404 protein-coding genes, 2 tRNA genes, 7 pseudogenes, 1 CRISPR repeat array and 2 riboswitches (2 of these 416 running past the window's edge) are annotated in these 461373 nt (G+C 72.7%); of the genes and pseudogenes, 233 read left to right on the top strand and 180 right to left on the bottom strand.

Features of this window, described 5'->3' with window-relative positions:
• The 3 genes and pseudogenes from ACIG87_RS02635 to ACIG87_RS02625 all read left to right on the top strand — a co-directional run.
• On the top strand, positions 1-96 hold the end of the coding sequence (locus tag ACIG87_RS02635) for an SAM-dependent methyltransferase (RefSeq protein ID WP_396847453.1). 399 nt of this gene lie to the left of the window's left edge; the window shows 96 of its 495 coding nt (coding positions 400-495); the start codon falls outside the window, past its left edge; it ends in the stop codon at positions 94-96.
• An 88-nt stretch (positions 97-184) separates the two neighbouring features.
• Positions 185-1108 (top strand): annotated as a pseudogene (locus ACIG87_RS02630) (helix-turn-helix domain-containing protein); the annotation flags it as partial.
• 257 nt (positions 1109-1365) lie between these two features.
• Positions 1366-1626, top strand: a complete 261-nt coding sequence (locus tag ACIG87_RS02625) for a hypothetical protein (RefSeq protein WP_396847451.1) — start codon at positions 1366-1368, stop codon at positions 1624-1626.
• A 14-nt stretch (positions 1627-1640) separates the two neighbouring features.
• Here ACIG87_RS02625 and ACIG87_RS02620 read toward each other — a convergent pair whose 3' ends face one another.
• Complete coding sequence (locus tag ACIG87_RS02620; protein ID WP_396847449.1) at positions 1641-1877, bottom strand: hypothetical protein; 237 nt, start codon at positions 1875-1877, stop codon at positions 1641-1643.
• Between the two features lie 243 nt (positions 1878-2120).
• On the opposite strand from ACIG87_RS02620, the gene ACIG87_RS02615 reads away from it, so the two are divergent.
• The 3 genes from ACIG87_RS02615 (at position 2121) to ACIG87_RS02605 (ending at position 4946) form a co-directional block, all read left to right on the top strand.
• Positions 2121-2915, top strand: coding sequence for a DedA family protein (locus tag ACIG87_RS02615; protein WP_396847447.1), 795 nt, complete (start codon positions 2121-2123; stop codon positions 2913-2915).
• A 99-nt stretch (positions 2916-3014) separates the two neighbouring features.
• Positions 3015-3941: a hypothetical protein gene (locus tag ACIG87_RS02610; protein ID WP_396847445.1), complete on the top strand. Its 927-nt coding sequence runs from the start codon at positions 3015-3017 to the stop codon at positions 3939-3941.
• Between the two features lie 33 nt (positions 3942-3974).
• Positions 3975-4946, top strand: a complete 972-nt coding sequence (locus ACIG87_RS02605) for a pirin family protein (protein ID WP_396847443.1) — start codon at positions 3975-3977, stop codon at positions 4944-4946.
• 255 nt (positions 4947-5201) lie between these two features.
• Here the strand turns inward: ACIG87_RS02605 and ACIG87_RS02600 are convergent, their stop codons facing one another.
• A complete protein-coding gene (locus tag ACIG87_RS02600) occupies positions 5202-5474 on the bottom strand; it encodes a DUF2795 domain-containing protein (RefSeq protein WP_396847441.1) in 273 nt (90 codons plus the stop codon).
• 152 nt (positions 5475-5626) lie between these two features.
• Between ACIG87_RS02600 and ACIG87_RS02595 the strand changes: the two genes are divergently transcribed.
• From ACIG87_RS02595 to ACIG87_RS02570, 6 genes are all read left to right on the top strand, one after another.
• Positions 5627-6040: a DUF2267 domain-containing protein gene (locus ACIG87_RS02595; protein ID WP_396847439.1), complete on the top strand. Its 414-nt coding sequence runs from the start codon at positions 5627-5629 to the stop codon at positions 6038-6040.
• Between the two features lie 239 nt (positions 6041-6279).
• On the top strand, positions 6280-7299 hold the full coding sequence (locus tag ACIG87_RS02590) for a TerC/Alx family metal homeostasis membrane protein (RefSeq protein WP_396847437.1): 1020 nt from the start codon (positions 6280-6282) through the stop codon (positions 7297-7299).
• A gap of 97 nt (positions 7300-7396) precedes the next feature.
• Entirely contained in the window at positions 7397-7996 is a 600-nt protein-coding gene (locus ACIG87_RS02585) for a sulfite oxidase-like oxidoreductase (RefSeq protein ID WP_396847435.1), read from the top strand.
• 1 nt (position 7997) lies between these two features.
• The gene (locus ACIG87_RS02580) at positions 7998-8759 is read left to right on the top strand and encodes a ferredoxin reductase (protein ID WP_396847433.1); all 762 of its coding nucleotides are present in this window, start codon (positions 7998-8000) and stop codon (positions 8757-8759) included.
• Between the two features lie 16 nt (positions 8760-8775).
• On the top strand, positions 8776-9069 hold the full coding sequence (locus ACIG87_RS02575) for a DUF6510 family protein (RefSeq protein ID WP_396847431.1): 294 nt from the start codon (positions 8776-8778) through the stop codon (positions 9067-9069).
• Between the two features lie 209 nt (positions 9070-9278).
• A complete protein-coding gene (locus tag ACIG87_RS02570; protein WP_396847430.1) occupies positions 9279-10580 on the top strand; it encodes an NAD(P)/FAD-dependent oxidoreductase in 1302 nt (433 codons plus the stop codon).
• A gap of 28 nt (positions 10581-10608) precedes the next feature.
• On the opposite strand, the gene ACIG87_RS02565 is transcribed toward ACIG87_RS02570, so the two are convergent.
• Both ACIG87_RS02565 and ACIG87_RS02560 read right to left on the bottom strand, forming a co-directional pair.
• On the bottom strand, positions 10609-11715 hold the full coding sequence (locus tag ACIG87_RS02565) for an AI-2E family transporter (protein ID WP_396847429.1): 1107 nt from the start codon (positions 11713-11715) through the stop codon (positions 10609-10611).
• Between the two features lie 157 nt (positions 11716-11872).
• Positions 11873-12712 (bottom strand): spermidine synthase, encoded by an 840-nt coding sequence (locus tag ACIG87_RS02560; RefSeq protein ID WP_396847427.1) that lies wholly within the window; start codon positions 12710-12712, stop codon positions 11873-11875.
• A gap of 235 nt (positions 12713-12947) precedes the next feature.
• On the opposite strand from ACIG87_RS02560, the gene ACIG87_RS02555 reads away from it, so the two are divergent.
• Positions 12948-13283 (top strand): hypothetical protein, encoded by a 336-nt coding sequence (locus ACIG87_RS02555; protein WP_396847425.1) that lies wholly within the window; start codon positions 12948-12950, stop codon positions 13281-13283.
• A gap of 85 nt (positions 13284-13368) precedes the next feature.
• Here ACIG87_RS02555 and ACIG87_RS02550 read toward each other — a convergent pair whose 3' ends face one another.
• Both ACIG87_RS02550 and ACIG87_RS02545 read right to left on the bottom strand, forming a co-directional pair.
• Positions 13369-13722, bottom strand: coding sequence for an STAS domain-containing protein (locus tag ACIG87_RS02550; RefSeq protein ID WP_396847423.1), 354 nt, complete (start codon positions 13720-13722; stop codon positions 13369-13371).
• A gap of 91 nt (positions 13723-13813) precedes the next feature.
• The gene (locus ACIG87_RS02545; protein WP_396847421.1) at positions 13814-14164 is read right to left on the bottom strand and encodes an STAS domain-containing protein; all 351 of its coding nucleotides are present in this window, start codon (positions 14162-14164) and stop codon (positions 13814-13816) included.
• A gap of 264 nt (positions 14165-14428) precedes the next feature.
• Between ACIG87_RS02545 and ACIG87_RS02540 the strand changes: the two genes are divergently transcribed.
• The 5 genes from ACIG87_RS02540 (at position 14429) to ACIG87_RS02520 (ending at position 18922) form a co-directional block, all read left to right on the top strand.
• A complete protein-coding gene (locus tag ACIG87_RS02540; RefSeq protein ID WP_396847420.1) occupies positions 14429-16180 on the top strand; it encodes a SpoIIE family protein phosphatase in 1752 nt (583 codons plus the stop codon).
• Positions 16181-16182: 2 nt separating this feature from the next.
• On the top strand, positions 16183-17229 hold the full coding sequence (locus tag ACIG87_RS02535; protein WP_396847419.1) for a B12-binding domain-containing protein: 1047 nt from the start codon (positions 16183-16185) through the stop codon (positions 17227-17229).
• A gap of 62 nt (positions 17230-17291) precedes the next feature.
• Positions 17292-17663, top strand: a complete 372-nt coding sequence (locus tag ACIG87_RS02530; RefSeq protein ID WP_396847418.1) for an STAS domain-containing protein — start codon at positions 17292-17294, stop codon at positions 17661-17663.
• A 131-nt stretch (positions 17664-17794) separates the two neighbouring features.
• Positions 17795-18241, top strand: a complete 447-nt coding sequence (locus ACIG87_RS02525; RefSeq protein WP_328346147.1) for a response regulator — start codon at positions 17795-17797, stop codon at positions 18239-18241.
• A 156-nt stretch (positions 18242-18397) separates the two neighbouring features.
• Positions 18398-18922, top strand: a complete 525-nt coding sequence (locus tag ACIG87_RS02520) for an ATPase (RefSeq protein ID WP_396847417.1) — start codon at positions 18398-18400, stop codon at positions 18920-18922.
• 16 nt (positions 18923-18938) lie between these two features.
• Here ACIG87_RS02520 and ACIG87_RS02515 read toward each other — a convergent pair whose 3' ends face one another.
• From ACIG87_RS02515 to ACIG87_RS02505, 3 genes are all read right to left on the bottom strand, one after another.
• Positions 18939-19613 (bottom strand): hypothetical protein, encoded by a 675-nt coding sequence (locus ACIG87_RS02515; RefSeq protein WP_396847415.1) that lies wholly within the window; start codon positions 19611-19613, stop codon positions 18939-18941.
• A gap of 271 nt (positions 19614-19884) precedes the next feature.
• Positions 19885-20310 (bottom strand): OsmC family protein, encoded by a 426-nt coding sequence (locus ACIG87_RS02510; RefSeq protein WP_396847413.1) that lies wholly within the window; start codon positions 20308-20310, stop codon positions 19885-19887.
• 91 nt (positions 20311-20401) lie between these two features.
• A complete protein-coding gene (locus ACIG87_RS02505) occupies positions 20402-21352 on the bottom strand; it encodes a serine/threonine-protein kinase (RefSeq protein ID WP_396847411.1) in 951 nt (316 codons plus the stop codon).
• Positions 21353-21570: 218 nt separating this feature from the next.
• On the opposite strand from ACIG87_RS02505, the gene ACIG87_RS02500 reads away from it, so the two are divergent.
• From ACIG87_RS02500 to ACIG87_RS02475, 6 genes are all read left to right on the top strand, one after another.
• Positions 21571-21804 carry a hypothetical protein gene (locus ACIG87_RS02500; protein ID WP_396847409.1) on the top strand — a complete coding sequence of 78 codons (234 nt, stop codon included), beginning with the start codon at positions 21571-21573 and terminating at the stop codon, positions 21802-21804.
• Positions 21805-21978: 174 nt separating this feature from the next.
• Positions 21979-22725, top strand: coding sequence for a response regulator transcription factor (locus ACIG87_RS02495; protein ID WP_396847407.1), 747 nt, complete (start codon positions 21979-21981; stop codon positions 22723-22725).
• Positions 22703-24220 (top strand): ATP-binding protein, encoded by a 1518-nt coding sequence (locus ACIG87_RS02490; protein ID WP_396847405.1) that lies wholly within the window; start codon positions 22703-22705, stop codon positions 24218-24220. Before ACIG87_RS02495 ends, ACIG87_RS02490 begins: the two co-directional genes overlap by 23 nt.
• Positions 24221-24264: 44 nt before the next feature.
• Complete coding sequence (locus tag ACIG87_RS02485) at positions 24265-26580, top strand: ArnT family glycosyltransferase (protein WP_396847403.1); 2316 nt, start codon at positions 24265-24267, stop codon at positions 26578-26580.
• 3 nt (positions 26581-26583) lie between these two features.
• Positions 26584-27810, top strand: a complete 1227-nt coding sequence (locus ACIG87_RS02480) for a glycosyltransferase (protein ID WP_396847402.1) — start codon at positions 26584-26586, stop codon at positions 27808-27810.
• Positions 27811-28074: 264 nt separating this feature from the next.
• Complete coding sequence (locus ACIG87_RS02475) at positions 28075-28764, top strand: helix-turn-helix domain-containing protein (protein WP_396847401.1); 690 nt, start codon at positions 28075-28077, stop codon at positions 28762-28764.
• 875 nt (positions 28765-29639) lie between these two features.
• On the opposite strand, the gene ACIG87_RS02470 is transcribed toward ACIG87_RS02475, so the two are convergent.
• The gene (locus ACIG87_RS02470) at positions 29640-30035 is read right to left on the bottom strand and encodes a VOC family protein (protein ID WP_396847399.1); all 396 of its coding nucleotides are present in this window, start codon (positions 30033-30035) and stop codon (positions 29640-29642) included.
• A 190-nt stretch (positions 30036-30225) separates the two neighbouring features.
• On the opposite strand from ACIG87_RS02470, the gene ACIG87_RS02465 reads away from it, so the two are divergent.
• The 4 genes from ACIG87_RS02465 (at position 30226) to ACIG87_RS02450 (ending at position 35522) form a co-directional block, all read left to right on the top strand.
• A complete protein-coding gene (locus ACIG87_RS02465) occupies positions 30226-30531 on the top strand; it encodes a hypothetical protein (RefSeq protein ID WP_396847613.1) in 306 nt (101 codons plus the stop codon).
• A 14-nt stretch (positions 30532-30545) separates the two neighbouring features.
• On the top strand, positions 30546-31967 hold the full coding sequence (locus ACIG87_RS02460; RefSeq protein ID WP_396847397.1) for a class I SAM-dependent methyltransferase: 1422 nt from the start codon (positions 30546-30548) through the stop codon (positions 31965-31967).
• Positions 31960-34023: a sulfatase-like hydrolase/transferase gene (locus tag ACIG87_RS02455; protein ID WP_396847395.1), complete on the top strand. Its 2064-nt coding sequence runs from the start codon at positions 31960-31962 to the stop codon at positions 34021-34023. The genes ACIG87_RS02460 and ACIG87_RS02455 overlap by 8 nt, the downstream gene beginning before the upstream one ends.
• A gap of 215 nt (positions 34024-34238) precedes the next feature.
• Positions 34239-35522: a citrate synthase gene (locus tag ACIG87_RS02450; protein ID WP_396847393.1), complete on the top strand. Its 1284-nt coding sequence runs from the start codon at positions 34239-34241 to the stop codon at positions 35520-35522.
• Between the two features lie 180 nt (positions 35523-35702).
• Here the strand turns inward: ACIG87_RS02450 and ACIG87_RS02445 are convergent, their stop codons facing one another.
• Complete coding sequence (locus ACIG87_RS02445; protein ID WP_396847392.1) at positions 35703-37109, bottom strand: glycosyltransferase family 4 protein; 1407 nt, start codon at positions 37107-37109, stop codon at positions 35703-35705.
• 324 nt (positions 37110-37433) lie between these two features.
• Here ACIG87_RS02445 and glgX point away from each other — a divergent pair, with 324 nt between their 5' ends.
• Genes glgX through treZ form a run of 3 tightly spaced genes read left to right on the top strand, consistent with a single transcriptional unit; the run spans position 37434 to position 43610 of the window.
• Positions 37434-39554 carry a glycogen debranching protein GlgX gene (gene glgX / locus ACIG87_RS02440; RefSeq protein ID WP_396847390.1) on the top strand — a complete coding sequence of 707 codons (2121 nt, stop codon included), beginning with the start codon at positions 37434-37436 and terminating at the stop codon, positions 39552-39554.
• A gap of 1 nt (position 39555) precedes the next feature.
• Positions 39556-41880, top strand: coding sequence for a malto-oligosyltrehalose synthase (treY, locus tag ACIG87_RS02435; RefSeq protein WP_396847388.1), 2325 nt, complete (start codon positions 39556-39558; stop codon positions 41878-41880).
• Positions 41877-43610 carry a malto-oligosyltrehalose trehalohydrolase gene (gene treZ, locus ACIG87_RS02430; RefSeq protein WP_396847386.1) on the top strand — a complete coding sequence of 578 codons (1734 nt, stop codon included), beginning with the start codon at positions 41877-41879 and terminating at the stop codon, positions 43608-43610. The genes treY and treZ overlap by 4 nt, the downstream gene beginning before the upstream one ends.
• A gap of 225 nt (positions 43611-43835) precedes the next feature.
• On the opposite strand, the gene ACIG87_RS02425 is transcribed toward treZ, so the two are convergent.
• From ACIG87_RS02425 to ACIG87_RS02410, 4 genes and pseudogenes are all read right to left on the bottom strand, one after another.
• The gene (locus ACIG87_RS02425) at positions 43836-44072 is read right to left on the bottom strand and encodes a GntR family transcriptional regulator (protein WP_396847384.1); all 237 of its coding nucleotides are present in this window, start codon (positions 44070-44072) and stop codon (positions 43836-43838) included.
• Positions 44069-44290, bottom strand: coding sequence for a GntR family transcriptional regulator (locus ACIG87_RS02420; protein ID WP_396847600.1), 222 nt, complete (start codon positions 44288-44290; stop codon positions 44069-44071). The genes ACIG87_RS02425 and ACIG87_RS02420 overlap by 4 nt, the downstream gene beginning before the upstream one ends.
• Positions 44291-44482: 192 nt before the next feature.
• Positions 44483-44725: pseudogene (locus tag ACIG87_RS02415) on the bottom strand (NUDIX domain-containing protein); the annotation flags it as partial.
• Between the two features lie 15 nt (positions 44726-44740).
• Positions 44741-44866, bottom strand: coding sequence for a hypothetical protein (locus ACIG87_RS02410; RefSeq protein WP_396847382.1), 126 nt, complete (start codon positions 44864-44866; stop codon positions 44741-44743).
• 392 nt (positions 44867-45258) lie between these two features.
• Between ACIG87_RS02410 and ACIG87_RS02405 the strand changes: the two genes are divergently transcribed.
• From ACIG87_RS02405 to ACIG87_RS02395, 3 genes and pseudogenes are all read left to right on the top strand, one after another.
• The gene (locus ACIG87_RS02405; RefSeq protein WP_396847380.1) at positions 45259-45741 is read left to right on the top strand and encodes a hypothetical protein; all 483 of its coding nucleotides are present in this window, start codon (positions 45259-45261) and stop codon (positions 45739-45741) included.
• Positions 45735-46123, top strand: a pseudogene (locus tag ACIG87_RS02400) (LuxR C-terminal-related transcriptional regulator); the annotation flags it as partial. The gene ACIG87_RS02405 and the pseudogene ACIG87_RS02400, both read left to right, overlap by 7 nt.
• Positions 46124-46302: 179 nt before the next feature.
• The gene (locus tag ACIG87_RS02395; protein WP_396847379.1) at positions 46303-47883 is read left to right on the top strand and encodes a pentapeptide repeat-containing protein; all 1581 of its coding nucleotides are present in this window, start codon (positions 46303-46305) and stop codon (positions 47881-47883) included.
• A 102-nt stretch (positions 47884-47985) separates the two neighbouring features.
• On the opposite strand, the gene ACIG87_RS02390 is transcribed toward ACIG87_RS02395, so the two are convergent.
• A complete protein-coding gene (locus ACIG87_RS02390) occupies positions 47986-48477 on the bottom strand; it encodes an FBP domain-containing protein (RefSeq protein ID WP_396847377.1) in 492 nt (163 codons plus the stop codon).
• Positions 48478-48542: 65 nt separating this feature from the next.
• Between ACIG87_RS02390 and ACIG87_RS02385 the strand changes: the two genes are divergently transcribed.
• The gene (locus ACIG87_RS02385) at positions 48543-49097 is read left to right on the top strand and encodes a TetR/AcrR family transcriptional regulator (RefSeq protein WP_396847375.1); all 555 of its coding nucleotides are present in this window, start codon (positions 48543-48545) and stop codon (positions 49095-49097) included.
• A gap of 201 nt (positions 49098-49298) precedes the next feature.
• Here the strand turns inward: ACIG87_RS02385 and ACIG87_RS02380 are convergent, their stop codons facing one another.
• Positions 49299-50777, bottom strand: coding sequence for a glutamate--cysteine ligase (locus tag ACIG87_RS02380; RefSeq protein WP_396847374.1), 1479 nt, complete (start codon positions 50775-50777; stop codon positions 49299-49301).
• A gap of 163 nt (positions 50778-50940) precedes the next feature.
• Here ACIG87_RS02380 and ACIG87_RS02375 point away from each other — a divergent pair, with 163 nt between their 5' ends.
• Entirely contained in the window at positions 50941-51279 is a 339-nt protein-coding gene (locus tag ACIG87_RS02375; RefSeq protein WP_396847373.1) for a DUF3817 domain-containing protein, read from the top strand.
• Positions 51280-51312: 33 nt separating this feature from the next.
• On the opposite strand, the gene ACIG87_RS02370 is transcribed toward ACIG87_RS02375, so the two are convergent.
• The gene (locus ACIG87_RS02370) at positions 51313-51858 is read right to left on the bottom strand and encodes a hypothetical protein (RefSeq protein ID WP_396847598.1); all 546 of its coding nucleotides are present in this window, start codon (positions 51856-51858) and stop codon (positions 51313-51315) included.
• Positions 51859-52004: 146 nt separating this feature from the next.
• On the opposite strand from ACIG87_RS02370, the gene ACIG87_RS02365 reads away from it, so the two are divergent.
• The 4 genes from ACIG87_RS02365 (at position 52005) to ACIG87_RS02350 (ending at position 57956) form a co-directional block, all read left to right on the top strand.
• Positions 52005-53123: a Vms1/Ankzf1 family peptidyl-tRNA hydrolase gene (locus ACIG87_RS02365; RefSeq protein ID WP_396847371.1), complete on the top strand. Its 1119-nt coding sequence runs from the start codon at positions 52005-52007 to the stop codon at positions 53121-53123.
• Positions 53116-54879 (top strand): thiamine pyrophosphate-binding protein, encoded by a 1764-nt coding sequence (locus tag ACIG87_RS02360; RefSeq protein WP_396847369.1) that lies wholly within the window; start codon positions 53116-53118, stop codon positions 54877-54879. Before ACIG87_RS02365 ends, ACIG87_RS02360 begins: the two co-directional genes overlap by 8 nt.
• A 199-nt stretch (positions 54880-55078) precedes the next feature.
• A complete protein-coding gene (locus ACIG87_RS02355) occupies positions 55079-56482 on the top strand; it encodes a hypothetical protein (protein WP_396847368.1) in 1404 nt (467 codons plus the stop codon).
• Between the two features lie 334 nt (positions 56483-56816).
• Entirely contained in the window at positions 56817-57956 is a 1140-nt protein-coding gene (locus ACIG87_RS02350; protein ID WP_396847366.1) for a SigB/SigF/SigG family RNA polymerase sigma factor, read from the top strand.
• Between the two features lie 90 nt (positions 57957-58046).
• Here the strand turns inward: ACIG87_RS02350 and ctaD are convergent, their stop codons facing one another.
• From ctaD to ACIG87_RS02315, 7 genes are all read right to left on the bottom strand, one after another.
• Positions 58047-60053 carry a cytochrome c oxidase subunit I gene (ctaD, locus tag ACIG87_RS02345; protein WP_396847365.1) on the bottom strand — a complete coding sequence of 669 codons (2007 nt, stop codon included), beginning with the start codon at positions 60051-60053 and terminating at the stop codon, positions 58047-58049.
• Between the two features lie 89 nt (positions 60054-60142).
• Complete coding sequence (locus tag ACIG87_RS02340; RefSeq protein ID WP_396847364.1) at positions 60143-60871, bottom strand: ATP-binding protein; 729 nt, start codon at positions 60869-60871, stop codon at positions 60143-60145.
• Positions 60872-61048: 177 nt separating this feature from the next.
• Positions 61049-62206, bottom strand: a complete 1158-nt coding sequence (locus ACIG87_RS02335) for a glycosyltransferase (RefSeq protein ID WP_396847362.1) — start codon at positions 62204-62206, stop codon at positions 61049-61051.
• A gap of 114 nt (positions 62207-62320) precedes the next feature.
• Entirely contained in the window at positions 62321-63244 is a 924-nt protein-coding gene (locus ACIG87_RS02330; RefSeq protein WP_396847597.1) for a glucosyl-3-phosphoglycerate synthase, read from the bottom strand.
• Positions 63245-63728: 484 nt separating this feature from the next.
• Positions 63729-63995 carry a flavin reductase gene (locus ACIG87_RS02325; RefSeq protein WP_396847360.1) on the bottom strand — a complete coding sequence of 89 codons (267 nt, stop codon included), beginning with the start codon at positions 63993-63995 and terminating at the stop codon, positions 63729-63731.
• Complete coding sequence (locus ACIG87_RS02320) at positions 63992-64285, bottom strand: hypothetical protein (protein WP_396847358.1); 294 nt, start codon at positions 64283-64285, stop codon at positions 63992-63994. Before ACIG87_RS02320 ends, ACIG87_RS02325 begins: the two co-directional genes overlap by 4 nt.
• On the bottom strand, positions 64282-64485 hold the full coding sequence (locus ACIG87_RS02315; protein WP_396847357.1) for a hypothetical protein: 204 nt from the start codon (positions 64483-64485) through the stop codon (positions 64282-64284). The genes ACIG87_RS02320 and ACIG87_RS02315 overlap by 4 nt, the downstream gene beginning before the upstream one ends.
• A gap of 201 nt (positions 64486-64686) precedes the next feature.
• On the opposite strand from ACIG87_RS02315, the gene ACIG87_RS02310 reads away from it, so the two are divergent.
• The 6 genes from ACIG87_RS02310 (at position 64687) to ACIG87_RS02285 (ending at position 71973) form a co-directional block, all read left to right on the top strand.
• Complete coding sequence (locus ACIG87_RS02310) at positions 64687-65454, top strand: DUF5753 domain-containing protein (protein ID WP_396847595.1); 768 nt, start codon at positions 64687-64689, stop codon at positions 65452-65454.
• A complete protein-coding gene (locus ACIG87_RS02305; RefSeq protein WP_396847356.1) occupies positions 65445-65654 on the top strand; it encodes a DUF397 domain-containing protein in 210 nt (69 codons plus the stop codon). Before ACIG87_RS02310 ends, ACIG87_RS02305 begins: the two co-directional genes overlap by 10 nt.
• A 44-nt stretch (positions 65655-65698) precedes the next feature.
• A CRISPR array of direct repeats spans positions 65699-66942; the repeat unit is 28 nt; unit sequence CTGCTCCCCGCGCACGCGGGGGTGATCC.
• A gap of 319 nt (positions 66943-67261) precedes the next feature.
• Positions 67262-69553, top strand: a complete 2292-nt coding sequence (secA2, locus tag ACIG87_RS02300) for an accessory Sec system translocase SecA2 (RefSeq protein ID WP_396847354.1) — start codon at positions 67262-67264, stop codon at positions 69551-69553.
• Between the two features lie 190 nt (positions 69554-69743).
• Positions 69744-70472, top strand: coding sequence for an ANTAR domain-containing protein (locus ACIG87_RS02295; protein WP_396847594.1), 729 nt, complete (start codon positions 69744-69746; stop codon positions 70470-70472).
• Positions 70473-70572: 100 nt separating this feature from the next.
• On the top strand, positions 70573-71106 hold the full coding sequence (locus ACIG87_RS02290; protein ID WP_396847352.1) for a DUF2231 domain-containing protein: 534 nt from the start codon (positions 70573-70575) through the stop codon (positions 71104-71106).
• 105 nt (positions 71107-71211) lie between these two features.
• A complete protein-coding gene (locus ACIG87_RS02285) occupies positions 71212-71973 on the top strand; it encodes a class I SAM-dependent methyltransferase (protein WP_396847350.1) in 762 nt (253 codons plus the stop codon).
• Here ACIG87_RS02285 and ACIG87_RS02280 read toward each other — a convergent pair.
• Entirely contained in the window at positions 71957-72307 is a 351-nt protein-coding gene (locus ACIG87_RS02280) for an ankyrin repeat domain-containing protein (protein ID WP_396847592.1), read from the bottom strand. The two genes, ACIG87_RS02285 and ACIG87_RS02280, sit on opposite strands and share 17 nt — an antisense overlap.
• Positions 72308-72523: 216 nt before the next feature.
• On the opposite strand from ACIG87_RS02280, the gene ACIG87_RS02275 reads away from it, so the two are divergent.
• The 11 genes from ACIG87_RS02275 (at position 72524) to ACIG87_RS02225 (ending at position 79961) form a co-directional block, all read left to right on the top strand.
• Positions 72524-72976 (top strand): cysteine dioxygenase, encoded by a 453-nt coding sequence (locus ACIG87_RS02275; protein ID WP_396847349.1) that lies wholly within the window; start codon positions 72524-72526, stop codon positions 72974-72976.
• Between the two features lie 55 nt (positions 72977-73031).
• Positions 73032-73523 (top strand): rhodanese-like domain-containing protein, encoded by a 492-nt coding sequence (locus ACIG87_RS02270; protein ID WP_396847347.1) that lies wholly within the window; start codon positions 73032-73034, stop codon positions 73521-73523.
• 51 nt (positions 73524-73574) lie between these two features.
• Complete coding sequence (locus ACIG87_RS02265) at positions 73575-74165, top strand: winged helix-turn-helix domain-containing protein (RefSeq protein ID WP_396847346.1); 591 nt, start codon at positions 73575-73577, stop codon at positions 74163-74165.
• A 284-nt stretch (positions 74166-74449) separates the two neighbouring features.
• Positions 74450-75058, top strand: a complete 609-nt coding sequence (locus tag ACIG87_RS02260; RefSeq protein WP_396847345.1) for a winged helix-turn-helix domain-containing protein — start codon at positions 74450-74452, stop codon at positions 75056-75058.
• Between the two features lie 133 nt (positions 75059-75191).
• On the top strand, positions 75192-75860 hold the full coding sequence (locus ACIG87_RS02255) for a uridine kinase (protein WP_396847343.1): 669 nt from the start codon (positions 75192-75194) through the stop codon (positions 75858-75860).
• Between the two features lie 180 nt (positions 75861-76040).
• Positions 76041-76439: a TraR/DksA family transcriptional regulator gene (locus ACIG87_RS02250; RefSeq protein WP_396847341.1), complete on the top strand. Its 399-nt coding sequence runs from the start codon at positions 76041-76043 to the stop codon at positions 76437-76439.
• A gap of 73 nt (positions 76440-76512) precedes the next feature.
• The gene (locus ACIG87_RS02245) at positions 76513-77388 is read left to right on the top strand and encodes a DUF72 domain-containing protein (protein WP_396847339.1); all 876 of its coding nucleotides are present in this window, start codon (positions 76513-76515) and stop codon (positions 77386-77388) included.
• A gap of 215 nt (positions 77389-77603) precedes the next feature.
• Complete coding sequence (locus tag ACIG87_RS02240; RefSeq protein ID WP_396847338.1) at positions 77604-77795, top strand: hypothetical protein; 192 nt, start codon at positions 77604-77606, stop codon at positions 77793-77795.
• Between the two features lie 4 nt (positions 77796-77799).
• Entirely contained in the window at positions 77800-78228 is a 429-nt protein-coding gene (locus ACIG87_RS02235) for a DUF2267 domain-containing protein (RefSeq protein WP_396847337.1), read from the top strand.
• 148 nt (positions 78229-78376) lie between these two features.
• Positions 78377-78682 (top strand): hypothetical protein, encoded by a 306-nt coding sequence (locus ACIG87_RS02230; protein WP_396847335.1) that lies wholly within the window; start codon positions 78377-78379, stop codon positions 78680-78682.
• 10 nt (positions 78683-78692) lie between these two features.
• Positions 78693-79961: a cupin domain-containing protein gene (locus ACIG87_RS02225; protein WP_396847333.1), complete on the top strand. Its 1269-nt coding sequence runs from the start codon at positions 78693-78695 to the stop codon at positions 79959-79961.
• 22 nt (positions 79962-79983) lie between these two features.
• Here ACIG87_RS02225 and ACIG87_RS02220 read toward each other — a convergent pair whose 3' ends face one another.
• The 5 genes from ACIG87_RS02220 to ACIG87_RS02200 form a co-directional block, all read right to left on the bottom strand.
• On the bottom strand, positions 79984-80643 hold the full coding sequence (locus ACIG87_RS02220; RefSeq protein WP_396847332.1) for a hypothetical protein: 660 nt from the start codon (positions 80641-80643) through the stop codon (positions 79984-79986).
• Positions 80643-83324: an FtsK/SpoIIIE domain-containing protein gene (locus tag ACIG87_RS02215; RefSeq protein ID WP_396847330.1), complete on the bottom strand. Its 2682-nt coding sequence runs from the start codon at positions 83322-83324 to the stop codon at positions 80643-80645. Before ACIG87_RS02215 ends, ACIG87_RS02220 begins: the two co-directional genes overlap by 1 nt.
• The gene (locus tag ACIG87_RS02210) at positions 83317-84402 is read right to left on the bottom strand and encodes a hypothetical protein (protein WP_396847329.1); all 1086 of its coding nucleotides are present in this window, start codon (positions 84400-84402) and stop codon (positions 83317-83319) included. The genes ACIG87_RS02215 and ACIG87_RS02210 overlap by 8 nt, the downstream gene beginning before the upstream one ends.
• A 9-nt stretch (positions 84403-84411) precedes the next feature.
• Positions 84412-84672, bottom strand: coding sequence for a hypothetical protein (locus ACIG87_RS02205; RefSeq protein WP_067305468.1), 261 nt, complete (start codon positions 84670-84672; stop codon positions 84412-84414).
• A gap of 272 nt (positions 84673-84944) precedes the next feature.
• The gene (locus ACIG87_RS02200; protein ID WP_396847327.1) at positions 84945-85322 is read right to left on the bottom strand and encodes a hypothetical protein; all 378 of its coding nucleotides are present in this window, start codon (positions 85320-85322) and stop codon (positions 84945-84947) included.
• A gap of 121 nt (positions 85323-85443) precedes the next feature.
• On the opposite strand from ACIG87_RS02200, the gene ACIG87_RS02195 reads away from it, so the two are divergent.
• Genes ACIG87_RS02195 through ACIG87_RS02185 form a run of 3 tightly spaced genes read left to right on the top strand, consistent with a single transcriptional unit; the run spans position 85444 to position 88524 of the window.
• Entirely contained in the window at positions 85444-87996 is a 2553-nt protein-coding gene (locus ACIG87_RS02195; protein WP_396847325.1) for an ATP-dependent Clp protease ATP-binding subunit, read from the top strand.
• A gap of 13 nt (positions 87997-88009) precedes the next feature.
• Positions 88010-88174 carry a hypothetical protein gene (locus ACIG87_RS02190; protein ID WP_396847324.1) on the top strand — a complete coding sequence of 55 codons (165 nt, stop codon included), beginning with the start codon at positions 88010-88012 and terminating at the stop codon, positions 88172-88174.
• On the top strand, positions 88174-88524 hold the full coding sequence (locus tag ACIG87_RS02185) for a DUF3140 domain-containing protein (protein WP_396847323.1): 351 nt from the start codon (positions 88174-88176) through the stop codon (positions 88522-88524). Before ACIG87_RS02190 ends, ACIG87_RS02185 begins: the two co-directional genes overlap by 1 nt.
• A gap of 116 nt (positions 88525-88640) precedes the next feature.
• Here ACIG87_RS02185 and ACIG87_RS02180 read toward each other — a convergent pair whose 3' ends face one another.
• The 3 genes from ACIG87_RS02180 to ACIG87_RS02170 all read right to left on the bottom strand — a co-directional run bounded on the left by ACIG87_RS02180 (position 88641) and on the right by ACIG87_RS02170 (position 90601).
• Positions 88641-88877, bottom strand: a complete 237-nt coding sequence (locus tag ACIG87_RS02180) for a hypothetical protein (protein ID WP_396847322.1) — start codon at positions 88875-88877, stop codon at positions 88641-88643.
• 19 nt (positions 88878-88896) lie between these two features.
• A complete protein-coding gene (locus ACIG87_RS02175) occupies positions 88897-89895 on the bottom strand; it encodes a LysR family transcriptional regulator (protein ID WP_396847320.1) in 999 nt (332 codons plus the stop codon).
• An 85-nt stretch (positions 89896-89980) separates the two neighbouring features.
• Positions 89981-90601 carry a hemerythrin domain-containing protein gene (locus ACIG87_RS02170; RefSeq protein WP_396847318.1) on the bottom strand — a complete coding sequence of 207 codons (621 nt, stop codon included), beginning with the start codon at positions 90599-90601 and terminating at the stop codon, positions 89981-89983.
• Between the two features lie 267 nt (positions 90602-90868).
• On the opposite strand from ACIG87_RS02170, the gene ACIG87_RS02165 reads away from it, so the two are divergent.
• Both ACIG87_RS02165 and ACIG87_RS02160 read left to right on the top strand, forming a co-directional pair.
• A complete protein-coding gene (locus ACIG87_RS02165; protein ID WP_396847316.1) occupies positions 90869-92197 on the top strand; it encodes a M20/M25/M40 family metallo-hydrolase in 1329 nt (442 codons plus the stop codon).
• Between the two features lie 48 nt (positions 92198-92245).
• Positions 92246-92932, top strand: coding sequence for a hypothetical protein (locus ACIG87_RS02160; protein ID WP_396847315.1), 687 nt, complete (start codon positions 92246-92248; stop codon positions 92930-92932).
• Positions 92933-93101: 169 nt separating this feature from the next.
• Here ACIG87_RS02160 and ACIG87_RS02155 read toward each other — a convergent pair whose 3' ends face one another.
• The 6 genes from ACIG87_RS02155 to ACIG87_RS02130 form a co-directional block, all read right to left on the bottom strand.
• Positions 93102-93293: a DUF5703 family protein gene (locus ACIG87_RS02155; protein WP_282341856.1), complete on the bottom strand. Its 192-nt coding sequence runs from the start codon at positions 93291-93293 to the stop codon at positions 93102-93104.
• 118 nt (positions 93294-93411) lie between these two features.
• Positions 93412-93981, bottom strand: coding sequence for a DUF3105 domain-containing protein (locus tag ACIG87_RS02150; RefSeq protein WP_396847313.1), 570 nt, complete (start codon positions 93979-93981; stop codon positions 93412-93414).
• Complete coding sequence (locus ACIG87_RS02145) at positions 93978-95192, bottom strand: PqqD family protein (protein ID WP_396847311.1); 1215 nt, start codon at positions 95190-95192, stop codon at positions 93978-93980. The genes ACIG87_RS02150 and ACIG87_RS02145 overlap by 4 nt, the downstream gene beginning before the upstream one ends.
• Positions 95189-96292, bottom strand: coding sequence for a HesA/MoeB/ThiF family protein (locus ACIG87_RS02140; RefSeq protein ID WP_396847309.1), 1104 nt, complete (start codon positions 96290-96292; stop codon positions 95189-95191). The genes ACIG87_RS02145 and ACIG87_RS02140 overlap by 4 nt, the downstream gene beginning before the upstream one ends.
• 71 nt (positions 96293-96363) lie before the next feature.
• On the bottom strand, positions 96364-96486 hold the full coding sequence (locus tag ACIG87_RS02135; RefSeq protein ID WP_396847307.1) for a hypothetical protein: 123 nt from the start codon (positions 96484-96486) through the stop codon (positions 96364-96366).
• Positions 96487-96828: 342 nt separating this feature from the next.
• Positions 96829-97800, bottom strand: coding sequence for an aldo/keto reductase (locus ACIG87_RS02130; protein WP_396847306.1), 972 nt, complete (start codon positions 97798-97800; stop codon positions 96829-96831).
• A gap of 272 nt (positions 97801-98072) precedes the next feature.
• Here ACIG87_RS02130 and ACIG87_RS02125 point away from each other — a divergent pair, with 272 nt between their 5' ends.
• The 6 genes from ACIG87_RS02125 (at position 98073) to mshC (ending at position 103542) form a co-directional block, all read left to right on the top strand.
• Positions 98073-99125: an LLM class F420-dependent oxidoreductase gene (locus ACIG87_RS02125; RefSeq protein WP_396847304.1), complete on the top strand. Its 1053-nt coding sequence runs from the start codon at positions 98073-98075 to the stop codon at positions 99123-99125.
• Entirely contained in the window at positions 99122-99958 is an 837-nt protein-coding gene (locus ACIG87_RS02120; protein ID WP_396847302.1) for an undecaprenyl-diphosphate phosphatase, read from the top strand. Before ACIG87_RS02125 ends, ACIG87_RS02120 begins: the two co-directional genes overlap by 4 nt.
• Before the next feature lie 81 nt (positions 99959-100039).
• Positions 100040-100744, top strand: a complete 705-nt coding sequence (locus ACIG87_RS02115) for a histidine phosphatase family protein (protein ID WP_396847300.1) — start codon at positions 100040-100042, stop codon at positions 100742-100744.
• A gap of 101 nt (positions 100745-100845) precedes the next feature.
• Positions 100846-101424, top strand: coding sequence for a DUF3090 domain-containing protein (locus ACIG87_RS02110; protein WP_396847299.1), 579 nt, complete (start codon positions 100846-100848; stop codon positions 101422-101424).
• Positions 101421-102236: an SCO1664 family protein gene (locus ACIG87_RS02105; protein WP_396847297.1), complete on the top strand. Its 816-nt coding sequence runs from the start codon at positions 101421-101423 to the stop codon at positions 102234-102236. The genes ACIG87_RS02110 and ACIG87_RS02105 overlap by 4 nt, the downstream gene beginning before the upstream one ends.
• Before the next feature lie 67 nt (positions 102237-102303).
• The gene (mshC, locus tag ACIG87_RS02100) at positions 102304-103542 is read left to right on the top strand and encodes a cysteine--1-D-myo-inosityl 2-amino-2-deoxy-alpha-D-glucopyranoside ligase (protein ID WP_396847295.1); all 1239 of its coding nucleotides are present in this window, start codon (positions 102304-102306) and stop codon (positions 103540-103542) included.
• A 149-nt stretch (positions 103543-103691) separates the two neighbouring features.
• Here the strand turns inward: mshC and ACIG87_RS02095 are convergent, their stop codons facing one another.
• Positions 103692-104138, bottom strand: a complete 447-nt coding sequence (locus tag ACIG87_RS02095; protein WP_396847293.1) for an Lrp/AsnC family transcriptional regulator — start codon at positions 104136-104138, stop codon at positions 103692-103694.
• A 68-nt stretch (positions 104139-104206) separates the two neighbouring features.
• On the opposite strand from ACIG87_RS02095, the gene ACIG87_RS02090 reads away from it, so the two are divergent.
• Positions 104207-104839, top strand: a complete 633-nt coding sequence (locus tag ACIG87_RS02090; protein ID WP_396847291.1) for a LysE family transporter — start codon at positions 104207-104209, stop codon at positions 104837-104839.
• Between the two features lie 20 nt (positions 104840-104859).
• On the opposite strand, the gene ACIG87_RS02085 is transcribed toward ACIG87_RS02090, so the two are convergent.
• Both ACIG87_RS02085 and ACIG87_RS02080 read right to left on the bottom strand, forming a co-directional pair.
• The gene (locus ACIG87_RS02085) at positions 104860-105651 is read right to left on the bottom strand and encodes a GntR family transcriptional regulator (protein ID WP_396847289.1); all 792 of its coding nucleotides are present in this window, start codon (positions 105649-105651) and stop codon (positions 104860-104862) included.
• Positions 105652-105763: 112 nt separating this feature from the next.
• On the bottom strand, positions 105764-106633 hold the full coding sequence (locus ACIG87_RS02080) for a PAC2 family protein (protein WP_067305527.1): 870 nt from the start codon (positions 106631-106633) through the stop codon (positions 105764-105766).
• Positions 106634-106905: 272 nt separating this feature from the next.
• On the opposite strand from ACIG87_RS02080, the gene metH reads away from it, so the two are divergent.
• Complete coding sequence (metH, locus tag ACIG87_RS02075) at positions 106906-110409, top strand: methionine synthase (RefSeq protein WP_396847591.1); 3504 nt, start codon at positions 106906-106908, stop codon at positions 110407-110409.
• Positions 110410-110973: 564 nt separating this feature from the next.
• Here the strand turns inward: metH and ACIG87_RS02070 are convergent.
• From ACIG87_RS02070 to ACIG87_RS02060, 3 genes are all read right to left on the bottom strand, one after another.
• Entirely contained in the window at positions 110974-111351 is a 378-nt protein-coding gene (locus ACIG87_RS02070; RefSeq protein WP_396847287.1) for a hypothetical protein, read from the bottom strand.
• A gap of 67 nt (positions 111352-111418) precedes the next feature.
• The gene (locus ACIG87_RS02065; RefSeq protein WP_396847285.1) at positions 111419-111958 is read right to left on the bottom strand and encodes a hypothetical protein; all 540 of its coding nucleotides are present in this window, start codon (positions 111956-111958) and stop codon (positions 111419-111421) included.
• Positions 111959-112391: 433 nt separating this feature from the next.
• Positions 112392-112778 (bottom strand): winged helix-turn-helix transcriptional regulator, encoded by a 387-nt coding sequence (locus ACIG87_RS02060; RefSeq protein ID WP_396847283.1) that lies wholly within the window; start codon positions 112776-112778, stop codon positions 112392-112394.
• 28 nt (positions 112779-112806) lie between these two features.
• Here ACIG87_RS02060 and ACIG87_RS02055 point away from each other — a divergent pair, with 28 nt between their 5' ends.
• The gene (locus ACIG87_RS02055) at positions 112807-113271 is read left to right on the top strand and encodes a RidA family protein (protein WP_396847281.1); all 465 of its coding nucleotides are present in this window, start codon (positions 112807-112809) and stop codon (positions 113269-113271) included.
• 283 nt (positions 113272-113554) lie between these two features.
• Here ACIG87_RS02055 and ACIG87_RS02050 read toward each other — a convergent pair whose 3' ends face one another.
• Positions 113555-114736 (bottom strand): ROK family protein, encoded by a 1182-nt coding sequence (locus ACIG87_RS02050; RefSeq protein ID WP_396847279.1) that lies wholly within the window; start codon positions 114734-114736, stop codon positions 113555-113557.
• 80 nt (positions 114737-114816) lie between these two features.
• Between ACIG87_RS02050 and ACIG87_RS02045 the strand changes: the two genes are divergently transcribed.
• The 4 genes from ACIG87_RS02045 (at position 114817) to ACIG87_RS02030 (ending at position 117991) form a co-directional block, all read left to right on the top strand.
• Positions 114817-116154: a glycoside hydrolase family 43 protein gene (locus ACIG87_RS02045; protein WP_396847277.1), complete on the top strand. Its 1338-nt coding sequence runs from the start codon at positions 114817-114819 to the stop codon at positions 116152-116154.
• Between the two features lie 415 nt (positions 116155-116569).
• Positions 116570-117133 carry a thioredoxin family protein gene (locus ACIG87_RS02040; protein ID WP_396847276.1) on the top strand — a complete coding sequence of 188 codons (564 nt, stop codon included), beginning with the start codon at positions 116570-116572 and terminating at the stop codon, positions 117131-117133.
• A 202-nt stretch (positions 117134-117335) separates the two neighbouring features.
• Positions 117336-117776 (top strand): DUF4395 domain-containing protein, encoded by a 441-nt coding sequence (locus tag ACIG87_RS02035; RefSeq protein WP_396847274.1) that lies wholly within the window; start codon positions 117336-117338, stop codon positions 117774-117776.
• A gap of 65 nt (positions 117777-117841) precedes the next feature.
• Positions 117842-117991: a hypothetical protein gene (locus ACIG87_RS02030; RefSeq protein ID WP_396847272.1), complete on the top strand. Its 150-nt coding sequence runs from the start codon at positions 117842-117844 to the stop codon at positions 117989-117991.
• A 51-nt stretch (positions 117992-118042) separates the two neighbouring features.
• Here the strand turns inward: ACIG87_RS02030 and ACIG87_RS02025 are convergent, their stop codons facing one another.
• Positions 118043-118243, bottom strand: coding sequence for a hypothetical protein (locus tag ACIG87_RS02025; protein WP_396847271.1), 201 nt, complete (start codon positions 118241-118243; stop codon positions 118043-118045).
• A 602-nt stretch (positions 118244-118845) separates the two neighbouring features.
• Between ACIG87_RS02025 and ACIG87_RS02020 the strand changes: the two genes are divergently transcribed.
• The 10 genes from ACIG87_RS02020 (at position 118846) to ACIG87_RS01975 (ending at position 130199) form a co-directional block, all read left to right on the top strand.
• Positions 118846-119385: a flavin reductase family protein gene (locus ACIG87_RS02020; RefSeq protein WP_396847269.1), complete on the top strand. Its 540-nt coding sequence runs from the start codon at positions 118846-118848 to the stop codon at positions 119383-119385.
• Positions 119386-119773: 388 nt separating this feature from the next.
• Complete coding sequence (locus tag ACIG87_RS02015) at positions 119774-121408, top strand: ABC transporter substrate-binding protein (protein ID WP_396847267.1); 1635 nt, start codon at positions 119774-119776, stop codon at positions 121406-121408.
• Positions 121405-122334, top strand: a complete 930-nt coding sequence (locus tag ACIG87_RS02010) for an ABC transporter permease (protein ID WP_396847265.1) — start codon at positions 121405-121407, stop codon at positions 122332-122334. The genes ACIG87_RS02015 and ACIG87_RS02010 overlap by 4 nt, the downstream gene beginning before the upstream one ends.
• A gap of 2 nt (positions 122335-122336) precedes the next feature.
• Positions 122337-123230: an ABC transporter permease gene (locus ACIG87_RS02005; RefSeq protein ID WP_396847264.1), complete on the top strand. Its 894-nt coding sequence runs from the start codon at positions 122337-122339 to the stop codon at positions 123228-123230.
• On the top strand, positions 123230-124864 hold the full coding sequence (locus ACIG87_RS02000) for a dipeptide ABC transporter ATP-binding protein (protein WP_396847262.1): 1635 nt from the start codon (positions 123230-123232) through the stop codon (positions 124862-124864). Before ACIG87_RS02005 ends, ACIG87_RS02000 begins: the two co-directional genes overlap by 1 nt.
• 16 nt (positions 124865-124880) lie before the next feature.
• On the top strand, positions 124881-126089 hold the full coding sequence (locus tag ACIG87_RS01995) for an LLM class flavin-dependent oxidoreductase (protein ID WP_396847261.1): 1209 nt from the start codon (positions 124881-124883) through the stop codon (positions 126087-126089).
• 15 nt (positions 126090-126104) lie between these two features.
• Positions 126105-127460 carry an NtaA/DmoA family FMN-dependent monooxygenase gene (locus tag ACIG87_RS01990; RefSeq protein ID WP_396847259.1) on the top strand — a complete coding sequence of 452 codons (1356 nt, stop codon included), beginning with the start codon at positions 126105-126107 and terminating at the stop codon, positions 127458-127460.
• Positions 127457-127972 carry a GNAT family N-acetyltransferase gene (locus ACIG87_RS01985; RefSeq protein WP_396847257.1) on the top strand — a complete coding sequence of 172 codons (516 nt, stop codon included), beginning with the start codon at positions 127457-127459 and terminating at the stop codon, positions 127970-127972. Before ACIG87_RS01990 ends, ACIG87_RS01985 begins: the two co-directional genes overlap by 4 nt.
• On the top strand, positions 127969-129036 hold the full coding sequence (locus ACIG87_RS01980; RefSeq protein WP_396847256.1) for an LLM class flavin-dependent oxidoreductase: 1068 nt from the start codon (positions 127969-127971) through the stop codon (positions 129034-129036). The genes ACIG87_RS01985 and ACIG87_RS01980 overlap by 4 nt, the downstream gene beginning before the upstream one ends.
• A 17-nt stretch (positions 129037-129053) precedes the next feature.
• Positions 129054-130199, top strand: a complete 1146-nt coding sequence (locus tag ACIG87_RS01975) for an MsnO8 family LLM class oxidoreductase (protein WP_396847254.1) — start codon at positions 129054-129056, stop codon at positions 130197-130199.
• Between the two features lie 69 nt (positions 130200-130268).
• Here the strand turns inward: ACIG87_RS01975 and ACIG87_RS01970 are convergent, their stop codons facing one another.
• Positions 130269-130835 carry a hypothetical protein gene (locus ACIG87_RS01970; RefSeq protein ID WP_396847253.1) on the bottom strand — a complete coding sequence of 189 codons (567 nt, stop codon included), beginning with the start codon at positions 130833-130835 and terminating at the stop codon, positions 130269-130271.
• Between the two features lie 312 nt (positions 130836-131147).
• Between ACIG87_RS01970 and ACIG87_RS01965 the strand changes: the two genes are divergently transcribed.
• Positions 131148-132746, top strand: coding sequence for an esterase/lipase family protein (locus ACIG87_RS01965; RefSeq protein ID WP_396847251.1), 1599 nt, complete (start codon positions 131148-131150; stop codon positions 132744-132746).
• A 69-nt stretch (positions 132747-132815) separates the two neighbouring features.
• Here the strand turns inward: ACIG87_RS01965 and ACIG87_RS01960 are convergent, their stop codons facing one another.
• From ACIG87_RS01960 to ACIG87_RS01950, 3 genes are read right to left on the bottom strand one after another with little or no spacing between them, the layout of a single operon-like run.
• Positions 132816-133739 (bottom strand): carbohydrate ABC transporter permease, encoded by a 924-nt coding sequence (locus tag ACIG87_RS01960; RefSeq protein WP_396847249.1) that lies wholly within the window; start codon positions 133737-133739, stop codon positions 132816-132818.
• Positions 133736-134761, bottom strand: a complete 1026-nt coding sequence (locus ACIG87_RS01955; protein ID WP_396847247.1) for an ABC transporter permease — start codon at positions 134759-134761, stop codon at positions 133736-133738. The genes ACIG87_RS01960 and ACIG87_RS01955 overlap by 4 nt, the downstream gene beginning before the upstream one ends.
• Positions 134758-136437, bottom strand: a complete 1680-nt coding sequence (locus ACIG87_RS01950) for an extracellular solute-binding protein (RefSeq protein ID WP_396847245.1) — start codon at positions 136435-136437, stop codon at positions 134758-134760. The genes ACIG87_RS01955 and ACIG87_RS01950 overlap by 4 nt, the downstream gene beginning before the upstream one ends.
• A gap of 239 nt (positions 136438-136676) precedes the next feature.
• Between ACIG87_RS01950 and ACIG87_RS01945 the strand changes: the two genes are divergently transcribed.
• Positions 136677-137207, top strand: a complete 531-nt coding sequence (locus ACIG87_RS01945) for an adenylate kinase (RefSeq protein ID WP_396847244.1) — start codon at positions 136677-136679, stop codon at positions 137205-137207.
• Between the two features lie 34 nt (positions 137208-137241).
• Here the strand turns inward: ACIG87_RS01945 and ACIG87_RS01940 are convergent, their stop codons facing one another.
• The 4 genes from ACIG87_RS01940 to ACIG87_RS01925 form a co-directional block, all read right to left on the bottom strand.
• On the bottom strand, positions 137242-138021 hold the full coding sequence (locus tag ACIG87_RS01940) for a hypothetical protein (protein ID WP_396847242.1): 780 nt from the start codon (positions 138019-138021) through the stop codon (positions 137242-137244).
• On the bottom strand, positions 138011-138523 hold the full coding sequence (locus tag ACIG87_RS01935) for a SigE family RNA polymerase sigma factor (RefSeq protein ID WP_396847240.1): 513 nt from the start codon (positions 138521-138523) through the stop codon (positions 138011-138013). The genes ACIG87_RS01940 and ACIG87_RS01935 overlap by 11 nt, the downstream gene beginning before the upstream one ends.
• Before the next feature lie 120 nt (positions 138524-138643).
• Positions 138644-139285: a hypothetical protein gene (locus tag ACIG87_RS01930; protein WP_396847238.1), complete on the bottom strand. Its 642-nt coding sequence runs from the start codon at positions 139283-139285 to the stop codon at positions 138644-138646.
• A gap of 209 nt (positions 139286-139494) precedes the next feature.
• Positions 139495-140043, bottom strand: coding sequence for a TetR/AcrR family transcriptional regulator (locus ACIG87_RS01925; RefSeq protein WP_396847236.1), 549 nt, complete (start codon positions 140041-140043; stop codon positions 139495-139497).
• 83 nt (positions 140044-140126) lie between these two features.
• Here ACIG87_RS01925 and ACIG87_RS01920 point away from each other — a divergent pair, with 83 nt between their 5' ends.
• Entirely contained in the window at positions 140127-141044 is a 918-nt protein-coding gene (locus ACIG87_RS01920) for an SDR family NAD(P)-dependent oxidoreductase (RefSeq protein ID WP_396847235.1), read from the top strand.
• 219 nt (positions 141045-141263) lie between these two features.
• Positions 141264-141878, top strand: coding sequence for a dihydrofolate reductase family protein (locus tag ACIG87_RS01915; protein ID WP_396847234.1), 615 nt, complete (start codon positions 141264-141266; stop codon positions 141876-141878).
• Positions 141879-142004: 126 nt separating this feature from the next.
• On the opposite strand, the gene ACIG87_RS01910 is transcribed toward ACIG87_RS01915, so the two are convergent.
• The 4 genes from ACIG87_RS01910 to ACIG87_RS01895 all read right to left on the bottom strand — a co-directional run bounded on the left by ACIG87_RS01910 (position 142005) and on the right by ACIG87_RS01895 (position 144518).
• The gene (locus tag ACIG87_RS01910) at positions 142005-142766 is read right to left on the bottom strand and encodes an ankyrin repeat domain-containing protein (RefSeq protein ID WP_396847232.1); all 762 of its coding nucleotides are present in this window, start codon (positions 142764-142766) and stop codon (positions 142005-142007) included.
• Between the two features lie 116 nt (positions 142767-142882).
• Positions 142883-143518: a histidine phosphatase family protein gene (locus ACIG87_RS01905; protein ID WP_396847230.1), complete on the bottom strand. Its 636-nt coding sequence runs from the start codon at positions 143516-143518 to the stop codon at positions 142883-142885.
• Positions 143515-144324: a CbtA family protein gene (locus tag ACIG87_RS01900; protein ID WP_396847228.1), complete on the bottom strand. Its 810-nt coding sequence runs from the start codon at positions 144322-144324 to the stop codon at positions 143515-143517. Before ACIG87_RS01900 ends, ACIG87_RS01905 begins: the two co-directional genes overlap by 4 nt.
• Entirely contained in the window at positions 144315-144518 is a 204-nt protein-coding gene (locus ACIG87_RS01895; RefSeq protein WP_396847227.1) for a CbtB-domain containing protein, read from the bottom strand. The genes ACIG87_RS01900 and ACIG87_RS01895 overlap by 10 nt, the downstream gene beginning before the upstream one ends.
• Before the next feature lie 60 nt (positions 144519-144578).
• Positions 144579-144647, bottom strand: a riboswitch (cobalamin riboswitch).
• A 220-nt stretch (positions 144648-144867) separates the two neighbouring features.
• On the opposite strand from ACIG87_RS01895, the gene ACIG87_RS01890 reads away from it, so the two are divergent.
• Both ACIG87_RS01890 and ACIG87_RS01885 read left to right on the top strand, forming a co-directional pair.
• Entirely contained in the window at positions 144868-145482 is a 615-nt protein-coding gene (locus ACIG87_RS01890) for a superoxide dismutase (protein ID WP_396847225.1), read from the top strand.
• A gap of 3 nt (positions 145483-145485) precedes the next feature.
• Entirely contained in the window at positions 145486-145746 is a 261-nt protein-coding gene (locus tag ACIG87_RS01885) for a superoxide dismutase (protein ID WP_396847223.1), read from the top strand.
• Between the two features lie 46 nt (positions 145747-145792).
• On the opposite strand, the gene ACIG87_RS01880 is transcribed toward ACIG87_RS01885, so the two are convergent.
• The 6 genes from ACIG87_RS01880 to ACIG87_RS01855 all read right to left on the bottom strand — a co-directional run bounded on the left by ACIG87_RS01880 (position 145793) and on the right by ACIG87_RS01855 (position 151495).
• Positions 145793-147265: a PepSY-associated TM helix domain-containing protein gene (locus ACIG87_RS01880; RefSeq protein WP_396847221.1), complete on the bottom strand. Its 1473-nt coding sequence runs from the start codon at positions 147263-147265 to the stop codon at positions 145793-145795.
• 258 nt (positions 147266-147523) lie between these two features.
• Entirely contained in the window at positions 147524-148117 is a 594-nt protein-coding gene (locus ACIG87_RS01875) for a copper resistance protein CopC (RefSeq protein ID WP_396847219.1), read from the bottom strand.
• Positions 148114-149325, bottom strand: a complete 1212-nt coding sequence (locus tag ACIG87_RS01870; protein WP_396847218.1) for a Dyp-type peroxidase — start codon at positions 149323-149325, stop codon at positions 148114-148116. The genes ACIG87_RS01875 and ACIG87_RS01870 overlap by 4 nt, the downstream gene beginning before the upstream one ends.
• A 23-nt stretch (positions 149326-149348) precedes the next feature.
• Positions 149349-149954 (bottom strand): copper chaperone PCu(A)C, encoded by a 606-nt coding sequence (locus ACIG87_RS01865; protein ID WP_396847216.1) that lies wholly within the window; start codon positions 149952-149954, stop codon positions 149349-149351.
• 108 nt (positions 149955-150062) lie between these two features.
• Positions 150063-150848 (bottom strand): zf-HC2 domain-containing protein, encoded by a 786-nt coding sequence (locus ACIG87_RS01860; RefSeq protein WP_396847214.1) that lies wholly within the window; start codon positions 150846-150848, stop codon positions 150063-150065.
• A gap of 77 nt (positions 150849-150925) precedes the next feature.
• Entirely contained in the window at positions 150926-151495 is a 570-nt protein-coding gene (locus ACIG87_RS01855; RefSeq protein WP_396847212.1) for a sigma-70 family RNA polymerase sigma factor, read from the bottom strand.
• 322 nt (positions 151496-151817) lie between these two features.
• Here ACIG87_RS01855 and ACIG87_RS01850 point away from each other — a divergent pair, with 322 nt between their 5' ends.
• Both ACIG87_RS01850 and pdxY read left to right on the top strand, forming a co-directional pair.
• The gene (locus ACIG87_RS01850) at positions 151818-153713 is read left to right on the top strand and encodes a copper resistance protein CopC (RefSeq protein WP_396847210.1); all 1896 of its coding nucleotides are present in this window, start codon (positions 151818-151820) and stop codon (positions 153711-153713) included.
• A 60-nt stretch (positions 153714-153773) separates the two neighbouring features.
• Complete coding sequence (pdxY, locus tag ACIG87_RS01845; protein WP_396847208.1) at positions 153774-154625, top strand: pyridoxal kinase PdxY; 852 nt, start codon at positions 153774-153776, stop codon at positions 154623-154625.
• Positions 154626-154723: 98 nt separating this feature from the next.
• Here pdxY and ACIG87_RS01840 read toward each other — a convergent pair whose 3' ends face one another.
• Positions 154724-156118, bottom strand: coding sequence for a PLP-dependent aminotransferase family protein (locus ACIG87_RS01840; protein ID WP_396847206.1), 1395 nt, complete (start codon positions 156116-156118; stop codon positions 154724-154726).
• On the opposite strand from ACIG87_RS01840, the gene ACIG87_RS01835 reads away from it, so the two are divergent.
• Complete coding sequence (locus ACIG87_RS01835) at positions 156117-157073, top strand: DMT family transporter (RefSeq protein WP_396847204.1); 957 nt, start codon at positions 156117-156119, stop codon at positions 157071-157073. The genes ACIG87_RS01840 and ACIG87_RS01835 overlap by 2 nt on opposite strands.
• 143 nt (positions 157074-157216) lie before the next feature.
• On the opposite strand, the gene ACIG87_RS01830 is transcribed toward ACIG87_RS01835, so the two are convergent.
• From ACIG87_RS01830 to ACIG87_RS01815, 4 genes are all read right to left on the bottom strand, one after another.
• The gene (locus ACIG87_RS01830; RefSeq protein WP_396847203.1) at positions 157217-157648 is read right to left on the bottom strand and encodes a hypothetical protein; all 432 of its coding nucleotides are present in this window, start codon (positions 157646-157648) and stop codon (positions 157217-157219) included.
• Between the two features lie 268 nt (positions 157649-157916).
• Positions 157917-158519 (bottom strand): polysaccharide deacetylase family protein, encoded by a 603-nt coding sequence (locus ACIG87_RS01825; protein WP_396847201.1) that lies wholly within the window; start codon positions 158517-158519, stop codon positions 157917-157919.
• A gap of 7 nt (positions 158520-158526) precedes the next feature.
• Complete coding sequence (locus ACIG87_RS01820; RefSeq protein WP_396847199.1) at positions 158527-159720, bottom strand: endo-1,4-beta-xylanase; 1194 nt, start codon at positions 159718-159720, stop codon at positions 158527-158529.
• 352 nt (positions 159721-160072) lie between these two features.
• Positions 160073-161698 carry a glycoside hydrolase family 43 protein gene (locus ACIG87_RS01815; protein WP_396847197.1) on the bottom strand — a complete coding sequence of 542 codons (1626 nt, stop codon included), beginning with the start codon at positions 161696-161698 and terminating at the stop codon, positions 160073-160075.
• Positions 161699-161944: 246 nt separating this feature from the next.
• Here ACIG87_RS01815 and ACIG87_RS01810 point away from each other — a divergent pair, with 246 nt between their 5' ends.
• From ACIG87_RS01810 to ACIG87_RS01790, 5 genes are all read left to right on the top strand, one after another.
• Complete coding sequence (locus ACIG87_RS01810; protein WP_396847196.1) at positions 161945-163237, top strand: extracellular solute-binding protein; 1293 nt, start codon at positions 161945-161947, stop codon at positions 163235-163237.
• A gap of 54 nt (positions 163238-163291) precedes the next feature.
• The gene (locus ACIG87_RS01805; protein ID WP_396847194.1) at positions 163292-164296 is read left to right on the top strand and encodes a carbohydrate ABC transporter permease; all 1005 of its coding nucleotides are present in this window, start codon (positions 163292-163294) and stop codon (positions 164294-164296) included.
• Positions 164293-165132 carry a carbohydrate ABC transporter permease gene (locus ACIG87_RS01800; protein WP_396847192.1) on the top strand — a complete coding sequence of 280 codons (840 nt, stop codon included), beginning with the start codon at positions 164293-164295 and terminating at the stop codon, positions 165130-165132. Before ACIG87_RS01805 ends, ACIG87_RS01800 begins: the two co-directional genes overlap by 4 nt.
• Positions 165133-165226: 94 nt before the next feature.
• Positions 165227-166210 carry a LacI family DNA-binding transcriptional regulator gene (locus tag ACIG87_RS01795; RefSeq protein WP_396847590.1) on the top strand — a complete coding sequence of 328 codons (984 nt, stop codon included), beginning with the start codon at positions 165227-165229 and terminating at the stop codon, positions 166208-166210.
• Between the two features lie 177 nt (positions 166211-166387).
• Positions 166388-167131 (top strand): cellulose binding domain-containing protein, encoded by a 744-nt coding sequence (locus ACIG87_RS01790; RefSeq protein ID WP_396847190.1) that lies wholly within the window; start codon positions 166388-166390, stop codon positions 167129-167131.
• A 108-nt stretch (positions 167132-167239) separates the two neighbouring features.
• Here the strand turns inward: ACIG87_RS01790 and ACIG87_RS01785 are convergent.
• Positions 167240-167962: pseudogene (locus ACIG87_RS01785) on the bottom strand (EamA family transporter); the annotation flags it as partial.
• A gap of 84 nt (positions 167963-168046) precedes the next feature.
• On the opposite strand from ACIG87_RS01785, the gene ACIG87_RS01780 reads away from it, so the two are divergent.
• Entirely contained in the window at positions 168047-168562 is a 516-nt protein-coding gene (locus ACIG87_RS01780) for a MarR family winged helix-turn-helix transcriptional regulator (RefSeq protein ID WP_396847188.1), read from the top strand.
• Between the two features lie 17 nt (positions 168563-168579).
• On the opposite strand, the gene ACIG87_RS01775 is transcribed toward ACIG87_RS01780, so the two are convergent.
• The 4 genes from ACIG87_RS01775 to ACIG87_RS01760 all read right to left on the bottom strand — a co-directional run bounded on the left by ACIG87_RS01775 (position 168580) and on the right by ACIG87_RS01760 (position 173731).
• Positions 168580-169044 (bottom strand): hypothetical protein, encoded by a 465-nt coding sequence (locus ACIG87_RS01775; RefSeq protein ID WP_396847186.1) that lies wholly within the window; start codon positions 169042-169044, stop codon positions 168580-168582.
• 100 nt (positions 169045-169144) lie between these two features.
• Positions 169145-170272: an arabinogalactan endo-beta-1,4-galactanase gene (locus ACIG87_RS01770; RefSeq protein ID WP_396847184.1), complete on the bottom strand. Its 1128-nt coding sequence runs from the start codon at positions 170270-170272 to the stop codon at positions 169145-169147.
• 162 nt (positions 170273-170434) lie between these two features.
• Entirely contained in the window at positions 170435-172675 is a 2241-nt protein-coding gene (locus ACIG87_RS01765; protein ID WP_396847182.1) for a M4 family metallopeptidase, read from the bottom strand.
• Between the two features lie 225 nt (positions 172676-172900).
• Positions 172901-173731, bottom strand: a complete 831-nt coding sequence (locus ACIG87_RS01760; RefSeq protein ID WP_396847180.1) for a PIG-L family deacetylase — start codon at positions 173729-173731, stop codon at positions 172901-172903.
• A gap of 152 nt (positions 173732-173883) precedes the next feature.
• On the opposite strand from ACIG87_RS01760, the gene ACIG87_RS01755 reads away from it, so the two are divergent.
• Positions 173884-174510, top strand: a complete 627-nt coding sequence (locus ACIG87_RS01755; RefSeq protein ID WP_396847178.1) for a DUF1349 domain-containing protein — start codon at positions 173884-173886, stop codon at positions 174508-174510.
• 93 nt (positions 174511-174603) lie between these two features.
• Here the strand turns inward: ACIG87_RS01755 and ACIG87_RS01750 are convergent, their stop codons facing one another.
• Together ACIG87_RS01750 and sthA are read right to left on the bottom strand one after the other, a co-directional pair.
• Positions 174604-175815: an ROK family protein gene (locus ACIG87_RS01750; RefSeq protein WP_396847588.1), complete on the bottom strand. Its 1212-nt coding sequence runs from the start codon at positions 175813-175815 to the stop codon at positions 174604-174606.
• Positions 175816-175966: 151 nt separating this feature from the next.
• Positions 175967-177370, bottom strand: a complete 1404-nt coding sequence (gene sthA, locus ACIG87_RS01745) for a Si-specific NAD(P)(+) transhydrogenase (protein ID WP_396847176.1) — start codon at positions 177368-177370, stop codon at positions 175967-175969.
• 110 nt (positions 177371-177480) lie between these two features.
• Between sthA and ACIG87_RS01740 the strand changes: the two genes are divergently transcribed.
• The 3 genes from ACIG87_RS01740 to ACIG87_RS01730 all read left to right on the top strand — a co-directional run bounded on the left by ACIG87_RS01740 (position 177481) and on the right by ACIG87_RS01730 (position 180646).
• Positions 177481-179115, top strand: a complete 1635-nt coding sequence (locus ACIG87_RS01740) for an LLM class flavin-dependent oxidoreductase (RefSeq protein ID WP_396847174.1) — start codon at positions 177481-177483, stop codon at positions 179113-179115.
• A gap of 428 nt (positions 179116-179543) precedes the next feature.
• Positions 179544-180452, top strand: coding sequence for a DUF5753 domain-containing protein (locus ACIG87_RS01735; protein ID WP_396847172.1), 909 nt, complete (start codon positions 179544-179546; stop codon positions 180450-180452).
• A complete protein-coding gene (locus ACIG87_RS01730; protein WP_396847170.1) occupies positions 180449-180646 on the top strand; it encodes a DUF397 domain-containing protein in 198 nt (65 codons plus the stop codon). Before ACIG87_RS01735 ends, ACIG87_RS01730 begins: the two co-directional genes overlap by 4 nt.
• Positions 180647-181307: 661 nt before the next feature.
• On the opposite strand, the gene ACIG87_RS01725 is transcribed toward ACIG87_RS01730, so the two are convergent.
• A complete protein-coding gene (locus ACIG87_RS01725) occupies positions 181308-181553 on the bottom strand; it encodes an HIRAN domain-containing protein (RefSeq protein ID WP_396847169.1) in 246 nt (81 codons plus the stop codon).
• A gap of 264 nt (positions 181554-181817) precedes the next feature.
• Here ACIG87_RS01725 and ACIG87_RS01720 point away from each other — a divergent pair, with 264 nt between their 5' ends.
• A complete protein-coding gene (locus ACIG87_RS01720) occupies positions 181818-181964 on the top strand; it encodes a hypothetical protein (RefSeq protein WP_396847167.1) in 147 nt (48 codons plus the stop codon).
• 28 nt (positions 181965-181992) lie between these two features.
• On the opposite strand, the gene ACIG87_RS01715 is transcribed toward ACIG87_RS01720, so the two are convergent.
• The 10 genes from ACIG87_RS01715 to ACIG87_RS01670 all read right to left on the bottom strand — a co-directional run bounded on the left by ACIG87_RS01715 (position 181993) and on the right by ACIG87_RS01670 (position 191804).
• A complete protein-coding gene (locus ACIG87_RS01715) occupies positions 181993-183165 on the bottom strand; it encodes a serine hydrolase domain-containing protein (RefSeq protein ID WP_396847166.1) in 1173 nt (390 codons plus the stop codon).
• Positions 183166-183316: 151 nt separating this feature from the next.
• Positions 183317-184084, bottom strand: coding sequence for a GntR family transcriptional regulator (locus tag ACIG87_RS01710; RefSeq protein WP_396847164.1), 768 nt, complete (start codon positions 184082-184084; stop codon positions 183317-183319).
• Positions 184085-184176: 92 nt separating this feature from the next.
• A complete protein-coding gene (gene deoC, locus ACIG87_RS01705) occupies positions 184177-184884 on the bottom strand; it encodes a deoxyribose-phosphate aldolase (RefSeq protein ID WP_396847162.1) in 708 nt (235 codons plus the stop codon).
• 41 nt (positions 184885-184925) lie between these two features.
• Positions 184926-185381 (bottom strand): D-ribose pyranase, encoded by a 456-nt coding sequence (gene rbsD / locus ACIG87_RS01700; protein WP_396847160.1) that lies wholly within the window; start codon positions 185379-185381, stop codon positions 184926-184928.
• Positions 185378-186922: a sugar ABC transporter ATP-binding protein gene (locus ACIG87_RS01695; protein ID WP_396847158.1), complete on the bottom strand. Its 1545-nt coding sequence runs from the start codon at positions 186920-186922 to the stop codon at positions 185378-185380. Before ACIG87_RS01695 ends, rbsD begins: the two co-directional genes overlap by 4 nt.
• Before the next feature lie 4 nt (positions 186923-186926).
• Positions 186927-187946: a substrate-binding domain-containing protein gene (locus tag ACIG87_RS01690; protein ID WP_396847156.1), complete on the bottom strand. Its 1020-nt coding sequence runs from the start codon at positions 187944-187946 to the stop codon at positions 186927-186929.
• Positions 187947-188010: 64 nt separating this feature from the next.
• The gene (locus tag ACIG87_RS01685; protein ID WP_396847154.1) at positions 188011-189039 is read right to left on the bottom strand and encodes an ABC transporter permease; all 1029 of its coding nucleotides are present in this window, start codon (positions 189037-189039) and stop codon (positions 188011-188013) included.
• Positions 189040-189044: 5 nt separating this feature from the next.
• Entirely contained in the window at positions 189045-189956 is a 912-nt protein-coding gene (locus ACIG87_RS01680; RefSeq protein ID WP_396847152.1) for a ribokinase, read from the bottom strand.
• 195 nt (positions 189957-190151) lie between these two features.
• Positions 190152-191393, bottom strand: coding sequence for an RNA polymerase sigma factor (locus ACIG87_RS01675; RefSeq protein WP_396847151.1), 1242 nt, complete (start codon positions 191391-191393; stop codon positions 190152-190154).
• A 9-nt stretch (positions 191394-191402) separates the two neighbouring features.
• Positions 191403-191804 carry a YciI family protein gene (locus ACIG87_RS01670; RefSeq protein ID WP_396847149.1) on the bottom strand — a complete coding sequence of 134 codons (402 nt, stop codon included), beginning with the start codon at positions 191802-191804 and terminating at the stop codon, positions 191403-191405.
• 140 nt (positions 191805-191944) lie between these two features.
• On the opposite strand from ACIG87_RS01670, the gene ACIG87_RS01665 reads away from it, so the two are divergent.
• The 3 genes from ACIG87_RS01665 to ACIG87_RS01655 all read left to right on the top strand — a co-directional run bounded on the left by ACIG87_RS01665 (position 191945) and on the right by ACIG87_RS01655 (position 193804).
• Positions 191945-192151: a hypothetical protein gene (locus tag ACIG87_RS01665; RefSeq protein ID WP_396847148.1), complete on the top strand. Its 207-nt coding sequence runs from the start codon at positions 191945-191947 to the stop codon at positions 192149-192151.
• 125 nt (positions 192152-192276) lie between these two features.
• Positions 192277-193038, top strand: coding sequence for a neutral zinc metallopeptidase (locus tag ACIG87_RS01660; protein ID WP_396847146.1), 762 nt, complete (start codon positions 192277-192279; stop codon positions 193036-193038).
• 118 nt (positions 193039-193156) lie between these two features.
• A complete protein-coding gene (locus ACIG87_RS01655; protein ID WP_396847144.1) occupies positions 193157-193804 on the top strand; it encodes an HAD family hydrolase in 648 nt (215 codons plus the stop codon).
• A gap of 113 nt (positions 193805-193917) precedes the next feature.
• Here ACIG87_RS01655 and ACIG87_RS01650 read toward each other — a convergent pair whose 3' ends face one another.
• From ACIG87_RS01650 to ACIG87_RS01630, 5 genes are all read right to left on the bottom strand, one after another.
• Entirely contained in the window at positions 193918-196467 is a 2550-nt protein-coding gene (locus ACIG87_RS01650; RefSeq protein WP_396847142.1) for an ABC transporter permease, read from the bottom strand.
• On the bottom strand, positions 196467-197234 hold the full coding sequence (locus tag ACIG87_RS01645) for an ABC transporter ATP-binding protein (protein WP_396847140.1): 768 nt from the start codon (positions 197232-197234) through the stop codon (positions 196467-196469). Before ACIG87_RS01645 ends, ACIG87_RS01650 begins: the two co-directional genes overlap by 1 nt.
• Before the next feature lie 357 nt (positions 197235-197591).
• The gene (locus tag ACIG87_RS01640) at positions 197592-198242 is read right to left on the bottom strand and encodes a response regulator (protein WP_396847587.1); all 651 of its coding nucleotides are present in this window, start codon (positions 198240-198242) and stop codon (positions 197592-197594) included.
• A 104-nt stretch (positions 198243-198346) separates the two neighbouring features.
• Positions 198347-199540 carry a sensor histidine kinase gene (locus ACIG87_RS01635; protein ID WP_396847138.1) on the bottom strand — a complete coding sequence of 398 codons (1194 nt, stop codon included), beginning with the start codon at positions 199538-199540 and terminating at the stop codon, positions 198347-198349.
• Positions 199541-199658: 118 nt separating this feature from the next.
• Positions 199659-200570: a RecB family exonuclease gene (locus tag ACIG87_RS01630; protein ID WP_396847136.1), complete on the bottom strand. Its 912-nt coding sequence runs from the start codon at positions 200568-200570 to the stop codon at positions 199659-199661.
• A gap of 82 nt (positions 200571-200652) precedes the next feature.
• On the opposite strand from ACIG87_RS01630, the gene ACIG87_RS01625 reads away from it, so the two are divergent.
• The 3 genes from ACIG87_RS01625 to ACIG87_RS01615 all read left to right on the top strand — a co-directional run bounded on the left by ACIG87_RS01625 (position 200653) and on the right by ACIG87_RS01615 (position 203555).
• Positions 200653-201807 carry a site-2 protease family protein gene (locus tag ACIG87_RS01625; RefSeq protein ID WP_396847134.1) on the top strand — a complete coding sequence of 385 codons (1155 nt, stop codon included), beginning with the start codon at positions 200653-200655 and terminating at the stop codon, positions 201805-201807.
• Between the two features lie 65 nt (positions 201808-201872).
• Positions 201873-202901 carry a tRNA (adenine-N1)-methyltransferase gene (locus tag ACIG87_RS01620; protein WP_396847585.1) on the top strand — a complete coding sequence of 343 codons (1029 nt, stop codon included), beginning with the start codon at positions 201873-201875 and terminating at the stop codon, positions 202899-202901.
• Positions 202902-202982: 81 nt separating this feature from the next.
• Positions 202983-203555, top strand: coding sequence for a hypothetical protein (locus tag ACIG87_RS01615; RefSeq protein WP_396847133.1), 573 nt, complete (start codon positions 202983-202985; stop codon positions 203553-203555).
• An 85-nt stretch (positions 203556-203640) separates the two neighbouring features.
• On the opposite strand, the gene ACIG87_RS01610 is transcribed toward ACIG87_RS01615, so the two are convergent.
• Positions 203641-203937 (bottom strand): ferredoxin, encoded by a 297-nt coding sequence (locus tag ACIG87_RS01610; RefSeq protein ID WP_396847131.1) that lies wholly within the window; start codon positions 203935-203937, stop codon positions 203641-203643.
• Between the two features lie 177 nt (positions 203938-204114).
• Between ACIG87_RS01610 and arc the strand changes: the two genes are divergently transcribed.
• The 7 genes from arc to prcA all read left to right on the top strand — a co-directional run bounded on the left by arc (position 204115) and on the right by prcA (position 212381).
• The gene (gene arc, locus ACIG87_RS01605) at positions 204115-205896 is read left to right on the top strand and encodes a proteasome ATPase (RefSeq protein ID WP_396847129.1); all 1782 of its coding nucleotides are present in this window, start codon (positions 204115-204117) and stop codon (positions 205894-205896) included.
• Positions 205897-206051: 155 nt separating this feature from the next.
• Complete coding sequence (locus ACIG87_RS01600) at positions 206052-208121, top strand: hypothetical protein (protein ID WP_396847127.1); 2070 nt, start codon at positions 206052-206054, stop codon at positions 208119-208121.
• A gap of 58 nt (positions 208122-208179) precedes the next feature.
• Positions 208180-209697 carry a depupylase/deamidase Dop gene (dop, locus tag ACIG87_RS01595; RefSeq protein WP_396847125.1) on the top strand — a complete coding sequence of 506 codons (1518 nt, stop codon included), beginning with the start codon at positions 208180-208182 and terminating at the stop codon, positions 209695-209697.
• 109 nt (positions 209698-209806) lie between these two features.
• Positions 209807-210019 (top strand): ubiquitin-like protein Pup, encoded by a 213-nt coding sequence (locus ACIG87_RS01590; RefSeq protein ID WP_396847123.1) that lies wholly within the window; start codon positions 209807-209809, stop codon positions 210017-210019.
• 226 nt (positions 210020-210245) lie between these two features.
• A complete protein-coding gene (locus tag ACIG87_RS01585) occupies positions 210246-210728 on the top strand; it encodes an endonuclease VII domain-containing protein (RefSeq protein WP_396847583.1) in 483 nt (160 codons plus the stop codon).
• Complete coding sequence (gene prcB, locus ACIG87_RS01580) at positions 210647-211486, top strand: proteasome subunit beta (RefSeq protein ID WP_396847121.1); 840 nt, start codon at positions 210647-210649, stop codon at positions 211484-211486. Before ACIG87_RS01585 ends, prcB begins: the two co-directional genes overlap by 82 nt.
• Positions 211487-211547: 61 nt before the next feature.
• A complete protein-coding gene (gene prcA / locus ACIG87_RS01575; RefSeq protein WP_396847119.1) occupies positions 211548-212381 on the top strand; it encodes a proteasome subunit alpha in 834 nt (277 codons plus the stop codon).
• Positions 212382-212465: 84 nt separating this feature from the next.
• On the opposite strand, the gene ACIG87_RS01570 is transcribed toward prcA, so the two are convergent.
• Genes ACIG87_RS01570 through rfbB form a run of 6 tightly spaced genes read right to left on the bottom strand, consistent with a single transcriptional unit; the run spans position 212466 to position 217766 of the window.
• Positions 212466-213494, bottom strand: coding sequence for a glycosyltransferase family 2 protein (locus ACIG87_RS01570; RefSeq protein WP_396847118.1), 1029 nt, complete (start codon positions 213492-213494; stop codon positions 212466-212468).
• Positions 213491-214801, bottom strand: coding sequence for a lipopolysaccharide biosynthesis protein (locus ACIG87_RS01565; protein ID WP_396847116.1), 1311 nt, complete (start codon positions 214799-214801; stop codon positions 213491-213493). Before ACIG87_RS01565 ends, ACIG87_RS01570 begins: the two co-directional genes overlap by 4 nt.
• Positions 214801-215502, bottom strand: a complete 702-nt coding sequence (locus tag ACIG87_RS01560; protein WP_145920205.1) for a glycosyltransferase family 2 protein — start codon at positions 215500-215502, stop codon at positions 214801-214803. Before ACIG87_RS01560 ends, ACIG87_RS01565 begins: the two co-directional genes overlap by 1 nt.
• Positions 215495-215884 carry a DUF2304 domain-containing protein gene (locus ACIG87_RS01555; RefSeq protein ID WP_396847114.1) on the bottom strand — a complete coding sequence of 130 codons (390 nt, stop codon included), beginning with the start codon at positions 215882-215884 and terminating at the stop codon, positions 215495-215497. Before ACIG87_RS01555 ends, ACIG87_RS01560 begins: the two co-directional genes overlap by 8 nt.
• Complete coding sequence (rfbD, locus tag ACIG87_RS01550; protein WP_396847112.1) at positions 215881-216768, bottom strand: dTDP-4-dehydrorhamnose reductase; 888 nt, start codon at positions 216766-216768, stop codon at positions 215881-215883. Before rfbD ends, ACIG87_RS01555 begins: the two co-directional genes overlap by 4 nt.
• A complete protein-coding gene (rfbB, locus tag ACIG87_RS01545; RefSeq protein ID WP_396847111.1) occupies positions 216765-217766 on the bottom strand; it encodes a dTDP-glucose 4,6-dehydratase in 1002 nt (333 codons plus the stop codon). Before rfbB ends, rfbD begins: the two co-directional genes overlap by 4 nt.
• 88 nt (positions 217767-217854) lie before the next feature.
• Between rfbB and rfbA the strand changes: the two genes are divergently transcribed.
• The 4 genes from rfbA to ACIG87_RS01525 all read left to right on the top strand — a co-directional run bounded on the left by rfbA (position 217855) and on the right by ACIG87_RS01525 (position 221075).
• Positions 217855-218772 (top strand): glucose-1-phosphate thymidylyltransferase RfbA, encoded by a 918-nt coding sequence (gene rfbA, locus ACIG87_RS01540; protein ID WP_396847109.1) that lies wholly within the window; start codon positions 217855-217857, stop codon positions 218770-218772.
• Positions 218769-219392 carry a dTDP-4-dehydrorhamnose 3,5-epimerase gene (gene rfbC / locus ACIG87_RS01535; protein WP_396847108.1) on the top strand — a complete coding sequence of 208 codons (624 nt, stop codon included), beginning with the start codon at positions 218769-218771 and terminating at the stop codon, positions 219390-219392. Before rfbA ends, rfbC begins: the two co-directional genes overlap by 4 nt.
• A 68-nt stretch (positions 219393-219460) precedes the next feature.
• Positions 219461-220819, top strand: a complete 1359-nt coding sequence (gene pafA, locus ACIG87_RS01530) for a Pup--protein ligase (protein ID WP_396847107.1) — start codon at positions 219461-219463, stop codon at positions 220817-220819.
• Between the two features lie 58 nt (positions 220820-220877).
• Positions 220878-221075, top strand: coding sequence for a hypothetical protein (locus ACIG87_RS01525; protein ID WP_396847105.1), 198 nt, complete (start codon positions 220878-220880; stop codon positions 221073-221075).
• Positions 221076-221140: 65 nt separating this feature from the next.
• Here ACIG87_RS01525 and ACIG87_RS01520 read toward each other — a convergent pair whose 3' ends face one another.
• A complete protein-coding gene (locus tag ACIG87_RS01520; protein ID WP_396847103.1) occupies positions 221141-222226 on the bottom strand; it encodes a DUF3866 family protein in 1086 nt (361 codons plus the stop codon).
• A gap of 54 nt (positions 222227-222280) precedes the next feature.
• Positions 222281-223354 carry a cation diffusion facilitator family transporter gene (locus ACIG87_RS01515; RefSeq protein ID WP_396847101.1) on the bottom strand — a complete coding sequence of 358 codons (1074 nt, stop codon included), beginning with the start codon at positions 223352-223354 and terminating at the stop codon, positions 222281-222283.
• Between the two features lie 115 nt (positions 223355-223469).
• Between ACIG87_RS01515 and ACIG87_RS01510 the strand changes: the two genes are divergently transcribed.
• From ACIG87_RS01510 to tatC, 5 genes are all read left to right on the top strand, one after another.
• The gene (locus tag ACIG87_RS01510; protein WP_396847100.1) at positions 223470-224468 is read left to right on the top strand and encodes a helix-turn-helix transcriptional regulator; all 999 of its coding nucleotides are present in this window, start codon (positions 223470-223472) and stop codon (positions 224466-224468) included.
• On the top strand, positions 224465-225475 hold the full coding sequence (locus ACIG87_RS01505) for a helix-turn-helix transcriptional regulator (protein ID WP_396847098.1): 1011 nt from the start codon (positions 224465-224467) through the stop codon (positions 225473-225475). The genes ACIG87_RS01510 and ACIG87_RS01505 overlap by 4 nt, the downstream gene beginning before the upstream one ends.
• 10 nt (positions 225476-225485) lie before the next feature.
• Entirely contained in the window at positions 225486-225734 is a 249-nt protein-coding gene (locus ACIG87_RS01500; protein WP_396847096.1) for a hypothetical protein, read from the top strand.
• A 213-nt stretch (positions 225735-225947) separates the two neighbouring features.
• Positions 225948-226265, top strand: a complete 318-nt coding sequence (tatA, locus tag ACIG87_RS01495; RefSeq protein ID WP_396847094.1) for a Sec-independent protein translocase subunit TatA — start codon at positions 225948-225950, stop codon at positions 226263-226265.
• An 18-nt stretch (positions 226266-226283) separates the two neighbouring features.
• Entirely contained in the window at positions 226284-227237 is a 954-nt protein-coding gene (tatC, locus tag ACIG87_RS01490; RefSeq protein WP_396847093.1) for a twin-arginine translocase subunit TatC, read from the top strand.
• A gap of 79 nt (positions 227238-227316) precedes the next feature.
• On the opposite strand, the gene ACIG87_RS01485 is transcribed toward tatC, so the two are convergent.
• The 5 genes from ACIG87_RS01485 to ACIG87_RS01465 form a co-directional block, all read right to left on the bottom strand.
• Positions 227317-228066 carry an amino acid ABC transporter ATP-binding protein gene (locus tag ACIG87_RS01485; RefSeq protein ID WP_396847091.1) on the bottom strand — a complete coding sequence of 250 codons (750 nt, stop codon included), beginning with the start codon at positions 228064-228066 and terminating at the stop codon, positions 227317-227319.
• Positions 228063-228860 carry an amino acid ABC transporter permease gene (locus tag ACIG87_RS01480; protein WP_396847089.1) on the bottom strand — a complete coding sequence of 266 codons (798 nt, stop codon included), beginning with the start codon at positions 228858-228860 and terminating at the stop codon, positions 228063-228065. The genes ACIG87_RS01485 and ACIG87_RS01480 overlap by 4 nt, the downstream gene beginning before the upstream one ends.
• 41 nt (positions 228861-228901) lie before the next feature.
• Positions 228902-229786 carry an ABC transporter substrate-binding protein gene (locus ACIG87_RS01475; protein WP_396847088.1) on the bottom strand — a complete coding sequence of 295 codons (885 nt, stop codon included), beginning with the start codon at positions 229784-229786 and terminating at the stop codon, positions 228902-228904.
• A gap of 96 nt (positions 229787-229882) precedes the next feature.
• A complete protein-coding gene (locus ACIG87_RS01470) occupies positions 229883-230026 on the bottom strand; it encodes a hypothetical protein (RefSeq protein WP_396847086.1) in 144 nt (47 codons plus the stop codon).
• 36 nt (positions 230027-230062) lie between these two features.
• Positions 230063-230174: riboswitch (SAM riboswitch) on the bottom strand.
• 67 nt (positions 230175-230241) lie between these two features.
• A complete protein-coding gene (locus ACIG87_RS01465) occupies positions 230242-230649 on the bottom strand; it encodes a winged helix-turn-helix transcriptional regulator (RefSeq protein ID WP_396847084.1) in 408 nt (135 codons plus the stop codon).
• A 119-nt stretch (positions 230650-230768) separates the two neighbouring features.
• Here ACIG87_RS01465 and ACIG87_RS01460 point away from each other — a divergent pair, with 119 nt between their 5' ends.
• The 9 genes from ACIG87_RS01460 (at position 230769) to ACIG87_RS01420 (ending at position 237953) form a co-directional block, all read left to right on the top strand.
• Positions 230769-231617 carry an SDR family oxidoreductase gene (locus ACIG87_RS01460; protein ID WP_396847082.1) on the top strand — a complete coding sequence of 283 codons (849 nt, stop codon included), beginning with the start codon at positions 230769-230771 and terminating at the stop codon, positions 231615-231617.
• Between the two features lie 83 nt (positions 231618-231700).
• Positions 231701-232321, top strand: coding sequence for an RNA 2'-phosphotransferase (locus ACIG87_RS01455; protein ID WP_396847081.1), 621 nt, complete (start codon positions 231701-231703; stop codon positions 232319-232321).
• A gap of 31 nt (positions 232322-232352) precedes the next feature.
• The gene (locus tag ACIG87_RS01450) at positions 232353-232985 is read left to right on the top strand and encodes an SGNH/GDSL hydrolase family protein (protein WP_396847079.1); all 633 of its coding nucleotides are present in this window, start codon (positions 232353-232355) and stop codon (positions 232983-232985) included.
• Positions 232986-233246: 261 nt separating this feature from the next.
• The gene (locus ACIG87_RS01445; protein WP_396847077.1) at positions 233247-233549 is read left to right on the top strand and encodes an urease subunit gamma; all 303 of its coding nucleotides are present in this window, start codon (positions 233247-233249) and stop codon (positions 233547-233549) included.
• Positions 233546-233911, top strand: coding sequence for an urease subunit beta (locus tag ACIG87_RS01440; protein ID WP_396847075.1), 366 nt, complete (start codon positions 233546-233548; stop codon positions 233909-233911). Before ACIG87_RS01445 ends, ACIG87_RS01440 begins: the two co-directional genes overlap by 4 nt.
• On the top strand, positions 233908-235611 hold the full coding sequence (locus ACIG87_RS01435; RefSeq protein ID WP_396847073.1) for an urease subunit alpha: 1704 nt from the start codon (positions 233908-233910) through the stop codon (positions 235609-235611). Before ACIG87_RS01440 ends, ACIG87_RS01435 begins: the two co-directional genes overlap by 4 nt.
• On the top strand, positions 235611-236294 hold the full coding sequence (locus ACIG87_RS01430) for an urease accessory protein UreF (RefSeq protein ID WP_396847071.1): 684 nt from the start codon (positions 235611-235613) through the stop codon (positions 236292-236294). Before ACIG87_RS01435 ends, ACIG87_RS01430 begins: the two co-directional genes overlap by 1 nt.
• On the top strand, positions 236284-237021 hold the full coding sequence (ureG, locus tag ACIG87_RS01425; RefSeq protein ID WP_396847070.1) for an urease accessory protein UreG: 738 nt from the start codon (positions 236284-236286) through the stop codon (positions 237019-237021). The genes ACIG87_RS01430 and ureG overlap by 11 nt, the downstream gene beginning before the upstream one ends.
• Positions 237021-237953 carry an urease accessory protein UreD gene (locus ACIG87_RS01420; protein ID WP_396847068.1) on the top strand — a complete coding sequence of 311 codons (933 nt, stop codon included), beginning with the start codon at positions 237021-237023 and terminating at the stop codon, positions 237951-237953. The genes ureG and ACIG87_RS01420 overlap by 1 nt, the downstream gene beginning before the upstream one ends.
• A gap of 21 nt (positions 237954-237974) precedes the next feature.
• On the opposite strand, the gene ACIG87_RS01415 is transcribed toward ACIG87_RS01420, so the two are convergent.
• Positions 237975-238415, bottom strand: coding sequence for a MarR family winged helix-turn-helix transcriptional regulator (locus ACIG87_RS01415; RefSeq protein ID WP_396847067.1), 441 nt, complete (start codon positions 238413-238415; stop codon positions 237975-237977).
• A 95-nt stretch (positions 238416-238510) separates the two neighbouring features.
• Here ACIG87_RS01415 and ACIG87_RS01410 point away from each other — a divergent pair, with 95 nt between their 5' ends.
• The 7 genes from ACIG87_RS01410 (at position 238511) to ACIG87_RS01380 (ending at position 246937) form a co-directional block, all read left to right on the top strand.
• The gene (locus ACIG87_RS01410) at positions 238511-239650 is read left to right on the top strand and encodes a substrate-binding domain-containing protein (RefSeq protein ID WP_396847065.1); all 1140 of its coding nucleotides are present in this window, start codon (positions 238511-238513) and stop codon (positions 239648-239650) included.
• A 554-nt stretch (positions 239651-240204) separates the two neighbouring features.
• Complete coding sequence (gene urtA / locus ACIG87_RS01405; RefSeq protein WP_396847063.1) at positions 240205-241449, top strand: urea ABC transporter substrate-binding protein; 1245 nt, start codon at positions 240205-240207, stop codon at positions 241447-241449.
• A gap of 63 nt (positions 241450-241512) precedes the next feature.
• Positions 241513-242400, top strand: a complete 888-nt coding sequence (urtB, locus tag ACIG87_RS01400) for an urea ABC transporter permease subunit UrtB (protein ID WP_396847061.1) — start codon at positions 241513-241515, stop codon at positions 242398-242400.
• A complete protein-coding gene (urtC, locus tag ACIG87_RS01395) occupies positions 242397-243599 on the top strand; it encodes an urea ABC transporter permease subunit UrtC (protein ID WP_396847059.1) in 1203 nt (400 codons plus the stop codon). Before urtB ends, urtC begins: the two co-directional genes overlap by 4 nt.
• The gene (gene urtD / locus ACIG87_RS01390; RefSeq protein ID WP_396847057.1) at positions 243596-244351 is read left to right on the top strand and encodes an urea ABC transporter ATP-binding protein UrtD; all 756 of its coding nucleotides are present in this window, start codon (positions 243596-243598) and stop codon (positions 244349-244351) included. The genes urtC and urtD overlap by 4 nt, the downstream gene beginning before the upstream one ends.
• The gene (gene urtE, locus ACIG87_RS01385; RefSeq protein ID WP_396847055.1) at positions 244351-245043 is read left to right on the top strand and encodes an urea ABC transporter ATP-binding subunit UrtE; all 693 of its coding nucleotides are present in this window, start codon (positions 244351-244353) and stop codon (positions 245041-245043) included. The genes urtD and urtE overlap by 1 nt, the downstream gene beginning before the upstream one ends.
• 148 nt (positions 245044-245191) lie before the next feature.
• Positions 245192-246937 carry a CotH kinase family protein gene (locus tag ACIG87_RS01380; protein WP_396847054.1) on the top strand — a complete coding sequence of 582 codons (1746 nt, stop codon included), beginning with the start codon at positions 245192-245194 and terminating at the stop codon, positions 246935-246937.
• Between the two features lie 93 nt (positions 246938-247030).
• On the opposite strand, the gene ACIG87_RS01375 is transcribed toward ACIG87_RS01380, so the two are convergent.
• The 3 genes from ACIG87_RS01375 to ACIG87_RS01365 all read right to left on the bottom strand — a co-directional run bounded on the left by ACIG87_RS01375 (position 247031) and on the right by ACIG87_RS01365 (position 248999).
• Positions 247031-247546 carry a Rieske (2Fe-2S) protein gene (locus ACIG87_RS01375; RefSeq protein WP_396847052.1) on the bottom strand — a complete coding sequence of 172 codons (516 nt, stop codon included), beginning with the start codon at positions 247544-247546 and terminating at the stop codon, positions 247031-247033.
• 86 nt (positions 247547-247632) lie between these two features.
• The gene (locus ACIG87_RS01370; protein WP_396847051.1) at positions 247633-248274 is read right to left on the bottom strand and encodes a DUF6529 family protein; all 642 of its coding nucleotides are present in this window, start codon (positions 248272-248274) and stop codon (positions 247633-247635) included.
• Positions 248274-248999 carry a hypothetical protein gene (locus ACIG87_RS01365; protein ID WP_396847049.1) on the bottom strand — a complete coding sequence of 242 codons (726 nt, stop codon included), beginning with the start codon at positions 248997-248999 and terminating at the stop codon, positions 248274-248276. Before ACIG87_RS01365 ends, ACIG87_RS01370 begins: the two co-directional genes overlap by 1 nt.
• A gap of 190 nt (positions 249000-249189) precedes the next feature.
• Here ACIG87_RS01365 and ACIG87_RS01360 point away from each other — a divergent pair, with 190 nt between their 5' ends.
• The 8 genes from ACIG87_RS01360 (at position 249190) to mnhG (ending at position 257095) form a co-directional block, all read left to right on the top strand.
• On the top strand, positions 249190-250131 hold the full coding sequence (locus ACIG87_RS01360; RefSeq protein WP_396847047.1) for an ion transporter: 942 nt from the start codon (positions 249190-249192) through the stop codon (positions 250129-250131).
• A gap of 176 nt (positions 250132-250307) precedes the next feature.
• Complete coding sequence (locus tag ACIG87_RS01355) at positions 250308-250787, top strand: potassium transporter TrkA (RefSeq protein ID WP_396847045.1); 480 nt, start codon at positions 250308-250310, stop codon at positions 250785-250787.
• A 145-nt stretch (positions 250788-250932) separates the two neighbouring features.
• Positions 250933-253752 carry a Na+/H+ antiporter subunit A gene (locus ACIG87_RS01350; protein ID WP_396847043.1) on the top strand — a complete coding sequence of 940 codons (2820 nt, stop codon included), beginning with the start codon at positions 250933-250935 and terminating at the stop codon, positions 253750-253752.
• Positions 253749-254237 (top strand): Na(+)/H(+) antiporter subunit C, encoded by a 489-nt coding sequence (locus ACIG87_RS01345; RefSeq protein ID WP_396847042.1) that lies wholly within the window; start codon positions 253749-253751, stop codon positions 254235-254237. Before ACIG87_RS01350 ends, ACIG87_RS01345 begins: the two co-directional genes overlap by 4 nt.
• A complete protein-coding gene (locus ACIG87_RS01340) occupies positions 254234-255814 on the top strand; it encodes a Na+/H+ antiporter subunit D (RefSeq protein ID WP_396847040.1) in 1581 nt (526 codons plus the stop codon). Before ACIG87_RS01345 ends, ACIG87_RS01340 begins: the two co-directional genes overlap by 4 nt.
• Positions 255811-256473 (top strand): Na+/H+ antiporter subunit E, encoded by a 663-nt coding sequence (locus ACIG87_RS01335; protein WP_396847038.1) that lies wholly within the window; start codon positions 255811-255813, stop codon positions 256471-256473. The genes ACIG87_RS01340 and ACIG87_RS01335 overlap by 4 nt, the downstream gene beginning before the upstream one ends.
• Positions 256470-256733: a monovalent cation/H+ antiporter complex subunit F gene (locus ACIG87_RS01330; RefSeq protein ID WP_396847036.1), complete on the top strand. Its 264-nt coding sequence runs from the start codon at positions 256470-256472 to the stop codon at positions 256731-256733. The genes ACIG87_RS01335 and ACIG87_RS01330 overlap by 4 nt, the downstream gene beginning before the upstream one ends.
• A complete protein-coding gene (mnhG, locus tag ACIG87_RS01325) occupies positions 256730-257095 on the top strand; it encodes a monovalent cation/H(+) antiporter subunit G (RefSeq protein ID WP_396847034.1) in 366 nt (121 codons plus the stop codon). Before ACIG87_RS01330 ends, mnhG begins: the two co-directional genes overlap by 4 nt.
• A gap of 10 nt (positions 257096-257105) precedes the next feature.
• Here the strand turns inward: mnhG and ACIG87_RS01320 are convergent, their stop codons facing one another.
• The 4 genes from ACIG87_RS01320 to ACIG87_RS01305 all read right to left on the bottom strand — a co-directional run bounded on the left by ACIG87_RS01320 (position 257106) and on the right by ACIG87_RS01305 (position 259116).
• Positions 257106-257486: a YccF domain-containing protein gene (locus tag ACIG87_RS01320; protein ID WP_396847032.1), complete on the bottom strand. Its 381-nt coding sequence runs from the start codon at positions 257484-257486 to the stop codon at positions 257106-257108.
• 50 nt (positions 257487-257536) lie between these two features.
• A tRNA-Pro gene (locus ACIG87_RS01315) sits at positions 257537-257608 on the bottom strand.
• Between the two features lie 9 nt (positions 257609-257617).
• A tRNA-Lys gene (locus tag ACIG87_RS01310) sits at positions 257618-257689 on the bottom strand.
• 20 nt (positions 257690-257709) lie between these two features.
• Positions 257710-259116, bottom strand: a complete 1407-nt coding sequence (locus tag ACIG87_RS01305; RefSeq protein ID WP_396847030.1) for a hypothetical protein — start codon at positions 259114-259116, stop codon at positions 257710-257712.
• 146 nt (positions 259117-259262) lie between these two features.
• Between ACIG87_RS01305 and ACIG87_RS01300 the strand changes: the two genes are divergently transcribed.
• Positions 259263-260267, top strand: a complete 1005-nt coding sequence (locus tag ACIG87_RS01300; RefSeq protein WP_396847028.1) for a LacI family DNA-binding transcriptional regulator — start codon at positions 259263-259265, stop codon at positions 260265-260267.
• A 128-nt stretch (positions 260268-260395) separates the two neighbouring features.
• On the opposite strand, the gene ACIG87_RS01295 is transcribed toward ACIG87_RS01300, so the two are convergent.
• The 6 genes from ACIG87_RS01295 to ACIG87_RS01270 form a co-directional block, all read right to left on the bottom strand.
• A complete protein-coding gene (locus ACIG87_RS01295; protein WP_396847027.1) occupies positions 260396-264424 on the bottom strand; it encodes a discoidin domain-containing protein in 4029 nt (1342 codons plus the stop codon).
• Between the two features lie 234 nt (positions 264425-264658).
• Complete coding sequence (locus ACIG87_RS01290; protein WP_396847025.1) at positions 264659-267550, bottom strand: discoidin domain-containing protein; 2892 nt, start codon at positions 267548-267550, stop codon at positions 264659-264661.
• A gap of 193 nt (positions 267551-267743) precedes the next feature.
• The gene (locus ACIG87_RS01285) at positions 267744-269333 is read right to left on the bottom strand and encodes a glycoside hydrolase family 13 protein (protein WP_396847023.1); all 1590 of its coding nucleotides are present in this window, start codon (positions 269331-269333) and stop codon (positions 267744-267746) included.
• Between the two features lie 134 nt (positions 269334-269467).
• Complete coding sequence (locus tag ACIG87_RS01280; protein WP_396847021.1) at positions 269468-270355, bottom strand: carbohydrate ABC transporter permease; 888 nt, start codon at positions 270353-270355, stop codon at positions 269468-269470.
• Positions 270356-270400: 45 nt separating this feature from the next.
• Positions 270401-271357: a carbohydrate ABC transporter permease gene (locus ACIG87_RS01275; RefSeq protein WP_396847019.1), complete on the bottom strand. Its 957-nt coding sequence runs from the start codon at positions 271355-271357 to the stop codon at positions 270401-270403.
• A 134-nt stretch (positions 271358-271491) separates the two neighbouring features.
• Positions 271492-272871, bottom strand: a complete 1380-nt coding sequence (locus ACIG87_RS01270; protein WP_396847017.1) for an ABC transporter substrate-binding protein — start codon at positions 272869-272871, stop codon at positions 271492-271494.
• 489 nt (positions 272872-273360) lie between these two features.
• Here ACIG87_RS01270 and ACIG87_RS01265 point away from each other — a divergent pair, with 489 nt between their 5' ends.
• The gene (locus tag ACIG87_RS01265; protein WP_396847015.1) at positions 273361-274377 is read left to right on the top strand and encodes a methyltransferase; all 1017 of its coding nucleotides are present in this window, start codon (positions 273361-273363) and stop codon (positions 274375-274377) included.
• A gap of 98 nt (positions 274378-274475) precedes the next feature.
• Here the strand turns inward: ACIG87_RS01265 and ACIG87_RS01260 are convergent, their stop codons facing one another.
• Genes ACIG87_RS01260 through ACIG87_RS01245 form a run of 4 tightly spaced genes read right to left on the bottom strand, consistent with a single transcriptional unit; the run spans position 274476 to position 278695 of the window.
• Entirely contained in the window at positions 274476-275498 is a 1023-nt protein-coding gene (locus ACIG87_RS01260) for a methyltransferase (RefSeq protein WP_396847013.1), read from the bottom strand.
• Positions 275495-276661, bottom strand: a complete 1167-nt coding sequence (locus tag ACIG87_RS01255) for an aminotransferase class V-fold PLP-dependent enzyme (RefSeq protein ID WP_396847011.1) — start codon at positions 276659-276661, stop codon at positions 275495-275497. The genes ACIG87_RS01260 and ACIG87_RS01255 overlap by 4 nt, the downstream gene beginning before the upstream one ends.
• Positions 276658-277935, bottom strand: coding sequence for a tryptophan 2,3-dioxygenase family protein (locus tag ACIG87_RS01250; RefSeq protein WP_396847009.1), 1278 nt, complete (start codon positions 277933-277935; stop codon positions 276658-276660). Before ACIG87_RS01250 ends, ACIG87_RS01255 begins: the two co-directional genes overlap by 4 nt.
• Before the next feature lie 55 nt (positions 277936-277990).
• Positions 277991-278695, bottom strand: a complete 705-nt coding sequence (locus tag ACIG87_RS01245) for a tryptophan 2,3-dioxygenase family protein (protein ID WP_396847007.1) — start codon at positions 278693-278695, stop codon at positions 277991-277993.
• A 463-nt stretch (positions 278696-279158) separates the two neighbouring features.
• On the opposite strand from ACIG87_RS01245, the gene ACIG87_RS01240 reads away from it, so the two are divergent.
• From ACIG87_RS01240 to ACIG87_RS01210, 7 genes are all read left to right on the top strand, one after another.
• A complete protein-coding gene (locus tag ACIG87_RS01240; protein WP_396847005.1) occupies positions 279159-279719 on the top strand; it encodes a GNAT family N-acetyltransferase in 561 nt (186 codons plus the stop codon).
• Positions 279720-279862: 143 nt separating this feature from the next.
• Positions 279863-280822, top strand: a complete 960-nt coding sequence (locus tag ACIG87_RS01235) for a siderophore-interacting protein (protein WP_396847003.1) — start codon at positions 279863-279865, stop codon at positions 280820-280822.
• 178 nt (positions 280823-281000) lie between these two features.
• Complete coding sequence (locus ACIG87_RS01230; RefSeq protein WP_396847581.1) at positions 281001-282239, top strand: multidrug effflux MFS transporter; 1239 nt, start codon at positions 281001-281003, stop codon at positions 282237-282239.
• Positions 282240-282344: 105 nt separating this feature from the next.
• Positions 282345-283088: a YqjF family protein gene (locus ACIG87_RS01225; protein ID WP_396847001.1), complete on the top strand. Its 744-nt coding sequence runs from the start codon at positions 282345-282347 to the stop codon at positions 283086-283088.
• A gap of 125 nt (positions 283089-283213) precedes the next feature.
• A complete protein-coding gene (locus ACIG87_RS01220) occupies positions 283214-283882 on the top strand; it encodes a HEAT repeat domain-containing protein (RefSeq protein ID WP_396846999.1) in 669 nt (222 codons plus the stop codon).
• 41 nt (positions 283883-283923) lie between these two features.
• Entirely contained in the window at positions 283924-284940 is a 1017-nt protein-coding gene (locus ACIG87_RS01215; RefSeq protein ID WP_396846997.1) for a MerR family transcriptional regulator, read from the top strand.
• A gap of 505 nt (positions 284941-285445) precedes the next feature.
• Complete coding sequence (locus ACIG87_RS01210; protein ID WP_396846995.1) at positions 285446-286915, top strand: arabinofuranosidase catalytic domain-containing protein; 1470 nt, start codon at positions 285446-285448, stop codon at positions 286913-286915.
• A 64-nt stretch (positions 286916-286979) separates the two neighbouring features.
• On the opposite strand, the gene ACIG87_RS01205 is transcribed toward ACIG87_RS01210, so the two are convergent.
• On the bottom strand, positions 286980-287198 hold the full coding sequence (locus ACIG87_RS01205) for a hypothetical protein (protein WP_396846993.1): 219 nt from the start codon (positions 287196-287198) through the stop codon (positions 286980-286982).
• A 170-nt stretch (positions 287199-287368) separates the two neighbouring features.
• Here ACIG87_RS01205 and ACIG87_RS01200 point away from each other — a divergent pair, with 170 nt between their 5' ends.
• The 4 genes from ACIG87_RS01200 to ACIG87_RS01185 all read left to right on the top strand — a co-directional run bounded on the left by ACIG87_RS01200 (position 287369) and on the right by ACIG87_RS01185 (position 292627).
• Positions 287369-288595 (top strand): sensor histidine kinase, encoded by a 1227-nt coding sequence (locus ACIG87_RS01200; protein ID WP_396846991.1) that lies wholly within the window; start codon positions 287369-287371, stop codon positions 288593-288595.
• Positions 288583-289239, top strand: coding sequence for a response regulator (locus ACIG87_RS01195; RefSeq protein WP_396846989.1), 657 nt, complete (start codon positions 288583-288585; stop codon positions 289237-289239). The genes ACIG87_RS01200 and ACIG87_RS01195 overlap by 13 nt, the downstream gene beginning before the upstream one ends.
• Positions 289240-289349: 110 nt before the next feature.
• Positions 289350-290147: an ABC transporter ATP-binding protein gene (locus ACIG87_RS01190; RefSeq protein WP_396846987.1), complete on the top strand. Its 798-nt coding sequence runs from the start codon at positions 289350-289352 to the stop codon at positions 290145-290147.
• Positions 290144-292627, top strand: a complete 2484-nt coding sequence (locus tag ACIG87_RS01185) for an FtsX-like permease family protein (RefSeq protein WP_396846985.1) — start codon at positions 290144-290146, stop codon at positions 292625-292627. Before ACIG87_RS01190 ends, ACIG87_RS01185 begins: the two co-directional genes overlap by 4 nt.
• Positions 292628-292926: 299 nt before the next feature.
• On the opposite strand, the gene ACIG87_RS01180 is transcribed toward ACIG87_RS01185, so the two are convergent.
• Positions 292927-293286, bottom strand: a complete 360-nt coding sequence (locus ACIG87_RS01180; protein ID WP_396846983.1) for a hypothetical protein — start codon at positions 293284-293286, stop codon at positions 292927-292929.
• Positions 293287-293515: 229 nt separating this feature from the next.
• On the opposite strand from ACIG87_RS01180, the gene ACIG87_RS01175 reads away from it, so the two are divergent.
• Together ACIG87_RS01175 and ACIG87_RS01170 are read left to right on the top strand one after the other, a co-directional pair.
• The gene (locus ACIG87_RS01175) at positions 293516-296881 is read left to right on the top strand and encodes a M12 family metallo-peptidase (protein WP_396846981.1); all 3366 of its coding nucleotides are present in this window, start codon (positions 293516-293518) and stop codon (positions 296879-296881) included.
• 230 nt (positions 296882-297111) lie between these two features.
• A pseudogene (locus tag ACIG87_RS01170) lies at positions 297112-299258 on the top strand (AAA family ATPase).
• 146 nt (positions 299259-299404) lie between these two features.
• On the opposite strand, the gene ACIG87_RS01165 reads toward ACIG87_RS01170, so the two are convergent.
• The 3 genes from ACIG87_RS01165 to ACIG87_RS01155 form a co-directional block, all read right to left on the bottom strand.
• Positions 299405-301087: an alpha-galactosidase gene (locus ACIG87_RS01165; protein ID WP_396846979.1), complete on the bottom strand. Its 1683-nt coding sequence runs from the start codon at positions 301085-301087 to the stop codon at positions 299405-299407.
• 186 nt (positions 301088-301273) lie between these two features.
• The gene (locus ACIG87_RS01160; RefSeq protein WP_396846977.1) at positions 301274-302833 is read right to left on the bottom strand and encodes an arabinofuranosidase catalytic domain-containing protein; all 1560 of its coding nucleotides are present in this window, start codon (positions 302831-302833) and stop codon (positions 301274-301276) included.
• A 204-nt stretch (positions 302834-303037) separates the two neighbouring features.
• Positions 303038-304870: an RICIN domain-containing protein gene (locus ACIG87_RS01155; RefSeq protein WP_396846976.1), complete on the bottom strand. Its 1833-nt coding sequence runs from the start codon at positions 304868-304870 to the stop codon at positions 303038-303040.
• Positions 304871-305167: 297 nt separating this feature from the next.
• On the opposite strand from ACIG87_RS01155, the gene ACIG87_RS01150 reads away from it, so the two are divergent.
• Complete coding sequence (locus ACIG87_RS01150; protein ID WP_396846975.1) at positions 305168-306910, top strand: amylo-alpha-1,6-glucosidase; 1743 nt, start codon at positions 305168-305170, stop codon at positions 306908-306910.
• A gap of 77 nt (positions 306911-306987) precedes the next feature.
• Here the strand turns inward: ACIG87_RS01150 and ACIG87_RS01145 are convergent, their stop codons facing one another.
• Positions 306988-308001: a LacI family DNA-binding transcriptional regulator gene (locus tag ACIG87_RS01145; RefSeq protein ID WP_396846973.1), complete on the bottom strand. Its 1014-nt coding sequence runs from the start codon at positions 307999-308001 to the stop codon at positions 306988-306990.
• 356 nt (positions 308002-308357) lie between these two features.
• Between ACIG87_RS01145 and ACIG87_RS01140 the strand changes: the two genes are divergently transcribed.
• Positions 308358-309830 (top strand): arabinofuranosidase catalytic domain-containing protein, encoded by a 1473-nt coding sequence (locus ACIG87_RS01140; protein WP_396846971.1) that lies wholly within the window; start codon positions 308358-308360, stop codon positions 309828-309830.
• A 240-nt stretch (positions 309831-310070) separates the two neighbouring features.
• Positions 310071-312311 carry an ATP-binding protein gene (locus tag ACIG87_RS01135; protein ID WP_396846969.1) on the top strand — a complete coding sequence of 747 codons (2241 nt, stop codon included), beginning with the start codon at positions 310071-310073 and terminating at the stop codon, positions 312309-312311.
• Positions 312312-312314: 3 nt separating this feature from the next.
• Here the strand turns inward: ACIG87_RS01135 and ACIG87_RS01130 are convergent, their stop codons facing one another.
• Both ACIG87_RS01130 and ACIG87_RS01125 read right to left on the bottom strand, forming a co-directional pair.
• Complete coding sequence (locus ACIG87_RS01130; RefSeq protein ID WP_396846968.1) at positions 312315-313442, bottom strand: helix-turn-helix domain-containing protein; 1128 nt, start codon at positions 313440-313442, stop codon at positions 312315-312317.
• 172 nt (positions 313443-313614) lie between these two features.
• The gene (locus ACIG87_RS01125) at positions 313615-315084 is read right to left on the bottom strand and encodes an RICIN domain-containing protein (protein WP_396846966.1); all 1470 of its coding nucleotides are present in this window, start codon (positions 315082-315084) and stop codon (positions 313615-313617) included.
• Between the two features lie 406 nt (positions 315085-315490).
• Between ACIG87_RS01125 and ACIG87_RS01120 the strand changes: the two genes are divergently transcribed.
• From ACIG87_RS01120 to ACIG87_RS01035, 18 genes are all read left to right on the top strand, one after another.
• Positions 315491-317506, top strand: a complete 2016-nt coding sequence (locus tag ACIG87_RS01120) for an FAD-dependent oxidoreductase (RefSeq protein WP_396846964.1) — start codon at positions 315491-315493, stop codon at positions 317504-317506.
• Between the two features lie 92 nt (positions 317507-317598).
• Positions 317599-318675 carry a class I SAM-dependent methyltransferase gene (locus tag ACIG87_RS01115; protein ID WP_396846962.1) on the top strand — a complete coding sequence of 359 codons (1077 nt, stop codon included), beginning with the start codon at positions 317599-317601 and terminating at the stop codon, positions 318673-318675.
• Positions 318675-318986 carry a hypothetical protein gene (locus ACIG87_RS01110; RefSeq protein WP_396846960.1) on the top strand — a complete coding sequence of 104 codons (312 nt, stop codon included), beginning with the start codon at positions 318675-318677 and terminating at the stop codon, positions 318984-318986. Before ACIG87_RS01115 ends, ACIG87_RS01110 begins: the two co-directional genes overlap by 1 nt.
• Positions 318986-319375, top strand: a complete 390-nt coding sequence (locus ACIG87_RS01105; protein WP_396846958.1) for a nuclear transport factor 2 family protein — start codon at positions 318986-318988, stop codon at positions 319373-319375. The genes ACIG87_RS01110 and ACIG87_RS01105 overlap by 1 nt, the downstream gene beginning before the upstream one ends.
• A gap of 148 nt (positions 319376-319523) precedes the next feature.
• Entirely contained in the window at positions 319524-320636 is a 1113-nt protein-coding gene (locus ACIG87_RS01100) for an ABC transporter substrate-binding protein (protein ID WP_396846956.1), read from the top strand.
• Between the two features lie 25 nt (positions 320637-320661).
• Positions 320662-321486 carry an ABC transporter ATP-binding protein gene (locus tag ACIG87_RS01095; RefSeq protein ID WP_396846954.1) on the top strand — a complete coding sequence of 275 codons (825 nt, stop codon included), beginning with the start codon at positions 320662-320664 and terminating at the stop codon, positions 321484-321486.
• A 12-nt stretch (positions 321487-321498) separates the two neighbouring features.
• Positions 321499-322353, top strand: a complete 855-nt coding sequence (locus tag ACIG87_RS01090; RefSeq protein WP_396846952.1) for an ABC transporter permease — start codon at positions 321499-321501, stop codon at positions 322351-322353.
• On the top strand, positions 322350-323102 hold the full coding sequence (locus tag ACIG87_RS01085; protein WP_396846950.1) for an SDR family NAD(P)-dependent oxidoreductase: 753 nt from the start codon (positions 322350-322352) through the stop codon (positions 323100-323102). The genes ACIG87_RS01090 and ACIG87_RS01085 overlap by 4 nt, the downstream gene beginning before the upstream one ends.
• 22 nt (positions 323103-323124) lie before the next feature.
• Positions 323125-324486 (top strand): M20/M25/M40 family metallo-hydrolase, encoded by a 1362-nt coding sequence (locus ACIG87_RS01080; protein ID WP_396846948.1) that lies wholly within the window; start codon positions 323125-323127, stop codon positions 324484-324486.
• Positions 324483-325301: an alpha/beta fold hydrolase gene (locus tag ACIG87_RS01075; RefSeq protein ID WP_396846947.1), complete on the top strand. Its 819-nt coding sequence runs from the start codon at positions 324483-324485 to the stop codon at positions 325299-325301. The genes ACIG87_RS01080 and ACIG87_RS01075 overlap by 4 nt, the downstream gene beginning before the upstream one ends.
• Before the next feature lie 48 nt (positions 325302-325349).
• Positions 325350-326339 (top strand): EamA family transporter, encoded by a 990-nt coding sequence (locus ACIG87_RS01070; RefSeq protein ID WP_396846945.1) that lies wholly within the window; start codon positions 325350-325352, stop codon positions 326337-326339.
• 45 nt (positions 326340-326384) lie between these two features.
• A complete protein-coding gene (locus ACIG87_RS01065; protein WP_396846943.1) occupies positions 326385-327221 on the top strand; it encodes an IclR family transcriptional regulator in 837 nt (278 codons plus the stop codon).
• Between the two features lie 68 nt (positions 327222-327289).
• A complete protein-coding gene (locus tag ACIG87_RS01060) occupies positions 327290-328474 on the top strand; it encodes a CaiB/BaiF CoA transferase family protein (protein ID WP_396847580.1) in 1185 nt (394 codons plus the stop codon).
• Between the two features lie 34 nt (positions 328475-328508).
• Entirely contained in the window at positions 328509-329348 is an 840-nt protein-coding gene (locus ACIG87_RS01055) for a cyclase family protein (protein ID WP_396846941.1), read from the top strand.
• Positions 329341-330807: an MmgE/PrpD family protein gene (locus ACIG87_RS01050; RefSeq protein WP_396846939.1), complete on the top strand. Its 1467-nt coding sequence runs from the start codon at positions 329341-329343 to the stop codon at positions 330805-330807. The genes ACIG87_RS01055 and ACIG87_RS01050 overlap by 8 nt, the downstream gene beginning before the upstream one ends.
• Positions 330804-332267 carry a dihydroorotase family protein gene (locus ACIG87_RS01045; protein WP_396846938.1) on the top strand — a complete coding sequence of 488 codons (1464 nt, stop codon included), beginning with the start codon at positions 330804-330806 and terminating at the stop codon, positions 332265-332267. The genes ACIG87_RS01050 and ACIG87_RS01045 overlap by 4 nt, the downstream gene beginning before the upstream one ends.
• Positions 332268-332275: 8 nt before the next feature.
• Complete coding sequence (locus tag ACIG87_RS01040; protein ID WP_396846937.1) at positions 332276-333160, top strand: HpcH/HpaI aldolase/citrate lyase family protein; 885 nt, start codon at positions 332276-332278, stop codon at positions 333158-333160.
• A gap of 465 nt (positions 333161-333625) precedes the next feature.
• Positions 333626-334351, top strand: coding sequence for a hypothetical protein (locus tag ACIG87_RS01035; protein WP_396846935.1), 726 nt, complete (start codon positions 333626-333628; stop codon positions 334349-334351).
• Positions 334352-334420: 69 nt separating this feature from the next.
• Here ACIG87_RS01035 and ACIG87_RS01030 read toward each other — a convergent pair whose 3' ends face one another.
• The 4 genes from ACIG87_RS01030 to ACIG87_RS01015 form a co-directional block, all read right to left on the bottom strand.
• Positions 334421-336028: a class I SAM-dependent methyltransferase gene (locus tag ACIG87_RS01030; RefSeq protein WP_396846933.1), complete on the bottom strand. Its 1608-nt coding sequence runs from the start codon at positions 336026-336028 to the stop codon at positions 334421-334423.
• Between the two features lie 98 nt (positions 336029-336126).
• On the bottom strand, positions 336127-338871 hold the full coding sequence (locus tag ACIG87_RS01025) for a M14 family zinc carboxypeptidase (protein WP_396846932.1): 2745 nt from the start codon (positions 338869-338871) through the stop codon (positions 336127-336129).
• 374 nt (positions 338872-339245) lie between these two features.
• Positions 339246-340694: a phosphoesterase gene (locus ACIG87_RS01020; RefSeq protein WP_396846930.1), complete on the bottom strand. Its 1449-nt coding sequence runs from the start codon at positions 340692-340694 to the stop codon at positions 339246-339248.
• 272 nt (positions 340695-340966) lie between these two features.
• Positions 340967-341242 carry a hypothetical protein gene (locus ACIG87_RS01015; RefSeq protein WP_396846928.1) on the bottom strand — a complete coding sequence of 92 codons (276 nt, stop codon included), beginning with the start codon at positions 341240-341242 and terminating at the stop codon, positions 340967-340969.
• 104 nt (positions 341243-341346) lie between these two features.
• On the opposite strand from ACIG87_RS01015, the gene ACIG87_RS01010 reads away from it, so the two are divergent.
• Together ACIG87_RS01010 and ACIG87_RS01005 are read left to right on the top strand one after the other, a co-directional pair.
• The gene (locus tag ACIG87_RS01010; RefSeq protein ID WP_396846926.1) at positions 341347-341688 is read left to right on the top strand and encodes a helix-turn-helix transcriptional regulator; all 342 of its coding nucleotides are present in this window, start codon (positions 341347-341349) and stop codon (positions 341686-341688) included.
• Between the two features lie 71 nt (positions 341689-341759).
• Entirely contained in the window at positions 341760-341948 is a 189-nt protein-coding gene (locus ACIG87_RS01005) for a DUF397 domain-containing protein (RefSeq protein ID WP_396846924.1), read from the top strand.
• Positions 341949-342017: 69 nt separating this feature from the next.
• Here the strand turns inward: ACIG87_RS01005 and ACIG87_RS01000 are convergent, their stop codons facing one another.
• From ACIG87_RS01000 to ACIG87_RS00980, 5 genes are all read right to left on the bottom strand, one after another.
• Positions 342018-344813, bottom strand: a complete 2796-nt coding sequence (locus ACIG87_RS01000) for a hypothetical protein (protein ID WP_396847578.1) — start codon at positions 344811-344813, stop codon at positions 342018-342020.
• A 119-nt stretch (positions 344814-344932) separates the two neighbouring features.
• Entirely contained in the window at positions 344933-346045 is a 1113-nt protein-coding gene (locus tag ACIG87_RS00995) for an AAA family ATPase (RefSeq protein ID WP_396846922.1), read from the bottom strand.
• A 14-nt stretch (positions 346046-346059) separates the two neighbouring features.
• The gene (locus ACIG87_RS00990) at positions 346060-347544 is read right to left on the bottom strand and encodes a VWA domain-containing protein (protein ID WP_396846921.1); all 1485 of its coding nucleotides are present in this window, start codon (positions 347542-347544) and stop codon (positions 346060-346062) included.
• Positions 347541-348938, bottom strand: a complete 1398-nt coding sequence (locus ACIG87_RS00985) for a hypothetical protein (protein WP_396846919.1) — start codon at positions 348936-348938, stop codon at positions 347541-347543. Before ACIG87_RS00985 ends, ACIG87_RS00990 begins: the two co-directional genes overlap by 4 nt.
• The gene (locus ACIG87_RS00980) at positions 348938-349405 is read right to left on the bottom strand and encodes a hypothetical protein (protein ID WP_396847576.1); all 468 of its coding nucleotides are present in this window, start codon (positions 349403-349405) and stop codon (positions 348938-348940) included. The genes ACIG87_RS00985 and ACIG87_RS00980 overlap by 1 nt, the downstream gene beginning before the upstream one ends.
• A gap of 311 nt (positions 349406-349716) precedes the next feature.
• Between ACIG87_RS00980 and ACIG87_RS00975 the strand changes: the two genes are divergently transcribed.
• The gene (locus ACIG87_RS00975; protein ID WP_396846917.1) at positions 349717-350214 is read left to right on the top strand and encodes a DinB family protein; all 498 of its coding nucleotides are present in this window, start codon (positions 349717-349719) and stop codon (positions 350212-350214) included.
• Here the strand turns inward: ACIG87_RS00975 and ACIG87_RS00970 are convergent.
• The 3 genes and pseudogenes from ACIG87_RS00970 to ACIG87_RS00960 all read right to left on the bottom strand — a co-directional run.
• The gene (locus tag ACIG87_RS00970; protein WP_396846915.1) at positions 350204-350389 is read right to left on the bottom strand and encodes a hypothetical protein; all 186 of its coding nucleotides are present in this window, start codon (positions 350387-350389) and stop codon (positions 350204-350206) included. The two genes, ACIG87_RS00975 and ACIG87_RS00970, sit on opposite strands and share 11 nt — an antisense overlap.
• 45 nt (positions 350390-350434) lie before the next feature.
• Entirely contained in the window at positions 350435-350995 is a 561-nt protein-coding gene (locus ACIG87_RS00965) for a GNAT family N-acetyltransferase (RefSeq protein WP_396847575.1), read from the bottom strand.
• A gap of 24 nt (positions 350996-351019) precedes the next feature.
• Positions 351020-353050: pseudogene (locus ACIG87_RS00960) on the bottom strand (penicillin acylase family protein); the annotation flags it as partial.
• Between the two features lie 106 nt (positions 353051-353156).
• Between ACIG87_RS00960 and ACIG87_RS00955 the strand changes: the two are divergent.
• The 7 genes from ACIG87_RS00955 to ACIG87_RS00925 all read left to right on the top strand — a co-directional run bounded on the left by ACIG87_RS00955 (position 353157) and on the right by ACIG87_RS00925 (position 361986).
• The gene (locus ACIG87_RS00955) at positions 353157-353867 is read left to right on the top strand and encodes a siderophore-interacting protein (RefSeq protein ID WP_396846913.1); all 711 of its coding nucleotides are present in this window, start codon (positions 353157-353159) and stop codon (positions 353865-353867) included.
• On the top strand, positions 353864-355108 hold the full coding sequence (locus ACIG87_RS00950) for an MFS transporter (RefSeq protein ID WP_396846911.1): 1245 nt from the start codon (positions 353864-353866) through the stop codon (positions 355106-355108). The genes ACIG87_RS00955 and ACIG87_RS00950 overlap by 4 nt, the downstream gene beginning before the upstream one ends.
• Positions 355109-355243: 135 nt before the next feature.
• Positions 355244-356794: a pyridoxal phosphate-dependent decarboxylase family protein gene (locus ACIG87_RS00945; protein ID WP_396846909.1), complete on the top strand. Its 1551-nt coding sequence runs from the start codon at positions 355244-355246 to the stop codon at positions 356792-356794.
• Between the two features lie 23 nt (positions 356795-356817).
• On the top strand, positions 356818-358110 hold the full coding sequence (locus tag ACIG87_RS00940) for a lysine N(6)-hydroxylase/L-ornithine N(5)-oxygenase family protein (protein ID WP_396846907.1): 1293 nt from the start codon (positions 356818-356820) through the stop codon (positions 358108-358110).
• A 5-nt stretch (positions 358111-358115) separates the two neighbouring features.
• Positions 358116-358682: a GNAT family N-acetyltransferase gene (locus tag ACIG87_RS00935; RefSeq protein ID WP_396847573.1), complete on the top strand. Its 567-nt coding sequence runs from the start codon at positions 358116-358118 to the stop codon at positions 358680-358682.
• On the top strand, positions 358679-360463 hold the full coding sequence (locus tag ACIG87_RS00930; RefSeq protein WP_396846906.1) for an IucA/IucC family protein: 1785 nt from the start codon (positions 358679-358681) through the stop codon (positions 360461-360463). The genes ACIG87_RS00935 and ACIG87_RS00930 overlap by 4 nt, the downstream gene beginning before the upstream one ends.
• Entirely contained in the window at positions 360460-361986 is a 1527-nt protein-coding gene (locus ACIG87_RS00925; RefSeq protein ID WP_396846904.1) for an MFS transporter, read from the top strand. Before ACIG87_RS00930 ends, ACIG87_RS00925 begins: the two co-directional genes overlap by 4 nt.
• Positions 361987-362082: 96 nt before the next feature.
• Here ACIG87_RS00925 and ACIG87_RS00920 read toward each other — a convergent pair whose 3' ends face one another.
• From ACIG87_RS00920 to ACIG87_RS00895, 6 genes are read right to left on the bottom strand one after another with little or no spacing between them, the layout of a single operon-like run.
• The gene (locus ACIG87_RS00920) at positions 362083-363087 is read right to left on the bottom strand and encodes an STM4011 family radical SAM protein (protein WP_396846902.1); all 1005 of its coding nucleotides are present in this window, start codon (positions 363085-363087) and stop codon (positions 362083-362085) included.
• A complete protein-coding gene (locus ACIG87_RS00915) occupies positions 363084-364409 on the bottom strand; it encodes an STM4012 family radical SAM protein (protein WP_396846901.1) in 1326 nt (441 codons plus the stop codon). The genes ACIG87_RS00920 and ACIG87_RS00915 overlap by 4 nt, the downstream gene beginning before the upstream one ends.
• Entirely contained in the window at positions 364406-365209 is an 804-nt protein-coding gene (locus ACIG87_RS00910; protein ID WP_396846899.1) for an STM4013/SEN3800 family hydrolase, read from the bottom strand. The genes ACIG87_RS00915 and ACIG87_RS00910 overlap by 4 nt, the downstream gene beginning before the upstream one ends.
• Positions 365197-366375 (bottom strand): STM4014 family protein, encoded by a 1179-nt coding sequence (locus ACIG87_RS00905; protein WP_396846897.1) that lies wholly within the window; start codon positions 366373-366375, stop codon positions 365197-365199. The genes ACIG87_RS00910 and ACIG87_RS00905 overlap by 13 nt, the downstream gene beginning before the upstream one ends.
• A 1-nt stretch (position 366376) precedes the next feature.
• On the bottom strand, positions 366377-367327 hold the full coding sequence (locus ACIG87_RS00900; RefSeq protein ID WP_396846896.1) for an STM4015 family protein: 951 nt from the start codon (positions 367325-367327) through the stop codon (positions 366377-366379).
• Positions 367328-367333: 6 nt separating this feature from the next.
• Positions 367334-368266: an STM4015 family protein gene (locus tag ACIG87_RS00895; protein ID WP_396846894.1), complete on the bottom strand. Its 933-nt coding sequence runs from the start codon at positions 368264-368266 to the stop codon at positions 367334-367336.
• A 313-nt stretch (positions 368267-368579) separates the two neighbouring features.
• Between ACIG87_RS00895 and ACIG87_RS00890 the strand changes: the two genes are divergently transcribed.
• Together ACIG87_RS00890 and ACIG87_RS00885 are read left to right on the top strand one after the other, a co-directional pair.
• Positions 368580-370097, top strand: a complete 1518-nt coding sequence (locus ACIG87_RS00890; protein WP_396846892.1) for a pectinesterase family protein — start codon at positions 368580-368582, stop codon at positions 370095-370097.
• 376 nt (positions 370098-370473) lie between these two features.
• On the top strand, positions 370474-372660 hold the full coding sequence (locus ACIG87_RS00885; RefSeq protein WP_396846890.1) for a carbohydrate-binding module family 20 domain-containing protein: 2187 nt from the start codon (positions 370474-370476) through the stop codon (positions 372658-372660).
• A 98-nt stretch (positions 372661-372758) separates the two neighbouring features.
• On the opposite strand, the gene ACIG87_RS00880 is transcribed toward ACIG87_RS00885, so the two are convergent.
• The 8 genes from ACIG87_RS00880 to ACIG87_RS00845 form a co-directional block, all read right to left on the bottom strand.
• Positions 372759-374123, bottom strand: coding sequence for a glycosyl hydrolase family 18 protein (locus ACIG87_RS00880; RefSeq protein ID WP_396846888.1), 1365 nt, complete (start codon positions 374121-374123; stop codon positions 372759-372761).
• 114 nt (positions 374124-374237) lie between these two features.
• Positions 374238-375965 carry a pectinesterase family protein gene (locus ACIG87_RS00875; RefSeq protein WP_396846886.1) on the bottom strand — a complete coding sequence of 576 codons (1728 nt, stop codon included), beginning with the start codon at positions 375963-375965 and terminating at the stop codon, positions 374238-374240.
• 235 nt (positions 375966-376200) lie between these two features.
• Positions 376201-376371 carry a hypothetical protein gene (locus tag ACIG87_RS00870; protein WP_396846885.1) on the bottom strand — a complete coding sequence of 57 codons (171 nt, stop codon included), beginning with the start codon at positions 376369-376371 and terminating at the stop codon, positions 376201-376203.
• Positions 376372-376535: 164 nt separating this feature from the next.
• Positions 376536-377651: a helix-turn-helix domain-containing protein gene (locus ACIG87_RS00865; protein ID WP_396846883.1), complete on the bottom strand. Its 1116-nt coding sequence runs from the start codon at positions 377649-377651 to the stop codon at positions 376536-376538.
• A gap of 169 nt (positions 377652-377820) precedes the next feature.
• Complete coding sequence (locus tag ACIG87_RS00860; protein WP_396846881.1) at positions 377821-379386, bottom strand: Na+/H+ antiporter; 1566 nt, start codon at positions 379384-379386, stop codon at positions 377821-377823.
• A gap of 90 nt (positions 379387-379476) precedes the next feature.
• Entirely contained in the window at positions 379477-380730 is a 1254-nt protein-coding gene (gene kynU, locus ACIG87_RS00855; protein ID WP_396846879.1) for a kynureninase, read from the bottom strand.
• Positions 380731-380843: 113 nt separating this feature from the next.
• The gene (locus ACIG87_RS00850; RefSeq protein ID WP_396846877.1) at positions 380844-382481 is read right to left on the bottom strand and encodes a copper resistance protein CopC; all 1638 of its coding nucleotides are present in this window, start codon (positions 382479-382481) and stop codon (positions 380844-380846) included.
• A gap of 32 nt (positions 382482-382513) precedes the next feature.
• Positions 382514-383893, bottom strand: coding sequence for a PucR family transcriptional regulator (locus ACIG87_RS00845; RefSeq protein ID WP_396846875.1), 1380 nt, complete (start codon positions 383891-383893; stop codon positions 382514-382516).
• 96 nt (positions 383894-383989) lie between these two features.
• Here ACIG87_RS00845 and ACIG87_RS00840 point away from each other — a divergent pair, with 96 nt between their 5' ends.
• Both ACIG87_RS00840 and ACIG87_RS00835 read left to right on the top strand, forming a co-directional pair.
• Positions 383990-385648 carry an FAD-binding dehydrogenase gene (locus tag ACIG87_RS00840; protein WP_396846873.1) on the top strand — a complete coding sequence of 553 codons (1659 nt, stop codon included), beginning with the start codon at positions 383990-383992 and terminating at the stop codon, positions 385646-385648.
• Between the two features lie 80 nt (positions 385649-385728).
• A complete protein-coding gene (locus ACIG87_RS00835; RefSeq protein WP_396847571.1) occupies positions 385729-386379 on the top strand; it encodes a formylglycine-generating enzyme family protein in 651 nt (216 codons plus the stop codon).
• Between the two features lie 318 nt (positions 386380-386697).
• Here ACIG87_RS00835 and ACIG87_RS00830 read toward each other — a convergent pair whose 3' ends face one another.
• A complete protein-coding gene (locus ACIG87_RS00830) occupies positions 386698-388167 on the bottom strand; it encodes a cellulase family glycosylhydrolase (RefSeq protein WP_396846872.1) in 1470 nt (489 codons plus the stop codon).
• A gap of 375 nt (positions 388168-388542) precedes the next feature.
• Entirely contained in the window at positions 388543-389559 is a 1017-nt protein-coding gene (locus ACIG87_RS00825) for a LacI family DNA-binding transcriptional regulator (RefSeq protein WP_396846870.1), read from the bottom strand.
• A 327-nt stretch (positions 389560-389886) separates the two neighbouring features.
• Between ACIG87_RS00825 and ACIG87_RS00820 the strand changes: the two genes are divergently transcribed.
• The 3 genes from ACIG87_RS00820 to ACIG87_RS00810 all read left to right on the top strand — a co-directional run bounded on the left by ACIG87_RS00820 (position 389887) and on the right by ACIG87_RS00810 (position 396677).
• A complete protein-coding gene (locus ACIG87_RS00820) occupies positions 389887-394056 on the top strand; it encodes a SpoIIE family protein phosphatase (RefSeq protein ID WP_396846869.1) in 4170 nt (1389 codons plus the stop codon).
• Positions 394053-394352, top strand: a complete 300-nt coding sequence (locus tag ACIG87_RS00815) for an STAS domain-containing protein (protein WP_396846868.1) — start codon at positions 394053-394055, stop codon at positions 394350-394352. The genes ACIG87_RS00820 and ACIG87_RS00815 overlap by 4 nt, the downstream gene beginning before the upstream one ends.
• 240 nt (positions 394353-394592) lie before the next feature.
• The gene (locus ACIG87_RS00810; protein ID WP_396846867.1) at positions 394593-396677 is read left to right on the top strand and encodes a cellulase family glycosylhydrolase; all 2085 of its coding nucleotides are present in this window, start codon (positions 394593-394595) and stop codon (positions 396675-396677) included.
• Positions 396678-396798: 121 nt separating this feature from the next.
• Here the strand turns inward: ACIG87_RS00810 and ACIG87_RS00805 are convergent, their stop codons facing one another.
• Entirely contained in the window at positions 396799-397503 is a 705-nt protein-coding gene (locus ACIG87_RS00805; RefSeq protein ID WP_396846866.1) for a VOC family protein, read from the bottom strand.
• A gap of 300 nt (positions 397504-397803) precedes the next feature.
• Positions 397804-399471: a cellulose binding domain-containing protein gene (locus ACIG87_RS00800; protein ID WP_396846864.1), complete on the bottom strand. Its 1668-nt coding sequence runs from the start codon at positions 399469-399471 to the stop codon at positions 397804-397806.
• 697 nt (positions 399472-400168) lie between these two features.
• On the opposite strand from ACIG87_RS00800, the pseudogene ACIG87_RS00795 reads away from it, so the two are divergent.
• A pseudogene (locus ACIG87_RS00795) lies at positions 400169-401805 on the top strand (ABC-F family ATP-binding cassette domain-containing protein).
• 20 nt (positions 401806-401825) lie between these two features.
• Here ACIG87_RS00795 and ACIG87_RS00790 read toward each other — a convergent pair.
• Both ACIG87_RS00790 and ACIG87_RS00785 read right to left on the bottom strand, forming a co-directional pair.
• Positions 401826-403559, bottom strand: coding sequence for an ABC transporter ATP-binding protein (locus ACIG87_RS00790; RefSeq protein WP_396846862.1), 1734 nt, complete (start codon positions 403557-403559; stop codon positions 401826-401828).
• On the bottom strand, positions 403556-405226 hold the full coding sequence (locus ACIG87_RS00785; protein ID WP_396847569.1) for an ABC transporter ATP-binding protein: 1671 nt from the start codon (positions 405224-405226) through the stop codon (positions 403556-403558). Before ACIG87_RS00785 ends, ACIG87_RS00790 begins: the two co-directional genes overlap by 4 nt.
• Before the next feature lie 272 nt (positions 405227-405498).
• On the opposite strand from ACIG87_RS00785, the gene ACIG87_RS00780 reads away from it, so the two are divergent.
• Entirely contained in the window at positions 405499-406623 is a 1125-nt protein-coding gene (locus tag ACIG87_RS00780) for a hypothetical protein (protein WP_396846860.1), read from the top strand.
• 48 nt (positions 406624-406671) lie between these two features.
• Positions 406672-409887, top strand: coding sequence for a BTAD domain-containing putative transcriptional regulator (locus ACIG87_RS00775; RefSeq protein WP_396846858.1), 3216 nt, complete (start codon positions 406672-406674; stop codon positions 409885-409887).
• On the opposite strand, the gene ACIG87_RS00770 is transcribed toward ACIG87_RS00775, so the two are convergent.
• Positions 409847-410674, bottom strand: a complete 828-nt coding sequence (locus tag ACIG87_RS00770) for an ABC transporter permease (protein WP_396846856.1) — start codon at positions 410672-410674, stop codon at positions 409847-409849. The two genes, ACIG87_RS00775 and ACIG87_RS00770, sit on opposite strands and share 41 nt — an antisense overlap.
• Positions 410671-411651 (bottom strand): ATP-binding cassette domain-containing protein, encoded by a 981-nt coding sequence (locus tag ACIG87_RS00765; protein WP_396846855.1) that lies wholly within the window; start codon positions 411649-411651, stop codon positions 410671-410673. The genes ACIG87_RS00770 and ACIG87_RS00765 overlap by 4 nt, the downstream gene beginning before the upstream one ends.
• A gap of 191 nt (positions 411652-411842) precedes the next feature.
• Between ACIG87_RS00765 and ACIG87_RS00760 the strand changes: the two genes are divergently transcribed.
• On the top strand, positions 411843-412490 hold the full coding sequence (locus ACIG87_RS00760) for a DUF2238 domain-containing protein (RefSeq protein ID WP_396846853.1): 648 nt from the start codon (positions 411843-411845) through the stop codon (positions 412488-412490).
• A gap of 106 nt (positions 412491-412596) precedes the next feature.
• Here ACIG87_RS00760 and ACIG87_RS00755 read toward each other — a convergent pair whose 3' ends face one another.
• Both ACIG87_RS00755 and ACIG87_RS00750 read right to left on the bottom strand, forming a co-directional pair.
• Complete coding sequence (locus ACIG87_RS00755; RefSeq protein WP_396846851.1) at positions 412597-413748, bottom strand: CaiB/BaiF CoA transferase family protein; 1152 nt, start codon at positions 413746-413748, stop codon at positions 412597-412599.
• Positions 413738-414904: an acyl-CoA dehydrogenase family protein gene (locus ACIG87_RS00750; protein ID WP_396846849.1), complete on the bottom strand. Its 1167-nt coding sequence runs from the start codon at positions 414902-414904 to the stop codon at positions 413738-413740. The genes ACIG87_RS00755 and ACIG87_RS00750 overlap by 11 nt, the downstream gene beginning before the upstream one ends.
• Before the next feature lie 146 nt (positions 414905-415050).
• Between ACIG87_RS00750 and ACIG87_RS00745 the strand changes: the two genes are divergently transcribed.
• From ACIG87_RS00745 to ACIG87_RS00735, 3 genes are all read left to right on the top strand, one after another.
• Positions 415051-415719 (top strand): TetR/AcrR family transcriptional regulator, encoded by a 669-nt coding sequence (locus tag ACIG87_RS00745; protein ID WP_396846847.1) that lies wholly within the window; start codon positions 415051-415053, stop codon positions 415717-415719.
• Positions 415720-415829: 110 nt separating this feature from the next.
• A complete protein-coding gene (locus ACIG87_RS00740; RefSeq protein ID WP_396846845.1) occupies positions 415830-416399 on the top strand; it encodes a hypothetical protein in 570 nt (189 codons plus the stop codon).
• Positions 416396-419323: a M48 family metalloprotease gene (locus ACIG87_RS00735; RefSeq protein WP_396846843.1), complete on the top strand. Its 2928-nt coding sequence runs from the start codon at positions 416396-416398 to the stop codon at positions 419321-419323. The genes ACIG87_RS00740 and ACIG87_RS00735 overlap by 4 nt, the downstream gene beginning before the upstream one ends.
• Before the next feature lie 135 nt (positions 419324-419458).
• Here ACIG87_RS00735 and ACIG87_RS00730 read toward each other — a convergent pair whose 3' ends face one another.
• The 3 genes from ACIG87_RS00730 to ACIG87_RS00720 are packed head-to-tail and all read right to left on the bottom strand — an operon-like array spanning position 419459 to position 422201.
• Complete coding sequence (locus ACIG87_RS00730) at positions 419459-420322, bottom strand: DMT family transporter (protein WP_396846841.1); 864 nt, start codon at positions 420320-420322, stop codon at positions 419459-419461.
• Positions 420319-421047 (bottom strand): polysaccharide deacetylase family protein, encoded by a 729-nt coding sequence (locus tag ACIG87_RS00725; RefSeq protein WP_396846839.1) that lies wholly within the window; start codon positions 421045-421047, stop codon positions 420319-420321. Before ACIG87_RS00725 ends, ACIG87_RS00730 begins: the two co-directional genes overlap by 4 nt.
• Positions 421044-422201, bottom strand: a complete 1158-nt coding sequence (locus ACIG87_RS00720; protein WP_396846837.1) for a glycosyltransferase — start codon at positions 422199-422201, stop codon at positions 421044-421046. Before ACIG87_RS00720 ends, ACIG87_RS00725 begins: the two co-directional genes overlap by 4 nt.
• Before the next feature lie 266 nt (positions 422202-422467).
• Between ACIG87_RS00720 and ACIG87_RS00715 the strand changes: the two genes are divergently transcribed.
• The 9 genes from ACIG87_RS00715 to ACIG87_RS00675 all read left to right on the top strand — a co-directional run bounded on the left by ACIG87_RS00715 (position 422468) and on the right by ACIG87_RS00675 (position 438510).
• Complete coding sequence (locus ACIG87_RS00715) at positions 422468-423220, top strand: lytic polysaccharide monooxygenase (protein ID WP_396846835.1); 753 nt, start codon at positions 422468-422470, stop codon at positions 423218-423220.
• A 196-nt stretch (positions 423221-423416) separates the two neighbouring features.
• The gene (locus tag ACIG87_RS00710; RefSeq protein ID WP_396846833.1) at positions 423417-423977 is read left to right on the top strand and encodes a DUF305 domain-containing protein; all 561 of its coding nucleotides are present in this window, start codon (positions 423417-423419) and stop codon (positions 423975-423977) included.
• A 356-nt stretch (positions 423978-424333) separates the two neighbouring features.
• Complete coding sequence (locus ACIG87_RS00705) at positions 424334-427207, top strand: ATP-binding protein (protein ID WP_396846832.1); 2874 nt, start codon at positions 424334-424336, stop codon at positions 427205-427207.
• A 150-nt stretch (positions 427208-427357) separates the two neighbouring features.
• A complete protein-coding gene (locus ACIG87_RS00700) occupies positions 427358-428380 on the top strand; it encodes a hypothetical protein (protein WP_396846830.1) in 1023 nt (340 codons plus the stop codon).
• Between the two features lie 186 nt (positions 428381-428566).
• Positions 428567-430849, top strand: coding sequence for a TOMM precursor leader peptide-binding protein (locus tag ACIG87_RS00695; RefSeq protein WP_396846828.1), 2283 nt, complete (start codon positions 428567-428569; stop codon positions 430847-430849).
• Positions 430850-430924: 75 nt separating this feature from the next.
• Positions 430925-432382 carry a SagB family peptide dehydrogenase gene (locus ACIG87_RS00690; protein ID WP_396846826.1) on the top strand — a complete coding sequence of 486 codons (1458 nt, stop codon included), beginning with the start codon at positions 430925-430927 and terminating at the stop codon, positions 432380-432382.
• The gene (locus ACIG87_RS00685) at positions 432379-433188 is read left to right on the top strand and encodes a hypothetical protein (protein ID WP_396846825.1); all 810 of its coding nucleotides are present in this window, start codon (positions 432379-432381) and stop codon (positions 433186-433188) included. The genes ACIG87_RS00690 and ACIG87_RS00685 overlap by 4 nt, the downstream gene beginning before the upstream one ends.
• Positions 433185-435365, top strand: a complete 2181-nt coding sequence (locus tag ACIG87_RS00680) for an NHLP family bacteriocin export ABC transporter peptidase/permease/ATPase subunit (protein ID WP_396846823.1) — start codon at positions 433185-433187, stop codon at positions 435363-435365. Before ACIG87_RS00685 ends, ACIG87_RS00680 begins: the two co-directional genes overlap by 4 nt.
• Before the next feature lie 22 nt (positions 435366-435387).
• Entirely contained in the window at positions 435388-438510 is a 3123-nt protein-coding gene (locus tag ACIG87_RS00675) for an ATP-binding cassette domain-containing protein (RefSeq protein WP_396846821.1), read from the top strand.
• Here the strand turns inward: ACIG87_RS00675 and ACIG87_RS00670 are convergent.
• Entirely contained in the window at positions 438456-439211 is a 756-nt protein-coding gene (locus ACIG87_RS00670; protein ID WP_396846819.1) for a MerR family transcriptional regulator, read from the bottom strand. The two genes, ACIG87_RS00675 and ACIG87_RS00670, sit on opposite strands and share 55 nt — an antisense overlap.
• A 368-nt stretch (positions 439212-439579) precedes the next feature.
• On the opposite strand from ACIG87_RS00670, the gene ACIG87_RS00665 reads away from it, so the two are divergent.
• The 5 genes from ACIG87_RS00665 to ACIG87_RS00645 all read left to right on the top strand — a co-directional run bounded on the left by ACIG87_RS00665 (position 439580) and on the right by ACIG87_RS00645 (position 445252).
• The gene (locus tag ACIG87_RS00665) at positions 439580-439942 is read left to right on the top strand and encodes a hypothetical protein (protein ID WP_396846818.1); all 363 of its coding nucleotides are present in this window, start codon (positions 439580-439582) and stop codon (positions 439940-439942) included.
• A 181-nt stretch (positions 439943-440123) separates the two neighbouring features.
• Complete coding sequence (locus ACIG87_RS00660; protein WP_396846816.1) at positions 440124-440498, top strand: hypothetical protein; 375 nt, start codon at positions 440124-440126, stop codon at positions 440496-440498.
• 29 nt (positions 440499-440527) lie between these two features.
• Complete coding sequence (locus ACIG87_RS00655) at positions 440528-441691, top strand: YcaO-like family protein (protein WP_396846814.1); 1164 nt, start codon at positions 440528-440530, stop codon at positions 441689-441691.
• Positions 441688-443106: a TfuA-like protein gene (locus tag ACIG87_RS00650; protein ID WP_396846812.1), complete on the top strand. Its 1419-nt coding sequence runs from the start codon at positions 441688-441690 to the stop codon at positions 443104-443106. The genes ACIG87_RS00655 and ACIG87_RS00650 overlap by 4 nt, the downstream gene beginning before the upstream one ends.
• A 10-nt stretch (positions 443107-443116) precedes the next feature.
• The gene (locus ACIG87_RS00645; RefSeq protein ID WP_396846810.1) at positions 443117-445252 is read left to right on the top strand and encodes a B12-binding domain-containing radical SAM protein; all 2136 of its coding nucleotides are present in this window, start codon (positions 443117-443119) and stop codon (positions 445250-445252) included.
• 99 nt (positions 445253-445351) lie between these two features.
• Here ACIG87_RS00645 and ACIG87_RS00640 read toward each other — a convergent pair whose 3' ends face one another.
• Together ACIG87_RS00640 and ACIG87_RS00635 are read right to left on the bottom strand one after the other, a co-directional pair.
• The gene (locus tag ACIG87_RS00640; RefSeq protein ID WP_396846809.1) at positions 445352-446788 is read right to left on the bottom strand and encodes an ATP-binding protein; all 1437 of its coding nucleotides are present in this window, start codon (positions 446786-446788) and stop codon (positions 445352-445354) included.
• A complete protein-coding gene (locus tag ACIG87_RS00635) occupies positions 446785-448443 on the bottom strand; it encodes an FAD-dependent oxidoreductase (RefSeq protein ID WP_396846807.1) in 1659 nt (552 codons plus the stop codon). The genes ACIG87_RS00640 and ACIG87_RS00635 overlap by 4 nt, the downstream gene beginning before the upstream one ends.
• A 330-nt stretch (positions 448444-448773) precedes the next feature.
• On the opposite strand from ACIG87_RS00635, the gene ACIG87_RS00630 reads away from it, so the two are divergent.
• Positions 448774-449097: a TraR/DksA family transcriptional regulator gene (locus ACIG87_RS00630; RefSeq protein ID WP_396846805.1), complete on the top strand. Its 324-nt coding sequence runs from the start codon at positions 448774-448776 to the stop codon at positions 449095-449097.
• 507 nt (positions 449098-449604) lie between these two features.
• A complete protein-coding gene (locus tag ACIG87_RS00625; RefSeq protein WP_396846803.1) occupies positions 449605-450531 on the top strand; it encodes a diacylglycerol kinase family protein in 927 nt (308 codons plus the stop codon).
• Here the strand turns inward: ACIG87_RS00625 and ACIG87_RS00620 are convergent.
• Together ACIG87_RS00620 and ACIG87_RS00615 are read right to left on the bottom strand one after the other, a co-directional pair.
• Complete coding sequence (locus ACIG87_RS00620) at positions 450494-451450, bottom strand: EamA family transporter (RefSeq protein WP_396846802.1); 957 nt, start codon at positions 451448-451450, stop codon at positions 450494-450496. The genes ACIG87_RS00625 and ACIG87_RS00620 overlap by 38 nt on opposite strands.
• Positions 451447-452214 carry an HAD family hydrolase gene (locus ACIG87_RS00615; protein WP_396846800.1) on the bottom strand — a complete coding sequence of 256 codons (768 nt, stop codon included), beginning with the start codon at positions 452212-452214 and terminating at the stop codon, positions 451447-451449. Before ACIG87_RS00615 ends, ACIG87_RS00620 begins: the two co-directional genes overlap by 4 nt.
• A gap of 86 nt (positions 452215-452300) precedes the next feature.
• On the opposite strand from ACIG87_RS00615, the gene ACIG87_RS00610 reads away from it, so the two are divergent.
• Both ACIG87_RS00610 and ACIG87_RS00605 read left to right on the top strand, forming a co-directional pair.
• Positions 452301-455099: a DEAD/DEAH box helicase gene (locus ACIG87_RS00610; RefSeq protein WP_396846798.1), complete on the top strand. Its 2799-nt coding sequence runs from the start codon at positions 452301-452303 to the stop codon at positions 455097-455099.
• Positions 455100-455268: 169 nt separating this feature from the next.
• Positions 455269-456156, top strand: coding sequence for an MHYT domain-containing protein (locus ACIG87_RS00605; RefSeq protein ID WP_396846796.1), 888 nt, complete (start codon positions 455269-455271; stop codon positions 456154-456156).
• A 105-nt stretch (positions 456157-456261) separates the two neighbouring features.
• On the opposite strand, the gene ACIG87_RS00600 is transcribed toward ACIG87_RS00605, so the two are convergent.
• Entirely contained in the window at positions 456262-457215 is a 954-nt protein-coding gene (locus tag ACIG87_RS00600) for a 5'-3' exonuclease H3TH domain-containing protein (protein ID WP_396847568.1), read from the bottom strand.
• A gap of 122 nt (positions 457216-457337) precedes the next feature.
• Here ACIG87_RS00600 and ACIG87_RS00595 point away from each other — a divergent pair, with 122 nt between their 5' ends.
• Entirely contained in the window at positions 457338-458405 is a 1068-nt protein-coding gene (locus ACIG87_RS00595; RefSeq protein WP_396846795.1) for a DUF4037 domain-containing protein, read from the top strand.
• Between the two features lie 130 nt (positions 458406-458535).
• On the opposite strand, the gene ACIG87_RS00590 is transcribed toward ACIG87_RS00595, so the two are convergent.
• On the bottom strand, positions 458536-459657 hold the full coding sequence (locus tag ACIG87_RS00590; RefSeq protein WP_396846793.1) for a glycoside hydrolase family 5 protein: 1122 nt from the start codon (positions 459655-459657) through the stop codon (positions 458536-458538).
• 217 nt (positions 459658-459874) lie between these two features.
• On the opposite strand from ACIG87_RS00590, the gene ACIG87_RS00585 reads away from it, so the two are divergent.
• The 3 genes in view from ACIG87_RS00585 to ACIG87_RS00575 are tightly spaced (at most 59 nt apart) and all read left to right on the top strand, a layout consistent with a single transcriptional unit that may run on beyond the window.
• Positions 459875-461017 (top strand): acyl-CoA dehydrogenase family protein, encoded by a 1143-nt coding sequence (locus ACIG87_RS00585; protein WP_396846791.1) that lies wholly within the window; start codon positions 459875-459877, stop codon positions 461015-461017.
• 9 nt (positions 461018-461026) lie between these two features.
• Complete coding sequence (locus ACIG87_RS00580) at positions 461027-461242, top strand: DUF433 domain-containing protein (protein WP_363671834.1); 216 nt, start codon at positions 461027-461029, stop codon at positions 461240-461242.
• 59 nt (positions 461243-461301) lie between these two features.
• Positions 461302-461373, top strand: partial view of an Lrp/AsnC family transcriptional regulator gene (locus tag ACIG87_RS00575; protein WP_396846789.1) — the 5' portion only. 420 nt of this gene lie beyond the right edge of the window; only the first 72 of its 492 coding nucleotides appear in the window; it begins with the start codon at positions 461302-461304; the stop codon falls past the right edge of the window.

Genomic DNA, 461373 nt, shown 5'->3' with positions numbered 1-461373 from the left:
ATTTCGGTGGCCGGGTGGCGGGCCGAAGCCGAACCGCAGCCACGGCCCACGGTGGACGAGGTGAGCTTGTACGGCGGCGTCGCCCGCAAGCCGTGAGACTCGATGTCGGCGTTCGACATCGGCCATTCCGGATGGTACGGGCGTACCGTGGGGTACACGACGTACCCGATACGGAGGTGGCCCGATGGTCGACGAGTCTCCCACCCCAGGGCAGCGCGTAGAGCGACTACGTCGGGCTGCTGGCCTTTCCCGTGAGCGCCTCGCCGGGCTCTGTGGACTCAGCCCCACGACGGTCAAGTTCATCGAGTGTGGCCGAAGGTCACTGACCCTGCAGGCGGCCCAGCGCCTCGCGCCCCACCTCGGTGTGCGTGACCTGGCCGATCTGTTCGGCTCGGCCGTCACGCTCAGCCTCGACGGCCGGCCCAGCCACCCCGCCGTCGACGACGTCCGACGTGCGCTCACCGGTGCCTGGCACATCACCGTCGACGGCGACCCCGACAGCCCCGACTACCTACGCGGTGCGATCGACTCTGCCTGGCAGACCTGGCACACCAGCCGCCACCAACGGACCGAAGTCGGCCTGATTCTGCCCGGCCTGCTCGACGCCACCCAGCGGGCCGCGCGGCTGCACGCCGGCGACGACCGACGGGTGGCCCTCACCCACCTCGCTCAGGCTTACCACCTCGCCCAGGCGTATCTGGCCTGGCATGGCGACCGGGAGTTGTGCTGGCTGACCGTGGACCGGGGCATGTCTGCCGCCCTCGATTCCGACGACCCGCTCGCCATCGCCCAGTCCATCTGGTACGCCGCGCACGTGCTCCGGGCGGTCGGCCGTGGCGACGAGGCTCTGGCCCGCCTCGGTGAGGCGCGGGCGTTGATCGAGCCCCGGGTCGCCGACGGGGGCACTGAGTATCCGGAAATGCTGGCCGATCTGCACCTGTGTATGGCGTTGACCCGGGCGCGGACCGGCGACCAGGGGGCATGGTCGGACTGGGACACGGCGCGACAGGTCGTCGAGCGTGCGTTGCCCGCCGGCTACGTGGGGTTGCGGACGAGGGTGTCCCGGCCACTGGTCGACGTGTACGCGGTGATGTGCGCGGTCGACCTGGCGCAACGGATCAACGCCGCGCAGGAGTAGGTACATCTCGTTACCGGGTACACCGCGTACCTTAACCACCCTCCGTGCCTGCTTAGCGTGAGCGCATGGTGGCGGCGGGTCACCTGGCGTTGAGGACGCCGTCTGGTGGCCGTCGCCACCTCCGCTACCGCGAGAGAGGCAGGGTGAACATGATCCGAGGGCTGTGGAGCTGGCTCGCCAGCGTCCAATCCACCCCATCCCCCGGCATCGGTCGGCGTATTCAGGCGATGAGCGAAGCCAGGCTGGCCGCCGCCGAGGGGAAGCGTGTCCGCCTGGAGCCGCACCAGTGGCAGTCCAGTCCCGGGGTCCTCGGTCAGCACGCCCTCACCATCGACCTGGTCCGCGTCCACGAATCGTGGGAACTGGGCATGGTGTGGGTGTACGCGCACCTCGCCGGATGCGGCTGGGAATCGTCCGACTGCCGCGCCCCCTGGTGTCAGGAACTGCTGGTCGACGCCGATGTGCTACTCGACGCCGCAAGCCGATGAGCGTCGTCCCCGCATCAGTACCACGCGGATGGTGGCGCACTCTCGCCGAGCATCAGCAGGTCGAGGGCCACTGCCCGCGCTGTGGCACGCGTCGCCGCTGCTGGCCATGGGCGGAAGCGTTCGGTGAACTCGTCGCGTACGACCTGCTCCACCTTGGACCACCGGTCGAGGAGACCATCGGGGCGGTGCCGGACCGGCGGGGGCGTCGTGGGCAGCGGTGAACTGCCGATTGGCCGACGGCAGTCGCTCACCCAGCATCTACTTGACCGGATACCGCCACAGCTGCCCCACCCGCCCGATCACCGGCTCACAGTATCCGGCCGGCCCAGCCGTCCGTGGCCCCGTCAGGCCGACCCGGCACGTGGCCCTGTCAGTCCGACCCGGCACGTGGCCCGCTGTCGACCGCCCGTGGCCCCGTCGCCCGCCGCCGGGCGGCGGACGGCGGGGGAGCGGTCCGCGTGGTCGATTCGTCGACCGGCTCGTAACTTTGTCGGATGATCCCACGCTCCCTGGCGCTCAGCCCTCGCACGGTCGTGTCCGCTGCCGAGCCCTCGGACGAGGGCCCGGTGGGTTACGTCACCGGTCTGGTGGAGCGGCTCGGCGGCCCCGGTGCGGGGCTGGCGGTGGCGCTGGAGAACCTGTTCCCGCCGATCCCCAGCGAGGTGATCCTGCCGCTGGCCGGGTTCGCCGCCGCCCAGGGGCGGATCAGCCTGGTCGGGGCGATCCTCTGGACGACACTGGGTTCCGTCGTCGGCGCGTGGGTGCTCTACGGCATCGGCGCGGCGCTGGGCCGCGACCGGATGCGGGCCATCGCGGCCCGGCTGCCACTGGTGAAGCTGAGCGACGTGGACCGCACCGAGGCGTGGTTCCTCAAGCACGGGGTCAAGGCGGTGTTCTTCGGGCGGATGATCCCGATCTTCCGCAGCCTCATCTCCATCCCGGCGGGGGTGGAGCGGATGCCGATCCTGACGTTCCTGCTCTACACCACGCTGGGCAGCCTGATCTGGAACACCACCTTCGTGATGGCGGGTTTCCTGCTCGGCGAGAACTGGCACGTCGTCGAGGAGTACGTCGGGTCCTTCCAGAAGGTCGTCATCGTCGTCTGCGTCGCCGTCGCCGGCTGGTTCGTGGTCAACCGGGTCCGCCGGGCCCGTGCCGCCCGTGCCGACGCCCCGACCGCCGACGTCGCGTCCGGCGACGACACCGCCTGGCCCTCGGAATCCGGCGAGGGTACGACGTACCGGGGGACCGTCTACCGGGGTGGCTCCTGGGGACGCGACACCGACTGACCCGGACCGGTCGCGAGCACCGCAGCGGTACGCCGCCGGAATGATCCGTTCCGGCGGCGTGTACGTACTGCTGTGCGGGGACCGTGAAGGGGAGGCGCGATGGCGGAGCCGGACCAGGGACACCGTCCTACGACGGGGGAGCAGCGACCGGTCTTCGAGCCGGTGATCGAGGTGACCGGCGAGCCGGTCGGGTTCGCGGAGAGCGGTGACACGTCGTACCGGTCCGGCTGGCCCCGGGGGGCGCGGCTGCTGGCCGCCGCCGCGGTGCTGGTGGTCGGGCTCGGCGCGATCGCGGTGGTGGTGACCATGGCGAACCCGGACCGGCTGGGGATGGTCTTCTCCGGTGGACGCGACGGGCCGCCGCCGGTGACGGCCGCCGCCAGGCCCGGTGGCGCGGGCGCTGCCGAGGCCGCCGCCGAGCGGATCGCGACCGCGCCGGTCGGTGGGTTGCGCCGTGCCACCTTCGAACTGATGGACGGGGTGACCTCGTTCCGGCTGCGCACCGAGGACCTCGGGGCGGACCTGTACCGGATCAGCAGCCCGACCGACGCCGGCCTGACGCCCCGGCCCGAGGTGTCCGGTGATCGGGTGCAGCTGCGGGTGACGCGCAGGGACAAGCCGGGCCGGGGTGTCGTCGACGTGGTGCTCAACTCGCGGTTGACCTGGCGGCTGCGGCTGATCGGCGGGGTCAGCGACCACGTCCTCGACCTCGCCGACACCCGCCTGGCCGGGGTGGAGCTGATCGGCGGCGCGGCCCGGGTCGACCTGCGGTTGCCGCCGACGACCGGCACCCTCACCGTGCGGATGACCGGGGGCGTCAACCAGTTCGTGGTCCGGGCGCCGGACGGCCCCCCGACCCGGGTCCGGGCCGGCTCCGGAGCGGGCAGCGTCGTGTTGTACGGCGACCGGCGCGAGGGGCTCGCCCGCGGGGCCACGGTCAGTTCGCCGGACTGGGACCGGGTGTCCGACCGGCTCTACCTCGACCTGGTCGCCGGTGCCAACACGGTCACCGTCGTCGAGGACTGAACCACGGTGAGCGGGTCGACATAGAGTCGAGCGGTGGACCGTACCGAATCGTTGCCGGCGCAGACCCGACCGCCCGGCGTCGCTGCCGAGGACCCGGGCAGTGTGCTGCTGCCCGGCCACGACGTGCCGCTGGGCCGCTACACCACGGTGCGCCGGCTGCTGCCGCAGCGGGCGCGACGGATGGTCGGGGCGTGGTGCTTCGTGGACCACTTCGGGCCGGACGACGTCGTCGAGCGGCCGGGCATGGAGGTGCCGCCACACCCGCACACCGGCCTCCAGACGGTGACCTGGCTGCTCGACGGCGAGATCGTGCACCGGGACAGCCTGGGCAACGTCCAGCCGATCCGGCCCGGCCAGCTCAACGTGATGACCTCCGGGCACGGCATCGCCCACTCCGAGCGGTCACCCGCCAGCCATCCGCCGCTGATGCACGGCGTGCAGCTGTGGGTGGCGCTGCCCGACCCGGCGCGGGCCGGCGCGGCCGGCTTCGCCCACCACCCCGACCTGCCCCGGTGGCGCGACGGCGACTGGGAGCACACCCTGCTCGTCGGTGAGCTGGGCGGCGAGGCGTCCCCGGCGGTGGTGCACACCCCGCTGCTCGGCGCGCAGTTGGTGGCGCGCGGTCCGGCACCGACGACGCCGCGGTTGCGGCCCCACTTCGAGTACGCCCTGCTGGCGATGTCCGGCCGGGCCCGGGTGGACGGCCTGTCGCTGGAACCCGGCGCGCTGCTCTACCTCGGTGCGGGGCGGGACCGGCTGGAGGTGACCGCGGACCCGGGCAGTCGGCTGATGCTGCTCGGCGGCGAGCCGTTCGACGAGCCCCTGGTCATGTGGTGGAACTTCGTCGGTCGCTCGCACGAGGAGGTGGCCACCGCCCGGGAGGACTGGATGGCCGGCCGCCGGTTCGGGCTGGTCGCCGACGACGGGGCCCCGCCGCTGCCCGCCCCGGAGCTGCCGAGCATCCGGTTGAAGGCCCGGGACCGGCGGGGCGGCCTGCACGGCTGAGCTGCTCATACGGGCCGTGTGCTCGCCCACAGTATTGCCGAAATCAGCCGTCCGGGTGATGGCCTGCCATATGATGATCGTGGCAGTGATGCCCGCCCGGTTCGGGTGGCCACCCGGCGGTTCGCCGGTGAACAGGCACGCGTGCGCCCCAGGTCGCGGTTCGTGACCCGGGGCGCCCGCCTTTCCGGACCCGGTGCACACCTCCGGGCCGGCCGGCCGGCGTACTCCGCCTACCGCCGACCCGTCGCGGGCGGTTCAGATGCCGCGCAGATGCTGCGAGACCCGCTGGTGCCGCTTGTCCCTCGCCTGCCGCGCACGCTGGGCCGGGCCGACCTCCGGGGCGGCGTCGATGCCGGCGGAGCGGGCCACCTCGGCGTCGTTGGCGTAGTCCACCGGCGGCAGCGCCCGCAACGCCCGCAGCACGTCCGGCGGGGCGCCCTCCTGCTCGGCCTGACGCACCACGGCGTCCTTCTCCGCCGGGTAGTCCAGGCTGGACAGGTAACGCAGGACTTCGGTCCGACTGGCCATCGGGTGAGCCTCCTCGCCGCCTCGATCCGGTCACGATCGGCGGCGCTTACCCGTCCGGCGGCCGGTCACTCGCCGGCCGAGCGGGAGATCGGCGTCGTTTCCGGGTCGCCGTGGCGGGTACCCGACCGGCCCCATGCCGAAGGGAGCCCCAGATGAACTACGACACCTTCGTCGACCAGGTGGCCCGGCGTATCCGCACCGATCCGGAGCGGGCCGTGGCGCTGGTCCACGCGACCCTGGCGACCCTGGCCGAGCGGTTGACCGGCGGGGAGGTGCTCGACCTCGCGACCCAGTTGCCGGTGCCGCTGCGGCTGGCCCTGCGGCCCAGCCCGAGCACCGAGGCGGCCGACCGGTTCGGTGCCGCCGAGTTCGTCGCCCGGGTGGCGCAACGGGCCGACCTGGACGAATCGGCTGCCCGGGAGGTGGTGCGCGCCGTCTTCGTCACGGTACGTGAGGCCGTCAGCGGCGGTGAGTTCGACGATCTGGTGATCCAGTTGCCCCGCGACTACCGGGATCTGGTGGAGCCGGCGCTCACCCCGGGCGTCACCGCGTTGCGCCGCGCCTGACCCGCTGGCCGCCCGTCCTACCCGGCACACAGCCGTTGATCAGGGCAACCATGCCCGGCCGGTGGTGCCCCCGACTTGGCGAGTGGTCCGGGCTGCCCTAACCTGGACCGCACGAGGGGAGTACTTCCCACGAACCATACCGGTCAGTACGGCGTGCCCCGGGCACGCCTCGGGTGGTTGCCCACGGTGAATGTGGGTGAAGGAGACCTCGAACATGGCACGGTGTTCGAGGAGGCTTCATGACTGATGTGTCGTACCTTTCTGCCGGTGAGTTGTCGTCGGTCGGCACACCGACCCTCTGGGCGGTCACCATCGTCGGCGTACTCGCCCTGCTGGTCCTCGACTTCCTGGTCACCCGTCGTCCGCACGAGGTGTCGATGAAGGAGGCGCTGGGCTGGTCGGCGTTCTACATCGCGCTGCCGCTGGCCTTCGGCGGGTGGGTCTGGTCCCGGTTCGGCTCCCAGCAGGGCGTCGAGTACCTGACCGGCTACCTGGTCGAGAAGTCGCTCTCCGTGGACAACCTCTTCGTCTTCATGCTGCTGCTGGCCGCCTTCGCGGTGCCCGCAGTGCTCGCCCAACGGGTGCTGCTCTACGGCATCGCCGGCGCGCTGGTGCTGCGCGCGATCTTCATCGCCCTCGGCGCGGCGGCGTTGCAGACCCTCGACTTCGCCTTCCTGCTCTTCGCCGTCATCCTGATCGCCACCGCGGTCAAGCTGCTGCGCGACGCCCTGTCCGGGCACGAGCAGGAGGTCGACATCAACAAGATGCGGTCGGTGAAGCTGCTGCGCCGGTTCATGCCGGTGGTCGACGACTACCACGGCACCCGGATGACGATCCGGCAGCACGGCCGGCGGGCGCTCACCCCGTTCGCCCTGGTGGTGGTCGCGGTGCTCGCCACCGACATCGTCTTCGCGGTCGACTCGGTGCCCGCCGTCTACGGCATCACCGAGGACCCGTACCTGGTCTTCGCCACCAACGCGTTCGCGCTGCTCGGGCTGCGGGCGCTCTACTTCGTGCTGCACGCCGCGCTGAGCCGTCTCGTCCACCTCAGCTACGGCCTGGCGATCATCCTGGCCTTCATCGGCGTCAAGCTCGGCCTGCACTGGGCGCACGGGATCTGGTCGGGCGTGCCGGAGATCCCGACGCTGGCCTCGCTCGGCGTCATCATCGGCGTCCTGGTCGTGGTCACCCTCACCAGCCTGCGGGCCACCCGTGACCGGGAGCCCGGCGAGGCCGAGGTGGTCACCGAACGCCACTGACGGTGCGTGACCGGCGGCCCGCAACGGAAAGCCGCCGGTTGCGCCGCAGTCCGGGCGAACCCTCCCACCCACGCCCGCCGGGTGGTACGACTGACGGGTGGGAATCGTGTCACCGGGCTTCCAGGGCCGACGTCGGACGACCGACCCGGCCCTGCCGCCGGGGCAGTACCTGACCGAGGACTTCCCGGTCCTGTCCGCCGGGCCGACCCCCAGGGTTCCCCTGGACCGCTGGGAGTTCGTCCTGAGCACCGAGGCCGGCACCGAGCTCCGCTGGTCCTGGGCGGAGCTGATGGACCTGCCGCAGGAGACCCCCACGGTGGACATCCACTGCGTCACCCGGTGGTCCAAGTTCGGCACCAGCTGGCAGGGGGTCTCGCTGGACGTGCTGCTGGACGGCGTCGACACCGCCGCCGACTACGCGCAGGCCCACTCGTACGGCGGCTACACCACCAACCTGCCACTGGACGACCTGCGCGACGGGCGGGCCTGGCTGGTGCACGGCTACGAGGGCGAACCGCTGCCCGCCGAGCACGGCGGGCCGGCCCGGCTGCTGGTGCCGCACCTCTACTTCTGGAAGTCGGCCAAGTGGGTGCGCGGCCTGCGGTTGACCGTCGAGGACGAACCCGGATTCTGGGAGACCGCCGGCTACCACGACTACGGCGACCCGTGGCGCGAGCAGCGCTACCAGGGCGACTGAGGTGACGACAGTCAGCACGGGCGGTCGGGTGGCCGCGCCGCTGGGCTGGCGGGTGGCCCGGCTGGTGCGGCGCCGGGTCGAGACGCCCACCGCGCAGACCCTGATCCTGGCGGTGCCCGGCTGGCCGGGGCACCTGCCGGGGCAGCACGTCGACCTCCGGCTCACCGCCCCCGACGGCTACCAGGCGGCCCGCTCGTACTCGCTGGCCGGCCCGGCCGACGGCGACCAGGTCGCGTTGACCGTGCAGCGGGTGCCCGACGGTGAGGTGTCGCCGTACCTGACCGACGCCTGGGCCGAGGGCGACCCGGTGGAGGTGCGTGGGCCGGTGGGCGGCTGGTTCGTCTGGCGGCCCGCGCAGACCGATCCGGTGCTGCTGGTCGCGGGGGGCTCCGGGGTGGTGCCGTTGATGGCGATGGTGCGGGCCCGCCGGGCCGCCGGCAACCGCGCGCCGTTCCGGCTGATCTACTCGGTGCGCACCCCGGCGGACGTCATCTACGCCGACGAGCTGCGTACCCGCGCCCGCGACGACCTCGGTCTGGACGTGACCTACGTCTACACCCGGGAGGCGCCCGACGGGTGGCGGGGCGAACCGCACCGGGTGGGTCTGGCCGACGTGAACACCCACGGTTGGCCGGCGGAGCTGGAACCGCTCTGCTACGTCTGCGGCCCCACCGGTTTCGTGGAGACCGTCGCGGACCTGTTGGTGGGGCTGGGCCACCAGACCCGGCGGGTACGGACCGAACGGTTCGGGCCCACCGGCTGACCGGCGAGGAGCGCCGATGACCGAGATGTCCTACCTGGACGGCAACATGCTCGACGGGCCGCTGCGTGAGTTGCTCGCCGTGGACCTGAGCGCGGCGACGGGGCGGTGCGCCTCGTGCGGCATGGTCGGCCCGATGGCCGGCCTGCGCGTCTACGCCCACGCCCCCGGGCTGGTGGGTCGCTGCCCCGCCTGCGCCGAGGTGATGCTGCGGCTGGTCCGTGCCCCCGACCGGGCCTGGCTGGACCTGCGCGGCGCCACCTACCTGCAGGTGCCGATGCCGACCGGACAGCCGTTCCCCCGCCCCCTCTGAGCCGCGCGGCGCGTGGCCGCCCGCCGGTCGCGCGTGCGCGCTGCCGGCCGGCAGCACCCCCGGAGCGGGGACGTCTACCCGGTGTGAGGCAGCCGGGCTCCCGTCACCGCCCCACTGCGCCCACGCCGCCGGGTCGGCGGCACCCCGGGTCGGGCCGTCGGGGGTGGTCCGACACGTTTGTCGTGCGGGCCGCCGGGAAGGGAGCGGTCATGACGAAACCTCGTGTGGTGATCGTGGGGGCCGGTTTCGCCGGTTACCACGCGGCGAAGACGTTGCGCCGGCTGGCCGGTGGGCGGGCCGAGATCGTGCTGCTGAACTCGACCGACTACTTCCTCTACCTGCCGTTGCTGCCCGAGGTGGCCGCCGGGGTGATCGAGCCGACCCGGATCTCCGTCCCGCTGACCGGCACGCTGCCCGGCGTGCGGGTGGTCGTCGGCGAGGCCGACCGGGTCGACCTGCAGAACCGCTGGGTCGGCTTCACGAACCCGGAGGGGGACCGGGGTCAGTTGGCCTACGACCGGCTGTTGCTCTCCGTGGGCAGCGTCAACAAGCTGCTCCCCATCCCCGGTGTGACCGAGTACGCCCACGGCTTCCGGGGCCTGCCCGAGGCGGTCTACCTGCACGACCACGTGGTCCGCCAGATCGAGCTGGCCGAGCAGGCCGAGGACCCGGCCGAGCAGCAGGCCCGCGCCACCTTCGTGGTGGTGGGCGCGGGGTACACCGGCACCGAGGTCGCCGCCCACGGGCAACTCTTCACCGACGCGCTGCGGGCCCAACGGCCCCGGCTGACCGTCCGCCCCCGCTGGATGCTGCTCGACCTGGCCCCCCGGGTGCTGCCGGAGCTGGACGAGCGGATGTCGCAGACCGCCGACCGGGTGCTGCGCCGCCGGGGTGTCGACGTGCGGCTGGGCACCTCGGTCGCCGAGGCCACCCCCGACGGGGTACGGCTCACCGACGGCGAGTACGTCCCGACCTGCACGCTGGCCTGGTGCGTCGGGGTACGCCCCGACCCGTTCGTCGCCCAGCTGGGTCTGCGGACCGAGAAGGGTCGGTTGGTGGTCGACGAGTACCTCAACGTCCCCGGCTTCCCCGAGGTGTACGCCTGCGGTGATGCCGCCGCCGTGCCGGACCTGGCCCGCCCCGGCCAGATCTGCGCGATGACCGCGCAGCACGCGCAGCGGCAGGGCAAGCTCGCCGGGCAGAACATCGCCGCCTCCTACGGTCACGGCAGGCGTCGGCCGTACAAGCATCACGACCTGGGCTGGGTCGTCGACCTGGGTGGGAAGGACGCGGCGGCGAACCCGCTGAAGCTGTCGCTGTCCGGGTTGCCGGCCAAGGCGGTCACCCGCGGCTACCACCTGTTGGCGATGCCCGGCAACCGGGCACGGGTGGGTGCGGACTGGTTGCTCGATGCCACCCTGCCCCGGCCGGCGACGCAGCTCGGTCTGGTCCCGGCCAACGCCGTACCGCTGGAGAGCTCCTCACCCGAGGTGGCGGTGCACACCCGCTGACCGGAATTGACCGGTCCGGTCGCCGGGGTCATCCGGCGGCCGGACCGCCGTTGCCGGTGCTGGTCTCGCCGTCGCCGTCAGCGCAGGGGTCGGGGGCCCGCCACCGGCCGGCGGGTGCGAACTCGCGCAGCAGGAGCTGGACGATCCCGGCGGCCGGAATGGCCAGCAACGCCCCGACCAGCCCGGCCAGCTCGGCCGCGAGGAGCACGCTGACCAGCACGGTGAGCGGGTTGAGCCGGACCGCTCGGGACATGATCAGCGGTTGCAGCAGGTGGTTCTCCACCTGCTGGTAGACGACGAAGAAGACCAGCACCACGATCCCGGCGGTGGGGGAGTGCAGGAAACCGGCCCCGGCCGCGACGATCGCCCCGAGCGTCGCGCCGACCAGCGGGATCAGGTCGGTGACCGCCACCAGCAGCGCGATCACCGCCGCGAACGGCACCCCCATCAGGACCAGCACGACGTACGTCCCCGCGCCGCAGATCACGCTGATCAGCAGGTTCCCGCTGAAGTAGCCGGTGATGGTCCGCGACGTACCCCGCCCGATCCGACGCAACCGGGTCGCCGCGCCATCGCCGACCGTCCCGAGGATGGCCCGGATGATCCGGGGCGCCTCCAGCACCATCAGGTAGGCCAGCACGACGACGGTGACCAGCCCGGCGAGGGTCTGCAACACGCCCCGGAGCAGGTCCACCGCCGGCTGGCGCAGGTCTCCGCCGTACCGCTGGACCTGGTCGGAGTGGCGGCGGGCGTACTCCAGCAGGCCGAGCCGGTCGAGCAGGCCCCCCACCGGCCCGTGGCCGGCGCGGGTCTGCCGCAGCAGCTCAGGGGCCCTATCGGCGAACCGGCCCAGCTCGTCCAGCAGCGGCACCAGGATCACCGCGCCCACCGCCACCAGCAGCCCGAACACCGCCAGGAAGACCAGCAGGGTGGCCGTGGCCCGGTGCCGCACCAGGCGGCCTTCCGTCCAGTCCACCAGGGGTTTGAGGGCCACCGCGAGGAACGCGGCGATCAGGATCCAGATCAGCACCCGACGGGTGGACCAGACCAGGCCGAGCCCGACGACAACTGCCAGCACCAGACCGATCACGATCAGAGCCCGGCGGGCGGTGCACCGGTCGTCGGCGGTACTCATCCGGCGCGGCTACCCGGCGTCAGAGCACGGAAACCCACCCGACCGCGCGGCTACCCGGCGTTTCACGGACCGGAACCCACCCGGCCGTGCGGCTACCCGGCGTCAGGGGCCGGAACCCAGCCGGCCGTCACGCGGGGAGCGCCCGGTGGCGGGGCGGTCAGCCGATGAGGGTGGCGTCGCGGGCCGGTCGGGCGCCACCGACGAAAGCGTCCAGCGCGGTCCCGTGCAGCACCCCGCCGGGCACCTGGTCGGCGGTGGCCCGAGCGGTCAGCCGCCGTACCGGTAACCGGCCCGGCGCGCGGGTGCCGGCCAGGACCACGTTGCCGTACCGCCGGCCGCGCAACATCCGCCGGTCGGCGACCAGGCAGACGTCGGCCAGGGCCGCGCGCAGGGTGGCCACCTGGACCCGGGTGAAGACCAGCGGCGGCAGGTCGGTGACGTTGACCAGGTAGACGCCGCCCGGCCGCAGGGTGCGGGCCACCTCGGTGACGAACTCGACGCCGGCCACGTGCGCCGGCATCCGGGCCGCCCGGTAGATGTCCGCCAGGACGAGGTCGTACGCCTCGTCGGGCGTGCGGCCGACCGCCTCCCGCGCGTCGGCGATCTCGACCCGTACCGGTGGTGGCACCGGGGGCAGTTCCCGGTCGACCAGCTCCACCACCGCCGGATCCCGCTCGACGACCCGTTGCGTCGAGCCGGGGCGGGTCGCCGCGACGTACCGGGGCAGGGTCAGCGCGCCACCGCCCAGGTGCAGCACGTCCAGCGGTCGGCCGGCCGGGGCGGCCAGGTCGACGAGGGCGGCCATCCGGCGGACGTACTCGAAGTGCAGGTGGCCCGGATCGACCACGTCAACGTACGACTGGGCGACGCCCCCGGCGAGCAGGGTGCGCCCGGTGCGGCGGGCCGGGTCGACGACCAACTCCAGCCGGTCGTCGTCGGCCCGGGTGTTGTCGACCCGCTGGGTGGCGTCGATCCGCTGGGCGGCGGCAGGGTCCATGCCGGCACGTTAGCCCAGATCCGGCCCTGGGTGCCGGCCCCGGCAGCTCTGGGCGATCTGATCCGCCCACGCCGTCAGCTCGTCAGCTCGTAGGAGAAGAGCCGTGCCCTCGGTGTGCCGGCGAGCGGGTTGCGTCCGCCGCTTCATTCGCCGGGGGTGAGGGGTGCTCACCCGTCCGAGGCAGATCATCGAGGCGACCGGAGGTCTTCCGAGGCACGCGGAAGGGAAGGTCGTCATGAAGAGGATCGTCGAGATCGTCCCGGCTCGTCCCGGCTGGTACTCGCGGTGGCAGATCGGATCCGGGGCGACGCGGTGCTACCCGGTGAGTCTGTGGGCCCTGGTGGAGGAGGCCGACGGCTCGGCCCGCGAGGTGGTGGGCATGGACTGCGCCGGTCAGTGGCCCGGATCGGAGGACAACGAGTCGGGTGGGGGCTTCGTCCGGTACCTGTTCCAGCTGCCCGATTCCGGTTCGCCGGAGGACGTCGAACCTCCGTCTTCTGCCGAGCCGCGGTCGACGGGGCCGCGCCGGCAACCCGTCGTCATGGCGCAACAAACCGTCGTCGCCGCCTGACAGCCGGCCGACACCGCCCAGGCCCTCCTCCCGGCCCCCGGCCCCTGGTCCCAGGGTCGGGGGCCACCCCGGCGGCGGGGGTGGCTCAGCCCACCTCACGGACGTCGTCGACGGCGTCCACCGCCGGCTGCTCCACGGCCAGCAGTTCGGCGAGGCCGGTGCGGTCGAGCAGTTGTTGGAGCCGAGCGCCGACCCCGGTCAACCGGACCGGACCGGCACCGCCCTGACTGAGCACCACGAAGGCGCTCAGGCCCGAGGAGTCGCACAGGCCGACCCCGCCGAGATCGATCGTCAGTTCGTGGCAGCCGTCCGCGCGGGCCCGGACCGCCGCGTCGACCAGCTCCGGCGCGGTGTCGAAGTCGAGGTCACCGGTGAGCCGCAGCCGGGCGCGTCCGGCGTCGAGCCGGGTCACCTCGATGGACAACAGCTGCGGGCGCATGCCCCCATGTTCCCAGCAACCGGTGATCGGGAAACGCCTGGGGTTTGCGCGGACCCGGGAGCCGTCCGGGGTTCGGACGGGCAGCGGGGGTTCAGGCGGACGCGGCGGGCCGTTCCGGTGCGGCGACGACGTACTGCTCCGGCAACGGACGCGCCAGTAGGCCGGTGACCCCGGTCATGTCGAGAATGGTCGTCAGGAACCGGGGCGTGGCACGCAGGCGGATCAGCGTCCCGGCCCGTTGTCCCTCGCGCCAGGCGTGGACGATGACCGACAACCCGGTGCTGTCGATGAAGAGCAGGTCGGAGAAGTCGAAGACGATCACCGGCGGCCGTGTCGTCAACACCCGGTCGACCTCCGTACGCAACGGCCCGGAGGTGGTGAAGGCCAGCTCACCGCCGACCGAGATGACCGGCGACCGGGGGTCGGCGAGGTCCACCGACATGGTCAGCGGGGTAGCCTCGGGATTCCTTCCATCGGGGACCACAGCACGCCTTTCCGCAGGGCCGACGGTCGGGGCGGACGGTCGGGCCGGGCTTTGCCGGATCGTAACAATCCCCCGGCGAGCCCGCAGGACAGCGCGTTCGCGGTGCGCAGCCGCCGTGCGGTGGCGGTACCGGCGTTCCGGCGTAGGCTGAGCGGAACATTGGAACATACGGGCCACTTCCGCAGCATGGCGGATGGCGACAAGGGGAGTGGGGCTCAGCTGGTGACTGCTGCCGACGTCAGGGGCTTCGACCCGGGCGACGGACGGCTCTCCACGCCGAGTGCCGGACGGGCTGCGGCACGGTCCGTCGGCGTCCCCGCCGTGCTGCCGCCGTCGTCCCCGGACCGGGGTAACCCCGAGCCCGCCTGGTCCGAGGTCGTCGAGCACTTCCGGGAGGGCCTGATCGTCTGCGACGCCGACGGCGTCGTTCGGCACGTCAGCCCGGTCGCCGAGCGGCTGCTGCCCGAGGTGGCACCCGGCCGGCACCTGGCCGCCCCCGGGATCGCCGTGCTGACCGAGGTCGCCGCCGAGCCGGACGGGTTCGGGCATCACGGTCGGCGGCTGCGGATCCGCCGGGTGCCCCTGTCCGGATCCCGCAGCTGTCTGTATGTCGAGGACGTCACCGACAGCGTCTCCCGCGCGGACGCGCTGCTCGCCGAGCGGGCCCGGTCGGCCTTCCTCGCCGTGGTCGGCGAGAAGCTGGGCAACCCGCTGCACCCGGATCGGGCCGCCGCCGCCGTCGTGCGGCTCACCGTACCCACCCTGGCCGAGGTGGCGGTGCTGGTGCTGGCCCCCCGGGCGGGGCGGGCCCGGTGGTGGCGGGCGACCCGGGCCGACGACGAGTCGCCCACGGTGGACAGCGGCGTGCTGCCCGCCGCCGCGCTGCCATCGGCGATCGCCGAGGGGCTGTCCGGTGTGGAACCGCACGCGGTGGACTGGCTGGTCGAGCAGGCCGCCGAGGCCGGCTGGTTGCCGGGGCTGGCGGCCCGGGAGGTGACCGCCCGGGTGGTTCCGCTGCCCGGTCGGGACACCCCGGCCGGTGTGCTGCTGGTGGCCCGCCGCACCCGCTGGTACGACGACGCCGACGTGGAACTCGTCCGTGCCTTCGCCGCTCGGGCCGGCGCCGCGTTGACCACCGCGATCCTCTACCGGAACCAGGCCGAGGTGGCCGACACCCTCCAGGCCAGTCTGGTGCCGGTGGAGCCGGCCGGCGCGGCCGGCGTGCAGTGGGGGACGGCGTACCGGCCGGCCCAGGCGAGCCTGCGGATCGGCGGCGACTTCTACGGCGCGCACCGGTTGGCCGACGGCGGTTCGGTGTTCTTCCTCGGTGACGTCTCCGGCAAGGGGGTGGAGGCCGCGGTCTTCACCGGGCAGCTGCGCCAGTGTCTCCAGGCGCTGTACCGCGTCGAGTCGCATCCCGGCCGGTTGTTGAAGCTGCTCAACGACGCCCTGCTGGAAACCACCCAGGCGCACGGCCAGGGCCGTTTCGCGACCATGGTGCTCGGGGTGGTACGCCCGCAGCGCAACGGTGGTCTGTCCCTGACCATGGCCGGTGGTGGGCACCTGCCGCCGCTGGTGCTGCGCAACTCCGGCGACGTCGAGACGGTGCCGTTGCGCGGCATGTTGATCGGCGTGGTCCCCGACCCCCGGATCGGCGAGGTCACCGTACGGCTGGCGGCGGGGGAGACCTGCCTGCTCTACAGCGACGGGGTGACCGAGGCCCGGGGCGGTCGGCGCGGTGACGAGCAGTTCGGCCAGGACCGTCTGGTCCACGCGGTCACCGCCTGCCAGCGGATGCCCGCCCCGGCGCTCGCCGAGCGGATCGAGCAGATCACCTGCGACTGGCTGGCGCACGGCGACCACGACGACATCGCGGTGCTCGCCTTGCGGGCCACCGGTCCGGGTGGCCGTCCCCGGCGGCACCTGCACTCCGTGCCGGCCATGGCGGGCACGGCCGAGGAGAGGACCTCCTGATCGTGACCGCCCCGACCGCCTCGGCCGACCCGTCCCACGCTCTCGGTGACTTTCTGGCCCACCTCGACGAGGCGGACGAGTACGGCGCGATCGAGGTGGCGATCGGGTTGCTCGACGCCGGTGCTCCGGCGGAGCGGGTGCTGCTCGACCTGGTGGCCCCGGCCCAGACCGAGGTGGGGGAGCGGTGGGCCCGCAACGAGTGGAGCGTGGCGCAGGAACACGCCGCGACCCACATCAGCGAGCGGGTGGTGGCGGCGATCGCCGCGTACGCCGATCCGCGCCCCACCCGGGGGCGGATCGTGGTGGCCTGCATGGACGGTGAGTGGCACGCCCTGCCGCCCCGGCTGGTCGCCGAGGTGCTGCGCCTGCGCGGCTGGCAGGTAACCTTCCTGGGCGCCAGTGTCCCGGCCGCCCACCTGGTGTCGTACCTGCACCGGCACGACGCGCACGCGGTCGCCTTGGCCTGTGCCCTGCCGATGCGGCTGCCGCACGCGCACCGGATGATCGAGGCGTGCCGGCGCTCGGACGTGCCGGTGGTCGTCGGTGGGCGCGGGTTCGGTGTCGACGGCCGGTGGGCCCGGCGGCTCGGTGTCGCCTGGGCGCCGAACGCCCCGGGCGCGGCCGACCTGGTCGCCGACGAGCGGGCGTTGCGCCGGGTCCTCCCCGCCGACCTGTCCCACCTCGTCGACGACGAGTACGCCAGCCTGGTGAAGCGGCGCGGTGAGCTGATCGACTCGGCACTGGCGGACCTGCGTGCCCGGGTGCCGTCGGTCGGGGACTACACCCCGGCCCAGTGGGATGCCACGATCAGCGACCTGGGGCACACCCTGGACTTCCTGGCCGCTGCCGTCTACGTCGACGACCCGGTGCTGTTCACCGATTTCGTCGCGTGGTGGGTGGCGATCCTGACCAACCGGGGGGTTCCGGCCGGGTCGGTCGCGTCGACCCTGGGCCACTACGGCCGTGCCCTGCGTGACTTCCCCCGGGCGGGGCGGTTCGTGGCGCTGGGCACGGCGGCGACCGTCGCGTCCGGGGGCGTGCGGCGCTGACGCGGCGTTGCGGCCCGACCGGGGAGCGCCGCGTATACTTGCTGCACTGCAAGGGTGTACCTGTGGTGGGAGCGAGAGGGACGACGTTGACCTTCACCGTCACGCACACCGAGCGGGACGGTGGCGGCGTGTGCCTGCGGCTCGGCGGCGAGCTGGACCTCAGCGCTGCCGGAGCGCTCAACGCCGAGATCGACCGGCTCGCCGCCGACGGTGAGCGGCACGTGCTGCTCGACCTCACCGAGCTGACCTTCTGCGACTCCACCGGCATCGCGGCCTTCGTGCGTGGTGACAACCTGGTTGCCGCCCACGGCGGGTGGTTGCGGCTGTTCGGGGCGACCGGCCGGGTGGACCGGATCCTTCAGATCACCGGCCTGGCCGACGTGCTGCGCTACCAGCCGGATACCGCCGACCCGCAGTCACCGTCCGCCCGGTGATGGGCTAAATTTCCCCGCCAGCGGGTGACCGAGCCGGGTTTCCCGCCTCGCGGACGATCGCGTTCAGTTTCCCCGCCGACGGGGTACCGAAAGCGTCGCCCCCCGATCGCCGACACAGACAGGTTGGACCCATGGACCGAGGCGCCACGAACCCCGTCCGCATCCTGGTGGTCGACGACGACCCGGGTGACGTGCTGATGATCGAGGAAGCCCTGGCGGACTCCGAGATCGCCAAGGTCATCGACGTGGTCGGCGACGGCCAGGAGGCGATGGAGTTCCTGCGGCGGGAGGGCCGGCACGTCGACGCCCGTCGCCCCGACGTGATCCTGCTCGACCTGAACATGCCGCGGATGGACGGGCGTCAGGTGCTCGGCGAGGTCAAGCGGGACGACGACCTGCGTACCATCCCGATCGTGGTGTTGACCACGTCGAACGCGGACACCGACATCGTGGGCAGCTACAGCCTCCAGGCCAACGCCTACGTCACCAAACCGATCGACCTGGACGACTTCAACGACGTGGTGCGCCGGATCGACGAGTTCTTCGGCCGGGTCGTGGTGCTGCCGAAGCGGTCCTGATCGGGTGGATCGTCCCGGCGTGTCCCCTGAGCCGGCCGTCCGGTCCGGGGTGGCCCCTCAGTTGCCGAATATTTTTCCCGAACCGCCTCCGTGGTCGTCCGCTGCCGCGAGGATCGAGCTGGGACAGACGTACCAGCTTCCTGGGGGGCGACACGTATGAGGTTCTCCGTCGTTGAGTCCGGCTACGACCGGCGGCAGGTCGATTCCTGCCTGGACGAGCTCGCTGTCCGGTTGACCCGACTCGCCGCGCGGGCGGAGGTGGTCGCCGGCGCGGGGCGCGACGCGGACCAGATCCGGCAGGAGTCCACCCTGGTCCTGGCGTTGGTCGATCGCCGGCAGGCCGACGGTGACCGGGCGGCGGCCCGGTCGGCCGAACGTGCGGCGGCCGAGATCCTGGCCCGCGCGCGGGGCGAGCTGAACGCCGCCCGGGAGGAGGCCCGGCAGTTGCGTGAGCGGGTGTACGCCGAGGCGGTGCAGGCCCGCCGCGAGTTCGAGGCGTCGCTGCATGAACGGCGTCACCGGGCGGCCCGGGCGGATGAGCTCCTGACCGGGCTGACCGTCGAGACGGTGCCGGCCGACACCCCTACCGCTGCCGCCGGTGGTGTTCCGGCGACCCGGGTGGCCACCGGCGCCGACGAGGTGCCGGTCGACCAACCGGAGCCGGGTACCCGGGTGGCCTGAGCGGGCCGCTCGTGGCTCAGGTCAGCGCCTCGGCCACGGTGCCCCAGCCGCTGCTCGGGCGCTGCTGGAACAGCCCGACCGAGTCGTGGTCCGAACCGCTGCCCTGGTGCGGATGGTCGTACGACTCGGGCACCACGTCGCTGGCGAGGTTGTGCAGGTTGCTCTCCTGCATGGCGGTGGCGACGGCGATCACCAGGCCGCGCCGGGGCACGCCCAGGTCGACCCCGACGTCGACGATCACCCTGGCGTTGTCCATCTGGAGCTGGGTGAGGCCGGCGACCGGGCGGGGACGGGTCGGGCGGGCCGGCTTCTTCGGCGGCGGTGCGGTGCTGCGGCTGGTCGTCGGGCCGGCAGTGGGGTCCGGGACGGCGCGCGGCGAGGCGGCCCGTTCCCGCGAGCGGGTGGCCCGCTGCTCGTCGGCGGCCCGGTCGGCCAGCACCTCCTGGACGGGCCGGGGTTGCCGGTCGACGCGGTGTGCACCGGCGAACGCGACCAGCCCCAGGCAGCAGGCCACGCCACCGGCGAGGGCGATCCGCGCGGGGGCCGAGGCGGGCGCGGCGCGGGCTCCGCGGCGGGGTGGCTCGGGTGCGCGGTGCCGGCCGATCCTCCGTTCGTCCGAGGTCACCCCGGTCGAAGGGCTAGCCGGGCGCTTCTCGGTCAGCTGCTGCTCAGCGGTGTCGTCCGGGTGCACCCGCCGAGGCTAGAGAGGTTTCGGACCCGTGCCACCGACAGCATTGGTGGCATGCGCCACAGTTCATCGCTATCTGCCGGGATTTTCTCCCCAAATACCAGTCAAGGCCGCAATAAACACTAGTCGCTCTTACCGCTTATTCCTCTTTGTTCATTGTTTGATGGGCGGGAAGCAAACCGCGCCGATCGATGTCTGATCATCGGTCGTTCGGTGGAGGCGTCCGTGGTCGTTCCGGCGGGCACCTCGGTCGGACGGCGACCGCCTGGCGCGCTCAGCGCCGGCCGTTCTCGGCCGCGCTCACCGTCAGCCGGTGCCGACTGTTGTCATCGCTGGAGAAGGGCCAGAGCCGGTCGGCGTACGCGACCAGTTCGGCCAGTTGGTCCCGGCTCAGCCCCACCGACGAGATGCTGGCGTGCACGTCGGCCCGGTACCGGCCGTCGCCGTCGCGCCCCAGCTTCGCCTCCGCGGTCACCTGCACCGTGTGGGCCTCGTCGGTGATCTCCCCGGCCGCCTCGACCGCCGCGTGGTGCAGGCAGGAGGCGAAGGCGGCGGCGAGCAGTTGCTCCGGGGTCAACCCGGTGCAGTGCGGCGCGAGCGGCGACGCCAGCGCGGTGGACAGCCCTCCGTCGTCGGTGCGCACATGTCCGCCCGTGGCGGTCGCGCTGGCCTCGTGCAGCCAGGAACTCGGATCCGGCATCGCGTTCCTCCCTCACTCGTCCGGCCGGGTTCCCGGCCACGAACGGGTGAAACGCCGGGCCCGGCCCGGTGCGCGCGGCCGGCGGACCGGGTCAGACCGGCCCGGTACGGGACCGGTCGTGCAACGCCACCGCCTCGGTCGCCTCGGCGGCGGCCCGCTCGGTCCACGGCGATACCGTGGCCGTCCGGGGCCGGGGCACCGAGGCCAGCATCGGCACGTAGACCCGGGCGTCGACCACCTCCGCCAACTCCAGCGCCGCCACCAGACTGCTGGGCCGCTGCTGCGGGTCGTCGCCCAGGCAGCGCCGGCACAGGTCGACCACCTCCGGCGGCAACCCCACGATCGGCGGCAACGGCTCCGGCGTGATCCGCCGGCGGGCCCCGACCAGTTGGGTGGCGGTGATCCCCGCCGCGTACGGCAACCGTCCGGTGAGGCAGTAGTAGAGCAGCACGCCCACGGCGTACATGTCGGCGGCGGGGGTGGCCGGCTGCCGGTCGAACTGTTCCGGGGCCAGGTAGGCCGGGGTTCCCACCACCATGCCGTCCGGGCGGTGATCGGGTGCCCCGGCCGGGGTGGCGATGCCGAAGTCGAGCACCTTCGCCCCGGACGGCGTGAGCATGACGTTTGCCGGTTTGATGTCGCGATGGACGATGCCGTGCGCGTGCGCCGCGGCGAGCGCGGCGGCCACCTCGGCGCAGACCCGGACGGCGATGCGCCAGTCCAGCGGCCCGGCCCGCAGGTGCGCGGCCAGGGTCTCCCCCTCCACCAGCTCCATCACGATGTACGGCAGTTCCCGGCCCGGCAGCGTCGTGGCGGTGCCGAAGTCGTGGACGCTGGCGACGTTGGGGTGCACCAGGCGGGCGGCGGACCGGGCCTCGGTCCTGATCCGCTCGACCGAGGTCTCCTCGCCCCCGTGCGTGGGGGACATCAGCTTCACCGCGACCGGCCGGTCCAGGACGACGTCGTGGGCCCGCCAGACCTCGGACATCCCACCCATGCCGATGCGCTGTTCGAGCTGGTACCGCCCGGCCAGCGTCCTCATCGACCCGCTCCCGTCCATGCCGACCGCGTCGCCCGGGATGGCGATGGCGTTCCCGAGCCGGTACCCGGCGACTGCGCAGGGCAAACCGCGACGCGTGCCGCGCCCGGCCCTGCGGGGTCGTCCCGTGGCGCGCCCGGTCGAGCGGCCCCGGCGCGGCGGGGTGTGCGGTAGCTTGCCAGGGCGGCCGGCGTCGAGTCGGCCCACCGGAGGGAGGGGCGATGAGCGAGGTGACCGTACGCTTCGTCGGCGGACCGGCCCACGACCTGGTCCGCGCGCTGCCGGCCGACCCGGTGGGTGAGCCGCCCGTCCGCTGGGTGCTGCGCCACCCGGACACCCCGTCGGCCCCCGGTGGGGGCGTCCCGGACCACCTCTACCAGCGGGACCGGCCGTCCGGGGACGGGGGCTGGACGATGTCTTTCGTGCACACCTACCCGGCCGGGGTGGGCCAGTAGCGGCACGCGGTGACTGACGGCCCCGTGCGGTGCGATGCGTCCGGCCCGGACGCCCGGATCGCTGCACCCGGTGCCGTCCGGCCCGGTACGGTCGAACGGGGCCGCCGCCACGCGCACAGCGGGCGCACAGGATGCGCATAGGTCAGGGCCAGTAACCGGTCCCACGATGGGGGCATGGTGACCGACGGGCAGACCGCACCGAACCGGATCGAGCTCCGCCGCCCCGACGGTGAGCCCGTCCGGGTGCTGGTGGTCGACGACGAACCCACCCTGACCGACCTGCTCTCGATGGCGCTGCGCTACGAGGGCTGGCAGGTGCGCAGCGCGGGCAACGGCATGGCGGCGCTGAACGCCGCCCGGCAGTTCCAGCCCGACGCGGTGGTGCTCGACGTGATGCTCCCCGACCTGGACGGATTCCAGGTGCTGCGCCGGCTGCGCGAGCAGACCCCGACCGTGCCGGTGCTCTTCCTGACCGCCCGCGACGCGGTCGAGGAGCGGATCGCCGGGCTCACCGTGGGCGGCGACGACTACGTCACCAAGCCGTTCAGCCTGGAGGAGGTCATCGCCCGGCTGCGCGCGCTGCTGCGTCGTACCGGCTTCGCGGTGACCGCGCGGGAGGAGGCCGTGCTCACCGTCGGCGACCTCACCCTCGACGAGGACAGCCACGAGGTACGCCGGGGCGACGACCTGATCACCCTGACCGCCACCGAGTTCGAACTGCTGCGTTACCTGATGCGCAACCCGCGCCGGGTGCTCAGCAAGGCGCAGATCCTCGACCGGGTGTGGAACTACGACTTCGGCGGGCAGGCCAACGTGGTCGAGCTGTACATCTCGTACCTGCGCAAGAAGATCGACGTGGGACGCCCGCCGATGATCCACACACTGCGCGGCGCCGGCTATGTCCTCAAGCCCGCGCCGTGACCCGGCCGGCCGGCTACGGCGCTGGCTGGCCGGCTGGTCACTGCGCCGCCGGCTGGTGCTCACCGTGGTCGCGCTGCTGGCGCTGGTCAGCGTCGGCATCGGCGGGCTGACCACGATCGCGCTGCGGCATTTCCTGATCAGCCAGGTCGACGACCAGCTCGCCATGGGCGACCGCCGGCACGACAGCGGGCTGCCCTGGGAACGGTCCCCGGACCAGCAGTGGCCCCTCGACCAGACGACGGGCCGGCAGGCGCAGCCCGAGCCGCCGCCCACCTTCCAGATCGGCTCGATCGGGGTGCGGATCACCCCGCAGGGGGAGACCGCGGCGCGGATCCGGACCAGCTTCTCCGGCCCGACCGAATCGCTCACCGCCGCCGAGGTCGCCCCGCTGACCAGCCTGCCCACCGACCGCACGCCGCGCACGGTCGACCTCGGCGACCGGGGCGACTACCGGGCGGCGGCCCGCCAGCTCTCCGACGGCGACATCCTGGTCTTCGCCATCCCGTTGAACGTGGTGCAGGAGACGGTGTGGTGGATGGTCGTCGCCCAGGCGGGCGTCGCCGCCGCCGGCCTGCTCGTCGCCGGCAGCCTGGGCGCGTTGATCGTCCGGGCCACGCTGCGTCCGCTGAACCGGGTGGCGGCCACCGCCGGGCGGGTCGCCGAACTGCCGCTGGACCGGGGTGAGGTGGCGCTGTCGGTACGGGTGCCCGCCGCCGACACCGATCCGCGTACCGAGGTCGGGCAGGTGGGCGCGGCGCTCAACCGGATGCTGGGCCACGTCGCCGCCGCGCTCGCCGCCCGGCAGGCCAGCGAGACCCGGGTACGCCAGTTCGTCGCCGACGCCTCACACGAGCTGCGGACCCCGCTGGCCGCGATCCGGGGCTACGCCGAGGTGGCCCGCCGGGGCCGGGACCGGGTGCCGTCGGACGTGGCCCACGCGTTGCGTCGGGTCGAGTCGGCCAGCACCCGGATGACCAGCCTCGTCGACGACCTGCTGCTGCTGGCCCGGCTGGACTCCGGTCGGCCGCTCGCCACCGGGCCGGTCGACCTGACCGCGTTGGTGGTGGACGCCGTCAGCGACGCCCACGTCGCCGGCCCCGAACACCGGTGGCAGCTCGACCTGCCCGACGAGGCGTTGGAGGTGCCGGGCGACAGCGTTCGGCTGCACCAGGTGGTGGCGAACCTGCTGGCCAACGCGCGGGTGCACACCCCGCCCGGCACCACCGTGACCACCCGGATCACCCGGATACCCGGCGCGGTGGAGATCAGCGTCGCCGACGACGGCCCGGGAGTGCCGCCGGAGCTGCGCGACGAGGTCTTCGAACGGTTCGCCCGGGGCGACAGCTCACGGTCCCGGCAACACGGCAGCACCGGCCTCGGACTGGCCATCGTCGCCGCCGTGGTGGAGGCCCACCACGGCACGGTGGAGCTGGAGAGCGAACCCGGACGAACCATCTTCACGGTCCGCCTGCCGGATTCCACAGCTGACGCATAGCCAGGACATGGGCCCGGTTTAACCGAATCGTCCAGGCTGGTCACATGGACAGAACCGAGAGCCTGCTGACCGCGCCGGGGCACCCACCGGACGCCGCGACCGTACCGCCGGCCCCGTCGGCCGCCGCCCAGGCCGGGGCGGCATCCACCCCGCTCCGTGCTGATCCGCGCTGGGTCAGACCCGCGCTGGCGGTGCTGCTGCTCGGCACCGCCCTGCTCTACCTGTGGGGCCTGGGCGCCTCCGGCTGGGCGAACTCGTTCTACTCGGCGGCGGTGCAGGCCGGCTCGGAGAGCTGGAAGGCGTTCTTCTACGGCTCCTCCGACGCGGCCAACTCGATCACCGTCGACAAGACGCCGGCCTCGCTGTGGCTGATGGCCCTGTCGGTACGGATCTTCGGGTTGAGCAGCTGGGCCATCCTGGTGCCGCAGGCGCTGCTCGGTGTCGCCTCGGTCGGCGTCCTGTTCGCGACCGTCCGCCGGTGGTACGGCCCGGCCGCCGGCCTGATCGCCGGGACGGTCCTGGCGCTCACCCCGGTCGCCACCCTGATGTTCCGGTTCAACAACCCGGACGCGCTGCTGGTCCTGCTGCTGGTGCTCGGCGCGTACGCGACGGTGCGGGCGGTGGAGACGGCCAGCACCCGGTGGATCGTGCTGGTCGGCGTGCTGGTCGGATTCGGCTTCCTCACCAAGATGCTCCAGGCGTTCCTGGTGATCCCGGTCTTCGCCGGGGTGTACCTGCTGGCCGCCCCGACCGGTTTCTGGCGGCGGATCCGTCAGCTGCTGCTGTCCGGTCTGGGGCTGATCGTCGCCGCCGGCTGGTGGGTGGCGACGGTGGAGCTGGTTCCCGCCAGTGCCCGCCCCTACATCGGCGGCTCGCAGAACAACAGCATCCTGGAGCTGACCCTCGGCTACAACGGCCTCGGCCGGATCACCGGTGACGAGGAGGGCAGCGTCGGCGGCGGCCGGATGGGCGGCGGCGGTGGCCCGTTCTCCGGGCAGACCGGCTGGCTGCGGATGTTCGACACCGAGGTCGGCGGCCAGATCTCCTGGCTGCTGCCGGCCGCGCTGATCCTGTTCGTCGCCGGCCTGGTGCTGGCCGGGCGGGCAGCCCGCACCGACCGCCGTCGCGCCGGGCTGCTGCTGTGGGGCGGGTGGCTGCTGGTCACCGGGCTGATCTTCAGCTTCATGTCCGGCATCTTCCACGCGTACTACACGGTGGCCCTGGCCCCGGCGGTCGGCGCGTTGGTCGGCATCGGCACGGTCCTGCTCTGGCAGGCACGACGCGCCCCGGTCCCGGCCCCGGCCGTCCCGACTCCCACCGCTGTCGACGCTTCCGTCGCCGGCACGACGCCCCCGACGCCGACGTCGGATGTGCCCACCTCCACCGACGGAGCGTCGGGTGCGCCCGGCGGCGAGTCGGGTGCGGCGGTTCCCGGCGCTCAGGGGACCGTGCGGCGGTGGAGGTCGGTTGCCCGGTGGCGCGGGCTGGCCGCCACGGTCACCCTGGCGGTCACCCTCGCGGTCACCGCGTGGTGGTCCTGGCAGCTGCTCGGCCGTAGCGCCGACTGGTACCCGTGGCTGCGTACGGCGGTGCTCGTCGTCGGGCTCGTCGCGGCGGTGCTGATCATCCTGATCGACCAGCTGCCCCGGCTGTCCCGACGGCTGGCGCCGGTGGTGCTGGCGCTCGGCGCGTCGGCCGCGCTGGCCGGCCCGACGGCGTACGCGGTGCAGACCGCCGCCACCCCGCACACCGGTTCCATCCCGAGCGCCGGCCCGAACGTGATGGGCGGCTTCGGCCCGGGGCGCGGTGCCCGGCTGCCCCGCGGCATGGAGCTTCCCGGCGGCGGCCAGTTCCCCGGCCTCCCCGGCGGCAGTGCCAACGGCGGCACGGGCCAGTTCCCCGGCTTCCCTGGTGGCACCGGTCAGAACGGTGGCACCGGCCAGGACGGCGGGCGCACCGGGGATGGCCGGGGGCAGGACCGCGGCGGTATGGGCGGCCTGCTCGACTCCCGGGAGCCGAGCGCCGAGATGCAGGCGCTGCTGACGGCCGACGCCGACGACTACACCTGGGTCGCGGCGACCGTCGGCTCGAACAACGCCTCCGGCCACCAGCTCGCCACGGGCCGTTCGGTGATGCCGATCGGTGGCTTCAACGGCAGCGACCCGTCGCCCACGCTGGCCCAGTTCCAGGCGTACGTGGCCGAGGGAAAGATCCACTACTTCATCGGTGGGGGCGGCTTCCGGGCCAACGGGGGCAGCTCCGCCTCCCAGGAGATCGCCTCCTGGGTCGCCGAGACCTTCCAGGCAAAGACCGTGGACGGGGTCACCGTCTACGACCTGAGCAGTGGGGAGCAGGGCTGAGCCATGACCTACACCAGTAGCCCCCGACCGGCCGTCGAGACCCGGGTCGGCACACCGACCGCCGTACTGGACGTGGTGGTGCCGGTCTACAACGAGGAGGCCGACCTCGGCCCCTGCGTACGCCGGTTGCACGACCACCTCAGCGCGCACTTCCCGTACCCGTTCCGGATCACCGTGGCGGACAACGCCAGCGTCGACGGCACCCTGGCGGTGGCCGAGGCGCTCGCCGTCGAACTGCCGCACGTCGAGGTACGGCACCTGGACGCCAAGGGCCGGGGGCGGGCGCTACGGGCTGCCTGGTCGGCCTCGGACGCTCCGGTGCTGGCGTACATGGACGTGGACCTGTCCACCGACCTGGCCGCGTTGCTGCCGCTGGTGGCGCCGCTCATCTCCGGCCACTCGGACCTGGCCATCGGCACCCGGTTGGCCCGTACCTCCCGGGTGGTGCGGGGCACCAAGCGGGAGGTGATCTCCCGGGCCTACAACCTGTTGCTGCGAGGCACCCTCGCGGCCCGGTTCTCCGACGCGCAGTGCGGCTTCAAGGCGATCCGTGCCGACGTGGCCCGGGAACTGCTGCCGTTGGTGCAGGACACCGGCTGGTTCTTCGACACCGAACTGCTGGTGCTCGCCCAGCGCGCCGGACTGCGTATCCACGAGGTGCCGGTGGACTGGGTCGACGACCCGGACAGCCGGGTGGACATCGTGGCCACCGCGGTGGCCGACCTACGGGGCATCGGCCGGTTGGGCCGGGCGTTGGTCACCGGGGCGTTGCCGCTGGCCACGGTGCGTGAACAGTGGGGTCGGGCACCGCTGGCCGCCCCACCGGCGCGGGTGCCGGTCGGGCTGCCCGGCCAACTGGCCCGGTTCGCCCTGGTCGGGGTGGCCAGTACGGTGGCGTACCTGGTGCTGTTCGTGGCGACCAGGGGAGTGCTCGGCGCGCAACCGGCGAACCTGCTGGCGCTGCTGGTGACCGCGGTGGGCAACACCGCGGCGAACCGGCGGCTCACCTTCGGCATCACCGGTCGCCGGGCCGTCGGCCGGCACCACCTCCAGGGGCTGCTCGCCTTCGCCCTCGGCCTGGCGTTGACCAGCGGGTCGCTCGCCGCCCTGCACGCGGCCGGCACGCCGTCCCGGCCGGTCGAACTGGCGGTGCTGGTGGCGGCCAACCTGGCCGCGACGGCGCTGCGCTTCCTGCTGCTCCGGTTCGCGATGCACCACCGCCGGAGCTGACCCGGCGCGTGAGGCAGCACCGTAGGCAGCCCTCTGGGGCCGGGCTGGCTCAGGTCGGATAGCCCCTGGGTCCGGGCCGGGTGCTGCGCGTCGGAGCTGGGGCACCCTGCCCCGCCGACCGGTCGCTGGTCGCCGGCTGCTGGTCGGCGGTCGGTCGCCCGGCAGCGGTCGGTCGGCGGTGGGCAGGCAGGGTGCAGGTTCGGGTTCCGGTCGCCTGCGGTGTCTCGTCGCGGTCACCGGCCGGGGGCGTGGCAGGCTGGGGTCGTGTACCGGGAACGACCCGCCGAGGTGATCGTCGGCGCGGTGCTCTGGGCCAGCGAGAGTCGGCCGGGCGCCCCGCCGACGCGGGTGCTGCCCGACGGCTGCCTGGACCTGATCTGGTCCAGCCGTTCGGGCCTGCTGGTGGCCGGGCCGGACCGCACGGCGCAGCTGAGCAGGTCGACGCCGGGGGAACGCTGGCGCGGGGTTCGGCTGCCACCCGGTATGGGCCCGGCCGTCTTCGGCGTCCCCGCCGACGAGCTACGCGACCGCCGAGTCCCGCTCGACGCGCTCTGGGGACGGTCGGCCAACAGGCTCGCCGAACGACTCGGCGCGTCGCCCACCGCCACCGACCTGGCCGCCGTGGCCGCCGACCGGCTCGCCGGCGTGGGCGGCGCCGACCCGCTCGGCCGCCGGGTGGCCGGTCTGCTCGCCGCCGGGGCTACGGTCTCCGCGACCGCCGCCGAGGTCGGCCTCGGCCCGCGCGCCCTGCACCGGCGCAGCCAGGCCCTTTTCGGGTACGGTCCGAAGACCCTGGCCCGCATCCTGCGGCTGCGCCGCGCCCTCGCCCTGGCCCGTTCCGGCGTCGGACTGGCCGAGGTGGCCGCCCGCGCCGGCTACGCCGACCAGGCCCACCTCACCCGGGACGTACGTGAGCTGGCCGGTGTTCCGCCGACCGCCCTGCTCACCCACTGAACCGTGCCGGCCCTCGCCCGGAGGCGCATCGGTTCGTTCTTCCGCCTTGGCGCAATGCGACCGGTGCGAGTGCGGCGACCGGTGCTACCAGTGTGACGCTGGGAAGGCGTCGGGCGGGACAAGGGCGTGGGTGGGACGGTCCCGCACCAGGGCTGTCAAACGGCGGCGCGGTGGGGTGGCGCGGATCGCTGTCGGGATGTGGCTGTCTGGGGCGCGGTTGGGCGGCGGATCGCTGTCCGGGCGCGGTCGACTGGCCGGGAAACGCTGGTCGGATTGTTCGCCTGCTGCCACTGCCAGGCGGCGGCCGTGCCGAGGAGCCGGACACCGGTCCGCCCGTCCGCATCCTTTGGAGCTGATGACGTCAACGATTCACCATCCGATCTCGGCCGGGGGAGACCAGGTCTCCCCCGGGGAAGGCAGGGGAGCCGGAGCAAGGGGACCGGGGTGCGGACGGGGAGGTCGGAGGGCGGAAATCGGAGGGTGGGGGCCGGGCTCGGGAGGGCGGACATTGGGTCGGTCGGGCTCGGGAGGGCGGACATTGGGGTCGGGGTCGAGGGTCCGGCCCGGGAGGGCGGAGGCCGAGGGTCGGGGGCACGGAGGGCGGAGATCGGGGGCGGACATCGGGGGCGGGGGCCGGGGGCGGGGGTCGGGAGGGCGAGATGGGGAGTCGGGGAGTCGGGGAGTCGGAGGGCGAGACGGGGAGTCGGGAGAGGGGAGGCGGAGGGCAGAGAGGTCGAGAGGTTGAGAGGTCGTCGGAAAGCCTGCGGCGGCAGGTGGCTGGTGTCGTGCGGAAGGGCCCGAGGGTTGAATCGTTAACGTCATCAGATCTAAAGGATCCGTCTTCACCACAGGGCCCGTCCGCGGGCGGTCACTGGTCAGGCGTGGTCGAGCGGGGCGAACAGGTCGACGCCGTTGCCGTCCGGATCGTGCAGGACGGCGTACCGCTGGCCCCAGAAGGCGTCCCAGGGGGGTAGCTCGCCGTGGTGGCCCGCGTCGGTCAGCGCGGTCCAGTACCGGTCCACCTCGGCGGGGTCGGCGCACCGGAACGCCAGGCTGGCGCGGGGGCTGCCGCTGGGCGGCGTCCAACCGGGGTGGAAGCTGCGCACCGTCGTCACGGTGTCCCAGGCCAGCCGCAGGCCGCCCGGCAGAGTGACCTCCACGTGGTTCTCGTGGTCGGCGTCGGCCGGGATGTCCAACCCGAGGCGGCGATAGAAGTCCAGGCTGCGGCCCATGTCGTTGACGACGGTGCCGATGAGATCGAAGCGAGGCATCAGCCCAGGCTAGGCGGTGCCCCACGTCGAGGTCTTGAACGGAACGGACAGGCCCGGAGGGTTCCATGTGCCCTCGCGGTCGCGCCGGACGACGTACGGTGTCAAGGGAGCAAAGCGGCTTTCAGGTGTAAAAGCCCCATCGTGGGCGTGCCTGGTGGCGGTCCATGACGGCGAGGGAAGGGAGCGGCCGGTGATGCACCTGGCCTACCTGGACGCGGGATCCGGCAGCCTGATCGTGCAGGCGGTGGTCGGCGGCACAGCGGGCGCGGCGGTCGCTGCCAAGCTGTACTGGCGGCGGCTGGCCTCGCGGTTCCGCCGGCAGGCCACCGATCCCACCGGCACCGCCCCGCCGGACCCACCGACCGCCGAGTCGACCGGGACCGTGCCGTCGGTGGGGGCCGGGCCGTCGATCGAGACCGGGCTGTCGGCGGGGACCGTGCCGTCGGCGGGGGCCACGTCGGCCGGGCAGCCACCGCCGCAGTCCGCCGACGCCTGACGGTCGGTGCACCGATGACCACCTCCGAGCTCGGTGTCCGGGCGGAGCCCGGCTCGTTCCGTGACCCCACCAACCGGGTCTTCCACCTCGGCGAACAGGTGCTGCGCGGGCTGGGCCCCCAGGCCACCGCCGACTGGCGGGCCCTCGCGGCCAGCGAGTTCTTCGCCGCGCTGCTCGCCGAGGGCAAGGTCTGCGGCACCACGCCGGTCGACCCGGCGACGCTGCCGGACACCGGGTGGACGACGGTGCTGCGGCACGAGCGCATCCCGTTCGTCTCGCACCCGTACGAGTGGTCGTTCGGCATGCTGCGGGACGCCGCCCTGCTGCACCTGGAGATCCTGCGCCGGGCCCTGAAGGCGGGGTTCACCACCAAGGACGGGTCGGCGTACAACCTCCAGTGGCGGGGTGCGACGCCGGTCTTCATCGACGTCGGATCGTTCGCGCCGCTGGCCGAGGGGGAGCCGTGGGCCGGCTACCGGCAGTTCTGCCAGACGTTGCTCTATCCGCTGCTGCTCCAGGCCCACCTCGGCGTGGACTTCCAGCCCTGGCTGCGGGCCCGGGTCGACGGCATCGAACCGGACCAGATGCGCCCGCTGTTCCGGGGCGTCCGACGGTTGCTGCCCGGCGTACCGACGCACGTGCACCTGCACGGCGCGATGCAGGCCAGGCATGCCGAGGCCAGCAGCAGCGCCGTCACCGCCCAGCTGCGCGACGCGGGCTACTCCCGCCGGTTGGCGCTGGCCACCGTCGCACGGTTGGAGAGGCTGGTCCGCCGGCTGGACCGTCGGGTCGACGGCGGCCACTGGGTCGACTACCAGCGCACCTGTGGCTACACCGCGCCGGACCGGGCCGCCAAGGAGGACTTCGTCGAGGCGGCGGTGGCGGCGGGCGGCACCGCCCAGCTCGCGCTCGACCTCGGCGCCAACGACGGCCGGTACGCCCGCATCGCCGCCCGGCACGCCGCCCAGGTGGTCGCCGTCGAGCAGGACCCGGCCGTGGTCGACGCCCTCTACCGGGCGCTGCGGGCCGAGGGCGACCGGCGCATCCTGCCGTTGGTGATGGACCTCGCCGACCCGTCGCCCGGTGGTGGCTGGCGGGGCGTCGAACGGGCCGGGTTCGCCGCCCGGACCCACGCCGACGCGGTGCTCGCCCTCGCCGTGGTGCACCACCTGGCGATCGGCCGTAACGTGCCGCTGTCCGAGGTGGTCGACCAGTTGGTCGGGTACGCCCGGCCCGGCGGTCGGCTGGTGGTGGAGTTCGTCGACCCGCAGGACCCGATGGCGCTCCGGCTGCTGGCGAACAAGCCGGCCGGGCTCTTCCCCGACTACCGGCGCGACGAGTTCGAACGGCTCCTGACCGCCCGCTGCCGGGTCGAGCGCCAGCAGGACCTGCCGTCGGGGACCCGCACGCTCTACCAGGCGGTGGTGGGTGGCTGAACCGACCCTCACCAGAGCGCCGAGCGGCCAACCCGCACCCGTCCCGCCGCCCGCCGAGGGTGGGGGGCGCGTCCCGTCCACCCGGCGGGTCGAGCTGCGCCGGGCCCTGGAGGTGGTCGCCCTGGTCGGCCTGGTGGTCACCCAGCCACTGCTCGACGTGCTCGGGCGCAGCCCCGACTTCTTCCTGTTCCACCGGGCCACCAGCCGGGACGTCCTGGCCCTGGTGGCGTTGATAGCGCTGGTGCCCAGTACCGCCGTGGTGCTGCTCGGGGTGCTGACCCGGCTGGCCGGCGGGCGGGTCCGGGCCGGTGTCCACACCGCCGTCGTCGGGCTGCTGCTGGCCGCGCTGGCCGTGCAGGTGGGTCGGCAGGTGACGCCGCTGCGGGGCGTACCGCTGGTGGTGGTGGCGGTGGTGGTCGGCGCGGCCGGGGCGGCGGCGCACCGGCGGTGGCGGGCGTTCGGCCGGGTGCTGCGGGTGGCCGCCCTCGGACCCGTCGTCTTCGTCGGGTTGTTCCTGTTCGCCTCGCCGGCCTCGGCGGTGGTGCTGCCCCGGGCGCACGAGGGGGCCGCCGGGGTGGCCGGTCCGGGGTCGCACCCGCCGGTCGTCATGATCGTCCTGGACGAGCTGCCGTTGGTCTCGCTGCTCGGCCCGGACGGGCGGATCGACGCGACCCGCTACCCGAACTTCGCCGAGCTGGCCGGCGGCTCGACCTGGTACCGCAACGCCACCGGGGTGAGCGGTTGGACGCCGTACGCGCTGCCGGCCATGCTGACCGGTCGCTACCCGGCCGAGGCGTCCGCGCCGCACTACTCCCAGTACCCCGACAACCTCTTCACCGCCCTCGGCGGCCTGTACGACATCCGCGCGCAGGAGAGCATCACCCGGCTCTGCCCGCCCAGCCGCTGTGATCAACCGGTCGCCCCCGAACAGGGGCTCGACGTGCTGGTGCGGGAGAGCGGCACGTTGCTGGGCCGGATCGCCGCCCCGGTGGACAGCCGGGTCGACCCGGAGGAGTCGTACCGGGAACAGACCGCCGCCGAGGTGGGCCTGGACGCCGCCGAACCGGTCCCGGCCGACCCGACGTTCCGCTGGGACAGCCTGGACGACAACCAGCCCGCCCGGTTCACCAGCTTCCTGGCCGACCTGCGCCCGGCCGACCGGCCCACCCTGCACTTCCTGCACCTGCTGATGCCACACGCCCCCTGGGCCTACCTGCCGTCCGGGGCGCGCTACGACGCGCCGGCGGACCTGCCCAACGACGGCGCCGGCTGGGTCGACCTGGCTCGGGCCCGGCACCTGGCCCAGCTCCAGTACACCGACCGGCTGGTCGGCGAGACGTTGCGGACGCTGCGCGCCAGCGGCCTGTACGACAGGTCGCTGATCCTGCTCACCGCCGACCACGGGGTGAGTTTCACCCGGGACTGGCAGGGCCGGGGACTGGGCGCGATCGACCACGCGGCCGGCGAGGTCGCCTGGGTGCCGATGTTCGTCAAGGAGCCCGGTCAGCGCACCGGCCGGGTCGACGACCGCAACTGGGAGCACGTCGACCTGTTGCCCACCATCGCCGAGGAGGTGCACGTCCGGATCCCATGGCAACTCGACGGCCGGTCGGCGAAGCAGTCGCCGCGGGAGCGTACCGAGAAGTACTTCTACGACCGGCCCGGTGAACGGGTCACCTTCCCCGGCGGGGTGCCGGCCCGGCCCGCGCCGGCGGCCCCGCACCCGCTGGTCGGCACGACGGTGGGGGAGAAGCCGTCCGGCGGCACCGCCACCGTGGCGGACCTGGCCGCGTTCGACCACGTCGATCCGGCGGCCGGGGAGCTACCGGCGCTGGTCTGGGGGACCGTGCCCCGGCAGGTGCCCGACGGTACGCTGCTCGCGGTCGCCGTCAACGGCCGGATCGGCGCGGTCGTCCCGGTGGTGCCGAAGGACCAGGGGGGCCGCCGTTTTGCCGCCTTCCTCCCCGACGACCACCTGTTCCGGGCCGGCTCGAACCGGTTGGACGTCTACCGGGTGGGTACCGACGGCGCGCTGCGCCGGTTGACCCTCTCCTGAGCTTTCGTCGGCTTTCACCGCTTTCTGCCCACCCGTCCCTGGCGTCCGGCCGGGTCGGGCGTGCCCCCGGCGGACCGGGTTTCCGCGCCGTCGGGTCGGGAATCGGGTGACGCATACCTCACCGCAGAACCACGGCGGGCGGTATCCCCGCGACCGCGATTACGGTAAAAGCGAAGGCAATTCAACGAAGATTCGCCGGCGAAGCGAGGAACCACATGACGGAAGTCAAGCTCGACCACCCCGGTGGGCAGCTTTCGATGCCGGTGCAGGGCGCGGTCGAGGGCCCCGCAGGCATCGGGGTCAGCAAGCTGCTCAAAGAAACCGGGATGACAACGTACGATCCCGGTTTCGTCAACACAGCGTCCTGCTCTTCCGCGATCACCTACATCGATGGTGACGCGGGCATCCTGCGGTACCGCGGCTACCCGATCGAGCAACTGGCCGAGAAGTCCTCCTTCGTGGAGGTCTCCTACCTGCTCATCTACGGTGAGCTGCCGACACAGCAGCAACTGACCGAGTTCGGTGAGCGGGTCCGGCGGCACTCCCTGCTGCACGAGGAGATGCGCCGCTTCTTCGACGGGTTCCCCCGGGACGCCCATCCGATGGCGGTGCTGTCCTCGGCGGTCAGCGCCATCTCCACCTTCTACCAGGACAGCCTGGACCCGTTCGACTCCGAGCACGTGGAGATGTCCACGGTCCGGCTGATGGCGAAGGTCCCGACCATCGCCTCGTACGCCTACAAGAAGTCCATCGGTCAGCCGCTGCTGTACCCGGACAACTCGCTGGGCTACGTGGACAACTTCCTGCGGATGACCTTCGGCGTGCCCGCCGAGCCGTACGAGGTCGACCCGGTGGTGGCCCGGGTGCTGGACATGCTCTTCGTCCTGCACGCCGACCACGAGCAGAACTGTTCGACCTCCACCGTCCGGCTGGTCGGCTCCAGCAACGCCAACCTCTTCGCCTCGGTCTCGGCCGGGGTCAACGCCCTGTTCGGGCCGCTGCACGGCGGCGCGAACCAGGCCGTGCTGGAGATGCTGGAGAAGATCGAGGCCGACGGCGGCGACGTCGCGTCCTTCGTCCGCAAGGTGAAGGACAAGCAGGACGGTGTGAAGCTGATGGGCTTCGGGCACCGGGTCTACAAGAACTACGACCCCCGGGCCGCCATCGTGAAGAAGGCCGCCCAGGACGTGCTCGGCCGGATGGCCAAGCCGGACCCGCTGCTGGACATCGCGATGCAGTTGGAGGAGATCGCGCTCGCCGACGACTTCTTCGTGTCCCGTCGGCTCTACCCGAACGTGGACTTCTACACCGGCCTGATCTACAAGGCCATGGGCTTCCCGACCAAGATGTTCACGGTGCTGTTCGCGCTGGGCCGGCTGCCCGGCTGGATCGCCCAGTGGCGCGAGATGATCAGCGACCCGGAGACGAAGATCGGCCGGCCCCGGCAGATCTACACCGGTGCCCCCGAGCGGGACTTCACCGCGATCACGGAGCGCTGAGCCCCGCTGTGACGGCGAAGGCCGCCGACCCGCACGGGGTCGGCGGCCTTTCGCGTACGTCGGCACGGGCTGCTCCTCGGCCTGCCGCCGGGCGCACCGGCGTCGGCGGGCTCCCACCGGCGTCGGCGGGGGCACCGGCGTCGGCGGGGGCCAGGCGGGGAGGAGGCCCGGCCCCACCCGTCAGCGCAGGCCGGCGGCGGCCAGCAGGTTGCCCGCCGGGATGGGGGCGGTGACCCGGCCGGTGGCCATCCGCTGTTCGGTGCGCTGGGCGGTGAAGGTGGCGTCCCCGGCGATCGCCGAGGCGTACGCCGTGGCGGTGCGTTGGGCGATCGCCGCCCAGCCGTACTGCTCGTGCACCATGGCGCGGGCCCGGCGGGCGAGCACCCGGGCGCGTTCCCGGTCCGACAGCAGCGCGTCGACGGCCTCGGTGAGGTCGGCGGGGTCCTGCGGGGCGAAGGTCATCCCGGTCACGCCCGGCTCGACGATCTCGGCGAGCCCGCCGGTCTCGGCGACCGCCAGCGGCGCACCGGCCGCCGCCCCCTCCAGGGCGACCATCCCGAACGGCTCGTAGATGCTGGGCACCGCGAAGCAGTCCGAGGCGGCCATCACGGCCGGCAGGTCGGTGCCGCCGAGGAAGCCCGGCATGGTGACCATGCCGCCCAGCCCGAGCCGGTGCACATCGGCCTCGAGGGTCGCCTTGTACGGCCCGTCACCGACGATCACCGCGCGCAGGCCGGGGTGCCGCTCCCGCAGCCGGGGCAGGCCGGCGAGCAGGTGCTGGACGCCCTTCTCGTAGACCAGCCGGCCGGCGAAGGTGACCAGCGGGCCGTCGCCGGCGAACCGGGAGCGGGCCGAGGCGACCGCCGAGGCGGGCACCTTCCAGCGGTGCGGCTCGACCCCGTTGGGGACCACGTCGACCCGGCTGCCGGGCACGTCGAACAGCGCGCCGATCTCGTCGCGCATGTACCTCGAACAGACGATGACCCGGCCGGACTCGGCGGCCAGCCACTGCTCGACGCCGTGGATGGTGCGGTTCATCTCCTCGGGCAGCCAACCCTGGTGCCGGCCGGCCTCGGTGGCGTGGATGGTGCTGACCAGCGGCACGTCGAGGTGCGCCCGCAGGGTCATCGCGGTGTGTGCGACCAGCCAGTCGTGGGCGTGGATGATGTCGTAGCTGCCGGACTCGGTGGCCCGCAGGGCGGCCCGGGTCAGGGTGTGGTTGAACGCCATCGTCCAGGCCAGCAGGGAGTCGGTGGCCAGCGGGAAGGTCACCGGGTCCTCGGCGGCCCGGACGATCCGCACGCCGTCGGCGTACTCCTCCAGCGGCGCTCCCTCGGTGTGCCGGGTGACCACGGTGACCTCGTGCCCGGCGGCGGCCAGTGCCACCGACAGGGCGTGCACGTGCCGGCCGAGCCCGCCCACCAGCACCGGCGGGTACTCCCAGGAGAGCATCAGGATGCGCCGGGTGCGCGGGGGCACGCCGGAGCCGCCGCCCTGCTGGGGGATCTGGGGCCGGAAGGTGGGGGTGGGCCGGCAGGTCCGGTCCACAGCGGTCGCGAGTTGGTCGCTGACCCGCAGGGTGGTCACATCAATCTCCGTCCATGCACACGGGGTCGCGCCGGCAACGGTGGCGGCGGAAACGGTGGCGGTGGGGGTGGCCGAGGGCCGAGGGCGGGCCCGCCCGCGTGGGCGTGCCCGCCCCAAGCAAAGGGCATCACGCCGCCCGGCGCATCTCGAAAGGGCCTATCGTGACGGACGACACCTGGAGGTGCGTGACTCCTCGGACGGGTGGATGTCGGGCGCGGTCCGATCGGGTGGATTGGCCGACCCGGTAGCGGGGCATTAGCGGCGTGCGCTCCGGTGGTCCCCGACCCGGCCGGTGCGCTCATGACCATGGGCCTAAGGAGCGACATGCAGGTCTGGCCGGGTGAGCGTTACCCCCTGGGCGCCACCTATGACGGGATGGGCACCAACTTCGCGATCTTCTCGGAGGTCGCCGAGAAGATCGAGTTGTGCCTGTTCGACGAGTGGGACACCGGCGCCGAGCGCCGGGTCGAGTTGCGCGAGGTCGACGCGTACGTCTGGCACGCGTACATCCCCGGGATCGAGCCGGGCCAGCGGTACGGCTACCGGGTGCACGGCCCGTACGACCCGGCCAACGGGCTGCGCTGCAACCCGTACAAGCTGCTGCTCGACCCGTACGCCAAGGCGGTCGACGGGGAGGTCACCTGGGATCCGGCGGTCTACGACTACGAGCTGGGCGGCGACCCGGACCGGATGTCGGAGACCGACTCGGCCCCGTTCATGCCCAAGTCGGTCGTGGTCAACCCGTACTTCGACTGGGGCAACGACAAGCCGCCGCGTACCCCGTACCACCACTCGGTGATCTACGAGGCGCACGTGCGAGGGCTGACCATGCGCCACCCCGGCATCCCGGAGGAGCTGCGCGGCACCTACGCGGCGATCGCCTCCCCGGTGATGATCGACTATTTCAAGCAGCTCGGGGTGACCGCGATCGAGCTGATGCCGGTGCACGAGTTCGTGCACGACCACCGGCTGGCCGACCTGGGCATGCGCAACTACTGGGGCTACAACAGCATCGGCTTCTTCGCCCCGCACCACGGCTACTCGGCGCTGGGTCGCCTCGGTCAGCAGGTGCAGGAGTTCCGGGGCATGGTCAAGGCGCTGCACGCCGCCGGCATCGAGGTCATCCTCGACGTGGTCTACAACCACACCGCCGAGGGCAACCACCTCGGCCCGACGCTGAGCTTCAAGGGTGTCGACGCCCCCAGCTACTACCGACTGTCGGAGGAGGACCGGCGTTACTTCGTCGACTACACCGGCACCGGCAACAGCCTCAACGTGCGCAGCCCGCACTCGCTCCAGCTGATCATGGACTCGCTGCGCTACTGGGTGACCGAGATGCACGTCGACGGCTTCCGCTTCGACCTCGCCGCCACCCTGGCCCGCGAGTTTTACGAGGTGGACCGGCTGTCCACCTTCTTCGAGGTGGTGCAACAGGACCCGGTGGTCAGCCAGGTGAAGCTGATCGCCGAACCGTGGGACGTCGGCCCCGGCGGCTACCAGGTCGGCAACTTCCCACCACTGTGGACGGAGTGGAACGGCAAGTACCGCGACACGGTCCGCGACTTCTGGCGCGGCGAACCGGCCACCCTGGCCGAGTTCGCGTCCCGCATCTCCGGCTCCGCCGACCTCTACCAGGACGACGGCCGCCGGCCCTTCCACAGCATCAACTTCGTCACCTGCCACGACGGGTTCACCCTCAACGACCTGGTGTCGTACAACGACAAGCACAACGAGGCCAACGGCGAGGAGAACCGGGACGGCGAGAGCCACAACCGGTCCTGGAACTGCGGGGTGGAGGGGGAGACCGACGACGTCGGGGTACGTGCCCTGCGGGCCCGGCAGCGGCGCAACTTCCTGGCCACCCTGATGCTCTCCCAGGGGGTGCCGATGCTCGGCCACGGCGACGAGCTGGGCCGCACCCAGCACGGCAACAACAACGCCTACTGCCAGGACAGCGAGCTGGCCTGGGTGGACTGGGAGCAGGCCGACGACGAGCTGCTGGCCTTCGTCCGGCGGCTCACCGACTTCCGCAACCGGCACCAGGTGTTCCGCCGCCGCCGGTTCTTCACCGGCCTGCCCGTCGGCGGGCGCAGCGCCGAGGCGGGGCTGCCGGACCTGGCCTGGTACACCCCGGACGGCCGGGAGATGACCGGCGAGGACTGGGGCAACGACTTCGGGCGTTCGGTGGCCCTGTTCGTCAACGGCGACGGCATCCCCGAACGCGGCCAGTACGGCCAGCGGCACCGGGACACCTCGTTCCTGCTCTGCTTCAACGCCCACGACGCGCCGCTGGACTTCACCCTGCCCGGTGAGGAGTTCGGCCAGCGCTGGGAGCTGGTGATCAGCACGGCGGAGCCGGACCCGGAGAAGCCGACCGTGGTCGAGGCGGGTGGCACGGTCTGCGTGCCGGACCGCTCCCTGGTGGTCCTGGAGAGGACGGTCTGAGATGCCCGAACACCCCCGGCCCGACACGACGGCGACGGTCGGCGCGACCTACCGCGTCCAGATCCGTCCCGGGTTCGACCTGGACACCACCGCCGAGCTGGCCGACTGGCTCGCCGACCTCGGCGTCACCCACCTCTACAGCGCGCCGCTGCTCACCGCGACCCCCGGCTCCGCGCACGGCTACGACGTGGTCGACCACCGCGTGGTCAACCCGGAGCTGGGCGGGGAGGCCGGCCGGCAGCGGCTGGTCCGGGCGTTGCGCGCGGCCGGGCTGGGCCTGGTCGTCGACATCGTGCCCAACCACGCCGGGGTCGCCCAGCCGGCCGCCAACCCGGCCTGGTGGGACGTGCTGCGCCGGGGGCGGGCCTCGACGTACGCCGACTGGTTCGACATCGACTGGGACCGGGGCCGGCTGCTGCTGCCGGTGCTCGCCGACGGCCCCGACGCGGTCGACGACCTCAAGCTGGTCGACGGTGAGCTGCGCTACCACGAGCACCGGTTCCCGGTCGCCGACGGCACCGGCGCCGGCAGCCCCCGCGAGGTGCACGACCGGCAGCACTACGAGCTGGTCTCCTGGCGGCGCGGCGACGCCGAGCTGACGTACCGCCGGTTCTTCGCCGTTTCCGACCTGGCGGGGCTGCGGGTGGAGGACCCGGCGGTCTTCGAGGCCACCCACGCCGAGGTGCTGCGCTGGGTGGCCGCCGGTGAGGTCGACGGCATCCGGGTCGACCACCCCGACGGCCTGCGCGACCCGGCCGGCTACCTGGACCGGTTGCGCGCCGCCGCCCCGCACGCCTGGCTGGTGGTGGAGAAGATCCTGGAGTACGGCGAGGAGCTGCCGGACTGGCCGGTGCAGGGCACCACCGGCTACGACGCCCTGGCCGCGGTCTGCGGGCTGTTCGTCGACGGGCGGGCGGAGGGCGACTTCACCGCCCTCGACGCCCGGCTCACCGGCCACCACACCTCCTGGCAGGACCTCACCCACGCCACCAAGCACGAGGCCGCCACCCGGCTGCTCGCCGCCGAGCTGAGCCGGCTCGCCGCCCTCGCCCCCGACCTCGACCGGGAGGCCACCCGGGCGGCCCTGGCCGAGCTGGCCGCCTGCTTCCCGGTCTACCGGGGCTACCCGCCGCACGGGGCCCGGCACCTGGCCGCCGCCCGCGCCGAGGCGGGCCGCCGCCGGCCCGACCTCACCGCCGCCCTGGACGCGGTGACCGCGCTGCTGCGCCGCCCCGAGCACGAGCTGGCCATCCGCTTCCCGCAGCTCACCGGCGCGGTGATGGCCAAGGGGGTGGAGGACACCGCCTACTACCGGTGGAGCCGGTTCGTCGCCCTGAACGAGGTCGGTGGCTCGCCGGCGCACTTCGGGGTGCCACCGGCGGAGTTCCACCGCTTCGCCACCGCCCGGCAGGTGCGTTGGCCGGCCAGCATGACCGCGCTGTCCACCCACGACACCAAACGCGGCGAGGACGTCCGGGCCCGGCTGGCGGTGCTGGCCGAGCTGCCGGCCCGTTGGGCGGAGCAGGTCGGCGACTGGATGGCCCGCGCGCCGCTCGCCGATCCGGCCTTCGCCCATCTGCTGTGGCAGACCGCCGTGGGGGCCTGGCCGATCGCCCGGGAGCGACTGCACGGGTACGTCGAGAAGGCCGCCCGGGAGGCGTCGGTCTCGACGAGCTGGGCCGACCCCGACCCGGCCTTCGAGCACGACCTGCACGCCCTGGTCGACCGGATGTACGACGACCCGGAGCTGCCCGCCGAGATCACCGCGTTCGCCGCCGAGATCACCCCGGCCGGCTGGTCCAACTCGCTCGGGCAGAAGCTCGTCCAGCTCGCCATGCCCGGGGCGCCGGACACCTACCAGGGCACCGAGCTGTGGGAGAACTCCCTGGTCGACCCGGACAACCGCCGCCCGGTCGACTTCGCCGTACGCCGGGAGCTGCTGGCCCGGCTCGATGCCGGCTGGCGGCCGGCGGTGGCCGCCGACGGCGCGGCCAAGCTGCTGGTGGTCTCCCGCACGCTGCGGCTGCGCCGCGACCACCCGGAGCTGTTCGGCGGCTACCGGCCGGTGGCCGCGCACGGGCCGGCCGCCGGGCACGCGGTAGCCTTCGACCGGGGCGGCGCGATCGCGGTGGCCACCCGGCTGCCGGTGGGGTTGGCCCGTGCCGGGGGCTGGCGCGGCACCACCCTGTCGACGTCCGGCAACAGTGTTACCGACGTGTTCACCGGCCGGGTCTACAGTGGGTCTGAGCTGCTCCTTCATGATCTGCTGAGCACCTATCCCGTCGCCCTGCTGGCTCCCACCGACTCCGTGGAGGCTGCCGCATGACCGAGTTCACCGTATGGGCGCCGGATGTCGCCCGGGTCCGGCTGCGCCTGCCCGACGTCGCCGACCACGAGATGCGCGCCACCCCGGACGGCTGGTGGCGGGTCGAGGTGCCCGACGCCGGCCCCGGCACCGACTACGCGTTCCTGCTGGACGACGACGACACCCCGCTGCCCGACCCGCGTTCGGCCTGGCAGCCGGCCGGGGTGCACGGGCCGAGCCGACGTTACGACCAGGCCGCCTTCGACTGGACCGACCAGGGTTGGACCGGCCGGCAACTGCCCGGCAGCGTCCTGTACGAGCTGCACGTCGGCACGTTCACCCCGGAGGGCACCTTCGACGCGGCGATCGACCGCCTCGACCACCTGGTCGACCTCGGTGTCGACCTGATCGAACTGCTCCCGGTGAACGCCTTCAACGGCGAGCACAACTGGGGCTACGACGGGGTCTGCTGGTACGCCCCGCACCAGCCGTACGGCGGGCCGGACGGGCTCAAGCGCCTGGTCGACGCCGCCCATGCCAAGGGTCTGGGGGTGATCCTCGACGTCGTCTACAACCATTTCGGGCCCTCCGGGGCCTACGCGCCGAGGTTCGCTCCCTACCTGACCGAGCAGAGCAACACCTGGGGCCGCACGATCAACCTGGACGGCCCGCACTCCGACGGGGTCCGCCGCTACATCATCGACTCGGTGCTGATGTGGCTGCGCGACTATCACGTCGACGGCCTGCGGTTGGACGCCGTACACGCGATGCCCGACTCCCGGGCCACCCACTTCCTGGAGGAGGTGGCGGTCGAGGTGGACTCGCTCGCCACCCTCCTGGGCCGGCCGCTGTCGCTGATCGCCGAGTCCGACCTCAACGACCCCCGGCTGGTCACCCCGCGCGAGGCGGGCGGCTACGGCCTGCACGCCCAGTGGAACGACGACGCGCACCACGCCCTGCACACCCTGCTCACCGGGGAACGGCAGGGCTACTACGGCGACTTCGGGTCACTGGAATGCCTGAGCGACGTGCTGACCGGCGCGTTCTTCCACGCCGGTGGCTGGTCCAGCTTCCGCAACCGCAGTCACGGCCGCCCGGTGGACCGGCAGCGCACCCCCGGGCACCGGTTCGTGGCGTACCTGCAGAACCACGACCAGATCGGCAACCGGGCCACCGGGGACCGGATCTCCGCCGCGCTGTCGCCCGCGCTGCTGCGGGTCGGGGCGATGCTGCTGCTGACCGCGCCGTTCACCCCGATGCTGTTCATGGGGGAGGAGTGGGCGGCCAGCACACCATGGCAGTTCTTCACCAGCCACCCCGAGCCGGAGCTGGCGGTGGCGGTGGCCACCGGCCGGCGGCGGGAGTTCGCCGCCCACGGCTGGCCGCCCGGCGAGGTGCCCGACCCGCAGGACCCGCAGACCTTCCTGCGCTCCCGGCTCGACTGGGCCGAGCTGGACAAACCCGAACACCGCGAGATGTACGAGTTCTACCGGCGGCTGATCGCGCTGCGCAAGAGCCGGCCCGACCTCTCCGACCCGCGCCTGCACCAGGTGGAGGTGCGCCACGGCGACGAGTTCCTGGTGATGCGCCGGGGCGAGTGCCTGGTGGTGGCGAACCTCGCCGGCCGACGGCAGCGGGTCACTCTGCCCGGGGTGGCACGCCGGGTGCTGCTCACCACCGGGGAGGGCGTCACGGTGATGCGCGACCGGGTCGAACTGCCGGCCGAGACAGCGGCGATCGTGGCCCTCTGAGCGACCGGCGTCGTCGCGCCGCCCGGCTCCGGCCCGGCTGCTCCGGCGGCCCTACGTGACGCTGAGTCATGTTCGCGACGAAGGCAGATACGGGTGAGAGCAGTATGCCGGTGGGTCATATTCATGCCCCTGTGTCATAAGCCTGTTCGGGCGAGGACACGGCGAGACGCTGACCCGCGCTCTGTCGGTGGCGAGCGACGACTGCGGTGGCGAGGGTGGGGATGCTCACGAACCCTCGGATGACTTTCCGGTCACGTAGGTTCCCTTGCCCTGCCGTCCCTGAAGCTCCCCGGTGATCTGTAGATGTTCGATCGCACGCCGCACGGTGCCGATGGAACAGTCGTACTTCTCGGCAAGCTCCGGCAGTGAAGGGAGCTTGTCTCCCGCTGTGAGTTGTCCCGAGGCGATCGGTTTCCGGATGTCGTTGATGACGACCCGAAATGTCGGAACGTAGCCGTTCACGAGCGATCGACGACATAGGTGCCACGGCCGGTGAAGGTCACCACCAGCCCACGGTCGCGCAACAGCCTGATGGCGGCCCGGACGGTCCCACGGCTGACGCCGTACTCCTGTTGAAGATGACTTTCGCTGGGCAGTGGTTGGCGGGGTTGGAGTCTTCCTGTCTCGATCTCTGTGGCGACAAGGTCTGCGAGCTGGACGTAGAACGCCACCGGGGACATCTCGTCAACCACGTGCCGGACCCGCCAACCAGCCTGCCCGGGAGGTGATTCCGTTGCCGACGAGGCAGGTGAATCAGTATTCGTCAGCGTCTCCACTGAAACGGCCTCGCCGTCGGCGAGGTAGGCCGGGGTATGACGAGTTCGGGCGCGAATCGCGGCTCCTACTCGCGGGGCGACGTTGTCGGGAAGGCGATGTCCGGCTTCCTGTGGTGAGAAGAAGCCGAATTCTTCGATCTCCTGCTCAGGAAGGGTGAGGCTGCCGTGGTGGGTGACGGTTCCGCAGTCGAAGGTGAAGTGGATGAGGGCACGCGGCCGTTGTCCGGCGGGTGGTGCCCAGTCCACGACAAGCAGCTCTCCCACCGCCACGGTGACGCCGAGTTCCTCTCGCGCCTCGCGAGCGCATGCCTGGTGCGGGTACTCGTCCTGTTCGACGTACCCACCCGGGAAGGCCTAGTGATCGCGGTAGCTGGGTTTGACGAGCAGCACATCGCCAACCGGGTCGGTGATGAAGGCGGCCGTGGCGGCATGGAAGGCGGGCAGGTTCGCGTACCAGGTGCTGGGCTCCGTCCACGTCACTGGAGTGACGTTAGCCGATAGGTCTCGAAGAGTGTGGGCGCTACGTCAACGGTGCCGTGGGCGCGAGTGCGCCGAGGAGTTCGTTGACGTCATCCACCGCTCGGTGAGGGCTCAGCGGGGTAGTGAGTTCGCCGCGTACCTCATCGATGCCGCGCGGGCGTACCTCCAGGTCGGCGACCTGTTCGGGGCCGGTCGGGCGCGGCCGGCGTCGCGCGACTGGCCACGCTGGTCGGCCTCACCCGGTGACCGGGCTGAGCCGTCGTGCCCACCACCTGCGGACCGGACGGCAGCTCGGCCTCCACCCTGGGGAGGAGGCGGCCTCCGACCGGTGGCCGTGACCGGGGCTTCAGGTCGGGCGCGGTGGAGCTGCGGACCGGCGAACGTCTACAGACATGACTGATGTGATGTCCCGGGCGGACCGCTGGCACCGCCCCCTGGTTCTGCTCAGCGCGGCGGCGGTGGTGCTCGCCGTCGTCACCGCCGTCGGGGTGTTCGCCGACCCACGACTGTTGACCGGCGTGCCGATCTGGCTCAAGCCGTTCAAGTTCTCGGTGTCCTTCGTGCTCGACGGCCTCACCCTCGCCTGGATGCTGGCCCAACTGCCGAGACGCAGCCGGGTCGCCGGGTGGGCGGTGGGGGTGGTGGTGACGGTGGCCGTGGTCGAGATGGTGGTGATCGTCGGGCGGGTGCTGCGCGGCACCGCCAGCCACTTCAACGAGACGACCCCGCTCAACGCCGCGCTGTGGCAGGTGATGGGCGCGGCCATCACGGTGTTGTTCGTCGCGCACGTCGTCGTCGCGATCGTGCTGCTGGTGCGGCGGGCCAAGGACCGGGCCACCACCTGGGCGGTGGGGCTGGGGCTCGGCCTGTGTTGACCACGTTCGGCGACGACGACCACCTCTATCCCGCGTTGACCGCCGGTGCCTGCGGGTTCCTGCTCAAGGACGCCCCGCCGGCCGACCTGATCGACGGTGTCCGTCGGGCCGCCGCCGGGGCCAGCCCGTTCAGCGAGGAGGTGTTGCAACGACTGGTCAGTCGGGCGGTGCACGCCCGCACCGCGCCGCCGAGACCGGTGTCGGGCCTGACCGCCCGCGAGCGGAGGTGCTCGACCTGGTGGCCGAGGGGTTGTCGAACACCGAGATCGCCGAGCGGCTGCACATCGGGGTGACCACGGTCGAGACCCACATCACCAGCCTGACGGCCAAGACGGACAGCCCGAACCGGGTACGCCTGGCGCTGTTCGCCCGGGGCGGCTGAGCACGTCGCCGTCCACCTGGTGCCGTCTCCCGCCGGCGGGTGGTCGTCGCCGGTGCGTCGACCTGTCGGCCGCAGCCCACGGATGGCGTTGCGGGCGTCCGGGCCGGTGTCGGCCCGCCCGGCTATCCTGCGCCGACGCCGGGGACGGCCCCTGGCGGTGGATCGGGTGGGAGGCCAGGTTGACGGTCGGGGACTCGGGTTCGGCGGCGTATCAGGTCGCCGTTCACGCGGTGGCGCAGGAGGCGGGCACGGGCCGGATCGCCGCCCTGCGACGGCTCGGTGAGCTGGCGGCGGGGCACCCGGAGCTGCGGTCCCGGGCCGTCGAGGCGGTCGGCGACTACCTACGGACGCCGCCCGACGCCGACGAGCGGGATGCCGACGCCCGGCGGGAGGCGGGCCGGGTGCTCGCCGCGCTCCTGCGCGCCGAGGCGACGGTGCACTCCCCGGACGTGCCGGTGGGCGGGGCCGTCGACCGGAAGCCGCCGTCGCCCGCCGTCGTCCTCGACCTGCGGGAAGCGACCCTGGTGGACCTCGACCTCGCTGGCTGTGTGTTGGGTGACGGCCGGTTCGCCGACGCCCGGTTCCTCGGGTCCACCTCGTTCGCCGACGCCCGGTTCACCGGCGACGCCGACTTCGCCCGCGCCGTCTTCCACGGCGCGGCCCGGTTCACCCGGGTCCGGTTCCTCGGCGACGCCGGGTTCGGCCGGGCCCGGTTCCGTGCCGACGCCGACTTCACCGGGGCCGGGTTCGCCGCGCTGGCCTGGTTCGGCCGGGGCGAGGACGAGATCTGGGAGGACGACCCGGCCTGGGAAACCATCGAGGAGACCCGCCCGGCCCCCTGGGACGAGCCGAACGAGGACGACCCGCACTGGCCCGTCGCCGTCCTGATGGGCGACTACCAGGAATGGAGTGAGGGCGGCGACGGCACCCGGTTCGTCGGGCCGGTGTCGTTCCGGCAGGCCCGCTTCGACGGTCCGGCCTGGTTCTTCAAGGCGCGGTTCGGTGCCGACGCGACCTTCCGGCAGGCGCGGTTCGGTGGACCGGTCCACCTCGACCAGCCCGTCGTCGACCTCGCCGGAGCGCGGTGGGCCGGTGCGGCCGACGACGGGCCGGTGTGCTGGCCGCTCGGCTGGACGCCCGAGCCGGCCCCCTCGGGTGTGGCGGAGCTGGTGCCGGACGGCTCCGTCTTCCCGTACGCACGCCAACTCGCCGACGCCGACCCCGACGTTCGCCGGGTGGGGCTGAGTGTCCTCGCCGATCTCGGTGACGCCCGGCCGGAGCTGCGGCAGCGGGTGGTGGACGCGGTCTGCGGCTACCTGCGTACGCCCCTGGCGTTCGACCTGACCCGCGTCCTCACCGGCGAGCAGGCCGCAGAGGTGGAGTTGCGGCGCACCGCGCAGCGGATACTCGCCGGACGGTTGCGTCCGGCGGCCGGCACCCCGGACGCGCCTGTGCACTGGGCGGGGATGGACCTGGCGCTCTGCGGCGCCACCCTGGTCGACCTCGACCTCGGCGGTTGCCACGTCGGCTACGCCGACTTCACCGGCGCCCAGTTCCACGGCGTCACCCGGTTCGCCGACAGCGTCTTCACGGGGGCCGCCTTCCGGCTCGGCGGCACCGACGGGCGGGCGTCGTTCCACGGTGCCGTCAGCTTCGCCGGGGCGCGGCTCGATCGTCGGCGGGGCGTTCGCGAGATCGTCGGCCAGGTCGGATGCCACGCCGGGGTGGTGATCGACGAGGCGGATCCATCCCCGGCGTGAGCGGCCCCGCGGCCCGGGGCACACCCGTCCTGCGTCCCAGCGGGTGCCGGGCCGGTACGCGATGGGTCGGTGGGTCGGTACGTGATGGGGCCGGTCGGGCTGTCAGGCGGTCACTTTGGCGATGAAGGCGGCGACGTTCGCCACCGTCCGCTGGGCCTTCTCCGCCGTGGTGAGCGACTCCTGCATCTTGGCGCCGGGGCCGGCGTCCTTGCGGCCCCGCACGTACAGCGAGCAGGCGAGGTCGGTGCAGATGTAGGTGCCCACCGAGTTGCCCTGCTGCCCGGCCCTGCCCGCCTTCGCCGCGACCATCAGGGAGACGCCGCCGGCCGGGGTGGTCAGGCAGATCGAGCACATGCCGCGCGGTGGTTGCCGGGTGGCGGGGGTAGGGCAGCGTAGGGCCAGCGCCGTCCGGCGGCCGTCCAACTCGACGACGAGGTAGGCGCGGTCCGGTGCCCGGGGGTCGCGCCAGCCGAGGTAGTCCAGGTCGGCCCAGGGGCGCTCGGCCAGGTCACGCGGGACGTACAACCGCTTGGTCTCGCCCTTGGTGCAGTTCACGAAGGCGGAACGGATCTCCTGCTCGGTCAGTGGCTCCATAAATGCCACGGTAATTTGCCTAAAACCTTTAGGCAAACCCATAATAAGCTATGGCACGTGCGGGGTTGACCACGGAACGCCTCACCCGGGCGGGGGCGGAGCTGGCCGACGAGGTCGGCTTCGACCAGGTGACCGTCTCGGCGCTCGCCCGGCGCTTCGACGTCCAGGTCGCGAGCCTCTATTCGCACCTGAAGAACTCCCAGGACCTCCGGACCCGGATCGCCCTGCTGGCCCTGGACGAACTCGCCGTCCGGGCCGCCGACGCCCTGGCCGGGCGGGCCGGCCGGGACGCCCTGGCCGCCCTTGGCAACGTCTACCGCGACTATGCCCGGGTGCACCCCGGCCGGTGGGCCGCCGCCCAGCTCAGGCTTGACCCGGAGACGGCCGCCGCCAGCGCCGGTCGCCGGCACGCGGAACTCACCCGGGCGATCCTGCGCGGCTACCAGCTGACCGAGCCCGACCAGACCCACGCGGTCCGGCTGCTCGGCAGCGTCTTCCACGGCTACGTCAGCCTGGAGGCGGGGGGCGGGTTCAGCCACAGCGCCCCGGACACCGAGGAGACCTGGCCCCGGGTCCTGGACGCCCTGGACGCCCTGCTGCGCAACTGGCCTGCGCCCTGACCGAAACGGACTACCGGCGACAGGTCGTCAGGGCGCGGTGAGCGGGTCGGAGCGCCAGCCTTGCCGGACGCACAGGGGATGCCCGGGTGGAAGGCGGTCAGTTGCGCCGCGTCACGCTGTGGCTCGGCCACCTCCAGGACGACACACTCGCCGAACTCGACGTAGGAGCTGTGCTGGCCCCCGGCCCCCGGCATCCGGATCTCAGGGGATCGGCCACTCGTGGACCGGGCGGTTGCTGTGCATCAGGTCGACGTAGTGGCGGACCACCTCGCGCAGCGCCTCCGGCCGGTCGAGATGGTCGGCGGACTCCAGCCGGTGCAACGTCGCCACCTGCCAGCTCGCGCCGTTGCGCCCGGTCAGGCAGCGCTGCTCGATGATGCCGAGCAGCCGGTCCCGTTCGGCCGGGTCCACCCCCCACCCGTCCAACCCCTGGTGCGCCAACGGCAGCAACCGCCGCAGCACCAGTTCGGTCGCCGGCAGATAGCCCAACCCCGGCCAGTAGACCTGGGCGTCGATGCCGTGCCGGGCACCGCTGGTGAAGTTCTCCTCCGCCGCGCTGAACGACATCTGCGACCACAGTGGCCGGTCCGACTCGGCCAGCGCCCGGACCAGCCCGAAGTAGAACGCGCCGTTGGCGATGGTGTCCACCACCGTCGGCCCGGCCGGCAGCACCCGGTTCTCGACCCGCAGGTGCGGCCGCCCCTTCCACACGTCGTACACCGGCCGGTTCCAGCGGTAGACGGTGCCGTTGTGCAGCCGCAGTTCGGCCAGCCTCGGCACCCCACCGGCGGCCAGCGTCTCGGCCGGGTCCTCCGGGTCGCCGACCGGCAGCAGCGCCGGGAAGTAGCGGACGTTCTCCTCGAACAGGTCGAAGACGCTGGTGATCCAGCGCTCCCCGAACCAGACCCTCGGGCGTACCCCCTGGGCCTTGATCTCTTCGGAGCGGGTGTCGGTGGCCTGCTGGAACAGCGGCACCCGGGTCTCCCGCCACAGCTCCCGACCGAAGAACAGCGGCGAGTTCGCGCCCAGCGCCAGCTGTATCCCGGCGATCGCCTGCGCGGCGTTCCAGTAGGCGGCGAACTCGACCGGGCTGACCTGCAGATGGAACTGGGTGCTGGTGCAGGCCGCCTCCGGGGTGATGGTGTCGGCCGTGGTGGCCAGCCGCTCCACCCCGCTGATCGCGATCCGCAGATCCTCACCCCGGGCCGCGAAGATCTGCTCGTTGAGCAGCGCGTAGCGCGGATTCGCCGACAGCGCCCCGGCGGTCAGGTGCCCCGGCTCCAGGGTGGGCAGGATGCCGATCATGACCATGTGGGCGTCGACCGTGCGGGCCTTCTCCTCGGCGGCGTTCAGGCTGGCCCGCACGTGCTGCTCGAACTCGGCCGTGCCGGTGCCGGCGAGCCGCCGGGGCGCGACGTTGATCTCCACGTTGAACTGGCCCAGCTCGGTCTGGAAACTGGGATCGGCGACGGCGGCGAGCACGTCGGCGTTGCGCATCGTCGGCCGCGAGTCGTCGTCGACCAGGTTCAGCTCGATCTCCAGGCCGGTCATCGGACGCTCGACGTCGAACCGGGACTCCCGGAGCATCTCGGCGAAGACGTCCAGGCACCGGCGTACCTTCTCCCGGTAGCGGGCCCGGTCCTCCCGGCTGAAGGTGCGTGCTCCGACTTCCTCACCCATGGCCACCGCCCTGTCACCGTTGGTCCCATCAACCTCGCACGTCCCGGCCCCGACCGGGAAGACCCGAAGGACCCTCTACGTACCCACCGGCGACCCGGGTGATCCCCGTCGCCCGGTGGCCGTCCCGGGGCGGGCGGCGACGGCGGCTGGATAGCATGGCCCGATGCGCGAGAAGACGACCCGGCTGTTCGTGGCGGCGGCGATCGCCGAGGCGTGCTCCTGGCTGGCCCTGCTGGTCGGCATGGCCGTCAAGTACGGCCCGCCGGGCAACGAGATCGGCGTGCAGATCTTCGGGCCGATCCACGGCGCGCTCTTCGTCGCGTACGGGCTGCTGGTGCTCGCCGTCGCCCGGCTGCACCGGTGGTCCCTCGGGGTCACCTTCGTCGCCCTGGTCTGCGCGGTGCCACCCTTCGCCACCCTGGTCTTCGAGCGCTGGGCCGCCCGCCGGGGGATGCTGCGCACCGCCGGGGAGCCGCAGCGCCCACTGACCCCCGTCGGCTGACCGCCCCCGGGGTCGATCCGGCCGCCCCCGCCGTCAGGTGAGGACGACGGCGGCGGCGACCAGCAGCACCACCACCGCCCCCAGCGCCGCCTGGATCAGCAGCGGCGGGCCGAGGTGGCTCCACACCGTGGCGGTACGCGGGGTGAGCAGCTGACCGGTGGTCAGGTTGACGATCCGTTCGATGCGCGGTGGCAGGTCGACGTCCTGCGGGCGGAGGGTGAGCTGCACCCAGTCGGACGGGTGCACCGCGCTCTGCGGCAGGTGCCCGTGCAACTCCACCTCGTAGAGCTGGCCGTTGTCGTCGCGGACCCGGACCGGGGTGACCAGGAACTCCGGCCCCTTCTTCAGGTCCTTCCACTTGCGGCGCGCGCCACCGCCGGCGGCGCTGGAGAGCACCGTGCGCACCAGCATCACCAGCAGGCCCGCCACGCTCGCCGCGGTCAGCACCGCCACCAGCACGGGCTGGCCGACCCTGACCTCGCGGGAGTAGCCGTCCATGAACCGGACCACCCGCCCGGTGAGAATCCGCTGCGTCGGGCGTACCACCCGATTTCGGAGATCGCTGTCCATGTTCACCACCGAGAGTCCGGTTCCGTTCACTGATGGTATCCGCCCTTCGGGTCGAACGACGTGAATGAAACCCGGTTTCACGGCCGGGTTCCCGGCCGAGGTGACATCCCGGGTGGCGCGGGTAAGCGGGCGGCCGAGCCGGAAAGGGGTCGAGCATGCAGCTGTCCTTCCTGCGCCCGCTCTACGACCGTCCCGGGCCGTGGTGCTCGGTCTACCTGGACGCCTCCCGGGACACCCAGGACGCGCGTCCGGCGTTGGACCTGCGCTGGCGGGCCCTGGCCGAGCAACTCGCCGCCGACGGCGCGGACGAGCCGACCATCGCCGCGCTGGACCGGGTGGTCCGGGGCCACGAACCGATGCCGGGCGACTACGGGCTGGCCGCGTTCGCCAGCCGGGGCCGGGCGGTGCTCTCCGAGTACCTGTCCGCGCCACCGCTGCGCGACCTGGCCGCGTACACCCCGCTGCCACACGTCATGCCGCTGCTCGCGCAGCGCGGGGAACAGGTGGCCTGGGTCCGGGTGCTCGCCGACCGGACCGGCGCGGACGCGGTCGCGGTCAGCGCCGGTGGGGTGCCCCGCCGGGCCCACGTCACCGGCCGGCAGACCTTCCCGCTGCGCCGGGTGCAGCCCGGCGGCTGGTCCCAGTCCCGCTACCAACGGGCCGCGATGGAGGCCTGGCACCACAACGCCGGTGACGCCGCCGCAGCCACCGCCGAGCTGGCCGACCGGGTCGGCGCGGACGTGGTGGTGGTCGCCGGGGACATCCGGGCGACCGGGATGATCGCCGCCCAGCTGCCGGAACGCTGGCAGGACGTGGTGGTCCGCACCGACGCCGGCTCCCGGGCCGGCGGGGCCGACCCGGCCGCGATGGACGACGTCACCGTGCAGACCATCGCCCAGGTCGCCGACCAGCACGTCACCGCCGCCCTGGACCGGTTCGGCACCCAGGAGGACGTCGGCGCGGGGCTGGACGCGGTGGTGGCCGCCCTGCAACGCAACCAGGTCGACACCATGCTGCTCGTCGACGACCCGTCGGCCATCGGCGAGCTGTGGATCGGCCCACGCCCCACCGACATCGCCACCGAACCCGGTCAGCTCGCCGCCGTGCCCGACCCGCAACGGGTCCGCGCCGACGCGGCCCTGGTCCGGGCGCTGGTCGGCACGGACGCCGACCTGACCGTCCTCGGGCCGGACGAGGCCCCCGAGCTGGCCGACGGGGTCGGCGCGGTGCTGCGGTACGTCGACCCGGCCACCCCGGGGCGTGACCATGGCTGACCGCACGGTCGCGCACCTGGTGGTGGACCGGCTGCGGGCCTGGCGGGTGCCCCGCGCCTTCGGCTGCCCGGGTGACGCGATCGCCCCGGTGGTCGAGGCGCTGGACGCCTCCGGTGGTGACCCGGAGTTCGTCCCCGCCCGGCACGAGGAGACCGCCGCCTTCATGGCGACCGGGCACGCCAAGTTCACCGGCGGCATCGGGGTCTGCCTGGCCACCCAGGGCCCGAGCGCGGTGCACCTGCTCAACGGCCTGTACGACGCGAAGCTGGACAGCAAGCCGGTGGTGGCGATCGTCGGGGAGGACGTCACCGGCCCGTTGGGCGAGGTGCACGAGGAGATCGGGTTGAGTCGGCTCTTCGGCGACGTGTGCCACCAGTTCGTCCGCTACGGCCGTACCCCGGCCCAGGTGCCGGCCCTGCTCGACCAGGCGTTCCGTACCGCCGCGGCGACCCGCAGCCCGACCTGTGTGGTGCTGCCCCGCGCGTTGCAGGTCGCCGCCGTGCCGGATCTGCCACCGCACGCGGCCGGGGTGCTGAACGCGACGCCGGGTGAACCGTTGGCCCGGGTGCTGCCGCACCAGGCGGACCTGGACGCCGCCGCGGCGCTGCTCACCGTCGGGCGACGGGTGGCGATCCTGGTCGGGCAGGGCGGGCGGGGCGCCGCGGAGCAGATCACGGCGCTGGCCGACCGGCTGGGTGCCGGAGTGGCCAGCTCGCTGCTCGGCAAGCCGGTGCTCGACGAGCGGCTGCCGTTCCACACCGGGGTGCTCGGCGAGGTCGGCACCACGGCCGCCGCGCAGCTGATGGGCGGTGCGGACACCCTGCTACTGGTGGGCACCAACGACCCGTGGACCGACTACCTCCCGATGCCCGGCCAGACCCGCACCATCCAGATCGACATCGACGGGCGACGGATCGGCACCCGGTACCCGGTGGACGTGCCGCTGGTCGGCGACGCCACGGAGACCCTGTGTGCGCTGCTGGGCCAGGTCGCCGACCGACCGAACCGGCAGTGGCGGGCCACCGTCGAGGGCTCGGTCGACCGGTGGCGCATGGAGGCCGCCGCCCGCGCCGCCGAGCCGGCCGAGCCGGTCAACCCGCAGCTGGTGCTGCACGAACTCTCCGCCCGACTGCCCCGCGCCGGGGCGGTCGCCGTGGACGTCGGATCGGTGCTCTACTGGTACGCCCGCCACCTGGAGCTGCCACCGGGCGTCGACGCGCAGCTCTGCGGCGCTCTCGGCTCGCTGGGCTGTGCCCTGCCGTACGCGCTCGCCGCGAAGCTGGCCCGCCCGGACGAACCGGTGGTCGCGCTGCTCGGAGACGGTGCGATGCAGCTCAACGGGCTCGCCGAGTTGATCACCGTGGCGCACCACTGGCAGGAGTGGGCCGATCCCCGGCTGGTGGTGCTGGTGCTCAACAACCGCGACCACTCCGGCTTGGGAAACGACAGGTGGGTGCCCGGGGTGGCCGGCCGGCGGGCCGATGTGCCGTACGCCGGTTGGGCCCGGCTGCTCGGCCTGCACGGCGTCCGGGTGGACCGGCCGGAGCTGGTGGGTGCCGCCTGGGACGAGGCGCTCGCCGCCGACCGGCCGTGCGTGCTGGAGGCGGTGGTGGACCCGACGGTGTCGCTGCGGGTGCCGGAGCCCGCCCTGGCCGACCTGCGGGGCCTCTTTGCCGACGGCGACGCCGCCCGGCGGGTCCGGGACCGGGTGATGTCGGCCGAGCGGTCGATCGTCGAGGCGGAGGATCTCGTTTAGCGGGCTCGGTGCTCATCGTCCGGATGTGCCCTGGACAGCCACCCCGACGCCCCGGGGCCCACCCGGGCGGTGCTGGGCGGTGACCGCCCGGGGTGCCCCGGTAGGCCCGCTGGGGCGGGATGCCCCGTTTAGACCCCAGAGGGAGGGGAAGCCGGGCCGCGTGGTAAGCGATCGAGGCAGGGCGGAGCCGGTACCCGTGGTGCCCGCGGGACTGACGGCGGAGGGTGCCGGACTGGCCGGCGACCGGGTCGTCGCGGCGGGCAGCACCGCGCGGGTGCTGGTGGCCGCCACCGCTCGGGCGTTGCGCGGGGTGGACTGCGCCGACCTGGGGCACCCGACCCCGCCGTCCCGGTTCACCGCCGCGCCGGAGCCGGTCCGGCGGGCCGCTGCCGCGCGGGCCGCCGGCCGGGTGGCGCTCACCGCCGCGCAAGCCGGTGAGGTCGACGGGGAGCGGGTGGCCCGGTGGGTCGTCGACCAGTACCCCCGGGAGCGGTACCCGGCGGTGGTGCTGGGTTCGCCGCACGCCGCCGCCGTGCACCTGGCCGTGGCGCTCGGGGTGCCCTGGCTGCCCGCCGGGTTCGAGATGACCGCGCACTGGACGCACGGCGCGGTGGACCGGCCCGCAGCCGCCCTGGACCAGGGTGCCGCGTTCGCCGCCCGGCTGCTCGCCGGCAACCCCGACCTGCACGTACGCCAGGTGCACTGCCCGGCCAGCCGGGGCGCGCTGGCCGGGGCCGCCATCAGCCTGGTGGGCCGGTGGCGGGCGCTGCCGGTGGCGTACGCCCGGTTCCTGGCCGACCGGCTGACGCACCGGGCGGTGCTGCTGCTGGTCGGCGACGCGCGTAGCTGGCCGGTGTCGGACGCCGGGCAGGGGCACAGCTTCCAGCTCGGCTCCCCGGCCAGCGGGCTGGAACCGGTGGACTTCCACCCGGACTCGCCCGCCCTGCGGCAGGTGCTCCGGGCGGCCGGCGGCGCCGGAGCCCGCTGGGAGCCGCCCACGGTCACCGCCGCCCGGGAACCCGCCGAGCACGGGGTGGAGCCGGGTTTCACCCGCGCGCTGGGTCACTGGGCCGGGACGCGGGGGCACGAGCTGCGTCAGGTGCAGGTGCCCCACCCGGGGGTGCTCAGCGCGGCCACCGCCGACCTGTACCGCCGGTGGCTGCGCCGGGCCGGCAAGACCGGTGACCGGTTGGTGGTCGAGTGCGGCCGGTTGTTCGACCCGTGGCAGGTGGTGCGGGCGGGGCTGGTGCCGTACTGGTGCGAGAACGCGACCCGGCGCAGCGTCGAGGAGGTGGAGTGGTGGCTCGCCGGCAGTGAGCCGTTCAGCTCGGTGGACGTGCTGCCCGAGTCGCCGGGGATGCGTTCACCGGCGTTGGCCGGGCTGCCGCAGTGGCTGGCGGTGGCGTCGTTCGGCCGTCGTCGCCGGGCCCTGGACCGGACCGCCGCCCGGGGTTATCCGGTCGGGTCGGTGGCCACCCGGCGGGCCACCGAGGTGCTGCGCGGTCAGCCGTACGACCTGCCGACGCCGCCGCCGCTGAGCGTCGGCGACGCGCTCGCCGGGCTCCGCGAGGCGGGTGCCCCGCTGGGGCTGGCCGTGTCCTGACCGGCCCGGATCGTCGGGTGGGATCGTCGCCGACACCGGTGGGAACCGACCGCCGGTAGCCCGGAAAGGGGACGCCGGGGGTGTCCGCGCCGTCCGGCCGGACCGGGCACGCCGAAACATCCTCGCGAACCCGGGGCCGCGTGGTTGAGTACCTGGGGAGCGGGAAGACCGCTCGCCGCGACGGCTCGATCACGCCGTGTGGCGACCGGTGATCCTCCCCGCGCGTCCGGTGATCCCGGCGCGGCACGTGACCCAACTTCCGACCCGGTGCGTGGTCCCATCCACGCGCACGACCGGCTCGATCCGGGCGGGGACCTTCCTGAGGGAGGCGCGGATGTTCGGACAGACCACCACGACCACACCACCTCCGACCGAACGGGGTCTGGAGGACCTGGACGCCGCCGCGCTGGCGTACGCCGCGCGGATCGCGGGCCTGCCACCGGAACGTCGGGGGGAGGCCCGGGAGGACCTCGTCCGGTTCGCCCTGCCGTTCGCCGGCCGGCTGGCCCGCCGCTACCGGGGGCGGGGTGAGCCGCTGGAGGACCTGGAGCAGGTGGCCCGGCTCGGCCTGGTCAACGCCGTCGACCGGTACGACCCCGAGCGGGGCTCGTTCACCGCGTACGCGGCGATCACCATCGTCGGGGAGATCAAGCGGCACTTCCGGGACCGCACCTGGGGGGTGCACGTGCCCCGCCGGCTGCGCGACCTGATCCTGGAGGTGGGGCAGGCCACCTCGGCGTTGACCAGCGAGCTGTCCCGGGCGCCGAGCGTGGCCGAGCTGGCGGCCCGGCTGGAGACGCCGGAGGAGGAGATCCTCGCCGCCCTGGAGTCGGCGGCCGGTTACAGCCCCGCCTCGCTCAACGCGCCGGTCGGCGGGGAGAGCTCCGCCGAGTTCGGTGACCTGGTCGGTGAGTCGGACAACGCGTTGGAGTCGGTGGACGACCGGGTGACGGTCAGCGGGCTGCTGCACCGGCTGCCCTGGCGGGAGCGGCGCATCCTGGCGATGCGCTTCTACGGCAACCAGACCCAGGCGGAGATCGCCGCCCGGTTCGGCATCTCCCAGATGCACGTGTCCCGGTTGCTGTCCCGGGCGTTGACCTGGCTGCGTCAGGCGATGCTCGCCGACACCCCGCCGCCCTGGCAGAACGGCACCGCCGAGGCGGAGACCGGCCGGAACCGGATCGCGCTCAAACGCACCTCGGAGCGGACCGTGGTGGAGGTGGGGGGCGAGATCGACCGGGACGGCGCGGACCAGCTGCGCCGGATGATGCTGGAGGCGGTCGCCGGGCAGCCCCGCGAGCTGGTGGTGGACCTGGACGCCGCGCGGGGGGTCGACGCCGGTGGCATCGCTGCCCTGGTGGCCGGCCGGGACGCCGCCGTCCGCACCGGGGTGCCGTTGCGGCTGACCCGGGTCCAGCCGGCGGTACGGCGTTCGCTGGCCGCCGCCGGCCTGCCCGTCACCGTGGACGCCTGAGCCCCGCCAGGGACGCCTGAGCCCCGCCACGTCACGTACCGTCGCCGGGCCGGCACCGTCTCGCGGTGCCGCCCGGTGGTCGGCCGTCGGTCAGGGTTGCTCGGGGTTGTCGTCCCTGCCGTGCGGGTGCCGCCACCGCTCGGAGCTCCGGGGGTTCCCCTCGGGTTCGGGGTGGTCGGTCTCCGGCGCGTCGGAGTGCGCGAAGCTGGGGCGGCGGACGTCCTCCGGCTCGGGCACGTCCACCGGGCGGGCGCCGGACTGCGGGGCGGGTTGGTACGCCACCGCGTCCCCGGCCCCGTGCGCGCCCTCGGCCGCTGGTGACTCGGGGACGTGTCGTTCGTGGTGCATCTCCTCGTGCAGTTCCTGCGGCGGTCGGGTGGTGCGTTGCGGCAGGTCCCGGCCGAGGTCGGCGACGTAGGGGCCGTACTTGGCGTCGAAGGCGGGGCGCTCGGAGCGGATTCGGGGCATCCGGTCGAAGTTGCGCAGCGGCGGCGGGCAGGTGGTGGCCCATTCGAGGGAGTTGCCGAAGCCCCACGGGTCGTCCACCGTCACCAGCGCCCCGTACCGCCAGGACTTCCAGACGTTGTAGATGAAGAACAGGGTGGACGCGCCGAGCACGAACGAGCCGACTGTGGAGATCATGTTGAGCGTGGTGAAACCGTCCTGCGGCTGGTAGTCGGCGTACCGCCGGGGCATGCCCTCGTCGCCGAGCCAGTGCTGGACCAGGAAGGTCGCGTGGAAGCCGACGAACATGGTCCAGAAGTGCAGCTTGCCGAGCCGCTCGTCGAGCAGCCGGCCGGTCATCTTCGGGAACCAGAAGTAGATCCCGCCGAAGGCGGCGAAGACGATCGTGCCGAACAGCACGTAGTGGAAGTGCGCCACCACGAAGTAGGAGTCGGTGACGTGGAAGTCCACCGGTGGGCTGGCCAGCAGCACCCCGGTCAGGCCGCCGAGCAGGAAGGTGACCAGGAAGCCGACGGCGAAGAGCATCGGCGTCTCGAAGGTGATCTGTCCCTTCCACATGGTGCCGATCCAGTTGAAGAACTTCACCCCGGTGGGCACCGCGATCAGGTAGCTGAGGATGCTGAAGAACGGCAGCAGCACCTGGCCGGTGGCGAACATGTGGTGCGCCCAGACGGTCATCGACAGCACGGTGATCGAGATGGTGGCGAGCACCAGGCCCGTGTAGCCGAAGATCGGCTTGCGGCTGAAGACCGGGATGATCTCGGTGATGATGCCGAAGAACGGCAGCGCGACGATGTAGACCTCGGGATGGCCGAAGAACCAGAACAGGTGCTGCCACAGCATCGGCCCGCCGGTCGCCGCGTCGTACACGTGGGCGTTGAGCAGCCGGTCCGCGCCGAGCGCGAGCAGCGCGGCGGCCAGCAGCGGAAAGACCAGGATCACCAGGACGGCGGTGAGCAGCATGTTCCAGGTGAAGATCGGCATCCGGAACATGGTCATGCCGGGGGCCCGCAGGGTCAGCGTGGTGGTGATCAGGTTGACCGCGCCGAGGATGGTGCCCAGGCCGGAGACGACCAGACCGACCACCCACAGGTTCGCGCCGACGCCGGGGGAGTGCTCCACGTCGCTGAGCGGGTTGTACGCCGTCCAACCGAAGTCGGCCGCGCCGCCGGGGGTGAGGTAGCCGCCGAGGACCATGGTGCCGCCGAACAGGTACAGCCAGTACGCGAACGCGTTGAGCCGGGGGAACGCCACGTCGGGTGCGCCGATCTGCAACGGGACGATGTAGTTGCCGAAGGCGAACACCAGCGGGGTGGCGAAGAGCAGCAGCATGATCGTGCCGTGCATGGTGAAGGCCTGGTTGTACTGCTCGGGGGAGAGGAACTGCATCCGGGGTCGGGCCAGCTCGGCCCGGATGAGCAGGGCCAGCACCCCGCCGATCAGGAAGAACACGAACGACGTGATCAGGTAGAGCAGGCCGATCTGCTTGGCGTCGGTGGTGCCGAGCAGCCGGATCAGCTTGTCGCCCGGCAGCGCCGGGCGGACCGGGCCGGGGAAGCCGCCGAACCTGGCTGGGGCGAGGATCGCCGGCCCCCGGTCTCGTGCGGGCTCGGTGGTTACCCGTCTGGGCATGGCTCTCTCACCCCGTCGTGACGACAGAAAGGACGGGCGCGGCTACCCGTCCCTCCGACCATGTAACCAGGCGAGAGAGGGAATTTCGGTCAATTCGCGGGCAGGAGGGCCCACACCACCTTGCCGTCGGCCAGCGGGGAGCTGCCCCAGCGCTGGGCCATCTCCCGGATCAGCAGCAGCCCCCGGCCGCCCTCGGCGACCAGGCTCGGGCTGGCCGCGCGGGCCACCGTACGGCTGCCGTCGGCGACCGCGACCGTCAGGTACGGCTGGCGCAGGGTCAACGTGATCTGCATCGGGGTGTGGGCGTGTCGCACCACGTTGCCGACCAGCTCGCTGAGCACCAGCGACGCCGGTTCCACCAGGTGCGGCACGTTCCACCGGGAGCAGGCGTCGCCGACCAGCTCACGGGCCCGCCGGCAGGCCCCCGCCACCGGCTCCAACCGGGCCCGCAGCCGGGGTGCGGCCCTCGCCCCGGCCAACCGGGTCGCCTCCGCGCAGTCCTGCCGCACCGGCACCACCCGGCAGGCGGTGGAGGTGGCCAGCCAGGCCGCGGCGTCCGGCGGGGGAGAGCAGAGCACCACCGGCACGGCCGGCCAGTCGGCGGCGTGTCGGGCGGTGGCGGCGAAGACCGACAGCGCCAGCCGGTCGGCGACGGTCACCCCGCCCAGGTCGACCACCAGCGCGTCCGGCAGGGTGGTCAGGCAGCGGTCCAGCACGGTGTGCACGGCGCGCATGGTGCCGAGGTCGAGCGCGCCGGCGAGTCGTACGACGGTCACGGGTGACTCGTCGAGAACCTCGCAGGTGATCCGGCTGACCATCGGCCCCTCGATTCCGCTCGTGGTGCTGGGCAGAACCGCCAGGTACCCGCGGCCCGGCGGGACGAAACCGGGCCCGGACCGTGACGGTCCGGACCCGGACGGGTACGCGCAGCACTCCACCGGCCCGGCGTCGCGGCACCCGCGCGGCACTCAGCGCCGCGGCCCGGCCGGCTTCACTCAGACGGCCTGGAGCTGCGAGACCCGGGTCGCTTCGCGGACCGTCTCGTAGAGCGTCACGTACCTCTGCGCCATCACCGCCGGAGTGAACCGCGCGGCGGCCTCCCGCCGGCACTCGTCCGGGTCGAGCCGGCTCGCCGCCAGCAGCAGCTCACCCAGCTCCTCCTCGTCGTCGGTGAGCAGACCGGTGCGCCCGTGCGCGATCAGCTCGGGCAGGCAGCCCCGGCCGGTCGCGACCACCGGCGTGCCCAGCGCCAGCGACTCCACCACGGCGGTCCCCCCGGGCTCCTCCCAGCGCAGCGGGAACAACGATGCCCGCGCCCCGGCCAGCAGGTCGTCGCGCTCCCGGCCGGCCACCGTGCCGACCCAGCGGACCAGGTCACCGTCGACGTGTGGGGCGACGTGTTCGTAGAAGAACCGGACGTCCGGGTTCTGTCGGGCCGCGTCGCCCGCCGCGGCCAGCTCCGCCGGCCGGTGGTACGGCCCGACCGGGCCGGCGAGCACCAGCGGCACCCCGGTCTCCCGGGCCAGCCGGGCACCGACGTCCTGACCCTTGCCCGGGTTGATCCGGCCCAGAATGATCGTGTAGTCGCCCTTCTCCGGCCGGGGCGCCCGGTCGGCGTGCACGGCGAGCGGGGTCGACAGGTGCACGTGCCCGACCGAGTGGTCCCGCAGCGCCCGGGGCGCGCGGGCCAGCTGGGAGGCGGAGACCCCGTTGACCCGGACCCGCGCCCCGGCGTCCAGGTTGCCGTACAGCTCGGGGTGCTTGGCGAGGTCCCAGTGCAGGGTGTGCAGCACCGCGGGGGCGTCCGGTCCCATCGCCGCGAGGGTGGCCAGCCCGACCGCCTCCACGTGGTCGTGCACCAGATCGATGTCGGCCCGTTCGTGCAGCTGCCGGACCACCCCGGCGAGGTGCGCCTGGGACACCCCGCACACCTGGTTGTACGGGCGTTGCAGGGCTGCGAACTGCCCGTCGTCGAAGACCGAGAACCGCTCGTCCACCGGCAGGGTGCTCGACCCCACGGAGGCCAGCACCACCCTCACCCCGAGCCGGCGCAGCTCCGGCACCAGGGTGGCGATGACGTTCTCGATGCCGCCGTACCCGGGAGGTGGCACGGACAGCCACGGGCCGGCGTTCATCAACACGGTGAGGCTCATGATCGGGGTTTCCTCTCGGAGCGGCCGGAATGCCGGGCAGGCGTCCGCCCGCTCATCGGCCGGTATTCCTTCGGTCGCGGCTGCGGGCTCGCAGAATCGGCGCGCTCCGCGCGTTCACGCCGCCACCCGCCGACGCGGCAGCAGGTGCCGCAGCTCGGCCAGGGGTGGGCGTTCCTGCACCGAGACGTCGTTGACGACGATCTCCCGGTCGAGGTTGGGCAGCGCCTCCGAGCCGCCCCGGCGGAACTGGGTCAGCACGGGTGCCGGGCTGGTGCCCGGGGCGGCCCAGCCCCGACGCTGCAACCGGGCCCAGGCGGTGTGCATGATCTGCGCGGACATCCGGCCCAGCGCCGCGGTGTCCTGGTGCCGGTGCTTGCGCTCGCCCAGGTCGACCTGGGCGAGGGCGTCCAGGCCGACCAGCTCCAGCAGGTCGATCAGCATGGCCGTCTCGACTCCGTAACCGGTGACGAACGGCACCCGCTCCAGCACCTCGCGCCGGCCGGCGTACTCGCCCGCGAGGGGCTGCACGAAGCCGGCCAGCTCCGGCCAGAACAGGTTCAGCAGCGGCCGGGCCATCAGCTCCGTCACCCGCCCGCCACCGTCGGCCTCCACGCTGTTCGCCCCGACCAGCGGCCGGTGGTAGAAGCCCTTGACGAACTCGACCGACGGGTCGATCAGCAACGGGCCGATCAGACCGGTCACGAAGTGCGGCCGGAACTCGCGCAGATCGGCGTCGACGAAGGCGACGATGTCACCCTCGGCGGCGGCCAGGCCGGCCCAGAGCGCATCGCCCTTGCCGGTCAGCCGGGGCAGGCCCCGGGTCATCTCGTCCTGACCGACCACCTCCGCGCCGGCGGCCCGAGCCACCTGGGCGGTCCGGTCGGTCGACCGGGAATCCACCACGATCAGCTCGTCGACCAGGGGAACCCGGTCCATCAGGTGTTCCCGGATCGTCGAGACGATCGCCCCGACGGTGGCCTCCTCGTTGCGGGCGGGCAGCACCACGCTGACCCGGTTCTCCCCCTTCGCCCTCATCAGCCGTCGGGTGGGCCAATCCTGCGCCGACGTCGTCCGATATGTGGCCCATGCCTCAACGACCGGTGAGACGTTAGGTTCTGTATCCCGCACTGGCACACCCCCCAGATCCTGGCGGAAAACCCGGATTTGGTTTTCCCACCCACGCACAGCCGCTAACTGGATAATCCCTAACAGCCTGATCACAAAGGCTCCACCTGCCGGTTCCCGGCAGGTGAACGCTGTATTGCGGGTCCGCCCGGGGTTCGCCCTCACCCGCCGAGGGCAGTGCGGAGGGCGAGTAGCCGTAACAGAGCCGAGCGGCCCACGGAATGCGCGCGTGCCGGCCGGCACTGGTCGAAGCCGGCCTGGCGGCCCAACGCCCCACCCCGCCCCCACCCCGCCCCGCCCCCGCCCCCGCCCCGCCTCGGCGTCCCGTCCCGCCCCGCCTCGGTGATCAAGAGGTTTGTGTCAACGTGGATGGTTCCCCCTGACGTAAACCTCTTGATCACTGCTGTGGAGGGGAGGCTGGTGGGTGGGGCCAGGCCAGGAATCGGCGGGTCAGGTCGGTGCGCCAGCCGCCGTCGAGTTGGGTGAGATGCTGTTCCGCCTCGTCCTTCAAGGTCACCAGGAGGTCGAGTAGTTCGGTGTGGTTGTCGGCGTACTCGCTGAGCAGGGCGAGTTTGGCCGGGCCGCAGGGCCAGGGGTGGGCGTCGATTCGGCAGAGCCAGGTGGGCCGTAGTGGAGTGTGTCGGCCCGGCAGGGGGCCGGTCATGAGGTTGTCGCCGGGGTCGTGCGGTGTCGGGTCCGGGACGGCGCGTCGCGGCGGGTCGTCGGCATCGTGGTCAGCCAGCGCAGGCCGTCGCGTCGGAGGAACAGTTCGCGGTGTCGGACCGCGTCTCCGGCGGCGTTCAGCTGGTACGCGGTGATCCATACCCATCCGTCGTAGGTGTGTTGGTCGACCAGTTCGCGGATGGCTCTCACGATGATGGGTCTGGTGAACTGGGGTGAGGCGGAGCGGGTCAGGTGCAGCAGATCGCCCGGCCTGATCGGACGATGTCTCATCGCGCCGGTCCCCGGTTCCGGCCGGCGATCCACTGTGCCGGCGGGGTGGCGTTGATCATTCGGCCCGGTCCCCGGTAGGGCGGGATGAACGGGCCGATCGGGCCGGGCACGATCGGCGGCGCGGGCGGTGGTGGGGTCGCGGGCGGTGGGGGAGGCGTCGGCGCTGGGCTGCTGGGCTTCGGCTGGTCGTCCTTCGGCATGGTGGCTTCCTGTCCCTCGGCGTTGTGGAGGGTGGGGCCGCCCGCCCTTCTCGAGCGGCCCCACCCGACGGGCGCGACCGCTGGTGCTGGACCGGAGCGGCGGCGTCGTCCTGCCACTCACCTTGCCGAGGGTTGCCAGACAATCACACAGCGTTGTGTAATCTCTTTCGGACGGTTGCTTTGTTCGGGGAGGGAATGGGTATGAATCACGCATTTGTCAAGGCGATCACCGAGGCGGGCTACACGGCGGAGAGCCTCGCGGGCAAGCTCGGTCTGCACCCGAAGACCGTTGCCCGGTGGGCAAATCCTGGGCACATTCCGCAGAGCCGCCACCGGGCCACCGTCGCAGAATTGCTGGAGCGAGATGTCGATGCCCTCTGGCCGGACATCGTCAAGCGGCGCGAGCCGGTCTGGTTCCGACCCTGGGTCGACATCGAGCGAGAGGCCACGACTTTACGGGCTTTTCAACTGGCCTGGGTGCCCGGCCTGCTCCAGACCGAGGCGTACGCGCGGGCGACGCTGACCGGCGGAACGCTGACGGCCGATGTGATGGACGAGCTGACCGACGCGCGGATCAGTCGACAGGCGATCCTGCACCGTGAGCGCAGCCCCCTGCTGGTCGCCGTCCTGGACGAGGGCGTCCTGCGCCGACGGGTCGGTGGCAGCCGGGCGCTCATGGCAGCCCAGCTCGCGCAGCTCCTCGCCTGCGCCGAGTTGCCGAACGTGCAGTTGCACGTCGTTCCGGCGGACGCGCCGAGCTACCCGGGGCTCGACGGGCCGTTCACCATCGCCGACCTGCCGGAGGGGGCGAGAGTGGCGCACGTCGATGGTCCGGCGCAGGCGCAGATCCTGGACAAGCCTTCTGACCTTGTTAACCTTGAGCGGCGGTGGGAGCGTATCCGTGGGGAGGCGCTCCCTCGTGGACGGACTCTGGATCTTCTGAGAGAAGTGGCTGCATCATGGACCTGACCGGCGCGCGGTGGCACAAGAGCACGAAGAGCGGCGGCAACGGCGGCGACTGTGTCGAGGTCGCGGGCAACCTTCCCGGCGTCGTCCTGGTGCGTGACACCAAGGATCGTGAGGGTGGGGTGCTCGCGTTCGCTCCGGCGGCGTGGTGTGGCTTCGTTGACTTCGCGAGTCGAGGAGGGTCGGCTCGTGCGGCAAAGTGAAGTAAATCCGGGAAGTTGATCTATAGCGCCCCAGCTCAATTAGCCTGCTCCCCGCGCACGCGGGGGTGATCCCGCGGTGGGGTGTCGGGCACCCGACACCCCACCCTGCTCCCCGCGCACGCGGGGGTGATCCGACGACCATGAGGAGCCGGTCGAGGCGGAGGTTCTGCTCCCCGCGCACGCGGGGGTGATCCCGGCCGGCTCGCGGCGATCACCTGGTCGTCCACCTGCTCCCCGCGCACGCGGGGGTGATCCGTGGGCGGAGCAGTTCCGTCGGGAGCTGAACGCCTGCTCCCCGCGCACGCGGGGGTGATCCCAGCAGAGCAGCCCCGACCCGGACGACGACCAGCTGCTCCCCGCGCACGCGGGGGTGATCCCCCGCCGCGCACGCATCGCCGACAGGCTCGCCGCTGCTCCCCGCGCACGCGGGGGTGATCCGAGTCTCGGCAAGCGCGTCCCGCAGCGTCTCTCCCTGCTCCCCGCGCACGCGGGGGTGATCCCCGGCGACGGACCGCTGAAAATGCAGGTGGTGCACTGCTCCCCGCGCACGCGGGGGTGATCCCCAGGCCGTCCCGCTCGGCGTGGCCCCGCGTCCCTGCTCCCCGCGCACGCGGGGGTGATCCCGTCCGGGCCGGCAGCCGGGACCACGCGAACTGCTGCTCCCCGCGCACGCGGGGGTGATCCCTGCTACCGTCCGATGTGCTCACGGTTGAATGGCTGCTCCCCGCGCACGCGGGGGTGATCCCGAGCTTGGTCAGCGCGGCGTACAGGTCTGCGCCTGCTCCCCGCGCACGCGGGGGTGATCCCACCAACACCCTGCCGGTGACGGCCAGTTGGGGCTGCTCCCCGCGCACGCGGGGGTGATCCGCGGACCCGAGACAACCGCCGTCCGACCCAGTACTGCTCCCCGCGCACGCGGGGGTGATCCTCCGCCCCTCAGCCCTTTAGGGACACCCCCCTCTGCTCCCCGCGCACGCGGGGGTGATCCGCGCAGCGCTTCCTCCATCAGCCCGTGCACGGCCTGCTCCCCGCGCACGCGGGGGTGATCCCCCGACGCGCCACTTCCACCCGAGATCGTCAAGCTGCTCCCCGCGCACGCGGGGGTGATCCGTTGAGCCGCGCACCGCGCGTACTGACCATGGCCTGCTCCCCGCGCACGCGGGGGTGATCCCTGCCGCGCGGGCCTCAGGCCGTCGCCCTCGACCTGCTCCCCGCGCATGCGGGGGTGATCCCCGGGGTGGAGGCGCAGTCACCGGTGGCGCTGCTCCCCGCGTACGCGGGGTGATCCCGACGACCGCTCAGCCGGCGTGCGCCCCCGTCACTGTCCGACGGTGGCGGGGACAGCCGTCGTGGGATCCGCCCCACCGCCTCCGTGCCGCTGTCCAGAGATGACGCTCTTCCCCTGCGCCGGCCCCGGCCGGGGCCGGCCTCGCTGATCATCGACGATCGTCAGCCTGCGTCCTCGTTGAGCGCCTGCCCGCCGTCTTCCGGTGGGCCGCCCGGCACCCCTCGTTGACCTGCCCGGATGGGCCGGGAACCGGACACCGGGGCCGCAACGTCCGGACCGGGCAGCCTTTTCCGGCCGGGTTCGCGTACCGTTGCCGCTCATGGGTGTGTCGCAACGGTTGAAGAGCAGGTTCCGCCGGTTCCTCCAGCGCCCGGGGACGACGGTCGACCTGGCTCCGCTGGAGAAGCTGCTGCCGCGGATCGCCGCGCGCGAGGATGAGCTGTCGGCGCTCGACGACGCCGCGCTGACCGAGGCCGCCGGCGCGGCCACGGAGTATGTGGAGATCTGCGCGGTGGGCCGCGAGGCCGCCCGCCGTGGCCTCGACCAGCGGCCGTACGACGTGCAGCTGCTCGGCGCGATGGCGCTGCTCTCCGGGAAGGTCGCCGAGATGGCCACCGGTGAGGGCAAGACGCTGACCGCCACCGTGGCCGCCTACGGGCACGTCCGGCTGGGCAACGGGCCGGTGCACGTGCTCACCGTCAACGACTACCTGGCCCGCCGGGACGCCGAGTGGATGGCACCGGTCTACCAGCTGCTCGGGCTGACCGTGGGCTGGGTCAACGAGGCGTCCACCCCGGCCGAGCGCCGGGAGGCGTACGGCTGTGACGTCACCTACGTCTCGGTTAGCGAGGCCGGTTTCGACTTCCTCCGCGACCAGCTCGTCACCGACCTCGAGGACCGGGTCCAGCCGCCGCTGGCCACCGCCATCGTCGACGAGGCCGACTCGATCCTGATCGACGAGGCCCGGGTGCCGATGGTGCTGGCCGGTTCCGTCACCGGCGAGCAGGACCCGGTGCACGCCGCCGCCGCGCTGGTCCGTGGCCTGCGCAAGGGCCGGCACTACACCGTCGCCGACGACGGCCGCAGCGTCGCCTTCACCACCGAGGGCCTGGCCGCCGTCGAGGCCAAGCTGGGTGACATCGACCTGTACGACACCGAGCACGTCGGGCAGCTCTCCGCGGTGAACGTGGCGCTGCACGCGCACGCCCTGCTGCACCGCGACGTCGACTACATCGTCCGGGACGGCTCGGTGGAGCTGATCGACGAGATGCGCGGCCGGGTCGCCCAGCGCCGCCGCTGGCCGGACGGCCTCCAGGCCGCGGTCGAGGCGAAGGAGGGCCTGGACGCCACCGCCGAGGGCGAGGTGCTGGGCACCATCGCCGTGCAGGCGTACATCGGCCTGTATCCCAAGCTGTGCGGCATGACGGCGACCGCGGTGCTGGTCGGCGACCAGCTCCGCGAGTTCTTCGGCCTGGAGGTGGCGGTCATCCCGCCGAACACCCCCTGCGTCCGCGAGGACGAGCCGGACCGGATCTACGCGACCCGGGCCGAGAAGGATGAGGCGCTGATCGACGAGATCCGGCGCTGCCACGAGGCGGGCCGCCCGGTGCTGGTCGGCACGCTCGACGTGAAGGAGTCCGAGGGGCTCGCCGCCGGCCTGCACTCCGCCGGGGTGCCGTGCGTGGTGCTCAACGCCAAGAACGACGACGAGGAAGCGGCGATCATCGCCGAGGCCGGCGCGTACGGCGCGGTGACCGTCTCCACCCAGATGGCCGGCCGGGGTGTGGACATCCGGCTCGGCGGCAGCGAGCAGGTCGACCAGGAGCGGGTGGCCGAGCTGGGCGGCCTGTACGTGATCGGCAGCGGCCGGCACGACAGCCGCCGGGTCGACGACCAGCTGCGCGGCCGGGCCGGCCGGCAGGGTGACCCGGGTGGCTCGGTCTTCTTCGTCAGCCTGGAGGACGACCTGGTCGTCCGGCACGCCGGCGACACCATTCCGGCCTCGCCCCGGATGAACGCCGACGGCCTGGTCACCGACGAGCAGGTCGACTACGCGGTGGAGCACGCCCAGCGGGTCGCCGAGGGCGTCAACCACGAGATCCACCGCAACACCTGGCGCTACAGCGTGGTCATCGAGCAGCAGCGGATCGCCCTGGCCGAGCGCCGGGAGCGGCTGCTGACCTCCGACGTGGCCGCGCTGATGCTGCTCGACCGGATGCCGGAGAAGGCCGGCGAGATGGACGAGGACCTGCTGGCCCGGGTGGCCCGGTCGATCGCGCTCTACCACACCGACCGGCTCTGGGCGGAGCACCTGGCCGAGCTGTCCGAGGTACGCGAGGGCGTGCACCTGCGGGCGCTGGGCCGGCTCGACCCGCTGGACGAGTTCCACCGGGCGGCGGTGCCGGCGTTCACCAACCTCATCCCGGAGATCGAGACGCGGACCCTGGCCACCTTCGAGGAGACCGAGTTCGACGAGGACTGGGAACCGGACGCCGCCAAGCTGGTCCGGCCCAGCGCCACCTGGACGTACCTGGTGCACGACAACCCGTTCGGCTCGGAGCTGGACCGGCTGATCGCCTCGGTCGGCCGCCGGCTCGCGGCAGCCCGCTGAGCGTTGCAGGAACCCCTCCGGGCCCGTCCCGCAACCGGAGGGGTTCCCTTACGCGGTTTCGATCCGCTTTTGCCAGGGTAGTAGCCCGGGGCTCACGACTCGGGGGAGAGATCACGACGATGACACAGGCAACGACGCCGGTAGCGCGCGGCAGGTGCGGTACGGAGCCCGCGGCGCGGTGAACCTGGACATGCGGGAGCTGACGATCGACACGCTCGGGGTACTGGAAACGGCCGCCCTGCTGCGGGAGTTGACCGCTGGGCTGATCGCGGTCGACGACTTCGACGAGGCGTTGACCGAGCTGGTCCGGATCGCCGGGGACGCCGTACCGGGGGTGGCCTGGTGCGGGTTCACCGCGCTACGGGCGGGGGAGCCCGCCGGGGTGGCGGCCTCCGACCCCCGGCTGGCGGAGCTGGACGACCTGCGGCAGGGGCCGGAGTCGCCGGCGATGAGCGCGATCCAGTGCCGCGAGATGATCATCTCGGCGGACCTGACCGCCGAGGACCGGTGGTCGGCCTGGACCGACCGCGCCCGCCGTCTCGGTGTGTGCGGGGTGATCTCCGCCCCGGTGGACGTCGACGAGCGGGCGATCGGCGCGATCAACCTGTACGCCGACCGGGCCGGCTCGCTGAGCACCCGGCACCAGCTCACCGCGATGCTCCTCGCCGAGCACGCCGGGCTGCTGCTGGCCGCCGTCCGGGACCGGGCCAGGCGGGCCGAGCGGGCCGGCGAGCGGGACGGTGCGCTGCTCGGGGAGAACGTGGTCGGTCAGGCGGTCGGGGTGATCATGACGCAGCGGGGCTGCCCGGCGCCGGAGGCCCTCGACGTGCTGCGTAGCGCCGCGTCCTCGCTGGACATCCCGTTGCGGGAGGTGGCGGAGCGGCTGGTCACCACCGTCTCCCGGCCCCGCGAATCCTGATCGGGTCGCGGCGGCCGACCCGGGTGTCGTTTCTCCCTGGCCCCGCGAATCCTGACGGTCCCGTTTCGTGGAACGGGACCTCGGGTAGCACCCTGGACCGGTGAGCTGGTGCGAACCCGGGGAGGAACCGTTGGAGAGCCGCCTGAGTGTGCAGGGGCATCCCATCCAACCGATGCTTGTGACATTCCCGTTCGGGCTCTTCGTCAGTGCTGTCGTCTTCGACCTCGCCGACGTGGCGGGCGGCCCGGCCTTCCTCGGTGAGGTCGGCTACTGGACGGCGATCGCCGCGCTGGTGGCCGCCGGGCTCGCCGGAGTGGCCGGCATGATCGACCTGTGGGACGTACGGCCGGGGCCGAACCGCCGTACCATGGTCACCTTCAACATGGTCAACGCGGGCATGGCCGCGCTCTTCCTGCTGGCCTGCCTGATCCGGGCGGACGCCCCGCAGCGCGGCGCGACCGGCGTGCTGCTGGTGACCGAGCTGGTCGCCCTGCTGGTCGGTGCGGTCGGCGTCGGGCTGGGTGCCCGGCTGATGCGCCAGTTCGACGCCGGTCGCCGTGAGCCCGCCGGCTTCGACACCCTCGACGGCGTCCCCGCCGGCTCCACCGTGGATATCCTCCGCCCCGCCCCCTGACCTCCCCGGCCGTACTTCGCGCCCCCGCACCAGCCGCACGCACGGCGAGACTGTGGCGACATATTCAGGTTGCCCGTCACCGCATCGGTGCCGCAGGGTGGCCGGATGGTCGAGCGGAGCTGTGCCGAGTGGATCGCCGAGGCGACGGCGGCCCCCGTCGACGGCTGGGGTTTCGGCTGGTTGGACGGGCGGGCCACCGAGGAGCGTCCGCCGTGGGGTTACGCCCGCCAGGTGGCCGCCCGGATGGCGGTGGTCGCGGCGGCCCTGGACATCGACACCGGCGGGGGTGAGGTACTCGCCGAGGTGCCCCAGCCGCCCCCGCTGCTGGTCGCCACCGAGGCGTGGCCACCGAACGTCGCGGTCGCCCGGCGGACGCTGCGTCGGGTCGACGGCCGGGTGGTCCAGCTCGGCCCCGGGTCTCGCCTGCCGTTCCGGGACGCCTCCTTCGACCTGGTGACCAGCCGGCACCCGGTGGACACCGGGTGGGCGGAGATCGCCCGGGTGCTGCGGCCCGGCGGCCACTACCTGTCCCAGCAGATCGGCGCCGGCACCATGCGCGAGCTGAGCGAGGCGGTGCTGGGGCCGCTGCCGCCGCCGGCCACCCGGCACACCGCCCAGGCGGTGGCCGCGGCCCGAGCTGCCGGCCTCGACGTGGTACGCCTGGAGCGGGCCACCCTGCGAGCGGTGTTCCACGACATCGGCGCGGTGGTCTGGTTCCTGCGCAAGGTGGTCTGGACGGTGCCGGACTTCGACGTGGACCGCTACCGGCCGCAGCTCGAACGGCTGCATGCGCGGATCCGGGCCGACGGCGCGTTCGTGGCCCACTCCCGCCGGTTCCTGATCGAGGCGGTCAGGCCGGGCGCGTGAGCAGGGTGAGCATCTCCGGCAGGTCGAAGAAGCGGGCGGTCTCCACCGCCGACGGGGTGCCGTGGTCCGGGTCGGCTCCGGCGTCGCGCAGCGCCCGTACCGTCTCGGCGTTGCGCCGGAACACCGCCGCGGCGAGCGCGGTCTGCCCCCGGTCGTTGACCCGGGTGTGGTCCGCGCCCCGGGCCAGCAGCGCCGCGACGGTCTCCGGGTGGGCGTGGTACGCGGCCAGGATGAGCAGCGTGTCGCCCTTGTCGTTGGTCATGTTCACCGGCAGCCCGGCGTCGACGTAGCCACCGAGTTCCTCGGCCGCACCTGTGCGGGCCAGGTCGAACATCCGGTGGGCGAAGGCCAGCGCCTCGGCGTCGAACTCCTCGGTCACCGCTCCATCCTAGGGGTCGGGACGCGGCCGGGGGCGGGAGTGGGATGGCGCGGGGTGGAACCGCAGGCCCTCAGGCCCCGCCGCCGCTCGCGTCCCAGCATCCGATATTACCTACTAAGTCTATAGGTTTTGCGGTTTAGAGTGTGGGGAACGCATCACACGGGAGTAGCCATGACCAGCACCCACGCCACCGACCTGCTCGCCGTCGCCGGCCGGTACGCCGACCCGACCACCTGGGCCGTGCCGCTGCGATTCGACCGCGCCGAGCGTTGGTACGCCCGGCTCGCCTCGGCCGACGACCACGAGGTCTGGGCGTTGAGCTGGCTGCCCGGCCAGGGCACCGATCTGCACGATCACGGCGGTTCCTCGGGCGCCTTCCTGGTCGTCGCCGGCGAGTTGACCGAGCAGACGGTCTCCGGTGGGCGGCTGCGCCCGCACCGCCTCGCCGCCGGGGCCGGTCGCCGGTTCGGCCCCCGGCACGTGCACGTGGTGACCAACCGGGGCGACCAGCCGGCGGTCAGCGTGCACGTCTACCTGCCCGCACTGCGGCACATGACCCAGTACCGCCTCGTCGACGGCCGGCTCCGGGTCGCCGAGGTCGCTCGGGCCGGCGTCTCCTGGTGACGCCGCCTGCCCCCGTTCCCCCGCCCGCCGGCTCGCCCATGGAAGGACCGCGACGATGCCGCAGCACACCACCCGTACCGAGAGCTGTCCGACGCCACCACCGGGCTCGCGCGGCATCGACGAGATCCTCGCCGAGGCCCGCGCCCGGCTGTGTCGGCTCGACCCCGAGCAGGCGCACCTGGCCTACCGGGGCGGGGCGCTGATGGTCGACATCCGCCCGGCTGCCCAGCGTGCCGCTCACGGCACCGTACCGGGCGCTCGGGTGATCGAACGCAACGTGCTGGAGTGGCGGCTCGACCCGCGCTGCCCGGCCCGGCTGCCCGAGGCGGTCGGCTACGACCTGCCGGTGCTGGTGATCTGCCAGGAGGGCTACACCTCGTCGCTGGCCGCCGCCGCGTTGCAGGACCTCGGTCTGCACCGGGCCACCGACGTGGTCGGCGGCTTCGTCGCCTGGCGGATCGCCGGCCTGCCGACCCTGGGTCCGACGCTGTCGCACCGCTCCCCGTCCCTCGCGCCGCCGGTGACCGCCGGCCGGACGCCGCACTGACCGTCGCGCCCCACCGGGCGTGGCGGACGCACCGCCACACAGGAGGCTCCCATGTCCCTCGTCGCCTTCACCGCGCGTCCGCACCCGCCGGGCCGCCCCGACCGGGTGACGCCGGGTCGGCCCCGGTCCGCGCCGTCGCTGACCATCACCCTCGACCTGACCGCCGGGCCGCTGACGCCCCGGCTGGCCCGCCTGGTCGACCTGCTCGGCGAGTTGGCCGAGACGGGGGAGGGGGTGGTCCGGCTGAGCGAGCCGACCACGCCGCGCCTGCTGTCGTCGTTGCCGGCCCCGCGCCCGACGCCGGCCGCCGGGGAGCCGCCGCCGGCCGGCGACCACCCGGAGACCCTGCGGATTCTCGCCGGCACCCGGGTGGTGCGCCAGGGTGACCGGGAGATCCCGCTCACCCGCATCGAGTTCGACCTGCTGCTCTTCCTCGCCGAACACCCGCACCGGGTCTTCACCCGGCTCCAACTGCTCGCCTGTGTCTGGGGATACGAACACGCCGTCGTCCGTACCGTGGACGTGCACGTACGCCGGCTGCGCGCCAAGTTCGGCGCGGACACCCCCCTGGTCACCACCGTGTACGGGGTGGGCTACCGGCTCGCCGACGAGGCGAGGGTGCGGGTCGACCGATTCCGCTGACCATCGGACCAATCCGCGACGCATCCGACTCGTCCGAGCCGGGTGCGTCGCGGTCGTGCCGGCCGTGGCGCGACGGGCGGGCACCCCCCGTACCGGGGCACGTCGACGCTTCTGCTGTAATCATCTGGCTCGTACGCAGAGCGAGGGCTCGGCTGCGAACTGTTCGTCAATTGTCACATTCATGCAACGCGGTCGCCCCTTGACCCTCGTCCAGGGGCCGGGAAGCATCGATGCAGCGGCGTCCCGGGCCGTGGGGAGTTACCCGGACCAGCCCAAGGAGGACCATGTCGGTCAGCCCCGCATCGTCGCGCGCCGGATGGCATACGTCCCAACCCTCGGTCCCCGGTCGACCCCCCGGCGGCCAGCGACGCCCGGCCAATGCCGTCGCCCCCGTGCTCACCGTGACCCTGTCCATCCCGCTGGCCAGCGAGGAGTCGCTCACCCCGCCGGCCCGCCGGCTGCTGGAGGCGGCCCGGGAGATGCTGGAACGCGGGGAGGGCACCATCGCCACCACCGGCGTCCCCGCCGAGCGGCGACCCGACCAGGGTCCGGCCGGCCGGTCCTCGGGCCGCTCCCTCGCCGCCACCATCCCGATGCTGCACATCCTGGCCTCCTCCCGTTCGGTGCTGCGCGACGGCGAGCCGCTGCCGCTGACCCGGCTGGAGTTCGACCTGCTGCTGCACCTGGTGGCCCACCCCCGGCGGGTGTTCACTCGGCTGCAACTACTCAACGCCGTGTGGGGCTACGAGCACGCCGGGGTGCGCACGGTGGACGTGCACGTACGTCGGCTGCGCGGCAAGGTCGGCGTCGACGTCCCCCTGGTCACCACGGTCTACGGGGTGGGCTACCGGCTCGCCGACGACGCCCGGGTCACCGTCGACCGCACCGGCTGAACGGGCCACCGCCGAGCGCCGGCTGCACGGGTCACCGCCGGGCACGCCGGTGGAGGGCGCACGGGGCCACCGCCGAGCGCCGGCTGAACGGGCCGCCGGGCCGGCCGTCGCCCGACGGGGGCACCATGGTCGGATGCGCGTCCGCCCGATCTCGCCCGACCGGCTCGTCGCCGAGCTGACCGAACGGCTCCTCACGGTCGCGTCCGTGCCCGCCTCCGGCGGGTCGCCACCACCCGCCCATTTGCGGGTCGCCGTCGACGGCCCACCCGCCGCCGCCCCCGACCGGCTCGCCGAGGCCCTGATCGACCCGCTGCGCGCCCGTGGTCGCCCGGCGCTGCACCTGCGAGCCGTGGACTTCCTGCGGCCCGCCTCCGTCCGCTACGAACACGGCCGGACCAACCCCGACGCCTACTACGAGGGCTGGACGGACGAGGCCGGCCTGCGCCGGGAGGTGCTCGACCCCGCCGGCCCCGGCGGCACCGGGCGGGTGCTCCCCTCGCTCTGGGACGCGGAGACCGACCGGGCCAGCCGGGCCGCCTATCAGGAGCTGCTGCCGGGCACGGTGCTGCTGGTCAGCGGGGCGCTGCTGCTCGGTGGGGGACTGCCGTTCGACGTCACCGTGCACCTGGCCCTCTCCCCGTGCGCGCTGGCCCGCCGTACCGATCCGGCGCAGCGGTGGACCCTCCCGGCCTTCGCCCGGTACGCCGACGAGGTCGACCCGGCGTCCTTCGCCGACGTGGTGGTCCGGGTCGACGACCCCCGCCACCCGGCGCTGGTGCAGCGCAACGGCCCCGGCGACTGAGCCCGCCACCCGGGGCCGGTGCGGCGGGACGGCCCCGGCGGCTGAGCCGGAAAATCCGGCGGTTTGCCGGGGCGGGACGGTGGGTAATCGCCCGGCTCACAGGGCACGGATGATCTCGCCGTGCCGCCCGCGTCCGGGGCCGCCCGTCCCGACGCCCGGCCTCAGGAAAGGCAGGCAGCGATGCTCGTCCACGACACCGTCGGCACCGCCCGCACCGCGGCGGAGGCCGACCAGATCCGGACCTCTCTGCGGGCCCGCTACAACGAGCTGTCCGCCGAGTACGAGCACGCGGTCGCGCAGAGCCAGGTGCTGCGGCTGGTGGAGGTCGGCGACACCGCCGGCGACGACCAGGCCGACAGTGGCACCAAGACCGCCGAACGGGACACCGCGCAGTCCCTGCTGCGGACCATCCTCGACCGCCGGGCCCAGTTCGAGCACGCCCTGGCCCGGCTGGACGAGGGCACCTACGGCTTCTGCGAGGGCTGCACGGCGCCGATCCCGGTGGAGCGGCTGGAGATCTTCCCGTCGGCCACCTCGTGCGTGACCTGTAAGCAGAACCGGGAGCGGCGGGCCGCCTGACCGGTGGCCGACCGTCGCCACCGGGCCGTCAGGAACCTAATGGGCCACCCCGGCGGTGCGACGGGCCTGTCCCGTGGGTGAGATCGAGGTCGGCACCGCGTCCTGGACCGATCCGACCCTGCTCGACTCGGGCTGGTATCCGCAGACCGCCGACAACCCGGAGAAGCGCCTGGCGTACTACGCCCGGCAGTTCCCGCTCGTCGAGGTGGACGCGACCTACTACTCGCCGCCGGCCGAGCGGACCGCCCGGCTCTGGGCCGAGCGCACCCCGCCCGGGTTCACCTTCAACGTCAAGGCGTTCAGCCTGCTCACCGGGCATCCCACCCGGGTCTCCGCGCTCTACAAGGAGCTGCGCCCGGAGACGACGAAGCGCCACGTCTACCCGGCCGACCTGTCCGCCCAGGCGTACGAGGAGGTCTGGACGAGGTTCCTGTCCGCGCTGGACCCGCTGGTCGAGGCGGGCAAGCTCGGCGCGGTGCTGTTCCAGTTCCCACCCTGGTTCACCATCAAGCGGGACAACAAGGAGTACCTGCTGGAGGTCGAGCGGCGCTGCCGTCCGCTGCGGCCGGTCTTCGAGTTCCGGCACGCGTCCTGGTTCGAGGGGGCCAATGCCGAGGAGACCCTGGCGTTCCTGCGCGGGCACCGGCTGGCGTACGTCGCCGTGGACATGCCACAGGGGCACCGCAGCTCGGTGCCGCCGGTGCTGGCCGCCACGGCCGACCTGGCGGTGGTGCGGTTCCACGGGCACAGCGACAAGTGGACCAGTAAGGACATCCACGAGAAGTTCGGCTACCGCTACTCCGACCGGGAACTGCGCGACTGGGCGCCGAAGCTGCGGGAACTTGCCGACTCCGCAGACCGGACGCACGTGTTGATGAACAACTGCTACCTGGACCATGCCCAGCGCAACGGCCAGCGGCTCCAGGCCCTGCTGGCAGCGAACGCCTGAGGTACCCCTCCGTCGGGGGCCGAGATGGCGGCGTCGCACCGGGCTGACACCGCTGATTCGGCCCGGACACGGCCACCCAGGTGCGGGTCGGGCAGACCGCCGGGCGGTTCTCACCCCGTCCGGGTGAGGGCGACTCACCCGGAGATGCGCAGCATGGGTGGTGCCGGCCGGGTCAGCGGCCGGGACACATACGGACGGGCACGGAGGTGACCGAGATGGCGGTGCGGGTGGTGGCAGATCCACGGCGGGGCGCGGTGCTGCACGTCGTCGGCACGGGTGGGGACACCCGTCGACCGGAGCGGCCCGGCCGCAGCGGCAGTCCGGCCCGGCAGGGCCGAGGCCCGTCGGGGCCGCCCCGACGCGTCGAGGACCGGCGGTGGGACGGCGATCCGAAGGCCGGGGGGTGACGGAATGGCAGAGCAACTGATCTCCGCGTTCGAGTCATCCGTGGACAAGACCAACCTGATCCTCAAGGACATCGAGCAGGCGTACGGCTGGCCCAAGGCACAGCGCAACCAGTCGTACGCGGCCCTGCGGACGGTGCTGCACCTGCTGCGGGACCGGATGACAGTGCAGGAGTGCGCGGAGTTCGCCGCCCAGTTGCCGGTGCTGGTCCGGGGCATCTACTTCGACGGCTGGCAGCCGGAGAACGTGCCGATCAAGCTGAATCGGGACGACTTCCTCTACGAGGTCCGGCAGGGATTCCCGTACGACGTCGAGGGTGGCCCGGAGCGGGTGGCCCAGGTGGTGCTGGACGCCCTGCGCCGGCACGTCACCCAGGGCGAGTGGCAGGACGTGAAGTCGGGCATGCCCAGGGATCTGCAACGGCTGATTCCCTGACCCGCCGTCGGTGGTGACGTGCAGCGGCGATCCGTCCCGCGCGTCGGACGGGCCGTCTACGGTGTGGGTTAGAGAAGATCGTGTCGGGGGTACCACCCGCACGACAGACCCCGCCCTGCGGCGGGGCGGCACACCCGAGGGAGCACCCATGGCACTGAACGACGACGACATCCAGACCACCAGCGGCGGCGGCATCGAGGGGCCGGCCGACGGCGGCGCGACCCCGGGTCAGCACGACGGTGGCGCGGACGGTGGCGCGGAGGGTCCGGCCGACGGTGGGGCGACCCCCGGTCAGCACGACGGTGGCGCCGACGGCGGGGCCGAGGGTCCGGCCGATGGTGGGGCGACCCCGGGTCAGCACGACGGTGGCGCGGACGGTGGCGCGGAAGGTCCGGCCGACGGTGGGGCCACGCCGGGTCAGCACGACGGTGGCGCGGACGGCAGCGCCCGCTGACCGGGACATCATGACGACCATCGACCCGCCGGGCGGCCACAACCGCCCGGCGGTCCCGTCCGCCGCGACGCGGGCGCTGGCCCGTTGCGTCAGCGTCGAACCGGCCAAGTTCGCCGCCGCCCACTGGGGCCGTGCGCCGCTGCTGTCGCGCGCCGCCGAACTACCCAACGCCGACGGGTTCACCGACCTGCTCAGCCCGGACGACGCCGACGAACTGCTCAGCCGGCGCGGTCTGCGTACCCCGTTCCTGCGGGTGGCCAGGGACGGCCAGTTGGTGTCGGCGGCCCGTTTCACCGGCGGTGGCGGGGCGGGCGCGGAGATCGGCGATCAGGTCCTCGACGAGCGCATCCTCGAGCTGTACGCCGCCGGCGCGACGCTGGTGCTGCAGGGGCTGCACCGACTCTGGCCCGCCCTGATCGACTTCACCCGGGACCTGGGCACCGCCCTGACGCAACCCTTGCAGGTCAACGCCTACCTCACCCCGCCGGGCAGCCAGGGCTTCGCCACCCACTACGACACCCACGACGTCTTCGTGCTCCAGGTCGACGGCCGCAAGCACTGGCGGATCCATCCGCCCGTGCTCACCGACCCGCTGGAGAGGCAGCCCTGGGGCGGCCGGGCCGACGAGGTGTCCGCCACCGCCGAAGGGCCGGCCGCGCTCGACGTGGTCCTCGAACCCGGCGACGCGCTCTACCTGCCGCGCGGCTGGCTGCACAGCGCCCAGGCGCAGGAGTCCCGCTCGCTGCACCTGACCGTCGGCATCCGCGCGTTGACCCGGTACGCCCTGGTCGAGGAGCTGCTGGCGCTGGCCGCCGAGGACCCCCGGCTGCGCGCCGGGTTGCCCTTCGGCACCGACGTCGCCGATCCCGACGCCATCGAGCCGGAGCTGACCGAGACCGTGGAGGCGCTGCGCGACTGGCTGCTGCGGGCCGACCCGGCCACGGTGGCCGCCCGGTTGCGCGACCGGGCCTGGCCCGCCGCCCGACCGGCCCCGATCCGGCCGCTCGCGCAGGCCGCCGCGCTCACCACGCTCGTCGCCGACAGCCGGATCGCCCCCCGGGGCGGGCTGCGCTGGCAGCTCACCCCCACCGCCGGGGGCCGGGTGTCGCTGCGGTTGACCCACCGCACCATCACCCTGCCGGAGCAGTGCGCGCCGGCGCTGCGCGCCCTGCTCGGCTCCGCCGGCCTCCGGGTGGGCGACCTGCCCGGTCTCGACGACGCCGACCGGCTGGTGCTGGCCCGCCGGCTGCTCCGCGAGGCGGTCGCCGTCCCGGCCTGAGCTGTGCCGGCACCCAGCGCGGTCAGCGGGTCGAGATCAGCAGCAGCACGGTGGTCACCGCCCCGGTGGCCAGGACGATCGCCAGCGGGCGGGGGCCGAGCAGCGCGTGCCGGCGGTCCGCCAGCCGCTTCGCCGGTGCCAGCCCGGTCACCGGGCCGAGCAGCGTCACCACCAGGGCCAGCACCGGCATGCCCACCGCCAGGTCACCGCCGTACCGCTGGCCGACCGCGCGGGCGGCGGCCCCGAGGGCGTACGCGACGACCGCCCCGGCCACCCCGCAGAGGGCGAGCAGCGGGTTCACCGACCCCGGCAGCTCACCGCGTTGACCGGTGCGGTCCAGCAGCTCGCGTACCCCGTGCAGCAGCGGCACCGGGTCGCCGGTGACGTCCCGGGCCGGTCCCGGCGGGTCGCCGAGCCGGCGGGTGCCCAGCCGGGAGCGCAGCTCGGCCCAGAGGTGACCCGCCTCGGCGTCGACCCGTTCCAGCAGCGACCGGGCGTCCACCACCTCCTGCTCGGCGTCCTGGAGTTGGGTGACCGCCTGCTCCACGGCCCGTTCGGCGGCGGCGCACTGCTGGTGGTGCCAGGCCTGCGCCTCGGCCCGCTGGGCGGCCACCCGACCGGTCAGCTCGGCGAGCCGGCGGACGTGGGCGGCGTAGGTGTCACTGGCGACCGGTTCGTTCATCAGGACGGACCATAAGGGATGATCACCTGTCCGGTGCGGTGCACCGCCCGGTCGAAGAAGAGCCCCCGCCACGGGCGCGGGTACCAGTCCGGCCCGCCGGAACCCGGGTAGAGCGCCGAGCCCAGCTCGCCGCCCTGCACGTCGAGGGCCACCCAGGCGCCGATCTGGTCGGTCCGGGCGGCCGGTCCGCCCAGGTCCGCCCGCATCCGGGCCACCCCGCGCCACCAGGCCAGCACGTGGGTACGCCGCTCCGGCCCGTCGTGCAGGACCCGGCGCAGCCGGTCCAGGCCGGTCGATCCGGGCGAGCCGGTCGCCAACGCTCCCGCCGCCGCGTCGACGGCGAACAGCAGCAGGTAGTGCGGGGTGCTCGGGGTGCCCGGCCGGGTCAGCGCGGTCGCCGTCTCGGCCATCAGCTCCGCGACGGTCTCTTCGTCGTACCAGGCGGCGTCGTCGGCGAGGTCCTCGTAGAGGGCGCGGGCCGCCGGGTCGGCGTCCGGGTCGAGGCAGGCGATGGAGAACCGGGCGCTGCCGGGTCGGTGCTGCCGGGCCAGCGAGCGGGCGGCGGCGTCGAGCACCGCACACGCCTCGTCGACCCGGGTGCCCAGGACCGCGAGGTTGCGGCCGGGTGCCCGGGGCAACCGCAGCGCCGCCGACCGGGACTGCACGTCGATGATCTCCCCGAGCAGGGCGACCGGGCCGCGTGGCGGGAGATCACCCTGCGGCGGGGTGAGGGCCCGGAAGTCGGGAGCCTCGGCGAGCCGGGGTATGGCGTCGCCGTCGAAGAGCCGCGCCGGTGCGGCGTCGGCGGGGCGCATCCGCCACAGCCGGTGCTGCAACTCGCTCCAGGTCTCCCAGTCGCTGGCCGAGGGGATGCGGGCCACCTGGTTGCCCTCGGTCATGCCCGACTCGGCGTTGACCACCGCGTGGTGCCGGGGCAGCGCCTGCGCGGCGTCGTTGCGTTCGGCGAGGATGCGCAGTGCCTTCGGCAGGGCGATCCGCAGGGTGAACTGGGCGACCAGGGCGGGCCGCCCCCACAGCGCCTCGATGCCCCGGACGTCCTGCGAGGCGAGCACCAGGTGGATGCCCTGCGAGCGGCCCCGTCGGGCCAGGTCCTCCAGCAGGTCGGCGGCCTCCCGGGCCACCACGTCCCGGCCGGCGAGCAGCGCCTGGAACTCGTCGACCACCGCGACGATCCGGGGCCAGTGCCCGGTCGGGTCCACCGCCCGCAACTCGGCGAGCTTGGTGACCTCGTGCTTCTTGGCCGCGTCCGCCCGACGGCGCAGTTCCTCGGCGAGGAAGCGCAGCAGGGCCAGGCCGAACTCCCGGTCGGTGTTCACGTTGATCCCGACCAGCCGCATGTGTGGCAGCCAGCTCGGGTCGCGGCGGCCCTGCGCGAACCGGGCGAAGGACACCCCCTCCTTGAAGTCGAGCAGATAGAACTCCAGCTCGGCGGGGGAGTAGCGGGCGGCCAGCGCGCCGATCCAGGCGAAGATGAGGTTGGTCTTGCCGGTGCCGGACGGGCCGCCGATCAGCGCGTGCGGGGGGTAGTCGCCGAGAGTCAGCAGCACCGGCCGGCCGTGCGGCCCCTCGCCGATCGGGGCGGTCAGCCCGTGCGCCGAATCCTCCTTCCACATCTGCTCCGGCGGGGGGAGCAGGTCGGTGAAGGGCGTCGGCGGCGGGCCGGCGTTGACCCGGGTGGCGATCTCCCGGCAGGTCTCGGTGACCAGGGTGGCCGGTGGGGGCGGGTCGAGGCGTACCGGTGGGCCGGGTGGGGTGCCGATCCGGGTCTCCCCCGGCCCGGTGCGGATCCGGGTGAGGCTGGGGTCGTCGGGCAGGTCGATGCCGCGTACCACCAGGTGCACCCCGCAGGCCGCGCCGGTGCGTACCACCCGGTCGAGCTGGCCGCGTTCGTGTCGGGACAGCTCGTCCCCGCCGAGCAGCACCGCCACCCGCCACGGTTCGGGTCGCCGGCCGGTCGCCACGGCCAGGGCGCGCAGTGAGCCGTACTCGCCGGCCAGCACCGTCTCGTTGATCCGGCGGATCTGTTCCACCAGGTCGTCGAGGAGCCGGGCCAGGCCACCCGGCCCGACGAAGGTGAGCAGCCCGGCGGTGCCGAGCGGGGCGAAGCCGGCCAGCCCGCCGCCGAGGTGTTCGGGGTCGTAGCCGTAGAGCCGGACCGCGCCCGGGTCGGCCCGGCCGACGCCGCGCAGCAGCAGCGCCGACACCACCGCGTCGGCGCCCTCCCGGTCGTCGCCGTGCAGCTCCACGTGACCGGCGTCGAGCAGCGGCACCAGCGCCGGGACCGGTTCCGCGCCGGTGACCCGCAGGGTGCCGACGCGCAACGGGCCGGGGCTCTCGCCGCGACCGGCCGGGGTGACCCGCCACCCCGCCCACGGCGCGGAGGCCGCACCGGGGGCCTCCCGGCGGGCGGCCTCGGCCGCCCGGTGGGCCAGCTCGGCGAGCCGGGCGGCGTGTCGCTGGTCGATCTCGGTCAGCCGTCGGTCGCGTTCCGCGCCGACCCGCTCCGGCACGGTGGCGGCGGCCCGCCGGACCCGGGTCAGCCGGTCCCGGGCGGCGGTCAGCTCCGACTCGGCCGAGGCGAGCCGGGTACGGGTGACGCCGAGCGCCTCGGAGAGCATCCCCCGCACCCGCGCCGCCAACTGGGCACGCAGGTCAGCCACGGTGTCCACCGTCCGCCCAGGGACTCGTCCGACCCGCTTCGGGCCGGCGCGGGGGAGCCGGCTCGGCGCGGGGCGGTGGGCTCGGCTCGGGCCGGCGTTGCGGGGCTGGCTCGGGACGTCGCGGAGGGCGCGACTCGGGGCGACGCTCGGCGGGCGGGCGCGGACGGGACCGGTCGGGTTCCGGCGCCTGCGGTGCCGTCGGCTGCCGCTGCGGGTCGCGTTCCTCGGGGGGCAGCTCCCGGCCGAGCCGGGCCAGCAGCACGCCGGTCACCACGCCCGCGGTGACGGCGGGATCGGCGGCATGGGGCTGTTCGCCCTCACCCTCGCCCCGGCGCGGCGGGGGCATCCGGCAGACCCGGGTGAGCAGGGTGTCCAGCACCGGCGGTGGCAGGCCGGGCAGCAGGTCGCGGACCCGACCGTCCAGTTCTCGGCGCAACCGGGGCAGGTCGTCGGCGCGGGGTGGATGCCCGAGCAGTTCCCCGGCGAGGTCCCGCAGCAGCGGCGGGGTGATCGCGGCCAGGCCGAGGCCGACGTCGGCGTGGGCGGCGCGCAGCTCCCGGTGCAGCCGGTCGCGGTCGCCGGAGCGGATGCCGGTGGCCACCCGACGTAGCAGTTCCCGGGAGTCGGCGACCCGCTCGTCCGGCTGCTCCGGTGGGCCTTCCCGGCCACCGGTCAACTCGGCCACCCGGACCGCCCACCAGCGCTTGACGGTGGGGTCCTCCTCGGTGGCCGGTGGCGGAGCGGCCGGCGGCGCGGTGGTGTCGCCGCGCGGGCCGTCGTGCCTGGGGGCGGGGCCGGTGGCCCGGGGCGGTGGCGGGCCGTCGGGGGCCAGCCCGATGGCGGCCAGGTAGCCGGAGAGCTGTTCCTGGGCGACCCGCAGCGCATGCCCGGCGGACTCGGCGTGTTCGGTGGCGGCGGCGAGCTCCGGCACCCCCATCGGGTTGGCCGATTCCTGGCGTACCCAGCGGAGCCGCTCGGTGGCCTGGCCGAACTTCTCCAGCGCCAGGGCGAGCTGGGCGAGGGGGAACTCCTCGGCGGCGGCCCGGACCTGCGCTCCGACGTCCTCGATGATGGACACGGCGGCCCGCTACAGCGACGACACGTAGAGCTGTGCCTGTTCCACCGCGACGAGCGTCGCGGCGAGACATTCCTCCAGCTCCTGGCCGGCCTGGGTGAGCGAGGCCTGGGCCGCCTCGACGGTCTCGTGTCCGCTGCCCTCCAACGCCCCGGCGAGGGTCTGCTGTGCCTCGGAGAGCTTCTCCCCGGCGGCCTGCACGGCTGTCTGCCCGTCACCGATCTGTTGGAGGGCGATATCGATCGCGGCCTTCAGCTCGGCGACGCTCGCCACGGTGACCTCCTGGGGGCGGGGAGATCTCCATTACAACGTATACCCGACGGGGAGAGAACATCCGCCCTGGGGGTGTTGCTGCCCGGGTGCCCGGTTACCGCCCTGACGTGCGCGAAGTCGCCCGGTTGGTCTCACTGAAAAGACGCCAGGTCCCGTTGACGGGACTGCGCCGAACCCTGCGCGCCCGGCCACCCGGGACGCCGGCGGGCCGGGCCGTCAGCGGTCCGGACCGCGCCGGGCGGGCGGACGAACCCGGACTGACGGGCCGGGGCTCAGGAGGGCAGCCAGCGGGGGCCGTACACCTCGGCGCCCAGCTCGCCCACCCGCCCGCGCAGCTCCCGGTCGGCAGTCACCACCAGCCGACGCCGATCCGGCGCGTCGCGTACCAGGTCGACGATGGTGTCGTCGCCCGAACCCGGCGCCGCGACGGTGCGCACCCCGGGCACCCCCGGCACGTCCCGCGCCGGACCCTCCACCACCAGCAGCACCTCGACGGGTGCGAGCAGCTCCGGGGGTACGCCCGCGTCGGCCACCGGGACCAGCCGGTCCCGTAGTCGGGCCGCCGCGCCGGCGCGGTCGTGCCACCAGCCGTCGGGGCGGGAGCCGACCACGTTCGCACCGTCAACGATCAACAGCGGATGGGAGTCCATACCCCCACCCTGCCACCTGACGGCGTTTGTCGGGGCGACCGTCGGGTAGCCACCGGCGATCGTGTCGCGCCTACGTGTCGCCCTCGGCGACCCTGCCGCGCCCGAGGAGCGGAGGACAGACATGATGGGACCCGGTGACTTCGGCTCCGACCCGTGGGACGAGTTCCTGGCCCGGTACTTCGGTCGAGGTGAGGGCGGACGCCGGCCGGCCCATCGGGTCGACATCACCCGGCTGATGACCGCCGACGCCCGGGAGATGCTGGCCGACGCCGCCCGGCGGGCCGCCCAGAAGCACAGCACCGACCTGGACACCGACCATCTGCTCTGGGCGGCGTTGCAGCGTGAGCCGCTGCGGGACCTGGTCCGCCGCGCCGGTGCCGACCCGGAGGCCCTGGTCAACGCGCTCGGTGGACGCGGCGACGGTGCCCCGCGCGGCGAGGTGCCGCCGAACCTCTCGCTCACCCCGGCGGCCAAGCGGGCGCTGCTCGACGCCCACCAGCTCTCCCGGGCGATGGGGGCGAACTACATCGGACCCGAGCACATCCTGATGGCGCTGCCGCTCAATCCCGAGTCGCCGGCCGGTCGGATGCTCGCCGCCGGTCGGATCCAGCCCGAGTCGCTCCAGGCGGCCGGCGCCGAACGCGGCCCGATGACCGGCCCGCGACCCGACCGGGGCACCCCCACTCTCGACCAGTACGGCCAGGACCTCACCGACCTGGCGGCCAACGACCAGATCGACCCGGTGATCGGCCGCGCCGACGAGATCGAACAGGCGGTCGAGATCCTGTCCCGGCGGACCAAGAACAACCCGGTGCTCATCGGCGAGGCCGGCGTCGGCAAGACCGCCATCGTGGAGGGCCTGGCCGAGCGGATCTGCGACGGCGACGTGCCGCAGACCCTGCTCGGCAAGCGGGTCGTCCAGCTCGACCTGGCCGGCCTGGTCGCCGGCACCCGCTACCGGGGCGACTTCGAGGAACGGCTCAAGAAGGTGATCGACGAGATCCGGGCGCACCGGGACGAGCTGATCATCTTCATGGACGAGATCCACACCCTGGTCGGGGCGGGCGGTGCCGGCAGCGAGGGCGGCATGGACGCCTCCAACATGCTCAAGCCGGCCCTGGCCCGCGGCGAGCTGCGGGTGATCGGGGCCACCACGCTGGACGAGTACCGGCGCAGCATCGAGAAGGACGCCGCGCTGGCCCGCCGGTTCCAGCCGGTGCTGGTGCCCGAGCCCGACGTCGAGGACACCGTGGCCATCCTGCGCGGCCTGCGGGACCGGTACGAGGCACACCACCAGGTCCGGTTCACCGACGAGGCGCTGGTCGCCGCCGCCGAACTCTCCGACCGGTACGTCACCGACCGGTTCCTGCCGGACAAGGCGATCGACCTGATCGACCAGGCCGGGGCGCGGGTCCGGCTGCGCACCCGGACCCCCGCCTCGGACGTCCGGGAGCTGGAGCAGCAGTTGGAGGACGTCCGCCGGGACAAGGAACAGGCCGTCGCCGACGAACAGTACGAGAAGGCGTCCGCGCTGCGCGACCGGCTCGCCGAGCTGGAGGAGCAGATCGGGCGGGCCCGGGACGACGGTGGGGACCACCAGGTCCCCTCGGTCGGCACGAAGGAGATCGCCGAGGTGGTCTCCCGGTCCACCGGCATCCCGATCAGCCAGCTCACCGAGGAGGAACGGGACCGGCTGCTGCGCCTGGAGGGACACCTGCACCAGAAGGTGATCGGCCAGGACGACGCGGTCACCGCCATCGCCGAGGCGGTACGCCGGTCCCGGACCGGGCTGGCCGACCCGAACCGGCCGATGGGCAGCTTCCTCTTCCTCGGACCGACCGGCGTCGGCAAGACCGAACTGGCCCGAGCCCTGGCCGAGGCGCTCTTCGGCGAGGCGGACCGGATGGTCCGGGTCGACATGAGCGAGTTCCAGGAGAGACACACCGTGGCCCGGCTGGTCGGAGCGCCCCCCGGCTACGTCGGCTACGAGGAGGCCGGCCAGCTCACCGAGGCGGTCCGTCGCCGCCCGTACGCGGTGGTGCTGCTCGACGAGATCGAGAAGGCCCACCCGGACGTGTTCAACATCCTGCTCCAGGTGCTCGACGACGGCCGGCTCACCGACAGCCAGGGTCGTACGGTCAACTTCAAGAACACCGTGCTGATCATGACGAGCAACCTGGGTTCGGAGCTGATCACCGGCAGTCAGCGTACGGTCGGCTTCGGCATCGGTGCCGAGGGTCACCAGCAGGAGGCCGACGAGCTGCGGGAACGGCTGATGCGCCGGCTCCAGGAGAACTTCCGTCCGGAGTTCCTCAACCGGGTCGACGAGACGATCATCTTCCAGCGGTTGGAGGCCGAGCAGCTGCGCCAGATCACCGGGCTGCTGCTCGAGGAGACCCGCCGCCGGCTGCACGCCCAGGACATCCAGGTCGAGTTCGCCCCGGCCGGCACCGACTGGCTGGCCGAGCACGGCTACCAGCCGGAGTTCGGGGCCCGCCCGCTACGCCGGGTGATCCAGCGGGAGGTCGACAACCGGCTGTCCCGGATGCTGCTGGAGAACCAGCTCTCACCGGGGCAGAAGGTCACCGTCGACGCGCGGGACGGCCAGCTCACCTTCGAGGTGTCCGCCGGGGACCGCGACCACACCGCCGCCAGCACCTCGCATCCCCGATGACCGGAGGGTGGAGATGACCGAACCCGAGGAGACCGAGGAGAACGCCGAGCAGACCGCACCCATCCTGGCGCCCCCGACCGCGAACCCGGGGCGGGTCCAGGTGCCGCCGGAGGGCCTGAAGCAGTGGACCGACGACGGGGACCCGGCACCGTCCGGGCCACCGGAAGAGGAGGCGTGATGGCACGGGAACAGCGACTCGACCCCGAGGTCGAGGTGATCTGGGAGGACTTCCACGCCGAGGTGAACGTCCCCTCCGAGCAGCTGCGGCAGTGGCTGCTGACCCGGGGGTCGGGGGAGGAGGCGTTCGGTCCCGGCCCGGACCTCGACCTGCCCGAGCCCGGTCGGCAGATCCTGGCCGTGCTGCGCAAGCGCAAGGTCGACCTCACCCCGGCCGACATCGAGGTGATGCGGGCGGCGATCGACCGGATCCGGTCACTCGTGGAGGAGAAACCCGGTGGCGGCAACGCCGACGACGAGTGGCGTCACGCCCTGCTCGACCTGGGCCACGACGTCCTCGTCGAACGCTGATCCCGTCCGTCCGTCCGTCCGTCCGGGCCGGTCGGGGCTGGGTTCGGTCGGTCGGGGCTGAGCCGGGATGCGTGGGCACCCGGGACACCGTCCCGGGTGCCGATCCGTCGGACGGGCTACTCGGATCCCAGGCTGGGTAGTTGCAGGCCGGCGGCGTCGGCGGCGTCCTGCCGCTCGGCGCGGGTCTGCTCCTCCCGGGTGAGCAGCGTCGCGTACTCGGTGATGTCGGCCGGGGCGGGCACCTCGGGCAGTCGACGCAGGAACGTCTCGACGTCCCGGGCGGCAGCGGTGTGTGCGGTGGCCGCCCGACGCAGCAGTTCCCGCTGGTCGGCGGCCGGATAGAGATCGGTCATGCAGGGCTGATACCCGTCGTCACGCCGTTCGCACCCGACCGGCCGGGCGGGCCGCACCAATCTCCCGGGCCCCGAACTCGGGATGCCGCAGCAACCAGGCCAGGTAGTCGGGGTGCGCGGCCAACGAATCGGTGTACGCGGCCACCGCGTCCTCCAGGACCGCCTCGGCGACCCGGGCCGCCGGGGATTCCGGGTGCCAGCCGAGCAGCAGTCGCCACCGCAGCGGGCTGCCGGCCAACCGGCGGGTCACCAGGCCGGCGACCGGGCGGAAGGTGGCCTGGCACAGCGCCACCGCCTCACCGGCGTCGACGAGGTCCATGCAGCCGCGCACGTCGGTCTCGTACACCTTGCGGGGGGTGAAACCGGCGCGGGCGCACGCGGCGGCGAAGCAGTCGCCGAAGCAGCCGTCGCCCGGCGCGGCCACCCAGTGCTCGTGACGCAGGTCGGCCAGGCCGACCTCGTCCCCGTCGGCCAGCGGGTGACCGGCCGGCAGCAGCACCAGCACCGGGTCGACCGCCACCTCCCGCCAGGACAGGCCGAACTCCGCCGGTGGGGTGGCGTCGCCGCAGATACCGCTCAGCGCGAAGTCGAGCCGGCCACCGGCGACCAGGGCGCCCAGTTCGTCGGCCGACCACGACGCGTAGGTGGTGATCTGCGCGTGTGGCTGCTCGGCGGCGAGCCGGTGCACCAACCGGCCCAGGATCGGGCTGTTCACTCCGCCGAAGCGGTACCGGCCGAGGGCGTCGTCCGCCCCGGCCAGCCGGGCCGCCTCGTCCTGTAGGCCCTTCATCGCCGGCAGCAGCACCCGGGCCCGGGACAGCACCAACTCACCCAGGGCGGTGGGACGGGCGCCCCGGCGGTCCCGTTCGAACAGCGGACCGCCCAGCGTCCGCTCGATGCGCTGAAGCTGGGCGGTCAGGGCCGGCTGGGCCAGGCCGAGGGCGGACGCGGCCTTCGTCACGCTGCCCGTCTCGGCGATCGCGCAGACCACCCGCAGGTGGCGCAGCTCCAGATTCATATGGTGACGGTATGGCCACTCGTCGATAGACGGAAGGCCCTGGACGGAACCGGCTGGCAGACCTGGACGGATCGGAGTCGACCGATCACCGCTCCGACCGGCGGGTGAGGTCGGTCAGCTGGGTACGGCGGCCGGTCACCGCGTCGCGCAGCTTGTCCACCACGCCCACTGCCGGCTCGACGATCCGGTTCCACGGCGGGGTGGCCGGGGTGCCCGGGTGCGGCCGGGTCGGGGCCGCCTCCTCGGCGATCTCCCACCGGTTGCCCAGCCGGATCAGCTCCGCGTCGGTGGCCACCTCGCGCAGCGGGGTGATCAGGTAGGCGACCGCGGTGACGTGCCGGCGGATTCGGGCCGCGACGTCGGCCAGCGTCGGGTCGTCCGGCCCGCCGAGGGCCTTCAGCGCGGTGAGCAGCGCGGCGTCCGCCTCGATCTCCCGGTCCACCCGGCCGGCGGCGTCGGGCAACGCGGCGCGGGCGGTGGGCAGCAGGTACTGCTCCTCGGCCGACAGGTGCCGCGACACCATGGCGGTGAGCACCTGGAGCACCTCCCGCCGACGCTCGACCGTCAGGGCGGGGTCGACGACCTGGTCGACCAGACCGAGCAGTTGCCCATGTTCGGCGTCGGCGAGGTCGGCCAGGCTCCGCCCGCCGGGGCGGTAGGTGTCGTCGGCGGTCGGCGGCAGCGGTGGCAGGGGAACGGCGGACATGACGCCCTCCTCGACGGGGGCCGGCACGGGTTCGCCGGCCGGAACGACGGGCGGTACGGGGACGCCAGCGCCGGTACCCGTACCCGGTGACCGGCAAACCCGGGCGGCCGTTGCGGGCGGTCTCCGGTCGTCGGCGGCCGGGGCGCGCGACAGCGCCGGCCGGGCGGTCTCCCACCGAGGCCGGCCGGTTCGCAACAGGGCCGGGCGGTCCGCGGTAGGGCCGGCCGGGCCGTTCGTGGCGGGGCCGGCGACTGGTAGAAAGAGGCGATGACGAGCGACGCCGCTTCCGCCCCGCCCGACCCCACCGCCGAGGTCGTCGACCTCTGCCGTGACCTGTTGCGCATCGACACCACCAACACCGGTGACAACGCCACCAGCGCGGGTGAGCGCCGGGCCGCGGAGTACGTCGCGGAGAAGCTCGCCGAGGTCGGCGTCGACGCCGAGATCCACGAGTCCGCGCCGGGCCGGGCCAACCTGGTCGCCCGCATCCCCGGCGTCGACCCGGGCCGGGACGCCCTGCTGGTGCACGGCCACCTGGACGTGGTGCCCGCCGACGCCGACGAGTGGTCGGTGCACCCGTTCTCCGGGGAGATCCGCGACGGCTACCTGTGGGGCCGGGGCGCGATCGACATGAAGGACTTCGACGCGATGGTGCTGGCGGTGGTGCGGCACTGGCAGCGCACCGGCGTCCGTCCGCCGCGCGACATCGTGCTGGCCTACACCGCCGACGAGGAGGCGGGCAGCGACTACGGCGCGCACTTCCTCGCCCAGCGGCACCGGGGCGTCTTCGACGGCTGCACCGAGGCGATCGGCGAGGTCGGTGGCTTCTCCTACTCGATCAGCGACGCCCAGCGGCTCTACCTGATCGAGACGGCCGAGAAGGGGCTGGACTGGCTGCGGCTGCACGCCAAGGGCCGCCCCGGGCACGGCTCGTTCATCCACGACGACAACGCGGTGACCGCGCTGGCCGAGGCGGTCGCCCGGATCGGGCGGCACCGCTTCCCGATCACCGTCACCCCGACCGTACGGGCCTTCCTGCAGGAGGTCTCCGAGGTGCTCGGGGTCGAGCTGGACCCGGACGACCCGGAGACCGCGATCGCCAAGCTCGGCCCGATCGCCAACATCATCGGCGCGACCATCCGCAGCACCGCCAACCCGACCCGGTTGGCCGCCGGCTACAAGGACAACGTCATCCCGGGCCGGGCCACCGCCACCATCGACTGCCGCAGCCTGCCCGGTCAGTCGGAGATGCTGGAGCGGCAACTACGGGAGCTGGTCGGCCCGGACATCGAGATCGAGTACGTGCAACGCCAACCGGCCCTGGAGACCACCTTCGACGGCGACCTGGTCGAGGCGATGTCGGCGGCGCTGCGCGCCGAGGACCCGGGGGCCCGCCCGGTGCCGTACATGCTCTCCGGTGGCACCGACGCCAAGGCGTTCGCCCAGCTCGGCATCCGCTGCTTCGGCTTCGCCCCCCTGCGACTGCCGGCCGACCTCAACTTCTCGGCGCTGTTCCACGGCATCGACGAGCGGGTGCCGGTGGACGGACTACAGTTCGGCGTGCGGGTTCTCGACCGGTTCCTCCGCAACTGCTGACCAGCTCCGGTGCCGCACCTCACCCCCCATTTCCGAAGGGACTGCCCCATGACCGACCAGCACGGTGAGCTGGACGCCGCCCTGGAGCTCGTGATCGACGCGGCCCGCGCCCACCTTGCGGCCGTGCGTGCCGCCAAGGGGCGCATCGACGACGACGACGTGTGGCAGGCGTACGTGGAGTTGAACAACGCCTCGTGCTACTACGACGAGCAGTTGCTCGTCGAGTTCGGCGAGGTCACCCCCTGGGACGTGGAGTCGATCGACCCGGAGGAGGCGGACGAGCGGTTCGGCGGCGGCGCCGAGGGCACCGAGGCCGCCGACCCGTACCCCCAGGTCATCTCGGTGCGGCAGCGCCGCGACTACCAGGTGCCGAGCGTCTCGGCGTTGATCCGGGTCGCCGAGGTGGCCCGCCGGAAGGCCACTCCCGACGAGGAGAAGCCGGCTCCGGTCGAGGGGGTCGGCGAGGCGGTGCTGGAGCTGCTGCAGAGCGGTGACGGTTCACTCGACGCCCTGGACGTGCCGGAGCTGGAGCCGCTGGACGGCGTGGTGCTGGTCAGTGAGGTCGGCACCCCGGTCGACCTGGACTCGTTCGACGACGACGATCCGGTGGGCCCGTTCACCCCGGCCGCCGACGACCGGCTCGTGGGCCGGCTCGACGAGCACCCGTCCCTCGACGACCACGACCACGACCACGATCACGATCACGATCACGATCACGCCGGGCATCAGCACTAAGGCGTCGTCGAGGCTCACCGGGGCAGCCCGGGGCGGACCGCCCCCGGCTGCCCCGGCGCTCTCCGGCGGCGGGCCGCCCCCGTCGAGGCCGCTGGCCCGGCAGGGCGGTCCGACGACCCGCCGCCGGCACCGGCAGGCCGGCGCACGACCGCTGCCGGACGTGCCCGGGTCAGTAGGACAGGCCCGGTTGTGGTTGGTTGACCCGACGGCGGCGCAGCATCACCTTGCGGGTGCCGTCCCGGAACAGCTGCACCCGGGCCAACTCCCAGCCGGAGAACTCCGCCTGGATCGCCAGCTGCGCCGCGGCGGTCAACCGGTCGACGTTCGGCGGCAACCGCAGCGGCGCGTATTCGTAGTCCATGTGACCCATGCTGCCCAGCCCGGCGGCCCCGCGCCACCCCTTGGGCGGTGCGCCGCGCCACCGCCGGCCTGCGCGGGTGCGCGGTGGCCCCGAACGCGGCGGGTCGTCCGGTTTCCGGTCAGCCCGACGTGCAGTCGGTCGCCCCGTGCTGCCAGGAGTGGTCGTAGCGGCCGGCGAGCCGGTCGATGAACTCCTCGACCGCCCGCTCGTCGAGGGTGTCCAGGCGGTCCAGCCGCTGCCAGGCGGTCAGCCCGATGCCGTGGCCCAGCGGCGGGTAGGGCGCCACCACCACGTCACGGGGATGGCGACGGCCCAGCCGCTCCAGCTTCTCGACGTCGGCGGCCGGGACGTCCGGGGCGTACTGCAGCAGCACGTGGCCGTGTTCCAGGGCGTGCACCTGGAGCTCCTCCGGCACCGCGTCCCGGTAGATGCCCGGCACGACCACCCGGGGCGAGTGCGGCCCCGAGGTCGGCGGCAGCGTCCGGTACGGCTCGTGCGGCGCCCCCTCGTACGCGATGTGCCGGTTGCCCTCGAACGGTTGCGCCGTACCGGGCAGCCGGTCGCAGGGCAGCGCGGTGTCGCCGCCGGAGAGGCCGAGCAGCACCCCCACCCCGAGGCTGGACATGGTCGCCACACTGAGCACGGTCACCACCACGCTGACCACCGGGCCGAGCCATCTGCGGTTCATGTGGCCAACTTTCCGGCGCGATAACGGTTACGGGCGATCACCCCGAGCGGAAGCAGCACGTTGAGCGACGCGAAAGCGGCCAACGCAATTCCCTCCCACCAGTACGCGCTGCCGAACGGAGCGCCGATCAGTACGCCGCCGGCCCACCCCAGTGTCACTTTTGCGCTCGGTAGCAGAAAATGGATGGCGAACCAGGCCATCCAGATGACACCGGCCAAATACAACAATCGGTACCAGCGTGACACCCGCAGATCCCGGGCGTGCGCGTCACGCAGCACGTTCCGTTCGGCGGGGGTCAGCCGGCGGACCCATTTCTTCAGGCTGAGCCGGGTCACCTCGTGCAGGTTGCGGCAGCCGGTCGCCGTCGCCATCACCAGGTACATGTCGGTACGCAGGTAGGCCAGGGTCTGGAAGGCCAGCTTGACGGCCTGGCTGAACACCACCATGGCGAGGAACCGGACCATCCCCGGGGGCAGCTCCAGCCAACCCCGTGACCAGGCGAAGCGGGGGGCGACCGCGGCGAACAGCAGCATCCCGTCGACGGCCATCCCGGCGAGGAAGGGGCCGTAACGGCGTTCCGGCGGCAACGCCCAGAGCCCGGTCAGGTCGGTCTCCAGGACGGGGAAGACACCCCGGCGCTCCAGCCGCAACTGCGACCGTACGCCGACGGCCGCGCCGGCGAAGGCGTGCCACACCTCGTGCACCACCGTCAGCAGGGCCACCGTGACGTTGGTGATCAGGAGGCTGAGCACCACGTCGGGGAAGATGAAGGTGTCCTCGTAGGTGGGCAGCAGCGACGGCTCGGCGGCGAACATCGCCAACGTGGCCAGCAGCGCGCCGACGTAGATCGTCCAGGCCACCCGGCCGAACAGCGGCCGGACCAGCCGGGCCGGGATGCGGGACACCGACCAGTGCCGCACCGGGGCCGGTGGTGGCCCGTCGTCGACCTGGGCCCGGATGATCCCCGCGTCGACCAGCACCTCGACGAAGTCCAGCGCGTCCACCGGCTCACCGGTCTCCCGCTCCACCTCGTCGGCGGCCTCGGCGACCGTACGGCCGGCGGCGAAGAGCGCGACCAGCCGTGCCCCCACCTCGGGCACCACCACGAAGTTGCCGCTGGCCGGGTCGCCGACGACGTACTCGTCCGGCTCCTCCTGGCGGACCACCAGGTTCGCCACCGGTGGCCGGCTGTCCAGCCCGAGGAGGGTCACCGTTCCTCCTGGAGCCAGCCGCAGGTGTCGCACTTCGCGCCGGGCCGGGGGTTGACCACGTAGTGGTAGGTCAGGTCGGTCAGGCTCAGATGGAACATCCGGCCCCGGGTGCTCGTCGGGATGCCGGCGAGGTGGTAGACCGCGTCGAGGGCGGCCAGGTGCCCGGTGAGGTTGGCGGTGGGGGCGATCACCGCGTGCCCGGTGAACGGGAAGAGCTCCTCCGGCTCGGCGCCGTGCTCCTCGCGCAGCCGGTCGTTGACACTCGGCAGGCACGCCTCACAGCAGGTCTGACCGGGTACGAAGAGGCCGATCACCGCCATCGGGCCGGCGTACTGGGCGAGCATCCAGGGCGTGCCGGTGGCCAGGGCGGCCCGGTTGGTCCACTCCCGGATGGCGTGTCGGGGCTGGTCGGCGCAGAGCACCAGCAGGTCCCGGTCGCGCATCAACGCCGCCACGTCCCCTGTCGAGTCGACCCGGGTCTCCTCGCCGGTCACCGTGACGTGGGAGTTCATCCGGCGCAGCCGGGCCACCGCGGCGGCCACCTTCGGGGCGCCGATGTCGTCCTCGGTGTAGAGCAGTTGCCGGGTCAGGTTGCCGGGTTCGACCACGTCGAAGTCGACACAGTGCACCGTGCCGACCCCGGCGGCCACCAGGGAGGCGGCCACCGCCGAGCCGGAACCGCCGAGCCCCAGCACCACCACCCGGCCCGCCTTGAGCCGGGCCTGCACCTCGTAGCGGGAGGCGCGCGGGGTGAGGTCCACCCAGGCGTGGTACGTGAACGCCCGGTCGTACCGGTCGACCTCCTCGGGGCTCAGCTCGGGCGGGGGCGGCGCGGCGGCGTCCTCGACGTACCCGGCGTCGATGATGGTCGTCAGGGCGTCGGTAGCCTCCTCGGCGTCCATCCCGGGTCGCTCGGCGAGCAGCGCCGCGACGATCTCGGCCCGGGTACGGGTGCCGTCCATCAGGCCGAGCAGCGCCCAGAGGCTGCCGTCCTCGTCGTCGATCTCCGCGCCGACACCCAGCTGTCGACCACCTATGTTGATCAGGGTCGGGTGCAGTCGTACCGGCTTGTGGATGCCCTTGATCCGGGGCCGCAGCATCGGGCGATGACCTCCTGGACGATGGCCGGCCGGGGCGCGGCACGCCGCGCCCCGGCCGAAACGGGGTTGGGTCAGCCGCAGATGTCGTTGCGGCAGCCCGGGTCGGTGATGATGGCGACGGTGGTCTCGAGCCGCTCGAGCTTGCGCACGACGACCTTGGCGGGCTTGCGCTTGACGTCGGTCTTACGGTCCACGGGTGTCCTCCAGCGAAATGGGAGAAACGACGCGGCGGGGGTCGCTCACGCCGCAATCATTAGAGCATCGTCATTGGTTCGCCACAATATCTTCCGGAGTCGGATCGGATCGTCTCCGGCGGGTCGAATCCCTTTCCGGGCGGGGCCGCCGGAAAGTGGACAGAAAGCCCTGGGCCAAAAGCGCTCCAGGCCGTCGAAGCCGCCTATTCGGACGGAACATCCAGAGCGGATGGATCGAATTATGGGGGTGTGACAGTTGGTAAAGGATGATCAGTGAAAATTGGCGCACTCCGGTGCGCTTTTGGGCGGTCCGCCGCCTTTGCGCGGGCGGGGAATCGGGGGTCAGCCGTCGCGTTCCGGGTAACCGACCGGCACGGTGGACACGTCGTCCAGCGCCGTGGTGATCTCCTGCGGCAGGGTCATCCGCTCCACCTGCAACGCGCCGAGCAGTTGACCGACCGTCCGGGCGCCCAGGATCGGCGCGGTCACCCCCGGCCGGTCCCGGATCCAGGCCAGCGCCACCTCCAGCGGCGACACGCCCAACCCACCGGCGGCGATGCTCACCGCCTCCACGATGCTGGAGCAGCGCGGCTCCAGATAGGTGGCGACGAACGGCTCGAAGTGCGCCGAGGCGGCCCGCGAGTCCGCCGGGCGGCCGTTGCGGTACTTGCCGGTCAGCACCCCCCGCCCGAGCGGCGACCAGGGCAGCACCCCCAGGCCCAGCGCGGCGCAGGCCGGCAGCACCTCCCGCTCCACCCCCCGCTCCAGCAGCGAGTACTCCACCTGGGCGGCGACCACCGGGGCCCGTCCCGGCCAGGCGGCCTGCCAGGCCGCGGCGCGGGCGGTCTGCCAGCCGGAGAAGTTCGACACCCCGACGTACCGGACCCGGCCCGACGCGACCGCGTGGTCCAGCGCGGCGAGGGTCTCCTCCAGCGGGGTGTCCGGGTCGTAGCCGTGCACCTGCCACAGGTCGACGTGGTCGGTGCCGAGCCGGCGCAGCGAGCCGTCCAGGGTACGCAGCAGGTGCCCGCGCGAGCCGTCGCGCCGCCGCCCGCTGCCCGGCCGCAGGCCCGCCTTGGTGGCGATCAACACGTCCTCGCGGGGGACCAGGGTGCCCAGCAACGACCCGAGCACCGACTCGGCGTCCCCGTCGGCGAACACGTCGGCCGTGTCGACCAGGTTGCCGCCCGCGTCGAGGAAACTCTTCAGCTGGGCCGCCGCGTCGTCGGCGTCGGTGTCCCGGCCCCAGGTCATGGTGCCGAGCGCGAGCCGGGAAACCGCCAGCCCGCTTCGGCCGAGCGGTCGCTGTTGCATGGGTGAACCTTATTTGCAACCCGCCGCAACCGATATCCTCGCTCCCGGCATCTCTGCCTCTCGCGTCGCCGATCCGACCGTCACCGCCGCCCCGGTCGCCCGTTCCACGCCCGACCGCGCCGCCCCGGTCACTCGTTGTCGACGGCAGGCTGCCCCGCCGGTCCGCCCGGCCCGGCGTCCGCGCACCCGGGGCCCGTGGCGAGGCGGTGGGCGGCGGGGCCCACGCCATTGCGTAACCTGATGCGACCTGTGGTGCGGGATGGGGAGGATCAGTGCGACTCGGGCTCAGCCTCGGATATCAGACGGCGTGGAGTACGCCGGCAGACCACCTGGCGTTTGCCCAGGAAGCGGACCGCCTCGGCTACTCGGTGGTGTGGGCGGCGGAGGCGTACGGCTCCGACTCCCCGAGCATGCTCGCCTGGATGGCCGGCCAGACCGAGCGGATCGACCTGGGCAGCGCGGTGATGCAGATCCCCGCCCGTACCCCGGCGATGACCGCGATGACCGCGGCGACGATCGACGCGCTCTCCGGTGGCCGGTTCCGGCTCGGCCTGGGCGTCTCCGGTCCGCAGGTCTCCGAGGGCTGGCACGGCGTCCGGTTCGCCAAGCCGCTCGCCCGCACCCGCGAGTACGTCGACATCGTGAAGCTGGCGGTGGCCCGCAAGGAGGTCGCCTACGACGGCGAGCACTACACACTGCCGCTGCCCGACGGCCCCGGCAAGGCGTTGCGGCTGGGCTTCCATCCGCCCCGCGAACACATCCCGATCTACCTGGCCGCCGTCGGCCCGAAGAACCTGGAGCTGGCCGGCGAGATCGCCGACGGCTGGCTGGCGGTCTTCTACGCCCCCGAGTTCGCCGAGGAGCAACTCGCCTCGGTGCGGGCCGGCCGGGCGAAGGCCGGTCGGGAACTGGCCGGCTTCGACGTGGTGCCGTCGGTGCCGGTGGTGGTCGGCGACGACGTGGCCTCCTGCGCCGAACTGGTCCGCTGGTACGCGGCCCTGTACGTCGGCGGCATGGGCAGCCGGCAGCAGAACTTCTACAACCAGCTCGCCACCCGGATGGGCTACGGCGACGCCGCCCGTCAGGTGCAGGATCTCTACCTGGCCAGGCAGCAGCGCGACGCGGCAGCGGCGGTGCCGATGGAGTTCATCGACCGCACCTCGCTGCTCGGCCCGAAGGAACGCATCGCCGAGCGGATGCGGGAGTACGCGGCAGCCGGGGTGACCACCCTGTCGGTCACCCTGTTCGTTGCCGACCGGGACAGCGGCGTGCAGACCCTGCGTACCGTCGCCGAGGCCCTCGACCTCTCGGGAGTCGGCGAGTGACCTGGGTCGAGGCCATCGTCCTGGGCATCGTCCAGGGGCTCACCGAGTTCCTCCCGGTGAGTTCGTCGGGGCATCTGCGGATCACCTCGGCGATCTTCTTCGACCGGGATGCGGGCGCGTCCTTCACCGCGGTCACCCAGCTGGGCACCGAGGCGGCCGTGCTCATCTACTTCGCCAAGGACATCTGGCGGATCACCCGTACCTGGTTGGTGGGGTTGTGGGACCGCTCGGTGCGGTCCAGCCTCGACTACCGGATGGGCTGGTACGTGATCGTCGGCTCGATCCCGATCGGGCTGTTCGGTGTCCTGTTCAAGGACCAGATCCGTACCGCCGGGCGCAACCTGTGGGTGGTCTCCACCACGTTGATCGTCTTCGCCTTCGTGCTGGCCTTCGCCGAGTACTGGGGTCGGCAGACCCGTACCCTGGCGAACTTCCGGATGCGCGACGGCGTGGTGATGGGCTTCGCCCAGGCGATGGCGCTGGTCCCCGGGGTGTCCCGCTCCGGCGGCACGCTCACCGCCGGACTGCTGCTCAACCTCACCCGGGAGGCCGCCGCCCGGTACTCGTTCCTGCTGGCCATCCCGGCGGTGGTGATGTCCGGCATCTTCAGCGTCGGGGACGTCTTCGAGCCGGCCGCGCCGGGCACCTCGGTGCCCTCGGTGGCGCAGATGGTGGTGGCCACGATCATCGCCTTCGGGATCGGCTACGCGGCCATCGCCTGGTTGCTGCGGTACGTGGCGCACCACACCCTGTACGTCTTCGTGCTCTACCGGGTGGCGCTCGGCACCCTGGTGCTGGCGCTGCTGCTCACCGGCACGATCAGCGCCACCTGACCTGACGCCGGCCCGACGGCCCCCGACACCACCGCCGGTGTCGGGGGCCGTCGGCGGTCGGGCTGCGCCTAGGGTGGGGACGTGGCGACCCTTCTGCTTCTGCGACACGGCCGGACGACGGCGAACGCCGACGGTGGGCTGGCCGGCCGGCAGCCGGTCGAGTTGGACGACACCGGCCGGGCCCAGGCGGGCGCGGTCGGCGAGCGGCTGCGCGGCCTGCCCCTGGCAGCGGTGGTGACCAGCCCGTTGATCCGGTGCCGGCAGACCCTTGAGCTGGCGTTGCCGCAGGCCGATCCGGTGGTCGAGGAGGGGCTGATCGAGTGCGGCTACGGCGCCTGGGAGGGGCAGCCGCTCAAGAAGCTGGCCAAGGAGCCGCTCTGGCCGGTGGTGCAGCAGCACCCCAGCGCCGCCGTCTTCCCCGACGGGGAGTCGATGGCGCAGATGTCGGCCCGAGCGGTCGAAGCGGTGCGTGCCTGGGACGCCCGGGTCACCGCCGCGCACGGGCCGGAGGCGGTCTGGCTGGCGTGCAGCCACGGCGATGTGATCAAGGCCATCGTGGCCGATGCCCTCGGGGTGCACCTCGATCTGTTCCAACGCATCGTCGCCGATCCGGCCTCGGTCACCGCGATCCGCTACACCCCGCTGCGGCCGTTCCTGGTCCGGCTCAACGACACCGGCGGTGACCTGGCCGGCCTGGTGCCCCCGCCCGCCAAGCGGCGGCGTCGGGCGACCCGGCCGGTCGACTCCGACGCGGCCGTCGGCGGGGGTGCGGGAACCGGCGGGTGAGCCGGACGCCCGCCGCCGCGCGGGCCGCGCCGTTTCGCCCTCGGCTGATTCGGCGTCGGTGCCTTGCGCGACCGTTCCACGCTCCGGATAGGGTCGTGGGTATGACCCACCAGGTGCACGCCTTCGAGCCGCCGGAGCGGTTCGTCGCCGGGACCGTCGGGCCGCCCGGGGAGCGCACGTTCTTCCTCCAGGCCCGCGGCGGCGGTCGGCTGGTCAGCGTCGCGCTGGAGAAGGTGCAGGTGTCCCTGCTCGCCGAGAAGCTGGAGGAGCTGCTCTCCGAGGCGCAGCGCCGGTTCGGCGTCGAGCTGCCGGAGGTGGCCGTGGCCGTCGGCGACAACGACCCGCTGGACATCCCGGTCGACGAGGAGTTCCGCGTCGGCACCCTCGGGTTGGCCTTCGACGTGGACTCCGCCACCGTGGTGATCGAGGCGATCGCCGCCGGTGAGGCGGAGGCCGAGGTCGAGCTGGGCGGCGACGAGGTCGACGAGGTCGACGACGACGAGGAGCCGGACGAGGATCTCGACCGGCTGCGGGTGCGGTTGACGCCCGAGGCGACCCGCGAGTTCATCGAACGGGCCCGCCGGGTGGTCAACGCCGGTCGCCCGCCCTGCCCGCTCTGCGGCCAGCCGCTCGATCCCGCCGGGCACCTCTGCCCCCGGCACAACGGCTACCACCGGTGACCTCGTCGGAGTTGCAGCGCCAGGACGCCCGCGCCGCGCTCCGGCTGCTGTGCGACGGTGAGCTGGACCTGGAGGGTCGGCTGGTCGACGCCTCCAACACCACCCTGCGGGCGATCCTGACCCTGGACGGCCGGACGGCCCGCTGCGTCTACAAGCCGGTACGCGGTGAGCGCCCGCTGTGGGACTTCCCCGACGGCACCCTCGCCGGCCGGGAGGTCGCCGCCTACCTGGTCTCCCGGGCCACCGGTTGGGACCTGGTCCCGCCGACGGTGCTGCGGGACGGCCCGCTCGGCCCGGGTTCGTGTCAGCTGTGGATCGACGAGCCGGACGACGCCGAGCCGCTGGTGGGGTTCGTGCCGGCCGAGGCGGTGCCGCCGCGCTGGTTCCCGGTCGCCGCCGCCCGGGACGACGACGGGGCCGCGTACGCCCTGGCGCACGCGGACGACCCCCGGTTGGCCCGGCTGGCCGTGCTGGACGCGGTGCTCAACAACGCCGACCGCAAGGGCAGCCACGTGCTGGTCGGCGCGGACGACCGGATCTACGGGGTGGACCACGGGGTCTGCTTCCACGTCGAGGAGAAGCTACGGACCGTGCTGTGGGGCTGGGCCGGCCGGCAGCTCCCGCCGGACGCGGTGCAGGTGCTCGACGCCCTCGCCGGGCAGCTCGCCGGTGAGCTGGGGGAGGAGCTGGCCGAGCACCTGACCCTCGGCGAGGTCGCCGAGCTGGCCGTCCGGGTGCGCCGGCTGCGGGACGCCGGGCGTTACCCGTTGCCGCCCCAGGAGTGGCCGGCGATGCCGTGGCCACCCATGTGAGCCGTTGTCGCGTTGATCACCCGGGCGGTCTCTCCGGGCGGGCGGGCGGCTCGTTAGGCTGACGGTCATGGAGTCTTGGGCGGGACACGAGGTGCCACGGCTGCCGGGTGACGGCGGGCCACTGAGCTTGTACGACTCGGCGCGGCGCGGTGTCCACCCGAGCCGGCCCGACGGCCCCGCCACCATGTACGTCTGCGGCATCACCCCGTACGACGCCACCCACCTGGGGCACGCCGCCACCATGATCACCTTCGATCTGGTGCAGCGGATGTGGCGCGACGCCGGCCTGACCGTCCGGTACGTGCAGAACGTCACCGACATCGACGACCCGCTGCTGGAGCGGGCCGAGCGCGACGGCGAGGACTGGAAGGTCCTGGCGATGCGGGAGACGGCGCTGTTCCGGGAGGACATGGAGGCGCTGCGGATCATCCCGCCGGCGCACTACGTCGGCGCGGTGGAGTCGATCCCGGACATCGCCGACCGGGTCCAGGAACTACTCAAGGACGGTGCCGCGTACCGACTCGACGACGGCACCGGCGACGTCTACTTCGACATCGCCGCCGCCCCGGCGTTCGGCTACGAGTCGAACCTGACCCGGGAGCAGATGCTGGTGCTCTTCCCGGAGCGCGGCGGCGACCCGGACCGGGCCGGCAAACGCGACCCGCTCGACCCGCTGCTGTGGCGTGGCGCCCGCGACGGCGAGCCGTCCTGGCCGGGCGGTGAGCTGGGCGCCGGGCGCCCCGGCTGGCACATCGAGTGCACGGTGATCGCGCTGAACCTGCTCGGCGACCGGCTCGACGTGCAGGGTGGCGGCAACGACCTGATCTTCCCGCACCACGAGTGTTCCGCCGCGCACGCCGAGCGGCTCACCGGCGAGGCGCCCTTCGCCGACCACTACGTGCACGCCGGCATGATCGGCCTGGACGGCGAGAAGATGTCGAAGTCCAAGGGCAACCTGGTCTTCGTCTCCCGGTTGCGCGCCGACCGGGTCGACCCGATGGCCGTGCGGCTCGGCCTGATGTCCGGCCACTACCGCGCCGACCGGGCCTGGACCGACGACGTGCTGCACGCGGCGCACCGGCGGCTGGACCGTTGGCGGCGGGCCGCCGCCGCGCCGTCCGGGCCGTCCGGCGCGGCCTTCCTGGCCGGGGTACGCGAGCGCCTCGGTGACGACCTGGACACCCCGGGCGCGCTGGCCCTGGCGGACCACTGGGCCGAGACGGCGCTCGCCGGCACCGGCGGCGACCCGCAGGCCCCCGCCCTCTTCGCCGGCACCGTCGACGCCCTGCTCGGCATCCGCCTCTGACCGTGAGGATGTGGGAGCGGACCACCCGGCTGGCCTGACTCAGCCGCTGACGGTGCGGAGGCAGGGCGGGTCACCCGGTTGGTGCGACTCGGCCGCTGACCGTGAGGGGTGTCCCGGCAGCGCCTCGGGTGTGGGTGCCGTGCGGGTGCTCAGCGACCGCCACGTCGTGCGGTGGGCTGGCGCAGCGCGACACGGGTCTGGGTCTGCACCACGCCGCAGTTCTTCTTGAGCCGACGCAGGAGCGAGTCCAGGGCCGCGGTGTCGGGGAGCCGGGCCCGCAGCAGGTAGTCGTACGGGCCGGTCATGTGCACCGCGTCGATGATCTGCTCGATCGGGGCGATGGCGGCGACGAACGTCTCGTAGTCGGTGCCGGCGTCGAGGCGTACGTCGATGAACACCTCCAGCCCACCCCGGGGTATCGGCGCGTCGTGGCCGGTGACGACGGTGTAGCCGAGGATGACCCCGTCGTGCTCCAGCCTGCGTACCCGGGCGGCGGCGGCATTCGTGCTCAGGCCGACCTGCCGGCCGATCTCACTGAACGAACACCTCGCATTGTCCTGCAGGATGCCGAGAATATGCTCGTCCACCGCGTCCACACGGAGAATCTTACCGGCCCACCGCGCATCGCTCCGGGCTGCCCGCCGGTGTCACCCAGACTCGGCGGATGCCTGATGAAATCGTGGTGCTGGTCATCGCGGGGGTCGCTGCCGGGCTGGGGGTGGCGATGCCGCTGGGGGCGATCGGGGTGTTGATCGTCCGTGAGGGGATGCTGCGCGGTTACCGCAGCGGTCTGGCCGCGGCGGCCGGCGTGGCCACCGTCGACACCCTCTACTGCCTGGTCGCGCTGCTCACCGGGGCCGCCCTCGCGCCGGTGATCGCCTCGTGGGGAGACGCTCCCCGCTACCTCTCCGGCGCGGTGATCATCGCGCTGGGCGGCTATCAACTGATCGCCCTGCGTCGTTCTCCCGCCGTGCACCGTCCCGAAGCAGCCGGCCCCCGGTCCCGGTCGGTCTACGCCCGGTTCGTGGCCCTCACCGCGATCAACCCGTTGACCCTGGTGTACTTCTTCGCCCTGGCCGGGGTGGTGACCACCACGACCGGCACGTGGTTCGGTCCCGCCGTGTTCGTCGTCGCCGCCGGCTTCGCCTCGCTGCTGTGGCAGATGGCGCTCGCGGCGATCGGCGCGGTCCTCGGGGCCGCCATCCCGGGACGGGTCGCCGACGCGCTCGGGGTGGCCGCCTCGGTGGTCGTCGTCGCGCTGGGCGTGACCGTCATCGTCGTGACCGCGAGCACCTGAACCGCCACCCGCCCGCCCGCTCAGCCGAGGACCAGGCCGGGGTCGGGGTCCGGGTCCGGCGCGGGGGCGGGGACCTGGTACTCCTCGGTGAGCGTGGTCATCGGGCCGGGCCAGGTGGCCTGGGCGACCTCGATCGGCTTGCGGTGGGCGTCGTAGGCGACGTGCAGCAGGTGCAGCACCGGCGTGTCGGGGCGGATCTGGAGGGTCTCCGCCTCGTCCCGGCTGGGCTGCCGGGCGCTGATGGTGTCGGCGGCGGTGGCGTACCGCCGGCCGGTGGCCTCCTCGGCCTCCTGGTAGAGCGGGCGACCGAACGCCTCGGCCCGTTCCAGGGAGGTGCCGGCGGTGTCCTTCGGCAGGAACCAGGAGGCGCCCACCTCCACCGGGGACTCGTCGGTGCGCACCAGGTGCCGGCGGCAGAGCAGCTCGGTGCCGTCGGCGACGCCGAACGCGTCGGCCACCTCGGGCGGGGCGGGGGCCCGGCCGACCGAGACGAGTTGTTGGCGGTACCGGGCGGCGAGGTCGGTGTGGTAGCCCCGGAAGCCGCCGTACCGGCCCCGGGAGAGCCGGTTGAGCCGTCGCCGGGTGCCCCGGACGTACGTGCCGGAGCCGGGTTTGGTGATCAGGATGCCCTCGACCCGCAGCTGGTCGACGGCGCGCTGCACGGTCTGCTTCGCCACCCCGAACATCTCGGCGATGGCCGGGATGGACGGCAGCCGTTCACCCGGCCCCCAGTCGCCCCGGCGCACCTGGGCCTTGAGCTGCGCGGCGATCTGCCGGTGCGGGAACTCGGCGGCTCCCGGGTTGATCTGCACGCCTACCTCCTCATAACAGCTAGGTTCCTAGGATGCCCTAGAGGGGGTGACGGCGCTACCCCGGACACGCGAAAGACCCCGGACGACAGCCGTCCGGGGTCCGGGAACGCGACTACCAGGAGCCGGCGGTGGGCCCGGCCGAGCCGCCCCGACGGCGCAGGTACTTCTCGAACTCCTGGGCGATCTCGTCACCGGTCAGCGGGGTGATGCCCGCGTCGCCGACCCGTTCCTCCAGCTCCCGCACGTACTCGCCCAGTTCGGCGTCCTGCTCGGCGGCGCTGCGGACCCGCTGCTCCCACTCGGCGGCCTCCTCGGCCAGGTCGGCCATCGGCACCGGCAGGTCGAGCACGTCCTCGACCCGGTGCAGCAGGGCGAGGGTGGCCTTCGGGCAGGGCGGGTTGTTGGCGTAGTGCGGCACGTGCACCCAGAACGACACCGCGTCGACCTCGGCCCGGGTGCAGGCGTCCTGGAGCACCCCGACGATGCCGGTGGGCCCGTCGTAACGGGTGGGGGTGAGCTGGTAACGCTGGGCGGCCTGGGCGTCGGAGGCGCTGCCGCTGATCGGCAACGGCCGGGTGTACGGCACATCGGCCAGCAACGCGCCGAGTAGCACCACCCGCTCCACCTCGAGGCTGTGGCAGATCTCCAGCACCTGCTGGCAGAAGGTGCGCCAGCGCATGCTCGGCTCGATGCCCCGGATGAGCACCACGTCGCGCTCGGTGCCCTCGGGGCTGGCCACCATGAACTTGGTGGTGGGCCACTCCACCCGGCGGGTCTCGCCGTCGGACATGGTGATGGTCGGGCGGCTGACCTGGAAGTCGTAGAACTCCTCCGGGTCGATCTCGGTGATCTCCCGGGCCTGCCAGACCTGTTCCAGGTGTTCCACGGCGGCGGTGGAGGCGTCCGCGGCGTCGTTCCAGCCCTCGAAGGCGGCGATCGCCACCGGGGACCGCAGCACCGGCAGTCCGTCGAACTCGGTCACGCCGTCACCTCGCACTGCTCGTCGCCGACGGTGCCGGGGGTCGACCCGGTCACCCGCCCGCCGTGCACGGTGGCGTCCCTGATGTCCTTCACGTCCGCCAGCCTACGTGTCGGGGCCGCGCGGGGCCCGTCGGCCGCGCCGGTCCGCCCGGCCGGCCGAGCGGACGAAACGGTATGAACCGGGATGGTTACCCGCTGTGCACATAGTGGGACGGGGGCGGGTGTCGACAGCCGCCGGTATCGCCGCACTAACCTGATGTCGTGCGGACTTCGTTGCGGGATGTGCTGGCCGACCGGATCCTCATCGCCGACGGCGCGATGGGGACAATGCTGCAGGCTGCCGACCTGAGTCTCGACGACTTCGAGGGGCTGGAAGGTTGCAACGAGATCCTCAACGTGACCAGGCCCGACGTGGTCCGCGGCGTGCACGAGGAGTACCTGGCCGCCGGCGCGGACTGCGTCGAGACGAACACGTTCGGCGCCAACCTCGCCAACCTCGCCGAGTACGACATCCCGCACCGGATCCGGGAGCTGTCCGAGGCCGGCGCGCGGATCGCCCGGGAGGCCGCCGACGCCTTCGCCACCGCGGAGCGGCCCCGCTTCGTGCTCGGCTCGATCGGCCCCGGCACCAAGCTGCCGACCCTGGGCCACGCCCCGTACGCGACGCTGCGCGACGCGTACCAGGAGAACGCCGCCGGCCTGATCGCCGGCGGGTCGGACGCCCTGATCATCGAGACCTGCCAGGACCTGCTCCAGGTCAAGGCCGCGGTGGTCGGGTCGAAGCGGGCGATGGCCGAGCTGGGCCAGCAGGTGCCGATCATCTGCCACGTGGCGGTGGAGACCACCGGCACCATGCTGGTGGGCAGCGAGATCGGGGCGGCGCTGGCCGCCATCGAGCCGCTGGGCGTCGACCTGATCGGGCTGAACTGCTCGACCGGCCCGGCCGAGATGGGCGAGCACCTGCGCTACCTGTCGCAGCACTCCCGGATCCCACTGTCGGTGATGCCGAACGCGGGCCTGCCGGTGCTGACCGCCGACGGGGCGTACTTCCCGCTGACCCCGGTGGAGCTGGCCGACGCCCTGGAGCGGTTCGTCACCGAGTACGGCGTCGGGCTGATCGGTGGCTGCTGCGGCACCACCCCGGAGCACATCCGGGCGCTGGCCGAGCGGCTGCACGACGCCACCCCGGCACGCCGTGAGCCCCGGCACGAGGCCGGCGTCTCGTCCATCTACCACCCGGTGCCGTTCGCCCAGGACGCCTCGGTGCTGATGGTGGGGGAGCGGACCAACGCCAACGGCTCCAAGGCGTTCCGCGAGTCGATGCTGGCCGCCGACTGGCAGGCCTGTGTGGAGGTCGCCCGCAGCCAGGCCCGCGACGGCTCGCACCTGCTCGACCTGTGCGTCGACTACGTCGGCCGGGACGGCACCCAGGACATGCGCGAGCTGGCCGGCCGGTTCGCCACCGCCTCCACCCTGCCGATCATGCTGGACTCCACCGAGCCGCAGGTCATCGAGGCCGGGCTGGAGATGCTCGGTGGGCGGTGCGTGGTCAACTCGGTCAACTTCGAGGACGGCGACGGCCCCGACTCCCGCTACGCGCGGGTGATGCCGGTGATCGCCGAGCACGGCGCGGCCGTGGTGGCGCTGCTCATCGACGAGGAGGGGCAGGCCCGTACCCGGGAGTGGAAGGTGCGGGTCGCGGCCCGGCTGATCGACGACCTGACCGGCCGGTGGGGGATGGACCGGTCGGACATCCTCATCGACGCGCTGACCTTCCCGATCGCCACCGGCCAGGAGGAGACCCGCCGGGACGGCATCGAGACCATCGAGGCGATCCGGGAGATCGCCGCCCGCTACCCGGGGGTCAACTTCACGCTGGGCATCTCCAACGTCTCCTTCGGCCTCAACCCGGCCGCCCGGCAGGTGCTCAACTCGGTCTTCCTGCACGAGTGCGTGCAGGCCGGGCTGACCTCGGCGATCGTGCACGCCAGCAAGATCCTGCCGATGTCGAAGATCCCCGAGGCGCAGCGGGAGGTCGCCCTCGATCTGATCTACGACCGGCGGCGCGAGGGCTACGACCCGGTGCAGCGGTTCATCGAGGCGTTCGAGGGCGTCGACGCCGCGTCGGCGCGCGCCACCCGGGCCGAGGAGCTGGCCGGGCTGCCGCTCGACGAGCGGCTCAAGCGGCGGATCATCGACGGCGAGCGCAACGGCCTGGAGGCCGACCTGGACACCGCGATGGCGCAGGGCCGGTCCCCGCTGTCGATCATCAACGACATCCTGCTGGACGGGATGAAGGTCGTCGGTGAGCTGTTCGGCTCCGGGCAGATGCAGCTGCCGTTCGTGCTCCAGTCCGCCGAGGTGATGAAGACGGCGGTGGCCTACCTGGAGCCGCACATGGAGACGGTCGACGACGGCGGCAAGGGCCGCATCGTGCTGGCCACCGTCCGGGGCGACGTGCACGACATCGGCAAGAACCTGGTTGACATCATCCTGTCCAACAACGGCTACGAGGTCGTCAACATCGGCATCAAGCAGCCGATCAACGCGATCCTCGACGCCGCCGAGCAGCACCGCGCCGACGCGATCGGGATGTCCGGCCTGCTGGTCAAGAGCACCGTCATCATGAAGGAGAACCTCGCCGAGATGGCGTCACGCGGGGTTGCCGAGCGGTGGCCGGTGCTGCTGGGCGGGGCGGCGCTGACCCGCGCGTACGTCGAGGACGACCTGCGGGCGATGTTCCCCGGCCAGGTGCACTACGCGCGGGACGCCTTCGAGGGGCTGGCCCTGATGGACCGGGTGATGACCGCCAAGCGTGGTGGGGCACCGGTGATCGACCCGGAGCGGGAGGCCGCGTTGGCCGCCCGGCGGGCCCGCCGGGAGAAGCAGCGCACCATGGTCACCGAGGCGCTGCCGGAGCTGCACGACGCCTCGGTCCGCTCCGACGTGGCGACCGACGTGGCGGTGCCCACCCCGCCGTTCTTCGGCACCCGGGTGGTCAAGGGGGTGCCGCTGGCCGACTACTCGGCGCTGCTCGACGAGCGGGCCACCTTCCTCGGCCAGTGGGGGCTGCGCGGCTCCCGGGGTGGCCAGGGTCCGTCGTACGAGGAGTTGGTGGAGACCGAGGGCCGGCCCCGGCTGCGCTACTGGCTCGACCGGCTCATCGCCGACCAGGTGCTGGAGGCGGCCGTGGTGTACGGCTACTTTCCGGCGTACGCCGAGGGCAACGACCTGGTGGTGCTGGACGAGAACGGCAACAGCGAGCGGGCCCGGTTCTCGTTCCCCCGGCAGCGGCAGGAGCGGCGGCTCTGCCTGGCCGACTTCTTCCGCCCCAAGGGCGAAGGGCTGGACGTGGTGGCGTTGCAGCTGGTCACCGTCGGGCAGCCGGTCAGCGAGTACACCGCGAAGATGTTCGCCGCCAACGAGTACCGCGACTACCTGGAGGTGCACGGGCTGTCCGTGCAGCTCACCGAGGCGCTGGCCGAGTACTGGCACCGCCGGATCCGCTCCGAGCTGACCCTGCCCGGTGGCGACACCGTCGCCACCGGCGATCCGACCGACCTGGCCGGGCTGCTGCGCAACGACTACCGGGGCTGCCGGTACGCGTTCGGCTACCCGGCCTGCCCGGATCTGGAGGACCGGGCGAAGGTGGTGGAGCTGCTCGGGGCGGAGCGGATCGGGGTGCAGTTGTCGGAGGAGTTCCAGCTGGTGCCGGAGCAGGCCACCGACGCGATCGTCGTCCACCACCCGGAGGCGAACTACTTCAACGCCAAGTGACGCCGTCACCCGGCCGGAGTTGCGCGAAGACGGTTTCGTCATCCGGCCGGGCCGTCGCCAGGCCGTGCGGGGCCGTGCCCGCAGGCAGTGTCGATCGCCCGCCGGGTGGGCGTGCCGCTCGCGCAACCGGTCCCGGATCGGTCCGTGGGTGGCTTGCGGCGGAGCCGGTGGCGCGCGATCGAACTCCGTCTTGCCCACCGGCTAGTGGTCGTCGACTTCGTCGTCTCGCATCAGGCAGTCGAGTTCCTCAGGGCGCAGCCGCTTGATCTGGGTTTCCAGTTCGTGGCTGTAGTTGCGGTCGTTGGGATCCATGCCGTTACGAGATCGAGAGCTACGGCCGTATTGCTTGAGGAAGCCGCCCAACTCTCGACGTATGCGTTCCCTCCGTCTCGACATGCATCGCACTCTAGGCCCGAAGGGCGAGTCTCGTATTCCTATTACTGCTGGTCGATAGCAACAGCGACCGCAACCGATCGGGGCGAGGACAGCCGGGAGGAGTCGGATGCGGACGCCAGCCCGAGGTCACGGACGCCGACGAACGTCCCGGGACGAAGTGCGCAGCGCTTACGATCGAGGGGTTACCGGCCCTCGGGACGCGAGGTACCGGCCGATCGCGACCCCGAGCGCGGTACCGATGGACGTCGGAACGGCAGCGACGACCAGGACGACGGTGTCCCCGGCAGGGCTGTGGAATGGCGAACTCAGCCAGGTGCCGGTGTAGAAGGCGGCGAGCAGTACCGGCGGTGCCCACCAGGTCGACTGCTTGCCAGCACCTGCCAGCGCGCCGACTACCAGTCCTGAGCTGCCCAGGCCGGCAGCCATGCTGAGGACAGCGGCAGGGGCATCTTGCAGCGATCCGCCGGCACTACCGGTAGCCCAGCCGGACAGCACCCCCAGGACAACTGTCACACCGCCCGCCAACCATTGGCTGTTCCGTCGCATGGTGGGACGGTAGCAACAGGCGGAAGGGCCTGGGGTGGCCCGGTCCGGACCGGGCCACCCCAGGGGATCACTCGGGGATGACGAACTGGGCGGTGCTGGTGGCGTCGTAGTTGACGCCGTTCTTCTCGGCGTGGTGGGTGCAGTTGACCGTGACCGTGCGGGACTGGGCGGGGACGCCACCGACCGGGACGATCGGCGACCAGAAGGTCACGTCGACGAGCGCGCCGTTGTTCTCGGAGTCGTAGTCGTTGGTGGCGTAGCTGAGCACGGTGGCGGAGCACCGGACGTTGATGTAGTTGGCGTCCACCCGGTCGTTGCTCCAGGTGGCGAGCCGGGAGTACCCACGGACCTTGATGCCGCCGACGCGCAACGGCCAGGTTCCCTCGTGGCCCACGCTCTCCAGTTGAATGACGCCCTGCAGGTTGTACGCCGGCGAAGTCGGCGGCGGCGTGCCGGGGTTGCCGGGGCCCGGGTCGCCACCGCTACCGCCACCGTCGCAATTGAGGGAACAATCGGGCTCCGAGGCGTGCGCCGGCATTGCCACCGCGCCGGTGCCCGCAAGGCAGGCCAGCAGGGCGATTCCGACGGTTGCAAAGCGTCTGAGCACGTCATCTCCTGTCAGTGGACGCCCTGAGAATAAACCCATGGCGTGTGATCGGAGACGTAGGCTATCGCTGCCATTTTCGAAAGCGCAATGGATACTGGTCGGTACAGTCGCGACGGAAATTCCGCCCTGCCCGGCTCAACGATGATCGTCGAGTGTCTTTGCTGGTCAGGGGATATCCGAAAGTCCTGGCGGTTGCGTCAGTCGACGACAACAGGCCATTCCGGGAGTGTTTTTTGGTCTCATAGTGTTGCTTGGATCGGCGTGCGGCGGAGTGATGGTAATTGTCGGGGCTGGTGGGATAATTCGGCTTAACTGACCTGCTTGTTCCGCGCGACCTGAACGGTGCTTGGCGAGGGCCTGTGGTGCCGCTGGCGTAGCGGCGTCGGGGCGAGTCTGAGGCTCACGCCGGGCCCGCCGACGGTGGCGCCGACGTTCACGACGTGGTGGGGGTGGTTTGGTCGTACGCCCGGCGTGCCGCCTCGATGGCGTCGAGGTGCCGGTCGGCCCAGTCGAGGAGCACGTCGACCGGCTGCCGGAGCGTCTTGCCGAGCGGGCTGATGCGGTACTCGACGGCGACCGGCCGCGACGAGATGACGTGCCGCGAGACGATGCCGTTGCGTTCGAGCCGGCGCAGGGTCGCGCTCAGCGACTTCTGGCTGACGGCGGGGATGGCCTGGCGTAGCTCGTTGAACCGTGACGGTCGTTCGCAGAGCTGGTTGAGCACCTCCAGCGACCACTTGTCGAGGACCTGGTCCAGGAGTTCACGATGCGGCGGGGTGATCTGGAGACGTTCTGCCGTGAAGGGGTCGGTATCTGCCATGACACCTAGTCTCGTTGAAGTTTCCTCGGTGCACCAGGTATCCATGAGCTACTGCAGGTTGATACGAGGAAGGATGTTCGACATGGGTGTCCAGTTTTATTCGCCCCAGGGCATGACGCAGCCCGTCCCCTATCACCACGTCGCGGTCGCGTCGGGGTCACGCCACGTCCACGTCGCCGGTCAGATCAGCCGCGACGCGGCGGGGCAGCCGGTCGCGGGGGGTGACCTCAGGGGTCAGGTCGCCCAGGCGCTCCGCAACACGGCGCGCGGTCTGGGTGGGGCCGGCGCGAGTTTCGCGGACGTCGTCCGCCTGACGTTCTACGTCACGCACTGGTCGCCGGAGCGGATCGGTGACTTCATGGCCGGCGTCGAGGACGTCGCGGGTGAACTCGGCCTTCCGCAACCCCTGCCCCCGTCGTCGCTCATCGGTGTCGACTACCTCTTCGAGCCCGACGTCCTCGTCGAGGTCGAGGCAACGGCGATCCTGGACTGATCTGGGTTCGCAGGGTCGCAGCGCGGGGCGGATACCGCCGCATCGGCGACGACGAGTCGATCACGCGAGGACGCTGAGCTGATCACGGGCGCGAGGTCGACCATGGAGAACGTCGACACGTACCGGCTGGGCGGGTGGCGGTGACGGTGACGGCCGGGACCGCCGCCACCGACACCGCGTCTCAGGGGCGGCGCCAGCTCGCGCCGCCGTTGCAGGAGTAGCTCGTCACCTTCGTACCGTCGGCGGTGCCCTGCAGCAGCGCGGCGGTGAACGTGCGGCGCATCTACCCTCCTTTCTTGAGGAAGCCTTCGAGGGCGAGGGTGGCCGCGCCGAGGCTGACGGGGTTGCCGGGGACGGGGGAGCGGACGATCTCGGTGGCGGCGAGCGGGCGGCGCAGCGCGTGCTGGGCGGCCACGGTGCGGACCTCGTCGAGCAGCCGGTTGCCGAGCCGGTCGGCGACCCAGCTGCTGAGCACGACGACCTCGGGGTTCACCAGGTTGATCAGGTCGGCGACGGCGACCCCGAGGTAGCGGGCGGTCTCGACGACGACCTTGGCGGCGGTGGGGTCGTCGGCGGTGAGCCCGGCGGCGAGGGCGTCGAGGGTGGCGGTCTGGTCCTCCGGGTGCAGCAGCGGGCTGGTCGGGGCCAGGTCGCGCAGCGTCTGCATGATGCCGGGCGCGCCGACGTACGCCTCGACGCAGCCTCGGCTGCCGCACCGGCAGAGCCGTCCGTCCAGGACCAGGGTGGTGTGCCCCCACTCCCCGGCACTGTTGCTGCTGCCCCGGTAGAGGGCCCCGGCGAAGGCGAGGCCCGCGCCGACACCGGTGCCCAGGTTGATCACGGCGACGTCGTCGCGACCCCGGGCGGCCCCGGCCCACAGCTCGGCGAGCACGGCCGCGCGCAGCGGGTTGTCCAGGTGCAGCGGCAGCGCGAGGCCGTCGGCGAGCAGGTCCCGCAGCGGTACGTCGTGCCAGTCCCAGTTGGGCGCGAACACCGACACGCCGCCCTCCCGGTCGACCTGCCCGGGGATGCTGACGCCGGCCCCGAGCACGGGGGTGTCGGTGCCGGCCAGGACGGCGTCGATACCACTGACGATGTGCGACACGACCTGGTGGGGGCGGCGTTCGAGGGGGCGCAGCGCCTCCTCGGCCCCGGCCAGCCGGGTCAGCGTGGTGTCGAAGAGGTCGACGTGCACGTACGTCTCGGCGACGTCGACGCCGATCAGCAGGCCACCGTGCGGGTTGGCGGTGACCAGTCCGCGCGGGCGTCCGCCGCCGGAGTCCTCCCGGCCGGCCTCGGTGAGCAGCCCGAGGTCGGTGAGCTCGCCGACCAGGGTGGCGACGGTGGCGAGGCTGAGGCCGGTGTCGGCGGCGAGGCGTTGCCGACTGGTGGTGCCGGCGGCGACGACCTGTTGCACGACGGTGAGCCGGTTGGCGGAACGGATGTCGCGGGAGGTCCGGGCCATGCCGCTTATCGCAACACTTACGAAAAGCCATGGCAATAGTGCAGGATGACAGCTGTCGATTTATTGAAAGGGGTGTGTCGATGGGACGTCTCCGGTACGCCGCTCTGGCGGCGGTGCTCTGCGTGCTCGGTGGCCTGCTGGTCGCCGCACCCGCGCGGGCCAACGCCGCCGGGCCGGTCCCGCACTACCTGATGACCGCGTTCACCAACAGCAGCGAATCCAACATGTACGTGTACGACTCGGCCGACGCCACCCGGTTCACCCTCCAGCGGGCCAACGCCTACACCCCGCCGTCCGGGCTGGTCCGCGACCCCAGCGTCATCCGGCACACCGACGGCTACTACTACCTCGTCTACACCACCGGGTGGACCGGCAACACCATCGGCATCGCCCGCAGCGCCGACTACCTGAGCTGGACGTTCCAGCGCAACGTGACCATCTCCGTCGCCCCGGCCAACGGCAGCACCTGGGCCCCCGAGTGGTTCGTCGACAGCGACGGCAGCGTCCACATCGTCGTCTCGGTCTCCCAGACCGGCACGGCCGGGCAGTTCCAGCCCTACCGGATCACCGCGACGAACACCGCGCTGTCGGCGTGGAGCGCGCCGGCCCCGCTCAGCGGCATCGGCACCAACCACATCGACAGCTTCATCGTCAAGGTCGGCAACACCTATCACAACTTCATGAAGAACGAGACCACCAAGTACATCGAGCACGCCACCGCCACCTCGCTGACCGGCCCGTGGAGCTGGGTCGGCACCGGCAACTGGGCCGGCTGGGGCGCCGGCCTCGAAGGCCCCGCCGTGGTCCGGCTGCCCGACAACCGGTGGCGCATCTACTTCGACCAGTACGGCGCCGGCCGCTACTACTCCGCCGACAGCAGCGACCTGTTCGGCTTCAGCGCCAAGACCGAACTGTCCGGCCTGTCCGGCACGGTGCGGCACTTCACCGTGCTGCGGGAGAGCGTCGGCGACACCTCCGCCCCGCCCACCGGCAACCGTTCCCTGCGTTCGGCCAACTTCCCCGACCGGTACGTCCGCCACCGCGACAACCTCGCCCGCATCGACGTGCTGACCAGCGGCAGCCCGCTGGCCGACCGGCAGGACGCCACCTTCCAGGTCGTCGCCGGACTCGCCAACGCCTCCTGCTACTCGTTCCGCGCGGTCAACGGCTCCTACCTGCGGCACTGGGACTTCACGATCCGGCTCGCCAGCAACGACGGCAGCGCCGTCTTCGCCGGGGACGCCACCTTCTGCAGCCGTACCGGGCTGGCCGGGGGCGGCAGCTACTCCTTCGAGTCGTGGAACCATCCCGGCCGCTACCTGCGCCACTACGACTACGCGCTGCGCGTCGACCCGTACGTCGCCGGCAGCACCTTCGCCGGGGACGCCTCGTACACGATCACCACGCCGTTGTCCTGACCGAACGGCGGCGGCTGGCGGTCGAAGGTCCGATCGGACGCGTTCGTCGCCGGGCAGCAGGAGGCCGCCGAGATCCTCGCCGAGGCGGCTACACCGGCGCGCTGCGCCGCTACGGCCTGCACCTGGACCACGACGAGCGCTACCAGCTCAGCGCCGAGTACTGGCAGATCGTGCGCCGGCTCACCCGCGGGGGAGGTGTTCGACCACCCAGGCCGCTTCTACGAGTTGAAGGACGCCGGGGCCGACTTTGGTGACCTGTCGCCGGTGCCGTACCGTCGCCCGTCGCCCGTCGCCCGTCGCCCGTCGCCCGTCGCCCGTCGCCCGTCGCCCGTCGCCCGTCGCCCGGCGGCGGCTCGCCCGGTGCGGCAGTTCCGGCCGGCCCGGGAGCGCAATGCGTAAACTCTACCCAGTTGATATGACATGCCGGGCTGCCGTCGGCGGGTATCCGCAGGTGGAGGTGGCGCGGATCATCCGGACGGCGGGCGTCGCCCGCCGCCGGTTGTGGCAGGCTTGGACCGTGCGGCACTCCACTCCGACCAGCCTCCTGGTGCTCGTCGGCGTGCTCGCCCTCGCCTCCGTCCTCGGCTGGTGGTGGAAGCGGAGCGACGGCCGGATCCGCCCGGCTACCCCCGCGACCGGGACCGCCGGGTCGCAGGGCGAACCGTCGCCTACCCTCACCGCGCTCGGGGTGCCCGCCGGAGCCGTCACCCTGGTGCAGTTCTCGTCGGCGGTCTGCGCCCCCTGCCGGGCCACCCGCCGGGTCCTGGAAGACGTGCAGCGACAGGTCGACGGGCTCCACCTGCGGGAAGTCGACGCCGAACAGCACCTCGACGCGGCCCGGGAACTGGACATCTGGCGTACCCCGACCGTGCTGGTGGTGGACACCGGCGGACAGGTCGTCCAGCGGGTGAGCGGGGTACCGGACCGGCAGGAGCTGATCGCCGCGCTCGGGCCGCTGCTCGCCGGAGCCGGCCGATGAGTGCCGGCGGGACGATGAGTCGGAGCCGGCTGATGAGTCGGAGCCGGCTGATGGCCGGCACCGCGTTGACCCGCCGGCGGGCCGTTGACCACGGCCGGATGTCGGCGAGCCGCTGTCCGCAGGCCGCCTCCGACTGACCCCGCCCACCCGCGCCGGCCCCGACCTTCGGGTGCCGGAGTAGCCCGGCTGAACGGACCCCCTCATGCTGCTCGACCCCCGTGCGCCGCGGTTCGCCGCCGCCGTCACCACCGTCGTCCTCGCCGCCGCCCTCGTCACCGGGTCACCCGTGCTGCTGATCGCGCAGGCGGTGGTCTTCGCGGTGGCCGCGATCAATCCCCGCCTCGGCCCGTACGGCCTGCTCTACCGGGCCGTCGTCGCGCCCCGGCTCGCCCCGCCCACCGAGCTGGAACCCGCCGCGCCGGTCCGCTTCGCACAGCTCGTCGGCCTGATCTTCGTGGTCGTCGCGGCGATCGGCCAGCTCGCCGGCGTACCGGTGCTCGGGCTCGCCGCGACCGGCGCGGCGCTGGCCGCGGCCTTCCTCAACGCGGCCTTCGACCTCTGCCTCGGCTGCGTCGGGTACCTCGCCCTGCGCCGGCTGGCGGGCCGACCGATCGCCGCCCGGGTGCCCGCCGGCCTGTCCTGACGCCGTCCGCCGTCCGCCCCGGGGCCGGTGTACCGTCCCCGTGGTCCCTACCGCGGGAGTGACGTGTGACCTGGCTGGCCGGGGCAGCGGTCATGAACTCCTGGACGCCAGGCGTGCCGGTGCACCGGGTCGGTGTCACCACGCTGCCCGCCGCACCGTCCTTCCTCGCTCTGTTGCACCGGTCCTACCAGGCCCAACCGCTCACCCTGCCCTGAGCCGGACCGCCGAACGGTCGGGGGATCCGTGCGGAGCCGGTGGCCGTCCGGTCAGGCGTCGAGGAACTCGTCGATCATCGGGGCCAGCCACCGTGCCCGGTGCGGCACGGTGGTGTGGGTCGTACCGGGCAGGACGGCCAGCCGGCACGCCGGAAGCCCGGTCAGGTCGCCGGGCACCCCGCCACCGAGCAGCCGGAACATCTCCACCGCGTGTTCCGGCCGGACGATGTCGGAATCGGCGAGCACGATCATGGTCGGAGCGGTCAGGCCCGGTACGGCCGACGCCGGCCAGCGCGCCGTGGAGCAGCACCAGCGGACGACCGGTGGCGGTGCCGTGCGACTCGTAGTGGAGGGACAGGCCGTTGACGGATGCGTGGCTCATGGCACCACCGCGGTGCTCCTGGCTTCGCGGGTTGCTGTCCTCTGCTGCCGGGAACACTGCCAGCGGCGGCTTACGGTCCACTTCCGGTGCGCTTGCGGCGAGCGGTCGCCGTGTGGTGCGGGGAGCGGCCTGGCGTCCGGGGAAGGATGCGTTCGCACCGGGGGCTTGAAATCCTATTGCTTCGGTAGGAAAATCGATCCATGCTGCTTGTTCGGCTGTTCACCTCCCGCCGGGTCGTCGACCTGATGCGGGTCGCCGCGCAGCGCTGTCCCGGACCGTCCTTCGTCGCCTGACCGGCCGTGCCGTCCCCCGTGAGGTGGCCCGTCGCGGTGGACGGCCCCGACGTCCCGACCACCCCGGGTGGAGAACCGGCTGCCGGTGGCCGTCGGGGCCGGCGAGAAGATCCCGTACGAGCGGCACGCGCCCGTCGCGCAGCCGTGACCCTCCGATCCGCTCGCAGGAGGCCCACCAGATGACCGAGCCCGCCCACCTCCCACCACCGGTCGAGGCCGACGCCGACGCGTTGCGTACGCTGCTGCGCCATCAGGCCAGCACCGTCACCGTGGTCACCGCGCCCGGCACTCCGGCGGTCGGCTTCACCGCCACGTCGTTCACCTCGGTGTCGCTGGCCCCGCCGATCGTCTCGTTCTGCCTGAACCTCGGCTCGTCGAGCTGGTCCACAGTGGCCCACGCCCGGCACGTGGTGGTGCATCTGCTCGCCCACCACCAGCAGGAACTGGCCCGCACCTTCGCCACCAGCGGCATCGACCGGTTTGCCGCACCGACCCGGTGGCGGGTCGGGCCGGAGGGGGTGCCGATTCTCGACGAGACCCTGGCCTGGCTGCTCTGCCGGGTGGTCGAGCGGGTGACCGTCGGCGACCACGCGATCGTGCTCGCCGAACCGGAGCTGGTCCGGCACGCCGACGTCGGCTCACCGCTGCTGTACCACCGGGGTCGTTACGCCGGTCTGGCCGGCGGCCCGGACGGCGCGGCCCGCCGCCCCGCCGCCTGACCGGCCTGCCCACCGGACAGAATTCCTTTAAATCCTATGGCTTTAGTAGGCATTGCGTCAACGGATCAGCGCTCCCGCGTGCGATAGCCGACATCCGCCGCGCGTTTCGTTGACACCACCGGCACCCCGGAGATGGACTCGGCTCATGTCCAGCGAGCTGCGGCTGACGATCCGCGGCCACATCGACTTCGGTCGGGTGTGGTCGAGTTCCTGTCTGGCCTGACCCGGCACCCGCACCCGTACCTGACGCGCCACACCGGCCCGTCGAGGTGGGGCTCACCGCCGAGCTGACCGCCGCATCCTCCGACACCCTTCACCGGCCCGCGCCCCGCGCACCGGCCGGGTGTCGGCGTACCCGCCTCCGCCTGCCTGGACAGGAGATACCGCCATGCCCGTCCGCCCCCTGCGGACCCTCGCCGCCGTCGCCGTGCTGGCCCTCGCCGCCGGCTGCGCCACCGCCACCACCCCGGCCGTCGAGGCCGCCGGACAGCCCCGCTCCGGCGGCGCCCTCACCTGGGCCGTCGAGACCGAGCCGATCACCCTCAACCCGCACCAGTACGCCCAGGCCAAGGCCCGCCTGCTGGTCTGGAACAGCTTCGAGTCGCTGCTCACCTACGACAATCAGGGCAAGCTGGTGCCCTGGCTGGCGACCGGCTGGCAGGCCGCGCCGGACGGACTGAGCTACACCCTCCCGCTGCGCGCCGGGGTGACCTTCACCGACGGCACCCCGTTCGACGCCGCCGCCGTCAAGGCCAACTTCGACAAGCTCCGCGAGCCCGGGTACGCGCCCGCCGTCGCCGCCGTGCAACTGCGCAACCTCAAGGCCGTCGAGGTCGTCGACCCGCACACCGTACGGCTCACCCTGATCGCCCCGGACGTGCTCGTCCTCGACTTCCTGGCCTCCCCGCAGGGCGCCCAGGTGTCCCCGAAGTCGTTGCGTGAGGCGAAGAACCTCAAGGCCGGCGGCGTCGACGTCGTCGGCACCGGGCCGTTCGTGCTGGACCGCTACGTTCCCGGCCAGGAGCTGCACTACACGCGCAACCCCGGCTACGACTGGGCCCCGCCGACCGCCACCCATACGGGGCCGGCCCACCTCGACGAGATCACCTACCGGTTCCTCAAGGAGTCCGCGGTCCGGGTCGGCGCCCTCACCTCGAACCAGGTGCAGCTCATCGAGGGCGTCCCCGCCACCGACCAGCCGCTGATCACCGGCAACCCCCGGCTGCGGTTGACCCGCGAGCTGAACTCCGGCTCCGCCTACGCGTACTACTTCAACGTCTCCCGTGCGCCCTTCGACGACCTGCGGGTCCGGCAGGCGTTCCGGGAGGCCCTCGACGTCGACACCGTGTTGTCGTCGGTATACCAGGACACCGCCATCCGGGCGTGGAGCGTGGTCAGCCCGTCCAGCCCGCTCTACGACAAGCGCCTGGAAGGCAGCTACGGCGGCGACGCCGCCAGGGCCAACAGCCTGCTCGACCAGGCCGGTTGGACGGGCCGCGACGCCGACGGCTACCGCACCAGGGACGGCCGGCGGCTCACCGTACGACTCGTGCAGGCCGCCCCGTACGTCCGGGACCGCCGCGACGTGCTCGCCCAGGCCGTGCAGGCGGCGGTCAAACAGAGCGCCGGCATCGACCTCAAGATCTCCCTGGTCGACCAGGGCACGTCCCAGCAGGCGTTCGAGAAGAACGAGTACGAGGTCTTCGACAACTCCCGGGCCGACACCGACGCCGGGGCGGCGCTGAACCTGCTGCTGCACTCCGACGGCGGCATCAACCGCACCAGGATCAACGACCCGCAGGTCGACAAGCTCCTGGAGGCCGGCCAGAGCAGCACCGACCAGTCCCGCCGGGTCGCGATCTACGCCGATCTGCAACAGCGGGTCGTCGCCGACCAGGCGCTGGCCCTGCCGCTCTACGCCCCGGCCGACCAGATCGCCGCCAGCACCGCCGTCGGCGGGGTGTGCTTCGAACCCACCGCCGGGGTGCCCGCCAGCGCCTACGACCTGTGGATCGCGAAATGAGACTGCTGCGCGCGGCGACCCGCCGGGTCGCCAGCGGACTCGTGGTCCTCTGGGTCGCCGCCACCGCCGCCTACCTGGCGCTGCTGGCCGCGCCGGGGGACACCGTGGACAGCATCGTCGGCGACGGCGCGGACACCCCGCAGATCCGCGCCCAGATCATCGCCGAGTGGGGCCTGGACCGGCCGGCGGTCGTGCAGTACCTCGACTACCTGTGGCGGCTGGCCAGCGGTGACCTGGGCCGCTCCTACCTGTTGCAACGTCCGGTCGCCGAGGTCATCGGCGAGCAGCTCGCCCCCACCGCGACCCTGGCCGTCGCCGCCGCCGGACTCGGGGTGCTGCTGGCCGTCGTGGTGGCGGTCGCCACCGCCGGCCGTCACCGGCAGTGGCCGCGCCGGGCCAGCTCCGGCGTCGAACTGCTACTCGTCTCCACCCCGCCGTTCCTGATCGGCATCGTGCTGCTCAGCGTGCTGTCGTTCCGGTACGGGCTGTTCCCCGTCGCCGGTGACCAGGACCCCGCCGCCCTGGTGTTGCCGGCGGTGACCCTCGCCCTGCCCATCGCCGGCCTGCTCGCCCAGGTGCTGCGCGACGGTCTGGACCGGGCCCTGGACGAGCCGTTCGTGCTGACCGCGCGGGCGCGAGGAGTGCGGGAGCGGGTGGTGCTGCTGCGCCACGCCCTGCGGCACGCCCTGCTGCCGGCGGTGACCCTCGCCGGTTGGCTCTTCGGCATCCTGCTCGGCGGCGCCGTCATCGTCGAGCAGGTGTTCGGCCGGCCCGGCCTCGGACAGGTCACCCTGACGGCGGTGACCAGCAGGGACATGCCGGTGGTGCTGGCCGTGGTGACGCTCTCCGCCGTCGGCTACGTGGTGGTCAACACCGCCGCCGACCTGACCTTCCTGCTCGTCGACCCGCGCCTGCGAAGGAGCTGACGATGACCGTCACCCTGGGCCCCACGCCCACCGCCGTCGCGGCGGTCCCGCTCGTCGCGGACCCGCCCGCCGCGGCCCGTCGGCGGCGGGTCCGGCCGCGACCGGCACTGCTCGCCGCCGGGACGTACCTGATCCTGCTGGTCGTCGCGGCGGCCTTTCCGGCCCTGCTGGCCCCCGGTGACCCGCTCGCCGCCGACCCGCGGGCCGTGCTCGCCCCACCCGACGCGGTGCACTGGCTCGGCACCGACCAGCTGGGCCGCGACGTCTGGACCCGGGTGGTACACGGTGCCGGGCACTCGTTGACCATCGGCCTCGCCGCGACCGCGATCGCGGTCGTCGGCGGGGTGCTGCTCGGACTGCTCGCCGGGCTGGCCCACCGGTTCGCCGACGAGGCGCTCAGCAGGTCCTTCGACGCCTTGTCGGCGTTCCCGTTGCTGCTGCTGGCGCTGCTGTTCATCACGATCACCGGGCCCGGCACGGTCAGCCTGATCGTCGCCATCGGCATCGCCACCCTCCCACACCACGCCCGGGTGGTACGGGGACAGACCCTGCTGGTCCGCCGGGCCGGGTACGTCGAACAGGCGGTCAGCTTCGGCCTGTCCCGGCCGCGTCTGGTGCTGCGGCACGTGCTGCCCAACGTGATCGGCCCGATCCCGGTGCTCGCCGTGATCGGGCTCGGCGAGGCGATCCTGGCCGCCGCCGGGCTCAGCTTCCTCGGCCTCGGTCCACAGCCACCGTCACCCGAGTGGGGCGCGATGCTCTCCGAGGGACGCAACTACCTCCAGGTGGCCTGGTGGATCACCGTCTTACCTGGTGCGGCGGTCACCGCGACGGTGGTGGCGTTGACCGTCGCCGGACGGCACTGGCAGGCCCGATTCGACGGGCGGCAACGCTGATGGCCGCGCTGCTCGCCGTCGAGGACCTGCACGTCACCTTCGACACCCCGACCGGTGCGGTGGACGCGGTACGCGGCATCAGCTTCACCGTGGAGGCCGGCGAGTGTGTCGCCGTCGTGGGGGAGTCCGGCTCGGGCAAGAGCGTCACCGCCCGTACCCTGGTCGGCCTCGCCGGCCCCGACGCCCGGGTCCGGGCCGGCCGGCTCGACCTCGCCGGTCGGGACGTCCGCCGCCATCGGCCGCAGGACTGGCGGCGGGTGCGGGGCCGGCTCGCCGGGCTGGTCGTGCAGGACGCGCTGGTCTCCCTCGACCCACTGCGCACCGTCGGTGCCGAGATCGGCGAGGTGCTCGCCGCCCACGACATCGTCGGCCGGCGGGAACGCGTCGGCCGGGTCGTCCACCTGCTCGACCAGGTGCACGTGCCCGAGCCCGAACGTCGGGCCCGGCAGTACCCGCACCAGCTCTCCGGCGGGCTGCGGCAGCGGGCGCTGATCGCCTCGGCGATCGCCGGGGAGCCCGCCCTGCTCATCGCCGACGAGCCGACCACCGCGCTGGACGTCACCGTGCAGGCGCAGATCCTGCGGCTGCTCGCCGAGCGGCGGGCAACCGGGCTCGGTCTGCTGCTGATCAGCCACGACCTGGCGGTGGTCGCCCAGGTCGCCGACCGGGTCCTGGTGATGCGGGACGGCCGGATCGTCGAGCACGGCCCGACCGGCCGGCTGCTGCGGGCCCCGCGCCACCCGTACACCCGGCAGCTGCTCGCCGCGGTGCCGTCGGCCTCGTCGCGGGGACGTCGGCTCAGCGATCCGGCCCAGGTCAGGGAGGGCTGCGGGGTGCCCGTGCTGGCACGCACCCCGCTGCCGGTGCGGCCCGCCGTGCGAACCGACGACACCGTGCTCGACGCGGTCGGGCTGACCAGACGGTACGGCCGGCACACCGTCGTGCGGGACGTCTCGTTCACCGTGGCCCGGGGCGAGACGCTGGGGCTGGTGGGTGAATCCGGCTCCGGCAAGAGCACGCTCGCCCGGCTCGTCGCCGGCCTGCTCGTCGCCGACGCCGGCACGGTCACCTTCGAGTCCACCCCGTGGTCCGGCGTGCCGGAGCGGGCCCGCCGACCGCTGCGTCGCCGGTTGCAACTGATCTCCCAGGATCCGCTGGGCTCCTTCGACCCCCGGTACACCGTCGGCCGGCTCGTCGCCGAGAACCTCGACCCCGGTCCGGACCGGACAGACCGGGTGGTCGCCCTGCTGCGCCGGGTCGGCCTCGGCCCGGACCTGCTCGAGCGGCACCCCCGGGCACTCTCCGGCGGGCAACGACAGCGCGTCGCCATCGCCCGCGCCATCGCCCCCCGGCCCAGCCTGATCATCTGCGACGAGCCGGTCTCCGCCCTCGACGTGTCCGTCCAGGCCCAGGTTCTCGACCTGCTGGCCGAGCTGCGCGCCGCCGACGGCACCGCCCTGCTGTTCATCTCCCATGACCTGGGCGTGGTGCACCACCTCGCCGACCGGGTGCTGGTCCTGCACGACGGGGAGGTGGTCGAGCAGGGCCCGGTCGGCGACGTCTTCAGATACCCCCGGCACGACCACACCCGGGCCCTGCTCGACGCGCTGCCCACGCTCGTCACCGCCGGCTGACCGTAGGAGGAAGCCCATGCCCGATCCCACCCTGCACCTCGCCGCAGCCTTCGACGGTCTCGGCTGGCACCCCGCCGCCTGGCGGCTGTCCCACGCCGATCCGGCCGCGCCGCTGTTCCCCCGGTGGTGGGCCGCCCTGGTCGGGCAGGCCGAGCGCGGTGCGCTGGACCTGGTCACCATCGAGGACTCCCTGGACCTCCAGTCGTCCCTGCCGGACGGGCCGGACGGCCGGGTCGACCAGGTCCGGGGCCGGCTCGACGCGCTGCTGGTCGCCGCCCGGATCGCCCCGCTGACCCGGCACATCGGGCTGGTCCCGACCACCAGCGTCACCCACACCGAACCGTTTCACGTCTCCACCGCGGTGGCCACCCTCGACCACGTCACCGGCGGCCGGGCCGGATGGCAGCCCCGGGTCTCCGCCCGCCGCGCCGAGTCCGGTCACTTCGGCCGCCGGAACCTCCCGCCGCCGGACCCGACCCGGCGGGACGAACCGCAGGCCGTACGGCTCATCGGCGACCTGTTCGCCGAGGCCGCCGATGCCGTCGAGGTGGTCCGTCGGCTCTGGGACAGCTGGCAGGACGACGCGGAGATCCGGGACGCCCGGACCGGCCGGTTCGTCGACCGGGACCGGCTGCACTACACCGACTTCACCGGCCGGTGGTTCTCCGTCAAGGGACCGTCGATCGTGCCCCGGCCGCCGCAGGGGCAGCCGGTGGTCGCCGCGCTGGCCCACTCGACGGTGCCGTACGCGTTCGCCGCCCGGCACGCCGACGTCGTCTTCGTCACCCCCACCGACGTCGGGCACGCCGAGGCCGTCGTCGCCGAGGTGCGGGCGGCGGAGGAGACCGTCGGTCGGCCCGGCCCGCCGCTGCGGATTCTCGCCGACCTGGTGGTGCTGCTCGACGACGATCCGTCGCTGGCCCGACGGCGGTGGGCCCGGCTGGACGAGCTGCACGGCGCGGAGTTCCACTCGGATGCCGCCAGCTTCACCGGCAGCCCGGGGCAACTCGCCGACCTGCTCGCCGAGTGGCACCGAACCGGGGTGGACGGCTTCCGGCTGCGCCCCGCCGTGCTGCCCGACGACCTCACCACCATCACCCGGGCGGTGGTGCCCGCACTGCGGGACCGGGGGCTGTTCCGCGCCGGCTACCCCGGCGGGACGCTGCGCGACCTGCTCGGCCTGCCCCGACCGGCCAACCGGTACGCCGTCGCGGGCACCGACTGACCCCAGGAGGCACCAATGCCCAAGCAGATCATCCTCGCCGCGCACTTCCCCGGCGTGAACAACACCACGGTCTGGAGCGACCCGGCCTCCGGCAGCCACATCGACTTCGCCTCCTTCGTCCACCTGGCCCGCACCGCCGAGCGCGGCAGGTTCGACTTCTTCTTCCTCGCCGAGGGGCTGCGCCTGCGGGAACAGCTCGGCCGGATCCACGACCTGGACGTGGTCGGCCGGCCGGACACCCTCACCGTGCTGGCCGCGCTCGCCGCCGTCACCACCCACCTGGGGCTGGCGGGCACCCTGAACACCACCTTCCGGGAGCCGTACGAGCTGGCTCGGCAGTTGGCCAGCCTGGACCACCTCTCCGGCGGGCGGGCCGCCTGGAACGTGGTGACCACCTCCGACGCGTTCACCGGGGAGAACTTCCGCCGGGGCGGCTACCTCGACCGCTCGCTGCGCTACGAGCGGGCCGCCGAGTTCGTCCGTACCGCCCGGCGGTTGTGGGAGTCGTGGCCGGCGGACGCGATCGTGGGTGACCGCGACGGCGGCCGGTACGTCAGCGAGGCCGACCCCGGGGTCTTCGCCCACCACGGCGACCAGTTCGACATCGCCGGGCACTTCACCGTGCCGCGCAGTCCGCAGCTGCACCCGGTGATCCTGCAGGCCGGCGACTCGTCCGACGGCCGGGAGTTCGCCGCGTCCAACGCCGACGCGGTCTTCTCCCGGCACGGCACCCTGGAGGACGGCCGGGAGTTCTACCGGGACGTGAAGGCCCGGCTGGCCCGGTACGGCCGCACCCCCGACGACCTGAAGATCATCCCCGGGGCGACCTTCGTGCTCGGCGACACCGACGCCGAGGCCCAGGAACGCGCCCACCACATCCGCCGCCAACAGGTCAGCCCGCAGACCGCGATCCTGCTGCTGGAACAGTTGTGGAACCGGGACCTGTCCGGGTACGACCCGGAGGGTCCGCTACCCGCCGACGACCCCGACGTCTCCGCCGACGCGATCAGCCGGGGGCGGGCCGGGATGTACCCGGACCCGGTCGGCACCGCCCGGCAGTGGCGGGCGCTGGCGCAGGAGAAGGGCCTCGGCATCCGCGACCTGATCATCGAGGTCACCGGCCGGCAGTCCTTCGTCGGCACCCCGCAGCGGGTCGCCGAGCGGATGAACGACTTCGTGCAGTCCGACGCCGCCGACGGGTTCATCCTGGTGCCCCACCTGACACCGGGCGGCCTCGACGAGTTCGTCGACCGGGTCGTCCCGTTGCTGCAGGAACGCGGCGTGTTCCGCGCCGAGTACACCGGCACCACCCTGCGCGAGCACCTCGGCCTGCGGCCCGCCCGCCCGGTCACCCGGGTCGGCGCGGCATGACCGGCCCGGCCCCGGTCACCGTCTGCCGGCTGCGCTGGGAGGACCCGGACGCCGTCGCCCTGCGTACGGCGATGACCGGGGAGCTGCGCCAGCGTTACGCCGACCGCCCGCACGACCCGATCCACCTGCCCCCGGCCCGGGTGCTCGCCCCGGGCTCGGTGGCCTGGACCGGGGTGGCCTACACCGCCGACGCCACCCCCGTCGGCCACGCCGCGCTGCGCTGGCACGGCCCCGACCTGGAGCTCAAGCGGATGTACGTGGTGCCCGCCCACCGGGGGCGCGGCATCGCCGACCAACTCCTGGACGCCGCCCGGGAGGCGGCCGGTCGACTCGGCGCGGACCGGATCGTGCTCCAGACCGGCGACCGGCAACCCGACGCGGTCCGCTGCTACGAACGGGCCGGCTACCGGCCGGTCCCGGTCTTCCCGCCCTACGACGCGTTGCCCTACTCCCGCTGCTACGCCCTGGTGGTGCGCTCCACCCCGCGACGAAAGGCCCCGGTGCCGGCATGAAGTTCCTGCTGATCACCCTGATCACCCACCTGCCCGACCCGGTCACCGGACGACGCCGGAGCACCACCGAACGGTTCCGGGAGGTGGTCGACACCGCCGTGCTCGCCGAGGAACTCGGCTTCGACGGCTACGGCGTCGGCGAACGCCACGAACGACCCTTCATTTCCTCCGCGCCGCCGGTGGTGCTCAGCCACATCGCGGCGAAGACCCGCACCATCCGGCTGTTCACCGCCGTCACCACGCTGAGCCTGCTCGACCCGGTCCGGGCCTACGAGGACTACGCCACCCTCGACCACCTGTCCGACGGCCGGCTGGAACTGATCATCGGCAAGGGCAACGGCACCGCCCAGGCTGAGCTGTTCCACGTCACCGCCGAGGACCAGTGGGACCGCAACCGGGAAGGCTACGAGCTGTTCCGCCGGCTCTGGCGGGAGGACAAGGTCACCTGGTCGGGCCGGTACCGGCCGGCGCTGACCGAGGCCGAGACCTGGCCCCGCCCGCTTCAACAGCCCATCCGGGTCTGGCACGGCAGCGCCACCAGCCGGGAGTCGGTAGACCTGGCTGCCCGGTACGGCGACCCGATCTTCTCCGCCAACGTCACCAACCCCGTCGAGCCGTACGCCGAGCTGGTCCGGTACTACCGGCAGCGGTGGGTGCACCACGGCCATGATCCGGCCGACGCCCTCGTCGGCGCCGGCACCGCCGGATTCCACGCCGCCCGCACCTCGCAGGAGGCGATCGAGACGTACCGGCCGATCTTCGAGGCCCGGCTCGCCGCGTTCCGCCGGCTCGGCGTGGAACCGGTCTTCCCCACCATCGAGGACGCCGTCGCCCGCAGCTCCCTGCTGGTGGGCAGCCCGCAGCAGATCATCGACAAGGTGCTGCGCTACCACGAGCAGCTCGGCCACGAGGTGATCCACCTCCAGGCCGACCACGACGGGCTGACCGACAAGTCGCACCGGCAGAGCCTGGAGCTGTTCCAGGCCGAGGTGGCGCCGGTGCTGCGCCGGGAGATCCCCAGCCGCCCCTTCCGTCCGCCGGCGACCGCCGCCGCGTCGCTCTGACCAGAAACGGGGAACCCATGTCACCGACCGCGCTGTCCGTCCTCGATCTGTCCCCGGTGCCCGCCGGCGGCACCGTCACCGACGCCCTGCGTCACACCGTGGACCTGGCCCGCCGGGTCGAGCAGTTCGGCTACCGCCGCTACTGGCTGGCCGAACACCACCTGGCCGCCGGGGTGGCGAGTTCCGCCCCGGCCGTGCTCATCGGGCAGGTCGCCGCAGCCACCAGCGTGCTGCGGGTCGGCTCCGGCGCGGTGCAGGTCGGCCACCGCACCGCCCTGTCGGTGGTGGAGGAGTTCGGCACCCTCGCCGCCCTTCATCCGGGCCGCATCGACCTCGGTATCGGCCGGTCCGGTCAGCGTCGCGTCGAGGCCGCCCGGGAACTCGCCGTACCCACCCCACCGCCGGCCGAGGCCCGGGTGGTCGACGGACTGCTGATCCCGGCCCCGTACTCCTTCGCCCACCTCATCGGCGCACCCCGGTACGCCCTCAGTGTCGCGCTGCTGCACCAGGCCGGTGCGCAACCGCCCACGTTCGCCGGGCAGCTCGACGACATCCTCGCCCTGCTGCGCGGCGACTACCGGGACGACGACGGCCTCGACGCGCACGCCGTGCCGGGGGAAGGGGCGGACCTGCAGGTGTGGCTGCTGGGCAGCAGCGGCGGGGAGAGCGCACAGCTCGCCGGGGCGCTGGGCCTGCCCTTCGCCGCCAACTACCACGTCAGCCCCGCCTCGGTGCTCGCCGCGGTCACCGCCTACCGGGCCGCGTTCCGGCCCTCGGCGGCGCTGGCCGAGCCGTACCTGGTGGTCTCCGCCGACGTGGTCGTCGCCGACACCGACGAGGAGGCGCGTCGGCTGGCCGCCCCGTACGGGCCGTGGGTGCGCAGCATCCGCAGCGGTGACGGCGCGATCCCGTATCCCAGCCCCGAGCAGGCCGCCGCCCTGCCCTGGACCGACGCCGACCGGCAACTCGTCGCCGACCGGGTCGCCACCCAGTTCGTCGGTGCGCCGGAGACGGTCGCCGCACGGCTGCGCACCCTGCGGGACGTCACCGGCGCCGACGAGTTGCTGATCACCACGATCACCCACGACCACACCGACCGGGTGCGGTCCTACCAGCTGTTGGCGAAGGAGTGGGCCCAGTCCGGCGACGCGGCCACCCGATAACGAGGGGCCGGTGCCGGCCTGCTCCCGCACGCCGGCCGAGGCGGGACGACGGGGGCGTGTCGTCTCGCGCTACTTCATCGAACTGAGCAACCCGACCTCCGGTCGCAGCGCGCCGTCCTGGCCCAGCGACCGGAGGTCGGCCTCGACCGCGGTGCGCTCCAGCTTCCCCGCCCGCACCGCGTGGTAGCGCACCACCGACCAGAGGAAGACGTCGAGGTGGTCGAAGCGGGTGCCGCCCTCGACGACCTCCTCTTCATGGAACCAGAGGCCGACCTGCCCGTCGGCGAGCACCACGTGGAGGTTGCCACCACCGTCGGCGCCGATCGAGTAGACGTCGTCGTCGGTGAGCGTCGGCCGGTAGTCGGCGTCCAGGATCCGGCAGTCGTTCCCGGCGAAGTCGAACCCGTAGGACCAGTCGTACACGTCCAGGAACTGCGGCATGCGCCCGGACCGTACCCGGTGGTCGAACGCCGCCAACGCCGTGGCGGCCGTCGGCGGGAGGCGGTCGAGGATCGACGTCACCGGTCGGGTCTGCTCAGGGACGGTGACGGCAGGCCGGTCGGAGAACCATCGTGCGAGATCGGCGTCGAGGTCGCGTACGACGTAGCCGACCAGATCGTCAGGGGTGAGCGTCACCGGACGATGCTAACCACGACCCCCGACATGATCGTCCAGCCTGACCAGCGCCAAGGTGGTGCCCGTGCGGGTCCTCCCACCACGGGCCGGCGATCGAACCTCCCGAGCCCGCACATCGGGACAGGGCCGGTTTCGTACGGGGCAGCGGCATGCCCTGGTGTCTTCCCGCTGTGCCACGACGTCCGGTGGGCAATGTGCCGGATATGCCGGCGCGGGGGCCGGTTCCGGTGGAGCCTGCGAGGAGGGGAATCGCGTACGGACGTAGCGGCCACGGGGGTGATCTTGAATCGGAGGTTCGTCACTCTGCTGGCGATGACCAGCCTGTCGCCGATGATCGAGGCGGCCGTGCTGGTCTTCCTGGGGTTCGTGGCCGCCAAGGGGATTGCCCCGCAGGTCACCGCCGTCTGGCCGTACGACACGTACCACGACCTGCGGTGGCTCTACGTCTACCACCGATCATGGTGGGAGTACCTGCTCTGGCTGAGCTACGTGCTGGTCACCCGTGGCCTGTTCACCACCCTCCTGGTGGTGCTGGCCTGGCCGGAGGGGTTGCGCCGGCCGTCGGTGTGGTGGCTGCTGCGGCGCAACGTCGGGCTCGCCGTGCTGGTCGGAGGCTTCGTCGCGCCGTGGGCGGCGATCTCGGTGGCGGCGTCGGTGGTGGCGCTGTCCTGGGTGCTGCTGGCGTCCCTGCTCCCGATGTTCCTGCTCGCGCCGTTCCTGCAACGGGCCGCCGTGGTGGGACACTGGTGGCGAGGGCTGCCGTCGCTCTCACTGGTCGGCTGGTCGCTGCTGAACTTCGTGGTGCTCACGGTGGCCGGGGCGTTGTGCTGGAGCGTGCCCGGCTGGTGGACGGTGCCGGTGGCCGGCGTGGCCGGGGTGTGCAACGGGCTGCTGTGGAACCGGACGGTACGGGCGGCGCTGCTGTCGTCGCGGGTGCGCTGGGCCCGGGTGCCGGTGACCCCGCTGGCGGCCCTGCTGGCGGTCGCCGTACCGCTGGTCATCCCGCCGGTGACGGATCTGGTCCCGGGAAACGAGCAGTGGATCAAGACGGCGGTGCTCGACCGGCCGCTGCCGTCCGAGGTCACCCGCGCGGTGATCGTGCTCACCGGCTACGGCTCGGAGTACGGGGGTGAGCAGCCGGCCGACCCCCGGGTGCAACGGTTCTCCTACCGGGGACTGGACCCGGACGGGAAGCCGCTGGCGTATCAGGCGCAGGACACCAGGATATCGGTGGCGGACAGCGTACGGCTGCTCGAACAGCAGGTGGACCGGCTGCACCGGCGTACCGGGCGGAAGGTGGCGCTTGTCGGGGAGAGCGAGGGGGCGATGGTGGCCCGCACGTACCTCGCCCGGCGTCGCGATCAGGCGGTCGACACCCTCGTCATGTTCAGCCCGTTGATCTACGCCGGCCGGGCCTACTACCCACCACCACACCAGGACCAGGGGTGGGGCGTGGTCACCGGGTGGCAGTTGCGGGTCATCTTCGCGCTGGCCGACATCGGTGGCGGGGCCGGCGGCGGCCCGGACGAGCCGTTCATCCGTTCCCTGCTCGACGACGCGCCGTTCTACCGCAACCAGCTGATGTGCCCCGTGCCGGGCGTCCGGATCGTCGCCTTCCTGCCCACCACCACGGCCGCCGAGGCGCCTCCCGGCGAGTACGCCCGGATTCCGGTGTTCCAGATACCCGGCGTGCACGGCGGGCTGCTGGACCAGCGGCAGGTGCAGGACCGGCTGGTCGACTTCCTTCTCGGCAAACCGATCGGCCAGCACCGTGGCGAGTATCCGTGGTTGCAGCGCCTCGGCGCCGCCTGGCAGGCGCCACCGCTGCCGATCGCTGCCAACCCCGCGTGGGCGGACAATCCGCAACCCGACCCGGCGTTCACCGGGAAGGTCTGTCTGCCGGCCCGTTGACCGCCCGGCCCGGCCGTGCCGCCACCGCCGCGCGGACCCGAGGTCACCGCCGACCGGTGTCCGGGCCGGTCAGCCCTTCACGGCGCCGATCAGCACGCCCTTGACGAAGTGCCGCTGGATGAACGGGTAGACGGCGACGATGGGGGCGACGGTGAGGATGACCACGGCCATCTTGATCGCCTCGGTCGGTGGCATGGAGATCCCGGAGACGCCGCCGGAGGTATGCGGGGCCTGGCCGGCCAGCAGGTAGCTCTGCAGCACCCGCTGGATGGGGTACTTGTCGTTGCTGTCGATGAACAGCAGCGCGTCGAACCAGACGTTCCAGTAGCTGACCGCGTAGAACAGGCCGACGACGGCGATGACCGCCCTGGCCAGTGGCAGGACGATACGGGTCAGGGCGCGGAAGTCGCTGGCGCCGTCGATGCGGGCGCTGTCGAGCAGCTCGGACGGGATGCCCTGGAAGAAGCCGCGCACGACGACCAGGTTGAACACGCTGATCGCGGGCGGCAGGATCAGCGCCCAGATGGTGTCCTTGAGCCCCAGACCGGTCACCACCAGGTACTTCGGCACCAGCGGCGGGTAGATCAGGAAAGGCAGCAGGAAGTACGCGAGCAGCCAGCGGTAGCCCAGCGATCCGGGCCGGGACAGGCCGTACGCGGCGAGGACGGTCACGGTGAGTGCCACCGCGGTGCCGATGACAGTGACCAGCGTGCTGATCCACAGTGCCCGGGTGACCGCCCCACCGGCGAAGATCGTCTCGTAGGCCGAGGTGTCGATCCCCCGGGGAATGACGACGATCCCGCCGGCCTCGGCGAGGGTCTCCCGCGACGACAGGCTGGTCACCAGGATCACCCAGAGCGGGAACAGCACGCTGAGCACCAGCGCGGTGAGCAGGACGGCCTTGAGGCCCTGGCCGACCGGGGTCGGCTTCTCCTCCCACACCGGTCGGCGGTTGCGACCCGGGCGGGGCTTCAGGACGACGGTGTCGGTCATGACTTTGAGTAGATCCCTCGTTCGCCGAGCATGTGCGCGACCCGGTTGGCGGCGAGGATCAGGCAGAGCCCGACCACGGCCTTGAACAGGCCGGCCGCGGCACCGTAGCCGTAGTTCCCGGTGGCGATGGAGAAGTGGTAGACGAAGGTGTCGAGCACCTCGGAGGCCTGCCGGCCCACGGCGTCGCGTTGCAGCAGGAACTGTTCGAAACCGACCGAGAGCGCGTCGCCCAGCCGCAGGATGAGCAGCAGCACGATCACCGGGCGCAGACCGGGCAGGGTGATGTGCCACAGTCGCCGCCACCGGCCGGCGCCGTCGGCGGCGGCGGCCTCGTAGAGGTTCTGGTCGATGGTGGACAGCGCGGCCAGGAACACGATGGTGCCCCAGCCGACGTCCTTCCACAGTGCTTCGGCGGTGACCAGGACGATGAACGTGTCGGGGTTGGTCATCACGTTCCACGGCTGGAGACCGGCCTCGCGCATGGTCTGCGACAGCAGGCCGGCGCCGCCGAGCATGGCGACGAAGAAGCTGACGACCAGCACCCAGCTGAAGAAGTGCGGCAGGTACACGACGGTCTGGACGAAGCCGCGCAGCCGGCTGGAGAGCAGATTGTGCAGCATGATCGCCAGCAGGATCGGCAGCGGGAAGAAGAAGACGAGCTGGAACGTGGTGATCGCCAGGGTGTTGCGGAAGGCGTCCCAGAACGCCGGGTCCTCGAACAGGAGCTGGAACTGGCCGAAGCCGATCCACTCGCTCTGCAGGAACGCCTCCAGCGGGTCGTCACCCAGGTAGGGGTTGTAGTCCTGGAAGGCGATGACGTTGCCGAGGATCGGCACGTAGCTGAAGACCAGCAGGATCAGGAAGCCGGGCGTCACCATGGCCAACAGTTGCCAGTCGCGGCGCAGCCGCGCCCGTAGCGAGGCGCGGGGGCGACGGACGGTGGGACGCTCGCCCGGTGGCGTCGACCCGCCGGGCCGGGTCCGTGAGGACCCGGCCGCGACGGTGGTCGGACGTACAGTCATCGCCCGGCCTCGGACAGCGCCTTGGCGAGCAGTTGCCTCGCCTCGTCACCCCCGTTGGCCTTCCACTCCTGCACGATGGAGTCCACGTCGGTGAGCGGACGACGCCCGCGCAGCACGTCGGTGAACTTGTCCTCCAGCGGCACCTGGCTGGCCTTGTACGTGGCCGGCATCTCGAGCTTGAGCCCGTCCCAGGGGTCCTTCTCCAGGAACTTGACCGTCTCGTTGTAGTACGCCAGGGCGTCCCGTACGTAGTTGGGGGTGTCCGGGAACGGCCCGACCGTGGGGTTGCGACCGCTGATGAAGAAGTACTGGTTCGCGATCTCCTTGAACGCCAGTTCGGTCTTGACCGGCCCGTTCGGCGACGGGGTGTGGTGCTTGCCCGCGACCCCGAAGTCCCGCAGCTGGGCCTCCTGACTGCCCAGCGGCGCGGAACACCAGTTGATGACCCGCAGCAGTTCCTCGACCCGTTCCTTGCCGACGCCCTTCTTGATGAAGGTGTAGGAGATCGGGTCGTCGTCGCCCCACGCCAGTGGGTCGCCACCGGTAGCCGAGAACAGGGGCACCGCCTGGATGTTCAACTTCGAGTTGGTCTTCTGGTATTCGGCCTGGGAGCCCTGCCAGATGCCGGTGCCGGCCTGGTGGAAGACGATGGCGCCGTTCTTGGCGAACAACTGGTTGGCGTCGGCGCCCCGGCTGGCCACGAGGTCGGGGTGGACCAGGCCGTCCTTGTAGACCTTGGCCATCACCTCCAGTGACGCCCGGTACTCCGGAGTCTCGTACTTGAACTCGGGCGTGCCGTCGGACTTGAGCCGCCACCCGCCCTTGGAGCTGGGCGTCTTGTGGTACATCTGGATCATGGCGAAGACGTCGCTGAACGCCCACACGTTCTTCGCCGGGTCGGTGACCTGCTTGGCGGCGGCCAGCAACTCGTCGAGCGACTTCGGCACGGCCAGGCCGCGGGCGTCCAGCAGATCCTTGCGGGTGAACAGCATGTACGGGAACGGGCTGTCGGTCGGGTTGGGGATGGCCGCGAGCCGTTCGTTCCAGATGGCCTTGCGCCAGGCGCCGGTCGGGAAGGTGGCCAGCATCGGATAGGCGTTGACCGCGTCGCCCTTGAGGTGGTCGGTGAGGTCCTCGAAGAGCACCTTGATCGCCTCGGAGAAGCGCGGGATCTTCTCCACCTCCCAGCTCGGCACGCACAGCAGCTCGGGGACGTCCCGGGCACCGAGCATCGCGTTGAGCTTGTCGGCGTACGTGTTGCCGTCCTGGATGGTGAAGTTGACCGGCGTGCCCAGCTCGGCGTTCACCGCCTGGAGGTAGGCGCTCTGGGCGACGCCGGGCGGCGCGGGGCCCCACGCCGGGGTCATCGCGGTGATCTCCTTGCCGCTGGTGCCCGGCTTCTCGGTGATCGCGTCGACGAGCGTGCCGGGGTAGCTGATGTAGCCGTCGGGCACCGGGCGGGTGCCGACGATGTCCGGCTTGATGCCCTGGGCCAGATCCTTGTGCGTCGGCACGAGGTTGGACAGCTTGTCGAGGTCTTGCGCGGTGCCGGAGCTGGTCGGCTTCTCGCTGCAACCGGCGAGCAACGGGCCGCCGGCGACGGCGGCCGTGCCGAGGCCGACCAGGCCGAGGAAGTGCCGGCGCGAGGCTTGCGAGCCGGGTTTCTGGGGTGTCATCGGTCCCCCTTCGAGAAGGGCTGTGTAGAGAGGAGTCGCAGTCTGGGGTGATGCTAGTTGGTCTGGATGTTAAACAAACTAATGGACGGTGGGAGGCTCCTACAAGAGGGGTCGATGCCCGGTGGCGTCGAAGCGCCCGTCACCCCCCGTTCACCGAGCGGTGTGGTACCCGACGATCCGGCGACCAGCGACCCCGGGCGGCGCGTGCCGGTTGCCCCACCGCTGCGTAGGCTGCCGGGATGAGCGTGCCGTCCCGCATCCTGGTCTACGGGGTCTACGGCGCGGGCAAGTCCACTCTCGCGGCGGTGCTGGCCGACCGGCTGCGCCTGCCCTGGCATCCGGTCGACGACCTGCTGTGGCTGCCCGGCTGGGTCGAGGTGCCGGTCGCCCAGCAGCGCAGCCGGATCGAGCAGATCTGCCGGGGCGACCGCTGGATCCTCGACGGGGCCTACCACGGGTGGCGGGACGTCCCGCTGGCCCGCGCCGACCTGGTCGTCGGCTTGGACTACCCGCGATGGTGCTCCTTCGGGCGGCTGTTGCGCCGCACCGTCGGCCGCCTGGCCACGGGGGAGCAGATCTGCAACGGCAACCGTGAGTCACTGGGCAGCGTGCTGTCCCGGGACTCGATTCTGCTGTGGCACGTCGGCGCGTTCGGGCGGGCCCGGCGGCGGATGCGGGCCTGGCAGGCCGACCCGTCCGGGCCACCGGTGCTGCTGTTCCGCTCCCCGGCGGAGCTGGAGCGCTGGGTGGCCGCCCTGCCCCGGCGGTGAGCGGGCGCGGGCCCGCCGGCACCCCCGGTCGCAGTCACTGGGGCGGTGCGGGTCCGTTGTCGACGAATCGGAACTCCGTGGTCAGTGACGCGTCGCCGAGCTCCTCCAGGATCAGTCCACTCCGGCTGAAGTACTGGAGGAACGCGGAGTTGTTGCTGATGGAGTAGGTCCGCTGGCCGCTCTTCGAGTCGTACGCATCGATGGAGAACAGCTGTCTCGGTTCCGTCGGCGAACAGGCGGCGGCCACGATGGTGAGGGAGGCGGTGCCCGCCGACCGGACCTGCCAGCAGGCCCGGTCACCCTTGGCGTCCGGCTCGGCGGTACGGATCAGGTAACCGCCGGACTCCTGCGGCACGAACACGAACAGGCGGCGGCCCTCGTCGCCGTCGACCTCACCGAGCTTGCCGTCGTCGAGCAGGGACACCGCGGATTCCTCGCTCGAGGACCGGATGACGGCGTACTGGCGCTGCCCGAGCCGGAGCGGATCGACGGGCGACGAACTCTGCGCTCCGCCGGGGGTGGTGCCGGTCGGTTCGACCGCCGGGCTCTCGGCGGTCGCCGAGGGGGTGGGGGTCGGTTCGCTCGGGCCGGCGGGCAGGGTGGCGTGTGGGGCCCTGCCGAGCTGGACGACGGTGGCGCCGGCCCCCAGCGCGCCCAGCAGGACGACGCCCAGCGCGGCCGTCGCGACGTGCCGGCGACGACGCCGGATGTCGCCCCGCCGCCGGACCTCGGCGACGGCGGCGAGCCGACCGGTCTGCCGGGCGTGCCCGGCCAACCCCCGCAGAGCCTCGTCGAGCGTGTCGTCAGGCCCCATGGCTCCTCCCGCCCGTCGTCTGATACCCGTCACCGGCCAGCTGGGTGGCCAGGCCCCTGCGTCCTCGGGCCAGCCGTGTCTTGACGGTGTTCGGATTCGCCCGGGTCTCCGCGGCGATCTCGGCCACACTGAGGCCGACCAGATGGTGCAGCACGATAACTCTGCGCTGCTCGCTGGGGATGCGCCGCAGCGCGGCGACCAGCGCGACGTGGTCGACGGAGACCGCATCGACCTGCTGCCCGACCGCCTCCCGGCGATGGGCCCGGAGCCGGTTCGTCGCCTTGCGCCACGCGCTCACCGAGACCCGGTAGGCGACCTTGCGGACCCACGCCTCGGGGCTGTCGCAATCCCGTACGGTCGACCATCGGCTCCAGGCCCGCGCGTAGGCCTCGGCCACCGCGTCCTCGGCCTCGGTGCGGCTGCCGATCATCGCGTACACCTGTCCCAGCACCCGCTGGGACGACGAGGCGTAGAAGGCGTCGAACTCCTCGGTGTCACGCATTGATCAAGCTCTCCCACCCCGCCCGGTCGCATCAGATGATGCCTCATCCGGATCGGGGGACCGGCACCGGCCCGGTCGGGTCGTACGGGAACCCCGGTTCCCGTACGACCCGGCCCCGAATCACCGGTTGGCGGGCGCGGGTCCGTTGTCGACGAACCGGAAGCTGTCCGTCGGCTCCGCGTCACCCAACTCCTCGAGGATCAGGCCGGAGCGCGCCGAGTTCCGCAGGAACGCCCCGGCGTTGCTGATCAGGTAGGACGGCGTCGTGCTGTCCGCAGTGAAGATGTCGAACTGCTGGCGGGGGTCGTCGGCCTTGCAGGTGGCGGCCTGCACCACCAACGGCTGCGAGTTGCCCGGGTTGTGTACCCGCCAGCAGAGCGGGCCGGTGCTGGTCCGGGAGTACGCCTTGATGAGGTACTTCTTCTGCCCGCCCACCGGGGTCGGCACGAACAGCTGTCGGCCGCTGTCGTCGTCGACCTCGGCCAGCCGCCCGGAATCGGTCAGCGACAGGCCGCCCTCGAACGCGCCGACCCGTACCATCGTGTACTGACGGGTGCCCGGCAGCCCTCTCGGGGCGGAACTCGTCTTCGGCGGCGTCGCGGACAGCCCCACCGGGACGCTGTTCGCCACGGCCTTCGTACCCTGCTCCGATGCGGCCGGTGGTGCGCCTGCGGCCCCGGTCCGGGCGTCCACCCCGCAGGCCGCCAGCGTACCGGTCAGTGCCAGCAACCCGGCACCCGCGAGCCATCGCTTCGTCGACATTGTCCGCTCCTCAAGGTGGGTGATGTGGTCGGCAGATCCGTCGCCGTCGGCCGGTCGTCGATGCCGGGGGCGACTCACCCCAGGGACGTCCGGAGCGGTCGCCCGGTTTCAGCTCCGACCCACGATCTTTTCGGCACCGGCCCACGCCGCGCCCGGCGGTGGCAGTCGGGGCGGCGGGCGCGTGCGCTCGGATCGGCCCGACCTGCAGGCTAGGGTCGCAGACCGCGTAGCAGGATCTCCAGGTAGCGGTCGACCTCGGTGCCGTCGTCGGCACCGCTGCGGATGGCGTGTTGCAGGCCGCAGGTCAGCCGGCGGATGTCGTCGGCAACGAGATCGGCACGGACCACCCCGGCCGTACGGGCGCGATCAAGCACCCGCATCGACAGCGTGTTCAGTTCGCGGCCCAGGGCCAGGGTCTCGGCGCACTGGAAGTCGGGCACCGACAGGACCGCGGCGAGCGCGGGATCGGCGAGCTGGCAGCGCAGCGCGGCGCGCAGCAGGGTTCGCAGGCCGGCGGCGATGTCCGGGTCGTCGGCGGCCGTCGCGGCGGCGTCGACGAGTTCGCGGTAGCTCTCCGTTGCCAGCGTCTCCAGCAGCGCCTGCCGGCCGCTGAAGTGCCGGTACACCGTGCCGACACCGACGCCGGCATCCCGCGCGATGGCGTTGAGGGGCAGCTCCAGGTCTCCGGCGGCGACACGCGTCCGGGCGGCGTCCAGCATTCGTGCCCGTACCCGGGCGGAGTCGGCGCGCAGCGTCACGCTCAGAGGATAGACCATCCGATGTCGTGCTACCGTGGCTTGCAGAACGGATAACTTATCCTTTAAAGCGAGAGGTGGTGGCCATGGCACTGGCATGGTCCTTCGACGACATCCCCGACCAGACCGGTCGGACGGCACTGATCACCGGGGCGAGCAGTGGGCTCGGCCTCGTGGTCGCCGGACAGCTCGCCCGCCGTGGCGGGAGCGTCATCATGGCTGTCCGCGACCCCGACAAGGGTGAGCGGGTCCGGGCCGAGTTGTCGGGGGACCTCGAGGTCCGCCAGGTCGACCTGGCGGACCTCGACTCGGTACGGCGCTTCGCCGACCGGATGCACGCCGACGGGCGTCGCATCGACGTGCTGCTCAACAACGCGGGCGTCGGAGCGCAGTCGCGCGTGCTGACCCCACAGGGGTACGAGTTGGTCTTCGCCACCAACCAACTCGGCCCGTTCGCGCTCACCGGGCTGCTGCTGGACCTGTTCCGCCCCGACCACGACCCACGGGTGGTCGTCGTCGGCTCGAACCTGTACCGCTTCGCCCGCCGCCGCACCGACTTCACCGATCTCGCCGCGGACCGTTCGTTCTCACCGGGCCTCTCCTACGTGCAGTCCAAGACCGCCAACCTGCTCTTCGGCACCGAACTGGAGCGCCGGCTGCGTCGGGCGGGCAGCCCCGTGCGCAGCTTCCTCGCGCAACCGGGTATGGCCTCCACGCCGATGCACGACAGCGCCCGGGGCTTCGCGCAGAAGGCGGTGCTGACGATCGGCAAGGCGCTGCTCAGCCGCCCGGCGGAGCAGGGAGCGCTGCCGCTGGCCTTCGCCGCGACGAGCCCACAGGCGCAACCGGGGCGCCTCCTCGGCCTGGCCAGCCGCCGCCGGGACATCCGCATCCACGCCGCCCCGCTCGTCGCCCCCGCCGACGACCACGCCCTGGCCGGGCGCGTCTGGCGGCTGTCCGAGCAGGCGACCGGCGTCCACTACCTGGACGGCGACCGCGCCTGACAGCCGCTCTCGCCGCGTCGTCGTCTCCGTGCTCTCGCCGGCTGCGGGCGCGGTCCGGGTGGCGGGGCGTCCGGGTGGCGGGGCCGACGGGGGCGACCCGGCCGCGCGCAGTGTGGACCGGGCGTGGCGGTCGGTCGATGGGCGGGTGGCGGTCGAGGAGCTCTGGGATGCTGTGACGGTCCGCCCACCGACACCATCCGACTCGAAGGGGCCTTCCCGATGGCAAAGGTCATCTCCACGCTGTTCATCTCGGCCGACGGCGTGGCCGAGATCGACCCCGACTGGCACTTTCCCTACTTCGACGAGAACATGGGCCGCGCCGTCACCGAGGACTACGACACCGCCGACGTGCTGCTCATCGGCCGGGAGACCTACGACAGCTTCGCCGGGGCGTGGCCCGGCCGGGAGGCCGAGGGTGGGGACGACGCGTCCTTCGCCAAGCAGCTCGGCGACCTACGCAAGGTGGTCGTCTCACGGCAGCCGCGGGAGTTCTCCTGGCGCAACTCCGAGCTGATCGAGGGCGATCTCCTCGACGCCGTCACCGCTCTCAGAGCCGACACCGACGTCAGCGGCATCCTTATCCCCGGGTCGATCTCCGTGGTGCAGCAGCTGCTCGCCGCCGGGCTGGTTGACGAGCTGCGCCTGCTGGTCCACCCGGTGGCGGCGCGCAAGGGCCGCCGGCTCTTCGACGACGGTGACGCGCCGTACCACCTGCGGGTGACCGCGACGGAGGTGTTCCCGACCGGGGTGATCCGGGTGATCTACGCGCCGACCGGTGCACCCGCCCCGGTCGGCTACGACGAGGTCAAGGAGCAGGTGCCCGCAGGAAAGTAGCCGGCCGGGGCCGCCTCGGCCGTCCGGATCCTGCGGCGCGGTAGTCCACGGCCGGTCGGTCGGTCCGCACGGGGGGCGGGAGGGGATGCTGGCAGTGCGCCGTCCCGCCCGACCGGTTGACCCGGATCACCGGTCCAGTTCGGCGGCGGTGCAGCCGCCACGCGCCCGCAACCAGGCGACCAGCCCGGTGGCGCCGCGTCGGGTGGCCGCGTCCAGGGCGGTGAGGTGCTCCCACGGCGGTACCCAGTTGAGCTGCGCGCCCCGCGCCAACAGGTACGCGGCGCAGGGCTGCCGGCCACCGTGGCAGGCACCCCAGAACGCCGCGTCGATCTCGTCCGACGGCGGCGGGTCGACGGCGGCGAATGCCTGTTCCACCCGGTCGAGCAGGCCGAGCGTGGCCGCATCGGTGAGCGTGGTTCGCGCTCCCCGCTCGACGAGACGGTGCGCGGCCCGCCACTGCGCGAAGGCCCGCGCGTCGGCCAGTGGCGTGCCGCCGGCGATCACGCCGCCGGGGGCCTCGATGTCGGCACCGGCGTCCAGCAGCGCGTCGAGGACGTCCACGTCGTCGCAGCTGGCAGCCCAGTGCAGCGGGGTTTCCTGGTGCGGGCCGGCGAACCGGGCGTCGACGTCGGCACCGGCGGCGACCAGGGCTGCCACCGTGGCGGCACCCTGCGGGAACCGGCCCGGCCAGTCGGTCGCCACGTGCAGCAGGGTGCGTGACGTTGCCCCGTCGGCCCCGTCGTCGTGGTCGCCGATACGCGCGGTGGCCAGCCCAGGGTGCGCGGCGAGCAGCTGCCGCAGCGTCGTGAGGTCACCGCTGCGGATCGCCCTGGTCGCCGCGACCGCCAGCGGATCATCGACCGCGAGCAGCGCACCGTCGCCCGTCATCCCCGCACCCTACCGCTCGTCCACCGGAGCCGGCGGCGCGCTGCATCTCCAGGCGACCGAGCCGTGGGATCCGCTCGTCGGCGGTGGACGGGGTGGAGCCGGGCCGGCGCGGCACGCTATCCGTGGTCCGGAGCACCCGGCATCCGGTCCGCCGGACCCGATCCGACCTGGGGCGCGGTGAACTGGAGTTGCCACCGTGACCCGTACCGGCTGAGCCGTACCACCGCCAGCGGCGCGACGTCCAGTCGGGGCAGCGCGGCCATCGGGAGTCGCAACGCGTGTCCGATCGCCACCCGGATCACCATCGGGTGGGTCACCGCGGCGACCCGGACACCCGGGGCGAGCCGCGTGTCGAGCCAGCCCCCGACGCGGTCGCGCAGTGCGGCGAGGGACTCCCCGCCGTGCGGCGCGGCCTCGGGGACGTCCTGCCACTGCCGTAGCGCCTCGGGTTCACGCGCGCCCACGTCCGCCAGGCTCTGCCCGGCCCAACCGGCGTAGTCGCAGTCGGCCAGCGCCGCGTCGACGGTCGGGTGCAGTCCGATGGCGTACGCGGTCTGCACCGCCGCCGACGCCGGGCTGGTCAGGCAGACGTCCACCGTGCCCAGTGGCCCGCGCCGGTCGGGCCCGGCGGTCAGGGCGAGGGCGGCTCGCCGGCCGCCCTCGTCCAGGTCGTCGTCACCCGCGCCGAACACCGCCCGCCGCAGGGCGCCGGTGTGGGCATGGGCGACCAGCCGTAGGCTGGTCGTGGTCACGGGTGGGCCGGGGTCCCCGTGCTGACCGTCGGTGCACCGGGTCGGCCCCCGGAGTGCCGGTCGGTTGCCGGTCGCCGGCTCATCAGGGCACTGAACAGGAGACCGATCGCGGTCCAGAGCACCACCTGGGTGCCGAGGGAGGCCAACCGGAAGTTCCACAGCAGGGTCGCGGGGAAATCGTCCGGCACCTCCTGGAACGACGGCAGGACGACGTAGCCGACGACGGTGACCAGGAGGAATCCCAGGGTCGCCGCGCCGGCCCGCTGCCAGGTCGGCGCGGCGACCCGGACCGACCGGTAGCCGAGTGCGCCGGCCCAGACCGCCACCAGGCCGAGCACCACCAGCGCCAGATAGGCGGCGGTGCGCTGATCGATGGTGTCGGGGCTGCCGACCGCCGGGGGGTTGGCCGGATACTTCAGGAACGGCACGAGCACCGCGCCGAGCAGGGCGCCGCCGGCGAGCAGCAACGCCGACCGGCCGTCGTCCGCGGTACGCAGGCGACGGCGCAGGAGCACGTACGCGGTCGCCAGCAGGCCACCCATCGCGGTCCCGAACAGCCCGGTGGCCAGGAACAGCCCCACCCGCTGGCCGTCCCGGCCGACCAGGTCTTCCGCGTGGTGGTCGTCGTCGACCGCCGGCCCGGAGTGGGTGGCCGCCTCTTCGATCGCGATGGCCGCGTCGATGCGCGGTTCACCGACGAGGTAGCCGAACGCCCCCGCGAGCAGGCCGGCGACGAGGCCGGCGAGCAGACCGCGGAGCAGGACGGTGAGGAAGGTGGGTGGGGTGTGGGTGGTGGTCAGTGGCACGGGACACCGAGCAGGTGCCGGCCGTCGTGCATGAGTTCGTGCAGGTACATGCCGCTGCGGGAGACTGCGCCCTGATCGAACGCGACCAGGTAGGTGAGCAGCAGGAGTACGCCGACGACGGCCAGGGCCGCCCACAGCAGGCGGGCGGACCCGGCGGGGTGCACCAGCGGCTGGGCGGGGGTGGAACTCGACATGGGACACGAACCTTCCCGGGGATGACGCGTCCCCATCGCAAGGCTGCGGACGACCGAGCGTCCTGGCTCGCAGGCCCGTCGACGACGGGACTGCTCACAGTGGCGCGACCGCGCCGGAATCACACCGGCTTACCTCGCGACGCCGCAGATAGTGAATCGACCGTAGCGGCGCGACCCCCGACCGGTCAATCGCCGTACCGCCGAATGTGAGATGCGGCCCCACCGCCGGAGCGGTTGGCGGGCCGGCGCGTGGGCGTCCGGGTCGGTCGGGGCGGCGAGCGCCGTCCCGCGACCATGTTGCAAGATAGTGGCAATAGCAATCTGATGGCATTAGAGTTGGAGGAAGCTGATGGCGGGCTACACCCTTCCCGACCTCCCCTACGACTACGGCGCTCTCGCACCGGCCATGTCCGGCGAGATCCTGGAGCTGCACCACGGCAAGCACCACGCCGCGTACGTCAAGGGCAGCAACGATGCGCTGGAGCAGTTGGCGCAGGCGCGCGCCGAGGGCGCGTTCGGCAGTCTGGTCGGCCTGGAGAAGACCTTCGCCTTCAACCTGTCCGGGCACGTGCTGCACTCGATCTTCTGGAAGAACCTGTCCCCGGACGGCGGCGACCGGCCCGACGGCGAGCTGGCGGCGGCGATCGAGGAGCACTTCGGTTCGTTCGACGGCTTCGCCGGGCAGTTGTCCGCGGCGACGAAGGGGGTGCAGGGATCGGGCTGGGGCGTCCTGGCGTGGGAACCCCTCGCCGGGCGGTTGATCGTCGAGCAGGTCTACGACCACCACGGCAACGTCGGTCAGGGCAGCACGCCGTTGCTGGTCTTCGACGCCTGGGAACACGCCTACTACCTGCAGTACCGAAACGTCCGTCCGGACTATGTGGACCGGCTGTGGAACCTGGTCGACTGGGCCGACGTCACCGCTCGGTTCGACGCTGCCCGCGCCACCACCCCACGGGTATGACGGATGACCGACATCACCCCCGCTGCGGCGGAGATCGTGCAACGCGCCGCCGGAGTCATCGCCGCCCGACATCGCGGTGATCTCGCCGGGGCGGAGAAGCTACTGGCGGCGTTCGGCTCCGAGCAGGACCGCACCCTCGGGTTCTACCTGCTCGCCGACCTCGCCCTGGGCCTGGTCGGCGCGCAGAGCGGGCAGTCCGTGAACGACCTGGTGCGGGAGCTGTCGCTGCTGCTGGCCGATGGCGCCCAGACGCCGCCGGTCTGACCGTCCGCCGGGCCCCACCACCGGTGGGGCCCGGACGGGTGGCCGGTCAGCTGCCGGCCGGTGCCGGTGAGGTGGGGGCCGTGGCGGGACGTCGCCGTCGGGACACCGCGCCCAGCACGACGTCGACGACGAGGAAGGCGAGCAGGCTGAGGCCGAACAGGGGGATCGCCCAGCCGATCGTCACGGTCAGCGGCACGCCGAGCAGCAGCGCCCCCCGCGGCAGACCCCGTACCCCGCCGCGGGCCGGCGGGGTGCCGGCGAGGGCCCGGCGGCCGGCGCGGGTGGGCCGGCGCTGCCACCACATCCGGTAACCCCAGAAGACGACGCAGAGCAGCCCGAGGGCGAGGGCGGCGAGCAGGATCTGGTTGACCGGGCCGAAGAGCAGTCCCATGTGGGCCTGGATGCCGAGGCCGCTGAGTTTGGCCAGCAGGGGCCAGTCGGCGAAGTCGCTGCGGGCGGTGATCGTGCCGGCGCTCGGGTCGACGGCGACCCGGTCCTTGGCGACCGGCCAGGTGTTGTCGACCTGTGCGACGGTCCAGGCCGAGCCGGGCTCCTGCGCGGGGGCGATCTCGACCGGGCCGGAGAGGCCGGCGGTACGGGCGGCTGCCAGTACCCGGTCGAAGGCTGCCGACTCGACCACCCCGCCTCCTCCGGCAGCGTCGTGGTGGCCGCTGCCGGTCTCGGCCGGGCCCGCCGGAACGGCGGTGAGGCTGGTGGAGATCTCCGGGGTGCGGGCGTCGAGCGCGTCGAGGCCGGTACCGAAGTTCGCCCCGGCGTAGCGGGACCAGGTCAGCCCGGTCGCCGAAAGGAACAGGAGGCCGACGGCGAGCCAGATGCCGGTGGTGGCGTGCCAGCCCCGGGTACGGCGGACCCCCTTGCCGGCGGACAGGTCGGGTACGAGCAGATGCCGGGCGGTGGCCCGGGAGGTGCTGCGCCGCCGCCACCACAGGATGACCCCGCCGAGCGCGAGGACCCACAGCCAGCTCGCGGCGAGTTCGGAGTAGTGTCGGCCGACCGCGCCCAGGTGCAGGTTGCGGTGCAGGTCGTCGAGCCAGGTGGTGGCGGGCGTGGAGCCGAACCAGGTGGTCAGCTGTCCCTTGACCTGCGCGGTGTACGGGTCGATGTAGACGGTGTGTTGCTTCTCGCCGAGTTCCGGTAGGGCGAACACCACCCGGGTGCTCTGGTCGCCGTCGCCGGGTTGCACGCTGGCGACACTGCCGTCGGGGTGGGCGTTGCGGGCGGCCCCGATCTGGTCGGCCAGGGGTAGCGGCCGTTCGCCGACCTGGGCGACGGTCAGTTGGTCGCCGTAGAGCACGCCGTCCAGCTGCGGGGTGACCGTGTAGGCGAGCCCGGTCAGGGCGGCGACCACCAGGAACGGCGCGACGAGGATGCCGGCGTAGAAGTGCAGGCGGAGCAGCAGCGCGCCGAACGGCGAGGTGCGGCGGGCCGACCGGGCGGGTGGCGCGGCGGGTGGCGCTGGCTCCGGCGTCGACGGGCCGGACAACTCGGTGACAGACATGTTCTTCCGATCGGAATCGTCGGGATGCACCCGATGGTCGTTCCCCGTGCTCGCGGGCGGGTCGGCCTGGGATCGTGGTGTCGCGGTCGCCCGGTGAGGTAGTCGGAGCGAGCGCCCCGACGGTTCCCGGGAATGTCCGGACGGGGCCGCCACGCCGAAAGGGCGCGTCGGTGATTCCCACCGGTGGTGGTCCGCACGGCTCGCGGCGGGTCAGGGAGTCGACATCGGACCGTGCCGACGTGCGGGCGGGGCCCGGCCTCAGCGGTGGGTCGACCGGCGTCGCCACCGCAGCGCGCCCGCGGCCACCGCCAGGACGACCACCGTGCTGCCGGCGACGCCGATGGTGGTGCCCAGGCCACCATCGGCGTCCGTTGCCGCCGGAGGGGCCGGCCGGGCCGACGCGGTTGCGGGGTCGCCGGTCGGCGCGGCGTCGGCGGTGGGGTCGGCCACGGTGAACGGGTACGACCCCTGCACCGGGTGCCCGTCGGCGGAGACCACCCGGTAGGCGACCGTGTACGTGCCGTTGGGCAGGGCGTCGGTCACCTGGACCGTGCTCTTCGCCCCGCTGACCACCGGCTCGCCGGTGGGGATGCGCCGCTTGGCCCCGTCGGTGAGCACGATGGTGGTGAAGGTGGGGTCGAGTCGTGCCATGAATTCGAGCACCACCTCGGTGGGTGCCCGGGTCAGCGTCGCCTCCCGGGCCGGCGAGGCGGATCGGAGGGTGTTGTGTGCCCAGGCCGGGGTGGCGGCGACGAGCAGCGCCAGCACGGCGGCCAGCAGCGCGGCGGCGAGCCGGACGACGGCGGGGCGGGACGGCGACGCGATCATGACGCTCCGGTGGAGATGGCTCATCCGAGCAGTTGCTGGCCGATCCAGCCGTCGGGTGGGCAGCCGGGTGGGATGGCGAAGACGGCGGACCCGACCGGGGTGGTCCACTCGTTGAGCAGGTCCCGGTCGGCGAGTCGGCGCTGGATGGGTAGGAACTGCCGGGTGATGTCGGCCTGGTAGGAGGCGAAGATCAGCCCGCTGTCGGCGTGCCCTTCCGCGGTGGGCGCACCGTCGTAGTTGTAGGGCCGGCGGAGGATCTTCTGCCGGTCGTCGGTGACGTGCGCCCGGGTGAGGTGGGAGAAGTCGGGGATGACGGTGAGGCCGTCGTCGCCGACGGCGGCGAAGTCGGGTTCGTCGTGTTCGGCGGTGCCGGTGAGCGGGGCGCCGGTGTCGAGGCGGCGGCCGACGGCGAGTTCGCGGTCGGTGCGGCCGAGCAGGTCCCAGGTCTCCAGGTTCATGCTGATCCGGCGTACCACCAGGGTGGTGCTGTCGCGTAGCCAGGGCGGGCCGTCGGGCACCCAGACGGCGGTGTCCAACGGGGTGCCGGGGCGGGGGTTGGCGGTGCCGTCGAGTTGGCCGAACAGGTTGCGTTGGGTGTGGCCGTCGGGTTCGACGCCGGGGCTGCGTCGGAAGCCCTGCTGGACCCAGCGGACGGTGGCGAAGGGTCGGCTGTCCTTGATCAGCACCCGTTGGGTGTGGGCGACGGTGACCGGGTCGTCGGCGCAGATCTGTGCCAGTAGGTCCCCGCCGGACCAGGCCGGTTGGAGCCGGTCGATGCGGAACGCCGGCAGGTCGGCCACCGAGGCCGGTCGGCGGTCGGTGAGGCCGGCGGCCCGGTAGAGGCCGGGCCCGAATCCGAAGGTGACGGTGAGCCGGGCGGGCAGCAGCCCGAGTTCCGCCTCGGTGTCGGCCAACGCGGGTCGGCCCTGGGTGAGCCGGGCGGCGTCGTCGGTGAGCAGCCGCAGCAGGCGGCTGAGCGCTGCCCGGTCGGTGTCCGGTCGCAGGGTGAACGCGACGAACGCCGCGTGGGCCTGTGGTGCGGTGGCCACCCCGGCCTGCCGGGGGCCGTGGAACGGCTCGACCAGGCTCCCGACGGCCGCCACCGGACTCGCCTCGGCGGCGGTCGGCGGTCCGTCGACCCGTCCGTCCTGCGTGGTGGCGATCACGGTGCCACCGGCCAGTGCCCCGCCGGCGGCCAGTGCCCCGCCGGTGAGCAGTCCCCGCCTGCTCACCGGCCGGACGGTCGGGGTGTCGGTCACGATGCCGGGCTCGTGCTGGTCGTCGGCGTGGCGCTCATCCCGGGCATGGGCTCGCCGTGGCCGGGGGCGTAGCTCTCCTGCGCGCCGGTGAACGGCTTGGCCACGGCGGTGAACTGCTGGGTCCGCCCGTCGGCGAAGGTGAGGGTGAAGGTCAACTCTTCGCCGGCCTTCACCGGTTGGCTGAGGTCCATCAGCATCAGGTGGTCGCCGCCGGGCTCCAGCGGGTGGGTGCTCTTCGCCTTGATCACGATGCCACCCTGCTTCTGCCGCATGACCATCTTGCCGTCCTTCATGGTCATCTCGTGCAGCTCCATCGCGGACACGGACGTGGCGACGGCGGTGAGCGTCACGTCGGTGTCGCCGTCGTTGACCAGGGTGCCGAAGGCCGCCGTCATGCCCTTGTCGGCCGCCTTCACCCACGGGTCCCGAATGCCGACCACCCCCGCAGCCGTGCTCGCCGAGGCCGAGGCACTCGATTGCGGGCTCGACGACGTGCCGGCCGGACCGCAGCCGGCGATGCCGACCGCCAGCAGCACCGTGACAGCGGTGGTAAGGACGACGGGCGAGCGTCGGTACGGGCCGAGTGGACCGGTGGGGCGCATGGGTTCTTCCTCCGTTGTGCTGGCTCTGTCCCGTTGGTCGGTTCCCGGTCGCCGAAAGTTCCGGCCGGTCGGAATCGACGTCCCGGAGGGCGGGCCGGGCGTCGGCGGTCAGGCCGCCGACCGGTCGCGGGCCCGCGCCGAACCCGGGTGCGGCGGCAGCAGGCGCAGCGTCGGTGCGGTGGCGGGTTCGTCGCTCGCGGGCAGCCGCCAGGCGGGACGGTCGTGGTGACCGCGCCCCGCCGGACCGTCCGGTCGCAGCCGGGGTCGGGACAGAGCGACCACGATCAGGTAGCCGGTGAGCAGGAAGCCGTGGCTGACCAGCCGGGTCGGCTCGACCCGGCCGGTCACCAGATCGTTGGCCGAGAGCAGCACGAGCGCCCCGACGAAGGCGCTCAGGGTGGGCAGGAGCCCGCTGGTCGGGGTGCGCCGGGCCGCCACGAAGAGGAAGCCCGCGCCGACGGCGATGTTCCACGCGGCGGACTCGTGCCACAGGTGCCCGGAGGTCAGCGTGTCGAGCGCGGCATGGGTGTGGCCACCGGCCGGGCCTCGGCCGACCTGGGCCAGCCCCAGCACCAGTTGCAGGGCGCCGATGAGGGCCAGCCCGGTGCGCAGGGTCAGCACGAGCCGGTCCCGGAGCCGCCGGGGCGCGGGCAGGGCTGCCAGGACGACGTCGGAGAGGTCGGCACGGGGTGCGGCGACCGTCAGGTGGGGCCGGTCGGGACCGGGGGCGGAGAGCGTCAGGCGGGACCGCCGGGTCACCGTCGCGGCCTGGTCGCACCAGTCCCGGCAGCCCGCACACCCGTCCAGGTGGGCGTCGGCCCCGATTCGCTCGGCGGGGGTCTCCTCGCCGTCCAGCTGCGCCGACAGAATCTCACGCCACTGCTCACACCCCATGTACCGGTAGTCGGCCCGCAGGGCGTCATGGTTCCCTGCGGCATCTCCCGAGCTGCCGTCACGGCCCAGGTCACCGGTCAGCCGGCGGCGCTTCCCGGTTTGCGTCGGATCGACCGGGGGTCGCCGTTGACCGCGACGACCAGATCCTCGCGGGCCCGTGCGACCCGGGACCGGATGGTGCCGACCGGGCACCCGCACACCTCGGCCGCCTCGGCGTAGGACAGACCGAGGACCTGGGTGGCGACGAACGCCTCCCGACGATCGGCGGGCAGGGCCAGCAGGAGGTCGTTGAGGACCACCTCACCGTCGAAGCCGCTGCGCTGGGCGTCCGGCGCATCGTGCCACTCGGACAACGGCACCGTTCGTGGCCTCGACGTGGCGGTTCGTACGTGGTCGACGGCGGTGCGCCGGGCGATGCCGAGCAGCCAGGTCCGGGCCGACGAACGGGCGGCGAACGACGGCAGCGACCGCATCGCCCGCAGGTACGTCTCCTGGGTGAGGTCGTCGGCCTCGGCCGGGCTGATCAGGTGGGCGACGAACCGTCGTACGTGCTGCTGGGTCGCCCGGATGAACCGGGCTGCGGCGTCCCGGTCACCCCGACCCGCGGCCAGCGCCCACGCGGTGATCTCCGCGTCGTCGTCGGTCACCTGCCACCTCCGTGTCCGGTTCTGCCGGCCGCCATGGTCCACCACCGCCCGCCAGCGTTAACGACGGGGTGTAGTAGGTCCCGCGTGAGCGTACGGCATACCTGGCGTCACCCTCGTCCACTGGTACGGGCGGAAGCCGCCGGCGGATCACTCCGGCCTCGGCCGAGGGGCGTCACCGCTGGTGTTCGGCAGGGTGCCGGAGTCGCGGGTGAGTTTTGATCACCTCGGCTTGAGATTGGGTCGGCGTAGCCAAAACTTTTGCTATCTGCGTAAAAAGTTAGTGAACTATTGCTTGAAGTCCGGTCTTCGTGAGGATGATCCGATGCGTTCTCTCCCTCCGGCCCCCGGACCCGCCGGGCGTGCCCTCGCGGGCCTCCTCGCGTTCGCGCTCGCCTCAGCGGTCGTCCTGCTCACCTCTTCCCGGCCGGCGGAGGCGCACGGCACGCTGGCGATGTCCACCCCGGCCTCCGGTGCCACGGTGACCGAGCCGCCGACGGCGGTGGAGCTGTACTTCACCGAGCAGGTCGCCGCCAACGCGTACTTCACCATCACCGGGCCCGGGGGTGGTCGGGTCGACGGCGGCTGGCGGCAGGGCTCGCCCCGGCCACTGGACAAGCCGGTACGGGAGTACCTGCTGGTCAACGGGAAGTTCGAGCCGAAGGAGTACACCACGGGGTTCCCGGCGGTGGTGACGCTCACCCACCTGCCGGCGGCGGGGCAGTACGCGGTGAGCTACCTGTCGGTGGCCTCCGACGGTGAGCCGGTGCGGGGGACGATGACCTTCCGGTACACCGGGCGGGCGACCGCAGCGCCGCAGGGCTGGCGTCCACCGGTCGACCAGCCGGACCCGGCGCTGGTGGCCGCCGCCGAGCAGCACGCGACGTCCGGCCACACCGCGGGTCCGGCGTCGGGCGGGCCGGCCGCGTCCACGGTGCCCCCGTCGCCGTCGGCAGCCGTCGCTGCGGCTTCCCCGTCGGCCGCCACCTCGGACGACGACGGTGGTCTCGGTTGGCTGGCGTGGACCGGTGGTGCGGTGGTGGTCGTGGCGGCGGTCGGCTTCGCGAGCTGGCGTCGCCGCCCGGTTCCGGCCGGCCGGCCCACCGCCCGGTCCGGTGGGCGGTCCCGCGTCCCGGGGACGGCTCCTCGGCGCGGCGCGGGTGCCCGCACCGCACGGCCGAAGGCGGCGGCCGGTCGTCAGGGCGTGACTCGTGCCGCCACCGCCGCCCGTGCGGTGCTCCTCGACCCGGTGGCGGCACCCCCCGCGGAGGAGGCGGCACCGACTCCCGGAGCCCGGCTGAACAACACGGCTCTCGCGCTGCTCGTCGGGGGGTTGGTGGTGGCCCTGTTGGCGGGGTTCGGGCTCGGCCGGCTCGGCCGCGGCACGCCGTCCGGCGACGGCGTCGCCGCAGCGCCGCCGGCCACCGGTTCGGCGGTGTCGGCGGGGGACGGGCACCAGCACGGTCCCGGCACCGGGGCGCACACCCATCCCGGGGACGGCGGCGCGGCACAGGCGCAGGCGCAGGTGACCGGGCTGTCGGTCAACTCCGGTGGCTACACCCTGCAGCCGGTGGCCCGTACCCAGCCGGCGGGTGCACAGGCGGACTACCGGTTCCGGATCGTCGGGACCGACGGGCAACCGGCGACCCGCTTCGCGGTCGTCCACGACAAGCAGTTGCACATGGTCGTGGTGGGTCGCGACCTGAGCGGTTACCAGCATCTGCATCCCACGATGGAGGCGGACGGCACCTGGAGCGTCCCGCTGACGCTGGCCCGGCCCGGCGGCTACCGCATCTACGCCGACTTCTCGGTGACCGGGCCCGACGGCACCGCGTTGCCGCTGGTCCTGGGCGTCGACCATCAGGTCCCCGGCGCGCACACCCCGGCCCCGCTGCCGCCGGCACAGCCGCAGGCGACGGGCGGGCCGTTCACGGTGACGATGGGCGGCACGCCCACGGTGGGCGTGACGGTGCCGCTGTCCTTCCGGCTCGACGGCGTCGAGCCGGCGCGTCTGGAGCGCTACCTGGGGGCGTACGGGCACCTGGTCGTGGTGCGGGAGGGCGACCTCGGCTACGTGCACGTCCACCCGGAGCAGGAACTGGTGGACGGGACGGTCCGGTTCTGGCTGACGGCCCCGAGCGCGGGCCGGTACCGGGCGTTCTTCGATTTCCAGGTCGACGGGAAGGTGCACACCGCGCAGTACACGCTCGACCTGCCCTGAGGGACGACGAATCGGCGGGCCCGTACCCGTGGCGTCGGTGGGAGCCGCCATGATGAGCCGGTGAAGATCCTGTCCATCCAGTCCTCGGTCGCCTACGGCCATGTCGGCAACTCGGCGGCCGTGTTCCCGCTCCAGCGGCTCGGGCACGAGGTCTGGCCGGTGCTGACCGTGCACTTCTCCAACCACACCGGGTACGGCGCGTGGCGCGGGCCGTTGCTGGCCCCGGCCGACGTGGCGGAGGTGATCGAGGGCATCGCGGACCGTGGGGTGCTCGGCAGCGCCGACGCGGTGCTGTCGGGATACCAGGGCGACCCGGCGATGGGCGCGGTGATCCTCGACGCGGTGGACCGGATCAAGTCGGTCAACCCCGGCGCGGTGTACTGCTGCGACCCGGTGATGGGCGACACCGGCCGGGGGATGTTCGTCCGGCCGGGCATCCCGGAGTACCTGCGGGACGTGGTGGTCCCGCGCGCCGACATCATCACCCCGAACCACTTCGAACTGGACTTCCTCGCCGGCCGGACGACCACCTCGCTGACCGGGGTGCTGGACGCCGTCGACGTGGTGCGGGCGACCGGGCCACGACACGTCCTGGTCACCAGCGTGCTGCACGGCGAGGTGCCGACCGGCTCGCTGGAGGTGGTGGCCGTCTCGGACGAGGGCGCCTGGGCGGTGACCACGCCGCTGCTGCCGATCAACCCGAACGGTGGTGGCGACGTCACCGCCGCGCTCTACCTCGCGCACCTGTGGACGACGGGCTCGCCCGCGACGGCGCTGGAACGCACCATCGCCTCGGTCTTCACCGTGCTGGAGCGGACCCTCGCGGCGGGCACCCGGGAGATCCAGCTGATCGCGGCCCAGGACGCGATCGCCGATCCACCGGCCAGGTTCACCGCCCGGCAGTTGCGCTGACCGCTGTGTGTCGGTGGTGAGGTCGACGAGCGCCGAGGTTGGTGACCGGCTGTCGACCGGTCAGCTGACGAAGATCCTCGCCGGGGGCCCGGATCCGCTCAGCCGGGTCGCAGGGCGCGGGCGAGCCGGCGTACGCCCTCGTCCATCAGGTCGGCCGGGGCCGACGCGTAGCTCAGGCGCAGGTGCGGGGCCGGGGGTTCGGCGGCGTACCAGGGTCGGCCGGGGAAGACGATGACACCGGCGGCGGCTGCGGCGGCGGCCACCGCGACGTCGTCGGCCCCCTCCGGCAGGCGGACCCAGAGGTGCAGGCCGCCGCGCGGGACCGCCGGCCCGACGAGGTCGGGCAGGTGCCGGCGGAGGGCGGTCAGCAACGCCTCGCGGCGGGCGCGCAGCGCGGTGCACAGGGCACGCCGGTGCCGCTCCCAGGCCGGGGCGGTGACGAACTCCATCGTGGCCTGTTGCAGCGGCCCGGCGACGAAGAAGTCGTCGAGCAGCCGGGCCGCCCGCAGTCGGACGCCGGCCGGGCCACGTGCGCCGATCGCGGCGATCCGCAGCCCGGGGGCGGCGGACTTGGTCAGTGAACGCAGATAGATGACGTGTCCGTCGGGGTCGTCGGCGGCCAACGGAGGCGGGGTCGGTCCGTCGATGGTGAGGTCACGGGCGTAGTCGTCCTCGATCAGGAACGCTCCGGCGTCGCGTACCGCCTCGGCCACCCGGGCCCGGCGGTGCTCCGCGAGCGTCGCGCCGTGCGGGTTGGCGTACAGCGGCTGGCAGTAGAACAGCCGGGCGTCGGTACGGGCGAAAGCGCGGGCGAGCTGGTCGGGTCGTACCCCGTCGGGGTCGGTGGGCACCGGCACCACCCGCAGGCCGGCGGCCCGGGCGGCGGCCAGCGCGCCCAGGTAGGTCGGCGACTCGACGAGCAGGGTGTCGCCGGGCGCGGCGAGCGCCCGCAGCGTGGACGACAGGGCGGCCTGCCCGCCCGAGCAGATCACCATGTCCTCGGCGCGCAGCCCGGCCCCGGCCTCCCGGGCGAACCAGGCACGCAGATCCGCCCGACCGTGCGCCGGGCCACGCTGCCAGGACGCGGGTTGTCGGGCGGCGCGGGTGAGCGCGGCGCCGAGCGCGGCAGCGGGCTGGAGATCCTCGTCCAGGTAGCCGCCGGACAGCGGGATCGCACCTGCGGGCGGCAGCGCCAGCAGCGCCTGCATCTCGTCCTCGCCGGGGCGTCGGGGGCCGAGCGCCACGGTCTGCCAGGACAGGTCGGCGACACGCTGTTGCCGGGGCGAGGCGGCCACGAAGGTGCCCCGCCCGGCCCGCGCCTCGATCAGCCCCTCGGCCACCAGGTGCCGGACGGCCGCGGCGACGGTGACCGGGGAGGCGTGATGCCGGGCGGTCAACTCACGGACCGACGGCAGGCGGGATCCCGGATCTGCGCCGGCCACCGACCGGCGCAGATCTTGGATAACGCGATCGGCTGCGTTACCGTCATCCATGAGAGACAAGAGTAGCGCTACTGCGTCGGCCACGGTAACAACCGACCGGCTGACCGGCCTCGCCCTCGGCGCGCTGGGCGTGGGTGCCTTCAGCATGTCGCTGCCGGCCACCCGCGTCGCGGTCCAGCAGCTCGACCCCTGGTTCGTCGCCTTCGGTCGGGCCGTCGGCGCGGCACTGCTGGCCTGGGCGTACCTGCGTCTCACCGGTGCGCCACGGCCCACCCCCGCCCAGCGGCGGCGGCTGTCGATCGTCGCCCTCGGCGTGGTGGTCGGCTTCCCGCTGTTCACCTCGCTGGCGCTCACCGACCAGACCGCCGCGCACGGTGCGGTCGTCATCACCGTGCTGCCGGCCATGACGGCCGTGTTCGCGGTGCTGCGGAGCGGGGAACACCCGCCGCCGCTGTTCTGGATCGCCAGCGTCGGCGGGCTGCTGGCGGTGCTGGTCTTCCTCAGTGCTGGCGGCGCGGTGCGCGGTGCGCTCGCCCCGTCGGACCTGTTCCTGCTCGCGGCGGTCGTGCTCTGCGGCCTGGGGTACGCCGAGGGCGGCGCGCTCGCCCGCGAGCTGGGCGGTGCCCGGACGATCTGCTGGGCGCTGCTGTACGCCCTGCCGGTCACCGGTGCGGCCACGCTCGTCGCCGCCGTGGCCCACCCGCCGTACGCCGACACCCGTGCCTGGTCGGCGTACGGCTACCTGACCGTGGTCTCCATGTTCCTGGGCTTCTTCGCCTGGTACGCGGGCCTGGCCCGAGGCGGTGTCGCCCGGGTCGGTCAGCTCCAGCTCGCCCAGCCGGTGCTCACCCTGCTCTGGTCGGCGCTGCTGCTCGGCGAGAGCATCCCGGCGGCCTCGATCGGCGCGGCCCTGCTGGTGCTGGCGAGCGTCGTGCTGATCCAGCGCACCCGCGACCGGACACCCGCGCCGGGCCCGCGCCCGGATCGTGATCCCGCGCGTGGGTAGCCGGTGGCGGGTCCACCACGGGCCCCGATCGGGCGCTCGGCCACGCGGCTGCCGCCGGTCCGGGCGTGGGGCACCGGTGGCGACGCCCCCCGGGCTGCCGGATCGGCCACCGGCCGACCCCGGCGGCCCGGTGGCGACAACGGTCAGGGGGAGGTGGAGAACCCGGCGACGAGTCCGAAGCCACCGCAGCAGAGCACCCCCACCACGGCCAGCGTGACCAGCAGGATGCTGTAGTTCGACCACATGCCGAACCTCGTCACGTCGGTGCCGTGCCCGTCGTGGACCCGGTTGCGCCAGCCACCGAAGCGGAACGACAGGGGGTGCACGACCCCGGGATGGGCGACGAGCGCGGTGGTGATGACGGGGATGCCCATGAAGTCGGTGTAGCGCACGTCGCGCGGTCCGGCCGGGACGGCCACGTACCAGGTGCCCTCGCCGGGGATCGCCACCAACCGACCGTCGACCTTGAACCTGCTGGTGGTCGGGGCGGGCACCAGGTACGGCCCCCGGTTGACCGAGACGGCCAGCACCGCGTGCCCCGGAGGCGGCGGAATCGGATGGGGGTAGGCGATCATCGGCGTGACGGCGCCGGGACCGGGCGGGTATGACGGCTGAGGGGGATACGACACCGCCACATCCTGGCACGCCCCACCACTACGGCCCGCACCGAGCGGGGCGCGGGCGGGGGTGGGAGCAGCCAGGTGCACCCCCGCCGTAGCCTGTTCGGCGTCGGGGTGCCGCCGCGTCACGCCCGTGGACGCGGCGGCACCCCGACCTGGCAACGTGCTGCCGGTGGCCACCCCGGTGGACCGGAGCGCCGCCCGCCAGGACCGGTCCGGCCGGTCAGACCTGCCGGTGGGGCAGGGTGAACCGCCAGCGCCGTGCCCGCAGCACCGGGGCGATCCGGTCCACCGCGTCGACGCTCTGGCTGCGGTCCCCGCCGCCGTCGTGCATCAGCACCACCGCGCCGGGGGTGACCCCGTCGAGCAGCCGGCGGACGAGCTCGTCGGTGCCGGGTGGCTCCCAGTCCCCGACGGCCAGCCGCCAGCCGAGCGGCTGCATGCCCAGGGACGCGGCCACGGCGGGGGTCGCTCCCCAGGCCCCGTAGGGGGCGCGGAAGTACCGGATCCTGGCGAGCGGCACGGCGCGACGGATGACCTCGTTGGTCTCCCGCAGGTCCGCCGCGATCCGATCCGGCGGCCAGGAGGTCATGTCGTCGTGTCGCATGCTGTGGTTGCCCAGGCTGTGACCGTTGGCCACGATCCGACGGACCACCTCGGGGTGGGCCTCGACCTGTTCACCGCAGAGGAAGAACACGGCCGCGATCCGGTGCCGCCGCAGGACGGTGAGCAGGCGCAGCGTGTCGGTGGGGTTCGGGCCGTCGTCGAAGGTGAGACTGACCGCCCGGCCGCCGCCCCGGGCCGTGTCGACGATGTCGGCGCTCACCGCCGGCCTACCGGCGCGGCTTCGGCGTGGCCCGGGTCCGCACGTACGGCCCTCCGGCGTAGATGAGGTCGGCCTTCATCAGCTGGTACGACCGCTTGGGCTGGTAGTTCTCGTCGTAGATGGTGGCCAGGCCCTGCGGCGGGTCGTCGAAGGTGCCGGGCACCCAGGAGTGCCGGTCGGTGAAGCCCCAGACGGTGAACGACAGGCAGCGCGGCTCGGCCAGGCACGCCTGCAACAGCACGTGGAAGTTCGCGGCGGACGCCTGCAGCCGCGGGTTGATCTCCTCGGAGTCGCCGGCCTGCACCCCGTCGGTCAGCCGGCTGCGCGCGTCGACCTCGGTGAACGCGGTGGCCAGGCCCAGCCCGGCGAACCGGTGCAGCGCGTCGGCGACCTGGAGGGTGTCGTAGTTGCCGTACTGGGTGCCCAGGTGGCCCTGGCTGCCGACACCGTCGATCGGCACCCCCCGGGCCAGCAGGCCCTTGACCATGTCGTGGACGAACTGGGTCTTGTCGTTGGCCGGGTCGCCCGAGCCGAACGCCTCGATGTTGTAGTCGTTGTAGAACAGCAGGGCGGTCGGGTCGGCGGCCCGGGCCCAGCGGAACGCGTCCGCGACGTAACCCGGGCCCAGGTGCTCGGCCCAGAAACCCTTGTAGTGCAGGTTGGACGGGGTGTCCCAGGGGTCGCTGACGGCCTCGTTGACCACGTCCCACTGCCAGATCTTGCCCCGGTAGCGGCTGGCCACGGCGGTGATGTGGTCGCGCAGGATCGTCCGCAGCTCGGCGGTGCCGATGGAGCCGTCGGCGACGCCGGTGGTCAACCACGTCGGCAGCTGGCTGTGCCAGACCAGCACGTGTCCGCGTACCCGCTGGCCGTTGCGCCGGGCGGTGGCGACGAGTTCGTCGGCCGCCGACCAGTCGTAGTTGCCCCGGGTGGGCTCCAGGGACTCCCACTTCATCACGTTCTCCGCGGTGACCGTGGAGAACTCCTCGCGCACGATCTCCCGGTAGCGGGGGTCGGCGGGGTCGTTCAGGGCGGCCATGTCGACCGCGGTGCCGACGTACAGGCCGTGGCGCTGGCCGAGGGCGCGCAGGCTCTGCCCGGTCGGGTCGTACGGCCGTTCCGCTGCGGCCGGCACGGCGTTCAACACGCCGGCGGTCGCCACGGCGACCAGCCCGGCAGCCATCCACCGTCTGAGCATCATCCGCGTTCCTTTCCCGAGGCCCGTCGACGTGTCGACGGTGGCGAGGTGGTGGAGGGGGCGGCGCCGCCACGGCCGTTCGCGTGGCCGGCCGCGCCGGAGCCGACCGATAGTCACCGATCGATTTCCGGAAACCGACTGGAACGTTACGAGCGCAGGCCCGCCGGGTCAACCATCGAAACTTCCGGAACTCCTGGTCAACGCGGCCGAACGATCATCGCAACAGTTTCGAGAGCCAGTCGATCGGTGCCCCCGTTCGCCGCCGGGCGGCCCCGGCCGATGGGGCCGAGCCGTGCGCCCCCGGGCACGGCCACGACCGGCCCCTTCCGGAGCCGGTCGTGGTGGGTACGGGCGGTCAGTGCTCCCGATAGGTGGCCAGGTCGAAGTCGGCGTGGATGCCGTCGCCGCCGAGATCCTGGACCCACAGTCCGAGGAACGACCCGGTGAACCCCCAGGCCGCCGGCTCGCCGTCGATGATCAGGGCGGCGTGCTCGTCGGACAGGACGGTCGCGTCCAGTTCGACTGGGAGCTGTCGCCAGCCGGTGCCCAGGTCGTAGCCGAAGCGTACGACGGGGCCGTCGAACTCCGTCCGCAGGCCGACCCGGGTGACGCCGCCGGTGTCGATGGTCAGCTCGGGGTGGGCGGTGCGCCGGCCGTTGTCGGAGCCGAGCAGCTCCAGGACGGTTCGCCCGTCGTCCGCGCGGGTCAGGTAGAGGTGGTACCAGTTGAGGGTGTTGTAGTAGGCGGTGATCCCGGCCAGCTGACGGTGGTCGACCGGGTCGAACTCGACCACCGTCTCCAGCGAGCAGCGCGTCGCGCCGACCCGTCGGGCGACCAGACTGGGGGCCTGCCGGCCCACCGGGGACTGCCCGCCGTGGACCCGCAGGTACGACGGGCGGGACCGCAGGTCGATCCAGTCCGGGGTGGCCGGCCGGCGCAGGGTCGACCAGGCGGGGCCCAGCTCGGCGTCGTCGAAGTCGTCGGTGGCCGGCTCCGCCGGCCATGGGTGCGCCGGCAGGGCGGGCGCGGCGACCTCGTCCGCCGGTACCCCGCCGGGGATGCGTGGCCAGCCACCGGAGGGCCACTCGACGCGCTGGATCGCCGTCTCCCGGCCCAGCACGCAGCTGCCCAGTGGGGAGTAGGGGCGGCCGACCAGGTGGGCCAGGTACCACCCGTCGTCCGGGGTGCGGACCAGGCTGCCGTGGCCGGCCTTCTGCAACCGCAGGTCGGGCCGGCCCACGGAGGTGAGCAGCGGGCCGTCCGGGTCCACCTCGTACGGTCCGAACAGCTCCCGGGACCGCGCCACGGTGACCTGGTGCTCCCAGCTGGTGCCGCCCTCAGCGGTGATCAGCCAGTACCAGCCGTCGTGGCGGTACAGGTGCGGGCCCTCGGTGACCCCGACCGGGGTGCCGGTGAACAGGATGCGGGGCTGGCCGACGAGGCGGCGCGCGGCCCGGTCGTACTGCTGGATCTCGATGCCGCCGAAGCGGTCGCGGCCGGGTCGCCAGTCGGCGCTCATGGCCAGCAGCCAGCTGGTGCCGTCGTCGTCGTGGAATAGCGCGGCGTCGAAGCCGCGCCCGTGCAGCTTCACCGGGTCCGACCAGGGGCCGGTGATGTCGGGCGCGGTGACCAGGAAGTTCTGCGGATCCCAGTAGCCGCTGGCGAAACTGGCCACGTCGCTGTAGACGAGGTGGAACTGGCCGTCGTGGTAGGTCAGGTCGGGCGCCCACACCCCGTTGGAGTCGCCGCAGCCGCGCAGGTCGAGCAGGCGGCGGTCGGTGATGATCCCGCCCAGCGCACGCCAGTGCACGAGGTCGCGCGAATGGTGCAGGCGGACCCCGGGGTACCACTCGAAGGTCGAGGTGGCCAGGTAGTAGTCGTCGCCGACCCGCAGGATCGACGGATCCGGGTGGAACCCGGCGAGGACGGGATTGCGGATCGACCGGGCAGCGGTCGCCACGTCAGCGGTGTCGGTCGACACGGGCACTCCTCTGGCAGCTCTCGAAACTTTCGGAATTATGTTCCATGCTCGTTGAAGCCCTGCACACGCTAGCCGTTTTCGCTGCGATAGGACAGAGGTCTTGACCCGCGTGGAAACAGCTCGTAGCGTGCCCGCCATCGATCGGTAATACCGGCGACGCACTGAAAGTTCCGGAGATACACGTTTCGAATCTCGCCGGCTCGGCCGGCGCCCGAGCACCTCGTGAGTCCCCTGAAGGGATGGATCATGACAGCGCACCTCTCCCGCAGAACGCTGCTCGGCCTCGTCGGCGCCGGTGCCGGCGCCTACCTGCTCAGCGGTTGTAGCGACGACGCCTCCGACGACCCGAACGCCCAGCAGACCATCAACTGGTGGCACATCCAGAACACCGAGCCGATGCTGCCGGTCTGGGCGGCGGTCGCCCAGGAGTACCAGGGCGCGCACAGCAACGTGAAGATCGAGATCCAGCCGCTGGAGAACGAGGCGTTCAAGGCCAAGCTGACCACCGCCACCCAGGCCGGCTCCCCGCCGGACCTCTTCCAGTCCTGGGGTGGTGGGGTGCTCAAGCAGCAGGTGGACGCGGGTCTGGTCAAGGACCTCACCGAGACCGTGGGCCCGTGGAAGGACAGCCTGCTGCCGCTCTCCCTGGAGCCCTACACGGTCGACGGCAAGATCTACGGCGTGCCGTTCGACATCGGCATGGTCGGCTTCTGGTACAACAAGGACCTCTTCGCCAGGGCGCAGATCACCGCGCCGCCCGCCACCTGGGCCGAACTGCTCGAGGCAGTCCGCAAGCTCAAGACCGCCGGCATCGTCCCGGTCGCGCTGGCCGGCAAGGACAAGTGGCCGGCCCACTTCTACTGGGCCTACCTGTCCATGCGCATCGGTGGGCTCGGCGCGCTCCAGCAGGCCGCGAAGGACAAGAACTTCGACACCCCGGACTTCGTGGCCGCCGGTGAGCGGCTCAAGGAACTGGTCGATCTCCAGCCGTTCCAGAAGGGCTTCCTCGGTGCGGAGTACGGCTCGCCGGACGGGCAGGCCGCGACGATGGGCAACGGCGGCGCCGCACTGGAGCTGATGGGGCAGTGGGCGCCGTCGGTCCAGGCGTCCAGCTCCACCAGCAAGAAGGGGCTCGGCGACAAGCTCGGTTTCTTCCCGTTCCCGGCCGTCGACGGTGGCAAGGGTACGGCCACCGAGGTGTTCGGTGGTGGCAACGGCTTCGCCGTCGGCAAGGACGCCCCGCCGGCCACCCTCGACCTCCTCAAGACCCTGCTCAGCGTCGACGTCCAGCGACGTAGCACGAAGACCGGCGCGGTGCTGCCGACCGTCAAGGAGGCCACCGACGCCATCGCCGACCCGAACAACAAGGTCGTGGCGGAGACCCTGGCCGCCGCCACCGGCTTCCAGCTCTACCTCGACCAGGCGTACCCGCCGGCCGTCGGCCAGCAGGTCAACGACAGCGTCGCCGCGCTGATCGCCGGCAGCAAGTCACCCGCACAGATCCTCAAGGACATCACCCAGGTCGCGAAGAGCCAGTAGTGACGTCCACCCCCACCGATCACCAGCCGCCGGCGAGAACTGAGTGGAGCAGGCATGACCACGCCATCGACCGTGTCGGATGCGGGACCTGGCGGCCTGGCGACTGACCCGCCGGGGCCGGGGTCGGGGCCGGGCACTGCCCGCCGCTCCGGCCACCGGCCCCGGCCGGGCCGCCGCCGAGCCCTGGCCGTCTTCCTGACCCCGTCCCTGCTGCTGTTTCTGCTGCTGGTGCTCGCGCCCATCGTGGTGGCCAGCTACGCCAGCCTGTACAAGTGGAACGGCTTCGGCCTGCCCGACAACTTCATCGGGCTGGACAACTACACCCGGGCCTTCGCCGACCCGGTGTTCCGCGGCGACCTGTGGCACGGAGCCGTGCTGATCGTGCTCTCGCTGGTGGTCCAGTTGCCGGTCGCGATGGGCCTGGCCATGCTGCTGAACCAGCCGATGCGGGGACGCAGCGTCTACCGGGTGATCTTCTTCGCCCCGTACGTGCTCTCCGAGGTCACCACCGCAGTCCTGTTCAACCTGGTGTTCTCGCCCAACCGGGGGTTGGGGGAGAGCATCTCGCGGTGGCTGGGGGCCGACGCCGGCGCGGTCTTCGCCGATCCGGACACCGTCCTGTACGCCGTCTTCCTGGTGGTCTCCTGGAAGTACTTCGGGCTCTACATGATCCTCTTCCTGGCCGCCCGACAGAACATCCCCAAGGAGCTGAACGAGGCGGCGGTCACCGACGGCGCGAGCGCGTGGCAGGCGTTCCGGCTCGTCACCCTGCCGCTGCTCGGGCCGACCATCCGGATCAGCGTGTTCCTGTCCGTCATCGGCACCATCCAGCTGTTCGACATGGTCTGGGTGCTCACCGGAGGTGGCCCCATCAACTCCTCGGAGACCATGGCCGTGACGATGTTCCAGTTCGGCTTCCGCCGCTTCGAGGTCGGCTACGCCAGCGCGATCAGCATCATCATGTTCCTGCTGAGCCTCGTCTTCGCCCTCGTCTACCAGCGCATCGTCCTGCGCCGGGACACCGAGGGCGCCCTCACCGTCCAAGGAGACCAGCGATGACCAGCCCGGCGACCCCTGCCCAGCGGGCCCGCCGCCTCGTGCTGCACCTCGTCTGCATCGCCGTCGGCGCGCTCATTGTCGTGCCGGTGTGGTTCGGGGTGATCGGCGGGTTCAAGGACAACGGGCAGCTCTCTACCAATCCCCTCGGCCTGCCCGACCCCTGGGTGCCGGGCAACTACCTCGACATCGTCGCCGCCGAGGTGTTCTGGCGGAACCTGGGCAACAGCCTGTTCATCGCCGTGGCCAGCACGTTCGTCGTCGTCGCGGCGGCGGCGATGGCCGCGTACGTCTTCGCGCGGTTCGCCTTCCGGGGGCGGGAGTTCCTGGTCACCCTCTTCGCGATCGGGCTGATGTTCCCCTTCGCGGTGGCGATCCTGCCGTTGTTCATCCTGCTGCGCGCGATGGGGCTGTTGGACAACCCGCTCGGGGTGATCCTGCCCCAGGCGGCCTTCGGCCTGCCGATCACCATCATCATCCTGCGCCAGTTCTTCCGGACCATTCCCGGTGAGGTGGAGGAGGCGGCGACCCTCGACGGCTGCGGTCCGTTCGGGTTCTTCTGGCGGGTGCTGCTGCCGATGGCCCGTCCCGCCCTGGCCACCGTCTCCGTGCTGGCCGTGGTGAGCAGCTGGAACAACTTCATGCTCCCGCTGGTGGTGTTCACCGATCAGAGCTGGTGGACGCTTCCCCTCGGGGTCCAGGCGTTCCAGGGTCAGTACTCCGACGACACCGCCCGGGTGCTCGCCTACGTCGTGCTGTCGATGATCCCGGCGCTGGGCTTCTACGCCATCGCCGAACGTCAGCTCATCGGTGGTCTGTCCGGCAGCGTCAAGGGGTGACCCCGACCTGCTGCGATAGCCTTCTGCGACCGTAGTTCCCCCAGACGAAAGGGCGACCGTGGGCTCCGAGAACGGCAGAAACGTCACCATCGCGATGATCGCGCGGTTGGCCGGCGTCTCGGTGCCCACGGTCTCCCGGGTGATCAACGGCCGGTCGGACGTCGCCCCGCAGACCCGGGAACGGGTGGAGGAGTTGCTCACCCGGCACGGCTACCGCCCCCGCTCGGCGGCGAGACGTACCCAGTCCGCCCTGATCGACCTGGTCTTCAACGACCTGGACAGCCCATGGGCGGTGGAGATCATCCGAGGCGTGGAGGACGTCGCGCAGGCCAGCGGGGCCGGCACCGTCGTCTCGGCCATCCACCGGCGTACCTCGTCGGCCAAGCAGTGGCTCGACAACATGCGCACCCGGTCCACCGAGGGGGTCATCTTCGTGACCTCGATGGTGGAACCGCCGTTACAGGCAGAGCTGCGCCGGCTGCGCCTGCCGGTGGTCATCGTCGACCCCGCCGGGGTCGCCCCCCAGGAGGCCCCCACGATCGGCGCCACCAACTGGGCGGGCAGCCTGCGCGCCAACCAGTACCTGCTCGGCCTCGGTCACCGGCGGATCGGCTTCATCGCCGGCCCGCCGCAGCTGATGTGCAGCCGGGCCCGGATGGACGGCTACCGGGCCGCGCTCGACGCCGCCGGCCTCGCCATCGACGACCGGCTGGTCCGGCCGGGCAACTTCTACCACGAGTCCGGTTACACCGCCGGCATGCATCTCCTGGCCCTGCCCGAACCGCCCACCGCCATCTTCGCCTCCAGCGATCAGATGGCGCTCGGCGTCTACGAGGCGGTCCGTAAGCGTGGCCTCCGGGTGCCCGACGACGTCAGCGTGGTCGGCTTCGACGACCTGCCGGAGGTCCGGTGGTGCTCCCCGCCGCTGACCACGATCCGCCAGCCGTTGGCCGAGATGGGCATGTTGGCCGCCCGCACCGTGCTGCGGCTCGCCCGGGGCGAGACGATCGAGAGTCCGCGCGTCGAACTCGCCACCGATCTGGTCGTTCGGGACAGCGCCGCACCACCGCGCGGGTGACCTGACCCACGTCGGGCGGGTCGGCCGGTCGTCGCGGTGGACCGACGTCGCACCGCCGCTGCGGGCAATTCCCGGGGGAGGGTGACCGGGACGGCATTCCATCGACGTGCATCGAATTCAAGGCTACGCTGGTGGTCCTGTTTCGGTCCTCGGTGCCCCGCATCTCTGGAGGTACGGATGCTCCGCACGCTCGGGGTGGCGTTGGCCACCACGACCATGGCCCTGGCCGGCTGGGCCGGCACGGTCACCGGCAACCCGGCCCCGCCCGCGCTGTCGGCCACCCCCACCCCCGGGCCCACCCTGACCTGCCCGCCGGCGCTGCCGATCTCCGGCCAGTTCTCGGGGGCCACCGTCACGAGTCTCACCATCACCTACTCGATGATCCTCACCCCGCCCTGCGGCTACGACCCGCCGATCACCGTCACCCTCTTCACCGGCCGGGAGGACGCCGCAGGCTGGCAGGACCCGGTGGCCTCAGCCGTCTCCGGCCCGCAACGCCAGGGGACCGTGACCGTCGGCGGGCTGACCCCCGACACCGCCTACTGGTTCCGGTTCAGCGCCGGAGAGACGCGGGATCCGTACGTGGTCGGCGGTCCGGGCCGGACCCTCTCCGCCGCGCCGGTGGTGTGCCGCGCCACGGCCACCATCGACTCCCGCTGGAGCGGCGGCTTCGTCGCCACGGTCACCGTACGTAACACGGCGCAGGAGCCGCTCGACGGCTGGGAGGTCACCTGGCGGTGGTCCGGTGACGAGCGCATCCAGTCGATCTGGGGCGGCGTGGTCAGCGGCACCGGTGTCGACGTCACGGTGCGCAACGCCTCCTGGAACGGGACGCTGGCGCCGGGTGGCGTCACGACGTTCGGAATGCTCGTCTCGGCCAGCGTGACGCCCGACGGGTTGACGCCGACCTGCGGCCCGTGACCGAGGCCCCCGTCCGGCCGGTCGGAGACGCGCCAGGGCGGGCTGGCCGAGCAGGACGCCGAGGAGGACCAGGGCGAGCCCGCAGAGCTGGCGGCCGGTGAGCGTCTCACCGGCCAGCACGGTGCCCAGCAGGACGCCGGTCAGGGGGTTGAGTAGTCCGAGGAGCCCCACCGTGCCGGCCCTGAGCTTGCGCAGGCCGGTGAACCAGGCGGCGAAGGCGAGCGCGGTCGCGACGATCGTGACGTACCCGAAGGCCGCGACCGCCGGTCCGTCCAGGGCGGGCGGCGGCCCCTCCACGGCGATGGCGGCGGGCAGCAGGACGATCCCACCGGCGATCAGCTGCCACGAGGTCAGCGAGAACACGTCGACGTCCGCGCTCCACTTCCTGGCGAGCACGTAACCGAAGGACGACATCGCCATGGCGGCGACGGAGGCGAGCAGGCCGAGGGGGTCGACGGCGGTCGGGCCGGTCGACAGCATGAGGCAGACACCCCCGAGCCCGACTGCCGCGCCGGCCAGGTGCGACCGCCGGGGGCGCTCGGCGAGGGCCGCCCAGGCGAGCAGCATCAGCATGATCGGCGAGGTCGCCATGATCGTCGAGGCGATGCTGGTCGGCAGGGTCTGCGCCGCCAGGTAGACCAGGGCGAAGAACGCGCCCATGTTCAGGGTGCCCAGGACCAGCGACCGCCACCACCAGGAACCACAGGGGCGCTGCCGGCGGACGAGGAGGAGCAGCAGGCCCGCCGGCAGCGCGCGGATCGCCGCGCCGTACAGCGGGTTGTCGGCGGGCAGGTACTGATGGGTGACGAAGTAGGTGGTGCCCCACGCCACGGGTGCGAGCGCGGTGACGAGCACCCACCGAAAAGTAGCTTCCACGGAAGCCACTATAGCTTCCCGGGAAGCTATAGTGGGGTGGTGAGTGAACACCTCGACCACGTCGCCCGCATCCAGCAGGCATGGGCCCGCGAACGACCGGACCTGGACGTGCGACCGCAGGGGGTGATCGGGCGGCTGCACCGCCTCGCCGAGCACCTCACCGGACAGCTCGCCGTCGTCTATCAGCGGTACGGCCTGGGGGAGGGGGAGTTCGACGTCCTCGCCACCCTCCGGCGGGCCGGCGAGCCCTTCGAACGCGCGCCCGGGGAGCTGGCCGCGTTCACCATGGTCACCACCGGGGCGATGACCAAGCGCATCGACCGGCTGGAACGGGACGGGCTGGTCACCCGGCGGCGCAGCGCACGCGACGGCCGGGGGCGGGTCGTCGCGCTCACCCCGGCCGGCAGGAAGCTGATCGACCAGGCGTTCACCGAGCACATGAGCAATGAGCGTCGACTTCTCGACCACCTCACGCCGGAGGAGGCTGCCCGACTGGAATCGCTGCTCACCACCTGGCTCGCGCGCTTCGAGACGCCGCTTCCGCCGGACGCCTGAGCGACCGTGACCGTGGCCTACGCCGTGAGCAGCCGCCTGATCCGCTCGTACTCGGCGGCCATCTCCGGCTCGGCCAGGAAGTCGTCGAGGGCGGCCGAGACCCGGAAGTCGACCTCCTCGATGGAGCGGATGGCGAGTTCGTAGAGCTCGCCGCGCTGGTGGTCCTCCAGGTAGGTGGTCCAGTGCTCGAGCGCGGTGATGACGATCAGGAGACCGGGGTCCAGGTCGCCGTCGGCGAGGATGCCCTCGTCGATGCGGATTAGCTGGGTGCGCAGCTCGGTCGCGTCGGCCGTCTGGACGTTCTCACGGGCGGTGGCGAGTGCCGCCCAGGCGTCCTCGTCCAGCTCGTCGTCGTCGGCATCGTCGAGCAGGTCGGAGCGGACCAGCCGGGCGACCGTCGCCAGGCCGAAGGCGTGGAGGTCTTCCTCGCGGGCCGCGACCACCAACTGGAGGATGGCCGCCTCGAGTTCGTCGTAACGCACCGCGCCAGCGTAGTGGTCGGTCGAGGGGCCCCGGGCGGCGGTCCACCGTCCCGTGTCGGCAGGGCGGGGGCGGTCCGCCCTGCCGACGTCGGTGGAACGGCTACGGCCGCCACCGGATGTTCGGGTTCACCTGCCCGGTCCAGTTGAAGATGGCCATGTTGTCCCACTGGTTGCCGGTGCCGTTGATGTTCGCCGGATCCCAGCCGTTGCCGGGAATCGCGTACCAGGTCGGTTCCCAGTAGAAGACGCCGATGGCCCCGGCGTTGCGGGCGGTGTCCTGCACCCAGGAGAACTCGGTGGCCTGGCCGCTCCAGCTCGCCGAGTGGCCCGCGCAGGGTTCGGCGCCGTTGATCGAGTTCTGCTCGTTGTCGGCGTTCGCGGCGGTGAACGGGTACGCCGTCTCGGTGATGACGACGGGCTTGCCGTACCGGGTGCGGACGTCGGTGATGACGTTGTAGAGGTTGGTCAGCGTGCCGTGCCACATGCAGTAGTAGGACAGGGCGGTGAAGTCCCACTGCACGCCCTTGGCCCGGATGCCGTCGTAGAACCAGCGGGCGTTGGCCATGCTGTCCGCGTCGGCGGTGTGGATGATCACCTGGGTGCCGCTGTTGCACTGCTTGGTGGCCTGGTAGCCGGCCTTGAGCAGCAGGCTGAGGTTGGTGAAGTCGTTGTTGACGACCTTGCCGTCGTCCCAGAGCATGCCGACGTTGATCTCGTTGCCGATCTGGACGCTGTCCGGCGTGGTGCCCTGCGCCTTGAGGCTGTTGCAGACGTCGTAGGTGTAGTTGTAGACGTCGGTCTGGAGCTGGCTGATGCCGTGGTTGGCCCAGGCGGCGGGCTTGTACTGCTTGCCGGGGTCGGCCCAGGTGTCCGAGTAGTGGAAGTCGACCATGAGCTTGAGGCCCTTGGCCTTGACCGTCCGCGCGTACTCCAGCACCTTGGCCTTGTTGTTCCAGCCGCTGGCGGGGTTGTTCCAGACCCGCAGCCGGACGTAGTTGACGCCGAGACCCTTGAGGATGTCGAGCGGGTCCCGGGCGGTCCCGCCGGCGTCGTAGTAGCGCGCGCCGAGATTGAGGCTGCGTTGCACGGAGGAGACGTCCGCACCGAGCATGGTCAGCGTGTTCGCGGCCGTCGCCGGTGTCGGCGGGCCGAGCAGGGCTGCCGGCAGGGCGACCGCCGCGAGGAACGCGACGGCCCAGGCCCGCAGGCGGGAGCGGTACGGAGACATCCGGACCTCCTTGGTGGTGGGGTGGTGGGGGCAGGTGCCAGGTGTCGGGACGGCGACACCGATAGATATTCGTGTATGACTATACGGTGGTGTCGGACCCGCGCGTACGACGCGAAGCGGGCCACCCGGAACACCCGGATGGCCCGCTCGTGCCCGCCCCTGTCAGAGGTTCAGGCTCCAGCTGTTGAGGTAGCCGGTGTCGAGGCTCGCCGCGTCCTGGACCCGCAACCGCCAGGTCCCGTTCGCGGTCTCGCTGGACAGGTTCACGGTGTAGGTCTGGTCGATGTTGTCGGTGCTGCCACCGGAGCGGCTCTGCAGCGTGTACACGCTGCCGTCCGGTGCGACCAGGCTGACCACCAGGTCACCGATGTAGGTGTGCACGATGTGCACCTCGACCTTGCTGGAGGTCGACGGGGTCGCCGCGCAGCCGCTGATCACGATCGCGCTCTCCACCGTCGTGTTGTCGGGGATCGTGACGTCGGTCCCGTTCGTGCCGGAGCAGCCCGGCAGCCCGTTCACCGTCAGGTTCAGGGTGGCCGTCCGGGCGATCGAGGGTGAGGTGCCCACCACCGTGATCGCCACCGTGCCGCTGCCGGCCGTGGCGGCGGCGCTGACCGTGACCGTGGTCGACCCACCCGCGGTGACCGACGGCGGGTTGAACGAGACGGTCACCCCGGCCGGCAGCGGGCCGGTCGAGAAGGTCACCTGCTCGGCGGTGCCCCGCACGACCGTGGTGGAGACCGTGGCGGTGGCCGAGGTGCCCGGGTCGAGCGTCAGCGTCGTCGGGGCGACCGAGACGGAGAAGTCGTTGGCGGCGCAGGACTCCGTGCCGGTCACGTTCACCGCGGTCCAGGCGGCCATCACGGCCTTGTACTCGGTGGAGCACAGGCCGTAGAGGTCGGTGGCGGCCGACAGGGTGTGCAGCCGCGCGGTGTTGGTCGGCTGGGCGGTGTTCACGTAGCGGGTGTTCGAGACGAAGTACGCGTCCAGGGCGCGGAACCAGATCTTCTCCGCCTTCGCCCGACCGATCCCGGTCACCGGCGGCGCGGAGCCGCACAGCGGCGAGGTGCCGTACGAGGTCGCCCCCGAGCCCTCGGCCAGGTTGAAGAAGAAGTGGTTGGCCACGCCCGAGGAGTAGTGCACGTCGATGCCGTTGGTGCCGGTCGACCAGCAGCCGTGCGACGAGCCGTCCAACGTCGGGTTGTACATGTAGCGCAGCGGCGTGCCGTTGCCGTTGATGTCGATCTTCTCGCCGACCTGGTAGTCGCCCGGGTCGGCGGTGGTGTTCGCGTAGAACTCCACCATGTTGCCGAAGATGTCGCTGGTGGCCTCGTTCAGGCCGCCGGACTCGCCGGAGTAGGTCAGGCCGCCGGGGACCACGTTCTCGGTGACGCCGTGGGACATCTCGTGACCGGCCACGTCGAGCGAGACCAGCGGCTTGGCGTTGCCCGAGCCGTCGCCGTAGGTCATCTGCGCGCCGTCCCAGAAGGCGTTGACGTAGGCGTTGCCGTAGTGCACCCGCGACGGCACGCCGGTGCCGTTGCCGAAGATGCCGTTACGGCCGTGCACGTTGGTGAAGTAGTCGAAGGTCATGGCCGCGCCGAAGTGCGCGTCGACCGCGGCGGACTGCCGGTTGGAGGGCGCACCGGTGCCCCACACGTTGTCGGCGTCGGTGAAGGTCGTGCAGGTCGAGGTGCCGTTGTTCATGTCGCAGGTGCGGCCGTTGCCCCGGGTCGGGTCGATCAGGTTGTACGTCGTGCCGGACAGCGTGGTGTCGATCGTGACCGCGCCGGAGTAGACGGAGTTGCCGGTGCCGACGACGGACTCGATCTCGTCGTACGAGCCGATCAGCGCGCCGGTCAACGCGTCGCTGATCACGTGCAGCTTCGAGGGGGTCTGCCCGTCCGGTGCCCAGCCGGTCACCACGGTCTCCCAGGCGAGCCGTCCCGTCCCGCTGCTGGCGTCGACGAACAGCTCCGCCGCGCCGGTGGTGGTGACCTTGCCGGAGAACTCGGCGGTCGCCGCCTTCCGGGCCTTCGCGGCGCTGACCTTCGGGGTGGTGGCGAGGCTCAACGGGGCCGCCAGGCCGACCGAGCTGCCGGCGTAGTCGCCGTCGGCCTCGGTACGGATGACGAAGTCCCCGCCGTAGACCCGGAGCCCGTCGTAGGTGCGGGTGTAGCGGACGGCGCCGCCGCCCTTCGCATCCCGCTTGCTGCTGTACACCGAGTACCGGTCCTTCGCCGAGGCCTTGACGGCTCGGGCGTTGTCCTTCAGGGCCTCGTCGGCGGCGGCGACCAGCGCGGGACCTGGTGTGGCCGGGGCCGCGGACGCATTCGCGGCGGTGACCACGAGACCGCTGCCGACCAGCATGGTGACGCCGGCCAGCGCTAGGGCTGATCTCAAACTGACCTCCCCAATCCGAGATGCTTTCGCATCCATCGATATCGAGATCATTGCCCGCTGTCGATGAACTGGGAAGAAGGTTGGCCGTAGCTATTCATACCAAGTTGTCAATCCCGCCGATGCTATGACCGACGAGTGGCGTCAACGGTGTTCCGTCCCTGTTACGGACGGAACCCGTTGGCAACAGTCACCCGCGCCGCACGGTCAGCGCAGCCCGGCGCACGGTCAGCGCAGCCCGGCGAACAGATCGTCCTCGGGCAGCGGCGCTCCGGTGGTGTCGCGGACCCGGACGAAGGTCTCCTGGCCCATCAGCTCGACGAACCGTTCCTGGCCCAGCCGTAGGAAGAAGATGTTCTCGGTCTGGCTGGCATGGGCGGCCAGCGCCTCGAACTTCTGCGCGCCGTGGCTGCTGGTGTCGACCCAGGTGGTGATCTCGTCGTCGGGCAGGCCGAGCTGCGGCCCTGGCTCGTCCGCCGCCTCCGGTTCGGCCCATTCGACGCCGATTTCCTTCATGGCCCGGCCGAACTCCGCGAACGCCGTGTGCGGCACGGTGGTCCAGTACACCTTCGCCGGGATGTCGGTCATCGCGACGGCGGCCATGGTGATCCGGTGGGCCTGGATGTGGTCCGGGTGGCCGTAGAAGCCGTTCTCGTCGTAGGTGACCACCACGTCCGGCCGGTAGCGTCGGATCAGCTCCGCCAGCCGGTCTGCCGCCTCCGCCACCGGCGTGGTCCAGAACGCGCCGGGCAGGTCGTTGTTCGGCCAGCCCATCATCCCGGAGTCGGCGTAGCCGAGCGTCTCCAGATGGGTGACCTTCAACGCGGCGCAACTGGCCTCCAACTCGCCCTGCCGCATCGCCACCACGGCGGCCGGATCGTGCCCCGGGTCGCCCGGTTTGACTCCGCCGGGACCGTCGCCGCAGCGCCCGTCGGTGCAGGTCACGAGCACCGTCGTGATCCCCTCCGCCGCGTACCGGGCAAGCACGCCACCGGTGCTGGTCGCCTCGTCGTCGGGGTGGGCGTGTACCGCCATCAGGGTCAGACCTCGTGCAGCCATACCTCACCCTAAGCGCCCTCGCGACGGCATCCGGTACCGGCGCGGGGAGAGGACGGACACTCGACACCGGATCGGGATGCCGGCGATCCGGCCGCCCCATCGGTGCGGGCCTGTTTGGTAGTTTGATCATCCGGCCCTCACCTGGAGACGACATGACCATCACCTGGAACGTGCCGGGCCTGCCGTTCGCCCTGTCGCCGTCCCCCAAAGGGGCATGGACGGTCGCCGAGGCGACCGGCACGGTGACGGCCTCGGCGGCCCCGCGCAGCGACATCTTCATCGACCCGGGAGCGAGTGCCCCGCTCAACGCCGAGTCGATGCTCAACGCGGCGACCCTGCTCGGCCTCCCCCCGGACGGCGACTTCCAGCTCAGCGCCCGGGTCACCGTCGAGTTCGCCTCGGCCTACGACGCGGGGGTGCTGCTGCTCTGGGTCGACGAGCGGCACTGGGGCAAGCTCTGCTTCGAGTTCTCTCCCGACGGCGAGCCGATGATCGTCTCGGTGGTCGCCCGTGGTGTCGCCGACGACGCCAACGCCTTCGTCGTCGACGGCCGTACGGCGTGGCTGCGGGTGTCCCGGATCGACCACGCCTTCGCGTACCACGCCTCCCTCGACGGGAAGACCTGGCGGATGATCCGCTTCTTCGCTGTCGACGGGGCGGGCACTTCCACCACGATCGGCTTCGAGGCGCAGTCGCCGACCGGTGACGGCTGCCAGGTCACCTTCGACGAGATCCGCTTCACCCGCGACCGGCTGGCCGACCTGCGCGACGGCTCCTGAGCCGCGCCCCGGCCACCGACGCCGTCCGGCCGCCCCGACGGGCCAACCGTTCTCTCCTCGGCCGGGGCGATCAGCCGACCTGAGCCGGGGCGATCAGCCGACCCGGTTGCCCAGCGGGTCGGCGAGCAGGCGCGCGAAGCCGAGTTCCGCCGCGCCGACCAGGGTGGCGTCGTCGCCGAGGGCGGAGACCCGCAGTTGCGCCCGGGTGCGCGAGACCGGCAGGACGTTCGCCGCGATCCGCTCCCGGACGTGCTCCGCCGCGCCCCGGTACACCTCACGCAACATGCCGCCGAAGATCACCATGCCGGGGTTGAACAGATTGATCACGTTCGCCACCCCGATGCCCAGCCAGTCGCCGATGATCCGCAGCGCATCCTGGGCCGCCGGCTCGCCGCGACCGGCGGCCTCGACCACCTCCCGCACCGCGCCCCGGCCGATCAGGTCGGCCGGCCGACCGGCCGCGTCGAGCAGCGCCCGCTCGCCGACCTCCGCCTCCAGGCAGCCGCGCGAACCACACCCGCACGGTCTTCCGTCGTACGGGTTGACGAGCATGTGACCGACCTCGGACCCGTACCCGCCGTCCCCACCGAGCAGTTCGCCGCCCACGATGATCCCGCCACCGACCCCGACGTCGCCGTGCAGGTAGACGAGGTTCCGTACCCCGACGCCCACACCGCGTTGGTGTTCGGCCAACGCGCCCAGGTGTGCCTCGTTGCCCACCAGGACCGGCAGGCCGAGGTCGAGCCGACGCCCCAGTTCGGCGCCGAACGCCTGATCCACCCACCCCATGTCCGGGCCGAACCGCACCATCCCGTCGCCGGGTCGGATCATGCCGCAGTACGACGCGCCGATCCCCACGCAGGTCGCGTCCGGCACCGCTGCCCGGTGCAGTTGACGTCCGAAGTCGGCCAGCACGCGTACCACGGTGTCCAGGTCCGCGCCCGCACGGGCCCGGTGTGCCTCCCTGCGGTCCAGGATCTCCCCGCCCAGCCCCACCCGGGCGGCCACCAGCCGGTCCACCGCGATGTCGAAGGCGAGGACGTACACCCGTTCGGACGCCGGCCGGACCACCAGGGACGGTCGTCCGGCCCGGCCGGTCAGCTCGGGGAAGCCCTCGCGCACCAGCCCGGCCGCGACCAGTTCCGTGGTGAGCGCCAGCACCGTGCTGCGGTTGACGCCCAGCCACTCGGCCAGCCCGGCGCGCGACACCGGGCCGCCGAGGTGCACCCGGCGAAGCAGCGCCCCCAGGCTCCTGCGGCGGCTGTCGCCCGGCGACTGCCCGTCCATGGTCGGACTCTTCGGCATCACGAGGCGGACCCTGTCGATCGGTGGCTGAATACCCGACGAGAGTAGTTGTCGGCACCGCCGTGAGTCACCCTCGGCGGGCGGAGGGTGACAGCTCCGCCCCGGGACTCCGCGCGCCGCGTCGCGGAGTCCCCGCGTCACCAGGGTTCGGCTAGCCGTCGATCCGGGTGATGTTGCGGATCTTGTTGGCCGCGTCCAGGGCGGCGACCTTGTACGCCTCGGACAGGGTCGGGTAGTTGAAGACCGTGTCGATCAGGTAGTCGACCGTGCCGCCGCAACCCATCACCGTCTGCCCGATGTGGACGATCTCGGTCGCGCCGGTGCCGAACACGTGCACCCCGAGCAGCCGTCCGTCCTGCGGAGAGACGAGCAGCTTCAGCATGCCGTACGAGTCGCCGACGATCTGGCCCCGGGCGAGTTCGCGGTAGCGGGCGATGCCGACCTCGAACGGGGTCGCGCTGTTGGTCAGCTCGTCCTCGGTCTTCCCGACGAAGCTGATCTCCGGGATCGTGTAGATGCCGATCGGCTGCAGCTCCTGGAGTTCGCGGACCGGTTCGCCGCAGGCGTGCAGCGCCGCCATCCGGCCCTGCTCCATCGACGTGGACGCCAGCGCCGGGAAGCCGATCACGTCACCCACGGCATAGATGTGCTCCACGCTGGTGCGGTAGTGCTCGTCCACCGCGATCCGGCCGCGCTTGTCGGCCACCAGCCCGGCCGCGTCGAGGGCCAGGTCGTCGGTCTGTCCCTGCCGGCCGGCCGAGTACATCACGGTGTCGGCGGCGATCTTCTTGCCGCTCTTGAGGATGCACAGCGCCGCCGTCTCGTGCTTCTCCACCGCGGCGACCTCCTCGCCGAAGCGGAACGTCACCGACAGGTCGCGCAGGTGGTACTTGAGCGACTCGATGATCTCCTCGTCGCAGAAGTCGAGCATCCGGTCGCGACGTTCCACCACGGTCACCTTCGTGCCCAGCCCGGCGAACATGGAGGCGTACTCCATGCCGATCACACCGGCGCCGACCACGACCATGCTGCGCGGCACGGACTGGAGGTTGATGACCCCGTCCGAGTCGACGATCGTCCGGTCGTCGAAGTCGACGCTGTCCGGCCGGGCCGGGCGGGTGCCGGCGGCAATGACGATCTTGTCGAAGGTGATCTTCGACTCGTGGCCGGAACCGCCGTCGACCCAGATCGCGTGCGGGTCGGCGAACCGGCCGGTGCCGGTGATCAGCGCGACCCGGTTACGGGCCAACTGGTTGCGGATGACGTCGGTCTGTCGGCTGATCACGTGCTGGGTCCGGGCGGCCAGGTCGCCGACCGTGATCTCCTCCTTGACCCGGTAGCTGCTGCCGTACAGGTCCCGCTGGCTCAGGCCGGTGAGGTAGAGCACGGCCTCCCGTAGCGTCTTGGAGGGGACGGTGCCGGTGTTGATGCACACCCCACCGATCATGTCGCGGCGGTCCACGATCCCGACCCGCCTACCGAGCTTCGCGGCGGCGATCGCCGCCTTCTGACCGCTGGGCCCGGAGCCCAGCACCAACAGGTCGTAGTCATACACGGCTCCTAGCCTCGCAAGGTGCCGCAACATCCGCCAACCGGGTGTCGGTGGTGTGCCTATCCTGGCCGGGTGGAGTTGGCGTTCAGGGGCGAGCTGCGATGGAAGGTGTCATGACCGACTACGGACACGAGCTGATGTTCGGCGGGTTCCTCACCCCCGACGCCCGGCAGCCCGAGCAGGTCGTCGCCCGCGCCACGTTCTGCGAGCAGGTCGGCCTGGACGTCGTCACCTTCCAGGACCACCCCTACCAGCCGGGCTTCCTCGACACCTGGACGCTGATGTCGTACCTGGCCGCGGCGACCACCCGGATCCGACTGGCCGGCAACGTGCTCAACCTGCCGCTGCGCCAGCCGGCGGTGCTGGCCCGCAGTGTCGCCAGCCTGGACCTGCTCAGCGGCGGCCGGGTCGAGCTGGGCCTCGGCGCGGGCGCGTTCTGGGACGCCATCGAGGCCAACGGGGGCCGGCGGCTCACCCCCGGCCAGGCGGTGGACGCGCTCGACGAGGCGATCCGGATCATCCGGGAGGTGTGGGCCGCCGACCGGCGCGGCGGGGTGCGGGTCGACGGCGAGCACTACCGGGTGGTCGGCGCGAAGCGCGGTCCCGCCCCGGCCCACCCGGTGGGGATCTGGGTCGGCGCGTACAAGCCGAGGATGCTGCGGCTGGTCGGCCGGGCGGCGGACGGCTGGCTGCCGTCGCTGGCGTACCTGCCGAAGGGGCCGGCGGAGCTGACCGACCTGAACGCCCTCGTCGACGAGGGCGCGGCGGCGGCCGGGCGGGATCCCGGCGAGGTACGACGGCTGCTCAACATCTCCGGCCGGTTCACCCGCAACGGCGCAGGCTTCCTCGACGGGCCGCCGCAGCAGTGGGTGCGGGAGCTGGCCGGTCTGGTGCTGGAGCACGGCACCTCCGGCTTCATCCTCGGCGCCGACGACCCCACCAGCATCCAGCTCTTCGCCCAGGAGGTCGCCCCCGCCGTCCGGGAACTGGTCGCCGCCGAACGGGCCGCGCCAAGCGGCCCGGCCGCGCCTGGTTCGGGTGGGCCCGACGCAGCCAGCCCGGACGGGGCGGCCGGGGCTGGCGCGGGAGGGTCGGCCGGCGGGGAGCAGCGCGAGGTCGTCCGGGCCGGCGGTGCCACCGCGCTGGCGGTCACCCCGACCCCCGACCCGGGGGTACGGCACAGCGACCACCGGCTGTGGGACGAGTCGACCCGGCCGGTCGCCCCGCCAGCCCCACCCGGGCACGCCTATTCCCCGCAGGCGCAGGCCGTCGGCGGGCACCTGATCGACGTGCACGACCACCTGCGGCAGGAGCTGACCCAGGTGCGCGACCTGCTCGACCAGGTCCGCCGGGGGGTGGTCTCCGCCGGGGACGCCCGGGGGGTGCTCAACCGGATGACCATGCGGCAGAACAACTGGACGCTCGGGGCGTACTGCGCGGCGTACTGCACGATGGTGACCCAGCACCACGGGCTGGAGGACGACGCCATCTTCCCCCACCTTCGGCGGGCCGACCCGGGGCTGGTGCCGGTGATCGACCGCCTGGAGCAGGAACACGTCGTCATCCACGATGTCGTGGAGGGTGTCGACCGGGCCCTGGTCGCGCTGATCGAGGACCCGGAGCGGCTGACCGAGCTTCAGCAGGCGGTGGACGTCCTCACCGACACCCTGCTGTCGCACCTGTCGTACGAGGAACAGAACATCGTCGAACCGCTGGCCCGGTACGGCTTCTACGCCGGACAGATCTGACCGGTACGCCCATCCGTGCCTTGCGACTGGTCGACCCGCCCGGTCGGGCTCGCCGTCGTCGTCGAGGGTGCTGTACGAGGCGTAGAAACGGCCGAAGCCGTACCCGCCGGTGCTGAGGGTGGCCAGCGCCCACGGTCGGAGGTTGGCGGGGAGCTTCTCCGGGTAGCGGCGGTCGACGGTGACCTGGACGACGCCGAGCAGGTCGTAGGACTGCTCGAAGGTGCCGGCGTCGAGCACCCGGCACAGCGAGAACGCGTGCGGAACCTTCTCCTGCTGGTACACCCACCGACCCACGTGGTCCATTGCTACTCCCTCGGTTCATCGACCCGTTCGCTGACGTTCTGAGAATGCACCCGAGAGTGCTTGATATCAATTGTGTCGCCCTGAATACTCAACGTCGACGTTGGTGGTTGGTGGAGGGAGTGGTCATGCCCGCTGGGTTCTCGGCATCGTCCGGCGCACGCGAAGGGTTGGCACAGTTGGCGTCCTCACCCGTGGTGCAGGCGTGGGAGCTGGGCATGCGCCTGCGCCAGCGCCGAGAGGAGGTCGGCTTCACCGCCGCTGCGGCCGGTCGCGCGATCGGCATCATCCAGGCGTACGTCTCCGGGGTGGAGGCCGGGCGGGTCAAGCTGCCGGCCCGCCGGCTGGCCCAGATCGTCGAGGCATACGAGCTGGAACCGGAGGAGGCGGCCGAGCTGGAGGAGTTGCGGGCCGGAGCCGCCCGGCGCGGCTGGTGGCACGAGTATGCGCAGCTCTTCCCGGCGGAGTTCCTGCGGTTTCTCGGCTACGAGGCTGGCGCCGACCACATCCGCAGTTTCCACCCGGAGGCGATCCACGGCCTGTTGCAGACCGAGGAGTACGCCCGCGCGGTGATCCGGGGCGGCACCACGACGATCCGACTGACCGAAGTGGACCGGCGGGTCGCCGTCCGGATGGCCCGACAGGCCCGGCTGAACGGTGCTCACCCGCTGCGCATCAGCGCGGTGCTCAGCGAGGGCGCGCTGCGGCAGCAGGTCGGCGGCCCGGAGGTGATGCGTGCCCAGCTCGACCATCTCGTCCGGCTGGCCATCGAGCGGCCCGAGCAGTTCGAGATCCGGGTGCTGCCGTTCACCGTCGGGGCGCACCCCGCCTTCGGGGGTCCGTTCCAGGTGTTGTCGTTCCCGTCGACCCGGCTGCCCGCTCTGGTCTGGCAGGAGAACCTGACCTCCATCGACATCATCGACCAGTCGATCCGGGTGACCGACTACGTGGTCACCTTCGCCGAGACCCGGGAGTTGGCGCTAAGCTCGGACGACTCGGTCGACCTGATCCGCCGGACCGCCAAGGAGATGATGTGACCACCTCTCGTCGTGACTGGTTCAAGTCGTCGCGCAGTTCCGACAACGCCAACTGCGTCGAGGTGCGGCTCGCCGGTGGTGAGGTGGGCGTACGCGACTCCAAGGACCGTAGTGGCCCCACCCTGGCCTTTGCCGACAGCGCCTGGCGTAGCTTCACCCACTCGATCAAGGTGGGTGCGATCCCGAGCTTCTGACCAGGAAGCCCGCCCGACGAACTGCCCCGATGCGAAGAGCCCGGCCGCCGGCCGGGCTCTCGTGCGTCAGCCCTGCACCCAGAACTGCCATCCCGGCGGGGCGGGCGGCCAGGTGGGATCGGGCTGCCAACCCGGAGGCGGCACCCACCCCGCAGGCGGCGTCGGCCAGTCCGGCGGGGTGACGAAACGCCACTGAACCGGTGCCAGTCCCTGCGGCGCTGCGTGTGTCGGGCTGGGTTGCCGCGCCGGGGTGACCCGGTGGCGGCCGGTGGTGACGCCAGCCAAGCATCCGGCAGCTCGCTGGCCTTCGGAATGTTCACGGACACGTCGGCCTTGACCCGGTTGCCCTTGAGTACCGCCCGAGCGGCGGTGATCAGGCCTTTGTCGCGCAGGTGTGCGATCACCGGCAGGTTCTCGGTGGACATCGCCGGACTCAACGTGCCGGCGGGGGCATCGTTGATCCTGACCTCGACGAGGGTGCGCGTCGAACGGGCCCGCTGGACCTCCACCTCGTGCAGAGTCACGTAGACCCAGGATTCGCCCTCAGGGCTGACCAGCCCAGACAGGTGGGTCATGTGCTTCTCTTCGCCGGTCACCTGAATGAAACGACCGGTGGGCAGGACCGCGTGCAGCGCGGCAGGCGGCAGGTTCGTCGGCACGATCATGTGCGGTTCGGCGAGATTGATCCGCACCGAACCGCTGAACGTCTTGCGGTGTTCTCCCAGTCCTCGTACTCCTGCCCCCACACGCGCGCCTGCACCTGTGGCGTCCAGCCTTGATCGACCAGCGCGGTCAAGACCGGCGCGTACTCTGCGGCCTGCTCCTTCGGCAGGTAGCCGACGTGATTGCCCCCGCAGACGACCTTCACGGCGTTGCGGTCGAACCTGTTCGTCGGCTCGGGAAGCAACTGCGCCGAGAGGTTGACCTCGTGAGCCGGTGGGTCGGCTCCCCTGATCGGCTGGTCAGGGTGTCTAGCATCCGACACGGTGAGTGGATGTGCAGCGATGCGATGGGGTGAGGCACGGTCCGGGGCGGGTTCGCCATCCGGACGGTGACCGGTGTCGAATCCGGGTGCCATACTCGTGGTGGCGCCCGCAGCGGTTCACCGCCGGGCCCGGGGGGACGCCTCCGCAGCGAGCGGACGGCGGGGACCGACCCCCGGAGGCCCCAGATGGACCTTGTCCCGCACACCGTCGCCCTCACCGACCTGGTCGACCTGCTCGGCGGCCTGCTGCAACTCGGCGCGGCGGTGCTCAGCCTCGTCGCCGTCGTGATCGCCCGGGGCGGAGGCCGGTCCGGCCGGCACCGGGACGACTGACGCGCCCCCGCCGGGGTGAGGCGAGTTGTCAACGGGTGCCGTCGGGCTCGGTGCCGCACAGCGCCGCGACCAGGAACTGCGACCGGGCCCGGTTGATCGGGCTGGACTGTCCCGGTGCGGCGTACCGGATCAGGTTCTCGGCGAGGGTGACCTGGCGGCTGCCGTCGGCGCGGTGGAACGTGTAGGTCGCGTGCCCGATCACGCCGCCGGTGTGTCCCCAGACCGGCCCGCAGGGCAGTTGTGCCCAGGACAGTCCCAGGCCGTAGCCGGCGGTCGGGTCCGTCGGGTTGGGCACGATCGTCTGCATCGCGGCGAGCTGTGCCGGCGGTAGCAGCCGCCCGGCCAGGAGCGCCCGGTAGAACCGGTTGACGTCGTGCGGGGTCGAGACGATCTCCCCGGCCGCCCAGCCCCAGGACATGTTGTAGACGCTGAAGTCACCCAGCGTCCCGTCCGCCAGCGGCACGTACGCCCGGGAGTGTGGGCCACGGATGTGGGTCCGGGTGCCGGGGAAGTAGGTGTCCCGCAGCCCGAGGGGGCGCAGGATGCGGCGGCCCACCTCGGCCGCGACCGTTCCACCGGTGAGGTGCTCCAACAGCATGCCCAGGACGATGTAGTTGGTGTTGGAGTAGGAGTACGCCACTCCCGGCGCGTGGGTCGCCGGGAGGGACAGCCCGATCTGCACCAGTTCCTGCGGGGTGAAGGTGCGGTGGCGCAGCGCCTCGAAGTCGTCCACCGTCCGCAGGATGGCATCCGGGTAGTCACCGAGGCCACTGGTGTGGTTGAGCAGCATCCGGACCGTGACCTGCCGGCCGGTCTCGCCGGGGAGCAGGTCGGGCAGGTAGTGGCCGATCGGCGCGTCCAGCCGTACCCGGTGCTCCGCCTCCAGTTGCAGCAGCGCGGTGGCGACGAACGTCTTGGTGATGCTGCCGACCCGGTGCTGGAACCCCGGCCGGACCGGACGACCGGTGTCGACGTCCGCCACGCCGGAGGCGCCCTGCCAGGTCCGCCGGCCGGTACGTACCTCGGCGAAGACCCCCGGCATGCCCGCGGCGTGCTCGGCGTCGAGGAGCTGCTGTAGGACACCACCGCGGTCGTGGCGCGTCGTGCCGGGCGCGGCCACGGCCGGCGGCGTGGTCGGCAGTACCAGCAGCACACCACTGATCGCGCTGAGGAGGACTCTGTTTCGAGTAAGGAATCGCACCGGCCGAGGCTATGGACGGGGCCGGGCACCGGGCATCAGGTGAGACCCGGACATCTCCCACCGGTTCGTCTCAGGGATGCGGGTGTACCGCCGGGGGCCGTTCCCCCGCGTCACGGGGCCGTCCGTCGGGTGACCACATCCGACGGTGCGGTCAGCGGCGGGACAGCAGGGAGGTGACCCGCATCCGGTCGCTGTGGATCCACACGTCGGAGTACTCGATCGGGCGGCCGTCGGCGAGGTAGGTGATCTGCTCCAGGTACAGCAGCGGGAAGCTCTCGGCCACCCCGAGGGCCGCCGCGATCCGGCCGGTGGCGGCGGTCGCGGTGAAGGTGCGCCGGCCGGTGCTGATCTTCAGGCCGTAGTCGTTCTCCAGCAGGCCGAACAGGGAACGGTCGGCCAGGTCGGCCCGGTCGAGGCCCGGGGCCAGATCGATGCGGACGTAGTTGACCAGCCAGGCCACCGGACCGACGGTGGACGACCGGAGCCGCTCCAGCCGCAGCACCAGCTGGCCGGGGTGCAGGTCGAGCAGCGCGGCCACCGGTGACGGGGCGGCCATCACCTCGTGGGAGACCACCTGGGTGGTGACCGAGACCCCCTGCCGGGCGAAGTCCTCCGACAGGGTGGTCAACTTCTGCGCGATGGACGGCTCGATCGCGGTGGAGGTGACGAACGTGCCCCGGCCCCTGACCTGCACCAGCAGGCCGTCGCGGATCAGGGTCGACAGCGCCCGGCGCAGGGTGCCCCGGGAGATGCCGAGATCGGCGGCCAACTCCGGTTCGCTGCGCAGCCGGTAGTGCGGGGGCCACTGCGCCGACAGGATCTTCGCCCGGATCTGCTCCGACACCTGCGCGTGCAGGGGGGCAGGTGCGTCGCGGTCGAGAGGCTCGTTCGCCGCCACCACGCTCAACTGGTCGGACATGTCACCTTCTCCGGGGAGCGCCCGTCGCCCCTCGACGACCGTAGTCGGTCCCGGCCACGGTCGGGTCACTCGGGTCGAGGGGCGACGGACGGTCAGTAGCTGACCGTCGTCTCGTCACTGCTGTCGGTGACGATGGCGATGCCGGCGCTGGTGCCGAGCAGCACCGCCCCGGCCCGCAGCAGCGACAGGGCCTGCTCGAAGGACTTGATCCCGCCCGACGCCTTGACCCTGACCCCCTCGGGGGCACGGGCCACCAGGTAGGCGACGCTCTCCGGGTTGGCCACCTCGATCGTCCCGCTGCTGGCGTTCTTCAGGATGGCCGCACCCGCCTCGATGGACAGTTCGACGGCGGCCTCCCGCTCCGCCGGGGTGAGCAGCGGAAGCTCCAGCATGACCTTGATCGGTACGCCGGCCGCCCGGACCACCCCGGCGATGTCCTCGCGGAACGCGTCGTACCGGCCGCTCTTGAGCCAGCCGATCTGCACCCCGATGTCGATCTGGGTCGCGCCGGCCCGCACCAGGCTCTCCGCCTCGGCGGCCTTCCCGGCGCTGGTGGTCACGCCGACGGTGGGGAAGTCCAGGGCCGAGGCGACCTCGATGCCGGTGCCGCGCAGCACCTCGGCGACCTCGGGCACCCAGGAGCCGGCCACCATGGCGGCGTTGAAGCCGTACCGGACGGCCTCCTGGGCGTGGGCGACGATCCGGTCGTGGGTCACCCCGACGTCGATCAGGGTGTGCTGGATGTAGGGGGCCAACGCCGCAGGGGTGACCTCGGCGTCGGTCAGGATGGCAGTGCTCACGTTTCTCTCCAATGTGGTACGTCGTGGTGCGGGTGTCGCTGCTACATCCGGTCCCGGTAGTAGTCGGGCACGATGACTCCGGGCTCGTCGAACCAGCGCGGCACGTCCACGCCGCAGATCAGCCCGACGTTGCCCCACGGGTTGAACGCTCCGGTCCGGACGATCGCCTTGGCCTCGTGGGCGAGGTCGCCGAGCATCTCGGCGTGCTTGCGGGTGCTCAGCGGCACCCCCGGGAACCGCTGCCCCAACCAGCCGGCGAGTGGAGCGTTGTGCGTGGTGACGTCTTCGGCCACCACCACCCCCTCGACGATGATCTCGTCGGCGACCAGGTCGAGCACGGTCGTCAGGTTCGGCAGGTCCTCGGCGACGGCCAGGTCGATGCGGTGCGCGGCGCGCGGGATGGGGAATCCGGCGTCGACCACCAGCAGCAGGTCGGTGTGGCCGAGGGTGGCCAGCACCCCGGACAGCTCGGCGTTGAGTACGCCCCTGCGTTTCATGCCTTCTCCTTCATGGTGTGCGCCCCGGTGGCCAGGGCCATGACCTTCTCCTCGGTGGCGTCCGCCGCGTCGAGCACGCCGACCAGGCGTCCGGCGGCCATGACGGCGATCCGGTCGCTGACGGTCAGCAGCTCCGGCAGGTCCGACGAGGAGACGACGATCGCCACCCCCGCGTCGGCCAGGTCGCGGAACAGCCGGTAGATCTCCGCCTTGGCGCCGACGTCGACGCCCCGGGTCGGCTCGTCCAGCAGCATCAGCCGGGGCTCGATGGACAACCAGCGCGCCAGCAGCGCCTTCTGCTGGTTGCCGCCGGACAGCTGGGTGATGCCCTGCGTGGTGGTCGAGGTCTTCACCCGCAACTGCCCGACCCGGTTGTCGGCGTCGCGGCGCAGGGCCCCCCGCCGCAGCAGGCCGAGCCGCTGCCGGCGGCCGAGCGTCAGGATGTTGACGTTGTCGGCGACGCTCATCGTCGGCAGGATCCCCTGCTGACGGCGTTCGCCCGGCAGGTACGCCACCTGCGCGGCGATGGCGTCGCGGGGTGACCGCGCGGCGAAGCCCGCGCCGTCCAGCGACAGCTCACCGCCGCTGATCGGGTCCGCGCCGAAGATGCCGCGCAGCAGCTCGATCCGGCCGCTGTCGGGCAGGCCCGCCACCCCGATCACCTCGCCCGGTGCGACCTCCAGGTCGACGCCGGTGAAACCCTTGCCGCTGATGCCACGCATCCGCAGCCGTGGGGTGGCCGCACCGGCGGGCGGGGCGGTGTCGTGTCGGGCGAATTCGGCGGCCAGTTCCCGGCCCACCATCGCCGCGACCACCTCGTCGGGGCTGACCTGCGCGGTGGGCCAGTGCCCGACGTGCCGACCGTCGCGCAGCACGTGGATGTGCTGGGACAGCGCGAACACCTCGGGCATCCGGTGCGAGACGTAGAGCATGGTCACCCCGTCGGCCTGCAGGGCGCGGATCACGCCGAAAAGCTGCTCCGACTCGGCCGGGGACAGGATCGACGTCGGCTCGTCGAGGATGACCAGCCGCGCCTGCCGGGCCAGCGACCGGGCGATGACCACCAACTGCTGGGAGGCGGCGTCCAGCTGCCGGACCGTACGCCGGGGATCGACCCGTACGCCGAGCCGGTCCAGCAGGGCCGCCGCCTGCTCGTCCATCCGGCGGCGGTGCGGGAACGGGCGGGAGCCCGGTTCGACGCCGAGCATGATGTTCTCGGCGACCGTCCGGTCCTGGGCCAGGGCGAGTTCCTGGGGCACCAGGGCGACCCGGTGCCGGCTGAGCAGGGTGGCCGGGTCGAACCGGCGGACCTCGTCGCCGTCCACCTGCACCGAACCGGTCGTGGGGCTGTCCAGCCCGGCCAGGATCTTCATGAGTGTCGACTTGCCGGCGCCGTTCTCGCCCATCACGGCGGTGAGGCTGCCGGTGGGGACGCTCAGCGTGACGTCCTGCAACGCGCGGACGACTCCGAAGTGCTTCGACAGACCGGTCACCTCGACGGCGGCGGTCGTCGGGGCGGCGATCGTGGCCGGGCTGGTCATCGGATCAGCCCTCCACCGGCACGTCGGCGAGGTTGTCGCGGGTGACGACGAGGACGCCGGTGTCGACACTCTTGATCTCGGTGCCGTTCTTCAGGTACTCGGCCAGCAGCTTGACCGCCTGGTAGCCCTGCTCGGCCGGGGCCTGGCTGATGGTCAGGTCGACCACGCCCGCCTTGAGGTAGTCGACGGTCTGCGGCTGTACGTCGAACCCGACCGAGTGGATCTTGCCGACGTTGCCGGACTGCTGGAGCCACTTGGCCCCGGCGGTGAAGCTGCAGCAGTCGAGGGCGACCAGGGCGACCGCGTCCTTCTGCGCCGCCATCGTCGACTCGATGGTGTTGTAGGCGGCGCTGGGCTCGTTGCCGGTGTTCACCGGGCCGACGATCTGCAGGCCGGAGTCCTTGACACCCTCCTGGAAGCCGGAGAACCGGTCGTTGGACCAACCGGCGCCGGAGTCGACCGAGGCCACCACGACCTTGCCGGTCTTGCCCTTGAGCACGCCGAGCAGTTCCTTGGCCAGCGACCGGCCGGAGGCCACCAGGTCCTGACCGACGAAGCCCATCTGCTTGGACTCCGGGTTGTTGGTGTTGAACGAGATGATCGGGATGCCGGCGTCGTACGCCTGGGCGATCACCGGCTTGAGGGCGTCGTTGCTGGCCGAGGAGACGGCCAGGCCGTGGATCTGCTTCTGGTTGATCAGGGTCTGCAACTCGGCGACCTGGTCGGCGGGATTGCCGCCGGACGGGCCGATCATCTGGGCGTCGACGCCGAACTCCTTGGCGCCGCGCTCCATGCCCTGCCGGATCGGGACGGCGAAGGCCAGCGACGGGTCGTGGTAGCTGAGCTTGATCTTGAGGGGTTGGCCCTTGTCGACAGCGTCCTTGATGTAGTCGGCGAGCTTGAACTCGCCGCCACCGGAGGAGGCGGTGCCGGCCGGGGTGACCGCACCACAGGCGGCATTGGCCAGCAGCACGAGGCCGAGGGTCGCGGCGACCGCGATCCGACGCCCGAGGGAGAGCTTCATCGAAACGGCTCCTAGCAGGTTGGGGGATGGGCAGGGGGGCGGGTGTGGGGGGTGCCGGGGGAGGTCATCGACGCCCGGATCGTCGGCGCAGCCAGGTGTCGGCGGCCACGGCCAGGATGATCACCGAGCCGGTCGCGACGGTCTGCCAGAACGAGGAGATGCCGCGCAGGTTGAGGATGTTCTGCAGGACGCCGATGAACGCGACGCCGATGACGGTGCCGAGCATCGTGCCGGAGCCGCCGAACAGGGCCGCGCCACCGATGATCACGGCGGAGATGGCGGTCAGCTCCATCCCGGTGCCGGTGACGCCCTGCACGTAGGACAGGAAGGACAGGCCCAGTACGCCGGCCAGGCCGGCGAGCGTGCCGGAGAGGACGAACGCGGCGACCTTCACCCGGCCGGTCCTGATCCCGCACAACCGGGCGGCCTCGGCGCTGCCACCGACCGCGTAGGTGTTGAACCCGTAGCGGGAGCGGGACAGCACGATCGTGCCGAGGACGGCGACCAGGGCGAAGATGACCAGCTGCATCGGCAGGAGACCGAAGAGCTTGCCCTGGCCGAGCAGGTTGAACTCGGCCACGTTGGGGTCGTTGGCGGACAGCGAGATCGGCGAACCACCGCTGAGCAGCAGGGTCACCCCCCGGTAGACGCTCAGGGTGCCCAGGGTGACGATGAACGACGGGATGCCGAAACCGACGGTCAGCAGGCCGTTGACCAGGCCGGCGACCGCACCGGCGGCGATCCCGCCGACCGCGGCCAGTGGCCAGGCCACGTCGGAGGTCATGAGCAGCCCACCGACGACCGCCCCGAGGCCGTAGATGGAGCCGACCGAGAGGTCGATCTCGGCGTTGATGATGACGAAGGTGACCCCGATGGCCATGATGCCGATCTGCGCGATCTGCTGGCCGACGGTGAGGAAGTTGTCGGTCCCCAGGAAACCCGGGGCGATCAGGGTGCCCAGCGCGAAGAGCACGACCAGCGCGAGGAAGGTGCTGGCCTCCCGGGCGTGCAGGAAGCGCTGGAAGGGGGAGGCGGTACGGGTGGTGGCCGGCTTACCCACCGGGGGTGCGGCCTGGGCGGTCATCTGGGCCATCTCTCTCATCTCCTCAACAGGGCCGCGACGTCGTCCGGGCCGGGCAGGGCGGGGATCACCTCGGCGGTGCCGACGGCGTGGGCACCGGCTGCGGCGGCGTACCGGACCGCGTCGGTGAGGTCGTCGCCGCGGGCCAGGGCGACGGCGAGCGCGCCGGTGAAGGCGTCGCCCGCGCCGGTGGTGTCGACCACCCTGGGCACGGTGACCGGGGCGACCAGCTGGCGCTGGCCGGCGTTGTCCACCAGGGCGCCCTCGGCCCCCAGGGTGAGCACGACGGTGCCGGTGTAGCGGGCCCGGAGCAGGTCCATCAGCTCGTCGCCGGTGGCCGGGTCGTCCGGGCCGAGGCCGGTGAGCACCCGGGCCTCGCTGGCGTTGGGGGTGAGCACGTCGATCCACTCCCACGCCTCGGGCGGCAGGGCCACCGCCGGGGCCGGGTTGAGCAGGGTCCGGACCCCGCGTTCGTGGGCGACGCGCAGCGCCGCCAGCGCGACCGGCAGGGGGATCTCCAGGCAGACCACGGTCAGGTCCGCCGCGCCGATCCGGTCGGCGAACCCCTCGACGTCGGCCGGGGTCAGCTCGTCCAGGGCACCGGGTGCGATGGCGATCCGGTTCTCGCCGTCGGCGTCGACCAGGATGACCCCGACCATGGTGGCGGCGTCGGTGTCGCGCACGCCGCCGGCGTCCACGCCCTCCTCGGCCCAGAGCTGCCGCGCGGCGGCGCCGAACTGGTCCCGCCCGACGGCGGTCAGGAGGCTGACCTGCGCGCCCAGCCGGGCGGCGGCGACGGCCTGGTTGGAGCCCTTGCCCCCGTGCCCGGAGGCGAACCGGCCGCCGGAGAGGGTCTCACCGGCGACGGGCATCCGGGGCACCCGCATGGTGAGCCCGGCGCCGTAACTGCCAACCACTGCAATCTTCATCCTGGCCTCATGTTTATGGACAACCATGTACAACTCAGGGGACCATAGAGGCGGCCCGACGGAGGTGTCAATAGCTCCGGGTGCCGTCGCCGGAAATATTTCGGCAACCTGTAGGTCATCTGCAGACCGGCCATGACCAGGCACGACGTTCCGGATCCCGGGCTGGGTGGCGGGCGGTGTCCCCGGCCCCGCGGGTCACCCCGCGTCGGTCAGCCGGGCCGCCCGTCCGTACAGGTAGCGCTGGCGGGGGAGGTTCATCGACCCACGGGCCGCCCTCAGGTACGCCTCCCGCGCCCCGACCGGATCTCCGGACCGCTCCAGCAGGTGCGCGCGGGCGGCGTGCCGCCGCGGGTCGTCGCCGATCCGTGGATCGGCGGCCAGCGCGTCGAGCAGACGCAGCCCGGCGGCGGGACCTCGGGCCATCGCCACCGCCACCGCACGGTTGAGCGCCACCACCGGGTTGTCGGAGATCCGCGACAGCACCTCGTAGAGGGCCTCGATCTGCACCCAGTCGGTGTCCTCGGCACTCGGTGCCTCGTCGTGCACCGCCGCGATCGCCGCCTGGAGCTGGTACGGGCCGACATCCCCGCGCGGCAGCACCGCGCCGAGCAGGGCCACCCCCTCGGCGATCTGGTCGGTCCGCCACCGGCGGCGATCCTGCTCGCCCATCGGCACCAACTCGCCGTCCGGGCCGACCCGGGCCGGGCCACGGGCCTCGGTGAGCAGCATCAACGCCAGCAGCCCGGTCACCTCAGGGTCGTCGGGGAGCAGCCGGTGCAGCAGCCGGGTCAGCCGGATCGCCTCGGTGGACAGGTCCACCCGGCGCAGTCGCGGGCCGGCGGTGCTGGCGTACCCCTCGTTGAAGATCAGGTAGAGCACCTGGCGGACCGCGTCGAGACGGGCCTCCCGCTCGTCGGCGCCGGGCAGGGCGAACGGCAGTCCGCTGTCGCGGATTCGCTGTTTGGCGCGGGTGATCCGCCGGGTCATCGTGCTCTCGGGCAGCAGGAACGCCCGCGCCACCTCACCGGTGGTCAGCCCGCCGACGGCCCGCAGGGTCAACGCGATCTGGGCGGCCGGCGGCAGTGCCGGATGACAGCACAGGAACAGCAGCACAAGGCTGTCGTCGCCCGGATCCCGGTGGTCCGCCGCCGGGGCGAGCCACCGCCCGTCCGGCACCGCCCGTCCGACGTCGCCCTCCCGTCGGCGGCGGGCCTGCTCGCTGCGGAGCAGGTCGGTCAGGCGGCGGGCGGCCACGGTGATCAACCAGCCCCGGGGGTTCTCCGGCGGACCGTCGACCGGCCAGCTGGTCGCGGCGGCCACCAGCGCCTCCTGGACGGCGTCCTCGGCGGTGTCGAAGTGGCCGTACCGGCGGACGACCGCGCCGAGGACCTGCGGAGCGAGCACGCGCAGCAGGTCCTCGACGGCGGACGGGCCCACGGTGACGGGTCAGCCGTCCAGGTCGTCGATGCCGTCGGCGACCGGCCGCACGTCCACGTAGCCACCCTCGGTGTCCTGATCGACGAACCGGGCGGCGATCTGGGTCGCCCGGTCGAAGCTGGCGCAGTCGACGATGGTGAAGCCGGCCAGCACCTCCTGCGTCTCCGGGTAGGGGCCGTCGGTGACCACCGTCGTGCCCTGCCGCAGCCGTACCCGCCGGGCGTGCACCGGCGCGGTCAACCCCTGCCCGTCGACCAGTTCGCCGGACTCCGCCAGCTCCTGATGCACCGCCTCCATGTGGGCGTGCATCGCGGCGACCTGCTCCGGCGACATCGGCGGCTGCTCACCGGGGCGGCCGGCCATCGCGTCGTAGTCACGCTGCGAGCCGTACAGCATGATCATGTATTTCATGGTCTCTACTCTCGGCCGGCCGTGGCACGGCCGGACACCCGAGACGTCGGAGCCGACGGGCCGCCCCGGACACCCTGCGAGGCTAGCCGCCGACGCCGTACGGGACGTCCCGGTTCGCGCCGGTGACCTACCGTGAGTGGATGACGACGATGTGGCTGGTGCTCGGGGCGGTGGGCCTGGTGACGGTGGGCACGGTCGGCTGGGTCGCCTGGCGCGACCGGGCCCGCACCGAGGGGACCGAGGATCGGGTGGCCGGGCAGTCCGCCCGGGTCAGACAGCATCGGTACGAGGCGGAGCGGCACCTCAGCCAGGGCGAGACGATCCACCGGGGCCAGGAGCACCACTGACCGTGCCCTCCCGGCGGGGCGAGTGGGGCCGGGCCGCCCATGGTCAACGGACCGTCGGCCGGGCATGATCGTTCCACGGTCGGGGTACCGCCGACCGCATCGGCCGGGACGCCTGGGAGGCAACGGTGACGGCAGGCTCGGGACGTCGCTCGCACGGACCGCTGGTCGCGGCGCTGACGGCGCTGGTGGTGGCGGTCGGCTGCGCGGCCGGCGGGGTGGGGGAGAGCGGCTCGCAGGCCCCCCGCGAACCGGCCCCGAAGCAGTCGTCCCGCCCGGCGGCCTCGCCCGAGGCGCAGACCACCCGCGCCGACGGCACCACCAGCGTGGCGGAGTTCAAGAGCGACATCGACGACGCCGTCGCCATCGCCGAGCGCTACTGGGCCGCCCAGTTCCGGGCCTCCGGGCAGCAGTTCCGGCCGATCCGCCGGATCGTGCCCTACCAGCGGGAGGGCGAGGTCTCCTGCGCCGGGCAGGCGCTGCCGCGTAACAACGCGGTCTACTGCTCCCAGGGCGACTTCATCGCCTACGACGTCAACTGGTCGGTGGCGGCGTTCCGGCAGGTCGGTGACGCGTTCGTGTTCTACCTGCTGGGCCACGAGTACGCCCACGGCATCCAGGTCCGGCTCGGCATCCGCGCCAACTTCACCATCCAGCAGGAGTTGCAGGCGGACTGCATGGCCGGGGCGTACCTCGGCGACTCGGTCCGCGACGGCACCCTGAAACTCGACGCCGGTGACCTCGACGAGTTCCGCGAAGGGCTGCTCGCCGTCGGTGACGACCCCGACCAGCCGTGGTTCGCCGAAGGGTCGCACGGCACCGCCGAACAGCGCACCGACTGGTTCTTCCGCGGCTACGAGAAATCCGTGGACGCCTGCAACCTCGGCTGAGGAGCAGGTCACGTCCGGGCGGGACGGCGGCGGGCGGTCCGGGCCGGGCTGGCAGGATCGGCCGGAGACCACCCGCGACCGCCAGGAGGTTCCGCTGAGCAGCCCACACCCCGCCGCCGTGCTCTTCGACATGGACGGCACCCTGGTCGACAGCGAGAAGCTCTGGGACGTCGCCCTGTACGAGTTGGCCGCCGAGTACGGCGGCACGCTCTCCGGCCCGGCCCGCCAGGCGATCATCGGCACCAGCATGGCCGCGTCGATGCGCATCCTCCACGACGACCTCGGTCAACCCGAACGGGATCCGCAGGTCAGCGCGGAGTGGATCAATACGCGGATTCTGGAGCTGTTCCGCACCGGCCTGCGCTGGCGGCCGGGCGCGTTGACGCTGCTGCGGGCGGTCCGGGCCGCCGGCATCCCCACCGCGCTGGTCACCTCCAGCGTCCGGCCGCTGGTCGAGGTGGCCCTGGACACCCTCGGGCGGGGCAGCTTCGACGCCGTGGTCTGCGGCGACGAGGTGGACTCGACCAAGCCGCACCCCGAGCCGTACCTGACCGCCGCCCGGCTGCTGGACGTGCCGATCGGTCGGTGCGTGGCGATCGAGGACTCCCCGACCGGGGTGGCCAGCGCGCTCGCCGCCGGTGCGGCGGTGCTGGCCGTGCCGGCGGACGTGCCGCTGCCGTCGACCGACGGCGTACACCAGGTGGAGAGCCTGACCTCGGCGGACCTGGAGTTGCTGGCGGCGCTGCTCGGCGAGCCACCGGCCTGAGCCGCCACGACCGGGGCGGCTCCGACGGCCTGAGCCGCCACGACCACCGGGGGCCGCCGCCGTGACGAGGGGGGTCCGCCGACCGGCGGACCCCCCTGCGTGCTCGTGCGGGATCAGTCGTGCGCGATGGCGCCCAGCACGTTGATCCGGGCCGCCCGCACCGCCGGCAGCACCGCCGCCACGACGCCGATGACGGCCGCCAGCACCAGGAACAGCCCCATCTGACCCCAGGGCAGGATCAGGTCGGTGATGCCCTCGTCCTTGAGCGCCCGGACCACCGCCGCGCCGAGGCCGACGCCGACCGCGATCCCGAGCAACGCGCCGAAGATCGAGATCACCACCGCCTCCACGGTGATCATTCGCATGGTCTGCGCCCGGCGCAGCCCGATCGCCCGCAGTAGGCCCAGCTCACGGGTCCGCTCCAGCACCGACAGGGCCAGCGTGTTGATGATGCCGAGCACCGCGATCACGATGGCCAGCGCCAGCAGGATCTGGATCATCGTGAGCAGGTTGTCCAGGGAACCGGTCTGCTGCTTGATGAACGCGTCCCGGTCGGCCACCGACACCTCGGGGCTGTCGGCGAGCAACGTCTCCACCTGCGGCTGCACGTCGGACACCGGAGTGCCCGGGGCAAGCTGGATGAATCCCTGGTTGGGCTGCGGGATGGCGAAGTCCTTCACCGCCTGCGGCGGCAGCTGCACCGGGCTGGTCAGCTCCGAACTCTCGTAGATGCCGCTGACCGTGTAGGTGCGCGGTTCGCCCCGGGACGCCTGCACGGTCACCTGCGATCCGACCGACACGTTGCGGGACTTGGCGGTGTCGGAGCTGAACAGCATCTGGTCCGGAGCGAGCCGGCTGATGTCACCGGCGGCGGCCTTGGCCCCGAAGATCCGCTGCAACGCGCTCACGTCGCTCGACGCCGCCAGCCAGGTGACCTTCCCGTCGACCATGCCCATGTCGCCGTACTCGCCGTCGACCATCTGGACGCCGGGCAACGCCGCCGCCTTCTGCAGCACGGCCGGATCGAAGCTCGCCGGACGTGAGCCCGTCGACGCCCCCGAGATCACCAGCTCCGCCTTGATGTTGTCCTTCGCCAACTCGCTGATGCTGCCCTTTGCCGAGTCCAGGATCACCGTCACCCCGGTCACCAGGGCGATGCCGACCATCAGCGCCGCCGCGGTGATCGCCGTGCGGCGCGGATTGCGGCCGGAGTTGAGCCGGCCCAGCTTCCCCGGCACCGACCAGGCGAAGATCGCCCCCAGCAGCGAGACCACCGGCCGGCTGATCAGCGGAGTCAGCAACGCCACCCCGATGAAGGCGAACAGCACCCCACCGAGGATGACGGCCAGCGTGTTGTCCCCGGCATTGCCGTTGAGCCCCAGGAACAACAGCACGGCGCCGATCCCGGTGACCACACCCCCGGTCACGGTCACCTTGGTCAACGGCCGGTCCGGGTTGGCCACGTCCTGCATCGCCGCGATCGGCGGGATGCGCGACGCCCGCAGCGCCGGCAGCAGCGCCGCCACCACCGTGATCACCAGACCGACCGCGAACGAGCCGATCACCGCCGACGACGGCACCCCGATCCCGGCCAGCGACAGCCCGCCGGCCAGCTCACCGAACACGAACGCCAGCAGCGCGCCGATACCGATGCCGGCGCCCAACCCCAGCACCGAGGCGATCAGGCCGATCGCCACCGCCTCCAACACCACCGAGCCGATGATCTGCTTGCCGCTCGCCCCGATGGCCCGCATCAGCGCCAGTTCCCGGGTCCGCTGGGCCACGATGATCGAGAAGGTGTTGAGGATGAGGAAGGTGCCCACCAGCAGCGCCACCGCGGCGAAGCCGAGCAGGATCTTGTTGAAAAAGGACAGCCCCTCCTTCAGGCTGGCCGAGGCGTCGGCCGAGAGCTGCGCGCCGGTCTTGACCTCGAAATCGCCGCCCAGCGCCCGCGCCACGTCGTCGCGCAGCGCGGTGTCGCTGACCCCGTCGGCGGCCCGGACCGTGATGCTGTTGAAGACGTCCCGTTCGCCGATCATCAACTGCTGGGCCACCGGCGTGGTGAAGGCGACCTCGTTGACCCCACCGATCGAGTCCCGGTCACCGCTGTAACCGAAGATCCCGACCAGGGTGAACTCCTTCTTCGGCTCCAGGGTCAGCACCCCGACCCGGTCACCTACCTTCACCTTGGCGGCCTTCGCCAGCGCCGCGTTGACCACGATCTCGTCGGCCGCCCGCGGCGCGTTGCCCTCCCGCAGCTTCACCAGGTCACTCTCGCCCAGCCAGTTCCCACCGAGCTGCGGCGGCCCGAACGACGTGACCACCTTGCCGTTGCTGCCGATCAGCCGGGCCCCGTCGGTCGCCACCACGCCGGTGGCCTCGGCCACCCCGGCGACCGCGCGGACCCGCTCCAGAGCCGCCGCGGGCACCGACGCGGCCACCTGCTCGCCCTGGGTCTCGCCGAGCGCGACCTTCGGCTTGGCGGCGACGTTGACGTCGACGCTCTCGTATGCGTCGGCGAAGACCGCGTCGAACGACCGGCCCAGGGTGTCGGTGAGCACGAACGCCCCCGAGACGAACATGACGCCCAGCACCACGGCCAGGCCGGACAGTAGCAGGCGTACCTTGCGTGCCAGCAGACTCTTGAGGGTGGCGCGCAGCATCAGCCGGCCACCTCGACCGGAGTGTCCAGCTTCTTCATGGTGTCCAGCACCGTGTCGGCGGTCGGCTCGATCAGCTCCGAGACGATCTGCCCGTCGGCGAGGAAGACGACCCGGTCGGCGTACGCGGCGGCGGTCGGGTCGTGGGTGACCATCACGATGGTCTGGCCGTGCTCGCGCACCGAGTTGCGCAGGAAGTTGAGCACCTCCGCGCCGGATCGGGAGTCCAGGTTGCCGGTCGGCTCGTCGGCGAAGATCACCTCGGGCCGGGCGACCAGCGCCCGCGCGCAGGCGACCCGCTGCTGCTGACCGCCGGAGAGCTGCGACGGCCGGTGCCCCAGCCGGTCCCGCAGCCCCACCGTGTCGATCACCGTGTCGTACCAGGCCGGGTCGGGCTTGCGTCCGGCGATCGACATCGGCAGCAGGATGTTCTCCTGGGCGGTGAGCGTGGGCAGCAGGTTGAACTGCTGGAAGATGAAGCCCACCTTGTCCCGGCGCAGCTTCGTCAGGCCCGAGTCGCCGAGCCCGGTCACGGTGGTGTCGCCGATCTGCACCGTGCCCTTGCTCACCGAGTCCAACCCGGCCAGGCAGTGCATCAGCGTCGACTTGCCGGAGCCCGACGGGCCCATGATCGCGGTGAATCTGCCCCGCTCGAACTCGGCGCTGACCCCCCGTAGCGCGGCGACCTGCGCCTCGCCGGTGCCGTACACCTTCCACACGTCGTTCGCGCGGGCCGCGGCCTGCGAGTGCCGGCCTACCGTCACGGTCACGTCATCTACCTCTTCCGTCTGGCTGTGTCGTCCCCACCGCCCCCGCTGGTCGGTGGGGTTGGTCCCATCCTCGGTGCCGGCCGGAACGAATCCGTCCGACCTCGGGCTGACCCGGCGCGGATTTCCCGCTGCGGGTCGGCCCGGAGACCGGCTCAGGGTTGCCCCTGAGCCGGCGACCGATCGCCCTGCGTAACGCCATCGGTGGCGCGGTGCCGGCGTGGACGCTAGGACCTGACGCCACGTCATGGTCAACCGCGCCGCGCCGTCTTTCGTCACGGTAGGTGAGCGCGGCAACGCTGCCGTCGTTCCCGCGGCCTCACTCTGGGTACGTCCTCAGGTGGACCCGCCACCATCCGGCTACGCCTTGGGGCGGACCAGCCCCGACTCGTAGGCCAGCACCACCGCCTGCACCCGGTCGCGCAGCCTGAGCTTGGTCAGCACGTGCCCGACGTGTGTCTTGATGGTCGTCTCGCTGACCGACAACTCGGCGGCGATCTCCGCGTTGGACAATCCCCGGGCCACCTGGACGAGCACTTCCCGTTCCCGCTCGGTCAAGGTGCCCAACGCCTTCGGCGGGCCCGCCGCCGGGTCGGGCAGCACGGTGGCGAAGCGGTCCAGCAGCCGCCTGAGGATGCGCGGCGCCACCACCGCCTCCCCGGCGGCCACCGTCCGGATCGCGGTGACCAGGTCGTCGGCCGGCACGTCCTTGGCCAGGAAGCCGCTCGCCCCGGCCCGCAACGCCCCCACCACGTACTCGTCGAGGTCGAAGGTGGTGAGGATGAGCACCCGCACCGGCAGCCGGGCGTCGACGATCGCCCGGGTCGCGGCCACCCCGTCCATCCGGGGCATCCGGATGTCCATCAGCACCACGTCGGGCAGCAGCCGGCGGGACAACTCCACCGCCTCCTGACCGTCCCCGGCCTCGGCCACGATGTCCAGGTCGTCCTCGGTGCCCAGCACCATCCGGAACCCGGTACGCAGCAACGGCTGGTCGTCGGCGAGCAGAATCCGCACCGGCCGCCCCGGCGTGCGGGAGGGGCCCCGCTCATCGCCTCCCGCGAAGGAAGGGGCGCTTCCGTGCGTGTCGCCCATCTGCTCTCCCCGTTCCACCGTCACGCCGGGACCACCCCGACCTGTTCCACCGGGATCCTCACGTACACCCGGAAGCCGCCTCCGGGGCGTGGCCCGGTGTGCAGGATCCCACCGTAGAGGCCCACCCGTTCCCGCATTCCGACCAACCCGTGCCCGATCCGGTCCGGTCCCGGGCCACGACCCCGACCGGTGTCGGTGATCTCCACAGTGAGGCAGCCCTCCGCAACGCCCAGCCGGACCGTCGCGGTGGCCCGCCCGGCGTGCTTGAGCGCGTTGGTCAACGCCTCCTGCACGATCCGGTACACGGTCAACGAGACACCCTCCTCGACCGCCGGCACCGGGTCCGCCACCTCCAGGGTGACCGGCAGCCCCGCCTCGCGTACCTGCTCCACCAGCGCCGTGAGGCCGGCCAGGCCGGGCTGCGGGGTGAGATCGGCGGCCGGCTCCGCGTCGGTACGCAGCACGTCGAGCAGCCGCCGCAGCTCCCGCAGGGTGACCCGGCTGGTGTCCTCGATCGTGGCGATCGCCTCGTCAGCGGCGCTCAGGTCCCGGCGCAGCACCCGCCGCGCCCCGGTGGCAAGCACCCCCATCACGCTGACGTGGTGGGCGACCACGTCGTGCAGCTCCCGGGCGATCCGCCGCCGCTCGTCGGCCACCGCCTGCTCGGCCAGCGCCCGCTGGTTCTCCTCGGCCACCCGGGCCCGTTCCCGCAGTGCCCGCAGCGAGCTGCGGCGGGCCCGCACCGCCCGCCCCACCGCGTACGCGAGCAGCGCGGTGAGCAGGTTGTTGAGCACCAGGTACGCCGGGCCGACGTCTAAGCCGGTGTCCAGCGGGGTGAGTACGTTGAGCGCCGCCACCGGCACCCAGAGCAGCACGGTGGCGGCGACCGCCAGGGGCAGCGGCCGGTTGACGGCGATCGTGTACGTCAGCACCACGAACGTCAGGCTCTGGCTGGTCGGGGCCTGCCCGAGCAGCGCCGGCAGGGCGAGGGTGGCCAGCGCGGCGCCCACCGCCGGCCACGGGGCGACCCGACGCAGCGCCACCGGTGCCGCGCACAACACGCTCCAGGCCAACGCGGACGGCACCTGCCGGGGCCAGAACTCGCGCGGGGTGAGCAGGAGGAAGACGGTCTCCAGCACCACCAGCGCGACGAAGAGGAGGGCGTCGGCGGCCAGCGGTCGGCGTACCCACCACCGCTCAGGTCCCTCGGTCATACCGTGACGCTAGCCGCCCAGCGGGCCGCCCGATCGTCGCCGACGGTGAACCTCGTCTCCTCCTCGCGGATGAGCGCGCCTCCGCCCACCGGGCGCAACCGCGACCCGGCCAGGGCGGCTACTCGTCGGCGCCGGGTGCGGCCGGTCGGGACCGGGCGTCGCGCAACGGGTCGGCCGCCGCGGACCGTTGCGGGAACGGCGGCGGGGTGCCGCCGAAGGTCGGGCAGTGCGCCTGGTGGTTGCACCAGTCGCAGAGCCGACTCGGCCGGGGCCGGAAATCCTGCCGCTCGGTGGCCTGCTCGATGGCCTGCCAGAGCGCCACCACGGTGCGCTCGAAACGCAGCAGCTCCTCGGCGTCGGGGGAGTAGTCGCAGACCTCGGCGTCCTTGAGGTAGAGCAGCCGCAACACCCGGGGCACCACGCCCCGGGTGCGCCACAGCACCAGCGCGTAGAACTTCAACTGGAACAACGCCCGCGCCTCGAACGCCTCCCTGGGCGCGCCGCCGGTCTTGTAGTCGACCACCCGCAGCGCCCCGTCGGGGGCCACGTCGAGCCGGTCGAGGTAACCCCGGATCAGCAGCTCGTCGTCGACCACCGCGGAGATCAGGCTCTCCCGCTCGGCGGGCTCCAACCGGCGCGGGTCCTCCACCGCGAAGTAGCCCTCCAACAGCGCCGTCGCCGACCGGAGGAACTCGGCGGTGCCCGCCTCGTCGCCCGGGTCGAACAGGCCGGCCAGCTCGGGCTGCTCGGTGACCAGCCGATCCCACTGCGGGACGACCAGATCACCGGCGGCATCGGGGGTACGCCCGCCCGCCGGCAGGTCGAACAACCGCTCCAGCACCGCGTGCACCAGGGTGCCCCGGGCCTGCTCGACGCTGGGCCGCTCGGGCAGCCGGTCGATGCTGCGGAACCGGTAGAGCAGCGGGCAGGTCTTGAAATCGGCCGCCCGTGACGGTGACAGCGACGCCCGGATCGTGGCGGGCAGCGCCGCCGGAGGGTGCTGCTGGTCGATCACCGGTTCCGCCGTCATGCCCCGAAGGTTAGGACACCGGTGTGACAGGGCCGCGCTCGCCGCACCGGAGCATGATCGCGCGGCGCGTAGCATCGTGGCGATGGAGTCCCGTCCCCGCGCACCGCGCCGGCCCCGCCGGCGCACCGGCCTGACCGTCGGCCGGGTGTTCGGGGTGCCGTTGCACCTCAACGTGTCGATGCTGCTGCTGACCCTGCTGGTGACCGTCACCTACGCCGAGTTCGCCCGGGACCGGCTCGGCCTGTCCCCGCTCGGCGGCTACCTGATCGGCCTCGGCTTCGTGGTGTCGCTGCTCGGCTCGGTCCTGCTGCACGAGCTGGGGCACGCGCTGACCGCCCGGCGGTACGGCATCGGTGTGCGCGGGATCACCCTGGAACTGCTCGGCGGTTACACCGAGATGGATCGCGACGCCCCCAACCCCCGGGTGGAGCTGCTGGTCGCGCTGGCCGGTCCGGCCGTCTCGGCGGTGCTCGGCGGGCTCGCCGTGGCCGCCACGCTGGCCACCCCCGACCACACCCTGACCCACCAGCTCGCGCTGCAACTGGCGCTGAGCAACGTCATCGTGGCCGTGTTCAACGTGCTGCCCGGACTGCCCCTGGACGGCGGCCGGGCGCTGCGCGCCGTGCTGTGGCGGATCACCCGGGACCGGCACCGGGCCACCGAGGTCGCCGGCTGGGTCGGGCGGGCCGTCGCGGTGGGCACCGCCGCGCTGGTCGTCCTGCTCACCGTCGAACGGGTCCTGGTGCCGCTGGCGTTACCGCTGATGCTGCTGGTCGCGGTCACCCTCTGGCGCGGCGCCGGCCAGTCGATCCGGTACGCCCGGATCAGCCGCCGGGTGCCGTTGCTCGACCTGGCCCGGCTGGCCCGCCCGGTCTTCGCCGTACCCACCGGCACGCCGCTGGCCGAGGCGCAGCGCCGCCACGCCGAGCAGGCCCCGCCCGGATCCGCCGTCCTGGTGGTCGACGGCGTCGGCGCACCGGTCGCCCTGGTCGATCCGGTGGCGGCGGACGCCGTGCCGGTGGCCCGCCGGCCCTGGCTGGCGGTGGACGCGGTGGCCCGGCCGCTGGCCGCCCTGCCGGCCCTGCCGCTCGGTCTCGACGGCGAGGAGCTGATGGCGGCCGTCCAGGCCCACCCGGGCGCGCGGTACGTGGTGACGTCAGGCGAAGATGTGGTCGGCGTTCTGCACATCGCGGATCTTGCCCAGGTTCTCGAACCCACACGGAAGATGAACAGGTGACCGCAGCACATCCCCCCGCTCTCCCGGCCCGCAACGGCACACCGACGCCCACCGTCAGCGCGGAGCTGCCCCCGGTGCACCGGGGGCCGTTCCGCCCCGGTGACCGGGTGCAGCTGACCGACCCCAAGGGGAGGATGCACACCGTCACCCTGGAGCCCGGCAAGGAGTTCCACACCCACCGGGGCATCCTGGCGCACGACGCGCTGATCGGGCAGCCCGACGGCAGCGTGGTCAGCACCTCCGGCGGCGGGACGGCGTTCCTGGCGCTGCGCCCGCTGCTGTCGGACTACGTGCTGTCCATGCCGCGCGGCGCCCAGGTGATCTACCCGAAGGACTCGGCGCAGATCGTCGCGATGGGCGACGTCTTCCCCGGCGCCAGGGTGCTGGAGGCCGGCGCCGGCTCCGGGGCGTTGAGCTGTTCGCTGCTGCGCGCCGTCGGCACTGCCGGCGAGCTGCACTCCTACGAGATGCGCGACGACTTCGCCCAGATCGCCCGGCGCAACGTGGAGGCGTTCTTCGGCGCGCCGCACCCCGCCTGGCGGCTGCACGTCGGCGACGTCGCCGACTGCCCGGAGACCGGGTTCGACCGGATCATCCTGGACATGCTCACCCCGTGGGAGACCCTCGACATGGTCGAGCGGGCGCTGCTGCCCGGCGGTGTGTTCATCGGCTACGTGGCGACCACCCCGCAGCTGTCCGAGCTGGTCGAGGCGCTGCGCGAGCGGGGCGGCTGGACCGAGCCGAGGGCCTGGGAGTCGCTGGTGCGGGACTGGCACGCCGAGGGGCTCGCCGTCCGTCCCGACCACCGGATGATCGCGCACACCGCGTTCCTGGTCTCCGCGCGTAAGCTCGCTCCGGGCGTCACCGCCCCACCGCGACGCCGCAAGCCCAGCAAGGGCGCCGAGGCGTACGCCGAGCGCAAGCAGGCGCTGCGCGAGGCGGCGGCGGCCCGCGAGGCGGCGGCGCAGGCCACCGCCGTGCCGTCCGACAGCGTGCCGTCCGACAGCGTGCCGGACGCCACGGCGGCGCAGGCCACGGCGGCGCAGGTCACCGGCGGGACACCCGCCGGGGCCGACGAGGTGGACCGGCCGTGACGGCGGATCGGAGCGGCTGGGAGTGAACGGGCGGATTCCGACGGCCGGTGCGGGCCGACGGTGTGACCTGGGGGAGAGGCCATGAGTCAGCCGGGGTTCGGCGGCGGTGAACTGCCGGCCGTGTTCCCGGACTGGTCGCCGTACCAGGACCTGGAGTCGGCGGCGCGGGCCTACCTGCGCGACCCGGACATCGCCCTGGAGGCGCTCGGCGGGGTGCTGCGCGGCGCCTCGGTGCTCGGCTTCACCCTGGAACGCTTCGTCAACGAGGTCAACGGGGTGTGGCAGGAGGTCGTCGTCTGTGACGGCAGCCGGCTGGTGCTCTGGCACGGCGAGGACGTGCCGCCCGGGGAGGGGCCGCCCGGGTCGATGACGTCGTCGCTGCGGGTGGTGCCGGTCTCCACGGTCACCGAGGTCGGCTGCCGGCGTCGGCTGACCAGGGCAGACAACGGCGAGGTACGGGTCGACAGCATCGACGTCTACCTGCTGCTCACCTCGCTGGACGAGGCCCCGCCCGGCGACGAGATGGTCGGTGCGCCCCGGCACGACGCGCTGCGCTTCGGCAAGACCCTCGACGACGGCGGGGCCGGCCAGATCGCCCGGCTGGAGGAGTTCGCCCGGCTGGTCGCGTCAGTGGTCGGCCGTCCCCTGCTGTAGCGGGGGCCTGGGAACGGCAGTGTCAGGAAGCCGACGGGCCGGGAACGACAGCGTCGTTCCCGGCCCGTCCGATCGTCTCGCGGCGTCAGTCGTCCTCGGCCTCGGGGCCGGCGATCTCGACGCCGTCGCTGCCGCGCACCACGTGGATGCACTCACCCGGGCACTCCTTCGCGGAGTCGATCACTTCCAGCCGCAGGTGTTCCGGCACGTCGACCCGGCTTCCGGGGGCGAGCCGCAGCTCACCGTCGGTGCCCTTGACGTACGCCAGGCCGTCGATGTCGAACTCGAAGACCTCCGGCGCGTACTGCACGCAGAGCCCGTCACCGGTGCAGAGATCCTGGTCCACCCAGACCTGCAACTGGTCGGTCACGACGTCGGTCACCCGGCACCCCCCATGTTCTCCCGTCCCACCCCTCGACGGTACCCGAACGGCCGGACCTGCCCCTCAGGCGTCCCTTGGCGATCAAGGTTCGGTGACGAGGGCGTTGCGTGGGACCGAATCGGCCTCATAGCGGCTAGTGTTAGGGCAGAACGTTCAAGCCCCCCGGGGAGGTGGGACGTGGCACGCAGTGACGACGCGGACTCGCGCGCCGCACGGTGGGAGAAGGAGGCCCACGATCTCTCCACGCAGGTCGCGTTCCTTCAGGAGGAACTCGCTCTGGTGCGGCGCAAGTTGACCGAAAGCCCCCGACACGTCCGGCAGCTCGAAGAGCGGCTGGCGGCCACCCAGGCACAGTTGGCGCGGCTCACCGAGAACAACGACCGGCTCGTGAGCACCCTCAAGGAGGCTCGCGCGCAGATCGTGACGCTCAAGGAGGAGATCGACCGGCTGGCGCAGCCGCCGTCCGGCTACGGTGTCTTCCTCGCGCGGCACGACGACGGCACGGTGGACATCTTCACCGGCGGACGCAAGCTCCGGGTAGCCGTCTCACCCTCGCTGGACGCCGAGGAGTTGCGGCGTGGCCAGGAGGTCCTGCTCAACGACGCGCTCAACATCGTCGACGCGTTCGGCTACGAGCGGGTCGGCGAGGTGGTGATGCTCAAGGAGATCCTCGCGGGTCCCGAGGGCAGCCCGGGTGACCGGGCGCTGGTGGTCTCGCACTCCGACGAGGAGCGCATCGTCCACCTGGCCGACACCCTGATCGGCACGTCGATCAGGGCCGGCGACTCGCTCATGATCGAGCCCCGCTCGGCGTACGCCTACGAGCGGATCCCGAAGAGCGAGGTCGAGGAGTTGGTGCTGGAGGAGGTGCCCGACGTCGACTACACCGACATCGGCGGCCTCCAGTCGCAGATCGAGCAGATCCGCGATGCGGTGGAGCTGCCCTTCCTGCACGCCGACCTGTTCCGGGAGCACCAGCTCCGGCCGCCGAAGGGCATCCTGCTCTACGGTCCGCCGGGCTGCGGCAAGACGCTCATCGCCAAGGCGGTGGCCAACTCGCTGGCCAAGAAGATCGCCGAGCGGCTCGGCAAGGACCGGCACACCAGCTTCTTCCTCAACATCAAGGGTCCGGAGCTGCTCAACAAGTACGTCGGCGAGACCGAGCGGCACATCCGGTTGATCTTCCAGCGGGCTCGGGAGAAGGCCGGGGAGGGCACTCCGGTCATCGTGTTCTTCGACGAGATGGACTCGATCTTCCGTACCCGCGGCTCCGGCGTCTCCTCCGACGTGGAGAACACCATCGTCCCGCAGCTGCTCAGCGAGATCGACGGGGTGGAGGGGCTGGAGAACGTCATCGTGATCGGCGCCTCCAACCGGGAGGACATGATCGATCCGGCCATCCTGCGCCCCGGCCGACTCGACGTGAAGATCAAGATCGAGCGTCCGGACGCCGAGGCGGCCAAGGACATCTTCTCCAAGTACATCCTGGCCGGGCTGCCCCTGCACCAGGACGACCTGGCCGAGCACGGCGGCGAACCGCAGGCCACCGTGGCGGCCATGATCGACGCGGTCGTCCTGCGGATGTACTCGGAGACCGAGGAGAACCGCTTCCTCGAGGTGACGTACGCCAACGGCGACAAGGAAGTCCTCTACTTCAAGGACTTCAACTCCGGCGCGATGATCCAGAACATCGTCGACCGGGGCAAGAAGATGGCGATCAAGGAGTTCCTCACCTCCGGACGCAAGGGGCTGCGGTTGCAGCACCTGCTCGACGCCTGCGTCGACGAGTTCCGGGAGAACGAGGACCTGCCCAACACCACCAACCCGGACGACTGGGCCCGGATCTCCGGCAAGAAGGGCGAGCGGATCGTCTACATCCGCACGCTCGTCTCCGGCGGCAAGGGCACCGAGGCCGGCCGCTCCATCGAAACCGCCAGCAACACCGGTCAGTACCTCTGACCGGTCGATCGGACGGGCCCGCGACGCCACGCGTCGCGGGCCCCTTCGTCTGCGTCACCCAGTGTTAACCGGACGACCGGGCGTCCGGCGGGTGGAATGCCGGACTCGTGACTAGAATTTCCTCGCCGCCCAGTCGACCCACTCCGAGGAACCGCGTGCCGTCCGAGCTGATCGTCGCCGACCCACCGCCGTCCCCGGCAGTGGACCAGGCACCCCCCACCGTCCCAACGCGCCCGCCGGCCCGTCGCTGGCGATGGATCCCCCTCCTGCTGGCCGCCCTCGTCGCCGCGTGGGCCGTACCCCTCGCCGGGCACGCCCTGCACCGGGAGTGGCTGCTCCCGCCGATCGTGCTGATCGCCACAGCCAGCGTGCTGCGGGGTGGTCGTACCCTGCTCGACCGGTTGATGCTCGCCCTCGGCCTGCTGCTCGGTCTGGCCGCCGTCGCCGGCCTGGTCTTTCCGATCTGGCCCTGGGGGATGCGGCCGGTGCCGGTCACCGGGGTGGCCCTCACCGCGCTCGTCCTCGCCGCCGCCGCGTTGCGCCGTCGCCCCCGGCTGCCCCGACCCGGCTGGGCCGACCTGTTCCCCCTGGCCGGCACCGCCGCCATGGTGACCTACCTGTGGCAACCCTGGCTGCGCGCCCCCGACCTCGCCGACCGGCTCACCGTCCTCGGCCTGGGGGAGGACAACTGGCGACACCTCGCCCTCTTCGACGCCATGGGACGCCTCGACGGCTACACCTTCGTCGACCCGGCCGCCGCCCGGGAGCAGATCACCGCCCAACTCGTCTACTACCCGCAGGGCTGGCACCTGATCACCGCCCTGCTCGACGGCTTCCTGACCCCCGCCGCGCCGCGCGCCGACGAACTGGTCGCCCACTACTTCGGCTGGACCATCGCCGGCTTCGGGCTGCTCACCCTCGCCCTGATCTGGGCCGCCCAGCGGATCTCCGGCCCGATCCACCTGCTGCACCGCACGGTGCTCACCGTGGTCGTCGGCGCGTTGGTGCTCGGCACCCAACTGCCCCGGCTGCTCACCGCCGGCTACCCCACCGAGGTGCTCGGGCTGACGCTGACCGTGTTGCTCGCCGCGCTGGTCGCCCGGCCCGTCCCCGGCACCCGGGAACAGGTCGTGCTGCTGTGCGCCCTGCTCGCCGCCGTCGGATTCACCTACTACCTGTTCCTGCCGGCCGCCGCCGTCCTGGTCCTCTGCTGGGTGCTCACCCACTGGCGGGAGGCGCTGCGCCGGTGGTTCACCGTGCTGACGGTCGGCCTGGCCGGTGCCGCCCTCGCCCTGGTCGCCCCGCTGCTCGGCGTGCTGCGGGCCGGACAGACCGAGGCGCTGGTCATCGGCTCGTCCCAGGCCGTCGAGGGCTGGCGGGCGCTGATCTGGCTCGGCGGCATCGTCGGGGTGGCCCTGCTGGTCCAGGTCGCCCGCAGCGATCCGGCCTGGCGACGCTGGCTGCTGGTCTGCGTCGTCGGCGCGGCCCTGCCACTGACCATCGCGCAGCTCAACATCAACGACGGGGTGCAGCCCGGCTACTACTTCGTCAAGGCCACCCACCTGGCCACCGCGCTGCTCATCGTCGGCACCGCCGCGGTGGTCCGGCTGCTGCCGGCGCCCCGGCCCGCCCTGACCCTGCGGGGGGTCGGCAGCACCGTTGCCGGGGTGCTCGCCGCCGCGCTCACCATGACGGTCGCCGTGGCGCTCTGCGGGGTCACCGGCTGGCACCGCAGCCTGCTGGTGGTCGACGAGCACACCTGGGCGCAGCGCTGGGTCCACCAGGACCTCACCCTGCCGTCCAGAGTGGCCTGGGTGTGCGCCGACGCCCAGCAGCGCTACCCCGAGGTGCCCGGCACCACCACCCTGGTCATCGACCGTGGCCCGATGCGGTCGTACCTGATCTCGCTCTGTCTGTCGGCATTGCACGGCACCACCGCGGCCACCGACCCGGGCATCTACAGTCTGCCGTTCCTCGAGCCGGACCGCACCGACATTATCGTCCGGCGGGTGGCCGGTCCGATCCGGTTCATCACCTCCGACCCCAAGGGTGAGCGCCGGGTCCATCGGATGCTGCGCGACGAGCCCGCCCTGCGCCACCGGCTCAGCTGGGTGCCGCTGACCGTCCCCGACTGCGACGTGGCTCCCTCCGACGAGCCGCCGCCACCGGGCATCGAGACCGCGACACCCGACCCGGCCGAGTCGGCATGCCACCTTCCCCGGTGAGGCGGACTACGCTCGACGTGACGGCGGACCGGGTGAGGCGAGCGGAGCGGGTAGGTCGATGAGCGTCAGAAGGATCATGGGCACCGAGGTCGAGTACGGGATCTCCGTGCCCGGCCAGGCCGGAGCCAACCCGATGGTCACCTCGTCCCAGGTGGTCAACGCGTACGGCGCGCGCCCGGAACTCAACCGTGGCGGCCGGGCCCGCTGGGACTACGAGGAGGAGTCGCCGCTGCGCGACGCGCGCGGGTTCACCTACTCCGGTGCCGCGTACGACCCGGCGGAGGCGCTCGCCGACGAGGATCTCGGCCTGGCCAACGTGATACTCACCAACGGTGCCCGGCTCTACGTCGACCACGCCCACCCGGAATACTCCACCCCCGAGGTGACCAACCCCCTCGACGTGGTGCGGTGGGACAAGGCCGGGGAGCGGGTGATGGCCGAGGCGGCCCGTCGGGCGGCCACCATTCCCGGCACCCAGCCGATCCACCTCTACAAGAACAACACCGACAACAAGGGCGCCAGCTACGGCGCGCACGAGAACTACCTGATGCGGCGGCAGACCCCGTTCGCCGACATCGTGGCGTACCTGACGCCGTTCTTCGTCACCCGGCAGATCGTCTGCGGGGCCGGTCGGGTCGGGATCGGGCAGGACGGCGGGCAGAGCGGCTTCCAGATCTCCCAGCGGGCGGACTTCTTCGAGGTCGAGGTCGGCCTGGAGACCACCCTCAAGCGGCCGATCATCAACACCCGCGACGAGCCGCACGCGGACGCCGACAAGTACCGCCGGTTGCACGTCATCATCGGTGACGCCAACCTGTCGGAGATCTCCACCTATCTCAAGGTGGGCACCACCGCGCTGATCCTCGCCATGATCGAGGAGAAGGCGCTCGGTGCCGACCTGGGCATCGCCGACCCGGTCGCGGAGCTGCGCGCGGTCAGCCACGACCCGTCGTTGACGCACCGGATGCGGTTGCGTGACGGCCGGCGGCTGACCGCCCTGGACCTCCAGTGGGCCTACTACGAGCGGGTGCGCTCCTTCGTGGACGAGCGGTACGGCGCGGACGCCGACACGCAGACCGTGGACGTGCTGGACCGCTGGGAGGGCGTCCTGGACCGGCTGGGCCGCGACGTGTTCCTCTGCGCCGACGAGCTGGACTGGGTGGCCAAGCTGCGGCTGCTGGAGGGCTACCGGGAGCGGGAGAAGCTGGGCTGGGGGTCGCACAAGCTCCAGCTGGTCGACCTCCAGTACTCCGACGTACGGCCGGAGAAGGGCCTCTACCACCGGCTGGTGACCCGGGGCTCGATGAAGACGCTGCTGGACGACGAGCAGACCCGCCGGGCGATGACCGAGCCGCCGGAGGACACCCGGGCCTACTTCCGGGGCCGTTGCCTGGCCCAGTACGCCTCCGAGGTGGTCGCGGCGAGCTGGGACTCGGTGATCTTCGACGTGGGCCGGGAGTCGCTGGTCCGGGTGCCGATGATGGAGCCGGAGCGGGGCACCCGCAAGCATGTCGGGGCCCTGTTCGACCGGTGCGACACCGCCAAGGACCTGCTGGAGACGCTCACCGGCGGCTGAACCTCCCGATGACGGTGGCCCGTCGTGCGTCGGATGCCGGCGCGCGGCGGGCTTTTCGTCGCCTCCGCGAGGTAAGTTCATCGCAGACGATCGTGGAGGAGGCAGCGAGATGGCTTCACAAGAGGGCGGCCAGACGCAGTCGGGCAAGTCGCACCAGGCCGAGGAGGTCGACGACGTCACCACCGAGGCCAACCCGGAGGTCGCCGAGCGGCACGCCGAGATCACCGAGGACGTCGACGACCTGCTCGACGAGATCGACTCCGTGCTGGAGGAGAACGCCGAGGAATTTGTGAGGGGTTATGTGCAGAAAGGGGGCGAATAGGGCATAAACGTCTAAATCGGACACGCCTGATCCACTCGATGATCGAGACGGATACCGTCGTTGCCGGGACTGCGATGAGTGGAAGCCGCTCGATGAGTTCTGCGCGAACAGTCGTCGGCCAGATGGCCGGGGTAGCTATTGCAAGCCTTGCTTCAACCTGCGCTCCAAGGTGAGCTATGCCAAGCGGACGAGAGAGAAGCATGGCCGGGAGGTTCGCCAACCACCTATGGTTCCGGATGGCCACCGTCGCTGCCCGACGTGTGGTGAGACGAAGGCGCTCGACGACTTTCCCCGTAACCGGTCGGGGCGTGGCGGCTACGGCCGATACTGCAAGCCCCGCCACAACGAGAAGGGTAAGGAGAGCAAGCTCCGGTTGCACGGCGGGTCTCGCGAGTACCACCTACGTCGCCGCTACGGGATCGGCGAGAAGGAGTTTCGGGAGCTGCTCGCCGAGCAGGGCGGCGTCTGCGCCATCTGCAGCGGGGAAGAGCCGCAACATGTGGACCACGATCATCGCACCGGATGGGTGCGCGGGATACTCTGCTTCAACTGCAACGGTGGTCTTGGCCAGTTCCGTGACAGTCCCACGAGGCTGGCCAGGGCGATCACGTACCTGAGAGGAACCACGTGGCAGCGGGCTTTGATCCATCCGGGCGTCTACCAGATGTGTTCACCAACGCGGGGACGTCCTCCTTCACGACCTTCCTGAGCCGGGTGGCCCCGGAGATGCTGCCCGGCCGCCGGCCGTTGCCGCCCGGCATGGCCGCCGACCTGGCGCCGCACGCCACCACCATCGTGGCCATCTCGGCCGCCGGTGGCGTGGTGCTGGCCGGTGACCGGCGGGCGACCATGGGCAACCTGATCGCGCAGCGGGACATCGAGAAGGTGCACCCCGCCGACGCCTACTCGCTGGTCGGCATCGCCGGCACGGCGGGCATCGGCATCGAGCTGATGCGACTGTTCCAGGTGGAGTTGGAGCACTACGAGAAGATCGAGGGCGCGATGCTCTCCCTCGACGGCAAGGCCAACCGGCTCGCCTCGATGATCCGCGGCAACCTCGGCGCGGCCATGCAGGGGCTGGCGGTCATCCCGCTCTTCGCCGGTTTCGACCTGGCCGCCCGGGATCCGGCACGGGCCGGGCGGATCTTCAGCTTCGACGTCACCGGCGGCCCCTACGAGGAGACCGGCTACGACGCCATCGGCTCCGGTTCGCTGTTCGCCAAATCGGCGCTGAAGAAGCGGTACCGCACCGGCGTCTCCATCGACGACGCGACCCGGCTCGCCGTCGAGGCCCTCTACGACGCCGCCGACGACGACACCGCCACCGGCGGGCCGGACCTGATCCGCCGGATCTACCCGGTGGTGATGACGGCGACCGCCGAGGGCACCCACCGGCTCACCGACGCCGAGACGGCGGCCATCGCCGAGGGTGTCGTCGCCGGGCGGGCGGAGAACCCGGGCGGCTGACCCGCCGCCACGTCCACCAGCCAGCAGTCGTCAGCACAGCGCCAGAAGGAGAACCGCCGCCGTGGCCATGCAGTTCTACGCCTCGCCCGAGCAGATCATGCGCGACCGTTCCGAGCTGGCCCGCAAGGGCATCGCCCGGGGGCGCAGCGCGGTGGTCCTGAGTTACGCCGGCGGGGTGCTCTTCGTCGCGGAGAACCTCTCCAGCGCCCTGCACAAGGTCAGTGAGATCTACGACCGGATCGGCTTCGCGGCCGTCGGCCGGTACAACGAGTTCGAGAACCTGCGCCGCGCCGGGGTGCGGATGGCCGACCTGAACGGCCTGAGCTACGACCGGCGCGACGTGACCGGTCGGGCCCTGGCCAACGCGTTCGCGCAGACCCTGGGTGCGATCTTCACCGAGCAGTCCAAGCCGTTCGAGGTGGAGATCTGCGTGGCACAGGTCGGTGCCACGGCCGACGAGGACGAGCTGTACCGGCTCACCTACGACGGGTCGGTCAACGACGAGCCGGGCCGGATGGCGATGGGTGGCCAGGCCGAGGCGATCACCGGGGTGCTCAAGTCCGAGCACCGGGCCGACATGTCGCTCAGCGAAGCGGTCAAGGTGGCCATGAAGGCGCTGAGCAGCGTCGGTGGCGAGGGCGGCGCGGCCCGCACCATCGCCCCCAACCAGCTCGAGGTGGCGGTCCTGGACCGGGGCCGGATCGGGCGGACCTTCCGGCGGATCACCGGTGCGGCGCTGACCGCGCTGCTGGAGGGTGACCCGGCGGGCGACGCCGTGCCGGCCGACGGCCGGGCGAAGACCCCGACGGTGCCGACCGAGGAGGCGCACAAGCCGACCACCTCGGCCGGTTCGGCCGACCTGGAGGGCCAGCCGCAGGAGAAGCCGGAAGCCTAGCGACACCCGAACGCCGCAGGGTCCGAGGGATCAATCCCTCGGACCCTGCGGCGTTTCTCCGTCCGGTGCCGGCCAGGCCGCTCCTCAGGCCCGGCGCAGCAGCGGCTTCGCCAGGGCCCAGTAGCCGGCGGCGATGACGTTGAAGATGCTCATGCCGGGCGGCGACTCGACGTTCGACGGGTCGACCTTCGCGGTCATCAGTTCGGCGATGATCCCGTCGGGGACCATCCGCTCCTGCTGGAGCTGCCGTCGCCGGGCCCGCACCCAGTCCCGGTTGGTCCACAGCCAGCCCCACCCGCGGACCTTCTCCCGCGACCAACCGCCGAGCAGCGCGGCCACCAGCATGGCCGCCTCGGTGAGCAGCAGCATCGGCCCCAGCACCACAAGCGTCCGCGTCTCGTACGCGGTGAGCAGCGAGATCAGCCGGTTGCGCTCCAGCAGGTAGTGCTTGAGCTTGTTGCGGGAGAACTCGTAGTGGTGCACGACGACGGCGTCCGGGACGTACTCCAGGCGCAGCCCGCGCTGCCACAGCCGCAGGCTGATCTCGGTGTCCTCGTGGTAGGCGAAGTACTCGGCGGCGAAGCCGTCCAGCTCCCGCCACAGCGCCCGGTTGATGACGAAGCAGCAGCCGCTGATCGACGGTACGGTGGTCCGCCGGGCGTGCGCGCTGGCCGGCTGGCCGTTGCCGCCGGCCCAGGACAGGCCGATGAAGTGCAGCGGGTTGCCGGAGGTGTTGATCAGCTCGGGGTTCTCCGCGAGCCGGATCGAGGCCATGGCCGCGCCGACGCCCGGCTCGCCGGCCACCGCGACCGTCCGGGCCAGGGCGTCCGGGGCGACGACCGCGTCGGAGTTGACGAAGGCCAGCCACTCGCCGGTGGCCTCGGCGGCGCCGACCCGGCAGCCGCCGGAGTAGCCGGTGTTCTCCTCGGGGCGGATCACCCGTACCCCGGCGAAGCCCTTGACCACGTCGATGCCGTCACCGGTGCAGCCGTTGTCCACCACGATCAGCTCGATCTCGACGTCGCTGCTGGCCAGCACCGCGCGGGCGGCGTCGACCAGGTAGGGCTCGGCGCCGTAGGCGAGCATCACCGCGGACACCTGGGGGCGGTTCATCGGATGCCTCCGGATACTCCAGTGGCCACCACGTCGTCCAGCGGCCGGGCGGGGGTGGACGCCGGGCGGGCGCCCCGGCGCAGCAGCAGGACGGCCATGGTGGCGGCCACCACGACGGAGCCGGCGGCGTAGGCCAGCTCGACGCGGAGCGCGACCGGGGCCGGGACGACCGTGACGGCGAGCAGGGCGGCCACCCCGATCGTCCAGGAGACCGCCTGGGCGCGGTGCCGGTCCAGGGCGAGCAGGGCCTGCCCGAGCACCATCGCCCACAGGTAGGCGAGGGTGCCGACGGCCAGCCAGGCGAAGTCGCCGTGGCCGAGCACGCCGGGGGCGTCGAAGAGCCGGCGGACCAGCCACGGGCCGAGCGCCACCGCGCCGAGGGCACCGGCGACGCCGAGGGCGGTGACCACCCCGAGCGCCCGGCGCAGCAGGCCGTGGAAACCGGCGACGTCGCCGGTGGTGGCGGTGGTGGCCAGGCCGGGCAACAGCGACGCCTGCATCGAGCCGAAGACGAACAACGGGATGCGGACCAGCACCAGGGCGGAGAGCAGCGCGCCGGCGGTGGCCACGTCGGCGGGGTCGAGCAGCCGCGCGTTGATCACGCCGATGTTGACCACGACCTGGGAGAGCAGGCTGGAGACGGTGAGCAGGCCGAGGCCGCGCAGCAGGGTGCCCCAGGCGACGGGGAGCCCGCCGCCGACGGCCCGCAGCACCGGCGGGAGGGTCACCAGCACCGACAGCAGCGGGGCGACGACCAGCACCGCGCCGTACCAGACCGGGTCGGTGACGCCGCCGACGCCGAGCCCGGCGACCAGCGCGATGCGCAGCCCGCCGTCGACGCCGAGCTGGGTGCCGTACCAGGGGAAGAGCTGCAGGCCGGACAGCACGCCCCGGGTGGTGTACGCGACGGCCATCCCCACCAGCGCGCCGATCAGCACGGTGACCATGGTGCCGTCGCCGGCGAAGAGCCGGTCGGCGAGCGCCCGGTAGCCGGCGAGGGTGACCACGATCAGCAGCGCCAGCACGGCGGCGGCGACGACCGCCCCCCGGGCCAGCACCGGACCGGGCGGCAGGCCGTGGCTGCGGCGGGCGGCGACGACCCGGGCGACCTCCTGCTCGACGGGGATGAACACCCCGATGCCGAGGGTGAACACGATCGACCAGAGCACCGACAGCGAGGAGTAGTCGGCGAGGTCGAGGGCGTGCCCGGCGACCGCGAGGTGCACGTAGGAGGCGAGCCCGAGTAGGGCCAGCCCGCCTCCGACGGCGAGGGTGCCGGGCGGGACGAGGTGGAGCAGCCGCCGCATCACCGGCGGATGAGCGCCAGGGTGAGCACCGCGAAGGCCCGACCGAGGTAGATCATCGCCTTGGCGGGGGAGTGGCTGGGGGTGCCGGCCATCCGCTTGCGCATGGCCACCGGGACCTGGCGGATCCGGTAGCCGCGTCGGGCGGTGTGCACCAGCGTCTCCACCGTGTCGCCCAGGTATTCGGCCGGGTACCAGCCGGCGAACATCTCGATGACCCGCCGGTTGGCGGCCCGGAAGCCGGAGGTGGTGTCGGTCAGCCTGGTCTTGGCGACCCGGGAGAGCACCCCGGACAGCATGACCATCGCCCAGCGCCGGGGCCCGCGTACGGAGTAGTCGCCCTCACCGGCGAACCGGGCACCGATGACCAGGTCGTTGTCGTCGAGCAGGTCGACCAGCTTCGGCACGTAGCGGGGGTCGTGCTGGCCGTCGGCGTCGATCTGGATCGCGACGTCGTAGTCGTTGTCCCGGGCGTACCGGTAGCCCAGCCGCATCGCCCCGCCCACCCCGAGGTTGTACGGCAGCTTCGCCACCCGGGCGCCGGCGGCGGCGGCCACCGCGGCGGTGCGGTCGGTGGAGCCGTCGTCGACCACGAGCACGTCGACGCCGGGTAGTTCACCGCGTACCTCGCCGACCACGTCGGCGATCGACCCGGACTCGTTGAGCGCCGGGATGATGATCAGGACACGCTTGCCGTTAACCATCGTGGGACACCAGTTCGTCTCGGGCGGCTGCGGTGGTCCGGGCGGTGCGCTCCGTCTCGATCTCGGCGCGGAGCAGGGCGAAGTCCTCGGCCAGGGTGCGGGTCTCCTCTTCCAGCGCACTGACCTCCCAGCTCAGGTGCACACAGACCAGCAGCAGGAAGACGATGCCGAGGAAGAGCACGAGGCTGACGCCGGAGACCACGCCGAAGAAGCCGGCCACATTGTCCAGCAGCCGGGGGAACAGCGACAACGGGATCACGATGACCAGTACGCCGAGCCAGAGCATGCCGTACTTCTCGCGGAGCTGTCGACGGCGCAGCAGCTCGACGATGGTGGCGAGCAGGATCAGGCCGGTCAGACCGGTGACGAGGGTGAGCTTCATGCGACCTTCCACGGGGGGGATGCAGTGGGGGAGTCGAAGGCGGCGGACAGCGCGTCGTGCCAGTCCGGCAGCGGGGACAGGCCGGCCTCGGCCCACCGGTCGTGCCCCAGCACACTGTACGCCGGTCGGGCGGCCGGACGCGGAAACCGGTCACTGGTGGTGGGTCGTACCCGGTCCGGGTCCAGCCCGGCGAGGGTGAAGGCGGCTCGGGCCAGGCCGTACCAGGTGGTCCGGCCGGTGCAGGTGCCGTGGTAGATCCCAGCCGGGGCCCGCCCGGCCAGGGCCGCGTCGGCGAGCGCCACCAGTTGGGTTGCCAGCGCGTACGACCAGGTGGGTTGGCCCTGCTGGTCGTCGACCACGTCGAGGTGGTCACGGGTGGCGGCGAGACCGAGCACGGTGGTGACGAAGTTGCGGCCGTGCTCCCCGTAGAGCCAGGCGGTCCGCACCACATAGCCGGTTTCGGGGAGGAATCGGACCACGGCCCGCTCGCCGGCGAGCTTGCTGCGGCCGTACGCGTTGATCGGGTCGGTGGGGGCGTCCTCGGCGTACGGGGTGTCCGCGTCGCCGGCGAAGACGTAGTCGGTGGAGACGTGCACGAGTCGGGCACCGGTCCCGGCGCAGGCGCGGGCCAGGTGGGCCACCGCGTCGCCGTTGATCGCGGTCGGCGTCGCCTCGTCCCGTTCGGCGCCGTCGACGTCGGTCCACGCGGCGGCGTTGAACACCACGTGGTGGCCGGCGACGGCGGCCCGGACCGCGTCGGCGTCGGTGATGTCGAGGTCGGCGCGGGTGGCGGCGGTCACCTCGAGGTCGCCCCGGGTGGCCAGCACGGCCACCAGGTCCCGGCCGAGCATGCCGCCCGCGCCGGTGACGAGCACCCGGGTCATGCGCCGGACGCCGTCTTCAGCGGCTCCCACCAGGCCCGGTTGTCCCGGTACCAGGCGACGGTCTGGGCCAGGCCCCGGTCGAGGTCGATGCTCGGGGCGTACCCCAGCTCGGTGTTGATCTTGCTGATGTCCAGCGAGTAGCGGCGGTCGTGGCCCTTGCGGTCGGTGACCGGGACGACCCGGTCCCAGCCGGCGTCACAGGCGTCCAGCAGCCGGCCGGTCAGCTCCTTGTTGCTCAGTTCGGTGCCGCCGCCGATGTGGTAGACCTCGCCGGCACGTCCGGCGTGCGCCACCATCGCGATGCCCCGGCAGTGGTCGTGCACGTGCAGCCAGTCCCGGACGTTGCCGCCGTCGCCGTAGAGCGGCACGGTCGCGCCGTCGAGCAGGTTGGTGACGAACAGCGGGACGACCTTCTCCGGGTACTGGTACGGCCCGTAGTTGTTGGAACAGCGGGTGACCACCACGTCCATCCCGTGGGTTCGGTGGTAGGCCAGCGCCAGCAGGTCGGAACCGGCCTTGGAGGCGGAGTACGGCGAGTTCGGCGCCAACGGCCAGGTCTCCGTCCAGGAGCCCTCGTCGATCGAGCCGTACACCTCGTCGGTGGAGACGTGCACGAACCGGCCGGTGCGGTGGCGCAGCGCGGCGTCCAGCAGGGTCTGGGTGCCGAGCACGTTGGTGGTGACGAACGGCGCGGCGCCGGCGATCGAGCGGTCGACGTGCGACTCGGCGGCGAAGTGCACGATCACGTCGTGCCCGGCGACGACCTCGTCGACCGTCCCCGGGTCGCAGATGTCGCCTTGGACGAACCGCAGCCGGGGGTCCTCGCGCACCGGGGCGAGGTTGTCCAGATTGCCGGAGTAGGTGAGCTTGTCCAGCACGGTCACCGTGTCGGGCTCGACCGCGGGCACGCCGGAAGCGTCGCCGCCGGGCACGCCCAGCAGCATCCGTACGTACTCCGACCCGATGAATCCGGCTCCGCCGGTGACGAGAATCCTCACGGGGACGGAAGTGTACGCGCATCGACCCGCTCGCCCGGGGACCACGACCCCGGTGTCCGGTTCGCGCCGGTCCGGGTAGGCTCCCCCGGTGCGTGGAATCCTTCTCGCTGGTGGCACCGGGTCGCGGCTGTGGCCGATCACCCGTGCGGTGTCCAAGCAGCTGATGCCGATCTTCGACAAGCCGATGGTCTACTACCCGTTGTCGACGCTGGTGATGTCCGGGGTGCGGGAGATCCTGGTGATCACCACTCCGGAGGACCAGAGCCAGTTCCAGCGGCTGCTCGGCGACGGCAGCCAGTGGGGGCTGCGGCTGGAGTACGTCGCCCAGCCCCGCCCGGAGGGCATCGCGCAGGCGTTCGTCCTCGGGGCGGACTTCATCGGCGACGACTCGGTGGCGCTGGTCCTGGGCGACAACATCTTCCACGGGGTCGGTCTGGGCCGGCAGTTGGCCGACAACGGCGACTTCGTCGGCGGGCGGGTCTTCGCCTACCAGGTGGCCAACCCGGAGGCGTACGGGGTGGTCGACTTCGACGCCGACGGGCGGGTGCTGTCGATCGAGGAGAAGCCGGCCCGGCCGAAGTCCCGCTACGCGGTGCCGGGCCTGTACTTCTACGACAACCGGGTGGTCGAGATCGCCGGCAAGCTCGCGCCGAGCGCCCGGGGCGAGTTGGAGATCACCGCGGTCAACGAGGCGTACCGGGTGACCGGGGAGCTGTCGGTGACCGTGCTGGACCGGGGTACCGCCTGGCTGGACACCGGCACCTTCGCCTCGATGATGCAGGCCGGCGAGTTCGTCCGGGTGATCGAGGAGCGGCAGGGCATGAAGATCGGCTGCGTCGAGGAGGTCTGCTGGCGGGCCGGCCTGATCGACGACGACCGGCTCCGTGCGTTGGCCGAGCCGCTGACCAAGAGCGGTTACGGTGACTACCTGCTCGGTCTGCTGGCCGACAAGCACGACGAGGCGGTGCTGCGCGCCGCGCAGCCGGGAACGGAGAGGGTGCGGTGAAGATTCGTCCGCTGAGCATCGAGGGCGCCTGGGAGGTCACCCCGCAGCAGCACGGTGACTCGCGGGGCCTGTTCATGGAGTGGTACCGGTGCGACCAGCTCGCCGAGGCGGTGGGCCACCCGCTGCGGCTGGCCCAGGCCAACCTGTCGATCTCCAGCCGGGGGGTGGTACGCGGCATCCACTTCGCCGACGTCCCGCCCGGCCAGGCCAAGTACATCACCTGCGTCCGTGGCGCGGTGCTCGACGTGGTGGTGGACCTGCGGACCGGCTCGCCGACCTTCGGCCGCTGGGAGGGCGTCCGGCTGGACGACACCGACCGGCGGGCGGTCTACCTGGCCGAGGGGTTGGGGCACGGCTTCTGCGCGCTGACCGACGACGCCACCCTGACCTACTTCTGCTCGACCACGTACAACCCGACCGGGGAGCACGCGGTGCACCCGCTCGACCCCGAGCTGGGCATCGAGTGGCCGGCCGAGACGCCGCAGTTGTCCGCCCGGGACGCGGCGGCGCCGACGTTCGCGCAGGCCCGCGCGGCGGGGCTGCTGCCGGACTACGCGTCCTGCCGGTCGTTCGTGGCCGGGCTGGGGCCGGACGGAATGTCGTACCCGGACGGGATTTGACCGACCGGACCACACGACCTGTGCTGTGACAGTGACGAACCGACCCTCCGGGCGGCTAGTGTCACATCATGGAGCGGCGAATCTTCGGCCTCGAGACCGAGTACGGCGTCACCTGTACCTATCGCGGGCAGCGCAGGCTGTCCCCTGACGAGGTCGCCCGGTATCTCTTTCGCCGGGTGGTGTCCTGGGGACGGTCGAGCAACGTGTTCCTGCGCAACGGGGCCCGGCTCTACCTGGATGTCGGGTCGCACCCGGAGTACGCCACTCCGGAGTGCGACTCGGTCACCGACCTGGTCGCCCACGACCGGGCCGGCGAGCGGATCCTGGAGGGCCTGCTCGTCGATGCGGAGAAGCGGCTGCACGACGAGGGCATCGCGGGTGAGATCTACCTGTTCAAGAACAACACCGACTCGGCCGGCAACTCGTACGGCTGCCACGAGAACTACCTGGTGTCCCGGCACGGTGAGTTCGGTCGGCTCGCCGACGTGCTCATCCCGTTCCTGGTCACCCGGCAGTTGATCTGCGGGGCGGGCAAGGTGTTGCAGACCCCGCGCGGGGCGGTGTACTGCCTGTCCCAGCGGGCCGAGCACATCTGGGAGGGCGTCTCCTCGGCGACCACCCGCAGCCGGCCGATCATCAACACCCGCGACGAGCCGCACGCCGACGCCGAACGCTACCGTCGGCTGCACGTCATCGTCGGCGACTCCAACATGAACGAGGTCACCACGCTGCTCAAGGTCGGCTCGGCCGACATCGTGCTGCGGATGATCGAGGCCGGGGTGGTGATGCGCGACCTGTCGCTGGAGAACCCGATCCGGGCCATCCGCGAGGTGTCGCACGACATCACCGGCCGGCGCAAGGTACGGCTCGCCTCCGGCAAGGAGGTCAGCGCGCTGGAGATCCAGCAGGAGTACCTGGCGCGGGCCACCGAGTTCGTCGAGCGCCGGGGCGGCGACCAGACCGCCAAGCGGGTGGTGGAGCTGTGGGGCCGGGTGCTCAGCGCGGTGGAGAACGGCAACCTGGACCCGGTGGCCCGGGAGATCGACTGGGTGAGCAAGCTCCGGCTGATCGAGCGTTACCAGCGCAAGCACGACCTGCCGCTGTCGCACCCCCGGGTCGCGCAGATGGACCTGGCCTATCACGACCTGCGCCGGGGCCGGGGCCTGTACGGGCTGCTGGAGCGGCGCGGCCAGGTCGACCGGGTGGCCACCGACCCGGAGATCTTCGAGGCCAAGGAGACCCCGCCGCAGACCACCCGGGCCCGGCTGCGCGGCGAGTTCATCCGGCACGCCCAGGAGAAGCGACGCGACTTCACCGTCGACTGGGTACACCTGAAGCTCAACGACCAGGCGCAACGCACCGTGCTCTGCAAGGACCCGTTCCGGGCGTACGACGAGCGGGTGGAGCGGTTGATCGCCAGCATGTGACCGGGTGGGGCCGGCGGGCGGAATCGGCCGCCGGCCCCACCGGTACGCTGGCGAGGCGATGAACAACTCCGAACCCGCCGACCGCGAGCACGGCGACGCCGAGCGGCTGAACTGGATCGAACGCCGCCGGGCCAAGATCCGGGACGAGATCGCCCGCAACCGCCGGGGCGAGTACACCGTGCCGACCTGGGTGCTGGCCGTGGCGCTGGTCGCCATCGTGGCCGGTTGGCTTGCGTTGATCTTCCTGGTCGGCTGAGTCTTCCCGGGGCGTCGGTGGCGCGGCGGGCACGCCCGGACCGGGTGGATCTGTTGTCGTTCGGGTCAGCCGGCCAGGACGGCGGCGTGCCGGCCGGCGGCTGCCGCCGCGAGGAAGTAGGCGTGGTCGGCGTCCAGGCCCCGGCCCATGGTGGACAGCTTCACCGGCAGGGCGCGCAGCGCGGCGTCCAGGCCGTCGGTGCCGACCCGGACCAGTGTGTGCCGCGCGGCCAGCGGGGCCAGCGCGGCGTCCACCTGCGCCGCCAGCTCCGCCGGCAGGCCGTCCGGCACCACCAGCTCCGCCGGGGCCAGGGCCACCCGGCCGTAGGCGGTGAGGCTGTGGTGCGACACGCCCCGGTGCCGGGGGCGGGCGTCGGCGTCGGAGATCCGTAGCGAACCGACCGGCCGCCCGCCGAGCACGGCCACCGCGTTGACCGCCTCGCCGACGGCCACCCCGGAGAAGCCCCACCGGGTGCCGGTGCCCAGGTTGCCGGGGCCCTGCGCGACGATCGCCACGTCCGCGCGGAGCACGTGCCGGGCGGCCAGCAGGCCGGTGTGCAGGGTGGCCGCCTCCAGGTCCCCGCCGAACGCCTGCCCGACGCTGACCGTGCCGACCAGCACGTCCCGCAGCCCGTAGAGGGTGCGGGAGAACCAGGCAGGCAGCGCGCCGCCATCGGTGAGCAGGTACGCCACCCGGGCCTGTGGGGCGTCGGCGTGGATGCCGGCGAGGATCGCCGGCAGGGCGGAGTGCAGGTCGGCGGTGACCACCGGCAGCCCGTCCAGGGTGTCGACGGCGGCGAGCAGCGCGTGGTGCGGTGACGCCTCCTCGTCGACGCCCAGCATGATCGGCTGTAGCGGGGTGTACCGGGCCTTGACCAGGTGACCGGCGTCCCGGGTGTCCCCGGCCCGCGGCGGGTCGGCGGGCAGCCGGTCGGGCAGGGCGACCACCAGGGCGTACCCGCCGGTGCCGAGGCCCATCAGCAGCGCTCCGGCGTTGAGCAGCACCTGGTCGCCGGGCGTCGGGTCGCCGACCAGCTCCGGGTAGGCCAGGGCGCGCATGGTGGCCCCGTCGGGCAGGGCGACGTCGAGCTCCACCGCGCCGGCCCACCGTCGCCGCACCGCCGTGACCGTTCCCGACCGCCATCGCACCATGCCCGGCACGCTATCGCCGGTCGACCGGGCTACCGCGTGCGGGTCCGCCGTCGCTCAGCTCCGCCCGTCCGCCTCCAGGTCGGGCGGTTCCTGGCCGGGCCGGGCGGCGGCCGTCGGGTCGGGCCGGTCCGGGATGATCCGGGCGTCGGTCACCGGGCCGGGCAGTTTCTGGGTACGTCGGGCGCGTCGCCCGGCCGTGCCGGGCAGCGATCGGGTGGGGTCGAGGAAGACGTACCCGATCTCCGGGTAGCGGTCGGTGAGCCGCCGCTCGGCCTCGTCGGCGGCGGTCTCGATGTCGGCCCCGGTCGCCTCGTCCCGGAAGTCGACCTTGGCAGCCACCAGGATGTCGTCCGGACCGAGCTGCATGGTCAGCAGGGTGTCGATCCGGTCCACCGTCGGCAGGCCGGCCAGTTCCCGTTCGATCTCGTGGTGCAGCCGTTCGGGCACCGCCCGGCCGACCAGCAGCGAGATGTTGCTCCTGGCCAGGACGGTGGCCACCACGAGCAGCAACAGGCCGATCAGGATCGAGGCGAGACCGTCCCACAGCTCGTCGCCGGTCCACTCGGACAGGCCCAGGCCGACGCCGGCGATGAGCAGGCCGATCAGGGCGGCGCTGTCCTCCAGGAACACCGCCTTGACGGTGGTGTCGGCGGTCAGCCGCAGGAACCGACGGGGGGAGGTCCGCCAGCGGCGGGACTCGCCGCGTACCTGGTGCACCACCCGGGCCAGCGACACCGACTCGATGACGAAGGAGACCGCCAGCACGACGTACGAGATCAGGTAGTTGCCGCTGTGCTGGTGGACCAGGATGGTGGTCACGCCGTGGGTGATCGCGAAGCCGGCCCCGGCCACGAAGGTGAACAGCGCGGCGAGGAACGCCCAGACGTAGCTCTCCTTGCCGTACCCGAAGGGGTGGCGGACGTCGGCGGGCCGGGCGCCCCGACGCAGCGCCAGGTAGAGCAGCACCTCGGTGGTGGTGTCGGCGACCGAGTGGGCCGCCTCGGAGAGCATCGCCGCCGAGCCGGAGACGACCCCGGCGATCAGTTTGGCCACCGCGATGGCCAGGTTGGCCGCACCTGCCACCACGACGGTGCCGACGCTCTCGGCCCTGACTTCGCCCTCCGCCATGCGGTCACCCTAGATCCGACCGGTCCGCCCTGCCCGCAGCGCCGGCGCGACCCGCCCACACGCCGGGGGCCGCGCGGGTGCACGGGTATCCTGCTCGGGCTGCTAGCGTTCACCCGTGTCGCGGAGCCGTACCGAACGCCTGGTCAACCTGGTGATCTGTCTGTTGTCCACCCGGCGGTTCCTGACCGCCGCGCAGATCGCCGCGACCGTGCCCGGCTACGAGCACGATCCGGACGACGACCGGGAACACGAGGCGTTCCAGCGCAAGTTCGAGCGGGACAAGGCGGAGCTGCGCGAGCTGGGGGTGCCGCTGGAGACCGGGACGGCCAGCGTCTTCGACGCCGAGCCGGGCTACCGGATCGCCCACCGGGAGTACGCGCTGCCCGACATTCCGCTCGAACCGGACGAGGCCGCCGCGGTGGGCATCGCCGCCCGGCTGTGGCAGCACGCCGGGCTGGCCGCCGCCGCCTCCTCCGGGCTGGCCAAGCTGCGCGCGGCGGGGGTGGACGTCGACCCGCAGGCGACCCTGGGGCTGGAGCCGATGGTCACCGTCGACCCGTCGTTCGCCCCGCTCACCGCCGCCGCCCGGGACCGCCGCGAGGTCACCTTCGACTACCGGGTGCCGGACCGGGACGCGCCGACCCGACGCCGGTTGCAGCCGTGGGGCGTGGTTTGCTGGCGGGGCCGCTGGTACGTCGTCGGCCACGACCGGGACCGCGTGGCGACCCGCTGTTTCCGGCTCTCCCGGGTGGTGGGCGCGGTCCGGGTGACCGGTGCGCCGGGCGCCTACGAGCCACCCGCCGGCCTCGACCTGATCAGCCATGTTGCCCGCTGGTCCGGGCCGGTCGAGCGGACCGGCCGGGCCACCGTGCTGGCCGCCGCCGGCCGGGCCGCCGGCCTGCGCCGGTGGGCCGTGCAGAGCGTGTCCGGCCCGGACGGCGACCACCTGGTGCTGCCGTACGCCGACCCGGAGTCGCTGGCCGGTCAGCTCGTCGGGTACGGGCCGGACGTCCGGGTCCTGGACCCACCCGAGGTACGCGACGCGGTGATCCAACGGCTCAAGGAGATCGCCGCCCGGCACGACGAGCTGGCCGTGGCCGGCGGTGTCCGATGACCCGCCCCGCCGCCCGCAGCGGCTCCCGCACCTCCGCCGACCGGCTCGCCCGGCTGCTGAACCTGGTGCCCTACCTGCTGGCCCGGCCGGGCATCGAGGTCGCCGAGGCCGCCGGCGACCTGGGCGTCACCGAACGGCAGCTGCGGGAGGACCTGGAGTTGCTGTGGGTCTGCGGGCTGCCCGGCTACGGCCCGGGTGACCTGATCGACATGGCCTTCGACGGCGATCGGGTGACCATCACCTACGACGCCGGCATCGACCGGCCGCTGCGGCTCACCCCGGACGAGGCGCTGGCGCTGGTGGTGGCGCTGCGGATGCTCGCCGAGACGCCGGGGGTGGCCAACCGGGAGGCCGTCGAACGCGCCCTGGCCAAGATCGAGAACGCGGCCGGTGACCTGGTCGGCGCCCCGGTGGCGGTCCGGCTGCCCGGCGAGGGCCGGCGGGTGCAGGAGCTGCGGGCCGCCGTGGAGCGTCGGCGGGCGCTGCGGATCACCTACTACACCGCCGCCCGGGACGAGAGCACCGAGCGCACCATCGACCCGCTGCGGATGCTGATGGTCGACGGTCGGGCGTACGTCGAGGCGTGGTGCCGCCGGGCCGAGGCGGTCCGGTTGTTCCGGGCCGACCGGATCGACGCGGTGGTCGAGCTGGACGAGCCGGCCGTGGTGCCGCCGCAGGCCCGACCGCACGACCTGCGTCAGGGGGTGTTCCGCCCGTCGCCGGACCTGCCGCTGATCACCCTGCGGATCGGCCGGGGGGAGCGGTGGATCACCGAGTACTACCCGTGCGAACAGGTCGAGGTCGACGGCGACCGGTGGGTGGTGTCGCTGCGGGTGACCGATCTCGGCTGGGCCCGCCGCTTCGTGCTCGGGCTGGGCCCGGACGTCACCGTGGTCGCCCCGGTCGAGCTGGCCGCCCAGGTGCGCGCCCAGGCCACCGCGGCCCTGGAGGCGTACGCCACCCCGGTGGCCTCGGCCGGCCCGGCAGGCGCGGTGACCTCCCGGTAGGCTGACCGCCGTGGTGAAGTGGATCGTTCTCGCGGTGCTGCTGTTCGCGCTGGTCGTGTTGGCCCTGGCGGTGCGTCCGGTGCTGGTGCGGCTGCCCCGGTTGCGCCGCGCGGCGGTGGGCCTGCAGGCGCGCGAGGCCGACGCGGAGGCGTTGCGGCGCAGTGCCGAGGCGTTGCAGGAGCGGGCCGAGGCGCTCCAACGGCGGGGTGAGACGACCCAGCAGCGACTGGAACTGATCAAGGCCAAGCGCGGGAAGTGATCGACACCGGTCGGTTGACCGCGCATTCGCTGCGCATCCGGGGTCCGTTTCGGCAGCTCTGCACCCGTCCAGGTGGTTGACGGGACACTCGGCGGTGGTCAAGACTTCACCGGCCGGGCCGCATCAGCGGTGGCCCGGCGGGTGGCAGCAGCCCGTCACGCACGTACGATGGGCTGCGACACACCCTTCGACACAGAGCGACTGGAGCTTCCCATGGGTGCCCTCAAGCCGTGGCACATCGCCGTACTCGTGGTCGTGCTGATCCTGCTCTTCGGCGCGAAGCGGCTCCCCGACGCGGCCCGCTCGCTCGGCCGTTCGCTGCGGATCATCAAGGCGGAGACCAAGAGCCTGGCCGACGACGACCGCGACCTGGCCGAGAAGGCCGACGCGCAGGCCGGTTACCAGCCGCTGCCGCCCCAGCAGCAGCACGTGCAGCAGCAGCCGTACGCGCCGCAGCCCCAGCAGCAGTACGCCCCGCAGCAGTCGCCGCAGCAGCCGGTCGACCCGGTGCAGCGCGTCCGCGACAACTGACCGAAGGGCCCGATCACCGTGGCCTTCGCGCTCCGTAAGCGCGGCCCCAGCACCTTCGAACGGGCCGCCGACGGTTCCATGACCCTGATGGAACATGTCCGCGAACTGCGGAACCGACTGTTCCGCGCCTCGCTGGCGATCCTGATCGGCTTCGGCTTCGGTATCTGGCTGGCGACGCCGGTCCGGGAACTGCTCTCGAAGCCTTACTGCGACCTGCCTCAGGCGAGGGACCCGGAGACCGGGCTGTGCAAGTTCGTCCAGCTCGGCGTTGCCGATGTCTTCCTGCTCAATCTGAAGATCGGCCTCTGGGTCGGGTTGATCATTGCGGCACCGGTCTGGCTCTACCAGCTCTGGGCGTTCATCGCGCCGGGTCTGCACCGGCACGAGCGGCGATACGCGTACATCTTCACCACGCTCGCCGCGCCGCTGTTCGCCGCTGGCGCGGTGCTGGCCTTCTTCGTCACGACCAAGGGCCTGGAGTTCCTGCTCGACCTCTCCGGTGGCGACATCTCCACCACGCTGGAGGTCACCCGCTACATCTCGTTCGTCACCAACCTGATCCTGTTGTTCGGGGTGGCGTTCGAGTTCCCGCTGCTGGTGCTGATGCTCAACTTCGTCGGGCTGGCCAGCGCGAAGAAGCTGCTGAGCTGGTGGCGGGTGGCGGTCTTCGTGTTCTTCGCCTTCTCGGCCGTGGTGACGCCCACCCCCGACCCGTTCGGGATGACCGCGCTGGCGATCTGCCTCTCGGCGCTCTACTTCGCCGCGGTCGGGGTGGCGTTCATCAACGACCGGCGCAAGGATCGGCGCAAGGAGTCCTTTGCGGGGTTGAGTGACGACGAGGTGTCGCCGCTGGAGCTGGACGACGATCCGGTGGTCGCCACCCCGGAGCTGGAGCTGTCCGGCCCGGTGGGTGCCTCCGAGCCGGTCGCCCCGCCCAAGCCGATCGACCGCCGTTACGACGACATGACCTGACCGAGCCGGACCCGCACCACCCGACGCCGCTCCCGCCCTGCCGGGAGCGGCGTCGTCCGTGCCGCCCCGTCGGAGGCGTTCAGAGCACCTGGGACAGGAAGCGGCGTAGCCGGGGGTGCTGCGGGGCCTCGAAGAGCGCCGCCGGCTTGCCGGCCTCCAGCACCACGCCGTGGTCCATGAACGCGACGGTGTCGGCGACCGAGCGGGCGAAGCCCATCTCGTGGGTGACCACCACCATCGTCATGCCGCCGGCGGACAGCTCGGCCATCACCGCGAGCACGCCCTTGACCAGTTCCGGGTCGAGCGCCGAGGTGGCCTCGTCGAAGAGCATCACCTGCGGTCGCAGGGCCAGCGCGCGGGCGATGGCGACCCGCTGCTGCTGCCCGCCGGACAGGTGCGCGGGCCGGGAGTCGGCCTTGGCGGCGAGACCGACCAGCGCCAACTGCTCCCGGGCCAGCTGGACCGCCTCGTCCTCGGGCAGCTTCCTGAGCTTGCGCAGCGCCAGCGTGATGTTGCGCAGCACGGTCATGTGCGGGAAGAGGTTGAACTGCTGGAAGACCATGCCGACCCGTTGGCGCAGGGCGTCCGGGTCGTCGCGTAGCACGCTGCGCCCGTCGAGCAGGACGTCACCGGCGTCCGGCTCGATCAGCCGGTTGACGGTGCGCAGCAGGGTGGACTTGCCGGAGCCGGACGGGCCGATGACGCAGGCCGTGGCGCCCCGGGCGACGTCCAGGTCGACGCCGCGCAGCACCCGGTTCGCCCCGAAGGCCAGGTGCACGTCGCGGACGCTGAGGCTGACCGAGGTGGTGGTCGCGGTGCTGGCCGTCATCGGGGGTCCTCCCGGGTGGAGCGTGGTTGCGGAAGGGCGGTCTCGCCGGCCGGGGCCAGCCCGCCGTCGTCGTCGGGGTCGACGGTGACCGTCCGGCCCTGGCGGAGTCGGCGGTCGATCCAGTTGACCGCGTGGGTCAGCGGCACGGTCAGCACCAGGTAGCACAGGCCGGCCAGCAAAAGCGCGGACTGGTTGCCGGTGTTCGCCGCGTAGTCCTGGCCGATCCGGAACAGTTCCCGTTGGCTGGCCAGCAGGCCCAGGAAGTAGACCAGGCTGGAGTCCTTGATCAGGGCGATGAGCTGGTTCACCCAGGCCGGCAGCACCCGGCGTACGCCCTGCGGGACGATGACCAGGCGCATCGCCTCGCCCCAGGAGAAGCCGAGCGCGCGGGCCCCCTCCAGCTGCGCCGCCTCCACGCTCTGGATGCCGGAGCGGAAGATCTCCCCGATGTACGCGGCGGCGATCAGCGACAGCGCCAGGATGCCCAGCGGGTACGGGTTGGGCCCCCAGACCTGCATGCCGAGCGGGGCCAGGCCGACGCCGATCAGCAGGATGGTGGCTGCGGCCGGCAGGCCCCGGAAGATGTCGGTGTAGACCCGGGCCGGCCAGCGCAGCCACCGGGTACGGGAGATGCCGGCCACGGCCAGCAGCATGCCGAGCACCGAGCCGAGCAGGGCGGCGGAGACCGCCAGGATCAGCGTGTTGGGCAACCCGACGGTGAGCATCTCGGGCAGCGCCTCGCGCATGGAGTCCCAGTCGAAGAAGGTCTCCCACAGGGTGCCCAACGGATCCATCGGATTCTCCTACCGCCCCGCTCGCTGGTGTGGTCGTACCGTCAGGAAGTGGCCGACGCGGACGGCGTCGCCGCGCCCGGGGCGGTGACCGTGCCACTGCCCGGCGTGAAGTCGGCCGGGATCGGCCGGCCCGGGTAGTACTGCTGCTGGAGCCGGGTCCAGGTGCCGTCGGCGATGACCTCGTCGAGGCCCTTGTTCAGCGCCTCGCGCAGCGTGTCGTTGCCCTTGGCGAAGGCGTACGCGGTGGGGGCCGGGCTCAGTTCCTTGGCCGACACGGTGATCTTTCCGCCGCTGTCGGCTGCCGACTTCTCGCCGATCTCGGCGGGGGCGATCCAGGCGTCGGCGGTGCCGGCCTTGAGCTGGTTGATCGCCCCGTTGTAGTCCGGCACCCGCACCGGGTCGAGGTTCTTGCCGGTGGCGTAGTCGTCCTGCACGGTGCCCTGCACGACCACCACCCGCTTGCCGGCGAGCTGGTCGAAGCCGGCGAGCGGGGAGCCGGCCGGCACGTCCAGCCCGAAGTAGCCGAAGTCGTAACCGTTGCCGAAGTCCACCGTCTTCCTGCGGGCCTCGGTGATGGTGATCGAGGAGCTGCCGATGTCGAACTTGCGGTTGTTGACCTGGGAGAGCAGCGCCGAGAAGTCGGTGCCGACGAACTCGACCCTCAGCCCCACCTTGGCGGCGGCGGCGACCAGCAGGTCGTTGTCGAAACCGGTGAACGTGCCGTCCTTGAGGTAGACGTTCGGCGGGGCGTCGGTGAGCGTGCCGGCGCGCAGCACGCCCGGCTGGAGCAGGCCGTACGGGTTGTCCGCCGGCTCGGCGGAGTCGCCGCCGCAGGCGGTCAGTCCGGTGGCGGCGAGCAGGGCGGCGACGCCGAGCGCGGCGACCTTGGTCAGCTGAGGCGTGGGCAGGGCAGGAAGGAATCGCACAGGGGTCTCCGGGGTTGATCGGGCGGCGACGGGCGTGGGTCGCCGACGGCATGCCCACCGGGCACACCGCTGAGGTGGTACGGGGAAAGGGGTCGACTACCGGGGGCGACAGGAGTCGCCGTGGACCCGCATCAGGTCGACGTGTCGCCGTTTGACCAGCCGGACGCCGGCCGTCCGCACGCCGGGCCGGTCGGCCGGGGCGGTGCCGTCGGCGGGCGGGGCGGTTGGTGGGGCGGACATGGGTTCTCCTCGGTCGGTGTGTTGACCTGGGAAACCAGGCCACGCTTGCACCGGTGGTCCACCGGTGCCTGGTCCTCACCCGGAGCACCCCACCGTGGCGGAGGGTTGCCGGCCAGCGAGCCGGGGCTTGACGCTGGCGCTCATGACCTGTCCGAAGGCTAGCAGCAGCAGCGGGGCGGTCGTCCACCCGTTATGACGGCCCTCACGTCCGCCCCTTACCGGCGGGAGGGTCGGGTGGACGGCGTGGCGGTGGTGGGCGAGCGGCGCGGCACGTCGGCGTCGTAGCGGACCCGGGCCGCTTCCACCTCGGTGAGGTGGGTGGTGGCCCAGGACTCCAGGCCGGAGACCAGGTCGAGCAGGCTGCGGCCCAGGTCGGTGAGGGCGTAGTCGACCCGGGGCGGCACGCTGGCGTGCACCGTCCGGGTGACCAGGCCGTCACGTTCCAGTCCACGCAGCGTCTGGGTGAGCATCTTCTGGCTGATCCCGTCGATGTGTTCGGCCAGTTCGCCGTAGCGTCGACCGCCGTCGGCGAGGGTCAGCACGACCAGCACGCTCCACCGGTCACCGATCCGGTCGATGACCTGCCGGCTACCGCAGTTGCGGTGGAACGGGTTGGGCTTCACCTGTTCACTCTCCTTCAGTGCGTCACAAACTTGAAGGTGCCTACTCTCTGACGGGAAGTATTGCGGAACGCCTGCGTGTTGGCCAGTACGACAGCAACACCCACCCGAAGGAGCACCCCATGTCCGTCGTAGTCACCGGGGCCACCGGCCACCTCGGCCGCCTGATCGTCGAGTCCCTGCTGCGCCGGGGCGTACCCGCCGCGCAGATCGTGGCGGTGGGACGGGACGTGAGCCGGCTCACCGACCTCGCCGAGCGGGGCGTCGAGGTCCGGGCGGCCGACTACACCGACCCCGACTCGGTGCGGACCGCCCTTGCCGACGCCGAGAAGCTGATGTTCGTCTCCGGCAGCGAGGTCGGCCAGCGGGCAGCCCAGCACCGCAACGTGATCACCGCCGCCCGCCAGGCCGGCGTCGGCCTGGTCGTCTACACCAGCATCGCCCACGCCGACACCTCCGACCTGCTGCTGGCCGCCGAGCACCGGGTCACCGAGGAGGAGCTGCACGCCTCCGGCCTGCCGTACGTGCTGCTGCGCAACAGCTGGTACCTGGAGAACTACACCGGCCAGCTGCCCGGCTACCTGGCCCACGGGATCGCCGGATCGGCCGGCGACGGCCGGGTCAGCGCCGCCACCCGGGCCGACTACGCCGAGGCCGCCGCCGAGGTGCTCACCACCGACGGACACACCGGCCGGGTCTACGAACTGGGCGGCGAGGCGTTCACCCTGACCGAGCTGGCCGCCGAGGTGTCCCACCAGAGTGGACACGACGTCCGCTACACCGACCTGCCGGTGCCGGCGTACACCGAACTGCTCGTCTCGGCCGGGCTGCCCGAGGCGTACGCCGCCACCCTGGCCGACGCCGACCGGGGCCTCGCCCAGGGCGCGCTGTACGTGCCCGTCGACGACCTGGAGACGTTGCTCGGTCGCCGGCCCACCAGTCTCGCCGAGGCGATCCGCGCCGCCCGCTGAGCCCGACCCCGCCCGCCCCGGGGCGTCGGGCGGGACGGGATAACCGGTGGAGCGCCACCGGCGTCGGCCCGACAATGCTCGGCATGGACCAACGGACGCTGGTACGGGTCAGCAAACGGATCTCCCTGGCCCTGCGCCACCAGCCCGCCCGGTTCGGTCTCACTCCCGACCCGGGTGGCTGGGTACGCGTCGCCGATCTGCTGGCGGCCGTCTGGATCGACCGGGCCGAACTCGACGCCGTGGTCACCGGCAACGACAAACAGCGCTTCGCGGTGGTGCGGGACGCCGACGGGGTCGAGCGGATCCGGGCCAGCCAGGGCCACTCGTACCCGGTCGACCTGGGGCTGACCGCCGAGCCGCCGCCGGTGCGGCTCTACCACGGCACCACCGCCGCCGCGCTCGACTCGATCCGGGCCACCGGGCTGCGCCGGGGGCGGCACCACGTACACCTGTCGTCGGACGTCGCGACGGCGCGGCGGGTCGGTGGCCGCCGGGGCGGCGCGGTGGTGGTGCTGACCGTCGACGCGGCGGCGATGGACCGCGACGGCCACGACTTCTATCGCAGCGCCAACGGGGTGTGGCTCACCGACGCGGTGCCGGCGGCCTACCTGACCGAGCGTGCCGGTCCGCCCGCGCCGACTCGCAACGGACACCACCGCAGCGCCCACTCCCGGGTGGTGTCCGGACCGGACACCGGGGGATGATGACGGCCCACGACGACAGGGGAGCGGACGGATGACGGTGGAGATTCCCCGCGAGGGGCGGGTGTTGTTCATCGGCGACAGCATCACCGACGCCGGGCGGGACCGGGCCGACGAGACCGACCTGGGGGTGGGCTGGGCGATGATGGCCGCCGCCTGGTTCACGGGACGACACCCGGGCCACCGGGCGGTGTTCCGCAACCGGGGCATCGGCGGCGACCGGGTACGGGACCTGCGGGCCCGGTGGGAGGACGACTGCCTGGCGCTGGCCCCGCAGGTCGTGTCCGTGCTGATCGGGATCAACGACACCTGGCGGCGCTACAGCAGCGGCGAGGTCACCACGGTCGAGGAGTTCACGACCGACTACCGCCACCTGCTGACCGCCACCCGGGACGCGCTGCCCGACGTCCGGCTGGTGCTGATGGAACCGTTCCTCCTCCCGGTCGACGACCTCCAGCGGCGCTGGCGGGACGATCTGGACCCGAAGGTCGACGTGGTACGCAAGCTGGCCGCCGAGTTCGACGCGACGCTGGTCGCCGTGGACGCGCTGTTCCGCTCCACCGGCGTCGACGACCGGGTGTGGACCGACGACGGGGTGCACCTGACCCCGTTCGGCCACGCGGTGCTGGCCCAGCAGTGGTTGGCGGCGGTCACCCCGACCACCTGATCCCGTACCGACCCGGCGGGCCGGCGGCGTTGCCACGAGCCGGGGCGATCCTCTACGGTCGGTGCAGCGGTTGGCGGTGCGGTCCGTTCCCAGCCACCACCGCCGAGTGGCCCCGTGGCGGGCCGGGGCCGGTGGGGTTCCCGGAGCGCCCCGCCGGTGGCCGACGGCGGTCCCGTGTGTCCTCCTGCCCTCGCCGGTCCGCGCCCCTCGGCGCGTTCCGGTCGGTACGGTGGGGACACGCCGAGCCGCCCGGGAGATCCCGTGTTCCTCACGCCCCACGAGCAGGACCGCCTGCTCGTCCACGTCGCCGCGGACGTCGCCCGCCGACGACGCGAGCGCGGACTGCGCCTCAACTATCCCGAAGCCGTCGCCCTGATCACCGCCTTCCTGTTGGAGGGGGCCCGCGACGGCCGGTCGGTCACCGACCTGATGGCCGCCGGCCGGACGGTGCTCAGCCGCGACGACGTGCTCGACGGAATCCCCGAGATGTTGGGGGAGGTGCAGGTGGAGGCGACGTTCCCGGACGGCACCAAGTTGGTGACGGTGCACCACCCGATCCCGTGATCCCCGGGGAGATCCTGCCCGGCGACGGCCCGGTGGAGATCAACGTGGGCCGCCCGGTGACCACCCTGCTGGTGGTCAACACCGCCGACCGGCCGATCCAGGTCGGCTCGCACTACCACTTCGCCGAGACCAATCCGGGCCTGCGGTTCGACCGTTCCGCCGCGTACGGCCAGCGGCTCGCCGTGCCCGCCGGAACGTCCGTACGGTTCGAGCCGGGGGTCAGCCGCACCGTCGACCTGGTGCCGCTCGGCGGGGCCAGGATCGTGCCGGGGCTGCGCGGCGAGGTCGCCGGCCCGCTCGACCGGGAGCCCGCTCCGTCCGATCGTGTGCCCGGCCCGCTCGACGGGGAGGAGAACCGGTGAGCGCCGTGGACCGGCGTCGCTACGCCGACCTGTACGGCCCGACCACCGGGGATCGGATCCGGCTGGCCGACACCGACCTGCTGATCGAGGTGGAGGTCGACCACTGCGTCGGCGGGGACGAGGCGGTCTTCGGCGGCGGCAAGGTGATCCGCGAGTCGATGGGCCAGTCCCGGGCCACCCGCGCCGAGGGCGCCCTGGACACGGTGATCACCGGTGCGGTGGTGCTGGACCACTGGGGGGTGGTGAAGGCCGACGTCGGGCTGCGCGACGGGCGGATCGTGGCGCTGGGCCGGGCCGGCAACCCGGACACCATGCCCGGCGTCCACCCGGACCTGGTGATCGGCCCGTCGACCGAGGTGATCGCGGGCAACGGCCGGATCCTCACCGCCGGGGCGGTGGACACCCACGTGCACTTCATCTGCCCGCAGCTCGTCACCGAGGCGCTGACCTCGGGCATCACCACCCTGGTCGGCGGGGGCACCGGCCCGGCCGAGGGCACCCGGGCCACCACGGTCACCCCGAACGCCTGGCACCTGGCCCGGATGCACGAGGCGCTGGACGCCTTCCCGGTGAACGTGCTGCTGCTGGGCAAGGGCAACACGGTCGCCACCGAGGCGCTGTGGGAGCAGTTGCGGGCCGGCGCGGGCGGGTTCAAGCTGCACGAGGACTGGGGGACCACCCCGGCGGTGATCGACGCCTGCCTGCGGGTGGCCGACGCGTCCGGGGTGCAGGTCTCCATCCACACCGACACCCTCAACGAGGCCGGCTTCGTGGCCGACACGCTGCGCGCGATCGGTGGCCGGGCGATCCACTCGTACCACACCGAGGGAGCGGGGGGTGGGCACGCGCCGGACATCATCACGGTGGCGGGGGAGCCGAACGTGCTGCCGTCGTCGACGAACCCGACCCGCCCGTACACCCGCAACACCCTCGCCGAGCACCTCGACATGCTGATGGTCTGCCACCACCTCAACCCGTCGGTGCCGGAGGACCTGGCGTTCGCGGAGAGCCGGATCAGGCCGTCCACGATGGCCGCCGAGGATCTGCTGCACGACCTGGGCGCGATCTCCATCATCGGCTCCGACTCGCAGGCGATGGGCCGGATCGGTGAGGTGATCACCCGGACCTGGCAGAGCGCCCACGTGATGAAGCGGCGGGTGGGCGCGTTGCCCGGCGACGGCCCGGCCGACAACCACCGGGCCCGCCGCTACGTGGCGAAATACACCATCTGTGCGGCGATGGCCAACGGCCTGGAACGGGAGATCGGCTCGGTGGAACCGGGCAAGCTCGCCGACCTGGTGCTCTGGGAGCCGGCGTTCTTCGGCGTCCGGCCGCACCTGGTGATCAAGGGCGGGATGATCGCGTACGCGCAGATGGGTGACGCGAACGCGTCCATCCCCACCCCGCAGCCGATGCTGCCGAGGCCGATGTTCGGCGCGTACGGCGTGGTGCCGGCCGCGACCAGCGTGGCGTTCGTGGCGCCGGCCGCGCTGGAGGCGGGCCTGCGGCTCGACGTGCGTCGCACGCTGGTCCCGGTGGCCGACGTGCGGTCCCGGGGCAAGGCGGACCTACCGGAGAACGGCGCGCTGCCGCGCATCGAGGTCGACCCGGACACCTTCACCGTCCGGATCGACGGGGTGGTGGTCGAGCCGGAGCCGGTGTCCGAGCTGCCCATGGCCCAGCGGTACCACCTGTTCTGATGAGCCCGTCGAGCATGGTGCTGCTGCTGTCCGACGGCAGGTTCCCCGCCGGGGCGCACGCCCACTCCGGCGGGTTGGAGGCCGCGGTGGCGGCCGGACTGGTCACCGACCCGGCCACCCTGCGGGAGTTCCTGCGGGGCCGGTTGGCCACCGGCGGGCTGGTCGCCGCCGCGTTCGCGGTGGCGGCGCACCGGGCCGCCGGGGAGGCCGACCGCCGGTCGACACTGGCCCGGCTGGACGCCGAGCTGGACGCCCGTACCGCCGCACCGGCGCTGCGGGCGGTGTCCCGCCGGCAGGGCCGGGCCCTGCTGCGGGCCGGGCGGGAACTCTGGCCCGCCGGTGGGTTCGACGCCCTGCCCGCCGGCCCGCACGGGCCGCACCAACCGCTGGTGCTCGGCCTGGTCGCCGCCGCCGCCGGCCTGGACCCGGTCGCGGTGGCCACCATTGCCGCGTACGGGTCGATGACCGGCCCGGCCAGCGCGGCGGTGCGCCTGCTCGGCCTCGACCCCTACCGGGTGCACGCGGTGCTGGCGGCGCTGGCCGCCGACTGCGACGCCACGGCGGTACGGGCGGTCACCGCCGCCGCCGACCCACCCGAGCGGTTGCCGGCGCCGGCCGCCCCGCTCACCGACATCCATGCCGAAGTCCACGCCACCTGGGAGGTGCGTCTCTTTGCGTCCTGATTCCATACCGCAGACCCCGCACGCGCAGACCCCGCACGACGAGACCGTTCCGCACAGCCATCCCGAGCCGGGGGTCGATCCGCACGCCCCGCTGCCGTCGACCGCCCGTCCGCTGCGGGTGGGCATCGGCGGGCCGGTCGGGTCGGGCAAGACCGCCCTGGTCGCGGCGCTGTGCCGGGCCTTCGCCGGTGAGCTGCGCCTGGGCGTGGTCACCAACGACATCTACACCACCGAGGACGCCGACTTCCTGCGCCGGGCCGGGGTGCTCGACCCGGCGCGGATCCGGGCGGTGGAGACCGGCTGCTGCCCGCACACCGCGATCCGCGACGATATCGGCGCGAACCTCGATGCCATCGACGAGCTGGTCGACGGCGTCGGGCCGCTGGACCTGGTGCTGGTGGAGAGCGGCGGGGACAACCTGACCGCCACGTTCAGCCGGGGGCTGGTCGACCGGCAGATCTTCGTGGTCGACGTCGCCGGTGGTGACAAGGTGCCGCGCAAGGGTGGCCCCGGCGTGACCGCCGCCGACCTGCTGGTCATCAACAAGACCGACCTGGCGTCGATGGTCGGCGCCGACCTGGCGGTGATGGACCGGGACGCCCGCGCCCGGCGCGGTGACCTGCCGACGCTGTTCCTGTCCATCGTGGCCGACCCGGTGGCCGCCGGGGTGGCCGACTGGGTCCGCCACGAGCTGGCCCATCACCGCGGCCAGCTGGTCGTCGGCTGATGCGCGCGGTCGCCCGGCTGGTGGCGACGGTCGACGGCCGGGGCGGCACCGTGCTGCGCGAGCTGCGCGGCGAGTCGCCGCTGCTGCTGCGCCAGGCCGCCGCCGAGGGCGGTGTGGTCACGGTGTACGTCGTCGGCGGGGCGGCCGGCCCGCTGGCCGGTGACGACCTGCGGTTGACCGTCGAGGTGGGGCCGGGGGCGGCGGTGCGGGTGCGGACCGTCGCCGCCTCGGTGGCCCTGCCCGGCCGGGCAGGGGCGGTTTCCCGGATGCGGGTGGACGCGCTGGTGCATGCCGCCGGCAGCCTGCACTGGCTGCCGGAGCAGTTGGTCGCGGCGGCCGGCTGCGACCATGTCGCCGAGTCCCGGGTGGAGCTGGCCGAGGGGGCCCGGCTGAGCTGGCGCGAGGAGCTGGTCTGCGGCCGGTACGGCGAACCCGCCGGCAACGTCGTGGTGGCCACCTCGGTCGACTACGCCGGTCGGCCGCTGCTGCGGCAGTCCCTGGCGGTCGGCCCGGCGGCGCCCGGCTGGGCCGGTCCGGCGGTGCTGGGCGGGGCGACGGCGACCGGTTCGCTGCTGGTGGTCGACCCGGAGCCCTCACCCGGACCGGTGCTGCCGGACGCCACCGGCGGCGACGTCCGGGGCCGGGTCCGCCAAGCCCGGACCCGTTCCGGCGAGGTCGTCGCCTGGCTGCCGTTGGCCGGCGGCCCGGCGACCCTGCTCACCGCCACCGCCGCCGACGCGCACACCCTGCGCACCCTGCTCGACAGCCCTGCCGAGGGCCTGCGCACGCTGTCCCCAGCCCCAGCCCCAGCCCCAGCCCCAGCCCCAGCCCCAGCCCCAGCCATCGCCCCAGCCACCGCCCCAGCCACCGCCACGGAGACTGCGGCGACCGTCGCCACCGTGGGCCCGCAGCACGCCGTGGGCCGCCACTGAGGTGCGGTCCGGGTCGCCTGCTCAGCCGGCCCGGACCGGGTGCCGGTGCGGGGCGAGCCGGGCGACCAGGTCGACGAGCTGACCGGTCAGCGACGCGTCGTCGATGATGCCGGCCAGCTCGGCCCGGACGAGGGCGTCGACGCGGTCCTGTTCGCGGCGGCCCCGGGGGGTGAGGTAGGCCCGGATGCGTCGCCGGTCGAACGGGTCGATCCGGCGGTGGACCAGGTTCTGGTCGACGAGCTGGTCGACGAGCTTCGTCAGGGTGCCCGGGGGCAGCGACTCCTCGGTGGAGACTTCGCTCATCGGGTGCCCCTGCCCGTCGGCGAGGCGGCACAGCACGCGCCACGCCTCGACGGTGAGCCCCTCGGTGGCGAGCACCGCGCCGACCCGCCGGGCGAGCAGCCGTTCGGCGCGGGTGAGCGCGCGCATCAGGTCGACGGGCGTGGTGGGAACGTCGGCCATGTCTCTCCCCGTTCGGTGGGTTGCCATGTTACCGAAGCGTCCCGGTTCGCGGTCGGGTCTGGTGGCCCGCCAGGGTTGCCGGCAATCATGTCAGCATGTCCGTGCCGGTGCCGCGTCCCCGCGGTGCGCCGGAGCCGTTGCCCCGGCCGGGCGGCACGGCCGCCGCAGCGTCCTGGCTGACCGTCGACCGGTCGGTGGTCAGCGTCGCGCTGGTCTTCCCGATGCGGGGGCCGGCCGGCATGTTCGGCCCCACCTGTGAGCTGTGCGCCCAGTTGGCGGTGGAGGAGGTCAACCGGGCTGGCGGGGTGCTCGGCCGGGAACTGCGGCTGGTGCCGGTCGACGGCGGGGCGCCACCGGCGGAGGTGGCCGCCGAGGTGGAGGCGCTGGTGTCGACCGGCGCGGTGCAGGGGGTGACCGGCTGGCACATCTCCTCGGTCCGGCATGCGGTGGCACCCCGGATCGCGCACCGGGTGCCGTACGTCTACACCGCCCTGTACGAGGGCGGGGAGCGTACCGAGGGGGTCTTCCTGACCAGCGAGACGCCCGACGCCCAGCTCTGGCCGGCGATGCGCCTGCTCGCCCGGGAGCAGGGCGTACGCCGCTGGTTCGTGGTGGGCAACGACTACGTCTGGCCGCGTCGGACCGCGTGGGCCGCCCAGCGGTACGCCCGCGACAGCGGGGCGCGGGTGTGTGGGCGGGCGTTCCTGCCGTTGGGCACCGAGGACTTCGGTCCGGTGCTGCGGGAGGTCGAACGCGCCGAGGCCGACGGGGTGCTGATGCTGCTGGTCGGCGCTGACGCGGTCCGGTTCAACCGGGCCTTCGGCCGGTCCGCGCTGGACCAGCGGTGCCTGCGGCTGAGCACCCTGATGGACGAGAACATGTTGCTGGCCAGCGGGGTGGGCGGCACCCGCCGGTTGTTCAGCACGGCCGGGTTCTTCGCCGGCCTGGTCACCCGGGAGAACCTGGACTTCCACGGCGCGTTCGCCCGCCGGTTCGGGGTGGACGCGCCGCCCCTGGGCAGCCTGGGGGAGTCCTGCTACGAGGGCGTGATGCTGCTCGCCGCCCTGATCACCCGGGCCCGCACCCTGGACGTACGGGCGATCGGCGCGGCGGCGGACGCCGTCACCTACCACGGCCCCCGGGGCGAGCTGCACCTGCGCCACCGCCACGTCCGTCAGCGCATCTACCTCGCCGAGGCCGACGGTCTCGACTTCACCGTCCTATCCGAACTCTGACCCACCCCCTCGCGCCGCCCACCCCTCCCGCCCCGGTGATCAAGAGGTTTCTGTCATCCGGCGGTCGTCCGGTGACAGAAACCTCTTGATCACCGTCGAGATCGGGGGGTGGGGGAGGTGGGCGGGTGGTTGACAGGGGGGTGGGTGGGGGTTCTAGGATGCTTCCTGCGTGAAGTATCCGCCATTCCCGCCATTGTTGGTGGCGATTTCGGGCGGCTGACTGTTAACCTGCGCTGCGGCAGGTGGCAGGTGTGAGCCGTGCATTTATCTCGGGTTGTCGTCCGTGTGGCGGTGGCCTTTTTTTGTGTGTGGCCATCGACTCGGGAAACAGTCAATTAAGGGCCGGGAAACATGGCGGCAATCAACTGGGCAGAGTCTTTTCCTGCCCGGAAGTCCACTGCGGACCGCCACGGTGACGTCCCACCCGTCGCCCGGCGGTCCCGCTGACGAGTATCGCGACCGCACCGATTACCAATCATTGACAGCAATACCTGCCGGCCAGTGCGGGTCGGCACGGAAATCGTCCGGCGAACATCGCTCCGCAGGGAGATTGAATGTCACAGTTCCGGGGCCGCCGCATCCTGGCGGGCGCCATGACCCTGATCGCCGCCGCCGCGCTCGCCGGTTGCGGCAGCAAGACCTCCGACGAGAAGTCCACCGCCGGTGTCAGCGCCGACGTCTCCGGCGACACCGTCAAGGTGGGCCTGCTCAACTCGCTCTCCGGCACCATGGCCATCAGCGAGGTCACCGTGCGGGACTCCATCATGCTGGCCGTCGAGGAGATCAACGCCGCCGGTGGGGTCCTGGGCAAGAAGATCGTGCCGGTCGGTGAGGACGGCGCCTCGGACTGGCCCACCTTCGCCGAGAAGGCCGAGAAGCTGATCTCCCAGGACCGGGTCGCCGCCGTCTTCGGCTGCTGGACCTCGGCCAGCCGCAAGGCGGTCAAGCCGGTCTTCGAGAAGAACAAGGCGCTGCTGTTCTACCCCGTGCAGTACGAGGGGCTGGAGCAGTCGCCGTACATCTTCTACACCGGGGCCACCACCAACCAGCAGATCGTGCCGGGCCTGGACTACCTCAAGGCGCAGGGCAGGAAGTCGGTCTACCTGGTGGGCAGCGACTACGTCTTCCCGCGTACCGCCAACAAGATCATCAAGGCGTATGCGGCGGCGAACGGGATGACGGTGCTCGGCGAGGACTACGCCCCGCTCGGCTCCACCGAGTTCGGCACCATCGTCAACAAGGTCCGCTCCGCGAAGGCCGACGCGGTGTTCAACACCCTCAACGGCGACAGCAACGTGGCGTTCTTCAAGGAGTACACCTCCGCCGGGCTCACCGCCGCGAGCATGCCCGTGGTGTCGGTGTCGATCGCCGAGGAGGAGGTCAAGGGGATCGGCACCCAGTACCTCGCCGACCAGCTGACCGCCTGGAACTACTACCAGACCACGCCGGGCGCGGCGAACCAGACGTTCGTCGCCGCCTACAAGGCGAAGTACGGCGCGGACAAGCCGACCAGCGACCCGATGGAGGCCGCCTACGTCGCGGTGCACCTGTGGAAGGCGATGGTGGAGAAGGCCGGCTCCTTCGAGGTGGAGAAGGTCCGGACCGCCTCCGGCGGGATCACCTACGACGCCCCGGAGGGCCTGGTCACCGTGGACGGCCCCACCCAGCACATCGCCAAGACCGCCCGGATCGGCAAGGTCGGCCGTGACGGGCTGATCACCGAGGTGTGGAACTCCGGCAAGCCGATCACGCCCGACCCGTACCTGAAGAGCTACCCCTGGGCGAGCGGCCTGAGCTGACCGATCCCGGCCCGGACGGGAGGCACCCCCGTCCGGGCCGACCCACCACTTCGGAGCGCGAACGTGACAGTCCTCTTCGCCCAGCTCTTCACCGGCATCAGCATCGGCGCGGTGCTCCTGCTCATCGCCCTCGGCCTGGCGCTGACCTTCGGCCAGATGAACGTCATCAACATGGCGCACGGCGAGTTCATCATGGCCGGCGCGTACACCACGTACGTCATCCAGCAGACCGTGACCGCCGCCGGCTGGTCGCTGCTGGTGGCGCTGCCGGTCGCCTTCGTGGTCGCCGGCACCATGGGCGTGCTGCTGGAGGTGTCGCTGATCCGCCGCCTCTACGCCCGCCCGCTGGACACCCTGCTGGTCACCTGGGGCGTCTCGCTGATGCTCCAGCAACTGGCCCGGGACGTCTTCGGCAGCCCCAACGTGCAGACCCGCGCCCCGGCGTTGCTGACCAGCAACGTGTCCCTGCCCGGCGGGCTCACCGTCGCCAACAACCGGCTGTTCATCCTGGTCCTGGCCCTGGCCGCCGTACTGGCGCTGACCCTGGCCCTGCGACTGACCCCGCTCGGGCGGCGGATCCGGGCGGTGGTGCAGAACCGCGACCTCGCCGCCGTCTCCGGCATCCCCACCGCCCGGGTCGACCGGACCACCTTCTTCATCGGCTCCGGGCTGGCCGGCATCGCCGGGGTGGCGCTGACCCTGCTCGGGCCGATCGGCCCGACGATGGGCACCAACCTCATCATCGACGCCTTCCTGGTCGTCGTGGTCGGCGGCATCGGCCAGCTCAAGGGCAGCGTGATCGTCGCCTTCGCGCTGGGCGTGCTCCAGGCCGCCGGCGAGTACCTCACCACCCTCAGCGTCGCCAAGGTGATCGTCTTCGTGGCGATCGTGGCCTTCCTCCAGTGGCGGCCCCAGGGCCTGTTCACCCTGCGTACCAGGAGCCTCGCATGACCGCCGCGCCGCTGGTCCGCACCGATCCCGCCGCCGTCGCCGGGTCGCCGCCCGGCCGGCGGGGCCGCCGGTTCGACGGCCCCGCCCGGACCGCCGTCGGGTTCGCCCTCGGCGCGGCGCTGCTGTTCGCCGTCGCCCCGCTGGCCCTGTCGGACTTCCGGCTGTCGCTGCTGGCCAAGTACCTCTGCGTCGCGATGGTCGCGATCGGCATCGGCATCGCGTGGGGCCGGGGCGGCATGCTCACCCTCGGCCAGGGGGTGTTCTTCGGCCTGGGCGGCTACGCGATGGCCATGCACCTCAAGCTCGCCGACGCCGGCCCCGGCCAGCTGCCCGACTTCATGCAGCTCTACGGCCAGCTCGACGAGCTGCCGCTGTGGTGGCGGCCGTTCGCCAGCCCCTGGGTCGCGCTGCCGGCCACCGTGCTGCTGCCGATGGCGGTCGCGTTCGGCCTCGGCTCCCTGGTCTTCCGCCGTCGGGTGCGCGGCGCCTACTTCGCCATCCTCAGCCAGGCGCTCGCCGCCGCGATGGTGATCCTGCTGGTCGGCCAGCAGGGCACCACCGGCGGCACCAACGGGCTCACCGACATCCAGGGCTTCTTCGGGTACGACCTGGACGACCCGGTCAACCAGCGGATGGTCTACTTCATCATCGCCGCCAGCCTGCTCGCGCTGCTGGCGCTGGCCCGGCAGCTCATCCGCAGCCGCTACGGCGAACTGCTGGTGGCGGTCCGCGACGGCGAGGAACGGGTCCGCTTCCTCGGCTACGACCCGGCCGGCGTCAAGCTGGTCGGCTACGTGGTGGCCGCCGGGATGGCCGGGTTGGCCGGGGCGCTCTTCGTCCCGGCGGTGGGGATCGTCTCGCCCGCGCTGATCGGCATCGTCCCGTCCATCGAGTTCGTCATCGGCGTCGCGGTCGGTGGCCGGGCCACCCTGCTCGGCCCGGTGCTCGGCGCGGTGGCGGTGGCCTGGGCGCGTACCGCCCTGTCGGAACGCTTCCCGGGCACCTGGACGTACCTGCAGGGGTTGCTGTTCGTGCTGGTGGTGGCGTTCCTGCCGGGCGGCCTGGCGTCGCTGTGGGCACTGGCCCGCCGCCGGACGGGCCCGGCCGGCTCCCGCCGGTGGTGGCGGCGGACCCGGCCGGCGGAGCCCGTCGGGTCCACCGAGCCGGCCGAGAACCGGACGGAGGTGTCGGCGGCATGACCGGCGAACGGCTCGACGGCCTGTGCGTACGCGACCTGCGGGTCACCTTCGACGGCTTCACCGCCGTCGACGGGGTGGACCTGGACGTCCCGCCCGGCGACATCCGCTTCCTGATCGGCCCCAACGGGGCGGGGAAGACCACCCTGGTCGACGCCGTGACCGGGCTGGTCCGGGCCACCGGCTCGGCCCGCTTCGGCGACCGGGAACTGCTCGGCCGGGACGTGCACCGCATCGCCCGGCTCGGCATCGGCCGCACCTTCCAGACCGCCTCGGTCTTCGAGGAGCTGACCGTGGTGCAGAACCTCGACATCGCCGCCGGCGCCGCCCGGAGCTGGTGGACGCTGGCCCGGCGGCGCGGCCGGATTCCCGACGAGGTGGCCGCCGCGCTGGAGACCATCGGCCTGGCCGACCGGGGCGACCAGCCGGCCGGCGCGCTGGCGCACGGGCAGAAGCAGTGGCTGGAGATCGGCATGCTGCTGGTCTCCGACGCCCGGCTGCTGCTGCTCGACGAGCCGGTCGCCGGGATGAGCCACGAGGAACGCGACGCCACCGGCGCGTTGCTGGAGGCGGTCAGCCGGGACCGCACCGTGGTGGTCATCGAACACGACATGGACTTCCTGCGCCGCTTCGCCCGCAGCGTGACCGTGCTGCACGCCGGGAAGGTACTCAGCGAGGGCACCGTCGCCCAGGTCCAGGCGGACCCCCGGGTGCAGGAGGTCTACCTCGGCGTCGACACCGCAGCGGAGGCGTGATGTTGGAGTTGCGTGGCGTACACGCCGGCTACGGGCGCAGCGAGGTGCTGCACGGGGTGGACGTGGCCGTTCCCGTCGACGGGGTGGCCGCCGTGCTCGGCCACAACGGCGCGGGCAAGAGCACCCTGCTGCGGGTCGCCGTCGGACTGCTGCGTCCCCGAGCCGGCGCGGTCGTCCTCGACGGCGAGGACGTCACCAGGCTCGCCCCGCATCAGCGGGTGGCCCGGGGCCTGGCGTACGTGCCGCAGGGGCAGCAGTGCTTTCCGCACCTGACGGCGGCGGAGAACCTGCGGCTGGTGGCCGACGGTCGCCGCGACGGGGCCGCCGCCACCGCCGAGGCGTTGGACCTGTTCCCGGCGCTGCGTACCCTGCTGCGCCGGCGGGCCGGTCTGCTCTCCGGCGGCCAGCGCCAGCAGTTGGCCATCGCCCGCGCGCTGGTCACCCGGCCCCGGCTGCTGCTGCTCGACGAACCCACCGAGGGTATCCAACCCTCGGTGGTCGCCGAGATCCAGGACCGGATCGTCGAGCTGGCCACCCGGGCCGACATCCGGGTGCTGCTGGTGGAGCAGCACCTGGGCTTCGCGCTGCGGGTGGCGACCCGGCACTACGTGCTGGAGTCCGGTCGGGTCACCGCCTCCGGCGACGGCGGCAGCGCCGCCGAACAGTCGGTCCGCCAGGCGCTCGCGGTCTGAGCGCCAGGGCCGGGACGCCGGCGCTGAAGCGCCAGGGTCGGGGATGCCGGTGCTGACCGGTCACCCCGACGCGTCCGCCTGAGTGTCCGTTAAAATGTATATGTATCGATGAAATGGAGTGTGGTTCAGCCGTCCGTGGAGCATTGGAGTGACTGTGCGGAATCTGCTCGTCCAGGTGCTGGGCATCGCGACCGCGATCTCCCTCGGTGCCTTCGGCGCCCCGCCGCCGATCCCCGACCGGACAGCCGAGGTGCCGATCCTCCACCAGGCGGCCGATACACCGGGCAGAGATGCGCTGGGCAGCGATACACCGGGCAGCGATGCGGCGGTGGCGGACTCGCCCGACGACCTGACCGGCGACATCGTCTTCTCCGTGCCGAGCGGCACCTTCGAGGGTGAACTCACCGTCTCGTTGCAGACGAGCGTGACCGGTGCCGAGATCCGCTACACGACCGACGGGGCGTTGCCCCGGGCGGACTCCCGGCGGTACGACGGGACACCGTTGCTGTTGTCCGGCACCACCCAGCTGCGGGCGTGGGCGTTCGTCGACGGAGCGCCGACCGGTGACCCGGGCACCGCCCTCTACGTCGAGCGGGCCGTGGACGTCAGCCTCGACCTGCCGATCCTGCTGATCGACGGGTACGGCCAGGGAGCGCCGGGGCGGGAGTTCGTCGACGCCGCCGGCCTGCTCTTCGCGCCGACCGGGGGGCACGCCTCGTTCTCGGCGCCGCCCGCCCTCGCCACCCGGATCGGTTACCACCTGCGCGGTACGTCGAGTTCCCTGTTCGACAAGCCCCAGTACCGGGTCGAGTTCCGGGACAACGAGGACGACGACGTCGACTATCCGGTGCTGGGGATGCCCGCCGAGTCCGACTGGGCGCTGCGGGGGCCCTACCCCGACAAGGCGCTGATCCGGGAGGCGCTCACCTTCGACCTGGCCCGCGAGATGGGGTTCCAGACGCCCCGGTACGCCTTCGTCGAGTTGTACCTCAACGTCGCGGACCGGCCGGTCAGCGCCGAGGACTACCTGGGCGTCTACATGATCGTCGAGACCATCAAGAACTCGAAGAACCGGCTCGACCTGAAGGACCTCGATCCCGACGACGTCACCCTGCCGGCGATCTCCGGCGGGTACATCTTCAAGTTCGAGTGGATGACGGCCGAGGAGCCGGTCCTCGAGTGCGAGGGACGGTCCGCGACCTGCTGGCACTTCCTGGAGGTGGTCGATCCGTCACCCCTGCAACCGGAACAGCAGGCCTGGCTCACCGGGCATCTCCAGCAGTTCAACGACCTGATGCAGTCGCGCCGCTTCGCCGATCCGACAACGGGCTATCCCGCCTGGATCGACGTGGGATCGTTCGTCGACTCGTTGATCATCAACGAGCTGACCCGCAACTTCGACGCCTACGCCCGCAGCTCGTACTTCTACAAGGACCGGGGCGGCAAGATCACCGCCGGCCCGCTGTGGGACCTCGACATCACCTACGGCATCGGTGGCGGGGACAATCTGGAGACCACCGGTTGGCAGTACGAGCAGCAACGTTGGCCGAAGCCCAACAACTGGATCAACAGGCTGGTCACGGACCCCGGGTTCATGGCTCTGGTCCGGGCCCGCTGGGCCGAGCTGCGCCAGGGTCCGCTCTCCGCGGCCCGGCTCGACGCGCGCTTCGCCAGCCTCACCGCGCCGCTGGTCAACGCCGCCGACCGGAACTTCCAGCGATGGCCCAACCTGACCACCGAGAAGATCGGACCCATCGTCACCCCGACCGCCGACACCTGGCAGGGTCAGGTCGCATTCCTGCGGGACTGGATGGCCCGGCGGATGACCTGGCTGGATTCGGCCAGCGGCTGGGCTCTCGCCGCCCCCGGCGTCAGTGGGCAGCCGCCCCGGTAGCACCCACCGGGCACCGGGCCGCCGACCACGCGCGGTGGTCGGCGAGGATCGGCCCGGTGCCCTTCCGCCGCGCCCGGACATTGGACTGCTCGTTCAGGCCAGCCGGATGTCGGCCCCGTCGACGGTCACGGCGCGGGCCGCCAGGGGCTGGCCGGCGGGGCCGCTCTGCACGGCCCCGTCGGCGATGCCGAAGACGCTGTTGTGGCAGCCGCAGACGATGGTGCCGTCCTTGACCGAGGTGACCGTGCAGCCCTGGTGGGTGCAGGTGGCGGAGAACGCCTTGATGGTGCCGGCGGTCGGCTGGGTCACCACCACCCCCTCGGTCTTGAAGATCTTGCCGCCGCCGACCGGGATGTCCGCCACCGCGGCCAGTGCCGCGGGCGCGGGCGGCTGCTCGCCGGGCGCGGCGGAGGAACCGTCCGCCCCGGCGGAGGGCCCGGCCGCGCCCGGCGAGGCGGCGGACGGTCCGCCTGCCGGCGGAGCGGCGACCGGCGCCGCCGCTTCGCCGTAGGTCTGACAGCCGGTGAGCAGGGCGGCCACGCCCACCCCACCGGCTCCGGCCAGCAGGGTCCGCCGGGGCGGACAACCGGCCCCACGTTCGTCGCACATCTGTGTGCCGTACCTCTCCCGAGTCCCGTGCCCATGGTGCGTGCCGGGCATGTCATGCCCGCCCTGCGTCACCTGCCCGCCCTGCGTCACGTGCCCACTCCGAAGGTGGTGAAGTACCACAGCGACGAGGTCACCCAGATTCCCATCAGGATGGTGAAGACCAACCCGCCGACGACCGGCAGCACCCAGCCGGCCAGCCCCCGCTTGGGCAGGACCAGCATCTTGGTGGTGAACACCCCGAAGAAGAGGCAGCCGAGCAGCGAGTGCAGCAGGGTCCGCAGGTCATGGTCGGCGAAGCCCAGCGCGTAGAGGCAGTGCACCGCCACCGGCACGGTCAGCAGGAACGCCACCCGCCCGCTCCACCGGTGCAGCCCGCCCGCCCAGGAGGGCGAGAAGCCGCCGAGCCGGTCCCACATCGCCAGCGCGCTGAACAACTGCACCACGGCGAAGAAGGCCGCCCCGCTGCCCAGCCACACCTTGACCGCCTGCGGACTGGAGAAGCCGGCGACGTTGACCGCGATCCCGGTGGGCTGGTGGACCCGGGCATACGCCCCGATGGCCACCGCGACCGCCGCCCCGACCAACAGCGGCACGACGACCGAGGCGGGCGGTGCGCCGGCGGGGACGGGCGGGGTCACGACGGGCGGGGGGTCGGACAGGACCCGGACGGTCGGCCCGTCGCCCGCGCCGCGTCCCACGTCGGTCTCGAACCTCTGGCGGGCTGTCATCACTCACCGGCGTCCGGGTCGGCCGCCACCGGCGTCGCGGTGACGGTCCGGCCGTCCAGGATGGTGGTGCCGAACGCGGGGTCCAGCGGCGGGGCCGACACCGGCGTGCCGTCGCGGGTGACCACCCCGATCTGGCTGCCGTCGGGCAGCATGATCCAGCCGCCGTCGACGCCGGACCGGCGCTGCTGCGAGGTGGCCCGGTAGAGCACCGGGTCGGGCTTGCCGGTCTGCTTGGCGGTGAACTTCCACCGGCGCTGACCCACCACCATCTCGCCGGAGGCGACACCGTTGCTGAAGGTGCCGGTGAGCACGGCACCCTTCTTGCCGGTCAACTTCATCCGGCCGTCGGCGGCGGTGCCGTTGAGCCACACCTCCAGGCTCTTGCCGTCACAGACGTACGCCACCGCCTTGCCGTCGGTGACGGTGATCGCGATGGTGGCGCCGCCGTCGAGCCGTCCGGTCCAGTTGGAGTCGGCCCCGGCCGCCGGTGGCGGCGTGGTCGGTGGCGGTGTCTCCGGCTGCTCCGCCGGGTCCGCCGGGGTGGCATCCGGTTGCGGACCCTCCGGTGCGGCGGGCGACACGACGGCGGCCTCGGGCGCGGCCGCCGCGGGCGCGGCCGCGCGTGGGTCGACCGTACGCGGTGCCGCCTGGGCGCTCATCGCGAACAGGACGGCGGCCATGCCCGTCCCGGTCAGCAGGGTGAGCAACGGGGTCATGCGCTTCATGAGCAGCTCCCTTCACCGGGATGTACGAAGTCCGGGCGCAGGTCGTTCAATGTCGCGGCGAGATCGCTGCGCCCGGGGTCGACGGGTGCCCGGCCCGTCACCACCGGTGACCGTCCGGATCGGCCGATAGGGTGTCGGCATGGCCACCGCGTTCCCGTACCGCTGCGGGACCGGGTGACCGGTGCCGCCCGTGTCCCTTCCCGAGCAACGGCGTGCCCCCGATCCCGGGGTCGCCCGCCCGTCCGGCCTGGCCGAGTGGTGTGCCCGGATCTCCCGGTCGCGTCCCTTCGAGGCGGCGATCGTGGTGCTCATCATGGCCAACGCGGCGGTGCTCGGGGTGGAGACCTACCCGGACCTCGGTGCGGCCCGACCGGCGCTGCACTGGCTGGAGCTGAGCTTCCGGGCCGCCTTCGTCGCCGAGATCGCCATCCGGGTGCTGGCGTACGGCCGTCGGCCGCAGGACTTCCTGCGGCACGGGTGGAACGTCTTCGACCTGGTGGTGATCGCGGCGATCTTCCTCCCCGGGTTGCACGGCGACTCGGCGCTGCTGCGCGTCGTGCGGGTGGCCCGGGTGCTGCGGCTGGTGCGGTTCTCGCCCGGACTGCGCACCATCGTGGCCGCGCTGTGGCGCAGCCTGCCCGGCGTCGGCGGGTTCCTCGCGCTGGCGATGGTGACGCTCTACGTCTACGGCATGGCCGGTTGGTTGATCTTCGGCCGGGCCTACCCGGAGCAGTACGGTGACATCGGCCGGTCCCTGTTGACCCTGTTCGTGCTGCTGTCCCTGGAGACCCTGCCGGATCTGGTCGAGCAGGGCCTGGCGCTCTCCCCGTGGACCCTCCTCTACTACGTCAGCTATGTGATCATCACGGTCAACCTGCTGCTGAACATCCTGATCGCGGTCATCGTCAACTCGATGGAGGAGGCGCGTCGGCTGGAGATGACCGAGCGGCTGGCGCCCGGGTACGACGCCGACGGCGACGGCGTCCCCGACGAGGTCGACCGGATCGCCCTCACCCAGCGCCTGGACGACCTGCGGGCGGTCATCGCCGAACTGGAACGGGAGCTGCGCATCGACCGCGACGACCCGCCGAGCCGCCACCGGTCGGTCCCCGAACGCACCGACGCCCGCTGACGGCCCGTCCCGCTTCGTCGCCGGCCGCAGCTGCCCGTCGACGGCCGCCCGACGTCGGCGTTTCCCATGAAGTGGGACGGCGGCGTGGGCGACCGGACCCTGATCATGATAGGGATGAAGGGGCGCGGGGCCGTTACCGGCCGAGGCCCCTCTGACGGTGGGCGAAGGAGGTCGGCATGCGGTTCGAACGTACGGTCATCCCCGGGGTCGGACTCTGCCAGCGCTTCGCCACCGCGCACGGCCAGCGGGCCGGCGTCATCTCCCATGTTGGCGGGCGGCGCGACGTGGTGATCTACCACCCGGAGGACAGCGACACCGCGCTCTGCACGCTGGTGCTCGACCAGTCCGAGGCGCAGGCCGTCGCCGGGGTGCTCGACCAGGCGGTCACCATCGATCACCTCGCCGAGCTGGAACGCGAGCTGCCCGGCGTCACCGTGGTGCGAATACCCGTCGCCGTGGGCAGTGTGGGCGACGGACGGAGCTGGCGGGACACCGCGCTGTCCGGCCGACCACTGTCGCTGCTGGCGGTGGTCCGGGCCGGCCGGGTCGTCCCGACCCCCGGTGACGACTACGTCCTGCTCGCCGGGGACGAAGTCGTCGTCGCGGGTGCGGAAGTGGCCACCACGACCGCCGCGGACGTGCTCGCCGGCCACTGACCGGGTACCACGACAAACCGACCAACCATGGTGACGCCACCACGCCGGTGGCCGCGCGACACGAGGACGCCCGTCCCCGCGCCGCCGGTCCCGCACAGCCCCGAGCGGGTGGGTGGTTCCCGAGACTGATCTTCGAGGAGGGTGTGTGCTGGTCCTGGTGGCGGTCCACGCACTGGCAGCCGTGGTCGCCCCGGGGCTGGTACGCCGCTGGGGGCGTCGCGCGCTCCACGTCGTCGCGCTGGCCCCGGCTGCCACGCTGGTCTGGGCGCTGACCCGTACCGGTGGTGTCCGGGCGGGTGAACCGGTGGTGGAGACCTGGCCGTGGGTGCCCCGGATCGGTCTGGAGATCGCCCTGCGGATGGGCACCCTGTCCTGGCTGATGGTGGTGCTCGTCGGCGGGGTCGGCGCGCTGGTGCTGGCGTACAGCGCCCGGTACTTCCGCTCCGACGACCCCGGGCTGGGCCGCTTCGCCTCGGTCTTCGTCGCCTTCGCCGGCTCCATGCTCGGCCTGGTCGTCTCCGACGATCTGCTGCTGCTCTACGTCTTCTGGGAACTGACCACCGTCTTCTCGTACCTGCTGATCGGCTACGACCCGGCGAAGCGGGCCAGTCGGCGGGCCGCCATGCAGGCGTTGCTGGTCACCACCCTGGGCGGCCTGGCCATGCTGGCCGGTTTCGTCATGCTGGGCCAGCACGCCGGCAGCTACCGCTGGTCGGTGGTCGCCACCGACCTGCCCGACGGCGGTTACCTGGTCACCGCGCTGATGCTGATCCTGCTCGGCGCGCTGAGCAAGTCGGCGATCGTGCCGTTCAGCTTCTGGTTGCCCGGTGCGATGGCCGCGCCCACCCCGGTCAGCGCGTACCTGCACGCCGCCGCGATGGTCAAGGCCGGGGTGTTCCTGGTCGCGCTGCTCGGCCCGGCGGTCGCCGGGGTCACCGCGTGGCGGGTGGTGCTGCTCGTCGCCGGCCTGGCCACCCTCTTCCTCGGCGCCTGGGTGGCGCTCAGACAGACGGATCTGAAGCTGCTCCTCGCCTACGGCACGGTCAGCCAGCTCGGGCTGCTGATGGTGGTCCTGGGCGCCGGCACCCGCGACGCCGCGCTGGCCGGCGCGGCGATGGTGCTGGCACATGCCCTGTTCAAGGCCACCCTCTTCCTCGTCGTCGGGATCGTCGACCACACCACCGGCACCCGGGACCTGCGCGAACTCAGCGGCCTCGGCCGGCGTGCGCCGGCGTTGGCCGGGGTGGCCGTGCTGGCCGCCGCGTCGATGGCCGGGCTGCCGCCGATGGCCGGCTTCGTCGCCAAGGAGGCGGCGTTCGAGGCGTTCCGGCACGGCGGTACGGCGGACCTGCTGGTGCTGGCCGGGGTGGTGCTCGGTGCGGCGCTGACCGTGGCGTACACGCTGCGTTTCCTCTGGGGCGCGTTCGCCACCAAGCCCGGCGTCGCGCAGACCGACCCGCACCCGGCGGGCCGGTCGTTCCTGGCCGCACCGGCGCTGCTCGCCGTCGCCGGGCTGGCGGTCGGCGTCGCGGCCCCGGCCCTCGACGGGCTGCTCGCCCCGTACGCCGACGGCTTCTCCTCGGACGTGCCCGGCTACCACCTGGCGCTGTGGCACGGCCTGACCCCGGCGCTGGGCCTGTCCGCCCTGGCGGTGGCGGCCGGCGGCGGCCTGTTCCTGCTGCTGCACCGGGGACGGCTGCGGCCGGCGCGGTGGACGCCGCTGGACGGCGCGGCCGGCTACGAGCGGGTGGTCGCCGGGGTGGACCGGCTCGCGGTGGAGCTGACCGGCGCGACCCAGCGCGGATCACTGCCGTTCTACCTCGGGATCATCCTGGTGGTGCTGGTCGTGCTGCCCGGCGGGGCGCTGCTCACCGGCGGCCCGTGGCCCCGGCAGTTCCGCGCCTGGGACACCCCGTTGCAGGCCGTCGTCGCCGCCCTGGTGATCGTCGCCGCCGTGATGGCGGCCCGTGCGCTGCGTCGACTCACCGCGATGATCCTGGTCGGCGTCGCCGGCTACGGCACCGCCCTGATGTTCGTCCTGCACGGAGCGCCGGACCTGGCCTTGACCCAGTTCCTGGTGGAGACCGTCACCATCGTCATGTTCGTGCTGGTGCTGCGCCGGCTGCCGGTGAAGTTCTCCGAACGGCCGATCCGGGCCAGCCGGCGCGGCCGGATCGCGATCGGGGTCGCCGTCGGCGCGGTGGTGTCCGGAATGGCCTGGGTGGCGGCGAGCGGCCGGCTGGCCACCCCGATCTCCGACCGGTTCCCCGACGAGGCGGTCTCCTACGGCGGCGGCAAGAACGTGGTCAACGTGACCCTGGTCGACATCCGGGCCTGGGACACCATGGGTGAGATCGCCGTGCTGGTGGTGGCGGCCACCGGCGTGGCCAGCCTGATCTTCCGTCGCTCCCGTGACCTGGACCGGCGCAGCGCCGTCCCCGGCCCCCGGCCGGCCGGCGGCGGGCCGCGCTGGCTGACCGCCGGCTTCGAGGCGCACCGGCACTCGGTGATCCTCCAGGTGGTCACCCGGCTGCTCTTCCACGCCATCGTGCTCTTCTCGGTCTACCTGCTCTTCTCCGGTCACAACGCCCCCGGCGGCGGGTTCGCCGCCGGGCTGGTCGCCGGCCTGGCCCTGGCCGTGCGCTACCTGGCCGGTGGCCGCCGCGAACTCAACGCCGCCGCGCCGGTCGACGCCGGCGCGGTGCTCGGCGCGGGGCTCTTCCTCGCCGTCGGCACCGGAGTGGTCGCGATGCCCCTGGGCGGGGAGTTCCTGCAGAGCGCGGTGCTCGACTTCCATCTGCCGCTGCTCGGCCACGTCCACTTCGTCTCGTCGGTCTTCTTCGACGTCGGCGTCTACCTGATCGTGGTCGGCCTGGTGCTGGACATCCTGCGCAGTCTCGGCGCGGAGATGGACCGCCAGCAGGAGGATGCCCGCGACGACGTACGGGACAAGGAGCTGGTGTGACCCCCAACCTCACCTACATCGTGGTGGTCGGTGTGCTCTTCGCCGCCGGGGTGACCCTGCTGCTGGAACGCAGCCTCACCCGGGTGCTGATGGGCGTCATCCTGCTCGGCAACGGCGCCAACCTGCTGCTGCTCACCGGTGGCCGGGCCGGTGGCCCGCCGATCGTCGGCACCACCGACGCCGCGGAGATGAGCGACCCGCTGCCCCAGGCGATGGTGCTCACCGCCATCGTCATCACCCTCGGCATGACCGCGTTCCTGCTGGCGCTGTCGTACCGCAGCTGGCACCTCAACGGCCACGACGAGGTGCAGGACGACGTGGAGGACCGCCGGATCATGGACCTGGCCGACCGGGACGAGGGGCCGGGCACCGACGACGCCGACCAACCCGACTCCGACGACCAGTCCGATCCCGACGACCAGTCCGATCCCGACGACCGGCGGGAACCGGTGGCGGTGCCGGCCGAACGGGGGCGGGGCGCGTGAACTACCTCGTCCCCCTGCCGGTGGTGATGCCGCTGCTCGGCGCGGCCCTGACCCTGCTGCTGGCCAGCCGGCCCCGCGCGCAGCGGTGGGTCAGCCTCACCGTGCTCACCGCGACCGTCGCGGTGGCCGCCACCCTGCTGGTCCGCTCCTCGATCGACGGGCCGCTCGTCGTCGAGGTCGGCGGTTGGGCCGCGCCGTTGGGTATCGTGCTCGTCGCCGACCAGCTCGCCGCGTTGATGCTGGTGGTCTCCGCCGCCGTCACCCTCTGCGTGCTGGTGTACTCCATCGGCCAGGGTCTGGCCGACGGGCACGAGGACACCCCGCTGTCGGTCTACCACCCCACCTACCTGGTGCTCACCGCCGGCGTGTGCAACGCCTTCCTCTCCGGCGACCTGTTCAACCTCTACGTCGGCTTCGAGATCCTGCTGGTGGCCAGCTACGTGCTGCTCACCCTGGGCAGCACCGAGACCCGGATCCGGGCCGGCACCACGTACGTCGTGGTCAGCCTGCTGTCGTCGTTGATCTTCCTGGTCGCGATCGGGCTGGTCTACTCCGCCACCGGCACCCTCAACCTGGCCCAGCTCGTCGACCGGCTCGACGCGCTGCCCGACGACCTGCGGCTGGTGCTCCAGGGGATGCTGCTGCTCGCCTTCGGCATCAAGGCGGCGGTCTTCCCGTTGTCGGCGTGGCTGCCCGACAGCTACCCGACCGCGCCCGCGCCGGTCACCGCCGTCTTCGCCGGCCTGCTCACCAAGGTCGGCGTGTACGCCATCATCCGTACCGAGACGCTGCTGTTCCCCGGCGGCCGGACCGCGGACCTGCTGCTGGTGGTGGCGGCGCTGACCATGCTGGTCGGCATCCTCGGCGCGGTCGCCCAGTCCGACATCAAACGACTGCTGTCGTTCACCCTGATCAGCCACATCGGCTACATGCTGTTCGGGGTGGGGCTCAGCTCGTCGCTCGGGCTGGCCGCCGCGATCTTCTACGTGGTGCATCACATCACCATCCAGACCACCCTCTTCCTCGCCGCCGGACTTGTCGAACGCCGGGGCGGCAGCACCGCGCTGGACCGCCTCGGCGGGCTGGCCCGGCTGTCGCCGCTGCTCGCCGTGCTGTTCTTCGTCCCGGCGCTGAACCTGGCCGGGATACCACCCTTCTCCGGTTTCCTCGGCAAGCTCGGACTGGTCCAGGCCGGCGTCGACGACGGCGGCCCGCTGGCCTGGGTGCTGGTCGCGGGTGGGTTGGTGACCAGCCTGCTCACCCTCTACGCCATCGCCCGGGTGTGGAACCTGGCGTTCTGGCGTCGCCCGCACCCGGAGATGCCCGAACCACAGGACAGCGTGCACACCGTCCGCACCGACGGCGTGGAGCAGCCCTACCGGGGGCCGGACCGCGACGCCCACCCCGGTGCGATGCTGCCCCGCCTGATGATCGCGCCGACGGTCGCCCTGGTGGCGCTCGGGTTGGCGCTGACCGTGGTGGCCGGGCCGCTGTTCGACCTCAGCTCCGACGCCGCCGACGACCTGCTGCGTCGCACCCCGTACGTCGAGGCCGTCTACCCCGGGGGTACGCCGTGAGCCACGATCCGTTTCCGTCGCAGCAACCCGGGGACCGGCCACCGCCGCCGCAACCGGGTGACCTGCCGCCGCCGGAGCATCCCGAGGACCTGCCGCTGTCCCCGGCGGCCCGTCGCCGTAACCGGGCCGTCGCGATGATCGTCCTGGTCACCGTCTGGGTGCTGCTCTGGGGAACGCTGAGCTGGGCCAACGTGCTCGGTGGGCTGGTCGTGGCGCTGGTGGTGCTGACCGTCTTCCCGCTGCCCCCGGTGACCTTCGCCGGGCGGCTGCACCCGCTGCCGCTGCTGCGGTTCACGCTGCGCTTCCTGCGGGACCTGGTGGTGGCGAGCGTCCAGATCGCGGCGCTGGCGCTGCGGTTCGGACACACCCCCCGGGGCGCGATCATCGCGGTGCCGCTGCGGGTCCGCTCCGACCTCAACCTGACCCTGACCGGGGAGGCGCTGTCCCTGGTGCCCGGCAGCCTCATCGTCGAAGCCGACCGGGACACCGGCACCCTCTACGTCCACGTCCTCGGCGTGCGCACCCGCGACGAGGTCGAACAGTTCCGGCACGGCGTGCTGGAGTTGGAGGCCCGGCTGATCGAGGCGATCGGCTCGGCGCAGGAACAGGCCCTGATCCGCGCGCACCCACCGTCCGCACTGGAAGGGACTTCGAGATGACCGCTGTCGCCGTGATCGTCACCGTGCTGCTGGCGGTGGCCGGCGCGCTCACCCTCACCCGGATCGTCCGGGGGCCGTCCGTGCTCGACCGGGCGGTCGCCACCGACGTGCTGCTGGCCATCGTGGTGGCCGCGGTGGCGACCGAGGCCGCCTACAGCAGGGACGCGACCGCGTTGCCCATCCTCGTGGTGCTGGCCATTCTGGGTTTCGTCGGTTCGGTCAGCGTCGCCCGGTTCGCCGCCCGCCGGAACGACAAGTGAGCGTCGACGCGGTGCTGGACGTCGTGGCCGCCGGTCTGCTGCTCGGCGGTGCGCTGCTCAGCCTCGCCGCCGGGGTCGCCCTGGTCCGCTTCCCCGACCTGCTGTCCCGGATGCATGCGGCGGCCAAACCACAGGTCCTCGGCCTGCTGCTGGTGCTGCTCGGCTGCGCGCTTCGGCTGCGTACCGGGGTGGACGTCACCACGCTGGTGCTGGTCGGCGCGTTTCAGCTCGCCACCGCGCCGGTCGCCGCGCACATGATCGGCCGGGCCGGCTACCCGCACGACCAGATCCGCACCGACCTGCTGATCACCGACGAACTCGCCGCCCACCTCGACCGGCTCCACGCCGACCGTCGAGACTGACCCGGGCCGGTCAGGGTGCCTTGACGACCTCCCGGCCGAGCGGCCAGAACGCCGCCGGGACGAGCTTGATGTTGGCGATGCCGAACGGGATGCCGATGATCGTGACGCAGAGCGCGATCCCGGCGACCAGGTGGGACAGCGCCAGCCACCAGCCGGCCAGCAGCACCCACAGCACGTTCGCCAGCCCGGACGGGACGCCCGCGCCCGGCTTGGTGACCAGCGTGCGGCCGAACGGCCACAGCGAGTACGAGGCCAGCCGCAGCGAGGCGACCCCGAACGGGATGGTGATGACGAGGACGAAGCAGATCACCGCGGCGACGAAGTAGCCGAGCGCCAGCACGATTCCGCCACCGAGGATGAGCCACAGCACGTTCAGGACGAAGCGAATCATTCCTCCATAGTGACCAGCGCCCGCCACCGTGCCGACGGGGCCGGGCGGAGATCCGTCGACCGGGCTCGAACCGGCGTCCAACCGGTCCCTAGCCGGCCGCTCCACCACTGAGCTACGACGGATCTCCGCGGTCCCACCGACTGGGCTCGAACCAGCGTCCACCCGGTGAAGAGCCGGGCGCTCTACCACTGAGCTACGGCGGGGCACCGGCGATGCTGCCGGATCAAGGGGTCGGCTGTCCACCGGATTGCGGTAGCTCACGGAGGACCACGTCGGCCGGTACCTGGATCGCGCTGTCGCGCATCGGACGGCCGGAGAAGACGCCGGCCGAGCGCAGGGCCGCCGCCCACACCGGGTCGACGACGGCCACCCCGTGCACGAGTTCCGGGGTCGGCCGGAAGGTGCCGACCGCCCCGGCCGGTCGGGGTGCCAGCCACCCGGACCGCTCGGCGTCGACGCCGGCCTCGGCGCAGGCCGCCGCCACGTCCGCCCGGGTACAGGTGGCGGTGCCGTCGAGGACGTCCCAGGGCAGCGGCAGCCGCGCCCAGACCGTCGTGTCGGGGTGCAGGCCCCCGCCGGTGGACCGGTGCCAGGCCGCGAGGTCCGCCGCGATCAGCAGCATCACCTTGCCCGGACAGGCCACGTCGAGCAGGTCGAGGCTACCGGTGGCGGCCAGGGTGGCGATCCACGCCGCGCGGGCGGTGTTGTACGCGCCGCAGAGCAGGTTCCACGTCGACGAGTCGTTGCCCCGGCGGACGACCATCGTGGCCCGGTCGAACTCGCTGGCCGACCAGATCCAGGCCAGCAACGCGGCGACCTGGCGCATGGTGGCCCACCAGCGGCCCAGCAGCTCACCACGTTGCCGGTCGGTGAGCCGGGCGAGGACCTGCGGGGTCGGATGGACCTGCGCGATCATCCACCAGTCCGTGTCGGGGGCGGCAACACACTGCCGGAACAGCAGATCCGCGATCTCGTCGTACGGGTTGTCCCGTCCGGACAGGGTGAACTCGCGGCGCAGCTTGCGCCGGGCGGTGAGGTACGCGACGAAGCAGGCGGCCCAGGGATCGGCCACGAAGGTCGCCGGCGGGAGACCGGCGGCGAACCCGGAGCGGGCCACCAGGGTGAGCTGCCGCCGGGTCTGCCCGGCTCGGAGCCGTCCGGCCTTGGCGGCCACCCGCCGGGTCACCCGGAACCGCCTGTTGTACTGCCGCTTGGACAGCTCGATTCCGGCGGCGACCCGGTCCGCCCGGTTCAGCCGGTCCCGCTGGAAGTCGAGCCGGTGCGCGTCCCGCACGCCGAGGGACTCGCCGAGCCGGCGGGTGAAGTCGAGCAGTGACGTCGGATCGTCCGGGTCGACGCCGTCGTCGGGCAGCGCGAACAGTCGCCGCGCCGCGTCGACCTGGCGGGTGCCGCCGACCGGGCGGGCGAAGTCGTCCGACATGGAACTCTCACCGTGCCACCGGGACGCCGCGCGGGCGGCTCGGCCCAGCAGCATGCGGTCGCGCTGGTCGAGCCGGTCGCCGACGGCCCGGAACACCAGGTGGGCGACCTCCTCCGGTCGGGGCCGCCGGTCGAGGGTGGCGTACAGCGCGATCAGCGCGTCCGACGGGGACAGTTCGGCGAGGGACATGCGGGTGATGGTGGCAGCGGCCGGGAGCCGACGCCAATCTGATTCGTCGGCGCTGGTCGCCGCATGGGCAGGGGGTGACCGTTCGATGACATCTCTGGTCATGGTGTTGTTCATTTCTTGCAATGATCTGACGTAGGATTCGCGTCGTGACGAAGCGGTTGACGGAGGTGGCCCGCAAGGCGGGCGTCAGCGAGGCCACGGTGAGCCGGGTGCTCAACGGTCGGGGCGGGGTCTCCGAGGCGACCCGGACGGCGGTGCTCACCGCCCTCGACGTGCTCGGCTACGAGCGCCCGACCAAGCTGCGCGGCCAGCGCGCCCGCCTGGTCGGGCTGGTGCTGCCCGAGTTGCAGAACCCGATCTTCCCGGCCCTCGCCGAGGTGGTGACGGGCTCGCTGGCCCAGCGTGGGTTCACCCCGGCGCTCTGCGCCCGCACCATCGGCGGGGTGCCCGAGTCGGACTACGTGGAGATGCTGCTGGACCACCAGGTCTCCGGCGTCATCTTCGCCGGCGGCTCGTACGCGCTGGCGGACGCGACGCACGACCACTACCGGCGGCTGACCGACCGGGGACTGCCGGTGGTGCTGGTCAACGCCGGAGTGGACGAGTTGACCTTCCCCCGGGTGTCGACCGACGACGCGGTCGCCGTCGAGCAGGCGTACGGGCACCTGCGGTCGCTGGGGCACCAGCGCATCGGTCTGGTGCTCGGCCCGGAGGACCACGTGCCGTCGCGGCGCAAGCTGGCGGCGATGGCGCAGGTCGCCGGCTGGGACGAGCCGGGGGAGTGGGTGGAGCGGTCCAGCTTCTCCATGGAGGGGGCCCGGGTGGCGGCGGCGAAGCTCGTCCAGCGCGGGGTGACCGGCATCATCTGCGCCAGCGACGTGCTGGCGCTGGGCGCGATCCGGGCGGTGCGCCGCCTCGGCTGCGCGGTGCCGGCGGACGTCTCGGTGGTCGGCTTCGACGACTCGGCGTTCATGACCTGCACCGACCCGCCGCTGACCACGGTGCGGCAGCCGATCGAGACGATGGGCCAGGCGGCGGTGGACCTGCTGGTGACCCAGATCGACGGGGCCGGGGTGCTCCCCGACGAGTTGCTCTTCGAACCGGAACTGGTGGTCCGGGGCTCCACCGCCCCGGCCCGCGCCGCCGGCTGACCGACCTCCGGCGGTGCCCCGCGCGCACGCCCCCGGCGGCCGTTGGCCGATGACCGGACGGTGCCGCCGGGAGGACGAACCTCCCGGCGGCACCTGCCCGGCCCGCACCGGTTACCCGGGGCCGAGGGTCACGGGTTGACGGTGATGGTGAAGGTCGACGTGGTGTTGCGGATGTTCTGGACGTTGTTGCTGAACCGGACGTTGGTGAAGGTGGCCGCGCCGACCGCCGGGCCCTGACCCGCCTCGGGCAGCTCGTTGGCCCAGATCCCGAAGCCGGACCGGGCGTCGAAGGCGTCGCCGCTGCGCTGCGCGCCGCTGATCGAGATGTTGGTGAAGACGGTGTCGGTGACCGCCTGGGTCGCCTGCCCGCCGCTGTAGTTCGACTGGAACATGATGCCGTGGTACGTCGGATCGACGATGTCGACGTTGTTCACCCGGATCGCGCGGAACTCCTTGGACGCGGCGAACATCCAGATCGCCGGGAACGTCTGCGCACCCCAGAAGTGCCCACCGGCCCGCACGATCGAGGCGTTCTCGATCGTCGTCGGGCCCGGACCGAAGCCGGTGAACGGGTAGCCGAAGTCCAGCGAGCTGACGGTGATGCCGGAGTAGGTCAGCAGGTCGGCGATGTACATGTTGCGGAAGGTGTTGTTCTGCCCGCCGTACACCGCGACGCCGGCCGCCCGCCAGGTCAGCGTGGCGGTGAGGTTCTCGAACACGTTGCCGGTGTTCGCCCCGCCGCCACCGTCGGTCGCGGAGAACAGCGCGAACGCGTCGTCACCGTTGGACCGGCCCTCGACGTTGCTGACCAGGTTGCCGGTGCTGCCGTTGGTCATGTTGACGCCGTCGGCGTACGTGTTGCGGATCCGGGAGTTCCGGATGGTCATGTTGCTGACCCCGAGACCCCAGAACATGCACATCTGGTGCTCCACCCAGATGTTGTCGAACGTCATGTTCGACACCCGGGACAGGTCGAACACCTTGCCCGGCCCGTCGTTGCGGCTGGTGTAGTTGCCGAAGTAGGAGAACCCGGTGAAGGTCGAGCCGTTGGCCGACGCCTCGGCCCGGAAGCCGACGTCGGTGTTCTCCTGGTTGGCCGGGGCGGTGAACCGGGTGTACCAGGGGCCCGCGCCGACGACCCGCAGCGCCCTGCCGTACACCTGGAACTTCTGCTGGGTCGGGTAGCTGCCCGCCGGCAGGTAGACGCCGAGCAGGTTGGCGTCCTGCCGGGCCCGGTCCAGGGCGTTCTGCACGTCCTGGTGGGTGAAGCCGGCCGGCACCGCGTACCGGGTCGGGTCCGGGTTGGCCACCGGCGCGACCTGCTCGGTGTTGATGAAGTCGATCGCGTAGGTGGAGGTGTTGGCGGCGTCCTTCTGGAGCTTGATCCTGCTGCCCGCCGGGACGGTGGTGTCGAGGAAGATGTTCGCCTCGTCGTAGATGTGCCGGGGTCCGCCCGCTCCCGGCGAGTTGCCGGGGCTGGCCTCGGCGCCGTAGAGCCAGATGTACTTCGAGGTCAGCGGGATCGCCTTGTGGAACACGTTGTCGACGTAGACGTTCAGCGTCGAGTCGATGCCGCCGCCGCCCGGGGCGTCCGGCATGGAGAACCGGGTGACCAGCGTGTTGGTGCTCGCCCGGGTGGTGAACTCGACGAAGTTGCCGGTCGAGTTCAGGGTGACCGCCCGTCGTCCGGACGCCTCACCGGCCAGGTCGCCGATGGTCCGGTTCGGCCCGACCACCTGCGCCCCGCCGCCGACCAGTCCGTCCTCGGCCTCGTACATCTCGTACGGCAGGTTCGCCCCACGGCCGACGAAGAGCGGGGTGACGCTGGTGTTGTTGGCCCGCTTGACCGGCAACTCGTTGGCGTCGTCGGCCAGCACCACCCGCACGTCGTACTTGCCGTTGACGGCGGTCCAGCTGCCCAGGCCGACCGGTGCGGTGCTCGCGCCGGCCGCGATCGCGCCGGAGTACGACCCGGTCAGGGTCCGCAGCACCGCGCCGGTGGCCGGGTTGACCACGGTCAGCGTGATGCCGTGCGCGCCGGAGGCGGCGGCGACCGTGCCCTGGTTCCTGATCGCCACCGAGAAGGTGACGGTGTTGCCGGCGGCCGGGTTGGTCGGCGACCAGCCCACCGGCGAGGCGACCAGGTCGGCGCTGGCCACCGGCGTCACGACCAGCGGCGACGACCTGGTGAAGCTGTTGTTCGTCTCGTTCTGCTCGATCACCGTGTTGGCCTCGTCGACCCGGGCGCTCAACGGGTAGCTGCCCGCGTCACGGGCGCCGACGTTCGCGGTGACCGTGCTGGTGGCCCCGGCCGCCAGCGCGCCGACGGTGGCGGTGCCGGCCAGCGTCGTGCCGAGGTAGAAGTTGACGGTGGTGGCGGCCGACGCGGCGGTGCCGCCGTTGCGGACGGTGGCCGACAGGGACACCGTGTCGGTCTCGACCGGCGCGGCCGGGGCGACCGTGAGGCCGGTGACGGTCAGGTCCGGGTTCGCCGCGGGCACCCCGATGACCTGGAACTCCGCCACCTGGCCGGCCGGCGCGCCGGAGTTGGTGGTGATCTGCAACCGGACGTCGGCGACGGTGGCGCTGACCGGGATGGTCACCGTGTTGCCGGTGGCCGGGCTGAAGCTGTACGACTGGGCCGCGGCCAGGCTGGTGAACGCGCCGGCGCTCTGCTCCCGCCCGAGCACCCCGATGGTCTGGGTGCGCGGACCCCACGAGCTGTCCGGGTTGAGCTTCACCACCACCGCGTTGACGTTCGCGTTCGCCCCCAACGCCACGGTCAGCACGCTCGGCAGGCCGTTGGCCTCCCAGTAGGTCGCGACGTTGTCGTCGGTGGCGTTGGCGGGCACGAAGGTGAACACCGAACCGGACGCGGTGACCGGCCTGCCGACCGCCAGGTTCGTGCCGCCACCGCTGCTGCCGGTACGGGTGACCGTGTTGCTGTTGCCCGACTGGTTGCCCGCCGCGTCCTTCGCCCGGACGTAGTAGGACACCGTCGCGGTCGCCGGCTGGGTGTCGGTGTAGGTCAGGACGGTCCCGGCGACGCTGGTGCGCAGCGTGCCGTTGGCGTAGACGTCGTACCCGGTCACCCCGACGTTGTCGGTGGCGGCGGTCCAGGTCAGCCGGATCTGACCCGACCCCGGTTCGGTGTACGCCAGGTTGCCCGGCGTCGACGGGGCCTGGGTGTCGCCGCCGGTCGGCCCGTAGACCTCGAACTCGGCGATCTGCCCGGCCGGCCAGCCGGTGTTGCCGGTGATGGCCAGCCGCAGGTAGCGGGTGATGGTCTGGTTGAAGGTGATCGTCACGGTGTTGCCGGTGGCCGGGTCGAAGACGTACCCGGCGGAGGCGACGACGGTGGCGAACGGGCCGCCGCTGGTGGTGCTGCCCTGCACGCTGAGGGTCTGGGTCCGGGTCTGCCAGGCGGCGGCCGGCGGCAGCTTCAGCACCACCCGGTTGACCGCGACGGCCGCGCCGAGGTCGGCCTGGAGCCACTGCGGGAAGGCGTTGTTGGCGCTCTCCCAGTAGGTGTTCGGGTTGCCGTCACCGGCGTTGCCGGGCGCGTAGACGTCGGCCGTGCTGCTGGCGGTCAGCGACACCGCTGCCGCCGCGGCGAGGTTGACCGTCGACACCGCCGCCGGGTGGACCTCCAGTTCGGCGAGCTGGGCGGCGGGCGCAGCGGTGTTGGCGGTGACCTCCACCCTGACGTACCGGGCGTTGGTGGCCGGGAACCGGAGCGTCAGCAGGTTGTTCGCCGCCGGGTCGAAGGTCTGCCGCGCCGCGCCGACGATGGTCCGGTACGAGGTGCCGTCGGGGCTGCCCTGCACGGCCAGCGTCTGGGTCCGCTTCGACCAGCCCCGGGGCAGCTTCAGGGTGACCCGGTCGATGGTGGTGCTGCGGCCCAGGTCGACGGCGGCTGCCTGGGGGAGGGCGCCGCGCCCCTGCCACCAGCTGGCCTGGTCGCCGTCGGCGACGGCAGTGGCGGCGTGACCGGCGCTGGCGCTGGTCGCCGAGGTGGCCCGGCCGGCGGCGAGGTTTGTCGCACGCGTCCGTTCGGCGGGCGCGGCGGTGGCGGGGACAGCCGGCGCGAGCGCCGTGACCAGGCTGGCGGCGAGGATCGCCGCCAGCGGACGCCAGGGGACGGGGTGGGTTCTCATTGCGTTCCTCCAACTCGGGAGTGGAACGTCAGACGGGGGTGGCGGTGCGAACGCCCGACAGGGCGACGGGAGCGGGCGGACGGTGCCCACCCCCGGGTGGTGCCGATCGTGGAAGGTGCGGGACAGCCCCGCCCAGGCACGCCTGGGCGGCGGGGGTGCCAGCCGAACGGCGGCCGGCGGTGCAGGGCCCCTCGGCATCCACCGAGGCGACGGGAGGGGCCCTGCGCTACGCGCCTAGGAGGCGTAGACCTCGTACTCGGCGAGCTGGGCGGCGGGCCAGCCGGTGTTGCCGGTGAAGGTCAGCCGCAGGTGGCGTTGGGTGGTCGCCGGGAAGGTGACCGTCGCGGTGTTGCCGGTGGCGGGGTTGAACGTGAGACCCGTCGACGCCTTGACCGTGGCGTAGGACGAGCCGTCGGTCGACCCGAGCACCGACAGCGTCTGGGTACGGGTCTGCCAGGCCGCCGCCGGCGGTAGCTTCAGCACCACCCGCGACACCGAGCGGGCCGTGCCCAGGTCCACCGTGATCGAATGGGGGAAGGCGTTGTTGGCGCTCTCCCAGTAGGTGTTCGGGTTGCCGTCGACCGTGTTGCCGCCGCCGTAGACGTCGGCGACGCTGGTCACCGTCACCGGCCGGCCGGCGGCCAGGTTGCCGTTGGCCGGGGGCGGGGTGCTGGTCGGGGGAGGGGTGCTGGTCGGGGGAGGGGTGCTGGTCGGGGGAGTGGTCGGCGTGGTGCCGCTGCCGTACACCTCGAACTCGGACGCCTGGCCGGCGGGCCAGCCGGTGTTGCCGGTGAAGGCCAATCGCAGGAAGCGGCGGTTCTGCCCCGGTAGGGCGATCGACACCGCGTTGCCGCTCGCCGGGTTGAAGGTGTACCCGGCCGCGCCGACGGCGGTCGCGTACGACGACCCGTCGGTCGAACCCTGCACCGCGAAGGTCTGGGTACGGGTCTCCCAGCCCGGTGGCAGCTTCACCACCACCCGGTTGGTGTTGACCGACGCGCCGAGGTCGACCGTCAACGACTGCGGGAAGCTGCCGTTCGTGCTCTCCCAGTAGGTGGCGGCGTTGCCGTCGTTGGCGTTCGTCGCCACGTACCCCTGCGAGGTGCTCGTCGCCGTGATCGCCCGGCCCTGGGCCAGGTTGCCGCCCGGCGGCGTGGTGGGCGGCGGCGTGGTCGCCGGGGGCGTGGTGGGCGGCTGGGACGGCGTGCTGGTCGGCGGCGGGCTGGTCGGGCCGCCGCCCCAGTTCGGGGCCGGCCAGGGGCCGCAGTCCGGGGTGGCGGTGTACCAGCCCGAGTTGCCGGTGCCCTGGGTGATCTGGAAGCCGCTGCCGACGCAGTTGTGTATCGGCTTGGCCTGGGCGATGCCGCTGGCCCGGACGTTGGTGAAGGAGACCTGGCTGGCCGCCTGCACCTGGAGGGCGTACGTGCCGGCGCCGGCGATGGTGACGTTGTTGAGGACGATGCCGTTGGTCCGCCCCTCGATCCAGTGCAGCGCCGCGTACGAGCTGTCCAGGATGTCGGTGTCGGTGATGGTGACGGTCGGGTTCTGGAAGTCCTGGTTGAGGGCGGAGAACCAGATCGCCCCGACGCCGAAGTTCCAGTTGTAGTCGGAGTTGCCGTTGCGGATCAGGGTGTTGCGGGCGATCGTCCAGTTGCCCAGCACGGAGGTCGCGCCCTGCACGCCGGGATAGCGGTTGGCGACGTGGATGCCGCCCCCGTTGGTCACCGAGTCGGCGGTCACGTTGTCGGTGATCCTGATGTCCCGGCCGCCGTAACTGACCAGGTGGTTCGCCAGCAGGGTCACGCCGATGGTGTTGTGCGTGAAGGAGTTGTTGACGTTCGGCACGTCCTGCGCCCACATGGCCAGCGCGTCGTCGCCGGTGTTGCGGACGAACGTGTTGGTCACCGTGGAGTTGGTGACCCCGGTGTGGAAGTTCACCCCGTCGGCGGTCTGGTCCAGGATCCGGCTGTTGCGGATGGTGAAGTTGTCCATCGGGCCGTCCATCCAGGCCCCGACCTTGGTGTGCTGCATCCACACGTTGTCGATCACCGAGTCGGTCATCGCCCCGCCGAACGCGTTGACCTGGTCGTCGTCGATCCGTTCCTGGATGTCGCCGATGACGGCGAGGTCGCGCACGGTCACGTTGCGGCTGGGCCCGTTCGCCTCGTGCGGGCGTACCCCGCCGGTGTAGCCGCCACCCGGGACGTACCTGCCGTAGATGCCGGCGGCCCGGTTGCGCTGGGTCGGGTGCCGGCCGCCGAGCACCGAGTACCACGGCCCGGCCCCGCGCAGCGTCACCCGGTCGACGACCACGTGGTCCCAGAGGGTGTAGCTGCCGGCCGGCACCCAGACCGTACGGCCCTGCGCCGCGCCCGCGTCGACGGCCGCCTGGAACCGGGCGGTGGAGTCGGTCGCCCCGGTCGGGTCGGCCCCGAAGTCGGTGACCACGTCGATGACGTTGGCCGGCTTCGCGATCGGTGCGCCGACCAGCTCGAAGTCGGCCAGGTCGATGGTGAAGGTGGGGGACTGTGCGGTGGAGCCGACCTGCAACCGGACCTTCGTGCCGGCCGGGTACGTCGCCCCGAACATGGTCCGTGCCTCGTCGTAGAAGTGGTGCGGGTTGGTGTCACCGGGGTTGTTGTTGAACGGGTAGCCGCCGTAGTACCAGCCGTACTTCGAGGTCACCGGGACGGCCTTGACCAGGTTGCCGTTGATCCGCAGGTCGATGCTGGCGTCCCGGCCGGTGCCGGCCGGGTTGTCCGGGATGCTGTACCGGAAGGTCACCGCGTCGGCCGGCTTGGTCAGGGTGAACTCGACGTACTCGCCGACCGCGTCCAGGGTCACCGCCTCCCGGCCGGAGGCTTCGGCGGGCAGTTGGCCGTAGTAGCGGGTCGGTCCGATCTTCGCCCCGTTGTGGGCGGCGTTCTCCGCCTCCTGCTCGACGAACGGCACGGTCGCGCCGCGACCGACGATGTCGAACGGGGACAGGCCGGCGGCCCGCGCGGGCGTGGCCGAGGTGAGGGTGAGGACACTGATCGACGCCGCGACCAGGGCGGCGCTGGCGACGGCCGCCAGCGTGACCCGGGCGTGGGTGGTGGGTGGTGCGGTGGCGGTATGGATGGCCATGGGGTTCCTTTCGTCAGGAAAGCCATTCCCCGTGTGTGAAGCCGCGTGGAGCCGTGGTCGGCACCGCGCCGAGCAGCAGGTGCACCTCCCCTTCCGGAGCCGGGTGGGTGGGGCGGCCGGTGGTGGCGGCCGGGACGTGTCGCGGGTCCGCCGGCGCGGCGGCACCCGGCGGCCGTCCCACCACCGGCCACGACTAGGCCGGTGCCGTCCGCAGCCAGGCGGCGGTGTCCGGGGGCAGCAGGTCTGCGTCGAGCGGCCCGCTGGTGAGCAGGCGGTGCCGGTGCGCCGGCAACGGCACCGGTACGTCGGAGAGGTTCACCACGCAGGCGAACGTCTCCCCCCGGGCGAAGGCCAGCACTCCGTCCGGCGAGTCCAGCCAGGTCATCGGGCCGTCACCGAGCCCGGACTCGGCCCGTCGGAGCCGGATCGCGGCCCGGTAGAGCGTCAGCATCGACGCCGGGTCCTCGGCCTGCGCCTGCGCGGTGTGTCCCTTCCACTCCGCCGGCTGCGACAACCACGGGGCGGCGCTCGCGCCGTCCGGGCTGAACCCGAACGGGGGCGCGTCACCGGACCACGGCAGCGGCACCCGGCAGCCGTCCCGGCCCGGGTCGAGGTAGCCGGAGCGCGGCCACATCGGGTCGGTGCGCTGCTCCGGCGGGACGTCGACCTCCCAGAGCCCGAGTTCCTCGCCCTGGTAGACGTAGGCGGCCCCGGGCAGGGCCAGCGACAGCAGCGCCGCCGCGCGGGCCCGTACGGTGCCCAGTTCGAGGTCGGTGACGATGCCCTCCCGCTTCTTGGCGAAGCTGAAGCTGGTGTCCTTGCGGCCGTACCGGGTGACGTGTCGGGTGACGTCGTGGTTGGACAGCACCCAGGTGGCCGGGGCGCCGACCGGGGCGTGGGCGCGCAGGGTGCCGTCGATGCTCTCGCGCAGCGCCGCCGCGTCCCAGGCGCAGCCGAGGAAGTCGAAGTTGAACGCGGCGTGCAGCTCGTCGGGGCGCAGGTAGTTGGCGAACCGCTGCCGGTCGGGCAGCCACACCTCGCCGATCAACGCCCGGTCGCCGGGGTACTCCTCGGCGATCCGTCGCCAGGCACGGTAGATGTCGTGCACCCCGTCGAGGTCGTGGAACGGGTGTGGCTGCTCCGGCCGGGTCTCCGGCAGCGTCGCGTCCTTGACCAGCAGCCCGGCCGAGTCGATCCGGATGCCGTCCACGCCCCGGTCGAACCAGAACCGGAGGATGCTCTCGAACTCGGCCCGTACCCTCGGGTGGTCCCAGTTGAAGTCCGGCTGCTCGGCGGTGAACAGGTGCAGGTACCAGTCGCCGGGGCTGCCGTCCGGGTTGGTGGTCCGGGTCCAGGTCTCGCCGCCGAACTCGCCGACCCAGTCGGTGGGTCGCCGGTCGCCGTTCGGACCCCGGCCGGGACGGAACCAGAACAGCTCCCGCTCGGGCGCCCCCGGTCCGCCGGCGAGCGCCGCCTGGAACCACGGGTGCTGGTCGGAGCAGTGGTTGGGCACCACGTCGACGATGATCCGGATGCCGAGCGCGTGGGCTTCGGTGATCAGCGCCGCCACCTCCGGCAGGGTGCCGAAGAGCGGGTCGATGTCCCGGTGGTCGGCCACGTCGTAGCCGGCGTCGGCCATCGGCGACGGATACCACGGGCTGAACCAGATGGCGTCGACGCCGAGCGCGGACAGGTGACCGAGCCGGGACCGGATCCCGGCGACGTCACCGATACCGTCGCCGTCGCCGTCGGCGAAGCTGCGGGGATACACCTGGTAGATCACCGCTGACCGCCACCACGGACCGCTGTCTGCTGGGGACACGTGCACCTGCTTTCTGGATCGGTACGGGCGTCGGGGCCGCGCCGCGCGGGCCACGCGGCGTCCCGTGCCGGGCTCGGGGACCTGGTAGCGGCGGGTCAGCCCTTGAGGCTGCCCGTGGTCAGGCCGGACATGATGTTCCGCTGGAAGATCAGGAAGACGACGACGGTCGGCAGCGCGGCGATGACCGACGCGGCGATCACCACGTTCATCGGCGTGCCGCCGGAGAAGGCGTAGATGCCGACGCTGACCGTCCGGGTCTCGGGCGACGGCATGACCAGCTTCGGCCAGAGGAAGTCCTTCCAGACCGCCGTCACCGCGAAGATCGAGACGACGCCGAGGATCGGGCGCGACATCGGCAGGATGATCGACCACAGGGTGCGCAGCGGGGAGGCCCCGTCCACCAGGGCCGCCGCCATCAGCTCCTCCGGGATCGAGTCGAAGAACCGCTTCAGCAGGAAGATGTTGAACGCGTTCGCGACCGCGGGCAGCCAGATGGCGAACGGCGAGTCGAGCAGGTTGAGGTGCAGGATCGGCAGGTCGATCACGGTCACGTACTGCGGGACGATGAGCACCATCGCCGGGATCATCAGGGTGGCCAGCATCAGGCCGAGGACCACGTTGCCGAACGCCGGCCGCAGCTTCGACAGGGCGTACGCCGCTGCGGTGTCCAGGACGAGTTGGAAGACCAGTGCCCCGGCGGCGTAGTAGAAGGTGTTGAACAGCAGCTTGGCGAGGTTCAGGTGGTGCCACGCGTCGGTGTAGTTCGCAAGCCGTGGGTCCCGGGGGAACAGCGACGGCGGGGTCTGCGCGATCTCCTGCCCGGACTTCAGCGCTCCGGTGACCATCCAGTACAGCGGCCCGAGGAAGACCAGCGTGAAGCCCACCACGACGACGGCGAGCAGCGTCCAGTAGGCGACCCGGCCCCGGCCCCGGCTGAGCTGGGCGTGGGAGATGAGGGTGCGGGTTGCGGAGTCGTGTGCCATGCCTCGTCCCGTCCTGGGTGGTGGGTGTCGTAGGTGGTGGTGGGACTAGTCCTGTTTCGCGCTCAGCCGCAGGTAGGCGGCGGAGAAGCCGGCCAGCACCACGAGCATGATCACGCCGAGCGCGGCGGCGCCGTTGAGGTCGTTCTGGAAGAAGCCGTGCTGGTAGATGAGGTACGCCACCGAGGTGGCGGAGTCCTCGGCGCCCGCGCCGTTGGCCAGGATCAGCGGCTCGATGAAGAACTGCATGGTGGCGACGATCTGCAACATCGCCAGCAGGGCGAGGATCAGCCGGGTCTGTGGGATCGTCACGTGCCGGATGCGCCGCCAGATCCCGGCGCCGTCGAGCTCGGCGGCCTCGTAGAGTTCGCCGGGGATGCTCTGCAACGCGGCCAGGTAGATCAGGACCGCGCCGCCCATGTTCATCCAGGTCGACGCGAGCACCATCGCCGGCATCGTCATCCCGGGCGACTGCATCCACTGCGAGGTCGGCAGGTGCAGGGCCTTGAGGATCGAGTTGAACAGCCCCGCGTCGCTCGGGTCGTAGGCGTAGAACTTGAACAGGAACAGCGCCGAGGCCGGCGGCAGCATCACCGGCAGGTAGACCAGGGCCCGCAGGTAGCCCTTGGCGTGCCGGAACTCGTTGAGCAGGATGGCCACGAAGAACGGCACCGCGTACCCGAGCACCAGCGCGAGCACGGTGAAGGTGAGCGTGTTCTTCCAGGCCGCCCCGAAGCTGGGGTCGGCGACGATCCGGGTGTAGTTGTCCCAGCCGACCCAGGTGGTCACGCCGCGTCGGGTGCGCTGGAAGCTCATCACGACGCCGTGGACCATCGGATACCAGGAGAAGAACGCGAAGCAGAGCACCGCGCCGATCAGGAAGGCGTGCCCGGTGAGGCTGTCGCGGACCTTGCGGCCGAGGCTGGTGCGGGGCGGCCCCGTCGGGCGGGGCGTCGCGGGGTGGCCCGATCGTGGTCGCGTCCCCGGGGCGGTGGTGATCACCAAGGCAACTCCTGCGTGGGTCGAGGCGGCCGGCGGGTGTTCGGCCGGGGGCGGGGCCGGGACGGCGGTCGGGCCGGAGGCCCGACGAGCGGTTCGCCGGCGGGTGGGGGCCGGTGCGTCGGCCCCCACCCGCGGGGTCAGCTCGCGGTGGCGAGGAGCGTGTTGACCTTGCCTTCGGCGGTGGCCAGGAGGGCGTCGATGTTGGCGTTCGGGTTGGTCAGCACCCCGGACATCGCGGCGTCGAGCACCGCGTAGATCGCCTGCGCGTTGCGGGGTTCACCCTTGATCGGGACGGGGTTCGCCTCGAAGATCGCGAAGTTCGCGGTGTCGACGTTCGCGTTCGCCTTGCGCAGCTCGAGTTCCTGCTTCTGCGCGTCGCTGCCGGCGGCGAACAGCAGCGGCTGGGGCAGGCCGACCGGGTAGTTCTGCGGCTTGGCCCGGACGTAGTCGAACTGCCCCTTGCCGGGAGTCAGCTTCTGGTAGGCGATCCACTTCAGACCGGCCTTGACCTGCCCGGGGGTGAGGCCCTTCTTGAAGAAGTACCCCTCGCCGCCGCCGAGCGTCGCCTTCGCCGCGCCGTCCTGGCCGGGCAGCGGTCCCATCGCCCAGTCCTGGAACTTGCCCTGGAACTGGGTGACGATGGCCTGGGTGGCGTCCGGGGCGCCGATGAACATGCCGACCTTGCCGGCACCGGCGTTGGTCAGCAGGTCGCCCCACTGGAGCAGTTGGCGGGAGCCCATGCTGTTGTCGCCGTACCGCATGTCCTTGAGGTTCTGCAGGACCTGCTTGCCCGTGGCGTTGTGGAAGTCGGCCTTCTTGCCGTCCGCGCTGAGCACCTGGCCGCCCTGGGAGTAGAGCAGGGAGGTGAAGTGCCAGCCGCCGGTGTTGCCGGCGCTGTACTCCGAGTAGCCGGCGATGGCGTCGCCGAGTGCGGCGATCTTCTTGGCCGCGTCGCGGACCTCGACCCAGGTCCTGGGCGGGTTGTTCACGTCGAGCCCGGCCCGCTGGAACAGGGTCTTGTTGTAGACCAGGCCCATCGAGTAGTTCTTCACCGGGACGGCGTAGAGCTTGCCGCCGTCACTGAAGACCTCCTTGAGCGCCGGGTCGACGCTGTCCCAGGTCGGAATGGTGTCCCTGGTGGCGTACTCGGTGATGTCCATCGCCTGACCCGAGTCGAGCACCTGCTGCAGGTCGGTCATGTACCCGTAGAACACGTCGGTGACGGTGCCGCCGGCGAGGCGGGCGGTGAAGTCCGGCGGGTTGTTGCACTGCTCGCCGACGCTCACGCTCTTGACGACGATGTCGGGGTTCTGCCGCTGGAACTCGGCGACGTCGTCGTTCCAGTTCTTCACCAGCTCCTTCTGGGAGCCGACCGGCTGACAGTCGACGGTGATGGTGACCTTGCCACCGGCGTCGGTCGTGCCGGCGTCGTTCTTGGTGGAGCAGGCGGTGAGGCTGAGCCCCAGGCCGGCGACGAGCGCCAGCGCCGTGGCCTTCCGGTACTGCGGTGTGGACATCTGTCCATCCCTTCGGGGAACGGGAGTCGCTATGAGTTCGCGGTGCCGTGGCGGACGTGGCCGCGGCGATGCCTCTGCTGATCTGGTATCCGCCACCCGACCCGCGTCCCCCTGAGGCCGGGGTGGCGACGAGGGAGGGTGACCTGGATCTCGCGTACGACTTGTTTCGTGGCGATGACCATACAAAGACGAACGGAGTCTTGCAAGAATTCGATCGAAACCCGAAAGACCGCGACTGTGGAGCTGGCTCGGTGTCGGTCTGGCGCGACGGCTGGGCCTGGCCCGGTCGAGGTTGGTCGATGGGCGGGCCAGCCGGCCCCGGCTGGCCTGCGGTGACACCTCGGGTGGGTACGCGAAGAGGCGTGATGGAGCACCGCCGGGCGTGAAGCACGAGCGGTCGTCGGCAGGCCGCCTCGGCGAGCGGTCCGACAGCGGTTTGCGCACGACTGACCTCTTTGGCCGGTGCGCGAATTATGATCTTATGTATCGATGATCAATCCCACTCCTCTCATGCGTCTGGTGGCCGGTGTCTGGGGCTTCAAGACCCTCGCCGTAGGTGTCGAGTTCGGCCTGTTCACCCGGTTGGCCGGCGGGCGGACCATCACCGTGGCCGAGGCCGCCGCGGAGTTCGGGCTCGACGAACGCCCGGCCGACCTGTTGCTGGCCGCCAGCGCGTCGCTCGGGCTGCTCGAGAAGGCCGGCGACGGCTACCGCAACTCCGAACTGGCCGAGCAGTTCCTGGTCGAGGGGCAGCCGTACTACTTCGGTGCCCAGGTGCGCTACTCCGACCTGCGCACCTATCTGCCCTGGCACCGGGTGGGCGAGGCGTTGCGCGGCAACCGACCGCTCACCTGGGATCCGCAACAGCAGCAGTCGCTGTTCGACACCACCGACTCCGACATGGTGGCCCAGTTCTGGGACGCCATGTTCGCCACCTCCCGGTTCACCGCCCGCGCGCTGGCCGACGCGTACGACTTCGGGGCGCACCACCGGCTGCTCGACGTGGGCGGTGGGGCCGGGGCGTTCCCGATCGAGTTCTGCCGCCGTCTGCCGGGGCTGCGGGCGACCATCCTGGACCTACCGCACGTCTGCGTCCGGGCCGAGGAACGGATCGCGGAAGAGGGGCTGACCGGGCGGATCGGCACGGTCGCCGGTGACTTCCTCGCCGACCCGGCCCTGCCGGACGGGCACGACGTCATCCTGCTCAGCATGATCCTGCACGACTGGGACGAGCCGACCAACCGGGCGCTGCTGGCCCGCTGTCACGCCGCGCTGCCGCCCGGCGGCATGATCGTCGTCTCCGAGCTGCTGCTCAACGACGAGCGCACCGGCCCGCCGGAGGCCGCCCTGATGGGCATGAACATGCTCGTCGAGACCGAGGGTGGCAAGAACTACTCCGGCGCGGAGTACCGCGCCTGGCTCACCGACGCCGGCTTCGTCGACGCCCGCACGGTGCCCTTCGACGCCCCCGGCGCCAACGGCGCGGTGGTGGCCCGCCGGCCCTGACCCCGTGCTCCGGCCCGCCGCCCGGCCCCCGGCGCGGCGTGCCGGAGGCGACCCGTCGGCGCGGACGGCACCCGCGCCGACGGGTCGACGTCGACGGGTCAGCCCGGCTTGTACGCGGTGACCAGCTCCCAGCCGCCGGGCAGCACCGCCACCCGGACGAAGCCGACGTCGGCGAGCAGTCCGGTGTAGAACTCGACCTCCCGCAACCGGCTCACGCAGCTGTCCACCCCGATCAGGAAGTAACTCCAGAAGAACTGCATGGCCAGCCGGTCCGGGGTGCGGAACTCCTCGCCGATCAGCAGCAGCCCACCCGGCTCCAGCGCCGCGTACGCCTGCTCCACCAGGCGGCGGGCCACCTCGTTGGGCCAGTCGTGCAGCACCCGGACGAACGCCATCGCGTCGTAGCCCGTCGGCAGCGGTTCGGCCAGGAAGTCGCCGCCGACGAACCCCAGCCGGTCGGGGTGGCCCCGGGCCACCCGGGTGGCCGCCACCAGCGGGGCCACCGGTGGCAGGTTGAACACGTCGGCGCGCAGGTCGGGGGCGGTGTCGAGGATGTGCGCGGCGAGCGTGCCGTCGCCACCGCCGACGTCCAGCAGGCGTCGCCGGTCCGACCACAGCCGGTCGGCGTGCCGACCGAGGGTCTCGATCACCGGGCCGAGCCCGGCCGCCATGCTGCGCTCGAAGTCGGCGGTCTGCGCGTCGGTCTTCGGCGGCCACGCGAAGTCGTCGTCGCTCATGCCGACCTCGCCGCGCAGGCTCTCGGCGAGCCGGCCGTGCAGCCGCCGCCACGGGTAGCGGTCCCGGTCCCGTTCGATCGCGTCCGGGCCGACCACCGCCAGCACGGCGTCGCGCAGCCCCGGCACGGCCCGGTAGCCGGTCCCGGCGATGTCGTCGCCGGAGTCTTCGCGGGTGACCAGGCCGAGGCTCTCCAGGCAGTCGAGGAACTTGTAGAGCCGCAGTGGGCGTACCCCGAACTTGGTGGCCAGCGCGTCCAGCCGCTCCGGACCGGGTTCCAGCGCGTCGAGCAGGCCGATGGCCAGCGCGGTCTCCAGCACGTCGATGGCCTTGGGGCCGTTGGCGAGCAGGCTCAGCAATGCCCGCGGTGACAGGGTGACGTTCACCGGCCCAGCTCCTTCTCCAGCGCGTCCATGAACGCGTCGACCTCGTCGAGGGTGTTGTAGACGTGGGGTGCGACCCGCAGCCAGCCCCGCCAGCTGCAGATCATGTTCCGCTCGGCCAGCCGCCGCTTGACCGCCTCGCCGTCGGCGACGTCGAGGCACACCACCCCGCCGCGCCGGTGCGGCTCGGTGGGGCTGACCACCTCGATGCCGGCCGCCGCCGCCCGGTCCAGGACGCGCTGGGTGAGGGCCAGCGAGTGCCGGCGGATGGTCTCGATGCCGACCCCCGCCAGCAGGTCGAGGCCGACCTGGGAGACCAACGAGGTCAGCGGGTACGGCGTGCCGCCGGCGAACCGCTGTGCCCCGTCCGCCCAGCCGGTCGATGGTTGGAAGGTCAACGCCCGGTCGCCGGCCTGCCAGCCGGTCGCCGCCGGCTCCATCCCCTCCACCAGATCGGGCCGGACGTAGAGGAAGGCGGTGCCGACCCCGCACAGCCACTTGTGCGCCCCGCCGAGGACGACGTCGACGCCGAGCGCGGTCACGTCCAGCGGGACCACCCCGACGGTCTGGAAGGCGTCCACCACCACCAGGGCGCCGACGTCGTGGGCGCGGGTGATCAGGCGCGGCAGGTCGATGGTGGCCCCGGAGGTGAAGCTGGCATGCGGTACGCAGACCAGCAACGTCCGCTCGTCGACGCGGGCCTCGAGGGCGTCCTCGTCGAAGCGGGGGCCGCCGGCGCCGACCACGTCGAGCCGGGCGCCGTAGCGGCGGAACGCGGTGCCGATGAACGGCACCGTCGGGAACTCCAGGTCGGTGGTGACGATCCGGTCGCGCGGCGGGCGGTAGTCGAAGCAGGACGCCACCCGGGTCAGCAGGGTGCTCAGGTTGGCGTCGGTGACCACGCTGCCCGGGGGCGCGCCGAGCAGCGCGGCGACCGAGTCGGCGTACCGGTCGAGGCCGACGTGCCAGCCCTGCCACACGTCGTCGCGCCAGCCGCGCAGGGTCTGCCAGTAGTCGGCGAGCACCCGTTCGGCGCCCCGGGGCACCGCGCCGGTGGAGTTGTTGTTCAGGTAGACACCGGTGTCCAGCAACGGGAACTCGGCGCGTAGGGCGGCGTGCGCGGCGGCGTCCAGGCGCTGTGCGGGGCCGGGGTCGGTTCCGTTCACTCGGGGCAGCCTCCGATCGGGTCGGTCCGGGGTGGACGGGGATCTGCGGACACGGCGGTGAACACCGGAACGGCGCGGACGGCCGCCAGGTAGGGGGTGCCCTCGGTGTAACCGGTGCCGGAACGGGGGCCGAGCATCCGGATCGCCAGCCGGTGATGGGTGCGTCGCCAGGTCACGACGGCCTCCGCGAAGGCCGCCATCGCCTGTCGTACCAGGTCGTGGTCGGTGTCCCGGAGGCGGCCGTCGCGGACCGCCGCCCGGTACTCCTGGTCGATCGACGGCTGGCCGCCCCGCACCAGGTCGCGTACCTCCGGCACCGACCGGTACGCCGTGGAGTCCAACCGGTCCGGCTCGGGGGCGCGGCACAGCGACTCCATCAGCTTGTAGGAGCGGGACTGGATCGCGCTGGCCCCCTCGGTGTACTCGCGGAACGTCCGGAACGCCGTCGGTTGCATGGTGGCCAGCAGCGAGAAGAGCGGACCGGCGTCACTGATCAGGTCCCGGGCGTACGCCAGCCGGGCGGCGGCCGGGCGGGGCCGACCCGTGGCCAGCGCGGTGATCGTGGCCCGCAGCTCCTCGGCGACCCCGGCGAAGAGACACTCGTACGCCTGCAGCACCCGGATGAACAGGTACTCGTCGTGGGAGACGTAGACCGGCAGCATGCTCAGCCGCAGGACCCGGTCCCGGGTGGGATCGCGGTCTGCGACGGCGAGCCGGTGCAGCGCCACCGCCGCCCCCACCGGATCCCGGTCGGTGACCGCCCCGGCCAGACCGAGCCGGGTCAGGGCGGCGAGCCCGACCCGTACCCCGAGCCGGCACCGCTTGGCCACCACCGTCGGCCCCGGCCGCTGCTCGGGGAGCAGGTCGGTGAGGTCGGCGGCGGCGGCCAGCTCGAAGGCGAGGGCATCGCTGACGAGGTCGACCAGGAGCCGGTCGCGCTCCCGCCGCGCGGCGGTCGGCTCGGCCGGCTCGGCATCCGTGGATCGGGTGGGAGAGCCGGTCGGCAGGGGGAGCAGGGGCAGGGCCAGGTAGCTGCGGTAGTCGTACCGGGCGTCCCACTTGTCGAGCGCCACGTCGAGGAAGGTGGACAGCTGGCGGCCGGGAGTCGTCCGAGCGTCCACCCGCGCGCGGACCTGGTCCAACAGGGCCAGTAGTTCTTTTTCGACGAAGTGTTTGCCGACTCGATGGAACTCGGCCACTACCGCAGGGTAGGGAAATTGCTCGGGATCGGCCGTACCGGACGACCAGCTCGTCAGCTCACGCACGAACCGCACCTCGGATCGGGGTCTGTCAGGGGAGCGCCGGTGATTCTTCGAGTGGCGCGGCTCGTCATGCCTCTGCGATACGGGAATGGGCCGCCGCCGGGATACCGGTGTCCGACCGGGGCGGTCGCAACTCGGGAAAGAACCGGTGCCCGATGAGCTTGGCGAGCACCGTCGCCGGGCTGCCGGGGGAGCCGTCGGCGGCGTGGCCGCCGACGCTCAGGGCGACCTGGTAGTGGCGTACCCGCCACCGGGAGACCTGCTCGTCCCAGTCGACCATCGCCTCGGCGAGCCGGTGGGTCGGGTCGGTCGGGGGCAGCGCGGTGAGCGTGACGCCCCGGGCGGTGAGGTGCTCGGCGAAGGCCCGGCCGAGTTGTCGGCTCAGCGCCGTGACCCGCCGCCAGCCGGGTGACTCGGCGCCGGAACCGTTGCCCAGCGCCGGTTGCATCGCCTGGAAGTCGACCGGTGAGAGGTGGCGGAACATCTCCAACTGGTCGGTGACCAGCCGCACCGCGAGCGTCGCGCGGGCCAGCAGCGACGCGGCCGCCGCCGGGTCTGCGGCTGCGGTCCGGGTGACGGCGAGGGTCAGCTCGGCCTCGGCCAGCTTGAGCCACAACTCGGCGGACTGGTGCACCACCTGGAAGAGCAGCTCGTCGCGGTGGAGCATCTCCTCCGGGCGGCGTTGCAGACCGAGCAGCTCATCCGTGCGCATGTAGCGGGCGTAGTCCGTGGTGCCGTCGCCCGGCAGCACGGGTGACTGGTCACGTTTCACAACTGTCCCTCCGGTAAGCGCCGGCGCGGCACGGATGTCGGCGCTCAACGGCGGAAATTATCCAACGAAGAACAGCAATGTGTCACCCCCCTGTCTGACCAATCTGATACCCCTGTCTCGGGATGAATACCACCTTTTCCTGCCGGAATGTGAGCGCTAACATAATGAATTGCGTCAGTCAATGCCGAGGGGTTGCCTGACATGTCACAGGCTGCCGGTGCGGACTCGGGCGGGGTGTGCCGCCGTCGCTGGCGGGAGGGGTTGCGGCGCGCTCTGGAACCACTGTCTCCGGGGTGGCCGTGAGGACCTCCCCCGGGGGAAATGTTGCCGCAGGTGTTCGTTTGCGTACCGTGCGGATGCGTGGTTAGGTTGTCCTAACCGTCGGGGCGGCGCGGTGTCGACAGCGTGCGGCGGCCGGTGGCGGTCGGCGGTGATCGCCGGATCAGGTCCCCGAAGGAGTGCCATGACGGCTGTGCCGACCCCCGCCTCGCGTCTGGTCGACGGCTTTGGTGAGGTGTCCATCCGGCCGGTGGAGCCCGACCGGGACGTCGAGGTGATCCATGACTGGGTGACCCGGGAGCGGTCCCGGTTCTGGGGCATGGGTGACGCCAGCCGGGAACGGGTCCGCGAGATCTACACGTACCTGGACTCGCTGGCCACCCACCATGCCTACCTGGTCCACCGGGACGGCCGGCCGGTGGCGCTGTTCCAGACCTACGAGCCGGCCGCCGACCCGGTCGGGCAGTGCTATGACGTACGCCCCGGCGACTTCGGTATCCACCTGCTCATCGGTCCTCCGGACGGCGGTGCCGAGCCCGGCTTCACCGGGGTGCTCCTGGACGCGTTCCTCGCGTTCGTGCTGGTCGACCCGACCCGGCTGCGCATCGTGGCCGAGCCGGACGCCCGCAACGCGCGGGCCGTCGACCGGCTGGTCCGGGCCGGCTTCGTGCCCGGTCCGCAGATCGACCTGCCGGACAAGCGTGCCCAACTTCTCTTCCTCGACCGGGACGTGGCGCGTCGCTGACCAGGAGCCGGTGCGCCGCCCGGGTTGGACACGCCACTGCGCTGACCGGAACGCGGCGCGTCGGGCGGCGGCGGTGTCCCCCGAACGGGGAGATGGCGACCCACGTCACCATCCATCTTCTTGGTTAGGTTAGCCTCACCTACGTGCTTAGTGATCGAGTTCGCCCGGCGGGGGAGCGCCACCACGCCACGGGCGCGGGGACCGCGACCCTGCCCGTCGCGCCGTGGCGACTGTTCGACGTGCAGGTACGCGCGGCGCGTCGGCTCAGCCCGTCCTTCCTGCGGGTCACCTTCACCGGCCCGGACCTCGACCGGTTCGCCGACAACGGTTACGACCAGCGGATGAAGCTGGTGCTGCCACTGCCCGGCCGGCACGGCGTCCACCTCCCCGGCGGCGTGGACTGGTACGCCCACTGGCGGGCCCTGCCCGAGGCCGAGCGCTGCCCCATCCGCACGTACACCGTCCGTGCGGTCCGGCAGCACCTGGCCGAGGTGGACGTCGACCTGGTGCTGCACGGCGACAGCGGCCCGGCCGGCCGGTGGGCGCTGCGGGCCCGCCCCGGGGACGAGGCAGGTCTCCTCGGTCCCGACGCCGGCTACGACGGTGAGCACGGCGGCGTCGAGTTCCGTCCGCCGTCCGCCGGTCGCCTGCTGCTGGCCGGCGACGAGACCGCCGTGCCCGCGATCAGCGCCATCCTGGAACGCCTGCCGCTCGATGCCCGGGGCCGGGTGCTGCTGGAGGTGCCGGACCCGGCCGACGAACTGCCGGTCGTCGCTCCGCCCGGCATCACGGTCGACTGGTTGGCGCGCGACGGCGGCGGGCACGGCAGCCGGCTGCTCCCCGCGGTCGCGGCGGCGGCGCAACGCCTGCTGTCCACCGGCGGACCAGCCCCGGCCGCGCCGATCGCCGACGTCGATGTCGACCGGACCCTGCTGTGGGAGGTCCCGACCCCGTCCGCGCCCGTGCCGGTGTACGCCTGGCTGGCCGGCGAGGCCGGCGTCATCCGTACGCTGCGCCGGCACCTCGTCGCCGACCGGGGCATGGACCGCCGCGCGGTCGCGTTCATGGGGTACTGGCGGCAGGGTCGTGCGGACCCGGCCTGAGCCGTGACCATCGGCTGTGACCCGCGTTACCTCTCGGTGGAGCGGGAATCAGACCAGCGGTTCCGGATTTGAAGCCAGATGTGACTGTCGCACTGTCCTCCGCCCGGCCGCACCACGACCGGGCGGAGTCCCCCCGATGACCGATGTCGCCCACGACCAACTGTCGAAGGCCGCGCCGATGCCGGGTGACCTGATGACCCGCCGGCAACGGGTACGGCTCGTTCTCGTCCTCGGCTCGCTGATCGCCGTCGGCCCGCTGACCATCGACATGTACCTGCCGGCGCTGCCCGCCATCGCCGCCGACTTCGCGACCACCTCGGCGGCGGTCCAGTTGACCCTCACCGGCACGCTCGCCGGGCTCGCCCTCGGCCAACTGCTGATCGGACCGCTGTCGGACGCCGTCGGACGCCGCCGCCCGCTGATCGCCGGCCTCGCGCTGCACATCGTGGCGTCGGCGCTCTGCGTGGTCGCACCCAACATCGCGGTCCTCGGCGGCCTGCGGGTGGTGCAGGGCCTCGGCGTCGCCGCCGCCACGGTGGTCGCGATGGCCGTGCTCCGTGACCTGTTCCGCGGCACCGTCTTCGCCACCCTGCTCTCCCGGCTGCTGCTGGTGATGGGCTCGGCCCCGGTCCTCGCCCCGACCCTCGGCGGCGGGGTGCTGCGCTGGACGGACTGGCGGGGGGTCTTCGTGACCCTGGCCGTCCTCGGTGTGCTGCTCGTCGTGGTCGCCGTGCTCGGCCTGCCCGAGACCCTGCCGGTCGAACGCCGTCAACGCGGTGGCGTGTCCACGACCGTGAGCCTGTACGGCTCGCTGCTGCGGGACCGCACCTTCGTGGGGCTGGTCCTGGTCGCCGGCCTGGCCATGGCGGCACTGTTCGCGTACGTGGCCGGCTCGTCGTTCGTCCTGCAGGAGAGCTACGGGCTCGACGAGCAGCAGTTCGCGCTGGCCTTCGGGGCGGGTGCGGTGGGGCTGATCGGGGCGGCCCAGTACAACGTGCGGCTGCTGCGCCGTCACTCGCCGCAACGGATCCTCGTGGGCTCCCTCAGCGTGGGAACCCTGGCCGGGCTGGCGCTGCTGGCCTTCGCCGTGACCGGGTTCGGTGGGCTGCCCGCCCTGCTGGTGGCGCTCTGGGCGGTGTTGGCGTCGGCGGGTCTGGCGATGCCGAACGCCCCGGCGCTGGCCCTGTCCCGGCACGGTGAGGCGGCCGGTACCGCATCCGCCCTGCTCGGCGCGGTGCAGTTCGGCGTCGGGGCGGTGGCCGCGCCGATGGTGGGTGTACTCGGCAACGGCGCGGTGGCGATGGCCCTGGTGGTGGCCGGCGGCATGGTGGCGGCGCTGGCGGTGCTGTTCGTCGTCGTACGGCCGTCCCGGCTCGCCGACCTGGAACCGGGCGCGGTGGTCGTGGCCGCGCACTGAGCGTCACCGTCCGTGGTGCGGGCGGGGACGCCTGCCGTACCCCGGGGACAGGGGGACCGGACCCGGAGGCACGGTGGGGTCGTGGCGGCCAGGCAGGATGGGCCCGTGGACATCGAGTCGGTCGACGCCGCGCCCGCCCGGACCTTCCCGCGAACGGTCCTGCGCCAGCGCTGGGAGGATCTGACCTTCCTGCACTGGGCGGTCGCGCCGGACCTCGTCGCGCCGCTGCTGCCCGCCGGCACCCGCCCGGACACTCTCGACGGGAACGCCCACGTCGGACTGATCGGCTTCCGGATGGTCGGCCTCGGTCTCGGCCGAGGGCCGGGCATCCCCTACCTGGGGACCTTCTGGGAGACCAACGTCCGGCTCTACTCGGTCGACGACGCCGGTCGGCGTGCCGTGGTGTTCCGCTCGCTCGACGCGTCCCGGCTGATCCCGGTGCTGGTCGCACGGGCGACCCTGCGGTTGCCGTACCTGTGGTCGGCGATGCGGCTGGACCGCGACGGTGACCTCCGCAGCTACCGCTGCCGCCGACGATGGCCGGGGCCGGTCGGGGCGACCAGCCGGATGACGGTCCGGGTGGGTGCGCCGATCGCCGAGCCGACGCCGCTGGAGCACTTCCTCACCGCCCGCTGGGGCCTGCACACCCGGGCGTACGGGCGCACCCTGCGCCTGCCGAACTGGCATCCGCAGTGGCCGCTGCACCGGGCCGAGCTGCTGCACCTGGACGACGAACTGGTCACCGCCGCCGGGCTGCCGACGCCGGCCGGACCGCCGGTCAGCGTGCTGTACTCACCCGGTGTGCCGGTCCGGTTCGGCCCACCGGCCGCCCTGCGCCGCCACGACTGACCCGGGCGACCTCGCGGGCGGGGCGGCGACGGGTGTGCCGGGCAGCGGGCGGAGGGAACGGAGGCGGGCCCCGCTTGACCTTGACACGGTGAGAGGGCATTCACTGGGTCGCGGAGGTGGTGTCGATGACCGTGCCGAAAGCGGACGCGGACACGAAGCGGGTTCTTCAGGGGCTGGCACACGGCAACGCGTCGGTGCGGCTGCGGGCAGCCTTGGCGGTCGGCACGCGCCCCGCCCCGCAGTGCGTCGAACCGCTCATCGAACGATGCGCGACCGAGCCCGAGTTCTCCGTCCGCGAGATGCTGACCTGGGCGCTCACCCGCCACCCGTCTGCACTGACGGTCCCCGGGCTCGTCGGTGAACTTCGCTCGACGCGGGCGCAGGCCCGGAGCCAGGCGTTGCACACGCTGTCCAAGATCGGGGACCGGCGGGCGTGGCCGGCGATCACCCGGGCGCTGCTGACCGACGCGGACGACGAGGTGGCGCGCAGCGCCTGGCGGGCGGCGGTCGTCCTGGTGCCCGAAGGTGAGCAGGCCGCATTGGCGACGGTGTTGGCAACGCAGCTCGGGCGGGGTGATCGGGGGACGCGGTTGAGCCTTGGCCGGGCACTGGTCGCGCTCGGCGAGGTGATCACGCCGGCCCTGCGTGCCGCGATGACGGACCCCGACCCCCGGGTGCGCGCGCACGCCGTCGCCACCCGCCGGCTGCGGCACGACCCGGACGCCGGATTCGAGTACTCCATCGAGGAGGCCAGGCGGGTGGTCGCCCTCGGTGGGACCGGCCAGGAGGCGTGACCGGCGGTGTCGATCGGTGGCAGCGGGAAGGGTGACCGGCAGTGTTGATCGGTGACGTGGCACGACGCTCCGGGGTCAGCGCCCGGATGCTCAGGCACTACGAATCGCTCGGCCTGGTGCGACCCACGGGTCGTACCGATGCCGGCTACCGCGAGTACTCCGACGAGGACATCCGGCGGATCTTCCACATCGAGAGCCTGCGGTCACTGGGGTTGTCGCTGCGTGAGGTGGGCAGGGCGCTCGATGATCCCGATTTCGCCCCGTCGGCGCTCGTCGACGACCTCATCCGGCAGACCCGGGCGCGCATCGCCACCGAGACGCGGCTACTCACCCGGCTCGGGCGGATCGGGGCCACCGAGCCCGCCGGCTGGGAGGACGTCCTCCAGGTCGTCGCGCTCCTCCAGGCGCTGGCGTCGCCGCGCGCGGGAGAGCGCCAGCGCGCGGCCCTGGCTTCGGTCGAGGCGGTTCCGGTGCCGGTGGAGGCACTGGTCGAGGCGGCGCTGAGCGAGCCCGACCCGCACGTCGCCGGGGCCCTGCGGTGGGCGTTGGCGTACTCGGGCGTCGAGGGGTTGCCGCTGCTGGCGGCGGGGCTCGACGCACCCGTGGCCGAGGTGCGCGAACGTGCCGTCCGGTGCATCGTGGAGATCCCGGACGGTGCCGCGACCGCGCTGCTGCGGGACGCCCTCGCGCACCGCGACGTGGTGGTCCGCAGGCACGTGGCGCTGGCGCTCGGCGCCCGTGGGGTGGCCGCCGCCGTCCCGACGCTCATCGACATGATCGTCGAGGAGGCGAACGACGTCGACGCCGCCGATGCGTTGAGCGCGCTGGCGACCGATCCCGCGTCGGCGGACCGGATCGCCGCCGGGCTCATCGACCGGCTCACCCCCGGCACCGTGGATCCGTCGGCACGTCGACGGCTGACCCAGGCCCTCGCGGACATCCCCGGGGACAGGGCGGCACAGGCCCTGAGGGCGCTGACCGGTGACGGGGACCGTGCCGTGGCGCTCACCGCGACCTACGTGCTCACGCTCCGCACCGCCCAGGACGGCGATTGCTGAGCGGCTGCCGTGCCGGTGCGTCCACGCCGCCCGGGTGGCCGGCGCGCCACTGCCCGGGTCGCCGTCCAAGTGGCCGGCCGGCACGTCGCAGGCCTTCGAAACCGGCGGGCGTACGGGCCGCAATCACGCAAACTGTGAGCGATAACATCGACCGGTGGCGGCTCGCCCCACAATCCTGTGCGCCGCTGTGCAGGGAAGATGCCCGACCTTGCAGAGTAGGATCGGCGATCGGCTCGCATATTGACAGTCGGCGATGTTCGCGTTAACTTGACGGTGGTCGATGGGGTTTCCAGCATGTTTCCGCCACCGACCCGACCGGCCGGCCTCCCGTATCCCGGGGCCGTCGACCGGCCCACGATCAGCAGGCGACCCGTCCCACCGCGCCGTCAGGTGCGGGGGCTGGCCAGCGCTGGCCGTGATCCCGCCCCTCGGAGTCCGGGCCCGATCGGCGGTGCAGCGACCCGTCAGATCCAGATCTTCTCTGTCCCTGCATCGGAGGCTCCTGATGACACATGGCAAAGTCTGGCGTCGGCTGGCGGGGCCGGTCGCGGCCCTGGCGGCGCTGGTCCTGATCGGTAGCGGCGCGGTGGGGACGCCGCATGCGTCCGCGGCGGCAGCCGGCTGCCAGGTCGACTACACGGTGAGTTCGGAATGGCCGGGTGGATTCGGCGCGAACGTGACCATCACCGATCTCGGCGACCCGGTCAGCAGTTGGCAGCTGACCTGGAGCTTCGGGGCCAGCCAGACCATCACCCAACTCTGGAACGGCAGCTACACGCAGTCGGGCGCGCAGGTCACCGTCACCAACGTGTCGTACAACGGCAGCATCCCGACCGGGGGCAACACCTCGTTCGGGTTCAACGGCTCGTGGGCCGGCAGCAACCCGGTGCCCACGTCGTTCGCGCTCAACGGGACGACCTGCACCGGGGGCGTGACGCCCACGACGACGCCCGGCACCCCGCCGTCCACCCCGCCCCCGACGACGCCCGGCACCCCGCCCCCGACGACGCCGCCGGCCACCCGCCTGCCCTGCGACATCTACGCCGCGGGCAACACCCCGTGCGTGGCGGCGCACAGCACCACCCGCGCCCTGTACAGCGCGTACAACGGCAACCTGTACCAGGTCCGCCGCGCGTCGGACAACGCCACCCGCAACATCGGCCCGCTGACCGCCGGCGGCGTCGCCAACGCCGCCGCCCAGGACTCGTTCTGCGCCGGCACGACCTGCCTGATCACCATCATCTACGACCAGTCGGGGCGGGGTAACCACCTCACCCAGGCGCCGCCCGGCGGATTCTCCGGCCCGGCCGCCGGCGGGTACGACAACCTCGCCAACGCGACCGCCGCACCGACCACGGTCAACGGCCAGAAGGCGTACGGGGTGTTCGTGGCGCCCGGCACCGGGTACCGCAACAACAACACCAACGGGGTCGCCACCGGGGACCAGCCGGAGGGCATGTACGCGATCTTCGACGGTACGCACTACAACGGCGGCTGCTGCTTCGACTACGGCAACGCCGAGCGGAACAGCCGGGACAACGGCAACGGCACCATGGAGGCCATCTACTTCGGCAACATTAAGGTCTGGGGCTACGGCACGGGCAACGGCCCCTGGATCATGGCCGACCTGGAGAACGGCCTGTTCTCCGGCGTGAACACCGGTTACAACGCCAACGACCCCAGCATCAGCCACCGCTACCTGACCGCGATCGTCAAGGGTGAGGCGAACCACTGGGCCATCCGTGGTGGCAACGCGCAGTCGGGAAACCTCTCCACCTTCTACAACGGCAAGCGCCCGAACGCCTCGGGCTACAACCCGATGAAGAAGGAGGGGGCCATCATCCTGGGCATCGGCGGTGACAACAGCCACGGCTCCGCCGGCACCTTCTACGAGGGCGTGATGACCTCCGGCTACCCGTCGGACGCCACCGAGGAGGCGGTGCAGGCGAACATCGTCTCCGCCGGCTACCGGTAGCAGTGCCCCGGCCCGCCGCCGGCCCCGCGCCGGTGGCGGGCCACCCCCGGGCCCGGCACGGCGGTCATCGGTTGCGACGGTGCTGAACGATCAGCGCCCCCGCGCTGAGCACCGCCACCAGGCCGCACGCGGAGCCGGCCCACGGGTTGTCCAGGGCCGTCGACAGCACCGTGTTGGCCGCCAGGCTGACGAAGAACACCAGCCACAGCAGCGGGCGTAGTCGGCCGTCCGGCCGCCGCGGCGTGCGGGGTGGGGTCTCGGTGATGCGGTACGGATCGGTCACGGCTGCCTCCTCGGGCGAGAGTTCCATCGACCCCGTCAACGCTAGGCGGGCGGCGCGGCGGGGACGATCCCACCAGCTCGACCGACGGCGGTACAGCAGGCTGTACTTTCCTCGGCGGACGCTGCCGGCCGGGGCCCACGGTGGCCTATGTTGGCGCGGGAGGTCTGTGGATGACACACCTGCGGGACCGGGTCCGCACCTCGGTCGACGCCCTCGAACACCTCGTCGGCGGCCTGGGCGCCGCGCTGCTGGCGATGGCCGCGCTGCTCTGGACGCTGTTCGTGGCGGTGGCCTGCCTGACGGGGGTGGGGCTGCTGGCGGCGCCCGCCGCGCTGCGGGCGGTGCGCGCGGTGGCCGACCGCGAGCGCGCCCGGCTGTCCCGCTGGGACGAGCCGATCCCCACCCCGGGGCCGGTGCCGGCTGGTCTACGGGTGGCGCTGCGCGATCCGTTCGTCCGCCGGGAACTCGGCTGGGTTCCGCTGCACTCGGTCACCGGTCTGATCTCCGGGCTGATCGGCCTCGCGCTGCCGCTCTACGCCGTACAGGACATCACGTTCCCGCTGTGGTACCGGCTGGTCCCGCCCGAGGCCGGTGCGCCGGGGATCGTCTGGTGGCGCATCGACGGGCTGGCCGAGGCGCTCGCGGTCGGCCTGCTCGGGGTGGGCTGGCTGGCCGCCACGGTCGGGTTCGGCCCGGTGCTGGCCCGCCTCCAGGCCCGGCCGGGCCGGTGGCTGCTGTCCCCGCCGCCGGGGGTGGACCTGTCGCTACGGGTCGCCGAGCTGACCGCCACCCGCGCCGCGGCGCTGGACGCCCACGCGGTGGAGCTGCGCCGCATCGAGCGGTCCCTGCACGACGGCACGCAGAACCGCCTGGTCGCGGTCAACGTGCTGCTGGGGGCGGCACGCCGCGCCGTGCGGCGGGACCCGGACCGGGCCGACGAGATCCTCGGGCAGGCGCAGGACGCGGCGGAACAGGCGCTCGCCGAACTGCGTACGGTGGTGCGCGGGATCCTGCCGCCCGTGCTGGACGACCGGGGCCTCGCCGGGGCGCTGGCGGGCCTGGCCGGCAGTTGCGCGGTGCCCTGCCGACTCGCGGTGGACGTGGCGGTACGCTGCGCGGTCTCGGTCGAGGCCACCGCGTACTTCGTGGTGGCCGAGGCGCTGACCAACGTGGTCCGGCACAGCGGTGCCAGCCGCGTCGACGTGGCCGTACGCCGCGAACAGGGCCGGCTGCTGGTGACCGTCGAGGACGACGGGCACGGCGACGCCGACGAGACCCGTGGCTCGGGGCTCACCGGCATCCGCCGGCGGGTCGAGGCGTACGACGGCCGGATGACGTTGACCAGCCCACCGGGGGGACCGACGACAATGGACGTGGAGCTGCCGTGCGGATCGTGATCGCCGAGGACGACCCCCTGCTGCGGGAGGGGCTGGCGCTGTTGCTGCGGGCGGAGGAACTGGACGTGGTGGCCACGGCGGGCACCCCGGGCGAGTTCCTCACCGCGATCGACGCGCACACACCGGACGTGGCGATCGTGGACGTCCGGATGCCGCCGACCCACACCGACGAGGGCATCGTGGCCGCGGTGGAGGCCCGCCGCCGTCAGCCCGGTCTCGCCGTCCTGGTCCTCTCGGCGTACGTGGAGCAGGCGTTCGCCACCGACCTGTTCTCGGTCGGCGCGGTCGGGCTCGGCTATCTGCTGAAGGAACGGGTGGGCCGGGTCGAGGAGTTCCTCGCCGCGCTGCGCCGGGTCGCCGACGGCGGCAGTGTGATCGACCCGGAGGTGGTGGGGCAGCTGCTGGCCCGGAACCGTCGGCCGGACACGGCGTTGAGCGAGCTGTCGCCGCGCGAGCGGGAGGTGCTGGGGCTGATGGCCGAGGGGCTCGGCAACACCGCGATCGCCGAGCGGCTCTACGTCACCGACGGCGCGGTGCACAAGCACATCCGCAACATCTTCGCCAAGCTCCAGCTCCCGCCGGACGACCGGGCCGACCGCCGGGTCACCGCGGTGCTGCGGTACCTCGACGGCGACCGGCGGTAGCGCCTGCTGTACCCCGGTCCCGGCAGCCCGCTGGATGGTTTCCGGTCCCCCACCTCCATAGCGTTTCTGGTGCGCGCAGCTCATACCGATGACACGGAGAGGCCACCAGGATGCCAGTCCATCCGGCACACCCCATCGACCCGGCACGGACCGTCGACCCGACCGGTGCCGTCAGGTCGGCGGTACGCGTCGAACAACTCACCCGGGTGTACCCGGCCGGTCGTACCCCGGTGACCGCGCTGGCCGGGGTCGACGTCGACTTCCACCGGGGCACCTTCACCGCGGTGATGGGGCCCTCCGGCTCCGGCAAGAGCACGCTGTTGCAGACCGCCGCCGGGCTCGACCGGCCCACCTCCGGCCGGGTCGTCATCGGCGACACCGACCTGTCGCGGCTGTCCGAGACCCGGCTGACCGAGTTGCGGCGTACCCGGATCGGGTTCGTCTTCCAGGCGTTCAACCTGATCGGCGCGCTCACCGTCGAGGAGAACATCGTGCTGCCGTTGCGGCTGGCCGGGGTCCGTCCGGACCGGGCCTGGCTGAGCCGGGTGGTCGAGCGGGTCGGGCTCACCGACCGGCTGCACCACCGGCCGGCCGCGCTCTCCGGCGGCCAGCAGCAGCGGGTGGCGATCGCCCGCGCGTTGGCCACCCGACCCGAGGTGATCTTCTGCGACGAGCCCACCGGGGCACTCGACTCGCGTACCGCGGCGGAGGTGCTGACGCTGCTGCGCGCGGTCGTCGACGAACACGGGCTGACCGTGGTGATGGTGACCCACGACCCGGTCGCCGCGTCGTACGCCGATCGGGTGCTCGTGCTGGCCGACGGCCGGCTCGTCGCCGACCTGCCGCAGCTCGGGGCGGCCCGGATCGCCGAGCACCTGGCGTCGCTGGACCGGCGGGCCGTCCGATGACCGGGCTGGCCGTCCGCCTGCTGCGGCACCGCGCCGGCCCGGCAGCCGCGACGCTGCTCGCCCTGGTCGCCGGGGTGCTGATCCTGGTCGCCATGGGCACGCTCGTCGAGTCCGGGCTGCGGTTCCGCCCGGAACCCCGGGTCTGGGCGACGGCCGACCTGGTCGTCGCCCACCGCACGGTCGACCACACGTTCAGGGAGATCGGCGGCGACACCACCACCAGCACCGTCACCCTCCCGGAGGGCGGCACGGTGGACGCCGCCCTGGCCGACCGGATCCGCCGGCTGCCCGGCGTCGCGGCTGTCAACGGCGACGACCGGGTGCCGATCGGCGTGCCCGCCGCCGTCGGGCACGGCTGGAGCACGTACGCCTTCGCCGGCCGGCCGGTCGTCACAGGCGTCGCGCCACGGGCCGACGACGAGGTGGCGGCCGACGCCCGGCTCGGCGCGGTCCCGGGCGACCGCATCGACCTGGTCGTCGGCGGGACCAGCCGGTCCTACCGGGTGAGCGCGACCGTCGAGACCGGCACGGCCGCGGTGTACTTCACCGACGCGCAGGCCGCCCGGCTGTCCGCGCACCCGGGCCGGGTGGACGCCATCGGCGTGCGGGTGACGCCCGACGCCGACCCCGACGCGGTCGGCGACGCGGTCCGCCGGCTCGCCTCGCCCACCGGAGCGACGACCTACGTCGGCGCGGACCGTGGGCAGGCCGAGCAGTCCGCGAACCTGGCCGCCCGGTCGCTGCTGATCGAGGCCGGATCGGCGTTCGGCGGGTACGTCATCCTGCTGATCGTCTTCGTGGTGGCCGGCACGATCGGGCTGTCCGTCCGGCACCGTCGCCGCGACCTGGCCCTGCTGCGCGCGATCGCGGCCACCCCGGGCCAGGTGCGTCGGATGCTGCTCGCCGAGGCTGCGCTGCTCGCCCTGGTCGCCGCCGCGCTCGGTGGGCCCGCCGGTCTGCTGGCCGCCCGCTGGGTGCACGGTGAACTGGTCGGTCGGGGGTTCGTCCCGGCCGGCTTCCCGATGACCGACGGTGTGTTCGCGGTGCCGGTCGCGGTCGGCACGGCGGTGCTCGTGGCGGTGCTCGCCGCGCTGGTCGCCGGGCGGCGGGTCGCCGGGATCAAGCCGATCGAGGCGCTCGGCGAGATCGCCGTCGAGCCCCGGCGTAGCGGCCGGATCCGGTTGGTCTCCGGCGTCCTGACCCTGGCGGCTGCCGGCACCTCCGGGGCGTTCACGGCCGGCAGTGCCGGGTCGACCGCGGCGCTGGCCGGTGCGGTCGGCATGCTCTACCTGTTCGTCATCGCGGTGGCGTTGCTCGCGCCGTGGATCAATGCGTACGCCGCCCGCCTGCTCACCCCGGTGCTGTCCCGGCTCTGGCGGGTCAGCGGCTACCTGGCCGCCGCCAACCTGCGGGCCAACGCGCAGGGCATGGCGACCGTGCTGACCGCCCTGGTGCTGTCGGTCGGGTTCGGCGGCTCGGTCTGGTTCCTCCAGACCAACCTGGAGCGGCAGACCGTCGCCCAGAGCAGCGTGGGGACGCTCGCGGAGCGGGTGCTGACCGCACCGGGCGGGCTGCCCGCCGACGCCGACCGCGCCGTCCGCGAGCTGCCCGGGGTGCGGGCGGCCACCGGGGTACGCCGTACCCAGGTGGTGGTGCGCTCGATCGACGGCATCGAGCCGGTCGGCGCGCAGGCGGTCGACCCGGTCGGCCTCACCACCACCATGGACCTCGACGTGCGCGAGGGCGACCTGGCCGACCTGCTCGCGGGCACGGTCGCGCTGTCCGCGACGCAGGCGTCCGCCTCCGGGTGGCAGGTCGGCGACCAGGCGGCCCTCTGGCTGGGCGACGGCACCCCGGTCACCCTGCGGGTCGTCGCGATCTACGGCCGGGGCCTCGGCTTCGGCGACGTCACGCTGGCCTCCGAGACGGTCGCCGGGCACACCGCCGGGACCACCGACGACGAGATCCTGGTCCGCGCCGGTCCGGAGGCCGATGCCGCGCTGGCCGCCTGGTCGGCCGGCCAGCCGGGCGGCGAGGTGCGCGACGCGGCCACCCGCACCCACCTGATCGGCACCGACCTGGCGCTCGGCGCCTGGCTGAACCGGCTGCTGATCGGCGTGATGGTGGGTTACGCGGCGCTTGCCGCGGCCACCACGATGGTGCTGGCCGCGCTGGCCCGCCGCCGCGAGCTGGCGCTGTTGCGGCTGGTCGGGGTCACCCGCCGACAGATCCGGGCAATGGTCCACGCCGAACAGGCCGGGCTGCTCGGCAGCGCGCTGCTGATCGGCACCTCCATCGCGGCGCTGACCCTGGGCGCGATCGTCGGCGCGCTGACCGGCAGTTCGATCCCGTACGTGCCGCCGCTGGGCGGGGTGGTGGTGCTCGGCGGCGCGACGCTGTTGGCGTTGGCGACCACCGTGTGGCCCGTCCGACGGCTGCTCCGGGTGCCGCCGATCGACCACATCGGCCTGAAGGAGTAGGGGCACGACCGTCGCGCCGCAGGCCCGGACCCGAGCCTGCGGCGCGGCGGCGCGGATGTCTGTCGGGGGTGCCGCCCAGGGTGCAGGGATGGTCGATCGGCGGCAGGTGCTGCACTTCCGGGCGCGGGCGCGCAGCAGCTCGACCGGGCCGAGGGGACGCTCGCCGACACCGCGCTGCTCGACATCGGCGTGCAGGGACCGGTCCGGACGGCGGCCGCGCGGATGCGGGCCGCCGTCACCACGCGATGGTCAAGGGGGACATCTCCGGGCGGCTGGCCGGACGTGGGCACCCGGTCCATCTACTGACCGAAGGTGTAGCGCAGGTTCGCATTGACCAGTTCGTTGAGTCGCTTGCGCAGGTGTCCCAGCAGCGATGGGTCGGGCAGGGGATCGGCGACCAGCAGCGTCCAGCGCAGCTGCGTTCCCTGTCTGCCGTCGGACGCCAGGTCGAAACGGATGTGCGCGTCGGGTCGCCTGGGCCACAGTGATGACCAGACGACCCGGTACGGGTGTTCGGCCCGCAGGATCTGTGGCGGTTGTTCGTCGTCGAGTAGCTGCAGCCAGGGGCGCGTCGGGTCGCGGTCGGGGGCGGTGAGCGCCGCGAAGACGATGGCCGGCGGCGGTGGCTGGCTGCGCGTGCGGCTGCCGACTTCGCGCATGCCTCATCCTACGCCCCGGGGGTGGCGAGCGGTGCCCGAACGCTGGGCGGCCGGGGTCGGCGACTGACGACCGTCTACACCTCCGGCTCCACTGTCGCCTCGGGTTTACGGATGATGTCTGTCGACAGAGGACCCGTCATAGCGTGTCCTTCCCGGGACAGCCCGGCGTGGTCCACGAACGCCACGCCATCCGGCCCGATCCCCGACCTGGTGAAGTGAGGCCCTCTCGATGACGGTTCCACCCCCTGATGCTGCTGGCCCCGGCCGCCGCCGGCTGGCCGGGCTGCTCGCCGCCGTGCTGGTCGCCACCGCGCTGCCGTTGATCGGCGGTGCTCCGGCGGTCGCCGCCCCGGCCGACCCCGGCCCCTGGCGGCAGCTGCCCGACGTGCCGTCGACGAACGCCCGCGACGGGCGGGTACCCGACATCCGCGCCGAACGGTTCGTCGCGTACACCCTCGACCGGGCCGGGCTGGCGGACACCCTGGCCGACGCCCCGGCCGAGCGGGCCGGCGCGGCCCGGCGGGGACAGCCGGGGCTGACCGTCGCGCTGCCCACGCCGACCGGGCGGTTCCAGCGGTTCACGTTGCTCGACTCGCCGGTGATGGAGCAGGGGCTGGCCGCCCGGCATCCCGAGATCAGCACGTACGTCGGCCGGGGCCTGGACGACCCGACCGCGACGATCCGGGCCGACCTGACCCCGTTGGGCTTCCACGCCTCGGTCCGGTCGACCGCCGGCAGCTGGTACCTCGACCCCTACTACCACGGTGACCAGAGCGTGTACGCCAGCTACTACGCCCGGGACCTGGTCGACGCCGACCCGGCGTTCGTCGAACGCGAGGACGTGACGGCGGCGGCCGAGGCGCTGGCACCGGAGACGACCGGGGACGCCTCGGCGGGTCCGCCGGTCACCCTGCGCACCTACCGGTTGGCCCTGGTCACCGACCCCTCGTACGCCACCTTCTTCGGCGCGGAGAACGTCACCGCGGCCAAGGTGACCCTGATCAACCGGGTCACCCAGATCTACGAGGACGAGACGGCGATCCGGCTGGTGCTGGTCACCGACACCGACAAGACCAACCTGAACACCGCCGCCCAGGCCACCGAGCCCAACGGACCGTGCGGCGCGGCGGCCTGCTACACCTCGGCCCAGATCTCGTCGTGCACCAGCTCGCTGCTCAACCGCAACCGGATCGTGCTCGGGCAACTCGTCGGCGCGAGCAACTACGACGTCGGGCACATCGGCCTCGGCCTGCCCGGCGGTGGCGTGGCCGGTCTCGGCGTGGTCGGTCTGGACGGCAAGGCCCGGGGCTGCACCGGGCTGCCGACGCCGGTCGGCGACTACTACGCGGTCGACTACGTGGCGCACGAGGTCGGGCACCAGTTCGCCGGCAACCACACCTTCAACGGCACCCAGTACAACTGCTCCGGCAGCAACCGCAGCGCGGCCAACTCGTACGAGCCCGGCAGCGGGTCGTCGATCATGGCGTACGCCGGCATCTGCCAGCAGGACAACCTTCAGCCGCACAGCGACCCGTACTGGTCGCAGCGCAGCTACACCGAGATCAGCACGTTCGTCACCGGCAGCCGGGCGGCGCTCAACGAGGTGCAGACCGCGTCGCTGTCCGGCTTCGACACCGACGGTGCCTCGTTCACCGTCAGCTACGCGGGGCAGTCCTCCGCGCCGATCGTGCGCGGCGGCAACTACACCGCGGCCGGGATCAAGGCGGCCATCGAGGCGATCTCCGGCTGGCCGGCCGGGGCCACCGTCACCGTGACGGCCTTCGGCGGGTTGGGCGCCCCGAACGACACCGGCTTCCAGGTCACCTTCGGTGGGGGCCCGCTGGCCGGCGTCGACGTGCAGTCGCTCGGACTGGCCGGCATCGGGGCGGTGACCGGCTTCGTCGGCGAGACCGCCCGGGGCGGCGCGGCCGGTAACGGCGGCGTGCTGACCGAGCAGACCGGCAACCGGGCCCCGGTGGTGACCGTGCCGGCGTCGGCGTACACCATTCCGGCGCGGACCCCGTTCACCCTCACCGGTGGCGCGACCGACGCCGACGGGGACACCGTGAGTTACCTGTGGGAACAGAACGACCGGGGTGGCAGCGCCGGCACCGCGCTGGTCACCAACACCAAGACCAACGGGCCGCTGTTCCGGCAGTTCGGCGAGGCGGCGGCGGTCAGCCCGACCGACACGCTGGAGTACCACTCGCCGGGGGAGAACGCGGTGACCACCGACCCGACCCGGCACTTCCCGAACCTGGCCCAGGTCGCCGCGAACAACACCAACGCGGCCACCGGCGCCTGCCCGGCCGCGCCGGCGCCGCCGGCCACCGGCGGGGCGAGCAACGTGCCCGCCGCGACGGTGGACTGCTACTCGGAGTTCCTGCCCACCGCCGACTGGGTCGGCGTCGCCAACGATCGGACCCTGCACTTCCGGCTCACCGGGCGGGACAGCCACCCCGGTGGCGGTGGTATCGGCAGCGCCGACGTGGCGCTGACGGTCGCCCCGGCGGCCGGGCCGTTCCTGGTCACCTCGCAGTCGACGCCGAGCGCGCAGCTGGGCGGTGGCACCGCCCCGATCACCTGGGACGTGGCCGGCACGAACACCGCGCCGATCAACGTGAGCGAGGTGCGGATCTCGCTGTCCACCGACGGTGGGGCGACCTTCCCGTACGTGCTGGCGGAGCGCACCCCGAACACCGGTGCCGCGACGGTGACCTGGCCGAACGTGGACACCGCCCGGGGCCGGATCAGGATCGAGGCGGTCGACAACGTCTTCTTCGACCTCAACGACGCCGATGTCGCCATCACCCAGGTGCGCGCGGCGACGGTCACCTACACCGGTGACACCCTCGCCTCCCCGGTGGGCGGCGCGGACTCGACCGGGGTGCTGCTACGGGCCACCGTGCGTGGTGCCGGTGGTGACATCCGGAACGCCACGGTGACCTTCACCGAGGGCGACGACACGCTCTGCTCGGCGACGGCGAAGCCGTTCGGTGCTGCCGCCGACGACGGCTCGGCCAGTTGCCTCGCCGCGCTGCCGGTCGGGGCGCATCCGGTCACCGCGGTGCTCGCCGGGGCGTACACCGGCAGCGACACGGCCACCGTCACGGTGGTCGCCGGGGACGGCCGGTCGATCAGCGGGTCGGGCTACCTGAAGGGTGGGACCACCGCGGGTGGCTATCCGCTCGACGACGACCGGCGGATCGAGGTGACCCTGGACGCGCGGATCAACAACGGCAAGAAGCTGGTCGGCAGCGCCAAGGTCGGCTACAAGTCGGCCGGCAAGCGGTACAAGTTCCAGAGCACCGGGCTGGACTCGCTCGGCATCGGCGCGGTGGCCGGCGAGCCGGTCGCCGACCTGCGTTACCCGGTCACCCTGTACGACATCTCCACCGCGCAGAGCCCGGTCGCGGTGGCCACCGGGCTGACCATGCGGGTGACCGCCACCGACCGGGGTGAGCCGGGCCGGCGGGACGGGATCGGGATCACCGTCTGGGACGGGGACCGGCTGCTCTTCTCGTCCGACTGGACCGGGTCGACGACCCGGGAGGGCACCCTGACCGCCTCCGGCGGCAACCTCACCATCGGCTGACGAGCGGGTCGTAGCGGCACGCCCGGACGTCCTCCTTCGCCCGACGCGGACGGGGGAGGACGTACGGGCGTGGTGCCGGAGTCGGCGCTGTCCCGGGTGGAGTCCGGTGCCTCTGCCCCCGGGCCCGGCCGCGCGCCGTTCTGCCGGGGCAGCAGTGGGGGAACCACGGTCGATCGAGGGGAAGGCCGGGCCGTTGGTGTGGTGTGACGGTCAACCGGCACGATGGTGGGGTGACCGCTCCCGCCCGCGCACCGCTCGCCACCCTGGACGCGGTCCTCGAACGGCTGACCTATGTCAACGAGGAGACCGGCTACACCGTCGCCCGGGTCGCCACCGACCGTGGGGCCGACCTGTTGACGGTGGTGGGCGCGTTGCTGGGCGCGCAGCCCGGGGAGAGCCTGCGGCTGTCGGGGCGGTGGTCGTCACATCCGAAGTACGGCCGGCAGTTCGAGGTCGACTCCTACACCACGGTGCTGCCGGCGACCATCCAGGGCATCCGGCGTTACCTCGGTTCCGGCCTGGTCAAGGGCATCGGGCCGGTGTTCGCCGAGCGGATCGTGGCGCACTTCGGTCTGGACACCCTGCGGATCATCGAGGAGGAACCCGCCCGGCTGGTCGAGGTGGCCGGGCTGGGGCCGAAACGCACCGCCAAGATCACCGCAGCGTGGGAGGAGCAGAAGGCCATCAAGGAGGTGATGGTCTTCCTCCAGGGCGTCGGGGTGTCGACGTCCCTGGCGGTGCGGATCTTCAAGCAGTACGCCGACGCGTCGATCGAGGTGGTGACGAAGGAGCCGTACCGGTTGGCGGCGGACGTGTGGGGCATCGGGTTCAAGACCGCCGACACCATCGCCCAGGCTGTCGGCATCCCGCACGACAGCCCGCAGCGGGTGATAGCCGGCCTCCAGTACACCCTGTCCGAGGCCACCGATTCGGGCCACTGCTACCTGCCGGTCCCCGAACTGGTCGCCGACGCCACGAAGATCCTCGACGTGCCCGGTGACCTCGTCAACCGCTGCCTGGACACCCTGACCGCCGAGGAGGGCGTGGTCCGCGAGGTCCTGCCCGGCGACGACGGTGAACCGGTGCCGGCGGTGTACCTGGTGCCGTTCCACCGCGCCGAGCAGTCCCTCGCCGCCGCCCTGCTGCGGCTGCTGCACGACCGGGCCGACCGGTTGCCCCACTTCACCGACGTCGACTGGCCCAGGGCGCTGGCCTGGTTGCGGGCGCGCACCGGCAACGACCTCGCCCCCGAGCAGGAGCACGCCGTCCGGCTCGCGCTGACCTCGAAGGTGGCGGTGCTCACGGGCGGGCCCGGCTGCGGCAAGAGCTTCACCGTCCGCTCGATCGTCGAACTGGCCGCCGCGAAGAAGGCCAGGGTGACCCTCGTCGCCCCGACCGGCCGCGCCGCGAAACGCCTCTCGGAGCTGACCGGGCATCCCGCCGCCACCGTGCACCGACTCCTGCAACTACGCCCCGGCGGGGAGGCCGCCCACGACCGGGACAACCCCCTCGACGTCGACCTGCTCGTCGTCGACGAAGCCTCCATGCTCGATCTCATCCTGGCCAACAAGCTCGTCAAGGCGGTGCCACCCGGCGCCCACCTGCTCCTGGTCGGCGACGTCGATCAACTGCCCAGCGTGGGTGCCGGGGAGGTGCTCCGCGACCTGCTCACCGCGCCCACCGGATCAACGCCGGACGCCCGCCCCTGCTCGACGGACTACCGGACTTCTTCCTGTTCGCCTGCGACGACACCGAGGCCACCGCCGCGCTGACCGTCGACGTCGCCTGCACCCGCATCCCCACCCGCTTCGGCCTCGACCCGCGCCGCGACGTGCAGGTCCTCGCCCCCATGCACCGTGGGCCCGCCGGTGCCGCCGCCCTCAACACCCTGCTGCAACAGCGCCTCACCCCGCACCGCGAGGGTCAACCCGAGCGGCGGATGGGCGGACGCGCCTTCCGGATCGGCGACAAGGTCACCCAGATCCGCAACAACTACGACAAGGGCCAGGCCGGCGTCTTCAACGGCACCCTGGGCATCGTCACCGCGCTGTCCCCCGAGGAACAGACCCTCACCGTACGCACCGACGAGGACGAGAACATCGACTACGAGTTCGACGAACTCGACGAACTGGCCCACGCCTACGCGATGACCATCCACCGCTCGCAGGGGTCCGAGTATCCCGCCGTCGTCATCCCCCTGACCACCAGCGCCTGGATGATGCTGCAACGGAACCTGCTCTACACCGCCGTCACCCGGGCCAGACAACTCGTCGTCCTCGTCGGCTCCCGGCGGGCCCTGGCCGCCGCCGTGCGTACCGTCGGCGCGGGCCGCCGCCACACTGCCCTCGACCACCGCCTCACCGTCGCCGCGCGCTGACCGCTCGCGCCGCCGCGCGGGACGCGACGGGCGGCCCGGCAATTCCGGTCCCGCACCCGGTGCCGGCCGCGACGCGCTGATCGGGTTCCGTACCCGATCAACGCTTCCAGCGACCGCCGGTCGCCCGGCCCGACCTCCCGGCGTCGTCACACCGCGGTGCGCCGCCACTGCTGGTGGGTGCCGGTGCCGCAGGTCCACTGCACGACCGGGACGCCGTCGGTCAGCCCGGCGCCTGTCACGTCGAGACACCTGTTGCTGTGCCGGGCGACCATCTGCACGTAGCCGTCGCCGACGTCCTGGAGCCGCCACCGCTGGTTCGGCTGCCCGTTGGCGGCCCACTGCACGATGTCCGTGCCGTCGGCCGTCCCGGCGTTGTCGACGTCCAGCAGTTTCGCGCTGTGCCGGGCGGTCAGGGTGTAGCTGGCCGGCGGCGGAGTGGTGGTCTCGGGGGCCAGCCGGTAGAGCCCGGCGCCGTGGGCGGGCAGCGACCGGGTGAACGTCCCGGCCGAGGTGCCGAGGTTCGCACCGGACCACAGGTCGGTCACGACGGCCGAGCCGATGCCGAGGTCGGCCAGGTTCACCGACACGTCGGCCGCCGTGCTCTCGCGGTTGAACAACGCGACATACCGATCGTTGCTGTCCGGCACGTCGGCGGTCCACACCTGTCGGGTTCCCCCGGTGAGCTGGCGGTTGTTGGCGCTGTGCCGGTCGACCGCGAGCACCGCGGAGTTGGTCATCAACGCCAGCTCGGCGGCCCGGTTCTCCACGAGGTTGCCGCCCCACATCAGCGGTGCCCGGTTGATCACCCAGAGGGTCATCAGGGTGCGCTGCTCGTCGGCGGTGAGGTTCGAGTACCGGGGTGAGCCGACCGGACCGTACGTGGACAGCCGTCCGATCGGGATCATGTCCGGGTCGGGCCAGGCGCCCTTCGTCCGGTACGGCGTCCAGTTGCGGAGCTGGTCGAACAGTGCGTCGAGGGCGTACCAGTTGTCCCACAGGTCGTTGACGATGCGCCACGTGTGTGCGTTGGACTGCACGTGTGGGCCGCTGGCCAGTGGCGTCGCGCCGGGCGACAGGCTGAGCACCATCGGTCGACCGCTGTGCTGGATCGCCAGCCGGTAACCCTCGATCTCCGCCTGCCGGTACGTCGGCGCGGCGATGTCGTCCACCTTGACGAAGTCGACCCCCCACGAGGCCAGCAGCTGGAACACCGAGTCGAGGTACGCCTGCGCGCAGGGGTTGGTCATGTCCAGACCCCACATGAGGTTGAGCCAGGCCGCGGTGGTGCTGTTGTCGATCTGGTTGGCGCGGCAGTTGGTGCCGAGGATCGGCACGTTGTCCGCGACCGCCTGCCGGGGAATGCCCCGCATCAGGTGGACGCCGAACTTCAGTCCCTGCGCGTGCACGTGGTCGGCCAACGGCTTGAATCCGTTGGTGCCTGCCGCCGACGGGAACCGGGTGGTGTCGGGCAGCAGCCGTCCGTTGGCGTCCATCCGGAGTCGGGGTTGCCGGTTGGCGTCCTGGTTCGGGCTGCCGTTGTGCTGCCCCGGGTAGTACCAGGCCCAGTCGACGACGATGTACTCCCAGCCGTACTGCCGCAAATTCGCGCCCATGTAGTCGGCGTTGGCCCGCACGTCGGCCTCGGTGACGCTCCAGTTGAAGGAGTCGTAGCTGTTCCATCCCATCGGCGGGGTGTCGGCGACGCCGTTGTCCCACGCCTGGGCCCGTTGCGGTGGATCGCTGACGACCAGGCCCACCACGAGCACGAGCATCGCGACCAGCAGGATGGCCGTTCGATCGAACACCGGATTGATCGTGGGGTTGCTCATCGGACCTCCATGCATCGAACCCGTCGGGGACGCCCACCGCCGGCAACCGTGGACGTCGTGGATGGTGGGGCGGGTACGACCCGCCGCGTCGGTACGTCGGCCGACCCGGGCCGGCCGCCCGGGGCACCCCGTACGCCGGTCACCACCGCTGGCGAACGGTGGTGACCGGCGTACGGGGTGGTCGGGTCAGCGGTAGCCAGCGGCCACCACGTCGGCCTGGACGGCGTTCTCGGTCGCGTCGGACGGGTAGCCGGCGACCATCGCCCCCTCGTAGAAGGTGCCGGCGCTCAGGTTCGCGCCGCCGTCGGGCTTGCAGCAGTCCCCGCCGCTGCCCAGGATGATGGCGCCCTGCTTCTTCATTGGGTTGTACCCGGAGGGTAGTGAGCCGTCCCAGAGGGTGTAGAGGCTGCCGGACTGGGCGTTGCTGCCCTTGATGGCGAACCGGGTGGTGCCGTTGTTCTTCAGCGTCGCGGTGACGAACTTGCTGGTGAAGGCCCGCTGGTTGGGGTTCCAGGAGCTGCTGCCGCCGGGGAACAGGCCCCATTCCAGGTCGGCCTGCACCCAGGGCCCGGTGCCGGAGCAGCCACCGAACCAGCACTGCTTGCCGAAGTTGATGGCGTCCATCGCCCCGGCGGCGTCGGCCTTGCGGGTCGTCTCGCTGTTGCCGTAGTCGAAGCAGCAGCCGCTGTTGACGTGGGTGCCGCTGGTGACCATGTACATGCCCTCGGGCGCGGCCCCGGTCGGGACGCCGGTCAGGTGACCGTCGCGCCAGTAGCTGTTGCCCGGGTTGATGTAGAGCGAGTACGCCTTGGCGCCACCCACCGTCAGCGACTCCGAGGTGGCCACCGCCGGCTTGCTCTGCGGTGAGCCCGGAACCACGCTGGAGCCCTGGTACCACAGGTCGTTACCGCGACCGGACTGGTCGAAGACGACGGTCACCACGCAGGTGGTGCCGGCGCAGAACGAGTCCTGGTCCGCCGCGTTGGCGGTGCCGCCCGTGCTCGACAGCCCGATGTTGCGAGTCGTGTTGTCCGATGAGCGCCGTACCTGGTAGAGGTTGCCGGCGTACGCCGCGTAGAGCGCCCGGGTGGTGCTGTGGGCGGCCACGCACGCAGTGCCGCCAGCGGCGTAGATGTCGCACGGACGGCTGCCGGGCGGCGGGGGAGTGGTGGCCGGAGAGGTCCACTGCTGGTTGGTGCCGCCGTGGCAGGTCCAGAGGTGGATCCTGGTGCCGTTCGTGGTGCCGTTTCCGCTGGCGTCGAGGCACAGCCCCGACTGCTCTCCGGTGATGGTGCCGTTGGCGTTGACGTTCCACTGCTGGTTGTTCTGGCCGTTGCAGTCCCAGATGATCGCCGCGGTGCCGTCGGTGGTGCCCCGGCCGGAGGCGTCCAGGCACTTGTTGCCATACACCATGAGCTGCCGGTTGGACGTCCAGGTCCAGGTCTGGTTGGGGTTGCCCTGGCAGTCCCACAGCTGGGTCTGGGTGCCGTTGGTGGTGCTGGAGTTGGGGACCTCGAGGCAGCGGCCGGATCCGGTGCCGACGATCCGGGTGCTCTGCCCCGGCTCGATGGCGGCCACCGACGACGACGCGGCCTCGGCGGTCCCGGAGGTGATGCCGGGGGTGGCTCCGGCGACGGCGAGGACGCCGGCCAGCGCGCCGACCAGCACGGTCAGCCGGTGGAGGCGACGGCGTCGCGGGATGGGATCGCGGACCTGGCCTGATCCGCTCGGGGACGGGGTACGCACGAAGCGGCTCCTTGGTTCGTAGCAGCGAGGCGGGCCTGACGGACCCGCCGGGGGTGGTGGTGGCGAATCGGTTCGCAGCACCCTGAGAATCACTCATGAACTGACATCAATCAATGCGTGGCGGGTCTCCCGGTGGAGCGTCGTTCCGGTGGACGAACGACGGAGGTCGGGTGCCGGTGACCCGCCACCCGACCTCCGGGTGGGTCACCGGCCCCAGATCCGCCACGTCTGGTTCAACGGGCTGCCCTGGCCGGTCGGGTTGCAGGTCCACTGGTGGACCCGTGCCTGCGCCGCGGTGGAGACTCCGTTGACATCGACACACTTGCCGCTGTGCCGGGCGACGAGCTGGTAGTCGTGCGCGTCGTTGCCTCCGTAGGTCACCCTGCGCAGGGTGAACTGCTGGTTGAGGCCGTTCTGGCAGGTCCACTGGTGCACGGCCGCGCCGTCGGCGGTGGAGACCCCGCTGACGTCCAGGCACTTGCCGCTCTGCTGGTTGACCACCGTGTACGTGTCGGCCACCCCGGCGACCGGGCGGAAGTTCCAGAGCTGCTGGTCACCACCCTCGCAGTAGTACTGCTGCTGGACGTTGCCGTCGGCGGCGCTCAGCCCGGTGTTGTCCAGGCACTGCTGGGAGTGTTGGGCCACCGCCACCGACTGGAAGCCGCTGTCCGACGGCGGCAACAGGGTGACCGTGTAGGTGTCGTTCTGGTTGCCGTACGGCAGGGTCACGGTGACGTTGTTGTTGGACACGTTGACCACGGTGTTCGACACCGTGACCGGCCCCTGCACCGCGCCGCCGCCGTTGTACGGGATGCGCTGCGTGAGGACCCGCACCTGGTTGTTCTGCACGATGCCGCTGGTGGTGTCCAACCGTTGCAGGTTGACCGTCAGGTTGCCGGTGGTCCGGCCGCCTCCGACCAGGACCTTCGCCACCCCGGTCGCCTTCGTGGCGAACGCGTCGTACGACTGGCTGGCGGTCACCGCGACGATCTCCCCGGCCTGGGAGGCGTAGTAGCGGTAGACCCACCACTCGCCCTTGGGCTGGTGCTGGCCGGCCGAGTTGCGCACCAGCAGGTTGCCGAGATCGTTGTGCAGGTTGCCGCCGCCGGCCCAGTTCGCCCGGAGGCCGTCCGCACGGGCCCGTTCCAGGCGGGCGATGTACCACGCGCCGTCGGCCGGGTTCTGCTCGTCGGTCGCGCCGTACTCGTTGATCTGGTAAGGCCGGGGGTGGGCGATGCCGCGCGGGTCGAGGGTGGCGTTGGCGGCGGCGACGTTGGCGACCGGGTCACCCGGCAGCGAGTGCCAGCTGATGATGTCCGGCACCGTGTTGGTCGAGCGGACGAAGTCCAGGTACTGGTTCCAGAAGGTGTGCGTGGTCGACGGCACGCAGGCGCAACTCGGCCCGACGATGAGCTGGTTGGGGAACTCCGTCCGCAGGCGCTGGTAGGTGCGCCGCCACAGTTCGAGGTACTGGGAGATCGGGCGGTTCCAGAAGATGGTGATGTTGGGTTCGTTCCAGATGTCCCACTGCACGGACAGCCCGGACGCCCGGACGTCGCTGATGAGCCGGGTCAGGAAGTTGTCGTAGTCGGTCCAGTTGCCGTTGTCGCCGGGGAAGCGGGAGATCCCCGCGCCGTCCGCGCCCCACAGGTCGTGCGGCAGGATGATGAACTGACCGCCCAGAGCGGTGGTCCGACGCGCCTGGGCGAGCGTGGAGTTCCACCGGCGGTCGTAGTTCCCGCCGACCCAGCCGCTGCCCGGCAGTTGTGCGCCGCCGGCGCGCATGTACTGGAACTTGACGTCGCGGTAGAAGTGGTCGGCCGGGCCGCTGGCGTTCTCGGTCATGCCGTAGATCCAGCCGGAGGCACGGTAGGTCGGTGTGCCGTTGGTGGTGGAGAAGTTGACGCTGATCGACTCGTCGGCGGCCTGGGCCGGGGATGCGGCAACGGTGGCGGCGGCGATGGCGAGCAGGCCGACGGTGAGCCGGGCGACGAGCACGCGGGCTCGTCCGGGCCTGCGGCGGGACGGGGTTTTCACGGGCGGCTCCTTGGTGGCGCGCGGGGGGACGCTCTCCGGAGGACATCGCATGCGAATCGATTCGCAGGGATCGTAGGGCGGGGTACTGAAGGATGTCAATGAAATGACAGTCCGATAAAGCTGGTGTTACTGCTGATGATCTTCTGTCTCTGACGGCTCCCTCTTGACCGTCGAGCATGGCCGGACCTATGTTCGGCCGAACCGATTCTCCGAACCGATTCGCCTCCGTTCCGACCGGGGTCACGGCCGGCGCCGTGAAGGACTGAGCACCCGTACCACAGAGAGGCACCGCCGAACATGACAGTCGTCCCGTCCGGTCCGGAGTTCTCCATCCAGGACATCCCGTTCAGCTACCGTGGTTCCTGGCTCAACATCTCGCCGGTGGTAGCCGAGAACGCGTACGCCGACGACCTGCACCTGGTCTCCCACCAGACCGGGCTGCACCCGGTGCTCCGCCTCGCCCCCGATGCCGACAGCACGGTCGTCGCCACCCCCGCGCTGCTGACCTGGCGCAGCGGCGAGGGCCGGATCGAGGTCGGCTACCAGGGGCCGGACACCCTGCGGATGCGTGGCCGGGGACTCGGGCTGCGGATCGCCGCCGCCGCCCGCACCCTCACCCCGTTCAGCGGCACCTACCTCTACCTCGATCCGGTCGACGGGTCATCCGTGTTCACCTCCTACGAGACGGGCCGCCGCTACCGGATCACGGTGCTGTCCGGAGCGCTGTGCGGGGTCGCGGGGGTGGAGGCGCTCGGCCCCGCCGACCGGTGGCTGGATCTCCCCGCCGACCAGCCCTGGGAGATCGCGATCGAGGAGTACGCCACCGCCCGCCCGCCCTACGCCCGATCCGGCACCTTCGACCAGTTGTGCCGCGACCGCAGCGCCGAGTTCGCCGCGTTCGTCGACGCGGTCGCGCCGTGGCGCGGCGTCGACACCCCCGCCGCCGAACTGGCCGCGTACGTGCTCTGGTCGGCCACCGTCGAGCCGGCGGGCTTCGTCACCCGGCCGGCGGTGCTGATGTCCAAACACTGGATGGACAAGGTGTGGAGCTGGGACCACTGCTTCAACGCGATCGCCCTGGCGGCCGGCGAGCCCGAGCTGGCCTGGCACCAGTTCCAACTGCCCTTCGACCATCAGGACGCCGCCGGCGCCCTCCCGGACTCGATCACCCACTCGGAGGTGTTGCACAACTACGTCAAGCCGCCCATTCACGGTTGGGCCCTGGGACACCTGCGCCGTCGCCTGCCCGAGCCGCCGGACCGGGCGGCGCTGGCCCAGACGTACGACCGGCTGGCCCGGTGGACCGGGTTCTGGCTCGACGCGCGCCGCGCCCCCGGCCACGACCTGCCCCACTACCAGCACGGCAACGACAGCGGCTGGGACAACGCCACCACCTTCGACGGCGACCGGGTCCTGGAGACCGCCGACCTCGCCGCGTTCCTGGTCGCCCAGCTGCGCTGCCTGGCCGACCTCGCCACCGAGTTGGGCCTGCCCGCCGACCGGTGGTCCCACGAGGCCGACCGGGTCCGGGCGGCCCTGCTCCGGGAGCTGTGGGACGGCGAGCGCTTCACCGCCCGCAGCCCGCGCACCGGACGGCGGCAGGCCAGCCGCAGCCTGCTCGACCTGATGCCCATCACGCTCGGCGTCGACCTGCCGGCCCCGGTCACCGGCGTGCTGGCCCGGGGCATCGAGGCCCACCTGACCACCCACGGCCTGGCCACCGAACCGACGGACTCGACCCACTACCTCGCCGACGGCTACTGGCGTGGCCCGATCTGGGCGCCCTCCACCGTGTTGGTCGAGGACGGCCTGCGCCGGGCCGGGCACACCGCGATCGCCGACGACATCAGCCAGCGCTTCCTGGCCCTGTGCGAGAAGTCCGGTTTCGCGGAGAACTTCGACGCCGAGACGGGTGCCGAGCTCCGGGACCGGGCGTACACCTGGACCGCCAGCAGCTACCTCATTCTCGCTGCCGCCCATCAGCAACGGAACGGGTCACCGTCGGGCGGCCGGACCGGTCCGGCGGGACCGGTGCGGTGAGGGGCGTCGTGGCCTCCGCGGGGAGGCCGGAATCCGGAACGCGGACGGCCGGACCTGCGCCGCACCTGCCGACGGGGTCAGCGGGACCGGACCGGGCCGGTGCTGGAGCGCAACGAGATGGGCGGGGCGTAGAGGCGATGGCGGGGCGTGCCGTCAGGCGCGGCGATGAGCTCCAGCAGCAGCGACACCGCCTCGGCCCCCATCTCCCCCATCGGCACGTCCGCAGCGGTCAACGGTGGACGGAAATCCTCCGCCCAGTGCTGGGCGGCCACCCCGGTGACGGAGAAGTCACCCGGCACGGACAGTCCGGCGGCGGTCAACGCACGCTGCATGCCGGGCAGCGCGGCCTCGTTGATGGTGGCCACCGCCGTGACGTCCGGATGCGTCGCCAACAGCTGCTCCACGCACGCCTCGCCCGACGTCGTGTCGTCGCCGCAACAGACGTCGACACCGACCAGGCCCCGCTCGGTGACTGCCGCCCGGAAGCCGGCCAGGGCGCGGTGGCTCGGACCGTAACCCGCGGCGACCAACTCGGCGGAACGGTTCACCAGGGCCACCTGCCGGTGCCCCAGATCGGCCAGGTGGTGCACGCAGCGGGCGATCAGCGCGGCGTAGTCGATGTCGATCCAGCTCATCCCGTGCGGCTCGGCGGTCCGGCCGATCGTCACGAACGGCAGACCCGCCTTGGCCAGCCGGGTCACCCGGTCGTCGGCCAACCGGATCTCCATCAGCACCACACCGTCCACCCGACGCCCGGTGACGATGCGCTCGAACGACCGGTCGTGGTCGCCGCCGGACGGGGACAGCAGCACGTCCAGGTCGTGCCGGGCCGCCGCCTCGACGACGCTGGCGACGAAGCCCAACTGCATGTCGGTCAGTCGCTGGCTGGCCGGGGGAATCACCAGCCCGAGGGTGCGGGTACGCCCTTCCTTCAACGCACGGGCGCTGGCGTTCGGCCGGTAGCCCAGCTCGTCGATGACCGCCTGGATCCGCTGGCGGGTCGCCTCCGACACGGTCCGCTTCCCGCTCAACACGTACGACACGGTGCTGCGGGACACCCCGGCCCGCCGGGCGATCTCCCCGATGTTCATGCCCGCCCTCAAACCGATTCCTGCACCGACGCGGTGACGCGCCGTGCCTCCCGGAGGAGCATAGCCGTCCCGGATCCCGGCACTGGCCCTGGAACGGTTCCGCAGCCGTCCCGTGGGCTGTCGGGGATCTCCGACCTCCGGCGGCGGCAGGTGGCGTCGAGTGGGCTCGAAGGTAGCGCAAGGCATAGATAAACATTAATGTAAAGATGTGACGTGTGACGTCAGGAAGGAGTCGGTCGGCGGATCGGTCCCGTGCCTCGGCGGGCGTCCGGACGGGCGAGTCCGCAGGGCAGGGCTGCGCCAGGTTCCACCCACCACCACCGCACCACACCCACACCGCACCTGGAAGGGATTCGATGAACGTGAAGAGAAGGTTGGGCCGCTTGATGGCGGCGGCGGGGGTTTCGTTGGTCCTCGCTGTCGGTGCTGGCGGTTATGTGGTTTCGAATGCGCCGGAGGCTCGGGCTGCTGGTTCGGGTCCGTGTGATATTTATGCTTCGGGTGGTACGCCGTGTGTGGCGGCGCATAGTACTACTCGGGCTTTGTATGGGGCGTACAACGGTCCGTTGTATCAGGTTCGGCGTACGTCGGATAATACGACTCGGGATGTGGGGGTGTTGAGTGCGGGTGGTTATGTCAATGCCGCCACGCAGGATTCGTTCTGTGCGAACACGAGTTGTGTGATCACGATTCTCTACGACCAGTCCGGCCGTAACAACCGCCTGACCCAGGCACCTCCCGGCTACTGGCCCGGTCCCGCTCCGGGCGGCTGGGACAACCTTGCCGACGCGAAGGCGGCCCCGATCACCGTCGGCGGTCAGAAGGCGTACGGCGTCTACGTCGCGCCCGGCACCGGCTACCGCAACAACAACACCAACGGCGTCGCCACCGGCGACCAACCCGAGGGCATCTACGCCGTCGTCGACGGCACCCACTACAACCAGTGGTGCTGCTTCGACTACGGCAACGCCCAGACGGACGGCCAAGCGGATTCGCCGGCCATCATGGAGACGGTCTACTTCGGCGCCAACAAGCAGTGGGGCTACGGTGCCGGCGCCGGCCCCTGGGTCATGGCCGACCTGGAGTGGGGGCTGTTCTCGGGGGTGAACGCGGGATACAACAACATCGCGTCCATCAACCACCGCTTCGTGACCGCCATGGTCAAGGGTGAGCCGAACCACTGGGCGATCCGGGGTGGGAACGGGCAGTCGGGTGGTCTGACGACCTACTTCGACGGGCGGCGTCCCAACGGCTACCACCCGATGAAGAAGGAAGGCGCGATCCTGCTCGGCATCGGCGGCGACAACAGCGTCTCCGGTCGCGGCACCTTCTACGAAGGTGTGCTGACCTCGGGTTACCCGTCGGCGGCCACCGAGGATGCGGTGCAGGCGAACATCGCGGCTGCCGGCTACGCGCCGGCCGGTGGCGGTAACCCGCAGCAGGGTGTCCAGTTGGTCGGTGCCCAGTCGGGTCGGTGTGTCGACGTGCCGAACGGCAGCACCACCAACGGCACCCAGACCCAGCTCTGGGACTGCACCGGCGGCACCGCGCAGCGTTGGACCTACACCGCTTCCAAGCAGTTGCAGGTGTACGGCAACAAGTGTCTCGACGCCAACGGCCAGGGCACCAGCAACGGCACCCAGGTGATCATCTGGGACTGCAACGGCGGCACCAACCAACAGTGGAACCTCAACAGCAACGGCACCCTCACCGGCGTCCAGTCCGGACTCTGCCTCGACGCCAACAACGCCGCCACCGCCAACGGCACCAAACTCATCCTCTGGGCCTGCAACGGCCAACAGAACCAACAATGGAGCACGCGTAGCTGACCACCCCACAACAACCAGTCGGCCGGGCCGTCCCCGTACGGTCCACGGGGGCGGCCCGGCCGATGCCCGCCCGTCAGCGCCGGGGCATCGCACCACGTCGGGAGCAGGCGATCGGCAGCGCGCCGACACCGATTCTTGCCTACCGTTCTGAACGGTCGGTGATCTGAACGGTGCGGTAAGTCACTGGTTCACGCCTGGTGTGCCGGGGCGCGATCTGTGAGTGTGTGCTCAGTGGAGTTGATGCCGAGCACATCCGAACGGCCGTCACTGGGTTCCGTCCTGCGGGCCTGCCGTATTGCGGCGGGCCTGTCGATCGAAGGGCTCGCCGACCGCTGCGGGGTCAGCGTCCGGGCGATCAGCGACATCGAACGCGACCGGGTCCGCCGTCCCCAGCGCCGCACCCTGAGCGTCCTGCTCGACGTCCTCGCCGTGCCGGACGACGAGCGTCGCCGACTGTTCGAGACCACGTCCGTCCGGCCGGCCGGATGCGAACTGCCCGATCCACCGCGCTACTTCACCGGCCGGGTGGCGGCGTTGCGGACGCTCGGCGGCCTCGCCTGTCGACCGTCGGACGACCGACAGCAGGCCACTGTGGTCGTCGTCACCGGGTCGGCCGGGGTGGGCAAGACCAGCCTGGCCTTGCGCGCCGCGGCGGACCTGGTGGCGGAGTATCCCGACGGCCGGTTCTTCGTCGATCTGCGCGGCATGGACGACGTCCCGACCGCGCCGGGTGAGGCACTGCACCGGCTGCTGCGCGCGTTCGGTGTGCCGGAACAGCGGATTCCCGCCGGGCTGGACGAGCGGGCGACGGCGTACCGGTCGGCGCTGTGCCGACGCCGGGCCCTGGTGGTGTGGGACAACGCGGCCGACGAGGCCCAGGCCCGGCCGTTGCTGCCCGGGGCCGGGCGCAGCCTCGTGCTCCTCACCAGCCGGCGACGGCTCAGCGGCCTGGACACCGCCCAGTGGCTGTCCCTGGAGCCGCTGCCGGATGACGAGTCCACGGCGATGCTGCGGGCCATCGCCCGGCCGGGCGACACCGCCGACCCGGACGAGCTGCGCGAGCTGGCCCGACACTGCGGTCACATGCCGCTGGCCCTGCGCGTCACCGGGCAGCGGCTGTCGGACGAGCCGGGACTGTCCGTGCTGGAGCTGAACCGACGGTTCACCGGCGAGCAGAACCGGCTCGCGGTCATCGACGCCGGCGCAGCGGGCATCCACACCGCGCTCAGCCTGTCGTACCGGCGGCTCGGAGCCGACCTGCGACGGACCTTCCGGCGGCTGTGCCTGATACCGGGCCCGGACTTCGGCCCGGACCCGGTCGCCGTGATCACCGACGCCCCCGGCGAGGACGCCGAGCGGCGGCTGGAAGCCCTGGTCGAGAGCGGTCTGGTGGCCGCCGTGCCGGCGGACCGGTACGGGCTGCACGACCTGGTGCGGGACTTCGCCGCCGACCGGATGGCCGCCGAGGAGCCGGAGTCGACCGGCCCGCTGCGGACCGCCCTGCTGCGTTGGTGGCTGGCGCGGACCACCGCGGCCGGGCGGCACTTCGAACCGGACGGGCCGGCACCCCTGACGGAGTTCCGGGATCGTGCGGCGGCGACCGGATGGCTCGACGTCGAGCGGGCCAACTGGTTCGCGGCGCTGCGGTCGGCCGCCGCCCTGGGCCTGCACGAGCCGGTGGTCGACACGGTCGACGCGCTGCACTGGTTCTCCGACAGCCGGGTCCACCTCGACCTCTGGCCCGAGGTCTTCCGGTTGTCCGCCGAGTCCGCCGCCCGGCTGGGCGACCCCCGCACCGAGGCGGTCCATCTCAACTACCTGGCCTGGGCGCAGGCGATCTGTCAGCGCGAGTTCACCCGCAGCGTGACCACCGCCGCGCGGGCGCTGGATCGGGCGATCAGCGCGGACGACCCGGCCCAGCAGGGCTGGGCCCTGCTGTACGCCGCCTGTGGCCACACCGGACTGGGCGAGTACCCGGCGGCGCTGCGGCAGCGGCAGCGGGCCTGGGTGCTGTTGCGCCGATCGGCCGACTGGGAGGGGTTGCCGCAGGCGATGGCCTCGCTCGGCGCCTCCCTGTTGGCGCTCGGTAGACCCGCCGAGGCGCTGCGGGTGCACCAACGGACCCGACTGTTGCTCCGCGACGCGAGCTATCCCATCTCGGCCTTCGTTCGGTCCTCCACCGACGCGTTGACCTGTCAGCGGATCGGCTACGATCTCGCCGCCCTCGGCCGGTGGCCCGAGTGCGTCACCATCCGCCGGGAGGCCGTGCGCCGGTTGCGCGAGAACGCGATGCCGGCGATCGAGGCCCTGGCATCGGTGGAGCTGGCCGAGGCCCTGCGGCGGACGGGGGCGACCCGGGAGGCCCCGGCGTACCTGGTGCGGGCGATCGAGCTGGCCGACGCGTGCGACGACCCGGATCTGGCCCGGCGGGCCGGGGCGCTGCTCGCCGACCTCTCCCGGGACGACCTCGACCCGGGCTGAGGATCAGGTGCCGGGCGCGACGCGGGCGAAGGCGCGCACCAGTGGATGCGGCTCGTACCGGTGGTCCCGGCCCGCGGTGAGCCAGCCCCGTTCGGCCAGGTCGAGGAAGCCCGCCCCGGCGGGGGGCGGGCCGGCCAGCCGGGGCAGCAGCCGTACCGCATGGCGGGCCCGCGCCGGCAGTCCGGCGTACGCCCGCTCGAACGCGTCGCGTACCGACAGGTCGCCGGCGACCAGCGCGTCCAGGATCCGGTCGGCGCGGGTCAGCCGGTCGATCAGCCACTGCGCGGTCCACTGCGGTCGGGTCAGCAGCCGGTTCGCGGTCACCCGGAGCGCCAGCGGCAGGCCGCCGCAGCACCCGGCCAACTCGGCAACCGCCGGTTCGGCGACGGCGCCGTCCAGCATCGCCGTGAGCGCGGCCCGCGCGTCGGCCGGCGGCAGCGGCGGCACCAGCCGTCGATCGGCCACGGGCAGCCCCGCCAGCGGCTGCCCGCCGGTGATCAGGGTGACGGCGGCGGCGTCCGGCGGCAGCAGCGGCTCGACCTGGCGACGATCCCGGACGCCGTCCAGCAGGATCAGCATCCGCCGGTGGCGGACCAGGTCCCGGTACGCCCGGACAACCGTCGTGTCCGGCCCGGTCGACGTCTCGCAGGTCGGCAGCATCCGTCGGGCGATCGTGCCGGCGGTGGCGTCCCCGACCGGGCCGAGGAACCGCACCCCGTCGGGGAACCGGTCGGCCAGCAGGGTGGCGGCCTGCACGGCCACCGCGGTCTTGCCCACCCCGGGCAGGCCGATCAGCTGCACCGCCGCGCTGCGGTGTCCGAGGTGCGCGGTCAGCCAGGCGAGGTCGTCGCGCCGGCCGGTGAAGTGTGGTGTCACCCCGGGCAGCCCGGTGACCCCGGCGACCTGCCCGCCCGCCGGGTGGAGCCGGACGGCGTCCACCATGTCCAGGCCCAGGGCCGAGCCCAGCGCCCGCAGGGTGGCGTGGTGCGGACGGCGGATCCGGTGCCGCTCGATCCCGCCGATCGTCCGTGGGCTCACCCCGGAGCGGACGGCGAGTTCCTCGATGGTCAGCCCGGCGGCGATCCGCAGCGACCGCAGCCGGTGGACCTGCTCCTGCACGCTGTCCGGCACCACTCACTCCCACCAGGACGACCGGGTGGCCGTCTTCGTGCCCAGTAGACCCGCCGGGTCGGCACCTGGTGTGACGATCCCGTCACGCAATTGTCACGGGTGTCGGAGCGCAGGGGGTGGTGCCCGTCCGCCGTCCCGACCTACGGGAGGCGGGGACAGCGGACGGGCGTGGTCAGGAGACCCCCACCCGCTGCCACTGCTGGTTGGTGCCGGTGCCGCAGGCGTACTGGATCACCCGTGCGCCGTCGGCGGTGGAGTAGCCGGCGACGTCGAGGCAGCGGCCACTGTGCCGGGCCACGATCCGGACGGTGCCCGAGCCGACGTCGACGAGCTGCCACTGCTGGTCGGTGCGGCCGGACTGGCAGGCGAACTGCTGCACCTGGACGCTGTCGGCGGTGGACCCGCCGGGCACGGTGAGGCACCGGTCGCTGTGCCGGGCCACGATCTGGTGGTACCCGGAGCCCAGGTCGCGTAGCTGCCACTGCTGGTTGCTGCCGTTGTTGCAGCCGTACTGGGCGACTCCGGCGGCATCGGCGGTGGACCGGTCGAGCACGTCCAGGCACTTGCCGCTGTGCCGGGGGCGCAGCGACTCGTAGGCGTAGCCGCCGCCGACCCCGGCGACGACGCCGGTGGCGGTGTCGATGCTCACCTGCGGGGACCAGTTCATGGCCAGGGAGGTGCCCGACGGGAAGGTCAACGGCAGCCAGACGTACCGCGACTGGTTGACCGGCCCACCCCAGGCCCCGGCCCAGCGGTCGCCGAGGTAGAGGTACGAGGTGGCGGCGCTGCCCTGCACCGGCAGCACGTACGCCGGCTGGGAGTCGTAGGTGATGCTGTCGGCGAAGGCGGTCGGCCCGGTCCAGGTGCCCGTGACGGCGCTCGCGGTCGCGTACCGGGCCTGGTTGGGTGACCAGCCGGTGGCGCCCGAGGTGACCAGGAAGTAGACCCCGTTGCGTTTGAACATCGCCGGGGCCTCCCGGTAGTTGTCCGGCCACAGCGTCCGGACCAGCCCGGCGACCCCGGTGTAGTCGGCGGTGAGGCGGTAGATGTTCAGGTCCGCGTTGCTCCGGGTGGCGGAGATCAGGTACGCGCTGCCGTCGTCGTCACGGAACACGGTCAGGTCCCGGGAGTCGTGGCCCAGCGGGCGGAAGCTGCCCAGGTAGCGGTAGTTCCCGTCGACCGTGCTGGAGGTGGCCACCGCGACCCGGGCCTGGGTGTAGTCGACGCCGTTCTCCCAGTGCATCCAGAGCACGTACTGGCCGGTGCCGGCGTTGTAGATCACCTTCGGCCGTTCGATGTTGGCCACCGCCAACTCACCGGCGGACGCCTGGGTCAGCACGTTGTTGCGGAACTCCCAGGTGCGTAGGTCGGTCGAGCGGTAGACCGAGACGTACCGGAAGGTGCTGTCGTCGTTGCGGTTCTCACCGAACCAGTAGTAGTAGCCGCCCACCTTGATCATGCCGCCGCCGTGGGCGTGCACGCCGGCACCGGCCGCGTCGGTGAACTGGGTGCCGTTGGGCAGGGTGACCGGTGCGGCCTGGGCGGGGGTGGCGGTCAGGATGACCGGGACGAGCAGGGCCGCGCAGGCGGCCAGGGCGAGGACGATCCGTCGGAGGGTGGTGGGTGGGGGCGCGGCAGGCATGGGCCGCCTCCTCTTGCGGTAAGCGTGAACGGCCCGCGGGGGACGCGCGGGCCCTTTTCTCGACCCTCACGATAAGCGGCCTCGTCGGTGCATGCACATGTTTCGATGTGATGAGCGTCGATCAAGATTGCGGTGCCCGCTCGTCCGGAGAGTCGATTGTCCGGTGTCGTGTCGGGTGATGCCGACGTCGTTGTGGTCGGTGGTGGGCGGTGGGCCGTTGGGGTGATGACCCGTTCCGCTGAGGGAAACAGCAGGTCAAGGCCATGTCTACCGCTAAGTTACTGATTGGTAAGTCATTGACGGTGGCTGAGTGGCGGCTCTAGCGTTCCTTCCATTCGAACGGCGTACGGTCCACCCGAACGGTTTTCGGTCCGGTGGCCGGTACGTCCAGACGGGAGGCCCGAGCATGGCCGACGGGACGTTGCAGACCCTCTTCACGCCAGTTCGCCTCGCCTCCGTGCCGCTGCGCAACCGGGTCTTCGTTCCGGGCCACACCACCAACTTCGGCCTGCACAACGAGCCCACCCCCCGGCTCGCCGCCTACCACGCGGAGCGGGCCCGTGGTGGCGTCGGCCTGATCATCACCGAGGCGATCCGGGTACACCCGACCAGCGCCGGGCGCAGCATCAGCCTCGGCAGCTTCACCGATACCGGCATTCCGGCGTACCAGGTGGTCACCGATGCCGTACACCAGCACGGCGCACGCATCTTCGCGCAGATCATGCACGCCGGCCGGCAGGCCAACGGCGACGCCACCCGTACCGCCGCCTGGTCCTCGTCCCCGGTCGCCTGGGCGACCGGGGCGCACGTCCCGCACGCGATGGGTCGCCACGACATCGCCGTGGTGGTCGCCGCGTTCGCCGCCGCCGCCGGGCGGATGCGCCGGGCCGACTTCGACGGCCTGGAACTGCACGCCGGGCACGGACACCTGCTCCAGCAGTTCCTGTCACCGCACACCAACCTGCGCGCCGACTCCTACGGCGGCAGCCTGGACAACCGGCTCCGGCTCACCCGCGAGGTGCTCACCGCCGTGCTGGCCGCCACCGACCTGCCGGTCGGGCTGCGGATCAGCGCCGACGAGTTCCTCCCCGGCGGCCTGGACCCGGACGCGGTGGTGGAGATCGTCGCCCGGCTCCGGGAGGACTTCCCGCTGGCCTACGTCCACGTGAGCCACTCCGCCTACCACGGCAGCTACTCCCTGGCCACCCAGATGGCCGACATGAGCTTCGGGCACGCGCCGTTCCGGCACCACGCCGCCCGGTTCAAGCAGGCGTTCCCGGACCTGCCCGTGCTGGCGGTCTGCCGGCTCGACAGCCTGCCCGAGGCGGCCGAACTGGTCGCGGCGGGGGAGGCGGACCTGGTCGGGCTGGCCCGCCCGCACATCGCCGACCCGCACCTGGTCCGCAAGGCGGCGCAGGGCCGGCACCACGAGACGCGCTCCTGCCTGGCCTGCAACCAGGGCTGCATCGCCCGGGTCGAGGCCAGCCTGCCGATCACCTGCGTGGTCAACCCCGAGGTCGGCGCGGAACGGGAGTGGGCGGCGGCGTGGCGACGCCCGGACCCACCGGCGTCGGCCCGACGGGTACTCGTCGTCGGTGGCGGCCCGGCCGGCCTGGCCGCAGCCGTCGCCGCCCGGCGGGCCGGTCACCGGGTGACCCTCGCCGAGGCGGCCGACGACCTCGGTGGCCAGGTCGGCATCGCCGCCCGGGTACCCGGGCGGGAACGGCTGGGCCTGCTCACCCGGGACCTCACCGCCGAAGTGGCGGCGTCCGGAGTCGACGTCCTGCTCGGCCGGCGGATCACCGTCGAGCAGGTGCGCGCCGGTGACTACCACGACGTGGTCGTGGCGACCGGATCCCGCCCGAGCCGCCGGCCACTGCCCGCCGGGCCACCCGTGCTCGACCTCTGGCAGGCGGTCGCCGCCCTCGACGGGCCGACCACCGGCACCTGGGTGGTGCTCGACGAGGACGGGACGTGGGCCGCCTCCGCCGTCGCCGAGGCCTTGGCCCGTCAGGGCGCCCGGGTGCACCTGGTCTCCCCGACCGCCAGCGTCGCCGCCCGGATCACCACCTACTCACGACTGGCCCTGCTCACCCGCTTCACCGACCTCGGCGTGGTGGCCCATCCACTGCGGACCGTCCGCGCCGAGGGCGCCACCGCCGTTGCCCTGACCGGCCCCCTCACCGGTCCGGACCTTCGGATCGACGAGGTGACGGCGGTCGTCGACGCCGGCCCACCGACCGCCGACGACACCCTGTACCGCCAACTGGACGCGTCACCCGGCGGACCCCGGGTCCATCTCGTCGGCGACGCCAACGCCCCCCGGACCACCCTGGAAGCGGTCTACGAGGGCCGGTTCGCCGGCGCCTTCCTCGGCCGCCACGACACCCCCGCCGCCGCCCTGGTGGCGCTCGCCTACTGACCCGGCGGCGGCGACCCGGTTCGCCGCCCGCGTACCCCCTTCGAGCCGGCTCCGCACCCCGAGGAGCCGGACGCGACGCAAGGAGACCAGCGATGTTCGACGTCGAGGACCGCCTGACTCTGGACGAAAGATCCGCCGTGGACTTCGTCCTCGGCCTGCGCAAGCGCTGGGCGGACACCGTCTACCCGGCGCTGACCAGGGAGTACGCCGCCACCGGTGCACCGGCCACCACCATCGCCGACGCCGGGCGGACACTGCGCGACCTGCCCCTGTATCCCTGGTTCAGCCACCTGGAACGGGTGCAGCAGAAGATGCTGTGGAAGGCGGCCGGCGACGCCGTCCTGGACCGTCGCGCGGAGCTGACCCGACAACTGACCGCCGTCCCCGCGCAGCCGGTCGGCTCGCTCACCCTCGACCCCGACCTGGCCCTGCCGGACTGGTACACCGACTACGACATCCACATCCAGCCGGGCGGCTTCTGCTCCGACGACATGTCCGCCTACGTCTACGAGTTCGGCGCGCGGATCGTGATGCTGCGCGACAACGACGGCTACAAGTTCCACCAGCTGTTCACCCAGACCGCCCTGCCCGAGCTGCCCGCCGCGACCCGGGTCGTCGACATCGGCTGCGGCTTCGGCAAGAGCACCCGACCGCTGGTGAGCCGCTACCCGAGCGCCCAGGTCATCGGGCTCGACCTCGCCGCCCCCGGGCTGCGACTGGCGCACGCCGAGTCCGAGGCGGCCGGCCTGGCCGTGGACTACCGGCAGGTCGACGGCCGGGACACCGGCATCGCCGACGCCTCCTGCGACGTGGTCACCGGCACCATGGTGCTGCACGAGATGCCGGCAGCGGCCATCCGGGAGACCATCCTGGAGGCGGCCCGGCTGCTCAAGCCGGGCGGCGCGCTGCGGTTCCTGGAGTTCCAACTCACCGGCGACCCGCTGCGCGACGCCACCGTCTACGAGCACGCCGAGCGCAACAACGAGCCGTTCTTCCACGCCCTGTTCGGTACCGACCTGCTGGCGATCTGCGCCGAGGCCGGCCTCACCGACGCCGGCTGGACGCCCTTCGACGAGCGCCGCAACGGCATGCAGCCCGAGGGCTGGGGAGACCGGGCCGAGTGGCACTTCCCCTGGGCCGTGCTGTCCGCGACCAGGCCGGAGGCGTGATGAGCACCGAGTTCGACTACTTCGGCGACCCCCGGTTCGGCAAACTGCTCGACCTGGTGCTGCAACTCTCCACCGAGCTGCACGTCAGCCGGCAGCGGCTGCGCGTGCTGGAACAGCTGCTGGTCCGCCGGGACGTGCTCGACGCCGGTGACGTCGACGGCTTCACCGCTGACGACGACGAACAACTCGCCCTGGCCCGCGACCGCGACCAGCTGCTGCACCGGCTGATGCGCATCCTGACCGAACACGGCCCCGCCGAGCACCCGCTGCGGGACCAGTGGGAGGCAGCCCTGAGCGGCAAGACCGGCTGATGGGCACCGACCCGGCCCGACTGGTCGATCGGTACCTGCAACTGTGCGAGGACCGCGAGCTGGACCTGGCCGGCCGGCTGCTCGCGCCCGGGGTCCGCATCGTCTTCCCCGGCGGCCGGGTCTACCACGGCCTCGACGAGCTGGTCGCCGGGGCGACCGGCAGCTACCGGTGGGTGCGCAAGCACCGGGACCGCTACCTGGTGGGCGCCGACGGCGACGCCGTCTCGGTGGTCTCCCTGGGCCGCCTGTACGGGCAGTGGCCCGACGGCACCGGGTTCGACGCGATCCGCTACGCCGACGTCTTCCTGCTCCGCGACGGACTGATCGTCGAGCAGCACGTCTACAACGATCTCGCCATCACCATGGCGCGGCGGGAACCGTCCCGCTGACCCACCGATCCCTGGTCGGCGCTACCGCCCGTCGCGCCCGCTGCGGCGATGCCGGCCCGACCCGCCGGCAGACCAGCACCGATCCGTCCCGTCCGCCGCCGGCCCGCGCGGCTGACCAGCCTTGACACAACGAGGACGAGGTATCGACATGAAGCACAAGTGGGGTTTGTTGCCGGTGACGCTGGTCGCCGCGGTGGCGTTGGCCGGATGCGGGGGCTCCGGTGGGGAGTCGAGCACCGAACAGGGGGCACCGGCGAAGTTGACCTTCGCCATCGCCTCGGCGGTGATCGGCCCGAAGGAGGAGGTCGCCGTGTACGCGGTGGCCAAGGAACTGGGCTACTTCGACGAGGAGAAGCTGACCGTCGAGACGATCAACACGGACGGTTCGGTCGCCGCGCTCCAGGCGGTCGCCTCGGGAAGCGGCGACATCACCGCCGCCGACACCGGCTCCATCCTCGGCGCGGTGCAGAAGAACGTGCCGGTCAAGGCCATCGGCGGGCTGGTGCAGAACTGGCCCTGGGTGATGGCGGTCAAGCCGGACAGCACGCTTACCGGCGGGGCCGACCTCAAGGGCAAGAAGATCGGCGTGATCAGCCTGGCCTCCGGGTCCGCCCCGTACGCGCGGGCGTACGTCGCGGCGGCCGGCCTGGACCCGGCCAAGGACGTCGAGCTGCTGCCCGTCGGCGTCGGCGCGCAGGCCGCCTCCGCGCTCAAGGACGGCAAGGTCGACGTGCTGGCGCTCTACACCCAGGCGTACGCGGTGATCGAGAACTCCGGCACCACGCTGAAGTACCTCGACAACCCCGACGCGTTCGACGGCATCCGGTCGCTGAGCTTCGCCGTCGGCGCCCGCGAACTCGACGAGAACAAGGACGTCTACACCCGGTTCCTGCGGGCGGCGTACAAGGCGATGCTCTTCTCCGCGAAGAACCCGGAGGCCGCCATGCGGATCGGCTACAAGGTCTTCCCGCAGATCCTCGCCGGCAAGGACGCGGCGGCGCAGCTGCCCGCCGACACCCGGAGCCTCACCGCCTGGCTGAAGACCTCCACCCCGGCCGCCGGCACCCCGGAGCAGTTCGGTGACTGGGGCGCGATCAGCGACCAGGAGTGGACCAAGACCCAGGCGTACACCAAGGAGGCCGGCCAGATCACCGGCGACGTCGCCCTGGGCGACGTGTGGGAGCCGGGGCTGCTCTCCGGCGCCAACCAGTTCGACAAGGCCGCGGTGCTCGACGAGGCCGCCAACTACCCCGCGCAGTAGCGCGGGCGGACGCGGAGGGAACGCGATGGCCATCAAGGCGACGGGTCGCCGGGAGCAGCAGCCGGCCACGGTGTCAGCGGACTCCTGGATCGAGATCGCCGGGCTGGACAAGCAGTACCAGCCCCGCCGGTCGGCACCGACCCAGGCACTGCGCGACATCAACCTGACCGTCCGCCGGGGCGAGTTCATCTCGGTCGTCGGCCCGTCGGGTTGCGGCAAGACCACCCTGCTCAAGATCCTCGCCGGGCTGAGTCCGAAGACCGCCGGCACGGTACGGATCGCCGGCACCGAGGTCGTCAAGCCCCTCCGCGAGGTCGGGATGGTGTTCCAGGCGCCCACCCTGCTGCCCTGGCGCACCATCTTCGACAACGTCATGGTGCCGGCGGAGATCCAGAAACTGGATCCCGCCCGGCATCGGCAACGCGCCCAGCAGCTGTTGGAGATGGTGGGCCTGACCGGGTTCGAGCGGAAGTTCCCGCACGAGCTCAGCGGCGGCATGCAGCAGCGGGCCGGCATCTGCCGCGCCCTGGTGCACGACCCGGCCGTGCTGCTGATGGACGAGCCGTTCGGCGCGCTCGACGCGATGACCCGCGAGTACATGAACGTCGAGCTGCTGCGGATCTGGCGGGAGAGCAACCAGACGGTGGTGCTGGTGACGCACTCGATCCCCGAGGCGGTCTTCCTCTCCGACCGGGTCGTGGTGCTCAGCCCCCGCCCCGGGCGGATCGCCGAGATCCTCCCCATCGACCTGGAGCGCCCGCGCGACCTGGGCGTCATGTCCTCCGACCGGGCCGGGGTCTACGTGGACCGGATCCGCCGCCACTTCCACGCCTCCGGCGTGATCGACTGACGAGGTGCCGCGATGGCAACGACAGAAGTGCGCAACACACCGTCCACCGGTGCCCCGCCGGACCGGCAGCCGACCCGGCGGCGTCGGTTCGACCTGCGGGACCGTCCCCAGCTCTGGCTCGTCCCGGCGGTCTTCGTCGTGGTCGTCCTCGCCTGGGAGTACGGCACCCAGCTGCTCGACGTCGACGAGTACGTGCTGCCCCGCCCCTCCCAGATCGCCGAGGCGCTGCACCGGCAGCTCACCGACGACCAGTTCTGGGGGCACTTCTGGGTGACCACCCAGGAGTCGCTGCTCGGCTTCGCCATCGGCGTCGGCGCGGCGATCCTGCTCGGCACCTTCATCTCCCAGGTCAAGGTCGTCGAGGCCACCCTGATGCCGTACATCGTGGCGTTCCAGACCGTGCCGAAGGTCGCCCTCGCCCCGCTGTTCGTGCTCTGGTTCGGCTTCGGCCTGACCAGCAAGGTGGTGATGGCGGCGGTCATCTCGTTCTTCCCGATGCTGGTCAACGTCATCGAGGGACTGCGGGCCGCCGACGCCGACCGGATCCAGATGCTCACCGTCTTCGGCGCCAGCCGGTCGCAGATCTTCCGGATGGTCCGGCTGCCCAGCGCGTTGCCGTTCATCTTTGCCGGCCTCGACATCGGCATCGTGTTCGCCATCCTCGGCGCGGTGGTCGGTGAGTTCATCGGCGCGAAGGAGGGCCTGGGCTACCTGCTGCTGCAGACCAACTACAACTTCGACATCGCCGGCATGTTCGCGGTGCTGGTGGTGCTGTCGGTGATGGGGTTGTTCGCGCACTTCGTGATCCGGTTGCTGCAACGCCGGCTCGCGTTCTGGGCCGAGGACACCAAGGTGATCGGCGCATGAGCCGCCCGACCGACGACCCGAACCGGTTCGACGGCCGGGTGGCCCTGGTGACCGGTGCGGCCCGGGGGATCGGCGCGCGCATCGCCGCCACCCTGGCCGACCGGGGGGCCACCGTGGCGTGCGCCGACCTGGTCGACACCGGGGACCTCCCGGCCCCGGACGGCCCGCACAGCCGGCACCGGGTGGACGTCCGCTCGGGCCCGTCCTGCGCCGACCTGGTGGCCGGGGTCCTCGACCGGCACGGCCGGCTGGACCTGCTGGTCAACAACGCCGGGGTGGTCCGGCGCGGCCCGGCCGCCACGATGAGCGAGCAGGACTTCACCACCGTCCTCGACGTCAATCTGACCGGCACGTTCCGGATGTGCCAGGCGGCGTACCCGGCGCTGCGCGCCACCGCCGGGTCGGTGGTGAACATCGGCTCCACCAACGGCCACATCGCGGTGCTCGACACCGTCGGCTACTGCGTCAGCAAGGCCGGCGTGCTGCACCTGACCCGGGTCCTGGCGCTGGAATGGGCACCGGACCAGATCCGGGTCAACGCGGTCGGACCGACCATCGTGCCCACCGACATGACCGCCGACGTACGCGGTGACGCCGGCTATCTCGCCGACAAGATGGCCACCATCCCGCTGGGCCGGATGGCCGAGCCCGACGACGTCGCCAACGCGGTCGCCTACCTGCTCAGCGATGCCGCCGCCATGGTCACCGGCCAGACCATCTTCGTCGACGGCGGCGTCACCATCCACTGAACCACCCTCGGGAGGAACCCCCATGGCACACCCCGACACCGCAGCCGCGCTCGCGGCGGTGGACGCCCACTTCGACGAGTTCGTGGCCGAGTTGCAGCAGCTCTGCCGGATCCGCAGCCGCCGGCAGGAGCCGGAGCAGATGCTGTCCACGGCGGAGTTCATCGCCGCCTCGGTACGCCGTTGGGGCGGCCACGCCGACCTGATCGACTGGGAGCAGTCGTACCCGTACGTGCTGGCCGAGATGCCCGGCGGGGACCGGGCGTTGCTGCACTTCACCCACTACGACGTGGAGGTCGAGCCGGCCGGCGACGACGCCGACTGGATCAGCCCGCCGTACGCCGCCGAGATCCACGACGGCCGGCTCTACGCCCGGGGGGTGGCCGACGACAAGGGCGCCCTGATGTCCCGCATCCACGCGGTGGCCGCCTGGCGACTGGCCGGCCTGCCCGCCCCGGTCACCAGCCGGTTCATCTTCGAGGGCAAGAAGTGGCTGCACAGTCCCGGCCTCGGCTCGTTCGTCGACGCGCACGCCGACCGCCTCGCCAGCGACGGCACGCTGTGGGAGAACTCCTGGGTCGACGGGCGGGACCGCCCGCTGCTCAAACTGGCCGAGAAGGGCGTGCTCTACCTGCGGCTCACCGCCCGCACCCTGCCCCGCGACCTGACCAGCCAGAACACCGCCCTGCTGCCGGCGGCCACCGCCCGGCTGGCCGCCGCCCTGGCCCGGCTGCAACGCCCCGACGGCACGGTCACCGTCCCCGGCTTCGCCGACGACGTCCGCCCGCTGACCGACCAGGAGCGGGACCTGCTCGCCGAGGTGGAGTTCGACGGCGACTTCCTGCGCGGACGCGCCGAGGTGGACGCCTTCGTCGGCGGCCTCGACGACCGGGAGGCGGCGGTGGCGATCCGTACCGTCCCCACCCTCACCGTGGCCGGCATCGCCGGTGGCGACATGCGCGACGACGTCACCCTGGGCATCCCGTCGACCGCGACGGCGAAGGTGGAGATCCGGCTCGTCCCCGGCCAGGACCCGCAGCGGGTGCTGGCAGCCGTCCGGGACCACCTCACCGCCACCGGGTTCGGGGACCTGGACGTCGAGGTGATGGCGACCAGCCGACCGAACATCACCGACCACCGGGATCCGTTCGTCGCCCTGGTCGCCGACGCCGCCCGGCGGGTCTACCGCACCGAACCGGTGATCGAGCCGTACACCCAGTGGATCGGCAACCAGGGCACCCTGGCGGGCCGGCCTATCGTCGGCGTCGGCGTCTCCCGCGCCGACTCCGGTGTGGACGGACCGAACGAGAACATCCGGCTCGACGACTACCGGGCCGGCATCAAACACGTCATCGAGGTCATGGCCGCCATGGCGGTGACCGCGTGAGCCGGGTCCGTGGCACGGCCCACCGGGGCTACGTCGACCTGCCCTGGGGTCAGGTCCACTATCGCCTGGCCGGCACGCCGGGCCGGCCCACCCTGCTGATCGTGCACCAGTCGCCCCTGTCGTCGGCCACCTACGACGCGGCGCTCGCCCCGCTGGCGGCGCGCGGCCTGTACGTCGTCGCCGTGGACACCCCCGGGTTCGGGATGTCCGACCCGCCGCCGCACCCGTGGTCGATCCCCGAGTACGCCACCGCGCTGTGGCAGACCGCCGACGCCCTCGGGCTGGACCGGGTGCACCTGCTCGGGCAGCACACCGGCGCGGTCATCGGCGCCGAGGCGGCGCTGCGGGCCCCGCACCGGGTGCGCCGGCTGGTCCTGCAGGGCCTGCCGCTCTACGACCCGGCCGAGCGCGCCGAGAAGAAGGCCGGCTACGCCCCCGGCTACCACCCGCACCGCGACGGCTCGCACCTGCGTGTGGTCTGGGACCGGGTGTACGGCCTCTACCCCCGGCTCACCCCCGACGAGGCGGACCGGCAGGTCGCCGAGTACCTGATGACCGGCCCGGACTACGCCACCGCCTACCGGGCGGTCTTCGACCACGCGCTGGACACCGACGCCCTGGCGGCGGTGCCCACGGTGCTCCTGCACGGCGCCGACGACCTGGTGGACCGGATGACCCCGGCGGTGCGCGCCGCACTGCCGCACGCGCCGCTGGTCACCATTCCCGGCGGCACCGACTTCGTCGCCGACGAGCAGCCCGAGGCGTTCGCCGACGCGGTCGCCGCGCAGCTCGACGTCGAGGCGGTGAACCCGTGACCGGCCCCACCGCCACCGCCACCGCCGTCCCGGTGCCGATCCGGGCCGATGGCCAGCGCTGACCGGCAGCCGATCGCCGTGGCCACCCGGCCGTCGGCGGTGCCCGGCCGCCCCGGCGACCCCGCCGCGACGGCCGCCGGCCTGGCGGCGGTCTACCTGCTGTGGGGGTCCACCTACCTCGGCAACCGGGTCGCCCTGGAGAGCCTGCCCCCGCTGGTGTCCACCGCCGGCCGGTTCCTGGCCGCCGGGGCGCTGGTCGTCGCGGTGGTGGCGGTTCGGCGTGGCCCGCGCCGGCTCCGGCTGCCCCGGGCCCAGTGGCCCGGGGTGGCCGCCAGCGGAATCCTGATGGTCGGCGCGGGCAGCGCCCTGCTCGCCGTCGGCCAGCAGTACGTCGCCTCCGGGCTGGCCTCCCTGCTGGTCGCCGCGATGCCGCTGTGGGTGCTGCTGATCCGGTTCGGCTCCGGCCAGCGTCCCCGGCCGGCCGCCGTCGCCGGGGTCCTCGGCGGACTGGCCGGGCTGGCGTTGTTGCTGGTCGCCCCCGGCCAGGGGCTGCACCTGGGGGGTATGGCCACGATCGTCGCGTCCACGATGGTCTGGGCGCTCGGCTCGACCCTGGCGCAGCGGCTGCCGATGCCGGCGGACCACCTGGCCGGCACCGGCTGGCAGATGCTGGTCGGTGGGGCCGCCGTGGCGGTCGCCGGCCTGGTCGGCGGCGAGTGGAGCGGGCTACGACCGGCCGAGGTGACCACCCGGTCCTGGGTGGCCTGGACCTACCTGATGCTGGTCTGCACCGTCGTCGGGTTCAGCGTCTACACCTGGCTGCTGCGCCGTGCCCCGCTGCAACTGGTCGCCACGTACGCCTACGTGAACCCGGTGATCGCGGTGCTGCTGGGAATGGTGGTGCTCGATGAACGGCTGACCGGTCGGCAGGTTCTCGCCGGTGGTGTCGTCCTCGCCTCGGTGGCCGTGGTGGTGGCCGTGGAACGACATCGGCAGTTGCGAGGATTGCCGCCGGGCACCCCCGCGACGCCACCCTGACCGGCGGCCCTGCCCACCCCGCGTACGTCGACAGTGAGGACTGACATGACCACCACCCCCGTCATCGCCGGTGACGACAGACGGGTCCGCTCCGGTCTCGGGCGGGCGCTCGACGTCATCAACATCATCGCCACCCGCGCGCCGGAGACCCTCGGCGTGTCCACCATCGCCCGGGAACTGGGGCTGCCCAAGGCGGTCGCCTACCGCATCCTCAAGGAGCTGGTGGCCGACGACTTCCTCAGCTTCAACGAGGAGACGAAGCGGTACCGGCTGGGCACCGGGGCGCTCGCGGTGGGCCTGGCGGCGCTACGGGCGCTGGACGTGCCGGAGATCGCCCGCCGGCACCTCGTCCGGCTGGTCCGGGGCACCGGGGAGACCGCCACCCTGTCGGTGCGGCAGGGCTGGATCAGGGTCTACATCGACCAGGTGCTCTCCCCGCACGAGGTACGCATGTCGGTCTCCCTGGGCACCAGCCACCCGCTGCACTCGGGGTCGTCGTCGAAGGCGATCCTGGCGGCGCTGCCGGCCGTCGAGCTCGACGAGTACCTCGGGCAGCCGCTGGACCGGGTCACCCCGTCGACGATCACCGACCCGGACACGCTGCGTGCCGAGCTCGTCCGCATCCGCCGGCAGGGGTACGCGGTGAGCCTCGGCGAGCGGCAGAACGGGGCGGGCAGCGTCGCCGCCGCGATCCGGTACGGCACCGGCCAGGTCTTCGGCTCCATCTCGCTGTGCGGGCCGCAGGACCGGTTCACGGCGCAGGTCCGCGCCGCGCACGGGGCACTCGTGGCCGCCGCCGCCGGGGAGATCTCCGCCGAACTCGGCTTCCGCCCGCCGACGCCACCGCCCGGCCCGCCGGCCGGGGGAGAGGGGACACCGTGACACCGCCCGACGCACGCCGCGCCGACGCCGGCCCGCCCGACGGTACCGGCCCGGCCGGTGACGGGCCGCTGGCCGGCCTGCGGGTGCTGGACGTCTCGACCATCCTGGCCGGTCCGCTGTGCTGCCAGATCCTCGGTGACTTCGGCGCCGAGGTGGTCAAGATCGAGCACCCGACCGCCGGGGACAGCATGCGCGGGCACGGCAGGTCCAGGGACGGCCATCCGCTGTGGTGGAAGGAGATCTCCCGCAACAAGCGCACCGTCGGGCTGAGTCTGTCCGCCCCGGAGGGCGCTGCCCTGTTGCTGCGGCTCGCCGCCCGTGCCGACGTGCTGGTGGAGAACTTCCGACCCGGCACGCTGGAGCGCTGGGGGGTCGGCCCGCAGGAACTGCACCGGGTCAACCCGGGCCTGGTGATCGCCCGGATCACCGGCTTCGGGCAGACCGGCCCGTACGCCGCGCGGGCCGGCTTCGGCACCCTCGCCGAGGCGATGAGCGGCTTCGCCCACCTCACCGGCACCGCCGACGGGCCACCCTCGCTACCGGCGTTCGGGCTGGCCGACAGCATCTGCGGGATCGCCGCCTCGTCGGCGGTGCTGATGGCGCTGTGGCACCGGGACCGCACCGGCGGCACCGGGCAGGTCATCGACATGAGCCTGCTGGAGCCGATCATGACCGCCGTCGGCCCCGGCCCCACCGTCTACGACCAGCTCGGCGTCGTGGAGCAGCGCAACGGCAACCGGTCGGTCAACAACGCGCCCCGCAACACGTACCGCACCAGCGACGGGGCGTGGGTCGCGGTGTCCACCAGCGCCCAGGCGATCGCCGAACGGGTGCTGCGGCTGGTCGGGCACCCCGAGGTGATCGACGAGCCGTGGTTCCGCACCGGGGCCGGCCGCGCCGGGCACGCCGACGAGCTCGACGCGTACGTCGGCGGGTGGATCGCCGCGCGCACCCGCGAGCAGGTCACCCGGGCGTTCACCGAGGCCGGCGCGGCCGTCGCCCCGGTCTACGACGCCCGCGACATCGTCGAGGACCCGCACGTCCGGGCCACCGACATGGTGACCACCGTCGACGACCCGGACCTGGGACCGATGCGGATGCACAACGTGATGTGGCGGATGACCGGCACCCCGGGACGGATCCGCTTCACCGGCCGCCCCCTCGGCGCCGACACCGACTCCCTGCTGGTCGACGAGCTCGGCTGTGACCCGGCCGAACTCGCCGACCTCCGAGCCCGCCACATCGTCGCCTGACGACCTGGCCGTAACCGTTGAAACGTGAGGAACCGTGACGACCACCGCCCGACACGCCGACCGGCTGCTCGACGCCGTCCGCGCCGGCGTAGAGATCTACGACCTCGGCCGGCAGCTCTCGATCGGCATGCCGCAGTCACCGAACCACCCGCCGTTCTGGCTGAGCATGCCCCGCCGGCACGGTGACATGGTCCGCGCCGACGGTGGCTCCGCCGCCAACGACCTGCTGGTGATGGGAACCCATGTCGGCACCCACGTCGACGCGCTCGCCCACGTCTCCCACGACGGCCGGCTGCACGGCGGGGCGGACGCCGCCGCCGCCCAGGCCGGTGGGCGGTTCACCGAGCTGGGCGTGCACACCGTCGCGCCGATGGTGCGCCGTGGTGTCCTGCTCGACGTGCCCGCCGCGCTCGACCTGCCGGACTGCCCGGCCGGCTACGAGATCACCCCGGCCGACCTCGACGCCGCCGTGCGCCGCCAGGGCACCCCGGTCGGTGCCGGCGACGTGGTGCTGATCCGCAGCGGGTGGGGCCGGCACTTCGACGACGAGGACCGGGGCCGGTACGTCGGCCGCGAGTCCGGCGTGCCCGGCATCAGCACGGCGGGCGCGCGGTGGCTGGCCGCCGCCGGGGTGCACGCGGCCGGCGCGGACACCATCGCCTTCGAGTGCCTGCGTCCCGGCCAGGGGCACTCCTCCCTGCCGGCGCACCGGGTGCTGCTGGTCGAGCACGGCATCTACCTGATCGAGACGATGGCGCTGGAGGAGATCGCCCGCGACGGGGTGTACGAGTTCACCTTCGTGATGGCCCCGCTCGCCCTGTACGGCGCCACCGGTTCCCCGGTCCGGCCGCTGGCGGTGGTCGGCCGTGGCTGAACCGACCCTCGGCCGGCAGCTCGCCGTCTTCGCCGCCGAGACCCCCGCCGCCACCCTCCCCGCCGAGGTGGTCGACAGCGTCCGCAACCGGGTGCTCGACGTCGTCGGGCTCTGCGTCGCCGCGGTCGAGCTGCCGACCAGCCGGGCCGCCCTGGACTACGTCTGGGAGCAGGGAGGTCGGGGTCAGGCGCGGGCGGTCGGGCTGCCCGCGCCGGTGCCCGCCGCGTTGGCCGCCTTCGCCAACGGGGTGCTGGCGCACTCCCTCGACTACGACGACACCCACCTGCCGTCGGTGCTGCACCCGAGCGCGTCGGTGGTGCCCGCCGCGCTGGCCACCGCCGAGCTGACCGGTGCCTCCGGCCGGGAGACGGTGGCCGCCATCGCGGTCGGCCTGGAGGTCTGCGTACGGCTCGGGATGGCCGGCTACGACCGTTCCGCCGGCAACTCGGTCTTCTTCGAACACGGCCAGCACGCCACCTCGATCTGCGGCACCCTCGGGGGCGCGGTCGCCGCCGCCCGGCTGCTCGGGCTGGATGCCGAGCGGACCCTCGACGCGCTCGGGGTGGCCGCCTCGATGGCCGCCGGGTTGATCGAGGCCAACCGCACCGGCGGCACGGTCAAGCGGATCCACTGCGGTTGGGCGGCGCACTCCGCGGTGACCGCCGCCAGCCTGGCCCGGTACGGCATCAGCGGCCCGCCGACGGTGCTGGAGGGGCGCTTCGGCTTCTTCGAGGCGTTCCTGCGCGGCGAGTACGACCCGTCGGAGATCGTCGACGGACTGGGCGTCGACTGGGCGGTGCCGGACATCTTCTTCAAGCCGTACCCGGCGAACCACTTCACCCACGCCGCCATCGACGCGGCCCTGGCCCTGCGGGCGCGGGGCGTGACGCCACAGGACGTGGCGACGGTGACCCTCGGCGTGCCCACCCCGGTCATCCGCACGATCGGCCAGCCCATCGCGCGCAAGCGCCGCCCCGGCACCGGCTACGAGGCGCAGTTCAGCGGCCCCTACGCGGTGGCGGCGGGGTTGCACGGCGGCGGCGTGCTGGGCGTCGGCCCGGAGGACTTCACCGACGCCCTCGCGGTCGAGGCGTCCCGCCGGGCGGTGATGGACCGGGTCGAGGTGGTGCCCGACGAGCGCTGCGACCGGATCTTCCCCGACCAGTTCCCGGCCGTGCTGCGGGTGGTCACCCACGACGGTCGGGAGTGGACCGAGGAGGTGTTGACCAACCGGGGCGGACCGCAGCGCCCGTTGTCCCGTGCGGAGTTGGCCGTGAAGTTCCGGCACAACGTCGCCGGCCGGCTGCCCGACGACGTCGCCGCATCGGTCGAGCAGGAGATCGGCCGGTTGGACCGGGCCCCCGACGTACGGCGGCTGACCGGTCTGCTCGCGGCGGCGGGACCGGAACCGGCCACCACCGTCGCCATCCACGACACACCCCGAGGAGTGAGAGCATGAGTTCCTTCGACCTGCTGCTGCGCAACGTCCGGGTGGTCCGGCACGACCGGCCCGACGCCGAGCCGGTGGACGTGGCGATCACCGACGGCCGGATCAGCCGGGTCGCCCCGGGGATCGAGGTGGGGCAGGCCGGCACCGTGCTCGACGGGCAGGGCCGGCTGGCCTTCCCCGGCGTCGTCGACGCCCACCAGCACTGGGGGATCTACCACCCGCTCGGCGAGGACACCGCCTCGGAGAGCCGGGCGTCGGCCCAGGGTGGGGTCACCACGGCGCTGACGTACATGCGTACCGGGCAGTACTACCTCAACAAGGGCGGCCGGTACGCCGACTTCTTCCCCGAGGTGCTGGCCGCGTGCGACGGCCGGTCGTACATCGACTACGGCTTCCACCTCGCCCCGATGATGCGCGAGCACATCGCGGAGATCCCCGAGCTGGTGCAGCGGTTCGGGGTGACCTCGTTCAAGATCTTCATGTTCTACGGCGGGCACGGCCTGCACGGCCGTTCGGCCGACCAGAACTCCTTCCTGATGATCCCCGCCGACGAGCGCTACGACTACGCCCACTTCGAGTTCGTGATGCGCGGCGTGCAGGCCGCCCGGGAACGCTTCCCCGACCTGGCGGCGCAGATCTCGTTGTCCCTGCACTGCGAGACCGCCGAGATCATGAGCGCCTACACCCGGCAGGTGGAACGGGAGGGCAGGCTGACGGGCCTGGAGGCTTACCACGCCTCCCGGCCGCCGCACTCCGAGGGGTTGGCGGTCTCGATCGCCTCGTACCTGGCCCACGAGACCGGACTGCCGAACGTCAACCTGCTGCACCTGTCCTCGGCCAAGGCGCTCGACGCCGCGCTGCGGATGGCCGAGGCGTTCCCGCACATCGACTTCCGCCGGGAGGTCACCATCGGGCACCTGCTGGCCGACATCACCACCGCGCACGGCCTCGGCGGCAAGGTGAACCCGCCGCTGCGGCCCCGCGAGGACGTCGAGGCGCTCTGGGGGCACCTGCTCGACGGCCGGGTCGACTGGGTGGTCAGCGACCACGCCTGCTGTAGGGACGAGGTCAAGTTCGGCCAGCCGCGCGACGACGTCTTCCTGGCCAAGTCGGGTTTCGGCGGGGCCGAGTACCTGCTGCCCGGTCTGCTGACCGAGGGGCGGCGGCGCGGCCTGCCGCTGTCCCAGGTGGCGGCGCTGACCTCGTGGAACCCGGCCCGGCGGTTCGGCCTGGCCGGTAAGGGCGCGATCGCCGAGGGCTACGACGCCGACCTGTGCCTGGTCGACCCGGACAGCGCCTGGACCGTCCGCGCCGAGGACTCCGAGTCGACGCAGGAGTACACGCCGTTCGAGGGCTTCGACCTGACCGCCCGGGTCACCGACACCTTCGTCCGGGGCGCGCACGTCCTCGTCGACGGCAAGGTCACCGGCGACCCGCAGGGCCGCTACGTGGCCCGGACCGCCCGGTAGTGGGCACCGTGCGACCCGTCGCGCGCAGCTACCTGTACGTGCCGGGGGACCGGGCGGACCTCGTCGGCAGGGCCGGCGAGCGGGGGGCCGACGCGCTCGTGCTCGACCTGGAGGACGCGGTCACCCCGGCCCACAAGGAACGGGCCCGCCGGACGGTGGCCGACGCGCTCACCGGTCCGTCCGGCACCGGCCAGCGGTGGGTCCGGATCAACAGCGACCAGGTCGAGGCGGACGTCGGGGTGCTGTCGCCGGCGGCGGCCGGCGTGTGGGTGCCGAAGGCGGAGCCGGAGCTGCTGCGTGCCGTGGACCGGGCGCTGGGCGCGGTGGAGCGCCGGCTGGGGCTGGCCGAACGGACCTTCGGCGTGGTCGCCCTGATCGAGACCGCCCGTGGGGTGCTGACCGCCCCGCAGGTCGCCGCCGCGCCCCGGGTGCTGCGACTGGGCCTCGGCGAGGCGGATCTGGCCGGGGAGCTGGGCCTGCAACCGGGGCCGGACCGCGTCGAGTTCGCCCCGATCCGGTCGCAGGTGGTGGTGGCCTCGGCGGCGGCGGGGATCGTCGCGCCGGTCGGCCCCGTCGAGACGGCGCTGCGTGATCCGCAGCGGCTGGAACGCACCACCGGCCTGCTGCTGCGGCAGGGGTTCCGGGCCCGCAGCGCCATCCATCCGGGCCAGCTCGCGACGATCAACGCGGTGTTCACCCCGACGCCGGCCGAGGTGGCCGCCGCCCGAGCGGTGCTCGACGCGTTGGACCGGGCCGGTCGGGACGGGTCGGGGGTGGCCGTCGACGCGGACGGCCGGCTGCTGGACCGGGCCGTGGTCCGCGCCGCCGCAGAGGTGGTACGTCGGGCCGAGGGGCCCCGGATGGTCCACGAGATGCCGGTCACTGACAATTAGATGTTAGTTGCGTCACATCATGAACCGTTCTCGTAGTGGCGGGCACGGAAGGCGCGTTCCGGGCCGAATGCCTTTTCCGTGACCGACATCCGGCCGCCGGAGGCCCCCGATCGGCGGCGGTGTTTCCGGCGGCGGCACACCGTCGGGCACACAGCGTCACAGTGTCTCACCCCATGTGGTCGATACGGGTTGATTGCCGTTCGACAACCAGCGCCTCGGTTTGTGCCGGTCACTACCCTGACTGATGATCCAGTGCCTGGGTACCGTCGAGAGCGATAAGGGCGTCAGATGAGCAACAGTCACCCTCCGTACGGAGAACAGCCGGATCCGAACGTCACGCCGTGGAGCGGGCCACCGGCCCCGCCTTCCGACTACCCGGCGTACGGCCAGGCCCCGCAGTACGGTCAGGCCCCGCAGTATGGGCAGCCCCCACAGTACGGTCAGCCCCCACAGTACGGTGTTCCCGTGCCGCCGCCGCAGAAGTCGAACCGGGGCCTGGTCATCGGCCTGATCGTCGGCGCGGTGGTCCTCATCCTCGCGCTCTGCGGCGCGGGCGTCGGGCTCGCCCTGGTCAGCTCCGACGACGAGCCCGACCCGACGCCGTCGACCAACACGACCACCGGCGCCGCCCCCTCGCCCGGCACGGACACCTCGTCCGCCCCGCAGCCGTCCGAGTCGCAGGAGCAGCCGAACAACAACAACGCGGTGACCGCCCGCTACTCCAGCGACCTGTCCTCGGTCTGCGACGGCAGCCCGATCCTCAACGCGGCCACCTACAGCGGCCCGGCCGGGGCCAAGGCGTACGTCTTCTCGAACAACCCCGAGCGGCCGACGTCCTGGTCGTCGAAGCTGGTCGGCTCGGACAAGCGGTACTACGCCAAGTCGGCCGACTTCACCACGGTGTCGGTGGTCGGCTGCATGTCGGTCGTGCCGGGCAGTGAGGGCGAGCCCAAGAAGTGCGACTACAAGGACAGCGCCGGCAAGAGCGTCAGCGTCTCCTACATCTCGTCGCGCTACCAGCTGACCTTCTTCGCCGCGAAGACCGCGGAGAAGATCGGCGACGGCGGCACCGTGAGCGCCCCGGCGACCCGGTGCCCGAGCTTCATCTCGTACAACAAGACCACGATGAAGGCGTACGCCGCGCCGGACAGCGGCACCATCGAGGCCGCGCTGGACAAGTTCCTGTCCTGACGGCTCCTACGACGCAAGGCCGGGGCCGGGGGCAGGAGGATTCTCCCGCCCCCGGCCTGCTGCTCTGGGTCAGGTGTTGACCGGCCGGCGGGCGACCAGCAGCACGTGCGTCACCGGCCAGTCCAACGGTGTCCCGTCCACGGTGGACAGCGCGGCGGTCGGCGCGAGCCGGTGGCTGACGAGCCAGTCGTTGCGGTACGGGCCGCTGGCCGGGTCGACCTCGAAGCCGACGTCGGCCAGCAGGGCCTTCCAGTCGGACCATTCCAGCCCGCAGAACTCCTCCTGGGTCTCCGACAACCAGTTGTCGACGTAGTCCTTGCGGGTGAGGAAGTCCATCGCCGCACCGAGTGGCAGCTCGACCAGCGCGCCGGTGCCGTCGTCGACCGGGCGGTGCGGGAACGGGAACCGGTAGTCGACGGCGAACTGGTCCAGCCGGGCCCGCGTCGACAGTCCGGCGAGCTGCTCGGCCACCTGTTCGGCCGGCAGCGACGCCAGATCGGTGCGGGGCCGCGACGGGTTCGCCCCGTCGGTGGTCGACAGCCGTAGCCGTACCGTCCGGTCCCGGCCGTCCGGGCCGCACACGTCGCTGTTGATCCACACCCCGCCGGGCACGGTGTGGTCGTAGATGGCCTGCACGAACCGGCGCAGCGACGCCATCCGCTCGCCGTACGACCAGATCTCGTGGGTCAGCGCGAAGGTGAGCGTGGTGTCCACCGAGCGGGGCGCGAACACCGCCCCGCCCAGCACGTTGCGGCGGTAGAAGAAGACGTTCGGGTTGTCGAAGAAGCCCTGCGCCTTCTTGTGCACGCACTCCTCGAACAGGTGCCGCGCCACCTCGACGCCGATCAGGTCGCTCTCCCGCAGCGTCGGCTCCCGGTCGGCCAGCTCCAGCACCGCCCCCGCGCCGCAGCCGACGTCGACGATCCGGCCCGGCCGCACGTGCTCGCGCACCGCCGCCCACTTGCGCTGCGCCGCGTCGGCGAACGCCTCGGCGTACGTGCGGTAGTCGCGGGTGGCGGTCAGTCCGCCCTCGTCGCCGACGACCGGGTCGTTGACCACCGAGCGGACCAGGTCGTCGAGCCGGTAGCGGGCGTACACGTCGAGGGTCGCCGGGTGGGCCAGGTCCCGCCACGACGGGTCGTCGGCGGCCAGCCGCAGCAGCACGTCCCACGGCCGGGCCGGCGTCGGATCGACGTCGGCCTCCACCCCGGCGATCGGGAACCCCAGCTGGGCGTACATCGCGGCGACCTGCGGCGTCGAGCAGGCGACCACGGTGTTCGCCGGGGTCAGCTCCAGGCCGGCGGTCGCCGCCACGTTCTTCAGCGTCACCTCGGCGAACCGGTCGGTGGCGGCGGTGTCGAAGACCGGCACCACCACCGAGCGCAGGCCCGCCAGCACGCTGAACCGCTCGATCGCCGCCTCCCGCCGGTGGTAGGGGACCGGGTTGCGGCGGGTGTTCTCGTGGTTGGCCGAGGTGACCGCCCAGACCACGGTGACCTCGTCGTCGTGCTCGGTCACGTCGCCGTCTCCGGTGGCGGCGTCGGGGTCGCCGTGGGGCGCGTCGACGTCACCGTCGGACGTCGGGCGATGACCGGTGGTGGAAAGCCGGTGCAGATACTCGGCCTGGAACCTGGTCAGCAGGTGATGTCGTCCGGGAAACAGCAGGTAGCGGGGCATGCACCGTTCCTAGTCGACGCGGGGTTGCCGGCTGGACGCGGGGTGCCCGGGAGCGGGTGGGGGCGGCACCGCGCGGTGCCGCCCCCACCCGGCGTGCCTCAGCCCACCACGGAGCGCAGCGGGACCTGTTCGGCCTGCAGGGTGCGCACCAGGTCACCCAGGAACGGGTGCTCGTCGATCTGGAGCCCCTCCGGGTTGGGGATCACCAGGTACGCCGAGCCGTCCGTGACGGAGACCCGGGCGGTGTCGGTGTACCGGTCGACGATCGCCTCGGTGCGGGCCAGGTCACCGGCGGACACCTGGAGGGTGAACGGCCGCCACTCGCCGCCCAGGTTCTCCGCCACCGGTGCCGTCGCCGCGGCGGCGCGCGCCGGGTCGACAGCGGCCGGCCCCGGCGACGCGGCGCGGGCCGTCGTGCCGGTCGTCGGGTACAGCAGCGCGTTGGCCACCAGGTGCAGACCACTCTCGTTGTACGCCCGGAACAGCGGGTTGAACGCGAACAGCACCGCCCGCCCGGCACCGGTCGGCTCGTCCACCACCGCGACCGTGCCCTTGAGCGCGTCACCCTGCACGGTGTACCCGTTGGCCCAGAACGTGTCGCCGCTGGGGTAGTGGAGCACGTTCGTGCCGGTGCTGCTCGGGTTGAGGATCGGGTCGTTGTTGTTGAACTCGAAGTCCTCCGCCGGCCGGCCCAGCCCGACCGGGCTGTCGGGGTCGACGTCGACCCGCAGGTGCGAGCCGATCATCGTGTACCCGGTCGGCTTCGGCTTCTCGGTGGTGGAGGTGAGACCGGCGGCGCGGGCCATCCGGGTGCCCTCGTTGCGCAGGCCGAGGTAGGTGTGGCCCTGGGCGATCCAGTTGCGCAGGTTGGCCTGCCCGGTCGCGGTCAGCCCGCCGGTCGCGTTGCTGCCGTCGGGCACCAGGAGCACCGTGCGGTTGGTGAAGGCCGGGGTGTTGTCGTTGATGTCGGCCGTGCTGACCGGGGTGAGGTCCAGGCCCCACCGCTTGCCCAGCACGTACCGGGCCTCGCCGTACGAACCGGAGGTGGTGGAGATGCCGGTGCCCGCGAACAGCCCGACGTCCGGCCGGCTGATCGGGGTGCCGACGGCCGCCGTGGTGTACGGGGTGAGGGTGACGCCGAGCTTCTTGGCCGTCGTGTTCAGCTCCGGCGTCAGCGCCCCGGCCGGCATCCCCACCTCCCCGCTGTCCAGGTCACGGACCAGGTTGACGCCCTGGCCGAGCAGGGTGAAGGTGAACTCGGCCGCGGCGGCGGAGTCCAGGTCGTAGGTGTGGGAGCCCTTCAGCGGCGGTGCGGCCAGGATCTTGCCGCCACCGGTGTTCTGGATCTTGTCGATCAGCTCCGCGTTGGGCTTCACGTCGGCCCCGGTGTAGACGGCGTTCACGCCCATCAGCAGCGGGTTGCTCCACGACGACACGTCGTAGAAGTACGGGAACGGCGTGTACGGGTCCTCACCCATGATCGCCTGGATCCAGTGCTTCTGCGGCTGGTTCATCGGAATCCAGTACGACCCGACGGGCACGGTCAGGTTGGTCGCCGACCGTCCACCGAAGAGCTTCGCGCTGGGCAGCTTGACGGCCTTCTTGACCTGGTAGACCTCCACGTCCATCCGGCGCAGCCGCTCGACCAACTGGCGGGCGTCGGCGAGCTGCCGATCGGGCAGCAGGAAGTAGGACCGGATGGTCTGGTCCGGCACCGGGAACTGGACGGTGTTGGTCGGCTGGACCACCTCGTTGGGCTCCAGCGTGCCGGCCCGCCCCTGGGCGAGCGCGTCCTTCCAGATCTTGAACCAGCCGTTGAGCACCTCACGCTTGTGCGTCGCGGCCCAGCCGAGGGTCGACCACTGGGTGTGGAACTGCTGCTGCACCCGGTCGGCGACCGCCGACGAGCTGCCCTTCTCGAAGGTCATCCCGGCGGCCCCGAAGCCGGCGGCCGGCACCGTGTCGCCGTACCCCATGAAGAACAGGTCGTACGTGGAGTAGTTGAAGTAGCACTCGGTGGTCACCGCGCCACCGCAGGCGCCGTGGTAGCCGAATCCGGCCTTGTTGGCCTCGCCGATCCGGTTGATCCAGTCGACCGCCTCGCCGGAGATCTCGTGGTGGATCGGGTCGGCGTTGGGCGGGAAGAAGTACTGCCGGCCGCCCATCTCGTGCGCGTCGATGTAGACCTGCGGCGGGTACTTCCGCATCAGTTCGAGCTTGCCGTCGGTCTCCTGCTGGGTACGGGCGAACCAGTCCCGGTTCATGTCGAACCCGTACTCGTTCTGCCGGCGGCTGGCGTCGCGGCCGTCCGGGTTCTGCGTCGGCACGATGATCGTGATCAGGTTGTCGTTGCGCTGCTGCACCTCGCAGGACAGCCCGGCGGCCAGCTCGTACAGCGTCTTGAGGGCGGCGTCGGTGCCGCTCTTCTCCCCGCCGTGCACGTTGGCGGTCACCCAGACGATGGCCGGTGCCGCCTCGGCGATCTCACCGGCCTGCTGCTGGCCGACCAGCCGGGGGTCACGCAGCGAACGGACGTCCTCGGCGATGCCCTTGAGCACCGCCGGCCGGACGTTGCGCTCGTTCGACACGATCGCGTACGGCAGCGGTTGGCCGAGCGCACTGGTGGCCATGGTGCCGGTGACGACCCGCTTCGAGGCGGTGTCCACGGCGGTGAGGTAGCCCCGGACCTCCTCGTTGGTGACCACCCGTTCCTGACCGGTGCCGAGCGGGAAGCCGAGGAAGCTCTCCGGGCTGGGCACCGAGGCCAGTCGGTCGGTCGGATCGGTACTACAGGTTGTCGGGGGCGCGGCGGCGGCCGACGGGCCGGCCAGTAGGGGCGTCATTCCGGCCAGTAGTACGATTGCGGTGGCGCTCGCCAGCCGCCTGGGGGAAAGCAATGTGGATCGGATGTCCGCAGGTCGCATGAGGTGTCCAGTTTCCCTTCCCGGGAAATGAATCAAGGGTGCCCGGAGCGTATGACCTGCGCTTTCAGGCGGTCAAGATTCACAATCGGGTGGCCGTACGCGATCTGCCACTTGCGGCGCACCAGGCGGAACCCGGGCGATCTGCGACGAGCTGGCGATCCACTATGGATTTGCCCTATCTGTCGGCGCGGTGGTCGCGGTCCGGCCGTACCCACGCCTCGGCGCGGCGACGCGCGGACCGGCCGGGTCCGCCGGCACCGCTGGCAACGGTGCCGGCGGAGCAGGCCGGTCGGTCAGCGCACCTGGACGAACACCGGGTTGGAGTAGAACCACAGGTCGTCCCACGGGCTCTCCAGCCCGTCGGCGAGCGGCTCGGCCTCGTCGGTGCTGGTGCCGCGTACCCGGACGTAGCTGTCGGTCTCGACGTTGCGCAGGGTGTGCCGGATGACGTAGTTGGTGCCCTGCTGACGCCAGTCGCGCGGACCGAACCGGGCGACCACGGCGGTGGTGGGATTGGTGTCGGCGTCCCGGTCGGTGCTCGGGCCGGTGATCCGGCCGACGATCAGGTCCACCCGGCGGACCTGCGGGCGGTCCCCGTTGGCGTTCGTCCCGGCCGGCGGCCGGAACTTGATCTCGATGTCCACGTCGGTGCGGTTGCGGCGGTTGACCGTGATGGTCTCGCCCATCTCGGCCGAGCGTCCCTGGCTGCTGGCCGTGACGTCGAGGCGGGTGATCAGATCACCGGTGGTGACCCAGATCCGTCCGTGGCGCAGGCCGTTCATGATGTCGCTGTACTCCTGGCGGGCCAGCACGTAGGTCTTGCTGTACTCACCCGGCCAGAAGTCCGAGCCACCCCGGGACCAGTGCACGTGCGAGTCGGAGGTCGCGGTGATCCACCAGCGCCGCCCCTCACCGAGCAACGAGTCCCACAGCCCACCGACCCGGGCGGTCGCCTGGTCGTAGCCGCCGTAGGTGGGGTGGTTGCCGTAGCCGCCGCGCGCCCCGCCGTTGAGCGGGCCCGCCTGGTGCCCCGGGGCGCCCTCGAAGCCGACGTACACGTCCGGGGCCGCGTCGTTGCCGTTGCGGAACTCGTGCGGGGAGTCCTGCCCGTACACCCCGAGTCCGGTCGCCGAGCGGGAGGTGTGGTGGGCGATCACCAGCGGCTTGGGCGACATGCCCCGGGCCACCTTGAGGAACTCCACCATCTTGGCCTCGGTGTCCCGGCCCGGGTCGGTCGGGAACGCGTCCCGCTTGGCGAACCGGCTCTCCAGCTCGAAGAGCTGCTTCGCCTCGTCGGCGTGCCGCGGGATCATCAGGGTGTGGTGGTCCATCGCCGGGGCGTCGAACTCCATCCCCCAGAACTGCAACACCTCGGGCACCAGCCGACGCGACCGCAGCAGGTCCGGGTACGCCTGCTCCACGTTCACCTTCGAGTGCGTCGGCCCGCCGTGGTCGGTGCACATCGCCCAGGTCAGCCCGAAGTGCTTCGCCATGATCGCGTTGGTGACGATCGGGTAGACCGCGTCGGCACCCTTGTGGAACGTCGGCGGATTCGTCGTGGTGTCGAAGTCGCCGCTGTACTCGGAGTGGATGTGGTGGTCACCGGCCCGCCAGATCCGGTTGTCGGGCCGACCCGAGGCGGTCTTCGCCTGGTCCTGGCGGTCCGGGTCGGCGTGGGCCGCCTCGATGCCCACGAACGGGCCGGCGGCGGCGAGCGTCGCGCCGACGCCCGCGTATTTCACCAGTTGGCGGCGCGACAGCTGACCGCCCCCGGCGTCCTCAGATTCCCTGTCCTGCACTGCGGAGCCTTCCGCTCGATCCGGTGGTAACCGTGTCGATCACGAAGCCTGGGAGAGGGCGGTGAACAGCCGTTGCACGGCGGTCGGGGGCGGCGTGAACGCCGCCCGGCCAGCCGAGGGCCTGCCGCCGGCCCGCGTCCGAGGGTGGGCGTCCCGTCGCGTTACGCGATAAAGGCACCCGATCCTGCCCCGACGTGCGACGACGTACCGGCGGATCAGCGACGACCGCGAGGGCCGCGGGTGGGCACCGGCCGGACCGCGGGTGCCGGGGCGGTTCGCCGTGCGATCACCAACCCCGCCGGCTGTACGAAGATCGACCGACGCGCGACGGCGTCGCCCCGGGCGTCGAGCTGGTAGCCGTCGAGCCAGAGCCAACCGTCGTACGTGGGCCAGTCGAGCACCCGGATCACCCGGAACATGATCGGTTTGACGAACTGCACGCTGGCCGCCCGGGTCACCTGGAGCAGGTCACCGGAGCGGGGTGTGGTCACCTGGCTCACCCGACGAACCGCTGGTACAACACGCCCGCCTGCACCCTGGTCAGATCCTCGGCAGCCCGGGTGAGGTACGAAGCCAGGTAGATCATGAGTGACACGTGAGCGCCGTCGAACTCCGCCCGCAGTTCCTGCCGCCGAGTGGAACAGGGCCACGGGAGCGTGCAGTCCGCGCAGTTCCAGCCGAATATCCATCAGACTATCGGCTGGCTATCTACGTTCACGGCATGGACCGAGGGCCGGGGCAGCTCATGGGGCCGTACGAGATTGCCCAGCGCCTCAACGTCTCGCGTCAGCGGTTCCAACAGCTCGCCCGGTATCCGACCTTTCCGAAGCCTTACCAGGAGCTTCGTGGCATGAAGGTGTGGTTGGCGACGGACGTCGAGCAGTGGATCAGGGAATACCGCCAGCCACGACCCACCGAGGACGACACGCCAGGCTGACGGGCCTTGTGCCGCTGCGGTGTTCCGGGGCTGCACCGCAGGCTGATGGCATCGACCGTGGAGGAACAGACATGACCCCGGTCACCTGGAAGAAGTCCACCCGTAGCAACGGAGGCGGAAACTGCGTGGAGGTCGCCACGCCGCCCCAGGTCGTCATGGTCCGGGACAGCAAGGACCGGCAGGGGCCGGCGCTGACGTTCGGCGCGGGCCAGTGGGGCGGCTTCATCGAGGGCATCAAGACCGGCAGGTTCGACTCCTGAGCAAATGGTCCCGGGTGCGGTTGTGCCGCACCCGGGACCATTGCCCGCGCCGACCGTCGTGCGTCCCGGTCACTCCCCGCCGAGCAGGGCGGCGACCGCCTCCACGGTGGCCGGGTGCGCGGCCAGCAGCGCCGGCACTGCCGAACCCGCCGGGGCAGCGGGCAGCTCCGACCAGCCGCCGTCGCAGCCGAGCAGCGTGGCGACCGCGTCGACCGCCGCCGGATGCGCGGCGAGCAGGGTGTGCACCTGCCCCACCGGCCCGGCCGGTAGCGCCGTCGGCGTGGGCGTGGCGGCCGGGGCCAGCCACGGCGGCACCCAGGCGTCCAGCGCGGGCAGCGTCCCCGGGAAGGTGCGTGCCGCCTCCCGTACCAGCATCGGCACCAGCTCCGGCCCGTGCTGGCGCAGGGTGGTGATCAGGGTGGGCAGCCAGGGCAGCAGGACCGGGTCGGGTAGCTGCGCGAACGCGGTGGACATCGTCTCCACCACGAACGGCGCGAGCGCCGGCACCGGCTCCAGCGCGTGCACGAAACCGGAGAGGTACTGCGGGAAGGCCGGCACCACCAGCGGGTTGGCCAGCAACTCGGCGCAGCGGCCCCGCAGCTCGACCAGGGGCAGCAGGCCGAGCTGGTGCCGGGCCGCCCAGAGCAGGGCGATCTTGGCCGGCGTCTCCGGGTGGGACTGGGCCACCGCGAGTTCGAGCTGGGCGCGGTCGCAGCCCAGGGAGAGCGCCAGGCTCTCCATGCTGAACAGGAAGCCCAGCATCGCGCCGACCTGCCGGACCCCGGTCTCGTCCTCGACGAAGGCGGTGGGCAGCAGGGTGCAGTAGTGCGCGTACCCGGCGGTCACGAACGCCTCGCACCAGGCCGGCAGGGCCGGTGCGGTGGCCCGGTGGTGGGCCAGCAGCCGCCGGATGCGGCGCAGCACGTCCGGCGCGTCGTCGACGGTGCGCTCGGTCGCCAGCAGCTCGACCGCCCGCGCGCCCAGCTCGTCCACCAGCCGGGGGCTGCCCAGCAGGCAGATGGCGTCCTCGACGGCGGCGAGCGCACCGGCGGCGGTCGCGTCGGGGCCGCGCACCGCCCGGCGTAGCCGCTGCTCCAGCACCTGCTCGACGGTCACCCCCTCGTAGCCCAGCTCGATCAGGGCCCGCTGGTGGCGACCCAGTGCCAGGTCCCAGCTCTCCTGGATCGACCGGTGCCCGAGTCGGCGCTCACCCATGATCGGCCGGACCGCGTCCGGCGGGAGCAGGTGCCGCAGCATCCAGAGCAGATCCGAGCAGCCGGCCAGCTCGGGGTGGGCGTGCAGATCCAGCAGGGCCCGCCCGATGGTGCGTTTCTCCAGGTCCAGGCCGAGCGGCTGGAGCCGGTCGAGCACGTCGCGGGCCAGCGGCGGCAGGGCGTCGTAGCCGACCTGCCCGATCCGGTCACCGCCGAGCAGGATCTCGCAGAGCCGCCGGACGTCCCGCCGGCCCGGCACCACATCCTTCTCGATGCAGGTCACCGCCGCGTCGGAGAAGTCGTACGGGGTCGGGCGGGCCCGGTTACGCAACCCGGCCAGCAGGATCGAGGTTTCGAACACCGCGATCGCGTCGGCGGTGCTGGCCAGGTAGCCGTTGCGGCGGGCCAACCGGACGATGTCGACGCACCAGCCGCGCAGCTCCGCCTCGTCCAGCCCGTCCAGGGGCGGCGGTGCGGCGAGGAACCCGGTGAGCCGGTCGGCGACCGGCCCGGCCGGGGTGGTCACCGCCGCGGCGGCCTTGCGCCGGCCCCGGGTCTTCCCACCCCGTTGACCGTCGAGCCGGTACGGGGTCAGACCCGACCCGCTCACCGCCTTGGTCCAGGTGGCGGCAGCGATCGACACCGAGCCCGGGGCGAGGCCGAACTGCGCCTCGATGGCCGAGTGGCTCGACGGGATCAGCCCGTACCGCCAGCGGGTCGCGGTGCGCGGGGTGATCTCGAAGTCCGGTGCGGGGGAGTCCAGGCCGAACTGCGCGACCCGGCTGGCGGCGTGGAACGCGCCGCACACGTAGAGGCAGTCCGCCGGGTCCGCCCCGGACGCGGCCAGGTGCTCCCGCATCCGGGTCCACATGTAGCGCTCGCGGTCCTCGTCGCGCTCGGTGCGGTCCGACCCGGCCGGGCGCAGCCGGCGGAACAGGCTGCCGATCAGCACCATCACCTGCCGGTAGGTGTCGTGGTCGGCACCGGTGAGCGGACGCTCGACGTACTGGTCCCACCACTCCGACCAGTGCCGCACCTTGCCGTGGTGCAGCAGGTACGCCTCCAGCTCGGCGAACCGGGGCCGCAGGTCGCCGATCTCCACGCCGACCGCGTCACCGTGCAACGCCGCCTGCTCACCCGCGCCGGCATCCGTCCCGGCGACCTGCTCCGGCTCGGCCTTCTGCTCCGGCGGGGCGTCGTCGCGCGGCGACCACTGGAAGACGTGGTCGGTGGAGCGGTCCACCAGCACCAGCTCCACGCCCGGTGTCTCCAGCGCGTACGCGATCGCCTGGTACTCCGCGGACGCCTCGGTGACCGGCGCGACCACGCTGAGTGGACCCCACTCGGCGGGGAAGCCGTCCAGCTCGGAGGCGAACGCCTGCACCGCCACCGGCAGCCGGCAGTTGCGCAGCTCACCCAGGAGCGGCTGGAGATCCTCGCACAACTCCAGGTAGATCACCTTGGGCTGCTTGGCGCGCAGCCGGCGTACCATCGCCAGCGCCGAGGCCGGCGAGTGGTGACAGACCGGGAAGATCTCCAACCGCTCGCCCAGCGCCCGGTCGACGTCGTCGACGATGCCGGCGAGGATGCCGGCCAGCGCGTCGGCGGAGCCGGCGAACGTGGCCGCCGCGTCGGTGAGCTGGTCCCGCAACGCCCCGAACGGCCCGGCGGCGACGTCGCCGGCAGCGCCGACCGTCGGGTCGACGCCGGCCGCCGGCCCGGCCGGCCCGCCGGGGCCGGTGTCGATGGCCGAGCCGGTGGTGGGGGTGCTCACGACAGGGAGGCGATCGCCTGGCGACCGCCGTCGAGGAAGCCCGCCCAGCCGCCGCCGTCCTGCTTGGCCCGGGGCTCCACCACCCCGTGCAGGTACTTGTTGAGGATCGCCAGGTCCTCCGGGCTGCGCCGGGCCAGCGACCCCATCAGCGACCCGGCCAGCGTCTCCGCCCGCAGGGTCCGGTCGCCGAAGAACTGGCTGTGCAGGATGGCGTCCTCCAGCACGCCGATCTGCTCGGCGGTGGACAGCGCCGACTCCAGCTTCTCGTCGTCGCTGGTCGCCGACGCGGCGGCGGCCCGCAGGTCGGCGAAGCTCTGCAACAGGATGTCCAGCAGGGTGGGCGGGACGTCCAGCTCGATCTGGTGCCGGCGCAGTAGTTCCTCGGTGCGGAACCGGACGATCTCCGCCTCGCTGCGCTTGTTGGTGACCACCGGGATGCGGACGAAGTTGAACCGGCGCTTCAACGCCGACGACAGGTCGTTGACGCCCCGGTCCCGGCTGTTCGCGGTGGCGATGATGGAGAAACCGGGCTGGGCGAAGACGATGTTGTCGTCGTTCAGTTCGGGGATGGAGACGTACTTCTCCGACAGGATGGAGATCAGCGCGTCCTGCACGTCGCTGGTGGACCGGGTCAGCTCCTCGAAGCGGCCGACGACGCCCTGCTCCATCGCCGTCATGATCGGCGACGGGATCATCGACTCGCGGGACTGCCCCTTGGCGATGACCATCGAGACGTTCCACGAGTACTTGATGTGGTCCTCGGTGGTGCCGGCGGTGCCCTGCACCACCAGGGTGGAGTTGCGGCAGATCGCGGCGGACAGCAGCTCGGCCAGCCAGCTCTTGCCGGTGCCGGGGTCGCCGATGAGCAGCAGGCCCCGGTCCGACGCCAGGGTCACGATGCTGCGTTCGACGAAGCTGCGGTCGCCGAACCACTTCTGCGGGATCTCCCGCTCCAGTCCGTCGGCCCGTTCCGAACCGAGGACGAACAGCCGGACCATGCGCGGGCTCAGCCGCCACGAGAACGGCTTCGGGCCGGTGTCGACCGACTCCAGGTAGTCGAGTTCGTCGGCGTACTTGACCTCGGCGGGGGCACGCAACATCTCGGACATGAGGGGTGTCTCTCCTAGGTGAGGAAGCTCTTGAGCTCGAAGACGAGTTTGCGGATGTGGCCGGAGATGACCGGGGTGCCCAGGTCCTTGAGGCGTTGCCGGAACCAGGGGTTGACGCTCTGCTGGCCGGAGCTGCTGACCGAGCCGACCGGGATGAACCGCACCCCGGAGCGGTGCACCGCCTCGATGCCGTCGAACAACGGTTGGGAGCGGTCGAACTCGTAGAAGTCCGAGATCCACACCAGCACCGTGTTGCGCGGCTCGACGATCTTCGGGCGGGCCATCGCCATCGCCAGCGGCCCGTCGTTGCCGCCGCCGAGTTTGGTCCGCAGCAGCACCTCGAACGGGTCGTGCACCCACGGGGTCAGGTCCAACGCCCGGGTGTCGTACGCGATCAGGTGTACGTCCACCTTGGGCAGCCCGGCGAAGATCGACGCGAGGATGGTGCAGTTGACCATCGAGTCGACCATCGACCCGGACTGGTCCACCACCACGATCAGCCGGGACGGGGTGGTCTTGCGGGCGGTCTGGCGGTAGTAGAGCCGGTCGACGTAGAGGCGCTCGTCCTCCGGACTCCAGTTGGTGAGGTTCTGCCAGATGGTGCGGTCCAGGTCGAGGTTGCGGAACACCCGCTTCGGTGGCACCGACCGGTCGATCGTGCCGACGCTGGTCTGCTCGACCTGGGTCCGCAGCACCTCGGCGACCTCGTCGACGAACCGCCGGATCAGTGCCTTGGCGTTGGCCAGCGCCACCCCGGACAGGTTCGCCTTGTCCCGCAGCAGTTGCTCGATCAGCGACATGCTGGGGGTGAGCTGGCTGGCCAGCTTCGGGTCGGCCAGCACCTCCCGCAGGTGCATCCGGCGGACCAGGTCGCCCTCCAGGCCGGCGAGGGTGCCGCCCAGCCCGCTGCCGCCCTGCCGGCGCAGCTCACCCGGGGTGCAGCCGAGCGCCTGTTCGAACCAGCCGGCATCGGACTGCCAGCGGGCCAACTGGCCGGCGCTGACCGGCCCGGACCCGGTGCCGAAGACGTTGAGCAGCAGCTTCGACACCAGCGCGGCCCGGCGTACCTCGGCCTCGCCGGGCCGGTGCGCCCGGACGTCACCGTCGTCCGGGCTGTCACCGTCGGTGACGGCCGGCGCGGTCCCGCCGTCGTCGCCGGTCCCGCCGTCGTCACCGGTAGCGGCGGGACCGCCGGGGGCGGGGACGTCGGCGGCGTCGGCGGAAGGGGTGAGCAGGCCGCGTAGTTCGTCGGCGAGCGCGGGGAAGCGCTGCACCACGGTGTCCACCGAGACGGTCGGGTCCAGCAGCGTGGCGGGCAGGCCGAGGTCGTCGACCACGGCCACGCTCGCCGCTTCCAGCGTGGGCTGCTCGTCGGGGTCGAAGAGCCGGCCCAGCAGCCGCCAGTAGAGCACCTGCCGGCGGTTGGCGGCGGCGAGGTCGCCGGGGTTCACGGCATCGCTCGTCGGCACGGCGTCACTCGTCGGTGTGGGTCCGGTCATCGGCGCAGCAACCGTCCCGCGCGTTCGCGCAGCACGGCCACGGCGTCGCCCGCCCTGGCCTCGGCCTTCGCCACCTTCGGGTCGGTCACCCCGTCGGCCCAGTCGCCGTTGTGCGCCTCCACCGGCCGGCGTTTGACGGTGGCCTGCACCGCCAGCGGCTGCACCAGCCACCGACCGTCGTCCCAGCGGGCCAGGCCCAGGCAGGACGACGCGGCGGCGACCAGCGCGGGAGTGAGCGGCCCGCCCGCCGGCAGCCGGTCGACGGTGACCGCGAGCTGGTGGCCGTCGAGGTCGACGGTCAGCCCGTCGTCGGTCTTCCGCACGGTGTAGCCCTCGAGCAGCACCGGCTCGGCGATCACCGCCGGGTGCCGGTCCAGCGGCGGGGTGGCCGTCGCCGTCGCCGTGCCGAGCAGCACCCGGGCCGTGGCGAACGGGTCGGCGGGCTCGCCCGCCTGCGCCTGCCCGTCGACCCAGTGCAGGTCGGCACCGTGCGACGGCAGGTCGGTGACGGTCAGCGCCCGTCGCTGCGCGATCGCGGTGAGCAGGACGGGGTACGCCGACAACAGCCGCCACACCGCCGGCCCGCCGATCGTGGCGACCTTGGCCGCGCCCACCGCGACCCGGACCAGCCGGGGCGTCCCACCGTCGGCCGGTTCGAGGATCGCGTGCAGTTGCACCTGGACGGCGGTGTCGTGCTCGTGGACGTCCACCCCGAGCGGCAGCAGCCGCCCGGTGACCCGTGCGGTGTCGGCCGTGGTGGCCGGCCCGTCCTGGGCGAGCAGCACGCCCCGGGACCACAGGTCCGCCCAGCGGCGCACCGGCACCCGCGGCATGGTGGCCACCGGCAGCCCGGCCCGCAGCTCGGCGGCGAGCCCGTCGAGCAGCACCGCCAGCCGGCGCGACCCCGGCTCGGCCAGGGCCGCCTCGACCGGCGTACCGACGGCGGAGAGCAGTTCGTGGTCGACGCCGCGCCACCCGGCGAGGGCCGTCTCGTGCAGCCAGGACCGGGCCGCGGCACGGGCGGGGGAGCCGTCGACCGGCCCGCCGGCCGGCGGCGTCCACGGGGCCCGGTCCCGCCCGAGGGCGGTGTCGAACTGGTCGAGCAGGGCGTCGTGGGCCGCGCCGAGCAGCGCGGCCCGCGCTCCGGCCAGCGCGGCCAGGTGCTCCTGGCCTACCGGACCGGCGGTCACCTTACCCACCGCCTCGGCCACCCGGTCGCCGAGCGGCGTGCCGGCGACCGCGCCGGCCAGTGCCGTCAACGCGGCGGCGTCCTCCTCGCCGACCCGGGCGAAGCCACGGAGCAGGGCCTCGTCGAATCCGGCGACCATGCCGTCGGCGTCGGCCAGCCCGGTGGGGTCGTTGTCGCGCAGCTGCGCCAGCTGCGTGCCCAGCATCAGCGACCTGCCCCGGTGGACGGGAACCAGTGCAGCTCGGGCAGCGCGGTGGTGCTGTCCGGGAGTTCGAGGTAGGCCAGGTGGCGCAGGAACCGGCTGAACACCACCGCGGCCGAGGTCGGCTCGTGCCGGGCGTCCAGCCGGGACAGCAGCTCGACCCCGGTCTGCGTCCCCTCACCGGCGTCGACCCGCAGGTAGCGGGCGACCTGGTCGACGCCGTACTGGAGCACGGCCTCGTCGGCGAGGGCCTCCAGGTGTTTGCAGGGCGCGCCCCGCAACCCGCCGCAGGGCCGGTTGTTGTTGGTGCTGCAGTGGTAGGCGTGGGTGCCGGCGGTCACCGACGAGACGTAGACCCGTTCGATGTCCGACCCGCTGGACACCACCCCCTGCAACCGCCCGTCTGCCAGCTCGACGAAGGGCACCTTGGCCAGCTTGCGGGGCCGGGCGGGCGGCACCACCGCCAGCACGCTCCGCCGCCGCCACGCGGCCCCGTCAGCGTCCGTCACCGCACGTCCTCCCACCCGCCGTAACACCGGCGTCGCCCATGGTTGATGGCGGCCGCCGACCGGTGCCGGCGTCGCCGTGACCACAAGATCATGGCCCACGGGTACGACAGAAGAAGGCGGGGGACGGACCGTCCCACGTCAGCCGTCGAAGGCGTCGCGATGGTCGTACGCCCAGGTGGCGAACGTGCGCGGTGGGTGGGTCAGCACCCGCGCCAGGCTCGTGCCGGCGTCCGCGGGTTGCTCCCAGGCGATGCTCTGGAATGCTCCCTCCCATGACCTCCTACCCGCCCACCTTCGCCGACCAGGTCGTCGCACAACCGGCCCAGGCCCAGTTCGAGGCGTTCATCGACGAGCACCGCAGCGCGCTCAACGGCTGCCTCGACGGGCTGACCGAGGAACAGGCGCGCCGGTCGTTGGTGGCCTCCCGGACCACGCTGCTGGGTCTGGTGAAGCACGCGACCTTCGTGGAGAAGGTCTGGTTCGACGAAGCCGTCACCTGCCGGTCACGCGTGGAACTCGGCCTCCCGGCAAAGTCGGAGGACTCGTTCCTCCTCGACGACGACGACACGATCGCCAGCGTCCGGCACGCCCACCGGGCGGCCTGCGAAGCGTCCCGCCGCGCCACGTCGTCCCTGGGTCTGGACGACATCCTGCACGGCAACCGGCGGGGCCCCCTTCCGCTGCGGTGGGTGTATCTCCACGTGCTGCGCGAGCTCGCCCAGCACTGTGGGCACGCAGACATTCTTCGGGAGCAGCTCGTCAACGAGTAGCGTGCCCGCCTCCACCGGCGAGCAGCCACCGTCGGACGGGGATCTCCAGCAGCACCCGGTCGCTCTCCGGCCTGACCTGCCTGCTGGCGTCCCAACCGCCGTACTTGCTGGCGAACGCCTCGACGACCGTGCTCGGGAACGCGCGTCGGTGCACCCGGGCGATGCCCTCCGCCACGACGGGATCGGCTCGTGGGTGCGCCCGCGCGGCGGACGTGCCAGTTCAGACCGGGGCCGGGTGGTTCGCCGCGAACCCCTCCCGGGTGAGGAAGGCCAGTTGGGCCCGCTTGTCGGGCATGTCGATCTCCTCGGCGAAGGTGAAGCCCTCCCGTTCGAGCCGACGCAGCGCGAACCGGTTACGGACGTCGGGCTCGACCACGATCCGCAGCCGGGTGGGGTCGCGGAACAGGAACCGGGCCAGCGCCGGGCCGACCGCGTCGGTGAGCCCGCGCGGCGGCCGACGCCCGGGGGCGAGCAGCAGGTGCATGCCGATGTCTCCGGGCCGGACCCGGTAGCGTTCGCCGACCGGGTCGGCCTCCGGCTGGTAGCTCTGGAACAGGCCCACCGGCGTCCCGTCCAGCCCGATCAGGTACGCGTGGTGGGTGCTCAGCCCGTCGACGTACGTGTAGATCTCGCGCACCTCCTCGACGGTGTACGACCCCATGCCCCAGAACGACGCGCGGGGCTCGGTCACCCAGCCGTGCAGCAGCGTGGCGTGGGCGGCCGGGTCGACCACGGTGAGGGTCAGCTCACCGAAGCCGGGGATCTTCTCCTGGTAGGTCACGGGGTCCTCGTCTCGGGGTGATCGGGTCAGGTCTCGCCAGTCGGTGCCCAGGGGGATCAGCGCACCGTCGGCCCAGAGCGGCAGCTGGTCGGCGAAGTGTGGGTCGTCGGGGCGTCCGGATACGCCGAAGGGGACGATCCAGCGGCTCGCCGCCCGGTCGGTCAGGTCCCACACGTACCGGGCGACCGGCCCACGCCAGCACGCGTCGGAGACCCCGGGCAGGCTGGAGGTGGCGAGCACACAGTCGGAGTCGCCACCGAGCGTGGTGTCGTCGCGCATCGCGGCCACCCGGGTCGTGACCGCCTCGGACACCCCGAGGTGCAGCGGGTGCAGCAGGTGCCGGCGTCCCCAGGCGTCGGGCGGGTCGCCGGCCGCGACCTCCTCCAGCGCGGCGGCGGCGACCGGTTCGACCTCGCCGCCGAGGCGGTGCAGCCCGGCGACCACCCCGTCCACGGCGTGTCCGGTCCGGGCCACCGGGTCGGTCCACGGGGCGAAGAGCGGGTCGAACCCCCCGGGGGTGTGCAGCGGGCCCAGGGCGGGGTGCGCGGACAGCCGGCGGACCAGCGCGGCCCGCCAGGCGGCGAACGCCCCGGCGTCGACACTGTCGGCGTCCATCCGGCCGTCCCAGCCGGTCAGCCGGTCGCGCAGCCGCCCGGCCGGCCCGCTGAGCGACTCCGGGTCGAGCCGGTCGAGCAGGGCGCGCAGGGTGGTCGCCGGTCGCCGGGTGTCCATGTGTACGTCCGGCGCGGCGACGCCCTCGGCGAGCAGTTCGCGGATCCGGCGGGCCCGGTGCGGCGGGGCGAAGTCGACACCGAGGGCGGCCACGTCGTCGCGCCGGTCGTTGGCGCAGACCGCCGGTCCGGCGACCGCGACGGGCTTGGGGGCGGCGTAGTCGCCGTGCCACCGGTAGCGGAGGTCCCAGCCGGGCACCGGTTCCCGTCGGCACCGGTCGTCGCGGTACGGCACCAGGCCGGCGACGAGTTGGTGGACCGCGCCGTGCCGGTCGGCGACGAGCACGCTGTTGACCGGCTCGACCCAGCCGCGCAGCGCGTCGGCGACGTCGTCGACGGTACGGGCGCGCAGCAGCGGCAGCAGCGCGTCGAAGCCGAGGCTCTCCTCCACCCGGGCCGGGGTACGCAGGCTGATCGCCTCACCGGTGTGCCGGTCGTGGTCGATCACCGGGCCGCGCGGGGTCTCGACCACCTCGACGGTCTCCGCCGCGCCGCCGCGTACCTCGATCCGTTCGACGTGCCGGTGGGCCGGCACCCAGCCGTCGGCGTCGCGGACCAGCAGGTGGTCGCCGTCGCGGCGTAGCTGCTCGCGGTAGAGGTCCTGGTAGTCGGCCATCGCGTTGGTGACCGCCCAGGCGACCTCGCCGGCGTGCCCGAAGTGCGGCAGTCCCGGGACTCCGGGGAAGGCCAGGCCGACCACGTCGAACTCGGGGCAGGCCAGCCGGATCTGCTGGTAGATGCCGGGCAGTTCGAGCAGCCGGTGCGGGTCACCGGCGATGATCGGCGCCCGACCGGTCGCCGGGTCGGCGGGCAGCGCCCAGGCGTTGCTGCCGGAGCCGCCGGGCCCCTCGACGGCGAACAGGTCGCGGGCGGCCGGGCCGAGGGTGGCGGCGACGTGGGCGTGCCACAGCTTCTGCGGGAAGGTGCCGAACAGGATGTGCTGGACGAGGAAGACGCCCAGCGGCGACCAGGGCTGCCACCGGCCGGGCGTGCTGCCGGTGGCTGCGAACTCCGGCGCTGCCGCCGCGCCGGCCGGGAGGGCTGCGTTGACCCCGTCGGCGTACGCGGTGACCCAGCGTCGGGTGGCCGGGTCGAGCCGGTCGAAGCAGCGCCGGGCGGTGTCGTCGAGGCGGGCCCGCCGGGCGAACCGGTCCCAGTTCAGCTCGGCGGGGCCGACGTGGGCGGCGAGCCGGCCCTCGGCCCGCCACCGTTCGACCTCGATCTGCCAGGCCCGGTCGGTGGCGGTCACCCGGCCCTGCCATCGGGCCAGCTCATCGACGGTGTCGGCCCACAGGTGCGGTACGCCCCACCGGTCGCGGTGCACGCCGGTCGCCGGACGGCCGCCCGGCGGCTTGCCGGTCCCACTCTCCACAGGACTCCTCGCTTAAGTTACCCTCGCCTAACTTAGGCGGACCTTACCTGGAGGGCGTGTGAAGCGGAACTGGGAGGCCCTGGTGCTCAAGGCCATGGGCGGCCGGGACTTCCGGCTGACCGTGCGCAGCACCGAGTCGATCGGCGGGCACTACCAACGCCTGGTCCTGGACGACGGAGGGCTGCTGGCGGCGTGCAAGGTGCACCCCACCATGTGGATCCGGCTCTGGTTCGACGACGCCGGCCGCCCCCACCAGCGGGCGTACACCCTGGTCGACCCGGACCCGGCGGCCGGCCGGTTCACCCTCGAGTTCGCCCTGCACGACGGCTGCGCGGCCCGCTGGGCGAGCGCCGCGCAGGTCGGCGACACCATCGTCGCCACCATGCAGGGCAGCGCCTTCACCCTGCCCGACCCGGCACCCGGGCACCTCTACCTGGTCGGCGACGCCGCCTCGCTGCCGGCGGTGAACAGCCTGCTCGACGCCGCCGCCGACCTGCCCGCCACGGTCTGGCTGGAGTACGCCCACGACGGGGAGCGGGCGCTCGCCCTCCGCGCCCGGGACCACCAGCGGGTCACCTGGGTGCCGCGCGGCGACGACGGCCAGCAGCTCCTCGACACCGTACGCGCCGAACTGCCGGCCGCGCCGGACGCCCACTACTGGGTGGCCGGCGAGGCGGCCAGCACCCGCGCCCTCACCCGGCACGTCCGGCGCACCCTCGGGATGGGCAGGCAGCAGCTCACCTCGCTGGGCTACTGGAGCGCCCGGTGAAGGGACGCCTCGGCACGCTCACCGCGCTCTACGTCACCCAGTACCTCGGCATCGGGTTCATCACCGTCGGGCTGACCGCCATCCTGCGCGACGGCGGCACCTCGCTGGACACCCTGGCCCTGCTCCAGTTCGTCGGCCTGGTCTGGCCGATCAAGTTCCTCTGGGCCCCGCTGCTCGACCGGTACGGCTCCCGCCGGCACGGCCACTACCGGTCCTGGCTGCTGCCGTTGCAGGCCGGTCTGGTGCTGGCGCTGCTGGCCCTGTTGCCGTTCGCCGACCCGGCCCGACAGCTCGGCCCGGTGGTGGCGATCTGCGCCGCCTACGTGTTCTTCTCCGCCACCCAGGACATCGCCGTCGACGCGGTCGCCGTCCGGGTGCTGTCCGAGGGTGCCCGGGGGGCCGGCAACGGCATCCAGGTCGCCGCCAGCTACCTGGGCAACCTGCTCGGTGGCGGCGCGTGCGTGCTGGTCTACGACAGGTACGGCTGGGTGCCGGCGATCGGGCTGCTGGCCGCGCTGACCGCCGTCGGGCTGCTGGTGGTGTGGCGGTTCCGGGAGCCGGCCCGGATCGCGCGGGTGGCCCGCGCCGGGCAGGCGTACCGGGCGTTGTTGTCGGTGTTCGGCCAGCCCGGCTGCCGCTGGTGGACCTTCGGCGTGGTGCCGCTGGTCTACACCGGCGCCGGCGCGGCCTATGCCCTGGTCACCCCGGCGCTGGTCGACGCGGGGTGGTCGCTGGCCCGGATCGGCGTGGTCACCGGCGTGGTGACCAGCGCGCCGGCGATCGTCGCCGGCCTGCTCGCCGGGGCCGGTGTCGACCGGTTCGGCCGGGGACGGGTGCTCGTCGTCGGGGGCGCGGCCCTCGCGGTCTCCACGGGACTGCTGCTGCCGCTGATGAACGGGCGGGCGCCGCTGGGGACGACGGTGGTGGCGCTGTGCTGCTTCATGGCCGCGTACACCGTCGCCAACGTGGTGCTCTACGTGGTCAACATGGACTACTCGCGGCCCGGCACCGGGGGCACGGACTTCACCGTGCTGTCGTCGTTCGGGCTGATCTGTTCGTTCCTGGCGGCCTCGCTCGGACTGGCCGCGGCCGACCGGGTCGGCTATTCCGCCGTCGCGATCGCCTCGGTGGTGCTGGTCGCCCTCGGTGTCCTGGTGGGGCTGGGGCACCAGCGCCGGTTCCGGGCCACGCCGGTACGGCTATCCGAGCCGGCGGCCGAGCCGATCCCCGCATCCGGCTGATCCGTTCGCCCCGGGGTGTCGGAATTGACAAGGAGTTAGGTTAGGATACCCTAACCTGCGAGATCAACTGGGTCGCCGGAGGACCTGCGACGCCCACTGCCCCGCGCGCCCGCCACCGACCGTCGAGGACTGCCCATGAGCCTGCCCGGATCCACCGTCGAGGCCCCCGTGACCGGGACGCGTCCCACCCCGCCCCGCGCCCACCTGTTCACCGCCGGCTCCGTCGAGGACTACCGCCGGGTCGTCACCGAGGGAGTCGCCCGGGTGGCGGCGCGGGTGGCCGACGCCGACCGGCCGTGCACCGGAATCAGCCCGGACGCGCTGGCTCCCCGGGTCGCCGGCATCGACCTGGACCGCCCGCTGGGCGACACCGGGGCCGCCCTCGACGAACTGCACGACGTGTACCTGCGCGACGCGGTCTACTTCCACCACCCCCGCTACCTGGCCCACCTCAACTGTCCGGTGGTCATCCCCGCCCTGCTCGGCGAAGCGGTGCTCAGCGCGGTGAACTCCTCCCTGGACACCTGGGACCAGAGCGCCGGGGGCACCCTGATCGAACGCCGGCTGGTCGACTGGACCGCCGAGCGGATCGGCTTCGGGCCGGTCGCCGACGGCGTCTTCACCAGCGGCGGCACCCAGTCCAACCTGCAGGCGCTGCTGCTGGCCCGGGAGGAGGCGTACGCCGACATCGTCGGCGGCGGCACCGACCGGCCCAGCCGCCCCGAGGTGCTGTCCCGGCTCCGGATCATCACCTCCACCGCCGGCCACTTCAGCGTCCAGAAAGCCGCCAAGCTGCTCGGCCTCGGTGCCGACGCGGTGCTCACCATCGCCACCGACGCCGGCCGGCGGATGCGTACCGACGAGCTGGCCGAGACCATCGACCGGTGCCGACGCGACGGCCAGACCGTGATGGCCGTGGTCGCCACCGCCGGCACCACCGACTTCGGCACCATCGACCCGCTGGAGCGGATCGCCGAGATCTGCACCGCCGCCGGGGTCTGGCTGCACGTCGACGCCGCCTACGGCTGCGGGCTGCTGGTCTCGCCCACCCGGCGGCACCTGCTCGCCGGCATCGAACGGGCCGACTCGGTCACCGTCGACTACCACAAGTCGTTCTTCCAGCCGGTCAGCTCCAGCGCCCTGGTCGTCCGCGACCGGCGGGTGCTGCGCCACGCCACCTGGCACGCCGACTACCTCAACCCGGCCCGGATGGTCGAACGGCGCATCCCCAACCAGGTCGACAAGAGCCTGCAGACCACCCGCCGCTTCGACGCCCTCAAGCTCTGGCTCACCCTGCGGATCATGGGCCCGGACGCGGTCGGCGCGCTCTTCGACGAGGTGGTCGACCTCGCCACCGCCGCCTGGCGGCTGCTCGCCGACGACCCCCGCTTCGAGGTGGTGACCCGCTCACAGCTGAGCACTGTGGTGTTCCGCTACCTGCCCCCCGGTGCCGGCCGCGACGTCGTCGACGACGCCAACCTGTACGCCCGCGAGGCGCTGGCCGCCTCCGGTGCCGCCCTCGTCGCCGGCACCAAGGTGGACGGTGCCCACCACCTCAAGCTCACCCTGCTCAACCCCGAGACCACCCTCGACGACATCGCCCACGTGCTCGACCTGATCGCCGAGCACGCCAGCTGGTACGCCCGCACCCGCGCCACCGCCGAGCTGTCCAGCCCCGTCGGCTGACCCCCCGCCTGGAGAAAACCCCTGTGTCGACCCACGACTTCATCGCCGTCGGGCTGGGCCCGTACAACCTGGGCCTGGCCTGCCTGACCGCGCCGCTCGACGACCTCGACGGCCTCTTCCTCGAAGCCCGCGACGACTTCGACTGGCACCCCGGCATGCTGCTGGACTCCACCCGGTTGCAGACGCCGTTCATCGCCGACCTGGTGACCCTGGCCGACCCCACCTCCCCGTACTCCTTCCTCAACTACCTGAAGGAATCCGGCCGGCTCTACCCGTTCTACATCCGGGAGAGCTTCTTCCCGCTGCGCCACGAGTACAACGACTACTGCCGTTGGGCCGCCGCCAAGCTGCCCTCGGTGCGCTTCGGCCACCGGGTCACCGCCGTCGAGTACGACCCCGCCGACGAGCGGTACGTGGTGCACGCCGTGGTCGGCGAGGAACGGGTCACCCACCGGGCCCGGCACCTGGTGCTCGGCACCGGCACCCCGCCGCACATCCCGGACGCCTGTCAGGGCCTCGGCGGCGAGGTCATCCACAACTCGCGGTACCGGGAGCACCGGGCGGCGTTGCGTGCCAAGCGCAGCATCACGGTCGTCGGCAGCGGACAGAGCGCCGCCGAGATCTACCACGACCTGCTCACCGACCTCGGCACCCACGGCTACCAGCTCAACTGGGTCACCCGGTCGCCGCGCTTCTTCCCCCTCGAATACACCAAGCTCACCCTGGAGATGACCTCACCGGACTACGTGGACTACTTCCACGCCCTGCCCGAGGCGACCCGCTACCGGCTGGAGAGCGCCCAGAAGAGCTTGTTCAAGGGGATCAACGCCGACCTGATCAACGACATCTTCGACCTGCTCTACGCCCACCGGGTGCACGGGCCGGTGCCGACCCGGCTGCTGACCAACACCGAACTGACCAGCGCCCGGTACGACGAGACCAGTGGGACGTACACCCTCGGGCTGCGCAACGTCGAGCAGGAGCGTGACCTCACCCTCGACACCGAGGCGCTGGTGCTGGCGACCGGCTACTCCTACCGGGTGCCGGAGTTCCTCACTCCGATCCGCGACCGGCTGCGCTGGGACTCCCACGGCCGGTTCGACGTGGCCCGCAACTACAGCATCGACCACACCGGCCGGGGGGTCTTCCTGCAGAACGCCGGCACCCACACCCACAGCATCACCTCACCCGACCTGGGCATGGGCCCGTACCGTAACTCCTGGATCATCCGGGAGCTGACCGGCCACGAGCACTACCCGATCGAGGACCGGATCGCCTTCCAGGAGTTCGGTGTCCCGGCCGGAGCCCCCGCGTGACCGACATCGTGCACCGTCGGCACGCCCCGGGGCTCGGCGAGTTCGCGCTGCGCACCCTCGACCCGGAGGCCGACGCCGAACTGCTGCACGGCTGGGTGACCCACCCGAGGTCGGCGTTCTGGCTGATGCAGGACGCCGACGTCGCCGGGGTCGCCCGGGAGTACCGCCGGATCGCCGAGCACCCGCACCACGACGCGTACCTCGGGCTCTGGCGCGGCCAGCCGGCCTTCCTCGCCGAACGCTACGACCCGGCCAGGGCCGAACTCGTCGGCCTCTACCCGCCGGTCGACGGCGATGTCGGCATGCACTTCCTGTGCGCGCCCACCGACCAGCCGGTGCACGGCTTCACCCGGGCCGTCATCACCACCGTCCTGGACTGGCTCTTCGCCGATCCGGCGACCCGGCGCGTGGTGGTCGAACCCGACGTGCGCAACACCGCCGTGCACACCCTCAACGCTGCCGTCGGGTTCACCGTCGTCGGCCCGATCCGCAAGCCGGAGAAGGACGCCCTGCTCAGCGTCTGCACCCGCGACCAGTTCCTGGCCGCCACCCGAGGAGACGTACCCGCGTGAACCCCGCCGCATCCGTGGCCCACCTGACCCCCGCCACCTGGGCCCACGCCAACCGGCTGCTGGTCGGCAAGGCGCTGGCCGAGTTCGCCCACGAACGCCTGGTCGCGCCCACGCCCACCGGCGACGGGCAGTGGGTCGTGCGCACCGACGACGGCACGGTGGACTACCGCTTCACCGCCCGCCGGTTCGCCCTCGACCACTGGCGGATCGACCCCGACAGCATCACCCGGCGGCGCGGCGACGAGGAACTGCCACCCGACGCCGTCGACCTCTGCCTCGAACTGCGCGGCGCGCTCGGCCTCAGCGACCAGGTGCTCCCGGTCTACCTGGAGGAGATCACCTCCACCCTGGCCGGCACCGCGTACAAGCTGGCCCGGCCGGCGGTGGGCGCGGCCGAGCTGGCCCGCGCCGACTTCCAGGCGATCGAGACCGGCATGACCGAGGGGCATCCGTGCTTCGTGGCCAACAACGGCCGGATCGGGTTCGGCGTGCACGAATACCACGTGTACGCCCCCGAGGTCGGTCGACCGGTCCGGCTGGTCTGGCTCGCCGCGCACCGCGACCACGCCACCTTCAGCAGCGCCGCCGACCTCGACTATCCCACCCTGCTGCGCACCGAACTCGGCCCGGACACCCTGGCCCGGTTCGCCGCCACCCTGACCGACGCCGGTGTCGACCCGGACGACTACCTGCTCATCCCGGTGCACCCCTGGCAGTGGTGGAACCGGCTCGCGGTCACCTTCGCCGGTGAGGTGGCCCGGCAGCGCCTGGTCTGCCTCGGTGAGGCGCCGGACGAGTACCTGGCGCAGCAGTCCATCCGGACCTTCTTCAACGTCACCAGCCCGCACCGGCACTACGTCAAGACCGCCCTGTCCGTGCTGAACATGGGCTTCCTGCGGGGCCTGTCGGCCGCCTACATGGAGGCCACCCCGGCGATCAACGACTGGCTCGTCGACCTGGTCGCCGCCGACCCGGTGCTCGCCGGCACCGGACTGACGATCATCCGGGAACGGGCTGCCGTCGGCTACCGCCACCCGCAGTACGAGGCGGCGACCGACCGTTACTCGCCGTACCGCAAGATGCTGGCCGCGCTGTGGCGGGAGAGCCCGGTCCCCGGCCTGGCCCCCGGCCGGCGGCTGGCCACCATGGCCGCCCTGCTGCACACCGACCGCGACGGGCGGTCCCTCGCCGCCGCCCTGATCGCCGAGTCCGGCCTGCCCCCGCAGGAGTGGCTGCGCCGCTACCTCGACGCCTACCTGGTGCCGCTGCTGCACAGCTTCTACGCCCACCGGCTGGCCTTCATGCCGCACGGCGAGAACGTCATCCTGGTGCTGCACGACGGCGTGGTCGAGCGGGTGATCTTCAAGGACATCGCCGAGGAGATCGTGGTGATGGACCCCGACGTCGACCTGCCGCCGCCGGTGCAGCGGGTCCGCGCCGCCATTCCCGAGGACGAGCAACTGCTGACCATCTTCACCGACGTCTTCGACTGCTTCTTCCGCCACCTCAACGCCGTGCTGGCCGCCGAGGACGTGCTCGACGAGGACGACTTCTGGCGTACCGTCGCCGCCTGCGCGACCGACTACGCCGCCGGTGTCCCGCACCTGGCCGACCGGCTGCGCCGGCACGACCTGTTCGCCGGGGAGTTCACCCTGTCCTGCCTCAACCGGCTGCAACTGCGCAACAACCAGCAGATGGTCGACCTCGCCGACCCGTCGGCGGCGCTCCAGTTCGCCGGCACCCTGACCAACCCGCTGGCCCGTTTCGCCCCGCCGCGATGAGCACCACCGACGGGCTGGCCCCCGCCCGGCCCATCGCCACCGCCCCGGCTGCCCCGCTGCGGTCGCGCTGGCTGATCCTGGCGGTGCTCTGCCTCGCCCAGTTGACAGTGGTGCTCGACAACACCGTGCTCACCGTGGCGGTGCCGGTGCTCACCACCGAACTGGACGCCAGCACCACCGACATCCAGTGGATGATCAACGCGTACGCGCTGGTGCAGTGCGGGTTGCTGCTCACCGCCGGCAGCGCGGCCGACCGCTACGGCCGCCGCCGGATGCTCGTCGCCGGCCTGATCCTGTTCGGCGTCGGCTCGCTGGCCGCCGGCCTGGCCCGCTCCGGCGACCAGCTGATCGCCGCCCGCGCCGGCATGGGCGTCGGCGGGGCGCTGCTGGTCACCGCCACCCTCGCCGTCGCCATGCAGGTCTTCGACGGCGCCGAGCGGTCCCGGGCGATCGGCATCTGGGCGGCCACCAGCGCTCTCGGGTACGCCGCCGGCCCGCCGATCGGCGGCATCATCCTCGCCCACCTGCCCTGGGGTGCGATCTTCCTGGTCAACGTGCCCATCGTGCTGGTCTGCCTGGTGGCCACCCGGGCGCTGGTGCCGGAGTCCCGCGACCCGGTAGGCGGGCGACCCGACGTCGGCGGGGTGCTGCTGTCCACCGCCGGCCTCACCGGCGTGGTCTGGGCCATCATCGACGGTCCCGAGCGCGGCTGGACCTCGCCCGCCGTGCTCGGCGCAGCCTGCGTCGGAGTGCTGCTGCTGGCGGTCTTCGTCGGCTGGGAACGGCGGATCGCCGCCCCCATGCTCGACATGCACTTCTTCACCGACCGTCGGTTCGTCGGTGCGGTCACCGGGGTCGTCCTGATCACCTTCGGCTCCACCGGCGCGTTGTTCCTGCTCACCCAGCACCTCCAGTTCGTCCGTGGCTACCCGGCCTGGGAGGCGGGGCTGCGGATGGTGCCGTTCGCGCTGTCCATCGTGCTGCTCAACCTGGGCGGGGTCGCGACCCGGCTGATCCGCCGACTCGGGGTGCCCGGGGCCATCGCCCTGGGCATGGTGCTGCTCTCCGCCGGCCTCACCCTGATCACCCACGTCCGCTCCGACGGCTACGGCGTGCTGCTGACCGGGCTGCTGGTGATGGGCTTCGGCTGCGCCCTGGCCAACCCGGCCATCGTCGAGGCGGTGATGGGCGCGATCCCACCATCGAAGGCGGGTGTCGGCGCCGGGATCGACGGCACCATGGCCGAGGTGGGGGGCAGCCTCGGCATCGCCGTGCTCGGGGCGGTGCTCAACGCCCGGTTCGCCGCGCTCGCGCCGATCGCGGTGGCCGGCGCGGGCTCGTACCCCGCGGCGCTGGCCCTCGCCGGAGGCGACACCGAACGCGCCCGGGTCACCGACGCGTTCGAATCCGCGCTGGTCACCGGGCAGACCGCCGGTGCGGTGGCGGTCCTCGCCGGTGGGCTGCTCGCCGCCGGGCTGCTGCGCCGCGCGGAGCGCGCCGGGCACGGTGACGGACGACGATAGTGCGGTGCCGCCCGCGTGGAACGCCGAACATCCCGCGCGGGCAGCCGATCGACGATCGTACTGAGGGCATGCCAGCGCTGGACGGCCCGGCCCGCCTCAGCGACCGGGACCGGACGGGCTCCCCGCCGGCCAGGCCGCCGGAGTCCGTTCCAGCACCCCGCCGGCGAAGACGTCGCGCAACCCCAGCGGCTTCAGGTGGACGTAACCGATGTGGCAGTCACACGCGACGGCGTCGCACGCCCGGGGCGTGAGGGCGGCCCGCCACGACCCGTCGTAGAGGTTGCCGATCGGGGTGGGCCGGAAGTGGCAGCGGCGCACCGTGCCGTCACCGAGCACGGAGATCGCCGTCTCCCCGGCGTGGCAGGGGCGACCCAGCGACGGGTGCGGGCGGACGCTCCAGCCGAACAGCGGGTCCAGCACCGTCCAGGTCGCCTCCTCGTCGGCGGTGTAGTGGTGGCCGTCGGCGGCGTTCACCCACAGGTACACCTCCTCGGGCAGTGCGGCGCGCAGCGCCCGTGCCTCGTCGAGGTGCGCGGGCAGGCCGACCACCCCGACCGAGTACCGGATGCCCAGCTCGGACAGCCGGGCGCAGCGGGCGAGGAACCGGTCCCGGGTGACCTGCCCCGGGTGGTACGTCGTCCACAGCGCCGCCGTCGCCCGGTCGGCGTCGGCCAGCCAGTCCAGCCGGGCGGCCAGGTTGGTCTGGATCACCACCCGCCCGACGTGCGGCAGGTGGGACAGCGACACCATGGCGTCGCGGTACCAGCTGCGGGTCAGCCCCTCGCCCCACGGGGTGAACAGCACCGACAGCCGGACGTCGGTGGTCGCCGCCACCCAGTCGGCGAACCGGGCCAGCGCGGTCCGGTCCGCGCGCAGCACCTCCGGCGGGTCGACCCGCTTGGCGAACGGGCAGTACGGGCAGTCGTAGTTGCAGCTCGCCAGCGGCCCCCGGTAGAGCACCGCCAGCTCCGCCCCGGCGTCGGCACACCGGTCGCCGGAACACACCGGCTGCGGCGTGCCGGACGGGCCGGGCCGTGCCGGCAGCGGTGTGCGGGGCGGGGCGGGGTGCAGCGGCAGCGGTGTGCCGGGTCGGCCGTTCACCGGGGCACGTACCCGGTCATCGCCTGGTGGACCCGGGCGGAGGTCAGCCACGGGCCGATCGCGTCGGAACGGGCCAACCCGGCCGGGGTCAGCCGCAGCCCGTCGGCGTCGGCCCAGCCCCGGTCGGCCAGCTGCCCCAGCTCGGGAAAGTCCGCGCCCGGCGGCCGGCCGAACCGGGCGGCGTAGGCCGACGCGTCGACCCCCTCGGCGCGCAGCAGCGACTTGAGCAGCCAACGGCGGCGCTGCTCGGTGCCGTCGAGGGCGAAGCCGAACTCGGCGTACCGGAAGTCGTCGGCCGGGCGGGCCAGGTAGTCCGCCAGCACCGCCCGGACCTGCGACACCCCGACCGCGTAGTCGAACGAGTAGTGCAGCGCGGTGGTGTAGGACCGTGCCCCGCAGCCCAGCCCCACCATGCCGTCGTCCTGGCAGCAGTAGTCCGGCCCGTCCGGGGCCGGCACGTCCGCGCGGCGGAACTGCCGCATCGACTCCTGCCGGTAGCCGGCCGCGCCGAGGGTCCGCACCGCCTGCTGATAGAGGGCCAGCCGCTGGGCGTCCCAGTCGGCGCGGCCGTGCGCCCGCCGGCCCAGCCCGGTCAACGGCCGCACGTAGAGCGGATACAGGTACAGCTCCTCCGGCCGCCAGGCCAGCGCCGCGTCCAGGCTCTCCTGCCAGGTCGCGGCGGTCTGCCCGTCGATGCCGTAGATCAGGTCGATGTTGAGCACCGGGACCGCCGCGTCGCGGATCGCGCCGAGCGCCGCCTCCACCTCCGTGCGCCGCTGCGGCCGGCCGGCGGCCCGCGCCTCGACGTCCAGGAAGCTCTGCACCCCGATGCTCACCCGGCTGACGCCGTGCGCCGCCAGCACCGCGAGCCGGTCCGGCGTCGCGGTGGCCGGCGAGGTCTCCACCGACAGCGGTACGCCCGGCAGCCGGGCCCCCGAGACGCGGGTGACGATGTCGAACAGCTCGGTCAGCTCGTCGGCGGTCAGATAGGTGGGGGTGCCCCCGCCCAACGCCACCCGGGCGTAGCGGGCGTCGTCGCCGAGCGCGTCGGCGACCCGTTCGGCCTGCCGGCGCAGCTGCCGCAGGTAGGCCGTGACCTGCTCCTGCGGCGCGTTGGCCCGGGTGAACAGGTTGCAGAAGCCGCAGCGCATCTCGCAGAACGGCAGGTGCACGTAGAGGAAGAGCGCGTCGCGGGCCTCGGCCCGCCACACGTCGGCCAGCAGCGGCCGGGGCCGCAGCGCCCGGTACGAGGTCTTGTGCGGATAGGCGTAGAGGTACTGCTGGTACGGCGAGCCGTCGAGGCCCGTGTCGGTGCTGGTCACCATTCCCCCGGTCGCAGTGTGAAGTGGGCGTACGGGACGGTCCACACGACGTCGTGGCCGATCCGGTGGCCGGTGTGGCCGTCCTCGCCGTACGCCGTGCCGTGGTCGGAGCAGATGATCGTGAACACCGGTCGCCCTCGCCCGGTGAGCAGGGCGAACAGTCGGTCGACGCGGGAGTCGACGTACTCCAGGGCGGCGGCGTGGCTGTCCCGGCTGTCGGTCTCCGCGCCGGGCAGGTGGTGCCGGTTGGGCTGGTGCAGGGCGGCGACGTTGAGGAAGGTGAACAACGGCCGGTCGGCCGGGACGCCGGGCAGCACCTCGGCCAGCCGGTCGAGCTGCGCGTCCAGGCAGGTGGGGGAGGTGACCCCGAACTCCGGTTCCCAGTGCGCCTCGGCGAACAGGCCGGGCAGCACCGCGCCGAGCGGGCTGCGCTGGTTGAAGAAGCCCACCCCGCCCAGGCAGAGCGTGTGGTAGCCGGCCCCGGCCAGGGCGGTGGGCAGGTCGGGAGCGTCGAAGACCCAGGTGTCCCCACCGGCGGTCTCGCTGCCGGGGAACGCCGCCGCGTACAGCCGTTCGTGCCGGCCCGGCCCGACCGGGGTGGGCAGGAACCCGGCGAAGAATGCGTGATGGGCGGCGTAGGTGAAGCTGGCGGGGGAGTGCCGCTGCTCCCAGCGCCCGCCGGGCAGCACCCGGGTCAGCCGGGGGGTCCGCCCCGCCCCGGCCAGCTCGGCGGCCACGTCGAAGCGCAACGTGTCCAGGGTGACCAGGCAGATGTCGTGACCGCCGATCAGGGTGCGCATCCGACCGCCTCCCGTTGCGTCGCCGCCGGCCTGCCGGGCGCGGCGTGCGGCTGACCCGCCGCCGGGCCGCACCGGCTCGGGGCGGCCGGTGTCGGCAACGCCGCCGCCGTGGCCCGCCACCGGTCCCACCGGCCGCTGGTCAGCGCGTGCACCTGCTCGGCGTAGGTGTCCCGGCCGTCGGCCAGCACCCCGGGCAGCAGGTCGCCGAACGCGTTGACCTCGGCCACCGCGTGTCGACGCCAGCCCACCAGGAACATCAGGTCCACCCCGACGTGCAGCGACCGGGGGAAGCACGCCGCCGCCCGCTCACAGGTCTCCATCGCCGCCGACCAGGCCGCCGGCCCGGCCGCCGTACGCAGTGCGCCCAGGTCACCTCGGGCGTTGCCGAGGTGCAGATTGGTCAACGGACCCCGGGCGGCCCGGACCACGGCGTGGCTGGGCCGGCCGGCGACCACCACCACCCGCAGGTCGACCACCCGGTCGGCCAGCCCGGCCTTGGGCAGCCACCGCTCCACGTGCAACCCTTCCGGGGCGAGCCGGTCGACCAGTGCCGCGACCGTCGCCTCGTCGTCGTAGCGGCGCAGCCGCAGCGAGTTGAACAGCCCGTCCGGGGTGGTCTCGATCGTGGTGACCGCCTGCACCCGGCGCGGGCCGACCGCGAGCGCGATCACCCCGGCCGCCGACGAGCCGTGCGCCGGCTTGACGAACACCCGGTGCCACCCGGCCGCCGCCATCGCCGCCCGTAGCTGCGGATAGTCGCCCACCGGGGGCAGCGCCGCCGGCACCGGCACCCCGGCCGCCGACAGCAGCGCGTGGCAGCGTCGCTTGTCGCACAGCGCCGCGACGTCGTCGGGGTGGTTGAGCAGCGTCGCGCCACCTGCGGCCACCCGGCCCATCCCGGCCACCAGCCCGGTGTACGTGTCGGCCAGGCCGACCAGCTCACCGTGCCGGGCCGGGATGGCCGCCCCACGCAGCAGCCGGTCCACCTCTGGATCCTCGCCGGGGGAGTCCACCCGGACCAGGGCGTCGCCTGCCGGCGGGGCCGCCCCGGTGAGCACCTGCGCCCAGGGCAGCACTGCCGGGTCGGGCAACCCCGCGTCGCGGACGGCCCGCCGGAACAGCATTACCCGCCGGTTGTCGGGGTTGCCGACCACGGTCAGTCGCATGTCACTCCGACACCGCCGTGTAGCGGTAGATCTCGCCGTCGTCCTCGTCCGCCTCCTGTGGCTCCGAGACGTCCACCTCGACACCGGGCAGTGCGGCGGTGACCCGGGCCACCGCCTCCTCGGACAGGAAGTGGTGGTGCAGGTCCAGGGTGGTCAGGTGGGTCAGCGACTGGCCGGCGAGCAGCGCGGCGAGCCCCTCGTCGCTGAGGGTGCCCAGCGACAGGTCGAGCCGCTCCAGCCGCCGCACCACCGGTGCCGTGGCGAGCGCCGCGGCGAGGTCGTCGGCGATCTCGGCGTTGCGCAGCCCGAGCCGGCGCAGCGCGGGGAAGAGCTTCCCGGCCAGCAGCGCGTCCAGGTCGGAAACGGCGGTGTCGCCCCCGTAGTCGTCGGTGCCGAGCCACAGGTCCAGGTGGGTCAGCGCGGGCAGCTCCGAGTCGAGCACCGCGCCGACGAACTCCCGGGACAGCCCGCCGCTCTGCACGGACAGCGTCCGCAGCCGGTCGTGGCGCACCGGGGAGAAGGTGAAGTCCTCGCCGCCGCGTACCCGCAGCACCTCCAACTCCGGGTACGCCGTCAGCAACGGGCTGACGTCGCCGACCCGCATCCAGGAGACCTCGCACTCCTCGACGGTCATGTCCCCGAGGAAGAGGGCCCGCAGCCGGGGCAGCCGGGGGGCCGCCGCGCAGAGCTGGGCGATCGGGGCCTGGTGGAACGCCGCGTACCCCCAGGCACCGACGACCAGCGCCTCGACCCGGTCACCGGCCTGGTCGACGAACCGGTCGAGCCGCTCCCGGAACTGCTCCGACAGGGCGACCTTCTGGCTGCCTTCGTCGAAGTGCCAGTCGGCGATCCGCCAGCACACCGGGCCGGCCACGACGGGCAGTGGCCCGTCGGCCGGGACCTGGACCACCGGCCGCCCGGCGAACGTCTCCGCGTGGGAACCGAACGTCATCGTCGGTCACTCCCCGACCGCGGTGAAGCGGTAGGTCCGGCCGCCGTACTCGTCGGGGGTCTGCGGGTCGTCGAGGTCGACCTCGACGCCGGGCAGCGCCGCCCGCAGCCGTTGCTGGACCTCGGCGGAGAGGAAGTGGTGATGCAGGTCGAGGCGGCGCAGGTGGGTCAGCGGCTGCCCGGCCAGCAGCGCCTCGGCGCCGGGGTCGGTCAGTACCCCCATCGACAGGTCGAGGACCTCCAGCCGGGAGACCACCGGGGCGGTGGCCACCGCCCGCGCGACGTGGTCGGCGAACTCTGCGTTGCAGACCGCCAGGTGCCGCAGCGCCGGCAGCCGGTCACCGGCCAGGATCGCGGCCAGGTCGTCGACGCCGGTGTCCCCGCCGTAGTCCTGCCGACCCAGCCACAGGTCGAGCCGGCGCAGCGCGGGCAGGTCACAGTCGCCCACCGCGCGGGTCACCGCACCGGGCAGCCCGCCGGTCTGGAAGCCCAACTCCCGCAGCCCGGTGTGCCGCACCGGGGTCAGGCTCAGCTCGGTGGCCCCGCGTACCCACAGCACCTCCAACTGCGGGTAGGCGGTCAGCAGCGGGGTGAGGTCGTCGTGGTTGATCCAGGAGATCTCACACTGCTCGCTGACCAAGTCGGCCAGGAACACCGCCCGCAGGCCGGTCCACTCCTTCGCCGCGTCGGCCAGCAGGCCGACCGGTGGGCCACACTCGTACGCCGAACCCCACTCGCCGATCACCAGCGCCCGGACCGCGTCGCCGGGCACCTCCGCCCGCAGCGCGGTGACCAGGCCGGCGAACTCCTCCGGAGGGGCCTCGAAGTCCTCGACCTCCAGCCGCCAGGCAACGGCCGACGGATCGTCGGGCAGGGTCATCCCCGAGGTGAAGGGGACCACCGGCATTCCGGCGAACGACGACAGGTGCGAACGGATCATGCCTACCTCCGGCTTGACTGGTGCAACGGCGGCGCGACCGTAACAGGCCCACCCGACAAGATGATCAGTGCCGGGGCGGGTGACACCCGGTGCCGCTCGGCGCGGAGAGCCGTGGTCACCAGGTCGCGCGCCCCCGCCCGCCGCCGCGATGCCTCCTCGACCCGGTCCGGACCCGGTGTCGACCGGCCGCCGTCCGGGGGGCCGCGCTGTACACAGCGATCGATGTGTGTCAGTCTCATGCCAGCGCTCCCACGGCCTCCGTGCTGATTCGTCATGCCTGGAACCGTCTGCGAACACCTGGGGAGAGCAACCCGTGAATAGCCGCACCCGACGGGTGGCGACGATCGTCGCCACCGCCGTCACCACCACCCTCGTCGCCGGTGTCGTCACCGCCGTCTCGGCCCAGGCCGCCGCCGGCTGTCAGGTCACCTACCAGGTCAGCTCCCAGTGGGCCGGTGGCTTCACCGCCGCCATCAACATCAAGAACCTGGGTGACGCCGTCAACGGCTGGCGGCTCGGCTGGACCTTCCCCGCCGGGCAGAGCATCACCAGCGCCTGGGGCTTCACCGCCAGCCCGGCCAGTGGCAACGTCATCGCCACCAACCTCGACTACAACGCCAACATCGGCACCAACGGCAGCGTCGACGTCGGCTTCAACGGCACCTGGACCGGCAGCAACCCCAACCCCACCAGCTTCACGCTCAACGGCACCACCTGCACCGGCTCGACCACCCCCACCACCGCCCCGCCCACCACCGCGCCGCCCACCACCGCGCCGCCGACGACCGCGCCGCCGACGACCGCGCCGCCGACGACCGCGCCGCCGACGACCGCGCCGCCGACGACCGCGCCGCCGACGACCGCGCCGCCGACCACCGCGCCGCCCACGACGCCACCGCCGACCACCACCCCGCCGCCGACCACCGGGACGCCGACGGTCGCGGCGGACGGCACCGGCACATACCGCACGGTCCAGGCCGCCATCGACGCCGTGCCGGCGAACAACGGCAGCCGGGTCACCATCACCATCAAGGCCGGCACCTACCGCCAGGTCGTCCGGGTGCCCTCGAACAAGCCCAACATCACCCTGCGCGGCCTGGGCAGCGCACCGGCGAACGTCGTGCTCGTCTACAACAACTCCGCCGGCACCGTGAAGCCGGACGGCACCACCTACGGCACCTTCAACAGCGCGAGCATGTTCGTCGACGGCGCGAACTTCGTCGCCGAGAACCTCACCATCTCCAACGACTACACCGAGAGCTCGTCCACGGTCGACCAGCAGGCGGTCGCGCTGCACCTGAACGCGGACCGGGCGGTGCTGCGCAACGTCCGGCTCCTCGGCGACCAGGACACCTTCCTGGTCAACGACAAGACCCGGGGGTACGTGGTCAACTCCTACGTGGAGGGCACCGTCGACTTCATCTTCGGCGGCGGCACCATCGTCTTCGACAGCAGCTCGATCTACGAGAAGCGGTCGACGGGCGCACCGATCACGGCCGCCCGAACCCCGGCCAGCAAGACGTACGGGATGCTGTTCTACCGCTCGACGATCACCGGAGCGACCAACAACGCCACCCAGCTCGGCCGCCCGTGGGGCCCGGACGCCCAGGTCCTGTACCGCGAGTGCACGCTCAGCGCGACCATCAAGACCGCTCAGCCCTGGACCGACATGTCCGGCAACGTGTGGCAGAACGCGCGGTTCCGCGAGTACCGCAACACCGGTGCCGGCGCCGGTACGAACAGCAATCGTCCCCAGCTCAGTGACGCCCAGGCAGCCACCTACACCCCGCAGCGCTACCTGGCGGGCACCGACGGCTGGAACCCGATGTGACCTGACCTGGTCGGCCGGGTGTCCCGGTCGACCAGGGCGCGGGGTCCGGGCTCGACCCAGGGTCGAGCCCGGACCCCGTTCGCGTGCGGCCCCGGGCCGACCCGGCGGCGCTGGGGCGGCGGCGATCAGCGAGTCATCGATGTAATCCTCTGCAATGTTTTGCAGGACTGTATGGCGGCCTACTGGTGGGCGTCAAGAAGGTGCGGTCGGGTGAGCTGCGGGGCTGCGTCAGTGGAAGGGGTGTTGCGGGCAGATGTCGGAAACTATGCCGCAAGGTCTTGCAAAGTTTTCAGGCTTACCGCATCGTCTTGGTTCACCGGACAGCCGTCCACACTCACCAGTGCCTCTTCGACCCCCGGAAGCAGGTCCACTCCTGATGTCCACACCCCGCGTCCCCCGGGGAACCCGTCTGCGACGGGGCCTCCTCGCCCTCGCTGTCACCGCCACCTCCCTCGCCGCGCTGAGCGCGCTGCCGGCCGCCACTCCCGCGACCGCCGCCGTCGCCCTCAACGACAGCGAGGTCACCGCCAACCTCTGGGAATGGAACTGGCGCTCCGTCGCCTCGGCGTGCACCGACCACCTCGGCCCGGCCGGTTACGGCGCGGTCCAGGTCGCCCCGCCGCAGGAGTCGGTCAGCCTGCCCACCAGCGCCGACGGGGCGCACCCCTGGTACGAGGTGTACCAACCGGTCTCCTACCGGCTGGAGAGCCGGTTCGGCACCCGTCAGCAGTTCGCCGACATGGTCACCACCTGCCACGACGCCGGCGTGCGGGTGTACGTCGACGCGGTGGTCAACCACATGGCCGGTGCGAACAACCCCGAGTCGGTCGTCGGGTACGCCGGCACCGACTTCTCCGGACCCGGCTACAGCTTCCCGGCCGTGCCCTACGGCACCGGCGACTTCCACCGTCCGGGTGACAACTGTCCGACCTCCGGTGCGATCAACGACTGGAACAACGAGGCCCAGGTCACCAGCTGCGAGCTGCTGTCCCTGACCGACCTGTACACCGAGAAGGACAGCGTCCGCACCAGGATCGCCGGCTTCCTCAACGACCTGATCGGCCTCGGCGTCGACGGGTTCCGGGTGGACGCGGTCAAGCACGTCAGGAAGGACGACTTCGCGGCGATCCTCGGCAAACTGCGCAACACCACCGCCGAGAACAAGCGCCCGTACGTCGCCCAGGAGATCTTCGACGGCGCTGGCAACGACGCCCTCAAGGCCCGTGCCTTCATCGGCAACGGCGACGTGCTCGACTTCGGGTACGCCAAGGGCCTGAAGTCGGCCTTCCAGGGTTCGATCGCCAACCTGGCCAACGTCGGGAGCTGGAACCTCGACGCGCCCAGCGCCAACGTGTTCGCCATGGTCACCAATCACGACCTGGAGCGCGACGGGGTGGTGCTGTCCTACCGCGACGGCACCGACTACACCCTGGCCAACTACTTCGCGCTGGCCTACCCGCACGGCAAGCCGTCGGTCTACGACAGCTTCTCCTGGTCCGTCCGCAACCAGTCCCCGCCCGCCGACGGCAACGGCTACGTCACCGACACCGTCTGCGGCGGCAGCTGGAACTGCCTGACCCGGTCCACCGGGATCAAGGGCATGGTCGGTTGGGCGAACGCCGCGAAGTCGGTCAGGAGCGTCGCCGACTTCACCACGGTCAACAGCAACGTCATCGGCTTCCACCGGGGCGACCGGGCCTGGATCGGGATCAACGACTCCGGTGTCGCCACCACCGCCACCTTCACCACCGGCCTGGCCGACGGCGCGTACTGCGACGTCATCTCCGGGGCGCGCGGCGCGGCCGGCTGCACCGGCACGACGGTGACCGTCGCCGCCGGCCGGGCCACCGTGCAGATCCCCGCCAACGGCGCGGTGGCGCTGCACGTCAACGCGAAGGGCGGCAGCAGCACGCCGACCCCCACGCCCACCGCGTCTCCCACGCCGACGCCGACCGCCCCCGCCGGCACGGTCGCCACCACCTTCACCGTCAACGCCTCCCTCGCCCCCGACCAGGACGTGTACGTGGTCGGCAGCATCCCGGCGCTGGGGTCGTGGGCCCCGGCCGCCGCCGTCCGGCTGACCGCGCAGGGCAGCGGGGCCTACCGGGCGGTGGTCGACCTGCCGGCGTCCACGGCGGTGGAGTTCAAGTTCCTCAAGAAGACCACGGCCGGCACGGTGACCTGGGAGTCGGGGAGCAACCGCACGGTGACCACGCCCGCGAACGGCACCTCGGCGGTGACCGGCACCTTCCGGGGCGACCCGGTCGGCACCCAGGGCGGTGCGGCGTTCTCCGTCAACGCCAGCACCTCCTACGGGCAGAACGTCTACCTGGTGGGCAGCGTCGCGGCGCTGGGTTCCTGGAGCCCGGCCGACGCTGTGCCGCTCTCCTCGGCCGCCTACCCGCTGTGGCGGGCCACGGTCGACCTGCCGCCGAACACGACGGTCGAGTACAAGTACCTCAAGAAGAACCCCGACGGCACGGTGACCTGGGAGTCCGGCGGTAACCGCAGCGCCGCCATCCCGTCGGACGGCAACTGGAGCGCCAACGACACCTGGCGGTGACGCCGGTCCTGCCACGGTGGCCGATCCCCACCCGGGGGTCGGCCACCGTGCCGGTCCGGCCCCTCGACCAGGGCCGCCGAGGTTCCCGGAGTTGCCGCTCAGCGCCCCTGGAGGGTGCGGACGTTGTCACCGAAGGTCCAGCCCTTGGACCCGTCCCAGTTCACCGACCAGGTCATCAGGCCCTTCAGGCCGCCCCGGTAGGTGTTCCACGCCTGGGCCACCGAGGCCGGGGCGAGGTAGCCGCCGCCGGCGCCGGGCTGTGCCGGCAGGCCCGGCACCTGCTTGTCGTACGGGACCCGGATGGTGGTGCCCTGGACGACCAGGCCGGCGTTGAGGCAGTCGGTCTGGGCGGTGAACCCCTGCACCGTTCCGGCGGGGTACGAGTCCCCGGCGCAGCCGTACATGCTGCCGTTGTAGTACTGCATGTTCAGCCACCAGAGCCGCCCGTTGTCGGCGTACCGCTTGATGACCGGCAGGTACGCCCCCCAGATCGAGCCGTAGGTGACGCTGCCACCGGTCACGTACGCGGTCTCCGGGGCCATGGTCAGGCCGAAGCCGGCCGGCATCTGGGCCAGTACCCCGTCGATGATGCGGACCAGGTTCGCCTGGGAGGTGGACAGCCGGGTGATGTCCCCGCTGCCGGTGAGCCCGGTCTCGATGTCGATGTCGATGCCGTCGAAGTGGTACCGCTGCAGAATCGGGACCACGGTGGCGACGAACCGGTCGGCGACGGCGGCCGAGCCTAGGTCGATGCCGGCGGTGGCGCCGCCGATCGACAGCAGGACGGTCAGGCCGGCGGCCTTGGCCTGGCACATCTCGGCCGGGGTGGGCACCTTGACGGTGGCGTCCATGCCGTCCTCCCACAGCACCGTGCCGTCGGCGCGGATCACCGGGAAGGCGGCGGTGACCACGTTGTAGCCGTGCCCGGTGATCCGGGTGTCGGTGATCGGGATCCAGCCCAACGGCGGGTGGACGCCGTTGGCCGCGCCGTCCCAGTTCTCCCAGTAGCCCTGGAGCACCTTGCCGGTCGGCCGGGGCTTCAACGCGCAGGTCGTGCCGTCGGGCGGTGGTGTCGTCGTGCCGGGTGTGGCGGTGGGCGTGGGGGTCGGTGGACGGGTCGGGCTGGCGGTGGGTGACGGCGACGGGCTGGGGCTGGAGGTGGGGGAGGGCGTGCCGGTGCAGGTGCCGAGGTCCCGCCAGAGCGCCGGTGCGGCGACCGGGTTCCAGCCGGCGCCGGCCGGCGGGGTGTGGGTCACCAGCGACTCGTAGAGATGGCCGAGGTAGCTGACCCGGGTGCCGGCCGGGTAGGTGACGCCCTCGGTCCAGGCCGGCGCGGAGCAGGCCGCCAGGGTGGTATCCGTGGCGGTGGCGGTCGGCGCGGCGAATCCGTTCGCGGCGGGCAGCGCTGCGGCGAGCAGCACCGCGCCGGTCAGCAGCGCCGTCGTCCCAGGTCGAAGTCGCATGACATACCTCCTCGTCGATGGCGGGGAGGTTATCAGTTAACTTTATTAAATGTAAATGCGTGCCCGGTGTCGCGCTGCCCGCCACCGGCGGGGCCGGAGCGGGCAGCGTCGCCGTCAGGAGACCGGATTCCAGCCGTCCGCGCCGGCCAGGTAGCGCTGTGGGGTGTAGGTCGACGCCTGCGCGTCGGTCAACTGTGGCCGGTCGGTGGTGACCGTCGAGCCGGGCCCGCTGTTGCGGTACTCGGAGAACCGGGCGTCCCGCCACGAGAAGCCGGACATGTCGCTCCACGGGGAGTCCAACACGTGCGCGCCGAGCACGCTGTCGCGGAACACCACCTGCCCGATCGCGTTGACGTCCCCGCTCGGGTGCCACGGCCGGCCGAGGTGCACGCTCTGCGCCGCCGCCGAGTCGGTGGTCAGCGTGCAACCGGCGAAGAGCAGGCCGTACGGGTTGGAGATCATGGTGGAGGCGGCGGTGACGTACCCGTTGTTGCTGGTCGAGCCCCGGCTCAGCGAGCGGATCTCGCAGCGGTCGAAGACCCCGGTGCCCCGGCCGAAGATGAAGTCGACGTCACCCTCGACGTAGCAGTCGCGGAAGTACGCCCGGCCGACCGCGTCCGCGTTGGCGCTGTTGTGGTACAGCGTGTCCTGGTTGCCGAGGAAACGCACGTCGTCGAAGACCAGCCGGTCGGCCCGGGTGAGCACCGCCACCGCCTGCTCGGCGCTGTAGTCGTGCGCCGCCTCGTCGAAGTCGTTGGCGAAGGTCAGGTGTCGGGCGGTGAAGTCGTTGCCGTCGATGGTCACCGAGGCGCTGCCCGAGGTGCCGTAGGTGCCGCCGCTCGGCTTCGGGGTGCCCGAGGCGTTGTCGTAGACGATCACCACGTCCCGGGCGTCGCCGGTCGACCCGACGAACGAGACGTACGGCTTGCCTACTGGGATCGACACCAGTTCCCGGTAGGTGCCCGGCCTGATGGTGATGGTGTACCGGCTGGAGTTGCCCGACGGCACCGCGTCCACCGCCGCCTGCACGCTGGTGAAGTCGCCGCTGCCGTCCTGGGCGACCACCGAGGACCGCTCGGCCGGCGGAGTGCCGGTCGGGGTGGTCGTCGGGGTGCCGGTGGGCGGCGGGGTGGTCGGCGTGACCGTCGGGGTGGGAGTCGGCGGCGCGCTGGTCGGGGTGGCGGTGGGGGAGGGCGGCGCGCTGGTCGGGGTGGTGCCGCCGCTGGTCACCACGATGTCGTCGAACCGGGCGGTGGCATGGCCGGTCTGCACGCCGATCCGGCCGGTCGCGGTCAGGGTGGCGGCGGCGGAGCCGACGGGGACGCCGTCGACCCAGCCGCGCACCACCGTGCCGGCGACCTCGATCCGCAGGGTGTGCCAGGTGCCCGTCGTGACCGGGTGGGACACCGTGCCCAGCGGGCTGACCGTGCCACTGCGTACCGCCTCCAGGCGGACCTGGTTGCCGGGCAGCAGGGCGAGCCGGTAGTAGCTGGTGGCCCCGCTCGCCCTGGCCAGCAGCGCCGCTATCCCGTTGCCGGGCAGGGCGAGCGGCTTGACCCGGGCCTGGACGGCCTGGTCGGCCCAGGACGAGCTGCCGGCGAAGAGCCGGGCGTTGTCGGTGTCGCCCCTGGTCTGCTGCAGGACCGGGGTGCCGTCGGAGGCCACCGACCAGGCGCCGCCGGACTTCGACCAGCCGGCGATGTCGCCGTCGGAGAAGTCGTCGCTGAACAGGGTGGCGGCGCGGGCGACCTGGACCCCGCCGAGCTGGGTGAGGGCGAGCAGCACGGTGGTGAGCGCCACCGCGGCGACGGTGAGCAGGGACCGTCGGCGGTTTCTGCGCATGGCGGATGAACCTCCGGGGGCGGGGGAGGAGGTGGGGCGCGGCACGTGAAAGCGCTTTCCTGTCGGACGGTAACCCTGCCGCGCATGACTGTCAATGCGTGCGGACCCTGCTGCGACAGCGTGCGCCGCCCCGCCGGCACGCAATCCGCCGCCCCGTCACCCGCCGCCCGGCCATCACGCCACCCGCTGCCCGCCGCCCGGCCGGCCCGCCACCCGCCGCCCGGCCGGTAGCGACTCACTGCCGTCCGCGTCGCCACCGTCGGTCGGGTACGGCCCGCGTCGTCTCCTCGGTCGGTATCCGTTCCTTCTCGGCCTGGGCGAGAAGGCGCTGCTTCGCCGCCTCATGTTCCGCCGCCTGGATCTGGTCGCCCCTGCTCTGCGCCGGATCACGCTGCACACTGTCCATCCGGTCCTCCTTCGAAGGGGTGCGGTGGTGTTCGGGTAAGGACGGCCCGCCGCCGCGCCGAACGAAGGGCGTGGATCCTGGCCGGAACGGCAGCTGTCCTACGAGCCACGCCCGGAGATCAGCATTCAGTGATCGAACGGTTACGTCGAGAGATGGGAAGTCCGCTATCTACGTGCGGACAATGCGCAGACAGCAGCCTCGGCCTGCTCAACGAGGCTGACCGTCCGGGTGACGTGTCCGATCTGCTGGACCCGCTCACAGACGCTGAATGCCTCGCTGACCTCGCCGGTGTCCGCGAGCGCCGCCGCGAGACGCAGCAGGTAGGGGCCGGTCCACGCGGCACCGGCCGACTCGGTCGGCAACCCGGCCAGCCCCAGCCGTAGGTACTCGATGGCCTGGGCGTTCCGCCCGAGCAGCCGGTAGGCGAGTCCACGCTGCATGGCCAGGTAGCCGGCCGAGTGGAAGTAGATCCACGGCGGTTCCCGGTCGGGTGCCTGGCTGGCCGCCTCGTTCAGCTCCACTGCCTGATCGAGCAGGCCGGTGACGGCGTCCGCCTCGCCGATCAGGGCGTGGCCACGAGCCTGTTGCTGGGCGGCGATGGCCCGTACCCCAGAGCTGGCCGGCTGTCGTGCCGCCGCTGCGGAGAGACCGATCAGCGGACCGGCGCGACGCTCCGACCAGGCCAGGTGCCCGCGCATGCTGAGTGCCGTGGCGATCATGTCCGGGTTGCCGGCCTCCGTGCCCCATTCCAGCGCGGTGCCGTACCACCGGCTGGCGAGCCGCCGCCGGTCGCTGGCGGCATACAGCCAGCCACCGAACTGAGCCCACTGCGCCGCGAGGTCGACGACCTGCGGCCGGAGCGCGGTGGCGGTCTCGGCAACCAGTGCCGTGACCAGGTCCAACTGGGCGCGGATCGTCGGTAGCAGCGGTGTGGAGCCGAGGGTGTCCTCGAGCCGCCGGTGGGCGGCGAGCGACTCGGCCAACGCGTGCAGCGTCGCGGGGTCTACCCGGCGGGGGTGGCGGCCCACGTAGGCCAGCCGCTCCGGGTCCTGGGGGGCGGGCGACGGGTGCAGCAGGCCGGACAGGAGCCCGTTGGTCTCCAGAACGTCGTCGAGCCGCGTGACCAGCTCCACGGTCGGCTGGCGACGCCCCGTCTCCAGGTCGTGCAGGTGCCCCCGGCTGGACAGGACGAGCGGGGCGAGCTGCCGCAACGAAAGCCCCGCCGACATGCGGAGCCTCCGCAGCTCGGCACTGAATCGGCCATCCGTGACCGGTGACATCGCGGCACTCCTCATCGACAGGTACGCGGCGGTGGCCCGCCCAACCTGGCAACGAGCCACCACTGCGGACGGTGCGCACGATCTCACCGGTGTCTATCCGCGGGCGGGTCACCCTGCGGCAGGACGTCGTGGCGACCCGGCGAGATCACCGACCACCGCCGCCGCGCGGTCAGTCCTCGGTCTGCGGGCCGAGCAGGCGGATCTCCTCGATGTCCAACGTCGCCTGCACCTCCCGGAGCACGCTGTCGTCGATCTCGTTGTTGTCGCGCAGCCGGGTCACCTCACGGCGCTTGTGCTCCAGCACCCCCAGCCGCAGCCGGGTGTCCAGTTCCTGAGCCTGATCGGCCTCCTGCCCGCCACCGGTCGCCGTCGCGGTGTCCAGGTGCCGCTGGTAGTCCGCGCGCAACCGGTCCACCGTGTCCGGGTCGACGTCGAGGTCGGCGGCGACGTTCGGCAGCGCCGCCAACGCCACCTCGGTGGCCCGACGTCGGGCGTGCCGGACCTCGTCGCCGCGCGCCTCGTCGCCGCGCAGACCGGCCCAACGGGCCACCGCAGGCAGGGTGGTGCCCTGCACCAACATGATCGACACGATCGCCACGGCGGTGCAGAAGATGATCAGATCCCGTTCCGGCACCGGCGCGTGCGTGGTGGCCGTGGTCACCGGCACCGCCAGGGCGGCGGCCAGCGACACCGCCCCCCGGAAACCCGCCCAGCCGGCCGCCACCCGTACCCGGCGGCTCACCCCGGCACCCCGCCCCACCACCGGCAGGCCGTACGAGAACAACTGCAACCACAGCAGGCGGACCACCACCACCATCAGGGTCACCGAGGCGGCGATGGCCACCGAGCGCACCATCGAGGTGCTGGTCACGTGGTTCACCGCCCGGGGGATCTGCATGCCCAGCAGCACGAAGAGCGAACCGTTGATCAGGAAGGTGGACAGGTCCCAGAAGGCGTACGCCAGCACCCGGGACCGGGCCCGGATCACCCTCGGCCCGGCGTACGACAGGAGCAGCCCGGCGACCACGACCGCGAGCACCCCGCTGGCGTGCAGCACCTCGGCGAGCAGGAACGCGGCGAACGGGGTGAGCACGCTCAGCGCGCCCTCCCGCAGCGGGTCGTCCAACCGGCGGCGGATCAGCACCACCAGCAGGCTGACCGCCAGCCCGGCGGCGACACCACCACCGGCCGAGCCGAGGAACCGGCCCAGGAACCCGAGCACCCCCGGCGTGCTGCCGCCGACGATCAGACCGACCGTGACCGAGAACAGCACCAGCGCCGTGCCGTCGTTGATCAGGCTCTCCGCCCGTAACGTGGTCAGGATGCGGCGGGGCATCCGTTTCGCCAGGCCGGCCACGGCTGCCGCGTCGGTCGGGGCGAGCACCGCGCCCAGCACCCAGGCCGCCTGCGGGCTCATCCCCAGTCCCTTGGCGACCAGCGCCACCGCCACCATGGTCACCACCACCAGCGCCACCGCCAGCGACGCGATCACCAGCAGGTTCGCCCGGATCTCCCGCAGGCTGATCACCAGGCTCTCCCGGTAGAGCACGGCGGGCAGGAACAGCAGCAGCACGACCTCGGGTTCCAGCACCACGTCCGACAGCGGCGGCAACAGCGCCAGCAGGCCACCCATGGTGATCAGCAGCACCGGCGGGGCCACCCGGTACCGGCCGCCGATCGTGGTGCCGACCAGCACCGTGGCGGCCAGCACCACGATCAGGACCAGGACCTCCACGGCACACCCCCGCCTCCACCCGCGCCACCCGACATGCTGGTACGAAGTCGGCGACGGTGCGGGTCGAATCCGGGATCTGCCCGGATCGGCTCAGGTGACCCGGGATGGCTCCGCCGGCACCTCGGTCCAGGCCCGCCGCTCGGCGACGTCCCGCAGCCGGTCCATCGCGTCCCACACGTCGACGTACCGGGTGTAGAGCGCCGCCGGGCCCAGCCGCAGCCGGTCCGGCACCCGGTAGTCGCCCACCACCCCGGCGTCGACCAGGGCGCGGGAGATCCGCAGCGCCTCCGGGTGGTGCAGCGACACGTGCCCGCCGCGCCGATCCGGGTCGCGGGGCGAGGCGAGCCGGAAGCCGTGCGGGACGAGCCAGGCATCGGCCAGCTCGACGATCAGCTCGCCGAGCCGTACCGACTTCTCCCGGACCCGGTCGATCCCGGCGTCGGCCAGCACGTCCAGCGCCGGATCGAGGGCCGCCATCCCGAGCACCGGCGGGGTGCCCACCAGGAACCGCTCCGGGCCGGGCGCGGGGTCGTAGCCGGCACCCATCCGGAACTGGTCGCGCTGGCCGAACCACCCCCAGATCGGCTGGCGCAGCGACTCCTGCAGCTCCCGCCGGACGTACAGGAAGGCCGGTGCGCCGGGGCCGCCGTTGAGGTACTTGTAGGTGCAGCCGACGGCGAGGTCGGCACCGGCGGCGGTCAGGTCCAGCGGCACCGAGCCGACCGCGTGCGAGAGGTCCCACAGCACGTACGCGCCGACCCGGTGCGCGGCGGCCGTCACCGCCGCCACGTCCAACAGCGCCCCGCAGCGGTACGACACGGCCGAGAGCACCACCAGGGCCACGTCCTCGGTCAGCGCCGCCTCCAGGGTGGCCTGGTCCAGCCCTTCGTCGAGGTCGGAGGGGAGCAGCCGCAGGGTGTGCCCGCGCTGCGCGGCCAGCCCCTCGAGCAGATACCGGTCGGTGGGGAACTCCTCGGTGTCGGCCAGGATCGTCCGCCGGCCCGGCCGGGCGTCGAGAGCGGCGGCGGCCAGCTTGTAGAGGTTCACCGAGGTGGAGTCGGCGACGATCACCTCACCCTCGCGGGCGCCCAACGCGTGGGTGGCGATCCGGTCACCGATCCGGCGCGGCCACTCGATCCAGGTCGGCCAGCTCCGTACCAGTTCGGTGCCCCAGCCGTCGCGGACCAGCCCGGCCAGGTGCGCGCCGGTGGCGGCGGGCAGCCGGCCCAGCGAGTTGCCGTCGAGGTAGCACAGGTCGTCCACCACGAACCGGTCCCGCAGCCCGGCGAGCGGATCGACGGCGTCCCACTCCTGCGCGACCTGCCGGGATGTCTGCTCGGCCATGGTGTCCTCCCTCCGCCCGGGGCACCCGGGCCGATGCAGGCTAGCCGATCGTCCGCCCGGGGTGCCCCGGCCGGTGGCCCGGTGCTCCGGTCCTCGGTCGGACCGTCCGGTGATCAGCCGACCGGCACCGTGGCGGTGACCGTGGCCTGGTCGATGTCGCCGGTCCGGACGGTGAACCGGATCGTCCAGTCGCCGCGCACCGGCAGGCTGATCTCGGCGCTGCCGTGGTGCGGCTCCGGGGCGTCGACCGGCACGGCCATCGGTTCGATCCCGGCTGCCGGCAACGCGAGGCTGACCGACCACTCGACCACCGGCAGCGGCTGCCCCTGCGGGGTGTAGACGTAGGCGTGCAACGAGTTCGGCACGCCCACCCGTACCGGATAGATGTCGAACTGCAGGGTGTAGAGGCCGCTGGTGAGCGTCTGGGCGACGCCCTCGCGGGTGGCGCGGGCGGCCTCGGTGCCGGCGGTCCGGCCGGGCGGGGTCTGCACCAGCACGGCAGTCAGCGCCAGCACCACCGCCGTGGCGACGAGCTCCACCCAGGCGGCCCGCGCCACCCGGCGGGGCTGGTCGGCGGCCCGGTCGCCGCGTACCATCTGCCGCTGCCCGGCCGCGACCCCGAGCACGGCGGCGAGCAGGGCCGCCTTGGCGCAGAGCAACCGCCCGTAGTCGGTGCCGAACAGCGCACCGGGTCGGCCGAGTTCGATCGCGGCCTGCCCGACGCCGGTGGCGACCAGCCAGCCCACGGCGATGGTGGCCCACCGTGACCAGGCCGGCAGGATCCGGGCCAGCACCCGCCGGTGGGTGCCGGGCAGCAGGAACACCGCCAGGGTGAACAGCCCACCCAGCCACACGCTCATCCCGGCCAGGTGCACCACGTCGGCCAGGATGCTGATCGGCGGCAGGGGCGAGGCCACCGGATGCCCGGCAAGCGGCCAGGTGAGCAGCCCGGCCAGGCCCACCGCTGCCAGCGTCGCCCGTCGGCCCCGACCCGCCCGCCCGCCGGCCACCGCCGGCAGCAGCACGGCGGCGATCGTGGCCAGCGCCAACCGGACGCCCAGCACCGGCCCGATGTCGCTGCCGGCCACCGCCGCGAGGTCACCGCGCGACAGGCCGTCGACCGGCACCCCCACCATGTCCGCGGCCTGGGCCAGCCACGTCCCGGCGGCGCCCACGGCGATCAGCGCGAGACCGACGTGCCCGGTGGCGGTCACCGCACGACGGGAGCGTCGGCGGGTCCACCGTGCGGCGGCCAGCAGCGTGGGCCCGACCACCAGCACCAGGCCCAGGTAGCCGACGTACCGGGCGGCGGGGGTCAACGCGCCGGCGGGCCGCTCGTCGACCGCCACCGGCTCCGGGGGTGTCGCCGACGGCGCCCCGGCCGAGTAGGTGAAGCTGCCGGCGACCGGGTGGCTGTCGGCCGAGATCACCCGGTAGCTGACCAGGTAGGTGCCGAGCGGCCGGTCCGGCACCCGCACCGGGATCCGCAGGGTGGCGCCCCGGGCGACCGGCTCCCCGACGGTCACCCGTCGCCCGTCCGGGCCGAGCACCTGGACCCGGCCGGTGACCGGGGAGACCGCTTCGCTGAAGACCAGCACCACCTCCCCGGGCGGGGCGCCGATCACCGCGTCCCGGACCGGGCTGGTGGCGACCAGCGCGGCGTGGGCGGCGGCGGGCGTCGCCGGGACGAGCGGCACGGACAGCAGCGCGAGGAGCAACCCCAGCAGCACGGCGGAACGGGTGGTACGCACGCACAGTGGTTCGGATCTGGTGATCACATGGTTCAACGGATGCCCGGACGATCTGCTCCGTCGACCGGTCGCTGGTCTGCTGTGCTGGTGGTGCGTCGGCCTGCCCCGCCGGTCGGCCCCTGGTCTGCCCCGCCGGCCGGTCCGAATCCTGCTCCGCCCGTCGGTTCCCGGTCTGCCCCGACCGTCCGTCCCCGGTCGGCTCCGCCGGTCGGTCGCTGGCGCAGGGCCAGGGTCAGCACCAGCCGGGCGTCCGGGTCGTCGAGGGCGGTGCCGAACAGGGCGCGCAGTTGCCGCATCCGGTAGCGGACCGTCTGCGGGTGGGTGTGCAGGTCCTCGGCGACGGCGATCACCTGCCCCTGCCGGCGCAGCCAGCAGTGCAGGGTCTCCGCCAGGGCCCGCCGGCTGGTCGGCCGGAGCCCGGCCAGCGGGGCCAGCACCGTGTCGGCGAGGTGTTCGGCCAGGCCCGGCTCCCACGCGGTGAGCAGGGTGAGCAGGTGGTCGTCGCAGGACACCACCGGCTCCGGGCCGAGCGCACCGTGCTGGTGCAGGGTCAGCGCACGGCGCGACAACCGGTACGACAGCCGCGCCCGGTGCCGCTCGACCGCCGGCCCGAGTACGGCCCGCCGCCCGGCCAGCGCCTGCCGGGCCCGGTCGAGCCGGCCCGGCGTACGGGGATCGGGCAGCACCACCCGGACGGCGTCGTCGATGACGGTCGCCACCGCGCCCGCGCCGATGCCCCGGGCCAGGTGCTCGGCGTCGGTGCCGTCGACGCTGAGCACCGCCACGGTCGCCGGCAACGGCCAGCGGGCCGCGTCGGCGGCGGCGTGCAGCACCGCCTCGGCCGGCGGATCGGGCTGTACGAGCAGGGTGACCAGGCGGCGTCGGGTGGTGGCCCAGTCCTGGGCGGTGTCGCGTTGCTCGTCGAGGAACCCCTCGGCGGCGGCGCCGGCCAGCGCGTCGACGTAGCCGAACAGCGCCCCAGCGATCACGTACAGGTCGGCGGGGGCCGGACCGGTCGGCCCCGTGGCGGTCCCGGCCGGCGGGGCGGCGTGCTCCACCAGGAAGGCCCAGATGTCGCGGGCACCGAGGGTCAGCACGGTACGCAGCGCGTCCACCCGGTGACCCTCGCGGTACTCGGTACGGCCCAGGGCGTGGAACACCTCCCGGGTCCCGGTCAGCTCCCGGCCGGGGTCGGCGACCGCGTCGACGAAGGTGTCGACGGCGGTCTGCACCCCCAGGGCCAGGCCCTGCCCCTGCCCACCGGTCAGCGACCGGCCCTGGCCCCGCATCGCGGCCCTGACGGTGGCGAGAATCCGCTCGTGCAGGGCCCCGCGCAGCCCCCGGAGGCGGTCCCCGACCGCCGGTGCGAGACCAGCGAGGCCGGGCTCGATGTCGAGCAGCGCGTCGGACACGATCGGCCATCCTTTGTCATCCCGGTGACAAACGCAGCGGCAATTCCTGCGCCCCGGCACGGATCATCTTGGCACCCTCGTACGTAGGGTCGGCGCATGGACACGGATGTCATCGTGATCGGCGCCGGGCTCGCCGGCCTGGTCGCCGCCGCCGAGGCCGCCGACGCGGGCCGCCGGGTGCTGCTGCTGGACCAGGAGTCGGAGCGGAACCTCGGCGGGCAGGCGTTCTGGTCGTTCGGCGGGCTCTTCTTCGTCGACTCGCCCGAGCAGCGGCGGATGGGCATCCGCGACTCGGTCGAGCTGGCCTGGCAGGACTGGACCGGCAGCGCCGCGTTCGACCGGCCGGAGGACCACTGGCCGCGCCGCTGGGCACAGGCGTACGTGGACTTCGCCGCCGGGGAGAAGCGGGCCTGGCTGCGGGCGATGGGCCACCGGGTCTTCCCGGTGGTCAGCTGGGCCGAGCGGGGTGGGGGAGCGGCCCACGGGCATGGCAACTCCGTACCCCGGTTCCACGTCACCTGGGGCACCGGCCCCGGCGTGGTCGAGCCGTTCGCCCGGCGGGTCCACGACGCCGTCGCCCAGGGCCGGGTGACGCTGCTGTTCCGGCACCGGGTCGACGAGCTCGTCACCACCGGCGGCGTGGTCACCGGGGTACGCGGCGCGCTCCTCGCCCCCGACGACGCGCCGCGCGGGCGCAGCAGCTCCCGGGAGGTCGTCGGCGACTTCAGCCATGGCGCGCAGGCCGTGATCATCACCTCGGGCGGTATCGGCGGCAACCACGACCTCGTCCGACGCGCCTGGCCGGCCCGGCTCGGCACCCCGCCGACCCGGATGGTCGCCGGGGTGCCCGCCCACGTCGACGGCCGGATGCTCGCCATCACCGAGACCGCCGGTGGGCAGGTCATCAACCCGGACCGGATGTGGCACTACACCGAGGGGCTGCGCAACTGGGATCCGATCTGGCCCGAGCACGGCATCCGCATCCTGCCCGGCCCGTCCTCGCTCTGGCTGGACGCCACCGGGGCCCGACTGCCGGCGCCGCTGTTCCCCGGCTTCGACACCCTCGCCACCCTGCGGCACCTGCGCGCCACCGGCCACGACTACAGCTGGTTCCTGCTCACCCAGAAGATCATCGAGAAGGAGTTCGCGCTGTCGGGCTCGGAGCAGAATCCGGACCTGACCAACCGCAGCGTGCGGCAGGTGCTGCAACGGGTCCGGCCGGGCGCTCCCGGCCCGGTGGAGGCGTTCAAGCGGAACGGGGCCGACTTCGTGGTCGCCGACACCCTGCCGGAGCTGGTGGACGGGATGAACAAGCTGGCCGCCACGAGCGGCGGCCCACAGCTCGACGCCGCCGTGCTGCGGGTACTGGTCGAGGCGCGTGACCGTGGGGTCGCCCACCCGTTCGGCAAGGACGCCCAGCTGACCGCGATCCAGGGTGCCCGGCGGTACCGGGGCGACCGGCTGATCCGGGTCGCCACCCCGCACCGGCTGCTCGACCCGGCGGCCGGCCCGCTGATCGCGGTCCAGCTGCACGTGCTCACCCGCAAGAGCCTCGGCGGGCTGCACACCGACCTGTCCGGCCGGGTGCTGCGCCCCGACGGGGAGCCGCTGGGCGGGGTGTACGCCGCCGGCGAGGTCGCCGGATTCGGTGGCGGTGGGATGCACGGCTACAACGCCCTGGAGGGCACCTTCCTCGGCGGTTGCCTGTTCTCCGGCCGGACCGCCGGCCGCGCCGCCGCCGCGGCCGTCACCTGACCCTCGACGGGTCCGGCGGCTCGGTCTCGGTCTCGGTCTCGGTATGATCGTCTTCCGTGGACGACGACGCGCTGACCGGGATGGTGACCGTTCCGGCGGGGCGGGTGACCCTGTCCGACCGGCGTACCGAACGCAGCTGGTCGGTCGGGGTGGCGGCGTACCGGCTCGGCGTCGTACCGGTCACCCAGGGGTGGTACGCCCGGGTGACCGGCGAGCGGCCGAGCACCGCCCGGGGCGACCGGTTGCCCGTCGAGGGGGTGTCCTGGCCGGACGCGGCGCGCTTCTGCGTGGCGTTGTCCCGGCAAGAGGGGCTGACCCCCGCGTACCGGCTGCACGACGACGGCGAGGGCGTGGACTGGGACCGGGCCGCCGACGGCTACCGACTGCCGACCGAGGCCGAGTGGGAGTACGCCTGCCGCGCCGGCACCACGGGCCCCCGCTACGGCACCCTCGACGAGATCGCCTGGTACCGGGGTAACTCCGGCGAACGGCTCCATCCGGTGGGTGACCGCGAGCCCAACCCGTGGGGCCTGTACGACACGCTCGGCAACGTCTGGGAATGGTGCTGGGACGTCTACGACGCCGAGGTGTACGGCAGCTACCGGGTGCTGCGCGGGGGCGGCTGGTTCGACGAGCACTGGAGCTGCCGGGCCTCGGTGCGTCGCCGTAGCCACCCGACGTTCCGGATCGACGACGTCGGCTTCCGGCTGGCCCGCTCCCTGCCCGGCTGAGCCCGGATCGCCGGGCGGCCGGGCCCGCCAGACCGGTACCAGCGGGCGGGTCGTCGGGTCGACAGGCCCGTAGCCGGGCAGCCGCCGGCCGAGGCCCACGATTCGCTGGCACGATCGCGCCCCACGACGCGAGATCTTGGACAGTTTCTGTTCGTAGCCAACAGAAACTGTCCAAGATCTTTGCGGCCGGCTTTGCGGCCGGCTTTAGTCGGGGTGGGGGCTTGGGGTCCGGCTGCGTGTGCGGGTGCCGTACCGGGGTGCGGCTGGACGACGCCCCGTCCCGCAGGGGACGGGGCGTCGCGTGGTGGCGGTACGGGGTCAGCTGGTGGGGAAGTTGTCCGCGGTGCGGATCCGGTTGCGCAGGTAGTTGCCCGACTCGGTGAGCACACCGGTGCCGGTGTAGGTGCCGCCGTAGCAGGTGCCGGGGCGGAACGCGGCGCTGCCCTCGTCGGCGTCCGAGTAGGTCCAGTTCGCGTAGCTGATCTTCAGCCGGTCCAGCATGTCCAGCCACGCGTTGCTGCTCGCGGTGTCCACGGCCCCGCCGCCGGTGTAGGTGACGGTGCCGAACTCGGTGACGAACATCGGCAGCCGGGCGGCGGCCCGCTCCAACTCGGCGCGGTAGTTGTCCTTGTGCGACGCGGCGTAGAAGTGGAACGCGTACATGATGTTGCTGGCGTTCACCGGGTTGTTGATCACCTCGGTGGAGTTGCCGCCCTCGGAGACGCCGAGCGAGGACCAGCCCCGGGTGCCGACGATGACGATTCCGTCCGGATCGTTGGCCCGGATGACCGGGATGACCTGCTCGGCGTAGTTCTTGATGGTCTGCCAGCTCACCCCGTTGGGCTCGTTGGTGATCTCGTAGATCACGTTGTTCTTGTTGGCGTTGCGGGCCGCCACGTTGGCGAAGAAGGTCTTGGCCCGATCGAGGTTGAACATCGGGTCACCCGGGGTCAGGGTGTGGAAGTCGATCAGCGCGTACATGCCGCGCTCGCTGGCCTCGTCGACCAGGGTGTTGACCCGGTTGGTGAACGCGGTCGGGTTGGTCTCGTAACCGTCCTCCTGCACGTACATCGAGATGCGCAGCAGGTCGGCACGCCAGTCGGTGGCGAGCGCGTCGAGCGAGGCGTCGTTGTAGCACTGGGCGAACCACTGGAGGCCGTGGGTGCTCATGCCGCGCAGCTGGATCGGCCTGCCGTACTGGTTGCAGAGGTTGACCCCGCAGACCCGCAACTGGCCGTTGATCGCCACCGGGGTCGTCCCGGTGGGTGGCGGAGTGGTGGGTGGCGGAGTCGTCGGTGGTGGCGTCGTCGGTGGTGGCGTGGTGGGCGGTGCGGTGGTGGGCGGCGGTGTGGTGGGGTTCGTCGCGCCGGTGCAGGTCGTGCCGTTGAGGGTGAACGACGTGGGCGACGGGTTGCTGCCGGTGAAGGTGCCGTTGAAGCCGATGGTGGTGGACGCCCCGCTGGCCAGCGATCCGTTGTAACTGACGCTCTGCGCGGTCACCGCCTGGCCGCTCTGCTGGTACGTCGCGGACCAACCCTGGCTGACCCGCTGCCCGGCGTCGGGGAAGGCGAAGCCGAGGGTCCAGCCGTTGACGGCGTCCCCGACGTTCTTGATGGTGACGCTGGCGGTGAACCCGCCCGTCCAGGAGTTGGTCGTGTAGGTGACGGCGCAACCGCTGGCGGCCATGGCGCTGGTGGGTGGCAGCAGCATCGACGCGCCGAGGGTCAGCGCTGCTGCGGCGGCTGCCGCCAGCACTGGCCGCCGTGCCGGGCGGGGGATGTCGTTCATGGACCGTCTCACTTCTCTGGGTGTCGGGGATGGTGATCGCGTCGACCCTTGATCGTGGTGCGGTGCCCGGCCGCCGCCACTGATCCGGGGCGGTGCCCAGGGGCGATCGCGACTCGCCGTCGACGTCCGGTCGATGCTCGGGAGCGCTCCCACAGCAGCCTATGGTGCCGTTAACCGCCTCGCAACATATCGATATCGGGAAGATCCCGCTGAACCTGGTCCGCTCGTCGGGGCGGGTTCGGACCCGGATGGGGGAACGCTGGGCCCTCGGCTCCCTACCGCCGTGGGCCACGCGTCGCCGATCGGGCCGGTCATCGGTGGCTGTCACCACCCGGACCCACCGACCCACCGGGGCCGATCACCGTCGTCCGTGGTTCAGGACAGGCGTCGGGTGCTGTGCCGCACGATCAGCGGGGTGGCCAGTTCGATCCGATGGCTGTCCAATCCTTCCCCGGCGACGAGGGACAGCAGCATCCGGGTCGCCATGCCGGCCATCTCGGCCAACGGTTGGCGGACGGTGGTCAGTGGCGGGGCGGCCCAACGGGCGGAGTCGAGGTCGTCGAAGCCGACGATGCTGATGTCGTCAGGAACCCGGGCGCCGCGTTCGTACAGCGCCTCGTAGGCGCCCAGCGCCATCTCGTCGGCGCAGGCGAACACGGCGGTGGGCGGTTGGGCGAGGTCCAGCAGGGCGTTCATCTCCCGATAGCCCGACGGCGAGGTGAAGTCGCCGTGGCGGACGTACCCGGCGGGGATCTTGCGGTTGGCGGCGTTCATCGCGGCCCGGTATCCGTCGACCCGGGCGCGGCTGCACGGCACGTTCGGTGGCCCGCCGATCACGGCGATCCGGTGGTGACCCAGGTCGAGCAGGTGTTCGGCGGCGGCCACGCCACCGGACCAGTTGGTCGCGCCCACCGACGGGATGCCCGCCCCGGGCTGGCCGGCGGGGTCGATGATGACCACCGGGATACCGAGTTCGTCGAGCTGGCCCTGCTGGCTGGGGGACAGGTCGGAGAGCACGAGCAGCACCCCGTCGCAGCGACGCTTGGAGAGGTGTTCGATCCACCGCCGGTCGGGGCGGGTACGGCTGCGGCCGTGCACGGCGGAGACGACCACGCCGACGCCGGCCCGGTAGGCCAACTCCTCGACGCCGTCGAGGATCTGCATGGCCCAGGGGCTGCCGAGGTCCCGGAAGACCAGGTCGATGAGGCCGGCGGCACCGGGCACCGCGGGCGCCCGGCGGGCGGTGTACGCCCGGCGGTCGAGCAGGTCCTGGATGCGGCGTCGGGTCGCCGGGGCGACATCGGGTCGACCGTTGAGCACTTTCGAGACGGTGGGGACGGACACCCCCGCGGCGGTCGCGATCTCCGACAGCGTCGCCCGGTCCTCCGCCATGTGCCCATCTCCTCCACAGTCGTGCGCCCGCCCGGCAGCATAGCCCGAAACTTTCGGAGGTCGGGCGTCGGCCCGGCCGTTCTGCCGGTTCGACCGCCCTCCATCGAGGTGTCGCCGCTCGATGGCGCTCAGGCATGTCACCGATTCGCGGGCACCCGAAACTTTCCCGAAACCGGAAGGGGCCGCAGCGGTCGACGGCCAGGGGGACCGGGGCCGGACCCACCGATCGCAGCTCGGCGGGTCGGACGACCCGCCCAGGCGCTGCCCGATTTCGACTCCGGCTGCTCATGCGGCATGCTGTGCCCGCAACGGCGGGAAACTCTGCCGGTGGCCGGCGACGACCGCGGACACGCGGTCGTCCCTGCGCGAGACGTGCGGGAGGGCAGGGCGGCGATGGCCGAGGCGTGGCGTTCCGTGTTCACCGGCACCAGTGAGATGGCGGTGCGGATGCGCGCCCTCGACTGGTCCGCCACCTCCCTCGGCGAGGTCGACGGGTGGCCGGCGAGCCTGCGTACGGCCACCCGGATCTGCCTGACCTCCCGTTTCCCCATGATCGTTTGGTGGGGGCCAGAGCTGCGGTTCATCTACAACGACGCCTACGGCCCGCTGCTCGGCAGCAAACACCCCGCGCTGGGCAAGCCGGGCGACCAGGTGTGGACCGAGATCTGGCACATCATCGGGCCGATGCTGCGCGGCGTGGTGGAGACCGGCGAGGCGACCTGGTCGGAGGACCTGCTGTTGCCGATGAACCGGCACGGATACTGGGAGGAGACGTACTGGACGTACTCCTACAGCCCGCTGCACGACGACGACGGCGTGGTACGCGGCGTCTTCACCGCGGTCAGCGACACCACCGAACGGGTGATCGGCCAGCGCCGGCTCGCCGCGTTGCAGGACCTGGGCGCCCAGGCCGGCACCGCCCGCACCGTGGGTGAGGCGTGCGAGTTGGTCGCCGAGTCGCTCGGCCGGTCCGCAGTCGACGTGCCGTACGCGGCGGTGCACCTGCGTACCCCCGGCGGTGACCTGCGCCTGGCGGCCAGCACCCTGGCCGGTGAGGTCGGCCGGTCCGACGGGGCCGCGCCGCCGGTGTGGCCGGTGGCCGACGTCCTCGCCGACGGTCGGCCGGCCCACGTCACCGACGTCCTCGCCCGCGTCGGTGAGCTGCCGACGGGCGGCTGGCAGACCGCGCCGACCGAGGCGATGGTGCTGCCGCTGCACGGCGAGACCGGCGCCGAGGACATCGGCGTCATCGTCCTGGCCGCCAGCGCGGGCCGGGCTCTCGACGACGGCTACCGCACCTTCCTCGACCTGGTGGCCCAGCAGACCGCCGCCCTGATCAACGGCGCGGTGGCCTACGAGGTGCAGCAGCAGCGGGCCGAGGAGCTGGTGGAGCTGGACCGGGCGAAGACGGCGTTCTTCTCCAACATCAGCCACGAGTTCCGTACCCCGCTCACGTTGATCGACGGGCCGTTGCAGGAGCTGCGTGTCCGCCTGGGTGATCAGGACGAGCAGGTCCGCGACGAGCTGGAGGTCATGCACCGCAACGCGTTGCGGTTGGGCAAGCTGGTCACCGCGCTGCTCGACTTCTCCCGCATCGAGGCCGGCCGGATGCAGGCGAGCTACGAGCCCGTCGACCTGGCCCGGTTCACCGCCGAGCTGGCCAGCGTGTTCCGGGCGGCGATCGAACGTGCCGGCCTCACCCTCGACGTGGACTGCCCGCCGCTGTCCCAGCCGGTCCACGTGGACCGGGCGATGTGGGAGAAGGTGGTCCTCAACCTGCTGAGCAACGCCCTGAAGTTCACCTTCCACGGCGGCATCCGGGTCTCGGTCGCCGAGCGCGACGGTGCGCCGACGGTGCAGATCACCGACACCGGCATCGGGGTGCCGGCCGACGAGATACCCCGGCTGTTCGAACGGTTCCACCGGGTGCCGCAGGCCCGCTCCCGGTCCCACGAGGGCAGCGGCATCGGACTCGCCCTGGTCAAGGAGCTGGTCGGTCTGCACGGCGGCACGATCACCGTCGACAGCACCCCGGACGTCGGCACCACCTTCACCGTACGGCTGCCGTTCGGCGTCGCTCACCTGCCCGCCGAGCACGTCGTCACCGGCGCCGGGTCGGCAGCGCCGTCGGACACCGCCGAACCCTTCGTCCGGGAGGCGCTGCGCTGGCTGCCCGTCGACGACACCGACGACCGGCCGCTGCCGGACCCACCGCAGGCCGACGAGGACGGGCCGAACCGGCCCCGGGTGCTGATCGCCGACGACAACGCCGACATGCGCGAGTACCTGTGCCGGCTGCTGCGCTCCCGCTACGACGTGACCGCGGTGGGGGACGGACTCGCCGCCCTGGCCCGCGCCCGGACCGACCTGCCCGACCTGATCGTCAGCGACGTGATGATGCCCGGTCTGGACGGCCTCGAACTGGTCGCCGCGCTGCGCGCGGAGCCCCGCACCATGGGGGTGCCGGTGCTGCTGCTGTCCGCCCGCGCCGGCCAGGAGGCCGCCGTCGAGGGGTTGGAGGCCGGCGCCGACGACTACCTCGTCAAGCCCTTCTCCGCCGAGGAACTGCTGGCCCGGGTCCGGGCCAACGTCGACCTGGCCCGGTTGCGCAACCACCACGCCAACTGGCGCACCGCGATGATCAACTCATTGCAGGAGGGCTTCTTCGTCCTGGACGCCGACGGCGCGCTGGTCGAGATGAACACCGCCTTCGCCGACCTGTTCGGCTACGGCCCGGAGGGCCTGCCCTACCGTCCCCGCTACCCGTGGTGGCCCGACGACGCGACCGACCCGTCGGTGAACCGGCTGGTGGCCGACGCGTTCGCCCAGGCCATGACGGTGGCCCACGGGTCGTTCGTGGTGCCGCTGCGGCACCGCGACGGCCACCGGCTCTGGACGGCGGTCGCGTTCAACGCGGTCACCGACGACCACGGTCGGCGGATGGTGGTCGGCACCATCCGCGACGTCACCGCCGAGCGGTACGCGGTGCAGCGGGAGACCGCCCTCAGCGCGCTCAACCAGCGGTTGTCCCGGGCCGCCAGCACCACCGAGGCGTTACGCGCCGGGGTGGAGGAGCTGCGTCAGCTGTGGCAGGCCCACCGGGTGCTCGCCACCCACTGGGAACCGGACGGCGCACCGACGCTGACCGCCACTGCCACCACCGATTGGGTGCAGCTCCCCGGCGTAGTCCGCGACACGATCACCGCGCTACGGTCGCAACCACCCCTGCGGATCACCATCAACCCGGCCACCGGTGTCCGACCGGCCGGTGCCGGCACCACGGTCGACTCGCCGCAGGGCCCGCTGGTGATCTGGCTCGAACTCGACCCGGCCCGGGGCTTCGGCACCGAGGACCAGATGCTGCTGCTGCTCCTGTGTGGGGCCCTCGGGCAGGCGTTGCACCGGGCCCACGCCGCCGACCAGCAACGCGAGGTGGCGGTCGCGCTGCAACGGTCCATCCTCGGCCCGGCCGAACTGCCCGCCGGCTTCGCCGTACGGTACGAGCCGGCGACCCGCCCCCTCGAGGTCGGCGGCGACTGGTACGACGCGGTGAACCTACCGGACGGTCGGATCGGCATCGTCGTCGGTGACTGCGTCGGCCGGGGCCTGCCCGCCGCAGCCGTGATGGGGCAACTGCGCAGCGCCTGCCGGGCGCTGCTGCTGGAGGCGTCCGGCCCGGCACAGGTGCTCACCGCTCTGGACCGGTTCGCCCGGATGCTGCCCGGGGCGGCCTGCACCACGGTGTTCTGCGGCATCCTCGACCCGGAGACCGGGACGCTGACGTACAGCAGCGCCGGGCACCCGCCCGCGATCCTCACCCACCCCGACGGCCACACCGAGCTGCTGGCCGAGGGGCGGGGCAGCCCGCTGGGCATCCCGTCGCGGGGTGGACGCCCCGACGCGGCCAGCGTCGTCCCACCCCGCGCCGTGCTGCTGCTCTACACCGACGGTCTGGTGGAACGCCGTCGCCAGTCGCTCGACGCCGGGATAGCGCAGGCCGCCTCCGCCGTGCGGGAGGACCACACCGCCGGCGTGGAACAGCTTGCCGACCGGGTGATGGACCGGATGACCCCGGAGGGTGGCTACGACGACATCGCCCTGCTGCTCTACCGCCACCCGGCGCCGCTGGACCTGTCGTTCCCCGCCGACCGGTCGCAGATGGCCCCGGTGCGGTCCACGCTGCGGCAGTGGCTGCGCCGCACCGGCGCCGACCCGCATCTGGCCCAGGATGTGCTCGTGGCCACCGGTGAGGCCTGCGCGAACGCGGTCGAGCACGGCCACCGCAACGCCCGACCCGGGTTGATCCGGCTGCTCGCCGTGGCCGCCGGCACCGACCTGTTCGTCAGGGTGGTCGACTCGGGACGGTGGAAGGTGCCCGAGATCGATCACGACCGGGGACGCGGCATCAACCTGATGCGCGCGCTGATGGCCCACGTCGACATCCGGACCACCGACGCCGGCACCACCGTCGAGCTGCACACGAGGATTCCCGTATGAACACGCCTCTGGACCTGGCCACCGGCCTTCAGGCGGACGGCGCCCCGGTGCTGACCGTCGTCGGTGAGATCGACATGAGCAACGCCGACCGGTTCCGGGCCGCGATCGCGGACGCCGTCGTCGACGGGCACCGACTCACCGTCGACCTGACCGCCGTGGAGTACCTGGACAGTGCCGCCCTCGCGGCGTTGTTCGCCCACGTCGACCGCCTCCGGGTGGTGGCGAACCCGCTGCTGGACAGCGTCCTGACCATCTCCGGTCTGCGCGACCTCACTACGGTGACGATCCGCGACTGAGTCGACCGGTCAGCGGTCGTCGAGCGGGTGACGCACGGACGGCACCGCCCCCGAGGAGGCCCGGTATGACGTCTTCCGGGCAGCCAGCGGACAGGTCCGGGCACGGCACACATAGTTTGCTACCGATTGACAAAGTTTAGAAACCAAACTTAATCTGCCGGGACCGCGCGTCGGTCGCCGGCTCACCGGCGTCGGAGGCGGCACCACGACCAGCGACACCACCTTCCGGCGAGGAGCGTCATGAGCGGCCTGCGAGGCACCCTACGAAATACCCGATGGCGGTTCGGTCTGGCCGCCACCGCCAGCACGCTGCTGGTGGCCGGTCTCGGCATGGGCGTCGCCGGCACCGCCCACGCGGCGGCCGGCTGCAAGGTGACGTACGCGACCGCCAGCCAGTGGCAGGGCGGGTTCACCGCCAACGTGTCCGTCACCAATCTCGGCGAGCCGGTCAACGGTTGGCGGCTGGCCTGGACGTTCCCGTCCGGGCAGCGGGTCACCCAGGCGTGGGGCGCCACGGTCACCTCCTCGGGCGACCAGGTCACCGCTGCCGACGCCGGCTACAACGCGGCGATCCCCACCAACGGTACGGCGTCGTTCGGCTTCAACGGCTCGTGGACCGGCACGAACACCGCGCCGACGACGTTCACCCTCAACGGCGTGACCTGCAACGGCGGCACCACGCCGACCACCGCGCCGCCCACGACTCCGCCGCCGACCACCCCGCCGCCGGCTGGCGACGCGATGTCGGCGGTCGCCGCGATGCAGCCCGGCTGGAACCTGGGCAACTCCCTCGACGCCGTCGGCGCCGACGAGACCGCCTGGGGCAACCCGCGGATCACCGAGGCGCTGCTGGACAACGTGAAGGCACAGGGCTTCAAGAGCGTCCGCATCCCGGTGACCTGGAGCGCGCACCTGGGCGGGGCGCCCAGCTACACCATCGAGGCCGCGTACCTCAACCGGGTCAAGGAGGTCGTCGACTGGGCGCTCGCCGACGGTCTCTACGTGATGATCAACATTCATCACGACTCGTGGCAGTGGATCAACACGATGCCGACCGACCGCGCCAACGTGCTGGCCAAGTACAACGCGGTCTGGACCCAGCTGTCCGGGACCTTCCGTAGCTCCTCGCCGAAGCTGGTGTTCGAGAGCGTCAACGAGCCGCAGTTCACCGGCAGCTCCGGAGATGCCCAGAACGCGACGCTGCTCAACGAGCTGAACACGTCCTTCCACCGGATCGTGCGCGCCTCCGGCGGCAACAACGCCACCCGGCTGCTGGTGCTGCCGACCCTGCACACCTCCGCCGACCAGGCCCGGGCCGACGAGCTGGTGGCCACGTTCAACGCGCTCAACGACCGCAACCTGATCGCCACCGTGCACTACTACGGCTACTGGCCGTTCAGCGTGAACATCGCCGGCGGCACCCACTTCGACGCGACGGCGCAGCAGGACCTCACCGACGCCTTCGACCGGGTGCACAACGCCTTCGTCGCCAAGGGCATCCCGGTGATCGTCGGTGAGTACGGCCTGCTCGGCTTCGACCGCAGCACCGGCACCATCGAGCAGGGCGAGAAGCTGAAGTTCTTCGAGTACTTCGGCTACTACGCGCGGACCAGGAAGCTCACCACGATGCTCTGGGACAACGGCCAGCACCTCGGCCGGACCACCTTCCAGTGGAGCGACCCGGAGCTGATCGCCCAGCTCAAGTCGAGCTGGACCACCCGCTCGGGCACCGCCTCGACGGACCTGGTGTTCAACGCCAAGGCCAGCGCGATCAGCGCCAAGACGATCACGCTGAACCTCAACGGCACCACGTTCCAGGGGCTTCGCCAGGGCAGCACCGACCTGGTCCGGGGCACCGACTACACCATCAACGGCAACCAGCTCACCCTCACCGCCGCCGCCCTGACCCGGCTGACCGGCAACCGGGCGTACGGGGTCAACGCGACGCTGTCCGCCCGGTTCTCGCAGGGTGTCCCGTGGCGGATCAACGTGCTCACCTACGACCGGCCCGTGTTGAGCAACGCCACCGGGACGACCGGCTCGTTCGCCGTCCCCACCCAGTTCCGGGGTGACCAGCTGGCCACCATGGAGGCCGTCTACGCCGACGGCACCAACGCCGGACCGCAGAACTGGACCCCGTACAAGGAGTTCGACTACACGTTCTCGCCGAAGTACAGCACCAACGTGATCACCCTGACCCCGGAGTTCTTCGCCGAGGTCACCGACGGCAAGCCGGTCACCCTCCGCTTCCACTTCTGGAGCGGTGAGGTCGTGAGCTACCGGATCACCAAGTCTGGCAGCACCGTCACCGGCACCGTCGGGTGACCACCCGCCCGGCCACCGCGCTGCGGCGGTGGCCGGGCATCGGTGCCACCGATACGGCGACCCGGGATGCCCGCCGAGCGCACTCGGCGGGCATCCCGCATTCCGGGTCGCCGAGCCGTGCTCAGTCTGCTGCCACGCGGAACTCGTTGCCGTCGGGATCGGCCAGTACGACCACACCGTCCGCACCGACCTCGAGCCGGGTGGCCCCGAGGGCGACCAGCCGGTCGACCGTCGACTGCTGGTCGACACCGGCCGGGGCGAGGTCGAAGCGCTGCCGGTTCCGCCCCCTCTTCGGGGCCACGGGTGGGCCTCCCCAGGCGACCTTCGTACCGCCGTGCGGTGACTGGACCGCGGTCTCCTGGTCCTGGTTCCACACCAACGGCCACCCCAGCGCCTTGCTCCAGAACAGGCCGACCTTCCGGGTGCCGTCGCAGGCGACCTCCCCGAGCAGGCCACATCCGGCGAGGAAGCCGTTGCCCGGCTCGATCACGCAGAACTCGTTGCCCTCCGGGTCGGCCAGGACGACGTGCCCCTCCTCGGGGCGTTGCCCGACGTCGAGGTGGGCGCCGCCGAGCCCCAGCGCCGTGGCGACCTGCCGCTGCTGGTCGGCGGGGCCGGCGCTGGTCAGGTGGAGGTGCATCAGGTTCGGCCCGACCTTCTCCGTGCGGCCCGGGACGAACCGGAGGCCGAGCTGGGTGTCCGTGCCGGGCAGGAGCACACCATCGGCGTCCTTGACGACCTCCCGGTCGAGCATGCCGGCCCAGAACCGGGCCAGGTGGGCCGGCTGGCGCGCATCGAAGGTCACCGTCAGCAGTGGGGAGGGCATCACCGCACGGTAGACACGGGACTGCGGGGCGACAAGGGCATTTGTCCCGGCCTTCGCCAGGGGGCGGGGCGTGGTGGGACCGCGTCGGCATCCGGCCGGCCATCGGGCTTCCTCCCCGGTCTCCGGCCGGGTGCGGGCTTCCACCCCGGCTCTGGGGAGGAAGCCCGCGTCGTGCCGCCCCGCTGGTACGTCCCGACGGAGCCGCTGCTTCCGCTGGCCACGCCGTTCCACGGACTGCTGCTGCTCTGACCGCCGGCCGGGGTCATTCGTACCGTCCAGCCGGTGACGGCCGTCGTGCTGCTATCGGGCGGAGCAGGTGGGGACGATTCCCGCCCCGTTGCCGTTGCCCTGGAAACCGAACTCGGTGGAGCCGCTTGCGGCCAACGAACCGTTGTAGCTGACATTGGTGAACTGGACCGTGCCGGTGGTGCCGCTGTTGGTGGCGTTCCAGGCGTTGGTGACGCTGGCACCCGCCGGCATCGGGACGCCGACCGTCCAGCCGTTGATCGCCGCGGAACCGGCGGTGACCCGTACGGTGGCGACGAAGCCGCCGGTCCACTGGTCGATCCGCACCGACGCCGAGCAACCACCACCGGTCGGCGGGGTGGTCGGTGGCGTGGTGGGCGGGGTCGGGGGCGTCGTCGGGGGCGTGGTCGGGGTCGGTGGCGTGGTGGGTGGTGGTGCCGTCGGGCCGTCGGTGAGGGTCGGGGTCGTCCAGTCCCGCCACTCGGCCAGGTTGGCCGACGCCTTGCTGGAGACCCGGATGGTGCCCGCGTCGTTACCGGTCTTCAGCAGGAACTTCTTGAGGAACTGCTGCAGCGGCGTCTTCCACTCGGGCCGGACGGCGCAGTGGGTGCCGTCCGCGACGTCCGACCAGTAGGTGACGTTGTCGCCGACGCCGAGCGCCCGGTAGACCTCGGCGCCACCGAGCGCGGCGACGGCGCTGGACCTGGGGGCGAGCCACGCGATGTGCGGGTTGTCCATCATGAGCAGACCCCGGGGGGCGATCATGGCGATCGTCGAGTGGGTGTCCACCGGCAGGTTGTTCGGGTCGCCCGTGAACTGGCCGAAGGCGTCGCCCAGCCACGGCTGCTCGCTGTAGGCGCTGCTCAGCGGCTGCGAGCCGGACTCCTTCGGGATCGAGCGGAAGGCGGCCGATCCGCCGCTGCCCGACTCGATCGGCATGGTCAGCGCGATGCGCTGGTCGAAGGCGCCGCTCGCGAAGGCGCCCTTGCCGTACCGGGAACAACCCGTCACGCCCATCGCGTCGGCCCTGAGGATGGTGCCGCCGGAGCGCTCGACCACATCGATGATCCGGCTCACGCCCCAGGACCAGGCGGCCAGCAGGCCGGTGCTGCTCGACGCGCCGTAGATGCTGTAGAAGGCACCCTGCTTGTTGCTGCGCGGGGTGCCCTCCCGGCCGACGACGTTGGGGTCGTAGCTGATCACGGCGACACCGGCGGCCCTGATGGTGGCGGTGTCGGCACCGATCCCGCCCAGGACGACGACGGCCGGGAAGGGCCCGGTGCCGCTGGGCAGCTGCACGCTCGCCGAGAAGCTGGAGCTCCTGCCGTTGTGGGAGACGTTCACCGAGATGCTGGTGCTCGAGACCGCCCCCGTGACGGTTGCCGGTGTGCCGGGCTTGTCGCCGTAGACGTACCGCTCCGCGAGCTCCTTGAGCTCGGCCCGCTGGCACCGCCAGTCGGACTGCGCGGTGATGCGGGTGCCGTTGACCCGTTTGAAGGGGTCGGGGAGCTTGGCGTTGGCGGTCAGCGAGACGGCGCCGGGTACCGGGCAGTCGGTGCCGTCGTCCTCGACCGGTGCGGCAGCGGCCGGCAGACCGCCGGTCGCCGCCTCGGCGACGGCGCCCCTGGTCACCACCGTGGCCGCTCCGGCGACGGTGAGAGCCGCCACCGCCACCGTGGCCACCAGTGAGGTGACCGTGCGGTGGTCGGAGGTGGTGGTCACCGGGCGCTCCATCCGGCGAGGTGGGTGCGGATCGCCACCGCGACGGCCGGGACGGGCCATCGCGGTGGCCGCCGCGCCCAACAGGCGAACTCTTCGAATCATGGGGTCCTCCGGGATGCTGACTGATGGCGTTGCCGCAGCCGACCGGCGGCCGGAGCGAATCCATCCGTCCGACTCGGACTCCTGCGGGGGTGGGGTGGTCGATCTGCGCGCTGAGCGGGGCCGGGCCGGTCCGCCAAGGCAAATTGATGACGTCGACTTTACGGAGACGTTTCGGAAGGTTCAAGCTCATCAATATGTGTAGCTGGTGTTCCACGTGCGGCAATGACACGACCGTATTCGGAAAGTTTTCGATGCCTGCATCGTGCGAACACTTTCCACGCGAATCTGGAAAGTTTCGAACCTGCTCGGCGGGGTGGGTGGGGCACCGATCCGTCCGGTGATTCCGGGGATCAGGCACCTCGCCGCAACGCCGGACCGTACTGCGGGCCACGGTGAGCCGCCGCCCGTGGCTGGTAGCATCGGCGCGAAGATCCCTCGACCGAGGAGACCGACATGGCGGGTGACGACGACATCTCCGGGTGACCGGACATGCCCGGCCGGCGGGCGCGCGACGCGCTGCCCCGGCCCTCACCTCGTCCCCCGTTCTGCTCGCGGGCGGCCGTCCCGTCTGCGCCTTTCTCCGAGGACTTCCACCATGTCCGACGTCTGCGTCGTCTGCGCCAATCTGTCGTTCTCCTGGCCGGACGACACCCCGGTCTTCAGCCAACTTTCGCTGACCGTTCCCGCCGGTCGCACCGGCCTGGTCGCGCCCAACGGCGCCGGCAAGAGCACCCTGCTCCGACTCGTGGCCGGTGAGCTGACGCCCACCGGAGGCGTCGTCACCGTCGCAGGGGTGCTCGGCTACCTGCCACAGACCCTGCCCCTCACGGCCGACCTGACCGTCGCCGACGTGCTGGGGGTCACGCCGGTCCTCGCCGCCCTGCACGCCATCGAGGGCGGCGACGCCGACGAGAAACACTTCACCACCGTCGGCGTCGACTGGGACGTCGAGGAGCGCAGCCGCGCCGAACTCGACCGGGTCGGCCTCGGCGGGGCGACGCTCGACCGGCGGTTGGCCACCCTCAGCGGCGGCCAGGTGGTCACCCTGGGGCTGGCCGCACAGCTACTCAAACGCCCCGACGTGCTGCTGCTCGACGAGCCGACGAACAACCTCGACGGCGACGCCCGACGCCGCATCCATGCCGTGGTCGACGGCTGGGGCGGCTGCCTGCTGCTGGTCAGCCACGACCGGGCGCTGCTCGACCGGATGGACCGCATCGTCGCCCTCGACCGGGGCGAGGCCCGCACCTACGGTGGCGGTTTCACCGCGTACGACGCGGCGGTACGCGCCGAACGGGAGGCGGCCGAGCGTCACGTCCGGCACGCCGAACAGGAGGTGAAACGGGAACGGCGGGAGATGCACCAGGCCCGCGAACGCGCCCAGCGCCGCGCCGGCACCGCCGCCCGCAACCTGGCCGACGCCGGTCTGGCCCGGATCGTCGCCGGTGGGCTCAAGCGCAGCGCCCAGGAGTCGGCGGGCCGGGCCGACGAGACGCACGCCGCGCGGGTCGGCCAGGCCCGTTCCCGGCTCGACGAGGCCAGCCAGGCGCTGCGCGACGAGGAGCAAATCACCCTCGAACTGCCCGACACCCGGGTTCCCGCCGGGCGGACGATCATCGTCGGCGAGCGGTTACAGGTACGCCACGACGGACAACCCTGTTCGCCGGGGGCGGTGTCGACCTGACCGTCCGGGGCCCGGAACGGATCGCGTTGACCGGGCCCAACGGCGTCGGTAAGTCCACCCTGCTGCGGCTGCTCGACGGTGACCTGACCGCGCCGGGCGCGGTGGTGCGGCGGCACGAGGGCCGGGTGGCGTACCTGTCCCAGCGGCTCGACCTGCTGGACCCCGACCGTACCGTGGCCGACAACCTGGCCGGGTTCGCCCCCGGCCTGACCGCGGCGCAGCGGATGAACCTGCTGGCCCGGTTCCTGTTCCGGGGTGCCCGCGCCCACCTGCCGGCCGGGGTGCTCTCCGGCGGGGAACGGCTGCGCGCCACCCTGGCCTGCGTCCTGTTCGCCGAGCCGGCACCGCAGCTGCTGCTGCTCGACGAGCCGACCAACAACCTCGACCTGGTCAGCGTGGCCCGGTTGGAGAGCGCCCTGCACGCCTACCAGGGGGCGTTCGTGGTGGTCAGCCACGACGAGCGGTTCCTCGCCGACATCGGGGTGACCCGCTGGCTGCGGCTGTCCGACGGCCGGCTCCGGGAGGTCGCCGCCCCGACCGCCGGTTGACCCCGGCACCGCCCGGCCGGTCACCGGCCGTGCCAGGAGCGCCAGAGGGAGGCGTAGACACCGTCGGCGGCGATGAGGTCGTCGTGCCGGCCGATCTCGGTGATCCGACCGTCCTCCAGCACGGCGACCCGGTCGGCGTCGTGCGCGGTGTTGAGCCGGTGCGCGATGGCGATGACCGTCCGCCCGGCCAGCACCGCACCGAGTGCCCGTTCGGTACGCCGGGCGGTCGTCGGATCCAGCGCGGCGGTCGCCTCGTCGAGAATGAGGGTGTCCGGGTCGGCGAGCACGAGTCGGGCCAGCGCCACCTGCTGGGCGTCGGCCGGGCCGAGGTCCCGCACCCCGTCGCCGAGCGGGGTGTCGAGGCCGTCCGGCAGACCGGCGTACCAGTCGGCGCCGACCGAGGCCAGCGCGGCCCGCATCTGGGCGTCGGTGACGCCCGGCGCGGCGAACGCCAGGTTGTCGCGCAGCGTACCGATGAAGACGTGGTGTTCCTGGGTGACCAGGGCGATCCGCCGGCGTCGCTCGGTCGGGTCCAGGTCGGTGACCGGGACACCGCCGAGGCTTACCACGCCCTGACCGGGCGCGTCGATTCCGGCGAGCAGCCGGGCCAGCGTGGACTTGCCCGCGCCCGACGGGCCGACCACGGCGATCCGTTCCCCCGGGGCGACCGTCAGGTCGATGCCGTGCAGCACCTGCGGGCCGCCCGCATAGCGGAACGTCGCCCCACGCACCTCCACCGCCCGCCCGTCGGGGCAGGCCGTCCGGCCGCGTGGTTCGGGCGGCACCTGCCCGACCCCGAGCACCCGGGCGAACGAGGCGAGGCCGCGTTGCGCCTGTTCCAGCCACTGCAACAGCCGGTCCAACGGCTCGATCGCCTGTTGCAGGTAGAGCGCGGCGGCGACCACCTCGCCCAGGCTGACCCGCCCCCGGGACAGCAGCACACCGCCGGTGAGCAGCACGGCGGCGATCGGGATCGGATAGCTGCCCTCCACCACCGGGAAGAACACCGACCGCAGGGCGAGGGTGGCCCGACGGGCGGTCCACACCGCGCCGATCCGCCCGGTGCCGTCGGCGACCCGGCCACGGCCCAGCCGCAGCGCCTCGACCGTGCGGGCACCCTCGGCGGTCGTGGTCAGCGCCTCGGTCAGCTCCGCGGTCGCGGCCCCCTCGGCCAGGTAGGCGGCGGTGGCCCGGCGCAGGTACCAGCGGGCCGCCGCCCAGATCGACGGTAGCCCGACCAGCGCGACCAGGCCGAGCAGCGGGTCCAGCAGGAACACCGCGCCGAACAACAGGACCAGGTGGGTGCCCGCGATGACGACCACCGGCACCACGTCGCGCAGCATGGTGCCCACCGTGGACACGTCCACCGAGCCCCGGGTCGCCAGGTCACCGGTCCCGGCGTGCTCGACCACGGAGACCGGCAGGCCGAGCAGCCGGGTCACGAAGTCCTCGCGCAGCCGGGCCACGGTCCGCTCACCGAACCGGTGGCCGGCGTACTGGGCGTAGCGGGCCAGCAGCCCCTGCGCCAGCACGCAACCACCGATGGCGAGCGCCAGCCGGTCCACCGCGCCGGCGCCGGAGCCGGCGCTGACCTCGTCCACGATCCGGCCGATAAGCCACGGCACGGCGAGCCCGGCGAGGGCGGCGGCGCTGTGCAGCGCCACCACGACGACGACCGCCCACCGGTCGCCGGCGAGCACGTCGCGGGCGGCCCGCCGGACCACCGCCGGGCCGGCGACGGGAAGTTTCGTCACCGTGCCGGCCGTCCGGTGTCGACCGCCTCGTCGTGCGCGCCGCTGGTGCGCGACACCAGCCGCCGGTAACCGGCGTCGTCCGCCAGCAGCGCGGCGTGCGTGCCGGTGCCGGCGACCCGACCGTCGCGCAGGTGGACGACCGTGTCGGTGTGCCCGAGCAGCACCGGAGAGGTGCTCAGCAACACCGTGGTCCGCCCGGGGCGGGCCTGCCGCAGGCGCTGCGCCACCCGGGCCTCGGTGTGCGCGTCCACCGCCGACGTCGGGTCGACCAGGATCAGCACCTCCGGGTCGGCGAGCAGGGCGCGGGCCAGCCGTACCCGTTGCCGCTGGCCGCCGGAGAGGGTGCGGGCCCGGACGCCGACCGGCGTGTCGAGCCCGTCGGGCAGCCCGTCGACGACATCGCGGGCCGACGCCACGTGCAGCGCGTGGCCGATCCGGTCGTCGTCGGCGGTGCCGGCGGACCCCTCGGCGTCATCCCGGCCGCGCAGGATCTGCCGCAGCGTCCCGGCGAAGAGGTACGCGTCGTGGTCGGCGACCAGGATCCGGGCCCGCACCTCGTCGAGCGCGACGTTGGTCAACGGCACCCCGCCCCAGGTCACCGCGCCGGTGACGTACCGGCCCAGCCGGTCGGCCAGGGCCACCGCCTCGGCCGGGTCGTCGGCGGCGACGCCGACCAGCCGGCCCGGCGTCACCACCAGGCCGGTGTCGGGGTCGTGCAGCTCGGCCGGGCCGTCCGGGGCGGCGCGGGTCGCCGGGCCACCCACCGGGTCGGGGGTGAGCCGGAGCAGGTCGACGATCCGGCGGGCGGCGACCCGCCCCTGAATGAGCTGGTAGCTGCCCTCCAACAGGAACCAGACCGGCACGATGAGCACCGCGACGTACCCGTAGACGGCCACCAGCTGCCCGACGGTGATACCGCCGTCGGCGGCCATCCGGGCGGCCAGCCACACCACCGCGGCGAGGAAGAGCCCGGGGATGACGGTGGTCAGCGCGTCGACCCAGCTGAGCACCGCGCCCACCCGGTACCCCTCGGCCCGCAGCCGCTGCGAGCGGGCGGCGTACCGGCGGGCGAACAGGTGCCGACCGCCCACCCCGGCGAGCACCCGCAGGCCGGCGACGATGTCGTCGGCCCGGGTGGTCAGCTCACCCTGCTGCTGCCGGTAGACCGACTCGGCCCGCTCCAACCGGCGCAGCAACGGCCCGATGGCCACCGCGATCACCGGCACCCCCAGCAGCGTCACCAGCGCCAGCACCGGGTCGATCGACCAGAGCACCACGGCGGCGACCGCGTACGCCACCACGGCGCCCACCCCGGGCCCGGTCAGCGTGAGCACCTGCGAGGTGCGCACGATGTCGTACCCGCCGACGGTGGCGACGTCCCCCGCGGCGAGTCGCCGGGGCAGCACCGCACCGATCCGGGCGAGCTGGCGCAGCAGGACGGCTGCCGAGCGGGCGCTGGCGTCCTCGCGGATGAACGTCATGGTCCGGTGGCGCAGGACGCCGGCCCAGGCCAGCGCGACCCCGGCCACGACGATCGCGGCGACCCAGCGCAGCAACGCTGCGGTGTCACCGGTACGCAGCCCGTCGTCGATGGCACGGGCGATCAGGTACGGCCGCGCCGAGAGCCCCACCATCCAGATCGTGCCGAGCAGCGCGCCGCGCAGCACCCGCCACGGTTGGCAGCGGACCAGCCACCAGATGTACCGCAGCGGTCCCGTCGTGTCCGGGGTGCCGGGGTCCGGGTGGGGCAGATGTGGGGGCACCGACCCAGGCTAGTCATCGATCGAAGGGCGTACCGGCCCGTGCGGCGTCCGGCGTGGCGTGCGCCTCAGCCGGTCGTCCCGGTCCGACATTGACGTGGTGGACGGTGAGCGGACAAGCTCCTGTCTTCGGATCTTCGGCGGCGGGCCACCGTCGCCGGTGCGGCGGGAGAGCGACGATGACGAGGCGAGGGCGGACGCGCGGGCTGGCCGGGATCGCCGTGCTCGCCGTCGCCGGTGCCCCGGGTACGGCGCTGGCGGCCCTCCCGGGTACGGCGTTGGCGGCGGCCCCGCCCCCGACCCCGGTGTGCCAGGTACGCGACGAACGGCTGACCGAGATCTCCGGGATGGTGGCCACCGACTCCGGTTTCGTGATGGTCAACGACAGCGCCGACGAGGCGTCCCGTCGGCGGATCTTCTTCCTCGACGCCCGGTGCGCGGTGGTGCGTACGGTGGCCTACCCGTCGCGCCCCCGGGACACCGAGGACCTGGCGGTCGGCGCGGACGGGACGATCTGGGTCGCCGACATCGGCGACAACGACCGGGACCGGTCGACGGTGGCACTGTGGAAGCTCGCGCCCGGGGCCCGCCGGCCGGTGCTGCACCGCCTGACGTACCCCGACGGCCCGCACGACGCGGAGGCGCTGCTGCTCGGCGGTGACGGCCGGCCGGTGGTGGTCACCAAGCAGGCCGGTGAGGCCGGTGTGTACGTCCCGACCGGGCCGCTGCGGGCCGGCGGGTCGGTGCCGTTGGCGCGGGCGGGACAGCTCCGGTTGCCGATCACCACGACCGCGAACCCGTACTCGATCTTCGGTCGTCGACTGGTCACCGGCGGCGCCACCGCACCGGACGGCCGCCGGGTGGTGCTGCGCACCTACGCCGACGCGTTCGAGTTCGACGTCACCGACGGCGACGTGGTGGCCGCGCTGACCACCGGCACGCCCCGGGTCGTCGCGCTGCCGGACGAGCCACAAGGTGAGTCGGTCAGTTACCACCGGGACGGCCGGTCCCTGCTCACCGTCTCCGAGACCGCGGACCAGCCCTCCGGAACCCGGCCGACGGTGCTGCGCTACCCCCTGCCGGAGGGGCCGGCGTCCCCGCCACCGTCCGCCGCGTCGCCGTCGGCCCCCGCAGGGTCCGACGGGTCGCCGTCCGGGGCGTCCCCGGCCGCGAACGACGCCGCCGACACCCGGGTCGGTGCCGGTGGCGTCCGGTCACTGCTGCTGGGGGTCGGGGTGATCGTCGCCGGACTGCTGGTGGTGGCGCTGGTCGGGGCCGGGCGGGCGCGGCGCACCGGCCGCTGATGGCGGGACGGGCGACGGCCCGACATCCGGGTGAGGGATGCTGGACCCGTGCAGATCACCATCCTCGGCCCGCTCGCCGTCGACGGCCGGCCGGTCCGGGGTGAACGGCTCGCCGCGGTGATCCGCGCGCTGGTCGACGCCCGGGGCCGGGCGGTCTCCACCCCGCTGCTCGTGGACGCGGTGTGGGACGGCACGCCACCCGACGACGCGACCGGCGCCGTCCAGGCGCTGGTGTCCCGGGTACGCCGGCTCGGGCTGGCCGTGGTCGCCGTGCCGGGGGGATACCGGCTGCCCGCCGAGGACGTCACCGTCGACGCGGTACGGGCCCGGGGCCTGGTCGAGCGGGGACGCACCGCCCTGCGCGCCGGTGACACCCCGGCGGCCCGGGAAACGGCCGATCGGGCCCGCGCCCTTTTCCCCGAGGTCCCGGAGCTGGCCACCGCCGAGAACACCCGGTTGTTCGCCGACGTCGTCGCGTTGCGCGCCGAAGCGGCACTCGCCGGCACGGGATCCTACGACGAGGTCGACCTGAGGCGGCTGGTCGCGCGTACCCCGCCGGACGAGCCGTCGGCCGCCCTGTTGGTCCGGGTGCTCGCCGCCCAGGGGCGCGACGCCGAGGCCCTGGAGGTGATCGAGCGGCTGCGCGCCGAGCTGGCCGACCGCTACGGCACCGATCCGTCCCCGGTGATCACCGGGGTCCACCTGGCGCTGTTGCGTGGCGAGCTGACCGCCTGCGTGACGTCACCGGCCCCGTCGATGCGGACCGCCCTGCCTGCCGCATGGCGGCGACCGGTGACCGCCATCGTCGGCCGGGAGCGGGACGTCGAGACGGTGGGCGCGGCGCTGGCCGAGGCGGTCCTGGTGACGATCGTGGCGACCGGCGGCGCGGGTAAGACCCGGCTCGCCGTCGAGGTGGTACGCCGGGCGGCGGCGGCCGGACGGCCGGTCCGGGTGATCGAACTGGCTGGTGTGCGTGCGCCCGAGGAGGTGCTGCCCACCGTGCTCGGGGTGCTCGGCGGGGCGGACACCACGGCGACCGGCGGCGCTCTGGGTCTGGAACGCCGGGTGCTCAGCCCCGAGGAACGGCTGCGTGCCCTGGCGCCGGACCTCGACGGCCTGGTCGTGCTGGACAACTGCGAACACCTCCTGGACACCGTGGCGGACGTCGTCGCGGACCTGGTCGCGGTGATCCCGCCGGAGGTGGCCGTGCTGGCGACCAGCCGGGCCCCGCTGGGTCTGGCCGGCGAGCGGGTCCACCGGCTGACCGTGCTGCCCGACGCCGACGCGCTCGGGCTGATCGAGTCCCGGGCCCGTGCCGGTGGCGCGGTATCCACCTGGGACAGCGCACGGGCGCTGGAGTTGTGTCACCGGCTGGACAACCTGCCGCTGGCCCTCGAACTGGCCGCCGCGCGACTGCGGCACATGCCGATCGACGACGTGCTCGCCGGGCTGACCGATCGGTTCGCGCTGCTCGACGCCGCGCTGCGCGGCCTGCCGGAACGGCACGCGAGTCTGTGGGCGATGGTCGACTGGAGCCGGGAACTGCTCACGCCCGCCGACCGGGACCTGCTCCAGCGGGTCGCGGTCGTCCCCGCCCCGTTCACCGCCGACCTGGCCGCGGCAGTCGCCCGGACCTCCGATGTCCGACGTGGCCTGGCGACGTTGGTCGAGCAGTCCCTGCTGACCCTGGTCGAGGGGGACGGCCCACCCCGTTACCGGATGCTGGAGACCGTGCGCGAGTACGGTGAGGCCCGTCTCGACGCGGCCGGCGACCGCGACGCGGCGATGGCCGGTTTGGTCGGCTGGGCCCGGGGACAGGCGGTCGCGCTCGCCGACCGGTTCATCGGCCCCGGTCAGCTCGACGCGTTCGCCCGGTGCGCCGTCGAGCAGGACAACCTCGTCGCCGGCCTGCGCTGGGCGCTCGGGCGCGACGACGAGCCGGCCGCCGTCGACATCGCCACCGCGCTGTTTCATCTCTGGGCGGTGCGTGGACTGCACCTGGAGGTCTCCGGATGGGCCCGGGGCCTGCTGCACCTCGACGCCCCCGACCGACGGCGCGGTTCGGCGATCCTGTCCGGCCGGGCCAGCGGTCGACCGCTGCCCGACGCCGACCGGCTCGCCTGGCTGTGCCTGCTGATGGCGATCAACGCCGGCATCAGCGGCCCGCTCCGACTCGCCGTGCTCGCCCGGCGGGCCCTGCGCAGGCTCCTGGCGGAGCGGCCCGGGGAGGTCTCCTCCCGGCAGACGGTGCTCGCGTCGGTGCTGCCCGCGTTCGACCTGCTCCATCCGGCCGAGGCGCTGCCGGGCACCGCCGTGCTGATCGCCCACCCGGACCCGTACGTGCAGGGGTTCGGCCTCTTCGCTCGGGCGGCGATCGGGGACAGCGGTGGTCTGCCGGACGCGTCCGTGGTCGACGCCGAGCAGGCATACCATCGGTTCGAGGCGGCCGGCGACCACTGGGGGATGGCGATGGCGGCGCAGACCGTCGGGCACGCCGTGACCGCGCCGGACGGTGGCCGGGCCACCGAGTGGCTGGCCCGCAGCGTCCACCACATGGACCTGATCGGCGCCACCCAGGATTCCCGCTCGGTCCGGGTGCTGTTGGACGTGCAACTCGCCCTGGCCGGTGACCCGTCGGCCGAGCAGCGGCTGGGCGAGACCGCGAGACCGGGCCAGGGCGAGGAGTGGGACACCGCGCAGGCGTGCCTCGGGTTGGCCCGGCTCGCCTGGCAACGCGGCCGGTACGACGAGGCGCTCGGTCACGCCGACGCGGTGACCCGGGCACTGGCCGGGTGGGCGGGCCCTCCGCCGCAGCCCCGGGTCGTGCTCCGGGTCGCGGTGGCGGTGTTCCACCTGCGGGTCGCCGAGGCGTTGCCGGCCGCGGGGCGAGCCGCCGACGTCCAGGCGGCGGGGTTGCTGGCCCAGGCCGGCGGCGAGGCCCTGTCCTCCAGGGACCTGCCGGTGATCGGGACGTGGGCGTTGGGTGGTGCCGAACTCGCCGCGTGTCGCGGCGACGTCGGGGCCGCCCGTGAGCTGTTCGCGCTCGGTACCCGACTGGGCAGCAACACGGTGACCTTCTTCCCGCCCGGCACCGGCGAACGGCTCACCGCCGCCCTCGGGGACGAGGAGCAGCGGGAGCCGTTGCTGGCCGGGTGGCGGGCGCGTCCGCCCGGCGTGGCCGCCACCCGCGTCCGGGAGCTGATGGACGACCTGCTCGGCCGGGTCAGACCTTCCGGCGGTACGCCCGCAGCGCCAGTGGCATGAACACCGCCACGAAGCCGGCACACCAGAGCAGCGTCCACCACACGTGTGCGCCGACCGGGGTGCCGAGGAACAACCCGCGCATCGCCGTCACCAGGTGGGTCAGCGGGTTGACGGCCACCACCGCCTGTAGCCAGCCCGGCAGGGTGCCGGCGTCGACGAACACGTTGGACGCGAAGCTCAGCGGCATGATCAGCGCGAACATCACCCCCTGCACCGCGCCCGGCGTCCGCACCTTCATCCCCACGAAGACCGGCAGCCAGCTCAGGCAGAGCGCGAACAGCACCGCGAGCAGGCAGCCGGCGATCGCCCGCAGCGGGCCGGACTCGATCCGGAAGCCGAGCAGGTAGCCGATCGCGAGGGTCGACACGGTGACGATCACGTACCGCACGACGTCGCCCAGCACCGCGCCGACCAGCGGTGCGGAGCGGGGGATGGGCAGCGACCGGAACCGGTCGAAGATGCCCTTGGCGATGTCGGTGTTGAGGTTCACGCCGATCGCTATGCACCCGGTGGCGATGGTCTGCGCCAGGATGCCGGGCAGCAGGAACTGGAGGTAGTCGTGGGTGGAGCCGGCGACCGCGCCGCCGAAGACGTACACGAAGATGATCAGGAACAGCACCGGTTGCAGGGTGACGTCGATCAGCGCCTCGGGGGTCCGCCAGGTCTTGACCAGGCTGCGCTTGGCCAGGGCCAGCGAGTGCCGGGCCAGCCGCCACGGCCGGGGGTTCGCCACGGCCGTGGACAACACCGGGTTCGTCCTCGGCGGCGTACCGGTCAGGGTGCTCATGCGGCGACCTCCGTACGGGTGGTGGTGTCGTCGTCGGCCGCGGTACGGCCGGTGAGGGTGAAGAACACCTCGTCGAGGCTCGGCAGGTGCAGCGAGAGTTCGGTGACCGCGATGCCGGCGGTGGCGAGCCGGGCGACGCTCTCGGTCAACGCGGTGTCGTCGGTGACCGGCACCGCGAGCACGCCCTTGCGGATCTCGTCGGCGGGCGGGCCGGAGCCCACCTCGGACAGGATCGCCGCCGTCGGGGCCAGGTGCGCCGGATCGGCGGGCCGGACCTCCAGGGTCTGACCGCCGACGACCCGCTTGAGCCCGTCCGGGGTGTCGTACGCGATGACCCGACCGTGGTCGATCACCGTGATCGCGTCGGCGAGCGCGTCGGCCTCCTCCAGGTACTGAGTGGTGAGCAGCACGGTCGCCCCGTTGGTGACCAGCGACCGGACCACGTCCCACATGTCCTCCCGCTTGGCCGGGTCGAGCCCGGTCGTCGGCTCGTCCAGGAAGATCACGTCCGGCGAGCCGACCAGGCTGGCGGCCAGGTCCAGCCGTCGGCGCATGCCACCGGAGTAGGTCTTGGCCGGTCGGTGCGCGGCGGCGGTCAGGTCGAACCAGTCGAGCAGTTCGGTGGCCCGCTTCCGGGCACCGGCGCGGCCGAGCTCCAACAGGGTGCCGAACAGCTCCAGGTTCTGCCGCCCGGTCAGGTCCTCGTCGAGCGAGGCGTACTGGCCGGTGAGGCCGATGGACTGCCGGACCCGCTCGGCCTGGCGTACCACGTCGAGGCCGTTGATCCGGGCGGTGCCGGCGTCCGGGGTCAGCAGCGTGGACAGGATGCGCACGGCGGTGGTCTTGCCGGCCCCGTTGGGGCCGAGCACCCCGAGCACGGTTCCGCGGGGAACGGCGAGGTCCACGCCCTGGAGCGCCCGGGTGCGCCCGAAGGTCTTGACGAGACCCTCGGCCTCGATCATCAGATCAGCTGTCATGCCGTCGAGCGTGCACCGGCCGCCTGACACCACGCCGACACGGCACCGACACCGGCTGACACCCGGCCGAACACGGGTCGACGTGGCGCGTCGGGCGTCACCCGGCCGTCGCCGTCGACCCGGCGACGGCGCTGCTATCGTCGGCCGGGCGGCGACTCGGCGGCCCGATCGGACACGAACAGGTGATAGCCGTGACTCGGGTCCGTCCGCTCGTCCCCCCGGCGCTGCTGGGGCTCGTCGTGGTGGCGCTGGTGCTGTCCGGCATCCGGCCGTACGACCGGCTGACCTGGCTGCTGGAGACGGTGTGGGTGATCGTCGGCGTGCCGGTGGTGCTGCTGGTGTGGCGGCGCTTCCCGCTGAGCACCCTGCTGTGCTGCCTGCTGGCGGTGCACGCGTTGATCCTGGTCGTCGGCGGCCACTGGAGCTACGCGCGGGTCCCGCTGGGCGACTGGGTGCGCGACGTGCTCGATCTCTCCCGCAACCCGTACGACCGGCTCGGCCACTTCGTGCAGGGCTTCGTGCCGGCGATCCTGGTCCGCGAGATCCTCGTCCGGCGTTCCCCGTTGCGGGGCAGCCGCTGGCTCGCCCCGCTGGTGGTCTGCGCCTGCCTGGCCTTCAGCGCCTTCTTCGAGATGATCGAGTGGTGGTCGTCGGTGGCCGGGGGCTCCGCCGCCGACGACTTCCTCGGCACCCAGGGCGACGTCTGGGACACCCAGTGGGACATGTTCCTCGCGCTGACCGGCGCGATCGCGTCGCTGACCCTGCTCAGCCGGTGGCACGACCGTCAACTACCGGTCGGAGTGCCCGCCCAACCGGTCCCCGCCGTCGCGGCGCGGTGAACGGCCCGTCGTCCACCACCACCCCGGCCGGGCCGCCGGTCGTGGTCGGCAGGGGCAGTGGGCCTCGTGGCCGCGCCGGCCGGTCATGGTCGTCCGCGTCGGCCGGTCATGCTCGGGTGGGCCAGCCGTCGATGACGGCGGAGACGTCCAGCGGGTCCGTCGGGTCCGGAGCCGGTCGCGGTGGCGGTGCCGGCGTGCGCGCGAACCGGGGTGCCGGTGCCGGCTGCATCTCGTCGCCCACCGGGACGAACGTGCCCCGGGCGGCGTTGTGCGGATGGCGGTGCGCCTCGGTGGGGGCGAGCACCGGTGCGACACACGCGTCGAGGCCGGCGAAGACCGCCGTCCACTCGTCGCGGGTGCGCTCGGCGAACCGGACGGTGAACCGGCGGCGCAGCTCCGGCCAGCCGCTCGGGTCGTACTGGTCGGGCAGCTCCGGGTCGTCGGCCAGGCCCAGCCCGGCCAGCAGCACGGCGTAGAAGGCCGGCTCCAGCGCGCCCACCGCCACGAACCCGCCGTCAGCGGTGCGGTAGGTGTCGTAGAACGGTGCGCCGCCGTCGAGCAGGTTGCCGCCGCGCGGCGCGGACCACTGGCCGGCACCGACCAGGCCGTGCAGGAACGCGGTGAGCAGCGCCGATCCGTCGACCATCGCGGCGTCGACCACCTGGCCCAGGCCGGAGCGTTCCCGCTCGAGCAGCGCGGCCAGCACGCCGGTGACGAGCAGCATCCCGCCCCCGGCGAAGTCGCCGAGCAGGTTCATCGGGGCGTGCGGGCGGTCACCGCGACGGCCCAGCGGCTCCAGCGCGCCGGCCACCGCGATGTAGTCGATGTCGTGCCCGGCGCGGGCGGCCAGCGGCCCGTCCTGGCCCCAGCCGGTCAGTCGGGCGTACACGAGTCGGGGGTTGCGCTCCCGGCAGGTCCGCGGCCCGAAGCCGAGCCGCTCGGCCACCCCCGGCCGGTACGCCTCGACCAGCACGTCGGCCCGCTCGACCAGGCGCAGCAGGTCGGCCACCCCGGCGGGGGACCTCAGATCCAGCACGGTGACCCGGCGGCCACGGTGCAACGGCCCGGTCGTCGGGGCGGCCAGCCTTCCCGCGCCGGGGCCGCCCGGCCGGTCGACCCGCACCACGTCGGCGCCGAGGTCGGCCAGCACCATGCAGCCGAACGGCGCCGGTGCCAGGCTGGCCAGCTCGACCACCCGGACCCCGGCCAGCGGTCCGGCGCCGGTGCCGGCAGCGGGGGCCACGCCGTCAGAGGGCACGGGCGATCAGCTCCTTCATGATCTCGTTGGTGCCGCCGTAGATCTTCTGCACCCGGGCGTCGGCGTACATCCGGGCTATCGGGTACTCGGTGGTGTAGCCGTAGCCGCCGAACAGTTGCAGGCACCGGTCGACGATCTCGCACTGCCCCTCGGTGAGCCAGGACTTCGCCATCGCCGCGGTGGCCACGTCCAGCTCGCCCCGGTCGTGGCGGGTGATGCAGTCGTCGAGGAAGACCCGGCTGACCCGGGTCCGGGTGGCGCACTCGGCCAGCACCATCCGGGTGTTCTGGTGGCCGATCAGCGGTTTACCGAAGGCGGTGCGTTGCTTGACGTACGCGGTGGTCAGCTCGACGGCGCGCTGCATCGCGGCGACCGCGCCCACGCCGATGACCAGGCGTTCCTGCGGCAGCGCCCGCATCATCTGGACGAAGCCGAGCCCTTCGGCCCCGCCGAGCAGGTGCGCCGCCGGCACCCGGAGGTCGTCGAAGAACAGCTCGGCGGTGTCGTTGCCGTGCAGCCCGATCTTCGACAGCAGCCGGCCCCGCCGGAAGCCGTCCGGGTCGCCGCCGACCTCGCAGACCAGCAGGGAGATGCCGTCGGCCCGCTGCGCCGGGTCGGTCTTGACGGCCAGGATGACCAGGTCGGCGAGGCCGCCGTTGCTGATGAACGTCTTGGCCCCGGTGACCAGGTAGTCGTCGCCGTCGCGGACCGCCCGGGTACGCATCGCCTGCAGGTCGGAGCCGCCGTCGGGTTCGGTCATCGCGATCGCCCCGACCAGTTCGCCGCGGCACAGTCCGGGCAGCCAGCGCCGCTTCTGCGCCGCGGTGCCGTAGGCGACCAGGTAGCCGGTGACGATGCCGCTGTGCACGGCCAGCCCGAGGGTGCTCTCCCCGACGTGGGCCTGCTCGTGCAGCAGGACCGCCTCGTGGGTGAAGCCGCCGCCTCCGCCGCCGTACTCCTCGGGCACGGAGAGGCCGAGCAGACCCCGCTCACCGGCGCGCCGGTAGTGGTCGCGGTCCGGGTGGCCCTGCGCCAGCAGCCGCTCGGTGTGCGGCAGCACCTCCCGGGTGAAGAAGCCGCGGGCCAGCTCGGCGAGGTCGTCGTGTTCGGGCTCGCGCCACGGTGAGGTGTAGTTGGCGAGTCCAGGAGTCGACATGGGTACACCCTCACGCCGTGTTGGCGACGTGTCAACAACCCATGATCATCCACCGTGTACCGGGCCCGGTCGGGGTGACCGTCCACGGTGGTCTCACCCGACCGGCCCGACCCGAGGTCCGCCCCGCTGGCCGATAGGGTCGGCGAATGAGCGTTGACACGGAATCCCGGCGACGGCGGCTGGAGCCCGACGCCCGGCGGGGGCAGATCCTCGCCTGCGCGGTGCGGCTCTTCGGCGCACGGCCGTACGCGGATGTGTCGACCACCGACATCGCCCGCGAGGCCGGGGTGGCCCGAGGTCTGATCAACCACTACTTCGGCACCAAGAAGCAGCTCTACCTGGAGGTCATCCGGGTGATGGTGACCGTCCCCGAGGCGGCCGTCGAGCGGCTGCCCGCCGGCGACCTGCGGACCCGGGTCGACGCCAGCGTCGCCTGGTTCCTCGACGTGGTCTGCCGGCACCGCACCTCCTGGCTGGCCGCGGTGACCGCCGGTGGGATGGGCCACGACGCCGACGTCGCCCTGGTGCTGACCGAGGCCGAGGAGGTCGCGGCGGACAGCGTCCTCGTCGCGGTGGGGCTGGCCGATGTCACCGCGTACCGTGCGGAGCTGCGCGGCATGATCCGGGCGTACGGCGGCCTGGCCACCTCGACCGCCCGGGAGTGGCTCCAGCGGGGCGCGCTGGACCGGGCCCAGGTGCACCTGCTGCTCACTGCCACCCTGCTGACCATCGTCGAGCAGGTCTTCCCCGTGATCGCCGGCAACCGTCCGGTGCCGGCGGCCACCGCAACCCGCGTCGGCCAGCCGCTTCGATGACCCACGCGAACGCTCCGGGCCCGGTGTCGTCCGGCCCTCACCCGTCGACAGGTGACTGATTCCTTACCGATAGGTGCTGCCGAGGCGCGCGGTGGTACGAGGATGAGGCGATGTTCGAGGTATCGCCGTCGATTTCCGCTCTCGTCGTCCACGCCGCCCGTACGGCGGTGACCCGGTACGCCCCCGAGGAACTGGAGGTCTTCGACACGGTCGCCGCCGACTGGCGGGCCGGCGCCGTCCGGCCCGCCGGGAAGTCGAGGGCGCCCGGTAGCGCGGTCGGGTTCGGTATCGACACTTCACTGGTCAGCGAGTTGTTCCTCCAGGCGGTCGCCGCAGCCACCAGCGAGGTGCTCGTCGTCGCGGCGACCGGGATCGGGGCCGGGATCCGCGCCGGCTGGCGACGCCGCCGTACACCGGTCGATCCGCCGTCGCTCGCCGCGCCGTCGCGAACCCCGCCGGCCGTCGACCAGGACGGCACGTCGCACGCTGCGCAGGAGGCCGCCTCCGCATCGGCCGACCCGCCGACCCCGGCGGATCGGCTCGAGTTGACCGCCGAGCAGGCGGCCCGGCTGCGCGAGGCGTGCCGGCGGCACGCGCTCGCGCTGGGCCTGCCTCCGGAGGCGGCCGATCTGCTCGCCGACGCCACCATCGGCGCGACGGTCACCCCCGGCGACCGATGACCGAACCGACCTGCCCGGAACCCGACGCCGCACCGGATCGGCTGGGCTGGTGGTACCTGCTCGTGGTGGCGGCGCTGATCGCGGCCGGGGTCGGCGCGGGGGATCTGTACTTCGTCGCCGACCGGTCGTTGATCCGGCACTGGGTGGTGGCCTTCAACGCCTGCGAGCGGGCGTTCGGGTCGACCGCCACGAACCTGGTGCCGCCCGGGTTCACCGACTGCCTGACCGAACCGGCCCGGCAGCGGGCACTGGTGCTGCTGGTCGCGGTCGGCATCGTGTTCGCCTGCGCGGCGGTGCTGCTGGTGGCGGTGCCGGCGATCGACCTGTGGCGGCTGCGCCGACAGCGCCGCCGGTTCACCGTCGCGGGGGCAGCGGACCGGTTCGCCGCGCTCTGCGCCGCCGAGGGGTTGACCGGCCGGGATCGGCCGCGACTGCTGATCGCCGGCCCACCGGTCCGGCAGGCGTTCACCGTCGGCCTCGTCGGTCGGCGGCCGGTCGTCGTCCTCCCGGTCGGGCTCGCCGTGGCGTACCGGGACCTGCTGCGCTTCGACCCGGTGGTCCGGCACGAGCTGGCCCACGTACGGGCCCGGGACGTGGTGTGGGTGGCCGCCGTCCGCACCCTGATCTGGCTGCCCGTACCGGCGGTGGCCGTCGGTGGCCTGCTGGAGATCGGTTCCTTCGGCGCGAACCCGACCGTCACCGGCGCGTTCCTCCGGGCCGCGCTGCTGGCCGGCCTGGTGGCGGTGCTGTCGGCGGCGCTGCTGCGGGCCCGTGAACGGGCCGCGGACCGGCACGCGGCACGGGCCGACCGGGCCGAGGACCTGATCGCCCTGCTGCGTCGCGGTGTCGACGGGAACCCGCAGCGCCGCCGGGTGCCGGCCGTGCTGCGGGGGCTGCTCGCCCGGCATCCGACACCCCGGGAGCGGATCCGGTCGTTGCGGGAGCCGGCGGACCGGCGTGCCGGTGAGCTGGTGCAGGGGGTGGCGGTCGGCGCGGTGACGGTGGTGACCATGGCCGCCGCGCACGAACTCGTCATGAACGGGCACTACCGGGCGCTGGGCTGGCTGCCCTGGCTGGTGGACGTCTGGGTCGGCGCGGTGCTGCTCGTCGGCGGACTGTTGCCGTCGCTGCTGCGCCGGGCGGCCACCGCCCGCCGCTGCGGGGCCGCGGTCGGCTGGTGGCGACCGGTCACCGGTACGGGCATCGGCGCGTTCGGGGCGACCCTCGGCACCGCCTGGCTGCCGCTGCCCGGCGGCGCGAACCTCTTCCTCGGTCAGGGGGCTGCCGCGGGTCTGGCCTTCGCCATGGTGACCGCGGCGCTCGGCGCGGGCGCGGTCGGGTTCTGCGTGCTCGTCACGTCGGCACTGGTCGACACGTCGGCACCCCGCGCCGGGTGGTGGTACGCCGGGCACGCCACCGCGCTCGGTGTGACGGTCGCGGTGCTCTGGCCGGTGCCGGGGCTCCCACAGCTCTGGCACGACCCGGACCTGGTGCGGGTCTGGTTGGCCTACGCACTGCCCGACACCGGTTGGCTGCTGCCCGCCTTCGGGCTGCCGGTGCTGCTCGTCCTGCGGGCCATGGCGACGGCCCGTCGTGGCCGGTTCGGCTGGCGCGGTGCCGCCGCCCTGGCCCGCAGGACTGCCGGCTCGACCCGGGCCCGGTTGGTCGCGGTCGCCGTGCTGGTCTGCGGGGGTGGGGCGGTCGGGCAGCTCCGGCTCGCTCCGCCCGGCACCCTCGACGAGGCGGTACGCGATGCGCAGGCCCGCTGGCTGCTCACGGCGCTCGCCGGTGGGATCGTCCTGCTGGCGACCGTGTCCCTGGCCGTGACCACGCCCGGGGCCCCGCCCGTGACCGCGCCCGGGTCTGTTGCCGGGGCCGGGTCCGCGTCGGTGTCCGGGGCGGGCCGGCTCGACCGGGCGTTGCTCGCCGCCGTGGCGACGACCCTCGGGGCCGCCCTGATGCAGTACCTGGACGCGGCGCTGGCGGGCCGGTCCGTCGATGCGTCGGCGTTCCGGCTGACCGTGGGCAACCCGTTGGTCTGGCTGCTGTACCTGGCCGCTCTCGGCATGCCGATCCTGCTGCTGCTCCGGACGGACCGGGCCGGGCCCCGCCGGTGGGCGCTGCCGCAACGGGCGGCGCTGCCGGTGGTGGCGCTGACCGCGTTGACGCTGACCGTGCTGGTGCTCGGGCCGGGCGTGCCCGGTGCCGAGGTCCCGCTGCCGACGGCCGGCGTACCGTCCGCCTCCCGGTCCGACGCCGCCGCACCAGCACCGACCCCGTCGGTCGTGGCGTCCGGCCGGCCGTCCGCCGCCGCGCCGACGTCGTCCGGCACGTCGTCCGCCGGGGGTCGACGACTGACCGTCGCCGAGGCGCGAGCCGTCGCCCGCGCGGTTCGGTCGGCGTTACCGGCGTCCTGGGTGTCCCGACGGGTCACTCCCGCCGGGAACGATCGGATCGAACCCGCCGAGTGTGTCCCGCTGGCCCGGGACAGGTACCTCGACGTGCTCAGGCCGGGGGAGCGGGTCCGGTCCGAGGTCAAGTTCGGCACCCCACCCGGTCGACTCGGCATGGTGTCGACCACGGTGGAGGTCGGCGTCACCTCGTACGCCGAGCCGGTGCCCGGGGCCGTCTTCGCCGCCGCCGGGGCCGCCCGGTCCGCCTGCCGGCGGTTCACCGGCGGCGGGGTGCGGTTCACCGTCGGGCGACGGCCACCCCCGGCGCTGGGCGAGCAGTCCTGGCGGGTCGACTACGCCCTGGCTGTCGGCAGCGGCCGGAAGCAGATCACCGGGGCGACGGCCTTCGTCCTGGTGCGGGTGGGACACAACCTGGTCACCGTGTCCATGGTCGCGATAACCGAGCCATTGGACGAGCGGCTGCTCACCGACGCGGTGGCCACCGTGGTCGACGCCCTCGACCGGCCCTGACCGACCCGGGACAGACCATGCGGTAGGGGTTGAACCGGTACGCGACGCGCCAGCCGGCGGGGGTGCTCCTCGCGCTCGCCGGTCACCCCCGCCGTGTTCGGTGATCCGGAGGCCGCCCGTGCCGCGTGTCGGTTCTCACCGGCGGCGGTCGGTCGCCCTGTCCCGTTCGACCCGGGACGAGCCGAGCCGGACACCCACCACGAGGGCGACGACGGAGCCGACGACGAGGGGCAGCCGGATCCCGCTCAGTGACAGGGTTTCCCGGAACGCGGTCGCCCCGACGAGCACCCCGGTGACCGGCTCGGTCAGGGTCAACGCGACCAGTGGGGCGGCGAGCCGACCGTGCTGGAATGCGACCTGGTTCACCTGTACGCCGAGCAGGCCGACCACCGCCAGCGCCCACAGCCGCGGATCGAGGGCCAGCGCGACCGGGTCGCCGTGCCACCGGGCCGCCACCGACTTGAGCAGCGCGGCGCTCACCCCGTAGAGGACCCCGGCGGCGACACCGAGCAGGGTGCCCCGGGCCGCGTCGCCGACGTGCCGGGCGACGAGCAGGCAGCCGGCGACCGTCGCGCCGGCTGCGGCGGCGACCCACCACCACGCCTGGGCGCTCGGGTCGGTCACGCCGGCCCGGGGGTCGGTGGTGGCCAGGAAGGTGACCAGCCCGACGGTGCCCACCAGCGTGGCGGCCAGGTCCCGCCGGTGCACCGGCTGCCGGGTCCAGCCGGCCTCGATCAGGATGGCCATGAAGAGTCCACTGGCCAGCAGCGGCTGCACGAGGGTGAGCGGGCCGTACCGCAGGGCCAGGGCCTGGGCGGTCACCCCGACGACGTCCGGAACCCAGCCGAGCTGCCAGAGCCGGGTCCGCAGCAGCCGCAGCAGCAGCCGGGGGTCCAGGGCCTGACGCCGCTGCTGCCGCTTCGCGGCCCGCTGGTGCAGCGTGGTGGACAGGGCGAAGGCGAACGCCGCGACGAGCGCGGCCAGCACCGAGACGATCATCCTGCGCCGTCCAGGTGGGTGCCGAGGGGGCCCATCGTCCAGCCCCGCCGACGACACTCGTCGATCAGGTGGGGCAGCGCGTCGAGGCCGGCCCGCCATGCGCCGGGCGCCGCCGCGCAGGAGGAGTCGTGCAGCAGGACCGTGCCACCGCCGCCGAGTCCGGCACGGACCTCGGCGAGCACCGACGCCGCGTCCGACGACCGGGTCCAGTCCCGACCCCAGCAGGTCCAGAGCACCGGCCGCAGGCCCAGCCGCCGGGCGGCGAGCAGCGCCGACCCGGTCAACACCCCGTACGGTGGACGGAAGAATCGGGGGGTCTGCCCGGTCACGGTGGTGATCAGCGCCCGCCCGGCGGCGAGGTCCCGGCCGGTGGCCAGCGGACCCCGCAGCAGCAGGTTCCGGTGTTCCCAGCCGTGCAGCGCGACCTCGTGCCCGGCGGTGACGATCTGCCGCCCGAGCTCGGGGGAGCGCCGCAGCATCGAGCCCAACAGGAAGAATGTGGCCCGCACCCGGTGTGCGGCCAGCACCTCCAGGAAACGGGGCGTGGACTGCGGGTCCGGGCCGTCGTCGAAGGTCAGCGCGATCCGGTCCGGTGGGCCCACTCCGTCGAGCCGGTGCAGGAGATGCCCCCGCAGGGCCGGCACGGCGGTGACCGCCGGGGCCAGGTGCAGGCCGCCGAGCAGGGCCAGCCCGGTGGCCAGCCGTATCGTCGCCCGGTGTCTCACCGGCGGTCGCTGGACGACTGGAGCAGCGCCGCGACCACGGCCACGGCGTCCCCCAGCGCATCGAGCGGGGTGCTTCGGCGACGTCGGTCGTACGCGTGCGCGCGGCCCGGTACGGCGGCCACCTCCGCGACCAGCCCGGCCACCTCGACCCGGCCGGGCGGTATGGAGGGGGAGCGGTCCCACTGCGTGGTCGTCTCCATCAGCGCTGGGCGTAGCTGCTCCGCCGACGACACCCGCCGGGTCAGACCGGCCCGCGCGAGGATCGAGGCGTTCGCCCGCCCGTGTCCGGGAATCGGCCGGTAGGTCACCACCGGTACCCCGGCGGAGAGCGCCTCCTGGCAGGTCAGGCCGCCCGCGTTCTCCACCACGACGTCCACCGCGCGCATCAGGGTCGGCATGTCGTCGACCCAGCCGAACACGTGTTCCCAGTCCTGCCGTAGCCGGTCGTACAGCGCGGTGTTGCGCCCGCAGACCACCACCGGACGGGCCCAGCCGGTCGCGTCGACCTCCGCCACCGTGGTCTCGACCTCCCCGGCCCCCCACGCTCCGGCGACGATCAGCGCCAGCCGGTCCCGCTCGGGCAGGCCGAACCGTCGTCGGGCCTGCCTTCGGCCGATCCGGTGTGATCCGCCGAAGGCGCGCGACACCAACGGCTGCACCGTCGTGACCTCCACCCCGCCGGTGGCGTCGGCCGGTGGCACCTCGGCATGCCGGAGCGCGTAGTACCGGTCCACTCCGGGGCTCAGCCAGGTCGGGTGGAGCACGAAGTCCGTGACGTAGCTGACGACCGGGACGACCAGCCGTCCCTGCCGGCGCAGCGGCCCGAGGAGCTGGTTGGCGAACGGGTAGGTGGTCACGACGGCGACGGTGTCCGGTGGGATCGCCCGGCCCATCCGGCGTCGGAGGGGACGGAGCAGACCACGGATCACCGAAACGGACAACCGGGACCGGGCGGTCAGGGCGAACAGGAGGTCGTAGCCCCGGGGGAGGCACCGCAGCATGTCCCGGTACGCCTCCCGGAACACCCAGCGCAGCGGCCGCGGCAGGACGTCCAGCAGGTTCAGCCGGTCCACCGTGAAGCCGCGTTCCCGTAGGCGGTGCGCCAGCTCGCCGGCAGCGGTGTCATGGCCGGCGCCGACGTCCGCCGAGATCACGACTATCCGTCCTCGGCACTCCATACGAGCGCGCATACCCGCCCGGAATCGGCACAGTCCCCGGAATCAGGCCGATGCGCGCCGTGACCGGTGCCGTCCCGCGCTCACCAGGCCGGCCCGGGGAGAAGAGAAGGTGCGGTGTATTTACTGTTAACAAACTTTAATTTACCGTGGAGGCAATCGTCCGAGGTCGATCCGGCCCGCGCGGTGGGGTCACCCGGTGGCCACCCTCCGTGGGACGCCGACCCACTCCGAGGAGTGTCCCCATGCGTCGAACCCTCACCGTCCCCCTGGTGGCCACAGGTGCCGTCGTCACCTCCCTGGGCCTTGCCGCGCCCGCCCAGGCCCACGGCTACGTCTCCGCCCCACCCAGCCGCCAGGCCCTCTGCGCCCAGGGGAAGGTGCCCGACTGCGGCCAGATCCGGTACGAGCCGCAGAGCGTCGAAGGCCCGAAGGGGCTGCGCAGTTGCAGCGCCGGGATCAGCCAGTTCGCCGTCCTCGACGACGACAACCGGGGGTGGCCGGCCACCTCGGTCGGCAGCACGGTCACCTTCACCTGGGTGAACACCGCCCGGCACGCCACCAGCAACTGGGAGTACTTCATCGGCGGCACCCGGGTCGGTGTCGTCGACGGGGGCGGCCGGCAACCCGAGGCCACCGTCTCGCACACCATCAGCCTCGGCGGCTTCTCCGGCCGGCAGAAGATCCTCGCCGTCTGGAACATCTCCGACACGGCGAACGCCTTCTACTCCTGCGTGGACGTGCAGATCGGCGGCGGTGGCCCCACCCCGACCCCGAGCCCCACCCCGACGCCGACCCGCACCGCCACCCCGCCCCCGACCACCCCGCCGGCCCCTACCGGCTCACCTACCGTCGGCGGTACCTGGACCGCAGGCCACAGTTACCAGGTCGGCGACCTGGTCACCTACCAGGGGGTGGGCTACCGGTGCCGGCAGGCGCACACCGCCCTCCCCGGCTGGGAACCGCCCTACGTGCCCGCCCTGTGGACCCAGGTCTGACCGGAGCCGACCCGTGTCCGTCCGTCGGCCACCCGCCGTGCCGCCAACAGCTGTTCCTGGACCTCGACGGGCGGGTGGGCGGGCGTCGACCGTCAGCCGGTCGCGGCCCACGCCCCGACCGTCCACGCCCCGACCGTTCCCGAGGCGGGAGGGTGCCGCGCGGCGGCTGGCCGTCGCGGTACGGCACCTGACCGTCGTGGCTGTCGCGGCGACCCTGCTGCTCGCCGGGTGCGCGCCCGCCGCGCGCCCGGCCACCCCCGCGCCGTCGTCGTCGACCGGGTCGGGTCCGCCGACCGCGATCGGCGGGCTCGACCTGACGTTCCTGCACGCGATGACGGCCCACCAGGAACGGACCCTGGCCATCGTCCGGGCGGCGCCGGAGCGGGTCCGGGAACCACGGCTGCGTACCCTCGTCGCGGCCGTCGACGCGACCGAGACCGACGAGGTCGCCCAGGCCCGTGAGTGGATCCGTGCCGCCGGCCCGGATGCCGGCGGGCACCGACACGACCACCATCCCGACCCGACCGGCGCAGCCGACCCGGTGTCCCGGCTGCGGGGCACCCCGGCTTCCGGTTACGACGCCGTCCTGGTGGCGGTGCTGGTGCCCCAGCAACGGCAGGCTGCGGAACTGGCCCGGGCCCACCGGGCGCTGGCGGTCTCCCCGGCCGTCCGCGACCTGGCCCGGCGCATCGACGAGTCCCGTACCGCGCAGATCCGACTGCTCACCGCGCTGCCGGTTGCCCGGACCATGCCCTGACCGCCGCGCCCACCGGCCGGCGGACCCGACCCGGGGTCCGCCGGCCCGGGAGGCGGCAGCGCGGGACGGCCCGACGAATGGTCCGTCGACCTTCCGACACCACAAATCCCCGGCCCGAAAAACGGCGCGAAAAGCTCGATTTCCGACGAGCCGCCGGGGCCACGACAGATCCGGCGTCGTTGCCGACCGGCGGGGTCGAACTGCCGGCGGAATCGGTTTCCAAGGCCGTCGTCATACCGGAAACGGCCGATACCGCCACCCGTACGGCCAGCGGGACGAGTCGTTCGGCTACCCCCACGGCATCGATGTTCCTCGTGCTCCCCGGTCCCGGTATAGTCCCGTCAATCCTCATTGGAGTGTCGCAGGGAAAGCACGTGATCTGCGTGATGGCAGCTGGGCTGAGAAATACGCTGTCCGGTTCACCATTCGTCGGGCGGCGACCGGAGGTCGCGCGAATCTGCGCCGCACACGCGGAGAGCGCGCACACCGGTACGCAGGTGGTGTGCGAGGTGGTCGGCGATCCGGGAATCGGCAAGACCCGCCTGGTCCACACCGCGTTGGACCGCTGCGCCCCGACCCTGCCCCGGGTCGTCGGCACCTGTGTGGAGGCCGAGCGGGGCATACCCTTCCACGTCTTCCGGCACGCCTTCGGCGCCCCCCGTCCACCCCGCTCCGGCCCGCAACGCCCACCCGCCGGCGGGGCCGAACCCGACGGCGCGCTGGTGCCCCGCGATGCCGGCCCGGTCGACGTGCGCCTGTTCCGCACCTACCAACTGGCCCGCCGGCTGCTCGCCCTGGCCGCCCGGGACGGGCTGGCTCTCGTCCTGGACGACCTGCACTGGGCCGACGCCTCCTCCACCGGGCTCGTCACCCACCTGCTGCGCTACCCGGTGCCCGCGCCGCTGCTGCTGATCCTGGTCTACCGGCCTCGACAGATGGCCACCGCGATGCCCTTCGGCCCACCCGACACCGGCGTCCCAGGAGGCCGGTCTCGGGACCGGATCGAGCTCGGGCCGCTCAGCCTCGCCGAGACCGTCGAGCTGTACCCGCAGGCCGGCCCGGCCGAACTGGACGAGCGCCACCACCGGGCCGCCGGCAACCCCGGCTATCTCACCGCGCTGGCCGGTGTCGAACCGGTCGGTGTCGACCGGGACGCCCCGTCGACCGGCCCGCCCCGGCTCACCGACCGGGCGGTCGCCACGTTGCGCGCCGAGTGGGCCGGCCTACCGCCGGTCGAATCGCTGTGCCTGCGTGCTGCGGCGGTGTTCGACACGCCCTGCGCGGTGGACCTGCTCGCCGAGGTGGCCCAGGTGCCGGCGCAGTTGGCCAACGAGGCCGCATGGCAGCTGGTCCGCCGCGACCTGCTGCGGGTCGTCCCCGAAACGGCGCGGTTCACCTTCCGGCACCCGGTGCTACGCTCCGCGGTCGCCCAGGACACCGACCCGGCCTGGCAGGTCGAGGCCCACCATCGGGCGCTGACCGCGCTCATCGCACGGGGTGCGCCCCCGGCCGAGCGGGTGGCACAGGTCGAACGTCTGCTCACCCTGCCCCACGACCGGCCGGTCGGCCCCCACGTCGACGTGCTCTGTCAGGCCGCCCAGGAGATTCGCCGCGACGCCCCGGACCTGGCCATCCGCTGGCTGCGGACGGCGTTGCGCGCGTTGCGACCGCCGGCCGGCTCCCCGGAAAGCCGTCACGACGTCACCCTGTTGCTGGCCCGGATCACCGGGGAGGCGGGGAATCTCGCCGAGAGCCGGACGCTGCTGCGGGAGGTCGTCCCCGAACTGCCCGTCGACCCGACCGGCCGCCGGGCCGGCGCCGTCGCCCAGTGGGTACGGGTGGAGCGACTGCTCGGCAACTACGCGGAGGCCGCCGCGATCAGCCGCCGCGAGCTGATCGGCACGCCGACCGTCGGGGCGTACCAGCTCGCCACCGAGCTCGGCGCGGTCGGCATCCTGTCCGGCCACCCCTCGCCGATGCCCGGCGGAGCGCCCGACGGCGACGCCAGCGGCATCGACCGGGCCGGCCTGCTCGCGGTACGCGGACTCGCCGCCGCCCACGACGGCGCGGTGGACATCGCCTGTGACCTGCTCGCCACCAGCGCGCCGATCGTCGACGCGCTACCCGACCGGGACCTGCGCGACCACCCCGACTGCCTGCTGGCGCTCGGGCTGGCCGAGCTGTTCGTGGAACGGCACGCCGACGCCACCCGGCATCTGGACCGGGGGATCGCCCTGGTTCGCGACGCCCACCGCGACGACGGGCTCTGCCAGCTGCTGCTCGGCCGCAGCCAGGTGGCCTACCACCGGGGTCAGCTCGGCACGGTGATCGGGCTGACCACCGAGGCCGGGATCGTCGCCCGTCGGATCGGCAGCCGCTCCCTGCTCAGCTTCGCGCTCGCCTTCGAGGCGCAGGCCACCGCCTGGCGGGGCGGCCCCCGCGACGACGAGCGGGCGGTGGCCCTGGCGCGCAGCGCGGTGGAACTCGCCACCGACCTGGACAGCTGGTCCGGGCGTACCGCGGCGACCGCGCTGGCCACCGCGACACTGCTCGCCGGAGACCCGGCCACCTGCGGGGAGATGCTCACCGACGCCGGTGGTGACGACAGGCTGACCCGCCTGCAGGCTTCGCTGCGTCCGATGTGGCACGAACTGCTCTGCGTCGCCGCACTCGCCGGCGGGGAGCTGTCCGAGGCGGAGCGGCAGGCCCGGGCCGCGCTGGCCGCCGCCGATCTGGTCGGCCTGTCCGGGCAGCATGCGTTCGCCGAGTCGGCGTACGGGGAGGTGCTGCTCGCCCGGGGCGAGGTGGAGGCGGCCATGCCGTACCTGCGCACCGCGGCGGACCGGTTCCGGGCCACGGGGATGACGTTGCGGCACAGCCTCGCCCTGGTCTCGATCGCAAGGGCGTCCGAGGCGGTGGACCAGACCGGCGCCGCTGCGCGAGCCCGCCGCCGGGCGCTGGAACTGGCCGTGCGCTGCGGGACCGAACGGGTCGGCCTGCGGCTGGCCCGACCGGTCCGGGCGCTCGCCGAGACGGCACTGACCGACCGGGAGTGGCACATCGCCCGGCTGGCCACCACCGGCGTCACCAACCGCCTGATCGGACGTCAGCTCAACATCAGCCCCCGCACCGTGGAGGCGCACCTGACCCGGATCTACCGCAAGGCGGGGGTGGAGTCCCGGTCCGGTCTGGTCGCCTGGGTGTCCCGCTTCGATGACACCGATCGGTGACCGGTTCCCGGTGCGGATGACACCGTCGCGTGCACCGCCGCCGGGTGCCACACCACGAGGCCGCACCGCATCCGGCACCGTCCATCGACCGCTCACATACTCGATCCATCCGGCGCGATTCCCGCGACCCGGCGACGGACGGAGAACGACATGGTGGGCACACGATCCGTCCGGAAGCCGCCCGCCCGTACGGCGCCGACCGGACCCGCCGTCGCGCTCGTGCTGACCCTGCTCGCCCTGGCCGGCTGCGGCAACCAACCGGTGGACGCCGCCGCCCCGGCCACCGCCCCGTCCGCCGCCGCGTTCGACGCGGACCGGGCCGCGCTCGTGCTGACCGCCTTCGACCAGGCCGACTCGGCCGCGTCCGTCGCCGGTGACGTGCAGACCCTGCGCACCCAGGAGGTGTCGCCGTCGCTGGACGTCAGCATCGCCGCGATCCGCCGGGCCGAGTACAACCAGCGTCCACAACCGGCATTCCAGCACGTCAACCCGGCTTTCGCCGTACCGCCGGGTGAGCCGTCCTGTTTCCTGGCCACCGCCACCCTCCGGCTGACCGGGGCGGAGCTCGCCCCCACCGACGTGAGCCAGTTCGTCCGGGACGCCGACGGCCGGTGGAAGCTCAGCCACAACGTCCAGGTCACCCAGCCCGCCCTGGTCACCGCCCGGGGCATCGCCGGTCGACCGGCCACCGCCGGGGGCACCGCCGTGGACGAGACGAGCCGGCGGGTCCTCGCCGCCGAACTGTTCGCCCGCACCACCGGGGCGAGCGCCGGCAACCGGTCACTGGTCGCGTCGAGCCCGCTGCTCGACGGTCAGTTCGCCGGCGGTTGGGAGGTCTACCAGCAGCAACTCGCCGGTGCCGGGGCCCGCGTCGAACGCACCCTGGACCGGGCGGACTGGGCGGACTGCGCGGTCGCCGTACCCGAGGGGACGCTGACCTTCCTGACCGTGTACGCCACCGACACCCTCAGCCCGGCGCCCGGCGGGCCGGCCACGGTGCAGATGGTCCCGCAGAGTCCCGACATGATCTCCACCGGCAAGCGCGCCCCGGTCAGCGGCAAACGCATCCGGGTCACCCGGGTCGAGACGTTCCTGCTGCTCGTCCCGGCGCAGACCACCGGCACCTCGGTGCTCGGTCTCAACGACACCGCACTGACCGTCACCACCGGCTGACCGCCTCCTGGCGCGCCGCCACCGGCCCGACCGGGGCGGCGCGGAGGCGGGCCGTCGGCACCGACGGCTGAAACCGGTGCCATCGGTCCTGATCGGGCCGGTCGACGGTGACGATGACAGCAGCCGTGATCGTCGGCGACGCCCCGCCGGACATCCCCGGTGTCGCGCCGACGCGGGGAGGAACCCATGTGGCGTCCGCGTTTCCGCTCCGACCACGTACCCGTGCGGCTTCCCGACGGCCACCTCGTGGTCCTGGGCGAGACCCGCAGCCTGCTCATCGAGGACCCGGTCGCCGCGGACCTGGCCGACCTCCTCGACGGCACCGCGCCGCTGGCCGACGTGGTGGCCCGACTGGCCGCCCGGCACCCGGTGACCGCCGTCGCCGCCGCGCTGGCCCGGCTGCGTGGCCACGGCCTGCTCGTCTCCGGCCCGGCCGGCGTCCCGGTCGCCGAGGCCGCCGGCTGGGACGCCCGGGGCGTCGATCCGGCCGCCGGCCGGCACTGGACCCGGTACGGCACGGTCACCCTCGTCGACCTCGGCGCCCCCACCGTCTTCGAGACCGCGGAGGCGTTGCGGACGGTGGGGCTCACCGTCACGGTGACCCGACCGGACGCCCCCGAGGCGGACCCGACCACCGGACGGGATCCGGTGCTCGTCGTCCCGTCGTCCCTGCTCGACCCGGCGCTGGCCGTCCTCAACGACCGCCACCTGGCCGCCGGGCGACCCTGGACCCTGCTCCGGCCGCACGGCAACGTGGTCTTCATCGGCCCGCACCTGGTCCCCGGCGAGACCGGCTGCTGGGCCTGCCTGCGTCAGCGTTGGCAGGAGAACGAACAGGTGGCGGCGTTCCTGACCGGGCAGGACCCGTCCGGCGCGACGCCGTCCGCCGCCCGCGCGGTCGTCCCCGGGGTGGCCCTGGCGGTGGCCGGGCTGCTCGCCGCCGACCTCGCGGTGCTCGCCACCCGGGGTCGCTCACCACGACTGACCGGCCGGATGATCGCCCTGGACAGCCGGGACCTGAGCACCGAGAGCCACCAACTGGTCCGCCAACCGCAGTGCCCGGCCTGTGGCGATCCGGACCTGGTCGGCAAGGCCGACCCCCGGATCGAGCTGCCGCCGGCCGGCGCGTTGCCCACCCGGGCCGACGGCTCCCGCACCCGCGACCCCGCCGAGACGTACCGGATGCTGGCTCACCACGTCAGCCGGTACCTCGGCGTGGTCAGCCGACTGACCAGCCTGGAGGCCGTGGACAACGGCGTCACCCACACCTACTCGGCCGGGCACAACTTCGCCCAGCCCCGGCAGCTCGCCGGGTTGCGCCGCAACCTGCGTGGGCAGAGCGGCGGCAAGGGCCGCACCGACACGCAGGCGAAGGTCAGCGCGATCGGCGAGGCGATGGAACGCTGGTGCGGGGTGTGGCGCGGCGACCGGCCGGTGCACCGGGCCAGCTACCGGCAGCTCGGCCCGGACCGCGCCGTCCACCTGCGTGACCTGCTGCTCTACTCCGACCGCCAGTACGCCGACGCCGACCGGCTCAACCGGGACCTGGGCCACCTGCACCGGGTGCCCCGGCCACTGCCCGACGACCTGGAACTGGACTGGACCACCGGCTGGTCGCTCACCCGTGGCATCCCCCGGGAACTGCCCGCCGCGCACTGCTGGTACGGCCACCCGGAGTTGACCACGCTGAAGGTCTGCTCGGCCGACTCCAACGGCTGCGCGGCCGGGGCCAACCTACCGGAGGCGATCCTGCAGGGCTTCTGCGAACTCGTCGAACGCGACAGCGTGGCGCTGTGGTGGTACCACCGCTCCCGGCTGCCCGGGGTGGACCTGGCCTCGTTCGCCGACCCGTGGACGACCGCCTGCGTCGACCACCACGCCACCGCGCTCGGCCGCGAGCTGTGGGCCCTGGACCTCACCGCCGACCTGGGGATACCCGCCTTCGCCGCGGTGTCCCGACGGGTCGACGACGGCCTGGAGGACGTGCTGGTCGGCTTCGGCGCGCACCTCGACGCGCGGGTCGCGGTGACCCGGGCACTGACCGAGGTCAACCAGTTCCTGCCGGCGGTGCCCGGCCCCACCGGCGGTCGGCTGCGCTACGGCGTCGACGACCCGGACAGCGCCCGCTGGTTCGGCACCGTCCGGGTCGCCGACCAGCCTTGGCTGACCCCGGACCCGACCCGGCCGGCCCGCACGCTGGCCGACCACCCGCCGCTGACCACGGGCGACGTCGCCGAGGACGTCCGCGACTGCGTCCGCCGTGCCGAGCGGGCCGGCCTGGAGGTGATCGTCGTCGACCAGTCCCGACCTGACGTCGAGCTGGCGGTGGCGAAGGTCGTGGTGCCGGGGCTGCGGCACTTCTGGCGGCGGCTCGGCCCCGGCCGGCTGTGGCAGGTCCCGGCCGCGCTGGGCCGTACCCCGCTGGCCGGCGACGAACGGTCGGCCAACCCGCTGAACGTGTTCTTCTGACCGGGCCACCGGCCCGGCCGGACGAGGGGAGTCGACGATGACCACAGTGGCGGGCGCCACCGGCCGGCGGACGCGGTGAGCGCCGCCCTGACCGGACCGGCCGTACAGGACCTGTACCGGCTGCGCCGCGACGCGGAGCTGGTGCTCGACGAGGACGGCGCGGCCACCCTGCGCCAGGGGCGGTTCCGGCTGCGCCTGGAGCAGCCCGGGATGAGCCGGCGGGCGCTGCTGCTGCGGCTGGGTGCCGGCTGGGTCAGCGACGTCGAGGTGGGCCGGCTGGTCAGCAGCCTGGAGGGGGAGACCCGGGTGCTTCCCGCGCAGCTGTTGCTGCGCCGCCTGCTGGGTCACTCCTGGGTGGAGCGGCGGGCCCAGGTCGCCGACCGGCCGCTGTTGGAGCTGCTGCCGACCGGGTTGGGCCGGGGCAGCCTGCCGGAGACCCGCCGACACGTCCCCGGGGTCCGCTACCGGCTCTCCCGGTTCGCCGCCCTGCAACACGAACGCGGCATGCTGGTCGCCACGTCGCCGCTGAGCACCCTCGCCGTCGGCTGCGTCGACGTGGCGCTCGGCGCGGTGCTGGCCGGGGCGGTGCAGGGCATCGGCCCGGAGACGGTGGCCCGGACCCTGGCGGTGCACTCCGACGTCGCCGGTCGGGTCCTCGACGAGCTGGTCACCGCGCGGATCCTGGTCACCGCCGCGGAGTTCGACGCCGAGGTGGACGACGCGCCGCTGGCCTACTGGTCGCCGGAGGAGCTGCGCCTGCACCACCGTTCCCGGGTGGGCCGGCACGCCCTGCCGGTCGGTGGCACCTACCGGTTGCGCGACCGGTTCCCCCCGCAGCCGCTGCCGCGCCCGCACGACGGTGGGCGGGCGATCGAGCTGCCCCTGCCGGACCTGGCCACCATCGCCAAGGCCGACCCGTCGTTCACTCAGGTCGTCGCGGCCCGGCACAGCGTGCGCGGGCACGACGACACGGCCCCACCCACCCTGGACCAGCTGGCCGAGTTCCTGCACCGGGTCCAGCACGCCACGGTGGTCGGGGAGGCCGGTGGGCAGCAGGTGGGGCACCGCCCCTACCCCGGCGGCGGCGGGATCTACGAACTGGAGCTGTACCCGCTGGTGCGCCGCTGCGCCGGCCTCGATCCGGGGCTGTACCACTACGACTCCACCGGGCACCGGCTGGAGCCGGTCGCCGGTTGGGGGCCGGCCGCCGACCGGCTGCTGGGCTACGCCCGCGCGGCCGGCGCGATGACCGGACCACCGCAGCTGGTCCTGGTGGTCACGGCCCGGGTGCAGCGGCTGATGTGGAAGTACGAAGGGATGAGCTACGCCATGATCCTCAAGGACGCCGGGGTGCTGACCCACCAGATGTACCTCGTCGCCACCGCGATGGGGCTCGCCCCGTGCGCCCTCGGCGCCGGTGACTCGCACGCCTTCGCCGAACTGTCCGGCCTCGATCCGTTGGTCGAGCCGAGCGTGGCCGACTTCCTGCTCGGCTCGGTCGGCGACACCCCGAGCACGGCGGCCCGGTCGTGAAGTTCCGTCGGCAGGCGTTGCAGCAGCTGGAGGCCCCCGAGCAGCTGGACCGGGCGGTCCGGCTGACCACCGTGCCGAGCTGGCTGGGCACCGCCGCGTTGGTGATCACCGTGGTGGTGGCCGGGATCTGGTCGGTGCGGACGGTGGTGCCACGGACCGTCGAGGCGGCCGGGGTGCTGATCCACTCCAACGGCATCTCCGCCCTGGACGCGCTGGAGAGCGGTCAGGTCACCAAGGTCTGGGCGGCCCCGCACCAGCGGGTCGCGAAGGGCACCCCGCTCTACAGTCTCCGTACCGTGGAGGGCAAGGTCCTGGTGGAGACCGCGCCGGGCGACGCGTACGTGGTCTCCTGGCTGGTGTCGGAGGGGGAGATCGTCACCCCCGGCAGCCACCTGGCCGATCTGGAACGGCTCGACACCGCCGGGGACGCGTTGCAGGCCGTCGTCTACGCCCCTGCGGTGGCCGCGCCGCTGCTGCAACCGGGCGTACCCGTCGAGGTGGCCGCCGCCGCCGCGCCGCGCAACGTGTTCGGCACCCTGGCCGGGCGGGTCCTCACGGTCGGCGCGTTCCCGGAGACCGAGGCGTCGCTGCGCGCCTTCCTCGGCGCCGGCCAGGACGTCCGGCGGCTGCTGGCGCACGGCAGCGTGGTACGGGTGACCGTGGCCCTGGAACCCGACCCGGCCGCCCCGGGCGGCCTGCGCTGGACCAAGGCGCCACCACCGTTCCAACTCAACTCGGCCAGCGAGGTCACCGCCTGGTTCACCGTGGCCCGGGAACACCCGATCGACTGGTTGCTGCGGCGATGAGCGCGCCGACGACCGGGGCGATCCCGGCACCGCAGCGGCCCCGGATCCGGCGACGGCGGGTCCGCACCCCCACCCTGATCCAGATGGAGGCGGTGGAGTGCGGGGCCGCCGCGTTGGGCATCCTGCTCGGCCACCACGGCCGACACGTGCCGTTGGAGGAGCTGCGCCGGGTCTGCGGGGTCAGCCGGGACGGCTCCACCGCCGCCACCGTGCTCAAGGGCGCCCGCCGGTACGGGATGGAGGCCAAGGGCTTCCAGATGGACCTGGCCGGCCTGCGTACGGTGGCCCTGCCGGCGGTGCTGTTCTGGCGCTTCGAGCACTTCGTCGTCCTGGAGGGGCTGGGCCGCAAGGTCTTCATCAACGATCCGGCCACCGGCCCCCGGGCGGTGAGCTGGGAGGAGTTCGACGGCGCCTTCACCGGCATCGTGCTCACCATGCGCCCCGGTCCGGAGTTCCGGCCCGGCGGGGCCCGCTACCGGATGGTCCGGGCGCTGGCGGAACGCTGGCGCGGCCCCGGTTCGGCCATCGTGCAGATGCTCCTGCTCGGCCTGCTGATCGCCCTGGTCGGGTTGACCGTCCCGGTGCTGGCCCGGGTCTTCGTCGACCGGGTGCTGCTCCAGGAGGACCGGGCCGCGTTCGCCGGTCTGGTCGCCGCGGTGGCGGTGGCCACCGTGCTGACCTTCCTGGCCAGTTGGCTGCAGCAGCGGCTGACCGTCCGCGCGGAGACCGCCCTGGCGCTGGCCAGCGCCGCCCGCTTCTTCCGACATCTGCTGCGGCTGCCGCCGACCTTCTTCGACCAACGGCAGGCCGCCGACCTCAGCCAGCGGGTACGCGGCAACGACGTGGTCGCCGACGTGCTGACCCGCCGGGCGGCCACCACGGTCGTCGACACCGCCCTGGTGCTGGCGTACGGCGCGCTGCTGTGCCAGTACGACCTGGTCCTCGGGTTGTGCGCGGTGGTCCTGGCCGGGCTGAACGTCACCGTGCTGCGGGTCGTCGCGTCGACCCGTTCGGTGGCGGTGGCCGGGTTGCAGGCCGACCGCAGCAGGCTCGTCACCGCCGTCTACACCACGGTGCAGATGATCGAGACGGTGAAGGCCGGTGGGGAGGAGGAACGCGCCGCCGCCCGGTTCGCCGCCCGTCACGCCACCGTGGCCAGTCGCCAACAGCGGCTGGGGGTGCCCACCGCGGTGCTCTCCGTCCTGCCGGCGTTCCTCGCCGCGCTGACCACGGCGGTGCTGCTCGGCCTCGGCAGCGACCGGGTGGTGACCGAGGCGATGAGCGTCGGGGTGCTGGTCGGCATGCAGGGCCTGGCCGCCGCGATGAACCGCCCGCTGGGCAACCTCACCGCGCTGGGCTCCCGGTTGCAGGACATGAGCGCCGACCTCAACCGGCTGCGTGACGTGGAGCGTTACCCGTTGCCGGCCGACGTCGCGCCGTCGCGCCCGGCCGCGCCGATGGAGGGGCACCTGCGCATCGAGGACGTCACCTTCGGCTACCACCCGTTGGGCAAGCCACTGCTGGCCGGGTTCACCCTCGACCTGCCCCCCGGTGCCCGGGTCGCCCTGGTGGGCCGCTCGGGCAGCGGCAAGTCGACCGTCGGGCGGCTGGTCGCCGGCCTGTACCGGCCGTGGACCGGCCGGGTCACCGTGGACGGCGTCGAACGGGTGGCGGTCGACGACGGGCTCTGGGCGGCCACCGTCGCCATGGTCGACCAGGACCAGCGGCTGTTCGAGGGCACCGTCCGCGACAACGTCACCATGTGGGACCTGACCGTGCCGGACGAGGACGTGCACGCCGCCCTCACCGACGCCTGCGTGCACGCCGAGGTGACCGCGCGTCCGGGTGGCCTGGCCAGCGCCGTACGCGAGGGGGGTCGCAACTTCTCCGGCGGCCAGCGGCAACGGTTGGAGATCGCCCGGGCGCTGGTCCGCAATCCCCGGGTGCTGGTCCTCGACGAGGCCACCAGCGCACTGGACGCCGAGACCGAACGCCAGATCGACAGGCACCTGCGCCGACGCGGCGCCACCTGCCTGATCGTCGCGCACCGACTGTCGACGGTCCGCGACTGCGACCTGATCGTCGTGCTCGACGCAGGTCGGGAGGTGGAACGCGGCACCCACGACGAGCTGGTCGCCCTGGGCGGGGCGTACACCCGGCTGGTCCGGGACCACTGAACCGAGCACCGAGGAGACGACGATGAGCGGTGCGGCAGCGGACACCCCGGCCGGCGGTCTGATCGGCTTCTGCGGCGACGCCGTCCGCCGGACCTGCCGGCTGGGCGGGCCGGACGCCGGTTGGCTGATCACCGGCGGTGAGGCCGACCTGTTCGCGGTACGACGGTCGGGGCTGCACCCGTCCCGCCGGTTCCACGTGGCCCGGCTGCCCGCCGGTGGGCTGGTGCCGACGTCCACCGCGATCGGCGCCTGGCAGCTGATCCTGGTGCCGCTGCCCGGCACCGAGCTGCGGGGCCTCGGCACCCGCGAGCTGTCGGTGCTGCAACGGCACGTACGCCTGCACCGGGGACCGGCCGACGCGGCGGGGGCGCGGGCCCGGTCCGCCGCCGCGCAGCTGATCGCCGCCGTCGACCTGGTGCTGCTCACCCTCGCCGACGCGCTGCGCCCGGGTCAGGCGCCCCGGGAGGCGTCCACCCTGGCCGCCCGCGAGATCGTCTCGCTGGCGCAGGGCAGCGCGTTGACCGCCACCGGAGGGGTGTGGTGGCTGCGCTCCGCCGGCGGCCACCTGCGCCGCAACGACGGTGGCCCCGGCGAGACGTCCGGTGATCAGGAACTGCTGCTGGTCGCCGGCCGGGACTGGGTGGTGGCCGACTCGCCGTGCGTGGTGGAGAGCCAGGCCAGTGCCGACCTGCTCGCCGCCGGCCAGTTCCGGACGGCGGTGGACCAGCACGTGGCCCGGCTGCTGCGCACCGTGGAGGCGCGTATCGCCGACGCCGACGCGGCGCTGCTGAGCGCCGTCGAACGCCGCCGGCAGGCCGACGCCGCCGTGCTGGCCGCGGCGGCCCGCCGCTCGATCGGGGTGATCGGCGCCGGGGAGGCGGTGGCCGTGCCGGAGCGGGCCAGCGAGTTCGACCTGTTCGGCCCGGCCGCGGCGGTGCTGCGGGTGGTCACCGCCGGGTGGGACGTCATCGTCGACGAACCGGCCGACCGCAGTCGGGCGCCGGCCGACGAGCGGGCCGCCGTGCACGCCGTCGCCCGCGCCTCCAGCCTGTTCCTGCGGGACGTCCGGCTGACCGACCGGTGGTGGCGGCGTGACCTGGGACCGCTGATCGGCTGGCGGGGCGGGGACGACGGCGGGCCTCCGGTGGCGGTGCCGATGGTGTTCCGGCGGGGCCGCTACCACCGGGTGGATCCGGAGACCCGGGCCCACCGTCGGGTCGAGCCGGCCTTCGCCGCCGGGCTGGCCGCCGCAGCCACCCAGGTCCAGGCCCCGCTGCCGCACGTCGCCTCGATGCGGCACCTGCTGCGCGCCGGGCTGGTCGGCGCGGCCCGCGACGTGCGTACCCTGCTGCTGACCGCCGGCTGCGTGGCGGTGCTCGGCCTCGGCGTGCCGGTGGCCACCGGCGCGGTGCTCGGCCAACTGGCCCGCCGTGGCGAGGTCGACGGCCTGCCCGGGTTCCTCGCCCTGATGCTCAGCGCGGCCGTGGTCGCCGGCCTGCTCGGGGTCGCGCAGAACCTGCTGCTGCTGCGGTGGGACGGCCGGATGCAGTCCGGCGCGCAGCTGGCCCTGTGGGACCGGCTGATGCGGCTGCCGGCCCGCTTCTTCAGCCGGCGCAGCAGCGGCGAGATCGCCAACTCGATGCTCGGCGTCGCCTTCGTCGGTGAGGCGCTCAGCGCCCTGCTGCCGCAGCTGCTCACCGCGGCGGCGACCGCGCTGGCGACCACCGCCATGCTGCTGGTCGTCGAGCCGGTGCTCGGCCTGTGGGGGTTGGGTGTCGTCGGGGTCAGCGGGCTGGCCTTCACCGTGTTCGCGCTGCTCGTCGTGCGGCAGCAGCGGGTCGCGCTGACCGCCGAGCACCGGGCGGCGGCGATGACCAACCAGCTGCTCGGCGGCATCGTCAAGCTCAAGCTCGCCGCTGCGGAGTCCCGCGCCCACGCCCGCTGGTCCGAGGTGGCCGCCACCGCCCGAGCGGCGCTGCAAAGGGTCCGGCAGAGTCAGGCCGGGTTGATCGCCTTCGCCACCGTGCTGCCGGTCGCCGGTCAGCTGGTGCTCTTCAGCGTCCTGATGGGACCGCTGGCCGGGCAGGTCTCACCGACCGACTTCTTCGTGCTCAACGTCGGCTTCGCGATGCTGCTCGGCGCGCTGCTGGTGCTGGTCTCCGCCGGGGTCGAGGTGATCGCGGCGGTGCCCCGGCTGGCCAGCCTGCGCGACATCCTGCGGGCCGAGCCGGAGGCCCGGCCGGACCGGGTGGACCCGGGGGAGCTGCGCGGCGGGATCAGCCTGCACCGGCTCACCTTCGCCTACCAGCCGGACGACCCGCCGGTGCTGGTCGACGTCGACCTGCACGTGCGGCCCGGCGAGTTCGTCGCCGTGGTGGGGCCCAGCGGCTGCGGCAAGTCCACCCTGCTGCGCCTGCTGCTGGGCTTCGAGCGCCCCCAGCAGGGCGCCGTGCTCTACGACGGTCAGGACCTGTCCGAACTGGACGTGCAGGCGGTCCGCCGGCAGTGCGGGGTGGTCCTGCAGGACGGCCAGCTCTTCGCCGGCTCGGTACGCGACAACATCTGCGGCGCGGGCGGGTTCACCCTGGACGAGGTCTGGGAGGCGGCCCGGATGGCGGGGCTCGCCGACGACCTGGAGGCGCTGCCGATGGGTATGAGCACGATGGTGCCGTTCGGCGGCGGCACCCTCTCGGTCGGGCAGCGGCAGCGGGTGCTGATCGCCCGCGCGTTGGCGCCCCGGCCCCGGATCCTCTTCTTCGACGAGGCGACAAGCGCGTTGGACAACCGCACCCAGGAGGTGGTGACCCGGAGCACGGCGGCGCTGGCGGCCACCCGGCTGGTGATCGCCCACCGGCTGTCCACGGTCCGCGCGGCGGACGTCATCGTGGTTCTCGACCAGGGCCGCATCGTGCAGCGGGGCAGCTACGACGAGCTGATGGAACAGCCGGACGGGTTGTTCCACCGGCTGGCCCGACGGCAACTGCTCACCGAGCCCGACGGCCAGCCACCGGGCGGGAGCCCACCCGCGCCGGGGGGTTCACCGTCGCCGGAGGGGCAGCCGTCGCCCGCCGGTCAGCCGTCGCCCGCCGGTCAGCCGTTGTCGACGGGGCTGCCGTCCTCGACGGACAACTCCGCGCCGAGATGATTCTCCAGCAGGTCGGCGACGTGCGCCTCGGCCTGGTTCTCCACCGCCAGCCGGAAGGCCTCGGTGAGGACGTTGACCACACCCTGGGTCAGCAGGATCGTCTCCCGGTCGACGTCGGCCCAGGACGGCCGGGACCCGTTGCCACCCAGTTCGGGGGCGAGGGCCAGCATCCGGGCGGTGACGGCCGCGACCAACTCGTCGGCGAGGGGCCGGACGCTGTCGAGCACCTCGCTGAGCGCCTGCAACGCCGGCACCGTGCCCATCCGGACCCGGTGCAGGTCCAGCGCGGCTCGTAGCGGCCGGGGCCGCACCGTGCGTACCGTCCCGTCCGGGGCCCGCCCGATCACCCCGTGCCGGGTGAGCGCGTGGGTCAGCGCGGGCCGCTCGGTGGCCAGCCGTTGCAGCATCGCGGTCAGCCCGTCGGGCGTGTCGTCGCTGGCCCGGACGCCGAGCATCGCCTCGATGGAGACCAGGTTGAAGCCCTGCCGTTGCAGGGTCAGGATGGCGTCCAGCCGGCGGACGTGGGAGTCGTCGTAGAGCGCGACCCGACCTCGGCGCACCGGTGGGGCCAGCAGTCGGCGGGCCTGGTGGGCGCGGATGTTGCGCGCCGACATTCCCACCTTGCGGGCGAGTTCCTCCACGGTGTAGCCGACCGCGGTGCCGGCGGTCGCCGGCCCGGTCGTCACCCGGTCGATGGTCACGGTGGCCTCCGCAGGCGTCGGGGACGGGGTACGGCGACCTGCCGGCCGGTTGCGACGGACGGCGGGCTCCCCGGGGCCGAGCGTATGACCGGAAGACCCACGGACGACAGGAGGGGAACCACTACTTGTCTCCGGCGGCGGTCAACCATTATCCTCCGTGATCGCACGATCACCACTATTCCGCATTACCCGAGTTCCGCCGTTTCCCGCCCCATTCGCGGCCACATTCGATGAAATTCCCCCAGGTCGATCCCGGGGTCGGTCCTGCTGACCCAGGATGAAGCGACATCGGGTGCTCCGGGTCCGCCGGACCGCCCCGCCGTCGCCGCGCCTCCGGCGTGACCCGGCCGTCGAAGGGAGCAGGAACTGTGACACCTGTCGATCGGGCGGTCTTCGTGGCCGCCTACAGCCGGTTGGTCGCCGACGTGTGGGCCGATCCGGTGCGGGAGCGGGCGTTGGACCGTGACCCCCGGGCGTTGCTCGCCGAGTACGGCCTCGGGCTGCCCGAGGACGTGCGGGTCCGCGTGGTCCGGGACGTCGCCGAGGCCGCCCCGGACCTGGAGGTGCAGGTCAGTTCGTGGCAGCAGGCGGCGACCACCGGCACCTTCGTGCTCTTCGTGCCGGCACTCCTGCCGGTGGCCGAGACGGAGCTGGCCGAGGACGAGCTGGACAGCGTGGTGGCCGGCCTGGACTCCAGCTGCGCCTGCTGCTGCCCCTGCTGCTGCACCTGACCGGCGGGCCGCCGTCCGCGCGGCGGACCTGCCACCGATGTCTGCCGCCCGGGGAGCGTCATGGCTGCTTCTGATGGCAGCCGACCGCAATCCTTGATAGTCGAGCAGCGATGTTCTTAACGTTCTCGCCACACCAATTAACCGCCATTTCCGCGGCGAACCCCGAAGAAAGGTGCGATCGATGAGCAACGAAGAGCAGGAGTTCGGCGCCAGATTCGTCACCAAATACTCCGAGCTGGTCACCGCGGTGTGGCGCAGCGACGATGAACTCCAGCGGCTGCTGGCGGACCCGACCGGCTACGCCACCGCCGCCGGCCTGCCGGTGAGCCCCGGCGCGACGGTCGAGGTGGACCGGGCCCAGCCCACCACCCTCTACACCAAGGACGAGATCGTCGCCGACTGGTCGGGTACCCCCGGACGGCACGTCCTGCACGTGCCCGAGGTGCCGCTGGTCGACCTCAACGAGCTGACCGAGGCCGAACTGGAGACGGTGGCCGGTGGCGTCCAGGCCCCGGCCGACAACAACGTCAACGTCATCGCCGTCCTCATCCTCTGAGTCCTCCCACCACCCCGTCGGGAGCCACGATGCCCACCACGACCGAGACCATCGCGTTCCGCGCCGGCACCTACCGGACGGCCACCGTCGAGCAGACCTGGGAGCGGGTCGCCGCCCTGCTCGACCGGTTCCGGATCACCCGGGTCGCCGACATCACCCGCCTCGACGAGATCGGCCTGCCGGTGCACGTCGCCTACCGGCCGGTCGGGGCGACCATGGCGGTCAGCGTCGGCACCGGCGCCACGCCGACGCAGTCGCGGGTCAGCGCGGTCATGGAGAGCATCGAGTCCTGGCACGCCGAGAACCTCCGGCTGGGGACCGTCACCCGGTCCCCGGCCGAGAGGCTCGACCTGCCGTACGACGTGCGCTGGCTGCACCTGGCCGAACGCTCGCCGCTGACCTCGGCCGTGGTGCTCGACTGGGTGGCCGGCCGGGGGCTGGTCACCGGCACGCCCTGCCTGGTGCCCCGGGCCACCATCGAGCTGGACTTCACCGTCCGCCGGGGCTGGGCCCGCGCCCTGTTCAATCCCAGCAGCAACGGCCTGGCCACCGGCAACACCTTCGCCGAGGCCAGCCTGCACGCCCTGCTCGAGGTGATCGAGCGGGACTGCATCGCCCCGTACTGCACCTCGGCGCTGGCCGATCGGACGTACACCGACCCGGGCACCGCCACCAACCCGATGACCCGCGGTGTGCACGAGGCGCTGCTGCGGGCCGGCTGCTGGGTGGAGGTCTGCGACATCACCAACGCCATCGGGGTGCCCTGTTACGCCGCCTCGATCTGGTCGCCGGACCTGCCGGTCACCTTCGGCGGTTTCGGCTGCCACGTCGACCCGGAGATCGCCGTCGGCCGGGCCATGTCCGAGGCCGCCCAGTCCCGGCTGGTGATGGTCTCCGGCGCCCGCGACGACATCGACGCCACCGCGTACCACGACGTCTCGGCGCCGCCGGTGCGACCGCCCACCGTCGACCACCCCGCCGGCCCGGTACGCGGCGACCGGCCACCGACCGGTGACGTCACCGAGGTGCTGCGTGAGCTGGCCCTGCGGGTGCAGCGCAGCACCGGTGTCGAACCGTTCGCCGTCGACCTGACCCACGACGACATCGGCATCGCGGTGAGCAAGGTCTTCGCCCCCGGCCTGCGGATGTTCGACGAGCGGGCGCTGAGCACCCGGCCGGGGGTGCCGTCGTGACCGACGTCGTCTTCATCGGCCCCAGCCTCCCGGCGGGACAGGTCGAGCGGCTGCTGCCCGCCGCCCGGGTCCACCCGCCGGTGGCCCACGGCGACCTGCTCCGGCTCGACGTCGGCCCCGGCGACCGGGTGCTGATCATCGACGGGTTCTTCCTCCAGCACCCGCCGGTGCGGCACCGGGAGATCCTCGACCTGCTGGCCCGGGGCGTCACCGTCGCCGGGGCGGCCAGCATGGGCGCGTTGCGCGCCGCCGAGCTGTGGCCGTTCGGGATGCGCGGCGTCGGTGACGTGTACCAGCTCTACCGCGACGGGGTGGTCACCGGCGACGACGAGGTGGCCGTTGTGCACGGCCCCGCCGAGGACGGCCACCGCATCCTGAGCGAACCGCTGGTCAACGTCCGGATCGCGGTGCGTCGCGCGGTCGCCGCCGGGGTGCTCGACGACGCCGAGGCGGCCCGGCTGCTCCAACTCTGCCGGGACCTGCCGTTCCGCCGCCGGTCGTACCGGGCCCTGGAACGCACCGTCGGGCCGGACGACGCCGCGACGGTGGACCGCTTCCTGACCTGGCACCGGCGTGACCCCTGGGACGCCAAGGGCGCCGACGCGCGACTGCTGCTGTCGATGGCCGCTGCCGACGCCGCCGAGCTGCGTCCGGCCGGCCCGGACGACCAACCGATCGACAACCTGCACACCCGGTTCCTGGAGAGCTGGCGGTCCCGGCACGCCGGGACGGCCGTCGGCGGGCACTGGGTCAGCGACCGGGACGTCGCGGCGGTGCTGATGCTGCTGCACCCCGAGTCGCCCGCCCGGCACCGGCGGGCCGTCCTCGCCGGGGTGGCGCAGCTCGACCCCGCCGACCCGGGCGTCGAGGACCGCGCCGCCGAGGTGGCCCGGGAACAGGGCCTGCTCTCCGCCGGCCCCACCGGCCAGGACTGGCTGACCGACGCCGAACGGGGGCTCGCCCCCCGGGAGGCGGCGCTGCGGTTGCTGGTGCGGGCCTTCGGCACCACCCCGTACCGCAGCCTGGCCCTGTGGATGGTGGCCGAGCCGCTGCGCCGTCCCGCGCTACGGGCCGCCGCGCGGCAGGTCGCCGCGACCGCGATGTCGCTCAACGAGACGCTGCTGCCGCGGACGACCGGCCCGCGGCGTCCCGGCGGCCGGCTGCACTTCCGTACCGAGGTCGTCGACGGCTGCTTCGCCGCGCTCTGGGGCTGCCCGCCCGAAGGGCTGGCCGCGGCGGCCTGGGACCGGGGCTTCGTCGACCTGGCGTCGTTCCGGTACGCCGCCGAACCCCTGGTCGCGTACCTCAAGGCAGTCGGCCCGCCCCGACTGCCGGCGGTGCCGGACCTGCCGGCGGCCCACGACGGGCCGGTCAACGACGAGTCCCGGGCCGGTTCGCCGGTCCGGGTGGGCTGAGGAGGAGTCGATGGGCGGCACGGTGAAGACGGCGCTGATCTACCCCCCGCTGACCGACCCCACCTCGGGGTACCACTCGCTGAACTATCTCGACTCCTACGCCCGTGCCCAGGGGCACCGGGCGGCGGACATCATCGACGCCAACATCGAGGCGTTCCACCACTCCTACACCCCGTCGGCGTACGAGTGGCTGCGCCGGGAGCTGGCCCGGCCGCCGGTGACCGACCTGACCGGCCCGGACGCGCTGATGGCGCGGGCGAACCGGCTGGGCCTGCCCGAGCCGGACCCGCAGCGGCTGCGCCGGTCGATCGGGGTGCTCCAGGACCCGACGTTGTTCTACGACTACCGGCACTACCAGGAGGCGGTCGAGGGGGTCATCTCCTGGATGGACGCGCTCGGCGCGGTCGGTTTCCCCGGCCAGTTCCGGGCCGGGTTCCGGCTGCACCCGCCGCCGGCGGTCTCCATCGGCTCGGTCGCCGCGCTCACCGACGAGGCGACCCTGGCCCGGCTCAACCGGCCGTTCCAGCCGTACTACGAGGACGTGCTGATCCCGAGGCTGGCCGCCGGCGGGTACGACGTGATCGGCATCAGCGCCACCTACCAGTGGCAACTTCCGTTCACCCTCTGGCTGGCCCGGCTGATCCGGCGGGCCTGCCCGGACGCCTTCGTGATCACCGGCGGCACCGAGATCTCCGACGTGTGGAAGTGCGCCAGCCGCCCCGAGCAGGTGTTCCAGGTGCTCGCCGACTTCGACGCGATCGTGGTCGGCGAGGGGGAGAGCGCGTACACCGAGATCCTCGACGCGGTGGCGACGGGCACCCTGCCGGCCGGGCACCCCAACGTCCGGCTGCACCCGAAGTACGGCCGGCAGCGGCAGCTCCCGCTGCGCTACGAGCGGCTCGGCAACATCCCGGTGCCGGACTTCTCCGGCCTGCCGTGGGACCTCTACCTGAGCCCGGAGAAGTTCGTCTACTACTCGCCCACCCGGGGCTGCTACTGGAACAAGTGCACCTTCTGCGACTACGGCCTGAACACCGACGGCCCGACCAGCCCGTGGCGGCAGGACACCGCCGACGCCATGATCGCCGACGTGACGGAGTTGGCGAAGTTCGCCAAGTTCATCTACTTCTCGGTGGACGTGCTGGCCCCCGCGACGATCTTGCGGTTCGCCGAGAAGGTCGTCGAACGCGGGCTGGACTTCCGCTGGGGCGCCGAGATCCGGCTGGAGAAGTACTGGTCGGAGGAGCGCTGCGAACTGCTGCGGCGCAGCGGCTGCGTGGCCGTCTCGGTCGGCTTCGAGTCCGGCAACCAGCGCATCCTCGACCTGATCGACAAGGGCACCCGCCCGGAGCAGGTCCGCCGGACGATGACCGCGATGACCAAGGCCAACATCGGGGTGCAGATGATGGGCTTCACCGGCTTCCCCACCGAGACCCGGGAGGAGGCCCTGGACAGCATCGGCTTCCTGCGCGACAACCCCGACCTGTGGACCCTCGGCGGTCTCGGCGACTTCATGCTCACCCCGGGCGCGATCGTCGCCAAGGAGCCGGAGCGGTTCGGCATCAGCAACGTCCGCCCGGTGGAGGGCTCCGACATCGTCCGGATGCTGCGCTACGACGAGCCGGTCACCGAGGCCGCGCACGACGAGGTGATGCAGGCGAAGTCCACCCTCAACCCCGGCCACTACCACCGGCCCTGGCTGGGCAGCACCGACACCCCGCACTCGTTCTTCTACCACGACCGGTACGGCACCGACGTGCGCGGCGTGCTCGCCCACGACCGGGTCCGCCAGCACGACGACGACCACACCGAGTTCGTCGCCAACGGCGTCTTCGTCGACCGGGCCGACGAGCAGGCGTGGGAGGCGTACCGGCGGATGCGGGTGGAGGAGCAGGAGGGCACCCCCGGCGCGTCGCTGCCGACCGACCGGCACCTGTTCCGCCGGGCCGACGGGCAGGTCTTCGCGCTCAACCGCAGCAGCCGGCTCTTCCTGGACCTGTTCGCCGTCCCGCTCACCCTGGCCGAGGCGCAGCACCGCCTCTGGGTGGTCGAACCGACGGTCGCCGACCGGGTGTGGCGGACCTTCATCGGTCAGCGGCTGCTGCGCCGGCACGCCCTGCCGGAGCCCGCCCCGGTCGGGGGCTGACCCCGGCCCCCTCGCCACCGACCCGGCCGCACCCCCTGGGGACCGTGCGGCCGGCCGGGCCCGCGCCGCCGATCCGGGCGGTGCGGGCCCGACCACCGGTCAGCCGGTACGGGCAGGGGCGGTGAACGGCAGCAGCACCCGGAACACGGTCGCCCCCGGGACGCTGTCCACCCGGATGTCCCCGTGGTGCTTGTTGACCACGATCCGGTACGAGATGTCCAGCCCCAGCCCGGTGCCCTCACCGACCGCCTTGGTGGTGAAGAACGGCTCGAAGATGCGCGGCCGGATCGCCTCGGTGATGCCCGGTCCGGTGTCGGCGACCTCGACGGTCAGCCGGTCACCGGCCCGCCCGGTGCGCAGCGTCAGGGTGCCGTCCGCGCCCATCGCCGACAGCGCGTTGTCGATCAGGTTCGTCCACACCTGGTTCAGCTCGGCCGCGTACGCCGGGATCGGCGGCAGGTCCCGGTCGTACTCGCGGACCACCCGTACCCCCGGCGGGATCTTCGCCTTGAACATCACCAGCGTGGCGTCGAGCAGGTCGTGCACGTCCACCACCTGGTGCGGGGCCCGATCGAGTTGCGAGTACTGCTTGGCCGCGCCGACCAGGGTGGAGATCCGGGTGACCGCGTCGTCGATCTCGGCCATCAGCTGCTCGGTGTCCAGCGTGTAGCTCAGCCAGCGCACCGCCGACTCGAGGTCCTGCGGACCGACCACCTCCCGCACCCGGTCCAGCCACCCGGTGTCCAGGCCGGCGGCGACAAGCGTGGGCGCCAGGTCCCAGCCGGCGGTGACCTGGTGTTCGTCCAGCCAGTCGGCCAGCGCGTCCTCGGCGTCGCTGGCGGCCATCGGGGAGAGCTGCGGTGCGCGGGCGGCCCGCTTGACCGCCTCCTCCTGCAACTCCACCAGGGTGTGCAGCCGGCGGCCGTCGAGCCGGCCGTCGGCGATCATCGCCAGCTTGTGCCGCATCCCGGCGACCCGGTCGCGCAGCGAGGAGGTGGCCCGTACGGCCGCGCCGGCCGGGTTGTTCAGCTCGTGGGTGAGCCCGGCCGACAGCGAGCCCAGGGCCAGCAGCCGTTCCCGCTCGCCGACGATGGCCTGGGTGTCCCGCATCCCGACGAACAGGCCCTCCAGCAGGTGCATCGCCATCGGGAACCAGGTCCGCACCGCGTGGGCGAACGTCTCGGCGGGCAGCACCAGGAACTCGGCGTCGGTGACCGCCCGCAGGGTGTTCAGGTAGACCTGCGCGACCTGCCCGCCCAGGTACGCCTGGGTGGCCCCGCCGTACACGCCGCGCTGGTCGGTGCGGGTGACCTCGACGTCGTCGCCGTGCACCCGACGGCTCATCGTCACCGCCCCGGACAGCAGCACGAAGAAGCAGCTCGCCGGCTCACCCTCGGCGTACACGACGGTGCCGGCGGCCCGTTGCTCGACCCGGCCGTGCTCGGCCAGCCAGTCGAGCTGTTCGGGGTCGAGGGCGGCGAAGAGGAACAGCTCACGCAGTTCGTCGGGGGTGAGTCGCCGATCGGAGTTGGTCATTGCGCCTCCAGGTAGCGGTGCACCAGCGAGACGGCCATCGCACCCTCGCCGACCGCCGAGGCCACCCGCTTGACCGACGAGGCCCGTACGTCCCCGGCGGCGAACACCCCCGGCAGGCTCGACTCCAGGTGGTACGGGTCGCGGGTCAGGTTCCAGCCGGGTGGTCGCCGGCCGCCCGCGGTCAGGTCGGGGCCGGCGACGATGAAGCCCCGTTCGTCGCGGACCAGCACCCCGTCGAGCCACTCGGTGCGCGGCTCCGCGCCGATGAAGATGAACAGCCAGGAGGCGTCCACCTCGCGGACGTCACCGCTGCGGGTGTCGCGCAGTCGCAGCCGCTCCAGGTGCTCGTCACCCTCGCCGCCGGCCACCTCGGTGTGCGGGTGCACGACGATCCGGTCGATCCGGTCGAGTTGCTGGATCAGGTACGACGACATCGACGCGGTCAGGTCCGCGCCCCGGATCAGCAGGTGCACCCGGGCGGCGTACCGGGAGAAGTGCACCGCCGCCTGGCCGGCGGAGTTGGCCCCGCCGACGATCCAGACATCCTGGTCGACGCAGCTCGGCGCCTCGGTCGACGCCGCGCCGTAGAACACCCCCCGGCCGGTCAGGTCGGCCAGGCCGGGCGCGTCGAGCACCCGGTACGACACCCCGGTGGCCAGCACCACCGTGTGCGCGGCGATGGTGCTGCCGTCACCGAAGCGCAGCAGCCGGGCCGCGCCGGCGCTCTCCAACCCCACCACCTCGCGGGTGCTGAGCAGTTCCGCGCCGAACTTCAACGCCTGCCGGCGGGCCCGGTCGGTGAGCTGGGCGCCGGAGACCCCGTCGGGGAAGCCGAGGTAGTTCTCGATCCGGCTGCTCTGCCCGGCCTGACCGCCGGTGGCCCGCCGCTCCACCAGCACGGTACGCAGCCCCTCCGAGGCCCCGTAGACGGCGGCGCCGAGCCCGGCGGGCCCGCCACCGACCACCACCAGGTCGTAGAAGTCGGCGGCCGGGGCGACGGTGAGCCCGGCCAGCGCGGCCAGCTCCGCCTCCGTCGGGGCGACCAGCGCCTTGCCGTCGGGCGTGACCACCAGCGGTACGTCGGTCGCGTCGGCCCCGGCGGCGGCGAGCAGCCGGCCGCCCTCGGGGTCGTCGGTGAGCAGCCAGCGGTAGGGCACCAGGTTGCGGGCGAGGAAGTCGCGGACCGCGAACGACGGCGCGGACCACCGGTGCCCGACCACCCGGATCTCTTCGCTGGCCTGGTCGGGACTGGCCGCCCAGGCTTCCAGCAGGGTGTCCACCACCGGGTAGAGCTTCTCCTCCGGCGGGTGCCACGGCTTGAGCAGGTAGTGGTCCAGGTCGACCACGTTGATCGCGTCGATGGCCGCGTCGGTGTCGGCGTAGGCGGTCAGCAGCACCCGCCGGGCGGCCGGGAAGAGGTCCATCGCGGCCTCCAGGAACTGGATGCCGTTCATCTCGGGCATCCGGTAGTCGGCCAGCAGCACCGCCACCCGTTCGCCGCGCAGCTTGATCTCCCGCAGCGCCTCCAGCCCGCCCGGTCCGGAGTCGGCCCGGACCACCCGGTAGCGGTCGCCGTACCGGCGGCGGATGTCCCGGGCCACCGCCCGGGAGACGGCGGGGTCGTCGTCGATGGTGAGGATCACCGGCTGTGCCATGGTGCCCATGTAAGCACAGCCACCTGCCCCGGTATCTGCTTGCTTTTCCCGGATCACTGCCTATGGTTGGCCACATGTCCCCGACCGTCCGTCCTGCCCTCGCCACCGGTGCGCCGGTGGTGCGGTTCGTGGCGGCCCGGTGTCGGGTGGCGGTGTCCGACGGGACGCGGCCGGCTGTCGTGCCCACCCAGGGGCGGCCGAGCCCGATCCCCGCCGGGCGTGGCCCGCCGGAGCGGCGTACCCCCTCCGGATCGGCCACCAGGGCGAAGCCATTCGGCTTCGGCCTTTTTCTATTTCCCGGAACTTCTCTTCCCCCCGAAAGGACATGTCATGAGCATCGATCTGCACGGCCAGGTCGAACAGGACCGGCTGACCATGCTCCGCCAGGCCCTCACCGAGCAGTTCGCGACGCAGACCGCCCGGTTGACCGAGTTGACCGCCGACACCGGTGACCCGGCCGAGGCGCACACCCGGGGCGCACTGATCGCGGCCACCCGGCAGAGCCTGGACCACCTGGCCGGGGCGCTGCGACGACTCGCCGAGGGCAGCTACGGCCGCTGCGAACGATGTGAGAAGTCGATCCCGGCCGAACGGTTGGAGGCGCTGCCCCAGGCCCGCTTCTGCGTGCCCTGCCAGCAGAAGGCACACGGCTGACCGACCCTCCACCCCGCCGGCGGTGGGGCCGGTGGTGGCCCGTCGGTGGGGTGGTCGCGCGGAGAGACCTGAGCGGTCGGCTCGGGCCGGAGGTCCGCCCCTGCTGCCCGGTCGGGTACCGGCCGGAGCAGTGGTGGGGTTCACGTCCTCGGGGCTGATGACGTTGCACCGGTGGCTCCGAGCTGTCTGCGGCCCACCACTCCAGGTGGTGGGTTTGGGTCCTGTGGAGCTGATGACGTTGACGCATCACCCGTCCCGAAGGGCAGCGCGAGTGTGGCCCGTGGGCCGGCTGGATCACTGGCGGTTCCGCCGGTGAATCGTGTACGTCATCAGCTCCACAGGACGCGGACGGATACCACCTGTATCGCGGGGCGTACTCGCCAGTCGCCGACGGGGCACCGCATCCCCGGCCGGGTGCAGCCGACACGCCCCTCCCACCTAGCAACCTAGGATGCCTTACACGTGGTGCGGTCCCGCTTCTCCGCGTAGCGCCACCGCACCGGTACGGTGCTCGCCGTGACCGCAGACGATCGCCGGGCGGCCGGTCCGGTCGCCGTGCTCGCCAACCCCACCGCCGGCCGGGGCCGCCACCGGGGTCTGCTGCCCCGGGTCGTCGACAGTCTCGCCGCCGCCGGCCGACCGGTGGAGCTGCTCACCGCACACACCCCCGCCGAGGCGGAGGCGGCCTGTCGTTCGGCGGTCGCCGCCGGGGCGTCCGCACTGGTCACGGTCGGTGGGGACGGCACCGTCCACCGTGCCCTCCAGGCGGTCGCCGGTACGGCCGTGCCGTTCGGTCCGGTGCCGGCCGGCACCGGCAACGACTTCGCCGCCGACACCGGCTTCCCGGCCGATCCGCTCGCCGCCGTCGAGATGATCGCCGCGGCGCTGCGCTCCGGTCGCACCCGCCCGGTCGACCTGGCCCGGATGTCCGCCGGTGCCGGCCCTGACCGCTGGTACGGCGCGGTCCTCGCCGCCGGCTTCGACGCGATCGTCAACGAGCGGGCCAACCGGATGCGCTGGCCGCGCGGCCCCCGCCGGTACGACCTGGCGATCCTCGTCGAGCTGGCCCGGTTGCGCCCGCGTCGCTACACGCTGCGTCTCGACGGCGAGGAACACCGGGTCGATGCCGTGCTGATCGCGGTGGGCAACTGCGCCAGCTACGGCGGTGGGATGCGGATCTGCCCTGCCGCCGACCCGACCGACGGGCTGCTGGACGTGGTGGTCGGCGGCCGGATCGACCGGCGCACCCTGATCCGGGTCAAGCCGCGCATCTACGCCGGCACCCATGTGGCGCACCCGCTGGTCCGCAGCTACCGGGCCCGTACCGTCGAGTTGGCCGCCGAGGGCATCACCACGTACGCCGACGGCGAACGGTCGCTGGACCTGCCGGTACGGATCAGCGCGGTGCCTCGGGCGGTGCATCTGCTGCGCTGAACGGCTCGCCCGGCGGTGGCCCTGGCCGCGCGGATCCCGGCCCGCCGCCGACCGGCGCGGCCGGCCCGTCGCCGCGTGGGGCGGCGGCCCGGACCGCGCCGATGCTGGCGACGACCACCAGGCCGATCGCCAGCACCTCGACCGGGTGCAGGTCCTGACCGAGGATCAGCCAGCCGGCGAGCGCGGCGAGCGCCGGCCCGAGGCTCATCAGCACCGCGAACGTCGAGGTGGCCAACCGGCGCAGGGCCAGCAGCTCCAGGGTGTAGGGCAGCACCGAGGCGAGCAGCGCCAATCCGGCGCCGAGCGCCAGCACCCCCGGATGCCACAGCCGGGCCCCGGCGTCGGCCAGGCCGAACGGCAGGGTGAGCACGGCGGCCAGGGCGAGGGCCAGGGCCAGCCCGTCGGCGCGGGGGAACCGGCCGCCGACCCGTGCGGAGCAGACGATGTACGCCGCCCACAGCGCGCCCGCCCCGAGCGCCAGGCCCGCGCCGACCGGGTGGAGCCGGTCGAATCCGCCCTGACCCAGCAGGGCCACCCCGGCCAGCGCGAGCCCGGCCCAGCACCAGGCGGTCCACCGGCGGGCGGTCAGCACCGACAGGGTGAGCGGTCCGAGCACCTCCAGGGTCACCGCCGGGCCGAGCGGAATCCGTTCGATGGCCTGGTAGAAGACGGAGTTCATGCCGGCCAGGGCGAGCCCGAACGCGCCGACGGCCAGCCAGTCGGCCCGGTCGTGTCCGCGTAGCCGGGGTCGGCACACCAGCAGCATCAACAGCGCCCCGATGGTCAGCCGCAGGGCCACCGTGCCGGGTACCCCGACCCGGGGGAAGAGCAGCGCGGCGACGGCCGAGCCGAAGTGCACCGACAGTGCCCCGCCGAGCACCAGTCCGACCGCGCCAGCCCGGCCGGACGAGTTGATCATCGGGACGGCAGGGCCAGGTCGAGCACGGCGCCGAGGCCGCTGGGACGCCCCGGACCCGCGGCCGGCAGGACCAGCGCCCCGCATCCGGCGGCGACCGCCCCGGCGTCGGCGGGGGTGTCGCCGACCATCAGCGTCTGCTCCGGGTCCACCCGGAGCATCCCGCAGGCGCGCAGGAAGATGCCCGGATCGGGCTTGCACCGTCCCACCTCGTACGACAGGGCGTACGCGTCGACCAGGTCGGCCAGTCCCCAGGCGGCGAAGTGCGGCCGGATGTCGAAGCCGATGTTGCTCACCACCGCCACCTTGATCCCGGCCGCCCGCAGCGCGGTCAGCACCGGGGTGGTGTCCGGGTAGGGAACCCAGCCGTCCGGCACCAGCACCCGTTCGTAGAGCGCCTCGGCGAAGCCCTCGATGCCGGCGTCCACCGTCTCGGCCAGCCCGGTGTAGGCGGCCCGGTGCGCGTGCTCGTAGAGGTCCCGGTCGGCCCAGAGTTCGGCCAGGCGGGGTGGCACCCGGGTCGGCATCGGGCCGCCGGCCCGGCCGGCGGTGAGCAGCCGGTCGGCCAGCGCGGTGGCCCGCATCCGCTCCAGGCTCACCCCGCACGTCGCCGCCGCGGCGACCACCCAGTCGTGGGCCTGCTCGACCTGGGCCAGGGTGCCGTGGAAGTCGAAGAGCACCGCCTCCACGGGGCGGCGGGACGCACCCGCTCGGGTCGCGTTCTCGACGCCGTTCGAGGCTTCGGGCGGTTCGACATGATCCGGCACGTCGTGCACCCTACCGACCCACCCCGACCGCCCTGCCGGACGGCCTTGACGGGTGGCCGTCGGTGGTACCGATTAATCTTGCTGACATGTCGAGCCCCGCCGAGCGGTACGCCGAGGCACGCCGCCGGGCTGCCCAGGCCGCCCAGTTCCCGGCCCTGGAAGAGTTCGCCCTCGACCTGGGGTTCGACCTCGACGACTTCCAGCGGGAGGCGTGTCAGTCCCTGGAGCGGGGCAGCGGGGTGCTGGTCTGCGCCCCGACCGGGGCGGGCAAGACGGTGGTCGGCGAGTTCGCCGTACACCTGGCGCTGCGGGGCACGCCCACGCCGGCGGCGGCCGAGGGCGCGGTGGCCCCCCGGGCCCGGCGCAAGTGCTTCTACACCACGCCGATCAAGGCGTTGTCCAACCAGAAGTACCACGACCTGGTGCAACGCTACGGCGCCGCGCAGGTCGGCCTGCTCACCGGCGACAACGCGATCAACGGGGACGCCCCGGTGGTGGTGATGACCACCGAGGTGCTGCGCAACATGCTCTACGCCGGCTCGGCCACCCTGGCCGGCCTGGCCTACGTGGTGATGGACGAGGTGCACTACCTCGCCGACCGGTTCCGGGGTGGGGTCTGGGAAGAGGTGATCATCCACCTGCCCTCCTCGGTCACCCTGGTCTCGCTGTCGGCGACGGTCTCCAACGCCGAGGAGTTCGCCGACTGGCTGGTCACCGTGCGGGGTGAGACGGCGGTGGTGGTCAGCGAGCACCGGCCGGTCCCGCTGTGGCAGCACATGCTGGTCGGGAAGCGGATGTTCGACCTGTTCCACGACGCCGACGCGGCGCGCAAGCACGACGTGCACCCGGAGCTGCTGCGCTACACCCGGGACCAGACCCGCCGGCTGGAGCTGGGGGAGGGGCGCAGCGCCGGCCCCGGCGGCGGTCGGCGCGGCCCGCGCTGGCGCGGCCCGATGCGCCCGGACATCGTCGACCGGCTCGATCGGGAGGGGCTGCTCCCGGCGATCCTGTTCATCTTCAGCCGGGCCGGCTGCGCCGCCGCCGTGCAGCAGTGCCTCGCCGCCGGCCTGCGGCTGACCTCGGCGGAGGAGCGGGCCGAGATCCGCCGGGTGGTCGAGTCCCGGGTCACCGCGATCCCCGGTGAGGATCTGAGCGTCCTGGGCTACTGGGAGTGGCTCGACGGGCTGGAGCGTGGCCTGGCCGCCCACCACGCCGGCATGCTGCCGGTGTTCAAGGAGGTCGTCGAGGAGCTGTTCGTCCGGGGGTTGGTCAAGGCGGTCTTCGCCACCGAGACCCTTGCGCTGGGCATCAACATGCCGGCCCGCTGTGTGGTGCTGGAGCGGCTGGTGAAGTTCAACGGTGAGGCGCACGTCGACCTCACCCCGGGGGAGTACACCCAGCTCACCGGGCGGGCGGGCCGGCGGGGCATCGACGTCGAGGGGCACGCCGTCGTGGTCTGGTCGCCGGAGACCGATCCCCGGCACGTGGCCGGCCTGGCCTCCACCCGCACCTATCCGCTGCGGTCCAGCTTCCGGCCGTCGTACAACATGGCAGTCAACCTGGTCGGCAGTGTCGGCGTCGAGCCGGCCCGCGCGCTGCTGGAGTCGTCGTTCGCCCAGTTCCAGGCGGACCGTTCGGTGGTCGGGCTGGCCCGGCAGGTGCAGCGCAACACCGAGACGATCGACGCGTACGGCGCCGAGGCGGTCTGCCACCACGGTGACTTCGACGAGTACTTCGCGTTGCGGGTGGCCATCGGCGACCGGGAGCGGGCCATCGCCCGGCAGGGGCAGACCCAGCGTAAGGCCGCCGCGGTGGCCGCGCTGGAGCGGCTGCGGGTCGGTGACGTGATCCGGGTGCCGTCCGGGCGGCGGGCCGGGCTCGCGGTCGTCCTCGACCCGGCCACCGGGGGCTTCGGCGAGCCCCGGCCGTTGGTGCTCACCCAGGACCGGTGGGCGGGTCGGGTCAGCCCCGGTGACTTCACCACCCCGGCCGAGGTGCTGGCCCGGATCCGGGTGCCCAAGCACTTCAATCACCGCTCGCCGGCTGCCCGGCGGGATCTCGCCGCCGAGGTCAGCGGGACCGGGCTGGACCGGCACGGTGGGCGTCGCGGTGGGCGGTCCCGGCAGGCCGCCGGTGAGGACCACCGGCTCAGCCAGCTCCGCACGGAGCTGCGCCGGCACCCCTGCCACGCCTGCCCGGAGCGGGAGGAGCACGCCCGTTGGGCGGAGCGGCGACGCCGGTTGGAGAACGACACCGAGGAGTTGCGCCAGCGGGTCTCCGGGCGTACCGGCTCGCTGGCCCGTACCTTCGACCGGATCGTCGCGCTGCTGACCGCCCGGGGCTATCTGTCCGCCGACGGCGGGGTCACCGACGCCGGTCGGATGCTCGGCCGGATCTGGACCGAGGCGGACCTGTTGGTCGCCGAGTGCCTGCGCCGGGGCGTCTGGGACGGGTTGTCCCCGTCGGAGCTGGCCGCCGCCGTCTCGGTGGTGGTCTTCGAGGCCCGCCGGGACGCCGACGAGCGGGCGTCGCTGCCGCGTGGCCCGGTCGCCGACGCGGTCGACGAGACGCTCAAGCTGTGGAGTGAGATCGAGGCCGACGAGGCGCAGCGGGGGCTGACCGTCACTCGCGAACCGGACTTCGGTTTCGCCTGGCCCATCTACCGGTGGGCCCGGGGTGAGACCCTGGCCAAGGTGCTCGCCAGCGGTCATCAGATCGATGGCGAGATGCCCGCCGGGGACTTCGTCCGTTGGGCCCGGCAGGTCGCCGACCTGCTCGGTCAGCTTGCCGACTCCGGTGGTGCGCCGACCGAGCTGCGGGCCACCGCACGGCAGGCGATCGCCGCCGTCAACCGTGGCGTGCTGGCGCACTACACCTCCGCCTGAATTATCACTTTCGGTCACCGATGGCCGGTTAATCGACGCATCGGACGGTCACCACGACGGCACCCCCCGGATAACCGGGGGGTCGCTGTTGTCCCTGCTCATGGCCTCCTCGATCATTGCTCGGGCGCGGTCTCCTACGCGCAGGTGACGGAGTGGGGGGAAGGCCGCCGTGGCGGAGATCAATCACTTTGAGTACGGGTGGATCACACCCGCGCTGAGCTACGCGCTGTCCGTGCTCGGTTCGTTCCTCGGGCTGGTCTGCGCCGGGCGGATCCGCACCGCCGGCAGCTCCGGCCAGCGCGTCTGGTGGGGTCTGCTGGCCGCCTGGGCGATCGGCGGCACCGCGATCTGGGCCATGCACTTCATGGCCATGCTCGGCTTCGCGGTCACCGGCACCCGGCTCCGGTACGACGTGCCGCTCACCGCCGCCAGCACGGTGATCGCCGTCACGGCGGTCGGGCTCGGCCTGGCCATCGTCGGCACCGGCCGGCTCAGCGCCGCCAAGGTTCTCGGCGGTGGCCTGTTCACCGGTGTCGGTGTCGCGGCCATGCACTACACCGGCATGGCCGCGATGCGGCTCAGCGGTGACCTGAACTACGACGGCACCCGGGTGGCGCTGTCGGTGGTCATCGCCGTGGTCGCGGCCACCGTGGCGTTGTGGCTGGCGATGACCGTCCGCCGGGGGCTGGCGATCGCCGGCTCTGCCCTGGTCATGGGGGTCGCCGTCAACGGCATGCACTTCACCGGCATGAGCGCCCTGTCGGTGCACCTGCACGAGCGGCGCGGCGCGGTGACCGGCGCGGGGGTGAGCACGCTGCTGGTGCCGATCGTCCTTGCGGTGATCTTCGTGGTGGTCGGGCTGGTCTACGCGCTGCTCGCCGCCCCCACCGACGATGACCGGGCCGCCGCCGCCTACCTGGACGCCCGGCAGGTCACCCCGCCGGCACCCGCCCCGCAGGCCGCTCCGGACCCGGTGGGCCTGCGTGCCCGGTCGACCACCCTGGGCCGGCCGGGCACCCCGTTCCCGTCCCGCCGGGACGCCCCACCGCCACGCTGAACCCACCGCCGCACCCGTCGACGGCGGCCGGGGCCGGTCGCCGTCGACGCGGCTCGTCCGGCCCCGGCGGGTGCCGCCCGCCCCCGGTCGCCCCCGCCCGCCTCGTCAGGGTTGCTGGGCGAGGGCGTCGACCAGCCGCCGGCAGGAGCCGGCGAGGTTCCACTGTTGCGCCAGCTCCAGCAGCTGGTCCGGGTCGGCGGGCGCGGCCGGCAGTGCGGTGGGCAGCGTCGGCAGCGGCACGTCGGTGGCGACCCGGACCACCTTCGGGGCCACCGCCAGGTAGTCGCGGGCGCCGTCGAGCTTGGCCCGCAGTCCCGGGGCGAACCCGGACCCGGGGTCGTCGAGCGCGGTGAGGATGCCGGGCAGGCCACCGTAGCGGTCGATCAGCCGGGCGGCCGTCTTCTCACCCACCCCGGGCACGCCGGGCAGCCCGTCGCTCGGGTCGCCGCGCAGCGCGGCGAAGTCGGCGTACCGGTCGGCGGGGACGCCGTAGCGGGCCCGGACCGCCGCGTCGTCGCAGTCGTCGAGCTTGGCCACCCCGCGACCGATGTAGAGCAGCCGGACCCGACGGGCGTCGTCGACGAGTTGGAAGAGGTCCCGGTCGCCGGAGACCACCTCCACCGGGCCGGGTTGGGTGACCGACAGGGTGCCCAGCACGTCGTCGGCCTCGTAGCCGGTCGCCCCGACGGCGGTGATGCCGATCGCGGCCAGCACGTCGAGGATCACCGGCACCTGCGGGGAGAGGGTGTCCGGCACCTCCTCGCCACCCGCCGGGGCGACCCGGTGCGCCTTGTACGACGGCAGCAGCTCCACCCGCCATGCCGGCCGCCAGTCGTGGTCGAGCGCGCAGACCATCCGGTCCGGCCGGCGGGTGCGGATGAGCTGGGCGAGCATGTCGAGGAAGCCGCGGACGGCGTTGACCGGCTGGCCGTCCCCGGTCCTCGCGGCCGACTCGGGCACGCCGAAGTAGGCCCGGAAGTAGAGGCTGGGGGCGTCGATCAGCAGGATCGGAGGTTGGTCTGCCACGCCCGACAGCGTGGCACAACCCACCGACGACATGGCGGACGGCACGAGGGGCGGTGGGCCCGCAGCTCCTGGTGGGCGGCGTGGCCCGGTGGGCGGGAACCTGGGGGCGGGAAATCGGAATGACGTCGGCCGGGTGGCGGGTGAGACTGCCGGGCATGGAGTTCGTGCCCGGACTGGCCCTGTGTCGCCGTTTCCACGACGAGGCCGTCGCGCCGCTGCTGGCTGCCCGGCTGCCCGGCCTGCGGTACTCCGCCGGGTTGCTCGACGGCGGTTCGGAGCTGCTGGGCCTGGACACCGAGCGCTCCACCGACCACGACTGGGGGCCGCGGGCCCAGGTCTTCGTGGCGGATCCGGCCGACGCGGCGTCGGTGCGCGCGGTGCTGACCGGCCTGCCGGTCCGGTTCCTGGGCCGGCCGACCCGGTTCCTCAGCTGGCCGACCGCGCGCCTGGGGGTGCCCGACGTCGCCGGTGACCGGAGCGGGGTGGAGGTGGCCGGGTGGCGGGACTGGCTGCGGGGCCGGCTCGGCTTCGACCCCACCGTCGCCGTCACCACCGACGACTGGCTCGCCCTCCCGACCCAGCGGCTGGCCGAGCTGACCGGCGGCGCGGTCTTCCACGACGGCCTCGACGGCACGGTCGAGGCCGTCCGCGCCGCCCTGGCCTGGTATCCGGACGACGTGTGGCGGCACGTGCTGGCCGCCGGGTGGACCCGGGTGGGGCAGGCCGATCATCTCGTCGGGCGGTGTGCCGAGGTGGGCGACGTGCTGGGCAGCCAACTGGTGGCCGCCCGGGTGGCCCGCGACCTGATGCGGCTCGGTCTGCTGCTGCACCGGCGCTGGCCGCCGTACGACAAGTGGCTCGGCAGCGTGTTCGCCGCGCTGCCGGACGCCGCGCCGGTGACAGCGGCGTTGGCGGACGTGCTCGGGCCGGGTGACTGGGCCGGGCGGCAGGCCGGCCTGGTGCGGGCGTTGGAGACGGTTGCCGACTGGACCAATGCCACCGGGCTGGCCGCGCCGGTCGATCCCACGGTCCGGCCCTTCCACGGGCGGCCTTTCCTGGTGCTCGACGCGGGTCGTCTCGCCGCCGCGCTGCGGGCCGCGATCGTCGACCCCGTCCTCCGGGACCGCCCCCTGGTCGGGGCGGTGGACCAGTACGTCGACAACGTGGACGTACTGGTCCACTCGGACCGGGTGCGCCGGGTCGCGGGAGCCGTCGCCGGCTGACCGCGTCGGTGGGGTGGTCGGCCCGTTGCCGGCGACCGCGCCGACCGCCGGCCCACCGCCGGTGCCGAGGTACGCCGGACCGGCACCCCGCGCCGGACCAGCCGCCGGGCACCCCACCGGGAGCCGGTGGCTAACCGGCGGCGCCCCGGATCCGGGTGCGGATGAACTCCCCCGACTCGGTCAGCACGTCGGTGCCGGTGAAGTCGGTGCCGGCGCAGGTGCCCCGCCGGAACACCGAGTTGCTCTCCGGGCCGTCGGAGAAGCTCCACATCGAGTAGCTGATCTTCAGGCTCTTCAGCAGATCGAGCCAGGTGGTGGCGCTGTCCAGGTCGTTCGGGCCGTCGCCGGTGAAGGTCTGGGTGCCGAACTCACTGACGAACAGCGGCAGGCTCCGCGCGGCGCGGGCCACCGTCGCCCGTTGCAGGTCCCGGTGGGACGCGGCATAGAAGTGGAACGTGTACATGATGTTCGCGGCGTCGACCGGGTCGTCGGTCACCTCGGTCTCGTCGGCGCCCTCGGAGACGCCGAGCGAGGAGAAGCCCCGGGTGCCGACCAGCACCACGCTGTCCGGGTCGGCGGCCCGGATCACCGGGATGACCTGCTCGGCGTAGCTCTTGATGCCGGCCCAGTCGACCCCGTTGGGTTCGTTGGCGATCTCCCAGAGCACGTTGGTCCGGGCGGCGTGCCGGGCGGCGACCTCGGCGAAGAAGGACGTCGCCCGGTCCAGGTTCAGGTTGGGGTCGCCCGGGGTGAGGATGTGGAAGTCGACCACCACGTACAGGCCGAGGGCGCTGGCGGCCTCCACGGCCTCGTCGACCCTGCGGGTGAAGCCGGCCGGATCGGTCTCGAACCCGCCCTCCTGGACGTACATGGCCACCCGGACGAAGTCGGCCCGCCAGTCGGTGCGCAGCGCGGCCAGCGAGTCCGGGTTGAGGCAGTTCGGGAAGAACTGGAGACCGTGGCTGCTCATCCCGCGCAGTTGGATCGGTTCCCCGGCCTCGTTGCACAGGTTCACCCCGCACACCCGCAGCAGGCCGTTGACGGCCACCGGGGAGTCGGCGGGCGCGGTGGCCTGCGGCGCGTCCTCGGTGGCGCTCGGCGTGCCGGTGGTGGCCTGCGGTGTCGCGCTCGTGGCGACCGGCCGCTCCGGTTCGCTCTCCGCGCTCGCGGTGGGGATGGCCAGGGCCGCCCAGGCGGCGGTGAGCGCGGCGAGGGCGACTCCCGCCGAGGTCAGTACTGCGCGTCGATGCATCGGTGAACTCCGTCGGGCTCGTCGGGACCCGGGGAGGGCACCCGGTGGTACGGAACCAGTGCCGTCGCGGTTCACCCGGCCGGCCCCGGGCCGCCGCCGTCGCCCCGCCGACGGAGTGGGCCGTTGCCCGAACGACCGTTAAGCTGACGGGATGGCGCCCGCCGCCGACGGACGACGGGCGACGGCTCAACACCACCCCCATGGAGCTCATCGCGCTATGACTGTCGACCGGATCCTCCCCACCGACGAGGCCCACGACCTGCTCGACCTCGCCACCGAGCTCGCCGACCGCGAGCTCGCGCCGAGAGCGGCCGGATTCGAGGAGCGTGCCGAGTTCCCCCGGGAGGTGTTGCGCACCCTCGGCCGGGCCGGCCTGCTGGGCCTGCCGTACCCCGAGGAGCACGGTGGTGCCGCCCAGCCGTACGAGGTCTACCTCCAGGTGCTGGAGATCCTGGCCGGGCGGTGGCTGGCGGTCGCCGAGGCGGTCAGCGTGCACACCCTGTCCTGCTATCCGCTGGCCCAGTTCGGCACCGACGCGCAGCGCAAACTGCTGCCGGACCTGCTGGGTGGGGAACTGCTCGGGGCGTACTGCCTCTCCGAGCCGCAGGGTGGCTCGGACGCCGCGGCGCTGACCAGCAGGGCGGTCCGCGACGGCGACGACTACCGGGTCACCGGCGTCAAGGCGTGGATCACCCACGCCCAGGTGGCGGACTTCTACAACATCTTCTGTCGCACCGGCGGGCCGGGACCGAAGGGCATCTCCTGCCTGCTCGCCGACCGGGGCACCGCCGGCATCGTGCCGCAGGCGGCCGAGCGGACCATGGGGCTGCGCTCCTCGCCGGTCGCGCAGGTCGCCTTCGACGACGCCCGGGTGCCGGCCGACCGGCTGATCGGCGGCGAGGGGGCGGGGTTCACCATCGCGATGTCCGCGCTGGACTCGGGGCGGCTCGGCATCGCCGCCTGCGCGGTCGGCCTGGCCCAGGCGGCGCTGGACTACGCCGTCGACTACGCCCGTGAACGCCAGCAGTTCGGCCGGGCGATCATCGACTTCCAGGGGCTCGGTTTCCTCCTGGCCGACGCGGCCACCCAGATCTCCGCCGCCCGGGCGTTGACGCTGGCTGCCGCCCGGCTGCGTGACGCCGGCCGGCCGTACTCGATCGAGGCGGCCAAGGCGAAGCTGTTCGCCACCGACGTGGCGATGCGGGTGACCATCGACGCGGTGCAGGTGCTCGGTGGCGCCGGCTACGTGGCCGACCACCCGCTCGAGCGGTACCTGCGGGAGGCGAAGGTGCTCCAGATCGTCGAGGGCACCAACCAGATCCAGCGGCTGGTGATCTCCCGGGCGCTGGCGAAGGGCTAGCCTGTGCCGGTGACCTTCCCCCGGATCACCATCGATCCCGAGGTGATGGGCGGCGCACCCTGCGTGCGGCAGTCCCGGATCCCGGTGGCGACCCTGCTGGCGATGATGGCGGAGGGGATGTCGGTGACGGACATCCTCACCGATCTGCCCTTCCTCGACGAGGAGGATCTGGCGGAGGTGTTGAACTTCGCGGCGGATGCGGTGCGCGACCGGGCGGCCCGCTGAGCGTCACATCGGGCGGGACGTCGTCGCCAGGGGAACGCTCCACCGGGTAGGTTGCACGCGTGGAGGAGATCGACCGTGCCATCGTCGCCGCGCTGACCGCCGACGGCCGCCTGTCGTACACGGATCTGGCG

This window comes from Micromonospora sp. NPDC051925 (genome assembly GCF_044548625.1).
Taxonomy (GTDB): Bacteria; Actinomycetota; Actinomycetes; order Mycobacteriales; family Micromonosporaceae; genus Micromonospora.
Note: the sequence above shows the minus strand (reverse complement) of the source record. Positions and strands in the feature narration are given on the sequence as shown.

Excerpts from the sequence above, each read along its gene's own strand:
- ACIG87_RS02625 (WP_396847451.1), top strand. The coding sequence starts at position 1,366 with ATGAGCGAAGCCAGGCTGGCCGCCGCCGAGGGGAAGCGTGTCCGCCTG.
- ACIG87_RS02615 (WP_396847447.1), top strand. The coding sequence starts at position 2,121 with ATGATCCCACGCTCCCTGGCGCTCAGCCCTCGCACGGTCGTGTCCGCT.
- ACIG87_RS02610 (WP_396847445.1), top strand. The coding sequence starts at position 3,015 with ATGGCGGAGCCGGACCAGGGACACCGTCCTACGACGGGGGAGCAGCGA.
- ACIG87_RS02600 (WP_396847441.1), bottom strand. The coding sequence starts at position 5,474 with ATGGCCAGTCGGACCGAAGTCCTGCGTTACCTGTCCAGCCTGGACTAC.
- ACIG87_RS02595 (WP_396847439.1), top strand. The coding sequence starts at position 5,627 with ATGAACTACGACACCTTCGTCGACCAGGTGGCCCGGCGTATCCGCACC.
- ACIG87_RS02590 (WP_396847437.1), top strand. The coding sequence starts at position 6,280 with ATGACTGATGTGTCGTACCTTTCTGCCGGTGAGTTGTCGTCGGTCGGC.
- ACIG87_RS02575 (WP_396847431.1), top strand. The coding sequence starts at position 8,776 with ATGACCGAGATGTCCTACCTGGACGGCAACATGCTCGACGGGCCGCTG.
- ACIG87_RS02570 (WP_396847430.1), top strand. The coding sequence starts at position 9,279 with ATGACGAAACCTCGTGTGGTGATCGTGGGGGCCGGTTTCGCCGGTTAC.
- ACIG87_RS02565 (WP_396847429.1), bottom strand. The coding sequence starts at position 11,715 with ATGAGTACCGCCGACGACCGGTGCACCGCCCGCCGGGCTCTGATCGTG.
- ACIG87_RS02560 (WP_396847427.1), bottom strand. The coding sequence starts at position 12,712 with ATGGACCCTGCCGCCGCCCAGCGGATCGACGCCACCCAGCGGGTCGAC.
- ACIG87_RS02555 (WP_396847425.1), top strand. The coding sequence starts at position 12,948 with ATGAAGAGGATCGTCGAGATCGTCCCGGCTCGTCCCGGCTGGTACTCG.
- ACIG87_RS02550 (WP_396847423.1), bottom strand. The coding sequence starts at position 13,722 with ATGCGCCCGCAGCTGTTGTCCATCGAGGTGACCCGGCTCGACGCCGGA.
- ACIG87_RS02545 (WP_396847421.1), bottom strand. The coding sequence starts at position 14,164 with ATGTCGGTGGACCTCGCCGACCCCCGGTCGCCGGTCATCTCGGTCGGC.
- ACIG87_RS02525 (WP_328346147.1), top strand. The coding sequence starts at position 17,795 with ATGGACCGAGGCGCCACGAACCCCGTCCGCATCCTGGTGGTCGACGAC.
- ACIG87_RS02520 (WP_396847417.1), top strand. The coding sequence starts at position 18,398 with ATGAGGTTCTCCGTCGTTGAGTCCGGCTACGACCGGCGGCAGGTCGAT.
- ACIG87_RS02510 (WP_396847413.1), bottom strand. The coding sequence starts at position 20,310 with ATGCCGGATCCGAGTTCCTGGCTGCACGAGGCCAGCGCGACCGCCACG.
- ACIG87_RS02505 (WP_396847411.1), bottom strand. The coding sequence starts at position 21,352 with ATGAGGACGCTGGCCGGGCGGTACCAGCTCGAACAGCGCATCGGCATG.
- ACIG87_RS02500 (WP_396847409.1), top strand. The coding sequence starts at position 21,571 with ATGAGCGAGGTGACCGTACGCTTCGTCGGCGGACCGGCCCACGACCTG.
- ACIG87_RS02495 (WP_396847407.1), top strand. The coding sequence starts at position 21,979 with ATGGTGACCGACGGGCAGACCGCACCGAACCGGATCGAGCTCCGCCGC.
- ACIG87_RS02490 (WP_396847405.1), top strand. The coding sequence starts at position 22,703 with ATGTCCTCAAGCCCGCGCCGTGACCCGGCCGGCCGGCTACGGCGCTGG.
- ACIG87_RS02485 (WP_396847403.1), top strand. The coding sequence starts at position 24,265 with ATGGACAGAACCGAGAGCCTGCTGACCGCGCCGGGGCACCCACCGGAC.
- ACIG87_RS02480 (WP_396847402.1), top strand. The coding sequence starts at position 26,584 with ATGACCTACACCAGTAGCCCCCGACCGGCCGTCGAGACCCGGGTCGGC.
- ACIG87_RS02470 (WP_396847399.1), bottom strand. The coding sequence starts at position 30,035 with ATGCCTCGCTTCGATCTCATCGGCACCGTCGTCAACGACATGGGCCGC.
- ACIG87_RS02460 (WP_396847397.1), top strand. The coding sequence starts at position 30,546 with ATGACCACCTCCGAGCTCGGTGTCCGGGCGGAGCCCGGCTCGTTCCGT.
- ACIG87_RS02450 (WP_396847393.1), top strand. The coding sequence starts at position 34,239 with ATGACGGAAGTCAAGCTCGACCACCCCGGTGGGCAGCTTTCGATGCCG.
- glgX (WP_396847390.1), top strand. The coding sequence starts at position 37,434 with ATGCAGGTCTGGCCGGGTGAGCGTTACCCCCTGGGCGCCACCTATGAC.
- treY (WP_396847388.1), top strand. The coding sequence starts at position 39,556 with ATGCCCGAACACCCCCGGCCCGACACGACGGCGACGGTCGGCGCGACC.
- treZ (WP_396847386.1), top strand. The coding sequence starts at position 41,877 with ATGACCGAGTTCACCGTATGGGCGCCGGATGTCGCCCGGGTCCGGCTG.
- ACIG87_RS02420 (WP_396847600.1), bottom strand. The coding sequence starts at position 44,290 with ATGTCCCCGGTGGCGTTCTACGTCCAGCTCGCAGACCTTGTCGCCACA.
- ACIG87_RS02405 (WP_396847380.1), top strand. The coding sequence starts at position 45,259 with ATGACTGATGTGATGTCCCGGGCGGACCGCTGGCACCGCCCCCTGGTT.
- ACIG87_RS02390 (WP_396847377.1), bottom strand. The coding sequence starts at position 48,477 with ATGGAGCCACTGACCGAGCAGGAGATCCGTTCCGCCTTCGTGAACTGC.
- ACIG87_RS02380 (WP_396847374.1), bottom strand. The coding sequence starts at position 50,777 with ATGGGTGAGGAAGTCGGAGCACGCACCTTCAGCCGGGAGGACCGGGCC.
- ACIG87_RS02375 (WP_396847373.1), top strand. The coding sequence starts at position 50,941 with ATGCGCGAGAAGACGACCCGGCTGTTCGTGGCGGCGGCGATCGCCGAG.
- ACIG87_RS02365 (WP_396847371.1), top strand. The coding sequence starts at position 52,005 with ATGCAGCTGTCCTTCCTGCGCCCGCTCTACGACCGTCCCGGGCCGTGG.
- ACIG87_RS02360 (WP_396847369.1), top strand. The coding sequence starts at position 53,116 with ATGGCTGACCGCACGGTCGCGCACCTGGTGGTGGACCGGCTGCGGGCC.
- ACIG87_RS02350 (WP_396847366.1), top strand. The coding sequence starts at position 56,817 with ATGTTCGGACAGACCACCACGACCACACCACCTCCGACCGAACGGGGT.
- ctaD (WP_396847365.1), bottom strand. The coding sequence starts at position 60,053 with ATGCCCAGACGGGTAACCACCGAGCCCGCACGAGACCGGGGGCCGGCG.
- ACIG87_RS02340 (WP_396847364.1), bottom strand. The coding sequence starts at position 60,871 with ATGGTCAGCCGGATCACCTGCGAGGTTCTCGACGAGTCACCCGTGACC.
- ACIG87_RS02335 (WP_396847362.1), bottom strand. The coding sequence starts at position 62,206 with ATGAGCCTCACCGTGTTGATGAACGCCGGCCCGTGGCTGTCCGTGCCA.
- ACIG87_RS02325 (WP_396847360.1), bottom strand. The coding sequence starts at position 63,995 with ATGACCGGCCCCCTGCCGGGCCGACACACTCCACTACGGCCCACCTGG.
- ACIG87_RS02320 (WP_396847358.1), bottom strand. The coding sequence starts at position 64,285 with ATGAGACATCGTCCGATCAGGCCGGGCGATCTGCTGCACCTGACCCGC.
- ACIG87_RS02315 (WP_396847357.1), bottom strand. The coding sequence starts at position 64,485 with ATGCCGAAGGACGACCAGCCGAAGCCCAGCAGCCCAGCGCCGACGCCT.
- ACIG87_RS02310 (WP_396847595.1), top strand. The coding sequence starts at position 64,687 with ATGAATCACGCATTTGTCAAGGCGATCACCGAGGCGGGCTACACGGCG.
- ACIG87_RS02305 (WP_396847356.1), top strand. The coding sequence starts at position 65,445 with ATGGACCTGACCGGCGCGCGGTGGCACAAGAGCACGAAGAGCGGCGGC.
- secA2 (WP_396847354.1), top strand. The coding sequence starts at position 67,262 with ATGGGTGTGTCGCAACGGTTGAAGAGCAGGTTCCGCCGGTTCCTCCAG.
- ACIG87_RS02295 (WP_396847594.1), top strand. The coding sequence starts at position 69,744 with ATGCGGGAGCTGACGATCGACACGCTCGGGGTACTGGAAACGGCCGCC.
- ACIG87_RS02285 (WP_396847350.1), top strand. The coding sequence starts at position 71,212 with ATGGTCGAGCGGAGCTGTGCCGAGTGGATCGCCGAGGCGACGGCGGCC.
- ACIG87_RS02280 (WP_396847592.1), bottom strand. The coding sequence starts at position 72,307 with ATGTTCGACCTGGCCCGCACAGGTGCGGCCGAGGAACTCGGTGGCTAC.
- ACIG87_RS02275 (WP_396847349.1), top strand. The coding sequence starts at position 72,524 with ATGACCAGCACCCACGCCACCGACCTGCTCGCCGTCGCCGGCCGGTAC.
- ACIG87_RS02270 (WP_396847347.1), top strand. The coding sequence starts at position 73,032 with ATGCCGCAGCACACCACCCGTACCGAGAGCTGTCCGACGCCACCACCG.
- ACIG87_RS02265 (WP_396847346.1), top strand. The coding sequence starts at position 73,575 with ATGTCCCTCGTCGCCTTCACCGCGCGTCCGCACCCGCCGGGCCGCCCC.
- ACIG87_RS02260 (WP_396847345.1), top strand. The coding sequence starts at position 74,450 with ATGTCGGTCAGCCCCGCATCGTCGCGCGCCGGATGGCATACGTCCCAA.
- ACIG87_RS02255 (WP_396847343.1), top strand. The coding sequence starts at position 75,192 with ATGCGCGTCCGCCCGATCTCGCCCGACCGGCTCGTCGCCGAGCTGACC.
- ACIG87_RS02250 (WP_396847341.1), top strand. The coding sequence starts at position 76,041 with ATGCTCGTCCACGACACCGTCGGCACCGCCCGCACCGCGGCGGAGGCC.
- ACIG87_RS02240 (WP_396847338.1), top strand. The coding sequence starts at position 77,604 with ATGGCGGTGCGGGTGGTGGCAGATCCACGGCGGGGCGCGGTGCTGCAC.
- ACIG87_RS02235 (WP_396847337.1), top strand. The coding sequence starts at position 77,800 with ATGGCAGAGCAACTGATCTCCGCGTTCGAGTCATCCGTGGACAAGACC.
- ACIG87_RS02230 (WP_396847335.1), top strand. The coding sequence starts at position 78,377 with ATGGCACTGAACGACGACGACATCCAGACCACCAGCGGCGGCGGCATC.
- ACIG87_RS02225 (WP_396847333.1), top strand. The coding sequence starts at position 78,693 with ATGACGACCATCGACCCGCCGGGCGGCCACAACCGCCCGGCGGTCCCG.
- ACIG87_RS02220 (WP_396847332.1), bottom strand. The coding sequence starts at position 80,643 with ATGAACGAACCGGTCGCCAGTGACACCTACGCCGCCCACGTCCGCCGG.
- ACIG87_RS02200 (WP_396847327.1), bottom strand. The coding sequence starts at position 85,322 with ATGGACTCCCATCCGCTGTTGATCGTTGACGGTGCGAACGTGGTCGGC.
- ACIG87_RS02195 (WP_396847325.1), top strand. The coding sequence starts at position 85,444 with ATGATGGGACCCGGTGACTTCGGCTCCGACCCGTGGGACGAGTTCCTG.
- ACIG87_RS02190 (WP_396847324.1), top strand. The coding sequence starts at position 88,010 with ATGACCGAACCCGAGGAGACCGAGGAGAACGCCGAGCAGACCGCACCC.
- ACIG87_RS02185 (WP_396847323.1), top strand. The coding sequence starts at position 88,174 with ATGGCACGGGAACAGCGACTCGACCCCGAGGTCGAGGTGATCTGGGAG.
- ACIG87_RS02180 (WP_396847322.1), bottom strand. The coding sequence starts at position 88,877 with ATGACCGATCTCTATCCGGCCGCCGACCAGCGGGAACTGCTGCGTCGG.
- ACIG87_RS02175 (WP_396847320.1), bottom strand. The coding sequence starts at position 89,895 with ATGAATCTGGAGCTGCGCCACCTGCGGGTGGTCTGCGCGATCGCCGAG.
- ACIG87_RS02170 (WP_396847318.1), bottom strand. The coding sequence starts at position 90,601 with ATGTCCGCCGTTCCCCTGCCACCGCTGCCGCCGACCGCCGACGACACC.
- ACIG87_RS02165 (WP_396847316.1), top strand. The coding sequence starts at position 90,869 with ATGACGAGCGACGCCGCTTCCGCCCCGCCCGACCCCACCGCCGAGGTC.
- ACIG87_RS02160 (WP_396847315.1), top strand. The coding sequence starts at position 92,246 with ATGACCGACCAGCACGGTGAGCTGGACGCCGCCCTGGAGCTCGTGATC.
- ACIG87_RS02155 (WP_282341856.1), bottom strand. The coding sequence starts at position 93,293 with ATGGACTACGAATACGCGCCGCTGCGGTTGCCGCCGAACGTCGACCGG.
- ACIG87_RS02150 (WP_396847313.1), bottom strand. The coding sequence starts at position 93,981 with ATGAACCGCAGATGGCTCGGCCCGGTGGTCAGCGTGGTGGTGACCGTG.
- ACIG87_RS02140 (WP_396847309.1), bottom strand. The coding sequence starts at position 96,292 with ATGCTGCGGCCCCGGATCAAGGGCATCCACAAGCCGGTACGACTGCAC.
- ACIG87_RS02130 (WP_396847306.1), bottom strand. The coding sequence starts at position 97,800 with ATGCAACAGCGACCGCTCGGCCGAAGCGGGCTGGCGGTTTCCCGGCTC.
- ACIG87_RS02110 (WP_396847299.1), top strand. The coding sequence starts at position 100,846 with ATGACCCACCAGGTGCACGCCTTCGAGCCGCCGGAGCGGTTCGTCGCC.
- mshC (WP_396847295.1), top strand. The coding sequence starts at position 102,304 with ATGGAGTCTTGGGCGGGACACGAGGTGCCACGGCTGCCGGGTGACGGC.
- ACIG87_RS02090 (WP_396847291.1), top strand. The coding sequence starts at position 104,207 with ATGCCTGATGAAATCGTGGTGCTGGTCATCGCGGGGGTCGCTGCCGGG.
- ACIG87_RS02070 (WP_396847287.1), bottom strand. The coding sequence starts at position 111,351 with ATGCGACGGAACAGCCAATGGTTGGCGGGCGGTGTGACAGTTGTCCTG.
- ACIG87_RS02060 (WP_396847283.1), bottom strand. The coding sequence starts at position 112,778 with ATGGCAGATACCGACCCCTTCACGGCAGAACGTCTCCAGATCACCCCG.
- ACIG87_RS02050 (WP_396847279.1), bottom strand. The coding sequence starts at position 114,736 with ATGGCCCGGACCTCCCGCGACATCCGTTCCGCCAACCGGCTCACCGTC.
- ACIG87_RS02045 (WP_396847277.1), top strand. The coding sequence starts at position 114,817 with ATGGGACGTCTCCGGTACGCCGCTCTGGCGGCGGTGCTCTGCGTGCTC.
- ACIG87_RS02040 (WP_396847276.1), top strand. The coding sequence starts at position 116,570 with ATGACATGCCGGGCTGCCGTCGGCGGGTATCCGCAGGTGGAGGTGGCG.
- ACIG87_RS02035 (WP_396847274.1), top strand. The coding sequence starts at position 117,336 with ATGCTGCTCGACCCCCGTGCGCCGCGGTTCGCCGCCGCCGTCACCACC.
- ACIG87_RS02025 (WP_396847271.1), bottom strand. The coding sequence starts at position 118,243 with ATGATCGTGCTCGCCGATTCCGACATCGTCCGGCCGGAACACGCGGTG.
- ACIG87_RS02020 (WP_396847269.1), top strand. The coding sequence starts at position 118,846 with ATGACCGAGCCCGCCCACCTCCCACCACCGGTCGAGGCCGACGCCGAC.
- ACIG87_RS02015 (WP_396847267.1), top strand. The coding sequence starts at position 119,774 with ATGCCCGTCCGCCCCCTGCGGACCCTCGCCGCCGTCGCCGTGCTGGCC.
- ACIG87_RS02010 (WP_396847265.1), top strand. The coding sequence starts at position 121,405 with ATGAGACTGCTGCGCGCGGCGACCCGCCGGGTCGCCAGCGGACTCGTG.
- ACIG87_RS02005 (WP_396847264.1), top strand. The coding sequence starts at position 122,337 with ATGACCGTCACCCTGGGCCCCACGCCCACCGCCGTCGCGGCGGTCCCG.
- ACIG87_RS02000 (WP_396847262.1), top strand. The coding sequence starts at position 123,230 with ATGGCCGCGCTGCTCGCCGTCGAGGACCTGCACGTCACCTTCGACACC.
- ACIG87_RS01995 (WP_396847261.1), top strand. The coding sequence starts at position 124,881 with ATGCCCGATCCCACCCTGCACCTCGCCGCAGCCTTCGACGGTCTCGGC.
- ACIG87_RS01990 (WP_396847259.1), top strand. The coding sequence starts at position 126,105 with ATGCCCAAGCAGATCATCCTCGCCGCGCACTTCCCCGGCGTGAACAAC.
- ACIG87_RS01985 (WP_396847257.1), top strand. The coding sequence starts at position 127,457 with ATGACCGGCCCGGCCCCGGTCACCGTCTGCCGGCTGCGCTGGGAGGAC.
- ACIG87_RS01980 (WP_396847256.1), top strand. The coding sequence starts at position 127,969 with ATGAAGTTCCTGCTGATCACCCTGATCACCCACCTGCCCGACCCGGTC.
- ACIG87_RS01975 (WP_396847254.1), top strand. The coding sequence starts at position 129,054 with ATGTCACCGACCGCGCTGTCCGTCCTCGATCTGTCCCCGGTGCCCGCC.
- ACIG87_RS01965 (WP_396847251.1), top strand. The coding sequence starts at position 131,148 with ATGACCAGCCTGTCGCCGATGATCGAGGCGGCCGTGCTGGTCTTCCTG.
- ACIG87_RS01960 (WP_396847249.1), bottom strand. The coding sequence starts at position 133,739 with ATGACCGACACCGTCGTCCTGAAGCCCCGCCCGGGTCGCAACCGCCGA.
- ACIG87_RS01955 (WP_396847247.1), bottom strand. The coding sequence starts at position 134,761 with ATGACTGTACGTCCGACCACCGTCGCGGCCGGGTCCTCACGGACCCGG.
- ACIG87_RS01950 (WP_396847245.1), bottom strand. The coding sequence starts at position 136,437 with ATGACACCCCAGAAACCCGGCTCGCAAGCCTCGCGCCGGCACTTCCTC.
- ACIG87_RS01945 (WP_396847244.1), top strand. The coding sequence starts at position 136,677 with ATGAGCGTGCCGTCCCGCATCCTGGTCTACGGGGTCTACGGCGCGGGC.
- ACIG87_RS01940 (WP_396847242.1), bottom strand. The coding sequence starts at position 138,021 with ATGGGGCCTGACGACACGCTCGACGAGGCTCTGCGGGGGTTGGCCGGG.
- ACIG87_RS01935 (WP_396847240.1), bottom strand. The coding sequence starts at position 138,523 with ATGCGTGACACCGAGGAGTTCGACGCCTTCTACGCCTCGTCGTCCCAG.
- ACIG87_RS01930 (WP_396847238.1), bottom strand. The coding sequence starts at position 139,285 with ATGTCGACGAAGCGATGGCTCGCGGGTGCCGGGTTGCTGGCACTGACC.
- ACIG87_RS01920 (WP_396847235.1), top strand. The coding sequence starts at position 140,127 with ATGGCACTGGCATGGTCCTTCGACGACATCCCCGACCAGACCGGTCGG.
- ACIG87_RS01915 (WP_396847234.1), top strand. The coding sequence starts at position 141,264 with ATGGCAAAGGTCATCTCCACGCTGTTCATCTCGGCCGACGGCGTGGCC.
- ACIG87_RS01910 (WP_396847232.1), bottom strand. The coding sequence starts at position 142,766 with ATGACGGGCGACGGTGCGCTGCTCGCGGTCGATGATCCGCTGGCGGTC.
- ACIG87_RS01895 (WP_396847227.1), bottom strand. The coding sequence starts at position 144,518 with ATGTCGAGTTCCACCCCCGCCCAGCCGCTGGTGCACCCCGCCGGGTCC.
- ACIG87_RS01890 (WP_396847225.1), top strand. The coding sequence starts at position 144,868 with ATGGCGGGCTACACCCTTCCCGACCTCCCCTACGACTACGGCGCTCTC.
- ACIG87_RS01885 (WP_396847223.1), top strand. The coding sequence starts at position 145,486 with ATGACCGACATCACCCCCGCTGCGGCGGAGATCGTGCAACGCGCCGCC.
- ACIG87_RS01880 (WP_396847221.1), bottom strand. The coding sequence starts at position 147,265 with ATGTCTGTCACCGAGTTGTCCGGCCCGTCGACGCCGGAGCCAGCGCCA.
- ACIG87_RS01875 (WP_396847219.1), bottom strand. The coding sequence starts at position 148,117 with ATGAGCCATCTCCACCGGAGCGTCATGATCGCGTCGCCGTCCCGCCCC.
- ACIG87_RS01865 (WP_396847216.1), bottom strand. The coding sequence starts at position 149,954 with ATGCGCCCCACCGGTCCACTCGGCCCGTACCGACGCTCGCCCGTCGTC.
- ACIG87_RS01860 (WP_396847214.1), bottom strand. The coding sequence starts at position 150,848 with ATGGGGTGTGAGCAGTGGCGTGAGATTCTGTCGGCGCAGCTGGACGGC.
- ACIG87_RS01850 (WP_396847210.1), top strand. The coding sequence starts at position 151,818 with ATGCGTTCTCTCCCTCCGGCCCCCGGACCCGCCGGGCGTGCCCTCGCG.
- ACIG87_RS01835 (WP_396847204.1), top strand. The coding sequence starts at position 156,117 with ATGAGAGACAAGAGTAGCGCTACTGCGTCGGCCACGGTAACAACCGAC.
- ACIG87_RS01840 (WP_396847206.1), bottom strand. The coding sequence starts at position 156,118 with ATGGATGACGGTAACGCAGCCGATCGCGTTATCCAAGATCTGCGCCGG.
- ACIG87_RS01830 (WP_396847203.1), bottom strand. The coding sequence starts at position 157,648 with ATGATCGCCTACCCCCATCCGATTCCGCCGCCTCCGGGGCACGCGGTG.
- ACIG87_RS01820 (WP_396847199.1), bottom strand. The coding sequence starts at position 159,720 with ATGATGCTCAGACGGTGGATGGCTGCCGGGCTGGTCGCCGTGGCGACC.
- ACIG87_RS01810 (WP_396847196.1), top strand. The coding sequence starts at position 161,945 with ATGACAGCGCACCTCTCCCGCAGAACGCTGCTCGGCCTCGTCGGCGCC.
- ACIG87_RS01805 (WP_396847194.1), top strand. The coding sequence starts at position 163,292 with ATGACCACGCCATCGACCGTGTCGGATGCGGGACCTGGCGGCCTGGCG.
- ACIG87_RS01800 (WP_396847192.1), top strand. The coding sequence starts at position 164,293 with ATGACCAGCCCGGCGACCCCTGCCCAGCGGGCCCGCCGCCTCGTGCTG.
- ACIG87_RS01795 (WP_396847590.1), top strand. The coding sequence starts at position 165,227 with ATGATCGCGCGGTTGGCCGGCGTCTCGGTGCCCACGGTCTCCCGGGTG.
- ACIG87_RS01790 (WP_396847190.1), top strand. The coding sequence starts at position 166,388 with ATGCTCCGCACGCTCGGGGTGGCGTTGGCCACCACGACCATGGCCCTG.
- ACIG87_RS01770 (WP_396847184.1), bottom strand. The coding sequence starts at position 170,272 with ATGTCTCCGTACCGCTCCCGCCTGCGGGCCTGGGCCGTCGCGTTCCTC.
- ACIG87_RS01760 (WP_396847180.1), bottom strand. The coding sequence starts at position 173,731 with ATGGCTGCACGAGGTCTGACCCTGATGGCGGTACACGCCCACCCCGAC.
- ACIG87_RS01755 (WP_396847178.1), top strand. The coding sequence starts at position 173,884 with ATGACCATCACCTGGAACGTGCCGGGCCTGCCGTTCGCCCTGTCGCCG.
- ACIG87_RS01750 (WP_396847588.1), bottom strand. The coding sequence starts at position 175,815 with ATGCCGAAGAGTCCGACCATGGACGGGCAGTCGCCGGGCGACAGCCGC.
- ACIG87_RS01740 (WP_396847174.1), top strand. The coding sequence starts at position 177,481 with ATGACCGACTACGGACACGAGCTGATGTTCGGCGGGTTCCTCACCCCC.
- ACIG87_RS01735 (WP_396847172.1), top strand. The coding sequence starts at position 179,544 with ATGCCCGCTGGGTTCTCGGCATCGTCCGGCGCACGCGAAGGGTTGGCA.
- ACIG87_RS01720 (WP_396847167.1), top strand. The coding sequence starts at position 181,818 with ATGGACCTTGTCCCGCACACCGTCGCCCTCACCGACCTGGTCGACCTG.
- ACIG87_RS01710 (WP_396847164.1), bottom strand. The coding sequence starts at position 184,084 with ATGTCCGACCAGTTGAGCGTGGTGGCGGCGAACGAGCCTCTCGACCGC.
- rbsD (WP_396847160.1), bottom strand. The coding sequence starts at position 185,381 with ATGAAACGCAGGGGCGTACTCAACGCCGAGCTGTCCGGGGTGCTGGCC.
- ACIG87_RS01695 (WP_396847158.1), bottom strand. The coding sequence starts at position 186,922 with ATGACCAGCCCGGCCACGATCGCCGCCCCGACGACCGCCGCCGTCGAG.
- ACIG87_RS01690 (WP_396847156.1), bottom strand. The coding sequence starts at position 187,946 with ATGAAGCTCTCCCTCGGGCGTCGGATCGCGGTCGCCGCGACCCTCGGC.
- ACIG87_RS01685 (WP_396847154.1), bottom strand. The coding sequence starts at position 189,039 with ATGGCCCAGATGACCGCCCAGGCCGCACCCCCGGTGGGTAAGCCGGCC.
- ACIG87_RS01680 (WP_396847152.1), bottom strand. The coding sequence starts at position 189,956 with ATGAAGATTGCAGTGGTTGGCAGTTACGGCGCCGGGCTCACCATGCGG.
- ACIG87_RS01670 (WP_396847149.1), bottom strand. The coding sequence starts at position 191,804 with ATGAAATACATGATCATGCTGTACGGCTCGCAGCGTGACTACGACGCG.
- ACIG87_RS01665 (WP_396847148.1), top strand. The coding sequence starts at position 191,945 with ATGACGACGATGTGGCTGGTGCTCGGGGCGGTGGGCCTGGTGACGGTG.
- ACIG87_RS01650 (WP_396847142.1), bottom strand. The coding sequence starts at position 196,467 with ATGCTGCGCGCCACCCTCAAGAGTCTGCTGGCACGCAAGGTACGCCTG.
- ACIG87_RS01635 (WP_396847138.1), bottom strand. The coding sequence starts at position 199,540 with ATGACCGAGGGACCTGAGCGGTGGTGGGTACGCCGACCGCTGGCCGCC.
- ACIG87_RS01630 (WP_396847136.1), bottom strand. The coding sequence starts at position 200,570 with ATGACGGCGGAACCGGTGATCGACCAGCAGCACCCTCCGGCGGCGCTG.
- ACIG87_RS01625 (WP_396847134.1), top strand. The coding sequence starts at position 200,653 with ATGGAGTCCCGTCCCCGCGCACCGCGCCGGCCCCGCCGGCGCACCGGC.
- ACIG87_RS01615 (WP_396847133.1), top strand. The coding sequence starts at position 202,983 with ATGAGTCAGCCGGGGTTCGGCGGCGGTGAACTGCCGGCCGTGTTCCCG.
- dop (WP_396847125.1), top strand. The coding sequence starts at position 208,180 with ATGAGCGTCAGAAGGATCATGGGCACCGAGGTCGAGTACGGGATCTCC.
- ACIG87_RS01590 (WP_396847123.1), top strand. The coding sequence starts at position 209,807 with ATGGCTTCACAAGAGGGCGGCCAGACGCAGTCGGGCAAGTCGCACCAG.
- ACIG87_RS01585 (WP_396847583.1), top strand. The coding sequence starts at position 210,246 with ATGGTTCCGGATGGCCACCGTCGCTGCCCGACGTGTGGTGAGACGAAG.
- ACIG87_RS01570 (WP_396847118.1), bottom strand. The coding sequence starts at position 213,494 with ATGAACCGCCCCCAGGTGTCCGCGGTGATGCTCGCCTACGGCGCCGAG.
- ACIG87_RS01565 (WP_396847116.1), bottom strand. The coding sequence starts at position 214,801 with ATGCGGCGGCTGCTCCACCTCGTCCCGCCCGGCACCCTCGCCGTCGGA.
- ACIG87_RS01560 (WP_145920205.1), bottom strand. The coding sequence starts at position 215,502 with ATGGTTAACGGCAAGCGTGTCCTGATCATCATCCCGGCGCTCAACGAG.
- ACIG87_RS01555 (WP_396847114.1), bottom strand. The coding sequence starts at position 215,884 with ATGAAGCTCACCCTCGTCACCGGTCTGACCGGCCTGATCCTGCTCGCC.
- rfbD (WP_396847112.1), bottom strand. The coding sequence starts at position 216,768 with ATGACCCGGGTGCTCGTCACCGGCGCGGGCGGCATGCTCGGCCGGGAC.
- pafA (WP_396847107.1), top strand. The coding sequence starts at position 219,461 with ATGGAGCGGCGAATCTTCGGCCTCGAGACCGAGTACGGCGTCACCTGT.
- ACIG87_RS01525 (WP_396847105.1), top strand. The coding sequence starts at position 220,878 with ATGAACAACTCCGAACCCGCCGACCGCGAGCACGGCGACGCCGAGCGG.
- ACIG87_RS01520 (WP_396847103.1), bottom strand. The coding sequence starts at position 222,226 with ATGGTGCGATGGCGGTCGGGAACGGTCACGGCGGTGCGGCGACGGTGG.
- ACIG87_RS01515 (WP_396847101.1), bottom strand. The coding sequence starts at position 223,354 with ATGGCGGAGGGCGAAGTCAGGGCCGAGAGCGTCGGCACCGTCGTGGTG.
- ACIG87_RS01505 (WP_396847098.1), top strand. The coding sequence starts at position 224,465 with ATGACCCGCCCCGCCGCCCGCAGCGGCTCCCGCACCTCCGCCGACCGG.
- tatA (WP_396847094.1), top strand. The coding sequence starts at position 225,948 with ATGGGTGCCCTCAAGCCGTGGCACATCGCCGTACTCGTGGTCGTGCTG.
- ACIG87_RS01485 (WP_396847091.1), bottom strand. The coding sequence starts at position 228,066 with ATGACGGCCAGCACCGCGACCACCACCTCGGTCAGCCTCAGCGTCCGC.
- ACIG87_RS01480 (WP_396847089.1), bottom strand. The coding sequence starts at position 228,860 with ATGGATCCGTTGGGCACCCTGTGGGAGACCTTCTTCGACTGGGACTCC.
- ACIG87_RS01470 (WP_396847086.1), bottom strand. The coding sequence starts at position 230,026 with ATGTCCGCCCCACCAACCGCCCCGCCCGCCGACGGCACCGCCCCGGCC.
- ACIG87_RS01460 (WP_396847082.1), top strand. The coding sequence starts at position 230,769 with ATGTCCGTCGTAGTCACCGGGGCCACCGGCCACCTCGGCCGCCTGATC.
- ACIG87_RS01455 (WP_396847081.1), top strand. The coding sequence starts at position 231,701 with ATGGACCAACGGACGCTGGTACGGGTCAGCAAACGGATCTCCCTGGCC.
- ACIG87_RS01450 (WP_396847079.1), top strand. The coding sequence starts at position 232,353 with ATGACGGTGGAGATTCCCCGCGAGGGGCGGGTGTTGTTCATCGGCGAC.
- ACIG87_RS01430 (WP_396847071.1), top strand. The coding sequence starts at position 235,611 with ATGAGCCCGTCGAGCATGGTGCTGCTGCTGTCCGACGGCAGGTTCCCC.
- ACIG87_RS01420 (WP_396847068.1), top strand. The coding sequence starts at position 237,021 with ATGCGCGCGGTCGCCCGGCTGGTGGCGACGGTCGACGGCCGGGGCGGC.
- ACIG87_RS01415 (WP_396847067.1), bottom strand. The coding sequence starts at position 238,415 with ATGGCCGACGTTCCCACCACGCCCGTCGACCTGATGCGCGCGCTCACC.
- ACIG87_RS01410 (WP_396847065.1), top strand. The coding sequence starts at position 238,511 with ATGTCCGTGCCGGTGCCGCGTCCCCGCGGTGCGCCGGAGCCGTTGCCC.
- urtA (WP_396847063.1), top strand. The coding sequence starts at position 240,205 with ATGTCACAGTTCCGGGGCCGCCGCATCCTGGCGGGCGCCATGACCCTG.
- urtC (WP_396847059.1), top strand. The coding sequence starts at position 242,397 with ATGACCGCCGCGCCGCTGGTCCGCACCGATCCCGCCGCCGTCGCCGGG.
- urtD (WP_396847057.1), top strand. The coding sequence starts at position 243,596 with ATGACCGGCGAACGGCTCGACGGCCTGTGCGTACGCGACCTGCGGGTC.
- urtE (WP_396847055.1), top strand. The coding sequence starts at position 244,351 with ATGTTGGAGTTGCGTGGCGTACACGCCGGCTACGGGCGCAGCGAGGTG.
- ACIG87_RS01375 (WP_396847052.1), bottom strand. The coding sequence starts at position 247,546 with ATGTGCGACGAACGTGGGGCCGGTTGTCCGCCCCGGCGGACCCTGCTG.
- ACIG87_RS01370 (WP_396847051.1), bottom strand. The coding sequence starts at position 248,274 with ATGACAGCCCGCCAGAGGTTCGAGACCGACGTGGGACGCGGCGCGGGC.
- ACIG87_RS01365 (WP_396847049.1), bottom strand. The coding sequence starts at position 248,999 with ATGAAGCGCATGACCCCGTTGCTCACCCTGCTGACCGGGACGGGCATG.
- ACIG87_RS01355 (WP_396847045.1), top strand. The coding sequence starts at position 250,308 with ATGCGGTTCGAACGTACGGTCATCCCCGGGGTCGGACTCTGCCAGCGC.
- ACIG87_RS01330 (WP_396847036.1), top strand. The coding sequence starts at position 256,470 with ATGACCGCTGTCGCCGTGATCGTCACCGTGCTGCTGGCGGTGGCCGGC.
- ACIG87_RS01320 (WP_396847032.1), bottom strand. The coding sequence starts at position 257,486 with ATGATTCGCTTCGTCCTGAACGTGCTGTGGCTCATCCTCGGTGGCGGA.
- ACIG87_RS01305 (WP_396847030.1), bottom strand. The coding sequence starts at position 259,116 with ATGTCCCTCGCCGAACTGTCCCCGTCGGACGCGCTGATCGCGCTGTAC.
- ACIG87_RS01295 (WP_396847027.1), bottom strand. The coding sequence starts at position 264,424 with ATGAGAACCCACCCCGTCCCCTGGCGTCCGCTGGCGGCGATCCTCGCC.
- ACIG87_RS01290 (WP_396847025.1), bottom strand. The coding sequence starts at position 267,550 with ATGGCCATCCATACCGCCACCGCACCACCCACCACCCACGCCCGGGTC.
- ACIG87_RS01280 (WP_396847021.1), bottom strand. The coding sequence starts at position 270,355 with ATGGCACACGACTCCGCAACCCGCACCCTCATCTCCCACGCCCAGCTC.
- ACIG87_RS01270 (WP_396847017.1), bottom strand. The coding sequence starts at position 272,871 with ATGTCCACACCGCAGTACCGGAAGGCCACGGCGCTGGCGCTCGTCGCC.
- ACIG87_RS01265 (WP_396847015.1), top strand. The coding sequence starts at position 273,361 with ATGATCAATCCCACTCCTCTCATGCGTCTGGTGGCCGGTGTCTGGGGC.
- ACIG87_RS01240 (WP_396847005.1), top strand. The coding sequence starts at position 279,159 with ATGACGGCTGTGCCGACCCCCGCCTCGCGTCTGGTCGACGGCTTTGGT.
- ACIG87_RS01230 (WP_396847581.1), top strand. The coding sequence starts at position 281,001 with ATGCCGGGTGACCTGATGACCCGCCGGCAACGGGTACGGCTCGTTCTC.
- ACIG87_RS01220 (WP_396846999.1), top strand. The coding sequence starts at position 283,214 with ATGACCGTGCCGAAAGCGGACGCGGACACGAAGCGGGTTCTTCAGGGG.
- ACIG87_RS01210 (WP_396846995.1), top strand. The coding sequence starts at position 285,446 with ATGACACATGGCAAAGTCTGGCGTCGGCTGGCGGGGCCGGTCGCGGCC.
- ACIG87_RS01200 (WP_396846991.1), top strand. The coding sequence starts at position 287,369 with ATGACACACCTGCGGGACCGGGTCCGCACCTCGGTCGACGCCCTCGAA.
- ACIG87_RS01190 (WP_396846987.1), top strand. The coding sequence starts at position 289,350 with ATGCCAGTCCATCCGGCACACCCCATCGACCCGGCACGGACCGTCGAC.
- ACIG87_RS01185 (WP_396846985.1), top strand. The coding sequence starts at position 290,144 with ATGACCGGGCTGGCCGTCCGCCTGCTGCGGCACCGCGCCGGCCCGGCA.
- ACIG87_RS01180 (WP_396846983.1), bottom strand. The coding sequence starts at position 293,286 with ATGCGCGAAGTCGGCAGCCGCACGCGCAGCCAGCCACCGCCGCCGGCC.
- ACIG87_RS01175 (WP_396846981.1), top strand. The coding sequence starts at position 293,516 with ATGACGGTTCCACCCCCTGATGCTGCTGGCCCCGGCCGCCGCCGGCTG.
- ACIG87_RS01165 (WP_396846979.1), bottom strand. The coding sequence starts at position 301,087 with ATGAGCAACCCCACGATCAATCCGGTGTTCGATCGAACGGCCATCCTG.
- ACIG87_RS01150 (WP_396846975.1), top strand. The coding sequence starts at position 305,168 with ATGACAGTCGTCCCGTCCGGTCCGGAGTTCTCCATCCAGGACATCCCG.
- ACIG87_RS01145 (WP_396846973.1), bottom strand. The coding sequence starts at position 308,001 with ATGAACATCGGGGAGATCGCCCGGCGGGCCGGGGTGTCCCGCAGCACC.
- ACIG87_RS01140 (WP_396846971.1), top strand. The coding sequence starts at position 308,358 with ATGAACGTGAAGAGAAGGTTGGGCCGCTTGATGGCGGCGGCGGGGGTT.
- ACIG87_RS01135 (WP_396846969.1), top strand. The coding sequence starts at position 310,071 with ATGCCGAGCACATCCGAACGGCCGTCACTGGGTTCCGTCCTGCGGGCC.
- ACIG87_RS01125 (WP_396846966.1), bottom strand. The coding sequence starts at position 315,084 with ATGCCTGCCGCGCCCCCACCCACCACCCTCCGACGGATCGTCCTCGCC.
- ACIG87_RS01120 (WP_396846964.1), top strand. The coding sequence starts at position 315,491 with ATGGCCGACGGGACGTTGCAGACCCTCTTCACGCCAGTTCGCCTCGCC.
- ACIG87_RS01115 (WP_396846962.1), top strand. The coding sequence starts at position 317,599 with ATGTTCGACGTCGAGGACCGCCTGACTCTGGACGAAAGATCCGCCGTG.
- ACIG87_RS01110 (WP_396846960.1), top strand. The coding sequence starts at position 318,675 with ATGAGCACCGAGTTCGACTACTTCGGCGACCCCCGGTTCGGCAAACTG.
- ACIG87_RS01105 (WP_396846958.1), top strand. The coding sequence starts at position 318,986 with ATGGGCACCGACCCGGCCCGACTGGTCGATCGGTACCTGCAACTGTGC.
- ACIG87_RS01100 (WP_396846956.1), top strand. The coding sequence starts at position 319,524 with ATGAAGCACAAGTGGGGTTTGTTGCCGGTGACGCTGGTCGCCGCGGTG.
- ACIG87_RS01095 (WP_396846954.1), top strand. The coding sequence starts at position 320,662 with ATGGCCATCAAGGCGACGGGTCGCCGGGAGCAGCAGCCGGCCACGGTG.
- ACIG87_RS01090 (WP_396846952.1), top strand. The coding sequence starts at position 321,499 with ATGGCAACGACAGAAGTGCGCAACACACCGTCCACCGGTGCCCCGCCG.
- ACIG87_RS01085 (WP_396846950.1), top strand. The coding sequence starts at position 322,350 with ATGAGCCGCCCGACCGACGACCCGAACCGGTTCGACGGCCGGGTGGCC.
- ACIG87_RS01080 (WP_396846948.1), top strand. The coding sequence starts at position 323,125 with ATGGCACACCCCGACACCGCAGCCGCGCTCGCGGCGGTGGACGCCCAC.
- ACIG87_RS01070 (WP_396846945.1), top strand. The coding sequence starts at position 325,350 with ATGGCCAGCGCTGACCGGCAGCCGATCGCCGTGGCCACCCGGCCGTCG.
- ACIG87_RS01065 (WP_396846943.1), top strand. The coding sequence starts at position 326,385 with ATGACCACCACCCCCGTCATCGCCGGTGACGACAGACGGGTCCGCTCC.
- ACIG87_RS01045 (WP_396846938.1), top strand. The coding sequence starts at position 330,804 with ATGAGTTCCTTCGACCTGCTGCTGCGCAACGTCCGGGTGGTCCGGCAC.
- ACIG87_RS01030 (WP_396846933.1), bottom strand. The coding sequence starts at position 336,028 with ATGCCCCGCTACCTGCTGTTTCCCGGACGACATCACCTGCTGACCAGG.
- ACIG87_RS01025 (WP_396846932.1), bottom strand. The coding sequence starts at position 338,871 with ATGACGCCCCTACTGGCCGGCCCGTCGGCCGCCGCCGCGCCCCCGACA.
- ACIG87_RS01005 (WP_396846924.1), top strand. The coding sequence starts at position 341,760 with ATGACCCCGGTCACCTGGAAGAAGTCCACCCGTAGCAACGGAGGCGGA.
- ACIG87_RS00995 (WP_396846922.1), bottom strand. The coding sequence starts at position 346,045 with ATGTCCGAGATGTTGCGTGCCCCCGCCGAGGTCAAGTACGCCGACGAA.
- ACIG87_RS00990 (WP_396846921.1), bottom strand. The coding sequence starts at position 347,544 with ATGACCGGACCCACACCGACGAGTGACGCCGTGCCGACGAGCGATGCC.
- ACIG87_RS00985 (WP_396846919.1), bottom strand. The coding sequence starts at position 348,938 with ATGCTGGGCACGCAGCTGGCGCAGCTGCGCGACAACGACCCCACCGGG.
- ACIG87_RS00975 (WP_396846917.1), top strand. The coding sequence starts at position 349,717 with ATGACCTCCTACCCGCCCACCTTCGCCGACCAGGTCGTCGCACAACCG.
- ACIG87_RS00945 (WP_396846909.1), top strand. The coding sequence starts at position 355,244 with ATGAGCCTGCCCGGATCCACCGTCGAGGCCCCCGTGACCGGGACGCGT.
- ACIG87_RS00925 (WP_396846904.1), top strand. The coding sequence starts at position 360,460 with ATGAGCACCACCGACGGGCTGGCCCCCGCCCGGCCCATCGCCACCGCC.
- ACIG87_RS00910 (WP_396846899.1), bottom strand. The coding sequence starts at position 365,209 with ATGCGCACCCTGATCGGCGGTCACGACATCTGCCTGGTCACCCTGGAC.
- ACIG87_RS00905 (WP_396846897.1), bottom strand. The coding sequence starts at position 366,375 with ATGCGACTGACCGTGGTCGGCAACCCCGACAACCGGCGGGTAATGCTG.
- ACIG87_RS00900 (WP_396846896.1), bottom strand. The coding sequence starts at position 367,327 with ATGACGTTCGGTTCCCACGCGGAGACGTTCGCCGGGCGGCCGGTGGTC.
- ACIG87_RS00895 (WP_396846894.1), bottom strand. The coding sequence starts at position 368,266 with ATGATCCGTTCGCACCTGTCGTCGTTCGCCGGAATGCCGGTGGTCCCC.
- ACIG87_RS00885 (WP_396846890.1), top strand. The coding sequence starts at position 370,474 with ATGTCCACACCCCGCGTCCCCCGGGGAACCCGTCTGCGACGGGGCCTC.
- ACIG87_RS00880 (WP_396846888.1), bottom strand. The coding sequence starts at position 374,123 with ATGCGACTTCGACCTGGGACGACGGCGCTGCTGACCGGCGCGGTGCTG.
- ACIG87_RS00875 (WP_396846886.1), bottom strand. The coding sequence starts at position 375,965 with ATGCGCAGAAACCGCCGACGGTCCCTGCTCACCGTCGCCGCGGTGGCG.
- ACIG87_RS00870 (WP_396846885.1), bottom strand. The coding sequence starts at position 376,371 with ATGGACAGTGTGCAGCGTGATCCGGCGCAGAGCAGGGGCGACCAGATC.
- ACIG87_RS00865 (WP_396846883.1), bottom strand. The coding sequence starts at position 377,651 with ATGTCACCGGTCACGGATGGCCGATTCAGTGCCGAGCTGCGGAGGCTC.
- kynU (WP_396846879.1), bottom strand. The coding sequence starts at position 380,730 with ATGGCCGAGCAGACATCCCGGCAGGTCGCGCAGGAGTGGGACGCCGTC.
- ACIG87_RS00840 (WP_396846873.1), top strand. The coding sequence starts at position 383,990 with ATGGACACGGATGTCATCGTGATCGGCGCCGGGCTCGCCGGCCTGGTC.
- ACIG87_RS00835 (WP_396847571.1), top strand. The coding sequence starts at position 385,729 with ATGGTGACCGTTCCGGCGGGGCGGGTGACCCTGTCCGACCGGCGTACC.
- ACIG87_RS00830 (WP_396846872.1), bottom strand. The coding sequence starts at position 388,167 with ATGAACGACATCCCCCGCCCGGCACGGCGGCCAGTGCTGGCGGCAGCC.
- ACIG87_RS00825 (WP_396846870.1), bottom strand. The coding sequence starts at position 389,559 with ATGGCGGAGGACCGGGCGACGCTGTCGGAGATCGCGACCGCCGCGGGG.
- ACIG87_RS00815 (WP_396846868.1), top strand. The coding sequence starts at position 394,053 with ATGAACACGCCTCTGGACCTGGCCACCGGCCTTCAGGCGGACGGCGCC.
- ACIG87_RS00810 (WP_396846867.1), top strand. The coding sequence starts at position 394,593 with ATGAGCGGCCTGCGAGGCACCCTACGAAATACCCGATGGCGGTTCGGT.
- ACIG87_RS00805 (WP_396846866.1), bottom strand. The coding sequence starts at position 397,503 with ATGCCCTCCCCACTGCTGACGGTGACCTTCGATGCGCGCCAGCCGGCC.
- ACIG87_RS00780 (WP_396846860.1), top strand. The coding sequence starts at position 405,499 with ATGACGAGGCGAGGGCGGACGCGCGGGCTGGCCGGGATCGCCGTGCTC.
- ACIG87_RS00770 (WP_396846856.1), bottom strand. The coding sequence starts at position 410,674 with ATGAGCACCCTGACCGGTACGCCGCCGAGGACGAACCCGGTGTTGTCC.
- ACIG87_RS00765 (WP_396846855.1), bottom strand. The coding sequence starts at position 411,651 with ATGACAGCTGATCTGATGATCGAGGCCGAGGGTCTCGTCAAGACCTTC.
- ACIG87_RS00750 (WP_396846849.1), bottom strand. The coding sequence starts at position 414,904 with ATGTCGACTCCTGGACTCGCCAACTACACCTCACCGTGGCGCGAGCCC.
- ACIG87_RS00745 (WP_396846847.1), top strand. The coding sequence starts at position 415,051 with ATGAGCGTTGACACGGAATCCCGGCGACGGCGGCTGGAGCCCGACGCC.
- ACIG87_RS00740 (WP_396846845.1), top strand. The coding sequence starts at position 415,830 with ATGTTCGAGGTATCGCCGTCGATTTCCGCTCTCGTCGTCCACGCCGCC.
- ACIG87_RS00735 (WP_396846843.1), top strand. The coding sequence starts at position 416,396 with ATGACCGAACCGACCTGCCCGGAACCCGACGCCGCACCGGATCGGCTG.
- ACIG87_RS00730 (WP_396846841.1), bottom strand. The coding sequence starts at position 420,322 with ATGATCGTCTCGGTGCTGGCCGCGCTCGTCGCGGCGTTCGCCTTCGCC.
- ACIG87_RS00715 (WP_396846835.1), top strand. The coding sequence starts at position 422,468 with ATGCGTCGAACCCTCACCGTCCCCCTGGTGGCCACAGGTGCCGTCGTC.
- ACIG87_RS00700 (WP_396846830.1), top strand. The coding sequence starts at position 427,358 with ATGGTGGGCACACGATCCGTCCGGAAGCCGCCCGCCCGTACGGCGCCG.
- ACIG87_RS00695 (WP_396846828.1), top strand. The coding sequence starts at position 428,567 with ATGTGGCGTCCGCGTTTCCGCTCCGACCACGTACCCGTGCGGCTTCCC.
- ACIG87_RS00680 (WP_396846823.1), top strand. The coding sequence starts at position 433,185 with ATGAGCGCGCCGACGACCGGGGCGATCCCGGCACCGCAGCGGCCCCGG.
- ACIG87_RS00675 (WP_396846821.1), top strand. The coding sequence starts at position 435,388 with ATGAGCGGTGCGGCAGCGGACACCCCGGCCGGCGGTCTGATCGGCTTC.
- ACIG87_RS00660 (WP_396846816.1), top strand. The coding sequence starts at position 440,124 with ATGAGCAACGAAGAGCAGGAGTTCGGCGCCAGATTCGTCACCAAATAC.
- ACIG87_RS00655 (WP_396846814.1), top strand. The coding sequence starts at position 440,528 with ATGCCCACCACGACCGAGACCATCGCGTTCCGCGCCGGCACCTACCGG.
- ACIG87_RS00645 (WP_396846810.1), top strand. The coding sequence starts at position 443,117 with ATGGGCGGCACGGTGAAGACGGCGCTGATCTACCCCCCGCTGACCGAC.
- ACIG87_RS00640 (WP_396846809.1), bottom strand. The coding sequence starts at position 446,788 with ATGACCAACTCCGATCGGCGACTCACCCCCGACGAACTGCGTGAGCTG.
- ACIG87_RS00635 (WP_396846807.1), bottom strand. The coding sequence starts at position 448,443 with ATGGCACAGCCGGTGATCCTCACCATCGACGACGACCCCGCCGTCTCC.
- ACIG87_RS00630 (WP_396846805.1), top strand. The coding sequence starts at position 448,774 with ATGAGCATCGATCTGCACGGCCAGGTCGAACAGGACCGGCTGACCATG.
- ACIG87_RS00620 (WP_396846802.1), bottom strand. The coding sequence starts at position 451,450 with ATGATCAACTCGTCCGGCCGGGCTGGCGCGGTCGGACTGGTGCTCGGC.
- ACIG87_RS00610 (WP_396846798.1), top strand. The coding sequence starts at position 452,301 with ATGTCGAGCCCCGCCGAGCGGTACGCCGAGGCACGCCGCCGGGCTGCC.
- ACIG87_RS00600 (WP_396847568.1), bottom strand. The coding sequence starts at position 457,215 with ATGTCGTCGGTGGGTTGTGCCACGCTGTCGGGCGTGGCAGACCAACCT.
- ACIG87_RS00595 (WP_396846795.1), top strand. The coding sequence starts at position 457,338 with ATGGAGTTCGTGCCCGGACTGGCCCTGTGTCGCCGTTTCCACGACGAG.
- ACIG87_RS00590 (WP_396846793.1), bottom strand. The coding sequence starts at position 459,657 with ATGCATCGACGCGCAGTACTGACCTCGGCGGGAGTCGCCCTCGCCGCG.
- ACIG87_RS00585 (WP_396846791.1), top strand. The coding sequence starts at position 459,875 with ATGACTGTCGACCGGATCCTCCCCACCGACGAGGCCCACGACCTGCTC.